Genomic DNA, 461,373 nt, shown 5'->3' with positions numbered 1-461,373 from the left:
GCGCAGGTGGCGGCCGTGTTCTTCGGATCCATCGTGGCCATGCGCTTTGGACGAGATTCCCGCGCCGCGATCTTCAACCACGTCGGCGACTTCTCCGCACGCGAGGTGGCGGACTTCGGCACCCCGAGCCTGATCACGCGCACGACCAATGACATCCAGCAGGTGCAGACGCTCGTGCAGATGAGCACGACCTTCCTGATCTCGGCCCCCATCATGGCGGTCGGCGGCGTGATTATGGCGCTCCGGCTCGACATGAAACTGTCGTGGATCATCGCGATAGCCGTCCCGATCCTGCTTGTCGGCGTGTCACTGATCATCTCGCGCATGGTGCCGCTTTTCCAGCGTCAGCAGCGCCTCGTGGACAGCGTCAACCGCATCCTGCGCGAGCAACTCACCGGCATGCGCGTGCTGCGCGCGTTCGTCCGGGAGCCCTACGAGGAGAAGCGGTTCGACGAGACGAACCACGAGCTCACGGACATATCCACGCGGGCGGGACGCCTGTTCGCACTCATGTTCCCGTTCGTGCTGCTCGCGCTCAACGTTTCCAGCGTGGCAGTGATCTGGTTCGGCGCCTTCCGGGTGCGCGACGGCCTCGAGGTGGGGACGCTCTTCGCGTTCCTGTCCTACATCGTCCAGATCCTCATGGCCGTGATGATGACGACGATGCTCACCGCGATCGTGCCGCGCGCCGCCGTATCGGCCGAGCGCGTGACCGAGGTGCTCGACACAACGACCTCGGTCCCCGACACCGTCGGTGCCGCTATCTCGTCGCGCGGCCCGGCGACGCTGGCGTTCGACCACGTGACCTACCGCTACCCCGGCGCCGAGGATCCGGTGCTGCGGGACGTATCCTTCACCATTCCGGCGGGCTCCACCACGGCAATCATCGGCTCGACCGGCGCCGGCAAGTCGACCATCGTGAACCTGATCGCGCGCCTCATGGACGCCACGGAGGGCAGCATCCGGGTCGATGGCCAGGACGTGCGCGCTTTGGAACCGGAATCGCTGTGGGCCCGCATCGGGCTCGTCCCGCAAAAGCCCCTACTGTTCTCGGGCACGGTCCGCTCGAATCTGCAGTACGGCAATGCCTCGGCCAGCGAGGACGAGATCTCCGCCGCCCTCGAGATCGCCCAGGCCGATGGCTTCGTCGCCCAGATGGACGGCGGGCTGGATGCCCCGATCAATCAGGGCGGCACAAACGTCTCAGGCGGCCAGCGTCAGCGCCTCGCAATCGCCCGGGCACTGGTCAAGCACCCGGACCTTTACGTGTTCGACGATTCGTTCTCGGCGCTCGACACCAGAACCGACGCCGCACTGCGCGCTGCCCTGATCGAGCGAGTCCCGGGCGTGACCAAGCTGATCGTCGCGCAGCGCGTAGCGACCATCACTGACGCAGACCAGATCATCGTCCTGGACGACGGCAAGGTGCTCGCGATCGGAACCCACGAGCATCTCCTGGCCACGTCGCAGACGTACGCCGAGATCGTCTCCTCGCAACTTCAAGCATCGGAGGCCAACTGATGGCGGATCAGAAATCCGGTGCGCCCCGCCACCCGCGCCCCGGCGGCGGCCCCGGGCACGGCGGCGCGGCACTCGCGATGCCCGTCGAGCGATCGGCGAACTTCTGGCCGATCGTCAAGCGGCTGATCGGACTGCTTCGCCCAGAACGGCTCGGCATGATCACGGTGCTCGGCTTCACCGTCCTCTCAGTGACGCTGTCCGTGATCGGCCCGCGCATTCTGGGAGCCGGCACGGACCTGATCTTCTCCGGCGTCATCTCCTCGCAGATTCCCGCCGGAGTGACCCAGGAACAGGTCGTCGACCAGCTCCGCGCGGCCGGGGAGACGACGAAGGCGGACATGATTCAGGGCATGGACCTGGTCCCCGGCGCCGGGATTGACTTCGGCCAGTTGCGCAATGTCCTGCTGGGCGTCCTGGCGATCTATGTCCTCGCATCGCTCTTCGGATACCTGCAGGGCTACCTGTTGAACGGCGTCGTGCAGCGCACCATGTACCGATTGCGGCGCGACGTCGAAGCGAAGCTCAACACGGTGCCGCTCAGCTACACCGACCGGATGCAGCGCGGGGAACTGCTTAGCCGGGTGACGAACGACATCGACAACGTCGCCCAGTCTCTTCAGCAAACGCTCGCGCAACTGCTGACGAGCGTGCTGACCGTCGTGGGAATCATCGTGATGATGGTGGTCACATCACCGCTACTGACGATCATCGCCGTCGTGAGCATCCCCGTCATGCTGGTCGTGACACGGGCGATCGCGAAACGCTCCCAGAAGTACTTCATCGCCCAGTGGAAGCACACCGGTGAACTGAACGCGCACGTCGAGGAGAACTACACGGGGCACTCGCTTGTGAAGGTGTTCGGTCATACGAAAGCCTCACGCAAGGATTTCGAGGGCCTCAACGGCTCGCTGTACGAGGCGAGTTTCAAGGCCCAGTTCATCTCCGGCATCATCATGCCCGCGATGATGTTCGTCGGGAACCTGGTCTACGTGGCGATCGCCGTGGTCGGTGGCATCCAGGTAGCGGGCGGCCACATGACCCTGGGACGAGTACAGGCCTTTATCCAGTACTCGCGTCAGTTCACGCAGCCGCTCAGCCAGATCGGCGCGATGATGAACCTGCTCCAATCGGGGGTCGCCTCGGCGGAACGCGTCTTCGAGGTCCTCGACGCCGAACCGCAGCGGCCCGACCCTGCCCATCCCGACACCGCCGAGGGTACTCACGGCCACTTAGTGTTCGATCACGTGAAGTTCAGCTACACCCCGGATGAGCCGCTCATCGAAGACTTGTCGTTCGAGGCCAAGCCGGGTCAGACCATCGCGATCGTGGGTCCCACCGGCGCCGGCAAGACCACGCTGGTGAACCTCATCATGCGGTTCTACGAACTGGGCGGCGGCCGGATCACGCTCGACGACGTGGACATATCCAAGATGACGCGCGCCGACCTGCGTTCGCGTACAGGCATGGTGCTGCAGGACACGTGGCTGTTCGCCGGAACCATCCGCGACAACATCGCCTACGGTCGTATCGACGCCACTGAGGACGAGATTGTCGACGCCGCGAGAGCGACCTACGTCGATCGCTTCGTGCGCGCCCTGCCCGACGGCTACGACACGGTGCTGAACGATGAGGCCACGAACATCTCGATCGGCCAGAAACAGCTCATCACGATCGCCCGCGCATACCTGGCGCGTCCGAGCATCCTGATTCTGGACGAGGCTACCTCAAGCGTGGACACTCGCACGGAAGTGCTCGTCCAAAAGGCGATGAACGCGCTGCGCGCGGACCGCACGAGTTTCGTGATCGCCCACCGTCTTTCGACGATTCGGGACGCCGACCTCATCCTCGTGATGAACCACGGGGCCATCGTCGAGCAGGGGTCGCATGCGGAACTGATCGCGGCGGGCGGGGTCTACGCCGACCTGTACGAGGCACAGTTCGCGGCGCCCGCCACGGACGAGGTAGTGGGCTAACGCGCTTCTACGCGTTTCACACTGCCGATTCGACCAGACACCTCCACAGAATCCCGCAAACACCGGTTAGGGCTCCCGAGCACCCGATATCGCGGGTGTCGAACGACCCCAACCGGTGTCCGCACGGTGTGACAGCGCGGTGTGAGAGCGCTAGTGGGCGAGCTTCAGTCCGATGACGCATCCGACGATGCCTGCGACGAGCAGGATGCGGACGACCGAGATCGCCTCGGCCCCCGAGATCATCGAGTAGGCGGCCGTCAGCGTCGCGCCGATGCCGACCCAAACGGCGTATGCCGTCGATGTCGGCAGGTCGCGCATGGCGATGGCCAGTCCGAACATGGACGCAACAACCGCGACGAAGAAGGTGATGGTGGGGCCAAGTTTGCTCAGGCCGTCGCTACGACCGAGGGCCAACGCCCACACGGATTCGAGCACACCCGAGATTATGAGAATGAGCCAGGACATGACAACTCCTTGAGGGTCGTCTTGTCGCTGGCCGGGTACGACACCGCTCGTCCGGGAGATCGTATCGATCTCGCCTTCAGGCTAGCACGCGCGAAATTTCGTGCCAGCCTACGATGGTCGCATGACCGACTACGTGACGCCCCAGTACCCAGCTCAGCCGCAGTACCCGGGGCAGCCCTCACCGCCGAAGACAGCGACCGGCCTTGGAAAGGTCCTCACCTTCCTCGGCATCGCGCTCACGGTGGTGTGCATCGGTCTCATCGCTGTCATCGTCGTGAACGTCGCGGCGATGCCAAAGGAGATCACCTCCGGAGCGGTGGCGGACGAGTCCAATGGGTTCACGGCCGAAGGCCTGAAGGCCGGGCGAACCTACGTGATCTTCCCGTCGGTGATGACGTCGACGACGTCCACTCGTGGCAATGACGGCTCCGACTGGAGTTCCTCGTCCTCCAGTTCCAGTTCGATCTACCGCATCAGCGCGTCCGACATCGTTCTAGAGGACAGCGCTGGGGCCGTAGTGGACCTGGCTCCCACCACTTTTGAAAGCCTGGGCACGTTCATCGAGGAGGTGCTGTCGCCGGTCGGGAGGTTCACGGCGACGAGCGACGGCCCGTACTTCGTGACCGTCGCGAGTTCGGCGCAGGTGCCGACCGGGTTCGAGCTCACGTTTGTGGAGCAGGGCACCGTCGACGGCATTGCCGCCAAGGCGCGAACGGCCTTCATCGCCCTCATCGCGACCATCGTGCTCGGTTTCTTCGCGAGCGTGTTCCTAATCTGGGGCATCATCCTGTGGGCGGTGCGGGCGTCTCGCAAGCGGAAACTGGCACAGCAGGCCGGGAACTGGGGCGGGCCGCAACCGCCACAGGCCGGGAACTGGGGCGGGCCGCAACCCCCACAGGCCGGGAACTGGGGCGCAGCGGCGCCCGTCGAACCTCAGCGCCCGTTCTACAGCGAATAGCCTGACTGGCAGCTACGAACGCGCTTGTCACACTTCAGGTCAAGGGCGTGCACGCGCCCGCTACCACCCGACGCGATCTGGCGATCTTGCGATTAGCATGTCGCCATGGCCGATCCGCCTCTGAGCCGTCACGTGCAGCATTCGCGCGCGATGGATCCGCCGATGGCAGGCAGTCCCGCCCCGAAACGCCCGGGGAAGCAGTTGACGATCATCGGCATTGGATGCCTGTCGATCCGTCGGGACATCAGGCAAACGTCAGCGAGGTCGTTTGGCCAATCCTCAGCGGCAACGCTGACTACGTCCTGAACGTGTTCGGCAAAGTCTCCCTCGAGGGCGCAGATGGCCTGACGCTGATTCCACCCGAGCCGTATCCCCCGGGGCTGCAATGGGCGCTGACGCCGGAATCCCGCGTCGATTCGATATTCACCATGGCGCGCGTCTCGGCTGTTGCAGGCTTTCTGATGGTCCTCGCTGGTGGTGGCGCAATCGGATTCCTCGTCGCAGGTCTTACCGCTCCCGCCGCACGGCGCGCTCGCGAGCGCATGCGAGCGCTCGCACCTAGTCCCGGGCCACCCCGAGTTCCCTGACGCGGCCGTCCCAGCCACCTGCGAGATGGTCGATGAGATCCGGCAACTCAGCCGGGAAATACTCGAGCCCCTGAGTGCGCAATTCCGCTCCGCTCCACCAGGAAAACTCATCGAGCACGTCTCGCTCGGCCTCGGTCCAGCCCGCCACGTCGAGGGGTGCAAGGGAGTCATCGTCGAGCCACACGGCGAAGAAGACCTCGCGCTGCCGGCACGTCTCGCGGAAGAAGTCGAAGATGCCCGTGCGAGTCACGATCGGCCCGACCAGGGCATCCGCATCGAGCACGATGCCCGTCTCCTCGCGGACCTCACGTACGGCGGCGGCGCGGGCATCCTCGCCGGCTTCGATCCCGCCGCCGACTGTGAACCACCACGAGCGGTCAGGTTGATCCGTGTCGTGGCCGCGAACAAGAAGAGCGCGCCCCCGACGGTTCATGAGCACGACGCGAGCAGCCTCGCGTTCGCGCACACCGTCGGGGGCGACGCTCCAAGAATCGAGCGGGTGGGTCACCAACCGCGCTCGGCAAGCCGGTGCGGAACGGGAATATCGTCCACGTTGATGCCGACCATCGCCTCGCCCAGCCCGCGCGAGACGTTAGCGATCACGTCCGGGTCGTCGTACGACGTAGTCGCCTTGACGATGGCGGAAGCCCGCTGCGCGGGGTTGCCCGACTTGAAGATGCCCGAGCCGACGAACACGCCCTCGGCTCCGAGCTGCATCATCATCGCAGCGTCGGCCGGCGTGGCGATACCGCCCGCGGTGAAGAGCACGACGGGCAGCTTGCCCGTGGTCGCGATCTCGCGCACCAGGTCGTACGGAGCCTGCAACTCCTTGGCGGCGACGTAGAGCTCGTCCTCGGGAAGCGATGTGAGGCGGCGAATCTCATCGCGGATCTGCCGCATGTGGGTCGTGGCGTTGGAGACGTCTCCGGTGCCGGCCTCACCCTTGGAGCGGATCATCGCCGCACCTTCGGTGATGCGTCGCAGCGCCTCGCCCAGGTTGGTGGCACCGCAGACGAACGGCACGGTGAACGCCCACTTGTCGATGTGGTTGGCGTAGTCGGCAGGCGTGAGCACCTCGGACTCATCCACGTAGTCAACGCCAAGCGACTGCAGAACCTGCGCCTCGACGAAGTGACCGATGCGCGCCTTGGCCATCACGGGGATGGAGACCGCCTCGATGATGCCCTGGATCATGTCCGGGTCGCTCATGCGCGAAACGCCGCCCTGCGCACGGATGTCGGCTGGTACCCGCTCGAGTGCCATGACCGCGACAGCGCCGGCGTCCTCGGCGATCTTCGCCTGATCCGCCGTGACGACGTCCATGATCACGCCGCCCTTGAGCATCTCGGCCATTCCGCGCTTTACGCGGAGTGTTCCGACCGTCGATGCCGAATTCTCGCCAGTCTCGCTTGCCACAGCTACCTCATTTCGAAGATTTGGGTTCTATCCGCGCTGAAGCGGAAGGAGCGCAGTCCATCCTACGCTGGACGACCGCCCTTTCGCGTCCACGCCCAGATGATGGCAACGCGCTGGACCACCCTCGGACCAGTCCCCATCGCTTGCTCGAATTTCATTCGTTTGCCCCTGCGCGGACTGCCGCAAGCGAACAAAGTTGGCGCACACGACGTATGGCGCGGCTTGTCCACGATGGCGGGGCGCGCCCGACCTGCGCTCGGGCGCGGGTGATTGAGGACGAGGCCTCCGTCACGTCGTGACAGCGCCGTCCGGAGCTTTGAGGTTGCGCGGCCAGGTGTCATCGAGGTCCACCGGCTGCGGCATCACCGCGTGCCCGGCGAGATGCAGGATCCGCACGCCGAGGTTCTTGCGCGCCAGTTGAACCTGGGAGACGGACTCGTTGTGGAATCGCCGCGCGAGCTGACTGCGATACCAGGCCGCGGCAAGATCCTCGAGAAGTTCGGCGGACTCGGTGTCGCTGTAAAGCAACGCGACCTCGTCCCCGTCATCGAGCGCCTCGCGCAAAGTCAGGCTGAGGCCGTTCTCGGCGTCGACGCGCTGCTGATCGATGCCCATCTGTTCGAGCCCGCGCACGACTGCCGCGTTCGACGGCCCCGACGCGTCCCGCGTCACGCGCACGCCAAGCGCATCCGCAAGATCGGGCACCGCATCGAGCAGCGCCCTGTCCGCGTTGGAGCGCGTCGCGGCGGCCTCGTCCGCGGCCGCGAGGACGAGCACCGATGTGACCGGATCGAAGCAAGCCGCCGTGGCGATCCGGCTGGCGATGTTCGCCCGCCGCAGCAATTGCGCCTCGAGCGCCATGCGCGAGGCCAGCACCTTGCGGTGCAGCCTGTCCAGACGCCGAGCGAATCGTGCGGCCCAGAGCCCCACCAGCAGGGCGACGCCGAGGACGATGAGGAAAGTCTCAGACCAGGCCATCTGCTCACTCCCCTCGCTTGATTTCGCCGCGCAACCGCTCTCGACGCGACCGGCGCGACTCCGCATGCGGGTCCTCGCCCACCGCGCCGAGCGCCGCAGCTCCGGCAAGCACCGTCTGGTACACGTTGAGCACCTGTCCGGTCACCTGCGCCCAGTCGAACGTCAGGGCGCGCTCCGCGCCTCGCTCGCTGAAGCCTCGGCGCAATTCATCGTCTGTGAGAATCTCGACGAGACGGGTCGCCAGCGAATCCGCATCCTCATTGCAGAACACCGCACCCGCGTTGCCGCCCTCCAGTACGCGCTCGAAGGCGGGCAGATCGCTCGCAACGACCGCGGTACCCGCCGCCATCGCCTCCACCAGCACGATCCCGAAGCTCTCGCCGCCCGTCTGCGGTGCAACGTATGCGTCGACAGACGCCAGCAGCGAGGCCTTGTCCTCGTCCGAGACACCGCCGAGGAACTCCACCTGGCCGATCGCGTCCCCGAGGGCGGCTCGCGCAGCGGCCTCCCCCTCGTCCCCGCGACCGGCGATCAGGAACCGGGCACCCGGGATCTGCTCGAGCACCTTGGGAATGGCTGCGGTCAGTACCGGCAGACCCTTGCGGGGTTCGTCCAGCCTGCCCAGGAACGCCACTGTGGGAGCACCCGGTCTGCCGGACCAGTCAGGTCGTGTCGGAGCGCCGGAGAACTCGTCCACGAATACCCCATTGGGAATCACCACGGCGTCGCCGCCGAGGTGGTCGATGAGCGTCCTGCGCGCATCCTCGGAAACGGCGATCCGCGCGTCGATCTTCTCCAGGGAGGGCCGCACCATCGGCGAGGCTATCTGCAACGCGCGCGAGCGTACCAGCGATGTGTGAAAGGTCGCGGCGATCGGCCCCTGCGCGATCCAAAGCGCAAGCATCGACAGCGACGGGGTCGCGGGCTCGTGCAGGTGGAGGATGTCGAAGTTGCCCTCGTTGAGCCATCGGCGGACGCGCGCGGCCGCCCTCGGGCCGAATGCCAGCCGCGCGACCGATCCGTTGTATCGGACCGCAAGCGCCCCGCCCGCGCCGACGACATGCGGCGGGAGCACCGTGTCCTCATCCGCGGGTGCCAGGACGGAAGCGTGGTGTCCGGCGTTGACCAGCGCCTTGGCGAGATCCCGGACGTGGAATTGGACGCCGCCGGGGGCGTCGAAGGAGTAGGGGCAGACGATGCCCACTCGTAACGGGCCGACCGGTTCGATCAAGACCTGGACCCCTCCCCCGTTATCCGACGGTATTTCTCGGGATCGAGATCGGCGACGAACACCTTCTGCAGCATGTGCCAATCCTCCGGGTGCTCGGCGACGCCGGCGAAGAGGGCGTCGACCCACCGCTGCGAGACCACACGGACCCGCTCGCGCGTCGGACCGGCCACGTCGTCGACCATAATCTGATCCGAGAATGACAGGACGATACCCCAGCGCGAACGCGCTCGCCGCCTGCGCTCGCCGGTGAGCCGCTCGTAGTAGATCCTGAGGGCGAAGAGTTCCGCCCCCGTGCTCACGGCAAGCGCGGCCGGACCGGCAGCAACCCGCGCAGCCTGACCGGCGATAGTGACCTCGACTCCGCTCTTGCCCAGGTCACGATCGGCCAGCAAGGGGATGATCTTCGCGTCCCCTCGCGCCGCCTGCTGCAGGTCGCGAAACAGTCCATCGTCACCGAAGGCGAAGATCTCCATGCCGAGGCGGCTGCGAAACGATACGAACTCCTCGAAGAGTTCCGGCGGCTCGAGCCGTTCAGCGACGGTCGTCACCTTCGCGAAGTGATGCACCGACCACAATCCGGCCAGGTCCCAGTTCCCGAGGTGCCCCAGGGCCAGGACGAGCGCCTTGCCCTGCGCCAGGAGCGCGCGCGGAACGTCCAGGTTCTCGGCGCGCACTCGCGCTGCTATTTCCTCGGCCGAGAATCCCGTCACCTGGAACGCCTCGCTGAAGTAGCGGAAGTAGGAGCGCATGCCGCGGCGCGAGAGCCGGCGCAGCGATCGACGATCCGTGCCGCCAGTGACGCGCGCGAGATTCTTCTCGAGTTGCCGGACGCCCTTCCCGCCTAGCAGCCAGGTGACGTCGGCGGCAATATCCGCAGTCCTGGCCACCAGCCCGCGCGGGAGCCGGGGAATGACCCGCCATGCGAGGTGAAAGGCGCGGGCGACCGGGGACCCGCTCACGGCGTATCCGCGTCCGCTGCCTTGGCCTGACTGCGGACGGCCGCCATCCGCTGCCCGACCGTGATCAGGCTGGCCACGGCGATGATGCCGAGCACGACCACGAGCACACTGACGGGTAGCCCGATCCCGACGAACCCCGTGACCACCAGCGAGATCACCAGCCGCTCGGAGCGTTCGGCGATACCCACGGCGGCCTGGAAGCCCAGCCCTTCGGCACGCGCCCTGGCGTAGGACACGGTGAACCCGAAGACGACGCACGCGGCCGCCAGGCTGGCGCCGACAATGGCGATGTTCCCCTCCTGCTGGACCAGGAAGTACACCCCGATGGCCGTGAAGATCGCGCCGTCAGCGAGCCGGTCGAGTGTCGAGTCGAGGAAGGCGCCCCACGGGCCGCTGCGACCAGAGAGGCGAGCCATCGTGCCGTCGAGCGCGTCAGACAGCGCGAACGCGCCGATGACCAGCGCCCCCACGAACAGGTGGCCGGTCGGCAGCAGCCACAGCGCGGCCGCGATCGTGCCGATGGTGCCGATGATCGTCACCGCGTCGGGACTCACCCCGATGCGCAGCAGTGCGCGTGCCAGGGGCGTCATCGCCTTGCCGATGACGCCGCGTAACGCAGTGATCATGATGTCTCGCTTGTCCTTGTGGTTTGCTCGGGCCACGCTGCCGCGAGCCGGTCCCGCGTCTGCGACAGCAGCTGCGGCATCGCCTTGGTCTGCGCCACGATGGGGAAGAAGTTGGCGTCGCCGAGCCAGCGCGGGACGATGTGCTGATGCAGGTGCGCGGCGATGCCAGCGCCTGCGACGTCCCCCTGGTTCATCCCGAGATTGAAGCCGTGCGGGTTCAGGACGGCTCGCACCACGAGCATGGCCTGCTGCGAGAGTTCGGCGACCTCGTCGCGCTCCGGCACTGTGAGGTCGGTGTAGTCCGCAACGTGCCGATTGGGGCACACCAGCACGTGGCCCGAGTTGTACGGGAACAGATTAAGGATCACGTAGGCGCGGCTGCCACGCGCGACGACGAGGTGGCTCTCGTCGTCGCCCGACACGGCAGCGCAGAACGGGCAGGCGTTCTCGGACGCATCGGCGGGCTTCGCATCGCCGTCGATGTAGGCCATCCGGTGGGGGGTCCACAGCCGTTGCAAACCGTCGGGGTCCCCCGCGAAGTCATCCGCGGGGTTCACCCGTGCCCCGCCCGCTCCGCTCACACCTGAGACCGATCTCGAATCGACGTGAGGATGAGCTCAGCGGCCTCGGCGAGGGGGATGCCGTTGCGCTGAGAGCCGTCGCGGAATCGGAATGATACGGCGCCCGCATCGGCGTCCTCGCCGCCCGCGATGACCACGAACGGGATCTTCTCCTTCGACGCGGTGCGGATCTTCTTGGGGAACCGGTCATGGCTCGTGTCGAGTTCGGCCCGCACGCCCTGGAGACGCAGCGTCGACACGAATTCGTTCAGGTAGTCCTCGAAGGCCTCGGCGACCGGGATCGCTCGGACCTGCACCGGGGCGAGCCAGGTGGGGAACGCGCCAGCATAGTGCTCGACGAGGATCGCGAAGAATCGCTCGATCGACCCGAAGAGCGCGCGGTGGATCATGACTGGCCGCTGGCGCGTGCCGTCCGCGGCCGCGTACTCGAGTTCGAACAACTCGGGCTCGAAGAAGTCGAGCTGGATCGTCGAGAGCTGCCAGGTGCGGCCGATAGCGTCCTTCGCCTGCACGGATATCTTCGGGCCGTAGAAGGCCGCGCCGCCCGGATCGTCCACCAGGTGCAGGCCCGATTCGGTCGCAACCTCGCGCAGCGTCTCCGTGGCCTCGTGCCACGTCTCGTCGTCGCCCACCGACTTCTCGGGATCGCGCGTGGAGAGCTCGAGGTAGAAGTCCTCCAGGCCGTAGTCGCGCAGCAGGTCCAGCACGAAGGACAGCAGGGACGACAGTTCGTCCTTCATCTGCTCGCGCGTGGTGTAGATGTGCGCGTCATCCTGGGTGAAGCCGCGAGCGCGCGTCAGCCCGTGCACCACGCCGGACTTCTCGTAGCGATAGACGGTGCCGAACTCGAACAGCCGCAGTGGCAGTTCGCGATACGAGCGTCCGCGCGAGGAGAAGATCAGGTTGTGCATGGGGCAGTTCATGGGCTTGAGGTAGTAGTCCTGCGCCGCCTTGCGGATGTTGCCCTCGGAGTCGCGTTCCTCGTCGAGCTTCATGGGCGGGTACATGCCGTCGGCGTACCAGTCCAGGTGCTTCGAGGTCTCGAACAGCTTCGCCTTGGTGATGTGGGGCGAGTTCACGAACGAGTAGTCAGCCTCGACGTGACGGCGGCGGGAGTACTCCTCCATCTCCATGCGGATGATTCCGCCCTTGGGGTGGAACACTGCGAGCCCGGAGCCGATCTCGTCAGGGAAGCTGAACAGATCCAACTCGGTGCCGAGGCGGCGGTGGTCCCGGCGCTCGGCCTCGGCGAGGCGGTCGAGGTAGGCGCGCAGTTCGTCCTTGGTGGGCCAAGCGGTGCCGTAGACGCGCTGGAGCTGCGGATTCTTCTCGCTGCCCCGCCAGTAGGCGGCGGCCGAACGCATGAGCTTGACGCCGTTGCCGATCAGGCGAGTGCTGGGCAGGTGCGGGCCGCGGCACAGGTCCTGCCACACCACGGTGCCGTCGCGCAGGACGTTCTCGTAGATCGACAGGCCGCCGTCGCCCACCTCGACTCCGGCTCCCTCGCCTGCGTCGGACGCGTTGGACTTCAGCCCGATGAGCTCGATCTTGTACGGCTCGTCGGCCAGTTCCGCGAGCGCATCCTCGTCCGATACCTCACGACGGCGGAACGTCTGGCCCTGCTTGATGATCTTCGCCATCGCCTTGTCGAGCGCGGCGAGATCCTCCGGGGTGAACGGCGTCTCGACGTCGAAGTCGTAGTAGAAGCCGTCGGTGATCGGCGGGCCGATGCCGAGCTTCGCCTTCGGGTTGATCTCCTGGACGGCCTGGGCCAGCACGTGCGCGGCGGAGTGGCGGAGCACGGCGAGTCCGTCGGGTGAATCGATGGTGACAGGCTCGACGTCGTCTCCGGCGTTCAGGACGGTCGCGAGATCGCGCAGTTCCCCGTTGATGCGCGCGACGACGATGGAGCGGTCGGACGCGAAGAGTTCGGCTGCCGTCGATCCGGCCAGGGCCGTGGTTCGCGCACCGGCGACGGTGATGTCGATCGCCGGTTCGGTGGGCGCGGGCTGGACGTTCGGGTCGAGCGGGCTGGACACGGGCGGTGCTCCTTGGTTGCGAACCGGGCAGGACGCGCGAGTTGCGCCCGGTCTCGTTGCGGTTGGGTTTCAGGTCCGTGGACGAGTTCGCCCGCGGTGGGTTCCTTGATCTAGTTCAGGCCCTTGGCCTTGTCGGCGATCTTGTCGATCGCGCCGTCGATCGAATCGGGTGCGACCTTCTTGAGGCCTTCCGCAGCCTGGTCTATGCGCTCGTCGGTCGCGTGCTCCTTCGCGGCGCCGACGAGGCCCTCGGCCTTGTTCTTCAAAGCGTCGAAGTCCACCATTGCAGTCTCCTTGTGCGTTCGGTCTGCTGTGTGCTCGGTCAGCACAACCACCAACTTTAGTCCCGCGATCAGCTAGAGACGATTCTGCCGACATTTTGGTCGGGATAGGGGGCGTGGCCGGGGAGACAAGAGGGCTGGTCGTAGTGCAATGTTGGTACATGCTGATCTGGCCGGGGCACCCCTATCCGCTTGGCGCGACCTTCGACGGCGCCGGCACCAATTTCGCTATCTTCTCCGAGGTCGCGACGCGCGTGGAACTCTGCCTGCTTGACGACGATGGCGAAGAGACCCGCGTGGATCTGCCGGAGGTGGATGCCTTCGTGTGGCACGGCTACCTGCCGGGCATTCAGCCCGGGCAGCGCTACGGCTTCCGGGTGCACGGCCCGTACGATCCCCCGCGAGGGCTGCGATGCAACCCGAACAAGCTGCTGCTCGACCCGTACGCCAAGGCGATCGACGGTCAGTTGACCACTGATCCGTCAGTCTTCTCGTACGACTTCGACGATCCGGAGAAGCGCAACGACGACGACTCGGCCCCGCACACGATGGTTTCGGTCGTCATCAACCCGTACTTCGACTGGGGCCAGGACCGCCCGCCGGGGCACGAGTATCACGAGACGATCGTTTACGAGGCCCACGTCAAGGGCCTGACGCAGTTGCATCCCGAGGTGCCCGAGGAACTTCGCGGCACGTACGCGGGGATGAGCCATCCCGCTGTGATCAACCACCTCAAGGAACTTGGCATCACCGCGATAGAGCTCATGCCCGTGCACCAGTTCGTCGACGACCCCAACCTGCAGGAGAAGGGCCTGCACAACTACTGGGGCTACAACACCATTGGCTTCTTCGCCCCGCATGGGGCGTACGCGGCATTCGGCTCGCGCGGAGCGCAGGTTCAGGAGTTCAAGAACCTCGTCAAAACTCTCCATGAGGCGGACATCGAGGTCATCCTTGATGTCGTCTATAACCACACCGCCGAGGGCAATCACCTCGGCCCCACACTGTCGTTCCGCGGCATCGACAACCAGGCGTACTACCGCCTGGTGGACTCGTCCCCGGAATACTATTTCGACACCACCGGCACCGGAAATTCCCTCCTGATGCGCAATCCCCAAGTGCTTCAGCTCATCATGGACTCGCTGCGCTACTGGGTGACCGAGATGCACGTCGACGGCTTCCGCTTTGATCTCGCTTCGACGCTAGCGCGCCAGTTCCACGAGGTCGACCGGCTCTCAGCGTTCTTCGACCTGGTGCACCAGGATCCGATCGTAGGCCGCGTGAAACTGATCGCGGAGCCCTGGGACCTCGGCGATGGCGGCTACCAGGTGGGCGGATTCCCACCCCTGTGGTCGGAGTGGAACGGACACTACCGCGACACGGTGCGCGACTTCTGGCGCGGCGAGCCCGCGCAGCTCGGCGAATTCGCGAGCCGGATCGCCGGCTCCTCCGACCTGTATTCGCACACCGGACGCACACCGGCGGCATCGGTCAACTTCGTCACGGCGCACGACGGCTTCACGCTACGCGACCTAGTGAGCTACAACGACAAGCACAACGAGGCCAACGGCGAGGAAAACAACGACGGAGAGTCTCACAACCGCTCGTGGAACTGCGGCGCCGAGGGAGCCACCGACGATGCGCAGATCGAGTCGCTGCGGTGGCGGCAGATGCGCAACTTCCTAACTACCCTGCTGCTTTCCCAGGGGGTGCCGATGATCGCGCACGGCGACGAACTGGGCCGTTCCCAGCAGGGAAACAACAACACCTACTGCCAGGACAATGAGCTGTCGTGGGTGAACTGGGATATCGGAGAGGCTGGACGAGTCCACCTGTCTTTCGTGCAGGAACTGGTCAGGTTGCGCCGCCGGCACCCGCTACTGCATCGGCGCAGATTCTTCGCAGGCGATCCGACGCCTGAGGACGACAGTCCGGGCGACATCGCGTGGCTCAACCCGGACGGCACGACCATGCACGATGCCGCCTGGCGCGACGGGTACGCCCGGGCGATGGCCGTGTTCCTGAACGGCAGCGCCATCACGGAGACCGATACGCGCGGTCAGCGCATCGAGGACGACAGTTTCCTCGTGATGTTCAATGCGCACACCGAACCGGTCGAGTTCACGCTTCCGGGGAGCCAGTACGGGCACGCCTGGACCGTCGCGATCTCCACGACCGCCCCGGCGATCTCGGCTCCCAGCCGCTCGCATGGCCCCGCCGAGGTCAGGACGGTCGATTCGGGGGACGTCCCCGCCGATCCGGCACCACGCACGGTATTGGAGGCGGGGCAGAAGCTCCTCGTCAGCGGTCACTCCGTCATGCTGCTGACGCGACCAGCGCCGAAGGAGGCGCCGGCCTCCCCGTAGCCAAGCCCCGGTCAGTCCTGGACGGCGGGCAGCACACCGGGACGCAGGTCGGCCGGCGGCGGGGACCACGCGGCCGGCTCAGCATCGACCTGTTCGCCGGAGCGGATGTCCTTGACCTGGTGGCGAGTCGAGTTGCCATCCGCATCGCTTCCCGCGGGGAACCACACGAAGGGGATGCCGCGACGGTCGGCGTAGCGGATCTGCTTTCCGAACTTCGCCGCATCGGGCGAGGTTTCGGCGCTGATCCCGCGCGCCCGCAGTTGTTCGGCCACCACATCCGAACTCTCGCGGTGCGCCTCGTCCAGCACGGCGACGAGTACTGCGGTAGGCACCGAGCGGGTGGCCGACGTCAGGTTGGCGCTCAGCAGCCGGGAGACGACGCGTGTGACGCCGATGGAGAGACCCACGCCCGGATAGCTCTGCTTTCCATCGGACGCGAGAGTGTCGTAGCGGCCGCCCGAGCAGATCGAGCCGAGTTCCTCGTGCCCCACGAGGACCGTCTCGTAGACCGATCCGGTGTAGTAGTCGAGCCCGCGCGCGATCTTCATATCGGCGACGATCGTGCCCGGGGCGCGGCGCGCAGCGGCGACGAGCAGGCTGCGGAGTTCGGCGATGCCCTCGTCCAGGAGCGGGTGCGAGACGCCGGTCCGCTGCGCGAGCGCGAGGACGTCATCGAGGACTGCCGCATCGGATCCCGAGATGGCAGCGAGGTCGAGGCACGCTCGGGCCTGCGCGTCCGTCGCCCCGGCGTCCTGCTGGATCGCCGTCGCCACCGCGCTCGGTCCGATCTTGTCCAGCTTGTCGACGGCCCGCAGCGTCTCCTCGACGGCATCGAGGCCGAGGCCGCGGTAGAAGCCCTCGGCGACCTTGCGGTTGTTGACGAGCACTTTCACCGGCGGCAGGCCGATCTCGCTCAGCCGCCCGAGCGCCTCGGCCATGATCAGTGGCAGTTCCACCTCGAAGTGGTACGGCAGGCTCCCCTGCCCGACGACGTCGATATCCGCCTGGACGAACTCACGGAAACGGCCGTCTTGCGGGCGCTCGCCGCGCCACACCTTCTGGATCTGGTAGCGCTTGAAAGGGAACGTCAGCTTTCCCGCGTTCTCGACGACGTAGCGCGCGAAGGGAACCGTCAGGTCGAAGTGCAGGCCGAGTTGCTTGTCGGAGCGCGCGTCCTCGGAGGCCTGGAGCCGCGAGAGGAGGTAGATCTCCTTGGACGTCTCACCCTTGGACAGCAACTGCTCGACGGGTTCGACAGCTCGTGTCTCGATGCCGGCGAAGCCGTGAAGTTCGAAGACCTCCCGAACGGTGTCGAGCACGTGGTTCTCGACGATACGTTCGGCCGGAAGCCACTCGGGGAAGCCAGATAGGGGTGCGGGGCGTGCCATGGTTCCCTATCTTGTCAGATGTTGGGCGACGCGCGGTCCAGGCGGCCACGCTAGGCGATGGAGGCTAGACGCCGCTGATGCCACGCAGGTAGGGGTTGACGCCGAGTTCGCGTGCCATCGTGGTGGCGGGGCCATGGCCGGGGATGATGAGGGCGTCTCCCGGAATCTCGGCAGCGAGGCGGGTCAGAGTCGCCTGCATGACGATGTGATCTCCGCCCGGCAGGTCGGTACGGCCAATGGACGAGCGGAAGAGGACGTCGCCGGTGCACACCAGCGGGCTCATGGCAGCACCGCTGAACTCGTACAGCGTGGCGCCGGGGGTATGGCCGGGGGCGGGTATGGCGCGGAAACCGCCCTCCCATAGTCCTGCGATGCGGACGAGCGCTTCGCGGCCCTCGTCCGAACCCAGCGTGTGCAGGGTCTCCGGCACCTGGAAGTCGCCGGGGTGCAGGCCGTGCTGGCCGAACGCCCGCACGAGCATGCCGTGGTCGTCCCGACGTTCGGGATGCGCCGGATCGAGTCCGAACGGATCGTCGAACTGGTACCGGTCGGCGTCGCTAACGAGCACGGGGATTCCCAATGCCACAGACAGGTGAGCCGCATCCCAGGTGTGGTCGACGTGGCCGTGGGTGATGAGGATCGCGATCGGCGTCCAGCCGGTTTTTTCGATTTGTTGCAGCACGGCTGCGGCAACGCCTGCCCCGGCATCGACGATGACGGCCGATCCTCCTGTCTCCACAATGATCGAATTCGTTGCGAATACGGGCGCTTGGAGACATAGGTGAGTGGGGTATCGGGCGTCGCTCATGGCATCTGACACTAGTCCCATGACGGTCGGGGTGGCCGGCTTTACGCGATTTGATACCGGGCCGTGACCATTTGTGTGTGACACTCGCGGAAAGATTCATACAATGGACCGGTACACCATGCATGTGTCCGTCTCGCTGCTGCGGTATGCGAGACCGTTTCGGCACCTTCCAGACCATCTGGAGGTGCTCATCTTGAGGAGTCAGAACCGTCATGAGCGAGAGCCCAGACACCGAAGTCCAGAACGTTCCCGCAGCCGAGGCAACCGACGAGGCCCCCGCGCAGGAAACGGTTGATCAGGGCACTCAGGCAGCCGAAGTGGATTCTGCTCCGGCCGCTGGCGAGGCAACCGCCGACGGCTCACAGACCGCGGCAAGCGATGCCGCTGCGCAGGCCGAGGTCGCGGACGCGGGTACTGGGGATGCCTCCGAACCCGCCGAGGCAGCTGAGCCCGCCGCTGTCGCCGAGGCAGCTGAGCCCGCTGCACCCGCCGAAGAGACGGGCAGCGCCGCGACTTCTGCTCCTACCGATGACGCATCCGCCGAAGAAGCGGCGCCCGCCGAGACAGCGGCGCCCGCCACACCCATTGCCGGGGAATCAAACGTCGCGTCCGTCGCGGCCGAGGCTCAGACCCCAGACACCGACAGCAAGCCTGCGACATCGACTCCAGCCCCTACTCCCAAGCCGCGACCGGTGCCGAAGCCGACCGCGCTTCGGGCCACTCGTCCCGGACCCGCTCCATCGGCGGTCGCCCCGGCCGCGTCCGCGCCCACCGCGCCGCCAGCCGATGACGCCGAGCTGATCGCGGAGGCCAAGAAGTTCGGCACGGTCGCGGAGGACGGCACCGTCTCGGTGCGCGACGGCGAGACCGTTCGGGTAGTAGGCCAGGTCCCCGGCGCTACCGCCGCCGACGAGGCTCTCGACCTGTACGTAAGGCGCTACCTCGACCTGCGGACCAAGGTGACGCTCTTCGAAACTCGCTTGAGTGCCGGTTCCGTCACTCCCAATGACGCGACGGCGACCCTGAAGTCCCTGACGGAGGAACTGCAAGAGCCACACGCCGTGGGAGATCTTCCGTCGTTGCGTAGCAAACTCGTCGAACTCGAGAAGACCGCGGCCCAGCAGGCCGAGGTGGCCGAGGCGGAGCGCAAGGCCGCCCGTGAACAGGCCGTTGTCGAGCGCACCGCGATCGTGGACGCCGCCGAGGCACTCGCCGCAGCGGACCCCTCGCGCGTCCAGTGGAAGACCGCCTCGGAGAAGATGCACGGTCTGCTCGACCGGTGGAAGCACGCTCAGAAGACCGGGCCACGCATCGATAGGCCGACGGAGGACGCGCTATGGAAGCGTTTCTCGCACGCCCGCACGGCGTTCGACCGTGAGCGCCGCCACTTCTTCGCATCGCTCGAGGAGCAGCACACCAAGGCCAAGGCTGCCAAGGAGAAGCTCATCGCAGAAGCCGAGAAACTCTCGACCTCGATCGCCTGGGGCGACACCGCCGCCGCTTACCGCGATCTGATGGCTCAATGGAAGCAGGCGGGCCACGCCGGGCGCCGCGACGACGATGCCCTGTGGAGCCGATTCCGCGCCGCCCAGGACAAGTTCTTCACGGCTCGCAACGCGGCCTCCTCGCAGCTTGATGCCGAGTTCGCCGAGAACCTGAAGGTCAAGGAGGCTCTACTCGTCGAGGCGGAGGCTCTTCTCCCGATCACGGACATCCAGTTCGCCAAGACGCGCCTGCGCGACGTCCAGGACCGCTGGGAAGCAGCCGGCAAGGTTCCGCGCGAATCGATGCACAGCGTCGAGGCCCGGCTGCGTGCCGTGGAAACCGCCGTTCGCGATTTCGAGGACGATCAGTGGAAGCGCTCGAATCCCGAGGTCAAGGCGCGCGCGACGGGAATGTCGGCGCAGCTCACCGAGGCGATTGAGCGGCTTGAGGCCGACCTGGCCGCCGCGACCAGCGCGGGCGATGCCAAGGCGATACGGGAGATCGAGGATGGCCTGGCCGCACGCCGATCGTGGCTGTCCCAGATCGAGAAGGCCGCCGGCGACTCGTAGAGACCGGGCGCTAAGTATCCTCCCCTGCGCGCCACGCGACCGACCGCACGGCGAGTAGGTCGCACGAACTGATCGCCGGGAGCATCTCGTGCGAGCGGATCCGAACGTGATCCCCGGAGCGACGACTTCGAGGGGACAGGCCCCAATCGAGTTATCCACAGCCCGCGAGCGTTCGCTCGCGGGCTGTGATGTCTTCGGACACGCTAGAGCAATGCCAGCTGCCTCAGCCAATCTCCGGAACACCACTTCCCCCGCGCCGCACTCCGGACCTCACTCCGCACCTCTCCTAGAGCCTCTCTCCGCGCCGCACTCCGGGCCTCTCCCCGTGCCTCTCGATCAGAGCTCTCCGCGGTCTCGGCACCTCCGGCGCGTTCACCACGAGCGCGACGTCGATCCGCGAGCGGCGCTCGTTCATCGCTCTCGGCTCCTGGACCGCCACGCCTGGGACGACCTGATCCGGCGTCGCCATCTCGTGCCCTTGACCAACGTGGTCGCTCGCGTTGCCGATTCCGCCGCGACGCCGGGACTGCGCGCGCACGCCCTCTCGGAGCATTGCCCGCCGGGAGCCGTCATCGGAGATACGAGTGCCGCGTGGATCAGGTATGCGGACATCGGATCGAAGCTCGCGGGGCTCATTCCCAAAGATGCAAGCATCAAGCACTGGCGCGAAATTCATCGAGGACCGGTCACCTGCCTGTACCCGGCGGCCAGAACGCGGCCAATCGTCCGCTCTACCATGGACTGTTCGCTGCGTCAGACGCGCTTTCGCGCGGGAGACCTGCAGCAGGTCAAATCGTCACTCGGCAAGCCTCTCCTCGTGACCTCGCCGGAGCGGACCGTGCTCGACCTGCTGTGCGTGGTTCGCGGTAGCGCCATCTTCGCCGCGCTGTCGGCATTCCAGAACGACGGGGTGGACCTCAATGCAGTCGCTCAGCGCCTGGAGTCCATGCAGCGATGGCGGGGGCGGCTCCAGGGGATCGCGACCCTGGAGGCATTCAGGTATTGGAACGGCTGATAAATGGTCCCGGTCAGGGCTGCGCCAGCATGTGCGGGGCGTGGTCGGCCGCCCGCGATCCGGTGATGCGATAGACGTCGAAGACGCCCTCGATCTTGCGTACCGCGGCGAGCACAGTCTTAAGGTGGCCCGGCTCGGCCATCTCGAACACGAACCGGGAGATCGCCACCCGATCGGACGTTGTGGTGACAGTGGCGGACAGGATGTCCACGTGGTGATCGGACAGCACCCTCGTGACGTCCGAGAGCAAGCGCGGCCGATCGAGAGCCTCAACCTGGATCTGCACGAGGAACACCGAACCGCCAGCGTCCGACCAGGACACCTCGACCATGCGCTCTGGCTGATTGCGCAGGCCAGCCACGTTGGCGCAGTCGCTTCGGTGAACGGACACCCCCTGCCCCCGCGTAATGAAGCCGACGATTTCGTCGCCGGGAACTGGCGTGCAACATCGCGCCAGTTTCACCCATACGTCGTCAACGCCCTTGACTATGACGCCGGGGTCACCCGTGCGCCCTCGGCGCGCCTTGTTTCCAGGGCGAGTGACCTCCGCGACGTCCTCCTCCGCGCTCGTCTCACCGCCGATGGATTGAACGAGCCGGTGCACGACGTTGGCGGCGGAGATCAGGCCATCGCCCACTGCCGCGTAGAGCGAGGAGACATCCCCGTAGCGCAGTTCGTCCGCGAGGGCGATGAGAGATTCCTGCGTCAGCAGGCGCTGCATCGGCAGGTTCTGCTTCCGCATGGCCTTGGCGATCGCGTCCTTGCCCTGTTCGATCGCCTCTTCTCGGCGTTCCTTAGAGAACCACTGGCGGATCTTGTTGCGCGCGCGCGGGCTGTTGACGAATGCCAGCCAGTCGCGGCTCGGCCCGGCATTCTGCGCCTTGGATGTCAGGATGTCGACGGTATCGCCGTTCTCCAGCGTCGAGTCGAGCGGCACGAGCTTGCCGTTGACCCGCGCACCCATCGTCCGATGCCCCACCTCCGTGTGCACCGCGTACGCGAAGTCGACCGGCGTAGCACCCTGCGGTAGCGCCATCACCTCGCCGCGAGGAGTGAACACGTACACCTCGGACCCCGAGATCTCGAACCGGAGCGACTCCAGGAACTCGGTTGGGTCGGCGGTTTCCTTCTGCCAATCGACGAGTTGTCGCAGCCACGTCATGTCGCCGCCACCGCCACCGGCGTTCTCGCCGCGGCCGCTCGCCTTGTACTTCCAGTGCGCCGCCACGCCGTACTCGGCTCGGCGGTGCATCTCGTGAGTGCGGATCTGGATCTCCACGGGTTTGCCGCCGGGCCCGATCACGGTCGTATGCAGCGACTGATACATGTTGAACTTGGGCATGGCGATGTAGTCCTTGAACCTGCCGGGGACCGGCTTCCACCGCTCGTGCAGGATGCCCAAGACTGCGAAGCAGTCACGCACGCTGTCGACTAGCACCCGGGTGCCCACCAGATCGTAGATCTCGCTGAACTCGTGACCGCGCACGATCATCTTCTGATAGACCGAGTAATAGTGCTTCGGCCGGCCAGTCACCGTGGCCCGGATCTTGGCGCCCTTCAATGCATCGAGGATCTGCTGACGAATCACCGTCAGATACTCCTCGCGCGCCGGCGCGCGCTCGGCGATCAGGTGCACGATCTCGGCATAGATCTTCGGATACAGGGTGGCGAACGAGAGATCCTCGAGTTCCCACTTCACGGTATTCATGCCGAGGCGGTGGGCAAGTGGTGCGTAGATCTGCAGGGTCTCCTGCGCCTTCGCCTCCGCGGAGGCGGCGGGCACGAACTTCCACGTGCGTGCGTTATGCAACCGGTCGGCGAGTTTGATGACCAGGACGCGAATGTCGCGCGCCATCGCGACGACCATCTTGCGGACCGTCTCCGCTTGCGCCGCCGCACCATAAGTGACCTTGTCGAGTTTTGTTACGCCATCGACCATCATGGCGATCTCTTCGCCATACTCCGCTCGCAGCTTCTTGAGCGTGTAGTCGGTGTCCTCGACCGTATCGTGCAGCAGGGCCGCCGCCAGTGTGGTGGCCGTCATCCCGAGTTCAGCGAGGATGGTGGCAACGGCCACGGGGTGGGTGATGTACGGATCGCCGCTGCGGCGGACCTGCCCGCGGTGGGCCTTTTCCGCTGTGACGTAGGCCCGCTCCACGAGCGTGGTGTCTTCCTTGGGGTGCTGCTCGTGCAGCGCCCGCAAGAGTGGTTCAATCTCCGGAGCAGATCCCGTACGCGCACCGAATCGCACGAGCCGCTGGCGAATTCCGCTCGTCTGGCTTCCAGACTCGGCGTCACTCACCTCATCCTCGCGAGGCAGCTTATCGTCCTGGCTCATGATCCCTCCCCACACACCATCGACGGCCGTACACCCGCTCAGGGGTGTGGAGGCAAGTTTACGCTGGGAGGGTGAGGACGCTGTGCACCGGAACCCCGCCAGCCTCCGGATCCGCCTCGAGCGACTCGCGCCCAGCCAGCCCGATCAACTCTACGAGGAAGCTGTATCCCAGCAGGTGAGCGCCGGACCTGCGCAGCAACGCGCCCGCTGCCCGGGCGCTACCGCCCGTTGCCAGCAGGTCGTCCACCACCAGCACCCGCTGACCGGCATTCACCGTCGTATCGCGTAGCTCGAAGGTGGCCCTGCCGTACTCCAGGTCGAACGAGATGGCGGTCGTAGGCGGCGGAAGCTTGCCCGCCTTGCGCACGGGTACGAAACCGATGCCCAGTCGCGCGGCGACGGTCGCGCCCACGATGAAGCCCCGCGCGTCCAGGCCGGCGATGAGTTCGATCCCCTCGGGAGCGGTCGCGATGATCGCATCCGCGGTGTCCCGCAAGCCTTGGGCGCTGGCGAATACTCCCGTGAGATCCCGGAACATGACCCCTGGCTCGGGAAAATTCGGGACATCCCGAACCAGGGCCCTGATCCGATCCACCGCGTCAGGTGTCATCAGGAATTACTTCTTACGGCGCTTACGCGGCTGGGAGCCGGTACCGAGGTGGCGCCCCGGCACGAGGTGCACGTCAGCGCCGCCGGCCAGCAGCAGGTCATCAACGGTGACCGCATCCGAGGTGGCAACACGCTCGCGCAATGCGAACACTGACCGTTCGTGCGCCTTGTACTTCGCGGACAGGCCACGCAGCGTGGCGTCGAGCGGAGGTGCTAGGAAGATCGAGGAGTACGCCCCGACCGCCATACCGACGAACAGAGCCAGCGCGAGGTCGCGCAGCGTGCCCGCACCGAGGATGAACGCACCGATGAACAGGATCGAACTCACGGGCAGCAGGCCGAGGATCGACGTGTTGATCGACCGCACGAGGGTCTGATTGACCGCAAGGTTCGACTGTTCGGCGTAGGTGGTTCGCGATTGCTCCAGGATCTCCGAGGTGTTCTCGCGGATCTTGTCGAACACCACGACCTTGTCGTAAACCGAGTAGGCGGCAATCGTCAGGAAGCCGATCACGGTGGCCGGGGTGATCTCCCAACCGACAGCCGCGTAGACGCCCGCCGTAATTGCGAGGTCGTGCAGCAAGGAGATCACCGCCGAGGTGGCGAGCTGCCAGCTCCGGAAGTAGATAACCATGACCAGCGACACCAGGATGATAAAGCCGATCATTCCCTGCAGTGCCTTGCCGGAGACGTCGCTTCCCCAGCTCGGGCCGATCGAGGACTTGGATACCTCCGAGAGGTTGACGCCGTAGGCATCGGCCAGCGCCTGCTGAACCTTGTCCTGGGTGTCCTCGTCGATGGAACTCGTCTGGATGCGCACCGCGGATGACCCGACGTTGGCGACGCGGGGAACTTCCTCGGGAATAATGCTCTGGACCGCATCAATCCCGATTTCCTGCGACGTGCTGGACGCGCCGGACACGGTAAATTCGACGCCACCCTTGAAGTCGATACCGAGGTTGAACCCGCCTCGCAGGATGACGACCAGCACGCACAGCAGCACGGCAGCGATCGATGCCACGTAGTAGCGGCGGCGCTTGCCAATGATGTCGTACGAACGGGCGCCCGTATACAGGTCGTTGGACCAGGTGGAAAAGTTCCGCAGCTTGCTCATAGTTGCGCTCCGTCCTCGGACTCGCTCTCGCCGTCGGCGTCGGAGTCGTCACTACTGTTCCCGCCAGCGGCGGACTTCTTCTTGGCGGCCAGGGCGCGCCGCTCGGCGATCGTCATGGTTGCGCCCGTGCCCGAAATGGTGCCGCGCGCGCCGGGGGTGGTGGACGACGAGGCTTCCGCCGCTTCGTCTTCCTCGGTGGCAGATCCAGTCCTGGCGAACTTACCTCGGCCCCGATACTGGATGGCGCCGGCACCGAACTTCCGCGGGTCGAGGCCCGACCAGGGGTGGCCTTCGGCGAAGAACTTCCACTTGGACATGATCACCATCAGGGGGTGCGTGAACCAGAAGATGAGGATCACGTCGATGACGGTGGTCAGACCGAGCATGAACGCGAAGCCCTTAACCCCGCCGACCGCGAGCTGGTAGAGCACGATGGCGGCGGCCAGGTTGACTGCGTCGGACGCCAGGATGGTGCGCTTCGCACGCGACCACCCGGTGTCGAGCGCAGCGCCCAGCGGACGGCCATCACGCAATTCGTCCTTGATGCGCTCGAAGTACACCACGAACGAGTCAGCAGTGATACCTATGGCGACGATGAGGCCGGCGATCGCCGGCAGTGATAGTCGCAGGCCGAGCACGGCTGGCCAGGACAGGAGCGTGACGAACAGGTAGGCGAGGATGCCAGCCACACCGAGGGAGGCTACGACCACCAGACCGAGCACGCGGTATTGGAACAACGCGTAGACGAGGACCAAGATCATACCGATCAGACCGGCGATGAGACCCTTCTCGAGCTGCTCCGAACCGAGCGTCGCGGAGATCTGCTCGTCCGACTGGATGTCGAACGTCAGCGGCAGCGCACCGAACTTGAGCTGATTCGCAAGAGTGGTCGCGGATTCGCGCGTGAACGGGTCCGTCGAGGAACCCGTAATCGTGGCCGCGCCGCCCGTGATGCCCGCACCGGAGAACTCCGGACCCACCGATGGAGCCGAGATCACGAGGCCGTCGAGCACCATCGCGAACTGATTGCGAGGAGCATCCAGTGCCGAGATCCGCTTGGTGACCGCAGCGAACTTCTCGCCGCCCGCCTTGGTGAACTCCATGTTCACCTGCCACGTGTTCAGCGTCTGGCCGCTCTGGGTCACCTCGAGGCTGGACGACGCGTTGGCGATGTCCGTTCCCTCGATCTCCACTGGGCCGAGAAGGTACTTGGCGGTGCCGTCGGGGTCACACGTCGCGAACACGGCCGTCGCGTCGTCCTCGTTGGTCCCCTGCCGCGACGACGCCTGCGTGCAGTCGAGTGCGGCGAAGGTCTGCCAGATGGGGTCGTCGTCAGCGGGCACCGTGCTCGCACCGTCATCGGTCGCGGCGTCGCCAGACGTGCCGTCGTCCGTCGTGGTGCCATCCGTGGGCACAACGCCATCGTCCGCGGCGGGGGCATCCTCCGCGGCGGGGGCATCGTCCGTCGCGGGGGCGTCGTCCGTGGCGGGGGCATCGGTGGTCACCACGCCATCGTCCGTAGCGGTCCCATCGGCCTCCCCCTGGGTCGCGGCATCGTCGCCAGCCGCGAGCGGGTAGGCGGCGGGCTGGAACGTTGCCGAGGAATCCTTCGAGAGTGCGCCGTCCGCGGTGCCCTCATCCGGGGCGGTGGCACCTTCGTCACTCGTCCCGGCACCATCGTCTTCAGTAGTTGCGCCATCGCCTTCGGTAGCGGCTCCTCCATCGGTCGCTGCTCCACCATCGGTCGCGGCATCACCGCCGACGGTTGCATCGCCAGTGGCGCCATCGGTCCCCGCCTCTTCCTGGGCGGTGCTCGGGTCAACGGGGCTCGGGTCGCCGATGAGTAGCACGGGACGGAATCGCATGAGCGCCGACTTGGTCACGAGTTCCTTCGTGTCCTCGCCCGGATCTCCGGGGAGTGCGACGACGATGTTCGTGCCACCCTGCTTGGTGATTTCGGCCTCGGCGACGCCCGACGCGTCGATACGCTGACGGATGATCGCGATCGCCTGATCGAGATCAGACTCCGTGACTGCCTGCCCCGTGGTGGACTTCGGCGTCAGGATGAACTGCCGTCCGCCCGCGAGGTCAATAGCCAGGCCGGGACTGAGGTTCTGGTCCTTGACGAGGTGCCCCGTGATCAGCGTGGCGCCGATTGCCACTGCCAGTACGAGTAGGGTCACCAGTTTCCGCACTGGGTAGTGCTTGGCGTGGTTGGTGGTTGCCAACGGAGTTTCTCTTCTCTATGAATTGTCTGTTAGCAGGACTCAGTACCACTGAACTCCAACGTCCTGCCGCATCCGAGCTAGTGCTCGATTACTTCTTTTCGCCGTTGTCGTCCGGCTCGGTGTCCGGTCGCGTGAGTTTGTCGATGTCCGACGAGTCCTCGCCGATCAGCTTGGCGACGTCGTCCGGGATCTCCACATCGCTGTCGAGTCCGGCCGCCTCCTCGCCGCCGACCGGGACGATGGGCTTGCGTATCGCAGCCTTCATCCAGAGGGTGTGGGCGCCGCTGCCCGGGACGGACTCGAGCGTCACGTACTGCTCGTCCGTCTCGACGACGTACCCGACGTAACCGGCCATGGTCATGACGCGAGTACCGGGCGTCAGCGTTTCAATAAAGCTCTGTGCCTCGCGTTGCGTCTTGCGCTGACGAGTGGTCATCCAGATCATGCCAATGAAGACGATGACCAGGACGACGAATATCGGATCCTTGAACATAGGTGTGAACGGCTCCCAGGTAGTTGCACAGAACAATTGAGCAGTCTAGACGCTATCGAGCGTCCAGCGAAACCGGCGTCTCGCTAACTGTCGACGTCGAAAAGCGTACCGCCCGCGGCGGGCGGCGTCAGCCCGAGGTGCGCCCACGTTTGCGACGTCGCCACGCGGCCTCGCGGTGAGCGAGCCATGAGTCCTTCCCGGACGAGGAAGGGCTCGGCCACTGTCTCCACGGTCTCGGGTTCCTCCCCCACGGAAACGGCGAGGGTGCTCAGGCCCACGGGACCTCCCCCGAAACGAGTGCAGAGCGCGGTGAGCACTGCCCGATCCAGTCGGTCGAGGCCCCGCTCGTCCACCTCGTAGACCCCCAGGGCGCTACGGGCCGCTGCGAGATCGAGGTGGCCCGTGCCCAGCACCTCGGCCCAGTCTCGCACGCGACGCAATAGCCGGTTGGCGATGCGCGGGGTCCCACGGGAGCGCGACGCGATCTCGCCCGCGGCGGCGCCCTCGAGTTCGATGCCCAACAGCTTCGCCGAACGCACCAGCACTTTCTCAAGGTCGGCGTCGTCGTAGAACTCCAGGTGACCGGTGAAACCGAAGCGGTCGCGCAGCGGCGCGGGCAGTAGCCCGGCCCGCGTGGTAGCGCCCACCGCGGTGAAGCGCGGCAGGCTGAGTGGTATGGCACTCGCCCCCGCGCCCTTGCCGACGATGATGTCGACGCGAAAGTCCTCCATGGCGACGTAGAGCAGTTCCTCCGCGGGTCGGGCCAGCCGGTGGATCTCGTCGATGAAGAGGACCTCCCCCTCCGTCAGGGAGGACAGGACTGCCGCGAGGTCGCCGGCGTGCTGGATGGCGGGCCCCGACGTGACGCGTAGCGACGTGCCCAGTTCTGCCGCGATGATCATCGCCAGCGTCGTCTTGCCGAGGCCGGGCGGGCCCGAGAGCAGCACGTGGTCGGGCGCGCTCCCCCTGCTCATCGCGGCACGCAGCACGAGCGAGAGTTGGTCCCGCACCACCGGCTGTCCGACGAACTCGTGGAGCCGGCGGGGCCGCAAGGCGGCCTCTGCGGCGCGTTCCAGTTCGTCGGCCGAGGACGATACGACGCGGTCGAAGCCGACCAGATCGTCCGCGGCCTGTTCCTCGCCCTCGCGGTCAGCCACGCGATCCGCCCAAGTATTGCAGTGCGTCGCGCAGGATGGTTGACACGTCGCGCTGGTCACCCTCACTGACAACGGCCGCAACTGCGGTGGTCGCCTGCTTTGCATTCCAGCCGAGCCCCACGAGCGCGTCCTCAACGGCGTCGGAGACGGCGGTGGGTAGCGCCGCCCCGGCCTGCCGCGCGGTGGTCGAACCCGCCGACCCCGTAGCCCCAAGTTTGCCGGCAAGTTCCAGCACGAGGCGCTGGGCGCCCTTCCGGCCGATCCCAGGCACCCGTTGCAGGGCCGCCAGGTTCTCCGTCTCGATCGCTTCGCGGATGCCATCGGGAGTGTGGACGGCGAGCATTGCGAGTGCCAGGCGCGGGCCGACCCCCGATACCGTCTGCACGCCCTCGAACACCTCGCGCTCGTCGTCGTCGGCGAAGCCGTAGATCGTGATCGAATCCTCGCGCACCACCACACTGGTGGCGGCGGTGGCGGTCTCCCCGACTCGCCAGGCCGAGATGGTCGCGGGGGTCGCATAGACGAGGTAGCCGACGCCGCCCACGTCGATGACCGCGCTGTCGAGGCGAAGCGCCGCCACCCGGCCCGTCAACGATGCAAACACTGGAACTTCCCCTCGACCCGTACGAACACTTGTGCGATTGGAGCCAGAATAGCAAAGGCCGATCGGCCTACCGTTTCCGCCGCGCCGCCTGCTCAGCCGCCGCCCACGCCCGCTGCGCCGCGGTGTGCGGCAGTCGATCGGCGCCCTCCAGTAGTCCGGCGGGACGCCAGAGGTGACACACCGCCAGCGCGGCGGCATCGGCCGCGTCGGCCGGCTTCGGCGCCTCCGCAAGCCCCAGGATGCGGGCGACCATGAACTGTACCTGCTCCTTGCCGGCTCGTCCGGAACCGGTCACCGCGGCCTTCACCTCCGATGGCGTGTGCTGCGCGACGGGCACCTTCCGGCGCCGGGCCGCGACCATGGCGAGCCCTGCCACCTGGGCGGTCGGGATGACTGTCGAGACGTTGTGCTGTGCGAACACCCGCTCGACGGCGAGCACGTCGGGTATGTGCGCGTCGAACCACTCGTCCAAGCCATCGGCGATAGCCGCCAGGCGCTCGTCGAGCGCCTGATCCGGATGGGTGCGCACCACGCCCGCCGCAATCAGTTCGGCTCGGCGGCCCGGCCTGTCCTCGACCACGGCGATCCCGCAGCGTGTGAGGCCGGGATCCACCCCTAGTACTCGCATAGTCCGCGCCGGAAGTAGGAGGGTGGGCCGCCATCGAGATACGAGTGGCGGCCGCAGTCCCCTATTCCGCGTCGAGCTCCGCGAGGACCTCATCGGAGGCGTCGAAGTTCGCGAAGACGTTCTGCACGTCATCGCTGTCCTCCAGTGCGTCGATGAGGCGAAGGATCTTGCGCGCACCCTCGACGTCGACCTCCACCTCCATGGATGGATGCCAGATCGAGTCCGCCGAGTCGTATTCGATACCGGCTTCCTGGATCGCCGTGCGCACGGCGATCAGGTCGCTCGCCTCGCAGAGGACCTCGATGACGTCACCCTCGTCCGTGACCTCCTCCGCGCCGGCGTCGAGCGCCGCGAGCATCACGTCGTCCTCCGTGACGCCGCCCGTCTTCGGGACCACGACGCTGCCCTTGCGCCCGAAAAGGTAGGAAACGGAGCCCGGATCGGCGAGGGAGCCGCCGTTGCGGGAGAACGCGGTTCGGACCTCCGCGGCGGCGCGGTTCTTGTTGTCGGTGAGGCACTCAACGAGGACGGCGATGCCGTTGTTGCCGTAGCCCTCGTACATGATCGTCTGGTAGTCCACGGCGTCGGCACCCTCGCCGGAGCCGCGCTTGACCGCACGATCGATGTTGTCGTTCGGGACCGAGCTCTTCTTGGCCTTCTGAATGGCATCGAACAGCGTCGGATTTCCCGCCGGGTCCCCGCCACCGGTGCGCGCCGCGACTTCAATGTTCTTGATCAGCTTGGCGAAGAGTTTGCCGCGCTTGGCGTCGATTGCCGCCTTCTTGTGCTTGGTCGTTGCCCATTTGGAGTGACCGGACATGCGCTTATTGCTCCTTGGTGGCGATACGGATGAAAAGTTCGTGGATGCGGTGGTCCCCAGTGACCTCCGGGTGAAAGGACGTCGCCAGGAGATTACCGCTACGCACCGCCACGATTCTATCGGGCGATTGTTCCGCGCTCGTCGTGGCGAGCACCTCCACGCCGGATCCCACCCGCTCAACGGCTGGAGCGCGGATGAACACCGCCCGCAGCGGTGGTCCGGCAACGCCCGCGATGGTCAGGTCCTCCTCGAACGAATCGACCTGGCGGCCGAACGCGTTGCGCCGCACGGTCATGTCGATCCCGCCGAAGGTCTGCTGGTCGGCCGTGCCGTCGGCAACCTCGTCCGCGAGCAGGATCATGCCGGCGCACGACCCGTAGACGGGCATGCCGCCCGCGATCGCGCTGACGATGGGATCACGAAGGTCGAATGCTCGGGCGAGTTTGTCGATCGTGGTCGATTCGCCGCCCGGCAGCACGAGCGCGTCACACTGTGACAGCTGGGCGGCGGATTTGACGGCCCTTGTCCTCACCCCGCACGCGTCGAGAGTCGCCAGGTGTTCGCGGAAGTCGCCCTGCAGTGCCAAGACGCCGATAGTGAGAGCCACCCGCACTATTCTACGGGGAGATTCGTACACTGAGCGGTGTGGAATGCGACTATCACCGCCGGGGCGAATGTGCCTCGTGCACCCTGATCGATGTCGCGTATCCCGACCAGATCGCGCGCAAGCGGCGCCGCGTTGCCGCTGCGCTCGGAGTGGACGAGGCCTCCGTCGCTGTCACGACAGGTCCAGATGCGCGGTTCCGCAACAAGGCGAAGATGGTGGCGGGCGGCACGATGGACTCGCCGACCTTGGGTATTCTGGACGAATCCTGGCATGGGACCGACCTCACGCGCTGCCCGCTCTACCCCGAGGCGATACACGTCGCCCTGCGTACACTGTCCAGATTCGTGTCGCTGGCGCGGCTGGCGCCGTACGATGTCGCCGAGCGGCGAGGCGAGTTGAAGCACATCCTGGTGACGGTCTCCCCCGACGATGAGCTCATGGTCCGGTTCGTGATGCGCTCGACCGAGGCACACACGCGGATCGTCAAGCACCTGCCAACGCTTCTCACGGAACTGCCCAACGTGCGCGTAGCCACGCTCAACGTGCTGCCGGATCACCGCGCGGCATTGGAGGGTGAGCGCGAAGTCGTGCTCACCTCGGAGTCGAAACTACCCATGCGACTGCGCGGCGCAACCCTCTATCTTCAGCCCAGGAGCTTCTTCCAGACCAATACCGGCGTGTGCGAGGACCTGTACGAGCGGGCGAGGGGCATCGTTGCCGAGATCGCACCTCGCTCTGTGTGGGACCTGTACTGCGGAGTGGGCGGCTTCGCCCTCCACCTGGCTGGCGAGGACCGGGACGTGACCGGAGTCGAACTCAGTCCAGAGGCGATCGAGTGCGCGAGGCTCTCGGCCGCCGAACTGGGAGACGTCGCGGGCACGGGATTGACCTTCCTGAGCGGTGATGCCACCGCGTTCGCGATCGAGAACGGCGGCGCCGGCCGCTGGCCGGATCTCGCCGTGGTGAATCCTCCGCGCCGCGGGCTCGGCGGCGACCTGAGCCGGACGCTCGAGGCCTCGTCCATACCGGCCGTGCTGTACTCCAGTTGCAATCCGACTTCGCTGGCACATGACCTGGCGGCCATGCCGGGCTTCCGCGTCGAATCCGCCGAGCTGTTCGATATGTTCCCGCACACCGAGCACGCCGAGGTACTGACGCTGCTACGACGCCGCTAGGTCGCCGGAGTCGTCAATGGGCAACGACGCCCGCGCCGGAAGATGCCGACTTGCCCCGGGGTCTTTCGCGGTCTACGCGGAAGATGCCGACTTCCCAGGAGGTCTACGCGCGGCCGCCAAAAGCGGAGCTGTGCCCCCGGCGGCGTGCGAGACGTAGCCTCGGCTAGTGAGTGGCGCCGCGGGAAACGAGCTTCGCCGCGCTCCATTCGGGGGCGATGGCGAGCGTCTTGGTGGCATGTAGCCCGGCCGTCGTGGCCGCCTCCACGATGTCGCCCTGCGCTACGTGCCCGGCGCGGCCCGTCTTGGGGGTCAGCAACCACACCAGCCCGCCGCTCTTCAGCACGGTCTGGACGTCGACCAGCAGGTCGGTGAGATCCTCGTCCTCATCGCGGAACCAGGCGATGACGGCATCGGTGACGGCTCCGTAATCCTCGTCGACGAGTTCGGATCCGATGAGCGCTTCGATGGCGAGGCGAAGGTCGTCATCGACGTCCTCGTCCCAGCCGAACTCCTGAACAATCTGACCGGGCTCAAGTCCCAGGGGTGCAATGTCTATCGAGTCGGTACTCGGTGCCACGACTGCGTCGTTCCTTCCGATGTGAATCGGGCTAAGCCCGGTTGTGACCAATGTCTCCTACAACGCTAATACGCACTGCGCCACTGGCATGTTATCGCTTTCGAACGGCTGTGTGACAAGTATCCGCTTGTTGGACCGCCGCGATGCGCGCGGCGCGCCGAGGCCAATGTCGCCCATTTCACGTCGCCACGGCGCCCCCGCATGTGACTTTTGGGGCAAGATCGCGTGACAATGGTCCATGAGCCGTCTCGCTCACCGTACGCCACCCGAGGGTGGCCATCGGCCTGTCGCCCGAGGATCAGTCGACGAAGACGCTGTTACGCGTCGTGCGCGAGACGCCGTTTTGAGTACCGCTGGCCCTGGCCGCACTACCGCACGTTGTCCGCGCCCGCGCGGACCGAGAGAAACATCGAGGTTGACACGTGGTTTCGTACGAGGAGACTGGACCGCTCATCAATGGACTGCTGAGCCAGGTACCTGATTTCGACCCTTCCGAGACCGGCGAGTGGCTCGAGTCGCTCGACGGGCTGATCGCTGACAAGGGCGGTCCTCGCGCCCGCTACATCCTGCTGAGCCTGCTCCGCCGGGCGCGTGAGCGCAACGTCGCCATTCCGACCTCGGTGAACACGCCGTACGTCAACACGATCGGCGTCCACGACGAGCCTTACTTCCCCGGCGACGAGGCGGTGGAGCGCCGCTACCGCGGCTGGATCCGCTGGAATGCCGCCGTCATGGTGACCCGCGCCCAGCGTCCAGGGGTGGGCGTGGGCGGTCACATCTCGTCCTACGCGTCGGTTGCGACGCTCTACGAGGTGGGACTCAACCACTTCTTCCGCGGCAAGGACCACGCGGGCGGCGGCGACCAGGTGTACTTCCAGGGCCATTCGGCGCCCGGCCAGTACGCCCGAGGTCTGCTCGAAGGCCGTCTCAGCGAGCATCAGCTCGACGGCTTCCGCCAGGAGCTGTCTCACCCCGGCGGCGGCCTGCCGAGCTACCCGCACCCGCGCCTGATGCCGGACTTCTGGGAGTTCCCCACCGTGTCGATGGGCCTCGGCCCGGCCTCGGCCATCTACCAGGCCTGGACGAACAAGTACCTGCACAACCGCGGCATCAAGGACACCTCGCAGAGCCGGGTCTGGGCCTTCCTCGGCGACGGCGAGATGGACGAACCCGAATCGCGCGGCGCGCTCCAGCACGCCGCGCAGCAGGGCCTCGATAACCTGACCTTCGTCGTGAACTGCAACCTGCAGCGCCTCGACGGCCCGGTCCGCGGCAACGGAAAGATCATCCAGGAACTCGAGGCTCAGTTCCGCGGCGCGGGCTGGAACGTCATCAAGGTCGTGTGGGGCCGGGAGTGGGATGTCCTGCTCAACGCCGACAAGGACCGCGCGCTCGTGAACCTCATGAACGTCACGCCGGACGGCGACTACCAGACCTACCGAGCCGAGAACGGCGCCTTCATCCGAGAGCACTTCTTCGGACGGGACCCGCGCACCAAGCAGCTCGTCGCGAATATGACCGATGACGAGATCTGGGCGCTGAAGCGCGGTGGCCACGACTATCGGAAGATCTACGCCGCCTACAAGGCCGCGAGCGAGCACACGGGACAGCCGACGGTCATCCTCGCGAAGACCATCAAGGGATATTCGCTCGGCCCCAGCTTCGCGGGCCGTAACGCGACCCACCAGATGAAGAAGCTGAAGACCGACGATCTGAAGCTACTGCGCGATTCGCTGCACATTCCGCTGACGGATGAGCAGATCGGCGATGATCCCTACAACGCCCCCTACTTCAACCCGGGCCCGGGGACGCCGGAGATCGAGTACATGCTCGATCGACGGCGCGAGCTCGGCGGGTTCGTGCCCGAGCGCCGGAGTCGCTACACCCAGATCAGCCTGCCGGACGAGAAGCGCTACGAGATCCTCGCGAAGGGATCGGGCCAGCAGGAAGTCGCGACAACCATGGGGCTGGTGCGGCTGTTCAAGGATCTGATCAAGGACAAGGAGATCGGCAACCGTATCGTGCCGATCATTCCGGACGAGGCGCGCACGTTCGGGCTCGATTCGATCTTCCCCAGCGCCAAGATCTTCAACACGCTGGGCCAGAACTACATGCCGGTCGACCGCGAGCTCATGCTGAGCTACAAGGAGTCCGAATCCGGGCAGATCATGCACACCGGCATCAACGAGGCCGGTTCCGCCGCCGTCTTCCAGGCCGTGGCGACCTCCTACGCCACGCATGGCGAACCGCTCATCCCGTTCTACATCTTCTACTCGATGTTCGGATTCCAGCGCACGGCGGACCAGTTCTGGGCCGCCGGCGATCAAATGGCGCGCGGCTTCCTGATCGGCGCTACCGCCGGCCGTACGACGCTGACGGGCGAGGGCCTGCAGCACGCCGACGGACACTCGCCGCTGATCGCAGGAACGAACAGCGCCGTCGTACAGTACGATCCGGCGTATTCGTACGAGATCCGACACATCGTCCGCGATGGTATTCAGCGCATGTACGGCGAGAACGATCCGCGCGACCCGAACGTCGTGTACTACCTCACCGTCTACAACGAGCCGATGATCCAGCCAGTCGAGCCGGAGAACGTCGATGTCGAGGGCATCCTCAAGGGGATCCATAAGGTCCACTCGGCGCAGGGCGAGGGACCGCGCGCCCAACTTCTCTCGTCCGGTGTCGGAGTGCCGTGGGCACTGGAGGCGGCCGAACTGCTACGCAACGACTGGGGCGTGCAGGCAGACGTATGGTCGGTGACGAGCTGGAACGAGCTACGCCGCGATGGCCTCGCGGCCGACGCGGCGGCATTCGAGAACCCGGATGGCCCGCAGCGCGAAGCGTACCTGACGGCGAAACTGCGTGATGCGCAGGGACCGTTCGTGGCTACCTCCGACTTCGATCACCTGGTCCCGGACCAGATTCGTAGCTGGATTCCCGGTGACTACTCCGTGCTCGGTGCCGATGGCTTCGGCTTCTCCGACACCCGTCCGGCGGCGCGCAGGCACTTCAAGATCGACGGCCCCTCCGTGGTCGTCAAGGTTCTCCAGGAACTCGCCCGCCGAGGCGAGATCAGCCCGGACGCGCAACGCCAGGCAATCGAGAGGTACGAACTGCACAACGTACTCGCCGGCAACTCAGGTAACTCCGGCGGCGACGCGTAGGCGGGGACGCAGGCGTAATCCACTCAGGATTGGCATGGGGGCGTGGCCGGACGGCCACGCCCCCATGCCACTGGTCCGCTTGCATCATCTGCACAAACAAGCGTTGGTGCGACCGGCTATCCTTCACCGGATACGCGGGGAAGCCGCTTACTACACGGCGGTCACCACACCGAAGATTTGTACAAAATCCACAAACGCACCGTATGCTCCACGTATGCGAAGCGAACGCGAGCAGGTGGCGACTGCCGCCGGCACTCCCGCGAACCTCCAGCGAGTGCGGGACGCCATCGGCGTTCTTACCAGCAGTACTCTGCGGAAACTGGAATCGGACGTTCCGTGGTACCGGACGCTGTCGACCGAGGATCGGTCCTTCGTGGGGGTCGTAGCCCAATCTGGCATCAGCGCATTCATCACCTGGTACGAGGACCCCACTCGACCTCCCAGCGGCGTCGGCGAAATGTTCGCCTCGGCGCCGCCGGAACTCACCCGGTCCATCTCACTGCAGCACACGGTGCACATCGTCCGCTCGATCGTCGAGGTCGTCGAGGCCCAGGCGGAACAGATCGCCGAGCCCGGAACCGAGCGGGATCTGCGCGAGGCCGTGCTCCGCTTCTCACGCGAGGTTGCCTTCTCCGCCGCAGAGGTCTACGCCCGCACCGCGGAGGCCCGCGGTGCCTGGGACGCGCGACTCGAGGCGCTTATCGTCGACGCGATCGTTCGCGGCGACACGAACGAGTCGGTTCAGTCGCGAGCCGCGGCGCTGGGTTGGAGCGGTCAAGGCGAGGTGATCGTAGTCGTCGCGTCCATCGACGACAGCCTCGACGAGCATCGCACGGCCGACCTGCGACGGATCGCCCGGCGCAGCGCACGCGACGCACTCGTCTCGATTCAGGGATCCCGTGCGGTCATCGTGCTGGGCGGAGAGGGCGACTTGGCGGGAGCCGTGCACGCCCTCCTCGCCAGGCTCGCTCCCGGTCCCGTCGTCATCGGCCCGACCGCGAGCGGCCTCGCGGACTCGTCCCGATCCGCAGTCGCCGCGATCCGGGGCATGGAGGCGGTGGCCGCGTGGTCGCACGCACCACGACCCGTCTTCGCGGACGACCTCCTTCCCGAACGCGTGCTCATCGGCGACGACACGGCCACATCCACCCTCATCGAGAACGTGTACCGACCCCTCCAATCGGCGGGCGGGACCGTGCTCGAAACGCTTCGCGCCTACCTGGGGACGGGCAGATCGCTGGAGGCTGCGGCGCGGGACCTGTACGTCCACCCGAACACCGTCCGGTACCGCCTCAAGAAGGTCTCGGAGGTGTCGGGCTGGGATCCGCTGGAGGCGCGCGAGTCATTTGTGCTGCAGATCGCACTCGCAGTGGGATCGCTGGCTGCCGCTCGCCAGGCGATTGTAGGAAAGCGACAAACTGGGCGATGACTGTTGTGCGCGTCGTAACCGGGGAAAACCCCCACCGATCATGCAAGGTAGATAAGTGCTAGCTCTCCTATGCCCTGGACAGGGCTCCCAGACCCCAGGCATGCTCTCGCCGTGGCTCGAGATTCCCGGAATCGAGCAACTCGTCGCGGAACTGAGCGACGCATCGAAAATCGATCTGCGGCTGCACGGCACCGAATCGGATGCCGACACGATTCGCGATACGGCGGTCGCCCAGCCGCTTATCGTCGCGTCGTCGCTGATCGCGCTGGCCGCACTCGATGTCGACACGAAATCCATAGGCGTGACCGGCGGCCATTCGGTCGGAGAATTCGCCGCGGCAGCAGTGGCGGGGGTCTTCTCGGGGCCATCCGCTGTTTCCCTCGTGGCCCTGCGATCCCAGGCGATGGCTCGCGCCGCCGCGGCCGAACCATCGGGCATGAGCGCCGTCGTGGGCGGCGATGAGGACGAGGTTCTTGCCGTGATCAACGACCTCGGCTTGACGCCCGCAAACATGAATGGCGGTGGCCAGATCGTGGCGGCCGGCGGGCTGCCGGAACTCGCTGCTCTGGCCGAGCGAGCACCCGCACGCAGCCGCGTGATTCCCCTTGCGGTCGCCGGGGCGTTCCACTCGCGCTTCATGGCAGGTGCCCGGGACGAATTCCGCGCCGCGAGCGCGACCTGGACCGCGCAGTCCCCGACCATTCCCCTCCTCTCGAACGCAGACGGGGCCGTGCTCGATGCGGCCACATCGGGCAGTGAAGTGCTTGCCCGTCTCGTCAATCAGGTCGCCTCCCCAGTACGCTGGGACCTGTGCCAGGAAACAATCCAGCAGCGCGGCGTCACGGCACTCGTGGAACTCTTACCCGGCGGAGTGCTGACGGGTCTTGCCCGGCGCTCGCTCAAGGGCGTTCCTGCCGTGGCGCTGAAGTCGCCGGAGGATCTGACCGCAGCCCGCGCGCTCATCAGCGATCACGCAACCAACGAATGACGGAGATCTGACTCAAGTGACCACCATCAAGCAGGCCGCGACGACCGCGCACTCGCGAGTACTCGGGATCGGCGGAGTCCGCGGCGAGAACGTGGTTCCGAACGCGGACATCATCGAACCGATCGATTCGTCGGACGAGTGGATTCAGCAGCGCACGGGCATCATCACCCGCCGCCGCGCGGACTCCTCCGTGAGCGTCATCGATCTCTCCGAGCAGGCCGCGCGCCTCGCCCTCGAACACGCAGGAATCGATGCGGGCCAACTCGACACCGTGATCGTGTCGACGGTCACGTACTTCCGGCAGACGCCCGCCGCCGCGACGCAGATCGCGGACCGAATCGGAGCAACGCCCGCAGCGGCTTACGACATCTCCGCGGCGTGCGCGGGCTACACCTATGGCATCGCCCAGGCGGATGCGCTCATCCGCTCTGGCGCCGCCAAGTACGTGCTGGTGATCGGCGCCGAAAAGATGTCCGACTTCATCGACCCGACGGATCGTTCGATCTCCTTCCTGCTCGGCGACGGCGCGGGCGCGGCCGTGGTGGGTCCGTCCGACTTCCCTGGTATCGGCCCCACCGTCTGGGGCGCCGACGGTGGACGAGCGGACCTCATCTACCAAACCGAGGACTGGCACCGCGCCATCGAGTCGGGAAGTTGGCCGACGCTCCGCCAGGAGGGCCCGGCCGTGTTCAAGTGGGCCAGTTTCCAGATGTCCAAGGTGGCCCAGGAGGCGATCGACGCCGCAGGGATCCAGTCGGCGGATCTGCAGGCGTTCATCCCCCACCAGGCGAACATGCGGATCATCGACCAGATGGCGAAGCAACTCAATCTTCCGGATGGCATCGCCATCGGACGGGATATCGCGGACACGGGTAACACCTCGGCCGCGTCGATCCCATTGGCCACCGAACGCCTCTACCGGGAGGGTCAGGTTCGCTCCGGCGACCTCGCCCTGCAGATCGGGTTCGGGGCCGGCCTCGCGTATGGCGCGCAAGTAATCGTTCTTCCGTAATTGCCATCGCATCATCCAACCCAACAACACCTGCCCTAAGGAGTCACCATGGCACTTTCCGAGTCTGAAGTTCTGGCCGGCCTGACCGAGATCATCGTTGAAGAGACCGGCATCGACGCTGCCGATGTCGCTTCGGAGAAGTCCTTCACGGACGACCTCGACATCGACTCACTGTCGATGATGACGATCGTTGCTCAGGCCGAGGACAAGTTCAGCGTCACCATCCCCGACGACGAGGTCAAGAACCTCACCACGGTTGGCGATGCCGTTTCGTTCATCACGAACGCGCAGGACTGACGCATCCTTCCGGGTGCGGGGCGAACGGGACCTCGTCCGCCCCGCACCCGATCACGATCGACACCGCGCGCGCCTAGCGCGACTCCCCTCGCCGTCGGCGGCAATGGGACCACCGGCACACAGCGCGAGCACCAGGTAGCCATCAGGAGACAGCAATGACCCGTCCGAACGTAGTAGTCACCGGTCTTGGTGCGACGACCCCTCTCGGAGGCGACGTTCCATCGACCTGGGAGGCGGCGCTCGCAGGAACTGCCGGTGCGCGGACCATGGACAACGACTGGGCCGAGAAGTACGGAATTCCCGTCGACTTCGCAGCCACCATCAAGGTCCAGCCCTCCGAGGTACTACCGGTGCCGGAGATCAAGCGCATGGACCCTTCTGCTCAGTACGCGATGATCGCGGCGCGCGAGGCGTGGGCCGACGCGGGCTCTCCCGAACTCGACCCCACGCGCATCGGCACCGTCGTTTCGAGCGGCATCGGTGGCATCTGGACCACGCTGAACGGCTGGGACACACTGCGTGAACGGGGGGCGCGCCGGGTCCTGCCCATGACCGTCCCGATGCTCATGCCCAACTCCGCCACGGCCTACGTGGAACTCGAGTTCAAGGCGCAAGCTGGCGCGCACGCGCTGGTTTCCGCCTGCGCGTCTGGCGCCGAGGCCATCGGCTACGGCATCGACATGATCCGCACCGGCCGGGCCGACATCGTCATCGCCGGCGGGACCGAGGCCACTATCCACCCGCTGCCCATTGCGGCGTTCGCGGCCTCGCGCACCCTGTCACTACGCAACGATGACCCCGCCGGCGCATCGCGCCCCTACGACATCGACCGCGACGGCTTCGTTATCGGCGAGGGGGCGGGAATCGTGATCCTCGAATCGGAGGAGCACGCTCGCGCTCGCGGCGCGCGCATCTACGCCCGCCTCTCCGGCGTCGGTCTGTCCTCCGACGGCTACCACATCACGTCGCCAGAGCCGAACGGGCGGGGCCAGATTACGGCCATGGAGTCGGCCCTCAAGGACGCCGGCGTTGCGGCATCCGACGTACATCACGTCAACGCCCACGCCACGTCGACGAAGGTCGGTGACCTGATCGAGGCCCGCTCTATTCGCACGCTGCTGGGCGACGTCGCGGATCAGGTGACGCTCTCTGCCACTAAGTCGATGACCGGACACCTGCTGGGCGGAGCCGGCGCCATCGAGACGATCTTCACGGTCCTCGCACTCGAAAACCGCCTGGCACCCCCGACAATCAACGTCGCGAATCCCGACCCCGAGCTGACGCTCGACCTGGTGCGCGACACTCCCCGCGAGTTGCCTGCGGGCGATCTCGCCGCGATCAACAACTCGTTCGGATTCGGCGGCCACAACGTCGCCCTCGTCGCCACGACGGTGTGATCGGGTAGGGAACCGCGCTTCGCTTCACCGATCCACGGGACAGCTTCACTAGTAGGCTCGTCCTATGACTGACGTGCTGCCGACCGATCCGTTTGTACTGGCGCGTGTCGCCGCAGAGCGGTTGGCCGTGGCCACGGGCGTCGACGGCCACGAGATCGCCGTGGTACTCGGCTCCGGCTGGGGCGGCGCCGCGGAGTTGCTGGGCGAAACCGTCGCGACCGTCGATGCGTCCGAGATTCCCGGGTTCGCTGCTTCGGGCGTTCCAGGACACAGCGGTACGCTCCGCTCGATCCGGCTTGCTGGATCGGCCGCGCACGCGCTCGTCCTGGGAGCGCGAACCCACCTGTACGAGGGACGCGGAACGGATGCCGTCGCCCACGGGGTGCGTACCGCAGCGGCGGCCGGGGCTCGCGCGCTCGTGCTGACGAATGGCTGCGGCGGGCTGAACCCGGACTGGGCGCCCGGCACGCCGGTGCTCATCAGCGACCATCTCAATCTCACCGGAGCGACGCCGCTGCGCGGACCCAACTTCGTGGACCTCACCGAGGTCTACAGCAAGCGCCTGCGGAATCTGGCCCGCGCGGTCGATCCGAGTCTCCCCGAAGGCGTCTACGCCCAGTTCCACGGCCCGCAGTACGAGACCCCGGCGGAGGTGCGAATGGCGGGAACACTTGGCGCCGACCTCGTCGGGATGTCAACCGCGCTGGAGGCGATCGCTGCTCGGCAGGCCGGAATCGAAGTGCTCGGCATCTCGCTCGTCACGAACCTGGCGGCAGGAATCAGCGCCACCCCCCTGTCTCACGATGAGGTGATGGCCGCCGGGCGCGAGGCCGGGCCACGAATCAGCGAACTGTTGACGCGCATCGTTCACCGGATCGCGAGTTGATCGATGGCGGGCACAACGGACGAGCTGCCCCTGTTCGCAGCAGTGGAAGATTGGATCGAGCAGGACGTCGACCCGCAGGACGTAGCAGAACTCGTCCAACTCCTCACCGACGCGCGAGGCGGCACGTTGGATGCCCAGGCGGCGATTGACGAACTCGCCGACAGATTCGCCGGGCCACTGGAGTTCGGCACCGCCGGGCTGCGTGGCGCGATGGCCGCCGGACCCGCGCGCATGAATCGGGCGGTCGTCATCCGGGCGGCTGCGGGACTCGCGGCATATCTCAACGATGCTCTGCAAGCCTCGGAAGAGCACCCGGCCGCGACGCGCCCCTTCGTCGTCGTGGGATTCGACGCCAGGCACCGGTCGTCGGCCTTTGCGCACGACACGGCGGCAGTCCTGACGGCCGCCGGGATTCGCGTCGCCCTGTACGACGGCCCGCGACCCACGCCCACGCTGGCGTTCGCCGTCCGCGCGCTGGATGCCGATGCTGGCGTGATGGTCACGGCAAGCCACAATCCGGCTGCCGACAATGGCTACAAGGTCTACCTCGGCGGGCGAATCGTGACCGACGCGGGACAAGGGGCGCAGATCGTCCCGCCCTACGACACGGCGATCGCCGCTCGGATCGCGCAGGCACCGCCGGCGAGGGCGGTGCCCCGCGCTCTGGATGGCTGGGACTACTTAGGCGACGAAGTCGTCGCACGCTACGAGCACGCCATCCCGCGCGGGACCGCAGCCGGAGCCCTGCGAATCGTCGCGACGCCGATGCACGGGGTCGGCGGGCCGCTACTCATCGACGCCCTGCGCATAGCGGGTTTCGACGACGTGACGTTGGTGCCGGAGCAGGCAGCGCCCGATCCCGATTTCCCGACCGTCGCGTTCCCCAATCCGGAAGAGCCCGGCGCCCTGGACCTCGCGTTCGAACTCGCCGCGCACACCCGGGCGGATCTCGTCATCGCGGTCGATCCCGATGCCGATCGGTGCGCCGTGGGAATCAGGGACCCGTATCGGGGAGGTAGCTGGCGGGCGCTGCACGGCGACGAACTCGGTGCGCTGCTCGGCGAGGACGCCGCCGAGCACGCCGCCCGACTGCGTATCGCGCCGGGCACGCAGTTCCTCGCGAATTCGATCGTGTCCTCGCGGCTACTCGGCCGGATCGCAGAGCATCACGGACTCGAATATCGGGCGACACTCACAGGATTCAAGTGGATCTCGCGCGTGGACGACCTGGTGTTCGGCTACGAGGAGGCCATCGGCTACTGCGTCGATCCCGGGCACGTCCGGGACAAGGACGGGATAAGCGCCGCCGTGCGGGCCGCAACCATCGTCTCGCGGCTGAGGCGCGAGGGACGAGGCGTCATGGACACCCTGGATGATCTAGCCAGGCGTCATGGGTTGCATCTGACCAGTCAGGTAAACCGGCGCTACGCCGATGTGGCGAGCCTCGTAGCGGCTACTAGTCGCGTGCTGGCGGCTCCGCCGGCTGAACTCGGCGGTTCGCCCGTCGTGCTCGTCGATGATCTCGGAGCGGGCGTGGACGGGCTGCCGCCCACCCCGGGTGTGCGCCTGCTCGCGGCGGACGGTACCCGCGTGGTGATTCGACCGAGCGGCACCGAACCGAAGGTGAAGGCGTATCTGGAAGTGATCGAGCCGTTGGACCGCGGCGCCACTTCCGAGGAGATCGCCGAGGCCCGGCGGCGAGCCGCCGAGCGCCTGCGCGACCTGGGCGCGGTTGTTCTGCCGGCCTGACATCGACTGACACCGCCTCGGCCGACTATCAATACCCGCCGTCGCCGCCCTCACCGCCCGGGGTTCCCCCTGCGAGGATCGCCCGGGTCGCGGAGACGCCCAGTCGGGTGGCGCCGGCATCGATCATCGCTACGGCGTCATGCCAGGTCCGGATTCCCCCGGATGCTTTGATGCCGAGTTGATCTCCTACCGTCTTCGCCATGAGTTCCACGGCGTGAAGGCTCGCCCCGCCCGCCGGGTGGAATCCCGTCGAAGTCTTCACGAAGTTCGCACCGGAATCCCGCGTCGCTTCGCAGGCTTTGACGATCTCATCGTCCGACAGCGCAGCGGATTCGATGATGACCTTCAGGATGACCACGGCCCCGCGCTGAGCGGCAGCCTCGTCGATGTCACGGCGAACTCGTCCGATCTCGCCCGCCACGAGTACCCAATCCCCCGATTTGGCGGCACCGAGGTTGATCACCATGTCCACCTCGTCCGCACCCTGGCGAACCGCAAGCGCAGCCTCCGCGCCCTTGATCTCGGCGCGCACAGCGCCGGACGGAAACCCGCAGACGGTAGCCACCTTGAGCCGCGGTGGAACCTCGATCGGAAGTTGCGACGGCGAAATACACACCGAGTACGTCCCCAATTCGACAGCTTCAGCGACGAGCGCGGCGACGTCCCGAGGGGTGGATTCGGGCTTGAGCAGCGTGTGATCGATATAGCGGGCGAGTTGGCTCGGGGTCAGCGTCATGAGGTGTGCCTCCGGTTGTCGGCGATGTGTGGGCGGAATGCGGCGAGGATGGTCTCGGTGAGTTGCCGTCGTGCGTCGTGCGGGATGAACGCGTTTCGCGCGGCCGTAAGGGTGGCGCCAAGCAGGTCGTCCGGGGTCCACCCCGCCTCGCGGACGAGCAGTTCCATCTCGCGCGTCATGGACGTGGCTGACATAAGCCGGTTGTCGGTGTTGATGGTCACGGCGAAGTCGTGATCCCGGAGCAACGAGATGGGGTGCGCCGAGATCGACGGCGCGGCTCCCGTCTGCACGTTGGATGACGGGCACACTTCGAGCGGGATTCGCCAATCGCGGATCCACGCGGCGGTCCTGCCGTAGGTGGACACACCGTCGCCGACTGAGATGTCGTCTCGGATTCGCACCCCGTGGCCGATCCGCAACGCATGACCGCGGTGTATCGCCGAGGCGACGGAGGTGACGCCGTCAGCCTCGCCGGCGTGGATGGTGACAGGGAGCGACTCGTCCGCGAGATACTGCCAGACCTCGGGGAAACGGTCGGCCGGATACCCAGCTTCGGCGCCTGCGATGTCGAACCCGGCGACGCCGGCGTCGCGGTTCGCGACGGCGAGTTCAGCAATCTCCTGCCACCTGTCGGCGTGGCGCATTGCGGTGATGATCTGGTTGACGAGGATGGTATGCCCGCGTCGTGCCGCAGCAGCGACGCCGTGCTCGATGCCCTCCTGAACTGCGGCAACCGTGGCGTCGAGGCTGAGGCCCCGCCGCTGGTGTTGCTCGGGTGCCCACCGGAGTTCGGCGTAGATGACACCGTCGGCGGATAAGTCCTCGACCGCCTCTCGGGCCACCCGAGACAGCGCCGCGGGAGCCTGCATGACGGCTATGGTGTGCTCGAACGTCTCGAGGTAGCGAACGAGGGAACCCGAGTTCGCGGCCTCCTCGAACCACGCGGCGAGGCCGGCGGGCTCGCCGGCTGGAAGCTCATGTCCGATCTCATGGGCCAGTTCGATGATGGTGGACGGTCGCAGCCCGCCGTCGAGGTGATCGTGGAGGAGCACCTTCGGAAGCGATCCGATGTCTAGCACGGGCATCTCTCCAGGGTAGTCGCGTTGCCGCGCGGCTACGCGCGCACGGTTTCGAGGACGATCTCGCGCGGCGCGATTCCTGCGTGAGTCGCCGGGGCACCCGAGAGACGGCGCGCGTCTTCGTCGGCGCCGATCACGATGGCTTCGCGCGCGACGTCGAGCGCACGCGCGAATCGTTCCGGGGTGTCGGTGTGCAGCGTGAGGAGCGGGTCTCCCTTCCGCACCGTGGTTCCGATCGGTGCGTGGATCTCGATTCCGGCGGCGGCCTGCACGTCGTCCTCCTTGCGGGCGCGGCCCGCTCCGAGGCGCCAGGCGGCGACGCCCACACCCAACGCGTCCAGTCTGGTGACCGTCCCCGCGCATTCGGCGCGGATCACCTCATGTTCGCGCGCCGTGGGAAGCGGCGCATCGGGGTCGCCCCCTTGCGCCCGGATCATGGCCTTCCACGCGTCCATTGCTCGTCCGTCGCTGAGCGCAGTGTGCAGTTCTTCGGTGCCGACGTCCAGCCCTGCCCCCGCGAGCATCTCCTGGGCCAACGCGACTGTCAGGTCCACGACATCCCGCGGCCCGCCACCGCGCAACACCTCGACTGACTCGCGCACCTCCAGCGCGTTGCCGACCGTCAGCCCCAGGGGCGTGGACATGTCCGTGAGCAGAGCCACGGTACGGACGCCCGCGTCCGTGCCGAGGTCCACCATCGTCCGGGCCAGTTCCCGGGCGTCGTGGAGGTTCTTCATGAATGCGCCCGATCCGACTTTGACATCGAGGACGAGCGCTCCGGTACCTTCGGCGATCTTCTTACTCATGATGGAACTCGCGATGAGCGGGATGGATTCGACCGTCGCGGTGACGTCGCGCAGGGCGTACAGCTTGCGATCTGCTGGCGCGAGACCGGATCCGGCCTGGCAGATGACGGCTCCCGCAGCGGCAAGTTGGGCCAGCATCTCGTCGTTCGTGAGGGTGGCGCGCCAACCAGGAATCGATTCGAGTTTGTCGAGCGTGCCGCCGGTGTGTCCCAGGCCTCGTCCCGACAACTGCGGGACCGCCACCCCGAACGAGGCCACGAGCGGGGCGAGGGGGAGGGTGATCTTGTCGCCGACGCCGCCCGTCGAATGCTTGTCGGTCGTGGGCCGGTCGAGCCGGGAGAAGTCCAAGCGCTCCCCCGTCGCGATCATGGCCGCCGTCCACCGTGCGATCTCACGGCGGTCCATGCCGCGCAGGAGGATGGCCATGGCGAGCGCGGACATCTGCTCCTCGGCCACGGCACCCCGCGTGTAAGCGTCGATCACCCAGTCGATCTGGCCGTCATCGAGTCGGCCTCCATCTCGTTTGACGCGAATGATGTCCACAGCGTCATGCGACTCCGCCATCATCTCTCCTTCAAATCATCGGGGCCGAACGCGTCGGGCAGGACATCGGTCATGGGGCGGACGCCGCTCACGGTTTCGAGGACGAGCCCGGCCCCGCCGTGCTCCCATAGCAGTTGCCGGCAGCGCCCGCAGGGCATGAGCACGCTACCGTTCCGGTCGACGCAGGTGAACGCGACCAGGCGGCCGCCCCCCGTCATGACGAGATCCGACACCAGCGAGCATTCGGCACAGAGCGTCACCCCGTACGAGGCGTTCTCGATATTGCAGCCCGATACCACTCGACCATCCTCGACCACGGCCGCCGCACCGACGGGGAACCGCGAGTACGGGACGTAGGCCCGGCGCATCGCCGCTCGCGCAATCTCGCGCAACTCGGCCCAGTGCGCGTCTGACCAGGATGCTGGGTCGGTATCGAAGGTCGGTACGTGAGCGCTAGGACTCATCGATCACCCTTTGACGTACGGTTTGCCGGATGCGGCCGGACCGCTTACGTGTCCGACGAATCCCGCGACGGCGAACACTGTGACGACGTAGGGCAGCATGAGCAGGAATTCGCTCGGGACTCCCGAACTGATCGCCCCGAGGACGAACTGGAGGCTCATGGCGAAGCCGAAAAGCAGCGATGCCAGTGTCGCTCGGATGGGATTCCACCGGCCGAAGATCACTGCCGCCAGCGCGATGAAGCCCAGCCCCGCAGTCATGTCCTTGCCGAAATGGGAAACGGAATCGAGGGTGAAGTAGGCGCCACCCGCACCGGCCACCACGCCCGCGAGCGCGACGTTCCAGAATCGAGTGCGATTGACGTTGATTCCTACGGTGTCCGCCGCCTGCGGGTGCTCCCCCACCGCGCGCAGCCGAAGCCCCCACCTCGTGTGGAACAGTCCGAACCACACTCCGAAGACGGCGAGGTACATGACGTAGACGATCACCGTCTGGTTGAACAGCACGGGCCCGATGACGGGGATATCGGCGAGCACGGGTATCTTCCAGCGGCCGAACCGGGTCGCCGTGTTGAGCGTCTCGGTGTTCTTGACGAGCACCGCCGTGTAGAGGAAGCTCGTGAGCCCGGAGACGAGCACGTTGATCACGACCCCGACGATGACCTGCTCCACCCAGTACTTGATTGAGAACGTAGCGAGAACGAATCCGACGAGCATGCCGCCGACTCCTGCGGCGAAGAGACCCGCCCACGGGCTGCCGGTGACCGATGAGACGACTGCCGCGAGGAACGCCCCAGCGAGCAGCTGCCCCTCGATGGCCACGTTGACGACGCCCGCCCGCTCGGACAGGATCCCGCCCAGCGACCCGAAGATCAGCGGCGTGCTCAGGGCGACGGAGGAAACGAGCAACTGGGTGATGTTCAGCGTGTTGCCCGCCCCCGCCCACGCGAGGAAGGACAGCGTGAATAGGAACGCAACCAGCGAAGTGACCCAGACGGGCGTCTTCCTTGCCTCCCGTGCCAGCAACGCCGCGTAGATCGTGGCACCCGCGAGCAGTATCGAGACGAGACTTCCCACAATGACGGGCGTGACCGTGATCAGGGGAATCTTGATGGCCGCATTCTCCGGGGAGAGTTGGAAGACGACACGCTCGTCCCGTGCGAAGCCAACGAAGAGCATGACGGACAGCGCCGTGAAGATGGCAAAGGCGATAGGCGTCTTGAGTGACCTGATCGGCGCCTTCTCGAGTGATTCGGAGAGCGTTACTGCTTCGATTGTCACGATGCGGCTCCTTGCGTCACGCTGAGCTTCTCTTTCCGCTTGGCGCGCTGGCGCCCGGGAAGGAAGAACATCGCTCGCACCAGTGGCGGGGCCGCGATGAAGAGAACGATGACGGACTGAACGATGGTGACGATCTCCGCCGGGATGCCCTCCGCAGCCTGCATACCGAAGCCGCCCGCCTTGAACGCGCCGAAGAGGATTCCTGCCGCGAAGATGCCCCAAGGCGAACTGCGGCCGAGTAGTGCGACGGTGATCGCGTCGAAACCGATCCCGGCATCCACGCCGGAGGTCAAACCTCCCGATTGAGTACTGAGAACCTGGTTGGCCCCGGCCAGGCCGACCAGTGCGCCGGCGATCAGCATCGTCACGACGTACATTCTGCGGACGTTGATTCCGGCCGTTCGCGCGGCGTCGGGGTTGAACCCGACTGCACGGAACTCGAATCCGAGCGCAGAACGGTTGATCAGCCACCAGATGAGGACCGTGGCTCCGATCACCAGCACGAATCCCCAGTGCAGCGAGAACTGGGAGCCGAGTAACGGCGGGAGTACCGCGGTCTCCTTCATCGGAGGCGACTTGGGGTTCACGCTACCCGGCGCCTGGAGCAGACCAGGCGTGCGCAACATCCACGACACGAGGTAGTAGGCGATGTAGTTGAGCATGATAGTCAGGATGACCTCGTGCGCGCCCGTGCGAGCCTTCAGGAAGCCAGCGACACCGCCCCACAACGCGCCACCGGCGATGCCTGCCGCGATGGCAATGATCAGGTGGATTCCGACGGGCAGATCGAAGGTGAAGCCAACCCACGCCGCGCAGGCGGCTCCGACGATCATCTGTCCGCGACCGCCGATGTTGAACAGGCCGGCGCGGAACGCCAGCCCGACGCCGAGGCCGGCCGCGATCAGCGGAGTTGCATAGGTGAGCGTGTCGGTGAACGGGCGGATCGCGGCGCTGAACGTGTCACGCTTGGAGTTGTAGAAGGCGGATTGGAACAACGCAAGGTAGCCGTTGACCACGGCGTCCCACACCGCCTTGAGGAAGTCCTGCGGGCGGGCGAACAGATAGCCGGCCGTTCGCTGGACTTCCGGGTTGATCGCGGCGATCAGAATCGCGCCGATCAGGAGCGCCGCGACAACAGCCAGCACGGAGACCAGTGCCGAGCCGCGGACGATGTCCTGCCAGGCGACCTTGAACCGTGATTCCGGCTTGTCAGCTTCCGGGGCGACCGGGATCGCCTCGTCCTTGCCCTTTTCCTCGCTCATGCCGCACCCCTATGCGCTGGATCGCCTGCCATCATCAGGCCGAGTACATCGCGAGGGGTATCGGCCGGAACGACGCCCACGATCTCGCCGCGATACATCACCGCGATACGGTCGGCGAGCGCCACCACCTCATCGAGTTCCGTCGAGACCACGATCACGGGTATTCCGGCATCCCTGGTCGCCACGATCCGTTTATGCACGAACTCGATCGAGCCCACGTCGATGCCTCGCGTCGGCTGGGCCGCCAGCAACATGCGGAGCTCTCGGCTAAGTTCCCGCGCGACGACGACCTTCTGCTGATTACCGCCCGAGAGGCTGCGCGCGGGTGCATCCACGGATTGGCTGCGGATGTCGAACTCCTCCCGCTTGTCCCTGGCGAACTTCGCCAGGAATCCCCGCTGGATGCTGCCACCTCGGATGAAGGGCGGTCCGACGGCCCGATCGAGCATCAGGTTCTCCGCAATACTGAAGTCGCCGACGAGTCCGTCCTTGCTACGGTCCTCCGGGATGTATCCCACGCCAAGTGCCAGGACTTCGCGGACGTTCCTGCCTATCAGTTCCTCACCGTCGAGCAACGCGGAACCGGTGACGTGCGCCTGCAAGCCGATGAGTGCCTCTGCGAGCTCAGTCTGGCCATTGCCCTGGACTCCGGCGATCGCGAGGATCTCCCCGCGCTGCACGGTTAGATCGACGTCGGAGACCACCTTGAGGCCGTTGTCCGAAACCACCGTCAGCCCCGTCACAACCAAGGCCGCGTCGCTCGGTTGCGCAGGCTGCTTGTCGACTCTCAGGGAGACGGAACGGCCGACCATGAGCGCGGCGAGTTCGGCGTTCGTGGCGCTCGGTTCCGCTTCACCCACTACCTTGCCTAGTCGGATCACCGAAATCGTATCGGCGATCTCCCGCACTTCTCGCAGCTTATGGGTAATGAAGATGATCGACGTGCCGGAATCCCGCAACTGGCTCATGATCGCCATGAGTTCATCCGTCTCCTGGGGCGTGAGGACCGCGGTGGGCTCGTCGAACACGAGAACCGAGGCGTCGTGCGCCAGCGCCTTGATGATTTCCACTCGCTGCTGGACGCCCACGGGCAACTCGCCGACGATCGCATCCGGATCGAGATCGAACCCGAACCTTGCGGAGATCTCCTTGACGCGGGCTCGGGCTGCCTCCAGGTCGAGTACGCCACCCACCTTCGTCGGCTCGTGCCCGAGCATGAGATTCTCGGCCACGGTAAAGACGGGGATGAGCATGAAGTGCTGATGCACCATTCCGATTCCCGCGCGCATCGCATCCCCGGGACCGGCGAAATGCTGAACCCGCCCGTCGAGCAGGATCTCGCCCTCGTCCGCCTGGTAGAGCCCATAGAGCACATTCATCAACGTTGACTTACCGGCGCCGTTTTCGCCGAGCAGGCAACGGATCTCGCCGGGTTCCACCACGAGGTCGATGTGATCGTTCGCTACGAGTGAGCCGAACCTCTTGGTGATACCACGTAGCTCCAGCTTCATCGTGACAATCCTCCAGATCAGGGGCACGTTCGCCTGGGGGCGGCGCCGTTGCCGCCCCCAGACGCTATGGAGTTGTTACTTCGGCGAGGAAGGCGAAACCACCTCGATCGATCCGTCGATGATACCCGCTTTGATCGCCTCCAACTCGGACTGAAGGCCGGGATCGACCTTGTCCTCGAAGTCGTGGAACGGCGCGATGCCGACCCCATCGTTCTCCAGCGTGCCGACGTAGGGAGTGGCGTCGAACTGACCCTGTCCCGCCTGTGTGACGACGTCGTTCACACCGGACTTCATCTGCTTGAGAATCGAGGTGAGGAACAACTCGGTTCCCGAATCAGCCGTCTCGAACAGGTCTGCATCGACGCCGATCATCGCGATGTCCTTACCGGAGTCCTTGATCGCCTCGATTGCCGAGATGAAGATCGGGCCGCCGACCGGCAGCAGCACGTCGGCGTTCTGCGTGATGAGGGTGTTGGCGAGCTGCTTTGCCGTGTCGTTGGCCTCAAAACCTCCGGTGAAGGATCCCGTCTGCTTGTCGACGTCCCAGCCGACGACCTTGACGTCCGCGCTCTTCTTCTCGTTGTAGTACGCGACGCCGTCGGCGAATCCATCCATGAAGATCGTGACCGTCGGGAACTGCATTCCGCCGAAGGTGCCGACCACCCCGGTCTGGGAGTACGAGGCCGCCGCGTAGCCGGCGAGGAATGCTGCCTGCGCCGTGTCGTAGATGATGGGCTTGACGTTCGGCAGCTCGATGCTCGAGTCATCGAGCATGACGAAGTCAACATCGGTGTTGGCTTCGGCAGCTGCCTTCGTGGCATCCGCCAGCGCGAAACCGACCGTGGTAACCAGCGAACAACCCTGATCGATCAGGCTGGAGATGTTACCTGCGTACTGATCTTCAGTATCGGACTGGGCCTGCTTGAAGTCGACGCCGAGCGTGGCCGCGGCTTCCTGCAGCCCTTCGAAACTGGACTGGTTGAAGGACTTGTCGTCGAACCCACCGGCGTCCGAGACGATGCAGGGGAGGAAGCCGTCGACGGTGGCGGTATCGGGGGCATCGGTGGTCTCGCTCGCGCCAGGCGATGCCGAAGTGGTGGAGGTCTCGGGTGCCTGACCGCAAGCTGCTAGCAGCAGCGTGGCCGCCGCAGCCGTGGCCAGCATGGAAAGTGATTTCTTCACGTCAACTCCTGTCGTTTGGTGCGCGCCATACCGCGTCCGCCGCACGACACGGGGATTCGCCGAGCACGCACGAATTACTCCCCACGGTAGACGCTCAAAGCGGCGCTCACATCCGAAGTCGGGCTCCGTTATCAAGATGACGCCGCGAGTTTCGACGGGGTTTACACAAGCGGAACACGGCCCGCGAGCCGAGGACCTGCGTCGACGCTGCCGGTGCGGTTGGCATCGCCGTGCAGGTGAGGGCCGCGTTGTGCAACATCTAGCCGACGCGGTGCAGCCATCGCACCGGCGCGCCAGCGCTCGCGTGGCGGAACGGCTCTAGTTCGTCGTCCCACGCCTGCCCGATCGCGAGATCGAGTTCGGCGCGCAGTCGGCGCGGATCGGCATTTGCGAGAGCGGCCCTGATCCGGTCCTCCGGGATCATGGCGTTCCCCGCCGCGTCGGTCGGCGTGTGAAAGATGCCGAGTTCGGGGGTGTGGCTCCAACGCCCGCCGTCGCATCCCAGCGAGGCTTCCTCGGTGATCTCGTAGCGCAGGTGCGCCCAGCCGCGCATTGCCGACGCGAGCTTCGCGCCGCTGCCCTGGGTGCCGTGCCACGAGAGTTCGGCGCGCATCGAGCCAGGTTCGGCCGGTTGATCGGTCCACTCGAGTTTCACGCCGTAGCCCAGCACATTGCTGGCGGCCCACTCCAGGTGTGGGCAGAGCGCGCGGGGTGCAGAGTGCACGAAAATAACACCGCGGGTCAAGACACCTGTCATGAGAGCCTCCCTTGTCGTTTGAGGTGCGTCTTCCCCAACGTCCTCAATCAAGGGCCGGAAACGAATCCGGTGCTCAGCACGAATCTACGCGGCTAGCCAGACCAGCATAACCCAGCACTCCGCTGTCCGGCTGAAATCGGCTTCGCCGGTCTGAGTGTCGCGCCAAGATCAGCCAAGCTGACGATGCATCAATCCTGGTAGAGCTGCTCGCGAATGGTGCGCATCGCCTTCTTGCGCGTCGCGCGTTCGAGGCGGTCCAGGTAGAGCATGCCATCCAAGTGGTCGCATTCGTGCTGCAGGCAGCGGGCCATGAGTTCGGTGCCCTCGATGACGACCTTATTGCCGTCTAGATCGACACCCTCGACCTTGGCGTACCAGGCGCGACGGGTCGGGAACCACAGACCAGGGACGGACAGGCATCCCTCGTCACCTTCTTGGTACTCGTCCTCGGATAGGTCGACGATGCGCGGATTGAGCACATAGCCGATCTCGTCCTCGATGTTCCACGAGAAGGCACGAAGTGACACGCCGATCTGGTTGGCCGCGAGTCCCGCGCGGCCATCGTCGTCGACCGTATCGAGCAGGTCCTGCACGAGCGACCGAACCGTATCGTCAATTTCGGTGATCTCGGCGCAGGGAGTGCGCAGCACGGGGTCAGGGATTACACGGATTTCACGGACTGCCATAGCGAGTATTCTCCCAGATGTTTGCCGATGCCAGTAGCATTCGGGCGCCGTCGCGCCCACCTAGCCACCACCCTCGCGGAATTCTGCCGCCGACTACGGTCAGGTCGCCGCGACCTGCGTCCGCCAGCGATATTTAGATTCCTTTTGGACATATAACTCGGCTTTTGCGTGTGGATTATGGTGGTATATGATTCACAAACTCAATGGTGAGTTGCCGGCCGCATCGGAGCATCCGGCCATCTCGCCTGAATCAGCACGAGCGTCTCACCGTCGATCGCCTCGAAAGGTAGCCGTGAAACTCTTCAGCAGAATGTCCAGCGCCGTCGCACTCACCGTCGCGATCGCGCTTTCCGGAGGGAGCCTCGCGGCGACGGCGGCTAACGCGCAGACGACCGCGCCCGCATCGCAGGACGCGGGCGACTGGGTGCTCACCTCGTCCAATCCGTTCACGGACAGCTACCACCCGACTTTCACCGGCAACGGCTACTTCGCCGCCCGCATTCCCGCGACGGGCCAAGGATTCAGCACGCACGCCGTGCCGACATCGTTCGAGATCAACGGGCTATTCACCGGCCGGGACGTCGCCGACATAGCGGATGACAACGCGGGCAACGTAAGCAAGCAGTGGCGCGTGTCTGGCCCCGGGTGGACAGGCCTGACCGTAGCGGACGATTCGGGTAGCTTCGATGAGGCATTCGACACCCCGTGCATCGTCGGGAACGCTTGCCAACTCGAGGATGCTGCGCTCTCGGGCGGGCTGGGGAAGGCGACGAACCACCGCGGCTACAAGGGCAGCGGATTCGTGGACAACTGGGGCAACGTCGGCGCCACGGCGCGACTTTCCGCCACCGGTATGACCGCCGGTACTCAATACGACGTCGTGGTCCGCTATGCGGCCGGATGGCCCGGGAGCGACGTCGTGGGAAACCGCGCACTGACGCTGAGCGTGGGCGGCGTTGAATCCACCATCGAACTCCCCAGCACGCCCGAATGGGATCAATGGGCAGAGGTACGCCAGACGGTCGCATTCGACGCGACGCGGGCACCCGTGGCTCTGAGCTGCAAGTCGGGACAAGACTGCCGTGTCAATGTCGATCAGCTGGCCATCGTGCCGGTCGGCGCGGCCACGCCGGAGAACTCGTCCACGCCCACGATGGCCGACCGCGGCCTCGCGGGCTATGCCCAAGCCCTGGATCTGAAGACGGGCGCGATCACCACGGCGGCGACCTGGACCTCCCCGAGCGGACGGGTCACCGACGTCAAGTACACGGTCCTGACGGATCGGTCCCACGACCAGCGCGGAGTCGTCCGGGTCGAGGTCACCCCGCAGTGGAGCGGCCAGCTCACCGTCACCGATGTGCTGGACGCCCGTCCGACCGAACAGGTGAAGGAGTTCACCCCGCACCGCGACGCAGCGACCAGCACCATCGGGCTGACCACTGAGCTGAACCACACGGACCTGTCCGCGACGTACGCCTCCACGCTTGCCGGACCCGGGGTGCTGAGCGCGACCGCGCAGGAAGCCATCTCTGACGACTCCATCGGCCAGACGCTCACCGCGCCGGTCACTGCAGGGGAAACGTACGAGTTCGTCAAGTTCGTCGGGCTCACCACCTCGGACGACGATGAGAACAGCTACTCCGCCGCTGCCGTGATCGCGGCGGGTGCCAAGAGCTCCGGCTACGCGTCTGTCCGAGCCGCCAACGACGCGGCATGGGATCAGATCTGGCAGGGCGATATCCAGGTCAAGGGCAACGACGAGTTGCAGAGCCAGATTCGCGCTTCGCGCTTCTACCTCATCGCAAGCGTCGGGGAACGCGCCTGGTCGCCCTCTCCCACGGGGCTCTCGTCCAACAACTACGGCGGGCACGCGTTCTGGGACACCGAGACGTGGATGTGGCCCTCACTCCTGGCACAGAATCCCGACATCGCGGCGGGAGTCTTGCAGTATCGCTCCGATCGCATCGACGATGCAGCATGGAACGCCGCCAACACACTCGAACGCAAAGCGTCCCAGCAGGGCAACGACAATGCGGCGATGAACAACTTCGAGCGCGTGGCGTATGACGGAATCCGGTTCCCCTGGGAGGGCGGGTACACCGGCCGCGAGAGCACCGAGTCCTACTTCTTCGGCGGCCACGAGATCCACATCACGGCGGACGTGGCACTGGCCTTCTGGCAGTACTATCTGGCAACCGGGGACGAGCAGTGGCTCGCCGACAAGGGCTGGCCGATCATCAGCGGCACAGCAGACTTCTGGGTATCCCGCTCCACGCTCGGCAGTGACGGCAAGTACCACGTGCTCAACGTGACGCCGCCCGACGAGTGGGCCTCCAATGGCAACCGCGGTCGGGACGACAACCCCTACACCAACGTCGCGGCGTCGAAGAACATCGAGATCGCGCTGCAGGCGGCGCAGATTCTCGGGCACGCGGCGAAGCCCGCGTGGTCTGCCCGGGCCGGGCACTACTACATCCCGATGGACGATTCCCGCGGCGTGGCACTCGAGTATGCCGATTACGACGGCCGGACGATCAAGCAGGCCGACGTCGTCATGCTTACCTACCCTTGGGAGCACGCCCAGAGCACTGAACTCACCGGACGCAACCTCGACTACTACTCGACCAAGGTCGATGAGCACGCCAGCCCGTCCATGACGGACGCCATGCACTCGATCGTCGCGGCCGAACTGGGCCGGGCAGAGGAGGCCTACTGGTACACCCAGCGCAGCGCTGGCGGCTTCCTGCGCGGGGAGTTCAACCAGTTCACCGAGGAGCGAAGCGGCGGGCACGCCTTCACCTTCATCACCGGGGCCGGCGGCTTCCTGCAGGAGTTCTACTACGGATACACGGGGTTGCGCTGGCGAGACGACGGGATTGCACTGAACCCCGTCCTGCCCAGCGCGCTCGATGAGATCAAACTCACCGGAATGAAGTATCAGGGAAGCACCTTCGATATCGAGATCGGCCCGGCGAGCACGACCGTAACGGTGACCGGCGGCGGACCGCTCACCATCGAGGGCGCCGGAACCGCATCCGTCGGGTCGCCGCTGTCGATCGACACCAGGAAGTCCGTCGACAGCGGGAACGACGACGGATACGGCACGCTCATCGGCACGCTCAGCGCTGAGCCGGGCAACGACAACGGCCCCGGAACGTATGTGTACCCGGGCAATGACGTCTTCACCGAAGGCTCGTTCGATATGACCGATTTCAAGGTCTACCGCGACGGCGACAAGGTGAATCTGGTGACGCGCGTGAACGGGGAGATCCTCAACCCGTGGGCGCTGGAGGCGATGAGCCTGCAACTCGTGCATGCCTACATTCGCACCGCCGACGCCACCACAACGGGTGTCACTCCGGCACTTACCGGCACTAACGTCAATACTGAATCGCCATGGCAGTACGTCGCCATCGCCAATCCGCGACAGCAGGGCGGCAGCATCGGCGGGACGGGGCTATACGATGCCGCCGGGAACCTCGTCGGGCAGGCCACGCTGACGGTGAAGCGGCACAGGGACATCGTCCTGCAGCTTCCCGCCACCGCCCTGACCGGGGTCGATCTGTCCAAGGCATCGTTCGCCGTCGCGATGATGGGCGCCGACGAGAACCCCGCCATCTCCAACGTCAGGCAGGCCTATGACTGCACCGACCCGGCGAACGCCAGCTGGGTTCCCGACTGGCGATTCTGCGGGGGCCTGGGGCACACGCTCGACGCGCTGCCGTTCGACTCGGACATCACCGATCCGAACGTGATCAAGACGTTCGTGCCCGCCGGCGTGAGCCAGTCGGATGTCTTGGCGCCCCGCGGCGGCGGTGCGATCCTGCCGTTCGTGGGCCTCACCGTGGACGAGCCCTCCGTTCCTTGCGAGGAGACGGGCACCTGCCCGGTGGTGCCGTGTGAGGAGACGGGCACCTGCCCGGTGGATCCAGGCACCCCCGTAGCGGTCACGGTCTCCGCGCCGACGCTGTCGAAGTTGACGCAGGCCTACAACTCAGTGGCGAACCGCCGTGCCACACTCACGGCGCGGGTGACGGGCGCGACCGGTGGCGTGGTGGCATTCAACTCCGGTTCGCGCAGTCTGGGTCAGGCTCCGGTGCGTAAGGCGGGCAACTCATACGTTGCCACGCTGGTGCTACCTGCGACGCTCCCCCGCGGAACGTATGCGAACCTGACTGCGCACTTCACCGCACCCGATGGACGGAAGGCCAGTTCGGCCGCGAGCAAGCAGACTCTGCGCGTGGTCAAGGCGAAGACATCGTCGGTGAAGATCGTCACGAAGAAGTTCAAGAAGGGAACTCGTCCGACGCTTCGGGTAAAGATCGCGACACTGACCAACGGACGCCAGGCAACCGGACGCGTGCGGATCAAGGTCGGCAAGAAGACCGTCCGCACGGTCAAGGTTGTCGCCAAGAACAAGGGCAGCGTTACCGTTCGGCTGCCCAAGCGCTACCGCGCGACCATCAAGGTCAAGGCGACCTATGTGCCGACGCCCAAGGCAAGCGTTGAGGGCAAGGCATCCAAGGTCGTGAAGGTGCGCGCGACGCGCTGACACGTCGATAGGTAGGACGCGGGCCGGTGCCGTCATTGGTGCCGGCCCGCATCCGCGTGCCGTGGGAACCTACCGAGGGAGCGCTTTGCTGCCTTGATCGGCGGGCGCGAAGAAGATGTCGCCAAGCCTCCGATATCGAACCGTGCGTGAGACGCGTGCCAGGAGGTAGGGCAGGCAGGGCGGCATTGATCCCAAGGCACAGTTGCTATCGGGAACCATGGGGAATCCAACCAGCCGGCATTGCGCACTGGCGTGCCGTTGGAGTGGCTGGAGACAGGAAAAACCCCCACTCCGGATGGTCCGGGTGGGGGTTCTGGGCTCCTGCGGCTGGACTTGAACCAGCGACCGTCCGATTAACAGTCGGATGCTCTGCCAACTGAGCTACGCAGGATCGCGTAGATAACTGTAGCAGGATTCTTGCCAGGTCCAAATCCGGTGGAAGTACCCATAAGATGCGCTTTCCACCAGACACTTCTACGGTGGAGAGGTCCGCAATAATCCGATGCGAACCGGAGGTGGTTCTGATGGGTCTCGGCGATAAGTTGAGCAATTCGGCTGAGGAATTCAAAGGCAAGGCGAAGGAGACTGCCGGCGACGCAAGCGGCGACGAGCAGCTGGAAGCGGAGGGAAAGATCGACCAGTTCAAGGCGAACACCAAGGACACGGTTGAGGACCTTAAGGACAAGGCGGCCGAGGCGTTCAATCGCGCCGCCGACAAGGGCGAGGAGCGCTGATCGATCATGGGTCTACTTGCATACGCGTTGGTCGGGATCATCTGTGGATCCCTGGCGAAGGCAATTCTGAAGGATCGCGCCGTCGGTGGATGGGTAGCGAGCCTGGTCATTGGAATGATCGGAGCTGTGGTGGGCGGCTGGTTGGGCGTCCTTCTCTTCGACATAGGACTCGGCGACCTGGGCGACATTCGAACCTGGCTGCTATCGCTGGCTGGCTCGATCGTGGTACTGCTCATCTACACGAGCCTTACCGGGAAGCGCGCCCGCGCGTAGTTCTCGCCCGGTAGCAATTTCTTGGGACGGGATTCGCGCAGAGCGCGGATCCCGTCCCTCTTTGCTTGAACCCCCACCGGGCGCACAGTTCGCCCCTCAAGTGCCGCCCCCTACAACTATGAACCGAGTCCCGACGGAACCCGGGCAGCACGTCCATCTGTCAGTGTCGGGTAGGATTTCCTGCGACCCTTCCTCGCCTTGTGCGGCAGGGTTGGGGGGCGATAGCTCAGTCGGTTAGAGCAGCGGACTCATAATCCGTCGGTCCTGGGTTCAAGTCCCAGTCGCCCTACTTATGAGGCCAGCGGGACCTCCTCAATGAGGAGATGGGCGAGTTCTCGGCAGCGAGCCACGTATTTCTCGAAGTGGGCCGCCGTGGCGATCCGCGCGGCTGGTTCATGGCAGCTCAAGCGCACGAGGCAGAAGAAGAACTCGGTCATGCACTGGAGTACTACACGCGGGCGGATGCGCTGCCGGAGGCGCAATTCAGGAAATTTCGCGTGCTGCAAGCGCTGGGCCGGTCGGGCGATGCGTTGCAGCAGTTACGACAGAGCGTGCACTCGAGCTGGGAATGCGCCACAACTTGGGACTCGACAATCCCGACGAGGTCTCCTGCGAAGACCGCATTGACCTACTGGAGGAGCACCTCAGGCGCGACAACCGGCACGTCCTGATAACACTCGCCTTCTGAAGGAGGAAGAGGGGGAGGTCGAGTCGGCGCGAGACCTGCTGGAACAGGCACGATCACACGGCGAGCCTCACGCGCTATTCAACCTTGGGGTCATCCTGATCCAGCATGCGCTCGACCCTGCACAGGGTGCGAGGTTGGTGCGCAACGCCGCGAAAAATGGCGACAAACTGGCGAGGAAATTCAAGAAGAAGCACCTGCCGAAATCGGCGGCCCACTAGCAAGCGGCGCTATACAACCTTCCCACGCGCGCGGCGCGCCCCGGCTAGGCGATGATGCCATGGGCGCGCAACCGGGAAACGGCACGAACGGCGATGCGCTCGATCCGGCCTGCAAGTTCTGCTCCCACTTTCCCGCCCTCGAAGTCATCGCTGCTTGCATAAATTCCCGCAGGGAAAACGTCCGCCTGGAAGAACCCGAACAGCGGCCGTAGTTGGTGTTCGATGACCAGCGAGTGCCGCCGCGAGCCCCCGGCTGCCGCCAGCAGGACGCGCGAATCGGTCAGAGCGTCCTGGTCGAGCAGGTCGATGAGGTGCTTGAACAGTCCGGTATAAGAACCCTTGTAGACCGGCGAACCGTGAGCGCGAGTGGGGGCCGGAAGTTTCTCCTTCCGACCCCCACTCGAGCCGCTTGCACCAGCGCGTCCCGCCGCAACTGACGATCGTAAATTGAGTTGCCCCTAGTTCGCCGCTTCACGCAGTTGCCTGCGGTGCATTTCCAACGCCATGAGATCGGCCATCGCCTGGTTGAATTCGTCGGAACTCTCCTGTCCCTGCAACCGGGCCAGCCGTGCGCGCTGATCGGCGATACGGCGCACGAGGACCACGTCGAGCACCTTGATGACCAGTCCGCGCACGTAGTTCTCGATGGCGTCGGCGCGATCCTGCGGAAGTGGGCTCGCGGCCATCTCACTCATCGTCGAGTGGAGCGCCTCGGGCGCAGACTCCAGCAGGTTCTCCAGCCATCTGGCCGGATGTTCAAGGTCGCATGCCCCTACCCCGCCGACCGCCCGGATCGCGTCATGGACGGCCCTGGCAGTCGGCACGGAGAACGTGTCCGGCCCCAGCGAGTCAAAACTGGCGGCGGGCACGTACTGCGGGAACTGGAGCACAGCGCTCAGCACGTCGTATTCGAGCTGCACCAACGGATCGCGCCCGGCGGCCCGGCTACCCGGCGAACCGGCCTGTCGTCCTCTGCCCTCGCCGATATCGGCGTTTCGCCGCCCCTTCGCCTCACGCGAGATGATCGATCGGACCTCCGCAAGCGGCAGCCCAGTCAGTCCGGCCAGCCGCCGCTCGTACTCGGGGCGCAACGCAGCATCGCGAATGCGCGCGATGACGGAGGCGGCGGAGCGGACGGCCCCTACTCGTCCCTCCGCGGTGTTCACGTCGAAGTTGCTGACCACAGTCTCGAGCACGAACTCGAACAGGGGTTTGCGTGAGTCGACGAGTTCCTGCACCGCCCGTGGTCCTCGCGCCATCCGCAGTTCGCACGGGTCCATACCCCCCGGGGAGATCGCCACGAACGTCTGCGCGAGGAATTTCTCGTCCTCCCCGAACGCGCGCAGCGCAGCCTTTTGCCCCGCGGCGTCGCCATCGAAGGTGAAGATGACTTCGCCGCCGAGCGATCTCCCGCTCGCCAACTGAACCCCGCCGCCCGAACTCGTGTCACCGAGCATGCGCCGCACGACGCGCGCGTGTTCACTGCCGAAGGCCGTGCCGCAGGTAGCGACCGCCGACCCCACGCCCGAAAGGTGCGCGGCCATCACGTCGGTATAGCCCTCCACGACGACGACTCGCTGATCCTTGGCGATGGCGCGGCGAGCCAGATCGATGCCGTAGAGCACCTGAGACTTCTTGTAGAGCGCCGTCTCAGGGGTGTTCAGGTACTTCGGCCCCTGGTCATCGTCGAAGATCTTGCGGGCGCCAAAGCCGATAACCTCCCCGGTCACGTCCCTGATCGGCCAGATCAGCCGACCGCGGAATCTGTCATAGACGCCACGCTGTCCCTGCGTGACGAGTCCGGACGCAAGGAGTTCTGCCTCGGTGAACCCGCGTCCCCGGAGATGACGCAGAAGCGAGTCCCAGCCCGTCGGGGCGAACCCCACCCCGTACGTCTGCGCCGCCTCGCGATCGAAACTGCGCTCGCGCAGGAATTCTCGTCCCGCGCTCGCCTGCGCGGAGCCGAGCTGCTCGGCATAGTACTGTCCTGCGACGCGATTGGCGTCCAGGAGCCGCGATCGGGTTCCGGTGTCGATGCCGGAACGGCCGGAACCGCCATCCTCGTATTCCACCTGGACGCCAAAGCGGGTGGCGAGGTACTCCACGGCGTCGGTGAATCCCATCCCATCAATCTTCTGGACGAAGGAGATGACGTCGCCGCCCTCGCCGCATCCGAAGCAGTGCCATCGACCCATCGTGGGGCGCACGTGGAACGACGGCGACTTCTCGTCGTGGAAGGGGCACAGGCCCTTGAGCGAGCCGATTCCGCCGGTACGCAGCGTGACATGCTCGGCGACGACCTCGTCGATGCGTGCGCGCTCGCGCACCTGATCGACGACTTCGCGCTTGATGAGTCCGGCCACAAGCAGATTCTAGTTCGGCCGTGGACGGGTTAGGCCGGGATGCACAGTCGCTCGTGCCACTTGACGGCCGAAATGTCGGTGAGCGAGGCCACCTGGTCGATCACGACCCGGAGCCGCTCATCCGCGGACGTCGCCGCGAACCAGTCGGCCTTGAACTGGATCTCGAGCGCGTCGGGGCCGCGGTCATAGATGGTGCGAACGAGCTGCGTGAGCAATCGGCGCTGGGCGGTGTAGGCCGGCTCGGCCTCACGCGGCGCCATGACGTAGGCTACGGCCGTGCCCTTTAGGACGAGGATCTCGGCGACAGTTTCCGGCGGCACGATTAGATCGGCGTCGTATCGGACGAGAGCTCCCGCGCCGTAGCGCTCTCGCGTTGCGACCTCGGCCGCGCGCACGAATCGCCCGATGAGCGCGGACGTCAAGTTCTTCAGTTCCGCCAGCGCGCGCCTCGTCCCGTCGAAGCCGCGCAGGAGGAGGCCATCGTCGTCGAGGCGCGAGATCGCGTCGCGAACCTGGGTCGGCGAGACAACGCCGCCATACCACGCCTCCACTGCGGCGAGCACGCGCGACCTGCCCTCGTCAGCGGCGAGTTCGGCCAGGTCCATGCGCCCCGACGCGACGGCATCCTCGACGTCGTGCACCGAGTAGGCAACGTCATCCGAGAGGTCCATCACCTGCGCCTCTAGGCACTTCACGCCAGGAGTGGCGCCGTCGCGCAACCATTCGAAGATCGGTAGGTCGTCCTCGTACACGCCGAACTTGTGCGTCCGCCTGCCGTCGAGGCTCACGGGCCGTTCGGAGAAGGTCCAGGGATATTTCACCGATGCGTCGAGGCTCGCGCGCGTCAGGTTGAGCCCAGCCGATCGCCCGGCGGAGTCTATGTACTTCGGTTCGAGCCTCGTCAGCAGACGGAGCGTCTGGGCATTCCCCTCGAACCCGCCAATGTCAGCGGAGGCCTCGGCCAGGGCGCGTTCACCGTTGTGACCGAACGGCGGATGTCCGAGGTCATGCGCGAGGCACGCCGTGTCGACCACGTCGGGGTCACATCCGAGCGCCTTGCCCAGTTCCCGGCCGACCTGGGCGACCTCCAGGGTGTGCGTGAGGCGATTGCGCACGAAGTCGTCCGCCGAGGGCCCGAGGATTTGCGTTTTCGCGCTCAGCCGCCGCAGCGCAGAGGAGTGGACGAGTCGCCCGCGATCCCTTTCGAATGCCGTCCGGGACGGGTTCTTGCGCGGTTCGGCGACCCAACGCGCAATATCGTGCGAGGTGTAACGGGCGGCCGCTGACGGCTCGGGCACGCGCTCCATCAGCCACCGGACACATCGAGCTCGGCCTCTTCGAGGCGGGCTCTGTGCTCGTCGCTCAACTCGCGGGAGTCGAGCCAGCCGTGGGGCAGGTGCGGCTGCTTGGGCGTGCCCTGCCGCCCGCGCTGCCCCTCCGCCGCAACGCCCGGATAGGGCGCATCCAGGTCGAGGCCATCGAGTTTTTCGCGCAGATCCTTAAGCGAAGAGATCATCGCGAGCCCGCGCCGCGCATCGCCGCCCACGGGATACCCCTTGAGGTACCAGGCCATGTGCTTTCGCAGATCGCGGCAGCCCTTGTCCTCGTCGGCATAGAAGTGCGTCATCAACTCGCCATGGCGAAAGATCGTGTCGGCGACCTCGCGCAGACCGGGGCGCACGCGCCGCTGCGATCCGGTCATGACCGCCTCGAGATCGGCGAAAAGCCAGGGCCTCCCCTGGCACCCCCGCCCCACCACGACGCCGTCGCAACCGGTGACTCGCATCATCTCCACCGCGTCCTCGGCCGACCAAATGTCGCCATTGCCCAGCACGGGTATCCGCGTGACCTCGGCCTTGAGCTTCGCAATGGCGGACCAGTCGGCGCGCCCCGAGTAGTACTCAGCGGCCGTGCGACCGTGCAGCGCCACCGCAGCGATCCCCGCCTCCTGCGCGATGATTCCCGCCTCAAGGTAGGTCTCGTGATCGGCGTCGATTCCCTTGCGCATCTTGATGGTGACGGGGATGTCGTAGGGCGACGCAGCCTCGATCGCCGCATCAAGGATCCGGGTGAAGAGTTCGCGCTTCCAGGGAAGGGCCGCGCCGCCACCGCGGCGTGTCACCTTGGGAACGGGGCAGCCGAAGTTGAGGTCGATGTGATCGGCGCGCCCTTCGGACGCGATGATCTTCACCGCGGCGCCCACCGTCGCCGGATCCACGCCATAGACCTGCGCTGATCGCGGGCGCTCGTCATCATCGAAGGTGACGATCTGGATCGCCTGCGGATTGCGCTCCACCAGCGCCCTCGACGTCACCATCTCCGCAACGTAGAGGCCGCCGCCGTTCTCCCGGCAGAGTCGGCGGAACGCCGCGTTCGTGATGCCCGCCATGGGCGCCAGGACCACCGGGACAGGTACCGTGATGTTGCCGATGGTGAGCGGCGCGATCTCCGGAGAATCGCTAGTCGTTCGCCCCTCGATCAGCTCCTGCGCGATGGTCACCTCGCACCCCCTACCCCAGACATGCGGACGATCAGGCGCCGATCAGCCTTGCGGCCAGGTACTCGCGTACCTTGTCGAGACTCACGCGCTCTTGCGCCATGGTGTCGCGCTCGCGGATCGTCACGGCCTGGTCTTCCAGCGTATCGAAGTCGACCGTGACGCAGAACGGCGTGCCGATCTCGTCCTGGCGGCGGTATCGCTTGCCGATAGCCTGAGTGACGTCGTAGTCCACGTTCCAGAAGCGGCGCAGTTCTGCAGCAAGGTTCTCCGCCGTGGGAAGAAGGGCATCCGTCTTGGACAGCGGCAGGACCGCAGCCTTGACGGGTGCGAGCCGCGGATCGAGCCGAAGCACCGTCCGCGTATCGACTCCGCCCTTGGCGTTGGGGGCCTCGTCCTCGTGATAAGCCTCGACGAGGAACGCCATCAGGGAGCGGGTCAGCCCGGCGGCCGGTTCGATCACGTAGGGGACGTAGCGCTCGCCGGTCTGCGGGTCGAAGTAGGACAGGTCCTTGCCGGAGTGCTCTTTGTGCGTGGTGAGGTCGAAGTCGGTGCGGTTGGCGATGCCCTCGAGCTCACCCCAGTCCGAACCCTGGAAGCCAAACTTGTACTCGATGTCGACCGTGCGCTTGGAGTAGTGCGAAAGTTTCTCCTGCGGGTGCTCGTAGTGGCGCAGGTTGTCGCGGCTGATGCCGAGATCGGTGTACCAGTCGGTGCGGGTATCGATCCAGTACTGGTGCCATTCCTCGTCAGTGCCAGGAGCGACGAAGAACTCCATTTCCATCTGCTCGAACTCGCGCGTGCGGAAGATGAAGTTACCGGGAGTGATCTCGTTGCGGAACGATTTTCCGATCTGCCCGATGCCGAAGGGTGGCTTCCGGCGCGCCGCACCCATGACATTGGCGAAGTTCACGAAGATCCCCTGGGCCGTCTCCGGACGCAGGTAGTGCAGTCCCGATTCGTCCTCGACCGGGCCGAGGTAGGTCTTCAGCATCATGTTGAAGTCGCGCGGCTCGGTCCACTCGCCGCGGGTACCGCAGTGGGGGCATGGCAGGTCGGTCAGCGCTACGGCGTCCGGATCGGGCAGACCCTTGCGGCTCGCGAACTCCTCCTGCATCTGGTCGACGCGGAACCGCTTGTGGCAGCTCAGGCACTCCGTCAGCGGGTCGGTGAAGACACCAACGTGACCAGAAGCGATCCACACCTTGCGGGGCAGGATGATGGACGAGTCGAGGCCGACCACGTCCTCGCGTCCGCGCACCATAGCCTGCCACCACTGGCGCTTGATGTTCTCCTTGAGTTCCACACCCAGTGGCCCGTAGTCCCACGCGGACCGAGTGCCGCCGTATATCTCACCCGCCGGGAATACGAATCCGCGCCGCTTGGCCAGGGAGATCACAGCGTCGAGTTTGGACGTCGTAGCTGCCACTGTTTAACTCACTCCATTTGGTGTGTCGGGTCGCTCCGAAGGGTGCGACGAGAAATCCAGGCTGCGACCGATCCCAGCAGGAAGGCCGCCATCCGCTATAGCCTACTCGGCCGGCCATGTCCGTGGGGATGCGCCTGCGCCCACCGCGCCTGTCGGGTGGCCGCGCTCGGACCGACGATGCCGTGGACTGAGCCACGGCTGACCAATTCGTGATTGCAAGTCCTTGCCAATCATCTCGCACGCAGCGTTCATAGCTTGACGACAAGGCCGTCATGCGTCAGACTTCGGGACATGAACCGCGCAAAGGCCAGCGCCAGTCCCACGTCACGCGACACGGGCTCGCAACGGGCGCTCCGCCTGCTCAACACTCGCAAGGTCGTCGACACCCTCACGCGCAATGGAGCGCAGACCCAGGCCAATCTCGCCCGGCTCACCGGACTGTCCGCCGGAACGATCTCGAACATCGTTCGCGATCTGGTCGACGAACGACGGGTCGAGACGACCTCCGTCGTCAGCTCGGGTCGGCGATCTGCCATGGTGTCGCTCGTTCCGGACCCGCGGATCGTCGTGGGGATAGACGTGGGTCGCACCCACATGAAGGTCATGGCCTCCGACACGAGCCATCGCGTGTTCGGCCGCCGCCACAAGAAGTTCGGCGTGGACCAGTCCCCCACCGACGCGTTCGGGCAGGCGAGGAAGATGATAGACGAGCTGCTGGACGAGTTCGAGATCCCGGCCAGCCAGCTCGTGCAGGTGGGAATAGCGGTGCCGGCCTCCGTCGATCCGCAAACCGGGCGAGTCGCCCAGGGCTCGGTGTTGCCGCACTGGGCGGGATACGACCTCACGACACTCGCCACCGAAGTCCTTGCAGTTCCAGCGATCGTCGAGAACGATGCCTCGCTCGGGGCATTGGCCCAACTGGCTTTCGGCTCGAAGCCGACCGGCGGAACCGTCGTGTTCATCAAGGTCGCCGCCGGCATCGGCATCGGCGTTGCCATCGATGGCAAGGTATACCGATCAACGTCCGGACTCAGCGGCGAGATAGGGCACATTCAGATTTTCGATGGCGGGGACATCTGCTACTGCGGTAACCGCGGGTGCCTCGAGACGCTGGCCTCGTCCCGCCGGATCGTTGCCGATCTCGCTCACGTGAGGCAAGACCCGAACGTCACGCTCGATGACGTCATCCGCGGTGCTCGCAGCGACGATCCCGCGGTGCGCCGCATCCTCACCGAGGCGGGCAGTGCACTCGGCAGGATCGTTGCCTCTATCGCGAATATCTTCGGTCCGGACATCATCGTCGTGGGTGGTCCGGTAGCCCCTGCCGGTGACGCGTTCCTCAATCCGGTGGTGCACGCGGCACGTCAGCACGCGCTTCCGGCTGCCGTCGCGCAGACCGAGTTCATGATCTCCGAATTCGGAGACGAAGACGAGGTACGAGGCGCCTGCGCGCTGGCCCTGCACCAGGTTTCGGGGCGTTGACCCAGGGCCAAACATCGGACGAATGCGACGGAAATCAGACAAGTCGCACGCGCCATGTATCAATCTAGTAACACTGTGGACATTTTCTGCCTACATAGTTTGACGGCACGACCCCAGACGGATTAGCGTCGCCAGTGGTGCCAAGGATGGTGCTTAATTCCAGATGACATGCGATGGAGCGTGAGACAGATCGATGACTGAGAACCAAGAGTCGGTTGCCAAGCATCCTGTGATCCTCGAGATGCGCACAATCACCAAGGAGTTCCCTGGTGTTAAGGCGCTCGACCAGGTCACTATCAAGGTGCGAGCTGGCGAGATCCACTCCATCTGCGGTGAGAACGGAGCCGGCAAGTCCACCCTCATGAAGGTGCTGTCGGGCGTGTACCCGCACGGCACTTACAAGGGAGACATCTTCTTCCAGGGTGAAGAGCAGCGCTTCAGCAACATCAAGGCGTCGGAGCACGCGGGCATCGTCATCATCCACCAAGAACTGGCGCTGATCCCCGAACTCTCCGTCACCGAGAACATCTTCCTCGGCAACGAGATCAAGAACCGGTTCGGCGCCATCGACTGGGCCGTGGCCCACGCAAAGGCCGCCGAATGGACGGCGCGAGTCGGTCTCGATGTCGACCCCTCGACGCCGGTCAAGCAACTCGGTGTCGGTCACCAGCAACTCGTCGAGATCGCCCGAGCGCTCGCCAAGGACGTGAAGCTGCTCGTGCTCGACGAGCCGACCTCGGCGCTCAACGAGGAAGACTCCGCCCACCTGCTCGACCTGATGCGCGGCCTGCGTTCACGCGGCATCACCTGCATCATGATCTCGCACAAGCTTAACGAGGTCGCGGCAATCTCCGATGGCATCACGATCATCCGTGACGGCCAGACCGTCGAGTCCTACGAGACGATCCCGGGACAGGTCGACGAGGACCGCATCATCCGCGGCATGGTTGGTCGCCCGCTCGACAACCGCTACCCCACTCACGAGCCCAACATCGGCGAGGTGCTCTTCGAGGTCCGCAATTGGAACGTCGAGAGCCCCGTCATTCCGGGCCGTGTCATCTGCAAGAACTCCTCATTCAACGTTCGGCGCGGTGAAATCGTCGGCTTCGCCGGACTCATGGGCGCGGGACGCACTGAACTCGCCCGGTCGATCTTCGGAAACTCCTACGGAATCTTCCACGGCGGCCAGGCTTTCCTGGGCGGAAAACGGCTCAAGCTGAACAACGTGCAGGACGCGATCGACGCCGGTCTCGCTTACGTTCCCGAGGATCGCAAGGTGCTCGGTCTGAACCTGCTGGACGACATCAAGAAGACCATCGTCTCGGCCGACCTTCGCAGGATTAGCAACCACAAGGTCATCGACTTCGACCAGGAGTACCTCGCTGCGGAGGAGTACCGGAAGTCGCTGAGAATCAAGACCCCTTCCGTCAACGAAGGCGTCGGCAAGCTCTCCGGCGGTAACCAGCAGAAGGTGGTTCTCGCCAAGTGGATGTTCACCCAACCCGAGGTCCTCATCCTCGATGAGCCCACGCGTGGAATCGACGTAGGTGCCAAGTACGAGATCTATACGCTGATTCAGCGTATGGCGGACGCCGGCAAGGCCGTCATCGTCATCTCGTCCGAACTCCCGGAACTGCTTGGCATCACCGATCGCATCTACACGATCTTCGAAGGTGCGGTCACCGGTGAGATCCTCACGAAGGACGCCGATCAGGAAATTCTCCTGCGACTGATGACCGGTACGGCCCCGGCCAAGGCCAGCTAACCCATCCCCACTCAAAACTGAAGGAAAACGCGACGATGAAGTCATTGAAGCAGGTGCTCGGGGGCGACGTACGCCAGTACGGCATGCTCCTTGCACTGGTAGTGCTGACGCTCTTCTTCCACTGGAAGACCGATGGCAAGGTGCTCACGCAGTCCAACGCTGCCAACATCCTGAACGGAAACGCCTACATCCTCGTGCTGGCGATCGGCATGGTCATGGTTATCGTGATCGGCCAGATCGACCTGTCCGTCGGTTCGGTTGCCGCCGTGGTCGGAATCGTGGTGGCGCTGTCCATCAAGAACTGGGGCATTCCCTGGTGGCTCGGCATCCTGCTCGGCCTCGGCGTGGGTATGGTCATCGGCGCATGGCAGGGATTCTGGCTAGCGTATGTCGGCGTGCCAGGATTCATCACGACCCTGGCAGGCATGATGCTCTTCCGCGGTCTCAACCAGTACATCGGAAAGTCCGTCTCGACGTCAGTGCCCGAGCAGATCAAGACGATCGGTGGCGGTTACCTGCCGAACCTCGGCGGACTCTCGTTCGTCAACGGTTCCACGCTCCTCCTCGGCGTCCTCGCGCTTCTCGCCGTCGTGTACGGCGAATTCCGCAAGCGTGCCAAGCTGACGCACCTCAATGTGCCCACCGGACCCATCTGGGCCTCGGGTGTGCGCATTCTCCTGACGGCCATCGTCATCGGCTACGCCGTCTACCTGTTCGGCCACGGACAGCCCGACCGCCTGTCGTTCCCTGTCACCGGTGTGATCCTGGCCGTGCTGGTCATCGTCTACCAGTTCGTCACGCAGCGCACCCCCTTCGGTCGCGCCATCTACGCCGTCGGTGGTAACCGCGCAGCTGCACAGCTCTCGGGTGTCAACACGCGCGCCACGTACTTCTTCACGATGGCGAACATGTCCTTCCTCGCAGCCGTGGCGGCCGTGCTCTACATCGGCCGTGCAGGAGCCTCGGGTGGGCAGGACGGCACCAACTGGGAGCTCGACGCGATCGCCTCGGTCTTCATCGGTGGTGCGGCGGTCTCCGGTGGTATCGGGACCGTGGTCGGCTCCATCATCGGTGGTTTGGTCATGGCTGTGCTCAACAACGGCCTGCAGCTCCTCGGTGTCGGTGCCGACTGGCAGAAGATGATCAAGGGTCTCGTTCTGCTGGGCGCCGTCGCATTCGACCTCTACAGCAAGACGCAGGGCAAGCCCTCGCTGATCGGCCTGATCCAGCGGACCTTCGGTGGCCGCAAGTCGGCTGAGAAGGCCACCGCGTAGTCCCCAGTCAGTTTTCCTCAATCCCCGGTGGATCCGAGACGGATCCTTCGGAACCCAACCGCATCACATTCCCGTGATGCACAACCGAAAGATGGTCCCATGAAGAAAATCACAGTTGCCCTTACGGCACTGGCGGCAGTTGGTGCTGTCGCACTCGCGGGCTGCAGCAGCGACTCGACGTCGTCCGCACCCACAAAGCCCACCGAAACCGGCTCCAAGACCCCCGGCGGCGACGCTGCTGGCTTCGAAGACGGCGCCACGATTGGTATCTCGCTGCCGCAGAAGACCTCGCAGAACTGGGTTGAGGCTGAGCAGCTCTTCAACCAGGGTCTGAAGGCCGCTGGCTACAACCCGGTCGTTCAGTTCGCGAACAACGGCGCTGCGGAGCAGCAGAGCCAGATCGAGGCAATGATCCAGCAGGGCGCCAAGGTCATCGTCATCGGCGCCGTCGACGGTTCGCAGCTCTCGACCCAGGTTGAGGCCGCTCGCGAAGCTGGCATCAAGATCGTCGCGTACGACCGCCTCATCAAGGAGACCGACGCTGTTGACCTGTACGTCGCGTACGATAACTTCAAGGTCGGCGAACTCCAGGGCCAGGCGCTGCTCGACGGTCTCGCTGCCCGCAAGGGTGCCGGCCCGTACAACATCGAGCTGATCGCGGGCTCGAACGACGACGCCAACTCGAAGCCGTTCTTCGAGGGTGCGATCAGCGTCCTGCAGCCGAAGATCGACGACGGCACGCTGAAGATCCTCTCGGGCCAGACCACCCAGGAGCAGGTTGCCACCGAGGGCTGGGACCCGGCCAACGTGCAGAAGCGTATGGACTCGATCATCTCTGGTTTCTACAAGGACGCCAAGCTCGATGGCATTCTCTCCCCGAACGACACCCTCGGCCGTGCAGCCATCGCCTCGGCAACTGCTGCTGGTCTGGATGTCCCGGTTGTGACCGGTCAGGACTCTGAGGACGACTCCGTTGCCTCGGTCGCCAAGGGCGAGCAGTACCAGACGATCTTCAAGGACACCCGTGGCCTCGTTGACGCTGTGCTGAAGCAGATCGACCTTGCCAAGGCTGGCCAGGAGTTCTCCTCGAACGGTGTTGCCAACAACGGCACCATCGACGTCCCGGCTGACTACCTGACCCCGGTCTCGGTCACCCAGGAGAACATCCTCGAGGCCTACGCGAACGACGAGGCTCGCCTCGACATCGCTAAGAAGAACCTCGCTTCCTGATCTGACTGAGGATTCCACTCCGGTGGAACCCATGTGAGATCTCGGGAGAGATATCCTCCGGTGGGGCCCGGGCCGCGAATGCGGTTCGGGCCCCACCCTTTTGCCCAAAAACGGCCGAGGTGCCGATTTAACCAGAGTTGAATCGGCACCTTTCGGCATCACGCTCAGATAATACGTTGGTCGCGACAGTTGGCTGGGTCCCGCTCCCGGCCCGCCTGCTGGCACGAGGATGGGGTATTGTGACGACGCACCTCGACGCCCAGCGATCGGTGACAGGGCATATGGGTTAGGCGAGACGATCAGCCGTTCCGAGATCAGGGAGTACGTCCCGGACGATCATCTGACAGCGTTACTCTCCCGGAGCGTCGTCTCCCGCGACGGCATCCTTCGCCCCTCCGTAGCGACGATCTCTGCTGGCATACTCCTCGATCGCCCGCCATAGATGCGTTCGGTCGACGGCCGGCCACGGCTCCGGCAGGAACACGAACTCAGCATAGGCCGACTGCCAGAGCATGAAGTTGGAGATTCGCTGCTCCCCGGAAGACCGCAAAAACAGGTCGACGTCCGGCAAGGAGGGCTCATCCAAATGCGCCTGGATCGTCTTCTCACTGATGCTTCGGGGGTTCAGCTCGCCGGCCGCCACCTTCTGGGCAATGGTCCTGACAGCGTCGGCGATCTCAGCGCGACCGCCATAATTGACGCACATGGTCAGCGTGAGGACGTCATTGTCCTTGGTGCGTTCCTCGGCACGTTCAAGTTCGTTGATGACGGATCGCCATAGGCGCGGTCTGCGGCCAGCCCAGCGAACGCGCACGCCCCATGAGTCCATGGCGTCAATGCGCCTGCGTATGACATCCCGGTTGAAGCCCATCAAGAACCGCACCTCGTCCGGCGACCGCTTCCAGTTCTCAGTGGAGAATGCGTACGCCGAGACGTGCTTGACGCCGATCTCGATCGCCCCGGCGACCACGTCGAGCAGCACCTGCTCCCCCGCTTTATGTCCCTCGATGCGCGGTAGGCCGCGCGAGTTCGCCCAGCGTCCGTTGCCGTCCATCACGATGGCGACATGCCTAGGCACGAACTCCGCTGGAATGGCCGGGGGAAGCTCCCCTCCGGGGTGCTGCGGAGGGCGCAGGTATGATCTAGGCACTTCCCGCCTCCAACGTCGGTTGCGATAGCGGCCAGTTCTGCTCCACGAACGGCAGGGAGCGCAAGGAGCGCTCGAGGTGGAATTGGCTGAATGCAGCGACGAGGCCGCTGGCGTCCTTGGACGAGCGCTCCGTAGCGGTGTCGATCACGTCCCACTCCCCCGCGAGTAACGCCCCGAGGAGACTCATCACCTCTGGTGCCGGTGCTGCGGAGCCGGGCGGACGGCAGTTCGAACAGACCGCGCCGCCCCACTGGGCCGAGAACGCGCGGTGCGGACCGGGCGCCCCGCACCGCGCGCACTCATCGAAACTCGGCGCATAGCCAGCGATTGCTATCGATCTCAACAGGTACGAATCCAGCACCGATCGTGCTGAGTGGTCGCCTCGCGCAAGCGTTTTGAGGCCGCCGAGAAGCAACCAGTACTGCTGGATGGCGGGCTCGTGCTCCGCAGCGACGATGCGTCCCGCCGCCTCGAGCATCGTTGTCCCCGCGGTGAACAGCGCATAGTCCTCGCAGATCCCCCGGGCGAGGGCGTCGAGCGTCTCCACCTGCGTGATCGTGTCGAGGCTCCTGCCCTGGAACGTCTGGACATCCACGTGCATGAACGGCTCTACGCGCGCCCCGTACTTCGAGCCGGTCTTGCGTACCCCCCGGGCAACCGCCCTCGTTTTACCTCGTTCACGGGTGAGCATGGTGACTATCCGGTCAGACTCCCCCAGTTTGTGGGTTCGCAGCACGATGGCTTCGTCACGGAATAGCGGCACTCCACCATTATCCCGCCCGCGCGCTATTTTCCGTTGCGGCCGCGCCTGTTGATCGCCGAGATGATCGCTTTGAGCGACGCGGTGGTAATGGACGGGTCGATTCCCACGCCCCACAGCACCTCCTCGTCGCCGAGGCGGCACTCGACATACGCGGCTGCGGTTGCATCGCCGCCGGACGAGAGTGCATGCTCGGCGTAGTCCAGGACGGTCACGTCCACGCCACGCGCCGCGAGGGCGGCCACGAAGGCCGCGACTGGCCCATTCCCGGTTCCCGAGATGGTGACGAGCTGTCCGTCGTCGAAGATGTCGGCTTCCAGGCTGTCCGGGCCGTCGTTGCCGCTGGAAGCGCGCGTACCTCTGAGCTCAAAGCGACCCCACGGCTCAAGTTCTGACCCCTCGCCGGCGGGCAGGTACTCGTCGGAGAAAATGCGCCAGATGTCGTCGCCCGTGACCTCTTGGCCATCCGCGTCAGTGACCTGCTGGACCACGCGTGAAAACTCGATCTGCAGTCGGCGCGGCAGGTCGAGGTCCCGTTCGGAGCGCAGCAGGTAGGAAATCCCACCCTTCCCCGACTGGGAGTTGACCCGGATGACGGCTTCGTAACTGCGGCCGACGTCCTTGGGGTCGATCGGCAGGTACGGCACCGCCCATGACAGGTCATCGATGGTGATCTGTCGCTCGTCCGCGGCCGACTGCAGTGCTTCCAGCCCCTTCTTGATCGCGTCCTGGTGCGAACCGGAGAACGCGGTGAATACCAGATCCCCGGCGTACGGGTGACGCTCGTGGACGTCGATCTGGTTGCACTCCTCAACGGTGCGGCGAACGTGATCGATGTTGGAGAAGTCGATCTGCGGATCGATTCCCTGGCTGAAGAGGTTCATGCCCAGGGTGACCAGGTCAACATTGCCCGTGCGCTCTCCGTTGCCGAACAGGCACCCCTCGATCCGATCCGCTCCAGCGAGGTAGCCGAGTTCCGCTGCGGCCACGGCGGTTCCGCGGTCGTTGTGCGGATGCAGGGAGACGATGAGTGATTCGCGGTTCTCGAGGTGCCGGCACATCCACTCGATCGAATCGGCGTACACGTTCGGGGTGGCCATCTCCACCGTCGCAGGAAGGTTCACGATCGCCTTGCGGTCGGGAGTGGGCTCGAAAACGGCCATGACCTCGTTACAGATGCGAACCGCGAACTCGAGTTCCGTGCCGGTGTAGGACTCGGGCGAGTACTCGTAGAAGATCTCCGTCTCGGGGATGGTCTCCTCGAACTTACGGCAACGCTTGGCCCCCTCCACCGCAATGTCGACGATGCCGTCCATGTCCTTGCGGAACACGACCTCGCGTTGCAGGATCGACGTCGAGTTGTACAGGTGAACGATGGCGCGCCGCGCGCCGCGTAGAGATTCGTACGTGCGAGCGATGAGATGCTCTCGTGCCTGCGTCAGTACCTGGATGGTGACGTCCTCTGGGATGAGGTCGCGTTCGATCAGCAGGCGGACGAAGTCGAAGTCCGTCTGCGAGGCCGAGGGGAATCCCACCTCGATCTCCTTGTAGCCCATCTCAACCAGCAGGGTGAACATCCGCAGTTTGCGCTCGGGGTTCATGGGTTCGATCAGTGCTTGGTTTCCGTCGCGCAGATCCACGGCGCACCAGCGAGGGGCCGCTCCAATGCGCTTATCGGGCCAGGTCCGATCAGGCAGGTCGACGGTGATTTGTTCGTGAAATGGCAGGTACTTGTTGACGGGCATACCCGAGGCCCGTTGCGTGAAATACATCGAATTTCCTTTGGCTGAGATTGCATCGAATCAGCCGGGCGCGCCTTCCACCGCGACGAGGATCCGGCAGGTTACGCCTCGTCGCGGCAAAGAAGGAGCAGATCCAATGTCAGCGGCCGCATGAACGCTAGTGTACCTCGTGACCGATGCGAACATGGAAATGGCGAGCGACCCGAAGGCCGCTCGCCATTTCCGACGATCGCATCAGTCAGCGGCTGCACCGCAATAGAGATCATCGTCGAAGTACTCACCCGACGCGTTGATCGATCCCTGAACAAAGCTCGTCAGGTCAGGCATGTCGTACATGGCGAGGCAGTAGTCCGTCGCCGACTTGTAGTCCATGACCGCCAGGTACGAGTCCTTGGGCGTGTCATAGCCGTATTCTCCCAGTGACGTCGTATCCGGCCAGTACGTGTCGGCGTTATCGACAAGGTAGGCATCGAGGGCGACCTTCGCCGCGGTCAGTTCGTCGGAGAGTGCGCCAGCCGCGCGATCCGATCCCGAGGAATCCGGTTCGTCACCGGGATCCGTGGTTCCGGTGTCGTCACCCGGGTCGGTCGGGTCCGGAGTGGTGGTACCCAGGTCGCCGAGGTCACCCAAGTCCCCGAGCGAGCCGGGCGAGCCTAGCCCTGCACCTGCGAACAGCGAACTGAGACCCGAGAAGTTCTGCTCGAACCATTCCGGAGTCAATGTGCCTGCCTCCGCAAGAGAGTAGATCTTGGCGGTGACCACGCCGGTGCCATTGGCGAGGGTCGCGGGCAGCGAGATGAACCAGCCCTTGTCCGATTCAACGGCCACGAGCGAGAGTTGGTTGATCCCCAGTGCAGCAAGCCCCTTGAACTCATCGTCACTCAAGCAGATCTTGTCGCGTTGCAGGTATTCGGAGAATAGTGCCGAGCTGAGGCATCCGTCGGCCCACGCGGCCTCGACACTCGCGCCGCTCACGGTCGCCTTGACCTTGAACGAGGACCAGTCCAGCGGGGCAACCCCGTCCTCGGTTCCGCGATTCTTGAATACCGAGTCAGAAATCTCGATGACGGGAACATCCGAAAGTTGGGCCTCTACCTTGCTCAGGTCCGCAACCGGGCCAAGGAAGGCCAGAAGACGACGCTCAGCAGGCGCAAGGGTGTTGACCAGGCCGTCCAGGGCATGGTCTGTTGTGACAGCGTTGAGAGCGGCAACGAATGCCTCCCCGGCGGCCTCCGGCGACTTCGCGCCTTCGACCTTGCCGGCCTCAGCAATCGAGCCACGGGCATCGGCATTGCCGCTGGCAGTGAGTGCCAAGTCGGCGATCGTGAGAAGCGGACTGACGAACCAGCCGCCACCTTCGTGCACCGTCACGACAGACACCGCGAAGTCCTCGGTGCCCTCTTTCTCGCCAGCGGCGGTCTCGGATGTGACGCCGGACTCCGTGAAGGTGAGCTTTACCGGGAAGTTCTTGTCGATCTCATCACGCAACTCCTGCTCGTCTGCGGAGCCGAATGCCTCGTCGAGTCCGGATGCCGACGACCCACCGAGGGACGAGAAGGACTGCGACAACTTCTTGATCGATTCCTGTTGCTTCTTGAACAGTTCAACGGTCTTGTCCGCATCGAGATCAAGTGTCACTGTTCCGCCGACCAGGCTCACGCGTGAGGTTTCGTCCTTGATCAGTTCCTTCTCGGAGTACTTCAGCCCGTCAGTTGTCAGGGTGACGATGTCCGCGTAAGAACTCGGGTCCAGGTCCGCAGTGAGGGACTTCAGCGAGTCGACCTCTTTGAGTGGTCTCGAGATCGCAGCGGAGATCTGGGAGGCATAGTCAGTCTCCACCGTGGAGATCGCGCCTACGACCCCGCGAACGTCACTCTTCGCTGCCGCGTCCAACAGTGTTTCGGTGGCCGCGGTGGGTGTCGCGGAACCGCCCGACTTGTCGAAGAAGAACTTGTAGCCGGCGTAAGCTCCGCCACCGAGGACCAGTGCGCCGGCCACGCTCAAGCCAACGATGAGCGGTGCCTTCGATTTCTTTTGCGGAGCGGGGAGCTCAGCAGTGCCCGCGCCAAGCCCATAACCCTCCGGGCCCACCTGATTGCCGTATCCGGGGTGGCCGTATCCGGGCTGACCAGGAATCGGCTGACCGTATCCGGGCTGTTGAGTCGCGCCGGCCTGACCGTATTCCGGTTGGCCAAATGCGGGCTGAACCGGGCCCTGCGGACCCGGAGCGGGCTGGGCAAATCCCTGCTGATCGTAACCAGCAGGCTGAACAGGTGGGCTGGGATATCCAGGCTGAGTGTCCACCGGCTGTACCGGAGTGGTCCCGCTTGGCGGCGCGCTTTGAGGCTGCGCCGAGGGTGCCTGCGCTGCCGCGGGCTGTTGCGGCGCTACCGGGGGTTGCGGTGTCGAGGGCTGGGGAGCCGAGGACTGCGCGCCGAAACTCGGGGCTGGAGCGCTCGAGGCATTGCGCTGAGCCAGCGCCGTCAAAATGGCGGGGTCACCGGTCGATTGAAGCCACGAAACGAGGTCCGCGGGCGCGGCCGGGTTGGAGGCGAGCGCAACGCGGAGATCAGGTCGCTGGTTGGCGATGGCCGCAAGCACCTCAAGTGGCGTGTTCGGATCCGCCGCATGCGCGGCGGTAAACGAACTCGGGTCAAATTGTTGGGACACTATCGATCCTCTCGTCGGCGGTGCGAACCCCCACGCACGCTTGTCATTTAAGGGTCTGTCGGGTTGATACGGACCGCAAGCGGGTGGCGCAATACTGTCCAAGATCGATACACGGAACAGATTGGCCACGGACGCGGGGGTGCGTTGGCGGCGCGGATATGTCCCATTTCAGCACTGAGGATTCTACTCTCAGCGAACGGTCACGGCACTCTGAGACTAATCATTGCGCTTCGCGATGGCGGCGTCTATAGCGGGATCGCCCAATAGTTTCAACCAATCCACCAACGCGGGGTACGCAGAGGGGTTACCGGCGACGTTGACTCGCAGTTCCGGGGCGTGCTGCACGATCTCCGCCAGCACCTGCTGATCGGTCGCCGGATCGCTTGCTTGGGCCGCCGTGTATGCGTGAGTAGGAACGGACGGCTCAGGCTCGGCCACCTCCTCGGTCGTGCCTGCACTCGGCGAAGCGGGCGCCGAAGCCGGTTCGTAGAGTGCCACTGGCGAAACCGGGCCAGGCTCGGACACCGCGGTCTGCCCCGCAACTGGCGAAGCGGGCGCCGACGCGCCATCGTCCGTCACCGGAGTCGAGCCGGTCAGAGGTGATGGAGTGCTCGTGGAGAGCGGTTCGACTGCCGGAGCCTGATAGGGAGCAATCGGAGGTTGAGGCGCTGCGGAGTGGTAAGGCTGGGACGCATCGGGCTGCGGAGTCTGGAACTGCGGTTGAGGAGCGCCCTGCTGCGGTGGTACCTGGTAGCCGGGTGCGACGGCGTAGCCCTGCTGATACCCCGGAGCGGCTGCTGCAGGACTGTGGGCCAGGCTCGAAAGGGTAGACCGGGCGGCTTTATTTCCAACGAGAGCCAGGATCGCGGCTATCGGTATACCGAACGCCAGTGCCAGGTGACCGAAGGTGATCACGCGGGTGTCGAAGTATTCCGGGGCGATCGACAACTGCACGATTCCCAGGATGAACGCCGTCACGATGCCGACGAATCCGATGAGCCGCGACTCAGCGGCGAGCGCCCAGAGCCGAATTCCAGCGTAGCCAGTCACGCCCGCGGTCAACAGTGCCAACACGAGTGCGGTCACGAGTTTTGCCGTCGACGTGAGGCCATCGTAGTTGCCGATCAGCAGGATCGAGATCGAATTGAGGATCACGAGGAGCGAGATTCCCGCACCGATCCAGAGCAGGACTCCTGCGGAACGGACCGATGATTCGCCGGGCTTTTGATCGTTCTCGGTGATCGTGAACGCAGGCGACGCGAGGATGGCCGCGATCGCCGGAATGAGGAAGAAGCCGAATCCCCAATTGAGCGTCAGTGGCGCGAGAAGGATTCCCAGTGGATTCGGATTGACGATCTCGAAGCGCGGCAGGGTTGATTCATCGTCCAAGCCGAAGAACGAGAACACCAGCAGGACGACGCCGAATGCCACGAATGCACGACGCCACGCCGGCGATCCTGTGATCAGTGCTGCCACGCCCGCGCCAAATGCAATCGCGGTGCTGACCAGCAGCGTGACAATGGCGAGTAGAGCCAGCAGCAAAGCTTTGTCGGCGAATTGATCCGCGTGATCGATGATGAGCCAGATCGATGATGCCAGGATCGCGACTCCCGCGACGCCGAGCCCGCTGAAGAGGATCAGCTTCCACGTCGCGGCGCTTGTCTTGGCACTGGCGGCGTCGAGTTCGAAGCGGCGCGGCGTGGCGAGGAGCGCGGCCGCTGCCAGGCCGAACATCACGGATGAGCCCCAAACGACCGTCTTCGGCTCGGTCACGCCGCCGATGATCACGTGGATCACGACGAGCAGGACGTACGGCACCGGGAGCAGTAGCCGGATCGATCGTGATTGAGCGGCGGCCCAGACCTTGCCGAAAACTCCGGCCCGCCCCAGGTACGGAACACCGACGGCGAGCGCAGACAGCAGGACGATGAGCAGCACCTCGATAAGGTCCCGCGACTGCGCTTCCGATGACCACGTGCCGCGCGCGTTCCACGGCAATGCCAGTGAGATCAGGAACAACACAGCGGCGAGCGAGTCGGTAACGATGTCGGACGTCGCGATTCCCTTGAACGGATTCGTCGTCGCTCGCTGCGGTGCTGGCGCGTACCCCGGGTTTGCCGGAACTCCATAGGCGCCCTGTTGCGCAGGCTGGTATTGAGCTGATTGAGGTTGCGCTGCACCCAGTGGAGCCTGCGGCTGACCGTATGGAACCGGTTGCGACGCAGGGCTCGTGCCTGGCGCACCGCCCGGACCCTGCGGCGGATAGGGCTGGCCCGCCGACTCGGGAACCGGCGTGTACGGGACGCCGCCCGAGGCGGCCTGCTGCGCATAGGGCTGGCCCGCCGATTCGGGCACCGGCGTGTACGGGACGCCGCCCGAGGCGGCCTGCGGCGGATAGGGCTGGCCCGCCGACTCGGGCACCGGCGTGTACGGGACACCGCCGGAGGCGGCCTGCGGTTCGATAGGTGGTTCACCTCGGGATGGTTCGAAGGGCGCACCATTCGCGGCGTCTGGCTCAGGATTCGGGTTTTGCCCGGTCGGGGAAGTCATGAGATTCCTTTCGTGCCTTACGTATGCGACCACCGTCGTGAGCGGGTTCGGCTCAGAGCACGAGACTGCCACGCTTCGGCCGAATTCGCATTCCAGCGTCCCGCCTGCCGGACGAACGCTAAGGAGCGGGACCTGCTAAAACCCGAGTTTTGCGAGTTGCTTCGGATCGCGCTGCCAGTCCTTGGCCACCTTGACGTGCAAGTCGAGGTAGACCCTATCGCCCAGTAGCCGCTCGATCTCGACGCGCGCCTTGGTGCCGACGCTACGCAGCCGCGAACCACTCTTTCCGATGATTATGGCCTTCTGCGATGGCCGCTCGACGTAGATGATCGCGTGGATGTCCACGAGGCGATGAGACTCGTCGCGGCCATCGCGGAGGCCCATCTCCTCGACGACCACTGCGAGCGAGTGGGGCAACTCGTCCCGGACTCCCTCAAGCGCGGCCTCGCGGACCAACTCGGCGACCATGACTGCCTCGGGCTCGTCCGTCAACTCTCCCTCGGGATAGAGCATCGGACCTTCGGGTAGTTCCTTGACGAGCACGTCGGCAAGGTGATCGACCTGGTATCCCCCCGTCGCGCTGACGGGAACGATCTGCTCCCAGCTGCCAAGCTCGGAAATCTCGATGAGATGCTCGGCCAGCCGCTCCGGCGCCACCAGGTCGGACTTGGTGGCAACGGCAACGACCCTCGGTCCGCGACGCCCGCCGGTGACGCCGGCCAGTTGCGCGGCAATGTACCTGTCACCCGGACCGATCCGCTGGTCCGCTGGCAGGCAGAAGACGATCACATCCACTTCCGCGAGCGTATCGCTCACGAGCGTGTTGAGGCGCTCACCCAGGAGCGTCCGAGGCCGGTGCAGCCCCGGAGTGTCGATCAGGATGAGTTGCGCATCCTCGCGCGTGATAATGCCGCGGACGGTGTGGCGCGTCGTTTGCGGACGACCGGAGGTGATCGCCACCTTCTGCCCCACGAGCGCATTGGTCAGCGTCGATTTGCCAGCATTGGGCCGCCCTACCAGGCACGCAAACCCCGATTTGAAATGAGCATTAGTCACGTCCGTTCTCCTGTCCGTCTGCATTGGTGGCCGCTGCGGCGGCAGGTTCATCCTGGCGAACTCTAGACGCGATAACCGTCGCGAGCCGCTTTCGGCGGCCCTCCGAGCGTTCGGCGGTGAGCTGAACCCCGTTGATCTCTGCCTGCGCGCCGGGCAACGGGACGCGCCCGATCAGTTTGGCGAGTAGTCCGCTGACCGTATCGACGTCGTCATCGTCGATCTCGATGCCGAACAGCGAGCCGAGCTCGTCCAACGGGCACCGCGCCGGGACGCGGAACGTGTCGCCTCCCAGGTCCTCGATTTCGGGGGCGGCGGTATCGTGCTCGTCCGTGAGTTCGCCCACGATCTCCTCGATCGCGTCCTCGATCGTGACGAGCCCGGCGATTCCGCCGTATTCGTCGACGACGAGCGCCACGTGAGAGGACGCGGCCTGGAATTCGCGCAGCAGAGAGTCGACCGGTTTGGACTCCGGGACGAACATGGCCGGTCGCATGACCTCTCCGACCTTGCGGCCCAGCGCGACGCTCTCGCGGCCCAGGCCGGCAGCCTCTATCACTCGCACGAGATCCTTGAAGTACAGCACGCCGAGCATGTCGTCAGTGGACTCGCCGATAACGGGCACGCGCGAATAGCCCGATCTCAGGAACAACCTGAGCCCCTTACGCAGCGTTTCCTGCTCGTTGATCGAGATCATGTCGGTGCGCGGGACCATCACCTCACGCGTGAGGGTATGCGACAGCTCTACGACGGACTGGAGCATCTTCCGCTCGTCAGCCTCTATCACGCCCGATTCCTCGGCCCGGTCGACCATATCGACGATCGCACCGCTTGGCCCCTCCTCGCGCGCGGTCGGCCTGGTCGCGACGGCCCACGGTGCCAGCCTGGCGATTCGCAGGGTCGCCGAGAGCAGCCCACTTGCCCACCCCAGCGTGCTACCAGGTCGGTTCCGTCCGATAGTCCTCGGACTGACCCGAACCAGCAGAAGCGCGATGACGATGGACACGCCCGAGGCGATGATCAGAACCAGCCACCATGCGTCAACGAGGGCGCCGATCGCAACCGTGAGGCAAACCGCTGCGATGGTCTCGGAGATGACTCGCACCAGTGCGGCCGCCGAGGCGGTGCGCTGCGGATCGGCCGAGATGCGGTTCAACCGTGCCTCAGCGTTCGGCTTGCGCGCGATCAGGTCGGCGACCTGGGATCTGGAGGCGCGCAACGTCGCTGCCTCCCCCGCACTCAGCAGGGCGGCAAGCACGTTGCCCGCGAGCGCGAGGAGGAAGAGCAGTTCAATCGGTGCGGTTCCCACCGGTCACCGGCCCGCGAGGAAGGTGAGCAGCAACTTTCGCTGCAGCGCGAACATCTCCCGCTCTTCCTCGGGCTCCGCGTGGTCGTATCCCAGGAGATGCAGGATGCCATGGGTGGTCAGTAGCAGGAGTTCCTCCGTCGTCGAGTGTCCCGAGGTCGCCGCCTGTCGCGCGGCAACCTCGGGGCAGAGCACGACATCGCCCAGCAACCCCTCCGGTGCGGGATCGTCGACGCGACCGGGCCGCAACTCGTCCATGGGGAAACTCAGCACGTCCGTCGGGCCGGGCTCGTCCATCCAGGCGACATGCAATTCGGTCATGGGTTCGACCTCGACGAAGAGGATTGACAGTTCGGTGCGCGGATGCAGGTGCATCTCGTCCATCACGAACTTCGCCAGCGCCGCGAACTCGGCCTCGTCCACCTCGTAGCCGGACTCGTTGTTAACCTCGATGCCCACGTGCTTATCTCCTCGTTCGCTGGGTTCGCTCGGAGTGCGGGCCGCGAACGACGTCCCACCTTCCGTACGCGTCGATGATGTCCGCTACCAGTCGGTGGCGCACCACATCGGCCGACCCGAGGTGGCAGAACGCCACGTCGTCCACGCCCACGAGGATGTCCTCGATGACCCGCAGGCCAGATGTCACGCCGCCGGGCAGGTCCACCTGCGTGATATCGCCGGTGATAACCATCTTCGAGCCGAATCCCAGGCGGGTCAGGAACATCTTGAGCTGCTCCATCGAGGTGTTCTGCGCTTCGTCGAGGATGATGAAAGCGTCGTTGAGGGTGCGTCCGCGCATGTAGGCGAGCGGCACCACGTCGACCGTGCCGGATTCGATGAGCCGCGGCAGCAGGTCCGGCTCCAGCATGTCCCTCATCGCGTCGTAGAGCGGCCGCAGGTACGGGTCGATCTTCTCGCTGAGCGAGCCGGGCAGGTAACCGAGTCGCTCCCCGGCCTCGACCGCGGGCCGCGTCAGCACGATCCTGGACACCTGCTTGGCCTGCCACGCCTGAACGGCTTTCGCCACGGCCAGGTAGGTCTTTCCGGTCCCTGCGGGGCCGATGCCGAACGTGATCGTATTCGCGTCGATGGAATCGACGTAGGCGCGCTGTCCGACGGTCTTGGGGCGAACGCTACGCCCGCGATTGCTGACGATGTCGACGCTCATGACGTCCGCCGGGCGGCTAGGCGTCGCGTCCGCCAGCATCTCGATCGACCGCCGCACGACATCGGCGTTCAGCTCAACTCCGAGTTGCAGCAGTTCGATCAACTCGTCCAAGAGCCGCGTGACCATGACCGACTGCGAGTGCGGACCGGATATGGTGATCTCGTTCCCGCGAACGTGAATGTCGGCGGCGGGGAAGCCCGCCTCGATAACCCGCAGCACCTCGTCTGCAGGGCCGACCAGCGCGGCCATGTCGATGGCCGTGGGCACGATGACGCGATGGGTGCGCAGGGATGCCGGTTCACTCACGCGGGAGACCAGCCCAATTGCGCACCGGCCAGCACGTGCGCATGCACATGGAACACGCTCTGTCCGGCGCGCGGTCCCGAGTTGAAGATGAGCCGGAACTGACCGTCGGCCAGCGTTCCGGCGACCTGGTCCGCGAGCGAGACGATGTCGGCGAGCAGTTCCGGATCGGCGGCTGCCACCTGCGCCACATCGCCGTAGTGCTTCTTGGGCACGACGAGCACGTGCACGGGCGCCTGCGGGTCTATGTCGTTGAACGCGACGGCGCTGTCCGTCTCAGCCACGATGGTCGACGGCAGATCGCCCGCGACGATGCGGCAGAAGATGCAGTCGGAATTCGAGGTTGCTGAAGTCATGCGTCGAGCCTATCGCGTCGTCCCCACAAGCCCCACACGACACTGAGGGCGCTGAGCGCCGCAGGACCAGCCGTCGATGTGCGCAGGACATGCGGCCCGAGGTGTGCAGATTGCGCGCCCGCGGCGGCGAACTCGGCCAGTTCGCTGGGGTCGATACCGCCCTCGGGACCGACGACGAGCCACACCTGCGCCCCTGGGGCGACCGGCTTGGGCACGTCGGCCAGAGACCGTGGCGCGTCAGCATCGAGGACGAGGACTACGCCGCCATCGGCCACGACTTGCTGGATCCGCTGCGCGAGCGCATTGCCGACCACCAACTCACCAAGCGCGGGATGCCAGCTACGGCGGGACTGCTTGCTCGCCGATATGAGGCCCTCGCGCCACTTGGCGTGCGCCTTGCCCGCGCGCTCGCCGCGCCACTTGACCACGCAGTTGCGGGCCTGCCATGGCACGACGCCAGACACGCCCAGTTCGGTGGCGGTCTGGATGGCCAGGTCGTCGCGGTCGCCCTTCGCGAGCGCCTGCACGAGGGTGAAGCGCACGGCGGGTTCAGGCTCGGTGACGACCTCGGATACCCGAACCGTCAGGGACTTGCCGCTCGTCTGATCGACGTGCCCCGTGATGCGCGTTCCCGCGCCGTCCACGAGCTCGATGGGTTCGCCTGGCGCGAGGCGCTGCACCTGGGCTGCGTGCCGTCCCTCCGGCCCGTCGACAGGCACGGTTCCACCGACCCTGGCCGCGCGGGCGACCTGGGGCGTGACGACGAATACGGATGCGCTCACGGGCGTCCTGCGAGCTTTTCGCGCAAGCGCGAGAACACGCCGCGCGAGGTCGAATGCATCCGCGCTGCCGGGCGCTCCTCGCCGCGAAGGCTGGCGAGTTGCTGCAGGAGTTCCGTCTGTTCGGGGGTGAGGTCCTCGGCGATCTCAACCTCCACGTGCACGTTGAGGTCCCCTCGGCCTGACGCCTGCAGCCTGCCCACGCCCAGACCATCGAGGGTGAGCACCTCGTCCGGCTGCGTGCCCGGCGGGATGTCGAGGCTCTGGAGGCCATCGAACGTCTCGATCTCGATCATGGTGCCCAGTGCCGCGGCCGTCATGGGCAGGCTGACCGTGCAGTGCAGGTCATCGCCGTTGCGCGTGAAAGTGTCGTCTGCGCGCACTCGGATCTCCAGGTAGAGGTCGCCGGACGGGCCGCCGCCGGGCCCCACCTCGCCCTGACCGCGCAGGCGAACGCGGTTGCCGGTCTCCACGCCCGCCGGGATCTCGACGGTGATGGCCCGCACCGACCGCACGCGTCCCTGGCCTCCGCATTCGACGCACGGCGATGGAATGACGGTGCCGTGGCCGTGGCATACGGCGCACGGGGCGCTCGTCATGACCTGGCCGAGGATCGACCGGGCCATGCGGTTGACGGTGCCGCGCCCCTGGCAGGTCGTGCACGTCTGGGGGGAGGTACCCGGAGCGCAGCACGAACCGTTGCAGGTGTCACAAAGGACTGCCGTCTGCACCTTGATCTCGCGGTTCGCGCCGAACACGGCGTCGCGTAGTTCCACCACGATCTCCTTGAGGGCGTCGTCCCCGCGGCGGACGCGTGGCACGGGCCCCTGGGGACGGCCACCGCCGAAGAAGCTCTCAAAGATGTCCTGGAAGCCGAATCCGGCAGCTCCCCCACCTGGCTGGCTGGGATCCACGCCCATGTCGTACTGCTCGCGCTTCTGCGCGTTCGACAAGACCTCGTAGGCGTGCGAGACCTCCTTGAACCTGTCCGCCGATTCTTCGCCTGCGACATCCGGGTGTAGTTCGCGGGCGAGCTTGCGGTAGGCCTTCTTGATCTCCTCGGGCGAAGCGTCGCGCGCGACGCCGAGTACAGCGTAGTAATCAGTCACGTGGGTTCTTTCCTGAAGTGGCGTGATGTGTGGGTGGTATCAGGGCGCGACGATGCGCGACAGGTACCGGGCGATCGCCCGTACCGCGCTGATCGTCGCGGGGTAGTTCATGCGCGTGGGGCCGATGGCGCTGATGGTGGCGACCAGGTCTGGGCCGTTGCCGTAGCCGGAGGTGACGACGGAGGCACCCGCCAGCGCGTCGACCTGCGTCTCGCTGCCGATCCTCACCGAGACCGGCGTGGTGTCGGCGGCCATCTCGTGGAACAACCGCAGGAGCACGACCTGCTCCTCTAGGGCCTCCAGCATCGGGCCGAGGCTGGTCTCGAAGCCCATGTGCGGCGTGACGAGGTTCGCCGTCCCGGCAGTGACTATTCGTTCCTCGCGTTCCTCGCCGAGCGTATCCAGGACGAGATCCGCGAGGCGCCGGGCGATCGCCGAGTATTCGGGAGCGGTTTGCGCCACGGCGGTATCGAAGGCCTCTCCGAGATCGCCCACTCGCCGCCCGTCGGCGGCCTTGTTGAGCCGCGCCCGCAGTTCGCCGAGGGAGGCCTCGTCCACGGTCAGGTCGAGCGTGACCCGACGCTGCTCCACCCTGCCCGTGTCCGTGATGATGACGACGAGCACGGCGCGTTCGTCGAGTTGGACGAGTTCGAGATGGCGCAGTCCGGAGTGCCGCAGCGAAGGGTACTGCACCACGGCTAGCTGACCGGTGAGCTGCGCGAGGAGTTGGCTTGCCCGCAGGATTACGTCGTCCAGGTCAACGCCACCGCCGATGAACGTCTCGACTGCCCGGCGCTCGGACGCCGACATGGGCTTCACGGTGGCCAGCCGGTCGACGAACAGCCGGTATCCCTTGTCGGTTGGGATGCGCCCGGCCGAGGTGTGTGGTTGCGCGATGTAGCCCTCGTCCTCGAGGATCGCCATGTCGTTGCGGATGGTCGCGGACGACACCCCCAAGTGGTAACTCTCGGCGACGGACTTGGAGCCGACCGGCTCGCGCGTGGCGACGTAGTGCTCGATGACCGCACGCAGGACGCTTGCCCGGCGATCCTGCGTCGAACTGCGCTGCTGTCCGTCAGACATGTCACCTCCCGCGACAACGCGATCCGCGTCGCCACGCGGATCAGCACTCCAACCCTACGAGTGCTAATTCTACGCGGTAACCGGGTCGATAGTGACGAAGTCGATGAGGTTTTCCACAGGCCCGAGTAGTTCGGGTTCGAGATCCTTGTACGAGTGCACGCGGCCAAGGAGCCCTTTCCACCCCAGCGCCACGTCCTCCTGCGTCGTGTTCGGGCGTCCCAGCGCGGCCAGTATCCCGCGCTTCCACTCCATGCTCCGCGGCACCGCCGGCCAGTTCCGGAGCCCTGCGACCTCAGGTTTGATCGCCTGCCACACGTCAACGAACGGGTGCCCCACGATCAGCAGCGCATCAGCGGGCCACTGCGACCGCACCCGGCTCACGGCGCGGTCCTCCTTGGATCCGGCGACGAGGTGATCCACGAGCACGCCGATCCGCGACTCGCGCGTGGGGCGTACGACGGAAAGGACCTCTTCGAGGTTGTCGACACCGTGCAGTAACTCGACGACGACGCCCTCGATGCGAAGATCGTCGCCCCAGATCTTCTCGATCAGCTCGGCGTCGTGCGCTCCCTCCACCCAGATGCGGCTGGGCTGCGCCACGCGATCCGGTGCGTCGTGCACCGCGACCGACCCGGAAGCCGTGACGACGGGCCGGACGTTCACCGGCGCCGCCAGTACCGGCACGAGTTCGACCGGCTTGCCGTCGATCCAGAAGCCCGGGCCCATCGGGAAGGTACGCCTGCGCCCGCGGGCGTCCTCGAGGACGACGACGCGCTGGCCCCCTGACTTCTCCACGCGGAGGATCGCGCCGACCCAGCCCGTCGTGACCTCCTCCACCACGAGGCCCCGGGCCGCTGGCACTTTCTTGGAAGTGACAGGCCTGCGGTGGTGGGCGCTGCCCCCCGAGAGAATGTCCTGGCCGTATCGGTCCATCACTTGCCTCCTGCGACGGGAAACACCCGCTGGGCCTCCTGAAGCGCCGCCACGATCGCCTTGGCGTACACGCCCGTACGGGCGGGCTTCGGGTGGATGCCATCCGCGCCGAATATCTTCGTGTTCTTCGCTGCCACCTTGTCCCAGTCCGCGACGACGACGTTCGGGTACTTCTTCGGTGCGGCACGCAGCACCTTGTTTGTCGGCTTGATCCAGCTGCGATCCGCATGCCCGGTCACGAGCACTACCGCATGGTCCGGACCGATCTCCGCCATGAGTTTCGACAGTTGACGGCTGTCCACTGTCGAGTTCGTACCCAAAGCGAGGACGAGGTAGGGGCGCAGTTTGTTTCTCTTGCGAAGCTTGGGAACGATCTCGATAGCGTCCGCCAGGCTTCTGCCGACCGCAGCGCTGACCGCGACCTTGGGAAGTTCCTTGGCGATCGACTTGGCCGATGCGATCGTCACCGAATCGCCGATGATCGTGACGTTCGCCCCGGATGGGTTCGGCGCGGTGAGTTTGGCTGCGTCCGCTCCGGGCCCCGCCGGCTCGGCGGGCTGATCAGGCACCACCGGCTGGGCGGGTACGGTCTCGGGTTCGGACGAGTCATCCATGTCGTCGTCCGAGAGCAGTTCGAGATCGGCCGATTCGTCCAGTTCCGCCAGCAGCTCCGCACCGGCCGAGAGCTGGCGGTCGAGGGCAGTGGTCTGAGCGGGGCGCACTACGGCATGAGCGGTTCCAGCGACGGCGATCAACGCGACCAGCGCGCCGGTCGCCACCGTTGCACGCATCCGTGCCGGAGCCGCCGGGCCCAGGGCCCGTAGCGCACCGCGCGCTGTCATGCGGAAGCCGAGCCTGCGCACGGGCTGCTCAAGGTACCGATATGACAGCCCCGCCAGTGTTACGGTCACGGCGATGACGATGGGCATCCGCAGCCACGATGACAGGTTCGGCGCGGCGTAGTAGAGCACCACGATGACAGGCCAGTGGAACAGGTAGAGACCGTAGGACCGAGTGCCCACCCAGGCCAGGCCACCCCTCTCTGCGCGCTGAGCCGCCCCAGGAATGCACAGGATTCCCAGCAGAATGACCGCGGTTGCCGCGCTCGCCGCCGTAATGCCGTAGTCGTAGGTGGCCGCGGCATTCCATTGCAGGGTGGCCGCGAGCGCGCACACGATGCAGACTCCCACGGCCAGCATGAGTACGCCCGCGAGCCGCGCCCCACGCGTGCCACGCACCCGGCCCAGGAACCGGGCGCCCGCCCCGCTCGATACTGCAGCGGCCAGGGCACCGCCGAGCATCAATCCGATCAGATGCGTATCCGTCCCGTAGTAGACCCGCGACGGGTCGCCATCCGGCTGCGCCATCACGGCCATTGAGATCGCCGAGGCCGCTCCCAATGCGAGGCAGAGCGCGAGGATGACTGCCATGGGGCGGGCAGGGATCAATCGTCCCCATCCCCGTCGCCGGGCCAGGCGCGGGGCGAACGCGAGCAACAGGGCCAGCGCCAGCGGCCAGATCAGGTAGAACTGCTCCTCGACGGCGAGCGACCACAGGTGCGTGAAGAGGTCGGGATGGAGTCCGCTCGCGTAGGACGAGCCGGCGGCGATGTAAAGCCAGTTCGACGTGAAGGTCACGGCGCCGAGCACCTGCGTGCGGATGCCGACGAGGATATCGTCGCCCACCGCACCAGCCACGGCCGTCGCGAGCCCCACCACTGCGAACAGTGCGGGTAGCAGGCGCCGGGCTCGCCGCCGCCAGAAGTCCACGACCTCGAACGAGCGCTCAGTTCGCCAGCGGCGGATGAGGAGTCCGGTGATCAGGAAGCCGGAGACGACGAAGAAGACGTCAACCCCGAGGAAGCCGCCGGGAAAAGTTTGCGGTGCCAGGTGATAGACGAAAACGAGGACGACTGCTAGGGCACGCAGTGCATCGAGACCGGCTATCCGGGTCGCGAAAACGTCGGGTGACACCCGCTGCTGCTTCGCCATTACGATCCGTCCACCACTTCCCACGACTGCACCATGATAGGGAGCATTACCGAACTGCACATGTCATCGCGGCGAACATGTCACGACGTGAGCTGATCGACGATCCCGTCGGCCAGCAGCCGGCCTTGCCGGGTGAGGACGAGACGCCCGCCGATCGCAGCGGGGCCGTCCATCAGGCCGCGGGCGATGAGGCCCGCGACCTCTCGCCGGTTCTCGTGTGCCACGGCGTCGATCGGCAGCCCTTCGCGTAGCCGGATGCCCAGCATGATCGTCTCCAGCTCGCGCGACTGAGAGCCGATCCATTCGCGGCCCGCCGCCGCGCCGCGCCCGCGTTCTAGGTGCGTCGCGTATGTTCGCGGGTGCTTGACGTTCCACCAGCGTAGCGACTGGGGCCGGGAATCGGCGCCCGCATAGACCGCGGTGAGGTGGGAGTGCGCTCCCGGGCCGATGCCCCACCAGTCGTAACCACGCCAGTAGGCGAGGTTGTGGCGGCACATGGCATCCTCCCCGCCCGACGCCTTGGCCCAGTTGGAAATCTCGTACCACTGGAAGCCGGCCGCGGACAGCGCGTCGTCGACGGCCTCGTACTTGTCGGCCTGATCGTCGGGGTCCGGCAAGGGAACATCGCCGCGACGGACCTGGACCGCGAGCTTCGTGCCCGGCTCGACTGTCAGCGCATAGGCGGATACGTGATCGGGATCGCACTCGATCGCCGCCGTCACGCTCGTGAGCCAGTCCGTCAGCGATTCGCCGGGGGTGCCGTAGATCAGGTCGAGCGAAACTTGTAGGCCAGCCTCCTTGGCCCACGTCACGACTTTCGGGATGCGTTCGGGGTCGTGCGTGCGCTCTAGCGTATGGAGCACGTGCGGAACGGCCGACTGCATGCCGAACGAGACTCGCGTGAATCCGGCATCGGCCAGGGTCGCGAGGTAGGCCTCGTCCACCGAATCGGGATTGGCCTCCGTGGTCACCTCGGCGCCGGGCGCCAAATCCCACGAGGCTCGCAGCGAATGCAGGATCGCGGCGAGGTCGGCCGCCGGCAGGATCGTCGGCGTGCCGCCCCCGAAGAACACGGTCTCGAGTGCGCGCGGCGCAAAGCCCGCTTCATCGAGTTGCCGACGAGCCAGATCGATCTCACGTGCGGCCGTCGCGGCGTAGTTCGCCTGGTCGCCGCCCCCGCCCAGTTCCGTGGCGGTGTACGTGTTGAAATCGCAGTATCCGCAGCGCACCCGGCAGAACGGCACGTGCACGTATGCGGAGAACGGCGACGATCCGGCAGGAGCGCGCGCTCCGGCGAGCGGGCCCTCGCTGGGAACCGCATCGCCCTGAGGCAGGTCAGGAGCCATGAGGAAGCAGGGTCACTTCTTCTTGGATTCCTTGGAATCCTTCGTTGACTGCTCGGAGGAGAGCGCCGCAATGAAGGCCTCCTGTGGCACGTCGACGCGACCGATCGTCTTCATGCGCTTCTTGCCCTCCTTCTGCTTCTCGAGCAGCTTGCGCTTGCGCGAGATGTCGCCGCCGTAGCACTTTGCCAGGACGTCCTTGCGAATGGCGCGGATCGTCTCGCGGGCGATCACGCGCGATCCGACCGCCGCCTGGATCGGGACCTCGAACTGCTGACGCGGGATGAGGTCCTTCAGCTTCGACGTCATCATGACGCCGTACGCATAGGCCTTGTCCTTGTGCACGATCGCACTGAACGCATCGACCTGCTCCCCCTGGAGCAGGATATCGACCTTCACGAGGTCGGCCACCTGCTCGCCCGACGGCTCGTAGTCGAGCGAGGCATAACCGCGGGTCTTGGACTTCAGGTGATCGAAGAAGTCGAACACGATCTCCGCTAGCGGCAGCGTGTAGCGCATCTCCACGCGGTCGGCGGAGAGGTAGTCCATGCCGAGCAGGTCGCCGCGGCGCGTCTGGCAGAGCTCCATGATCGCCCCGATGAACTCACTGGGCGCGAGGATGGTGGCCCGCACGATCGGCTCGCGGACCTCCTTGATCTTGCCGCCCGGGAACTCGCTCGGGTTCGTGACGTGCACCTCGCTGCCGTCCTCCTGCACCACGTCGTAGATGACGTTCGGCGCGGTGGAGATGAGGTCGAGGCCGAACTCGCGATCAAGGCGCTCGCGCACGATCTCAAGGTGCAGCAGGCCGAGGAAGCCGACGCGGAAACCGAAGCCCAGCGCGACCGACGTCTCCGGCTCGTAGTTGAGGGCCGCGTCGTTGAGTTTGAGTTTGTCGAGCGCGTCGCGCAGCACCGGATAGTCCGAGCCGTCGATCGGATACAGGCCGGAGAACACCATCGGCTTCGGATCGGAGTATCCCGAGAGCGCCTCGGTCGCGCCATTGTGCAGCGACGTGACGGTGTCACCGACCTTCGATTGGCGGACGTCCTTCACGCCGGTGATCAGGTAACCGACCTCGCCCACACCGAGCCCTGTGGTCGGGATCGGTTCCGGCGAGATGACGCCGATTTCCAGGAGTTCGTGGGTGGCGCGAGTCGACATCATCGAGATGCGCTCGCGCGGATTGAGGGCGCCATCGACCACCCGGACGTACGTCACCACCCCGCGGAACGTGTCGTAGACGGAGTCGAAGATCATGGCCCGGCTCGGGGCATCGGGGTCACCCACCGGGGCGGGCACTCGTTGGACGATCCGGTCCAGCAGTTCGCCGACGCCCTGGCCGGTTTTGCCGGAAACTTTGAGCACGTCGCTCGGGTCGACGCCGACCAGCCCGGCGATCTCCTCGGCGTACTTCTCGGGCTGCGCGGCGGGCAGGTCGATCTTGTTGAGTACCGGAATGATCTCGAGATCGTTGTCGAGTGCGAGGTACAGGTTGGCCAGCGTCTGCGCCTCGATGCCCTGCGCCGCGTCCACAAGCAGGACCGCTCCCTCACAGGCCGCGAGCGAGCGCGAGACCTCGTAGGTGAAGTCGACGTGGCCCGGAGTGTCGATCATGTTGAGCGCGAAGGGCTGCTCGACGCCGTCCTCGCCGATGTAAGCCCAGGGCATGCGAACGGCCTGCGACTTGATCGTGATGCCGCGCTCGCGCTCGATGTCCATCCGGTCGAGGTACTGGGCGCGCATCGCCCTTGCCTCGACGACGCCGGTCAACTGCAGCATGCGGTCGGCGAGAGTCGACTTGCCGTGGTCGATGTGGGCGATGATGCAGAAGTTGCGCAAAAGCTCTGGCGCTGTCGCCGCCGGTCGAATCCGCTGGCTAGCGGCCTGGCTCGGAATAGGTGACACAGTGATTGAGGCTCTCAGATGCATAAGGGAACGAGTTGTCAGGTGCGCGTCGGCATGCCCGCGATCCACCATTGTCCCATGGCCGACCCTCGGTGCGGATGAGGAGGCGATGCGGTGTCGTATCCCGCCGACGGGCTTGGCAACGAGCAGGCAGCGACCGACAATGGCCACATGCCACCTCGCGCCGCCGACTATCCGGAGATCCTGACGCGGTTGCAGGCGGAATTCGCCGGGCTACTCGAAACCACGGACCCGGAGACCCCGGTGACGACCTGCGCGCCCTGGCGCGTGGCCGACCTCGCCCTGCATCTCGGCGGCGTGCACATCTGGGCTGCCGCAATGATGCTCGGCGTCGACCTCGCTATGGACGATCCGGTGCGGCCGCGGTCCAGGCCGGTAATCGACCGGTTCTATCGCGGTGCCGCGGGCATGCTGACCGAGTCCATCGCCACGATCGACCCTGCCGCGCCCGCGCTCACCTTGGTCGGCCCTGGTCCCGCGGGGTTTTGGCATCGCCGGCAGGTGCACGAGACGCTCATCCACCTGTGGGATCTAGCCAACTGCTCGGGAGCGCCAATCCACGCGGTAACTGCGACCATGTGGGCCGACTGCGCGGACGAGGTGCTCACTGTGATGGCCCCGCGTCAGGTTCGACTCGGGCGCATGCCGGACGCATTCGGCGCACTCCGCCTGTCAGCGATAGACACGGGTGACAACTGGACCTGGTCCGCTCGTCCGGATCAGGTTCCCGAAGCCGAGATCAGCGGCACGGCGGAATCGCTTGCGCTTCTGCTGTGGCGGCGGCTACCCATTGATTCGTCCGGGATCTCGGTCGCCGGCGACGAGGAGGCCGCACGCCGGTTCGCCGCACTTCCCCTCACCCCCTAGGGGCAGCGGGCGCGGCCCCGTATAGACAGTGGGTGCGGCGAGGTGTGCGAGGTCCGGTGGCGCGAGTGATGAGGTTAGGCCGTCATCGACTGCGTGTGAGCCGTGATGGGGCGGTGCAGTTGGGTGTCGCCGGAGAGGTACTCGTCCACCGCCGCCGCCACCGACCTGCCCTCGGCGATCGCCCAGACGATGAGCGATTGCCCGCGGCCCGCGTCGCCCGCGACGAACACGCCCTCCTGGCAGGTTGTGAAGGCCTCGTCCCGTTCGATTCGCCCGCGTTCATCGACCGGGAGACCCCAGCGCGCGAACTCGTCCGCCGGGACGCCGACAAAGCCCATGGCGAGGATCACCAGGTCGGCGTCGAGCCGCAACGCGTCCGCACTCGTCGGCGCGAATCGGCCGTCCGCGAACGCGACCTCGTCCAGGACCACGCCGGACACGCGCTCGCCGTCTGTGGACTCAAACGCCGAAGTGGCCAACCGATACAGGCGTTCGCCGCCCTCCTGGTGAGAGCTGGTCACCTTGTAAACCTGCGGGTGAACAGGCCAGGGCTGATGCGCGGCACGACTTTTCGGCGGCTTCGGCATGATCTCCAGCTGGGTGATCGAAGCGGCGCCCTGCCGCACTGCCGTCCCGACGCAGTCCGAACCGGTATCGCCGCCGCCGATCACGACAACGCGCTGCCCTCGAGCATCCCAGAGTTCCTCGTTCGGCAGGCCGTGCACCCTCCTGGTCGCGGGCACCAGGTAGTCCATCGCCTGGATCACGCCGCGTAGGTCGCGCCCCGGTACCTGCATGTCGCGCGGCACCGTCGACCCGGCGGCGATGATGACAGCATCGAACCGGTCGCGTAGTTCGTCCGGAGTAACGTCGACGCCGACGTCAACCCCTAGGTGGAACGCCGTCCCCTCCTGGCGCATCTGCTCGACTCGGCGATCCACGACGGCTGCCGACATCTTGAATTCGGGAATCCCATAGCGCAGCAATCCGCCCGGCGCGTCCGCCTTCTCGAACACTGCCACGCTGTGTCCGCTCCGCGTGAGTTGCTGGGCCGCCGCCAAGCCAGCGGGTCCCGAGCCGACGACGGCGACTCGCTTCGCCGAATGGGCCTGCGCCGGCTGAGCCTGGATCACGCCGCGAGCGAAGGCCTCCTCCGCGATCGTGAGTTCGATGTTGCGGATCGTCACCGCCGGATCGGTTATGGACAGGACGCACGCGGACTCGCAGAGCGCCGGGCACAATCGCCCGGTGATCTCGGGGAAGTTGTTGGTGGCGTGGAGACGCTCGCTGGCGTCGCCCCAGTGCTCCTGGCGTGCGAGGTCATTCCAGTCCGGGACGAGGTTTCCGAGCGGGCAGGAGAAGTGGCAGAACGGCACGCCGCAATCCATGCACCGGCCGGCCTGACGGGCTGCGACCGAGCGATCCTCGACCGTGAGAGGCAGGCACGCCCGCACCTCGTCCCAGTCCCGTACTCGTTCGTCGACCGAACGATCTGCTGGAATCTCGCGGGCACGAGAAACCAAGAATCCCCGAGGATCCGCCATCGCGGCACCTTTGCGTCTGTAGAAAGTCGGCGGCATCGCCTAGTTCAATCTATGCGCCGAAGGCGGCGGGCGACCCGCACAAAAGTCCCAGGGCTGGTACTAGTTGCGCCTCGTCATGGCCACGCTGACGTCGAGCGCACTCGTCCCGCCACCGGTGTACACGCCCTTGAACGGCGGAACGTCCGCGTACTCCCGGCCCCGGCCGATGACGATGTAGCGATCACCCACGGGCGCGCGGTTGGTGGGATCGAACGCGCGCCAGGAACCGGCCCACCACTCCACCCACGCATGCGACTGGCCGATCACCGTGGCGCCGTCCAGATCGGCCCCGTCGCGCGGATCGTAGTATCCCGAGACGTACAGCGCGGGAATCCCCACCGATCGCAACGCCCCCACCGTGAGCTGTGCGATGTCCTGGCAGACCCCCTTGCGAACATGCCACGCCTCGGTCGCGAGTGTATGCGCGGTGGTCACGCCGGGCACGTACTCCATTTCGTCACGAAGTGCCAGGGAGATCGAAACCGCCGCGCTGTCGGGTTCCTCGACATCGGCGTAGGACCGCGCGACTTCGCACACCTCGCCCGGCACCTCCGTCGCGGCCGAGGTCATCAGGTAGCCCGACATGCGATCGCGCTGCGCCTCGTCCCGCAGATCGCCCCACGTCGCATCGGATCGCTGCGCGATGTCGATGACTGCGGTCTCCACTACGCTACGGCCCACGATGCTGAGCTGCGAGTGAGGGCGCAGCACCTCGAACGAGGTGACACGCGTCCCCCAGTAGTCGGTGTACTCGTAGCGAGATGTGGCGGGGTCGATGTCTAGCTCGAAGTCGATCAGCCGCTGGCCCCGTCCCTGCGAAGGCGTCATCCTCGCCTCGTTGTACGACGCCCTGACGGGTGCCTGGTAGCGGAACGCGTTCGTGTGGACCACCTCGTACCGGCTCATAGCCCCTCCTCGACCCATTCCACGGCTCCCTCGGCGGGAAAGTACCTCTTCTTGACGGCCTGTGACGCAGCCGAACATGCGCGCTGCACCTTGTCCATGGCCTCCGGGAGCGCCGCCATCAGGCTATCGGGCTTGCCGTATTCGAGGGCGACGCGGGCCAGCGCCAGCTCGCGAAGCGCCTCGTCCGTCACACCGCTGCGGCCCTCGTCCGAGTCCAGCGCACGTAGGCATTCCTCCGCCAGGCTGAGCGCATGGACGATCGAGCGCGGGAAGAGCCGATCGAGGACGAGGAATGCCGCCGCCTGCTCGTCCCCCGCGCGCCCGCGGTAGGCGCGCAGGAAGGCCTCGTAGGCGCCGCACGAGCGCAGTAGCGTCGTCCAGCCCGGGCCCGAAGACCCCAGGTGCGCCTGGGCCGTGATGAGTCGCGCCGTCATGTCGGCGCGCTCGATAGAGCGCCCGAGAATCATGAACAGCCACGTGTCGTCCCGGCTCGTGCCGGAGTCCTGGATGCCCGCGACCATGGCCGCGCGCCCGCGTACCCACGAGAAATAGTTGTGCGGCGAGAGGTGGCGATTCTTGTCGAGCACCACGTTGCGCGTCGTGTTCAGGCACTCCCATAACTCGGTCGAGATGGTCTCGCGAGCGCGCCGTGCATTCTCCCGCGCGGCGATCAGCGCACCGGCGATGGACGATGGATTGACCCGATCGTGCGCGAGGACGTCGAGCATGTCGACTCGCGCCACGAGCGTGCCGTCCTCCGCGGCGGGTCGGTCCATGATCTTCAGGAGCGATCTGCAGGCCTGGTCCTCCTCCGCCCACGGGTTTTCCGAGAGCAATTGGATGTGGACGTCGAGGATGCGGGCGGTGTCATCCGCTCGCTCCACGTAGCGGCCGATCCAGAACAAGGATTCAGCGATCCGACTTAGCATCAGCGCCTCCCGGCCTATTGTTCCTGCTGCTGTTGCTGCTGGCTCAGCTCGAACTTCGACGAGTCGAGGTCGTTCGGGTTCTGGGTGAGGGGAACCGTGCCGAGCGGCGTCGCCGCAGCTGCGGTCTCCGCCGCCGGTGAAGCGGTCGCGCGGCCCGCACCCAGCACCCACGTGTCCTTGGATCCGCCGCCCTGGGACGAGTTGACCACCAGTTGCCCCTTGGGCAGCGCCACCCGGGTCAATCCGCCCGGAAGCACCCACACCTTGTCGCCGTCGTTGACGGCGAACGGCCGAAGGTCGATGTGGCGCGGTGCCAACTGACCGTCGACCCAGGTCGGCGCCGTCGACAACTGGACCACCGGCTGGGCGATCCAACCGCGTGGATCCTGCACGAGCTTGGCTCGTAACTCGTCCAACTCCGCCCTGCTCGCCGCCGGCCCTACGACGATGCCCTTGCCGCCCGAGCCGTCGACCGGCTTGACCACGAGTTCATCGAGCCGGTCCACGACCTCGGCCAGCGCCTCGGGTTCCTGCAGTCGCCACGTGTCGACGTTGGGCAGGATCGGATCCTCCGACAGGTAGTAGCGGATCAGGTCGGGGACGTACGTGTAGACGAGTTTGTCGTCGGCGACTCCGTTGCCGACCGAGTTCGCGATCGTCACGTTTCCGCGCCGGGCGACGTTGAGGATGCCCGGAACTCCGAGGACCGAATCGGCCCGGAAGTGGACGGGGTCGAGGAAACTGTCGTCCACCCGGCGATAGATGACGTCAACGCGGCGCCGGCCCTCCGTGGTGCGCATCCACACGTGATTCGACGCGACGAACAGATCCGAGCCCTCGACGAGCTCGACGCCCATGAGCCGGGCGAGCAGAGAGTGCTCGAAATAGGCCGAGTTGTAGACGCCCGGCGTCAGGACCACGACCGTGGGATCGGCGCTCGCCGACGCCGGTGCCGCCTTCATCAGCGCCTGAAGGAGGTGGCTGGGGTACGTGTCGACGGGACGGATTCGCAACCGCGCAAAGAGCTCCGGGAAGGACTGCGCCATCGCCCGGCGGTTGGAGATGACGTAGGACACTCCCGAGGGAATGCGGACGTTGTCCTCCAGCACCCGGAAGTTGCCCTGCTCGTCGCGGATGAGGTCGATGCCCGAGACGTGGGCGCGCACGCCGTTCGCAGGACCGATGCCCATGGCCTCCCGCTGGAACTCGGCGCACGTCTGGATGACCGCCCGCGGGACAACGCCGTCGCGGATGACCTGTTGCTGCCCGTAGACATCGTCCAGGAAGGCCTCGAGCGCCTGGACGCGCTGGGCGACGCCCTGCTCGACCGTGCGCCACTCCGCGGTGTCGATCACCCTCGGAACCGCATCCAGCGGAAAGGGACGTTCCTCGCCTGCGAAGTCGAAGGTGACGCCCTGGTCGAGATAACTGCGGGCCAGGGCGTCGGCGCGGGCCTGTATCTCCTCCTTGGACAGTCCCGCCAACGTCCGGTAGACGGGCACGCTGGCGCGATGGGGTCGGCCGTCCTGGCTGAACATCTCATCCCAGGCGATGCCAAGGTCGTAGTCCTCAAACGTCTCGCGCATGGGGTCACCGTACTCACGCAATGTAACGGACTTGTGGCGGACAGATTTCACCGCATATGGCCCGAAATCGCCGACGGCGCTGTGCGGGCGTGACCACGCCCTTCCAGCGGTGCTGCGCGGAGCCGGACTCCCCCGTGCCATCGGCGCCGCGAGGGCACACGACCCCGCCCTCCCGTCGGCGCCGCGCGGGCACGAACTCACGGCCATAGCCGCCGATCACGGACGAGGAGCCCCAGGCAGGGACGTCCGCGCGCGGGCCGCGCGCTGCTCAGGCGAGGAGCAACCGGGGCATCCCGACTGACCCAACTGACCCACGGTATCGACTGCGGTCGGAGGCGTTGCCGTGCTCACCCGCGGTCGTGATAGGATTCTTCTTTGTGTGCCCGCTGGGTCAGTGGGCACATCGCCGTCTCCTCTCCACGGGTTCCCCACCCCAGTCCCGGAGCCGGAAGAGCCTTCACTGACCTAATCAGCTCGCTTCGGCGAACAAACCAAGAGAGTTCCAAAGTGGCGAACATCAAGTCCCAGATCAAGCGGATCAAGACCAACGAGAAGGCGCGCCTGCGCAACAAGGCCGTCAAGTCCGAGCTCAAGACCTACGTGCGCAAGGTGCACGCGGCGGTCGAGTCCGGCGACAAGGATGCTGCGGCAGCGGCCCTGACCGACGCCTCACGCAAGCTCGACAAGGCCGTCTCGAAGGGTGTCATCCACGCGAACCAGGCCGCGAACCGCAAGTCGGCGCTCGCGAAGTCTGTCAACAACGTGTGAGGCTGACTGCCAACATCAGGTTTGCCGGTGGGCGCCGCGTTCTCGTGAACGCGGCGCCCACCGCTTTTTCGTTAGTTCAGGTTCGTATCTGGCTGCGCCGATCCCGGTGCGGGCGATCCCCTCGCACGGCCAGTGCGGCGGTCTACGTGCGGGCGTTCACTGGCCGGACGGTCACCACGCGGGCGATCCCCAGCGGAATCGAAGGAATCGAATCCGGCGCGGTCCAATCCCGGTACGGCAGTTCGCCGTGCGCGCAGACGGATTCCCGTGCGGCAGCTCGCGCCAGAGCGCCCCGTGCCGCGTGAAAGCAATCATCCTCAGCCGCGCGTGGCGATCGTGAGAACGGCCCGCTCCACGGCAAAGTGAGGGTCGCGGGCGGCCCCCTTCACGTCGGCGTCGGCTGCGGCCGTGGCAATGATGGCCGATGCCAGTGCCTGCGGCGTCCATCCCCGCAGGTCTTTGCGGGCCCGCTCGACCTGCCATGGCGCCATGCCCAGTTCCTTGGCGGCAGCGGCTGGGCTACCGTTGTGTCCCGCGACCAGCGCGAGCGTCCGGAGTTTCATCGCCAGCGTGGCAATGAGGGGGACGGGATCCGCACCGGTCGCGAATGCGTGTCGCAACGCGACGATGGCCTCTTGGGACCGGCCCGCGACCGCAGCATCGGCCACGCGAAACGAACTGACCTCGACGCGACCGCCGTAGTATCGATCCACCTGCGTGACGTCGATCATTCCTTCGGAATCCGAGATGAGCTGAGTGCACGCCGCAGCGAGTTCGCGAAGATCGGAGCCGACCGCGTTCACCAGCGCCTCGGCGGCTTCCGTGGTGGCACGCCGCTTGGCCGTCTTGAACTCGTGCATCACGAAGGCAAGCTTGTCGGCGTCCTTCTTGAGCGGATCGCAAGCGAGCTTTGGGACACCCGCCTTCTTCATGGCGTCGAGCAGTTTCTTGCCTCGCACGCCGCCGCGATGGATCAGGACGAGGTAGACGTCCGGTTCCGGGGCGGCCAGGTAGCGCAGGGCGTCGCTGATGAGTTCGTCGGGTGCCGCCTGGAGTTCGTCGATGACGATGTAACGGGGCTCCGCGAAGAGAGACGGGCTGGCGAGCGCGGCGAGGGTGCCAGCCGTGTAGCCAGCCGCGTCTACGCTCGTGCGCTCCATGGACGGATGGCGGTCGAGCGCCGCTTCACGAATGGCGTGCTCGGCCCGCTCCACGAGCACGGATTCAGCGCCTTGGATAAGCGTGATCGGAGCGAGTTCCGACTCTGTCGCCACCGTGTACCGCCCCTTCCTCACTCATGTCGTGCGCCGCGTCACGCGCGTCACCGCGACGCGAAGCGTGATCAGTCAGCAAGCCCGAGTCTATCGTCACCGGCTCTTCGGGCGGCGGTGTGATCCCTCGATGTCGCCCTCCCCGTGCGCCTCCTGACCGGCGCGCAGACCGGCCGATCAGGGCCTTCGCCGCGCTCTTGCGCGCAGACCGGCAGTACTATCCACGCCTCGCGGCACGAGAGTGCGCGTGCGCGAGTATCCCGCCCGGACCCGGCTGCCGCCGCCTACCCGGCTCCGCCGCACGGCGCGCAAGTGGCGACGGGCGAGATACAACGGCCGCAGATACGCCGCTGCGTACCAGCGTGCATCCCCGGCGCGCACGACGATGATGACGAAAGCAGCGCTCGTGGCGGCCATGAGCGCCGCGCCGGTCACGCCTGGCAACCATGCCAGTTCGGCGCCCGGTGCGCCCGCTGCCGCATCGGCAACCAGCGCGATCCATCGGGCGCACCAGTCTGCCAGCCACGCGGCAACTCGCGCTATCCCGGGCGCACTAACCGCGGTCAGCACCACGACCGCACCGAACAATGTCAAGGCGGGGACGACCGGCGCGACGATCACGTTGGCGACGACCGCCCATCCGAGGAGGTTCGGTGAAAGCAGGACGATCAACGGCGCGCAGGCGACTTGGGCGCTGAGCGCCAGCGCGAGGTGCGACCGGATCACAGCGGGCAGCCAGAGCAAACGAGCCTCGACGAGGGGCGCGATCAGCACGAGGCCGCTAGTGGCCGCCACCGACAGGGCGAACCCGCTGCTCAGTGACAACTCGGGCGCAAGCATCAGCAGCGCAATCACGCCGACCGCTAGCGCAGGAATGGGCGACGAACGTCGACCTAGCATGATTCCGACGACGGCGATGAGCGCCATGGCCGCGGCCCGAACAACGGAGGGTTCGGGCCGCACCAGAACCACCAGCACACCGATCAAGGTGAGGATCAACACGCCGCGGATTCGGCCGGACAATCGGGCATAGCCGAGCAGGTTCCAGGCGAGCGCGCTCAAAATGGCGAAGTGTGCACCGGACACGGCGGTGAGGTGAGTAAGGCCGGCTACGCGCATCGATTCGGCGAGTTCCGCAGGGAGGTTGGCCGTATCACCCACCGCGACTCCCGGAACCAGTCCGGCCCCAGCAGGTGAGAGTGCTTGCGAGATTTCCCGTGTAGCCGCGCGCACGGGGTCGGCCCATCGCGCCCACCTCGGTGCGGACCTGACGACGTGAAGGCGACTGACCCGCAGAATGTCGCACGCTCGCCCCGTTGACCCCGTGGCCGTTCCGGTAACCAAAGCGTATTCAGCCCAGTGCGGAGCCTCTCCCCTCGCGAAGATGGTCGAGTTGACCGATGCGCGCGGCATGAACCAGTCGTCGATGTTCGACGTCTCCGGAACATCGCTCGCGGCCTCGCTCGGAGGACGTGCGATCCCGTGGATCCTCGCCTGAGCCCACCAACGCGGCTCGGTGCCGGGTTCGGCGGCTCCATACGGTTTAGGTTCACTCATAAGTTGAACGAGTGCGGCGATCGTGCCATTGCCCGCCGCACCCCCGCATGCGGTGTCCAGGCCCGGGTCGGCTCGCCACGCGGCCAGGGCGCTCACCGCGCCGACTACCAGCGCGACGGCTGCGAACTGGTACCGGCGAGCGGGCAGGCGACCATTCCGCCCGTCGTCCTGGCCCGTGGGCGAACGCGCAGTCGGTCTGAGCGGCGCACCGCTCGTGAACGATGGGGCGTCACTCGTTCGGGTCGACCTTCGCGGCAACGCGCCGCGCTTTCCTCCGGCGCCACGGATTCTTTCTTGGCCGTGGTTCCCTCGAACGCCACGCGATTCTCCGGCGCCACGCTTCCGTCCCGGGCCGAGTTCCCCTCCCGCCCCTCGCAGTCGGCGGCCTAACGCGCACATCACTGCGGCGAGCAACGCAATGAGCGCCGTCACCGCGGCGAAACGCGACAGCGACGGCAGACCATCGAATAGCGCACTGGCAACCCAAGCTGCCAGAGCAGCGGGCACCAGTCGGGCGTCGTGCCACCTGGCGGTCCGCCAATCCTCGCTCACAGCGTCACCAGGTCTCGCAGTGCGCCGAACCTAGCCGAACCGATACCCGAGACCTGAGTCAACTGCTCGATGGACGTAAACGGGCCCTGCGCGGTTCGCCACGCGACGATGCGCTCCGCCAATGCGGGGCCGATGCCGGGAAGACTCTCGAGTTCGGTGGCGCTCGCACTGTTGAGGTTGACCAGGGAGGCGCTTGCCGAACCGCCATCGGCCGGCTGCGTCCCGGCGCTGCTGTCGAGAGCCGTCGGACCGGCCGGATCAACCACTGGCCCGGAGGATCCGCCCTTCCCGCGTTTCGGTATCACCAATTGCTGGCCGTCGCTGACGAGCGCCGCAAGGTTCACCGCCGTCGCATCGGCATTCGCTTTGAGTCCTCCGACTGCCGCGACCGCATCCGCTCCACGCGCCCCACGCGTGAGCCGCACCACGCCGGGGTGCTTGACCTGACCCACAACGTGCACCACCACCGTCGCAGGATCGGCGGCGAGGTCGACGAGCTCCTCGTCCGGCGCTGACCCGGCGGGAACGGGCGCCGCGCCGTCACTGACCGCGGATGCGCCGTCGCCTGGCATGCCTGATCCCGTCGCAAGCACTTGCCCATCCGAAGGCGCTCCGCCATCTGTTACCCCTCCCGCATCCGCCTGCACCCCGAAGATGGCCACGGGATCCGCGGGGCGCGACGACCACCAGGCCACGGCCACGCTCACGGCCACGACGACGAGGAAGGCCAGCAGTGACACCCTGGTCAGGGACCATCTGGATCCAAGCGCGGCCGCATTCGTCTCACCGCGTCGCCAATGCTCGTCATCGTCGCGGCCCGCGCCGGCCGCCCGCGATTCGCGCGCTGTCCAGTCGCCTCCTTCGCGCGAATCCTCATCTCGGGTCGCCCACCGAGACGCCTCGTCGGCATCCGCGTCGCGCCATTCGTGCCGCGTGGCCCGCGCGCGGGCGGGCTCGTCCTCAATCACCATGCCCGCGAACCTACGCGCATGCAGCGCCATCCGGCGCCCCGGGGGCAGCCTGTGGAGAAGTTGACGCTAGAAGCGCTGCTCCACGAGCGCGATGCCAAGCATCCCCGGCCCCACGTGAGCACCGAGCACGCAGCCCGCGTCCACCAGCCGGGGCACGGTGCCGATCCGTTCACCGATCGCCGCCGCGAGTTCCTCCCCGCGGGACAGTTCCGCAAAATGCTGCACCAGCGCCTCGGGTTCGCTGCCCCGATCCATGAATCGTTCGGCCAACTCCGCCATGCGACGCAGCCCGGCGCGGCGCGTGCGAGCGATGTACTCGACGTCGATACGACCCTCCCGCAGGCCGAGCATGGGGCGCACCCCCAGGACCGAACCGACCGCGGCCGCCGGGCGCGAAAGCCGGCCGCCCCGTCGCAGGTGATCCAGCGAATCGACGATGAAGGTCGTCGAGGACGCCCCGGCGACGCCGAGCGCGATCTGCGCGACCTCGTACGGCGAGGCGCCATCCGCGGCCACGCGCGCCGCGGCGGCCACGGCCGCCCCGAGCGCCGCACCGGCGCACCGTGAATCGACGACCATGACGGGCAGCGGTGCGACCTCCGCGGCCATCGTCGCGGCGTGGAACGTCCCCGAGAGCTCCGCAGAGAGGTGAATCGACACCACCTGCGAATACCCTTGCTCGGCGGCGCGCGCGTAGGCGGACGCGAACGCACCCGGACCTGGTTGCGAAGTCGTCGCCACCGCTCCGTTCTCGAGCCTCGTGCGTAGGGCGGCGGAGTCGATTTCAAGGTCGTCCGCGAGGGACTGGTCCTCGATCGCAACGGAGAGAGGCACCACGATCGGCGCGGCCAGGTTCACCAGAGAGCCGGGATTCCCCGGGAACCGTGCCGTCGAGTCGGTCACGACGCCGACGCGCCCGCTCACCCGCTTAGGGCTGACCATGTCGGTTACCCGGGCACCACGTTCACGAGTTTCGGCGCGCGCACGATCACGGTGCGCACCGGCGCGCCGTCCAGCGTCCGGACCACGCCTGGATCTGCGAGCGCGAGCGCCGTCAGATCCTCGTCGGAGATCGAGGGCGGAACCTCGGCACGGCCGCGCACCTTGCCCTTGACCTGGAAGACGCAGGTCACTGTGTCCTCGACCAGGTACTGCTCGAGGTACGTCGGGTAGGGCTCGTGCGCGAGCGACCGCTCGTGTCCGAGGCGACTCCACAGTTCCTCGGCGATGTGCGGCGCGAACGGCGCGATCATCAGGACGAGCGGCTCCGCGACCTCCCGCGGCGTGACGTCCAGCCCGGTCACGTGGTTGTTCAGCGTGATGAGCTTGGCGATCGCGGTGTTGGGCCGCATGTTCTCCATCTCGACAGTGACTTCGGCGATGGTGCGGTGCAGGGCGCGGCGGGTGGCCTCGTCGGCGGGCTCATCACTCACGATCAGTTCGCCGGTCGATTCGTCCAGAATGTTGCGCCACAGCCGCTGCAGGAAGCGCTGCGACCCGACGACCGCGCGGGTCTCCCACGGGCGGGAAAGATCGAGCGGCCCCATCGACATCTCGTACAGCCGGAACGTGTCCGCACCGTAGTCGCGGTACATCTGATCCGGGGTGACGACGTTCTTGAGGGACTTGCCCATCTTGCCGTACTCGCGCTTGACGGGTTCGCCGTTCCAGGTGAATGATGACTTGCCGTTCGCGTCGATCGTCTCCTCGACCTCGTCGGCCGGCACGTAAGCGCCGCGCGCATCGGTGTAGGCGTAGGCCTGGATGTATCCCTGGTTGAACAGCTCATGGAACGGTTCGAGCGACGAGACGTGGCCCAGGTCGTACAGCACCTTGTGCCAGAAGCGCGCGTAGAGCAGGTGGAGCACCGCGTGCTCCACGCCGCCGACGTACAGGTCGACACCGCCGGCGACGCCCGCAGTGGCGTTGTGCTGCGGCCCCATCCAGTACTTCTCGAGTTCCGGGCTGACGGCCTGACTGGCGTTGTTCGGGTCGAGGTAGCGCAGGTAGTACCAGCAGGATCCGGCCCAGTTGGGCATGGTGTTGGTATCCCGGCGGTATTCGCGCGGCCCGTCGCCGAGGTCGAGGGTGACGTTGACCCAGTCGGCGTTGCGGCCCAGCGGCGGCTCGGGCTCGGAGTCGATGTCGTCCGGTTCGAAGGTGCGCGGCGAGTAGTCCGGCACCTCGGGCAGGTCGATCGGGAGCATCGAGTCGGGCAGCGCGATCGCGGCGCCGGTCTCGTCGTACACGATCGGGAACGGCTCCCCCCAATACCGCTGGCGGCTGAACAGCCAATCGCGCAGGCGGTACGTGACCGTCCGCTCGCCCAGGCCCTTCGCCTCGAGCCAGTCGATCATCGCGGCCTTGGCGTCCGCGACCGGCTTTCCGTTCAGGTTCAGTTCGCCATTGGACGAGTTCACCACCGCGCCGTCGCCGGTGTACGCCCCGCCGTCGAATCCCTCGGGCGGCTGAACGGTGTGGATCACCGGCAGTCCGAACTGCTGAGCGAAGTCGAAGTCGCGGGTGTCGCCGCCGGGAACTGCCATGATCGCGCCGGTGCCGTAGCCCATCAGCACGTAGTCGGCGATGAAAACGGGCAGCCGGTCACCGTTCACTGGGTTGATCGCGTACGCGCCGGTGAAGACGCCCGACTTGGTCCCCGCCTCCGCCTGACGCTCGAGCGGCGTCTTGGCCGCCGCTGCGCTGCGATAGGCCGCCACCGCGCGGTGGGCACTCGGCTCGCCACCGCGCCACGACTCAGGCACCTCGGCGCTCCACTCGATGTCGTCGCCCGCGAGCAGGGCATCGACGAGCGGGTGCTCGGGAGCCGCCACAACGTAGGTCGCGCCGAACAGCGTGTCGGGGCGGGTAGTGAAGACCGTCAATTTCTGCACCGAGTCAGTCGCCGCTGGCACCTCGAAGTCGACGTATGCCCCGTCGGAGCGGCCGATCCAGTGGCGCTGCATGCTGCGCACCTTGTCCGGCCAGTCGATCAGGTCCAGGTCCGCGGCGAGGCGGTCGGCGTAAGCGGTAATCCGCATGTTCCACTGCTGGAGTTCCTTGGTGAACACCGGGAAGTTGCCGCGCTCCGAGCGGCCGTCAGCGGTGACCTCCTCGTTCGCCAGCACCGTGCCCAGGCCGGGGCACCAGTTGACGGGCGACTTCGAGGTGTAGGCAAGCCGGAAACTATCGATCACGCGGCGGCGGGCGGACTCGTCCAATCCCGCCCACTCGCGGCTCGCGTCCACGCCGTCGATCCCCGCTGGCACCGCTCGCTTGCCGCTGTCGAATTCGGCGATGAGTTCCGCAATGGGACGCGCCTTGCCCCGGCCGCCGTCCTCGCGCTCGGCTTCGGCGTCGTACCACGCGTTGAAGATCTGCAGGAAGATCCACTGCGTCCAGCGGACGTAGTCGGAGTCGGTCGTCGCGAACGAGCGCCGCGAGTCGTGCCCGAGTCCCAGGCGCCGCAACTGGCGTCGCATGTTGGCGATGTTCGCCTCGGTAGTGACGCGCGGGTGCTGACCCGTCTGGACCGCGTACTGCTCCGCGGGCAGGCCGAACGCGTCGTAGCCGAGCGCGTGCAGCACGTTGTCGCCGCGCATGCGCCGGAAGCGGCCGACCACGTCGGTCGCGATGTAGCCGAGCGGGTGACCCACATGCAGACCGGCCCCTGAGGGGTACGGGAACATGTCCATCACGAAGAAGGACGAGCCCTCCGTCGCGCTGTTGCCATTCCCATCGGTCAGGGTGCCGGGTGCGGGGTCGGCTGCGAAGAAGGTGCCGTTACGCTCCCAGTATTCCTGCCATTTGAGTTCGATCTCTTCGGCGAGTGCCGGGGTATACCGCAGCGCCGGTTCGCCGGGTGCGGAGGCAGGATTGGGCGCGGAATGTTCTTGGGTGGTCACGCGCTCAATCTTATCGCCTGATCAGCCCTGCACCTCGGATAGAACCGTGTCCCACAGCGCGATGACGATCCACAGGATGACGGCGACGTACGAGGCGACGATCAGCAGCGGGCGATAGTCGACGAGCGTCGAGCGCAGCCTGGCCGGGCCGGGCAGGTGTCCCCTATCGGACCCGAAGGCGAGCACGTTCCACCACAGCGGAATAGTGATGGTCCACACGACCATGCAGTACGGGCACAGCCGCCCCAGCGAGTAGATCGACGTCCACATCAGGAACACGATCAGGACCATGGCGAGCGTCGTGCCGACTGCGAGCGCCCGCCAGTACCAGCGCGGCGGCTCCCATCCGGTCAGCATGATCACGCCGGTGGCCATGACGACGGGGAATGCACCCACGCCGAGGAACGGGTTGGGGAAGCCGAAGATCCTGCCCTGCCACGAACCCATGGCCGGACCGCAGTCGATGAAGAGCGAGAAGGAGCAACTCGGGATGTAGTTCGGGTCTGCGAGCGTGAGGTACCGCTCGATCGACAGATCGGCCGACGCCCACAGGCCGATGGCCGCGAGTATCAGTAGCCAGAAGCCGGTTCGGCGCAACGACAATCGGTGAACCTGGTCCACTGAAGGTTCATGCGCCTGATTCACTTCTCCCCCTCCACGGCCGCCGCTCCGCTCGTCCCGGGAGCGGCTGCCTCGAGGATACGCTGAGGAACGCGGAGGCGCTGCACGATCAGCATCAGCCCTAGGCCGAACACCGTCAGGATGACACCTAGCCAGGCGAGCGCCGGATAGCCCAGGCCCGAGGTCAGGACCAGGCCGCCCAGGAATGCGCCGTTGGCATTTCCGAGGTTCAGCGATGAATGGCACAGGGATGCCCCGAGCGAGGGCGCGCCCGGGCTGAGGTCCATGAGGGCGGCCTGCAGCGAGACGCCGAGGATCTGCGACGCCACGCCGACCAGGAACAGGCCGATGAGGACGCCGGGCATCGTGCCCATGATGAAGGCGAAAACGGCCAGGGAGATGGCGGTGGTGATGAATCCGAGGTTGGTAGTCCCGTTCACGCTGCGGTCCGACAGGCGACCGCCGAGCAGCACACCGACCGTCATGCCGAGTCCGAACGCCGCGAGCGCGAGCGACACCGCGATGCTTCCCGCACCCACTCCCTTGAGCACGATCGGCTTCACGTAGCTGTAGGCGGCGAACATGCCGCCGAAGCCGATGGCGCCCGCGGCCATGGCGAGCCACATCGGCCCGTTCTTCAACGCGGCGAACTCACTCTTCGGGGACGCACCGGGCAAGGGCGCGACGGGCGGGATGAACCACCACACCCCGAGAATGGTGGCGACGCCCAGCAGCGCGACCAGGCGGAACGTCCACTCCCAGCCGAGTTTGTCACCGACGATCGAGGACAGCGGGACGCCCACGATATTGGCGATCGTTAGGCCGACGAGCATCATCGACACCGCGAAGCCGCTCCGGGCCACTCCCACGACGGCCGTCCCCACGACGGCGCCGACGCCGAAGAACACGCCATGGGCCAGGCCCGTGATGAGGCGGCCAGCGATCAGGAGCTCGAGATTCGGGGCGAACGACGAGAGCAGATTCCCGAACGTGTACAGCGCCATGAGCGCGATCAGCAGGGTCTTGCGCGGCATGCGGGCGCTCGTGACGGTCAGCAGCGGGCCGCCGAGCACCACGCCGATGGCGTAGGCGGAAATGGTGTGGCCGGCGGTCGCGTCGTTGACACCGAACGCCTCCCCGACGTTCGTCAGGACGCCCATGGCCGCGAATTCCGTGGTGCCTATGGTGAAGCCGCCGATCGCCAGCGCCAGGAGTGCCAGTCCGGGATGGCGCGCGATAGACGTCGTGAATGGGTTAGACACGAGGAGTCCTTGAATCGTGGGAAGGTGAGGTTTCTCGACTCAAGGCTACTACCGCTCAGGGGACAAAGGACCCATGAATTAGCCGCCGGCCGGTTCGGTGTCCGTCGTGTCGCCCGCGGGCGCCGGGGATTGCTGATCTGCAGGTTCGTCCGGTTGCGACACGAGTTCCCGCACTAGCGATTCCGGCACCGGGTATCCCGCGAGCGCCGAAACCATCACGTTCGCGTCGGGGTACACCGAAACGACCCGGTAGTCGACGATCGCCCTGGTGACCGGATCGAAGCGCAGGACGGTGACCTCGGCGATGCCGTGCAGGGGTCCGAGGGTGGGCTGTCCCTCGATCGCCCCGGCCGATGAGGCGTTCACGTACTCGATGGCCGATCCGCTGGCCTGCGGTCCGATTCGCCGGTGGAGGTGGCCGCTGATCGTGTAGTCCACGCAGCCATTCTTGGCGATGTCGGCGGCAACGTACGGGTTGTGAATCAGCAGGATATCGGGCCGGTCATCGCACGCGACCTGCGATAGTCGGCTGACCACCTGATCGGCGGTCTCGTCTCGCGCCAGGGTCGTTCCCTGGCCGATGCGCGTCGCGTACGGATCCAGATCGCCCAGAACGGTGACCCCTTCGATGGATTCGTTCTTGCCGCGCAGGACCGTGGCACCCTCGCTGGCGAACTGGCTCGCCGTCGTCTCGCTGTCGTGGTTGCCGCCGGCATACACGATCGCGGTGCCGTCGGGCACCGCGGCCTCCAAGGAGGAGGGGCAGATCTCCTCAACCGCAGTTCCATCGATCGTCGCATCGCCCGCGTGCAGCAGGATTTCTGCGCCGGATTTTCGGACGAGGTCCCCGACGAGCGGGCTCATGGAGAAATTGCAGTGGATGTCAGCGACGACGACCATAGTGATCCAATCGGTGGCATCTCCGAGGGGCAGCGACTGCGCCAGGAGAGGAACCTCGGGGTTGTCCAGTGTTTCCGCCGGCAGTTCGGTCAGCGGCGTCGTGAGGTTCAGTTGTGCAGGATCGGCGGCCATGCGCTCGTCCCACGCGAGCGCAAAATTGGTGCGGACGCTGGCGTAGAAGTCCTCGTTCTCGCGGTAGACGTCGACGAGTTGCGCGCCGTATGTCTCCAGAACGCCGCCTAGCCTGCCCGTAACCCTGGTTCCGGCCAGCGGGGTACCCTCCAGGACGCGCGCGCCGGCGATGCGGTGCGCCTTGGCCGTGCCCGCCATGACCACGGCCGTCGTTCCGGAGACTGCGAGTAGGGCCGCCACGGCCACCCAGGGCGCGGCGCGCAGAGCGAGGACCGAGACCTGCCTGCCGCGGCGGCGGCCGAGAAGGAATCCGAGCAGGGCCGCCGCCAATGCGACCGCGCCGACGTTGACGATCAGTTGCCTGCCGATGGCATGGGTCAGAGCAGCCTTCACGAGCCTGATCGTGTCGTCCGGGGACGAGAAGAACGCGACGTACTGCTGCAGGTCCCCAAGGAGTTGATCGACGTCATTGGCCTGGGGAGCAGCCGCGAAATCATCGGGAATCTCGTGCACGATGGCCTTGACACCGACCGGCCCCGGCATGCCGGAATTCCGTTCTATGTTCCCGAGGGGCCCGAGGTCGATGACGAGCCGGCCGCTCATCGTGAGCTGGTACGTAGCGAAGTGCGGACCGAGAGGCGCCGTGGCTTGAGCGGTGAAGACCGCGTGCGCTGCGCAACCGAGCAGCGCGATCACCGCGAGAAGTAGCGCTCGCGGCCAGGCGCGGCGTCGTTTGATGGGCGGGATGTCGCTGCTGCTCATATGGCACCATTGTGGACCAATTCCACGCGGAACGCGGGGGAAGGACTACGATGTCCGCTATGTCCCGGACAGTTGTACCCCACTCCCCCGCGCCCTTCACGGGCACCGGCACCAGCGCGACGATGCCGTTGCTTTTCCCGCCCGCCCAGGAACTCGATGGCGCGCACTACGACGCCGTGCTGATCGGCGGCGGGATCATGAGCGCCACGCTCGGAGCGTTCCTGACTCTCCTGGAGCCGACGTGGAAGATCCTGGTCATCGAGCGCCTGGACGAACTAGCTCAGGAATCGTCGAACCCATGGAACAACGCGGGGACGGGCCATGCCGCGCTGTGCGAACTGAACTACACCCCGCAGCGCCCCGACGGATCGATCGACACGTCGAAGGCCAGGGTGATCAACGATCAATTCGAGGTATCGAGAAGGCTCTGGGGTTCGCTGGTTCGCGAAGGACTGATGCGTGATCCGTCGAGGTTCCTCTCGGTTACTCCGCATATGACGCTCGTGCGCGGACAGGCCAACGTGGACTACCTCCGCCAGCGCTATGAAGCCCTTCGGGGGGAAGCCGGATTCACCTCGATCGAGTTCTCGTCCGATCCCGCGGTCATCGGCGGCTGGGCGCCGTTGCTCACCGCAGGCAGGAATCCGGATGAGCCCATCGCCGCCACTCGAGTCGCCGAGGGCACCGATATCAACTTCGGTGCGCTGACCCAGGACCTCTTCGCCCTCATCGCCGCCCGTGGTGGGCGCATCGTCACCGGCCACGAGGTGACGGGATTGAAGAAGCGCGGGGACCACTGGAACCTGCGCGTGAAGAACCGGTCCTGGAATGCCGGAAAGCGCCGACTATCGGTCTCGTCCCGATTCGTGTTCGTCGGAGCCGGTGGATACGCGCTACCGCTCCTGCAGCGCTCCGGAATTGCCGAGATCCGTGGGTATGGCGGATTCCCGATTTCCGGTCGATTCCTGCGCACCCGCAATCCCGAGGTCGTCGGCCAGCACAACGCCAAGGTCTATGGCAAAGCCGCGGTGGGATCCCCACCCATGTCCGTTCCCCACCTCGACACCCGGGTCGTGGACGGCGAAACCTCGTTGCTCTTCGGCCCCTATGCGGGCTTCAGCCCCCGCTACCTCAAGACGGGATCCCTGCTCGACCTGATCCGCTCGTTGCGACCGGGGAACATCGTCTCGATGCTCGGCGCCGGCGCCCACAACATCGGCCTGACCAAGTACCTGATCGGCCAACTAGTAGCACGCGACGAGACCCAGTTCCGCGACCTCATGGACTTCTACCCCCGCGCCAGGCCGGGAGATTGGGAGTGGATCACGGCGGGCCAGCGCGTCCAGGTCATCAAGCGCGACAAGAAGGACGGCGGGCGCCTCGAATTCGGCACGGAACTCGTCGTCAGCGCCGACCGGTCCATCGCGGGCCTGCTCGGCGCCTCGCCCGGGGCTTCCACCGCCGCATCGACGATGATCAAGCTGCTGCAGCAGTGCTTCCCCGACCACGTCAACGGCTGGCGTGATCGACTCGAAGAACTCGTCCCCGGCGCCCTGCCCCGTGACTGACGACAACGCGCCCACCATCCACATCTGGACCGACGGCGCGTGCAAGGGCAACCCAGGACCAGGTGGCTGGGGAGCATATCTGCAATCGGGTCGGCACGCCAAGGACCTGTGGGGCGGGGAGAATCCGACCACGAACAACCGGATGGAACTGCGCGCCGTGATCGAGGCGTTGCGCGCCCTCAAGCGTCCGAGCGTCGTCGTACTCCACGTGGACTCCCAGTACGTGATGCGCGGGATCACCGAATGGATCGCAGGCTGGAAACGCAACGGCTGGCGGACCAAGGACAAGAAACCGGTCAAGAACGACGACCTGTGGCGGGACCTCGACACCGAGCTTGGTCGACACGTCGTCACCTGGCAGTGGGTCAAAGGCCACAGCGGCGACGAGGGCAACGAGCGCGCCGACGCGCTGGCCAACCGCGGTGTGGACGAGGTCCGCTGACGCCCACACCCGGACACGACCTCCCGGCGGGGTGCCGGATAGGCGACGCTAACCCGCATTTTTCACGAGACCGACCTATGCTGGAGGAACACCTTTAGGGAGGTCAAAATGCCAAGCACGTCTCCACAAGTCGCAAGCATCTTGCAGTCCACGCTGGTCGATCTGATCGATCTTTCGCTCATCGGCAAGCAAGCCCACTGGAACGTCCACGGGCCGCAGTTCCGCTCGGTCCACCTGGAACTCGACGAGGTCGTCTCCGACGTTCGGCTGTGGTCTGACACCGTGGCCGAGCGCCTCGCGCAGCTCGGCGTCTCGCCCGATGGCCGCGCAGACACAGTTGCCTCGACCTCACAGGTCGACGACATCGGCGCGGGCCCCATCGGCGCCGACAAGGTCGTGCAACTGCTCTCCGAGCGACTGGATGCCGCCTCGCAGAATATCAAGGACGCGCTGCCGGAACTCGAGGAGGACCTGCTCAGCCAGGATCATCTGATCGCCATCGGACAGGGACTCGACAAGCACGCTTGGTTCTTGCGCTCGCAGATCAAGTAGGGCTCTGCCAGACAAAGACGGGGGGCGTGACCGGCTGTAGCCGGTCACGCCCCCCGTCTTAACTCTGCCCGCCTTCCCTGGGCGCGATGTCCGCGGTACCTGGCGGGAGTGCCTAGAACTCCTCGTACTCAGCGGGATCCTGGCCGGCAAGGCGGCCGTCCGGGCGACCGAGCGACGTGATAGCCGCCATGTCACCCTCCGAGAGTGTGAAATCGAAGAGTTCAAGGTTCTCGCGCTGGCGCGAAGCGTTGGCGGACTTGGGCAACGGAATCGTGCCCAGTTGCGTGTGCCATCGCAGAATGACCTGGACGGGTGACTTCCCGTGCTTGGCCGCGATCTCCTGCACGATCGGCTCGGCGGCGACCGAGTTTCCGCGGCCCACGGGGCTCCAGGACTCGGTTTGCACACCGCGGGCGCGGTTTGCCTCGATCACTTCCAACTGCGGGAAGTACGGGTGCAGTTCTATCTGATTGACCACTGGCGCCACCCCAGTTGCCTCGATGACGGCGTCGAGGTGTTCGGGCAGGAAGTTCGAGACTCCCACGGCCTTGATCAGTCCGGCATCCCTCATCTCGATCAGCGCACGGTAGGCCTCTACGAACTTACCCACCTTGGGGTTCGGCCAATGGATCAGGTAAAGGTCGATGTAGTCGAGTCCCGTGCGGTACACGGACTCCTGCACGGTGAGAATCGCGGAGTCGTGGTCATGGTGACGCCCGGGAAGCTTGGAGGTCACGATGAGCTGCTCGCGCGGGACGTCGCTCTCGCGAACGCCGCGTCCGACCGCGCCCTCGTTCTCGTAGTTGAAGGCCGAATCGAGGAGCCGATAGCCCTGGTCGATGGCCGAGCCGATCGCCGTCGCTCCGGCGGTGCCGTTCAGCTTGTAGGTACCCAATCCGACCGCGGGAACGAACGATCCATCGTTCAGTGCGAGAGCCGGAACTTCACTGCGTGATGCATGTGTGCTCATTCTTCGAGCCTACGCCGGACGACGCGGGATTCGCAGGGGATTCCTTGACCGCGAACGTTTGTATTAATACGATCGGGCGATGGAGATCACCATCGATCCCGCATCTCCCGTCGTGCCGTTCGAGCAGATTCGCGGGCAGATCGCTCGCCAGATCGCCGCCGGGACCCTGTCGGCCGGCGCGCGCCTGGGCACGGTCCGCCAGGTCGCGGAGCAACTCGGTGTCGCGGTCAACACCGTGGCTCGGGCGTACCGCGAACTCGAGCAGGCGCACCTCATCGAGACCCGGGGGCGCAATGGCACGTTCGTGACGTCCGCGAGCACCGTCGTCGACGATACGGCGAGGCGCGCCGCCGCTGACTATGTGCGACTCATGCGCGATCTCGGCATCAGCCCGGCAGACGCGGAAGCGCTCGTCCGAGAGGAATACCGGCGCTAGTCGCCCCGCCCCCACCGGCCCGTCCTAGCGGGCGAAGACTCCCGCGATGGCACCGATGGCCGTCACGAATGTCACCACGCCCGTCGCGATGAAGAGCACCCGATGAACCCGCAAGAACTTCGTCGGCCGTCCATGCGCATCGCGGGCGCGCGGGTCCGCCTGCACGCGGCGATAGAACTGCGGCCAGACCGCGGCGTTGAACAGGACGTTGAGGAAGGCAAGGGCGACGAGGAACCAGTACATGGCTCCACAGTAGTGGCCCCAGGCCGCCACCCAGACCGCGGATTTACGATGGGGGTATGACTTCCAACGTAGGCGCCAATATCGAAGTCGGACTCACCGACCTGCTGGGCCCGGATGCGACCATCGCCGATCTGGAGGCGTTGCGCGATGCGTTCACGCGCTTCATGCTGCAGTACAAGTTCGCTATCGACGAGGTGCTCACGAAGGTGAACATCCTGCGCGATGAGTTCGAGCACCTGCATCACGAAAACCCCATCGAGCACGTCTCCTCGCGCCTGAAGTCGGCCGCCTCCGTGCTGGACAAGATCGAACGCAAGGGCTGTGACCCGAACTTCGACGCCATTCGCGGCTCGATCTTCGACATCGCGGGGGTGCGGATCGTCTGCAGTTTCATCCCGGACATCTACAAGGTGCTCGAGGCACTGCAACGCCAGGACGATCTCACGGTGCTTGAGGTCAAGGACTACATCCAGAACCCGAAACCGAACGGATACCGCAGCCTCCATCTCATCTGCTCGGTGCCGGTGTTCCTCTCGTCCGGCACCGTGCAGGTGACAGTGGAAGTGCAGATCAGGACGATCGCGATGGACTTCTGGGCGTCGCTTGAGCACAAGATCTACTACAAGTACGAGCGGCAGGTGCCGGCCGAGATCCTGGACGGGCTGCGCAGTTCCGCGCAGGTCGCCGCGACTTTGGACACGACGATGACGGACCTGCGCGCGCGGGTGCGGGAACTGGAACTCGAGGCGGACAAGGACGGTGCGGCGGCTGCGCGCACGATCGATCACCTGGATCGAGCGGTTGCGGATCAGCACGGGCTCGTCCCGCAACTTCACCTCATCGAACGCCTAGCGGATCTTCGCCGGAAGCGGATTTAACGCCCGTCGCTCACCCGGGGCGATTTGTCAGCCACTCCACCGGTCGCCAGCCTCATGAGGTCGGTGTCGAAGTCGATGTCGGCGAGCGAATCCTGCGAACCGTGGGAGTCGAAGGTGCGCTGGTAGGTCGATCCCTGCCTGCCGAGAACCTCCTGGCGCACCCGCGCCGCCGTGAGCGCCGCAAGTTCGGTCGCCGCTCGCTTGATCCGGCGGCCGAGGCCCGCCGGATCGGCCCAGTCCTCAGTGGCGGCGAAGACCGATGTCGGGACGGCCATGGCACGCAGGTATGCGAACAGCGGACGCATATCTGAGTCCGGCACGAGGGCGTGGCGCGGGGTGCCTGCCGTCGCCGCGAGAACGACCGGCATCGACAACAGCACATCGTCGTCCAGCACGTCGAAGAAGGACTTGAACAGTCCCGTGTAGGAGGCCTTGAACACGGGCGTCACCGCGATGAGTGCGTCTGCGCGGGCCACCGTGGCGATCGCCTCGTTGAGCCGCTCGGACTTGAGGGCGCCGGTCGAGGCGATCGCAATGTCGCTCGCGAGTTCGCGCAATTCGACGACCCGAACGCGTACCTCGGCGCCCGGCAGCAGCGCGGCGAGTTGCTCGCGCGTGGCGACGCCGATGCGGTCTGCGAGCATTCGGGTGGTCGATGGCGATGAGACGCCGGCGCTGACGGCGACGACCTCGAAGGGGCTATCGGGGGTGGTTGTCATGAGTTCGCCTCGCGAATCTTGGATGTCAATTCTGTTAGTTGTTGCATTTCCGCCGCGGTGAGCCCTGCCCACATGCGCTCGGCGACGAGTCGCCCGTGGCATTTGCCGACCTTGCGCTGAAGCGCACGGCCCTCATCGCTCAGGCAGAGCAGGATGCTCCGCCGATCTTCGTCGGCGACGCGGCGCAGGACGAGTCCTCTCACGACCAGTCGGTCGACGAGTCTCGAGATCGCGGGCTGGCTGAGGAGTACGCCTTCGAGCAGTTCCGACTGTCGTATCTCCCGCCCCGCCTTCGCCAGCGTGTACAGCACGTCGTACTCCCGGGCAGTCAGGTCCTCCCACACCTCGTCGGCGAGGAACTTCCGCATCATCGAGGCGTAGGACTGGAGCAGCGACTCCCAGGCCGCGTTAGCGGCACTGAGTTGCGGCTTGGTCAGCGTGGTCGCTGGCTGGCCGTGTCGATCGCAGGGCGTCTGGCTCACTTCGGGTTACCCGCCTTCTACAGCGAGGGCATCGTCGCCGGCTTGGCCGGGTCGGAGGGCGATGTGCCCGTCACGTTGTCCCCGCGATTGTCGTTGGGGCGCGGCTGCCGCGGCTCGGCATCGCCGTACTTGGCCTTGACCAGGAGGTCGTGCGTTGGCGCGGGGGCCGCGCCTGCCGGCCTGAGTGCCGCCATCTCCTTGCGCACGACGGGGAGGATCTCCTCGCCGAGCAGGTCCAGTTGCTCCAGCACCGTCTTGGTGGGCATGCCGCCGTGGTCGATCAGGAACATCTGGCGCTGGTAGTAGCCGAAGTAGTTCGGCAGTTCCATGATGCGGTCGATGACCTGCTGCGGACTGCCGACGAACAGCGGGGTGGCCTCGCTCATCGTCTCCAGGTCCGGGCCGCCGCGGTAGACGGCCGAGTTGTCGTAGTACGGGCGGAATTCGCTGATGGCGTCCTGCGACTTGGGTCGGGCGAAGAGTTGGGCGCCGACACCCACGATCGCCTGCTCCTGCGTGCCGTGGCCGTAGTGCTCGAACCTGCGCCGGTACAGCGCGATCAGCCGCTGGAAGTGGCTCATGGGCCAGAAGATGCCGTTGGCGAAGAAGCCGTCGCCGTAGTAGGCCGCCTGCTCTGCGATCTCGGGCGTGCGGATGGAGCCGTGCCAGACGAACGGCGGAACGTCATCGAGCGGGCGCGGCGTGGACGTGAACCCCTGCAGCGGCGTCCGAAAGCGCCCTTCGAAGTCGACCACGTCGTTGTGCCACAGCTCATGGAGCAGGTTGTAGTGCTCCAGCGCGAGTGGCAGCGACTCGCGGATGTCCTGCCCGAACCAGGGATAGACCGGCGCGGTATTCCCCCGGCCGAGCATGATGTCCGAACGCCCGTGAGCCAGGTGCTGCAGCATCGCGTACTCCTCGGCGATGCGAACCGGGTCGTTGGTGGTGATGAGCGTCGTGGAGGTCGACAGGATGATGCGCTTCGTCTGCGCGGCGATATAAGCCAGGAACGTGGTGGGCGAAGACGTGTAGAAGGGTGGGTTGTGGTGCTCCCCCGTGGCGTACACGTCGAGCCCGACCTCCTCGGCCTTCTTGGCGATCTGCACGGCCGCGTTAATGCGTTCCGCCTCGCTCGGCGTCCGGCCGGTGTTGGGATCACGGGTCACGTCGCCGACCGTGAAGATTCCGAACTGCATTTCAACCCACTCCTCGCTGGCGACCGAGCGCCGCCCGTCATCAATTAGATGCAATTGCATGTATCTACGTCAACTCGAAACGCCTCGCGTTCATTCCGGATGGCAATGTGGCCTCCCTCACAGCCTGCGCTACCGTGGAGATGAACGCATCAAGGAACACGACTTAAGGGCGACGCGCGTGACCGTGACCATGGATCTCAACGCCGATCTTGGCGAATCGTTCGGCCCGTGGCGCATGGGCGACGACGAGTCACTCCTCGGTATAGTCACCTCGGCCAATCTCGCGTGCGGCTTTCACGCCGGCGATCCGCAGACGATGATCCGAACCGCAGCGATGGCGCGCGACGCGGGCGTGAGCATCGGCGCCCACATCTCGTACGCCGACCTGCGCGGATTCGGCCGCCGCCCGATGCCCGTCACGCACGACGAGCTCCACGCCGATGTCGTCTACCAGCTCGGGGCCGCGCTGGGGGTGACTGCGAGCGTCGCCGTGGAACTGACCCACGCGAAGCCACACGGTGCGCTCTACAACGTCATCGCGACGGACCGCAACCAGGCACGCACCGTTGCCCGCGCCATCGCGAGCGTTCGACCGGGTCTACCCGTCTACGGCCTCGCTGGGTCCGTCTTCCTGGACGAGGCCCGCGCGGCAGGGCTCGTCCCCGTGCCGGAGGCCTTCGCCGATCGCGCCTACGAAACCGACGGCACGCTGCGCCCACGCTCGCTCGTTGGCGCCGTGCTCACGGATCCGGACGAGATAGCCGCCCGCGTCGTCCGCCTCGCCCGCCGTGGCGAGATCCTGGCGCACGAGGGCTCGCCGATTGCGCTGGCGGCAAGGACCGTCTGCGTGCACGGCGAAACCGCGCATGCGACGGCCATTGCGAGGGCGATTCGCTCGGCGCTCGAGGCGGCGGGCGTGGACCTACGTGCCATCGAGCACTAGCGCGGTCCGCATCGCATGGCAAGCGGCGAGCACAATGACACGGTGGCCGGCGCGGTGGTGAGAATCCTGCCGCTGGGAGACCGTGCCATGCTGGTCGAGCTTGCGTCGCTGGCCCGCGTGCTCGCATTCGATGCGATGCTGCGCGCGAATCCCATCGAGGGGGTAACGCAGGTCGTGCCGGCAGCCCGCACCGTGGCGCTCCACGTCGATCCGTCCCGCGTCGATGCGGCGGCACTCTCCCCGCAACTGCGCGAGCTCGCGCGCACCACCGCGAGCCCTGTCGAGCAGGGGACGGTAGACGCCCCAGTGGAGATTCCGGTCAACTACGACGGTTTCGATCTCGACCTCGTTGCCGACGATCTCGGCGCGACACCCGCCGAGGTCGCGGAACTGCATTCCGGAATCGAATACACCGTCGCATTCAACGGGTTCTCCCCGGGCTTCCCGTACCTCGCCGGCCTGCCGGCTGCCCTGCACCTTCCCCGACTGGCCAGCCCTCGAGCGCGCGTGCCCCGCGGATCGGTCGCGATTGCCGGGGAATTCTGCGGCATCTATCCGACGCCCAGCCCGGGTGGCTGGCGGCTGATCGGTCACACCTCGGTACCGCTGTGGGACTCCGGTGCGGCCGTACCACCGCTCCTGCCACGGGGCACGCGGGTCAGGTTCGTGCCGCGGATGTCCGCGGCGCAGCCCGCAGGTGAGCCATCGTCATTGACGCAGGCACTTCTGCCCCCCGCGATCAGCGCGGAGGTCCGCGGCTCGGGTGCTGGAGCGGGGAACGACTCGGGAGTGCCGCCGGTTCTCACCGTGGTCGATCCGGGTCCGCTGACGGTGATCGAGGATGGCGGACGCCCGGGACGGCTCGGCTGGGCGGTGTCCCCGGGAGGAGCGGCGGATCCCGGGTCACTACATGCGGCCAACCGGCTCGTTGGCAATGCGCCCGCATCGGCTGCGCTGGAGACCGTCGGCGGGATCTCCCTATCTGCCCGCCGGCGCACGGTCGTCGCCGTCTCGGGGGCGCGCGGCAGAGTGACCGTGAACGGAGCAGAGGCGGATCCGGCGCGTCCCCTTCTGCTAGTTCCCGGGGACTCGCTCCATCTGGCGATGCCGGCAATGGGGGCGCGGATCTACGTCGCGGTGCGCGGCGGCGTCGCCGTCCCGCGCGTCCTGGACTCGCGTTCGTTCGACGCGCTGAGCGACCTCGGTCCACGGCCGTTGCGCCCGGGCGACGACGTAGCGAGCGCGGGCAGAGCGCCATTCTCCGTCGCAGAGGAGGCTGTCCCGACCGGCCCGTACCCGGCGCCAGGTGATCTGGTGACTCTCCGGATCTCCCCCGGGCCCAGGGCGAATTGGTTCACGCGTCACGCCTGGGAGCTACTCACCGGCCGGGAATGGGAGGTGACGCCAGAATCGAATCGCGTCGGCGTCAGGCTACGCGGCGAGGAACCGCTGCCGCGGGCGGATCGCTACGCTGATGCCGAGCTCGCCAGCGAAGGGCTGGTGGCCGGGGCGATTCAGGTTCCGCCGAGCGGCGCGCCGCTGGTCTTCGGAACCAACCACCCGACGACGGGCGGATATCCGGTTATCGCATGCGTGGCGACCACGGATCTCCCGCGGATCGGTCAGCTGCCCGCCGGAGCGCGCGTCCGATTCGAGCCCTCCGCTATCTCTTTCGTGCAGCCCGGAGCCTAAGTTCGGCGGTGCGCAACAGGTCGTCCGCCGTCCTGACGTTGGCGTCCGTGAAGCCCGCTCCCGAGTCGAAGCCCGGCCAGATCGACGTGGGAATGCCCGGCTCTGTCGGCGCCAATGCCCGCAAGTGCGTCTCGCGGATAGCGTCAACCGATGCAACCACGGTGACCTCTTCCAGCGGCGGAAGCGTTGTGACGATCGCGAACACACGCCCGGAAACGCGGAAGCAGTCCATTCCGGGTGCGCGCGTGGCCTCCAGCCGGCGTCCCACTGCCTGCAGAATCGTGTCGCCGCCGTTCTGGCCGTATTGCGCGTTGATCTTGCCGATCCCCCGTACGCGGATGAGCACGAGGGCGATCCGCGCCCGTCCCCCCTGCGCCCGCTCGCACCTGCGGGCCAGCCCATAGAGCAGCGCGGTTCTGGTCGGAAGCGCAGTGAGGGCGTCCTTGACCGAACGCGACGCGAGCGCGGAGACGAGCGCCTTGGTGACGTCCCCCGTCTCCGCGACCCGCCATTCGGTATCCGAAACCAGGATCGGATCGTATCGACGCTTGCGCGAACGATCCATCGCGCGGGTCGCGGCGTCGGCGATGCTCGTGCCGGGCGGTAGCACCAGCGCCTTATAGTCGGCGAGCTCGCCCGCCGCGCGGCGCAGGTGGACAGCGCGCCCATAGCCGAGCCTGCCGGTGAGCGCCGCCCCGTACATGGCGCGCGTGATGAGCCCGATCCGGCCCTCAGCGGAATCGTTGACTACGACGGCATGGATCGACTCGTCCCGGAACATGACCTCCAGTTCGCTCACGAGCACCGTGGACTCGATCGTCAGGATCGGACGGGCGACGTCCGCCAGAGCACGAATCTTGGCGGCGGTCTCCACCGCCGCGAGCCGATCCGCCGCTAGCGCCAAATCTTTAATCACGCCGCAATTCTGGCACGGTAATTTGTTGGAATTACAGCGATTTGGAAAGCCTTCGACAGGCTTTCACGTGCCGGCCACCTCGCGTCAATCTAATCGCCGAGGCCGGTTCCGACCTTGCGCGCGGCCTGCACCCAGGCGTGGTCCGGCGGGACGAGCTTCGTCTTGCCGGCAACCCTGTCGAGCGGGACGGGAACCGCTTCTTCGCCGTGCGACGCGACCATCACGCCGAACTCCCCGTCCGCGACCAGATCGGCCGCCGCCGCGCCTAGGCGAGTCGCCAGCATCCTGTCCGCGGCCGAGGGAGAGCCTCCGCGCTGTACGTAGCCGAGGATTGTGACGCGCGCCTCGAGTCCTGTGGCGGCCTCCAGCTCGCGCGCGAGCTTGAAGGTGTGCTCGCGCTGCAGGTCCTCGACGTTCCGCAGGTGGACTTTGGCCGCGCGCTGCTGCTCTGGCGTCTTGGCCGCCTTGACCAGGAGGCGGGCGGCCTCGTAGTCGGCCGTGTCGTGGATGTCGCGGGCGCCCTCGGCCACGGCCACGACGGAGAAACTCGATCCGCGCTTGGTGCGCTCCCTGATTGTGGCGGCCACGGATTCGACGGTGTAGGGAATCTCGGGGATCAGGATGATATCGGCCCCGCCAGCGATGCCCGCGCCGAGCGTGAGCCACCCGGCCCGGTGCCCCATGATCTCGGTGAGGATGATGCGGTGGTGGCTGTGCGCGGTCGAGTGCACACGGTCGATGGCGTCGGTGGCGATCTCCATCGCCGTGGCGAAGCCGAAGGTCGTGTCGGTCTCGGCGATGTCGTTGTCGATGGTCTTGGGCAGGTGGATCACGTTGAGTCCCGCATCGACAAGTCGTTTCGCGTTCTTGGCGGTGCCGCCTCCACCGAGCATGATCAGCGCGTCGAGTCCCTCGCGCTGATAGTTCTCGACGACGGTGGGAACCATGTCGACCACACCGTCGGGCGTCGCAAAGCGGTGCACCTTGTCGCGCGACGTGCCGAGAATCGTGCCACCCACCGTCAGGATGCCCGATAGGGTGCTTCCGGTGAGCGGCTCGTGCCGATCCTGGACGAGCCCGGTGATACCGTCGCGGTAGCCGATGAGGTCCATGTGGTAGTGCCCGACGGCGGTTTTCCCGAAGCCCCGTATCGCGGCGTTCAATCCGGGACTGTCGCCGCCCGCCGTGAGGATTCCGACCTTCTTCGCGCTCATTTCGCCACCCTCTTTCGCGTGTCCCATGGCCGTCCAGGCGGTCATGGCCGGCGCCGCCCTGGCTCCCGCATAACCTAACTTAGCGGCTCGCCGCCCCGCCCAGGTTCACCAGGGTCGGACGCCGAGCCGCTAAGCGGTGAATGGGACGTACGCTACGCCAGTGTCGCGTCGAGCGTGATCTCGATACCAGAAAGGGCGACGGATACGGGACAGCCCTCCTTGGCCTCGTCGACGAAGCGCTCGAAGGAGGCCTCGTCCAAGCCCGGAATCTGCGCCCGGAGCGTGAGGTGGCTTCCGGTGATCCCCACTCCGGGGGTGAAACCGACGCTGGCCGTGACGTCGAGTTGCGTGGGCGGGGTGCCATTGCCCTCGAGTGCGTGGCTGAGCGCCATGGCGAAGCACGCGGCGTGCGCGGCGCCCAGCAGTTCCTCCGGCGTGGTCACGCTGTCCGACCCCTGCGACCGCGCCCGCCAGTTCACGGGCAGAGTTGCCGCACCCGAACTGTCGAGCCGCACCTCGCCGTGCCCATCGGACAGCGCGCCGTTCCATGTCACGCTTGCTTTGCTGTTAACCATGTGTGCCTCCATGTTTGCGCCGGCCCGGACGAAATGGATCCGGACGATACGGACACTTCGACTATGGCACATCTGCGGCAGCGCGCCACGTCGGCGGGCTCGGCTCGCGCCGAGCCTACGATCCAGCCGCAGCCGCTCGCCGCCGCGCGTGAAGGTCCGCGAGCGCCAGCAGCAGCGCGACGAAGAGAAAGGCACTCACGGCGGTCATCGCGACCCCGAAGCCGTCTCGGTAAACCGCGAAGTCGAGCTCTGCCGAACCGTGCGCGCGGTTGATGGTGGCATAGAACAAGGACAGCGCGACGGCGGTGCCGATTGCCGTGCCGATGCGCTGGCCGAGTTGGCCGACCGACCCGGCGAGACCGCCATCGCGCACCGGCACATGGCCCAGCGTGAGCGCCTGGTTGGGTGCCACCACGAATCCGCCGCCCGCTCCGGCTAGCACCATCGCGGCCGCCATGAACCATTCCACGTGCTGGACGGTGGCATATCGCGCAACCGCATGAAGGAGAATCGTGGCCGTCAGGATGATCGTCAGCCCCACGACGACCACGGCCCGGCCTCGCTTGGCAACTAGTCGCCCGCCCCACCAGGCGGTGAACGCGCTCGTCAGCGCGAAGCCGATGCTCACCATGCCCGCGTAAACCGGCTCGATTCCGGCTCCGATCTGGAGGAACAGGGTCGTAAGGAGAAACATCGCCGGGATGGCGGAAAAGTAGGCGGCGATGACGAGCGTCCCGTTGCGGAAGGAAGGGATGCGGAACAGCTTGAGCGGAATGAGCGGAGCCCTGCCGCTGAGCGCATACCGCGATTCCCACCAGACGAAGGCTGCGGCGAAGATCGCGCAGGCGATCAGGAGCCACCAGCGAAGCGGATTGTCGCCGCCCCCGCCGGTGGTGAGCAGGAACGGGACCATCAGCGCCATGACGGCGCAACCGAACAGCAGGATCCCCACGGGGTCGAGCGACAGCGACTGCCGTGCCCCAGTCTGCGTGGTGGGCAGGAAGACGAGCACACAGATCATGATCGCGATGCACAGTGGCACGTTGAGCCAGAACACCCATCGCCAGCCGTTCTGAGCGCCACCGAGGGCGATCATCAGACCACCAAGCGTCGGCCCGAACGCAGTGGAGACGCCGATGACGGAACCGAAGAGCCCGAACGCCCGCCCGCGCGCCTCGCCCTGGAATATCCGCTGAATCGTGCCGACCACCTGCGGCATCTGAATCCCTGCCGCGACACCCTGGACCAGGCGCGCGACCAGCAGGAACTCCTCGCTCGGCGCAAGGGCGCAGGCCGCACTCGTCAGGGCGAACAGCGACAGGCCGATCAGGAAGAGCCGCTTGCGCGACGTCTGATCGCCGAGCCGTCCCATCGGGACGAGAGTGAGGCCGAAGGTCAGCACGTAGCCCGACACGATGAGTTGGAGGGAACTCGACGACGCACCGAAGGATTGCTCGATCGAGGGCAGCGTAACATTGACCTTGCTCAGGTCGAGGATTGTCATGGCTGCCACACTCGCGGCCACCCAGAATGCGCGCCATTGCTGAGACGATGTCAGCGCAGCGGTTTGGGGCACCGCATCAGTCTATGTCGGCGGCCCGGCCATATCCTTCCGAGGGATCAGCCCTCGGCCGACGCCCGGCGGCGCTTGACGACGCGCTTGACGACGAACCAGAGCACGGCCCCCAGGACTATGGCGATCACGATGTTCGACAGCGCGGAATGCCAGCGGTCGAGCACGGGCTGAACTGCCGGCCCCAGGGCGAACCCCAGGCCGATCCAGATGGCGTTCCAGATGGCCGTTCCCAGGGACGTGTATAGGGTGAACTGCCACAGCCGCATACGCTCGATGCCCGCGGGGATGGAGATCAGGGAGCGCACGATGGGCACGCAACGTCCCACCAGGATCGCAGTAGTGCCCCACCTGGCGAAGAAGGCCTCGGCCTTGTCGAAGTCCTCGAATTCGAGTAGCGGCACCTTGCCGAAGATCCTGCGCGTGCGATCGCGCCCCAGCGCCGCGCCGATCGCGTACCAGCCCCACGAGCCTATAAGCCCGCCGAGAGTGGCCAGTAGCCACGCGAGCCACAGGGACATCCGGCCGTCGTGCGCGAGGTAACCAGCGGTCGGAAGTACGATCTCGGAGGGAATCGGCGGGAAGAACGTCTCAGCCAGCACCGCCACTCCCACGCCGACCTCGCCGAGGGAGGACATCGTGTCGAGGAACCAGCCGATGAAGCCGCCGTACTCGGCCGTCGAGGTCCTGCTGGCGGCGGCGAGCCATTCGGCCTGAGACATGCGGTTCTCCTCTAGTAGCGCTATCGCCCCACTACGTTACCGTGGGAGCCTGCTAGTACCCGAGTGACGTCGCGATGCCCGACCAGACGTACCAAGGATCGTCGCTCGAGAATCCCACGATCCCGTCGGTCATCAGCAATGCGCGCACCTGGTCGGGCTCGCTGACCGAATACGGGATCACGAGGCTCTGGTCAAAGCCGTTCTGCTGCACGTAGGGAATCAGGACGTTGCTGGTCTGGGCGAGCGAGGCTCCCAGGTACTCGTTGTAGTAGTTGCCGAACAATCCCGCGAGGTTGGCGTTCAGCTGCGCGGGGTCCCCGGAGAAGAACGTCGCGGTCAGCAGCCGCCGGATGCGTATGCTGACTCCCCTGTCCACGGCCCGCGCCGTCATCGCGTCAACGACGGGCTGACTGTTGGATTGCAGGATGACCGAGTCGGCAAGCCCTCTATCCGCCACGTCGTCGACGACGCGGCGCGCCAGCGCCGCGGTCTTGACCTCCGCCGCGATCGTCGCGCGGCCGCCGAACTCGTCCAGCAATTGCTCCCATGTGAGGGTCGTGCCGACGATGCCGGTGACGTATGCGGGGCGAATCCGGAGGTTCGCCCATTCGGCAGGCGTGATCGAGTTGATCGCCCGTTCGACGGGCTTGCCGTTCACGTCGATGATGGTGCGGGCGGTGCTCGCGTCGTGGAGCAGCGCCGGAGTTCCGTCCGCGAGGGGGCGAAGGTCGGCCTCGATCACGAATCCTGTCGCAGCGGCCGCCTCGTAGGCCTCGCGCGACTGTTCTGGGTATCGGTCCGAGCCACCGCGATGCGCGATGACGATAGGCCTGCCCTGCGCCTCCAGGTCGGTGAAATTCTTGATCCCGCGCAGCGGCCCCGGCCCCAGGTCGGTGGTGACGGAGATCGCGGACGAGTTCACCGCCAGGTACGCGCCGGCGACAGCCGGTGCCCGTAGTCGCCACTTGGTCACGCCCTGCGCACGATCGGGAAGGGCGAAGGAGATGTTGGCGACCATCGCGGTCTTGTTCGTCGTGATGGTGTCGATGGTGAGCCACGAACTCGTGTTCGGGTTGTATTCCTGCAGCGACACGTTGCGGCCGAATGCCGGGTAGATCGAGGCCGCAAGCCTGCCGGGGTTTGCCGCAGTGACGACGAGTGCCTTCGGGATGCCCACGACCGTGCTGGCTCCGGGATCGACCGTGGTGACGGTGAAGGGCGCCTTGCCGAGTTTCGCCTTGGCCGTCTTGACCACGGCGATCCGCCATTTCGAGGTGCCGACCTTGGTCGCTGGAAGGTTGAACGTGACCGTTTTGAGGGCACTGCCGGAGACGGTCTTCTTCACTTCGGTCAGCCAGGTTCCGCCCGATTTTCGCTGGAGTTTGACCGTCCGCTTGAATGCGGGTGAGACGGTGACCGACACCGGATGCTTACCCCCGCGCACGCGCAGTGATGCCGTGGCGGTGGTCACCGTGGTCTTCGCGAGAGGCGCCTTGACGACCTTCTTGAGCGGCTTTCCCATGGCGGTAACCTTGACCGTTACCTTCGGCGGCTTCTTGGCCGTCGCGGCCACACTGCCGCGGTATGCGCCCTTGGACCAGCGGAGGGTGACCTTCCGCGTCTTCCCGCGCCAGGATTTCGTGGGCGCGGATGCCTTCGCGACGGAGATTCTCACCTTCTTGGTCGCGCCGGCTTTCGGCGTCGTCAGGACGATCTTCACGGTGGCTTTGACATAGGACTTCGCGGGAACCGTGGTGCTCGCCTTGGCGGTCAGGCCACTGGCTGCGTGGGCCTGGGAGGACGCCATTATGACTACCCACGCGCACATCGCCAGGAATGCGGTAGCCGTCAACAGCGCGATTCTGGCAGGTGAGAGTGATCCGCGCGCAATGACGCGGCCGGTTCCATAGTGCACTCGGCCAATGCTAGCGAAGACTGGCTGTTTTCCTGGGGAACTGGCCGCATTTGGGATATTGAGGAATCGTGCTATTCATGCGTGAGCGGGCGGTCGGCCAGGCGAACAGGTCACCCACCAGGGGTGATCCGGCCTCGAGGATGCCCATGTGCCCGTACCCGGGGTATAGCGCCAGTCCATCGACGCTGGCTGGGGCATGTCATCCGCCGCGTGATCCCGGTCAGGCGTGCGGCTCCGTCGCCACAGGAGCCGCAAGGAGGTCTTCGACCCGGGGCGCCGGCAGCGAAACGGTGACCTGGGTCCCCCACGGGTCGGCGGTGACGATACTGGAACCGTGGTCGGCGAACGGCACGCCGCCCGTGCGCAGGCGAACCGCGAGTGCATCGAGATCGGCGCGTTCGGGAACCGCGATCGCCACGTCGCCGAGCCCGAGGCCTGCTGCGCGAGGGCCGGCGCCGCGGGAGTTCCACGTGTTCATCGCGATGTGGTGGTGGTAACCGCCCACGGACGCGAAGATCGCACCGGGGAAATCTCCTACGGTCACGTCGAACCCGAGCGAGTCGACGTAGAAGTCTCGTGCCCTGCGCAGATCGCCGACCTGCAGGTGAACGTGCCCGACTTTGGCCTCAAGCGCCGGACCGGCTTCGAGGGAAGACTCAGTGAGGTGGAGTTGCAGGAAGACCCGCGGGTCCAGCCGGTTGGAGGCCATCTGGATCTGGCCGTTCACGATCGTCCAGTGCGCACGCGGACGATCGGTGTAGAGCTCGACGCCGTTGCCCTCCGGGTCCGTGAAATAGAAGGCCTCGGAAACCAGGTGGTCCGCGGCTCCCGCGTATCGACCCCGCTGATCGCTCACGGCTCGGTAGACCGCGGCGGCGAGACTCGATTGGTCTTCGAAGAGGAAGGCCGTGTGGAAGAGTCCCGCCTGCCGCCGATCGACCATGGGGATCCCGGGCGCGTGGACGAGTCGGACCATCGGGGTGGTTCCCCGGCCCAGCACTCGACGCGTCGAGGTTCGCGTGGGTAGCTCCTCAAGGGGCTCGAGTGCGAATGCCTCGGTGTAGTAGTCCGTCATCACTTCGAGGTCACGGACGAGCAGCGTCACCGCGCTCATTCCCGAGGCGGGGTTCAGCGCCAACTCGTTGCTCATCGTCTGTTTCTCCTCGGAGATGTGAAGGAAGTAGTGGGTGGTCAGCTGACGAGCGCGAAGCCGGCGGTCCAGCTGATCTTCTCGCCCACCGCAAATGTGAGTTGCAGGAAGCCCACGGCTTCGAGCTCACGGGCGCGCGCGAGCTTTCCTGCGTCGATGGCGGCCACGCCGCCTGCCTTCACTGCTGAGATAAGCGCTGCCTTGGCGCCCTCATCGTCACCAGCGACCAGCACGGTTGCCGGGTTCTGACCGACGCTGCGGCTGGCTAGAGTGGCCGCGAAGTTGGTGTTGAAGGCCTTGATGACACGGGAGTCGGGCAGTTTGGCTTGGAGTTCGGCGGCAGCGGATGAGTCAGCAGGGACCACGAGCGAGTCGAAGGTCTCGAAGTTCAGCGGGTTCGAGATGTCAACAACGACCTTGCCTGCCAGTTCATCGCGCTTATCCTCGACGATCTCGGAGATCGACGGGTATGGGACAGCGAGGACCACGACGTCGGCATCGAGCGGGGTGGCCGCGAGTTCCGAGTGGGTAATGGTAGTGACCTGGCTGCCGCCGGCCGCGAGTAGAGCGCTGATCGCGTTCCCCATGTTTCCTGCACCGATGACGTTGAAGGTTGTCATTGTCCTTGCCTCTCTGTTGCCGGGTGACGCTGGGGCCACCCGATTGGTTGTATCAACAATTAAACCATAATAGTTGTAGATACAACCATCGTGAGAGCGGAGTCACACTTCCGGCCCTACGGCATCGATCATCGAGCGGACGGCGAACCGGACTCCTCATCCCCCTCCAGGAAGTGGCGAAGCGCGTCCCGCACGAAACCAGCACCCTCCTGGCCGCCGTAGTTGGCCGCGAAGCGCTCGTCCCCCACGTACATCTCGGCGAGTCGGAGGACGTAGGCGCGCATATCGCCGCCATTCGACGCGGGTGTGCCCGGCACGGACGAGAGCCACCGCACGTGACGCTCGGCGAGATCCTGGGCGACGCGCGAAGACGCGGCCACGCCGCTGCGTTGCGCCGCGATCCAATCGTCGGCCAGGCCGGTGACCTCGGCCTGGAAGCCGCGCCGCTCCTCGTCCGTGAGCGACGACCACCACGCGTCGGAGCGATCGTAGGCCGCCCGCCCCCACCTGCTGACCACCTCATCGCGATACTCGGTGTGATCGAATCCATCGAACATGGACTCCGCCATGATTTCTTCTCCTGTCTTCAGTGACGTCAAGGTCGCGTCCACGGCGGCAATCTGCCGCCTTAGCCTCTCCAGGCGAGCGCGCAGCTGATCGAGATGGGCCGCGAGCGCGGCTCGCTCATCCTCCCCATTCGACATGACCCGGCGGATCTCGGGAATGCCCAGCCCCAATTCGCGTAGCACGAGCACGCGCTGCAACGAGACGAGGGCGTCGGTGTTGTAGTACCGATACCCGTTCGTCGCGATGCGACTCGGCCGGACGATTCCCTCGGCGTGGTAGTGCCTCAGGGTGCGGCTAGAGACGCCAGTGAGGTGCGCGACTTGCTGGATGGATCGTTCCATGACAATCACTCTAAAAGTTGACGTTACGTCAAGGTCAAGTCGTATTTTCGGCGATCTCGTCAATACTGAATGAGTGCGTGAACTGTTCGAAGCCCATGCGCTTGAGGTCGCTCCCAGGCTCCTTGGCGCGCATCTGACCGTACTGTCCCCCGACGGCGCCGTGACGCTGCGGATCACCGAGGTGGAGGCCTACCACGGCGTGGGCACCCCTGGGCCCTACGACGCGGGTTCGCACGCGCGCGCCCGGAGGACCGACCGCAACGCGGCGATGTTCGGCCCGCCGGGCCGCAGCTACGTTTACTTCACCTACGGGATGCATCACGCGCTCAACGCTGTCTGCTCGCCGGAGGGCATCGCCTCCGGTGTCCTCATCCGCGCGGGCGAGATCGTGGCCGGGAACGAGATCGCCCTTGCGCGGCGGCTAGCCAAGCGCCCGCGGGGAGGCTCGCTCGTGACACCTCTCCCCCACCAGCAACTCGCTCGCGGGCCGGGAAACGTGGCCGCTGCACTGGGGCTGACACTCGAATTCGGCGGGCTCTCGCTTTTTGCCGAGCCCTTCGCACTCACTCCCGGCGAGGCCCCGGCGCGCTCGATTCTCACCGGACCGCGGGTCGGCGTCGCCGGTGCGGCGGGCGGCCCGCAGTTCCCCTGGCGCTTCTGGCTCGAGGACGAGCCCTCCGTCTCCGCATTCCGCCCCGGACGCGGGGCGCCGCGACCGTAGCCCACCTGAAGGGCAGGGAAGCCATGTCCACGATGCGATCCCTCTTTGGCTACTGAGGCACGCGGGAATATCGTGAATACGTGGATCCCCTCGTCGCTCTGGCCGCTGTCGCGGCTCTGGTTCTCGTGACCGCCGTGCTCGGCGGCATCGCGCACAAGCGCGGCGCGAGAGTGAAGCGGCTCGAGGGTGCGAAGTCGAAATCCATCGATCTCGACTCGCTCGGCGTGAGTAGCCCGGACGGTTCGTGGAGCATCGTCCAGTTCACGACCGAATGGTGCGCCCAGTGCCCGGGTGTGGCCCGCTCGATCCGCCATTCACTCGGAGATCGCGGCGATACCGTCTTCGCCGAGGTCGATCTGACCTCACGCGCCGAACTGGCCGCACAGCACGGTATCTTGCAAACTCCTACCGTCTTCGTCGTCGACCCCGACGGCAACCTCGCAGCGCGACTCTCCGGCCCCGTAAAGGGCTCCCAGGTGGTGGCGGTCATCGACTCCGCCGTTCTCACGTAAGGACCCTTGTCATGTCGACTGAAACAACTACGAAGTCCCGCCCGAAGGCGATCGACTCGCGGGCCCCCCGGTTCGCGGCGGCCATCACCGCAACCCTGCTCGTCGTCGCTGTGTTCCTCGCAGCGATCGGCAACTCGCCCACGGCAGGAGAGGCCGGAACGGGCGCCCTCGCCACCGATCCCGGCTTCATCCTGCTCGCAGTGATCGCCGTTCTGTTCGCTTGGAGTTACACCTCGCCCGCGACCGCTCCCTGGGGCGTATTGTTCCGCAAGGCCGTCCAGCCTCGTATCTCGGCTCCGACGCAGTTCGAGGACCCGCGCCCGCCGCGCTTCTCGCAGCTCGTCGGCCTCATCGTGGTCGCAGCAGGACTCGTCCTGCACCTCGTCGCGGTGCCGTGGGCCCTCGTCATCTTCGGCGCAGCGGCGTTCGTCGCCGCCTTCCTGAACGCCGCATTCGGCTTCTGCCTGGGCTGCAAGCTGTATCTCATCCTCGTGCGCGTCCGCGTCATCCGGCCCGCTACGCCGCTCGTCTGACGCGCTCGTCCACTGGCGCGCCAACCTCGCCCGGTTACCGAAGGACGATTACACCGAGTAGACACGACCCGCTAAAGTTCGACGATGAGAGAAAGTACATCACCCGAATCAGAGAAGTCGTCCGGACGGATCGCCCGCTGGCTGAATTGCCTGTCGACACCCGGAATCGTCGCGGCCGTGCTGACCGGACTGTGGTCATTCACGCCCTCCCTCCTCGCCCGCACCTGGTGGGTGCAGGGGGCGGTGACGGCCGTCACGGTGATCTCCGCGTACGCCGTCGGTTGCCTCTTGGAATGGGTGGTGCGCTCGTTCGATGAGAACGACCGGCTCGGCTCGCCGAGATTGCGCGCCGTCTCGCGCCGCATCATCACCGGCATTGCCGTAGTCGGGTTGCCCATCATGATCGGGCTCGGCATCTGGTGGCAATCCCGTCAGCGCGACCTGCTCGGCATGCCCCCTCTCGGGGCGTGGGAGGCGATCGGCTTCGTCCTCAGCGTCGTGATCGTCCCGGTGCTTTTCATTCCCGTACTCGGCTTCGCCCGCCTGCTGCGCCGAGCGTCGCAGAGCGTCGGTGCATTCCTGCGCCGGATGCTTCCTCGTCGCCTCGCGAATGTCCTAGCGGCGCTACTCGTCGCGCTCCTGGCGTTCAACCTGGTCAACGGGGTCCTTATCACGCGCATCGTCCGGGGTTTGGACGAGTCGTTCCAGGTCGCGGCCGGGTTCTTCGACCCGGGCAGCGAACCTCCGGAGTCGAGCCTGCGCTCGGGCTCGCCCGGGTCGCTCGTCCCCTGGGACGACCTGGGGCGCGAGGGCCGTCGCTTCGTTACGCGCGGCCCGAGCAAGGACGAGATCGCCCGGTTCGAGCAGACTCGTAGCGGTGCTGGCGCCAGCACCGAAGCCGAGGATCCGATCCGTGTCTATGCGGGGCTCACGGAATCGCTCGAATCCTCCGCGAACCTCATCGTGGGCGAACTCGATCGAACTGGAGCGTGGGACCGCGAGGCCATCCTGATCGTCGCCACCACGGGCTCGGGCTGGGTGGACGAGCCGCTCGTGTCGAGTTTCGAGTTCCTGCACGGCGGGGATTCGGCCGTTGCCGCCATGCAGTATTCCTACCTGCCGAGCTGGATGGCGTTCCTCGGTGATCGTGGAACGCCTCCGGTGGCGAGCCAGCAGCTCTTCACGGCCGTTGCCGCGCGCCTGACCGAGATACCCGTAGCCGAGCGGCCGAAACTCTACGTGGCCGGGCTCTCCCTCGGCTCCTACGGCATGCAATCCGCGTTCGCCAACCTCAGCGATCTACGTACCCGCACCGATGGAGCGGTATTCGCGGGGACGCCGTACTTCGTACCCATGTGGAACGACCTCACGAACTCCCGCGACGACGGCTCGACTCAGGTCGAACCGGTCGTCGACGGCGGGCAGAAGGTGCGCTTCTACACGGGCGAACCCGGCCAACTCGAGGGCGACTGGGCGTTCCCGCGGGTTGCGTACCTGCAGCACGGCACGGACGGCACCACCTGGTGGGATCCGTCGCTGTTCTACTCCGAGCCTGCCTGGATGGACGAGGATCCTGCCCCGGGAGTCATGGATGAGGTCGCCTGGTTCCCCGTCACCAGCTTCTGGCAAGTGGCGTTCGACCTGTTCTTCGCTGCGGGCTCCGACGTTCCGATGGGGACCGGTCACCACTTCCAGCAGGAATACGTCAACGCGTTCGCGGCCGTATGCGACGTGCCCGGCTGGACCGCCGCCGACACGGAATTGCTGCGTGCCGAGATCGCGCGGCGTGCAGTGCGCCAGCAGAACTGATGCTGCCCGGGCAGGCGACAGCCGCGCGACCTCGGTGCGATTCCGCCTACGTCAGCTTGAGGGTTGTCAGGCAGGTGAGGTCGTCATCGTCGGCCGTGGACAGTTCGGCCGTCGCCGAGCCGGCTGCGGCCGTGATGACGAGGTCGTACTTACCACCGCGCGGGAGCCAGATGCCTACGAATCCGTTGTCGTAGGTGGTGCGCTGCTCGTCGAGCACGGTTGCTCCCGTGGCCTGATCGGTGACCACTACCCGCACGGCCTCATTCGCCAGTTCGCCCTTGCACGTCGCGAGGTTGTGGAAGTAGCAGTCGTGGTTCTGGTTCACGTAGGGCGCGAGCGAGACGTAGAACTCGTCCGCGGGCATCGGCACCGTGGCTTCCCCCGCGCTGTCCGAGACGACGATCTGCGAGGGCCGGATCGACACGCTGAGGTCGGCGGGCCGCTCGCTTACGGGGAGCGGATCGAGCCACTCGATGATGTCCGCGGCGTCGAGTGCGGCGATCGCCTCCCTGGTGATCGGACGTTCGCTCTGGGCGGCGTCCTGCTGATTCGCTGGCGGAGCCTGCTGAGCGCCGGCCGCTGGCTCGCTGGCGGCCGGAGCGGTGGCGGCCGGAGCGGTGGTCGCGGCCGATTCCGCGGGGTCGCTGGTGCAGCCAGCCAGCAGCGACAGGCCTACGAGCGCGGCGGCGATGGCGGCGATCGTTTTGACGGCGACTGTTCGGGTGGACGCGGTTCGGAGCGCGGCGGTTGCGCGGCGTGTTTCGAGTCGTCGAGTGGAGTTGAACATGGGGAATCCTTACTTCTTGGCAAGTTCGAGTGTGAGTGTCGGTCGAGCCGAGGAGCGCGCGGCGACGTCGCGACGATGCCAGCGACGGCAGCAGGTGCCGCCACAGTGGCACCAACGGGGTCATGATCGCGTGGCGCGCGCATGGGTGAAACGCCAGACCGAAGGGGTCGGGGCTACGTTCAGCGGCGGTACTGGTGGCCGCGGCACTGGCAGCGGCGGTACTGGTGGCCGCAGCACTGGTGACCGCGGTACGCGCCGGTTTTCCTCAGGTCCGGCTGATGCACAGCGCATCGAGCGATGGCGCGCGCGGTACCGCGATTGGGATGGACGAGGCCTCGTCCGCATCCGCTTCGACCAGGCGCAGGCGCCACCGCCGCGGCGGTAGCAGGAACGGCACGAACAGCCATAGGGCCTGCGTGCACGCGCTCGCGAGGGACGGTGTGGACGCGGCGCAGTTTCCGCATGCCCGCACCGGGCCGTCGTGCCCGGAGGCTCGACCATGCGCCGCTGAATCGCCTGAAGCGTGACCCTCGGATTGCGTCATTGCGATGGCCGCGTGGCCCACCAAGGCGCTCGGCGCGGCGACACCGACATCGCGATGGATGGTGTGCATCCCCAAAAGCCCTAAGATCGCCAGGGCGCCGATGACGAGCGCGACCAACGCCGCGGGCGGGCGGGCGCCGTTCGGCCGTCGCAAACAAGCACCGGCCAGTCGGGCACCGGCCAGGCGGGCACCGGCCAGGCGGGCACCGATCAGGCGGGCGCCGATCATGCGGTCACGGAGTGTTCGATCACGGCGCAGTCCGACCGCCGACGGCGCATGCTGCCGCCCTCCCACTCCTCGCGCACCCACCGACGGCATTCGAAGGCCCATTTCGCGGCTCAGGAGGTCCGGGCGAGGAGGAAATCGTTAGCGGAGCGGGTGAGATCGTTATCGACGATCTGCTGCTCGCCATCGACAGCGCGGATGGGTGCCAGTAGCCGCACGGATGAGGCGAGCCACGCCCCGTCCGCCCGCGCCAGGTCCGCCGGGCGCAAGAGCGCCTGTGCGGTGACGAGCCCCTGATCGGCGAAGAAGTCGAAAAGCGAGCCCTGCGTCGTCCCGGGCAGGACGCCCTGCGCCGTGGCCGGCGTCAGGACGCGGTTGCCGATCCGCAGCAGCAGCGTGGAGGTCGGACCCTCAAGAAGGTAACCGTCGCTGCTCACGAAAAGCACGTCGTCGGCGCCGCGCCGGGCGGCTTCTCGCAGCGCCGCCTTGTTCACGGCGTATGAGAGAGTCTTGGCGCCGGCCAGCAGCCAGGGGGCGCGGGCAGCGATGTCGTGCGGATACCCGCGATCGAGGGTGACCACCGCGATCCCCTCGAGTCGCTCGCGCTCGAATCCGAGGGAATCGATGACGGTGACCCAGCAACTGGCACTCGGGGCGGCGTCGCCCTCGATGCCTCGGGTCACCACGATCTTCACGCCGAGTTCCGGGGCCGGTTCGTTGACGTCGATAACCTTTCGGACCGCAGCTTCGATGGTGGCCAGGTCGAGCGGCGGGAGGTCGAGCATGGCCGCGGACCAGGACAGGCGGCGCAGGTGAGCGGCGAGCGCCTGCGGGACGCCGTTCGCGACGCCGATCACCTCGAATATGCCGTCTCCCCTGGTCAGCCCGAGGTCGCGGACCGAGACGTGAGTGGCCGATTCCTCGGCGACGATCAGGCGATCCGTCCCGTCCATGGGCGCGTCCAGTTCGACCGGGCTGACTGTGACGGCGAGTTTCACGGTTCATCTCCAGGGGCGATCGACATCGAGGACTGTTTCGACTCTTCCAGTATTGCGCGCTCACACTATGACACGCATGTACGATAGTCCTAGGTTGCCATCTAACCGGGGATTTCGCCGGATAGGCGGCGCACGGGAGGAGAGCTAGTTGGGTGCCAGTGAGATTCTGGACGAGTTGGCTGCGCTGGCGGATCCGAAGATCCGCGCCGTCAATCAGCGCCACGGCGACGACCACGACGTGAACCTGACCAAGCTGCGGGCGGTCGCCAAGAAGGCGGGGCATGATCCCGAAGTCGCCCGTGAATTGTGGGCAACGGGCGACACCGCCGCGCGCCTGGTCGCGATCCTGATCACGCGCCCCAGGGACTACTCCGCAACCGAACTCGATGTCATGCTGCGCGAGGCGCGCAGGCCAAAGGTGCATGACTGGCTGGTCAACTACCTCGCGAAGAAGTCCAAGCATGCCGAGGAACTGCGCGTGCTCTGGTTCGCCGACGAGGATCCAGTTGTCGCAAGCGCGGGGTGGGCGCTGACGTCCGAGCGCGTCGCCAAGAATCCCGCTGGTCTGGACCAGGATGCCCTGCTCAAGCAGATCCAAGCGGAGATGCGCGACGCGCCCGAACGTCTGCAATGGGCCATGAATCAGTGCCTCGCCACGATCGGCATCGAGTCGGAGTCCCGGCGCGAACGCGCGATAGCGATCGGCGAACGGCTCGAGGTCCTCAAGGACTACCCGACCCCGCCCGGTTGCACGTCACCGTTCGCCCCCATCTGGATCAACGAGATCGTATCGCGCCGCGAGCACGCGTGAGAGGAAGCCAGCCATGACCCCCGCACTTTCCGGAGCTGACGTCGCCCACCGCACCGTCGATTCGCCGATCGGCCCGCTGCTACTCGCCGCGTCCGAGGCTGGCGTGGTCAAGATTGCCTTCCAGCGGGAGGGATTCGACAACGTGCTCGCCTTCCTCGCCGAGGCGCAGGGGGCGCGGGTGAGCGGGGCCGTGCGGCCGCTCGATCGGGTGGCGATGCAGTTGGACGAGTACTTCGCCGGGAGCCGCCGCGAGTTCGACGTGCCGCTGGATCACTCTCTGTCGAAAGGATTCCGGCTGCGCGTCCAGCAGTTGATGCCGGAGATCGAATACGGCACCACGTGGTCGTACCGAAAGCTTGCCGAGCGCGCTGGGAATGCGAATACGACGCGCGCGGTGGGCACCGCATGCGGAACGAACCCGCTGCCGATCGTGATCCCCTGCCACCGCGTGCTGCGCACCGACGGCAGTCTGGGCGGCTACGCGGGCGGGCTCGACATCAAGGTCGCCCTGCTCGACCTGGAGCGCGACGGAACGCTTGCCTCGCTGGGCTCCTGACGCAGCGACCTTGGCGACGCCGGCGCAGCGGTTAGCCGAGTAGTTCGCCTATTAAAGTCGCCACGCGGGCCTGGATCTCGTCCCGGATGGGGCGCACGGCGTCGATGCCCTGACCCGCGGGATCCGCCAGTTTCCAGTCCTCGTAGCGCTTGCCGGGGAAGAAGGGGCAGGCGTCCCCGCAACCCATCGTGATCACCACGTCGGAGGCCCGGGCCGCATCCGCGGTCAAGACCTTGGGGGCCTCGTCCGAAATGTCAATGCCGAGTTCGAGCATGGCCTCGACCGCGACGGGATTGATGCTGTCGGCCGGCATCGAGCCTGCCGAGCGGACCTCGATCGAGCCGCCTCCCAGGTGCCGCAGGAATCCCGCGGCCATCTGCGAGCGGCCGGCGTTGTGCACGCATACGAAGAGCACGGACGGTTTGGACTGGGTCATGTTCTTCTCCTAGAAAACTTAGGATGACAGTAGCGCACCAATGTGACGTGCCAACGCGAACTCCAGCAACGGCGGTGATCAACGGACTCCGTCGGCTGCCGGAACCTGGCACCGACTCCTCGGCGCGGACCATCGACAGCCGGGGAAGGGATCGCCATGAACGGCAGGGAACTGCACGAACTCGCGGAGGCACGCGCCCAGGAACTGCCTGGGGCCACGCTGAGCAACCCGTTCGGGCCAGGATCGGACGTCTACAAAGTGCGCGGAAAGATGTTCGCGCTCCTCACAGCCACGGGCGGGGTGCCGATTGTGAACCTCAAGATCACCCCCGAGGACGGAGCGGCGCTCCGCGAGCAGCACAGCGATATCAGGCCCGCGTGGCACATGAACAAGAAACACTGGATCAGCGTGCATCCCGGAGGATCCGTGGACGCGGAACTCCTCGCGGACCTGGTCACCGAGTCATACCTGCTCGTCGTCGAGAAGCTGCCGCGAGCGCACCGTCCGGTCGATCCGGCGGCGTTCGGCCGGGTGGAAAGATAGGCGTGCCTCGCCGGCAATTCCCACGAGATCCGGGAGCGTCACAGATGCGAACAGGTCGATCCCGACATCGCCGGATAGCGTGTGATCGTCAGGCGGAATCCGCGTCTCCCGCGAGTCCCCCGTTCGCACTCCCGGCCGCCTCGATCTTGTCGGCGCGACAATTCTCAGCGGAGCGCTCGTCTCCCTGCTACTCGCCATCAGCAAGGGTCACGAATGGGGCTGGGGTGCGCCCAGCACGCTCTGGCTGCTACTCGGTGGCGCCGCGGCACTGGTCGCGTTCGTTCTGTTCGAACTCCGCGTGAAGGAGCCGCTGATCGACGTTCGACTGTTCAAGCTGCGCGGCGTGTGGACCGCCAATCTGGTGGCCCTGGCCGTCGGGTTCGCGATGTTCGGCACGTTCCTGATGATCCCGATGCTCCTGGAATTGCCCGCCGAACTCGGCTTCGGATTCGGCAAGACGGTGACGCAGGCCGGACTGTTCCTGCTGCCGACCGTCTTCGCGATGGTGCTGCTGGCTCCGATCGCTGGCGGCATGGTCAAGAAGTACGGCCCCAAGCGGCCGATGGTTCTGGGCGCGGTGAGCATCGTCGCGGCGTTCGCGCTGCCCGCCATCGCGCACGATCAGCTGTGGCACATCGTCGCCTCCGGACTCCTCACGGGAGCGGGCATGGGCCTGTCCCTGGCCGCATGCACGAACGCCGTGGTCCAGGCAGTGCCGGAGACCCAGACCGGCGAGGCCAGCAGCGTCAACGCCATTGCGCGTACGATCGGCGGATCCATCGGCACGGCCGTCATCAGCGGCGTGATCGCCGCGCACGTCTCGGCGCAGGGCATCCCGCAGGACGCCGGATTCACCAATGGCTTCTGGATCGCGGCCGTCGTGGCTTTGATCGCGATCGTCGGTGCCATCGCAGCGCCTGCCGGATGCAAACGGCGTCAAAAGGCTGACCCGGCGGTCATCCTGGAGGCATAACCTTCTCGCGTGACGCGTTGAGGGCGGCGGGACCGATGGTTCCGCCGCCTTCCGATTTTCCCCAACCGCGAGGATCGGGGCGGTTGCTGTCGGAGCCTCCGCCTATGGTTGGCACTATGACCCAGCCCGTCGAGTCTCCCCTACGCAGTGAAGCCGAGGCAGCGCTGCGGCGCCTGGTGGGCGATGATGAAGCGCGGTTGCGCGACGATCAGTGGCGCGCGATCGAGTCGCTCGTGGTGGACCGTCGCCGCGTGCTCGTTGTCCAACGCACAGGCTGGGGAAAATCTGCGGTCTACTTCGTGGCGACGGCGCTGCTGCGCGAGCGGGGCGCTGGGCCGACGGTGATCGTCTCCCCTCTGCTCGCGCTCATGCGTGACCAAGTTGCCGCGGCAGAGCGCGCGGGAATCCGCGCGGTGACCATCAACTCAGCCAATGTCACCGAGTGGGACGATATCCACGAGCAGATCGCTGGAGGCTCCGTCGACGTCCTGCTGTGCTCCCCGGAACGACTCAACAACCCGGACTTCCGCGATCGCGTCCTGCCTCGGCTCGCCGCGTCGGCGGGCCTCATGGTCGTGGACGAGGCGCACTGTGTCTCGGATTGGGGCCATGATTTCCGGCCGGACTATCGCCGCATCCGCACCTTCCTCACCCAGCTTCCCCGCGGAGTTCCCGTACTTGCTACGACGGCGACCGCGAATGCCCGGGTGACCAGGGACGTCGCCGAGCAGGTTGCGGCGAAGCACGCCGAGGAGCCCGCTGCGGACGGCATCGCGGCGAACCGGACGGATACCGACGTACTGGTTCTGCGCGGCGGATTGGACCGCAGTTCGTTGCATCTGGCGGTGGTGTCGTTGCCGGATCAAGCCGCTAGGGTGGCCTGGCTCAGCCATGCTCTGCCGCTCTTGCCCGGTTCGGGGATCGTCTACACCCTGACGGTGGCGATGGCCGAGCAGGTGGCCGCACATCTTCGCAGTAGCGGCATCGACGCGCGCACTTACACCGGTCAGACCGACCCCGCCGAGCGTGAACTCCTCGAGGAGGATCTGCGGCATAACCGGGTCAAGGCACTCGTGGCGACCTCCGCCCTGGGCATGGGCTTCGACAAGCCTGATCTCGCCTTCGTGGTCCACCTTGGCGCGCCGAGTTCGCCGATCGCCTACTACCAGCAGGTGGGACGAGCTGGGCGCGGGGTGGACAGCGCCGTCGTCGTCCTTCTTCCGGGTCAGGAGGACCGGCGGATCTGGGACTACTTCGGGTCTCTCGGTTTCCCTCCTCTTAATCAGGTCGAGGCCACGTTGTCCGCACTCTCGGATGGGCGGGTGCAATCGGTCGCGCAGCTCGAAACGGCCGTGGATCTGCGCCGCTCGCGCCTGGAGATGATGCTGAAGGTGCTAGACGTCGACGGGGCGGTGCGTCGAGTGAAAGGCGGCTGGCTCGGCACGGGCCAGCCCTGGGAGTATGACGCCGAAAGATACCGCCGCGTCGCCGAGGCCAGGCGGCACGAGCAACAGACCATGCTGGACTACGAGGCGACCGACGAGTGCCGCATGCTGTTTCTGCGGCGCACCCTCGACGATCCGGAACTGGCACCCGGCTGGCGGTGCGGACGGTGCGACAACTGCGGCGGCGCGGCCCTCCCGGCAGGGCCGACATCGGACGAGGTCACCGAGGCGCGCCAAGATCTAGTCGCGGTTGGGGTGGAAATTCTGCCCCGACGCCAGTGGCCCAGCGGGATGGATCGTCTTGGCATCGACGTCAAAGGACGGATCAGTCCCGAGGAGCAGGCGGCACCAGGACGAGCGGTTGCGCGCCTCGATGGCCTGGGGCTTTCGGAAGCGCTCCGGGATCTCTTCGCGCCGCGGACAGTGGACAGCGAGACGCCGGTGCCGCTGCGGCATGCGGCCGCAACCGTGCTGCGGGAGTGGCTGACCGAAGGAGACGTGAACGGCGTGGTCGCCATCCGCTCCACGACCCGCCCTGTGCTCACACATCATCTGGCCGGCGGACTGGCACGGTTCTTGAACGTACCGGTCCTTGCGACCATAGGCCCTCGACCGGGGCAGGAAGCGCCGGGACGGCACGACGTGAACTCGGCGATGCGCCTCGCCGGGGTCGTCAAGCGCCTGGATCTCAAACCGGTCACGGGGGCGCCATCGCTTGCCGACGCGCGAGTGCTGCTGGTCGACGACTACACCGACTCGGGGTGGACGCTGACGGTTGCGGCCAGGCTGCTGCGAATAGCCGGAGCGAGCGAGGTTCTTCCGTTCGTGCTGGCGCAGCGGTGAGCACCACGTACTTGGATCCCGAACTGCTGCCGCTTCGATACTGTCTAATCTGCTAGAGTCTGGATGCTTGAAGTTTCATTCCCATGTCTAGATCAGTATTGTGATGGGTCATTTGGGTTCTCGTCTGGGTGTTGTGGGGTTGGCTCTCGCGGTGGTGGGGTGGTCGTTGACGGTGACTTCTGCCGAGGCAAATGCGGATGATTCGACACCGAGTTCGCCGCTTACTACTGCACCTGATCTGGTGTCGGTGAGGGTTGATACGTTTTCGGCGATTGCTCAGGCGCGGTTGCAGGGTTCGCGTGTGGAGGGTCTTTCTCAGCGCACGGAGTCATCTCAGACTTTTGTGAATCCCGATGGCACGTGGACGTTGGAGGATGCAGGTGCGGTGGTGTGCGTCCAGGGATGAAGATGGTTCGTGGCGTGGGGTGAACCTCGACCTCACCGAAGAGCCGAACGGTTCCTGGGTGCCGAAGGACTATTTCGAGAATCAGGCTGGATTTAAGGCAGGCCATTATGACCATTGCTGATCTGAATCGCGAGCAAGAGCGGTGACCTTCATGAGAAGAGTATTCACCGTGACCATCGCCCTCCTCACCCTCATCTGCTCCGGCTGCATCCTTGGTGATCCCGAGGGGACTGATGGGTATGTTATTGCTTATGGCGTGAACGAAAGAGGAGAACACACCCTCCTCATACAAAACAACTGCTCAGACTATCCAATCTACTCGATTGAAATCGGCTCCGGCATCGACTTCAACGACAAGGAATCCGTTGCATTTACGATTACAGAGGCTCCTATAGGTTTGTTGGAAATTGACTTGAATGTCCTTCCCGAATATGCGGAAATCACGAAGGGCAACGCAGAGAGACTACCCATCCTCCCTCCATTCTACGCGCGAGCTTCTGTCATTGACGTCGAGAGTAAAAGAGTTTATCCGGAGAGCACAAACTACTTCGCCTACGAACCCTCCGTCGATCGCGCCATTATTTTCGATAATGATTCGAGGGCTCACCGAGACGTTCCGTTTGGCAAAGTTAATCTCTCAGGAGTGGGTTGCAGTTGAGGATATTGGACACAACCCACAGGGGACGTGCTGGGTTCAAGAAGGGTCGGGTCAGCTGCACGGATACGCGACGGTGTATGTAGTCACGCCGCGAGTGCGACGTTATTTGTCACGTGATCTCGGATTCTATCGGCGTCAAGCGGCCCAGTCGGGCCCGGCGTCGGCGGCGGAAAGCGCGTTCGATTCAGGTGACCATCGCGAAGCGTAGCTACTCTCAGTTTGTCCAGGATCGGCGGTCGAGGGCGTTCTCATACAGCAGAGCGAAGATCGATTCCGTGGGTGCGTTGTCTCCGCACGACCCCACTCTTCCCATGCTTCCGACCATGCTCCTCGGTGACGGCGCAGAGGTCGTCACGGACCGGCGGCCCGAGTCACCTTGTCGGTGATCCGGCTGATCGTGTCCTTCACGGACGCACCATAGACGTCGTCGAAGTGCGCCGCGACCTCACCGGTCGTCAACCCACGCGCGGTGAGCGAGAGCACGATCTCGTCGACCCCGGTGAGCCGTCGCTGCCGTTTCTTGACGATCTTCGGCTCGAACGACCCCGCCAGATCCCGCGGCACGTCGATCTCGACGGGACCGACCTCGGTGAGGACGGTCTTCGAGCGGCTGGCGTTGCGGATGTTGCCGCTCTGAGCCTGTTGGTGCTTCTCGTGACCAAGGTGCTCGGTCATCTCCGCCTCGAGCGCTGTCTCCAAGACTCGCTTGGTGAGTCCGTTCAACAACCCGTCGGGACCGACGAGGTCGACGCCCTGTTCCTTCGCTTGCTTCAGCAGCTGCTCCGCGAGCTGCTGCTCATCGATGATCTCTCCCGTCACAGGATCGATCATCTCGGTCGTGTCCATCACGGCCTATTCCTTTCGGTCAGGCCGACCCAGAAACACCGAAAAACAGACAGTTCCATGCCTCGCGCACGAGATCTGCCTGCACCGCAACGCCGCCGCACGCACCCACCTCGCGTCGACTTGACAAAATATTGGAGATTCAACGACCGTCTCGCACACCTCCGCGGCTCCGCCGTGGGCTTCCGCAACCTCACCCACGACATCGCTTGCTTACTACTCAAGATCGGCGGGGTCAGGAAACACCTACACCCTCAACTGCGAAGAGCCGCTTTAGAACGCGTGCCGGTGTCACGGCGAGAGTTCTCTCCGTGACACCGGCACGCTGCGTTTCGCTACTTGCATCGAGGGCCTGACTACGCGCGAGGGGATGCGAAGTATTTTCGACTGCGCGTACTGGCTGGATAGTCGGGGATTTTCTGCGTACCTTGGTGCGGTGCTTGCGCCCGTACCAAAGTTCCTACGTGACTACTAACACTTCAGTGCCTTAGCACGGGCCTGTTCAAAACTGACCAGACTTCCTTCAAATAGTGCGTAGGTAAGAGTCCGTTGGATTACGTGATGTCCGAGGTCTGCGTTGCCCGTGAACGCCACAACGCTATACCCAACCCGATGGCGTGACCGCCAAACCATCCGGAAAACAACATCGCCGCAAACTCAGTATCAGGATTCCAGAGCAAACCTGCGGTCAGCACGAGTCCCAGGACGCCTTGGGACACGAGTATCAGACGGGCCCGTGAGTTCCGCCAGATCAGATCGCCAGGAGAGTAGATGTTGTGGAGGGTGATGGACGCGAGGCACAAACCCAGTGCCAATGCAATGCCATATGTCGTCACTTGCAGTAACCCTTTGCCTCTTTGCCGCTGTACTGCTGTGGGATCGGGACTGGCATCCCCGGGTACAAGAAAAGTTTACCACATTTACCATTCGCTATATAGATCCCGAATGCACCTGCATAGCCGGCCAGGGCCCCAGAAATGATCTTGCCCGGGAGGCCAAAGTAGCCCGAAATCCAACTTGCCGCGGCTGTTCCTGCAGCAACTTGCCCCGTCTCTTTCTTGTTGAAATAGAGCGTCTGGTTCCACCAGGTGTGGGTATCCCATGTGATGCCGCTCGGCGTCCGCTCGCTCAACGATGAGTTCGGCCGCAGTGTGGCGATGGGTGGCCCAGTGCAGCTTGTTCTGCACGAGCGCGAAGAACTCACGTGTGGTCGAGGCAGACGGGTCGTAGTCGAACGCTGTCGCGTAGATATCCGTGATCTGTTGGTAGAACTTACGCTCCGAGGCACGGATGTCGCGGATCACCTCGAGTTGGCGCTTGAAGTAGCCGTCGGTGAACCGGTGACCGTTCTTGAGGCGCTCGACGTCCATCGTCCAGCCTTGGATCGTGTAGTCCTTTACGATCTGCGATGCCCATTTGCGGAACTGCACCGCGCAGGAGTTGTTCACCTTGAACCCGACAGCGATGATCACGTGCAGGCTGTAATGCTTCGTGTTGTACCGCTTGCCGTCTGCGGCAAGTATTAAGTAACTCTTAATAACTGCCTCGGGATTGATCTCACCGTCATCGATGAGGCGCTTAAGATGCTGGTTGATCGCGGACACAGACACGTCGTACAAGCATCTCCAGCGGTCAGGACCGCTTTTCTAGTGTTGTGACTTCCCTGCCGACGGTACCAGTGGCCACGGACATGGCTCGGTGACATGTCGGAGAAGCGCTCTGCAGGTATTGTGCCACCTCACCGCCAGGCCATTGGCTACCCGGAAAACAAAAGGACCCCGCCGTAAGCGGGGTCCTTCTTATGCGAGTCACTGTCTCATGGTTTCTCGAGTGGAGCTAAGGGGACTCGAACCCCTGACCCCCTGCATGCCATGCAGGTGCGCTACCAGCTGCGCCATAGCCCCGCGGCCGCTCGCGCGGCCTCGACCCGCATCAGCGGGCCGCATGACAGTCTACTCAAAAACTCGCGCCGAATGCCAATCGCGCCGGATGCGCGCCGGAGCGCTCGTCCTCAAAGCCCACCCTGCCCGCGCACCCGGGTCAGATCCACCACCCGGCCGGTCCACGTGCGTCGCAGCCAGCGGTCGTGCGAGGCGATGACCAGGGAACCCGGCCAGTCCTCGAACGCAGCCAGCAGATCCGCGACGAGCGGGATCGACAGGTGGTTGGTGGGCTCGTCCAGCAGCAGCGCATCGAGGCGCTGGGCGAGCAGCATCGCCAGCAGTACGCGGCGCTGCTGCCCGACGGACAACTCACGCGCGGGACGGTCCAGATCGCGCGGCTCGATCAGTCCGTGGCTGTCGGGATCGCCGTCCGGGCTGGCCAGTGCGATGAGTTCGCGCGCGCTCTTGGCCTGCTCCCCCAGCCCGGTCTCCTGCTCCAGCAGCCCGATTCGCGCCCCCGGGCGCCGTCCGGCATCGCCGTGTCCGCCCAGGGTTTCGGGGACGAGGTCCCCCGCGAGCACCCCGAGCAGTGATGACTTGCCGCAGCCGTTCGGGCCGGTGATCAGTAGGCGGTCGCCCGGTGCAATCGCAACCTCACGCACGCCCGATGCGGCCATATCCAGGCGCGGCCCAGCCGCCCCGGGCAGGTAAACGTCGCGCGCCCGGGCGAGCGTCCCCTGGCCGGTCCCGCGCGATCGGGTCCCGACAGGCAGGGCGGCGGGCAGCGCGAAGCGCAGTTCCCCCGGCGGACGCGGCACCTGATCCCGCTCCAGGGTCTCGATCCGGTTCTCGGTATCGCGCACACGCTTGGAGACCTCTCCCTCGGCGCGGGCGCCCCGGTACTTGGTCACGAACTTGTCGTTGTCCCGCGCCTCACGGCCGTGCGCCACGTTCCGCGCGGTCGTGCTGCCTGCCTTGCGCAGCCGGGACAACTCGTCCTGCTCCGCCTCGAAGCGCGCCTGCCACGCCTCCCGGGCCGCCTGCTTGGCCGCCAGGTATTCGGGCAGGCGGCCGCCGAACCAGGTCGCTCCGCCGCCCGCCGCTCGTCCGGCCAGCAACTCGTCGGGGATGCGTCGCCCGCCGCGCCCGATGGGGGCGCCGTCCAGGTCGACGACCGCCGTGGCAACCTCGTCGATGAACTCCCGGTCGTGGCTCGCCAGCAGGACCGGCCCGCTCCACGTTCCCAGTTCGGCGGCCAGGAACTGGCAGGCCGCGTCGTCGAGGTGGTTGGTGGGCTCGTCCAGCAGAAGCCCGGCGGGGCGCTGGACCAGCAGGGCGGCCAGGGCGAGGCGCCGCAACTGCCCGCCCGAGAGCGTGCTGAGCGCGCGGTCGTCGTCCAGCGACTCGAGCCGCAACCCGCCGAGCGCCCGCGCGAGGGCCTGCGGCGCATCCCACGCGCCGATCGCCTCCGCTCGCGCCAGGGCCTGGTCGTAGGATCGGTCGACGCCAGGACCGGGCCCATCCGCCAGCGCCAGTGCGGCCGATTCCATCGCCTTGATCGCCGCCCGCGCCGGTGCGAGCGCGGCGTCGTGCACGTCGGCGACGGTTCCCCAGGGCAGCGATGCGACCTCCTGGGGCAGGTATCCGGTCTCGGGGCGGGCGACATCCCCGGCATCGGGAACGAGTTCTCCGGCCGCAATCCGCAGCAGCGTCGATTTGCCGCGACCGTTCTCCCCCAGCAACGCGACGCGCGCACCGGCGCCGACGCGGAACGACACATCGGTCAGCACCGGCCTCACGGAGCCATGCGCAAGCACCGACCAGGAGATGCCGTCGAGCCTGAGTTCAGGGGTCGGCGGCTGGGTCGGCGGCGAGATGAGGGAGCGCGAATCCACCGATTCTTCGCGGTGCGCCCGCCCCTCCGAAGGCGAGGGTGGCTGCGGCTGGTGGGAAGATGACATGGCATGACCTGACTGCGGGGAGGATGCCGCGCGCCGACATCGCGCCTGCTAGTCGCCCACAGGGCGCGGGAGCAGGGCGGCGGCAATAGGCGCGGCCTGTGCGGGAGCCCGGCACGCGCTGCGGCGCACTAACCCGCCGACAAGGCAGGATTGCGGGGCTCTACGGAGCAGATCAGATGAGCACGTCTTCAACCCTAGCGGTGACTCCCGGTCACCGCCAGCGAATTATCGCGCTACCAGCCGATGTTGAAGCCGGTCAGGCGCCACGGCGGAGTGGCATCGGGCCGCGAGCGTTCGAGCCGGGCCCAGTGCACATTGTTCAGGCCGGTCAGGCCGCGCCAGTTCCCAGCATCCAGTCCGAGCATGTTGGTGATGCCGCCGGAGATCGCGGCGCCGTGGGAGACAACGACGAGCACGCCACCCGCCTTCGTCGCGGCCGCGTGTTCGCGCAGCGCTTCGGCGATGCGCGCCGCGGAAGCATCGCGCGGTTCGGCGCCGATGATCGGCGAGTCGAGGCCGGCGCGCCAGCGCTCGAATTCCTCGGGAAACTCCTCGTGCAACTCCTGCCCGGATTTGCCTTCCCAGATGCCGAAACCGCGCTCACGTAGGCGTTCGTCCACGATCAACTCGCTGCCCGTCACCTCTGCGTACGCAGCGGCGGTGTCGTGAGCCCGGATTAGATCGGAGGTGACCAACCGGTCGGGCTGATAATGCTCGGCGAGCGCGGCGGCACCCAACCTTGCCTGCTCGATGCCAGTCTCGTCGAGTTCGATATCGATCTGGCCCTGCAGGCGGCCCTCAGCATTGAAACGAGTGCGCCCGTGCCGGACCAGGATGATGGTACCCGCACCGGGCCGGCGGATGCCCGGCCCGTGCAGCGGGGAACTCACTCGGACTCCTGGTTGTCCTCGTCCCTGCTGGAGCGGTAGGTACCGGCGGCGAAGCCGAACTGGTCGAACTCGTCGTATTCGGAGGTATCTCCATCTCCGCCGCGGGCGTCCTCGGGCAGTTCGATCAGCGGACAGTCCTTCCAGAGGCGTTCAAGCGCATAGAACTCTCGATCCTGCTCCTGCTGCACGTGCACCACGATGTCACCAAAGTCCAGCAGCACCCAGTGCGCCTCCGTCAGTCCCTCGCGGCGCAGCGCCTTGACGCCCTCCTTGTGCATCGCCTCTTCGACGCCGTCGACGATCGCCTTGACCTGGCGGTCGTTGCGCCCCGACGTGATCACGAACACGTCGGTCAGCACCAGTTGCTCCGAGACGTCCAGTGCGATGACCTGGCCAGCCTTCTTGTCGGATGCGGCGCGGGCAGCGGCAATGGTCAGTTCGATGGCGCGTTCTGTCGCAGTCAAGTTCGTTCCTTGCGTTGGGGAGGTTTGGGCGCGGACGGCCCCTGCCATGTGCACCGGCACCCGGCACACTTCTGCCTCTACCCTACGCCGTGTGGTGGCGGCGACCTAAGTCATTCCGCTGGGGGCGGATTCTGCAGCGCGGTGACCGACGTCGCGGGAGCCTCTAGCGCGGGCGCGCCGTTCGAATCGAAATCGCCCTTCCACAGCACGAGCCCGAGGATGAGTGCGCAGGCCACGACGATCGCCCAGTGCAGCAGGTTGAGGCCCTTGTGCTCGTCGGCGTCGTCGTCGTCATCGGTTTCCTGGTCCTCACCCTGCAGGAAGCGATCCAGCACGGGCGTCGGCTGGGACACTATGGGCGCGCGCACGACGGGGATGGAACCGGTTGCCAGGGTGTTGGGTGCGGACGAGTCCTCCTCCGCGAACAGCGGGCTCGCGACGGGGGTCTGGCCCGTAGCCGGCGCGGCGAAGCGCGTAGCGAGCTCGTCCGGCATTTTGGCATCGAATGCGTGGGTTTCATCGGCGATCGGGGTCGGGCGCGATTCCGGAGCGACGATGCGCACCGGCTGGGATGCTGGCCGGGGCTCCGCGACGGGAAGTTGCTGGGACTGGGGCCGCGCCTGACTCGACGGCGGTTCTGCCGTTGCCGCCGGCGGCGTTTCGATCGTTGCGGCCCGCGGCGGTGCGGCCGCTGCTGTCTGCGGCGGTGCGGCCGCTACTGTCTGCGGCGGGGCGGCCGGGAACCGCGGAGCACCCGGGAACTCTGCGGGTTCCGCACCGCCATCACGCGGTTCGTGGGCGGACGGCGTACTCGGCGCCGGTTCGTCCAGCGCAATGGGTTCGGCATCCGTTTCGGAGTCCAGCGACGGCGACCATATCGGAGCCGGAACGTCAGCAGCAGCGGTACTTTGCTGCGGCCACGCGGCGCGCGATGCCTCATCCGGGGAGTGGCTGCCTGCTGTTGCGGGGCGCGCGGTCGCTCGGGGTTGGGGCGTACTGGCAGTATCGCCCGGGCGAACGATCTCGGTCAGGCCCGAATCGGCGGCGAGCATTGCCCACTGGGCCGCCAGATCTTCAGTGCTGCGCGGCGGCGAGACCGGTCTCGCCGGTTTCGCCGGTGACTCCGATAGGTCGGGCTGACGCGGCAGCCTACCGGTCGTGATGTTCGCGTTGTCGGGTCGCTGGAGGTGACCCGCGACGGGCAGTTCGGTCAGAGGTCCGGTCTGTTCGAGGGGCCGAATCGGCTGTAGTTGCCCCGTCTCGTCCACCGCGCGGATTGCCCCGGTGCCGGGCGGAGGCTCCACGATCGGCTCCTTGACGCGCGGGATCGCACCCGTCTCAGCGAGCTTACGTGCGCGCAGTTCGCGGCGCGTGAGCGGATGCTCCGGGATCGAGGGCTCAGCACTAACGGATTGCGCGGCAGAAGACGGCGCGGCGATGCCGTCAACCGTGCGTCCCTCGCCAGTGGCGTCATCCGGACTTGACCCCTGGCCGGCTTGAATTCGCCGTCCGGACCGCACACTTTGTCCGCTCGGCGCTCCTGCGTCATTCGGCGCTCCCGGACCGCTCGATCCGGAGGCTTCGGGGACCACCTGGATGGCACTGGTCTCCACGCCGAGCGCCCGCGCGCGTTCGCGCAACTCGCGGCGAGTCAGCGGCCGGTCGGACTCGACCTCAACAGTCGCGCCCGCATTGCTAGCCGACACCGCCGTGCGAGCGCCCGCTCCCACCACACCGGATGTCCTGCCCGGCATCACGTCCTCGTCACTGGCCGACCTGGTCGCTGGCTCCTGGGGGGCAGTGTGGCCGCCGGCGCCCTCGTCCTGAAGAGGCTCCGGAGACGGCGCCGCGAGGCGCTGCTGCTGCGCGGGCGCAGGACCCGGCTGAGGTGTGTCGCGTTCGATGGCGGCTGCGGCCGCCGCCATGGCGCGAGCGCGAACCCTCGCCTCGGCGCGAGTGAGCGGCCCTCCGGCGGCGGCCAAGGACGGTGCGGGATTAGACGCCGCGGGAGGAACGGGCGCCGTGGCATCGAGCCCTATTGGGCTGCCGCCAGCAACTGGCGTGCTGCTGGCCGAGGCGATGCCCGAAGCGGGGGTCGCGGAGTGCTCTACTGCGCGCCGCTGACGACGGGTCGGCCCGGCGGGAGTCGGTATCGACGCTGGTTGCGCAACCGTGGGAGTGCCGTGTCGCTGGCGATGCTGCGCGGAGGGAGGCGTAGGTTCGGCGCTCGGCGCGCCTTGGCCCTCGGCGGCGAGCTGGGCGGCGCGCTCACGCATCTGCCGCCTGGTGAACGGTACCGCCTGCTCCGCCGGAGCCTGGGCGGCACGGCGGGCGCGGCGCGTGGGGGCCTCGATGACCTCCGGCAGCGAACCAGGGGTCGACTTGGCGTTGTCGTCAGTCACCATTCCCCCGATACAACCCGTGCTTCCCGATGTACTGCACGACCCCGTCGGGCACCAAGTACCAGACGGGCAGCAGGTCCTTTGACCGCTGGCGGACCTGCGTGGACGAGATCGCCATCGCGGGCACCGCGATCAGCGAAACCTTGCCTTCTGGCAGCCCGTCCAGCGAAAGCTCGTGCCCCGGCCGCGTCACTCCGACGAAGTGCGCGAGCCGCCACAGTTCATCGACGTTGCGCCACGTCGTTATCTGCCGCAGTGCGTCTGCGCCGGTGATGAAGAACAGGTCAGCGTCGCTGAACTGGGCTGCAAGATCGCGCAAGGTGTCAATTGTGTACGTCAAACCTGGGCGTTCGATGTCAACGCGGCTGACGGTGAAGCGAGGGTTCGAGGCGGTGGCGATGACCGTCATCAGATAGCGGTGTTCGGCAGGCGTGACGTACCGGTCCTGCTTGAATCCGGGACGCCCGGTGGGTACGAAGATGACCTCGTCCAAGTCAAAACTGGCGGCGACCTCGCTAGCCGCCACCAGGTGCCCGTGATGAATGGGATCGAATGTGCCACCCATCACGCCGATCCGTCGGCGCTCGCCCAAGTCGATCAGCCTCTTCCGCTACCGCGGACGGTCAGTGACGCTGACCGACGTTCTTGAATGCGAACGAGACGATAAGCAGACCCAGCAGGACCGCAAAGGCAGTGATGCCGAATCCGATCGGCGAGATCGGCAGGTGGTTGGCGGTTTCAGCGCCCTCGGCGGCGATCGACAGGGCAACGTTCACAATTTCCTCCTATGGCAGGCAAACCGTGCCCGCTGCGCGTATGCGGGCATGATCCACTATCTTCAACTTCATCGGCACGATCGGCCGATGTCGTGAATCGCACAGGCGTCCGGCCGGGTGGCCGTCGCCGGTCCGACCCTATTGTCGTATCTGGCCCTCGCCAAAGACAACCCACTTGGTCGTGGTGAGTTCCGCCAGCCCCATCGGACCGCGGGCATGTAGCTTCTGCGTCGAGATGCCGATCTCGGCTCCCAGCCCGAACTCGCCACCGTCGGTGAACCGCGTCGAGGCGTTCACGATCACGCAGGCCGAGTCGAGCTCGTCCACGAAGCGGTCGGCGCTGCGCACGTTGTCCGTCACGATCGCCTCGGTGTGGCCAGACGTCCAGGTGCGGATGTGGTCGATGGCCTCGTCCAAGGAGTCCACAACGCGGACGGCCAGTTCGAGACCGTGGTACTCCGTGGCCCAGTCCTCGTCCGTCGCGGCCTCGAAGCGCAGGCCCGCGGGGATGCTCGCCTGGGCACGTTCGTCACCGTGGATGGTGACCTGCTCCGCCTGGAGGGTGGCGAGCACGCGAGGTAGGAACTGCGCGGCCACATCGCGGTGGACGAGCAGCGTCTCCGCGGAGTTGCACACCGAGGGGCGCTGGACCTTGGCATTGAGGACGATGTCGTGCGCCCAGTCGAGGTTCGCCTCGGAATCCACGTAGACGTGGCAGTTGCCCACGCCCGTCTCGATGACCGGAACCTTGGCCTCGCGCACGACCGTCTGGATCAGGCCCGCGCCACCGCGCGGCACCAGCAGATCGACGAGCCCGCGCGCCCCCATGAGGGCAACTGCGCCGGGGCGGCCGAACTCGTCCACGCTCTGGACCAAGTCAGCGGGAAGGCCGGCATTATCGAGGGCGGCCCGCAGGACGCGAACGATCACCCGGTTCGATTCGGCTGCCGCGGAGCCGCCGCGCAGGATGACGGCGTTGCCCGACTTCAGCGAGAGCCCCGCCGCGTCAACGGTCACGTTCGGGCGCGCCTCGTAGACCATGCCGACCACGCCCATCGGAACGCGCACCTGGCGCAGTTTCAGGCCATTGGGCAGGCGCGAGCCGCGCAGGACCTCGCCGACCGGGTCCGGCAGCGCCGCGACCTCGCGCAGCGCGTCCGCGATCGCGCAGATGCGCGCCTCGTTCAGCGCCAGACGGTCGAGCGTGGAGTCGCTCATGCCCCCGGCGCGCTCGCGATCGATGTCGATGGCATTGGCCGCGATGATGTCCGTGGCATTGGCCTCCAGCGCGTCCGCGAGGGCCTTGAGTGCCGCATCCTTCGTCGAGCGCGTAGCCGTCGCCAGGACGCGCGCGGCAACCTTGGAGCGGCGCGCGATGGCGTGAACCGCCTCCGTTACGTCTGTGGCCGACTCCCCTGCCGCGGGCTGCGCTGGGGCGGGCGTCTCGGCCGCCAGGTCGTTGGCCTCGGCGGGCACGGGAAACTCGCACTCGGTGTTGGTGGTCATGGGTCTAGCCTATCGAGTTTCCGGCCGCGCAGGGGAACCCGTCAGCGCGTAGGAGCGCGAGGACGGCCGCTGATCTCCGGCGGGGTCTCACGATCGGGCTTGCGCGGTCGGTACGGATTTCGAGGGCCGCTTGGGCCGGCGCAGGAGGACGAGTTCGTCGCGGTGCACCAGCGGCTTGTCGAAGCCGTCGCCGAGCGTGCTACGCAGGTCGGAGGTGCTGTGTCCCAGGAGTGGCGGGATCTCGTGCGCGTCAAACGCCGACAGCCCGCGGGCGATGACCTTGCCGGCGGCCGTGACGAGCTCGATCGGCTCCCCTGCGTCGAAGTTTCCCTCCACGCCCAGCACCCCGGCGGGCAGAAGTGATGCCAGCCCTCCCTGCACGGCTGACACCGCGCCCTCGTCCAGGACCAGGCGTCCCTGAGGGGCGGCGGCGAACGCCAGCCACAGCCGCTTGCGTGATGTACGTTTTCCGGTTGGCGTGAAGTACGTGCCAACGTTCTCGCCCGACAGGGCACGAGCCGCATTGCTCGCGGTGGTCAGGACAACCGGGATCCCGCTGGCCGTCGCGATACGGACCGACTCCAGTTTGGTCACCATGCCGCCGGTTCCCACCGCCGTTCCGCGGGCCGTGATCTCGATGCCCTCGATGTCTTCCGGGCCTCGCACGAGCGATATGTGCCGCGCACCCGGCCGGTCCGGGGGTGCGGTGTACAAGCCGTCGACGTCCGTCAGCAGGACGAGCGCGTCCGCGCGAGCCACGTGGCTGACCAGCGCGGCGAGCCGATCGTTGTCGCCGAAGCGGATCTCGTCGGTGGCGACCGCGTCGTTCTCATTGATGATGGGGATGACATCGAGTTCGAGCAGCCGCTCAATGGACCGTTGTGCATTGCGATAGTGGTCGCGGCGCAGCGTGTCCGACGCGGTCAGCAGCAACTGCCCCACGCGCATTCCGTGCTCGGCGAACGCCTCCGTGTACCGCGCCACGAGCAGACCCTGACCCACCGAGGCGGCGGCCTGCGCGGTCGCGAGGTCGCGCGGACGCCCCGCTAGCCCCAGCGGCGCGATGGCCGCGGCGATAGCACCCGAGGTCACCAGGATGACCTGCTGGCCGGCGGTTCGCCGATCCGCGAGAACGCTGACGAGCGCCTTCAACGCGGCGACGTTCAGCCGCCCATCCTGTCCCGTCAATGACGAGGAGCCGATCTTGACGACGACGCGTGGCGCATCGGCCACGGGCAGGCGGAGTTCAGTCACTCGTCCATTATCCCCCGTGAGTGCCCCCGGGCCGCTCGACGCGGCGACAGTGCGCGACAGGCGTGACACCGGCGGGCCCGGCGACGACCGAAATCAGTCGGCGCCCATCCCGCGCTCGCGCAGCCAGCCGCGCATGGCGGTTCTGGCTCCGATCGCTCCGCGAGAGAATAGGCGGGCGAAGTTGCGCTGGATCCAGCTCGGCGCCATGCCCTGCCCGGTGTAGAACTCGTTCGCCGCCGCCTCGTACTCAGCGACCTGCGCGCGCTGACCCTCCAGGTCGTACCGTTCGCGGTGCCAAACCGCCGCGATGGGCAACCGGGTCTTGATGCGAGTGGGACGCGCCGGATTGGGATGCCCGACAGTGAGGCCCACGGCGACGAACGAATGCTCCGGCAGCCCGAGCAGGCAGGCGAGCCCCGGCACGTCGTTGCGGGTCGAGCCGAGGTAACAGATGCCCAGGCCCATCGCCTCGGCGGCGATCGCCGCGTTCTGGGCGGCGATCAGCGCGTCGCCGAACGCGACCAGCGTCGTCTCGAGGTTGCGTGCCCCCGCCTCGCTGGACTCCGCGAGCAGGTCACCCGGCACGGCCGGATACCCGGCGGGATCCGCCGCGACGTCGCGGTACAGCTGCGTTGCGCGAGCGAGATCCGCCACCCAGAACAGCACGACCGGCGCGGCGGCCAGGTGGGCGCCGTCGGTTCCGGCGAGTTCCGCGATCTCGGCCTTGGTGTTGGCGTCCCTGACCTCGACCACCGACCACAGCTGGAGGTTCGATGAGGACGAGGCGCTCTGCGCCGCCGCAATCATCGTCGCCACCTGCGTCTCAGTCACCGGCTCATCGACGAAACGCCTGATCGAGCGGTGCGCGAGTAGGGTGTCGATCGTGTCATTTCCCGCGACGACGTCCGGAAAGGGAGCACGCAGATACCTGTCCTTGATCGAGGCGGAAACTTCCGGAAGATAATCGGGCTCTGGCATACCTCTATTGTGCGCGCTCGCAGTGCGGGGCCAATAGGACCAGCCGCCTTGGCGCGACGAACATGTCCGCATCGGTTGGGGTCATGGTAGTTCCCTTCAACGGCATGTATTCCTACCCCGCAGGCACTAGCGTGCCTTCAACAGCGAGTGGCGACCAGGCCGGACGCCAACGCCGGACGCCTCAGGCCTGGTCGTCTTCCGCGGCGGGGTCCGTCCAGTGTCCGTGCTGCCGCTCGGTCCACAGTTCCTCGCGCGCGGCGGTCTTGGCGTCCATGCGCTCCGTGTACTCCCGGCGCTTGTCCTTGCGGGTCGGGCGCGAAGTGTCCTCGAGGCGCAGGTCGGTTCCGCGCGGGCCGCCGAGCAGTTCCGCGCCCGTGCTCATCGTCGGCTCCCAGTCGAACACGACGCTGTTGTTGGGATCGCCGATGCGAACCTCATCGCCCGGCACGGCACCGGCCTTGAACAGCCCGTCCTCGACGCCCAGCTTCTCCAGGCGATCGGCCAGGTAACCGACGGCCTCGTCGTTCGTGAAGTCCGTCTGCCGCACCCAGCGTTCGGGCTTGCGTCCGCGAACCTCGAAGTAAACCTCGCCCTGAGTCTCCTGCTTCGTGATCGTGAAGCCCGTGTCATCCACGGCCTTGGGGCGCAGCACGATGCGCTGCGGGGCGGCAGCGGGCTGCTGCGCGCGGGCTCGTTCGACGAGTTGCCCGAGGGCGTATTGGAGTCGCTTAAGGCCCTCGTGGGTCACGGCGGACACCTCGAAGACCGGGTATCCGCGTGCTTCGAGTTCCGGGCGCACGATCTCGGCGAGATCCTTGCCATCTGGCACGTCCACCTTGGCGAGCACGACTACGCGGGGCCGCTCCAGCAGCGGCGGGCGCCCGCCGTCGAGCGTGAGGTCGGCGCTGTAGGCGGCGAGTTCCTGCTCGATGACCTCCAGATCCGTGATCGGGTCGCGGTCCGTTTCCAGGGCGGCGCAGTCGAGGACGTGGACGAGCACCTCGCAGCGCTCGATGTGCCGCAGGAATTCGAGGCCCAGGCCCTTGCCCTCGCTCGCGCCGGGGATGAGTCCCGGCACGTCGGCGATCGTGTAGCGGTATTCGCCCGCCTGCACGACGCCGAGGTTCGGGACCAGCGTCGTGAACGGGTAGTCCGCGATCTTGGGGCGCGCAGCGGACGCCGCGGCGATCAGCGAGGACTTCCCGGCGCTCGGGTAGCCGACCAGGGCCACGTCCGCGATCGACTTCAGTTCGAGCGTGACGGTGACCTCGTCCCCGGGCTCGCCCAGAAGCGCGAAGCCGGGCGCCTTGCGCTTGGCCGAGGCGAGCGCGGCGTTGCCGAGACCGCCCGCGCCACCCTCGGCGATGATCAATTCCGTTCCCGCCCCGACCAGGTCAGCGAGCACATTGCCGTCGCCGTCCTTGACCACGGTGCCCTCGGGCACGCCGAGGACGAGATCTTCGCCGGTCGCACCCTGGCGCATGTCGCCGCCCCCGGGAGTGCCATTGGTGGCAGTGCGGTGTGGCAGGTGGTGGAAGTCGAGCAGGGTCGTCACCTGCGGGTCGACGCGCAGAATAACGGAGCCGCCGTTGCCGCCGTTGGCTCCGTCGGGTCCGCCGAGCGGCTTGAACTTCTCGCGGCGGACCGACACGCAGCCGTGCCCGCCATTTCCGCCGCGTGCGTGTACAACCGCGCGATCTACGAACGTCGCCATGTCAGACCTTCCAGACGTAACCATGAAAAGCCGAAGGGGCGCTCCACATCTCGGTGGTGCGCCCCTTCGGCGAAGTAACTAAGCGGGTTTCGCTCAGGCAGAGGCCTCGACGATGTCGATGACCTTGCGCTCGCGACGGGTACCGAACTGAACGGTGCCCGCCTTGAGTGCGAAGAGCGTGTCGTCGCTACCGCGGCCGACGTTGTTGCCCGGGTGGAAGTGGGTGCCACGCTGGCGAACGATGATCTCGCCGGCCTTGACTTCCTGACCGCCAAAGCGCTTCACACCGAGGCGCTGTGCGTTTGAATCGCGACCGTTGCGCGAGGAACTCGCGCCTTTCTTGTGTGCCATGTCTCAGTGACCTTTGTTTTCGGTGACTAGTCTGAAGCCGACCTGCATCGCGTGGGCGATGAGCAGGATCAGGCGATGGAGGTGATCTTCAGTCGGGTCAACTTCGCACGGTGACCCTGACGACGGCGGTAGCCGGTCTTGTTCTTGTAACGCAGGATGTCGATCTTCGGGCCCTTCTCAGCCCGAACGACCTCCGCCGTGACCTTGACCTTGCCGAGCTTTGCCGCGTCGGTGGTCACGGCCTCGCCATCAACGAGCAAGAGTGCGGGAAGTTCCACACTGTCGCCCGGCTGCGAGGCCAGACGGTCGACGACGACGATGTCGCCAACCGACACCTTCTCCTGGCGGCCGCCAGCCTTAACGATCGCGTAAACCACTTTGCTGCCCATTCTCTCTTGGATGACTGCGAGGATGCCTGACGCATACCTGGCACCACCGGGCAGCCGACTGGCCACTGTGCGGGGGTGCGGATCGCTACTGCATCCACAAATATGTGCGCCTGTGAGCGCACCGACGTTCTACTTTACGACGGATCGCCATGTGGGTCAAATGCGCGACGGGACTCACGACAGGCGACGTGTCGTATGGGTTGCTCCATACGCAGTGATAACTGCTCGCAGCACATCGGCATCACGGTCACCGATCAGGTTGCGGACTCTCGCCTGATCAACGACAGTGCGCAATCGATCGGCTTCGACTCCCCTCAAACAGTCACAAATCGATCGTGACACGGTCGTGACCGGTAAAGCGTATCGATCCGTAGTGTCGCCTGCGTCTAGGTCACGTCGATGCAGAAGATACAGTTCACCGCCTGCTGTTCGCGGATAGTTGGCCCGCGGAACCGTAAGGTGAATGCTCAAAGGGTTCATGTCCGCGAGGCCATGCAGAAAGAGCGCCGATTCGTGCGAGATGACACCACGTCCCAACGTCCAAGCGACGGCTTGGGCGAACTTGTCGTACCGTCCGCGAGGCAGCAATGGGACCCGGTAGACCCCCCGAGACACACGCTCTAGCCGATCGCGAGCGGCCATGAGCCGCAATTGCGCCGGGTCGATGCCCAGTTCGTGGGCGTCGCGAGTGGTGATATATCCGTGGTGAGTCGCCGCAAACTCGATCACCGCGTCCCTTACTTTCATGTGCTGTAGCGTATCAAATTGATACGCTACAGCACATGAATTGAGTCTCGAACAAAGCGCTCCCGATCGTCGCCAGCCGCCGGCGGCAGAGCACCGCTGCAGCGCGAGGGCTGCCCTAGCCTGCGAGCGCCCACTGTGACGTGCGTCCTAGTAGAGGGCGACATGCATCGCGCATGATCAATGAGTGGCGGGGGTTCTCTTTGGCTTTGGCGTGATCGGGATAGTCATCTTCGTTGGCTACGGGGTCGCTCGTCGGCGAATCCTCGGCCCGGACGGTCAGCGGGTCCTCGCCCGGCTCGCCTTCACCATCGCCATGCCCACGCTGCTCTTCACCCAGATCGCCACCTCGGACCTGGGCCAGGTCTTCTCTCCCGCGCTCCTGGTCACCGCTGGCTCCGTGGTCGCTGTGGTCACGATCTTCGTGCTCGTTGCTCGCTTCGCCTGGCATCAACCGCTCGATCAGATCGTCATCGGGTCGCTGGCCAGCGGCTACGTGAACGGCGGCAACCTCGGCATCCCGATCGCGGTCTATGTCCTCGGCAGCGCCTCGTATGCGATCCCCGTCATGCTGTGGCAGTTGTGCGTGCTCGCGCCGCTGTCGATGGCCGTCATCGAGCGGCAGCATGCGCGCGAAACCGGGCGCGGCGGACCCGGGGCGGCGATACGCCCGGTCTTCCTGAATCCGCTGGTCATCGCCGCACTCGCTGGCATCGCGGCTTCCCTGCTCCCGTGGCCGGTTCCAGAGGTCATCCTCCAGCCGCTCGGCCTCCTCGCCGGGCTGGCAGTGCCCGCGGCCCTGCTCGCGTTCGGCATGTCCCTGCACGCAGGAAAACTGCCCGGCGGCGCCCAGGTGCGGCCCACCATCTTCCTGGTCATCGTGCTGAAGAACGTGGTGCAACCCGCCGCAGCGTTCCTGCTGGCTCGCTACGCCGTCGGCCTCGAGGGCATCGAACTCTTCGCCGCGACCCTGTTCGCCGCGCTTCCCACCGCCCAGAACGTGTTCGTCTACGCGATGCGCGCAAATACCGGCATCACTCTTGCCCGCGACTCGATCCTCCTGACGAGCGCTATCTCCATCCCGATCGTGCTCGCGCTCGCCGCCATGATGGCGTAGCACTGTCCGGCACCTTTGCGCGCCGGGCTGCTGCGTCTCGGTCGCTTCCAGTCGCGCTGTAGGCGGACAACAGCGAACGCGCCCGGCCAGGGTGATCCTGACCGGGCGCGCTCGCGCTAAGTTCCCGAGAAGCGGGGGTTATGGACGAGTTTTCCGCCGCCGCACGGGGCGCTTCGCCTTCGCGGGCTTGCTTTCGACGGCCTCGCCTTCCACCGTTCCGGCGTCGCCGGGCTCCGCTTGGACGGAAGGAGTCTCGACCGGCTCGACCGGCGGCGCGGCAGGCTCGGACTCAACGCGCTCGACTGGCGACGCGGACTCAGTGTCGACCAGCTCAACCAGCAACGCAGGCTCAGACTCGGTCTCGACGGGTTCGATCAACTCGACCGGCGACGCGGTGGACTCAGTGTCGACAGGCTCGATCAACTCGACCGGCGACGCGGTGGACTCAGTGTCGACGGGTTCGATCTTGCCCGGCTCAACCAACGACGCGGACTCGACCTGCGACGCCTCGCCGTCGTGCTCGTGCGCGTGGGCGGCCGCGGCGGCGATCTGCGCCAGCGTGGCCTTCACCACTTCACGTTCCTTGGATGAGGCCTCCGGGAGAACCGGCACAGGCGCCGCCGCTGGCTGCGCGTCGGCGTTAGAGTTCTTACGGCGACGCGAGGACTTCTTCGGGCCGCCCCCGTTCTCCTCGTCAGCCTGCTGGGCGTGACCGCGCTCGATCGGCTCGGCGTGCACGATGAACCCGCGCCCCAGGCAGTGCGAGCATGTCTCGGAGAACGCCTCCACGAGGCCTTGCCCGACGCGCTTGCGCGTCATCTGAACGAGCCCGAGCGAGGTGACCTCGGCGACCTGGTGGCGCGTGCGGTCGCGCCCGAGGCACTCCACCAGGCGACGCAGAACCAGATCGCGGTTCGATTCGAGCACCATGTCGATGAAGTCGACGACGACGATCCCGCCGATGTCGCGCAGGCGCAACTGCCGGACGATCTCCTCGGCGGCCTCGAGGTTGTTGCGCGTCACCGTCTCCTCGAGCGTGCCACCGGTTCCGGTGAACTTGCCCGTGTTGACGTCGATGACGGTCATCGCCTCGGTACGGTCGATCACGAGCGATCCGCCGGACGGCAGCCACACCTTACGATCCATGCCCTTGGCGAGTTGCTCGTCGATGCGGTGCGACGCGAAGACGTCGGTCTGCGACGTCCACTTCGTCATCTTCGACTCGAGGTCGGGTGCGAGCTCGTGCAGGTAGGAGTGCAGTTCCTGGTACACGCCGTTGCCGGACACGACCAGTTCCTTGAAGTCGTCGTTGAAGATGTCGCGCACAACGCGGATAGCCATGTCAGGCTCGCCCTGAAGCAGGCTCGGCGCGCTGGCATTCTTCGACTTCTTCTCGATGTTCTCCCACTGCGTTTGCAGGCGGGCGATGTCGGCCGTGAGTTCTTCCTCCGAGGCGCCCTCGGCGGCCGTGCGCACGATCACGCCGGCACCATCGGGAACCACCGCGCGCAGGATCTTCTTCAATCGCACGCGCTCGGGCTCGGGCAGTTTGCGCGAGATTCCGGTCATCCCGCCGCCTGGCACGAACACCAGGTAGCGGCCGGCAAGCGTGATCTGCGACGTGAGCCGCGCACCCTTGTGGCCGATCGGGTCCTTGGTGACCTGGACGACGACCGTGTCGCCGGACTTGAGCGCCTGTTCGATGCGGCGCGGCTGCCCATCGGCGATTCCTGCGGCGTCCCAGTTCACCTCACCGGCGTACAGCACCGCGTTACGGCCCTTGCCGATGTCGACGAACGCCGCCTCCATGGAGGGCAGGACGTTCTGCACGCGCCCCAGGTAGACGTTGCCCGCCATGGATGCCTGCGACTGCTGCGAGACGTAGTGCTCGACGAGCACGCCGTCCTCGAGGACGGCGATCTGCGTACGACCGGCCCGCTCGCGCACGATCATCGAACGGTCCACCGATTCGCGGCGGGCGAGGAACTCGGCCTCGGTGATGATCTGCCGGCGACGGCCCGCGTCGCGGCCCTCCCGGCGACGCTGGCGCTTCGCCTCGAGTCGGGTGGAGCCCTTCAGCGCCACGACCTGGTCGTTCGCGGCACGCGACGAGCCGGACGAACTGTCGTCTCCATCACCGGACTTGCCGCCGCGACGGCGACGACGACGACGACGCGAGGAGCCCTCGGACTCCTCGCCCGTCTCGGATTCCTCGGCGGGTTCCTCCGGCGCGGACTCAGCGGAATCGTCCGAATCGCTGTCGCCTGCGTTGTCGTTGCCACCCTTGCGGCGACCTCGACCACCGCGGCGGCGGCGACGGCGGCGCTGCGGGCCGTCCTCGTCGTCCGAGTCATCATCCGATTCGGCGTCATCGTCGACCTCGTCTCGCGAACGTGCGAGGGCCGCAAGGTCCTGGGCGATCTCGTCTACGGGCTCGTCCTCGACCGCAGCCTCGGGATCCGCTGCATCCTCGTCGATTTCCTCCGCAACGACCTCCACCTCGACCGGCACTGCCTTGCGGCGCCGGGCGCGCGGGGCTACGTCGGGAGCCTGGAACAGGAGTGTCGTGGCGGCCAGTCGGATCTCGGACGTTTCGTCCTCGTCCTCTTCCACCTCATCGGCTGCGCTGAAGAGCGGCGCCTTAGCGGCGCGCTGAGATCGGCCGCGCTTGGACCGGGTGGAACGCTCCGTCTTCGACTGCGATTCCTCGGCCTGGGGCGTCTCGTCGGCGCCCTCGGATTCCGTCTCGGTTTCGATTCGCTTCGAGCGCCTCTTACCTGCCGGTTCCTCCTCGGCGCTCTCCGACTTGGCGGCCGACTTCGCCTTGGCGGCCGATCGTGTCTTGGGCGCGCGCTTCGCGGTGCCTTCCTGCTGAGCCCCGGCCTCCGGGCCCGCCTGGGAGTCATCCGGCTGGCCGTCGTGCCGGCGGCTGACTTCCTCAAGGGCGCCGTTGAGCGCGGCGGTGACCTCATCGAGCGGTGTGGGCTCGGCTGTCTTGCGCTTGCGCCCGCGGCTCGCGGTCTTCAGAGGAGCATCCGCGGACGAGTTCTCCTGCGCCCCCTGCTCGACTCCCTGTTCCGTGGGCGCGTCGGCCTTCTTACGGGATGTCGTCTTGGCGCGCGAGGATGCCGGACGCTCGGACTGGCCCTGTTCGGACTTTGCACGACTCGAGTCGCCGCGGCCAGATCGGCTGCGTGTCGAAGCGGCGCGAGGCGCGTCGGTTGCCGCGCCGAACTCGGCGAACACGTCGAGTTCGGGCTTGGCGGTCTCGGTCGCCCGAGCCTTGCTCGTCGGGGTAGCCGCCTGCTCGGCGATCTCCACAGAATCGGCCGAGCCGGGGCGGGATTGTCCCGCATCAGCCGCGGAACGAGCGGCACGGCTCGTGGACCGTTTACGGGCCGGTGGCTTCGAGGCGGGCGCGCTTCGAGACTCGTCCTCGGCGCCACGGACCGGCTGCGGCGCCCCATCCCGGGGAGCGGCGGCGGACTGCGCTTGAGGTGCCTCCCCGCCAATGGGCGGCTCAACTGCTCCCGCGGACTGGTCGGCGGTTCGCGACGATCCTGCGGGGCGCGTCACGCGGCGACGCTGGCGGCCGCCAGCGGGACTGCGTCCCGCCGAACCCGCACCTGCGCCGGTTGCGTTCGTTGAATCTGACTGTGTGTTCTCATCCTGAGTCACGGAATTAGCTCCATGACGCCGCCGATGCCCACACTCTCGGCCCGTCGTGTCGGGTATCGCACTGGGCTGTCCCCCAGTGGGAAGTCTTCGGTGAACTGCGGACTCACACTGCAACCTAAAGCAATGTAGACGGACGAACGACCACCGGCGTCACGCCTGCACCGGGATTTCCGGGCGGCGACGCTCGTGAGTGAAGCCTGTCACGGTCACGCTAATTCTTGGGTGCTCTTGCGGGGTGTGGGCCTGCAAGAACCGTTTCTTATTATGACACACGGGAAGCCGGTCGACCCGGCTACGGCACCGGTCCCAGGCGAGTGGGACCTTGGTCCCGACGTGCTGGCGAATATCCGACTAGTTTCGATTGTGGAGAACGGACCACATATGTCCGGTTTTCGCCTCATTGACCCCCGACGGCCGGAATCGATCCGGCCAGCATCACCAGGAGGCACTTGGTGGACGTCCTCGACCTGGCCAGGTGGCAATTCGCCATCACCACCGTCTATCACTTCATCTTCGTCCCGCTGACCATCGGACTCGCCCCGCTCGTAGCGGTCATGCAAACCGCGTGGGTCCGCACCGGCGACGAGAAGTGGCTCAAGCTCACCAAGTTCTTCGGCAAACTCCTGCTGATCAACTTCGCGCTCGGCGTGGCGACCGGAATCGTGCAGGAATTCCAGTTCGGTATGGCGTGGTCGGAATACTCCCGGTTCGTCGGCGACGTGTTCGGCGCCCCGCTCGCGATGGAGGCCCTCGCGGCGTTCTTCATCGAATCGACATTCCTCGGCCTGTGGATCTTCGGCTGGGACAAACTGCCGAAGAAACTGCACCTCGCGATGATCTGGGCGGTGGCGATCGCCGTGAACCTATCAGCCCTGTTCATCCTCGCGGCGAACTCCTGGATGCAGCACCCGGTGGGTGCGACGGTGAATCCGGAGACCGGCAGAGCCGAGATGAACTCCATCGGGGACGTGCTGACGAACAACACCCTGTGGGCAGCCTTCCCCCACACCGTGACGGCGGCCTTCCTGACCGCCGGAACATTCGTCGCCGGAATCTGCGCCTGGTGGATGGTCAAGAAGGTACGTTCCGGCAAAGCCGAGGACAAGGCGTTCGCCAAGTCCGTCTATCGCACCGGACTGCGCTTCGGCTGCTGGGTCATGATCGTTGCGGGCGTCGGCATCATCCTCACCGGCGACATGCAGGCGAAGCTCATGTTCGAGCAGCAGCCCATGAAGATGGCCGCGGCCGAGGCACTGTGCCACACCGAAGAGGGCGCCGCGTTCTCGATCCTGACCATCGGTGATCTCAACAACGACTGCGAGGGCGTGCGCCGCCTCATCTCCATTCCGGGTGCGACCTCGTTCCTCGCCAACGGCGACTTCAACTCGACGCTGAAGGGCGTCAACGAACTCCAGTCGGACTACGAGGCGAAATTCGGCTACACCGATGAGGCCGGCAACCCGATCAGTTACTCACCCAATCTCGCCGTCACCTACTGGAGCTTCCGGTTGATGATCGGATTCGCCGCCGGTTCGGTCGCGCTCGCGCTCGCGGGCCTGTGGCTGACCAGGAAGGGCCGCATCTCCGACAATCCGTGGCTGTCCCGTATCGGGCTGATCGCTATTCCCACACCCTTCCTCGCGTCGAGCTTCGGGTGGATCTTCACCGAGATCGGGCGCCAGCCCTGGGTGGTGGCCCCGAACCCCACGGGCGTGGACGGGGTGTGGCTGCTCACGCAGCGCGGCGTTTCGCCCATCGCCCCGTGGCTCGTCCTGACCTCGATGATCGTGTTCACCCTCCTCTACGGAGTTCTCGCCGTGGTCTGGTACCGGCTCATGCACCGCTACACAGTGGAGGGCGCACCCGAGATAGTCGAGGATGTCTCGCCCCAGCGGATCGGCGGTCGCCCCGCCGGCAGCGACGAGGACGACGGCCCGCTGTCGTTCGCGTACTAACCGACCCGGACCTTCAATTAAGGAATTGACGGAACAATGGATCTGCCACTGATTTGGTTCTTGCTGCTGACCATCCTCTGGGTCGGCTACCTGGTCCTCGAAGGCTTCGACTTCGGCGTGGGAATGCTGCTGCCGATCCTTGGCCGAGGCGAGACGGAACGCCGCGTTCTGATCAACACGATCGGCCCCGTGTGGGACGGCAACGAGGTCTGGCTGCTGACCGCTGGCGGGGCCACCTTCGCGGCCTTCCCGGACTGGTACGCCACGATGTTCTCGGGCTTCTACCTCCCCCTCCTGCTCATCCTCGTTGCCCTCATCGTGCGCGTGTGCGGCTTCGAGTACCGCGGCAAGATCAACGACCCCAAGTGGCGCGCCTGGTGGGACCGCGCGCTGATCTTCGGCTCCTGGATTCCGGCTGTGCTGTGGGGCGTCGCATTCGCCAACCTCGTGCGCGGCGTGGAACTGGACGCGGCGCACCACTACGTCGGCGGATTCTTCGCGCTGCTGAACCCGTTCGCGCTGCTCGGCGGCGTGGTGACTGCCCTGCTGTTCCTCATGCACGGTTCGGTCTTCATCGCGCTCAAGACAGACGGTGACATCCGTGACAAGGCGAACAAGCTCGCGGGGCGATACGCGATCGCCGCCACCGTCGCGGCGGGAACCTGGGCGGTCTGGGCGCAGGTCGCTTACGCCAAGAACAGCTGGACGTGGGCGATAGTCGCGCTGGCCGCGGCGAGCCTGATCGCCGTCATCGTAGCCAATGCGAAGCGCCGGGAAGGCTGGGCATTCGCCGCGTCCGCCCTCGCCATCCTCGCCGCGGTGGTCCTCATTTTCGGCGCCATGTTCCCCGACGTCATGCCCGCGCACGATCCAGCCAACTCGCTCACGATCCGCAATGCATCCTCCGAGGACTACACGCTCACCATCATGACGTGGGTCGCCGTCGCCTTGGTCCCAGTCGTGCTGATCTACCAGGGCTGGACCTACTGGGTGTTCCGCAAGCGGCTCATGACCAAGCACATCCCGGCACCCGTCGGATTGTCGCCGCGCCTCGAGGAAGCAACGACCGCCCAACACTGACCGCGCCTTGGGATTCATGGGCGTTCGCGATCACCCGTGAAACACTGAGGAGCCATGAAGCCACTCGACCCGCGACTACTCAAGGTCGCACGACCGGCGCGCAGTTACGTCGCGCTGACGGCCGCCCTCGGAGCCGTCACGGCCGCGCTCGTCGTCGCGCAGTGCCTGCTGATCGCGCACATCCTCGCTCCCGTGGTCGGCCGGACCGCGAACCTGAGCGACCAACTGGGCCTCATCGGCTGGCTCGCTGCGGCCCTCGCCGCGCGCGTCGTCGTGGCCTACCTGTCGGAGCGCTACGGGCAGCACGCCGGTCCCGCCGTCGTCGCGGACCTGCGCTCGCAGGTTGTTGCGAGGGCAGCTAGCCTCGGCCCGCGCTGGAGCGGGCAAGGTAACAACTCCGAGATCGTGACGCTCGCGACCCGCGGGCTTGACGACCTGCAGCCCTATCTCACGCGCTACCTGCCGCAACTCTTCCTGGCGGCGACCGTGACACCCGCCGCCCTGCTCGTCGTGCTGGACCTGGACTGGGTCGCTGCCGCGATCATTCTCGGGACGCTGCCGCTGGTCCCGCTGTTCATGTGGCTGGTCGGCGTGCTGACCCAGACTGCCACCACCAGGCGGCAGGAGGCGATGGCCCGGCTCGGCGCGCAGGTGCTCGACCTGATCGCGGGCATCCCGACGCTTCGCGCGCTGCACCGCGAGCAGGGACCCGCCAAACGCGTACGGCAGCTATCGGACTCATATCGCCGCACCACGATGGGGACGTTACGCATCGCCTTCCTGTCGGGATTCGTCCTCGAACTGCTGACCACCCTGTCTGTGGCACTGGTCGCCGTGGCAGTGGGTCTGCGGCTCGTGCATGGCGGGCTCGATCTCACGACGGGCCTCGCCGTCATCATGCTCGCCCCCGAGGTCTATCTGCCGGTGCGACAGATCGGCACGCACTTCCATGCGTCGGCGGATGGCATCGCGGCGGTCGAGAAGGTGTTCGCGCTCCTCGACACGCCCGCACCGGATGCGGCCGCCCAGGCCCGCATCACGGCCGAAGCCGGCCAGGAGGCCTCGTCCTCCCCCGCGCCCCAGGCCGAACCCACCGGCGCTCGCCAGACCTCGACCAACGATCAGAGCATCACCATCGCCCTGGAATCGCTGAGCGTCCAGGTGCCCGGAAGCCTGGATTTCGCCCCGGCTGACCTGAGCTGTGAGCTGCGGCCGGGCACTATCACGGCGCTGGCCGGCGCGAACGGCTCAGGGAAATCCACCGCCGTGCTCGCATTGCTCGGCATGATCTCCCCAACTCGGGGAACGATTCGCGTCAATGGCATCGATCTCGCCGACCTCGACCTCGACCGGTGGCACGAGCGCGTCACCTGGCTGCCGCAGCGTGCCTGGCTGTGGCCCGGAACCATCGCCGACAACGTCGCCGCCGGCACAGCAGCGAGCGCCGCAGACCTCGACCGTGCAGCGCGCCTGACCGGACTCGACGACGTCCTGCGCCAGCGCGGCGGCTACGGGACGCTCGTAGGCGCGGGCGGCGTTGGGCTCAGCGTCGGGCAGCGGCAGCGCGTCGGGCTGGCGCGGGCGCTGCAAACCGCGGCCCCGGTGGTCGTGATGGACGAGCCCACCGCCCACCTCGATGACGACCTCTCCCAGGCGATCGCCTCGACGCTCCAGCAGCTACGCGACGACGGGCGGACCATCCTCATCGTCACGCACCGCGCGGACCTCCTGGCCGCCGCCGACCACGTGATCGAGGTGCGCCGTGGCTGAGCTCAGGACGCTGATGAGGGCGCTCGCGGTCATCGACCTGCGCTGGTCCAAGGTGGCGCGGGCGATCCTGCTCGGAACGGGGGCGCTCGGCAGCGCGGTCGCGCTCGGTGCCGCCTCAGCGTGGCTCATAGCGCGGGCGTCGCAGATGCCACCCGTGCTCACTCTTTCCGTGGTGGTCGTCTCGGTGCGGGCGTTCGGCATTTCGCGTGGCGTCTTCCGCTACCTGGAACGCCTCGCGTCCCACCAGGTCGCCCTGGGCACTATGGGCGACCTCCGTACCGCCTTGTATCAACGGCTCTCGGGCGGTCCCGTCGGGGCCGTGACCGCGCTGCGGCGCGGCGATCTGCTCGCGCGCGTCGGCGCGGACGTGGATCACGTGGGAGACGTCGTGGTACGCGGAATAATCCCGGCTGGGATCTCGGCAGCGGTTTCGCTGCTGACGGTCATAGGCATCGGGCTGCTGCTGCCCGAGGCGGCGCTGTTCCTGGCGATCGGCCTCGCGATCGCAGGGATTCTGGCGCCTAGTCTGACGGCGCGCGGGGCGCGGGACGCCGAGCGCGACGGAGCTCGGGCCCGCGCCGACGTGACGGCCCGCGCGCTCGACCTCATCGAGCATTCGCCGCAGATCATCGTCGCTGGCCGGTTCGGCGATCAGCTGGCGGCCCTGACCGCAGCCGATCGATCGTGGCAGGCGTCCACGCGCCGCGGTGCTCAGTCGCTCGGGGCCGGCGCCGCCGCGGGGATGGCGGGCCTCGCGATCGCCGTGATCGGTGCCCTCCTGACAGGCATTCCGGCGGTTCAGAGCGGCAGGTTGTCCGAGGTGGCGCTCGCGGTCGTGGTCCTCACACCGCTCGCTGCCTTCGAGTCGACCACGGTCTTGCCCGCCGCGGCCATCCAGTTCTACCGGTCCACGGTCGCCGCCGGGCGGCTGATGGAGCTGTGGGATCAGGTCGGCGGTGACGGCGAGCGCGCGCTCGCGCGCGCCGAGGTCACCGACCCCGCCCTTGCGCTCGAACTCGATGACGTGGTCATCGGCTGGCCGTCCTCGGGGATGAGGGCGCGCGTGGGTTCGCTGCAGGTTCAGCGCGGCGGCTCGACCGTGATCCACGGTCCGTCTGGCGCCGGCAAGACGACGCTGCTGATGACAATGGCGGGACTCGTGCCCGCCATCTCCGGCACCGTGCGCGGCTCGGCAGGAGCCGCCTTCACGGCCGAGGACGCCCACGTCTTCCACACGACCGTACTGGAGAACCTGCGCGTGGCACGCGGCGATGTGACCGAGGACGAGGCGCTCCGCGCGCTCGATCTGACGGGCCTGCGCCCGTGGCTGGCGGCGCAACCGGACGGGCTGGCGACGATGATCGGTCCCGATGCGAGCACGATCTCCGGAGGCGAGCGGCGACGCCTGCTGATCGCCCGTGCGCTCCTGAATCGATCGCCGATCCTGCTGATCGACGAGCCCGCGGAACATCTCGATTCCGCCGGAGTTGCCGCGCTTCTCGCCGATCTGCTGACCCTCCCGCGGCGCACTGCGGACGAGGAATTCCCGGTGTCCGCGGTGGTGATCGCGAGCCATCACGAACCGGCACCGGGCCTAGCCGATCAGGTGATCGAGCTGGGTGAGGTCTATCATCAAGCCACCGATTGATCCCGACCCGTGGAGGACTCCGTGACCGCCGAAAGCGACGCCCCGATCCAGGCAGCAGAGGAGGCGGCGACCGACTACGAGGCCGCCACTCGCGAGAAGTGGATCACCGCCGGGGCCGAGATCACGACGATGCTCCTGTCGGGTGCCGAGGAAGAGGACGTGCTCGAACACATCGTGCAGGTCGCCATGCGGATCGGCTCGGCAGACGCGGCCGCGCTCATTTTGCCGGGGCTGGCTGGTGAGCTTACCGCCGAGATCGTCCACGGAGACCGCATCGGTGAGTTGCTGGGCATGATCATGCCGCGAGACGGGATGTCCTGGACTGCGCTCACGTCCGGTGAAGGGCGGTTGGTCGAATCGCTTGCCGACAAGCCCGACCTGCAGACTGAGCCGCTGCGCATCTTCGGCCCGGCCCTGTATGCGCCGTTGGGAACCGCGGAGCAACCCGTGGGCGTGCTGCTGCTGCTGCGCAAGGTCGGTAGCCACACCTTCGACGACGCGGACCTACGTCGCGCTCAGTCGTTCGCGAAGCAGGCGGCGATCGCCCTCGTCCTCACCGACGCCCGCCAGGCCCAGGCGCAGGCGCGGCTGATCGAGGAGAGGGAGCGCATAGCCCGCGACCTGCACGATCTCGCCATTCAGCAGTTGTTCGCCACCGGTATGCAGCTCGAGGTCGTGCGCCGTCGCGCCGGGCGCGGACTCGACAAGGCGGGGCTGATCGCCATTGTCGATGAGGCGCTCACCTCGGTGGATTCCTCCGTGCGGGAGATCCGCTCGGTGGTGCGATCGCTGCGCGATCCGGACGCGGCAGCCGGCGTGGTCGAACGGCTGCGCCGCGAATCGTCGCTCGCCCGTACGGGGCTGGGATTCGCGCCGTCGCTCATCATCACTCTCGACGGACGGTCCGTCGGGGATCTTGCCGTGGACGAGGAGTACTTCGACACGGTGGTCGTGGGGAACCTGGCCGATGACGTCGTCGCGGTGGTGCGGGAGGGCCTCGCCAATGCCGCGCGGCACGCCCATGCCGCCTCCGTCTCCGCCCGGATCTCACTGAGTACCAGCGGCGCGGGCGTCACGGTCGAGGTCGAGGATGACGGCGTGGGCCTCGGTAACGCGTCGGGGCGCAAGTCGGGCACCTGGAACCTCGCGGCGCGCGCCCGACAGCACTCGGGCGAGTCGACGATCAAGGATGCTCCCTCCGGCCAGGGAACGTTGCTCCACTGGCACGCACCCCTGCCGCAGGACCTGCCGCGCCGCTAAACTTGGTGCTCCGCCGCGTCGTCGGCGCGATAGCCTGAATCCGGCTTCGGGGAAGCCGACCTTTCACGGGGAGGTTTTCCACGTAGAATGGTCGTCATATGACAACGTTGTCGCTCGGCGCCGTCGCCGGGTAGGAACTCTTGAGGTGAATATGTCCCACCCCCGCAGCAGTCCCCGCACCCGCTTGCGCCGGATGCTTACGGCGAGCGCCGCGGGCGCCCTCGTCCTGCAACTCGGCATCGCGGTTTCGGTTCCTACTTCTTCCATCGCCGCAGCGGGCGACCGCGTGGCCAGCCAGAAGACGGTCAACGGCCGTACGGTTTCGCTGGTCGTCAACGACGCCTCCGGCGAGATCAGATCCGTCGTCACGGGCGCGCAAAACGGCGACAAGGCCTGGCTCGACCGGTCTGTCAACGGTTTCACGAACTGGACACTCATCAACTACACGGACTCGGTTTCCGGCGGGACGCTGACCACGGGTGCCGCATCGGACAAGGTGGGTAGCCAGTACGCACTGCTGCGCGCTTGCGCCGAAGCGGGAGGTCAGACCGACTGTACGCCGGTCGGCGAGGCCTCCCGGACGCAGCTCGGTGACGTGCTCGCGGCCACGAACGGCCTCGAGGCGTACTGGGGCAACTCGTCCAAGCTCTACGACACGGACCCGACGGGAACCCAGCCCACGAACGCGTGGATCAAATGGTGGCATTCGGCCGTCGCCACCTCAGCCCTGGCGGCCACCGTGCGCGCGACCAGGGACGAGTCCTACCTGACGAAGCTCGACACGATCTTCGAGTCGAACAAGAACAAGGACGAGAGCGGAATCGGCAAGGACACGTTCCGCAACAAGTACATCGACGACACGGGCTGGTGGGCGATGGCGTGGATCGACACCTACCGGCTAACTGGCAACGAAAAGTATCTGACGGCCGCCACGACGGCTGCGCAGTTCATGAGCACGTACCCCGGCACGTGCGGCGGAGTCCTGTGGCACACGGATGCCACCTACCACGCGGCTATATCCAACGGACTCTACCTGCAGGTCGCCTCGGCGCTCTACAGCGAGACCGGCGATCAGCTCTGGAAGAATCGCGCTCAAACGCAGTGGCAGTGGTACGCGAACTCCGGCTTAATCACCGCCGACGGACGCGTGGTAGACGGTGTGAGCGCGTCCAACTGCACTGCCGGCGGCGGGGTCTACACGTACAACCAAGGAGTCCTCCTGTCTGCCCTGGTCGAGTACTACCACGCTACCGACGACGCGAGCGTGCTCGGTGTGGCTCGCACCGTCGCCGATCGGTTCACCACGAACACTGGCCTGAACACCGCGGCCAGTCTCGGGGTCATGCGGGACTCGTGCGAGAGCGGCACGGGCGGCGGCAACGGTCAATACGGCTACCCCTGCTCCAACGACGGCCCCACGTTCAAGGGACCGGCCGTACGGGGCCTGGCCGAACTCAACGCCGAGCTCTCGGACAAGCCCTACACCGCCTACCTGGACAAGCAGCGGACCAGCGCGCTCAAGTACGCGCGCAACGCGACCAAGTCTCCCGGCACGGATCAGTACGGCCTGCGCTGGTGGGACAGTGGGGCGGACAAGCAGCACATCGGCAACCAGGTCGCCGCGGTGATGCTACTGGCAAACACGTACACCGTGCCCGATGTCGCGCCAGCACCGCTCGAGGCGCCGTCGATCACGCTCTCGCCCGCCTCACCGGGCACGAACGGCTGGTTCACGACGCCAGTGGCGGCGACGATCAGCGCCACAGACCTCCCCAGCGGTGCCGTCGTCGAGTACGCGCTGGCCACCGGCGAGTGGCACGTCTACGACGGGCCGATCACGTTGACCGAGGGTTCGGGCTCCCACCTCTACGCGCGCGTGCGCAGCGACAGTCACAGCCCATCGACTTCCGGCATCACGGCGGTGTCCTTCGCCATCGATGCCACCGCACCGGCATCTGACGCCGCCTTCGACCCGGCTGAGCGGCTGGTGACCATCACCACCACGGATACTCGTTCCGGGGTGGCCAGCGTGGAGTATCGGATCGGGACCGGCGAGTGGATCGCATACTCGGCGCCGTTCTCGCCGGGCGACGCCTCCACCACCGTCTACTACCGCGCTAGCGACCAGGCGGGGAACGTGACGAGCGTCAAGTCCCTGGGCATCACCAAGAAGCGGGCCGACGGCGAACTCATCCGTAGTGAGGTCCGCATCTCTTCGACGACCCAGAAGGTCGCCTACGGCACCCAAGTACGAGTGACAGTGACAGTGCTGACAGACGAGCCTTCGGTCTCGTCGAGCGGCCGCGTCGAAGTCCGAGACGACGCGGGCGTGATCGGGTCGGCCGCGATCGTCGCGGGCCGGGCCACCATCGCGTTGCCTCGAAGTCTGCGACCCGGCTATCACTCGTTCACGGCCACCTACCTCGGTGATACTGCCACGTACTCCTCCTCGGCCGGATTCGGCCTCCAGGTGGTCAAGACGGGCGCGAGGATCAGCGTGACGGCTCCCAAGAAGATCAAGCGGGCCAAGCGCGCCACCGTCAAGGTCGCCGTGAAATCGAGCACGGGCGTCAGCGCCGCCGGCAAGGTCAAGGTGGTCGTGACGAAGGGCAAGAGGAAGGTCATCGCCAAGACGATTAAGGTGGGCGCGTCGGGCGTCAAGTCGCTCAAGCTCAAGCGGCTGAAGGCCGGCAAGTACAAGATCAAGGTCACCTATCAGGGCAGCTCCACGGTGGGCAAGAAGGCTGCGGCGGCAAAGAAACTGACGGTGCGCAAGTAACCCACTACCGGCGAGAGCACAGCGCGCGGTCAGCGGCCTATTGCGTTTCGGTGAGCCGCGCCGCGACCGGGCCGCGTGATGTCGGCGTTGCGCTAGACCTGGCCGATTGGCCGGGTCTAGCGCGTACGGATCATGCCGAGGCAGTACCACTGCGGTGACGGCGACCGCCCCGTAAGAGGGACTTACGCCGAGAGTTGGACCCGTAGTACGATCAGGGCGGAGTGATCAATGGCGACCGCTAACCCAAAGGACTTGCGCACATATGGCCAAGACTGAGCACCCGCGAAGGGACGATGGCGTTCTTCCCGAGCAGCCGACCGAGCCGGTACAGCGTGGAACCACGCTCGCCTTCCTGATCGCCGTCACGCTCATTGTGGTCGCGTCCGTTGCGGCCATCCTCGTGGCATTGATGAGTTACCGCTCGGCGTCCGGCCTCGGCGGGTCAGAGCCACTTGGGCTGGAACGAACGGCCATCGTGGTGGATCTGCTGGGTTGACCGCAGTCGGGTTGGCCCCGTATCGGCCGTGTCGGCGGCCGTCCTCGGCCGATTGGCCCCGTATCGGTGCGCGCTACTGTGCGTTGTCAGCGCTCCAGGCTCGGTTTCGGCGAGCGGCCGCCCAGGCCGCCACCTGCGTTCTGCGCTGCAATCCCATCTTGGCAAGCAGCGAGGTGATGTGGTTCTTGACCGTCTTCTCGGCTATCGAGAGCCGCTCCGCGATTTCGCGGTTGGACAGTCCTTCGCCGATCAGGTTTACGACTTTGAGCTCAGACGGGGTGAGATCCTCGGTCGGGTCGTCGTGGTCCTTGCGGCGTCGCGTGACCGTCTTCTCGTCCAGCAGCACCCGGCCAGCGCCCACCGCGCGCACGACGTCAGCGATCTCGGCCCCGCGAACCGACTTCAGGACGTACGCCACCGCGCCGGCATCGAGCGCCGCAGCGAGGGCGACGTCGTCATCGAACGAGGTAAGGACGATCGCGCGAACGGACTCGTCCCGCGCGTGAACCGCCTTGATCAGGTCGATTCCGGTGCCATCGGGAAGTTGCAGGTCCACGAGCATGACGGCGGGATGGACGAGTTCGGCGCGGCGTAGACCCTCGGCGACGCTTCCAGCCTCGGCGACGATGCTCATTCCCTCGGAGCGATCGATCACCTCTGCGATTCCGCGGCGCACGACCTCGTGGTCGTCGATGATCATGACGGTCAGGTCGGTGCCGGCGTTCGCCTGGTTTGTGTTCACACACTCATCCTAATTCCCCGAGGGCCTCGCGAGCCATCACCGTCTCGGTGCGCCGTCAAGGCGCGGAGGTCGGAGCCGGTATCTGCCGATCCCCGCCCACCTGCGACTAGCGCCGACCGTATTTCTTGTGCACGGCCTGCTTGCTGATTTCGAGCGCGCCAGCGATCGCCTGCCAGGAGTACCCCTGGGCACGAGCCCGACGAACCTGCTCCGCCGCCGAGCGGCTAAGTGCGCGCTGCGGCTTCCCACCGCATGCCGGATATCGGCGGCGCTTGGTATAAAGAAGCATGAGTTCCATTCGCCGCCTCCGCCCAGCCGGGCTCGTATCTAGCCCGGCATTCAGTCACGTAGCGGTGGTTCCTCCGGGTGCCACGACCATCTACGTCGGCGGACAAAACGCGGTCGATGCCGATGGCACGCTGGTCGGTGCAGGCGACGTCGCAACTCAGGCGACCCGCGCTCTCGCGAATGCGGTCACGGCCCTGGGAGCGGTTGGCGCGACCACCGATGATGTCATTCAGTGGACCGTCCTCTTCGTTGATGGCGTAGATCTCGGGGTGGCCTACGGGGCGATCGCGGGGAGCCTCGCATCAGCTGAGCCCGCCCTGGTGACTAGCGCGCGGGTATCGGGGCTGGGCGTTGCCGGCGCGCTCATCGAGATTGGCGCGGTGGCCGCAATCACCGGAGACGTGCCGGACTAGCCACCATCGTCGCGGAACTCACTTTCGCCGCTGGCAGCGGGGGCAAAAGTGTGAGGAGCGGTTCGCAAACGCCTCTCGGCGAATGGGCTCGCCGCATCTCGGGCACGGATCCCCCGCTCGTCCGTAGACGTTGAGCGAGCGCGAGAAGTAGCCCGACTCGCCATTGACGTTGACGTACAGCGCGTCGAAACTGGTGCCCCCCTGCGCCAGCGCCTCGGTCATCACCTCACGACCGGCCTCGAGCAGGGCGATCAGCCTGGGTAGGGCGATGCGGTCGGCGCGGGTGCCGCCGTTGATGCGGGCGCGCCAGAGCGCCTCGTCCGCATAGATGTTCCCCACCCCCGCCGCCATCCCCTGATCCAGCAGCACGGCCTTGACCGGAGACCGCCGAGACTTCATGCGCTCGGCCGTGGCCGCCAAGTCGAGGAGCGGGTCTGTCAGGTCGCGCGCGATATGCGCCGCGCGGGCGGGCAGCGCGGGCAGTTGCGTACCGACGCCGCCGGGGCCGCCGTCGGTGGTGAGGACGAGTTCATCGACGGTCATGTACCCGAACGTCCGCTGATCCACGAAGTCGAGGATCATCGGCGAGGCTCCGCCAAGCGTGAGCCGAACGCGGGTGTGGCTGCCTGGTCCGCTCTCGGTATCGGAATGGACGCGCAGTTGTCCGCTCATCCCGAGATGAACGACGAGCGCGAGGGCGCGTCCGGTGCCTTCGGGTGCGTCAAGGATGAACCAGAGGAACTTCCCGCGGCGTGCGACCTCCGCGAAGGTCGCACCCATGAGCTCGTCCTGAAACTCCTCCGCCCCGCCGGGCGTATGGCGGATGGAGTACGGCCGATAGACGCAGACACCTTCGATCGTCCGGCCGAGGACGTGGCCGGCGAGGCCGATCCGGACGGATTCGACTTCGGGAAGTTCGGGCAAGCGCGCCTACTTGCCGGTCGTCGCGGTGCCGGTCGTCGCGGTGCCGGTCGTCGCGGTGCCGGACTTCGAGCCGGCAGACTTCGCGGTGAGCGGCTCGTCAGGAACGAAGGGTTCGCCCGCGATACGTCGCTTGAGTTCCTTGTAGGCAGCCTGCGCGGCGGCTTGTTCCGCGTGCTTCTTGGCGGTTCCGACGCCGGTCCCATAGATCTCGTCGCCGAGCAGCACGAGCGCCGTGAACTCGCGCGCATGGTCTGGGCCGATGCCCTCGACCCGGTAGACGGGCTGAACTCCCAACTGCTCGGCGGAGAGTTCCTGCAGGGAGGTCTTCCAGTCGAGGCCCGCACCCAGTTCGGCAGCGGCCTCGATCAACGGGTCCACCAGCGAGTGAACGAGCGTGCGCGAGACTTCCAGCCCGTGACACAGGTAGGCCGCACCGAGCAGGGCCTCGACGGTGTCCGACAGGATCGAATCCTTGTCGGCGCCACCGGAGGCAGCCTCGCCACGCCCGAGCAGGATGTAGGAGCCGAGGCCGATCTCCCGCGCCACGATCGCTAGAGCGCGCTGCGACACGGTCGCCGCGCGCATGCGCGCCAGGTCGCCCTCGGGCAGGTCGGGGAAGCGGCGATAAAGCGCCTCGGTCACCACGAGCCCCAGCACAGTGTCGCCCAGGAACTCCAGGCGCTCGTTCGTGGGGATGCCGCCGGCCTCATGAGCGAATGACCGATGGGTCAGCGCCAACACCACAAGCTCGGGGTCGATATCGACCCCGAGCTTGGAGTAAAGCCCGCTCATTGCCTCGGCGGACGGAGCTACCGGCCCCGTTCGTTTAGTTCGCCCAGACACGTAAAGAGGCTCAGGCGTGCTCGCTGCGGAGCGCCTCGGTGTACTGGCGGCCCTTGTAGGTGCCGCAGGTCGGGCACGCCACGTGGGACTGCTTCGGGGACTTGCACTGCGGGCAAGTCGCGAGGCTCACGGCGGTCGCCTTCCACTGCGAACGGCGCGCACGGGTGTTACTGCGCGACATCTTGCGCTTGGGAACAGCCACAGCTAGCTCTCTTTCGTATCGTCGGAGGCCTGGTTGGCTCCGAAAGCTTCTTGAAGCCCGGCCCATCGAATATCGACGGAATCGTGCTTGTGATCCGGATGGTCGGCGAGCCGGATGCCACATTCAGGGCACAAGCCCGGGCAGTCCCGATCACACAACGGTTGAAATGGTAGTGCAGTGACCAGCGAATCCCGAATCACGGGTTCGAGGTCGATGTCGTCGTGATCGATGACGAAGACCTCGTCCTCATCATCGTCTCCCGACTCCTCGGCAGCCTTGGCCCGTTCCGGATAGGCGAACAGGGCGGTGATGTTGGCGTCCAACTCGTAGACGACCTCATCGAGGCAGCGCACGCATTCGCCGCGCGCCTCGCTCTGTGCTTGTCCGGTGACGAGCACGCCCTCAAGGACGGATTCGAGTCGAAGTTCAACATCGAGTTCCTCTTGGGGGCGAATCCCGATTACCGCGGTTCCCCAGAATTCCGGGACCGTCAATTCCAGGTTCTCGCGCATCATTTCGCCGGGCCGGCGCGCCAGATCGTGCACATTCAGCACAAACGGCGAGCGCTCCAGGGAAGTAATGGCTTGACCTCTCATTCACGGACGGTATCCGGGCATGGCTCACGCGAAACTACGCGCGGGCCGACTAACCATCCTACGACATTCCTGACGGTCGGCGCTACCTCGCCTACTGCTCCTCGTCCAGCAGACCCGCGAGTTTCGCGCGGCCGGCCTGGACCTGGCTGAGCAGCCTGCCCATGTCGATCTCGAAGTCGGCGAGGCGGCGGTCGCAATAGTCGTTCGCCTCACGCTTGAGTGTGCGCGCTACCTCGTGCGCGTTCGCCTCGATGTCGGCCGCCCGTTCCGTGGCCTGCCGCGTGATCTCGTGCTTGGACACGAGCATCTCCGCCTCGTCGCGCGCCTCCGCAAGCAGGCGCTGCGCCTGCGCGTGCGCGGCATCCAGCGCCTCGTCGGCGTCGGACAGCACGCGGTCGGCGTGCGTGAGCTGCCCGGGCAGTGCCGCGTAGATGTCATCGATGAGTTTCAGCGCATCGTGCTTGTTGACGAGCACCGAGGCCGACATCGGCATCGCACGCGAACGCTCGATCAGGTCGGTCAGGGCGTCAAGCAGAATCGGCAGGCCCGGCTGGCCGGTGTCGAATTCCTCCGCGCCGGGGTCGCTTACGTGGTCGCTCAGGTCGCTGAATGCCGATGTCATCTCGTCCCTCTCCTCGCTCATGTCGTCCGCCCCCTCATTGCCTACGGCCGTGTGCCCAGTGCCGCGTAGACCGCTGTCGCGACCTCGGGCGTGACCAAATCCGAGATGTCGCCGCCGTAGCGTGCGACGTCGCGCACGAGCGTCGACGCGACGTGCAGTAGTGCGCCGGACGCGGGGACGAAGACGGTCTCGACTCCGCCGAGATGCCGGTTCATGGCTGCCATCGGCACCTCGTCGTCCAGGTCCGAGCCGGATCGCAGGCCCTTGACGATCGTGCTCGCCTCCCGCTCCCGGCAGAAGTCGACTAGCAGGCCGGGGATGGCCTCGACCGTCACGTTCGGCAGATCGGCGACCGCGAGTCGCGCTAGCCGCAGCCGGTCATCGAGTTCGAGCAGCGCCTTCTTCGCGGCGTTCCGCGCGACCCCGATGATCACGGAATCGAACAGGGTGGCGCCCCGGCGCACGATGTCGAGGTGCCCGAGGGTGATCGGATCGAACGATCCGGGGAATACTGCGACGCTCACGCCTCCTAACGTAGACCAGGCCTTCGAAGGATTCCTGAACCCAGGCACCGTGTTGCGGAAAACCACCGACAATGGATGGCATGAACCACGCTCCGGACATCACGCGCATCCAGACGGCTCAGGACATCCGGTCGGCCTACGACGGCGTGCTCACACCCAGTTTTCCCGAGCGCGAACTGAGCGAATTCGCGCCGGTGGCCTCGTCCATCGAAAGCGGTGAACTCGTCGCATTCGGCACCCACGGACCAGGCGGCGAGGTCGCTTCGATGATCGGGGTAGAGGTGCGCGGACGAGTGGCGATGATCGTTTACCTCGCGATCGCTCCTAGCCTGCGCGGCGGCGGGATCGGTGGCGCGCTGCTCGATCGCGCGGTCCGCTACGCGCGCGATGAAGCGGGCGCGGACTATGTATTGCTCGAGGTCGAACGGCCCGACGTCCACGCGTCCTCCCCCGAATTCGGCGATCCCGTCCGCAGGCTGCGGTTCTACGAGCGGCGCGGTCTCGAAGTCCTCGACGTGCCATTCTTCGTCCCCTCGCTGCGCCCGGGATTCGAGCGCACTCCCGCACTGCTACTCGGGACGTTATGGGCTAGCGATGCCGTGCGCGCCGGCGAGGGAGTGCTCGCCGCCCCGATCCTGGATTTCATCAGGGAATACTTCACCGCCACCGAGGGCTCGTTCGGCGAGGACGAGGCCTCCGCCGCGATCGCCGATGCCCTCGCGGGGCGGACCGTCCGGCTGCGACCGGCTGCCGACTATGCGAACTCGCCTGCGGGATTGTTACCGGGATCACTCATCGAGCGCCCTGACCCGCCGCGTTGAACGCAGTACGCTCGAATCCGGGCCGGACCGCGAACGCTCACCGTCCCCTCTGCCGCAATCACTAGTCACGAGGACTCGCATGACAAAGCTCATGATCGTTGTAGGTTCCGTACGGCCCGGGCGCATCGGTCTGCCGATCGCGCAGTGGGTGCGCGATCAGGCGGAATCGGACGGCCGGTTCGAGGTTGACTTCGCCGACCTCGGCGAGATCGGCCTGCCGTTCATGGACGAGCCCAAGCATCCGCGCCTGCGCCAGTACACGCATCAGCACACGATCGACTGGTCCCGGCGCGTCGAGGCGGCCGACGCGTTCGTCTTCGTCACCCCGGAGTACAACCACTCGTACTCGCCGGCATTGAAGAACGCCCTCGATTTCCTGTTCGTCGAATGGTCCCGCAAACCGGTGGCGTTCGTCGCCTACGGCGGCGTCTCGGGTGGCACGCGCGGCCTGATGGCCATGGCTCCCGTCATCGAGGCTCTCGGGCTGGTCCGCGCGCAGACGAACGTGGAGATCCACGGCGCGGGATCGCTCGTGAAGGACGGCGCCTTCGCTGCCGACGAACGACTCGCGGGGACGCTGGGCAAGGCCCTAACCGAGCTCAATGGGCTCGCCGCGACCCTCGGGGAATACCGGGCCCGTAGCTGACGCGGCCCTCCGGCCCTCCGGGAGAGCGTTGACGCGGCCCTCCGGCAGTCCGGCCGAGCGACGCGGCCCAAAACCCGGTTCGCGGGCACATACTTCAGTTCACCCCGGTGTATTTCACACCGCGAACTGAAATATGTGGGGGCGAACCGGCGGGCGGCGCGCGGCGAGGGGCACGCAGGACCCGCCGAGCGGCACGCGGCAGTTACGCGCCGGTCCCCGTCGGGTTCTCGGCGTAGTGCAGCACGGTTGAACCGTACACCTTCGATTCGATGAGCACGATCGGTGCTGGCCATGCAGGCTCCGCCGAGTGTTTATCCCGCTCGACCACGACGATCCCGCCCGGGCGAATGTGCGGAGTTACAGTCGTGAGCAATTCGTTGATGCTGACATCGGTGACATCGTAGGGCGGATCGATGAGAACCAAATCCCACCCCACTCCGACGTAGTTCGCCGCGAACCGCTCGGCCTTGACCGCGACAACTTGCGTCCGCTCGGCGAGTCCCAGGGCAGAGACGTTCGCACGGATCGTCGTAATCGCCCCGCGTGCCGAATCGACCAGATCGGCATGTTGCGCGCCACGGCTCAGCGCCTCGAATGCGAGCGCCCCCGAGCCGGCGAAAAGGTCAGCTACCCGAGCATTGCGCACGACGTCCCAGTGCTCGAGTCGCGCGAAGAGGGATTCGCGCACGCGATCCGACGTGGGTCGGGTACCCCGGACGGGAACCTGGATTATGCGCCCGCCCAGCGTGCCCGCAATGATTCTGCTCACCCCGACACGCTACCCAGAACCGGGCCAGTCACCCAATCGAATCCCGCTGCCCATCGGATCCATCGCCGGTCGGAAACACCGCCGGTCGGAAACATCGCCGGTCGGAAACATCGCCGGTCGATCCCGTTACCCGCTGCATCCATCGAGATCTGTCGAAGTCCCTCGGTTCACCGGCACATATTTCAGTCGGGGGTATGAAATTCATAGGGGTGAACTGCAATATGTGCCCGCGAACCGAGGAAAAAGCGGCGGCAAGCGCCCGACACAGGAGCGACGGCAAGCGCCCGACACTGGAGCGGCGGAGATGCTCGACTGGGAGGCATCGTGCGACCTAGGTCCGTTCGATGAACTCCTCGCGGCCCGCGAGCATCTCGGCTATGGCTCCCGCCAGCATTCGATGACCGGCGAGCGACGGGTCCACAGCCACGATCCGGTCGGCGTCATCGCGCGCCCGGGCGATGAGATCGGCGTCGTCGATCACCCGCAGGAGTTTGAGCGAGGACGAGTATCCCGATTGACCCGCCCCGAGCACATCTCCCTCCCGCCGCAGGCGCAGGTCGATATTCGCCAGTTCGAACCCGTCGTCGCTCTCCGCGAGAGCTGACAGCCGCTGCCCCGCGACGGATAGCGGATCCGCAGGCGATACGAGCAGGCAAATCCCGGCGTCCGCGCCGCGACCGACGCGACCGCGCAACTGGTGCAACTGCGAGATGCCGAACCGATCCGCGTCGAGGACGACCATGATCGTCGCCTCCGGCACGTTGACTCCCACCTCGATGACGGTCGTGCTCACGAGCACGTCGATCTCGCCGGATGCGAAGGCCGCCATCGCCGCGTCCTTCGCCTCCGGCGCCATCCGTCCGTGCAGGACACCGATGCGCGCGCCCGCCAGCGCCGGCTGTTCGCTCAGCATGGCCGCCGTCTCGAGCGTCGTGTGCAGGTGGCGTGGCGGTCCCTCGGCGCCGCCGGATTCGTCCGGTTCGACGTCGGCGGTGGCCTCGTCCTCCTGCGCTTCATCGCTGATGCGGGAGCACACGACGAAGCCGCGGTGGCCGCGGCGTACCTCGTCCCCCAGTCGCTCCCAGACTCGCGCGAACCAGCGTTCGTTGGCCTCCGGCACAACATGCGTGCTGCGCGCGTGCAGGCGAGCGGGAGTATCGGTCAGGGTGGACACCTCCAGGTCACCGAATACGGTCATCGCCACCGTGCGCGGGATGGGAGTAGCGGTCATCACGAGGGTGTGCGGCATGACCTTGGCGCGACCGCGCAGCACATCGCGTTGCTCAACGCCGAATCGGTGCTGTTCGTCCACGACCACGAGTCCCAGGTCTGCGAACTGGACGATATCGGACAGCAACGCATGGGTGCCGACGACGATGCCGGCCATGCCGCTCGCAGCATCCAGGAGCGCCTGTTTCCGTGCGGCAGCCCCGAGCGACCCAGTCAGGAGCGTGACCTTGGTGGCGTTCGGCGCCGCGCTCAGCGTGCCGCCCTCCCCCAGGTCGCCGAGCATTTCCGTGATCGATCGGGCGTGCTGCGCCGCCAGCACCTCGGTGGGCGCGAGGAGCGCGGCCTGACCTCCGGCATCGACGACCTGGAGCATGGCCCGCAACGCAACGACCGTCTTGCCCGCCCCGACATCGCCCTGCAGCAGGCGCAGCATAGGGGTGTCGGATGCGATTTCCTCGGCGAGAGTTTCCCCGACCGCGACCTGCGATCCAGTCAGCGCGAAGGGCAGTCGCGAATCGAACTCGGCCAGGATCCCGTCGCCGCGACCTGGCCTGGCCCTACCCGCATGCGACCTGGCTGCGGCGCGGCGCCGGGCGAGCTCGGTCTGCAGGACGAGTGCCTCCTCGTACCTGAACCTGCCGCGAGCACTGGCATAGTCCGCGGCCGAAGCGGGCCGGTGAATCGCCCGCAGAGCGTCGGTGAGGCCGAGCAGTTTGCGCTCGGCCCTGATGGCCGGGTCTATGGGATCGAATTCGTCCACATCCGGAAGTTCGGTCAGAACCTCACGCAGAACCGTCCGGATGCCCCGGCTGGAGGCCTTTCCCCGCCCCCGGTAGACGGCGAGGAGGTCCCCCGCGCGGGCGATCGACTCCTGCCCGTAGTCGGTGCCGACGTCGAGCAGTTCGTAGTCCGGGTTGCTCAGTTGCTCACGACCGCGGTATTCGCGGATCTTTCCCGAGAAGATCGCCTGCGTGCCCGGGCGGAGCATGCGTTCGAGGTAACGTGCTCCGGCCTGTGATTTAGCGAAGAAGGTCGCCGAGAGGCGTCCACCCTGTGCGTCACCGATCTCGACGTTCGTGAGGATCTTGTCGCCGTTGTACGTGCGGCGCTGCGTGAGCGTCAGCACTCGCGCGATCAGCGTGACATCCTCGTCCGATTGAGTGAGTTCTAAGAAGGATGTAAGCGTGGCCGAATCCAGGTAGTTGCGCGGAAAGTAGTAGACGAGATCGCGAACCGTATCGATGCCCATGGCCGGCAGCGCCTTGATGGTCTGTGCGATCAGTCCAGCACGTTGCTTCTCCGCGTCCGAGGTCGGATCGGGCGGTCGTACCACCTTGGCAACCGGCAGGTCCAGGTAGGGCACCAGTGACGAATTCACCGCGCTACAGCCTTTCGATGGCCGCCGCGTAGCCGTTGCCCGTACGACCGCTGGCGACGAGGACGAGTTCGCAATCGGCCGCCCGGACGGCGTCCGACAGTGCCGCTCGCGCCTCCCGCGGCCACGAGTCATCCGCGACCACGACCAAGAGGTCATCGGGTTGTAGCGCCTTGGTCAGCGTGGCGGTCAGATCGTGGCCGTCCCCGCCGGCCCGACCCGCGGTCGCGGCGGACGCGCCGCTCGCCGGAATCGGAAGCAGCGCGCGCCACGCCGCGTCCAGTCCGGACTCGGCTCGCGTAAACGACTCCGTGACGAGCATCGGAAGGTGGCCGAGGGCGGCGGCGAGCTGAGCCTCGTTCGCGACTGCGTCACCAGCCACGATGCGTGCGGTCTTGCCGGTCGCCTTGGCGGCCCGCGCCAGGTTCGTCGCGAACTCACCGGGCGACGCTTCGGATTCCTGAGGACGTGGCGCATGCTCGCCGATTCCACTGAGGACGAGCACCGAATCGCAGCCGGCGTCGGTGAGTGCCCGTGCGAACTCGTTCACCTCGACCGTTCCGTCCTGACTGAACAGCGCGATACCGCCGGCACGGGCGATCTCCGCCAGCAGTCCGGGTGCGCGCGTAACGCCGATCCACGACCATTGGCCGTCGCCGTTGACCTTCGGCCCGGCTCCGTGCCGGTGCCCGAAGCCGCGGCTGAGCTCATGAACCACGACTTGCCGAAGTCGCCAGCCATCGGCGGCGGCGATCACCGCCGCGGGGTCGGGGGTATGAATGTGCACGCGCGCCGGTGCATGACCGGATTCGAGCGCATCGCCGATCACTACGAGCGACACACCAGTGTCCGCGAGGCGGCTGCGAAGTTCAGCCACGGGATCGAGGCTGCCGTCACCCGCGTCGGCCTCGGGATACGCCAGGCACATGAACTCGAAGGGGTGCTCCGGGTCGAGCGCCGCAGTTTCATCGCGCCACGGGTGAGCCTCGAACGGCGTGACGGCGGTCGCGAGCCATTCGTCCGCCGCGGCTACCTGATCGTCCACGCCTTTCGCCGCCTCGTCCGCCGCGGGCCAACCGACCGCAGGGCCGGCGCCCGGCGCGTGCGCAAGATTGCGAGCGGCATCGTCAGGCGACGGGCTCCCATGAGCGGCGGAGGAATCGTCCTCCCCCGAAAGCCCTGGGGAGAGCGCACCCGCGAGCGCGGAAAGCACGAGAACGAGCCCCACGGCACCCGAATCCACGACCCCGGCCCGGCGGAGCACGTCGAGTTCCTCGGGTCCGTGCGAGACCGCGGCGCGCGCCGCGGCCAGCGCCGCCAGCGTGACCGAGCGCGTATCGAGGTCAGGAGCGGCGGCGACGGCCGTCACAGCGGCATCGGCGGCGCTGCGCGCTGCGGTCAGGATCGTGCCGGGAGCGGGCTCTGCCACGGCCCGGAACGCAGCGCTGGCCCCGCGGTCGAAAGCGGCAGCAAGCTGGACGCCATCGAGGACGCTACCGGCTTCGGCACCCGCGAACTCTGCGGCGGCATTCGCCAGGCCTTGAAGGTACTCCGCGAGGATCGTGCCGGAATTGCCTCGTGCGCCCACGAGGGCGCCCCCGGCGAACTCGCTCAGCGCAAGGCTCACGTCATCATGACGGCCGATGCTCGCAGCACCCTGCGTGAGCGTGAGGAGCAGGTTCGTCCCCGTGTCGCTATCGGGAACGGGAAATACGTTGGCGCGGTTGAGCGGCTCTCGGTAGCGCGCCACAGCGGCGACGGATTCACTCGCCCAGCGGCGGACGTGCGCGGCCGTGACGCCAGTGAGCACAACCGCACCTCCATTTCCTTGCCTGCCGTTCCCGCGCCCGCACCCGGGAACCCAATAACGATGGCGTGAGCCCACCGAACTATTGAGCGGACCCTCCGGGCGGCTTCGAACCGTGCCCACCACTCTAGTGGGATCCACCCGGTGCCGCGGCGGACCACGCGGTACGGTGGATATGTCCGGCGCCGTGACGTGCATCGCCGGACTTTGAGTTTCGCGGCGATGTGCCGTATCCTGTTGTGGTTGCCCGGATGCAAGTCCCGGCGATCGCTGATCGCGGTGAGCGCGGCCAGTATCAATCAGACCCTATTCCGCAGGTGTTCCAAGCGCCTGCGCACAGATGATCAGGAGTAAACGTGGCTGCCAACTGCGACGTCTGCGGCAAGAGCCCCAGCTTCGGGTACAGCGTCTCGCACTCCCACGTGCGCACGAAGCGCCGGTGGAACCCGAACATTCAGCGTGTGCGTGCCGTCGTGGGCGGAACGCCCAAGCGAGTGAACGCATGCACCTCCTGCCTCAAGGCAGGCAAGGTCACGCGTCCCGCGTGAGAACTGTAGCGATCTCGGCGTAGTTTCTCGCCGAAAGCGCGTAGCCGGGGATCCCGACCGCTCGTCGGGATCCCCGGCTTTTTCGCGCCCAGCGCCGTCTCCTCGCTCGGATCGCTCCCCTCGCTCGCAACCCCGACCAGGTGTCGGTGAACACGCTCGGTGTGGCGATATGACCATTGACGGTCGGCCGCATCCGGCACCAACGACCACAAACACGCGCTAACTCGGGTGAACCGCCGCAACACCGAAGGCGGGCCGTGGCGTGCGGGGCAGCGCGGCGATCGGAATGACAAACGCGGCACGTGTTGGCTGACCGGCGAACTCGTGGCACGCTAAACCCTATGGAGGGCAGATTCGAAGAGGTCGACATTCGGCGCGCGAAGCCGGCGGATGCCGGTGACATCGCCCGCGTGCAAGTGGACGCGTGGCGCGAAACCTACGCCGGAGTGCTCCCAGCCCCAATTCTTGCCGACCTGGACGTCGTCAGCCGCGCCGAGAAATGGGCGCAGGACATCGAGAGCACCGAAATCCACACCTGGGTCGCGACTGCCCGCGACCTCGGGATCGTGGGCTTCGCCTCGCTCGGCCCGTCCCAGGACGCGGACGTGACCCGCACGACCCAGGAACTCTACGCGATCTACCTCGTCCCCGACGCGTGGGGTAAAGGGATCGCCCGGGGTCTGATGAAGACGGTCTTCGAGGAGGTTCCCGATGGCGCGGACCTCACGTTGTGGGTGATCGCCGACAACGCGCGCGCCCTGCAGTTCTATCGTCGGCACGGTTTCCTCGACGATGGCGTGGAGCGGCACTCCAACGCCGACGGCGCAGGGGCCGTCGAGGTTCGCTACCGCCGTCGCGGATAGCGGCCGCCCCGGCACGGCAGGGCTCGTCCCTACGCGCCGACGTGCAGGCAACCTCGCCAAGCTTTCGCGGCACTCGTCAGTGCGCGAAGTGCTGCCAGCCAGAGTCGCGCTCCCAGCGGCGTCCCTGAACCAGGACATCCCCCGCCGAACCGGCTAGCGACTCCACGACGACGCCCACCGGCCGGAATCCTTCGGCCACCTCGTCGGGCGCGAAAGCGGCGACCATGGCGTGGTCCTCGCCCCCACTGAGGATCCACTCGCTCACAAGGCCGGGCTGATCGCCTTCCGGCACGCCCCACCAGGCCGCGACCTCCCGCAGGATCGCGGCATCGTAGGCGCTGGCCGCAAGCGGATCCGCCAGGTCCACGCTCACGCCACTGGCCTCGGCCATCCGCTGGGCATCGAGCACCAGGCCATCCGAAACATCCAGCATGGCGTGCGCCGTGCTGGCGGACACGCCCTCGGCAATCGCCGGTTCCGGCCGCAGGTACGCATCGACGACCGCCCTGACCTGCGCCGGAACGGGGCCGTTCTCATTGGCGACCTGGAGCACTCGTCCACAAACCGCCAACCCCGCCGCCGACCAGCCGAGCCTGCCCGCGACGGCGATCACATCGCCCGCGCGTGCACCCGAACGGGTCACCGCCGGGCGTCCGTCGTTGTCGCCGAGCACGGTCACGGCGACGACGATCGAGTCACCGGATGAGATATCGCCGCCGATCACGCTCGCGCCGTGCCGTTCGCAGGCACCGGCGACCCCGCGGGCGAAGTCGGCGAGCCAGGCCAGCGTCGTGGTGGCGGGCAGGACGAGCGCCACGACCAATGCCGTGGGACGAGCGCCCATGGCGGCCGCGTCGGCTAAATTCTGCATTGCCGCGCGCCATCCCACGTCGTATCCGGTCGACCATTCGTTCCGGAAGTGGCGGCCCTCCACCAGCACATCCGTGGAGACGGTGAAGGTGCCGTGGGGCGCCCGTACTACCGCCGAATCGTCCCCCGGGCCAAGCTCGACATCCGGCGAGTCGCTCCGGCGCAGGATCGGCAGTATCAGGTCGAGGATCTGGGACTCGGTCAGGTCTCCCACGGTTTCACGCACCGCTCCAGCGTATCGGCGTCCGGTCCTCAGGCTCGGGACACTAGGCTGGCAGGGTGAAGAAGTTCGCCATGTGGGCGGCCGTGATCGGCTGCCTCACCGCCGTTGCCGGTTGCGCCCCCACGATCGCAGTGGAGCCCGCGGCGCACGCGGACGATGCGGCCTGCGGGCTCGTCCTCGCCCGCACCCCGCAGACCATGGACGGGCACCCGCAGCGCCAGACCACGGCCCAGGCGACGACGGCCTGGGGCGATGCCGGGGCGGCGATCGCCCTGCGATGCGGCGTCGAGCAGCCGGGGCCCAGCGCGGACTGCGTCTCAATCACGTACGGGGACGTCACCGTGGACTGGATCGCGCAGGAGACCACGACCGGCTGGCGCTTCACCACGTATGGCCGTACCCCAGCCGTAGAGGTCGCCGTACCCTCATCGCTCGGCCTGACACAGCCCGGGCTGACCGACCTCACGGACGCCCTGGCCAGCACCATCGTCACCGCACACTGCACCTGAGCGATGGGGGCATCTCGTCTTCCGGGCCGTGTTGTGGGATTCGCCAATGACGAATCGCGTGCCATTGCCGATCCGCACATGCCCGCGGGGAGGGCAACGGTCTAGGCTCTACTTGTGACCGACTCAGCAGCCACGAACGCGCCCAATCCCGCCACGCCCGAGGTGACGACCGCCTCCCGGCTCGAAGAACTGCACCGGCGAACCGCCGACGCGATCACGAATCCGGAACAGAACGCCCAGGCCAAGCAGCACGGCCGCGGCAAGAAGAGCGCGCGCGAACGCATCGATCAGCTGCTCGACGAGGACTCATTCGTGGAGCTCGACGCATTCGCGAGCCACCGCGCCACACGATTCGGTATGGCCGCCAAGAAGGTCGCCGGCGATGGCGTCGTGGTTGGCTACGGCACGATCGACGGGCGCCAGGTGTGCGTGTACTCGCAGGACTTCACCGTCTTCGGCGGCTCGCTCGGCGAGGTGCACGGGCAGAAGATCACGAAGGTCATGGACCTGGCCCTGCGCACCGGCGTCCCGCTGATCGGCATCTCCGACGGCGGCGGTGCACGCATTCAGGAGGGCGTTGCCGCGCTCACGCAGTTCGCGGAGATCTTCCGCCGCAACGTCGCCGCCTCCGGCGTCATCCCGCAGATCTCGCTGATCCTCGGCCCGTCCGCGGGCGGAGCTGTATATTCACCTGCGCTCACCGACGTGATCGTCATGGCCGATGGCACCTCGAACATGTTCATCACCGGCCCCGACGTGATCCGTGCCGTGACCGGCGAGGACGTCGGCTTCGAGGAACTGGGCGGCGCGCAGACCCACAACGAGCGCTCCGGCGTGGCGCACTACCTCGCCTCCGACGAGGATGACGCGTTCGAGTACGTCCGCCACCTGCTGGGCTTCCTGCCGCAGAACAACCTCGCCGACCCGCCGGTCTTCCCCATCGAGGCGGACCTGACCCTCAGCGAGGAGGACGAGGCGCTCAACTCGCTCGTCCCGGATTCCGTTTCGCGCCCCTACGACATGCACAAGCTGATCTCCACGGTCGTCGACGACGGTGAGTTCCTGGAGATCCAGCCGCTCTTCGCGCCGAACGTCGTCATCGGCTATGGGCGCGTCGAGGGGCACGCGATCGGCATCGTCGCCAACCAGCCGATGCAGATGGCCGGCACGCTGGACATCAACGCCGCCGAGAAGGCCGCCAGGTTCGTCCGCACCTGTGATGCGTTCAATATCCCGATCATCACGCTCGTGGACGTGCCCGGCTTCCTGCCCGGCACCGATCAGGAGTGGAACGGCATCATCCGGCGCGGAGCGAAGCTGATCTACGCGTATGCCGAGGCAACCGTGCCGCTCGTCACCGTCATCACCCGCAAGGCGTACGGCGGCGCCTACATCGTCATGGGCTCCAAGCAGCTCGGCGCTGACATCAACCTCGCCTGGCCGACCGCGCAGATCGCCGTGATGGGCGCCGCGGGCGCGGTCAACATCCTGCAGCGCCGGTCTCTGCAGGAGGTCGCTGCGAACGGCGGCGACGTGGAGGCCGAGCGCGCGCGGCTGGTCCAGGAGTACGAGGACGAGATCGTCGGGCCGTGGGATGCGGCGGCCCGCGGCTACGTGGACGGCGTGATCGAGCCAGCCGCGACCCGCGGCGAGATCACCCGGGCGCTGCGCGCACTGCGCACCAAGCGCGGCACGCTACCGCCGAAGAAACATGGGAACATTCCCCTATGACCGATTTCGATCCGAACTCCTCGGCAGCAGGGAACTCGCCCGATGATTCGCCCGCGGATTCACCACAGGTCGTGGACGCGACCGAGTTGCATCGGCGCGTGGACGAACTGAGCGCCGAATTGCACCGCTACGTGGAAACCGCGGTCGGGGTCCGCTCGGAATTTGACGCGGCGACGGCCGACGACGACCCTCGCGTCGAGGCTGCCGAGAGCGCCGTGGAGCGCGCCAACACGGCGTTCGACACGGCGTTCGAGGAGACGCTCGGGATGGTGTGCTCGCACACCGGCTTCGCGGACGAGGACGACGAGGACACCGAGGGCGACGAGGACTCGCACGATTCGATCACCCTCGAGCTGACGTTCGATCCGGCCCCGGATACCTCCGGCGTACGCGCCGCCATCGCCCAGGCGATGGATGACTTGGACGAGTTCGCCCACGCGCTGTCCGCGCGGCTCGAGGCCCGCGGCGTCACCGTGAGCCACTGGGCGTGCATCCACGAGAGTTACGCGGACGAGGACGACGACGATGAGTGAACCGGCATTCAATGGCTTGCGCATCGTCCGCGGCGAACCCACGGACGTGGAAATCGTGGCGCTGATCGCCGGGCTCGCCGCTGCGGTTCCCGCTGAGGAGGACGATCCGCTCACGCGCGCTCGAGAGCGCTGGCGCGACCCTGGGCGCGGACTGCGCATGAGCCCGCTCGGCCGCCAGGGCGGGCGCGGGCACGACGAGTGGCGCTGGTCGCTGCGCGCCATGCAGAACTGGTAGACGCATCGGCCACGCGCCAACACCGGTTGTGGCCATGCGCCAACACCGGTTATGGCTGCCGGACACCTGTCATATCGGGTGTCGCACAACCACAACCGGTGTCGCGTGCGGGACTTGCGCGGGCAGTACGGGACGGGCGCGGGCAGTACGGGACTTGCGCGGGCGAAACGTACGGGATGTGCAGCATCACCCGAGCGTGAAGATCTTGTCCCCGTACTGGATCAGGATGATCGACGCGATGGTCGCGCACAGCACGAAGGTGACCAGCAGGTCGATGTTCATCCGCAGCGCCGACTTCGCCCTCTCGTGCCAGCGGGCCGGCAGGTAGAAGTTGTTGTCCCGCAGATTCACGTGCAGCAGCGTCATGAACACGGCGGTCGTGCCGAACGTGATGATCAGGCACCACGGGCACAGCGCGTGGATGACGAACGACGACTGGAAGAACAGCCAGTACGCGAAGATCAGCCCAAGCAGGTAGATGAACTGCGCGGCGGCCATGAACCAGCGCGGAAACCGCGTGCCCGCCAGGGAGGCAACCGCGATCGTGATCACCACGGGCTCACACGCCAGCCCTAGGAATGAGTTGGGGAAACCGAACAGTTCCGCCTGCCACGACAGCGCCACCTGCCCGCAACTGAGGACCGAGTTGATGTTGCACGAGAGCTCCGCCGCCGGGTTGGCGGCCAGGACCACTGCATCGTAGGACAGCACGAACGCCGCCACGAGCGACAGCAGCGCCGATACGAGCATCGTGCCGAACAGGTAGCCATTGGTGTGCCTGATGCCGCGCAGGCGCGGCGGAACGACGGCGGCCTCGTCCACGAAATCGGGATCGATGAGTTCGCTGTCGTCGTTACTGACCGCCGCGGCGGTGGTGATGGCCATCGTGTCGCCTTTCGCCTTCACAGTCCGCTCGTCCGCGGTCTTCCACCATCGTGCCCGACGCCGATATCGGACACTTGGGACATTTGTCCCCGATCGACCCCTGATAGAACGACGGGCGCTACCGGCACGTGGAGGGGGTTACGTGCCGGAGCGCCCGAAGCTGGTATCGCGGATTGACGACATCGGTCACGTCGTCGCGCCGCAATACCTCCATTAAGCCCCCTCGGGGAGCCGGCAGCTTGGGCCGTAGGTCCCGACAATCTGGACTAGGCTCGTCGCGTGACACGACTCGTCCTCGCCTCCGCGTCCCCGGCCCGCCTCGCAACCCTGCGTTCAGCGGGAGTCGATCCCATAGTCCAGGTGGCCGGGGTGGACGAGGATGCGATCGTGGCCTCTCTGACGGGACGAGCCGAGCCCGCGCGCATCGTCCTCGAACTCGCCAAGGCCAAGGCACACGCAGTGGTGCCGGTTTCCCAGTCCCCGCTGCTCATCGCCTGCGATTCCATGCTCCTCATCGACGGGCAGGTCGTCGGCAAGCCGCATTCTGCCGAGGTCGCTCGCCAGCGCTGGCGGTCGATGCGCGGACGTTCGGGCGTGCTGCTCACCGGCCACTGGCTCGTAGCGGGCGAGACCGAGGTCGGGCGAACCGCGCAAACACGCGTCGAGTTCGCCGACCTCACGGACGCGGAGGTAGACGCGTACGTCGCCACGGGTGAGCCGCTGCACGTCGCCGGCGGCTTCACGGTGGACGGGCTCGGCGGCCCCTACGTCACGCGGATCGAGGGGGATTTCCACAACGTGGTGGGAATCAGCCTGCCGCTCGTGCGCGAATTGCTCGCCGAGGTGGGCATCGCGTGGCATGAACTGCGAACCTCCTGATGATTAGTAGGAAACCTACAACCGACCGCCGGACCGATTGGGCCTGTAGGCAAAAATAGGACCCGTCTCGTGTGCCTGACTGCGGCGGGTCCGATATGCGCGTTAAGTTAAGCCGTGACCTTGTTGCAGCAGACTCCGAGTGCTCCGCCTCGCCCCATCACGAAGGTCCTCATCGCCAACCGCGGCGAGATCGCCGTTCGCGTGATCCGGGCTTGCAAGGACGCCGCAATCTCGTCCGTCGCCGTCTACGCCGACTCCGACAGGGACGCCCTCCACGTGAACCTCGCGGACGAGGCGTACGCCCTCGGCGGGGAGCGGGCGCAGGACACCTACCTCAGCATCGACAAGCTGATCGAGATCGCGCGCCGAAGCGGCGCCGATGCCGTACATCCCGGCTACGGGTTCCTGGCCGAGAATGCCGATTTCGCCCGAGCCGTCATCGCCGCGGGAATCACCTGGGTGGGCCCCACGCCCGACGCGATCGAATCGCTCGGCGACAAGGTGTCGGCCCGGCACATCGCCCAGCGGGCCGGCGCGCCACTGGCTCCAGGCACCGCGGACCCCATCGGCGACGTGTCCGAACTCCATGACTTCGTGGCGCAGTTCGGCCTGCCCGTTGCGGTCAAGGCGGCGTTCGGCGGTGGCGGGCGCGGCATCAAGGTGGTGCGCGCCACCGATGAGATCGATGAGTTGTACGAGTCCGCCGTCCGCGAGGCGACCGCCGCGTTCGGGCGCGGCGAGTGCTTCGTCGAGCGCTACCTCGACAAGCCACGCCACGTCGAGACCCAGTGCCTCGCCGATGCCTACGGCACGGTCGTCGTGGTGTCCACCCGCGACTGCTCGCTGCAGCGCCGCCACCAGAAGCTCGTCGAGGAGGCCCCGGCGCCGTTCGTGACCGAGGCGCAGCGGGCCGAACTGGTGCGCGCCTCGATCGCGATCCTGCGGGAGGCCAAGTACGTCGGCGCGGGCACCTGCGAGTTCCTCATCGGGGCGGACGGCACCGTGTCGTTCCTCGAGGTCAACACCCGGCTGCAGGTCGAGCACCCCGTCACCGAGGAGATCTCCGGCATCGACCTGGTTCGCGAGCAACTGCGCATCGCCGCCGGGGAACCGCTCGGTTACGACTCCGTCGAAACCAGGGGTCACTCGATCGAATTCCGCATCAACGGTGAGGATCCCGCGCTCGGCTTCATCCCGACGCCCGGCACGATCACGGACCTGCGGTTCCCGTCCGGCCCCGGCGTGCGCATCGACTCCGGCGTGCGCTCAGGCGACACGATCTCCGGTTCCTTCGACTCCATGCTCGCCAAGGTCATCGTGACCGGCGCCGATCGGCGCCAGGCGATCGCTCGGGCACGCCGCGCACTCGCCGAACTCGAGGTCGGCGGCATCCCGACGGTGACGCCATTCCACCGCGCCGTACTCGACTCACCAGCCTTCGCCCCCGACGGCGATGATCCGTTCTCGATCTACACCTCGTGGATCGAGAGCGAGTTCATGGACACCCTTTCGGGACTCACGCCGACCCCGGTCGAGCCCAAGGACGAGGACACCGCGGATGCGGGGGCGACCGAGCGCGTCGTCGTCGAGGTGGGCGGCAAGCGCCTCGAAGTGGTCATCCCGGCCGGGCTCGGGCTCGGCGGCGGCTCGTCGAAGCGGCAGTCCGGCCCCCGCAAGCCAGCCTCGTCGCGTCGATCGCCCGTCAAGACTACGGCCAGTTCCAACTCGCTCTCGTCCCCCATGCAAGGCACGATCGTGAAGATAGAGGCCGCTGAGGGCACTCGAGTCGAGGAGGGCGACCTTGTGGTCGTCCTGGAGGCGATGAAGATGGAGCAGCCGCTCACCGCGCACCGATCGGGCACCATCTCCGGTCTCATCGCCAGCGTCGGCGATCAGGTGACCTCCGGCTCAGTGATCTGCGAGATCGTCGACTGACGACGAGGCTGCCGCCAGCCTGGCGTGCAATTGGCACCCGAGTAAGGAGACACGCGCTAGATGCCCGATTCGCGCCCCGCCCGCAGGCCAGGCGATGGTTGGGTCGCGTGCTCGTGCGGACGCGAGCACTGGGGGCTACTGGGGGCCGCCGGACTGCTCGTTTTCCGCGACGATGACGCGGGACCGCGCGTCCTGCTGCAGCACCGCGCTCTCTGGTCTCATCATGGCGGCACCTGGGGCATTCCCGGCGGTGCGATAGACGTCGGCGAGTCCCCGCTCACCGGCGCGCTTCGCGAGGCCGGGGAGGAGGCCGGGATCTGTCCCTCGGACATCGAACCCATCGCCAGCCTCAAACTCGACCACGGGACGTGGAGTTACACGACGATCGTGGCACGGCTGGTCGGCGATGGGCTGGATAGTCCCATCGCACGCGACAGCGAGAGCATCGAGCTGAGGTGGGCTGGCCTGGACGAGGTCCCCGGGCTGCCCCTGCTGCCCGCCTTCGGTGAGCAGTGGCCGCTCTACCTGGCGGCCTACCGGCGCGCGCTCAGTTCGGAGCGCCGCCGAGTACGGCACGGGTAGACGACGTTCCGAGCCGAGTGGCGCCCGCATCGATGAGGGCCATCGCGAAGGCATAGTCCTTGATGCCGCCCGAGGCCTTGATGCCGATATCCCCGCCAACCGCGCCGGCCATGATCTGGACGGCTTCCACGCTCGCGCCGCCTGCGGGATGAGTCCCGGTCGATGTCTCGACTAAGTCGGCTCCCGCCTCGACGGCGGCCCAGCACGAGCGCACGATCTCGTCCTTGCTCAGCAACGCCGATTCGACGATCACCTTGAGCAGAGGGGTATCCTGGCCGTCCTCCGCCGCCGCCTCCGCGAGAGCGAGGCGGACGATCTCGATTCCGTCGCTCACGCGCCCCCACTCCCCCGCCTTGGCTGCGCCGAGGTTCATCACGAGGTCGATCTCGTGGGCACCATCACGGTATGACCGCACGGCCTCGAACGCCTTCACCTGGGCCAGGTGCGCGCCGGTGGGATAGCCGCACACGGTGATGTAGCGAAGCGTCGCCCCGGGTTCGATGGCTCGCTCGAGCCGCGACGGCGCGACGCATACGCCCCATGTCCCGAGCTCACGGGCCAGCGTGACGGCATCGGCCGCATCGGCCACCGTCGCCTCGGGGCGCAGGTCCGTGTGATCGATGAATCTGGCTAGTTCGGTTGCGCGCATCGCTTCAAGTGCCTCCTTGATCGCAATAACGGTATCCGATGAGCCGTTCGCAGGCGCGGAATGACGTGCTGGCGCCACATCCGCACCGCAAACCGCGCGCACTGTGGGCGCGCGTATCGCGGCTAGCCGGGCGGCCTCGGCGCGACGATCCAGGTGAGATGCGGCCAACCGCCGTATGCGGCGCTCACGGCACCAGGTCGTATGAGGCTGGTCTTCGAAACCTCGTGCACGCGCCCTTGCCCAGGCTCGAAGATCCGCAGTTCCTGCGTTTGCGCACCCTCGGAGCGATACAGGAGCACGGCGTGCCTCGGCATTGCGTTCCGGTATCCCGCGGTGGAGTCGCCGCCCGTGTAGAGAATCACGGGAAATCCCCGCCGGATCGATGATAGAGCGCCCGCCAGTGCGAGGGCAGCCCTGTCCGTATCAAGGTCGTTGACGAGCCGGTGCCCGTATCGAGTTCGGCCGAAATGCGCCACTCGGGCGGCACCCCACGGCGGGGTGCCGAACGGTCTGGGCCAGGTACGCAACCGGCCGCGATGCACTGCGCTGTGCTTGAGGCTCTGTTCGAGCGCGCGCAGGCGCACCGCCGGGACCGCGGCGTCGGCCCCTGCCAAGGGGGCGGCGAGGTCGTAGCGGTCGATCACTGCCGCCTCGTCGGCACCGGTGGACAGCCACAGTGCCGTGGCCACGTCACCCGCCGCCGCGATGAGCGCCAGGCACGTGGCCACGCAACTGGTCTCGTCCGATTGCCGTACCACCGAAGCGGCGATGCGCAGGATTCCATCGTCAGCGGGCGTGAGAGGATGCATGACTTCCGCACGCTCCTGCGCGCCCAGCGCATCGATCGCCGTCGCAATGCGGGCCGCAGTGCGTTCGTCGTGGCCAGCCGACCTCGCCCTGGCAAAGGCGGTGGGCGCGGCACGGCGCGGATTTATCGCTGCCGGCCACACCGAGAGCCGGTGGCGACCCGCTCCGAGAGCCGCAAGCAACGCCGTGAGCTGCGAGCCCGGACGTGACCCACTCAATCGCGCCGCTTCCAGGCGTCGTTCGACAGCAGACCGGTGACCTCATCGGGCAGCCGGCCACGGATGACGTCGGCGATGGTGACGCGCTCCAGCACGTTACGCATCGACGCTCGCACCGCTACCCAGACGGATGTGAGGGGTTCGACGACGCCCTGGTACTTGGCGTCCTCGGGCGGCATTCCGCGTACCGCAGCGAGCGGGCCGTCGACGGCCCGTACGATGTCGGCGATGGTGATCTGCTCGGCCGACCGGGCGAGGGAGTAGCCGCCGAAGCGTCCGCGGTGCGCGACCACCATTCCGGCGCGCTTGAGATCCCGCATGATCGATTCGAGAAACTTCACGGGAATGTCCTGAGCTTCAGCGATCTGCGGACCGGTCCACGTCAGGTCGTGCTGCGCAGCGAGCTCCGCGAGCGCGCGGACGCTGTAGTCGACTCGTGCGGTGATCTGCATTGCTTCTCCCCTCGGGCTCCGCCCGGGTCAGGCGGGCGCTCGGTGCTCGTCATGAACGCGTCCCACGGAACGGCGGTGACCGATTCTGCGGCGCGTGCTACGACTGAGCGATGGCGGGACGGTAAGGCCCCAACTGGACTTTACTAGACAGGATCTCCCAGACCTGCGCGACGGCGTCGTCAACGCTGATTTCGGAGGTGTCGATGACGATATCGGCATCCGTCGGCGGCTCGTAAGGGGACGAGATTCCGGTGAAGTCCGGGATCTCGCCAGCCCTTGCCTTGGCATACAGTCCCTTGCGATCTCGTCGTTCGCATTCGGCCAGCGGGGTGGAGATATGGACGAGCACGAAGGCGCCCGCACGCAGTGCGCGGGCTCGTACTGCAGCGCGAGAGGACTCGAAGGGGGCGATGGGGGCCATGATCGCCACTGCGCCCAGCGATGCGGCCGTCGCAGCGACGTAGCCGATCCGCTCGACGTTGAGGTTCCGCGATTCGCGATCGAATCCGAGTCCCGCCGACAGCATTTGCCGGGCTTCATCACCGTCGATGACAACAGTTTTGCGGCCGGCTTCGTCGAGTGCGGCGCCGAGAGCCTTGGCGACTGTCGATTTCCCCGAACCGGATAGGCCCGTGAACAGCACGACCGCCCCGGATTGGGCGGCCGATGATCGAGTACGGGAGAACTCGTCCAGGATCGCCGACGGCGCCAATTCCCCCACCGCGGCGGTGAACGCGTCTCCGACGAGAACGACGCGATCGGCACCGAGCCTGTGCAGCAGGGTGGGCAACGCCGGGGATCCGTCCGTGACAGTGAGTGGCCCGGCCGCGTCGAAGGCGGGAATGGCGACGAGTCGGCCAGCGATCTCGCCGTTCGCGAGCAGGGTGTGGACGGCGCGGGCGACGTTCGCCGAGTGGTCGTGCCTATGTGGTGAGCGCGGGACGGTCACGCACCAGAGCGCGTCCTTGTCGGAGTGTTCGTCCAGCTGCTTGCTCGTGGGAAATCCTTCGAGCGCAATCACGGGGCCGCCCGCGGCGATGAGTGCCCGCAGGTCCTCGGCGCAGGGCCGGGCGGACAGCGCGCCGGCGGGGCCGTGCATCGTCGCTAGCTCACGTCGCGGCTCAACGCCAGCGACGCCGCCCGATGCGAGGTACAGGCACGCAATCGGGGTGTTCTCCTCATCGCGGACCTCGACGGCACCGGCGGCGGGGGCACCGTGGAGTGTGAGGTCACGAGGCGCGACGAACCCCGCGAGCACGCCCTCGATGAGGTCGACGCCCGCGGCGTCCACCACCAGTTGCGACTGCGTCATCGATGTCCCGCTTTCCTAGGTCAGAATCTGGCAAGTAACCTACCTCATCGCGCGTGCCGGTCACTGGCGAAGCACAGCGCAGCCACTCCCCTAATCTCCTTTTTCCCTAGCGGCAAATGGCGGAATAATGCGCTTCCCTGGGGGATGACGTCCGGGGCGGATCAGTGCGCAACAAATCCACCTTCGACTAGGATGATTTGCGATGAGTGCTCCAGAAACTACCGATCCGGCGTCGGCTATCCCCGTTGGCGGAACCCTGCTCCACGTCGGGATGCCGAAGAGCGGGACGACCGCCATCCAGTTCGCCGCAGCGAAGCTGCGCAAGGAGCTCACCGAGTTTTCCGTGATCTATCCCGGAAAGTCGCACAACCATTCCCTCGCCTCGTTCGCCATCGCGAAACGCAGGCGAGGGTGGGGCACCGGAGCGGGGAAAGCCGCGATTCCGCCCATGTCACACTGGCACGACCTGGTCGCGGAAGCGCGGGCGGCCAAGGAGAGCGACCGCGTGCTGATCTCGCACGAGTTCTTCGCCGAACGCACCGAAGCCATCTGCCGCACCATCGCCAATGACCTGGGCCCGAACCTCTCGGTCGTATTCACGCTTCGCAACCAGCCGTCGATCCTCCCCTCCGCCTGGCAGGAATACCTGAAGACCGGCATCGAGGAGTCCTTCGAAGAATGGCTGGACGTGGTCCTGCGACCCGGCCCCGACAGCAAGGCATTCCCTAGTTTCGCCCGCCGCATCGCGCTCTACGAGAACATCGCGAAATGGTCCGAGATAGTCGGACCTGACAACACGCACGTGATCGTCCTCGACCGGACGAACCGATCGCTGCTGCACCGGTCATTCGAACAACTGCTGGGGCTTCCTGCCGACACGCTCGACGTGGAGCTCACCGGACGCGAAGAGAACCGGTCACTGACCCGCCCGGAGGCCGACGCGGTGCGCGCCGTCAACGAACGTCTCAAGCAGGTGTCAGACATCCGGTGGGATGAGTTCCGCGATCTGCACAAATTCGGCGGCATCGCTGAACTGCTCGTGGAGCGCAAGGTGCCCAGCGGAGAGCCGCCGATCGTGGCGCCGCGCTGGGCCGCGCAGCACATGTCCGTCCGTGCCGAGCAGCAGGCCGCGCAGATCCAGGCACTCGGCGTCCACGTCATCGGTGACCTGGCGAATCTGTCCAGCATGCCACCGGCTCTGCCCGAGGCGACATCTCCGTGCGCGGAGGTGAACGTCGCCATCGCGGCGCACCTCGAAACAGGGTCGTTCAAGGCCGGGCAGCGGTACATGAAGGCCGCGCGCGCGGCAAAGAGCAGCGGCGGCGAGGAGCTGGTACGGCACGCACTCACCGCCGGCCATAAGAGCACCACCGACGCCGAACGTATCAAGGCCGCCGCCGCGCTAACGGCGACGGTGCCCACCCGCGTGCTGATCAAGATCGCGACCAAGCGCGTCGCGCGCATCCTGAAGGCGAAGCTCCGTCGCCGCTGATCCCCGCCCCGACCCTCGACACCGAAACGGTGAGCCCTTGCACGTGAACGACGACCATACGATTGCCGCGCGCCTCGCCGAGGTCGCGGGGAACGTTCTGCTCGACCTGCGCCGCCAGGTGGACGAGCAGATCCCGCCTGGCGAGAGCCACGACGCGCGCGCACTGCGCAGCCGCGCCGATTCGGCTGCCCAGCGGGCACTGGCCTCCGAGCTGTCTCGCCTAGCCCCCGGAGATGAGGTCCTCTCGGAGGAGGCTGCCGACAGTCCGCTGCGCCTCACCTCAGAGCGGGTGTGGATCATCGATCCCCTGGACGGCACTCGAGAATACGCCGAGCGGGACGGATCGGGCATATGGCGCGATGACTGGGCCGTGCACGTCGCCCTCTGGACGCGCACGGGCGGCCTCACGGCGGGCGCAGTGTCGCTGCCGGCGCGCGGCCAAATGTTCCACACCGGGCAAGCGGCACCGGGACTCGGCCGTCCGGGCGAGCCACTGCGCCTAGCCGTCAGCCGCTCGCATCCATCGCCACTCGTCGCCGCCGTGATCCGCGAATTGGGCGCCATCCCCGTACCCATGGGCTCCGCGGGCGTCAAGGCAATGGCTGTGGCGACCGGCCTCGCCGACGCCTACGTCCACGCCGGAGGCCAGTATCAATGGGACTCAGCCGCGCCAGTGGCGTACGCGCGCCACGCCGGCTTGTTCACATCGCGGATCGATGGAACTGAGTTGACCTACAACAACGTAGATTTGTCCGTGCCCGATCTGATCATCTGTCATCCCGAGGCAACCACGCGCATTCAGACAGCGGTGGTCGCTGCCCTCGTTGAGGAAGGACTCAATTCGTGACCGCACGAGTGCTCGAACAGTGGCGCACTTTGGAAGCCGAGAGCATCCACATCATCCGCGAGGTGGCGGCCGAGATGCAGCGTCCGTGCCTGCTGTTTTCCGGCGGCAAGGACTCGATCGTCATGCTGTGGCTCGCCGCCAAGGCGTTCGCGCCAGCCCGGGTGCCCTTCCCGATCATGCACATCGACACTGGCCTGAACTTCCCTGAGGTGCTCGAGTTCCGCGACAGGCTCGCCCAGGAGCTCGAGGTCGAACTGATCGTCGCCTCCGTGCCCGAGGCCATCGAGCGAGGTCTCGTGCGCGAGGAGGCGGGGGGATCGCGCAACCGCATCCAGACTCCAGTGCTGCTCGAGGCGATCGAGAATCACGGCTTCGACGCTCTGTTCGGCGGCGCCCGGCGCGACGAGGAAAAGGCGCGCGCCAAGGAGCGTGTGTTCTCCTTCCGCGACGATTTCGGCCAGTGGGATCCGAAGAACCAGCGACCCGAACTGTGGAGCCTGTACAACGGGCGGGTCGCGCCGGGCGAGCACCTGCGCGTGTTCCCGCTGTCCAACTGGACGGAACTCGACATCTGGCACTACATCGCCGCCGAGGACATTCCGATTCCGGACCTCTACCTCGCCCACGAGCGCGAGGTCGTCGATCGGCAAGGCATGCTCTACGCCGTGAACGAGTTCATCTCGCTGCGCGAGGGAGAACGATCCTCGATCGAGACGGTCCGCTACCGCACGATGGGCGACGCCAACCTCACGGCCGCCGTCCTGTCCGATGCGGACACAGTTGAGAAGGTTGTCACCGAGATCGAATCGATCCGGCTGACCGAGCGGGGTGCCACGCGCGGCGACGACAAGATTTCGGAAACTTCTATGGAAGACCGCAAGCGAGAAGGGTACTTCTAGGCCATGGCCGATCTCCTCCGTTTTGCTACAGCAGGCTCCGTCGATGACGGTAAGAGCACGCTGATCGGCAGACTCCTGTTCGATTCCAAGGGCCTGTTCACCGACCAGCTCGACGACGTGGAGCGCATCTCCAAGCGCCGCGGCAACGACTACGTCGATCTCTCGCTCCTGACAGATGGCCTGCGCGCCGAGCGCGAGCAGGGCATCACGATCGACGTCGCCTACCGCTACTTCGCGACCCCGCGGCGCAAGTTCATCATCGCCGACACCCCCGGCCACGTGCAGTACACGCGGAACATGGTCACGGGCGCATCGACGGCGAACGTCGCGCTGATCCTGGTGGACGCGCGCAACGGCGTCACCGAGCAATCGCGGCGACACGCGTTCCTGGCGACCCTGCTCGGCGTCTCCCACCTGGTGCTGTGCGTCAACAAGATGGACCTGGTCGACTGGTCCGAGGAGCGCTTCCTCGAAATCCAGGACGATTTCCGGCAGTTCGCCGCGAAGCTCACCGTCAAGGACCTGTCGTTCATTCCGATGTCGGCGCTGCTGGGCGACAACGTGGTGGATCGCTCCGTGAACACGCCCTGGTACACCGGGTCGACGCTGCTGTCGTTCCTGGAGAATGTACACGTCGCCTCGGACCGCAATCTCGTCGATTCACGCTTCCCGGTGCAGTACGTCATCCGGCCGCAGACGGCCGCCCACCCCGACTATCGCGGGTACGCGGGCAGCGTCGCATCCGGGATCATCCGGGTGGGAGACCCGGTGCGCGTGCTACCGAGCGGCCTGGAGTCCACGGTGGTCGCCATCGACGGCCCGAGCGGTCCGCTGGATGAGGCGTATCCCCCCATGTCCGTGGTCGTTCGGCTGGCCGAGGACATCGACATCTCGCGCGGCGACATGCTCGTGAGGCCGCGCAACGTGCCGGAATCTTCGCAGGACCTCGATGCCCTGGTGTGCTGGATGGACGAATCGTCCCCGTTGATCCCCGGGAAGAAGTACGCGATCAAGCACACGACCCGCTGGGTCCGATCCGTCATCAAGGACATCGAGTACCAGGTGGACGTCAACACGCTCCACCGGGACACCTCGGCGACCTCATTGTCGCTCAACGAAATCGGCCGGGTCAGGCTGCGCGTGACCGCGCCGCTGTTCACCGACTCCTACACGGACAATCGCGAGACCGGCTCGTTCATCATCGTGGACGAACAGACCAACCGCACCGTGGGTGCCGGAATGATCCTGCGCCGCTGAGCGCGTCGGGCACCACGGGCTCAGAACCGGTCGGGCACCCCGCAGAATCAGGCGGGAGTACCTGGCCCGTGGCTGCCGTCGGCTCCGTGCGGCGCCGCCAGCGGGTTGCTCACCGTCGTCTTGGCGAGCACTGTCGGCGTCCAGGGCGCCTCGGGTTTCAGCGATATCTCGGGCGTGGTGAGCGTGACCGTTCGCGCAAGAACCCGCGTGCCCACGGCTATCGCCCGCTCGTCCACGACGAGGTCTCCGCGGTGGATGTCGTATCGGGGGCCGCCGGGGGTGTGGACTCCCAGGCGGATCATGGCTCCGCCGACGCGGTTGAGGATCCAGGCGAAGTCCTCGCCGCCCAGCGACTGCTCGGTGAGCCGGACGGAATCGTCGCCGAACATCTCCCGCGCGGCCTGATCGAGGCGCTGGGTTGCGGCTTCGTCGTTCACGACCGGGGGCACGCCGCGGATGTGCAGCACCTCGGTCCGTACGCCATACGGCGCGGCGATCTGCTTGACCGCGTCATCCAGCAGGTCACCCGCCTGCTCCCAGGCGCGCACGTCCAGGCAGCGCAGCGTGCCCTTGATCGTGCCTGTTGCGGGAATCGCGTTCGCGGTCTGTCCCGCCTCCACCATCCCCCACGTCAGGTTGACGCCATAGCGCGGATCGAGCCGTCGCCCCATGATGGCCGGGGCCTGCGTGATGATCTCGCCGATGGCGAAGACCACGTCGCCCGTCAGGTGCGGTCTCGAGGTGTGTCCGCCGGACGAGGACACCGTGACGATGATCTGATCCGACGCGGAGGTGATCGCGCCGATCCGGCTGCCGATCTGTCCCACGTCGAAGCGGGGATCGCAGTGCAGGGCGTACGCCCTGCCAACGCCCTCGAGCACGCCCTGTTCGATCACGTCGAGGGCGCCACCGGGCATCACTTCCTCGGCGGGCTGGAAGATCAGTCGGACGGGCCGGGTGAGCAGCCCTTCATCGTCCAGGGTTTTGAGGACGAGTCCTGCGCCTAGTACCGCTGTGGCGTGTACATCGTGGCCGCACGCGTGGCTGATGCCCGGAACCGTCGAGGCGAACGGCAACCCCGTCGTCTCGACGATCGGCAGCGCGTCCAGGTCGGCGCGCAATGCCACGCGCCTGGCACCCGATGCGGCTTCACCGATGTCACACGTCAGCCCGGTGCCGCGAAGCAGCCTCGGTTGTAGTCCCGCGTCGCGCAGCGCCTGAGCAATGCGCTCGGTCGTCCTCGACTCGGTTCTCGCGAGTTCGGGGTGCGCGTGCAGATCCCGCCGAAACCCGATCAGGAACTCTTCGTATCGCTTGGCGGCGGCGTGGATCTTCTCGATGATCTGTTGTCCGGAACTCACTACCAGAGCCTACCGCGATCGACAGGGCATCACACGGGCGGATCAGGGATGATCTCCGTCACCGACTGCACGATTTGCCGCACCTGCTGGGCGCGTGCTCGGGTCGTCACGAGGACCGCGTCCTCGGTGTCGATCACCACGACGTCGTCGAGCCCCAGTACCGCGATGGTCCGCCCTGTGGAGGCCGAGATGATGGATCCGGCGACCTTCTCCGTCACGATCGACTCGCGCATGCCCAGCAGTTTGTTGCCCAACTCATCGGCGGACGGTAGCAGGGCGGCGAGCGAGTTGAAGTCCCCGACGTCATCCCAGCCGAAGGATCCCGAGATCACCGCCGCACCCCCCGCATCCGCCACCGGTTCGGCGAGTGCCACGTCGATCGACACCTTCTCGAGCGTCGGCCACAACTCGCGCATGGCCTCCGCCTGCCGGTCAGTGCCCCACACCCCGGCGATGGTTCGCAGTGCAGCATGCAGTTCGGGCCGCAGGCGTTCAAGATGTCCGAGGAGCACATCGGTCGACACGACGAACATGCCCGCGTTCCACCGATAGTTGCCTGTCGCGAGGTACTCCATCGCCGTGTGGGAATCGGGCTTCTCCTTGAACGCAACGACGCGGCGTGCCCGCGGCGCGTCCGCTATATCCAGCCGGTCCCCCGTTCTGATGTAGCCGAACGCCGTGGACGGGCGCGTCGCTGGCATTCCGATCGTCACCAGATAGCCCTCTCGGGCCACTGCGACCGCCTGGTTGATTGCCTGGAAGAACTCGTCCGAGCCCGAAATCACGTGGTCGGCGGCGAACGATCCGACGATGGTCGGACCGAAGCGCCGCTCGATTACGGCGGCGGCGAGACCGATCGCAGCCATGGAATCGCGCGGCGATGCCTCGATCAAGATGTTGTCGGCGGCCGCGAGTTCCGGGCACTGCTCACTCACGGCTGCCTCGTGCGCGCTACCGGTGACGATGAAAATGCGCTCGGGATCGCAGAGCGGGCGCATGCGGTCGACGGTGCTCTGGAGCATCGACCGGCCGCTGCCAAACAGGTCGAGCAGGAATTTCGGACGGTGCTGGCGAGACAACGGCCAGAGCCTCGTCCCCGATCCACCCGCCGGAATAATCGCCGTGAACCCCTCGATAACCTCACCTTGATCGCCCATCAGGCCAGCATAGCGAGCGCGCGATAAAGCGCGCGCGTACGAAACGCAGCGAAATCAGGGGAGCCTAACTTAAGGATGGATAGGTGACGGTGTAAGTTGTTCATACCCCGTAATCAGGGGCCGGTTCGCCGTGGACTGGCGCTTCTACGCCCCATCCCCTCAGCCAGCGTCGCGAACCCCCCGCGAGACACGCCACAGGAGGCGAGAGTGCCCAGCGCACCAGTCGGCACGTTGTACCGCGGCCGCGAAGGCATGTGGTCGTGGGTTGCGCATCGCGTAACCGGTCTATTGCTCTTTCTGTTCCTCGTCGTCCATGTACTCGACACCGCGCTCGTACGGATATCGCCGGAGGCCTACAACGCCGTGATCGGCACGTACAAGACGCCGATCCTAGGGCTCGGCGAGGCCGGCCTCGTCGCAGCGGTCGTGTTCCACGCGTTCAACGGGATCCGGATCATCCTGGTCGACTTCCTCGCCAAGGGACCGCGCTACCAGCGTGTGATGCTCTGGATCGTCGTCGGGCTGTTCCTCGTCACGATGGCCGGATTCCTGCCCCGGCACCTGATGAACGTGTTCGGAGGCCACTGATCATGACTGACACGATCATTCCCGCACCGCGCGAACGATACGCGCGCAAGAAGACCACTCGCGGCAACTTCGAGCTCTACACCTGGCTCTTCATGCGAATCTCGGGCGTCGTGCTCGTGGTGCTCATCTTCGGCCACCTATTCGTCAACCTGATGGTCGGTGACGGCGTCCACGCGATCGACTTCGCGTTCGTGGGCGGCAAGTGGGCCAGCCCGCTGTGGCAGACCTGGGACCTGCTGATGCTCTGGCTCGCCATGATCCACGGCGGCAATGGCGTCCGCACCATCATCAACGACTACGTATCTCGCGACTCGTTGCGTTTCGGGTTGAAGGTGTTCCTATACGGCATCACCGCGATCGTGATCGTGCTCGGCACGCTCGTCATCTTCACCTTCGATCCCTGCCCCACCGATGCTCCCGCAGATCTCCTCGCGAGCTTCTGCACGGCGCGCTAGCCCCACCACCCAAGGAGATTGCCGAAGCGATGCAGACTCACAGTTTTGACGTCGTGATCGTCGGTGCCGGCGGTGCTGGCATGCGCGCTGCGCTGGAGGCCTCGAACGAGGCTTCGACCGCGGTCATTTCGAAGCTCTACCCCACGCGGTCCCACACGGGTGCCGCGCAAGGCGGTATGTGCGCGGCCCTCGCCAACGTCGAGGACGACAACTGGGAGTGGCACACCTTCGACACGGTCAAGGGCGGCGATTACCTCGTCGACCAGGACGCGGCCGAGGTCATGGCCAAGGAGGCCATTGACGCGGTGATGGACCTGGAGCACATGGGCCTGCCGTTCAACCGGACCCCCGATGGGAAGATCGACCAGCGGCGCTTCGGCGGTCACACGCGCAACCACGGTGAGGCTGCCGTGCGCCGCGCGTGCTACGCCGCCGACCGCACCGGTCACATGATCCTGCAGACGCTCTACCAGAACTGCGTGAAGCAGCAGGTGGAGTTCTTCAACGAGTTCTACGTGCTCGACCTGCTGGTCGACCATGACCTCTCTCGCGACACGATCCCCGAGGGCGAGGCCGTCAACGCGGTCGGCGTCGTCGCCTACGACCTCGCGTCGGGCGAGATCCACATCTTCCAGGCCAAGTCCGTGGTCTTCGCGACCGGTGGGGCGGGCAAGATCTTCAAGACGACCTCCAACGCCCACACCCTGACCGGTGACGGCATGGCCCTCGCCCTGCGGCGCGGCATCCCGCTCGAGGACATGGAGTTCTTCCAGTTCCACCCGACAGGCCTGGCCGGCCTCGGCATCCTGCTGTCCGAGGCTGCTCGTGGCGAGGGCGCGATCCTGCGCAACGGGAACGGCGAGCGCTTCATGGAACGCTACGCCCCCACCATCAAGGACCTCGCGCCGCGCGATATCGTCGCCCGGTCCATGGCGAACGAGGTCCGCGAGGGCCGGGGAGCCGGGCCCAACAAGGACTACGTCCTGCTCGATCTGACGCACCTCGAACCCGCGCACATCGACGCGAAGCTGCCGGACATCACCGAGTTCGCGCGCACCTACCTCGGCGTCGAGCCCTACACCGAGCCGGTGCCGGTCTACCCGACGGCGCACTACGCCATGGGTGGCATCCCGACGAACATCAACACCGAGGTGCTGCGCGACAACGAACACGTGGTCCGCGGCCTGTTCGCCGCCGGCGAGGTCGCCTGCGTGTCCGTGCACGGTTCCAACCGGCTCGGCACCAATTCGCTGCTCGACATCAACGTGTTCGGAAAGCGCGCCGGACGCGCCGCCGCCGAATACGCCAAGACTGCGCAGTTCATCGATGTGCCGGGCGACGCGGTTGATGCCACTGTGGCCAAGCTCGAGGACATGCGCACCCGTCCCGATGGCGAGCGCGTGGCGGACGTCCGCAGGTCGCTGCAAGAGATCATGGACCGCAACGCCCAGGTCTTCCGCACCCACGAGTCGCTCACCGAGGCACTCGACACGATCCGGCAACTGCAGGAGCGCTACACGCGCGTCTCGGTCCAGGACAAGGGAAAACTGTTCAACACCGACCTGCTCGAAGCGCTGGAACTCGGCTTCCTGCTCGACCTCGCGGAGGTCGTTGTAGTCGGCGCCCTTAACCGCCGCGAATCGCGCGGAGGCCACTTCCGCGAGGATTTCCCGGACCGCGACGATGCCCACTACATGCAGCACACGATGGTCTACCGCCGTCCGCTAGCCGCCGGTGACGCCACGACGGACCTGGTCGCCACCGACGATCTGACCGACGCGAACGCTTTCGATTTCGTCGAGGCCTTCGACGGCTACAAGCTCGAGCTGGGCGCCAAACCCGTCACCGTCACCCGCTACGAACCGATGGAGCGTAAGTACTGATGACCGCCATCGTCGAAACCGAAACCGGCCCCGTCGAGGCCGGAGCCATCCCGAGTTTCACCGTGACGCTGCGCATCATGCGCTTCGATCCCGAAAACCACGGACCGGACCCGTACTGGGATGAGTTCGACGTCGACGTGCACGGCACTGACCGCGTGCTCGACGCCCTGCACAAGATCAAGTGGGAGCAGGACGGATCGCTGACCTTCCGCCGCTCGTGCGCCCACGGTATTTGTGGATCCGATGCGATGCGCATCAACGGCCGCAACCGCCTGGCCTGCAAGACCCTGCTGAAGGACATCAATCCGAACAAGCCGATCACCGTCGAGCCCATCAAGGGACTGCCGGTCATCAAGGACCTCGTCGTCGACATGGAGCCGTTCTTCGCCTCGTATCGCGAGATCATGCCGTTCCTCATCGTGAACGACGGCAAGCACCCCAGCGCGGAACGCCACCAGTCCCCCGAGCAGCGCGAGCGCTACGACGACACCACCAAGTGCATCCTCTGCGCGGCCTGCACGTCGTCCTGCCCCGTGTTCTGGACCGACGGGCAGTACTTCGGTCCCGCGGCGATCGTGAACGCCCACCGATTCATCTTCGACTCGCGCGATCAGGGTGCCACGCAGCGCCTGGAGGTTCTGAATGACAAGGAAGGCGTGTGGCGCTGCCGGACGACCTTCAACTGCACCGAGGCATGCCCCCGCGGCATCGAGGTCACCCGCGCCATCCAAGAGGTCAAGCGCGCCATGATCACCCGGGCGTTCTAGCCCCTAGGGGTAACACCAGCGGTCGCCGAAACACGACGTGGACCGGTGGACCATGCCATATGGGACGTTGATCGTGGAGAGCGTCTAGGACCCTTATGAGACGCCAGCCCAGGCCACCAATCGCCGTTTATGATCGTGGCGATCTGGAAGTCAAGGTGGCTGTCCCGACTCCGAAATCCTCGACATAGCCACTAATCTGCCGCTGTGAAGCAGGTTGGATTACGCTTCGTCCCCCACGGAGTCGCCTTTGCCCTCGGCCGCCACGAGCATCGGGGATTCGGCCAGCCAAGCGGCCGCGTAGAGCGTCACCATGGTGATCAGGTTGACGACCAGCAGTAGCGTGATGATCGTGGCGAAGGACGCCAGAAGCGCGTTCTTCTCGGCGGATCCGGTGATGACCTGCGTTCCAGCGATCCGCAGCCCTTCAACGACCAAGGCCACGGCCAGACCCGCCGCGAGCGTCTCCCATCGACGTCCCTTGTAGCGTCCCATCACCCGAATGACATAGACGAATATCCCCACGTCGATCACGACTGCGACAAGCACCCCGGCGATCGAAACGAGTACCGAGGCAAACCCCGATCCCAAAATGCCCTGCAGCCACGAAGACGCACTCGTCGCGACGATGCTGAGCGCCGCCGACGCCACGAGGGCAACCAGCAGGACCACGAATCCGCCCAGATCCCTCACCTTGACGAGGACCGGGTTGATCGGGTCTGACGTCGTGTCCAGCACCGTGCTCACCGCGGATCGCAGCCCGCCCATGAATCCGATCGCGCTCCAGAGGAGCACGACGCCAGCGATGAGCGTCGCCCATCCCGTGCCGCCGCTCAACACGAGTTGGTCCGGGCTGAGTACCCCGCCATCGCCATTGTCTACGAGGCCGGGAATGTACTGGTCGATCTGATCGATGACCCTGTCCCGCAGTTCCTCCTGCCCGCTGAGAACTCGAGCCAGGATGGTGTAGCCGATAACGAGGGCCGCGAACATCGAGAAGGCCGCCGAATAGGCCACGCCTCCCGAGAGTAGACCGCCCGGCGCCCGTCCATAGCGGCCGATCGCTCGCCCCAGGCGAGTAGCATTCCACCAGTCCAACAGTCGCTTAACGTTCTTGATCGTGTCATCAACCATGCGCATCGCGGGGTACCTCTTCTGTCGGCCGGCGTTCCAGCGTACGCGGAACCAGGTGCTAGATTCATTTCATGACTTCGCCCGGCCCGCAATTCGACGACAACGACGGCGGCGACGCCCATCGCGCTGAGACGAATGGCCCTGCCCTCGATGAAGAGAACGCTCCCCCGGCCCCGCTCCTGCCCGCCGATGACGGCGACGAGCCAGCGGAACTGGAGGACGACAAGCCGTGGGGCGAGGCATCTCCGGTGTGGGTCCAGCGAACGGTCCTCGGCGTCGCGATCGGCGCGATCGTGCTGGCGCTCGTACTCATCATCCTGGGTTCGCGCTAGGAGCTGAGCCGCCAAGGCTCTCCACGGCCTCGGACCGAGGGTCTCGGCGAGTGCTACTGGCTAGGCGTCCGGCGGCGGCACCAGCACGGTGGGAAAATCGTCGTCCGTCACCTCTGAGATGAGCGGGTAGGAGCGCACGACGCGCCACTTGTTGTCATCTCCATGCTCGTAGAGCTGGATCTCGTTGGCCGCGAAACTCGCCTCGTACGATGCCATGTCCTCGAACGCCACGTTCAGTTGCGTGGCCGGCACGTCGTGCGCGACCGTGACGTGCGGGTGGTAGTGGAAACGCAATTCCTGCGCCAGCGGACCGCGTCGAATCGCCGTTTCCAGCATTTCGCACTCCGCGATTCCCTGCGCCACCTGGACGAAGACGACCTGCGAGATCGGCCGGAATGTGCCTGAACTACGCAGGTGCACCAGGAACGTCGGCACCGTGGCGGCAACGCCTGCCAGATGCTCGTGGACCTCGTCCATGTCCGCCTCGTTGACGACCGTGGGCCCCAACAGGGTGATATGCGGGGGAATCGTCAGCGCGAGCGGGTCCTTGAACCCCTGGCGGGCCACCTGCAACTCGGTCGCGAAGGGTTCCGGTACCGTGATCGCGACGCCGATGCGCAACTGGCCCTCGCCTCGCTCCGGGAGCCTCATTATCCCCGCCCCCTGGCGGCACCGGCCGGAGCCAGCAGCCCCACCCGGTCGTAGACGCGGCCAAGCGTCTGCGCGGCGGTCTCGCGCGCGCGAGCAGCCCCGCGGGCCAGCACGGCATCCAGTTCGGCGGGGTCGGACAGGTACTCGTCCACCTTGGCTTGGAATGGGACGAGGAAATCGACGACGATCTCGGCAAGATCCACCTTGAGATGACCGTACTGCTTGCCCTCGTAGGCCGTGACGATGTCCTGGATGTCTCGGCCCGTGAGCGCCGAGTAGATCGACAGCAGATTCGAAACGCCCGGCTTGGCGGCGGGGTCGTAGGCGATCGTGTCTCCCGCGTCCGTCACCGCCGACTTGATCGCCTTGGCGGCGCGCTTCGGGTCTTCCAGCAGCCAGATGGTGCCCTTGGCCCCGCCGATGGACTTGCTCATCTTCGCCTCGGGGTTCTGCAGGTCGAAGATCTTCGCAATCGACTTCACGATGTGCGGCTCGGGTACCACGGCAGTGTCCTCGCCATAGCGCGCGTTGATCCGCTCTGCCAGGTTGCGCGTGAGTTCCAGGTGCTGGCGCTGGTCCTCGCCTACGGGTACGAGCGCCGCGTCGTACAGGATGATGTCCGCAGCCATCAGCACCGGATAGGTGAACAGCCCGACTGTCGTCCCCTCCGACCCGCGCTTGGCACTCTTATCCTTGAACTGCGTCATGCGCCCGGCCTCGCCGTAGCCCGTGATACAGGACAGCACCCAGGCGAGTTCCGCGTGCTCGGGAATGTGCGACTGCGCGAACAGCGTCGCCCGCTGAGGATCAAGGCCGCCGGCCAGGTATTGCGCGGCGGTACGGCGCGTGCGCTCGCGCAGCGCCGCCGGGTCTGGGTTCACGGTGAGCGCGTGCAGGTCGGCCAGCATGTAGAACGCGTCGTAGTCGTCCTGCAGCGCGACCCACTGGGTCATCGCGCCGATGTAGTTGCCGAGGTGCAACGAGTCCTGAGTGGGTTGCATGCCCGAGAGAATGCGCGGGCGCTGCGAAGTAGACATGAACACCATCTTGTCAGGTTGACGAAGCGGAATCGAACTGGGAGCCGTCGCGCTGATCGCGACCGCCCGCGCGTATCGCGGACACACCTGGTCAGGTCGCTTCGGCGTCCCAGGGCGGTAGTTCGCCCGAAGCGAGCCGCACGGTGGCGGGGGTCGGGTTCGCCCGACCGGTACCGGGCGAGGAAGCGGCGGAGGGCTCGTCCTCGAACAGGGCATCGCGCACGATCCGCCGCGGGTCGTACCTGCGCGGATCGAAGTCCTGCCAGTTGACCTCGGATGCGCCGGCCTCGTCGCTGAGATCGCTGCGCAGGTCGTCGAGCTTGCGCTTGACGCCCTTGATCAGCCGGGCGAGTTGCTCAGCATACTGCGGCAGGCGGGACGGGCCGACGACGATGGCGAGGACAACGAGGAGGACGAGGAACTCGCCGCCGTTGATCCCGAACATCTGTACTCGCACGCTCCTCGCGCTTGCCCGTAAAATGAAGCATCACCATGGTACGCCGCGCACATGTTCTTTAGGAGATCGTCATCGCTACCGACAAGGCACTGAGCTGGAGTTACGCCGAGGAATTCGTCGTGGACTCGCCCGAACTCCAACAGGCGCGCAGCCGCGCAGCCGAGTTCGGCATCCCCGCGATCAGCCCCGCCACCGGCGCGACGCTGCGCACCCTGGCGGCAACACTCCAGGCCAAGACGGTCGTTGAGGTCGGAACCGGGGCCGGAGTTGCGGCCCTCTATCTGCTCGCGGGCATGGCGCCCCAAGGTGTGCTGACGACGATCGATGTGGAGGCCGAGCATCAGCGCCAGGCCAAGGCATCGTTCAAGGCGAGCGGTATCGCTCCGGGCCGGACCCGCACGATTCTCGGGCGTCCCGGCGAGGTGCTCCCGCGCCTGGCGGACTCCGCATACGACCTGGTGCTCGTCGCCGAATGGCCCGAACAACTCGCCGAGCACGTCGAGCAGGGGCTGCGGCTGCTGCGACCCGGCGGCGTCCTGGCTATCACCAACGCGCTGTGGCACGACCAGGTTCCCGACCCGGCGCGCCGTGACGAACCGGTAACCGCGCTGCGCCGGATTTTCGCGAGGATCCGGGAGGACGAGTCGCTGGCCCCCGTGCTGCTGCCCGTCGGCTCCGGGCTGCTCGTCGCAAGCAAGCTCCGCTAGGTCTGCGCGGCGGACGCCACCTAACGGTCTGCTGCCGCCACCAGGAGCCTAGCCAGCGTCTGCACGCCGAAGCCTGTGGCTCCCTGCCGCGGGGATGAGCCCCGGGCCGTCCCGGCGATGTCCAGGTGAAGCCAGTCAGCCTCCCCCGCGAAGCGCTCGAGGAACAGCGCCGCCATGATGCTGCCCGCGTGCTGTCCCTCGATGGCGGTCTGGCGCAGGTCGGCGATGCGGGAATCGATGGCGCTTCGGTACGCGGCGGGCAACGGAAGGCGCCATACGTTCTCTCCGCCGCTGGCGGCGGAGTCGGAGCAGAGTTCGGCCAGCGCGTCGCTCGTGCTGTAGAACGCCGCCGTCCGGGTGCCGAGGGCGAGTCGGGCGGCCCCCGTCAGCGTGGCCACATCGATGATCGCGTCCGGGGACAGCGTTGTGCGGGCCCATGCAATCGCGTCCGCGAGGGCGAGGCGCCCCTCCGCATCGGTGTTCGTGATCTCCACGGTCGTGCCATCGGCCATCGTGACGATGTCACCGGCCCGGTACGCCGCTCCCGAGAACGAGTTCTCCGCGATGGGTAGTACCACCGTGACTCGTAGACTGACATTCAGCCGCGCGATCGCAGCGATCGCGCCGATCGCAGCCGCCGCGCCAGCCATGTCTGTCTTCATCAGCGCCATCGGCTCACGAGGCTTGATCGCCAAGCCGCCCGTGTCGAAGGTGATGCCCTTGCCGACGATCACATAGTGCGGAAGTTCGGCACCGAAGGAAAGCCCTCCGGCGGTTGCGTCCGGTTCGTAGGTGAGGGTCACAAAGCAAGGTGGAGTCTCGGCGCCGCGACCGACAGCAAGGAGACCGCCGAAGCCCTGCGAGCGCAACCACGCCTCGTCGTACACGCTCGCGGACATGCCCTCACGCTCCGCGAGCTCCACGCAGCGGGCAGCGAGCCAACTCGGGGACTTGATGTTGCTGGGTACGTCTGTGAGTTCGCGCGCCATCTGCGCCGCCCGCCCGAGTTGGGCGGCAAACCGTGCCGTTGCGCTGAGTTCGCCGGCGCTCTGCGAGGCACCGAGGAATTGAATGACCGCCTCGAGGACGAGGCCGTCGTCGTCCGGTTTCTTCCCGTACCGGGGCCGCACGTAACTCGCGGACATCACTCCGGTCACGAACGCGTCCACGGCCTGGGATGTGAGGCTCGCACCGAGATCGACTCCGGTCACCTCGTGCGATCGAATGACGGGCCACAGGGCCTCGCCCGCGCTGCGCAGGCAGTCACCGGTAAGGTCTCCCACGCCCAGGAACACTACGGTTGCGGGTAGCCCGTCCCAGGGGAGGCTCCGCCTGCTCCGCTCGTGCAGGCGGGGCAACTCGATGACCGTGACCTCTCCCGCCCTGCCCGTCACGCGATAGCGTTCCGCAAGATCGGACAGGTCGATCCCGTAGCGCAAGGCGGCATCGATCGCGCCCGGACCGGGGCGGACGACCTCGTCCCCGCCAGGCGGCCGCACGGCAATCGCAAGCGCACCGGCGGAGGGGTCCCGCGGCGGCGACCATGCGGCCACCGTCTCGCCCGGCACCTCGAACCGGAGCTCCGGTCCTCGCGGATTCTCAGCGCCGGACGGGCCGGTTTCAGTCACGTCAGCCAACGACGCCTTGCAGCGCCACCTTCAGGTTTGCTGCCTCTTCCGCGTTGAGTTCGACGACGAGTCGCCCACCGCCCTCGAGGGGCATCTTCATGACGAGGCTGCGACCCTCCTTGACGACCTCCAACGGTCCATCACCGGTGCGTGGCTTCATAGCCGCCATTGAAATGACCCCATTTCTTAACTCCGAGAAGCGGAAATTACCTGTTCTATTCTAAGCCACTAACCGCACGACACGTGGCTGCGACGAATTCCACTGCCTCGTCCGGGTCGTCCATGAGCCGGAACAGCTCCAGGTCCCTGGGGTTGATCATTCCTCGCGTGGCCACGGAATCACCCAGCCACCTGAAAAGACCGCTCCAATATTCGCTGTCGACGAGCACGATCGGGAATGCGTTGACCTTCTTGGTCTGAACCAGCGTCAACGCCTCGAAGAGCTCGTCCAGGGTGCCGAATCCGCCCGGGAGAACGATGAAACCGCTCGCGTACTTCACGAACATGGTCTTGCGGGCAAAGAAGTATCGGAAGTGCACGCCAAGGTTGACGTAACTGTTCATGCCCTGCTCGAACGGCAGTTCGATGCCCAGACCCACGGATGTGCCGCCCGCCTCATGGGCGCCCTTGTTGGCGGCTTCCATGACTCCTGGGCCACCGCCGGTGATGACCGCGAATCCCTCCTCGGCCAGTCGACTACCGATTCGTTCGCCGGCGACGTAGTCGCGGTGGTCGGGCTTGGTGCGGGCCGATCCGAAGACGGACACGGCCGGGCCGAGTTCCGCGAGTGCCCCGAACCCCTCCACGAACTCCGACTGGATGCGCAGTACGCGCCAGGGATCGCCGTGGAGCCAGTCGGCGCCATCCGCGCCGCGCAGCAGTCTCTCGTCACTGGTCGAATCGGGAATCTGCTCCCCGCGCAGGAGCACCGGACCCTTGCGGTAGCCGTCCTCGCTGGCGGTGCGTGCATCTGTACTCATGCTTGCCACACTATCCGAGCGAGGTGTTTGCGCCCGTCAGCCACGAGTGAAGGGCGTCGTAACAGAGGGTGACCTGTTCGCTTGCCACCTGCTCGTCGTCGTGGTGCGCGAGAAGCGGATCGCCGGGTCCGAAGTTGACCGCCGGCGTCCCGAGTTCGGCGAAGCGCGCCACATCCGTCCACCCGACCTTGGCCGCCGCACCACCGCCCGTGATGGCGCTGACGGCGCGCACGAAGTCCTGCGCGATCGGCTGATCCAGGCCGGGACGAGCGCCCCCAGCCGCATCGTCGACCGTGATCTCGAAGGGAGCGAAGAATCCGCGCAGGAACGTGATTGCCTCGTCGGCCGACTTCGCGGGGGCGAAGCGGTAGTTCACCGTCACCACGCAGTGATCCGGGATGACGTTGCCGGCGATTCCGCCGCTGATCGCGACAGCGCTGAGCGATTCGCGATAGTCCAGCCCGTCTACGGGCACAGTCTGCGCGGTGAACTCCGCGAGCTTGGCCAGGATCGGTGCGGCTGCGTGGATCGCGTTCTCCCCCATCCAGGCGCGCGCGGAGTGCGCCGCCTTGCCTCGCGTATGGACGTGAACCCGCACCGTTCCGTTGCAGCCACCCTCGATGCCGCCGTTCGACGGCTCACCGAGAACCGCGAAATCGGCGGCGAGAAGTCCGGGATGGTCCCGCACCAGGTGGCCCAGGCCGTTGAGGTGGGCGGCCACCTCTTCGTTCTCGTACGCGACGAGGGTGAGGTTGCGTGTCAAGGGTTCACCCGACGCAACCAGGTCGACGAACACCTGCGCGAGCACGGCAAGACCGGCCTTCATGTCGACGGTACCTCGGCCCCAGATGCGCTCGTTCGCGGTGCCCTCGTCAATGAGGCGCGTGGGCAGGTTGCTCGCGACCGGAACGGTGTCCAAATGACCGGCCAGCACGACGCGCTGGGCAACCGGCTCATTCGTCGTTGCCACGACGTTGTTACCGATGCGGTGGATGGCGACCCGCCCGCCCACGGCGGCATGCAGGGCCGCGACGAACTCATCAGCGAGATGCGCTTCGTTGCCGCTGACGGATTCGGTATCGCACAGGGCCTGGACGAGTTCGCGCAGTCCTTCGCGCGACGCGGTGAGATCGATGCTTGCCATGGTGGTCAATCCTACTTCCGTGCATCTAGGGCCGGTCCAGCCGGTGGCGCTATCAGCGTTCGCAGCGCTGCGGGCGTTAGGCTTGGGCGCATGTCAGAGAACCTCACCGACCCGCAAGACTCGCCTCGTTCCGCATGGGGCTTCGGCCTCGCTTCGATCGACATCACGGGCAACACCCTCGACGTCTGGTACCCGACTCCGCGCCTGGGCAACCCCATCGAGGGCGCGACCGAAGCGGATGCTCCGCAAGCGCTGCATTCGCTGGTGTCGACCGACGAGGCACGTCGCGTCGCCACTCGCGTCGTCCTGACCCACATTGACCTCGACGCGGCTCCAGCCGACGCCGCCGACGCCTACCTTCGCCTTCACCTGCTCTCCCACCGGCTGGTGCAGCCGCACGGACAGAACCTGGAGGGCCTGTTCGGCGTGCTGCAGAACGTGGTCTGGACCTCGGCCGGGCCGGCGGCCGTGCGCGATTTCGACGAGACCCGCCTGCGCATGCGCGCGCACGGCCCGGTCGCCGTCTACGGCGTGGACAAGTTCCCCCGGATGGTCGACTACATTCTCCCCGACGGCGTGCGCATCGCCGATGCCGACCGCGTCCGGCTCGGCGCGCACCTTGCACCGGGCACGACGGTTATGCACGAGGGCTTCGTCAACTTCAACGCCGGGACGCTCGGCACCTCAATGGTCGAGGGTCGCATCTCGGCCGGGGTGGTCGTGGGCGACGGATCGGACATCGGAGGCGGTGCCTCGATCATGGGGACGCTTTCCGGTGGCGGGCGCCAGACGATCTCGATCGGGCAGCGCTCGCTTCTGGGCGCCAACTCGGGCCTGGGCATCAGCCTCGGCGACGACTGCATCGTGGAGGCCGGCCTGTACTTGACGGCTGGTTCCAAGGTGACGGTCGCGGGCGGCGAGAACGCTGGAACCACGGTCAAGGCGCTGACGCTCTCGGGTCAGGACAACCTACTCTTTCGCCGCAACTCGCTCAGTGGAGCGATCGAGGTCGTATCGCGGGAAGGAACCGGCGTCGAGCTGAACGCGGCGCTGCACGCCAACTAGTGCGACGTTTCGCCACGACGATCCTGGTCACCCTCGCCGTCCTTGCGCTGGGGGCGACGCTGATCGTCGTCATCCTGGACCGGGTTTCGCCCAAAGCGGTGTATTCGCAGCAGCGTTGCACCGCCTCGGCGGACTCCGTCTCATGGTCGCTCACGCCAGAGCAGTCGGAGAACGCGGCACTGATCGGCACCCGTCCACTCTCGCGGGGGATGCCCGCCCGTGCGGCGACAATCGCGCTGGCGACCGCGTACCAGGAGTCGAAGATCAGGAACATCGACTACGGGGATCGCGACTCGCTCGGGCTGTTCCAGCAGCGGCCCTCACAGGGATGGGGGTCAGCCGAACAGGTGAGCGATCCGGTATACGCGACAGATGCCTTTTACGACGTGCTCGCCCGCATCGACGGCTACGAGACGCTTCCCGTCACCGTGGCTGCGCAGAAGGTTCAGCGCTCGGCGTTTCCGGATGCGTACGCGAATCACGAGCCCATGGGCCGGGCTTGGGCCTCAGCGCTCAACGGCTATAGCGGGACGAACCTCGAATGCCAACTCGATCCCATTCCCGATAGCTCGATCGCGGGCGACAATCTCACGCTCGTCACCGCCCGGGTCGAGCGCGACCTTCCCGGCGTCACGGCCACCGCGATCGGTGATCGCAACATCGAGTTAGACGCCCTGCAGGCCGCGAAAGAGTTCAACCTGACCGGAAAGGACGCGCCGCGGCTCGCCCTGGCGATGGCGAACTGGGCGGTCGCGGTCGCGTCCCCCCTCGGCATCGAGTCGGTGCAGGTCGGCCAGGCATCCTGGAGTCGCGCCGATGGCACCTGGGTGGAGTTGGACGAGCCGCCCGCTGACTCGACCTCCGTCACGATCATCGTGGGCGGCGCGGAGGCTTAACCTCGGGTAGTTGCTCTGACCGCCGTATCGTGTGCGCGGTTTCCGTTCGCTTGCGGACGATTGACAGGAGCGAGCGAACCAGGAACCCGCATGCGATGACCAAGCTAAACGGGGTGGGTCAGTGTCAGCGCTCGTCGAGCGGCACGTAGTCGCGCACCGGCGAGCCGGTGTAGATCTGCCGGGGGCGGCCGATCTTGGTCTTCGGGTCGAGCATCATCTCGCGCCATTGCGCGATCCAGCCCGGCATGCGTCCGAGGGCGAACAGCGGCGTGAACATCGCGGGCTCGAATCCCATGGCCCGGTAGATGATGCCGGTGTAGAAATCCACGTTCGGGTAGAGGCGACGCTGCACGAAGTAGTCGTCGCTGAGTGCGATCTCCTCGAGTTCCATCGCGATCGCCAGTAGCGGATCGTCGATTCCCAGGATGGAAAGCACGGCGTGCGCCTGATCCTTGACGATCGCGGCGCGCGGATCGTAGTTCTTGTAGACGCGGTGCCCGAATCCCATGAGGCGGACGCCCGCCTCCTTGTTCTTGACGCGGGAGATGAACTTCTTCACGTCGCCGTCGTTCTGCTGAATGCTCGTGAGCATGCGCAGGACGGACTCGTTCGCACCGCCGTGCAACGGACCCGACAGCGCACTGATGCCCGCAGAGACCGATGCATAGAGGTTCGCGTGCGAGGAACCGGTGATCCGCACCACAGACGCAGAGCAGTTCTGCTCGTGGTCAGCGTGCAGGATCAGGAGCTGGTCGAGCGCGTGCACCAGGATGGGGTTCGCTTCGTACTGCTCATACGGCACGGCGAAGGTCATGCGCAGGAAATCGTCCACGTAACCGCGCGAGTAGTCCGGGTAAAGCAGCGGCTCGCCAACACGACGCCGGTGCAGGTACGAGGTGATCGTGCGAGCCTTCGCCAGGAGCAGGACGGTCGCCAGCTCCACCGTCTCCTCGCTGTAAGGATCGAGTGACTCGGGATAAAACGTGGCAAGCGCGCTCACGGCGGACGACATGACGGCCATGGGATGGCTGGTGCGCGGAAACGTGCCCATGAACGTGCGGAAGTCCTCGTGCACGAGCGTGTGGCGGTTCACTCGCTCCACGAACCCATCGTGCTCATCTACGGTAGGCAGGTGGCCGTGAATGAGCAGGTAGGCGACTTCGAGGAACGTGGACTTCCCGGCGAGCTGCTCAATCGGATAGCCGCGGTAGAGCAGCACTCCCTCGTCGCCGTCGATGAACGTGATCTTCGATTCGCACTGTGCGGTATTGGTGAATCCGGGGTCGTACGTCACGTACCCGGTTTCATTCATCAGGTCCGCCACGACGATCCCGTCGTTACCCTTCACCGCGGAAATGACGGGGAGGGTCACTGACGATGTCTCGCTCGCAAGGCTTACAGATTCAGTGGGGGCACTCACCTAATAATTCCCTTCAGCAACACTGGTCTGGGGCTTCACGCCGATCGGAGCGATGGGCGCCACCGTGGGGCAACCCAATTGGGCCGGACGGCGATCTCAGAAAACCGACTGTACCGCCTAGCACGCAACGGAACCGAATCCATGGGACTTTTTCCACACTTCGGGTCACCAAGACTTTACAAAGGCTATACCAGAATGCAGACCTTGCCTAGAGCAATGGATTACCGTTCGATGATACGGGCGGCGGCGGTCGAGATGTCCTCGTCCGACGCCGTGACCGACAACCGCACCCACCGGCGCGCACTTTCGCCGTAGAACTCACCCGGGCCGGCAACGATGCCCCGGTCGGCGAGCCACCCGATGGTCGCCCAGCAGTCCTCGTCCTCCGGCCGCCTAGCCCACAGGTAAAGCCCTGCCTCGGATCCGTGCAACTCGAACCCCGCCTCACGGACGGCGGCAAGGAGCTTCTGCCGGCGGCCGCGATACAGCTCGCGTTGAGCCGTGACGTGCGCGTCGTCCTCGAGCGCGGCGGTCATGGCCGCCTGAATCGGCTCCGGCACGATCATCCCCAGGTGCTTGCGGATGCGCAGGAGCCGGTCGACAATCGCTCGGTCCCCCGCCACGAAGGCCGCGCGATATCCCGCGACGTTGGACTGCTTGGACAGCGAGTAGGCGGCCAGCACGCCCTCGTGGCTGTCGCCGCACACTTCCGCCGACAGCACGCTGGTGGTGGTCGAGCCTCCCGCGCGCCAGTCGAGTTCGGCGTAGCACTCGTCCCCCACCACCACGGCGCCGAGCTGCCGCGCGGCCGCAATGGCACGCGCGATCTCCGCGTCCGGCATGACGCGGCCGGTCGGATTCGAGGGCGAGTTCAGCCACACGAGCTTGACCGCGGAATTTGCCGACCACTCGTCCACGTCGTCGCTGGCCAGCGCTTGAGCTCCCGCCAGCAGCGCGCCGACTCGGTAGGTGGGATAGGCGACCGCGGGGTGGACGACGACGTCCCCCGCGCCCAGGCCCAGCAGCGACGGCAGCAACCCGACGAGTTCCTTGGAGCCGATTGTCGGCAGCGTGGCTTCCGGCGCTATCTCGACTCCGCGCCGCCGCAGGAACCAGCGTGCGATCGCGGCGCGCAGCGCCGGGGTTCCGGCGGTGAGCGGATATCCAGGCGCGCCCGACGCGGCGGCGAGCGCCTCCTGGACCGCGCTCGGTGTGGGGTCGATTGGCGTGCCGATAGACAGATCGACAGTTCCGCCCGGATGCTGACTCGCGCGCCGGCGATACGGTATGAGCGCGTCCCACGGATAGTCCTCGTCGAACTCGGCGAATCCCACTATCGGGCCCTCCCGGACCGAACCGGGTAACGGCGGCCGCGCATGGCGTCGCGTGTCACGCCTGGGGCGGGAGTTCGGCGATCATCGGGTCGTCGTGGTCGATCTGACCCATCTTTGCCGCGCCGCCAGGGGAACCCACCTCGTTGAAGAAGTCCACGTTTGCGCGCGTGTAGTCGTCCCACTCCTCCGGGACGTCGTCTTCGTAGTAGATGGCCTCCACCGGGCAGACAGGCTCGCATGCCCCACAGTCGACGCACTCGTCAGGGTGGATGTACAGCGAGCGCTTGCCCTCGTAGATGCAGTCGACCGGGCACTCCTCGATGCATGCCTTGTCCTTGACATCGACGCAAGGCTGCGCAATCACGTAGGTCATCTTGTCGACTCCTGACTCGGGGACACTTCTTCGACTAGCGTAGTACCACGTGACGCCCGATACCGGTCTATTCCACTCCTCGGACGGCGATTCGGAACGTGGCAAATCCCACGTCTCGGCCGCAGTCGAGCCGGTGACCGCACCGATCCCATGGGCTTCGTGGCACCCCGGCCAGCGGGTGATGGTGCGTGTCGTCATCGATGATCCCCGCCACAAGTACACCGACGTGTTGGGGCACATCGAGTCGCTTACGGAGTCAGAGCTCGTCATTCGTCGCAGGGACGAGAGCCTCGCGACGATTCCGGTGACCGCGATTCTGACCGGCAAGCCGGTCCCGCCCGCTCCCCCGCGACGGCGACCGAAGGCCGAGTAGCGCACCGCCACAGACCAGGGCGGAAGTTCACGCTGGTTCGCCCTACAGCAGGGTGAGCCCCTCGTCGTCGAACGCCACGACGGCGCCGCCACGACGGCCAGCCTCGGTGGCGAGGCCCTGCCAGTCCTGCTCCCAGGCGATCCGATCGCTTACGGCACCCGCGTCCGCATCGCTGGGGGCACCGGTGGCGGTAGCACCAAGGTCCTCCGCCTCCGCGTTCTGGCGGGCGAAGAACCATGAGATGTCGGCATCGCGCGCCGCGCGTTCGAGGTCGTCCGCGAGGCGACGCAGGTCCGCTACGGCATCCGCGAGCCCGGCGCGGACCGCGGGGGCATTGGCGAGAACCATCGCCTCGGAACGTGCAGAGTCCCCCCGCGCCACGCGCGTGCCGTCGCGGAAACTACCAGCCGCGAGCGCGCGGGCGGCACCAGCCAGTGGCGATCCTTCCGCCTGCGCTAGCAACTGAGCCGCGAAAACGTGAGGTAGGTGAGAAATGAGCGCGACCGCGCGGTCGTGGTCGTCGTCCGTCAGGAGCAGCGCCCGCGAACGTGCGACCTCAAGTACGAGCCAGAGAACGCGTTCCGCGTGTCCGCGAGGCGTGGCATCGTCCACCGTGACCGCCCAGGTGACGCGCTCCAGCAGGTCCGCGCTCGACGCGGCGAACCCCGTGCGCTCCGTCCCAGCCATGGGGTGGGCGCCGACGTAACTGCGGCCGAGGCCTGCCTCTCGGGCCCATTCGCGGACCGGACCTTTGACGCTGCCCACGTCGACGACGGTGGTCTCGGGGCTCACCAGCGGCGCGAGTGCCGAGAACACGTCCCGCATGGAGCGCAGCGGCGCCGCCACGATGACGAGTTCGGGGGCGAATTCGGCGAGATCCTCGAGATCGTCCCGCGCAGGGATTTCCCCGGCGCGCGCGAGGCTGCGCGTGGTCGGGTCGGGATCCCACGCGACGAACGTCACGCCGCGGGCTCGCAGGAGCCTGGCGATGGATCCGCCGATCAGACCGAGGCCGACTACCCCGATGCGCGGCGCCGTCACCATAGCAGCGCCCTCGCTTTCGACGCGGGCGATTGCTCGTCGCTGGCCGAGCCGGCAGGGATTCTGTTCGGATCGACCATCGCGTCGAGATCGTCTGCGTGCGGGAACACGCCGAGTGTCTTGAGTGAGTCGCCGGCCGCCAGCAGTTCCTCGAACAAGGCCCGCAGGTGGTCCTGCCAGGGCGCGCCGTCGCAGGTGATGACGAACACGTACCGCCCGGAGACGGCCTTCAGGGGCCGGGTGACGAGGCTGGACATGTTCACGCCGCGCCTGCCGAATGCCGCGGCGATCCGGGCGAGCACTCCGGGCCCGGCCACCGTCGGTGTGAGTGCGACCATGGTGCTCCACTCGTCCACAGTGTCGCCGTGGCCAGCCTCGCCACGGCGATCCGGTGCGTCCCCGCCGCGCAGTATCTTCGACGCCAGATCGCGACGCGCCAGTCGCAGGAAGCGGGTGCGCGCGCCCGCGAAGTCCTGCACTTCGCGCGCGAGAGTCGTCAGCCCGTACAGGTCGCCACAGACCCGGGGGCCGAGCGCGATGCCGTGCGGACCGAGGTCGCGGCAAGCGGCGGCATTGGATGAGGCGGCGATGACGGGCAGAGAGCGGCTCGCGACGAAGTCGCGGCATTGCGCAAGGCCGTGGGGGTGCGCCGAGATCGATCGGAGATCGCTTGCGCCGGGCAGCGTGAAGGCATCGAAGGTGATGGGAAGCTCGATCTGGTCGACGGCGACGACATCGTCGGCGGCGATGAGTGCATCGAGCGACTGGGCGACGTAGCCCTCGACCGAGTTCTCGATCGCGATGACTCCGCCCGAGATATCGCCGGCTCCGACGGTCGCCGTGATCGATGAGACGGAGTCGAAGGCTCGCAGGCGTTCGCGATCACTCCACGCGAGCGCCGCCGCGTAGGTGAAGGAGCCCTCGGGCCCCAGGTAGCCGATCATGGTGCCTGCCAGCGCGGCTCTAGTGCCGATGGGTCGGCGGTGGCAACGACGCTGGGGAATACCGCGAGTATCCGGTGAGCTACACTGCGGCTGCTGAACATGCCTAGTAGGGCATCGACCTCGGCGGACGCGGCTGCATCGAACGCGCAGAAGAACACGTGCGGTCCGTCGTGCGTCGGGTGCGATCGCAGGTGGACGAGGTCGAAGCCGACATCGGCGATCGAACCCAGCACGGCATGCAGGGAACCCCGATGGTCGATCGTCGGCCCGAATGCGAGCCAAATCCGGGAGGGTTCGGTGATCTGTGATTGAGTGACCCGCCGGACGAGCCCGTACCACAGCGGCCTGGCCCCGAGTTGCTCGGATCCGGGCAGTTCGACGAAGCCGTCGGGGACGGCGTCGCGCTCGATGACGAGCATTCCGTCGACGCCCGCGAGCGAGATGCGATCCTCGATCGGCATAGTGGTGGGCACGAGGTGCGGGTTGACGCCCATCGCCCGCAGCCGGTGCCGGCAGTCCCGCATGCCGGCCTCGTCGACTACCGTGTGACCGCTCGCCCCACGGGACGGCCCGACCCACAGCCAATCCGACTCCACGACACTGGCCGCGACGAGTTGCACGCCCGGCGGGCTCGACAGTAGCGCATGCTCAAGTTCGGGATCGGGGCGAGACGGGTGCCCGATCTGCACGACCGCACCGAGGTCAGCTATGGAACCGACCGTCGAGAGCACTGAGGTCGTCGAACCCAGATCGAGTAGACCGGTCTCATCGGTGAGCCAGCCGGCGTCCGAGGCGGCGCGCCAGGCTGTGAGTGCGGATTCCCGCGTGATACGTCCGAGCATCATCCCTACTCGCTCTTTTTGTCGTTGGCCGATGGCTTCTTTCCGCAGATGATCGCGTTCGTCGGCCGGTAGGTCCACGTCTTCGTCTCGTCGATGATCGTCTTGCCGGATTCGATCTCGGTGACTGTCCGGCTCACGCTGACGGTGAACCCGGAGTTGCCGGCACCGCTCGGCTCGCAGTTCTGGGCGGTGGAGTAGACCGTCTTGGGTGCGACGACGTTTGATCGCCCGGACGTCGTCGTGTCGACCTTGTAGTACTTCGTGCTCCACGCTTCGACGTGGAAACGCCCGCCCTCGACCCAGCCGCGCAGGAGCAGCCCGTACGGCGAGTCGTTGCGGAACTTCACATCGATACTGCCCGTGTAGATCGTTGACTCCCGGCCCTCGGGGTAGCGCGATAGCCATTCCGTGTGCGGGCGGTGCTCGATGTCGACCATGCCCGCGAAGAAGCCGGCGTTGTACGTGGTGGTCGCCACCTGCGACAGGCCACCTCCCATGCCCGTGGTGTGGAAGCCGTTGACGATGACGCCCGCCTCCCTGTAGCCGTGTTCGGCATCCACCGGCCCGATCGTCTTTTCCAGCGAGAACGTCTCACCTGGTGCCACGAGCGTTCCCGTGAGCAGCCTTCCGGCGTTGGCGATGTTACTGGTGCGGATTGGCTCGGAAGTCAGCGGGGTCGAGAACTCCGAGACGACCTCTTTGACGCCGAGTGCCTCGAGGCTCGCCTTCGTGACCTTCGGCTCGCTTTCCACGAGCGCCACGCTTGCGGTGCGGTCGGTGGTCTGGGCCGCCGCTAGAACCGCATCCGCGGCCGTCTGACCGTCGAGCGCCGTGCCGGCTTGGCCGCCCTTGATCTTCGGCTTGTTCTTCTTGGTGAATGCGAAGTAGGCGTCCTCGGCCTTCGTCTCCAGGTTCGTAGTGCGATCCAGGACCGCACCGCGGATCGTCTTGGCATCCAGGGCGGGGACGAGTTCGGCGCCGCTCGGGGAGTACGTGAGCGCACTCGCGACCACGTTCTCCGGCAGCTCGGCGCGCTGGTCCCCGATCACGACCCACACTGGCGCGGACACGATCGTGCTCGCCTGGGCCATGGCCGCATCGACCGCCGACTGCCCGATCACCGGTTCCGTGGCGCTTATGGGGGCGACGTATGGCCCCGCTTCGGCCGGCCACTTGTCGGCGATCAGATCAGCGGTCGCGTTGGAGTCGAGCGCGGTGCCGTCCGACGCCGGGGATGCTACGGGGGAACCGTCAACGATCGTCACGGAACCGTTGACCGGCTCGCTTGCAAGGGCGGGAGCCAGGCCCGCGACGGCGGCCTCGAGCTTGGCATTGTCGATGACGACGACGGGATCGATCGCCTTTCCGCCGGCGAGATGCGAGATGAGGCGTGCGGGGGACAACGAGAAGCCCGTCAGGCCGTCGGTTGTGGCGGGGTAGTCGACCGACAGCCCGGCGGCCGATGGATCGAGTTCGACGGAGTGGTCGCCGGCGGTGAGTCCGATCGGCTCGGCGACGCGCGCAGCCAGTTGGGTTTCGAGCAATGCGCTCGCCTCGTCCGCCGTTTTGCCGCCGATAGCGACTCCGAGCACGGTGGTGCCATTCGGGATCTTGCTCGCCAGCGCTGCCTGAGCGGCGACGTACACGGCGACGAGGACGAGTAGCACCGTCAGGGCGATGATCCACCCTCGCAGGCGGCGTGAGATTCCGCGCCCGGCTGTCTGCTCGAATTCGTCCAGTGGCCCCTGGGGGTCGGCCCCCGCTGCGTTGGTCACGTGTTTCTGCTCCTGCACGTCTATCAGTCAGCCACTGGCGGTTGGAGTGGCAATCTCTTAAGAATAGTGGGGATTCTCCCGATCCTGACGCGGCGCGCCGCTTGGAATCCTGCGGTTGCGCCGCTTCCTGCCGAAGGGGACGAGGACGAGCAGCGGCAAGAGCGCACAGACCATTCCGAGGTTGAGCCACACGACTCCCGCGCCTCCCGGGGCCGCGCCGAGCGACTCGCTGGGCAGGAGGATGTCCCCGCCCGGCCCTTGTCCGGCCAGCATGAGCGCGGTGATCGACCAGGCACTGAGATAGCCGACGCCGGCGAGTGCGCGGCGCCACAGCACCAGCCATAGGCCGCCGATCAGTGTGACCAGCAGGGCCGCGATGAGCAGCCAGGGATACCACTGCCGGTGAACCAACGTGCCGAGGAGCGCCACGGCTGACCCCGCTGCCGCTCCGCCGATCAGGGCGCCGATGTGGTAGCCCACTCCGACGGCCGTGTTCGGCTCGTCCCCGGCCGTGGGCGCTTGAGAATCGAAGTTCACGTGCGTCACGCTACCTCTCCTGCCTGTGTGACCGGTGCGTATTCCTCGGTGCCGAGCAGCACCCGCAATCGCCCATCGCTCAGCGCGTAACTCGCGCTCACGTCCCACGTACTATTCGGCTCGCGCACCGCTTGGACCTGCGAACGGTGTGCGCGCAGGGCGGCGCGCACCAGCGACGCAACAGGGCGGACATCGATGGCGTAACGGATACCCGCCGCGTCCGGGGTGGCGATGACGTTCGCGGGGCCGGCAATAGCGCGTCGATGCCCCGTACGAGCGGCGTATTCGTCGCGGCTGGCTTGCCACAAACCTTCGCTTGCCACCCGCATGTCATTCGCCTCGCGCTGGCTGATCGTCCGCCACACGCAGGGAATGCCCATGCTCGTCGCGACGGAGGTCGCCAGTTTGCTAGTGAGCACATGGTCAGGGTGCCCGTATCCACCGTCTGGCCCATACGTCGCCACCAGCGCTGGACGCTCAACGGTCAGGATGGATCGCAAAGCCCGGTCGAGCGCCGTTCGATCGGCATTAACGAGCGCCGCCCGCGCCGTCACGTCTGCCGGGACGGCGATGACCTCGTCCACACTGGCCCAGGCCATACCCGAATCCCGCCAGGAAGCACGCGGATCGGCGGCCTCGTCCAGGAACCAATGCCCGCCCACTCCGAGAGCCGCGAGCGCCGTACGAAGCTCAGCGCAGCGCAGGACCCGCATCCCCTCGGCGTCGCCCTCGGTTCCGGCGATGTCGTCGCCGATCGTCTCACCGAGTTCGCCGCGGGTGGCGGTCACCACGGCGGTCCTGCCCCCCGCAGCGCGCCACGCGGCGAGGAGGCCGCCGGTCCACAACGACTCGTCGTCGGGATGCGCGTGCACCGCCAGCAGGGTGCCGCGGCCGAAGTGCGGCCAGGGGACGACCGTCCCCTGCGCCACTTCCTCGCCCGCGACCCGGCCGGCGGTCATCGAATCAGCTGCGACGCAGGCGGGCGGTGGCCCGGGCGCGCTCGGTGGCGTCCAGGATGACCTTGCGGATGCGCACGATCTCCGGGGTGACCTCGACGCACTCGTCCTCGCGCGCGAACTCGAGCGATTCCTCGAGCGTCAGGTGACGCGGCGGCACGAGCGATTCGAAGTTATCGGCCGTGGAGGAGCGCATGTTGGTGAGCTTCTTCTCCTTGGTGATGTTGACGTCCATGTCCTCGCCCCGCGAGTTCTCCCCGACGATCATGCCCTCGTAGACCTCCTGCGTCGGATCGACGAAGAACGAGCCACGCTCCTGCAGGTTGATCATGGCGAACGGAGTCACTGAGCCAGCGCGGTCCGCGACGAGCGATCCCGTGGTACGGGTCTCGATCGTGCCGGCCCACGGCTCGTACCCCTCCGCGATGGACGAGGCGATCCCCGTGCCGCGGGTGTCAGTGAGGAAGCGAGAGCGGAAGCCGATCAGGCCGCGAGCGGGAACGACGAACTCCATCCGCACCCAGCCGGTGCCGTGGTTGGACATGGTCTCCATGCGTCCCTTGCGCTGCGCGAGCAGCTGCGTGACCGCGCCCAGGTACTCCTCGGGAACGTCGATGGTCATGCGCTCCATGGGCTCGTTGACCTTGCCGTCGATGGTCTTGGTGACCACCTGGGGCTTGCCGACCGTGAGCTCGAAGCCCTCGCGGCGCATGGTCTCGACGAGGATGGCGAGTGCGAGTTCGCCTCGGCCCTGCACCTCCCAGGCGTCGGGACGCTCGGTGGGCAGCACGCGCAGCGAGACGTTGCCGATCAGTTCGCTGTCGAGGCGGTCCTTGACCTGGCGGGCAGTGACCTTGTGCCCCTTGCCGCCCTTACCCGCGATCGGCGAGGTGTTGATGCCGATGGTCATCGAGATGGCCGGATCGTCCACGGAGATCAGCGGCAGCGGGCGCGGGTCGTTGGGGTCGGTCAGCGTCTCGCCGATCGTGATGTCGGCGATGCCGGCCACGGCGACGATGTCACCGGGTCCGGCCTCCTCCATGGGCACACGCTCGAGCGCCTTGGTCTCGAGCAGTTCGGTGATCTTGACGTTGACGATGGTGCCATCGTGGCGCGCCCATGCGACCGTCTGCCCCTTGCGCAGGTTGCCGTTGAAGACGCGCAGCAGCGCGAGGCGGCCGAGGAAGGGAGATGCGTCGAGGTTGGTGACGTGCGCCTGCAGCGGCGCGTCCTCGTCGTAGACGGGGGCGGGAATCTTCTCCAGGATCGTCGCGAACAGCGGCTCGAGGTTGTCGTTGTCCGGGATCGTGCCATCCGCGGGCTGGTCCGTTGAAGCGCGTCCCACCTTGGCGGCGGCGTACACGACGGGGACGTCGAGCACCGAGTCGAGGTCGAGGTCGGGAACCTCATCGGACAGGTCGGATGCGAGGCCGAGCAGCAGATCGGTCGTCTCGGCTACGACCTCCTCGATGCGCGAGTCGGGGCGATCGACCTTGTTGACCACGAGGATCACCGGAAGCTTGGCGGCGAGCGCCTTGCGAAGCACGAACCGGGTCTGGGGTAGCGGCCCCTCAGAGGCATCGACCAGCAGCACGACGCCATCGACCATCGATAGGCCGCGCTCGACCTCGCCACCGAAGTCGGCGTGGCCCGGGGTGTCGATCACGTTGATGGTGATGCCCTCGGATTCACCGGCGGCGACGGCGGACGGCCCCGTGTAGTGGACCGCGGTGTTCTTCGCGAGGATCGTGATGCCCTTTTCGCGTTCCAGGTCACCGGAGTCCATCACCCGATCGTCGACGTGCTGGTGGGCGCCGAAGGCGCCGGACTGCTTGAGCATGGCGTCGACGAGCGTGGTCTTCCCATGGTCGACGTGGGCGACGATCGCGACGTTGCGCACATTTGAGCGCACGGACATAAGCGGTACTCGATTCGGTTTCGGTGGAGATGAGGCGACGGTTGTGCGAGAGGGGACGAGTGGCGGGTCACCGTGCTCGCTCAGGGGCCGCGTGCGGCCGCCGGACGAGGCGCGGCGCGACCCACGTCAGCCGCAAACTATCCGATTTTACTGCATTCGAGGGCCTGTTGCGCTCAACTCTTTCGAGAGCATCCTGGTATGCCACGCTACGGCCGTGGAGCTGCGGTCGCCGCTCGCTTCGCACCCTCCCCGCAGAACGCACGTTAGGGTTGCCGAGCACACCCCATATCCGGTGTCCGCCAACCGCAACCGGTGTCCGGTCGGCGGTGACACGCCCGCCACAGTCCGATTGCAGGACCGTTGCGTTAACCCACGACCTCGAAATCGCGCAGCCGCTTGCGGTCCGCCTTCGACCCGGAATTCTGTAGCGTCAGCAGTTCGGCGTAGATCCCGCCCGATACGGCCAACTCGGCCGGAGTGCCAATCTCGTCGATCCGGCCGTCGCGCAGGGTGACGATGCGGTCCACCTCGGCAATCGTGGAGAGCCGGTGGGCGATGATGAAGCTGGTGCGCCCCGTCATGAGGTCATCCAGGCCGGCCTGAACGAGCCGCTCGGACTTCGTGTCCAGCGCGGAGGTGGCCTCGTCCAGCACGAGGATGGGCGCGTCCTTGAGCATGGCCCGGGCGACCGCGATGCGCTGCTTCTGTCCGCCCGACAGTTTCATGCCGCGCTCCCCGATGAGGGTGTCGTACCCGTGGGGGAACTTAGCCACGAACGAATCCACGGCGGCGCGACGAGCAACAGCCAATATCTCATCGTGCGTGGCATCGGGCCTGCCGTAGGCGATGTTCTCGGCCACCGTCCCGGAGAACAGCGCTGGCTCCTGGAAAACAACCCCGATAGCCTGGCGCAGGGTCGCCAGGTCCCCGTCGATTCCGGCCACTTCGATTTCGCCCGACCGTACGGCGTACAGCCCCATCAGCAGGTTGATGAGCGTGGTCTTGCCGCCTCCCGACTCGCCCACGAACGCGATCCGCTCCCCTCGGGCCACCTCGAACGTGATCCCGTCGAGCACGTCCTCGTCCTCGCCGTAGCCGAAGCGTACGTCCTTGAAGGCGACCATCGCCCCTTCTTCGTCATCTAGCGGCGCGGGGGCGTGAGGGCGGTGTCCATCCCCCTCAATCGACACCGGATCGAGAGACATCACCTCGAAATACGATCGCGACCCCGCCATTGCCCGTTGCGCGGTGTCCACGACGAAGCTCAGGCTGGTCACGGGCTCGCGTGCCAGCGTCATGAGCTGGATCAGCATCACCATGTCGCCCGGGCTGAAGTGCCCTTGCACCGTCCGCACGAAGATCAGCAAGTAGATGCCGAAGAAGATCACGTTCAGCACGCCGCGACGCAGTGCGTCCATCCTGTGCCAATAGCGGGACTGCTCGCGGGTCAGCTCGATGGTTCGGCCGAACCGGTCCTCGAAGTGCTCGAGTTCGCCGCGCTCGCGCGCGAAGGACTTGACGACCTTGATCTGCCCCACGACCTCGGCGAATCGCCCCGAGGCGATATCTACGAGGTCGTTCTTCTCCCCCTCGATGCGCTGCCACCGCCGGGAGGTGAGCGCAGTCAGCCAGAAGTACGTGGGATAGGCGACCGCGAGAAGAAGCGCCAGCGGCCAGTAGTACCAGGCGCTGATGGCCATCACCGCGATCGTGGTCAGGATGAGCGTGACGAACATGTTCGAGAAGCTCTTCATGAAGTTGGTGATCTCGGTGATGGATCGGCCTAGGCGGGACACGATGGTGCCGGTGAGCTCGTTGTCGTAGTAGCGCTGAGGCAGGTTCAGCAGCTTCTCGAAGTAGCGGGTCGAAAGAATGGCCCGCATCTTCGCGCTCATCACGTCGCCCCAGTACCCGCCGATATTGCTCACCACGGTGTCCACGAGGCTGACACCGAGGAGCACGATGGCCAAGATAAGCACCGAGCGGATCGCCGTCGCGGGAACGTCCCCACCACGAGCGACGGCCGAGACTGCGCCGACCACGATATCGGTCGCCCGGCCCGTCAGGAAAGGCACGGCGAGGCCAGCCACGGTCACGAGCGTGGCCGCGACCATGATGCCGACGTAGTACGGCGTCAGGACTCGGGTGAACCGAAGAATGCGCACGAGCGCGGTCACAGGCGAACCTCCAGGGCAGGGATAGGGTCAATTATCCACTGCCCTCGCCAGGATCTGCGGGGAGTCGCTAGTCCGTCAGCCCCGAGAGCAGCCGGTCGCGGGTCTCGCGGCGCACGCGCTGCTCATCCGGATCGGGTACCGGCACCGCGGCGAGCAGTTGCCGCGTGTAGTCGTCGCGGGGATTCTCGACGACCTGCTTGGCAGTCCCGACCTCGACGATCTTGCCGTGGTGCATCACGGCGATGCGATCAGAGAGCATCTCGACGACGGCCAGGTCGTGCGAGATGAACAGGCAGGCGAAGCCGTGTTCGCGTTGCAGCGCCTGGAAGAGTTCCAAGACCTTGGCCTGGACGGAGACGTCGAGGGCCGAGGTGGGTTCATCCGCCACGAGTAGCGTCGGCTCCAGCGACAGGGCACGGGCGATCCCGACGCGCTGGCGCTGGCCCCCCGACAGCTCGTGCGGGTAGCGGTTGCGCATGTGGCGTGGCAGTTCGACCTGGTCCAGGAGTGCCTCAACGCGGGTGTTCAGCGCCGATCCACGCAGTCTGCGGTGCAGGAACAGCGGCTCGCCGATCGATTCGCCGATCGGTAGCCGCGGGTTGAGCGACGAACCCGGATCCTGGAACACGATGCCCACCCGGCTCCGCAGTGGCTGCAGGTCCTTGCGGCTGGCCCCGACCATGTTGACGCCGTCGATCTCGAGCGTTCCGGACGCCACCGGCAGCAGGCCGACTACCGCACGGCCGATGGTCGTCTTCCCGGAGCCGGACTCGCCGACCAGGCCCACGACCTCGCCCTTGGCGATGTCGAGGTCCGCGTTTTCGACGGCCTTGAAGCCCTCGTTCTTGCGCTTGCCGGGGTAGACGATGTCGATGCCGCGCGCCGTCAGTACCAGTGGTTCGCCCGGGGTGGCGGGGGCCTGCAGTTCGCCGCTGTAGACCTTGGCCGGGGTCTGGCCCTCGGCCGTGGGCGCGGCGGGCGGGGTGGACGATTCCTCCTGGCCGGCGTGCGAGCCGAGGTGCGGCACCGCTTCTAGTAGCCGCTTCGTGTATGCGTGCTGGGGTCGTTTGAAGATGTCGTCCGCCGTGCCACGCTCCACCACACGACCGTCCTTCATCACCATGATGTAGTCCGCCATGTCCGCGACGACGCCCATGTCGTGCGTGATGAGAATGATGCCTGAATCGATACGCGTGCGCAGATCGCGCATCAGTTTGAGGATCTCCGCCTGGACGGTCACGTCGAGAGCGGTGGTCGGCTCGTCCGCTATGAGGAGTCGCGGGTCGCAGGCGAGTGCCTGCGCGATCATGGCGCGCTGGCGCTGGCCGCCCGACAGTTCGTGCGGATACGAATCGATGCGGCGTTCGGGCTCGGGGATCTCGACGAGCCGCAGCAGTTCCAGCGCCCGCTCGCGAGCCTTGTGCGGGCCGATGTTGAAGTGCGCCCGTAGCGTCTCCTCGATCTGGAAGCCGATCTTGTAAACGGGGTTGAGCGCCGTCATCGGCTCCTGGAAGATCACGGCCACTTCCTTGCCGCGGATGCGCCGCATGGTGCCCGCGGACATGCCGATCAGTTCGCGGCCGTCGAGCTTGGCGCTACCCGTCACGCGCCCGTTCGGCGGCAGCAGGCCGACCAGCGACATCGATGACTGCGTCTTGCCCGATCCGGATTCGCCGACGATGGCGAGCACCTCGCCCGGCCGGACATCGTAGGTGACGTCGACGGCCGCCGGATACCACTGTCCGTCGACGTAGAAATCGACCGACAGATCGCGGACCTGGAGGACCGGCTCGCGCTGTCCCGTACTCGGCTCGGGTGACGTCGTCGCTTCAGTCATCGTGCTTCCTCATCTCCGGTCGCGGTCGAGATCTGTGAGACTTGACGCGTGGAAACTGCCCAGATATTCCGGACGCCATTCTCCCGCGTGATTGCTTGGGCGGCGCTCGCCGTCGCGGTGGCTACGCCAGTGGTCGTCCTGTTCGCCGGTGGAACCGTGCTCTCGGGTCTCACCGCCGCATTGCCGTGCGCGGTCGTGTGGCTGCTGTTCTTCGACCCCTGCGTCGCCGTGACGGAGCGCGGCGTGGAGGTCCGTAACGTGCTGCGAACCGTCTCGGTGCCGTGGGACGACGTCTCGGGAGCGCGCGTGCGGTACTCGTTCGAGTTGCTGACGCGTAGCGGCCGGGCTATCGAGGCCTGGGCATTGGCGCGCGGATCCCGCGGCCGTCCGTCGCTTGCGGACGAGGCCGCCGCCGCCGTCACAGCGGCGCTCGAGCGGGGATCCTCACGTCGTGCGGCCGCGGACGAAGGGGCCCCTGGCGAGGTCGTGACCTGGAATTCTCGCGGTCTGGCGGTCCTCGCGGTATGCGCTGCATTGTCCGCGATCGGCCTGCTGGGGTGAGAGGTTCGCATCGGCACTAGCTGCTTGCCTTCGGGCCGGCGGCGGCCACGATCGGGTCGGCGTCCGCGCTCGCGGACGCGCGGCGCGCCGCTCGCGCCATCTTGCGCGCGGAGGGGATGCGCCGCTGGCGCGGATCGAATGCATCTCGCAACCCGTCGCCGATGAAGTTGACGCAGAGCGCGATCACGATGATGAACAGGCCGGGCCACCAGAAGAGCCATGGCCTGGTCGCGAACGCCTCCTGATACTGATTGATGAGCTGACCGAGCGAGATGTTCGGGTACTTGATGCCGAGCCCGATGAAGCTCAGGGACGTCTCGAGCAGGATCGCCGAACTCATGAGAAGCGTCTGGTTCACGATGATGACGCCGACCGAGTTCGGGAGCATGTGCTTGAACATGATCCGGGCATCACTGGCACCGGCAACGCGCGCCGCATCGACGAACTCGCGCTCACGCAGCGAAAGGAAGTCGCCGCGGACAAGGCGCGCCAGCGTGGTCCAGGACGCGAGCCCGAGGAACACCGCGAGGAGGATGGCGCTGTTCTTGCCTGCCGCCAGCGATCCGAGCACCGCGCCGAGGACGATCACCGGAATCGTGATGACGAGGTCGGTTACGCGCATGAGGATGGCGTCCAGCCGGCCGCGGTAGAAGCCCGCGAGTGCCCCTACGATCACCCCGAGGACAGACGACACGAGACCGACGACGAACATCACGATGAGCGAGGTCTGCGTGCCGCGCATCACGCGGGCGAAGACGTCGCGGCCCGACTCGTCCCGGCCGAACGGGTGATCTCCCCAGACGAAGCCGTCTCCGCCCAGCCAGGTCGGAAGGCTGAGCGTCGGCTTCCCCCCGCTCGCTCCGACGCTACCGGTCTCCAGTGGCGTGTGCTTCCACCAGCCGGACCAGGAACCGATGCCGACGGATGTGAAAGCGAGCAGGATGACTGCGATGAACATGACGAGGGCGACGACAGCGGCCTTGTGGCGGAAGAAGCGTCGCAGAACGATCTGGCCTTGCGATAGGCCTTCGACCTCTTTGAGCGCGATGTCGGCCTTCTGTGATTCAGCCGGATCAACAGCGCTGGCGTTGATGGGCTCCTGCGGCGTTAGCGTCATGAGTTCACCCGGATTCGTGGGTCGAGAGCTGCATAGATGAGGTCCGCGATGATGTTGGCGATAACTGCCAGCGCCGCCGTCACGACCAGGTAGGCCATCACCGGTTCGATCTCGGCGTTACCAAGTGATTTCACGAAGAGCTGCCCCATTCCCGGTCGAGAGAACACCTGCTCGGTGATGATCGCACCGCCGAAAACGGCAACCAGGTCGAGCGGAACTATCGTCGCCAGCGGGATCAGCGAGTTGCGGAACGCGTGTCGCATGACGACCGTGCGCTCCGTGAGCCCTTTCGCGCGCGCCGTGCGGATGTAGTCCTGGTTCATCACTTCGAGCATGCTCGATCGCGCGTACCTCGTGTACGAGGCGAAGCTGATGAGCATCAGCGCTATGGTCGGGAGCAACAGGTGGGTGTACGTGTCGATCGACGAAATCCAGAAACCCTGGTCCAGGTTCGGCGTCCGGTCCCCCACGGTGGCGATGGGGCGATTGCGAATCACTCCTAGCGCGAGATAGTCGCCCCAATACAGCATGAACTGATCGATCAGTGTGAGCGCGCCAACCGACACCGCCGTGAGCGATGCTGCCCGCGCCGATTGCCGCCAGTCCGGTCCGCCCCACAGTCGGCCGATGAGAATGCCGCTCGCCGCGGCGATCAGCCCGAGTGCGATGACCCAGCCCCAGCCGAACCCGTCGATGTAGAGCACTCGCTGGAGCGGGAAGTACAGGACGACCCCCAGAGCAACGGCAGTGAATGCCGAGCCGAGCGCGCGACGATCGCGCAGTCCGGTGGACAGCAGCGTGAAGCCGATAGCGATGCCCGATCCGAGCAGGGTGAGGAGGACAGGATTAATGTTCGGCCTGAGCCACCAATCGGACACTTGCAGGTAGATGAACAGGCCCGCTGTGATGGCGGCTGCGCCGGCAAAGTTGATGGCCCTGCGCCGCAGGTCGCCGCCGATCGCGAGCATCCAGAGCAAACCGAGGACTATCGCAACCCCGGCGATCGTCATCGAGCCCAGGAACGGATCCCGTAGGAAGTCGTTGAAGCGGATCGCGCCCCACTGCTTGAGCAGTACGGCAACCCAGAACGCGGGCAACGAGTACAGCAGGAACGATGCGAAAGTGATGATGTAGTCGAACGACGTGTACTGACGCAACGCCGAGACGATGCCGACGCCGACGCCGAGGACGATGGCCAGCACCGAGGCTGCCAGTACCAGCTGGACGGTTGACACCATCGCGCTGCCGAGCTGGTCGTTGACGCTCTGACCGCTACGCCAGGCCATTCCCAGGTCACCCTGCATGAAGTTGCCGAGCCACTTGAAGAAACGCACTACGGTGGGCGTCTCAAGGTCGAGCTGCGCCGTCCGCTGCGCGATGAGCTGCGCCTTGTTCGGGGCCGTGGATTCGACCAGGTCGGCAAGCGGCCTGATCGACACGCTCACGAGCAGGTACATCAGGAACGACGACACGAAAAGTGTCGCGATTCCCGCTGCGAGGCGTCGGGCTATGAATTTAAGCATCGGCACGTTTCCCCAGTGGAGTAGTGACACGAGATAAGCCTGCTCATCATACGTGTACTCACCCCATCACCCTTGTAGGACCTAATGGTTGGCAAAGCCTGCCGAACATGAGCGTGTCCCCGGTCCGCGTTCGCATTCCGGGGACACGCTCAACATTCGACGTGACTGATCCTTCGGATCAGCGTGTCATCACGCCGCGGCCTTCCACTCCCAGTACTGGTTGAAGATGGTCGGCGAGATCGCGCTGGGCTTGACGCCATCGAGCGTCGGCGTCCACGCGTGGATCGCGGGGAACTGGAAGATGACAGTTCCGAACGCGTCCTTCCAGAGTTCCTGCTCCACCTTGATCTGCAGTTCGAGCTGCTTGGCCGGGTCCGTTTCGACCTGCAACTCGTCGAGCAGTCCGTCTACGACCTTGGAGGAATAGAGGCCGAAGTTGTTGATACCGCCTGTGCGGTAGTTGGGATCGGCCTCGGTAACCGCCGTGCTCTGCGTCTGCCAACCGAAGAGCGAAGCGTCGTATTCGCTCTGCTTCTGGGCGAGCAGGGTGCCCCAGTCAGCTGCCGGCGCGGAGGCATCGACAACGTCGAAGCCTGCCTGCTTGGCGGCATCCTGGATGAGCGCGAACTGGCTCACGCGGCGAGCGTTGTCCGCGTTGAACGCGAAGCGAACCTTCACCGGAGTGTCAACGCCGGCCTCCTTCAGCAGTTCAGTCGCCTTGGCGATGTCACCTGCATCGGGGTAGGCGCTCGATCCGTTCTGCGCCACCATCTCGTCGTAGCCCTCGGAACCGGGCACGAGGATGAAGGAATTCCGCACGGCGGCGTCGGGGTTGGAGGACTTGATCAGGTTGTCCACAATGGCCTGCCGCGGAATCGTCTGCAGGAATGCCTGGCGCACCTTGAGCGCCTTCTCCTCGTCGCCGCCGTAGGTGGCCGCCGAGAAGGGGCTGCCCTTCTGGAACACCAGATCAACATGCTCGTACGTGCCCTCCACGCCGAAGCTCGTGACCACCTGGTCACCCAGGTTCTCCAGAGCCGTACGGACGTCCGCCGAAGCCTGCGGGCCGATCAGATCCACCTCACCGTTCTGAAGTGCGGTGACCTGGGCCATCGGGTCCTCAATGAAGCGGACGGTGACGTTGGGAATCGACGCCGGGCGCGCCCCCTTGTAGTCGGGGTTCGCGGCGAGGGTCAGGTACTGGTCCTTTACGTAGTCCTTCAACACGTAGGCGCCGTTGGAGAGATACAGTTCCGGCTCCGATGGCAGGGTCGTGAAGTTGAAGTCGTCGTTCCAGACCTTGGAGACCTTGGCGAGCGCGGCGTTGTCCTTGTCCTTGAACGCCTTGATCAGCGCCTCGGTGGCAGCCGTGGGGTCATCGATGCCCAAGGCACGCTTGGCAACGATGTGCGCCGGCAGGGAACGCCCGTCGAACGAGTACTGCCAGTCAGCGTACTTCTTGGAGTACGTGAACGTGATCGACTTACCGTCCGCGCTCACCTCGGGGAAGTCCTCGATCAGCTGCGACGAGGTGATGGCCGAGTTGAAGGCGACCTGGTCGTCGGCCACGTCGATATTGCCCTCCTCGTCCACCTCGTCTTCGATGTCGACCGTGTTGAAGTGGGTCGATGTCGCGGCCCACTCGAGCAGCAGGTCGGCCGCTCCGACCGGTACGCCATCGGACCAGTTGGTGTCCGCGGCGTAGGTGTACTTGACCTGCAAGGGATCATCGGAGATCTTCTCGATGGTCCCGAACGACTCGTCGTCCTGGGTCGCCAGATCCTCGTCATACCAGTAGAACGCGCCATCGAGCAGCGATGCGATGACCGTGTTCTGCGTCGCGTTTCCGTTGTTGGAGGTCAGATTGAGCGAGTTGAGCGGGGCCTCCCAGGCGATCGAGATCGAGTCGCGCGCGGGGGTCGTGGCACTTCCGGTATCGCTCGGCGAAGTCGAGCCGCCCTTCGTACCGCCGCTGCAGCCAGCAAGCGTCAGCGCGCCAGCGGCCGTCAGGGCCACGGCGCTAATTACCTTCTTGTGATTCACTCGTATTCCTTTCCTCAGGATTCTGGAGTCACGCGGCAGCCAGGCGCTAGGGCGAATTCACTTCGCGAATGCCAATAAGCCGCCAGTGATTACCAATGAACGTACTCACATGTGCTGCACGTTGCAACGCACAGCGCACCTTCATTGATTTTTGTTACCTAGTCGAAACGCTTGAAGCTGCCCCCTTTTGCCTGGATTGCGACTAATTTAACGATGCACCATCGCGCCGTACTCCGCACTATTTGTGACGATATTCGGTACGCGCGCGGCCGGTAGCTCTCAGGCAATAATGTGAGGCTTGCCACGTTTTTACCATTCGCGCGTCTCGATGCTCATCGGAGTCGTTGGGTAACGCTTTGAGCAAATTTGAATCACAGCCGTCACAAGGGCTCGAGGGGTGATTTATTGCGCGGTCAACTAGGGTTGCTGTGAGCGGTGGCGATGCGTCCACCAGCATCGTCGTTCCCCTAAGGAGGCCTCGGTTGCGAGCCCTCGCCAGAGCGCTCAGTCGTACGCCGGAAGGTGGCGGACGCCTAGTTGCGCTAGTTGTAGCCATTGCGATCGGCATGCAGGGCGCGCCGGCCAGTGCCGGCCCACCTCACGCTTCCGGGGCACAGGACTTGCCCGTGGGCACCACTTCCCTCCGGTTGCCAGCCGCGCTCGATGCCCCCGTTGCGCCTGACTACCCAGCTGCGCTCGAATACCCGAGCGTCGGTGGTTCATCCCACGAGATCTCGCGGACGCTGACGCCGATCGACGAAAGGGCGCAGGATTCGCCGGCAGCGATGAACTGGTCGAATCTGCCGAGGGCGGAACTTCCCACACGCAACCCCGCAGGGCTAGGCGAGCAGCATACGACCGGCGATGGCGACGTCGAAGCGGTCCTGGCAGCCTCGACATACCAGCGGGCAGAGAGGATCTTTGGCAAGCTCAAGCCCGCGAAGGCCAAGAAGAAGTTGAAAGCGCTCGTCGTGCGCGTCCGATGGAAGGGCAACGGTAAGGACCGCTCGACCGCCAAGCAATTCCGCAACCTGGCCAAGCGCGCCGACAAAGCAACGCGATCGGCGAGCCGGGGAAAGTACGGCGTGGCAATGACTGTCACGCCATGGACCACCATCCCGAAGACCTCATGCGCCAGCTACTCGACGCTCGCGAATCGAGCAATGGCAGCGGCAGGGAAGCTAGGCTCCAAGTACTCCCCCCGGAAGTACGATCGCGTGGTCGTCTACTTCAAGCAGACCGAGGATTGCTTCTGGGCGGGCCTGGCTCAGACCCCCGGCACCATCATGTGGCTCAACGGATCGCGATACACATCGGTATTCGTACATGAGCTAGCGCACACCTTCGGTGCCGGCCACGCGAATTACGTGTCCTGCTCCAAGTCCCGCACCCTGACGGCCAGGTACAAGGGCTGTCAATCACTTGAATACGGGGATGTGGGCGACCTCATGGGTGCCGGGCCGACTGCTGGGGCGACGCAGGGTGCCATCAGTCGACGAATCGGTTGGCTCGCGGGTTCTCGAGCCAAGGTAGCCGGGCGTGCGAAGCAGGCCTTCGCCATCACCCCGCGCGCATCGTCCAGAAGCGGTATCAAGACCGTCAAGGTGGCGGGCAAGAAGTCGATCTACTGGATCGAGTACAGAACCCGTACCGGCATGGACAAGGTACTGACCAAGGACCTGACCGGCGTCACCGTCAATGTCGCCTCGGGGGTCGCGAAGAAGAGCCCCTTCGTGCTGGACATGCAGCCCCAAAATGGCTACGAGGCGGTCGCGCTGCCTGTCGGCGCCTCCTGGACATCACCGGACGGAGTGCGGATCACCGTCCGGAAGCTCACGGCCAAGAAGGCCACGGTCATGGTCCAGCGAAACGTCAAGGCAGCGAAGAAACCGAGCGCGCCAGCGGCGCCCGCGATCGTTGCCGGTGACCTATCTGCCCGAATCACCGCGGCCAAGGGCCGCGACAATGGCGCGCCCGTTCAGCGCTGGCAAGCTCGCGCCGTTCCCCTTGACGGCGGAGCCACGGTCTCGGGGAAGTTGAGCACGGGGATAGCTAAGTCGTTCTCCGGTGTCCTGGGGGGCCTGCGAAACGGCGTGGCCTACAACATTTCCGTGCGCACCTTCAACGAACGAGGCTGGTCGCCGTTTTCCCGGGCCACCGTCGTGACGCCGCTGCCCAACGCGCCGGTCGTGGAGGTGAGATCCCCGGCGGCTGGCCAGCCGGTCGCCGGATCCATTCCCATCGACATCACGGCTCGCTCACGCGGCATCGGCGCAGCTAATGTCGTTTCGCTTTACGCTTACCTCGACTATCCCTGGTCGACGAGTTCGGCCTACCTGTCGCAGCACGGCAATGCCGGCGCGCTGTCGATCAGCCGGACGATGCCGCTCAACAATCTTCCCGATGGCAGTTACACCATGAGGTTCGTGGCCACCGACGCGCGCGGCCGCACAACTGTGGCCGTCCGCACCATCACCGTCACGAACCAGTCGCCCACGGTGACGATTTCTAGCGCGGCAATCTCCGGCAACACCCTCACCGTGAAGTTCGTTCCGCAGCAGCAGGTGAACGAACTCGGCGTCGCCGTCATTTATCTGCAGCGCAAGGCCGGTGGCCCACTGATTCGCTCGGCGGCGCTCGCGACAACGCCCGGCGCGCCGACAACGTGGAGTTACGACATGTCGGGACTTCCCGCGGGCGACTACTTGGTCGATGTCCTCGTTACCGACGCGCACTACTGGATACCTGCGGACGGCGCGTACCCGTATCCGCACACCTGGGGCGTCGCTCGCGCGCAGGCGAGCGTGACGCGCTAGCGCGTTCTCACATTGTGGACGGTAAACCAGGAGCTGCTACGGAAGATTTTTGGCCGATTTAGGGGAATTTGTCCGGCACGCATCTCGATTTGTGAGATCTTCCCCCGATGAGGTCGAAGGACGAGGCGCCCACGACCTATGGTGATCGTGCAACAGCGGCACATTTCACTTCCAGGAGGGGACCCCAATGACCGCACCTATCGACAACGACCCCCGCATCCAGGAGTACGCACATCCCGAGCGCCTGGTCACCACGCAGTGGCTCGCCGAGCACCTCGGTACTCCCGGCATCGTGGTCGTCGAATCAGACGAGGACGTCCTGCTCTACGAGACCGGTCATATCCCGGGTGCCGTCAAGATCGACTGGCACACCGACCTGAACGACCCCGACATCCGCGAGTACATCCCCGGTGACAAGTTCGCCGACCTGCTGAGTTCCAAGGGCATCTCCAAGGACACGACGGTCATCATCTACGGCGACAAGAACAACTGGTGGGCCGCCTACGCGGCGTGGGTCTTCACCATCTACGGTCACGAGGACGTCCGCCTACTTGATGGCGGCCGCGGTAAGTGGGTTGCGGAGGGTCGCGAGCTGACGACCGACGTACCCGCACCAGTGCCGGGAAACTACCCGACCGCCTCGCGCGACGACGTCACCTTCCGGATCTTCAAGGAGGGCGTGCTCAACCACATCGGACAGGGCCCGCTCGTCGACATCCGCTCGTTGCCGGAGTACACGGGCGAGCGCCTGCACATCCCGGACTACCCGGAGGAGGGCGTCCTGCGCGGCGGTCACATCCCGACTGCGCGCAACGTGCCATGGGCCACCGCGGTTGCCGAGGACGGGACCTACAAGACTCGTGCCGAGCTCGAGGCTATCTACCAGGCCGGCGGCCTGGGCCTTACGAGCGACGACGCCATCGTCACGTACTGCCGCATCGGGGAGCGCTCCAGCCACACCTGGTTCGCCCTGCACTTCCTGCTGGGACTTCAGAACGTCAAGAACTACGACGGCTCCTGGACCGAGTGGGGCAATGCTGTTCGCGTGCCGATCGTCAAGGGCGAGGCAGCCGGGGCTCTCGTCTAGGGACACGTTGAGGGGGTCGGAGGTCCGCTCCGACCCCCTCAACCCAGCGGCGATTCGCGGTCAAGCACCACACATTCGCCCCACCTTCTCAGCACTCGGACTCGGCTCTATGCCAGATGTCCGTTATGCGAGGCTGTGTCAATAAAGAATTAACCCTATCGACTATCGGAGGTTTAAATGCCGTCGTGGGATGTCATCGCGCTCGTGGTCACAGCCGGTATCGGTTGCGGCCTCTTCGTGCTTACCCGGCGGAAGGTGAACTTCTCAGTCGTCACGCTGCTAGCGCTCTTCCTGGGCGTTGGCCTCGGGATCGTGTTCCGCGGACACGTGGACTACGTTCAGCCGATCGGCCGGATCTACGTCAACCTGCTACTTGCGATCGTGGCGCCGCTCGTCATTGTCTCGATCCTGTCATCGATCACATCGCTCGGCTCCACCTCGGAGCTCAAGGCGATTGGCGGGCGCTCGGTGTTCTGGCTCCTCGCACTCAACTTCGTGTCCATCCTGCTCACTCTCGGCATCTCGCTTCAAGTAGGGCTCGGCAAGGGCGCGGGGCTGGACACGGCCGGGGTCGACACGCGTTCGCTCGAGGAACTGAAGCAACCGTTCACCGAGGTGTTCGTCAACTTCTTCCCCACGAACATCGTCAAGGACATCTCCGAGAACAACATCATCCCGATCATCCTGTTCTCGATCCTGATCGCCATCGCGTACTCGCTCATCGCGGACCGCAATCCCACTTCCGTCGCTCCGTTCAAGCGGCTCATCGACGCGTCGCGAGAGATCATCTACAAGGCAGTCGGGTTCATCATCGCCCTCACGCCATACGCAGTGCTGGCGCTGACCACCTCGTTCACATCGACTGTCACGGGGAACAGCGCCCAGATTCTCTCGCTGCTCAAACTCCTCGTAATCGCATTCGTCGTCTGCTTCATTTCGGCATATCTCATCAACGCGATCTTCCTGCGCGTGAGCGCGAATGTCAGCCCGATCGCCTTCTTCAAGAAGATCCTGCCGGCCCAGCTCACCGCCTTCACCACGCAGTCCAGCGCAGGAACCCTGCCCTTGACCACGTCGCTGCTTCGTGAGCGGGTCGGCGTGCCGCCTCAGATCGCAGGCTTCACCGCACCGCTCGGCACCACCATCGGAATGCCCGGTTGCGCTGGAATCTGGCCGATCCTGCTTGCAGTCTTCGCGATCAACGGATTGAACATCTCCTACGGGCTGAGCGACTATGCCGTGCTGGTGCTCCTTGGGCTGCTCGTGTCCATCGGGACCGCGGGGGTGCCGGGTACCGCCACGATCACCGCTACGACCGTTCTGACAGCGGCCGGACTGCCGCTGGAGGTCGTGATCCTCACGCTTCCGATCAGCGCCGTCGCCGACATGGCGCGCACCATGAACAACGTGACGGCTGCCGCCGTCGCCGCCACCATCGTCGCCCGCAAGCAGGGCGAACTCGATGACGAGATCTTCGCCGGCATCAAGCAGGCCGCACCCCTCGTCGCGGACACGAAGCGCGACGAGGAACTCGTCCTCGAAGAACTCGAATTCGACACCCCCGACTACGGCGGTGTGCCTATCGGCGCCTGCGCGATGCCCGAGCGCACGCCGACCACCGTCCGCTGATATCGCCCGTCTTCACCGAATCAAGCCCAAGAAGGAATTGCAGCAGTGACTATTCACGCAACGCCTCGCCGCCCCCTGGCTCGCCTCATCGTGGCCGGGATCGCCGGCCTCCTCACAGCCGGTCTGCAACTCACCGGCGCCGCAGGGGCACAGGCTGCGTCGGCAGAGTGGGTCGATGGCGGAGACGACATCAACTGCCTCAACGATGACAGCGGCTCGGCACTCACAAACCTCGCCGACGACAAGTGGTGCCAGCCGATTCCGGGTTGCTACCTAGATACTGACGGCCTGTGGGTCCTGCCCTCGCGCTCGACCGGCATCTGGCAGGGCGATCCCAGCATCGTCAAGTACGCCGACGAGCTGAAGAACGACGAGACGCCCGCACCGACCAAGCCGTCGGCACCCAAGCCGACCACGGGGTCGAAGGGCACCTCGAAGCCGACCACGACCAAGAAGCCGACCACGACGAAGAAGCCGACGACCACCAAGAAGCCGACCACGACGAAGAAGCCGACGACCACCTCATCCTCGAAGAACACCAGCTCCAAGGCGGCCGCACAAGCCGAGGAAGTCACCGGATCGGCCGACGAGGTTGCCGTCTCCGGCGCACCCACCGCTCCGGCGGCGCCCGTGCTCACGGTGGACGGGAACGACCTGACGGTCACGTGGCAAGCAGCTACCGACGCCGAACTCGAGAGCGTCTCGGGCTACGTCCTGCGCGTGAGCGGCCAGGACCCGGTGGAGACGGATGCGACCACCACGACGTACACCTTCTCAGACCTGTCCGATGGCGAGTATCGCGCCGCGGTGCGGGCCGTCAACGCGGCCGGCGAATCGCTGTCATCAGCGCCGTCGGATGTTGTGCAGATCGGTGAGATCGCGATCCTCGCGGGAGACCTGAGCTGGGACGGGGACATCACCCCGGGTGCCGTAGTCGCGCTCGAGGGCACCGGGTACGAGCCGAACATCGACATCGACATCGAGCTCCACTCAACCCCGACCTGGCTGGCCACTGTCACGACAAACGCCGATGGAAACTTCCAGACGCTGGTGCAGATTCCGGACGACATTCCGGCGGGCGATCACACCTTCGTCGCGGCGTTCGACGGGGAAGCGCTGACGGAAACGCCCGTCACGGTAGCCGCCGCCGAGGATGAGGCGGTGACGGCCGTTGCAGCCGAGGCCGACGAGGCGGCCCTTGCCACGCCGATCGAAACCATTCCCCCGACAACCGGACTGATCATCCTGGCGGCCCTCGCGATCGCCGGCGTCTTGTCGCTGCTCCTGCATGCGGCTCGCCAGCCGGGTCGCAAGCGGCGTGCGGCAAAGCGTGCCAGCACTACGGATGGTCCGACGGAGCCGCCCGTACCCGCCTCAGCGTTCAACGACGAGGCCCCCATCCGAGCCGCGCACGCAGCTCAGCCCGCAAGCCCGGCCTGGTCACCCGAACAGGTCTCATTCAATCGGCCGGTGATCCCGGCGTTCGTCGCCAGCGATGCGCGCCAGCCTGCCGTCACCAAATAGAAAGGGCTGGATCAATCGAATTTCGCCCGACCTGATCCAGCCCACCAACCCCGAGTAGTACCCGAAATCAGCCTGTCAATCATGACAGCAGAAAGTGAGAAACCACAATGTCACCGACGACCAGCCCCCGCCGCGGGTTCGCCGCCGGGGTGATCGCAGCCCTCGCAGCCACCACGCTGCTCGGCGCCGTCGCACCTGCTGCACATGCGGATCTTCCCGCACCCGCCCACGGTGTCGACTACGACTACATCGCGGACGTATTCCCCGGCCTCGAAGCCGGCCAGCATGTCTTCGAATCCGTCACCATTGAGCGCCTCAAGTACATCCTTCGCTTCAAGTCCGGGAACTACCCCGTCGTGATCGCGGACCCCACCGACCCATCCTCACGAGCATCACTGCCCGTCATCAACACAGCTGCGAAGACAGCCGGAATCAAGCAGATCCTGCTGTTCAACCCGCGTATCGACGGCGGCAAACTCAACATCTTCAACCACACCGAACTTGCATCCGTCCTGGGCGGGGCCGGGCTGGACTACTGGAAGAACGAAGGGCCGACAAACAACTCCACCGGCGGCCCTCTGCGGACGATCCTGAACGAGGACACCACACCTCAGTTCAATCTGGACCCGATCACCGGTATCACGTCCGCTCCCTACCTGTTCATCACGAACAAGGACCGCAAAATCGGTGAAGCCAACGACCGCGTTGTGGCATCGCTCACCACCAAGAAAACCGCGGCCGACCTGGACACCGAGGCAAAGAAATCCGCCTATGCAAGCGAGCTGTCCACGTTCTTCGGAACCGTCACCGACTACGCGGAGAACTCCGACTTCGACTTCTACGAGGATGAGGTCAACCGTCGGCATCTGGCTACCTACCCGAACGAGCAACAGTATGGTGGGAACATCCTCGACGACGCTGACAACGCCGCCGGATGGCGCGTAGCGTCCGTCACCTACCCTGAGGCCATCAAGTTGCTGCAACAGTCAGGTGACGTGCCGTTCCTCTTTGGTGGAACGTGGTGCCACAACACTCGCGCGTTCATCAAAGACGTGAACCGGATCGCGCAGGAGGACGGTATCAAGACCGTCTACAACCTGGACTTCTCGCTGTTCTCGACCAGCAACGGTGGCACCAACTACGATCACATCCGGTCCAACAAGAGCGCAGGTCTGCAAACCGTCGGTGAGGGCGCAGACAAGCGGATCACGGCACCGGCACACCTGTACGGCGAACTCATCAACAACTACCTGACCAATGCCGTGGCCGAGTACGCGCTCACCGGCGAGCAGGGAGCTTCCCCGAATGCCTACTACCCCGGCGGCGATGTCACCAAAGAATCTCTGGAATCCCGCCGCCTCCAGGTCGGCCACGTCCTGACGTACAACAAGGACCACAAGGACGGTTTGGGAAACCCCGCACCCGTCGTAGACCAGGGCATTCGTTACAACGACAACGGCGGCTACACCGAGCACATGACGGAATGGTGGTTCGTCAAGGGTCGCGATCTTCCGGTCGAAGACAAGACATACGGCGGGTCTTACTACGTCGCCGGTGGCAACGGACTCGCCAGCAACCGGGCATTCGCCAAGGAAGCTATCGCTGAAATCGAGACCATCCTCGGTGGGCTAGCCGGTACGACGTACCCGACCTCGGTCGCCGGCACAATCCAGGGTGGTGCTGCATCCATCACGCCCGGCGAGGTCACGAACGTCGACGTCACCGTCACCGCATCCGGCTACGCGCCCTTCATCTCGTACAACACCGTGAGCCAGAACGCGGCCCCAAACAACGGGACGGGCTCTCCCCGCGGCTACGTCGTGGCGATCAACAGCGCCGGTACCGAGGTCTCCCCTCGCGTTCGCCTCAAGCGCGATGGCTCGGCCGTGACCGTGACCGTCCCCGCCCAGGCGGCAGGTGCGGATCCGATCTCGATCAAGTACCTCGGCCGCGGCACGGTTCTGCCCGCCGCGACTCAGGCCATCCAGGTCGCCAAGTTCAGCTCGACCGCAACCACGGGCACCGTCCTATCTCTGACCTACGGAACCGCTGGCTCGATCGCGGTCGCCGTTGCCAAGGGAACCGACGCGGACGAGGAAGCCGAAGCACCCACAGGCGCGGTCGTACTGACGGGCATCGGCGGCCTCTCGCTTAGCGGAACGATCTCGGGCGGAGTCGCAAACATCGCGATTCCAGCGAATGCTCCCGCGGGCACGTTCACCGCCACCGCAACCTACGAGGGCGACGGTCAGTACTCAGCGTCCTCCGCCACCCCGGTAACGATCACCATCGACAAGGCACCGGCAGTGATTCAGGCGGAGCAGGTCTCGTCCTGGTCCTACGGTAGCGCCGGTGCGGTCAAGGTCACGGTCAGCCCGGACGCGACGGGAGCCGTCGCCATCACCGGCCTTTCCTCCGGCCCACTCACGGGTCAGTTGAACGAGGGCGTCGCCACGATCACCGTGCCGGCAACGATCGCGGCGGGGACCCACAACGTCGTCGCCACTTATGCTGGCGACAGCAACGTGACTCCCGGCACGCCCGCGCAGGCCACGATCACGATCGCGAAGAGCGCGCCGACCGCCACACTGAGCGTCACGAAGGGCACCTACGGCAAGTCGGCATCCGCCGCGATCGAGGTCAAGGCGGCGAACGGGCAGGGTGCGACCGGCCAGGTCACGCTCACGGGTACCGGGTCGACGGTCACTGCCACGCTCGTCGCGGGCAAGGCCGCCGTCCAGCTGCCGAAGGCGCTCGCCGCTGGGTCGTACACGGTCAAGCTCGCCTACAACGGCGACGCCAACCTGACCGGCGGTGCCGCCTCCGCGCAACTGACCGTCGACAAGGCCGCTGCGGCCCAGCCGAAGGTCAAGGTCAGCAAGGCGCCGACCAAGAAGAAAGCCGGCAAGGCGACCGTCACGATCGCTTCGGCCAGCGGCCTGGCGAAAGCGACCGGAAAGGTCACGCTGACCCTGAAGAAGGCGAAGTCGACCAAGAAGATCACGGTCAGCGTCAAGAAGGGCAAGGCCACTGTCAAGCTGCCGAAGGCGGCCGCTGGCAAGTGGACCATCACGGCCTCCTACAAGGGCGACAAGCTCTACAAGGCGGCCAATTCCAAGAAGATCACCGTCCGAGTCCGGTGAGTAAGCGTGAGGGCCGGGTGGAGTCACTCCATCCGGCCCTCACGTATATCCGGTGGCGACTCGCGTAGTGATACATGTGCGCTCCGCCGGAACTAAGTGAAAAGATAGAGATATGACCACCGCTCCTGCCGACAAGGCGCTGCCTGAGGTTCTTGCCAGTATCCGCGAGGACTTCCTCGCGTTGCCGGAACGCGAACGCCTGCAACTGCTGCTCGAGTTCTCGCGCGAGCTGCCGTCGCTGCCGGCCAAGTACCAGAGCGCACCGGGTCTGCTGGAACGAGTCGAGGAGTGTCAGTCCCCCGTCCGGGCCTTCGCAGAACTGGACGATGAGGCCAAGGTCCATCTCTACGCGACCGCTCCGGAGGAGGCCCCGACGACACGAGGCTTCGCCTCCATCCTCGTCCAGGGAATCAGCGGCCTCACCGCCGACGAGGTGCTCAACATTCCCGACGACTATCCGGCGTGGATCGGCCTCGACAACGCGGTCTCCCCGCTACGTCTGCGGGGGATGGCCGGGATTCTGAGCCGAACCAAGCGCCAAGTGCGCGAACAACTAGCCGCTCGTTCGAGCTGACAGTCGCCTACCCCGAGGAGGCACACCGTGGGCATCCGTACCGAACAATTCGCCTCCGAGCTCATCGCCGCCACCGACGCGATCGAAGCAGAGTTGCGCGCGGGCAACGACTTGGAACGCGTGCATGGCCTCGGTGCCGTAACGAGGGCCGCGATAGCGGCCGGCGATCCGGTGGCCACGCACTACGGAATCGACCTGTGGCGCCTGTCGTCACATCGTGAATCCGTGGCGCACCAGCATCACGACGCCCCGGACCCCATGGGCATCCTCGATGGGAATGTCGTCGCCCGCGCCGAGCGCATACTGCAGGAAATACGCCGGCCCAGCAGAGCAATCCGCTTCGCCTCGAGTGCAATCGCCCGCGCGGCCAGTGGTGACGCCCTCGGGCCGTGGCTGGCGGTGATGCGTGAACGCGAGATCTCCCAGATCCCCGTATACGACAATGGCACGTTCGCGGGGCTGCTGACCACCAATGGCATCGCGAGATGGCTCGCGCTGCACGTCGACGACAACGGCGACGCGCTGATCGAGGAGGCCCGCGTGCGCGACGTCCTCTCGCACGTGGAGTCGTACGAAGTGGCGGTGTTCCTGCCAGTCACGGTGTCGGTCGCGGAGGCCATAGCCACGCTCAGCCCCGCCGCCGGCCCGAAGGTCGTCATCCTCACGGCGTCGGGTCGCGATACCGACCCGCCCCAGGGCCTGCTGGTGCGCTCCGACCTTGGCGAGTTGCAGGAAGCGCTCGCGCTGTAGTTCGTCGCGGCGCGCTGATTCGTGGCGGGCGACGATGGACGAGGCCCGCGGACCGGGTGCGTGACGTGCGAGGGAGTGCGCGCGCTGCCGCGTCCAGCGGACTACGCCCAGGCGGGCGCGTACGCCCCCGTCATGGAACCGGTTTGAGCCGCGCGGACTATCGTCCAAAACTTGAGACGGTCGGCAAATTGCTGTCCGAAGTATGAGAACTCACCAGCTGAAACTAGTCCAAACCGCTGCCCTACGGGCACAATGGAGTCACGGTCACGAGTACCAGTGGAAAGCCCCGGCTCACTGGTCGGCAACCCTCCTGCAAGCGGTGGGGTGCTCCGGGTGACGACCAGGCCACGCGCGAAGTGCGTGCGGCAAGCGCTACGCGCCCCGCAGGGGCGAGGAGGATCGACATGACTGCGACAACTTCCACCCCCGAATGTACCGAGCGAGGCGACGGCCTCCACACCGCTCGCCTCGCTGATCGGGCGCCGCTGGCGCCGCTCATCGGCGCAGCCACGCAAGTGCCGCTCGCGGACGGCAGCCACACCAGATATGTGAACCTCGACATCGCCGCGAGCGCTCCGGCGCTGGAGTCCGTTGCGGGCCGCGTGGCCGAAGTGCTCCCGTGGTACTCATCGGTACACCGCGGCGCCGGCTACCTGTCCAGGGTCTCTACGTCGCTCTACGAGGATTCGCGGCAGCGCATCGGAGCCTTCTTCGGCGCCACTCGAGCCGATGAGACGATCATCGTCCGCAACACGACGGACGCGACAAACCTGCTGGCCGCCTCTGTTCCGGGCAATGTGCTCGTCCTGGACGTCGAGCATCATGCGAACCTTCTCCCCTGGCGGCGCACGAACCATACCGTGCGCACGATCCCCGCTCCGACGACGATCGCGGAAACGCTCGAAACGCTGCGCACAGAGCTGGCGCGCTCGCCCTACGCACTACTTGCGATTACGGGCGCGTCCAACGTCACTGGCGAGGCCCTTCCGCTGGCGCAGGTAGCGGACATCGCTCACGAGGGCGGTGCGCGCCTGTTCGTGGATGCCGCCCAGTTGGCGCCCCATCGACGTTTCTCGATCTCCGAACTCGGGATCGACTACATCGCGATCTCCGGTCACAAGCTGTACGCCCCCTACGGGGCTGGGGCCCTGATAGGCAAGTCGGATTGGCTGGACGCCGCTCCAGCCTTCCTCGCCGGTGGGGGCGCCGTCGGGCACGTCGGAATCGATGACGTCGTCTGGCAGACCGGCCCGGCGCGTCACGAGGGGGGATCCCCCAACGTGATCGGGGCGGTCGCACTGGCCGCCGCATGCGACGCACTCGACGGCATCGGCGCAGCCGCCCTCGACCAGCACGATCGCGAGCTTCGCGGGCGCCTGCTGCGCGGACTCGCGCAGATTCCTGGGGTGCGCACGGCGCGTATCTGGGCAGATTCGGACGAGGCAATAGGCGTGGCCACGTTCACGGTGGACGGCGTAGAGCCTGGTCTGCTCGCCATGCAACTGTCGGCGGAGTTCGGGATCGGTGTCCGCGACGGCAAGTTCTGCGCGCACCCGCTGCTGCGGCGGCTCGGATTCTCCGGTGGCGCCGTACGCGCGAGCATCGGCGTCGGCTCGTCATCCGCAGACGTCGACACCCTGCTCACTGCGCTCCGGCAGCTCGTGGCGAATGGCCCGGGCTTCGAATACGAGACGCTCGACGGCGGCTGGGTCCTGGCGAACGATCCGCGTCCGCTCCCGCTTGGACTGGGAGCGCTAGTGCCGACCGCCGCCTCCCAGTGCGGGATCCTGGCCCCGTAACAGCCCCGCCAAGACGTCCCATCGGCGGGAGAATGACGTCCCTTCGGCAGTAGAACACCGGTTGTGGCTGCCCAGCACCCGATGTAGGGGGTGCTGAGCAACCACAACCGGTGTCGTCGCCCGGCCTAGCTGCAGGATTCCTGGATCAGATTCCCGCGGCGTGCCTGAGGGGGCCGATCAGGAAGTAGGCGACGAACATGAGCGTCGCGACCCACATGAGCGGGTGGATCTTCCTGATCTTGCCGGTGACGATCTGGATGATCGCCCACGAGATGATGCCCGCGCCGATACCCGCCGTGATCGAGTAGGTGAACGGCATGAGCACCAGCGTCAGAAACGCGGGAACCGCAACCTCGTAGCTCTTCCAGTTGATGTCCGTCACCTGGGTCATCATCAGGAAGCCGACAACCACCAGCGCGGGGGCGGCGGCCTCGGACGGCACGATGTTGACGAGCGGGGCGAGGAAGGTCGCGAGCAGGAAGGCGATTCCGGTCACGACCGATGCGAGGCCCGTGCGCGCCCCGTCACCGACGCCGGCACTCGACTCGATGTACGACGTGTTGGAGGACACCGACGCCGCACCGCCAGCGGCGGCCGCGATCGAGTCGACGATCAGGATCTGCTTGGTCTTGGGCGGGTTGCCCTCCTCGTCCAGCAGATTGGCCTCGGCGCCAACGGCCACCATTGTGCCCATCGTGTCGAAGAAGTCGGCGAGCATGATCGAGAACACGAGCAGGATGACCGCGACGATTCCGATCTTGCCGATCGAGCCGAACAAGGAGAACTGGCCCACGAGCGAGAAGTCGGGGGTCGCGACGACAGCGTCAGGTGCCTCGGGAACGTTCAGCTTCCATCCAGCGGCGTTGTCGGGCGTGATTCCACCGACCTTGGTGATCGCCTGCACGATGATCGCCAGGACGGTTGACACGACGATCGAGATCAGGATGGCGCCCTTGACCTTGCGGATCATGAGAACGAACGTGAGGAGCAACCCGATCACGAATACGAGTAGCGGCCACGAACCGAGCGAGCCGCCGATCCCGAGTTCGAGCGGCGTGGCCAGGCTGCCGGGAATCCGCACGAAGCCAGCGTCGAAGAGACCGATCAGCGCGATGAACAAGCCTATGCCGACGCTGATGGCCGTCTTGATGGTCCGGGGAACCGCGCGGAACACCGCCGTCCGGAACCCAGTGAGCACCAGCGCGAGGATGATGATTCCCTCAAGTACCACGATGCCCATGGCATCGGCCCAAGTCATGCCATCGATATTGGCAATGCCAAACGCAACGACCGCGTTTAGCCCGAGTCCGGCCGCGAGCGCGAGCGGGAAGTTCGCCACAACACCCATCAGGATCGAGAGCACGCCGGCGACCAGGGCGGTTGTAGCTGCGACCTTCGCAAGGTTGGGCTCTGCACCGCCGCCCAAGAAGGCACCGGTGCCGTCCTTGGCGGTACCGAGGATGATCGGGTTCAGCACGATGATGTAGCTCATCGCGAAGAAGGTCACCAGACCACCGCGAATCTCGGTGCCGATCGTCGAGCCGCGCTCGGTGATCTTGAAAAAGCGGTCGAGGAAGTTCTTGGATGTCGCCGAGGCGCTCTTGTTTGACGGTTTTCCCTTGGGTGGCCCGGCTTTGGCCGGGCTCGAAGACTTCGAAGCCATTGCCCCAGTATCACACCCTGAACAAGTCCTGGGAAAAGACCAATGGGCCGTCGTTGTTACATCTGTGTGAAAATTGCCGGGTGACAAAACGCATGAACGTCGAGTCGTTCAACCTGGATCACCGTTTCGTGACGCCGCCCTATATCAGGGTCGCGGACCGCAAGGAACTGCCCCACGGCGACGCGCTGACGAAGTTCGACGTGCGCTTCACGCAGCCGAACTCGGCGCACCTGGAGATGCCCGCCGTGCACTCACTTGAGCACCTGTTCGCCGAGCACTCGCGCAACCACAGCGATCGCGTGGTCGACTTCTCGCCGATGGGTTGCCAGACGGGCTTCTACCTGCTGCTTTCCGGACATTGGGAGGCGGCCGCGGCCGCAGACCTCGTGGCCGCAACCTTGCAGGACATCCTGCACGCCTCTGAGGTGCCCGCCGCGAACGAGATCCAGTGCGGATGGGGAGCCAATCATTCGCTGGCCGGCGCGCAGGCCGCCGCGGCCGAATTCCTCGCCGGCCGCGAGGGATGGCTGGACTTCACGACGGAGCCTGCGATTGAGGACGATTCCTCCGTCGCGAGGCGGAAGGCAGATCTGCGGGGCGACCGTACTGCGGATGCCATCGTCGTCGTCGCGATGGAAGAGGAAGAGGCACCGTTCATCGCAGCGGGCGAGATCGTCGGCGAACCGGTTCGCGTCGGCAACGCATCACTCACCTGGCTCGCGATCGAAGACAAGTCCGTCGTCGTCGTGCGATCCGGCATCAGCTTCGTCAACGCGGCCTCCGGACTGGTCGCTGCGATCGATGCTCTGACCGCAGCGGGGGCCAAACTCCCCTACGTGATCAGCGCGGGAACCGCCGGCGGCCTCGGTGCTGATGTGCGCGTCGGCGACGTGATCGTCGGCACCGCCTACATTCACTCGCAGGTCGATGCTCGTGCCTTCGGCTATGCCCTGGGGCAGGTGCCGCGTATGCCCGCTTCCTACGAGGGAGACCCGGGACTCGTCTCGACCGCACGCCAGGTCGCGCACGACGCGCCGCTGCGAACCGGGCTCATCCTGGCAGGTGACAGTTTCGCCTCGCCCGAATTGGCCGCGTCGCTACTGACGGAATGGCCCGAGGCGCTGTGCATCGACATGGAATCGTCCGCCCTCGCGCAGGTGGCGCACAACTACGGACTGGCATTCGCCTCCATTCGCGGCATCTCCGACCTGTGCGGCCCCGATGAGTTCCATACCCACGTGGACGATGCGGCGAATCGCTCGGCGGCCGTGGTGCTCGACCTCATCGCCCGTTCCTGAGCGATCCCCGGTTGCGTTACCCGTCACCATGTCCTGATCGGGGTTGCCGGTCATCGCCGATGGCACCGACTGCCTGTGACGGCGGCTTGGCCGGTCGTTCGCGCACGTCAACGACGGTGGCTCCCGTCAGCCGGAACGACAGCCCGCGACGATCGGTAGTGACCATCGCGCTCGCTAAGCAGACGAGCGCCCAGATAGCGGCGGCGGCGGAGAACTCGTCCGCATAGCGCCCGCGCGGAACCAACGAGACCGCGCTGAGTAGCGCATAGACGCCCATCGCGCTCAGAGCGCGGGCCAGTGCCCGCGGCCGGCTGTAGCGTCCCTCCACAGGAGCGTGACATCGACCACCATCGCCCCGAGGCGCCGACGGCGGGTGATCGGCCGCGCCTTGCCACGCTCGGCGGCCAGCACCGACGCGCGCGGCATCCAGAAGAGGACCAGCGGATCGAATGCAGCGGGACCAGTTCAGCGGCAGGCGAGACGTTGACGGCGCACCAGTCGCCCCGCGGTAGCGGCAGAAGCGTGTAAGCGACGAGCGCCGTGCCGTAGATCGCCACGGCGGGCGCGCCGACGACCCGCGCCAGGCTCAGTTTCCCGTACCGGCGGATCTGCCACACCAGCAGCGGGATGAGCAGCGCCGCGAACGTCATCGACCCGGCCAGTAAGCCGACATACGCGGGCCACGTCCACGCTTCAACCATGCGCCTACCCTGCCACGGATGACCCGCCTGCCCCACCCGTGAATCACTGCGAGGATAATGGACAACGAGAGGAGCAGCGATGCCGACCATTGAGATCAAACGCGTTTACGAAGCGCCGACCGATACGGACGGATATCGCGTCCTGGTCGATCGCCTGTGGCCCCGGGGCCTGTCAAAGGAACGCGCGCACCTCGATCTATGGGCAAAAGACGCGGCGCCTAGCAGCCAACTGCGCAGGTGGTGGAATCATGACCCAGCGCGCATGGAAGAATTCGCCGCGCGATACAGGGCCGAATTGGACCACGGCGATCTGTCCGCGTTGCGCGACGCCATCGCGTCGCACGAAACGGCGACGCTGCTGTACGCCGCGCACGATCCGCACGTGAATCATGCCCTGATCCTGCGCGACTACCTGGTGCAGTCCTAACGCTCCGCGGCCCCGCCCTCCGGGCGCTGCCCGTCACCGAGGATGGTGAGGTCGAGTTGGCGCAGTAATTCCTTGGCTTCCGCAACGTCCCACTGCGTGCCCTGCAACTCGAATTCCAGCAGCATGGGGCGTCCGGATGCCTTCGCTATCTGCCGCGCGGCGGCTTGATAGTGCCCGCCAAAATTGCGATTTCCCGATCCCATAACACCGACCAGCAACCGCCGCGTCTGCGGGTCGGCGAGGAAGCGCTTGACTGGCGCGGGCACCGTATCGTTGTCCGCGTTTCCAGTCTTGTACGAGGGCGTGATGAGCACCCACGGTCCGCCGGGGACGCTCTCGCGCACCGCCCGGATCGCCAGGTCGAACGCGGGGCGGCCCAGCCGCTCGGCGAAGGACCGCACCATGCCCGACGTGGACGAGTAGAAGTACACGGGCACTTGACTCGCCCCGGTCGTATCGGTCATCCTTCCCAGCGTAGCGGGGCGCGAACTCGGGCGATTGGGACCAGGAGTAAACTCAGGCACGATCGACAGCGGATGAGGAAGGGCGGGCGATGCGCGCGGACGATCCTGGACGCGACTGGGCGAATCCCGCGGTGAACCTCCGCGCCATCGGGCTCGTGTTCGCCGGCGGGGCAGTGGGCACCTGCGCCCGCTACGGAATCACGCTACTCGTGCCCGGCATGACCTTCCCGGCCGCGATCCTCGCCGTCAACCTGGTCGGCGCGTTCACCCTCGGATGGCTCGGGGAGGCCCTCGTTCTGCGCGTCCGCACGGTCAGCGCGCGGTCGAGCCTGCGCCTGCTACTGGGCACGGGGGTGCTCGGCGGGTTCACCACCTACAGCGCGTTCGCGGGTGACACGGCGCGGTTTCTGCGCGACGGGAACCTCCGCCTCGGCTTCGCCTATGCGCTCATCAGCATCGTGGTGGGTGCTATCGCCGGGATGGCCGGGATTCGCGCTGGCGGACGCCTGCGTCGGCCCGATTCCACCCTGGAGCAGGGCTCATGAATCCCGCGCTCCAGTGCGTGGCGATCGCCGTAGCCGGCGGAACCGGCGCAGTTGCGCGGTATCTCCTCGATTCGGCATTCCCCGCGCGGATACGACAGCGCTACCCATGGGGTATCACCACCGTGAACCTGCTGGGGTCGTTCCTGATCGGCGTTCTCTTTGGTTCGCAGTCGATGCTCGGCCAGTGGCACGACGTAGCCACGATCGGCTTCCTGGGGGGCTTCACCACATTCAGCACCGCGATGATCGACACAGTGCGCCTCACCGAGGCCGGGCGCCACGGCGCGGCTTTCGGCAACGCATTCGGTCAGTGCATCGCCTGCGTGGCGGCTGCGCTGCTCGGGATGTGGGTCACTTCGTGTTGACGCCGCAGGGCGAGAGCGGCGGAGCACTCGTCCATCGCGGGACTACGACGGCTTGGCCGCGAGCGAGCGGCCGCCCCGCGTGAAAATGCGCACGAGGGCGACCATCGCAATCAATTCCACCAGGGTCTGGGTGACGACCGCCAGGGGCGCGAGGCCGAGCGCGGGCGGCAGGGCGAGCGCAAGCGGGAGGACGACGAGCGAATTCCGCGTTGTACCCGACATCGCAAGCGCGATCGCGGGCGCCCTCTCCTGGCGCGCGACACGCGCCGCCGCGAATCCGAGAACCGGCATGAGCGCCGCGAACGCCGCATAGATCGGAATGAGCGGGACGAGGTCGCCGATACGATCTGCGACGCTGCCGAACTGGGACGCGACTACGGTGAAGAGGGTGACCACCATGAGGGGAATCATCAGCGCCTCCATGCCGCCCATGATGCGCCGCGCCCAGGCTTTCGATGTGGCGAGCCATTGCGTTGCGATCGAGAGGCCGAGCGGAAGGACTATCAGCAGGACGAACGCCTCGGCGAACGGCTGCCAGTCAATCCCGGTCACGGCGCGCGAGCCCGCAAACGCGAGAAGGTATACCGGCAAGAGGAGCAGTTGCACGAGCATCAGGGACGGGGCGGCGGCCAGCAATCGCGCCCAGTCACCGCCCGCGAGCCGCGTGAAGACGATCACGTAGTCCACGCATGGCGCGAGCAGCACTAGCAATAGGCCGATGAGCAGGGCCTCGTCATGGGCGACGAACCTGCTCAGGGCGAACACCACCGCTGGCGCAATCGCGAAGTTGAGGACCAGCAGAGTGAGCAGGAAACGCCGGTCGGCGAAGGCCGCACGCAGCCGGTTGAACGGGACGCCCAGGAAGGTCGCGTAGAGCAACGCGATCAGGGATGGGTTGATCGCCAGTTCGAGCCCGTCTGCGGCCCGGGGGACGAGGAATCCGACGAGGCCGCCCACCGCGATGGCGGCAAGGTAGAGGGCGATCTGATGGCGCTCGAGGAAGGTCGTCATTCGCGCGAGGTCCTCCTGGGGCATTGCCACGAGGCGCCGATCCGGTTGGCGCAGCGGGTGGCGCTTACCGATCGCCGATGCTCACAGCATAGTGGCCAACGGTGCCAATGATGCGCTTGCGAGCGCTCGGGCGGGTGCGAAGTGGCTGTCACGCGGGTGGAGCGGGTTCCCCGGAATCCTTGGGCGATCGCAGGTGCTCGAATGGGAATACCTGCGCCGTCCAAACCGTGTATCGATTCTTGTAGACGTCGATCATTCCCACGTCTGCGAACTCGAGTTCCTCCTGCCGCGGATCGATCACCAGGTCACCCGTATCGAGTTCAATGCGCACCCCATGACCCGGAATCTCGGTAGCGACCTGGATCTGCCCGCACGAGAGCCTGCGAAGCGCATCCGCATAGCCCTCGTCGGTTTCTCGCCATTCGCGCTCACCAATTCGCACAACCGGCCATACGTAGAGGGTCAGGTGTGCATCCTCGAAACGTATTTCAAGGTGATCGTTCAAAACGAACATCACCGAGACCAACTCGCTACCCACAAGCCCAGGGATCTGTTGCTCGGTGATTGGTGCCCGTCCAAGGGAGGGTTTCGCGCATAATGGCGCATCGTCCTCATAGGTTCGCTGTCGTTCGAGCCCATTGTCGAAGAATCGATCGAGGTAGTCGTCCAGTTCCAGATCGCTTTCCCGGATGAGCGAATAGACTTCCGCGCCAGCTTGCAGTTCGTCGAACATGCGATATGCCTGAAGGAATCCCGTGGCGGTGGTGTTCTCGAGGACCTCGGCGTACTCGTTACTCTCGCGTTCGGCTTGCGCAATGGCGTCCTCGAAGTCCGTTGCCCTGAACACGACCACTCTCTCTTCGTAGAAACCGCCGTAGTCGATGATGCTCCGCACGCCGTACCAATCCATGGCGCTCATCGTATGGCGGTGGCCCATCCACCGACCAGCGATTTTCCTCGCACAGTGACGTCCGCCCTAAGGCGGCTTCGAGAAAAAGCGAAGGACCCTGTTGACATTGCGAAGGACCCTGCGCATACTGGGGTTGTTATCAACTAGCGAAGGACCCTTCGCGACCACGAAAGGAGTGTCGTATGACTGACGACACCACAGCGAACGAGGCCGCAACAGACCTCGACGACACCGAGAGCCAGGCGGGTCCCACCAACCTCGCGGGACGCCTGCTCTATCTCACCGTCCTGATGCGGATGACCGACGCCCGGCTACGCCGCGGCCACGGCCGGCGCGCGGGCATTCTGGAAGGCCAGGGCCGCGTGCTGCGACTCCTAAACCTTCACTCACCGATCACGCAGAAGGAACTCGGGTACCTACTCGGCATCCGGTCGCAGTCGCTCGGTGAGCTCCTCACCAAACTCGAGGACGCCGACCAGGTCAAGCGCTCCCCCAACCCGCAGGACAAGCGCACCACGATCGTCGAGATCACCGATTCCGGGCGCGACGCAGTCAGCAATCAGGCCGAAATCTTCGACGAAGACACAACGTTCGGGCTCGAATCCGCCGAACTCGATACCCTCATCGGACTGCTAGACAAGCTCATCGGCAATATCGAGGGTTCCGTCCCCGGTGGCGTCGATCGGCGCCTGCAGAAGATGCGCGCTATGTGGTTCGGCGATGGGGCGGATCCAGAAGACTTCCGCTGGTTCGGCGGTCCCGGCGGTCCCGGCGGACGCCCCGGCCGCGGCGGACGAGGCGGCCATGGTCGTCCCGGATTCGACCGCGGCGAATTCCGCGGCGACGCCCGCGGGCACCGTCCGGGCAAGCGCCGGCACCGCTTAACGGAGGGATTCTGATGGCGCGCGAACTCGCGGTCGAGGCGACCGGACTGGTGAAGGTCTTCGGGGACAACCGAGCCGTTGACGGCGTCGACCTCCAGGTCGAAGCAGGAGCAGTGTATGGCGTGCTCGGCCCGAATGGAGCGGGCAAGACGACCACTATCTCCATGCTGGCGAGCCTGCTACGACCCGACGGCGGTAGTGCCCGAATCTTCGGTCACGACGTCGAGCGAGAGCCGCACGTCGTGCGCCAGCTGATCGGCGTCACCGGCCAGTACGCCTCGGTGGACGAGACGCTCTCGGCCACCGAGAACCTCATGATCTTCTCGCGCCTGCTGGGACTGAGCCGCGCCGAAGCGAAACGGAAGAGCGCGGAGCTGTTGGAAAGGTTCGGGCTGACGGATGCCGCCAAGCGCCCCCTCAAGCAGTTCTCCGGCGGCATGCGCCGCCGCCTCGACCTCGCCGCGTCCCTCATCGCTCAGCCGCCCTTGATCTTCCTGGACGAGCCCACCACCGGCCTGGACCCGCGCACGCGCGGACAGATGTGGGACACCATCCGCGACCTGGTCAAGACCGGCTCGACGGTGTTGCTCACCACGCAGTACCTCGATGAGGCCGACCAGCTTGCGGATCGCATCGCCGTCATCGACCACGGCAAGGTAGTAGCCGAGGGAACCTCGGACGAACTCAAGACGAGCATCGGCACGGCATCACTCGTCCTGTCCATCACCGATCGCGCGCGCATCGGTGAGGCGGCGAGCGTTGTCGATCAGGCGCTCGGGGTGCATTCCGCACTCACGCCAGAGGCGGGCCGTATCACCGCGCCAATGACCGACCCGAACCTCGTCACCGACCTGCTGATGAAACTGCGCGATGCCGGCCTCTCGCTGACCGAGCTCAGCGTGCAGAAGCCCACGCTGGATGAGGTATTCCTCGCCCTGACCGGCAACGATTCCGCAACCGCAGACGCAGATGAGGCAGCGAATGATCAAGCACGCCTGCAAGGAGCATCACGTTGACCACGACCACCATCACCCCGCCCGCTGAGCGTCACCTGCGCCAGCACCCCTCGCTCGGCCAGACCGTGCGCAACTCGCTCACGATGGCGGGACGCGGACTCATCAAGGTCCGCCGCACGCCGGAACAGCTCTTCGATGTGGTGTTCCAGCCCATCATCTTCACGGTGATGTTCGCCTACATCTTCGGGGGGGCAATCGCCGGCGACGTCTCGAGTTACCTGCCCTATCTCATACCGGGAATCCTCGTCCAGACCGTGATCACCACCTCCGTGGTGACCGGCACGCAACTTCGCGAGGACATGGACAAGGGCGTGTTCGACAGGTTTCGGTCGCTTCCCATCGCGCGCATCTCGCCGCTCGCGGGCGCACTTCTCGCGGACACCCTGCGCTACGCCATTGCGACGACCCTCACCTTCCTGATCGGCTTCATCATCGGCTACCGGCCCGCAGGCGGGTTCGGAATGGTGGTACTCGCTACGCTTCTGGTGATCTTCGCCTCGTGGGCGGTGAGCTGGATCTTCGCCTTCTTCGGCGTCATCGCGCGGACCGCGTCCAGCGTGCAGGGCATCTCCATGCTCATCCTGTTCCCGCTCACGTTCCTGTCCAATGCGTATGTGGCGGTCGAGACGCTGCCCTCCGCACTGAGATGGTTCGCAACCGTAAACCCGGTTTCGCACCTCGTCACGGCGGTGCGGGAGATGGCGAACAACGGTGTGATCGGCGGCGATGTCATCGCCACGATCATCGGGGCGATCGTCATCGTGGCGATCTTCGCGCCACTCACGGTGCGGGCGTACATGCGCAAGGCGTAAGCGCCTCAAGGACGATTCCGCAGCCGGGTGGTCGGGCCTTCTGGGCCCGGCCACCCATTCGCGCATCGGACCCGGTCCTCCACGTGCGACTCGGCGCGCACTCCATGTATGTTGCCGCGCCCCTAGACAAGCCCGCGCCTGCGGCTCGGCCGCTGGCTGAGCGGCGGCTGATGGGACGAGGAGTGGAGGCGGATCGCGGGTCAGGCGTTGAGGTTCTCGGCCGCCCACCGGCCCAGTTGGCTCAGAACGGGAATCAGTTTCTCCCCCGCGGTCGTGAGCGAGTATTCGACGGACAGTGGCGGTCCGGGATCGACCTGGCGGTGAACGAGTCCGGCGTCGGTCAACTCGGCGAGTCGATCCGACAGCACCGCATCGCTGATGCCCGGCACGGAACGGCGGGCGGCGGAGAAACTGAGGGAGCCCCCGCTCAGGGCGTCCAAGAGCATCCCGTTCCACCTTTTTCCGAGCACCGAGAAGGCAAGCGCGACCGCTTCGTCACATTTCGGTCTCACGGATTCGGGATGGTCCACCCTCAGATTCTACCCCGTGCTAACCTTTTCGTTGTTGCTAATAATTTCTTAGCGACTATGAATAGCAAAGGAGAGCACATCGTGACCCTATTCCGCCTCGACGCGAGCATCACCCCCGCCACGTCAGCGACGCGCGCACTTGGAGACCTCGTCCAAGCCGAGTGGACCACAGCGCACCCCGGCTCCGAAGTCCTGCGGCGCGACCTCGCCGCCGATCCCGTCACCACAGAAACGTGGCAGAACGCGGTGACCGCCGGATTCGTTCCCGCCGAGAACCGCACGCAGGCCCAGCGGGATGCGCAAGAATTCGCCACCTCCCTCGCGGAGGAACTCATCGGCGCGGACGCATTGCTGCTGAGCGTCCCGCTGTACAACTTCGGCGTGTCGCAGCACTTCAAGACGTGGTTCGATGTCGCCTACACCGACCCTCGCATCGGGCCCGGGGCCGTGTCGGCGATCCAGGGAAAGCCCGCCGTGCTCGTCACGGCACTGGGCGGCAACTACAGCCCTGGCACGCCCCGAGAAGGCTGGGACCACTCGACGCCGTGGCTTCGGCGCGTGCTCGAGGACGTCTGGGGTCTCGACCTGCACATCGTCCAGCGTCCCTTCACTCTCGTCGGCGTGAACCCTGCGCTCGACCAGTTCAAGGAGCAGGGGGCGCAATTGCGCGCTCGCGCCGAGGACGAGGCTCGCAGCGCCGGACGGAGAATCGCTGCCGCGAGGCAGACCGCGGTCGCCTGAGCCTTCGGAGGGATGGCGGCCCTGGGCATAGCGCGCACCCCCATCCCGCCACATCGGCGTTCCAACACATCGCCATCCCGCCATGCCGGTATGCTGTCGCGCTGGCAATCGCTGAGGCGGGCCCGTGCCGCCAGCACGGGCCCGCCTCAGACCTCGGCCATCACAGCGGCCGCTTGAGCCCCACGTGTTTCGTCTCGTAGCCGAGCCGCGTGTAGAACTCACGCGCTCGCTCGCGTGCCTCGTCCGTCGTGACCTGAGCGAGCATCGCCCCGCGCGCCCGGCCGTATTCGTGCGCCCATTCGAGCATCGCCGTCCCCAGCCCGCGGGAGCGCTCGTCCGCTGCCACCCGAAGCCCTTCGATCTGCAACCGGGTGGCGCCGCCCCGCGAGAGGCCGGGGATGACGGTCAACTGCATGGTGCCCACGATGCGATTGTCGTCATCACGTGCGACCGCGAGATGCTGCGATCGATCAAGGGTCAGCACGTCGAACGCGGCCTCGTACCGCGCGATCTCCGCGGCCTCGCGGGCGCCGCCGATCTCATCGTCCGACAGCAGCGCGACGATCTCCGGGATATCGGCCCTGGCCGCACGATGCAGTTGGTACGCGCGATCCGGCGTGCGCAGGACGCTGCGGACCGAAAGCCGCGCGGCCTCCTTCAATCGCGCGACGAGCAGGTCCAGCCAGGCGCCGACGTGCCTGCGAGCCTCGGCGGTATCGGGATACCGGCAGCGTAGGTGCAGCCCCGAATCGTCCAGAATGAACCACAGCATCACGCCGTCGGTGCGGATAGAGGCGCTGACGTACTGCGCCTCGAGCCCAGCCGAATCGACGCGGACGGGGAGCCGGCGCAGGTCAAGCCAGGAGATCGCGAACATCCCCGGCGCCTCGGGCATGCCACCCCATTGGCTCAGCACGTCGTTCAGCGGCCAGGAGCCCATGCGGATGGCTTCCTTGACGGCCGCCGCGCCGGCCCGCGGATCAGTATCGGACGATTCCAAGACGGAGTTGGTGATGAACCATCCGACTGAATCGTGCCAGGTGGCGTCGTATCGGCTGTGCACCGGGAACACGGCGCGGAGCGCGGAGCCGGCGAGTTCCTGCGTCACGGCCGTCATGGCCGAGACCGCGAGCGCCAGCGTGGAGACGCCATCCTGGCGCGCTTGCGCCGAGAATGCGACGCTGTCGTCCACGTCGAACACGTCGCGCACCTCTACCCGTTCCGGCTGCGGCGCGGCGGGTCCCAGTGGCAGCGGGAACCGGGGCATGACTCCCCCGCTGGCGGTGAGAACCTCGTCCCAGCGGCGGCGGATCTCATCTGGCGCAGCCGGTCGGTCGAGTAGCGCCTGAGTATGAGCGGCGAACGCCGGTGCGGGCGGTAGCGACGGCGACGATCCATTGCGGCTCGCGCCTAGCGCCGCGAGGAAATCCCGCATGATCACCAGCAGCGACCACATGTCGAGGTGCGAGTGGTCGGCCGCGACGATGAGGGTCGGCCCTGCCGCGGTCTCCAGGACGCACAGCCGGTGCGAGGGGCGGGAGTAGGGCGAGCACGCGCGATCCAGTACCTCGCGCAGGGCGTCGTTGACCGCCTGACCGGGCGCGACCGCGTGCTCGACCCACTCCCCTTCCGACACGTCGATTTCCCGCAGTTGCGGCACACCATCCGCCCCGGGTAGAAACTCCGACCGGAGGGTGCCGTGGCGACTCACGACGGCCAGCCACGCCGCAGCCAGCGCCTCGCGCGAAATGGGATCGGGTAGGCGGAACGACAGCGCCATCCACGATCCTTCCCGGTCCCCCGCTCCCACGTGACGCCGTTGATCGAACGATACGGGGAGCGAGCGGCCCGGTTCGGAGACGACCACGTCGTATCCGAAGAGTCGCCCGAAGGGAAGTCGCAGGTGCGCGACATTTGTGAGACGCATGGCGATACCCTATTCGCCATACCCGTGTATTCACGACAAAAGGAGCGAACATGTCGGTGTTCCGCGTGCCAGGGGCCGAACTCGCCGTCGAATTCAGCGACGAGGGCGGCCATCCCGTCGTCCAGTTGCACGGTTTGACGTCGAGCCGGGCGCGGGATCGGCAGTTGTCGCTCGACCTTGGACGAGGCCTCAGCGGGACGCGCCTGCTGCGCTACGACGCTCGCGGACATGGGCACTCCACCGGCCGGCAGGTTCCCGAGGACTACCGGTGGCCTGCGCTCGCCGATGACCTGCTTCGGCTCCTCGATCACTGGTTTCCCGGCGAGAAGGTCCACGGCGTAGGGCCGTCGATGGGCGCGGGCACGCTGCTGCACGCTGCGGTGCGCGAGCCTGGGCGGTTCAACGGGTTGACGTTGCTGGTACCGGCGACGGCCTGGGAAACCCGGCCGGCGATCGCTGAGAAGTACCGGCGCTCCGCGGAGTTGATTGAGGACGAGGGCTTCGCCGCGTTTGCCGAGGCCGACCAGGAGGCGCACGTGCCACCCGCAACCGCGGGACGCCCCCACACGTTGCCGGACGTGGCTGAGGAGATTCTCCCGTCACTGTTTCGCGGTGCGGCGCTCAGCGACCTTCCCTCGCCCTCGGACATCGCGCGCCTCGAGGTGCCCACAACGATCCTGGCGTGGACCGGCGATCCGGCTCACCCGCTGTCGACCGCCGAGCGGCTCGCGGAGTTGATGCGCAATTCGACGCTAGCGATCGCCAGAACGCCCGCGGACGTCGAGCTCTGGCCGGGAGTGCTGCGCGACGACGTCGCGAGGCACGGGTCAGCGGAGGCATCCGGAGTGCTGTAATTCCACGCTGCGGTTCTGCGGATGATCCCGCACACCCCCATTTCGCTTCACGACGGTCACAAACCGCGGAATACCGAGGAAATGCCCACTCAAGCCGGAGGACAGGGCGTCCGATATACCACTTATCTGGTCTGATGCAAGCGGTAGGAAGACAACGTCGTCTGAGGAGCGCTCATGGGAATCTTTTCTCGTACGAAGCAATTCAGCCTCGAATCCGAGGTCGTGAATGGGATCAACGCCGTCGTGCCACGACCGGAACACGCGCACGCGCTGGGAGAACGGCACCACTTCCCGCTCGGGCGTTCGGCAGGCGGGGAGGTCATCTGGGACGCTCAGGCACGGCCCAACCTCTTCGCCGTCGGCGCAGCGCGGCTCGGACGCAGCACGCTGGCGCGCACGCTGGCGGCTCACGGGTACGAACACGCCGACGCATGGGAGATCCGCGTCGTCCACAGTGCCCTCGCTGCCGACAGCGCCGATCGCACCACGGACTATGAGGCGGAGTACCAGGCTCGCGTTCAGACGTACAAGGACAACCAGGGGTTCATTCGCGTACTGGATGGTCTGCGGGCGATCATTTCGGAACGTCACGCCCAACTCGCGACGCCGGGTGCTCCGCCGCTGTTTCCGATTCTGGTGATCTGCGATGACCTGGAACTGTTCATCCACCCGGACTTCAGCGTCCAGGGGCAGGAGAGCCAGATGATCGCGGAACTGCTGTACCAGTTAGTACCGCGGGCGAACGCGGCCCACATCCACTTCGCCGTTCTCAACAAGGGCGGGTCCCTTGACAGGATCATTGGAACGCAGTTGGCCGCCACGTTCATGCCCATCACGCTGGCTCAGACGGGCGAGAAGGACTCGCAAACACTGTTCGGCAGTTACATCGCGTCCCGCATTCCCACGCGCAACTACTTCCGCGACCGCGACAAGACACTGCCGCCGCTGATCGGGCGAGGGGTAACACTTGATGGTTCCGGGGAGCCGGTCGAGACGCAGTTCTACAACACCGTCGTGGCGGACACGTGGGCTTAATCGAGGGCGCTTGCACGGCGAAGCGCTCGTCCTAGGCCACTCACGGCAGAGCGTACGATGGAAAAGGAGCTGACTACGGTTCCCCAATGATGGGAGACCGGATGTCCGGCACCGCTCAATCTTCCCCCGATGTGCTCGCCACGGCCTCTGACAAAGTGGCGGTGAGCGGCGACCTGCTCAGCCTCGGCCTGCTGGCCACCTCCTCGATGGAGAACGAGCGACGACTCCCGATTCACCCCCACCATCTGGACCGAATAGATCCGGACGTGCTCGCCCGGATGATCGTCGAGCGTGGATACGGCGCCGACTTCCAATTGGAGCCGGGTTACGTCGAGTCGCGAGTTGGCAGGGTCACCGAACGCGCAGACGTGATCGAATCCGCCGACGTACTGCTGCTGCCGAAGCCGCAAGCAGCCGATGTCGCTGCGATGCCCGCTGGCCGCGTGCTTTGGGGCTGGCACCACTGCGTGCAGGATGCCGGGATGACGCAGACGGCGATTGACCGCAGGCTCACTCTGATCGCCTTCGAGGCCATGAATCACTGGACCCGCCGCGGTGATTTCAGCCTTCACGTGTTCCACAAGAACAACGCGGTGTCGCGGCCGTAGGCTCGCCGATCCACGCAGCCCACATCACACAGCTCAACACGGACGAGGGCGCGACTCACCTCAGCGAGGTTTCCACTCCTGATGGCGACGTTCTGCTCCCGGCCTTCCTGGCATCGCACGACATCATCGTCAATTGCACGCTTCAGGATGTCTCGTCCCCCCTGACCTACCTGCGCACAGAGGATCTCGCCGACTTCGCGCCAGGCAGTCTGATCATGGACGTGTCGTGCGACGTGGCCATGGGATTCGAGTGGGCGAGGCCGACCACCTTCGACCGGCCGATGTTCGCGGTCGGCCACGGCATTGACTACTACGCCGTCGATCACAGCCCGTCCTACCTGTGGAACTCGGCCACCTGGGAGATCAGCGAGGCGATCCTACCGTTCCTGCGAACAGTCGCACGGGGCCCGGCTGCATGGGCTACCGACCTGACCGTCTCCCGCGCGATCGAAATCCGCGATGGCGTGATCCAGAACCCGAGCATTCTCGGATTTCAGGGTCGCGACCCCGCCTACCCACACGCCCGGATTGCCTGACGTCTACATCCACTTGCTGCGCTTGAAGATCACGTACAGCAGCACACCCAGACCGACCATCAACCCGATCGCCATCGGATAGCCGAACGTCCAGTGCAGTTCCGGCATGTCATCGAAGTTCATCCCGTAGATCGCACCGATCAGAGTCGGCGCGAAGAGGATGGCCGCCCAGCCGGAGATCTTCTTCATATCCTCGTTCTGCCGCTGGGCCACGAGCGTCGCGTTGACGTTCAGGATCTGCGCCAGGGCGACACGCAGATCGGATATCTGCGTGGCCGCGCGCCTGAGGTGATCAGCCAGGTCATCGAGGTAGGAGCGCAACTCGTCCGGGATGTCGTATTTGACGAATCCTCCTCGCAGTCCATCGAGCACCTCTGTCAGAGATGAGATGGCCTGCTGCATGTCGATGACTTCCTGACTCAGCCGGTAGATGCGTTCTGCGACCGCCGCGTCGCCACTGAAGACCTGCCTCTCGATCTGTTCCTTGTCGATGGAGACCCCTCGCAGGACCGGGGCGTACCCGTCGACGATCGCATCGAGGAGCCGGTAGACGACCGCTTCGGGTCCCAGTCGCAGAAGGGTCTCATTAGTGAGCAGCGCGCCTTCCTGACCCTTGAGAGTCGCGGAATCCTGCTCATGAAATCTGGCTCCATTCGTGCCGTCGATCCAGCGTTCGTCCTGACACAGCACGGCCACGGCGTTCGGCCGCACGAGGACGTGGAACTCCGCGAAGTCCACTTCCTCGGTTTCATCGATGTATCTGGCCGAGCGTGCCACGAGGAACAGGGCATCGCCATAGCGTTCGAGCTTCGGCCGCTGGCGTGCATTCACCAGGTCTTCGAGGAGCAGCGGGTGCAACTTCCAAGCGGTCGCCAGTTCCGCGATCTCGTCGGGGGTAGGCGCCAGGTACAGGAACAGTGCCATTCCGTCCGGCTGCTCCTGCGCGAAGGCCGTCGCGTCGGCGATCGAGATATCCTCCGGCACCCGGGAAGGCTGTCCGTCGATGACGAATCGTGCGATCACTCCTGGTGTCGCAGGAGATACCGCGCTGGAGCCCTGACTCGGGAGGCGGCTGGTTCGGCCGGCGCGTCCCTCGTTCGGCCGTAGTTTGCGCATCATGGATCCCCTCGTCCTATCGGTCTTCAACTCCGCCGATACCGGCATGGAGCTCCGGTCGCAGGCGTTGACAGTCTCCGGACCGACGATACCTTCCGCGCACTGCCCCTAATGCGGCGCTGAAGCGAGTGCCGCCACTCGTCACTGCGAATGCTCTGACCGGCACACGAGATTCTTCCTCGCGACCGCAAGCGAACGGCATCTCGACCGCGATCCCAGTGCTTCCGAACTCGTCGGACCCCCACCCAGAACTATGGGACGATGCCATTCGCACGGCAGTGGGGACCCCTGACAAGGATTCGATCATCATCGCGCACAGCCTCGGCTGCCTGGCGGTTCTGCGCTATTTGCGTTCATTGACCGATCCCTGGCGGTTGGGCACCCTGGTGCTGGTTTCCGGCTTCATGGAACCTCTGCCCGCGCTTCCAGAACTGGACGCCTACATCGGCAAAGGCTGCGATGTGACCTGCCTCGAAGGTCGCGTCGGTCGCACCACTGCCATCTTGTCCGACAATGAGCCGTATGTGCCGCCGACTCACACCGAGCGTCTGGCCGATCTCGTCGGCGCCTCGCTGCAGGTGATCCACGGGGCAGGTCACTTCCTGGCCGACGACGGCGTGACTGCACTGCCCGAGGTTAGTGAATCGATCTTGGCGTAACCCCGTAGATGTCCCAGTACCCGCTCACGGAGCAGATCCGCCATTGAGATTTCGAAGGATGCAGGGCTGATCTCGTAAGTTGCTGGCCAATCACTCCAACCGATCAGCGCCTCTCTTTACCACGCTCGACTTCAGCTGCATTCGCCCGAAGCCGGGCACGGTCGCATCGATGTCGTGGTCACCGACGCCGTCGGTGATGAGCCGAATGCCTTTCACCTTCGTGCCGACCTTCACAGTGCCACCACCCGCGCCCTTTACTTTGAGGTCCTTGACGATCGTTACGGTATCGCCGTCCGCGAGTATGTTTCCGACGGCGTCCCTGACCGCGAGTGCGTCGGCCTCCTCGTCGGCGGAGTCGGCTTCCCACTCATGACCGCACATCGGGCACACCAGCAAGCCACCTTGTTCGTATGCATAGTCCTCGCCGCAGGCCGGGCATGGAGGCAATTGATCTGACATAGATCGGAATTTAGCACGCACCGCAGCACCGTCACGGTCTGTGTCGTTCCAGACTGAAAAGCGAATTTGACGCCATGGATCTTGAGTAGACTGCCAACCACGTCGCGGGTACGGTGGATTACCGATAGGAGCGAACTGCGAAGGGATGGTCGTCATCGACGCACACTGGACCCATCGCCTCAAGATGAAACTCCTTGGCAAAGACCTTCCGATACACGAGTATTCGCACCTTTGGCACATGGGTGACTACGCAGAACTTTCGGAAGAGTTCGTGCGGCACGCGGTGGCAACGGCGATGGCGGCCCCATGCCGTCTTTGCAACTACACGGTCTACGTATCATCCCCGCGACCAGTCTCCTATTGGGCGGCCTTCTGCCAGAGCGTTCCATAGCTCGGCTCATGCGAGGTCGGGACGCAACAGGCACGTTGACTCTGCTGTCGGACGAGCAAAGAGAGCACGTCGCTTCGCGCATACTCGAGTTTGACGCCGTAGATCTATATGAAGAGACCATCGACGGCCGCCCAATGGTATCGATCTACGATCATGACAGTTTCGAACTTCTGCTGAGTGAGGCCCAAGCGAATGAGTTGAGGGCAAAGTTCCCAGTCGACTTCGCCAAGCTCTCAACGTCAACGCGGGGCCTGCGGCGTTATCGGGTTTTCTAGCCAAAACGACATGAAACGCAAGCGAACGCTATCATCCCCTGCGCCTACGTCAGACATTCTGCCTACGCGAGGGGTATACATGACGGCTCGCAGTTACGCAGTGATAAGGTCCCCCGCCGCTTCATACCTGGGATTCAAGGGTGACGCCAAGCCCTCATGCGGCAGTGCGATACCTCACGCCAAATCCTCGAAAATATCCTCACCCGGTCGCCAAACCATCCATTCGTGATCAGGAAACCCGGTCAGGTCGGCGATCTCCACGTCGACCTCTTCAGTTTTGGGATGAAGGATGATCACACCGGTGTCAAGGGTGATGCGGATGCCTGAACCCGCCTGTTCAGACGTGGAGACGACAGTGCCAGGCGTCATCTTGCGTAAGGCATCTGCGTACCCGAGATCGACTTCTTGCCAGATGGTCCCGTCGTAGATGACCTTCGGCCATACGTAGCAGTTAAGCGTTACCGGACCATCACCGGTCGGCGGGCCATCGAACCGAAACTGTACGTAGTCAGTGACCACGAACTCCACCGAGTACATCCGATCTCCGACGAGCCGCGATAGCAGTTCGTTCGGCACGTACGCGTCAGCTGTGCTCATGCGATCACCTCAAGCGAGGTCGCATCATTGTGGTCGGTTTCAATAATCTCTCGAGGATCATGCAATGCCTCTGAGGTGAGCCGGATCTCAGACCGGGGGCTGGGTCGGTCGACAGCGCGAGCCGTCGACGTTCGTGCGAAACGCGGGAGCCCTCCTGCCAGTCCGATCTCTCTGATCACGGTGTCCTCCTCGACTCCGATCAGTGTCCAATAACTTCCAGTAACTGCCCCATCCAGTAGGTTCTTACTGGACGCAAATCGTTGAAATACCAACGCACTAGGCGTTAATCCGGAACTCCACCGAGTTCGGCTACAGACCAACCTCTGAGAGCCAGGCCGGTATCGGGGTCCGACGGGCGATCCGCCTCAATAGTGGTATCGGGCCTGCAGGATGACGAGGTCGTCGTCCACAACGAGGTAGACCAGCCGATGCTCGTCGGTGATGCGCCGCGACCATGCACCCTGCGCTCCGTACTTCAGCTGCTCAGGTTTGCCGATACCCGCGAACGGCTCGCGGAGACAGGCGTCGATGAGGGTGTTGATGCGCTTCAGGACCTTCCGATCGGCGGTCTGCCAATGCGTGTAGTCCTCCCACGCTGACGCGTCCCAGACCAGTCGCACTCAGGCTCCTTCGCCTGCCCGATCGAGGTCATGCACTTCGGTCTTGCCGACGCGTGCACGATCGTAGGCATCGAGGAGTCGGCGGGCATTCGCCGGCGACCGGAACAGGTATGCGGTCTCCTGCCACGCGGCGTACTCCTCGGCCGATATTAGGACGGCGTTCCCCTTGCGGGACACGATCTCGACGGCATCTCGGTCCGCGTTCACTCGTTCGATGAGAGGGAACAGGGTCCTGCGTGCCTCGCTAGCGCTGACGGACATGATGAGCCCTTTCGTTCGGACCGATGGTACCTGTTCATGGTACCAGTCAATGCTGCGCATCCGAGCACCGAGTGGCACCACGGGCCAGGCGGCAGGGCCGACGAAGACAGTCAGGCGGCGTTGCTCTCCACCCAGTCGCAAAGATGCTTCAACGGCACCGCAGCTCCGGCGCTCAGCTCGGTGAGCTCGTACGCGACACGCACGGAAACTCATGGCGAGGAGCTGATCGCGGGACTTCGCGTCCCTTATCAGAGCCTCCCAGAGAGGGCTGATCAGAAGGAGGTTCTAGACGTTGAACCGGAACTCCACCACGTCGCCACGGTTAGAAACAATTTCGCGATCGTTGGATACCGCAACCAAGGGTCCGCGCTACCAGCCGACACCGTGCACGGTTCTGGACAGGCCCTCGCCTCGGCCGCTTGACGTGGACACGAGACGGTGCCGCTAGCGATATATGGCAATCGGATCAAGAATCAGTGCTGGCCCCTTGACGACAGATTCCTCAGGGTCAACTGCGACACCCAACGCCTTAGCCGGTTCCACATAGTTGGCAACTACGTCCTTGAGCGTGTTTATTTCCAACGGCGTAGGGACAACATCCTTGGTCAGCCGCAGGATCGGATACTCTTCCCCTGAGGCAATGACACGCGTCACCTGCGCAACCATCCCAAAGTCGCCACCCAGTTGCCCCAATCTGCCAATCAGCCACTTGGGCGAGATAGTCAAGATCACCTGCGGACCGACGTCACCCCGCGGAACGGCCAACAGCGGAACTTCTTCGTCGTCATCAACGTCGATGCCCATGGTTGCCTTTACCATTCGGGCAGATTGCTTGGTTTCCTTTAGTTGATCCCCTCTTTGCGCAAACGGACTGTCCTGCTTTGCCGCCTGATCTGCAAACCAAAGGAACAAGCGAAGCACCGTCTGAAGTGACCCCAACGACAGCTCAGCCCGGAGCTCAACCGTGTCCCCAGACTCAACGCCGTCCAGTGCATCGTATCCCCATCCAGAGAACACTCCAAGACTCTTCTCTCGCTGGAGATAATCGAACCATGCCTCATATACAGAGAATCGTGTTCGAGTGCGAACCATCTCCTCTTCAATCTCAGAAGAGGACTTCTTTCCCGCCGCCGCAGAGAGCCCCACAACGGGGAGCGGAACCTTTATGTCTCCACTGAATCCGCCCTCGCGAGCGGTGGTCGTTCTCGAAACGATTTCGTCAACTTTTCCCGACTCGAGCGCGGAAAGCGAGTTAATCACCGCTTCATCATTAAGGTAGAAGAAGCCCTTGTGCGCACGCTTCGAGGGTTTTTTATAGACTGCCATATTCGAATTCCTAACAACTAGTCACAGTCGTGAATCGCCCAGTATGGCCACCGCTCGGCACTCAATGCAAACACAAAACCCCTATACATTAAACCTAAATTCGACCGCATTCCGGCACATACCAACCTGTGGTTGCGTGTCTGGCTGGCATCGCCTCGGCCCCCACCTCGCCCCTTCCGGAGACGCAGAAGGTGGGGCAGCGGGGGCACGCGACCCGATCTCGCGTCCGCCTCTGTCGGCAGCCCCTGATAGGACATAATGACAGGTGACTGCGACCCACAGGGAGGTGACTTGGTGCTGCCTGCACTTGACGAGCAGACGGGCCTGCTTCCGCTGGGCCGATTCGGCGCGTCGTTGGAAGAGATCAAATCCCACTACGTTGACGATCCCCGGTTCGCGAAGTCGGCGACCCGCGCCGAGATCTGGCAGCACTTCGAGTCCGCTACCGACGGCATCCGCTCTGTCGTCCCCGTGGTGTGCGTATGGGTGGGTGGCAGCTTCCTTACCGACAAGATCGATCCTGACGACATCGACCTCGTCTACTGGGGCGAAGACGTGCTCGTTGACCAGGTGACCGACCCCAAGGATCGGTACATCCTGCAGATGTTCGGGATGAACCAGGTCCGACCAGCGACGGGCCTGCGCGTTGATACTCGATACTGCCTATGGCACGTGTTCCCCGAGGCGGACCGCGCCCACTCAGTCGAGCACCAGTCATATGCGTTGAATCGTGGCTACTGGGATGACTTCTGGATGCGCAAGCGCAACGGCGCGAAGGAAGATCCTCCGCAACGGCCGGATGCCCTACCGCAGCGCGGCTACTTCGAAGTGACTCTGGACGGTTTCCATGGCGTTTGACTGGGAGCAGTTCAAGGCCAACGTCCAAGGCGAAGCTGAGTGGCAGGACGCAGATGATCTTGCGCGCATGAGCATCGAGACTCTGCGCGCTGAGCACGGCTTGCTGCGGCGCGACGCTTCTTCAGGGTCTCTGCGCCTGACTGGGCCAGGAATCACGATCCACTCGGGAGCGATCGACGGGATTGCTGACACGCTTCGCAATTTTCAGCGCCTGGTGCTTGCGACAGGCCTCGCGGTGAAGGGGCACAAGTCGTTGCGTGGGCAACCGCCCGCCGACGTCGTCTCGAAGACCCGACTGAACCTCAATGGTTCACCACTGCCGGGAAGCCTCATCCTGCAGATCGTGCCGACGACTTCGCCAGCGGACGAGATCTCACCCGATGGCCAAGTCGGGCTGTTCGGAGACGACAATGCAGAGCCCCAGTTGATCGACACCGCCATGAAGCGAGCACTGGGACTGCTCGAGGACGGACGTCGTCTCGGCCCAGATGCCGACACCAGTGACTTCTTGGCGCGCATCCGCGAGTACGGACCGCGCGTCGCCACGACGTTGCGCGACTTCTCGACAGGTCTGGTGAAATCAGGGTTCGAGCCTGATCTCACTTGGTCCCAGCCTCGCCAGGCGCGCCTGCGCACGCGCCTCTCCACGGCTGAACTCGCTCACATTGGAGAGCTCATCGCTTCTCGGGAACTCGAGCTCGAGCCGACCACCATCCGCGGCATCTTGCGGACTGTCAGCGAGATCAGCGCTTGGCAGCTGGAGATCGAGGACGGCGAGATCGTCAAGATCGACGCGAAGAAGATCCCTGCGGCGAACACTGCAACGCTGCGCACCGGCATGTCAGTTTCAGTCGATGTGTCAGTCACGGAAGAAACCGGCCCTGCCGGCGAAGTTAAGCCCAAGTACACGGCGACGTCGTTCACAGTGCTGAGCAACCCGTAAGGCCGAGTCGTTACACCACATCTAGTCCAACGGCTGGATCCGGAGGTTGGTCCGCGGCGGCAAATCCCAGCCGTGACGCGCATGAATTTCCCTAACCAACTCTTCCGCGTTGACCTGGAGCTTGGCAAGTGCAGCCGCGTCGTGGCCGACTGATCGTAAATGGCGCAGGTTGCTGCTCAGCGCGTGCGCCCAACTCATCAGCGGGTCGAGGTTCGCCACCCGCCGCTCAACGGTGTCGCCGGGCTTGGCGGCCTCAATCACCTGGCGGCCGATGGTCGCGCCCAGCGTGCGCTCGGCCTCCAGCCACGAGTCGATACCATCCCAGCCGTCGAGCTGGTCGACGAGCGCGATCGACGTGATGCGCAGGTTGGCGAGCCGCTCCCCCACCGGCTCGGCCGTCGGATCGAACCCGATTAGGCGCTGCACGGCTTCCTGCACCGCGAACCAGCGTGCGTCCTCGGCCGCCTTGCGCGACTCGGCGAGTGCCTCGTTCGCGCGCTTGTTCGCTTGGTAAGTGCCGACGCCGGCGATCAGCAGCGACAGGGCCGAGATCACCAGCGCGAGGACATCCATGGCTCGATCCTGCCACTACAAGAAGCAGTTCCTGAAGCACTTCCGGCTATTGCTTGCCCGAGGCGCGTCAGCAGACTAACCCGCGCTCACTACGATGCTCCGCGCGGCGACCAATCCCTACAGCGCGAATCTCCACTCCACCGATTTCCGGTACATACCACCCTCTTGAGGTGTGCAGTGAAGCGCTCGGCCCCGCGTCCGGGACCGACAGCTTGCGTTCGACGTCAACGATAGGTCTCGTGCAACGCCTCCTCGATCTGAGACGGAGTCGGTGCACCGGCGTACCCGCGCTCAGTCGCGTAGACCCGGCACGCGAGCGAGCGAACCGGTTGCGTCGGAAACAGGTCGACGCCGTCGACGAGGATCGTGGGCGAGCCTCCGAATCGGGTGTTCGCCGCTTCGGTCTCGGTGTGGATCGTTACCAGCTCGATGGGCACTTCCGCGAGCTCGGCGGCATCCAGCGCGGCGCGCGCGTTTGCTTCGGCGATGGCCGTGTTCGGGCAGTCGACGATGTGCAGCAGTTCGACCTTCATACGATCTGCTCCTTCCGGGTCCGGGCCGCGCGCAAGCCATTGAGGATCACGATGACCTCCGCGATCTCGTGCACGAGCACCACGGCAGCGAGTCCCAGGACGCCGAAGAGGGCGAGCGGGAGCAGGGCGATGATGATCAGCAGCGACAGGATGATGTTCTGGTTGATGATGTGCCGTCCGCGCCGGGCATGGTCGAACGCGCGCGGCAGCAGCCGCAGGTCGTGCCCGGTGAACGCGACATCGGCCGACTCGATCGCGGCATCCGACCCGGTCGCGCCCATCGCGATCCCGATGTCCGCGGCGGCGAGGGCGGGGGCGTCGTTGATGCCGTCGCCGATCATCGCCACCGAACCATGCTGGCCGAGCTCAGCGATCGCAGCGGCCTTGTCCTCGGGGCGCAGCTCGGCGCGCACGTCCTCGATCCCGGCCTGCGCCGCGAGAGCGCGGGCGGTGCGGGCGTTGTCGCCGGTGAGCATCGTGACCCCGATGCACTGCGCGGCGAGCGTGCGGACGACCTCCGGGACCTCCAGGCGCAACTCGTCGCGGACGCCGATCGCAGCGACCGGCTCGCCGTCGCGGTGCACGATGACGACCGTCATGCCCTGCTCCTCCAGCCCTGCGACCCGGTCGCCGAGCGTCCCGGCGTCCAGCCAGCGGGGGCTGCCGACCGTGATCCGCGCGCCGTCGAGCTTGCCCTCGATGCCGTGCCCGGCCTGCTCGGTCACGTCCTCGGCTACTGAGGCCCCCGGCGCGGCGGCGGTGATCGCGGCCGCGAGCGGGTGGGTGCTGTGTTGCTCCAGCGCGGCCGCCCACGCCAGCGCCTGCGCCTCGGTGGTCCCTTCGGCGGTGAGAACGGCGTTGACGACGGGCTCGTTTCGGGTGAGGGTGCCGGTCTTGTCGACGGCGACGTGGCGGATCACGCCGAAGCGCTCGAACGCGGCACCGGACTTGATGATCACGCCGAACTTGCTCGCCGAGCCGATCGCGGCGACCACGGTCAGCGGCACGGAGATCGCCAGCGCGCACGGCGACGCCGCCACGAGGACGACCAGGGCGCGAGTGACCCACAGCTCGGGGTCGCCGAACAGCGAACCGATCAGCGCCACCAGGACGGCGAGGACGAGCACACCAGGGACGAGGGGTCGGGCGATGCGGTCGGCGAGGCGGGCGCGGTCTCCCTTCTCGGCCTGCGCCTGCTCAACGAGCTCCACGATCGTGGTCAGCGAGTTGTCGGTGCCCGCCGCGGTCGTCTCGACTTCCAGCGCGCCGGCGGAGTTGATTGCACCGGCCGAGACTGCATCTCCCAGCTCGACCTCGACCGGGATCGACTCTCCAGTGATCGCAGACGTATCCAAACTCGAACGACCCGTGACCACGACGCCGTCGGTCGCGATCCGTTCGCCCGGCCGCACCAGCATCAGCTGGCCCACCTGGAGGTCTTTCGCGGCGACCTCGACCGACGCGCCGTCGCGGCGGATGGTCGCTGTCTCAGGGACGAGCTTGAGCAGCGCCCGGAGCCCGCCGCGGGCGCGGTCCATCGCCTTGTCCTCCAGCGCCTCAGCGATCGAGTACAGGAACGCCAGGGCCGCGGCCTCCTCGACGTAGCCGAGGATCACCGCGCCAATGGCGCTGATCGTCATCAGCAGGCTGATGCCGAGCTTGCGCTTGAACAGTTTGCGGATCGCGCCCGGGGTGAACGTCGACGCTCCCAGCAGCAGACCGAGCCAGAACAGCACCAGCGCCAGAATCTCGAGCCCGGACCACTCCAGGACGAGACCGGTCAGGAAAGCGACGCCGGAGAGGACCGGGACCATGATCCCGCGGTCCCGCCACCAGGGTCGCTCCTGCACCTCCTCAACTGCTTCGCCGGCCGTGGTCTCGGGCTCGTCGCAGCCGCACGCCGCGCTCATGCGCCTGCCCCCGTCCCGCAGCAGCCCGGCACCGGGCACTGGTCATCAACGCATGGCGCGTGCTCGTCGACGGCCAGCGTCACATCCACGAGCGCCGTGAGCGCCGCAGCAAGGTGCGGGTCGGCGATCTCGTAGCGCGTCTGCCGTCCCTCGGGCTCGGCGGCCACGATGCCACAGTCGCGCAGACAGGTCAGGTGGTTCGACACGTTCGACCGGGTCAGCTCCAGCTCGCGCGACAGCACCGCCGGATAGCTCGGGCCGTCGAGCAGGGTCATCAGGATCCGGGATCGCGTCGGGTCCGCCATGGCTCGGCCGAGCCGGTGCATGACGTAGAGGCGTGAAGTAATGGTCAGCATGCACTGAACTATACAGTGACTGCTGACCTATTTTGGTCATCGCATCGGCAGGTCAGACCACTCAATCGACGCCAGAGGTTATACGGCGAAACGAAATTCCACCACGTCACCGTCCTGCATGACGTAGTCCTTGCCCTCGATCCTGGCCTTCCCGGCGGCTCGTGCGGCGGCAACCGACCCGGCCTCGACCAGGTCGGCAAACGACACGACCTCGGCTTTGATGAATCCGCGTTCGAAGTCGGTGTGAATGACGCCAGCAGCCTGCGGCGCGGTCCACCCTTGACGGATGGTCCATGCACGGGCCTCCTTCGGCCCCGCGGTCAGGTACGTCTGCAGCCCCAGAGTGTGGAAGCCCACCCGAGCCAGTTGGTCCAGGCCGGATTCCGCCTGCCCGGCGTCGGCGAGCATCTCGGCGGCCTCGTCCTCCTCCAGCTCGGCCAGTTCGGACTCGAACTGCGCGTCGAGGAAGATCGCGTCGGCCGGCGCCACGAGCGCCCGCAACTCGTCCTGCCGTCCAGAATCGAGCAGCCCGGCGTCATCGGTGTTGAAGACGTAGATGAAGGGCTTGGCGGTCATGAGCTGCAGCGACGCCACATCGGCGAGATCGAGTCGAGCGTCCGCGGCTCCGGCGAACAGCGTCGTTCCCTTCTCGAGGATCGCGACGGCGGTGTTCATCGCCTCGAGGAGTTTGGGGTCGCCCTTCTTGATCTTGACTTCCTTCTCCACGCGCGGAATCGCCTTCTCGAGCGTCTGCAGGTCGGCGAGGATCAGTTCGGTGTTGATGGTCTCGATATCGGAGGCGGGGTCGATCTTGCCGTCCACGTGCACCACATCCGGGTCGGCGAACGCGCGCGTGACCTGGCAGATAGCATCGGCCTCGCGGATGTTGGCGAGGAACTTGTTGCCCAGCCCCTCACCCTCCGAGGCCCCCTTAACGATTCCGGCGATGTCGACGAACGACACCGTCGCAGGCACCAGCCGCTCCGATCCGAAGACCTCGGCCAACTTGGCGAGCCTCTCGTCCGGCAGCGGCACCACACCGACGTTCGGCTCGATCGTCGCGAACGGGTAGTTCGCCGCGAGAACCTGGTTGCGGGTGAGTGCATTGAAGAGGGTGGACTTGCCGACGTTGGGCAGTCCGACGATTCCGATTGTTAAAGCCACGCCCCAAGTCTAGGCGGTTAGGCTCTGGTCCATGGCCTCCCTTGAAATCCTGCGCACCGACCGCCTTGTCCTCACGCGCTGGACAGCCGAATACGAGGACTTCCTGTTCGACATGTACTCGCGCTGGGAGGTCCAGCAGTACATGGGTCGGGTACCTGCCGTCATGACCGATCCGAGCGCCATCCCCGACCTCCTCAAGCGCTGGGAATCCCTCCGCGATGGCGTGCAGGGGGTATGGGCAATTTTCAAGGACGAGCCCTCCGCCACTCCCGTCGGCTCCATCCTTCTCAAATCCATTCCCGCTTCGGGAACCGGAGAGCCATCTGGCGACATAGAGATCGGCTGGCACCTTCACCCCGACCAGTGGGGACACGGATATGCCACCGAGGCCGCGAGCGCCGTCCTTGCCGCCGGGTTCTCTTCCGGACTTGACCGCGTCGTCGCGGTCACGCGCACGGCGAACACGGCCTCGCAGGCAGTCTGCGCGCGGTTGGGAATGACGCACCTCGGGCTTTCGGACGAGTACTACGACGTCACCTGCGAACTGTTCGAGATATTGCGCCCGTAGCCGTTTGACCTAGAGGGGAGTGGAAGATGGCCTCGTCCACGAAGACCGCGCTGTAACGCCACGGCACCGAACTTCCCATATCTGTCATGAGCAATACAGCGCCGGCGAGCTCGGTCAATCTGGGGCCAGGATGCAGCGTAGCTCGCCTGTCCTCTCGGACGAGGGCGCCGTCATCATGTACCCCGATGCTCGGGGAGATTCAGCAAGCTCCCGGGTCGCTAGAGAACGAATCGCACGAGGACCTCGGTGGACGAGGCATACAGGCGAATGTCCATATCTACTTCGGGTAGAGACAGAAGGCCATCGACGTGTTCGGTGATGATGGCGTCCATGTCGCTGTCGGCACTGGCCGCGCATGGGATATCTCATCGGATCAGCAGGATTGCGGTGTCGCTCCAGCGCCGACTCCCGACCTTTGTCAGAGGCCCATAGTTGAATATCAGACATGGAGACTCTCATCGGAATTGTGATAGGCGCGGCATTCGGCGGCATCATCGGATGGCTAGTGGGGCGAGCGAGTTCGGCTGCCACACGCGCCGAACTTGCGACGCTGCGAAACCTATCCGCCAGCAACCTTGAGCAGGAACGTCAGGCGAGCCGAGATCAGATAGAGCAATTGCGAGCATTTCACGCCGCCCAACTCGAAGATGAGAGGCGGGCGGCCGAACAGACTTCGGCACAGCGCCTCGATGCGGCTCGCGAATCTGCCCAGCAACTACTTGAGTCGCAGCGTGCAGGTCACGAGGAACAACTGCGAGAACAACGAGAGCACTCGGAGGCGCAACTACGCGACCAACGAGAGCACTTGGAAGCGCAACTACGCGACCAACGAGAACACTGGGAAGCCCAGTTGGCGGAAAGGGAGAAAGCCGCAGCCGAGAAGTTGCTTCTGACGGAAACCACCTTGCAGAAGCAACTGGCTCAGCAGAAGGAATCGGCCGCGGCACAACTCAAGGAACTTCAGGACGACCGCAAACGACTCGCCGATGAGTTCGAGAGGCTGGCCGCGGAAGTCTTGGACAAGAACAGCAAGCGATTCCTCGATGTCGCACATGAACGACTCAAACGCACGCAACAGGAATCCACCGCGGAGCTCGAGAAGCGCGAGCAGATGTTCCGCAGTCTCGTGGAGCCGATGAAGGAAACCCTGAGCAAGGTCGAAGCCCAGACCGCAGATGCTGAGAAGCTGCGTGTCCAGACGCAGGAAGCCCTGACCCAGCAGATCCGTCAGATGATGGCGAAGTCGGATGAAATCGGCAAGACGACCGAATCGCTGCGCTCTGCCCTGAGGCGCCCCGAGGTTCGGGGGCGCTGGGGCGAGTTACACCTGCGCCGTGTCGTGGAGGTCGCCGGGCTCGTCAACGGTGTCGACTTCGTCGAGCAAACCTCCGAGACGACCGCGGACGGGAACCGCCTGCGGCCCGACATGATCGTGACACTAGCTGGCGGACGCAAGATCATCGTCGATGCGAAGGCACCGATGGACGCCATCCTCGACATTGATAGCGATCCGGACAACGCCGAGCACCACGCCCGCCGCCACGTGAAGAACGTCCGCCAGCGCGTAAAGGAACTCAGCTCGAAGACGTACCGCGATCAATTCGGTTCAACCGTGGACTTCTCCGTGCTGTTCCTGCCCGCCGAATCGTTCCTGCAGGTGGCGACCGAGGCGGATCCTGGCCTGCTGACCGAGGCGTACGAATCCGGGGTAATCATCGCAACTCCCACCGTCCTCGTAGCCATGCTCCGGACCGTGGCGCACACCTGGAAAGCCGAGGCACTCGCGCAGAATGCTCAGGAGGTTCTCGACACCGGCAAGGAACTCTACAAACGCCTCTCCACGATGGGCGGCCATCTCTCGCGCATTGGCAAAGCGCTCGATTCCGCCAGCGACGCATACAACAAGACCGTGGGATCGATGGAGCGCAATGTGCTCCCCCAAGCCCGCCGCTTCGCCTCGCTCCAGCATCTTGAGAGCGACATTGAGCCGCCCATCGCAGAGAAGACAGTCCGGGAAGTCACCGCGCCCGAACTCGCGACTCCCGAACTCCCGTAAGTCGTCGAAACCTGCGGTTTACCAGGCTGCGGCCAGCAGAGCGAGCGCACTGGCCTGGCAACCCTCGCCAGGCCCCTGGGTCCACGACGTCCACTTCAGGGAATACTGATCGAGCTTGTTGCGAGCCCCCGATGTGTACGCCTTGTTGGCGTTCGCCTGCAGGTAGGGCCGGTACGGCCGCGCGGATATCTGCCTGTCGACCTCATCGAGACCGCGCACAGCCGCCGCCTTGAAATACGCTCCGGACTGCGTGCAGTTGTCCCAGCCCTCGGCCGGATCCTTCATGAATCCATTCGAATCCGTGAAGTCGCCGCCTACCTGCGTGATGGCGTTCGCTTTGACCTTGGCGTCGTTAAGGAAACTGTCCGCGACAGTGATATTCCCCTGGTTGCGGTAGTAGCGCGAAAGTTCCACGAGTCCGGAGACGACGGTGCCGTTGTGGTACGTGAAGGGCGGCGTCGAGGTGGACGCCTGGCAGGTGTTCACATTGAGCGTGTCCCAGTACCGGTTGTCGCTGCGCGCCAAAGCAGTCTGCCTCAGCCAGTTCCACGTGTTCTCCGCCTCGGCGCGGTATGCGTTCGCGGCCGAACCGCCCACGCGGTTCGCAAGAGCGGCGTTCACCTGGATGTAGAGCGTATTGGAGATCGTCACCTTGCCGGGAGAATTCTTCTGCCACGTGATCCCCCCGCCGCAGGTGCTGGTCGCGAAAGTCTTCATGTGCGCGGCCCCGCTCTTTGCCGCATCCAAATACCGCGAGTCCCCCGTCAGGTCGTAGGCGTCGATCCACACCATCGCCCACCAGCCGGTGTCGTCGGAATACTGATTGTTGAAGCCGCTGTATCCCGACCCGTACGTCTTGTTCTTGTACTCGTCGAACGTCCGCGAAATGACGTAACGGTAACTCGGCAGGTTGGTCGCCTTGGCGGCACGAATGAGAGCCGAGGTCGAGATCGCCCCGCCCCAGGTGGGCCCGAAACTGGAGTCGTACGAGGTCTGGAAGAGCTTGATCGACTGGTTGTAGTACATCATCATCGCGGTCGCAGCGGCGTCCACGCGATTTCCCGCATTCCACGTCGCACGCGTCCACTGCGTACAGGCCACACCACCCCCGGGCCGTTGGCCGCAGGCGCGCATGGCGCCCACTTTCGTGTTGCCCCAGTCGTCCACGTTGTACATCTGGGTGCGCCAGCCTCCCAACCCGGGGTTCGTCGTCGTGCCGAGTTTCTCCCACGATCGGCCCCCGTCGAACGAACGATCGACCCATACTGTGTCGCCCTGCTGCGATGATTCGACGGTGCCGAAGCCCATGGCATTGGTCTCATCGAAGACGATCTGGATGGTTGGTCCCGCGGTCGTCTTCACGTCCGCGACGCGAGTGGTCCCCGCCTGAGCCGGGTCTGTGGCGTCGCACTTCTTGTTACACACCGCAGCGAATGCTGTACTGGCGCCAGCCGTGATTCCCAGTCCGGTCGCCATGAGCGCCGCTACGAGGACTGCCCCCGCGCGGGTATACCTGTTGTTGGACATTCTGTGATCCTCAATATCGATCGACAGAGCCGAAGTCGGCCTGGAGGGTCGACCACGTTGTCGCCCCCAAGCCACATCATTAAACCGGTTTACGTCGGCCGCAACTTATATTCATAAGTTGCACGCATGCCGCTGAACGGCTATCGGATGGCCACGGTCTTCGCATAGAGATCGGGTCCGCCGCGGTCGATCAGCCGACCGCCGAGCCGCACTCCGAGCAGCAGCACGAGTCCCCCGACCACCCCCGCAAGCAGGAGCGACAGCCATCCCAACCATTCGACATCGCGCAGAATCGCGATGATCGCAGTTCCAAGGAAAGGTGCGCTGATCGCGGTCAGCGCCGCCCACCCGACGAGTTGCGTGACCAGGTTCACAGCCGAGGTTCCGGACGGTGCGGAGAAGGGGTTCTCCCCCGCCGCAGGCACGGGATACACGAACACCGCGGAAAGCACGCTCGCTAGTCCGCCGGCAGCGGCGGCGGTCCCAAGGGTGAGTGCGAACGCCGCCGGGGTGAGGTCCCACCTGCCGGTCGACCACAGCGAGCCGATTGTCGCGAGGACCCCGAGTGGAACTGCGAGCAGGGCAGCCGCGAGGACTCGTCCCCCACGATCGATCGCACCAGAAACCCCTGTGGCCAGATGCAACCAGAACGCGCTGCCGTCGTATCCGACGTCCGCCGAGATGGACCACATGATCAGGAACACGATGGACGGGCCGAGCGCCAGCATGGCCAGGCCGCCGCCTCCGGTCGCCACATAGAACAGCAGCGGGATGATCGGTACCATCGCCAGGCCAGCGGCGTAGCGAGCGTCCCGTAGCCAGTACGTCAGGCAACGCGCCGTGATGGCACCGAGCGCCCCGCGGGTCCGCCAGAGCCCGCTGAGCGCGGACGAGCGCACCTCCGTTCGCGTCTCCGAGGGATCCTCCATCACTGCGCGCAATCCCAGCCACCACAGCCACAACAGGACGGCAAGCGAGGCGATGGTGATACCCGAAAGCGCCGCCGCCTGCGCCCAGTCTTTGCGAGCGATCGCGACCGTCACCCCCCAGGGCGCTCCGAACGGAGTCCAGGCGAGCACGTCGCCGATCGCGGGCGCGATCGTTGCATCGAATTGGAGTGGACCGTTGCTCCGGCGCGTCGAGATGAGCGAGGCGACCGCAATCACGGGTATCCCCACCATGGCAGCGATGATCCAGCGGGCCGCGCGAGAACTGAGGTACCGCCCGACCCAGATCGTCGACACGCGCGATCCCACCACGCACATCGCCACCCCGAGGATGGCGCACACGAAGGCGACTGGGACCATCCCCTGGTATTGCCGCCAGATCCGCGAGTTCGCCAGCGCCAAGACGACTGTCACGATCCCCGGGACTCCAACGACGGTGGCGATCGCCAGTCCGGGCATGAGCCGAGCGGGCGACACGCCGAATACCGCGAATCGCCGCGGGTCGAGCGTCATGTCCGCACCCATCGAAACGATGGGAACGGCCATCCACCCGATCACTGCCAGCGCACCGGCGATCACCCAGGTGCTTTCGATGAATTCGGGATCCTGCCGGGCCAGCAGCGGGATCGTCGCGAGTTGCGCCCCCACGAGCGCCATGCCGTAGACGAGCGCGAGGACGATGCCCACGACCTGCCACGCGGAACGGCGAAAGGCATTGGCCAGCAGCGCGAGTTTGAGGCGGACTAGGACATCAACCACGTCAGGCCCGATCTCTCGGGCAGGCCTCCGACGAGCTCCACGAACCTGTCCTCCAGAGATCTGCCGCCGCGCACGTCGGCCAGCGTTCCCGCCGCCTTGACGCGACCCTCGGCGATGATGGCGACGTGGTCGCACATGCGCTGCACGAGGTCCATCACGTGACTCGAGACGACGACTGTCCCGCCACCGCGGGTGAAGTCAACGAGGATCGAGCGAATCACGCTCGCCGAGACCGGATCCACCGCCTCGAACGGCTCATCGAGCAGCAGGATGCGCGGGGCGTGAACCAGGGCGCATGCGAGCGAGATCTTCTTCACCATGCCCGCGGAATAGTCCACGACTAACTGCGTGGCGGCGTCCGAGAGCCCGAGCACGTCGAGCAGTTCGTCGCGGCGCCTGTCGATCTCGGCTCGCTCGATACCCTGCAGCAGGCCCGCATACGTGACGAGCTGCGCGCCGGACAGGCGATCGAAAAGGCGAGCGCCATCGGGCAGGATGCCGAGTTTCCTCTTGCCCGCGGCGAGGTTGGACCAGAGGTCCTCACCCAGCACGGACACGCTTCCAGCGGTGGGGCGCAAGAGTCCCGAGGACATCGACAGAGTCGTCGTCTTGCCCGCCCCGTTGGGCCCGACCAGTCCGTAGAACGACCCAACCGGCACGTCGAGGTCGACCTCGAACACCGCGGGCTTGCGGCCATAGAACTTCGTGAGGCCGCGCAGAGCGAGGGCCGACATCAGCGCGGCTCGACGCTGAGGGCTCGCCGCCCTTCACGCCGCGGTCGCTGAGAGTGGGTCGCGCGAAGTTCACGAGGCAGCGAGAACAGCAGGTCCTCCGTGGCCGTCCGGACCTCCTCGACCTCGCCGAAGCCTCGGCTCGCCAGGTCGGCGAGCAGTTCGCTCACCAGGATCTCGGGAACCGAAGCGCCGGAGGTGACTCCCACGGTCGCTACCCCGTCGAACCAATCGTCCTGGAGTTCCGAGCTACCATCCACGCGGTGGGCATCGCGGGCACCGGATTCGAGCGCCACCTCCATGAGTCGCACGGAGTTGGACGAGTTCGCCGATCCGACCACGATCACGAGGTCGCAGCTGGGCGCGAGTTTCTTGACCGCGACCTGGCGGTTCTGGGTCGCGTAGCAGATGTCATCGCTCGGCGGGTCCTGCAGCGAGGGGAAACGCTCGCGCAATCGGCGGACCGTCTCCATCGTCTCGTCCACCGACAACGTGGTCTGGGAGATCCAGATGACCTTGCCCGGATCCCTCACCACCACCTTGTGCACATCGTCAGGGCTGCCCACGACCTGGATGTGTTCGGGTGCCTCGCCGTAGGTGCCCTCGACCTCTTCGTGGCCCTCATGGCCGATCAGCAGGATGTCGAAGTCGTCCTTGGCGAACCGGATCGCTTCCTTATGCACCTTGGTGACGAGCGGGCACGTGGCGTCGATGGTGTCGAGCTTTCGGTCAGCGGCCGCCTGATGCACAGCCGGGGACACGCCGTGCGCCGAGAACACGACCCGCGCCCCCTCGGGCACCTGGTCGGTCTCGTCGACAAATATCGCCCCGCGCTCGGCAAGGGTAGACACGACGTGCTTGTTGTGGACGATTTCCTTGCGCACGTACACCGGGGCGCCGTACTGTTCGAGCGCCTTCTCGACCGCGACGACGGCCCGGTCGACGCCCGCGCAGTATCCGCGGGGCGCCGCGAGGAGCACCTTCTTGCCATTGGTCACCTGACCACTCTATCGGGCATTGCCTGAGGAAAGGCCGCGATACTTGAGTCATGGATCTACCTGAGCTCGCACGGGACACGACCGCCGACCACCCCTGGCCGGTGCGTCTACTGTCGGCCAAGATCGAGGACTACATCGCACGCATGTCGATGGTGTGGGTCGAGGGCCAGGTCGTGCAGCTCAGCCGCCGGCCCGGATCCGGGATGGCCTTCCTCACGCTGCGCGATACCGAGATCAACGAGTCACTGTCGGTGAGCGTCTACACGCGTGTCCTCGAGGCCGGGCCGCCCATCAAAGAGGGCGATCAGGTCGTCGTGCGAGCCAAGGCGACGTTCTGGCGCACCCGCGGCTCCCTGCAGTTGCAGGCCGATCAGATCCGCCCCGTCGGGGTCGGCGACCTCCTCGCCCGCATCGAGAACCTCAAGCGGACACTGGCCGGGGAGGGCCTGTTTGATGCCGATCGGAAGCGGCCGTTGCCGTTCCTTCCGCGCGTGGTGGGCCTGGTTTGCGGACGAGAATCCAAGGCCGAGCACGACGTGCGCGTCAACGCGGCGGCACGCTGGCCCGCAGTCGTGTTCGAGACGCGCCAGGTGGCGGTGCAAGGCGCGCAGGCGGTGGGACAGGTCAGCGCGGCCATTGAGGAACTGGACGCCCTTGAACTGGTCGATGTCATCGTCGTCGCGCGCGGCGGCGGCTCCGTCGAGGACCTGCTGCCGTTCTCCAACGAGGCACTCGTCCGCGTCGCCGCTCACTGCCGCACCCCGCTCGTGTCGGCCATCGGCCACGAAACCGACACCCCACTGCTCGACCTCGTTGCCGACTTCCGCGCATCGACTCCCACCGATGCCGCCAAGCGCATCGTGCCCGACCTGCGCGAGGAGATGGGCGGGGTCGCGCGCGCCCGCGCGCGTTTGGGAGAACTCGTCCACCGGCGTCTCGACAGGGAGGAGAACGGCCTGGCCGCGCTGCGCACCCGGCCGGCCCTCGCGCGGCCCGAAACCGTCATCGAAGCCCACGAGGAGCGCCTCGCCGCGGCAACTGGCCGGCTCCGGGCGCACCTGGAGAACAGACTCATACGGGCGGAGAGAGACCTCACCGCGCTCAAGACCGGGGTCCGCGCGCTCTCGCCAGCGCACACGCTGGAACGCGGGTACGCGATCGTGCAGGGGCCCAGCGGCGAAATCGTGCGGGATTCCGCTCAGATCACGCGCGGGGACGAGGTCCTCGCCCGACTCGCCGCGGGAACGCTCACGGCGACGGTGACAGCGACGAATCAATACCCGCCGTCCACGAGTGGTTAACTTAGGGACGTGACCACTTCGGCAAAGCCCCAAGTCCCGGCGGACATCGAAGCCCTCAGCTACGAGGACGCCCGCGACCAACTGATCGAGATCGTGTCCTCGCTCGAATCGGGCGCAGGCACGCTCGAGGAGTCGCTGTCACTATGGGAACGAGGCGAGGCACTCGCTCAGCACTGCCAGCGCTGGCTCGATGACGCGCGCAACCGGCTGGATGCCGCGCGACAGGTAGCGGATGAGCCCGAAGCGACCCCCGGATCCAACGTGTGAGGAGCACCGATGACATCGCAACCCCTTATCGGAGAGCCCCCGGTTCCCTATCGGAAACTGGTCATCGGCGAGGCACTCATCGACGTCGTTCAGCAGACGGATGGCACGGTTCGCGAACACTGCGGCGGATCACCCGCGAACGTGGCGATCGCGCTGGGCAGGCTGGGCCACGCAGTTGATCTCATCACCTGGCTGGGCAAGGATGCCTACGCAGACATCCTGCGCGACTGGCTCACCGACTCCGGTGTCACCATTACCGCCGGCACGAGTGCCGCACCGTACACGCCGCTAGCTACTGCCGTGCTCGACCACGACGGGTCGGCAACCTACACCTTCGATCTCACGTGGGATCTCGATACCAGTGCTCAGATCCCGGCGGATACGGCGGTCATTCACGTCGGCTCCCTCGCAGCAACCCTCGAACCCGGAAGCGACAAGGTCTACGAGCTCATGCGCACGGCTCGCGGCGCCACGACCGTATTCGATCCGAACATCAGGCCCTCGCTCGTGTCGGATCCGGAGGAGACCCGCCGCCGCGTCGAGCGGTTCTTCGACGCTTCCGACGTGGTCAGGGCCAGTGACGTCGACCTGCTCTGGCTCTACCCCTACACCGATCCCATCGAGGTGGCACGCCGGCTCGTGCGCGATCGCCGTCCTTCGCTCGTCGTCGTGACGCAGGGCCCGCAGGGCGCAACCGCAGTCACCGAGCATCTGGAACTGCACACTCCGACTGCGGCCACGACCGTCGTCGACCGCGTCGGTGCCGGCGATGCGGCCACGGGCGCGGTGATCGACGGCCTGAGCCAGGCCGGATTGCTCGGCAGTGAAAACCGGGAGCGACTCGCGAACATTGATCGCGAAACCTTGCAGGCGATCCTGGACTGGGCCGCCCAGCTCTGCGCTTACTGCCTCTCTAAACAGGGAGCGAATATGCCGCGACGCACCGATCTGACCACAACCCTCGCCCTACCGACAGGAGTTCCCAAGTGATCGAACAGCCCATGACCCCCGCCGAGGCATGGTTGTCGCTCAAAGAGGGCAACGCCCGCTTCATGTCTGGCAATGCCGACCACCCGTCGCAGGATGTCGCCCGCCGTCACGAGCTCGCTGCCGCGCAGGCACCATTCGCGGTCATTTTCGGCTGCTCGGACTCGCGCGTGGCCGCTGAGATCATCTTCGATCGCGGCTTGGGTGACGTTTTCGTCGTTCGCACCGCCGGTCACGTCCTGGACACAACAGTTATCGGCTCCATCGAGTACGGGGTCGATCTTCTGGGTGCCAGCCTAATCGTGGTCCTTGCGCACGATCACTGCGGCGCCATCGCCGCCGCCCATCACACACTGACGACCGGTGAGAACGCCAAGGGATTCGTGCGCGCTGTGGTCGATCGCGTGCTGCCATCCATCGTCACCACCGGCGGAGACGGCCACGACCCGAAATTCGCGATCGACCCCGTTGAACTCGGACGCGAGCACGTCAAGCACACCGTCGACATGCTGTACGGGTATTCCGCAACGATCGCCAAGGCCGTGGACGAGGGCCGTTGCGCCATCGTCGGCGTCGAGTACGAACTGCACGATGGCCGGGCCAGCCTGCTCGAATCGCTCGGCCAGCTCTGACAACGGGCGGGCGTGTTGCCTGCCCCACCGGCCAGGAATTTGGTGCACCATGGTGCCCATGGAATATCGCATCGAACATGACACCATGGGTGAGGTCCGCGTGCCGGCGCACGCGCTGTACCGGGCACAGACGCAACGCGCGGTCGAGAACTTCCCGATCTCCGGAACCCCACTCGAGCGCTCGCACATCGAGGCCCTCGCCCGCATCAAGAAGGCGGCCGCGCTGGCCAACGCCGAGCTCGGGGTCATCGAGCGCGATGTCGCCGACGCGATCGCCGCAGCCGCCGATCGCGTGGCGTCCGGAGAGCTGGACGAGCACTTCCCGGTGGACGTTTACCAGACCGGCTCGGGGACCTCGTCCAATATGAACACCAACGAGGTGCTGGCCACCCTGGCCACCGCTTCGCTCGGCCGAGACGTGCACCCCAACGATCACGTGAACGCCTCGCAGTCCTCGAACGACGTGTTCCCCACCTCGGTCCACGTGGCCGCGACCGCCGGCGTCCTGCGAGAACTGATCCCGGCGCTCGACCACCTCGCCGGATCGCTCGCCGCGAAGGCCGGCGAGTACGCGGCGGTCGTGAAATCGGGCAGAACGCACCTCATGGATGCCACTCCCGTGACCCTGGGGCAGGAATTCGGTGGGTATGCCGCCGCGATCCGCTACGGCATCGAGCGGCTGAAATCTGCGCTTCCTCGCGCGGCAGAGGTACCCCTGGGCGGCACCGCGGTGGGAACAGGAATCAACACGCCCGCCGGCTTCCCGCAGCGCGTCATCGAGCTACTCCGGGAGGACACCGGCCTGCCCCTGACGGAGGCCCGGGACCACTTCGAGGCGCAGTCCAGCCGCGACGGGCTCGTGGAACTATCCGGCGCGCTGCGCACGATAGCCGTGTCGCTCACCAAGATCTGCAACGACCTGCGCTGGATGGGATCGGGACCGAATACGGGGCTGGGCGAGATCGCTCTGCCCGACCTGCAGCCCGGCTCCTCGATCATGCCGGGCAAGGTCAACCCCGTCATCCCCGAGGCCGTGCTCATGGTGGCCGCCCGCGTCGTGGGTAACGATGCCACCGTGGCGTGGGCCGGCGCGTCGGGCTCGTTCGAGCTCAACGTGCAGATCCCCGTCATCGCCCAGGGTGTGCTCGAATCGATCCGGTTGCTGAGCAACGCCTCTCGAGTGCTCGCGGACAAGACGATCGCAGGGATTACGGCGAACGAGGAGCGGTGCCGAGAACTCGCCGAGTCGTCGCCCTCCATCGTGACGCCCCTGAACCGGACCATCGGATACGAATCCGCGGCCAAGGTGGCCAAGCACGCCGTCCTGCAGGGCACTACCGTGCGACAGGCCGTCATCGAGCTGGGTTTCGTGGACCGGGGCGAGCTCACCGAGGCGCAGCTCGACTCCGCGCTCGACGTGCTGAGCATGACCCGGCCACCAGCCGCTGACGAGGGCTGACGAGGGCTGACGGGGTGACATTGGCAGGCCGTCGCGCAGCGCGAGCCTGACCGGCCACGCTACGCACGGTCGGTCACTGCACGTCCCACAGGTGGTGGACGACATCATGGAGGTGGTACAGCGCAATCGATCCAATCGTGAAGTGCGCACCGCCCGACCGTAGCCCTGCTCGGCTCCAATCGGTGACCCGGTCGTATTCGCGAGCCGCGTCGCGGGCGGATCGGCCGATTTCGTCGCCGACGATGAGCGGATCCTGCAGGTCGTACCGATCCTCCAGCGCGGTGGCATCCTGATCCCAACTCGGGAACGTCGGCGAATCCTCGATCTGCATGAGCGCGACGCGCTCTTTCATGACTCGGTGGACATCGCGCACGTGACACGCATACTCGAGGTCGGACCATTTGCCTGGATCGCGTCGCGCGGCCGCATCCGGGCGCCGGACCACGTCAAGCCATTCGTCGGCGTTTGCGAGGAGATGGCCGGAGACCTGATCCGATCGGATCTGCGTGGGATCGAATCCGCATTCGGGACAACGCCTCTCGGTGACCCACGTCCAGTCCTTCGTATCCGGCTCAATTGCCATTCCGGGCCTCCACTCATCCGCTCACTCGCTGCGAGCCCCGTACGCGACTGCGTACGGTCCCTCGCACAAGGCAATCAGACCATCGGCCATTCCGCCACGCCAGCACGCGTCACTGCCCAACACAACACCGGTTGTGGTTGCCAGACACCCGCTATGCGCGGTGCCGGGCAACCACAACCGGTGTTCTCGTCAGGAGGAGGCGCAACGGGGACCGCAGATGGGAAGAGGCAGGGCAGCGGTCACACCTCGATGGATTCCAGCATCTCGGTCACTAGAGCGGCGACCGCGGATCGCTCGGGACGTACCAGGGTGACGTGGGCGAAGAGTGGGTGGCCCTTGAGTTGCTCGATCACCGCGGCGACGCCGTCGTGCCGCCCGACCCGCAGGTTGTCGCGCTGAGCCACATCGTGAGTGAGCACCACGCGCGAATTCTGCCCGATGCGCGAGAGCACCGTCAGCAGGACGTTCCGCTCCAGCGACTGCGCCTCGTCCACGATGACGAACGAATCATGGAACGAGCGCCCCCGGATGTGCGTGAGAGGTAGTACCTCCAGCATCCCCCGATCGACAACCTCTTCGATGACGTGCGGGCTGACGACGGATCCGAGGGTGTCGAACACGGCCTGACCCCACGGGTTCATCTTCTCGTTCTCAGTGCCGGGAAGGTAGCCCAGTTCCTGACCGCCCACGGCGAAGAGCGGGCGGAAGACGACGACCTTTCGGTGACGGCGGCGCTCCATGACCGCTTCCAGGCCGGCGGCCAGGGCGAGCGCGGACTTGCCCGTCCCGGCGCGTCCACCAAGTGACACGATGCCGATCGAATCGTCGAGAAGGGCGGAGATCGCTAGCCGCTGCTCCGCGGACCTGCCGTGCACGCCGAAGACCTGCTGCTCGCCGCGAACCAGTTCAATGTGCTTGTCCGCAGTGAGGCGACCAAGAGCGGATCCCCGTTCGGAGTGGAGAATGAGGCCCGTGTGGCACGGTGCGGCGCTCATGGCTTCGCGCGCTGAAACGTCGAGATCGGCGACGGCGATGGACTCGTCCTCCCACAACCGATCGATCTCGGCGGCGGAAAGATCCAACTCGGCCACGCCCGTCCAGCCGGATTCCGGCGTCATCTCCGCGCGGTATTCCTGCGCCGCCAGGCCCATGGCCGAGGCCTTGACGCGCATGGGGAGGTCTTTGGAGACGACGGTGACGTCGTGCCCCTCGAAGCCGAGGTTCGCCGCCACGGCGAGGATGCGGGTGTCGTTGTCGCCGAGTCGGAACCCGACGGGAAGGACCTGCGGATCGATGTGGTTGAGTTCGACGCGCAACGTGCCGCCACTTTCGCCGACGGGGATCGGCTTGTCGAGACTTCCGTGCTGGATGCGCAGTTCATCCAGGAGGCGCAGCGCCGCCCGGGCGTAGTAGCCGAGATCTGCATGGTGGCGCTTGCCCTCGAGTTCGGTGATGACCGTCACGGGGAGCACAACATCGTGCTCGGCGAATCGCATCAGTGCCTTGGGATCGGACAGCAGGACCGAGGTGTCCAGGATGAACGTCTTGCGTCCGCCGATCACCGGCAAGTCCCGGCTGGTGTGGTTCGCGTTCTTGGCTGCCATGTCATCTCCTCACGGCGCTAAGCGCGCCGTCATCTCGGTGCGCTTAGTGTGCGGGAGCGGACTTTCCACCCATGGGTTCAAATTACATCCGTGTTATTCGTCCCGCCAGCCCTTGCGAGCACAATTCACGCATAGTTCACAAAGCAGGATTTGCACTCAGTGCAAAATTGCACTTAGTGTAAGGCGCGTGCCCTCACAGGATCCGCTCGCGCCATCTCCGCGCAATCGCACCCGGAAGTCAGTGCTGGCCGCCGCGCGTGTCCTCGTCGCCGAGCGCGGCGCGTTCGATCTGACCTTCGACGAGATCGCGGAGCGAGCGGAGGTCTCGCGCCGAACGATCTTCAACCACTTCCCCACCCGCGAGGACCTGGTCATCGCGCTGTGCGAGGACGTCGTGGTCGATGTCATCGAGGCCATGACCCTCGAACTCCAGGCGGCACCCACAGGCGCATACACGGTTCCCGACTACTTCGCGGCGCTGACCTCGTCCCTCACCGCGATCGACCTGCCCGCGGTCATCGAGCGCATCGCGAAACTGATCGATCCCGACGATCGACCCGCGCGGCGCACAGCGCTCCTGACCACCGCCTTCAGCACAGTCGGCACGCTCATCCACGACGAGACGAGACGTCGACTGCCCACGCTCGGCGAACTGCAGGTGGATCTGCTCGCAAGCGCCTTCATCAACGGGATCTGCGTCATCGCCGAGACCTGGCACTCAGACCCCGGCGCCGACCCGGATCGCTCGAAATGGTCCGCCATGCTTTCGACCCTCATGTCCTCGCTTGAACGAGGCTACGCCCACACCGCCTAACACCTGGAAAGGCAACTAATGGCCGCATTCCTGTACCGTCTTGGCCGATTCTCCGCGCGCCGAGCCTGGCTCGTCGTCAGCGCGTGGATCGTCCTACTCGGCCTGCTCGGTGGGGCGTACGCCGCCTTCTCGGGCACGATGAGTTCGGCGATCACCATCCCGGGCACGCCGACCAGCGAGGTCACCGACATGCTGGAACGGAAGTTCCCCAGCGCCAGCGGCGGCACGGGCTCCATCGTCATCGAATCCAAGACCGGGGATGCTTTTACGGCCGAGCAGAAGACCGCCATCAACGACACGCTGACGGCAATCGGACAACTGAACGGCGTCCAGGGCGTCGTGAACCCATTCGACGTCGAGGCAATGCGCCAAGAATCGGCGAACCAACTGGCCGCAGCGAAAGAGCAGGCCGCGGCAGCGACGGATGCCTCCGCGGACGCGGCGCCCGCCGAGCCAGCGGCGCCCGCGGAGCCGGCTGCGGCACCCGAGCCAGCGGCGTCATCGGAGGATATCGCGGCGGCATCAGCGCTGCTCACGGCCAGCGCCACTGTCTTCGACGCCGCGCAGGAGTACCGCACAGTCTCGGAGAGTGGCGCCGCGGCCATCGCAACCATCCAGTTCGGTGGCGATTCCATGGCGCTGCCGCCCGACCTCAAGGACGGCATCCTGTCAGCCCTTGAGAAGGCGACCACCGAGGATCTCGGCTTCTATCCATCAACCGAGATCTCCCAGGAAGTCCCCGAGATCATCGGGGCAGCAGAGATCATCGGCATCGTCATGGCTGGAGCCGTGCTCCTGATCATGCTGGGCACCGTGTCGGCGGCGATCCTACCGATCATCAGCGCCCTCGTAGGCGTCGGCATCGCAGCAACGGGTGCCCTGGCGCTCTCGGGTGTCATCGATTTTCTGAGCGTCACACCGGTCCTGGCCATCATGCTCGGCCTCGCGGTCGGTATCGACTATTCGCTATTCATCCTGCACCGCCACCGTAAGCAGCTGCGGGCGGGCATGGACCTGGACGAGTCGATCGGGCTCGCCAACGGCACCTCGGGGAACGCGGTAGCCTTCGCGGGCTCGACCGTGATCGTGGCCCTATTGGGTCTCAACCTCACGGGCATCCCGTTCCTGGGGCTCATGGGCAACGTGGCGGCCGCCGCCGTGCTGGTGGCTATTGCGGTCGCCACGACCTTCACCCCGGCGCTGCTCAAACTGACGGGAATGCGCGTGCTCAAGCGCAGCGAGCGCGCCAGCATCGGTCACGAGAAGCATCGTCAGGAGCCCAGCACGCCGATGCGGACGGGCTGGGCGATCGCCCGCGTGGTCCTCGCGACCGCAATGCTGGCCATCATCGCGATTCCCGCCGCCTCCATGCGCCTAGGCCTGCCCGGCGGGGAGTCGGAGCCGATCGGCTCCCCCGCGCACAGCGCATTCACCGTCACGGCGGCGCAGTTCGGCGAGGGCTATGAGGGTCGACTCCTCGTCATCGAGACGCTTCCCGCTCCCGTCACGGAGGACACTGCGGTGCTCGCGCAGGCCCCCTTCGTGGAGCAGCTGATGGCGCGCGACGATGTCCGCGCCGTGGTGCCCGTCGGCCTCTCCGAGGATGGCACGCTCATCGCCTATCAGGTGATCCCGTTCGAGGGCGCTAACGCGGAATCGACGGCCGACCTCGTGAACGCGCTGCGCCAATCCAGCCCGCTCACCGTCGCTGGCCAGCAGGTCGAGATCGGCGTCGCGGGCAGTGCCAGCGCCGCGATCGACGTCTCGCAACGCCTCGCCGACGTCCTGCCGCTGTACCTCTCCGTCGTGGTCGGCCTGTCGCTGATCATCCTCATCATCGCCTTCCGATCGATCTTCGTGCCCCTCATCGCGTCGATCGGCTTCGTGCTGTCGCTCTTCGCCACGTTCGGCGGCCTCACCGCGATCTACCAGTGGGGCTGGCTGGCGAGCGTGTTCGGCGTGACCGCTCCCGGCCCTATTCTGAGCTTCCTGCCGGTCATCACCATCGGCATCCTGTTCGGCCTCGCGATGGACTATCAGTTGTTCATCGCTGCGGGAATGCGGGAGGCGTACGCGCACGGGGCAAGCGCGCGAATCTCGGTGGTCCGCGGATTTCGCGCCGGCCGGGCCGTCGTCACCGCGGCGGCCATCATCATGATCTCGGTGTTCGGCGGCTTCATCTTCGCCGATGCGAACATGATCCGCGCGATCGGGTTCGGCCTGGCGTTCGGCGTGTTGGTGGACGCGTTCATCGTCCGCATGACCATCATTCCGGCGGCGATGCACCTGCTGGGCGACAAGGCGTGGTGGATCCCGCGGTGGCTGGATCGGATCCTGCCCAACGCGGACATCGAGGGCACCCGGCTTGAGCGCGAGCACCCGGTTCCGGTCACGCAGGACTAGCCGTTCTGCGTAGGCGTAGCCGCCGTCTGTGGCCCCTGGCTGAGGCGGGCGGCGGCTACGGTTGGCGATCCGCCGACGAGGCCGCCGCGCGTATCGTCTCTGCGCGGGCCAAGGCGCTCAGTTGAACGGCCGGACCTGCACGCTGCCGCGGCACACTCGGGATGCCTCCACCGCAACCCCGAGCGCGTCATCGCGATTCGGGACGTCGATGATCCACAGCCCATTGATGTACTCCTTCGACTCCACGAACGGGCCGTCCGTGAGCAGCGGCTCTGCGCACTGCCGCCCGGCCGGATGAAACGCCGACAGTCCGTGCCGCGTCGATCGTCCCGATCCCGAGTTCGGCGGTTTTGGCCGGGCGAATCCAGGACGAGTTCTCCGTCGCTAGTTCCCGCTGTTGCGCCTCAGCGAGCGCAAGGCCCGGATAGCGTCGGAACGCCGGTCATTGACCGGCCGCCCGATGGCTGTCGCGGAGGCACGCGATTGGGAGCGATGGAAGCCGATGATCGTGCCTGCACCGTCGAGCAATTTCTCGAGCCGCGGTTGGAGATCGGGGTACGGCGTCGTCTTGTCCACGCGGTACTTCAGCACGAGGAACTGGCCGGTGTCATAGATCCGGTGGTCCTCGCGCGACTGACTGAACTCGGCATTCAGGTCGACGACCGAGTCGATGACGGACACACGCACGACGGTGCGGGGAATGCTAGTGGTCAGCGGCACGCGGATCGCCGAGGTGACGAGCAATCGTCTCAGGGCTGCCACGAGCGATTCCTCGGCGAGCGTCGCCTTGTCGATCACCTGGATGTCGTAACTGTGGCACAGCGAGAGGAACTCGTCATCGACCACGAGCGAGGGGCGCAGCAGGATCACCTGATCAGCTCCGTCGCCGAGGTGCTCCCGCGTGGCGTATGCCGCGCGAATCTGGTCGCCGATGGGCAGCGCCTGATGCTCCTCGGAAAGCTTGCAGTCGATCACGTGCAGGCGCCCGGAAGCGTTGACCACGACGTCGACCTCCTGGACCGCACGCTGCCCGTCGTAGAGCACTGCGCTGATCCCGATATCATCGGCTGCCACTCCGATGCCGCGCACGAGGCAGACGACGAACGCCTCGAACAGCGGTCCGTAGCCGACCTTGTTGGTTGCGCGAGCACGGACGGCTCCCGCCGCCCGGGAGAACTCGTCCTCCCAATCCGCCCCGGCGATCGTGGCCCCGGCCGCGCGCTCGATCTCAACGGGGAATTCACGCGGCTCCACGCGTGCGGATCTCTCCTCGTCACTCCAGGTAACGGCAAGCAGATCCGCGACGGTGAACCGGTCGATGGCGGAAGGATCTAGGCCAGTGACCTTGCCGATTCGGCCGCCGGGAAGGAGACGCTGCCACGGCCCATTGGCGTCGCGATAGATGACGGGCAGGTGCGGGTGGCGATCGAGGATGCGAGGGATGGAGTATGAACCCAGCCGGGTGAGTCCCGACGCGTCAAGAACCCACGAGGTGTCGGCGGCGCAGGCCTCGTCCACGATGCTCGCCACCGCATCGGCGTCATCCGGACCGATCGGGGCGAGCTTCGCCACCCGGGCAGCGGGCAGCGAATGGCCCACGAAACTGGCGAGGCGATCGGCCGCTCCGGCCGGTCCCGCAAGTTCGTCGAACGGCACCACGATCACGTCGGTGAGCGTGTCCGCCCACTGCGCCAGGGCATCGATCTGCGGCCATAACCGCTGACCCGCGAACAGGATCAAGCCCCTGGGCGCCACGATCTGCGACTCGTCTGGTGCGGTCATGATTCTTCTCAACCCCCTCGGCCTGGACCTGCTCCGATGCGCGTCCGGCGTGCCCAACCTATCGCAGGGCTCGGACACGATCGAACTCCTGACGCTACGCGTCCTGCGGCGCGTACGAATCCCACGCAACTTCGCACACCCTCGGCGACGGTGACATCGACCCGTTCACTCCCATGAGGTCGGATCAGTGGCTCCGGCTCTTCATTCCGGTCCCAACGGGTCGCTGGACCCGCCTACGGCTGGGTCGTCGGAGAGCAAGGACTCGTCACAGCAGTCTGCCGTCATTGGGCCGGTACCGGACTGCCCAAGGAAAACATCATGTTCTGCGGATACTGGCGGGCGAGGCGCTGAAGTTTTCCCATATCAGCCCTTGTCCGGCTACTGATCCACCGTGAACCGATCAAGGGCAGAAGCGTAAGCGTCGGCGACAGTCCCACATAGTTCCTGTACCAACGGCAGTTTTTCCGGCGTGAACCATCCCTCTGGCGTATACCCATCGCTCAACGAGAACCGATCTTTCACCGTTCTCACGAAATCGTCCCCTGTGAGATCCTCGACTGCGATCCCCGAGTTTTTGCCCTGGTAGGCACCGAGGGGAACGAACACTCTCCCATCGGGATAGACGGTCACAACCGAGCGCATACCGTTGGCCGACGGACCGGGCGCGTGGAGACCGATCAGGTGCTTCCCGCCTCGCAGCAGGGGATTGACCTTGAATCCCGCACCCTTCCACCAACTGACCAGTGCTGCGGCTGCATGGCGTAAATGCTCATCCGCGTACACATCCAGCACCACTTCGACAGATGCCGAGCGGGAACGCCCTGCGATATTGCCCGCCATTTCTTGCAGGAAGGCGCTCGGCTCCGCTACAACGGTGAAAACCGGTGCCCATGGTCCGCCGTCAACGCGGACGGCCCTCGCCTCCACAAGCCATACTTTGATGCCTGTGCCCGAGCGGGCCGCGATGTCGTTGAGATAGTGAACGACATCTCGGAATTCATCGCGATGATCCTCGGCGACGACGATCAGTCCACCCGCTTCTGCCGATACCGCATAGGCGAGGCCTCGCGTGAGGTGATCGTGGTCCCCACGCCCGTACTGATTCTCGATGACGTACCGCGTGCCATCTGAGCCGCTCGCCAGAATATCTATCCGGCGTCCACCGGTGGCAGGGACCTCTATTGTCGCGTCGGCTAAGCCCAGGCCGAGATCCTCGTCCAAAGTTTCAAGGTGGTTCGCGAGTTCCGGGGTGAAGTCCGTCGCCTCACCCTTCCACGCGTGAGTGAGCCTGCCCCACTCCGCCTTTCCCATAGCCATGACGAGAGCCTAGCGGAAGTGCCGGACTCGCAGCACGGGACCCCAAGGCGGCGCTAACGGCACACGAGCGTCGAAACCAGATGCTCGCACGGACTGAATGAATAACGGTGTGTGGGTCCGGCCTGATCCGAGAGGAGATGGCCGTGGCTGACACGACCGAATTGTTGGACGAGGCGATGATTGATCCCGTGACCGGGGAGATCATCGATCAGAAGGAACTCGCGCAGCGCCTGCTCGCGCAAGCGAAAGAGGAGGGCGTGAGCCTGACCGGGCCGGGAGGCCTGCTCAGCCAGCTCACGAAGAACGTGCTCGAGACCGCGGTGGACGCGGAGCTGACTGAGCATCTCGGGCATGAGCACGGCGGAACCCCGATCGCGGAGAACATGCGCAACGGGACTCGCGTGAAGACGGTGCTCACGGAGATCGGGCCCGTCGAGATCGAGGTGCCCCGAGACCGTGATGGGTCGTTCGAGCCGATGATCGTCCCCAAGCGCAAGCGCCGACTGGACGGGGTCGATCAGATCGTGCTGTCGCTGACCGCGCGCGGGCTGACGACTGGTGAGATCGCGGCGCATTTCGATGAGGTCTACGGGGCGAAGGTCTCCAAAGACACCATCAGCCGCATCACGGAGAAAGTCGCTGGCGAGCTCGCCGAATGGACTTCTCGTCCGCTAGACCCGCTGTATCCGGTGATCTTCGTCGACGCGATTCGATAGTGAAGGTTCGGGACGGGCAGGTCCGTAACACCCAGTCTCTCAGTCGTGATGGGCGTCACCACGAGCGGGGAACGCGAGATCCTCGGGATATGGGCCGGGGACGGTGGTGAGGGCGCGAGGTTCTGGTTGCAAGTATTCACCGAGCTGAAGAACCGGGGCGTGGAGGACGTGCTCATCGCCGTCTGCGATGGTCTGAAGGGTCTGCCGGAAGCGATCAACACGACTTGGGAGCAGACGGTCGTGCAGCAGTGCATCGTGCACCTCATTCGGAACTCGTTCCGCTATGCGGGCCGGCAGCACCGCGACGCGATCGTGAAGTCACTCAAGCCCGTCTATATCGCTCCCAGTGAGTCGGCAGCGAAGGACCGGTTCGAGGAGTTCGCCGCCGAGTGGGGCGGACGGTATCCGGCGATCATCCAGCTCTGGCGGAGCAGTTGGGCGGAGAACGCGTGCGTTCCTGGAATACGACGTCGAGATCCGCCGAGTGATCTGCACGACCAACGCGATCGAGTCAATCAATGCGAGATACCGGCGGGCTGTCCGAGCGCGCGGCCACTTCCCGAACGAGCAAGCAGCGCTGAAGTGCTTGTACCTGGTGACGAGGTCGCTTGACCCGACCGGCGGCGGGAGAGCGCGCTGGGTGATGAGGTGGAAGCCCGCGCTCAACGCGCATCCGATCACCTTCGCCAGACGGTTCGAGAGAACCACCCACTAATGAAAACCGCCGGACCCCACACACCGTTTATCGGACAGACCCTCATGACAAGGTCGTTGCGTGCATATGATCGCTCCGTTTGGCATCGTCGGGGAGAGCACCTCTGCTTCGGGCCCGTAGGCGGCCACGGATAATGATTGCGGCCCCGGCGATGATGCTGGCGCCGGCCCAGAGCTGGGGTTGGGTGAGGCCGAGCAGGGCTGGTTCGTTGATCCTTAGATACTCCACTGCGAAGCGTGCCATGCCGGACAGGATGAGGTAGGCCCCGAAGATCTCCAGCGCTGGGCGGGTGCGTCGCTGCAACGCCCACAGCAGGGCAGCGATGATGAGGGCGGCGAGCGTCTCGTACAGGGGTGTGGGATGCACGGGCACGTCGGTGGCGACGATCCCATTGGGGAGGGCAACGCCCCAGGGTAGGCCGGTGGGTGTGCCGTAGGTGCCGTCGCCGGACAGCCAGCAGCCGATCCTCCCCACGCCGTAGGCAAGTGTCAGAGGGATCGTCGCGGCGTCGATGACGGTGGCGGCGGGCAGGTGGCGGCGGTGGATCATGACCAGGAAGGTGGTGATGCCGCCGATGAGGCCGCCGTACCAGGTGAACCCGGAACCGCCGAGGTGGTGCCAGGTGAACTCGTCGGCGTGCTCGATCAGGAAGTAGATCTTGGCGCCGACGAACCCCCAGAAGGTCGCCCAGATGACCAGGCTGTGGGCGTCCTCCTTCTTCAGTCCGTGGCCGGCGAACGCCCGGCCGAGCAGGTAGGCCGCCAGCAGCGCGGCGGCGGCCTTGCTGACGCCGTAGGACTGGATGTCGAAGCCGAGGATGGAGAACAGGACCGGTTGCATGGGGTGCTTCCTTGGTTGGCCACGAGGCCCGTGGCAGGTCGGGCGGCCGAGTCGGGCGGGTCAGGGAGTGGTGACGGTGTCCGGTGTGGCGTCGTCGGTGATCTGGCGCGTGCTGGGTGCCTCGTGCTGGGAGTTGCAGGAGCCACAGCACTGGTGCTCCTCAGTTCGCTGCTGGGAGTCGTGGCGTCCGGACATGGCGTGCGGGTTTTCCTGTTCGAAGAGTGGGTGTGCTCGGGCGATGGTGGGGGTCAGAGGTTGTCTCGGACGATGTCGAGAAGTTCGGTTGGTGCAATCCACATGGAGGGGTAGTCGCCTTGCCAGACCTGTTTGCCGTCGGCGTCGATGAGGACGAAGCCATGCCCGGGCAGGCCTTCGTGCATGCCGGTTCCGAGGGTCCCGTACTGCTCCGAGACGGTGCCGTCGTCGAGCAGGAACGGGGTCGAGGCGCCGAGGCGCTGGCGGTCGGCGTTGATCTGCTCGGCAGTGTTCATGACGATCGGTAGGACGGTGATGCCGGCGGCGGCGAAGCCGGGCTCGGCCTCGATCTGGGCTTGCTGGACGATGCACGCGTCACAGCCGGCGCCCTCGTTGAAGTACAGGAGCACCGGTGACCCGCGCAGGTCGGACAAGGTGACTGTGCCGCCCTCGGAGTCGGCCAGCGTGAAGTCCGGCGCTGTCCGTACATCGGCGGATTCCTGTGGGCGGGCCGATAGCAGTGCGCTGGTGACCAGTGCGATGACGATCACGGCCGCGGTGATCCAGATGGCCCAGATGATCAGGTGGCGTCGGCGTTGACCGCGGTTCTGCTCGGCGCGGACTTGTTCGAGGGCGTCGTGGCGTTCTTTGGTGCGTTTGGTGGCTGAGCCGGAGGTCATCGGCGGGTCCTTGGTGGTGAGGGCTGGTGGCAGGACGGCTGGGTGTCGTCGTTGTGCTGGGAGGGGTGGCCCTCCACTGGGGTGAGATCGGGCGCAGGAGGAGGCTCTGCGGGGGCAGCGTCGTCGGGGGCAGCGTCGTCGGGGGCAGCGTCGACCGGGCGACGTCGCCCGGTCAGGGTGACCGCGACCAGCCCGGCAACGACGAGGAACAGCAACAGCGCCTGGATGACCTCGGGAACCGGGGCAGCCCACTCCTGGACACGGAGGAACACGTCGGTGAGCCGTTCGGCGAACCACGACTGGGCGGCGGTACCGCCGGTCATGTCCGAGCTGTTCGCCAGCGCGATGATCCCCACACCCATAGCCAGGAACCCGACGGCGACCACGAGGTTGACGGTGTTGGTCACCAGCACCCGGCCGGCCAGGCGGATCCGGACCGGCTTGGCGCGCAAGAATCGACGCTCGTTGAGCTTGGCCTTGTCCCACAGCAAGGCCATCGCGAACAGCGGGAACACCATGCCGAAGACGTAGGCGACCCCGAGCACGAGCCCGCCGGCAGGGGTCGCCGACAGGGCAGACAGCGTCATGACGCCCACCAGGACCGGCGCGCAGCAGGCGGACGCGATGCCGGAGAACACCCCGAGGGCGAAGAAGCTGGCCGTGTCGGCCCGGGTGGTGTCCGGAGCGCGCATGAACGAGGGAAGCGACCACATGCGCCCGGACAGGGACAGAGCGGCCAGGGCGATCATCAGGACACCACCGGCGTAGTACAGCGGCGCGTGGTAGCGGGCGATCGCCCCGGCCAACACGCTCGCCCCCAGTGTTAGTGGCAGCAGCACCAGGGCGAGCCCGGCGGCGAAGACGAACGTCAGCGGCAGCAGGCGCCAGCGGCGATTCTTCACCGCGGCGGCCAGGTAGCTGGGTGCGAGGAAAACGATGCAGCACGGCGCGAACAACGCGACCCCACCGGCCAGGAACGCTGCGATGACGCTGCCGGTGTTCAGCAGCTCACTGCCCATGGCTGCCCGCCGCAGGGAAACGCGCGGCGCCGCGGGTGGTCAGTAGTTTGGTGAGCTTCTTGCGCGGGAGCCGCCCGGCGCTGAAGTAGGCGCCGTCGATGAGCACCAACGGGTTGAGCGCGGGCCGGTGCTCGGCGACCAGCCGGGCGCCTCTGGGGCTCTCCATGGGGATGAACTCGAGGTCGAAGACGAACTCGCGCGCCAACTCCGCCAGCGCCTGTTCGGCGTCCTGGCAGAAGTGACAGGCGGGCGAGGGCACGACGGTCACATGGACCGTGTCTGTCGGATTTGGGCTCACCAGGGCCCTCCCTTTCTGTTCCGAGCGTCGAGAACGCGGACGTGCGAGATCGACGCCAAGATCGATTGTTGGCCCGCACGTCTGCGGTGCCGGTGTCGGTACCATCAAGTTTCGATGAAGCCCTCGCCCCCTGCTCCGGGGTGCTGTGCAACGGCTCTCAGGTGCTTTGCTGCTCACCTATGCCTCCCGTGTCGAGAGAAGCATCCGAAGGGTGAGGGATGCAGCGGGGTTCGAATGGCTTCCTCGACCTACGGGCCGATGAGGTGAATGAGAAAGGGGTCGCAGATCAGGCGTCCTCGTTGCTCGTGTGGTCTCGGCTCGCATTGCGCGAATGACGTTGCGACCTTGATCGGATCTTCATCGCTCAACGATCGGGTCTTGATGCCGGCACGAGATCCTGATAGAGCCAAGTCTTGGGGCCGGTATGACCAGCCTGGGCACGACGATGGCGCAGGCAGACCACCGTGTGTGGCATAGCGGATGAGGAGCGGGATTCTTGGGCATGAAGAGAAGGTTGACGGTGGCCGTTGGCGCCACTGCGCTGGCCGTTGTGCTGGCAGCGTGCGGGACAGCGCCTGGATCCTCCGAGTCGGAGGAGACATCGGCGACGCCGACGGCGGCTGAGTCGGTCGAGACCGGGGACGTTGCCGGGCACAACGCGGCGGATACCGAGTTCGTGCAGATGATGATCGTGCACCACGAGGGTGCGATCGAGATGGCTGATCTCATCGTGGAACGGGCCCAGACCGAGCAGGTGCGTGAGCTGGGTGAGCGGATCCGCGATGCCCAGGGACCCGAGATCGAGCAGATGACGGGGTGGCTGGAGTCGTGGGGCGAGGAGCTGCCCGCCGAGGCCGAGCATGGCGCGATGGACCACGGCGGGATGGACATGGGCGGCATGGACCAGCAGGAGGCGATGGAAGCCATCCGGAACGCTGAGGGTGCCGAGGCGGACCGGGTGTTCCTGGAGCTGATGATCGAGCACCACCGAGGAGCGATCGAGATGGCTCAGGCGCAGGTCGAGAACGGTCAGCACCCCGATGCCATCGCGCTCGCCGAGGACATCATCACGGCCCAGGAGGCCGAGATCACCGAGATGGAGCAGATGCTGCAGGACTCCTGGCTGTAGGACTCACCGCAAGGCGTATGGCTGCATCTCATGACGCGGCGCAGCGCCGGGGAACCGATCGGCTAGGACTCGACGGTTCCCCGAGCGCTGCGCCGCGAGGTCCTCGTTGGTCTTGCAGGATTGGCGTATGGCTCGTATTAGCACCCGATGAGGCGGCCCGGCACCAACCGATAGACATCGCCGGAAGGTCAACACTCACAATGGATACCATGAAGAGCTCCACTCCTGATGGTCGCCGGGCCCTTGTTGTCGACGATGAGCAGGCGCTGGCGCGTGTGCTGGCCGGCTATCTGGAGCGGGAGGGCTTCGAGGTCGACCTGGCCTTCGACGGGCCCTCCGCAGTGGAACTGGCCCGGCAGAGTGATCCACTGGTGATCATCCTCGACCTGGGCCTGCCGGGCCTGGACGGGGTGGAGGTCTGCCGGCAGATCCGGACCTTCTCGGACTGCTACATCCTCATGCTGACCGCTCGCGCCGAGGAGATCGACACGTTGATCGGGTTGTCGGTCGGGGCCGATGACTACATGACCAAACCGTTCAGCACCCGTGAGCTCATTGCTCGGGTCGGGGTGATGATGCGACGACCCCGCGCCGCGCAGTCGGGGGTGGCGCTCACCGAGCAATTGGTCTTTGGTGGGTTGAGTATCGATCCGTCGGCGCGTGAGGTGCATCTGGATGGTGAGCCGGTGGCGCTGACGCGCACCGAGTTCGACGTGTTGGCGGCCCTGGCGGCCCATCCGCGGCAGGTGTTCACCCGGCAGGCGTTGATCAATGCAGTGTGGGGTGGGGACTGGGTGGGCGATGAGCATCTGGTGGACGTGCACCTCCTGCATGTGCGTCAGAAACTGGGCGACAGCGCCAAGGAGCAGAAGTACGTGCGCACGGTGCGCGGCGTCGGGTACCGGATGGGCACGGGCCAGTGACCACCCGGGAGATTCCAGGGCGCGCGCGCGGGATCGCTGTGCGCCTGATCATCGCGATGGCGCTGGTGGTCCTCGCTGGAGGTCTGACGGCGTTGCTGGTCGCTGCTCTAGCGGGGCCGGTATTCTTCCACCATCACCTGATCGAGGTGGAGAACTCTCCCGGGACGACCTTCGAGCATGCCGAGGCCGCCTTCATCTCGGCCAGCACGCTGACCCTGGCCGTCGCCCTGGGGGCCTCGGCGCTGACGTCTCTGGCCGCCAGTCTGATCCTGGCCCGCCGCATCGGCGCCACGCTGGGCACCATGTCCACCGCCGCGGCACAAGTGGCCGCGGGCCGGTTCGAGGCCCGCGTGGCACGACCACAGGTGGGTGCAGAGTTCGATGAGCTGGCCGACGCCTTCAACGACATGGCCACCCGCCTGGATCACGACGAACTGCTCCGGCGGCGGCTGATGGCCGACGTCGCTCATGAGCTGCGCACCCCGGTCGCCACGATCTCCGCCACTGTAGATGCCCTGGAGGATGGAGTGCAGGAGTTGAGCCCGCAGACCATCGAGGTGCTGCGCACCCAGGCCTCTCGCCTGACTCGCTTAGCCGCCGACCTCGCCGCCGTCACCCGGGCCGAGACCGGCGCGTTACGCCTGGACCGGCAGCCCATGGTGCCTCAGGAACTGCTGGAGGTGGCGGCGGAGTCCGCCCGCGAGCGGTACGCCGCCGCCAGGGTCGGCCTGGTCGTCGAGACCAGCGCGCAGCTGCCCGAGGTCTGGGTCGATACCGACCGATTCGGACAGGTGCTGGCCAACCTGCTGGACAACGCGCTGCGCCACACCCCCGCCGGTGGCCAAGTCACCCTGGGCGCGAGCAGACACAGAAATGATGTTCGGCTGGTCGTTGCCGATACCGGTGAGGGCATCGACCCGGTCCATCTGCCCCATGTGTTCGAACGGTTCTACCGGGTCGATACCGCACGCGACCGTGACCACGGCGGCTCCGGTATCGGGTTGAGCATCACCCGGGCGCTCGTGCACGCCCACGGCGGGACGATCACCGCCCACAGCGCCGGTACGGGCACCGGTACCCAGTTCGTCATCGACCTTCCCACAACGACAGCGCCCACCGACGTGGGCGATCGGTACGCCGCCGATCTTCAGTGAGACTTCATCAGGCGACCGTCTCTTCTTGATCCACCTCGCCCAGGCTGGAAGAAAGCCGGTGATACGCACCGGACCTGGGCAAGGAGACCGTGATGGGCCTGTGGTGCAACCAGATGGGCGCGGGCGGCTGGGCCGCGATGATCGCGCTGTGGGTCGCGGTGTTGGCCGGGGTCATCTGGGCGGTGTGCCGAATGTTCCCCACCCCTCAACGACGGGCCGAGCGCGACCTTGACCCGCAGGCGCTCCTGGATGCCCGCCTCGCCGCAGGCGAAATGGACCCCGAGACCTACCGGTCGCTGCGCTCCCACCTGGCCGACTCCTCCCACCTGGCCGGCTCTGAGCCGGTCACAACGAAAGGACCACGATGAAGCACCACCTCAAGCACATGGCCATCGGCGCGGTCGTCATCCTCGCCGTCCTGCTGGCTTTCGGCGTCGATCTCGGCCAGGCGCTGCAGTACGCGATCCTACTGGCCTGCCCCTTGGGGATGGTCGCGATGATGTTCTTCATGAACCGACAAGGCGGTCACAACCACGGCGGCGCCACCGGCCAGGACGCGGGCCACGAGCACGTCACGCCGACCCGCGAGAACCACGAACGCATCCCCTGAGACCGACCCTCGGCCCAGGCGTCGGCACTTCCGTTCTGGCCGGCCCGGGCGTGCCACCGCTGATCCCACTGCAGCGCACACGCCCGCGCCGGCCTCGTCATTCCTGCACACCGTAGATGGCATGGGTCACGCACAGCGGGCGTCTTCATCGAACTTTCATCGATCCATCAGGGCGGTACAGGTTCCGCCCGCCTACCGTAGGAGATACCCCCACTGGGTATCGGCGGGGTTCGAGCCATCCGGTCCAACAGGAAGGAGCGAGGTCATGGTAATCCTCGCCACGCTGGCCGCGGCCTTGGTGCTGACGGCCCTGATCGGTTGGTACTTCTTCGGTCCGAAGAAGTCCCGGCGCGCCGAGGTCGATGGCGGTGTGCAGGTCGTGACCGTGGCGGTCAAGGGCGGCTACAGCCCCGACGTCATCGAGGTCGTCCAGGGCCTCCCGGTGCGGATGGTCTTCGACCGTCAGGAGTCCGGGGACTGCTCCTCCCGGGTGGTCTTCCCCGACTTCAAGGTCAACCAGTCCCTGCCCGCCTACGCCACCACGGCGGTGGACTTCACCCCCCAGGAGGTCGGTGAGTACGGCTTCGCCTGCGGGATGAATATGCTGCACGGCAAGGTCCGCGTGGTCTCCGGCACCGCTGCCGCTGGTGGTGCCGACTCGGGTGCTGCGGCAGCCTCGAACCCACCCACCGGTGGTGGCGTGATCGCACCCCCACGCCCGACCGAGGAGATCGCGCCGGTGACGGGCGCTCCGCACGAGCACCAGAGCGGGGGCGAGACTGCCACCACCGCGGTGGGTGGTCCGGTGGCGCTGCATGTGGCCGACGACGAGTCGGTCGATGCGGAAGCCGCCGAGCGCGCGACCGAGATCGCCGATCTGCGTCGGCGAGTGATCATCGGCGCGGTGCTGACCTTCCCGGTGCTGGTGGCGGTGATGGCCCATGAGCTGTTCGGGGCGATGTGGCCCGGGGTGCTGCTGGAGCCGTGGCTGCAGCTGCTGCTGATCGCCCCGGTCATGGTCTACACCGGCTGGCCGATCCACCGCACCGGGTGGCTGGCACTCTCGCACCGCACGGCCGAGATGAACTCCCTGATCACCCTCGGCACGATCGCCGCCTTCGGGTTCAGCCTGGTGGCCACCTTCGTCCCGGACGTGCTGCCCGCCGATGCCCAAGAGGTCTACTACGAGGCCGTCGGGGTCATCTTGACGCTGATCCTGCTGGGCCGGCTGCTGGAGACGAAGGCCAAGGCCGGAACCGGTGAGGCCATCCGGGCCCTGATCGGCCTGCAGCCACGCACCGCGCGGGTCATCCGCGCCGGTGAGGAGCTGGAGATCGGCGTCGGTGACGTCCAGGTCGGTGACGTGATCGCGATCCGCCCCGGAGAGAAGCTGCCCGTGGACGGCGAGGTCAGCGAGGGCACCTCGGCGATCGATGAGTCGATGGTCACCGGCGAGCCGATCCCGGTCCTCAAGGCCGCCGGGGACACCGTCATCGGTGCCACGATCAACCAGACGGGGGCGTTCCGCTACGTGGCCACCAAGGTCGGTGCGGACACCATGCTCGCCCAGATCATCCGCCTGGTCCGCGAGGCCCAGGGATCCAAGGCCCCGATCCAGCGCCTGGTCGACAACGTCGCCAGCTACTTCGTGCCCGCCGTGATCGTGATCGCAGTCTGGACGTTCGCGATCTGGTCCCTGGTCGGCCCGCCGCCGGCCGGGATCTTCGCCCTGGTCGCCGCGGTCGCGGTGCTGATCATCGCCTGCCCCTGCGCCCTGGGCCTGGCCACCCCGCTGTCGATCACCGTCGGTACCGGCAAGGGCGCCACCCACGGCATCCTGATCCGCTCCGCCGAGGCCCTGGAGACCGCCCACAAGCTCACCACCGTGGTCCTGGACAAGACCGGCACCATCACCAAGGGCGCCCCGTCGCTGACCGATGTGCTACCGGCTGACGGGTTCGACGACACCGAGCTGCTGGCCCTGGTCGCCGCCGCCGAACGCGACTCCGAGCACCCGCTCGCGGCCGCGATCGTGGCCGGAGCCACCAACGCCGGCCACGCCCTGGGCACACCACAGGAGTTCACCTCGATCACCGGTCAGGGCGTGCGCGCCCTCGTCGAGGGCCGCCAGGTGCTGGTCGGCAACAAGCGTCTGCTCACCGGCGCCGGCATCGACCCCACACCCCTGACCGGCGACCTCGAACGTCTCGCCCGGGACGGCAAGACACCCATGCTCGCCGCTGTGGACGGTCGCCCGGCCGGAGTGATCGGCGTGGCCGACACCCTCAAGGACGGCTCCATCGAGGCGATCGCCGCCCTGCAGGCGCGCGGGCTGGACGTGGTGATGATGACCGGCGACAACCGCGACACCGCCGCAGCCATCGCCCGCCAGGTCGGCATCACCCGGGTCCTGGCCGAGGTCATGCCCGAGCACAAGGCCGCAGAGGTCAAGCGCCTGCAAGCAGGCGGCGGGATCGTGGGGATGGTGGGCGATGGCATCAACGACGCCCCCGCCCTGGCCCAGGCCGACGTCGGCTCGGCCATCGGCACCGGCACCGACGTCGCCATCGAGTCCTCCGACATCACCCTGATCTCGGGGAACCTGTCCGGACTGGTCACCGCCGTGGACTTGTCCCGGGCCACCATGCGCAACATCCGCCAGAACCTCGGCTTCGCCTTCGGCTACAACGCCCTGGGCATCCCCATCGCCGCAGGAGTCCTCTACCCCGCCTTCGGGCTGCTGCTCAGCCCGATCATCGCTGCCCTGGCCATGGCGCTGTCCTCACTGTCGGTCGTCGCCAACGCCAACCGGTTGCGCCGCTTCAACCCCGCCCCCGTGGCCGCGGCCATCACGACACCGGCCAGAGCCACCGAACCCGTGGTCGAGCTCGGAGCGGACCACCACCACGACGAGAACACCAACGACGACAAGGAAGAGAACGCCATGACCCACCACCACGACAACGCCTCGCACCAGAACGCCACCGTGACCGACCCGGTGTGCGGGATGAGCATCGACCCGGCCACCGCCGCAGCCACCCGTGAGCACGACGGCGTCACGTTCGCCTTCTGCTCCGCCCACTGCGCGGCCACCTTCGACGCCGACCCCCACCGCTACAGCCACCCCGCCCACTAAGCACCACCACCAACCACGTGAGCGCACACACACAAGGCGACCGGCCCGCACCAGGAAGGATGTCCCGCGTCAAGTAGTTGGCAGGGTTTCTTCGATTTCGAAGTTGGGGATGGTGGGGTCGGCGAGGCCGGCGTAGACCTCTGCGGGTCGGTTCCAGGCGATCGCTTCGTGCGGGCGGACGTGGTTATAGTCCTGCCGGTAGGCGTTCACGTGTTCGACGAGCTGGAGGCCGTCGTCGATCTCTTCGCGGAACAGCCATTCGTATTTCATCGTCCCGAAGCCGCGTTCGCGTGACCCGTTCTGCCCCGGCGTTCTCACTCGTGTGCGGACGTGACGGAGCTCGGGGTGCGTCGCGATGAACGCTTCGAACGTGAACGACCGGAACGGGCCGCCATTGTCGGTCACGATCGTCAAGGTGGGCAGGATCTCCCCGGTGTGCTCGTCGACCTCGCAGTCGTCGATGAGCGGGTGGCCGAGGAGCGCCTCGAATTCGGCGAGGGCGAGCTCGACCGCGGTGACCGCGTCGTGCATGTTCGCAGTCGGCGACACGTGCGCGTCGAACTCATACTTCGCCCAATAGTCCCGACACGACGCAATCCGCCAGACCCCGCCGGCCGTGGTCTCATACTCGGAGAAGTCGAGCTGCCAAACCTGGTTCGGGCCCGTCGGTTCTTTCGCGAACGCGGCCTTGCGGCGCTCAGCGAGCTTGCGGCGCTCCCGTTGGTCATTCGCACCCAGGATCAGGCCCTCGTCGCGCAGCAGCCGCAGCACGGTCGCCTGCGATACCGGGTGCCCGTCGTGACGGGTCATGGCCCAAATCTTCCGGTGGCCCCACGCCGGATGCGCCTTCGCATGCTGCACGACGACATCACGGACAGCAACGCGAGACGGCTGCGGCCACGGACCCTTCAACGGCCGATCCGCGCGGGCCTTGGCCTGCCAGCGCCGCCAGATTCGTTCGGGCATGTCGATGAGTTCGCAGAACCTCGCGGTCGACATGCCCGCCTCGGTGCGGATCACCTCGAGGTCCTCGAAGGGCCCAACCTGCCCTCCGCTGATTTCTTCCAGACGCGGATCTCGACCGCGGCCTCGCCGAGGGCTTGGGTGAGTTCGGCGACCTCATCCTCGAGCTGTTGCTCTCGGGTCGAGGGCTTGGACTTGCCGGCCTCGATTCCGGCCTTGCCTCCCTCGAGGAACTGACGCTTCCACTTCCCGATCGCCTGCTCGGAGACCTTCTCGCGGCGGGCCGCTTCCGCGATCGAGATCTCGCCCTGCAACACGCTCAACACGATGCGCAGCTTCTTCTCCGCCGGGATCTTCGGTGGACGACTCATGATTCTCAAACCTTGCGATAGGGCCGTTGCCTCAGCAACTAACTACCCCTGCCACATAGTCTGACGCGCGACAAATTACCAGCACCATTCACAATCAAGGATGCCAGGGCATACCAACACCCCACCAGCCGCTAAATCACAAGCGAAACCCCCAATCCCATCCACACGTTCTGACCTATAAGCCATATTGGCTGGTGCCGACGGGGCCGAGTGAGCGTTCATGACATTGCGCGGTGGCTCTTCTTACGTAAAACGGCACCCCTAAGCCACGAACACGCACGCCACCTGCGACGTTCCGGTCAGAGGCGCCGAGACTCGATGACGAGTCGCTTCCCTCAGTCGATCGGACCGACGCGGTCGACTCGCTCAACCCGGTCAACCGTCCGGCGACGAGCGGTAGTCATCGTGATCAGGCCGATGATGAACACGACGACTCCGGCACCCATGAGGATGTAGCCGATCAGGTCCAGGCTGATCGCGTCGAATTCGACGTTGACCGCGAACGTCAAGATCGCTCCGATGACAAAGAGAACAATTCCGGTACTGATGGTCATGATGCGCATCTCCGTCCGAGTGGTGTTCGTGCGTCCATATATCAGGGTAGGTCATCTCGCGGCGAGCCGCGATTTGTCGCGGACGGCCCTTGCGCGCGACCTAGACGGACGTTCGGCACGGGTCGTGACGCACCTCCCAGCCGATCCTCCGGCACAGACTGCTGGTCGCCGGCCGATTCTCACTGCGAATCAGCTATCGGTCGCGCGGATGAGACGGACATGTATCCGGACGAGGCCATGCCCAGTAGGGTGAACTGCGCAACCTCGCACTTCGAACGACAGGGAACAACCATGGCGATCTCGACGGACTTCATATTGATCAGCGATCAGAATCGTGCGTTTCAGACGCTGCACGACGGACTCGCCGCCCAGGGGTTCGCTATCACTCGCACACCCAGTGGCGGTCTGCTTGCCCGACGTGGCAGCACCACTGCCACTGTGCTGCTCGGGTCACATCAGGGCGTCTACGCACGCTAGAGGCACCACAACTGCGACATATCCACCGTTGGGTCCCAGCAGCTGTCTTACCGTTCTTGACCAGGACTTCATCGCATACTCCACAACGCGTGGAATTACCTGCACCATTCACAATCAAGGATGCCAGGGCATACCAACACCCCACCAGCCGCTAAATCACAAGCGAAACCCCCAATCCCATCCACACGTTCTGACCTATAAGCCCCGAATACCGACACTAAACCGCATTCCGTAAATCTAGACAGGAAATAGCAAAGACCCCCTGACCGCGTTTCCGCTGGTCAGGGGGTCTTTAGTTGGTAGCGGGGACAGGATTTGAACCTGCGACCTCTGGGTTATGAGCCCAGCGAGCTACCGAGCTGCTCCACCCCGCGTCGGCTTATCCAGCCTAGCCGATCTGCTGCCGAGAACCAAATCGGCCTCGACCCGCAGATGGCGGTGGGGCGTCCGGTTACCCGGGCGCCCCACGCCAGTCATCTCGAAACAACCCTGGTCAGGAGGTTGCGGCGTTCAGTTCCGCCTCGGCGGCAACTGCCTTGTCGAGCGCGTCCTGCAGTGCCTGCTGCGCCGTGCCGTAGGCGGCGAAGTCGCCCTTTTCGAGTGCCGCCTGTCCCTGGTCCCAAGCGGTCTGCATGTCCGCGAGAGCCGTCTTGAGGCGCGCATTCGCATCTCCCCCCGCGTCCGGCTGCGTCGGCGCGGTGGGCTCGGTCGGCGTGGTGGGCTCGGTGGGAGTAGTCGGCTCGGTCGGCGCGGTCGGCGCGGTCGGCGCGGTCGGCTCCGTGGGAGTCTCACCAGTGGAATCGTCCGGCACAATCGGCGCGGTCGTCCCATCGTTGTCCGAGGTCTGCGCCCCGGACTCACCGCCGAATACCTGGTCGAGCGCGTCGGACAGCGTCGTGCCGAAGCCAATCTCGTCACCGAACGCAACCATCACGTACCGCAGTAGTGGATACGTCGAGCCCTGAGACGAGTAGGCATACACGGGCTGCACGTAGAGTAGTCCGCCGCCGACGGGAAGCGTCAGCAGGTTTCCGAGCTCGATCGTGGAGTTACCCTGCTTGAGGAACGTGAATGCCTGAGCCACCGTCGAGTCGGTGTTGAACTTGGTCTGCACCTGGCCCGGTCCGGGGACGGTCGCATTCCGCGGCAGCACAAGCAGGCGAAGCTTGCCGTACTCCGGGGATTTCACGCCGGTCGTCTTCCCGGCATCCGCATCGGCCGCGAGGAAGCCGGTAAGGATCTGGCGATCGGAGTTTCCGCCCGGGATGAACGTCGAGGTGAGTGAGAAGGACGAGTTCTCCTGCCCCGGCATCTGCAACGTCACGTAGTAGGGCGGTTGCAACTGCGCGGTCTTGGCGTCGCCGCTGACGGACGTGGTCGGATCGACGGGGACCTTCCAGAAGTCCTGGGCGGTAAAGAACGACGCCGCGTCTGTGACGTGATAGCGAGCGAGCACGGTCCGCTGAACCTTGAACAGGTCCTCGGGGTAGCGGAAGTGGCTCATCAGGTCGCCGCTCACCTCGGCGATCGGCTTGATCGTCGACGGGAAGATCTTCTGCCACGTCTTGAGGACGGGGTCATCCTCGTCCCAGGCGTAGAGCGTCACCTCGCCGCTGTAGGCGTTGACCGTAGCCTTGACCGAGTTGCGGATGTAGTTCACGCGCTTCGGTTCGAGTGCGCTCACGGAGGAGGACGAGGCCGTCAACGAGTCAGCAGTCGCGTCGTCCAAGGCCTGCGAGGTCGCATACGGGTAGGTCGCGGACGTGGTGTATCCGTCGACGATCCACAGGACCTGCCCGTCCACCACAGCCGGGTACACGCGACCGTCGAGTGTCAGGTAGGGAGCGACCTTCTTGACGCGCTCGGCGGGAGCCCGGTCGTAGATGACCTGGGATTCGGAGTTGACTCGATCGGAGAAGAGCAACTGTTCCGACTGCAGGTCGATTGCGTACAGCAGGCGCGAGAAGAACGAGTCGAGCTTCGGTCCCACGGACACTTCCTGCGTCGGGAACGTGGTCTTGACCTGGCCCGCGGCGGAGTCATCCGGGTAGTCGAGTTCCCACGGCTCCGCGCCAGCAGGGGCGCCCACAATGGAGTAGTCGGGCGCAGCCGGGCTGAAGTAGATCCGCTCCTCGTACGCGTGCTGCTCGCCGCCGCTCAACTTGCCAGCCGAGGGGATGTCGGACTCGAAGAATGCCGGCGATCCGTCGGATCGGACCTGGTTGCCGTACGCGGCCACGACACCGAAGCCGTGCGTGAACACGGTGTGCTGGTTGACCCAGTTGCGCTGGTCGTCTCCGAGCCCGGCGAGGTTCAATTCACGCACGCCGATCACGGTGTCGTGCGATGCGTCATCGAACGAGTACTTGTCGACCGCGAGCGTCTCGGCGAAGTTGTAGTACTGCTTGTTCTGCTGCAACTGGCGGAACGCAGGAGAGACGATGTTGGGGTCGAGTAGGCGGATCGAGGCTGTGGTCTCGGCGTCCTGCCGCAGCGCGCCCTTCTCCGCGGTCGTCTTGGCCGCGTATTCCTGCACATCGATGTCTTTCAGGCCGAACCCGGCACGCGTCGCATCGATATTGCGCTGAATGTAGGGCGCCTCAAGTTCTTGAGCGTTAGGCTGCACCTGGAAGCGGGAGACGATGGCCGGGTAGGCAAAGCCGATCAGGATTCCGGTCACGAGCATGAGCCCGATCCCGATCACCGGCAGGCGCCAGTTGCCGCGTATCGCGCACACCACGAAGAGGGCGGCGACGACGATGGCCACCACGGAGAGGATGGTCCGGGCGGGGATTCCGGCGTGGACATCCGTGTAGTCCGCGCCCTGCGCGATGGTGGTGGACGAGAGCAGCGTCTCGTACTGCGAGAACCAGATCCGTGCTGCGATGACGAGCATGAGGATCGCGGCGGTGATGTTCAGTTGGAGTCGCGCGTCCTTGGTGGCGCGGAACGCCGCCTTATTGTTGGGCAACTGCTCGATGCGCACCCCGCCATAGAGATAGGTCATGACTCCGGCGGTGATGAGCGCGAAGACCGCCGTCACGGTCAGGAAGGAGAGCAGGAAGCGAATGGCCGGTACGGCGAATACGTAAAAGCTGAGGTCGAAGCCGAACTGCGGATCCGTCTCACCGAACGGCGTCGAGTTCAACCACGTCTGGAACGTCTGCCATTGGCTGCCCGCGGCTATGCCTGCGAATACGCCGAGGCCCGCAGGCGCGATGATCATTGCCAGCTTGCGGATCGGCTCGAATGCCTCGCGGTATTGATCCATCGGCGTGGGGCGGATAGCTGTGACCGCATACACGGGACGACGCTTGTGAGCGATGAAGGCGCTTGCCCAGATCGCCGCTCCCATGACCACGAAGCCGATGACAAAGAGGACGATCGTGGTGATCCACTGCGTCGTGAGAACCTTCGCGAACCCGGCCTGGTCGAACCACCAGTACTCCGTCAGGTATCGCGATGCGACAAGGACAGCCACAACGATGACGGCCAGGACCCCAATGGTGATCGCGAGAGGTCCGAATCTCCGGTTTCGTTCTTCGTCGGCTTCCCGTCGCCGTCTAGGCCTGGACGGGTTGCTGGCTGTGGACGTCATCGTTGGAGCCTTTCAGGTCTTCAGCGTGGGGATGCGGCGCTTCACAGTGTGCATATGCCGAATATCAAGAATCCCACAGGTTCCAGGGAAGTTCCTCAATGTCGGGCAGGTAACAGGCTTTTGCGCGCTGGGCGAAATCTTCGCCGTCGCTGGCCCGCGCTCGGCCCGCCTCACCGCGAGTATCCCGGCGTGACGGCGACCGCGATGCCCACGTGAACGTGAAACCCCTAGGACACTCCCGCGCACCGCGGCAGCGATGCCAGGTCGCCTGCTCGAATGGACTCGAGTGCCTGCTTCGCTTGCGTCACGGTGGCGACCGACACGATTTCGATCCCCCGTGGCGGTGTGCGTGAGATGTCGGCGCAGTTCGACTCAGGCACCAGGAACCAGGTCGCGCCAGCCCGGGCCGCTCCCTCGATCTTGTGGTCGATGCCGCCGATGGCGCCGACGTTCCCCTCGATGTCGATAGTGCCGGTCCCGGCAATGGTCTTCCCCGCAGTGAGGTCCTCGGGTGCGAGAAGGTCGATGATGCCGAGCGTGAACATCATGCCCGCGCTCGGCCCCCCGACATCCTGGGCGTTGATGGTGACATCGACGGGAAGATCGTATTCGGGTGTGAGCAGCACCCCGAGGCGCGCGCCCGAATCCGCGGCCCCGCCACCGCTCCCGGGTTCGGCGCTCGCCGCAGGATAGGGGGCAAAGGTCAACGTTTCCTCGTCCCCGGCACGCAGCACGGTGACGTCCACGTCTTCGTTGGGGGGCAACGCGCGCACAACCGCCAGTAGTTGCTGATGCGTGACGATCTTCGTGCCCCCGATCGCCAGGATCACGTCGCCCTCCTGGACTACGTCCTCGGCACGCGTGTATGAATCCTCGCCTGCGACGCCCATGTCGCGGCGAGTCACTGGCATCGCCACCGTCAGTGTGGCCGGCACCTCGCGTCCCAGTTCAGTGAGCGCCACGACCGCCGCAGTGTCCTGCGATGAGGTCATATCGGCCTGGTTCTGCTCGCGAACCTGTTCGGTCGTGGTGTTCGGCGGGTAGTAGAGCTCGATCGGCTCGACCTGCTTCTTCGGGTCGAACCAATCGAGCGCGATAGCCGCCGCCGACATGGGCGATTCGGGAGATCCGCTCACCCCGACCGTCGTGAAGAGCACCTTCCCCGTGGTCGGATAGGTCGGCGCACCCTTGATGGTGATGACCTCGGAGGCCGTCCCGTCGGAGGAACTCATCTCCCCGAGGACGTCCTGCGTCTGCCCGGCCGACAGCGACGCATAGGGCATAGGAACGAGCAGAAAGCCGATCAGCGCGAGGGCGGTGATGGTGCCCAGGACGTCCCTCAGTCGTGCCCGCGTCATCCCACTCCTCGTGTTCGTCGTGTGGCCGCCACGGTTCCCGCGAGTGCCACCATGGCGCCAGCAGCTCCGATGGCCGCGAGCGATCGCCCGCGGAGTAGGCCACCGGCCATCCCTGCCCGCCACGAGTAGTCGGCCATCATGAGCCGTACGCACTCTGCGGTCGAGTAACGGGGCCGCCAACCCGCACGCAGAAGCGTATCGCTCCGAACCACCCACGGGTAAACCGCGTAGGCGAGGTCGCTCGCTGGCGCAGCGAGTATTCCCGCCTGATGGAGTTTGTTGGCAATCGACATCGCCCGATCCTGAGTGAGGGCAACGGTGCGCCGGCCCGCGATCGAGGCGACGGTTTGCGTGGTCTCCGCGTCCGGATCGCCAGCGAACGGGCCAAGCGGCCGCACCGCCCCGGCGGTGACGATGCCAACGAGTCCCTCGTCGGCGACGACCTGGACGGCTCCGACGAGATCATCGATGTGCAGAAACTGCCAACGCTTATCCGATCCACGCAATTGAAGCAGCCGCGGCACCTCGAAGTGACGTGTGATGAGCGTGTCGACGCCCTGCCCCACGATAGGTGCCGCACGCACGATGGTGACGCGGGCACCGGCCAGCCCGCCCGCGTCGAGGGCCTGCTCAAGCATGGCCTCGCTGTGCGCGACATCGCCGGACCAGCCAAGGTCGCCCTGCGTGGTGATCGGATCGTCTTCGGAGATTTCGGGACGAGCCCACCACGCTCCGCATACGGCCGCGGAACTCACGGCGATGAGGTGCTTGACGCCGAGCGCCCCACCACGCGACACCGCCTCGGTTACGCCCTGAGCGATGCGCTCCCGCCTGAGCGCCGGAGGCGTGGTCAGGACATCGCGGAAGTCTCCGGGATCGAGGACGACGACGAGCACTCGCTCCGCACCCGGCCTTCCGGCCTCGCGTTCCAGGCTTAGCGCGTTTCGCAGGTGCACGGCGATGGGACCGGCGCCCATGACAACGAACTCCCGAGGGACCTTCGCGCCACCTCGTCTCTGCCCGCTTGTCACGCTTGCTTCCCGGGTCCTTTCTCAGTCGAGGACGCTACCGTTATTCCATGGGCAAGCGTATCTTGCGGACCCGTAACAATGCCTGGGAGGGATCATGAATGCAGTGCCGCCATCGGATGGCGCAGTTCCCGACTGGGAGCGCATGTTCACCGATATGTTCGGGGCGAACGCGGACGCTGTGATCGAGCAGTTGCGCGCGGCGGGTATCGACCCGGCGAGCCTTCCGGGCGATGCGGGTCCGATGAATCCGCAGATGCTGCAGGCCGCCCTCCGCCAGGTACAGCAGTTCCTGGCGACCGATTCCCCGCAAGGACTCAACACGAACGCGGCCCGCGATATCGCGCGCCAGGTGGCTGCGAGCGCTGGCCCCGACCCGGTGGTGAGCGACGCGGAGCGACGCGGCGTAGTCGGGGCGTTCCAGGCGGCCGAGTTGTGGCTCGATGCCGCAACATCGCTACCGCCCGCGTCCGTGACCCACGCCGCCTGGAGCCGCGCGGAATGGGTGGAGGCGACCATTGCGACGTGGAACGCCCTGACGGCCCCGGTCGCGGAGGCCGTCACGGAGGCACTCGTCCGCGTCCTCAGCGAGGAGATGGACGGAGTGGACGGCCTGACGCCCTTCGGAGATCTGAACGTTCCAGGGCTGGCAGACGGGGTGATCTCCCCCGACGTCTTCCTTCGGCGCCTCGGCGCCATGGTGTTCGGCATGCAGGTGGGTCAGGCCACGGGCGAACTCGCCACAGAGGTATTCGGTACCACGGATGTCGGAGTCCCGCTGGTTGAGGGGACGCGTGTTGCGCTCGTGGTCACGAACGTCGAGGCGTTCGCGCGGGACCTGGATATCGATGCGCGCGAGGTCCGCCAGTTCCTCGCGCTGCGCGAGGCGGCCGCGGCCAGGTTGTTTAACGGCGCCCCATGGCTGCGCGCCCACATCATTGCGCTGATCGATGAGTATGCCCGAGGTGTGCAGATCGATTCCGAGACCCTCGAATCCACGGTCCGGGAGATCAATCCGACGGATCCGGAGGAACTTCGCAGGGTCATGTCCTCCGGCATCTTCGCGGTGGCGAAGAGCCCTGAGCAGCAGGCTACCCTCCTACGACTCGAAACCGCCCTCGCGCTCGTGGAGGGATGGGTCGACGCGGTCAGCGCACAGGCCGCGCTACCGCATTTGCCCTCGATCATCGCGCTACGGGAGATGATTCGCCGCCGCCGTGCCGCGGGCGGCCCGGCCGAGCAGACCTTTGCAACGCTCGTCGGACTGGAGTTGCGGCCTCGACGTGCCCGCGAAGCTACCGCTTTATGGGAATTGCTGAGTGCTAAACGCGGCGTTGAAGGCCGCGACGAAGTGTGGTCGCATCCAGACTTCATGCCGGTGGCCGCGGATCTCGATGCCCCGCAGGACTTCATCGTTCGCCGCGACGACTCCGTCAGCGGCGCCTTGGCAAACTTCGATGCGGAACTTGAGGCTCTGCTCAGCGGTGATCTTGGGCTCGGCCCCGACGGTGAGAGCACCGACCCCAGCGATCAGTAACTGTCGCCGGGTTCCTCGCAACCGTCTTCGGCCTCGCCGCCGACCTCATGCGCGCCCGCGTAGTCGATGCCCTGGAGGAATCCGCGTGCCCGTTCCGTGTGCGGGTACGCGCTGAGTAGCGTCCAGAACTCGTTGCCGTGCTCCGCGAAGATCGTGTGCGTCGCCTCGTGCAGCAGCACGTAGTCCACCACCCACGGGGGCATGCCACGCAGCCTGCTGGAGACGCGAATGTCGCCCGTCTCAATGCTGCACGATCCCCAGCGCTTCACCTGGTTGTCGGACCACCGCACCGAGCGGATTCGGACCCCCTTGGGCAGGTACTTGGCCGCCAGGGAGCGAGTCCTCGCCTCGAGTTCTTCATCCGATGGACGAGACCTACGCAATCGCGATTCCATGCGCTCGCGCATCTGCCGAACCCACTTCTCCTCCTCGCGGCGCCCGAGGCTGGCAGGCACGAACACAACAAGCGTGTCGCCATCGAGACGCGCGCTGATCGTCCGTTTGCGGCGATCGCTGCGGCGCACCTCGACGCGCGCCACCTGAGGGGACTCCATGCCTAGACGCTAGCGGTATCCTCGCCCCGCGTCACCTGCGGAGCGAGGATACGAGCTGATTGCTCACGATGCGAGCGCGGGAAGCGGGTTCTTACGCGGCCGGCCTCGTCCGCGCTTCTGGGCGACGACGCGCCCGTCTACGAACGACTGGCCACCCCAGACGCCCCAGGGCTCCTCACGTGCGAGCGCCCCTTCGAGGCACTGTCGGACCAGCGGGCACTCCCGGCAGAGCGACTTCGCGAGTTCGATGTCGCTCGTGCGCTCCGCGAACCAGAGGTCGGCGTCATTGCTGCGACACGGCGTCGATATGGTGGCGGCGACGAACGCTGATGCGTCCCATGCCGTGGATGCGGCGAACTCGCCGGTGATCGGCTCGCGCAGAGTCGATACAACTGCGGGGTTCATGGTCTATTTCTCCTGAACAACTCGAAAATGTGTTGTCAGGGCGACGGCGTCCGCTGCCGGCTCATGCTCGGAAGCGGGAAAAGGAAAAGGCCGTCGCCCCGGATGTCGGTGGCGCGGCCATAAGCGAGTAACGCGAGCCTAACTGGCTCCGTCGATCGAGGGACCGCACAAATTTCTGGCTGACACTGGGCTGGAGGCGGGCAGCTTTTCTGCACCCGCTCGTGCCGAGGGTGCGCCCCACGGCCGGGCTGCGCAGCGCGCTGCGACGTTGCCGAATGAAGTGATCATTGGGGGTGCACCTCCTTCGCTCCAGTCAGGGCGGCCCGACGAGGGGCCACGAAATCTACGCGGACATCAACGAGCATAGAACCCCGAGGCGAGGGTTTCCACTTAATTAAATTTTTCCTTCTGCGGGTTGCCCTGCCTTAGCCGACAGGTGCGCCCGGACTACGCCGAGGACCTGCTCGCCGTACGCCTCGAGTTTCGCTGGACCAACGCCGCGAACAACCGAGAGTTCGTCCAGGGTTGAGGGACGGATCTCGGCGATGGCAACGAGCGAGATGTTGCCGAAAACGACGTACGCGGGCTTGCCAATCTCCTTCGCGACGCGCCCTCGCCATGCGCGCAGTTCTTCGAAGAGTTCGCCGTCCACATCGCCGCTCAACGCGATGGTCGTTTCCCCCCTCGTGGATCGGCGCATGCGGTCCGGACGCGCTGGCGCTGGCCAGATGCCCGAGAGGAATCTGCTGACCTTGCGGTTCCCGCGCGAGCCCGCACGGCGAGCCCGCGCGTAGGAGAGTTCGAGGTGGGTCCGGGCACGGGTGATGCCGACGTAAAGCAGGCGCCGTTCCTCTGCGATGGCTCGGTCGGTTTCGGCCAGTGAGATGGGCATCAGACCCTCGCTGACTCCCACCAGGAACACGGCATCCCATTCGAGGCCTTTTGCCGCGTGGAGCGATGCGAGGGTTACGCCATCGACGGTCGGCGCGTGCTGCGAGTCTGCGCGCTCGGTCAATTCGGTCACGAAGTCACCCATGGTGGCGCCGCGCTTGTCGTCGAGTTCGTCGGCGAGCAGGACGAGAGCCTGCATTGCCTCCCAGCGTTCACGCTGCGCGCCGACGGCGGTGGGCGCCCGCTCGGCCCAGCCCGCATCCGACAGGACGTCGCGAACGACCTCGGGCATGCGCCGATCCGGCGCGTGATTGATCGCCGCCCGCAGCAATAGCATCGCGTCGCGCACGTCCTTGCGGGCAAAGAATCGCTGCCCGCCCCGAACGACGTATCCGATACCGGCCTCCGACAGCGCGGATTCAAAGGCCTCGGACTGAGCATTCGTGCGGTACAGCACCGCGATCTCGTGCGCGTTCACACCCTCGGCGATCAGCGCCTTCACGCGGGCGGCCACGCCCGCCGCCTCGGCGTCATCATCGCCGTACTCGGTGTACTTCACGACCGGTCCGTCGGCACCCTGCGCGATGAGCTCGAGTGGCTTGACACCCGCCGGATCGCTGGCGATCGCGCTACGCAACAGGTCGTTCGCCACGCGGACAATCTGCGGCGAAGATCGGTAGTCCCGGACCAGCTCAACGAGAGTAGCGCGGGGAAACGCCTGCCGGAAATTCATCAGAAAGTGCGGGGTCGCCCCGGCGAATGAATAGATGGTCTGGCTGGGATCACCAACCACGCACAGTTCATCGCGCCCGCCGAGCCACTGATCGAGCAGCCGCTGCTGGATGGGCGACACGTCCTGAAACTCATCGACGACGAAGTGTCGGTACTGCGACCTCACCTGCTTGGCCATATCCGCGTTGTCGTGCAACATCTGGGCCGTCAGACCGAGCACGTCCTCGAAGTCCATGACGGCCTGTTCCGTCTTGATCTCCTCGTAGCGGGCATACAACCGCGAGATTGCCTGCTCCGAGAAGCCCGCGGGAAGTTCGCGGCCGCGACGCTCGACCTCCGCGGCGTAGTCGTCGGGGCGCACCAGCATGACCTTCGCCCACTCGATCTCGCTTGCCAGGTCCCGCACCGCCACCCGATCGACGGACATGCGAAGCGAGCGTGCCGCGGTCGCCACGAGTTGCGCCTTGTACTCAACGACCTGCCAGGGCCGGCCGCCGATGATCTGGGGCCAAAAGTGCGCCAGCTGCCGCATTGCCGCCGAATGAAACGTTCGAGCCTGCACCCCCGGCACGCCGAGGTCGCGCAAGCGAGAGCGCATCTCGCCAGCTGCTCGCGAGGTGAACGTCACCGCGAGCACGTTGCGCGAGTCATAGGCTCCCGTGCGCACGCCGTAGGCGATGCGATGCGTGATCGCTCGTGTCTTGCCGGTCCCGGCCCCTGCGAGGACGCGCACGGGCCCGCGAACTGCGAGCGCCACCTGCTGCTGTTCGGGATCCAGGGCATCGATGAGCTGATCCGCTCCAGGTATTGCCCTGACCGGCGGCTCCGACGTCATCCGATTCCCCTCACGCACATACCCATAGTTTCAGTTTGCTCTGACAGAATGGTCACTATCCACAAGGACAATTGACAACGGAGGCGTCATGCCGCAGGCCCCACAAAGTCCGGCTCCCGGATCCATCGTGATGCTCTCGACGGGCTGGTGTGGTTACTGCAAGCGCCTCAAGACGCAGCTCTCGAGCGCAGGCATTCCTGTCACGGAGATCGACATCGAGACCGATCCCAGCTTCATCGAGTTCATCGAATCGGTCAACGACGGCAATCGCACTGTCCCAACGGTCGTGTACCCCGACGGCACCGCGGCAACGAACCCCACTCTGAACCAGGTCAAGTCGGCCCTCGGCATTTGACCACGTCTCGGCATGACCCGCGCGTGCCGTAGTCGACGCGACCCGGGCATCAGCCATCGAGCCACCGCCGTACGAGCGCGTGGGCGATCGACGAACCCATCGGTAGGTGCACTTCGCCGCTTCGGATCGCGGCGTTGAGGTCCTCTCGGCTGAACCAGCGCGCGTCGGCGACCTCCACGCCGTCCACCTGGATATCCGTGCTGATGGCGCGCGCCCGATACGCCAGCATGAGCGACGCGGGGAACGGCCAGGGTTGGCTTGCCACGTATTCGACCTCGCCCACCGATACTCGTGTCTCCTCGAACACCTCCCGGCGCACCGCGGCCTCCGCGCCCTCACCCGCTTCGATGAATCCCGCAAGCAACGAATATCGGCGCTCCGGCCAGTGCGAGGCATGGGCGAGAAGCAGCCGATCGCTGTCGTCGAGCACGGTCACGATCATCGCCGGGTCCGTGCGCGGGTAGTGGTCGCGGCCGCAGCCGGTGCAGGTGCGTAACCAGCCAGCCTCGCCCGGGGCCGTCGGGGCACCGCACGAGGAGCAGAAGGGCGCAGAATCATGCCACTGCGCCAGCGCAACCGCCGGTAGCGCCAGCCCAATGTCGAAGGCTCCGAGGAACTCGCCCGCAGTTCGTAGCGGCACGAAGTCCCCCTCCGGCTGTCCGGCCAATCCTGCCGTCGCCTCGCGCAGGGCGTCTCGCGTTCGCCCCGCCGTGACCGCGTCGTCAAGGCGGCCCGGTCGGCGGGGCTGCCATGTCGTGTGGTCGGTCGCGTCCTCGCGCCGCGGCCCGGTCGGAGCCGATGATGCGCCGCCGCCGCTTCCCATGGCCGAGCCCAGCGCGGCCGCCAGCACCCGTTGGTCGGGAGCGATCCACGCGAAGTAGGCAGCGACATCTGGCAGGGTGGTGCCGCTCACGGAGGCGACGGAGAACTCGTCCACATCCGCGCCGAGGAAGACGACGCGATCGCCTGGCGGACCGCCGAGAGCGCGCTCAATGCTGGCGAGCGGCACGCGAACCGCGCGGGTCTCGTTGCCTGCTCCGGTGGTCAGGATATCGGCGCCGCGCACCACGATCGCCCAGGATCGCCCGGCGCTCAGGAAGTGATGCCACAGGTCGGATCGCGACCGCCAAGCCGCCGCCCGCGTGACGTCTGAACCCGCGAGAACGAAGTCTTGCGTAGGGCTTTTCCGCCGTCCCATCACTCCCACCTTCCCGCCGTGCACACCCGCGACGCGTGGCGCTCCCGGCACCATGGGCCGTTTCCGCGTAGCGTTTACTTCGTGCACCGAACACCCTACGCCCTCGCCGCGATCGCGACCCAAGCCATACCCGCCCTCGATGCACGGCAGGTGGCTCCGCTTGAGGAGACGGTCGACGGTTTCGAGAGCGCGCTGGTCATCGATGCCGAGGCGCGCCACTGGATCGTCCGAGCGCCGCTGACGGCATCGGCCGGGGCCGCGCTGGAGGCCGAGATAGCACTGCTCGAGGCGCTCGCCGCGTACATCGATCGCGGCGATCTTCCGTTCCTCGTGCCTCGCGTGGCGGGCACGGCCCCGCTCACCGACGGCGGTCGGGCGCTCGTCCACGCGGAACTGCCCGGTTTCCCCATCGCCATGGAGCGGCTCACCCCTGGACCCGGGCTCGCCGCGAGCCTGGGGCGCGCGCTGGCTGCCATACACGAGCTTCCGGTCCATGTCGTGGAAGCGACGGGGCACCCCTCGTACACGGCGCAGAGTTATCGCGAGCGCCGGCTGACCGAGGTGGACGAGGCCGCCGCCACCGGACTAGTGCCGCCCTCGCTGCTGAAGCGATGGGAGGATCGGCTCGAGGACGTCAGCCTGTGGCGCTTCATCCCCACGGTGACCCACGGAGCCCTGGCCGCCGATTCGCTGCTGGTGCAGGCGGGCAACGTCGCGGCGGTTCGTGACTGGTCCGAGGTGAAGGTAGCCGACCCGGCTGACGACCTGGCCTGGGTGCTGGCCGCCGCACCAGCCGACTGCGTGGACTCGATCATGGAGGCCTACCAGCTGCGCCGCACCGAACTGCCCGACCCGCACCTGCTAGAACGCTCGCTGCTCGCGAGCGAGCTGGCGCTGCTGAGGTGGCTGCTGCACGGAACCCGGCACGGCCTGGCGGACGTCGTCGCCGATGCGGTCGAAATGCTGGCCGACCTCGACGTCGCAACGGCCGCGGCAGCGGGCGAGATCGTGCGATTCCCGGCCTACGGGGGCACCGGCCCGATCCCCGCGGACGATGTCGCGACCACCGCGCTCGCGATCAGCGGTGATGTCGCAGTGGTCAGTAGCGATTTCGCCGCCGCCAGCGGTGATGTCGCCGCGGCCAGCGTCACGCGGCCGCCCACGGCGGCGACCGATGTGATCTCCGCAGATGAGGTCTTGGCGACCGTCCCGGACGATATCGGCGCCGGCGATGGCGCTGGCGAGGGTGAGGGTGATCCGCCCGTTGCGCTCGCAGGCGCGGCCTGGCACGAGGAGGTTCCGGCGGGCCAGGCCGATGGGACCGGCCCTAGGGACGATGACGGCGCCGCCAATGGTGCGGGCGAGGACGACCACGCCCATGACGCCATTGCCTCCGGCGACTCGCAAGCGGATACTGCGGCGCGGGACGCACGGGGAGTTAGTTAGTCCCCGACGAGTTCGGTGAGCCTGCGGGCGAGTTCCTCGGCTCCCGGCAGCCGTTCAACTCGAACCGTCTCCCCTGTCGCAAGGTAGAAGAACGCCGCGGCGACGTCGTCGATCGGCGTTCCGGAGATCCGCGACCACGCGACCCGGTAGATGGCGAGTTGAATCTCCCGCGCGGCGCGTTGTCGAGCCTGCTTCGGTGGGGAGCCCGTCTTCCAGTCCACCACGATCTGCCCGCCCGGGTTGTCGGGATCAGCGAAGATCGCGTCGATGCGCGTACGGATGGTCCGGCTTCCCAGCGTGAACTCGACGGGAATCTCTAGCTCGACCGGCTCGCGCCCAGCCCACGGCGATGCCTCGAAGACCGAGCGGAGTTGCGCGGTGTCGTCCACGTAGTCGTCCTGCTCATACAGTTCCGCGTCGTCGATGTCGAGCAGCGCGGCTTTCGAGTAGTGGCGCTCGATCCACGAGTGGACGAGCGTCCCCCGGGTGGCCATTGGCGATGGCTTGCGCGGAATAGGTCGCCGCCAATCGCGGGACATGGCCGTGGGATCCTGAACGAGGCGGACTATCGCCGAGGCGCTCAGATGGTTGGGCGCGGCAATCGCGGCGCGTTCGCCGCGCTCGTGACGATCCCGCTCCGCGAGGAGGATCCGGGCTAGTTCCGTAACGTCGCCAACCCCCAGTTCGCCTTCGCGGTTGCTCGCCGCGATGGGCAGGACCGGGTCGGCTCCCTTCGAATCCTCGAACCGATCCCGCGGCTGGCCCGGCCGATCACCTTCCCGCCTGACCCGTGAGCCGTCCGGGACATCGAGCGGCGACGTGCTCGCGGCGACCTCGTCATCGCCGTGTTCGGGGCGGTTCCCAATCGCTCCCGCGACCGCGGCAGCGAGCGCGAGTTGCGGTGTCTGCTCTGCATGCTCGGCCTCGGCATGGCGCGGCCACCAGCCCGGCGGCGCCTCGACGCCGAGCGGATTGGCGGCGGGGCCGGAGCCCAGGTCGCGCGACTCGGGGTGGCGCGCGGCCAGTCCGGTGTCGACGAGTTCAGTCAGGAATGGCGATGGCTGCGCTGCGTTCTTCACGCCGTCGCGCCACCTGGCTCCCGTGACGATGAGCTCGGATCTGGCGCGCGTGAAGGCAACGTACGCGAGCCGGCGCTCCTCCAGAAGCGCATCGTGTCCCACGACCGCGCGGAAGGCATCAAGTCGCTGCCCCAGTTCGGCGCCGTCGGGCGCATCGAGGTCGATCCTCGCTAGGTCGCGGACGTCGCCGCGCAACGGGTAAGGCAGCGATCCCTCCCCGACCAGCCACCCTGAGCTCTGGGGCTCGCCGTTCTTGAAACCAACCGCAGGGAAATTGCCGATCGTCAGACCGGCGACCGCGACCAGGTCCCACTCCAGGCCCTTGGCTCCGTGAACGGTGATGAGTTGGACGGCACGCGGGTCGGGCTCCGAAACCGGGCGGTCAAGCCCGCGCTCCTCCCTCTCGGCTGCGGCTAGCCATGAGAGGAAGGCACCGACCGTCGAAGCCGACGCGGATGCGCTGAATCCGGCGGCCACCTGACGTAGCGCGTCGAGGTGGATGCGACCGCTGGCCGCTCCGGATGCGAGGGGCACCTCGATATCGAGGCCAAGTAGCATCTCGGCGTGCGCGAGCACCTCGGCGAGGGCGAGTCCGAGGTAACCCCGAAGGCTGCGCAGCATTCGCCCCAGTTCGCGAAGGCGAGTCAGCGCTGCCTCACTGAACTCAATGGCGCTCGGAAGCTTCCTCGCTGCGACGAGCCAGTCCAATGCGTCCGCGAGGCTCACGCGATCCACTCCCTGGCCACGCTCCCCGTCTATGCCGGCATCCAGGCGTCGCGCCAAAGTGGTGAGCGCCTTCACATCGGCCGGTGCGATGTTGAAGAGCGGACCAGTAAGGAGACGCAGTAGCGCGTCACCTCGGGAGGGATCGTGGGCGACCGTCATCAGCGCGGTCACGTCCGAGACCTCGGGTACCATCAGCAGTCCACCCAGACCTACGATCTCAACCGGAATGCCCTGCGCGGTGAGTGCCGCAGCGATCGCCGGGAAGTACTTGCGCGTGCGGCAGAGCACGGCCGCGCTCGGGCGGCGCACGCCCTGCCATCTTTCGGCGATGTACTGCGCGATGTGCGCGGCCTCATCCTCGATCGTGTCCGCCCACAACCATGCCACGGCGCCGGCCTGCGCGCCTGGCCGGGCCGTCAGCTGAGGGACCTGGATCCCCGCGAGTTCGTCGCGAAGCGGCTGGGCGACCTGGTTCGCCGCGGCCAGCACCGCCTCGTCGTTGCGCCACGACGTGGTGAGGTTCAGCAGAGTCGCACGTCCGCCGTCCGCCGCGGGAAACTCGTCCCGGAACCGTCCAAGCGCGGAGGCGCTCGCACCGCGCCAGGCGTAAATCGACTGGTGCGGGTCGCCCACGGCCATCACGGGGTGCCCGCCGCCGAAGAGCGCGGCGAGCATGGTCGTCTGCGCGTGGGAGGTGTCCTGGTATTCGTCCAGAAGCACCGCGGCGTATCGTCTGCGCTCACCCTCGCCGACCTGCGGCGCGCTACGCGCCAGGAGTGCGGCCCGGGAGATCTGGTCTCCGAACGACAGCGCGCCCGCGCGCGCCTTGGCTTCTCGCAACGCGGCCACGATGTCAAGCAGTTCTGAGCGAAGCCGTAGCGATTCGATGAACCTTGCGGCCTGCGCATTCATCGAGCGCTTCTTCGGCCCGTAGGGCAGTCGCTGCAGATGATGGAGCGTGCTCGCGAACCACTCTCGCGCCTCACTGACTTCGCAGAGGTGCTCGGCGAGCGCGGAATCGAGGCTCATGGCGGCCGAGATGATGGTTCCCACCGCCTTGTCCGTGTGCAGATCCACGGGCCAAGTGCCCACTATCTCGGAGGCAAGCTGCCAGTTTCCGGCGTCCGTGATGAGCGCTGAATCCGGCTCGATGCCGACGCGCAGACCATGCTCGGACACGAGCGCACCAGCGTATGCGTTATAGGTCGCGACCGCCGGGCGATCCGCGAGGGACAGCGTCGCGGACTCCTGTCCGAGATGGCGACGCAAGCCGCCGAGTCGGGTGTCTATGCGGTGCGCGAGTTCGGCGGCCGCCTTGCGCGTAAAGGTCAGCCCGAGGATCTCATCGGCCTGGACGATGCCATTTGCGATGAGATAGACCACGCGTGCGGCCATAGTCTCAGTCTTGCCGGATCCAGCGCCCGCAACCACGATCGCGGGCGTGAGCGGCGATTCGATCACCGCCCGCTGCTGCTCCGTCGGGCGAGGCAGCCCCAGCGCGTCGGCGATGTCGAACGCGCTCATGACGACCACGCCCTGCCGTTCGTCAGGCATCATCGCCACCGACCTTCGCCTGCAGCCGGCGGTCCTCAACGGTCGAGTAATCGCTTCGGGGCGCGTCAGTGTCGGTACCGGAGCAACCGCGCGGGGGCACTAGCGTCTCCCCTTGAGGTTGCAGCGGGCACGAGGACGCTATGGGGCAGGTCCGGCACGCGTCGCCGATCCGGGCCCATAGCCTTCCTGCGGCCATGATGTCCGCTGCCTGGTCGACCATCCGGTGCGCCCACTGGGGATCGGGGAATTCGGCGAGCGCCCGCTGCGAGCGCTCGCTGGCCGATTTGGTGGCGGTACCGAGGTAGACGAGCCTTGCGCCTGCAGGTGGCAGGACTGGAATCGCGTCGGGATCGGACTGCCCAGGCCTTTCGGTGTCGGCATTCGCATGCTCGGCTACGGCGCCGGTCGCAAGCGCAACCTGGTAGGTCGCGAGCTGAGGATCCACCTCCGCCTCCGCGGCCGTCATGGCGGCCTTGCCGGTCTTGTAATCCGTCACGAGCAGTCCGGCGCCCGCTAGGTCGAGCCGGTCGATCGAGCCGCGCACCGTGACCTCCCCCGCGTCCACCGAGAATTCGAGCTCGCGCGCAAGCGGTGGGCCGTGGAGCCGCTGGAACTCACCCAGCTTGCGCGCCATCTCGGATGCCTCCGAAGCGATCTGCATCGTCGGCCATCCAGGACGCAGATTCAGTTCTCCGAAACGTTCTTCGAGCGCGGCGACGACGGCGCTCTCGTCTCCTTCCGGCAGGTCGCGCGCGATGCCGTGAACGAGGCTTCCGACGTGGTTGGAGACATTAGATCCAGGCGTGGCGTCGAGGGTCTCAGCCGCCCATCGGAGGGAGCATTGGTGCGCGAGCGCCACTCGGGATGGCGAAACCGCGACACTACTGCGGTCGGCGAGAGCACGAGGATTGGTGGGCGCCGCGACCCCGTACCACGTCGCCGGGTCGGCTGCGGCGACGCCTCGCTTCGCGAGATCAGCGAGCAACGTGGCCCACGCCTCTCGCTCGGGCGGGCCTGTGATCGCTCCGAAGTGCCGCGCACGCAGCACGATGCCACGCAGGTCGAGCGGCGGTGGGGCGCTCATGGTCTCGTCAGGCTCAGGACACACCAGATCGCACAGCGGCGAGGGCTGAATTTCATCGTCGGCGACCGCAGTGATCGTTAGCGAGAACCGTGCTCGCGAACAGGCGACCTCGAACAGCCGCAGTTCGTCGTCGAGGACGCTTCGCCGCGCGGCACGCGGATCGCGGCCATCGCCGCGTCCATCGACGATGTCCGCGAGCTGCACGGCTCCGAGCAGGGAGTCGCGCAGGCGCAGGTCCGGCCAGGTTCCGACCTGTACCCCGGCGACGATCACATGCGACCATTGGCGTCCCGCGGCCTGCGCCGGCGTCAGCACGTCCACCGCCTCGCCGTGAGACGTCGCGGCCAGTGAATCCGCCGGCAGATCGAATTGACGGATGAACCGGATGAACTGAGCGGCTGTCGCCGCAGCGTTGCGTTCCGAATAGATCTCCGCTTGCTTGAATAGCGTCATCATCGCATCGAGGGACTGGTCGGCAGCTACGGCGCGTGGCCCCGATTGCACGGCCAGATCGCGTATCCGTTCGGCCACGCCAGCTGCGTCCCACACGCGCCACAGCGTGTCGCTCACGCCGGCGGATTCGAACCCCGCTGACGCGCCGGGCACGCGCGCGGCGGAGATGGCCGCCGTGATCATGGCGGCTACTCGGTAGGCGGCGGCCGCGACAGGCGTCCCCGCGAGATAGGAATCCGCGAGCGCATCCAGCCCGCCGCGCGAAGTGAACTGCTGGACAAGCAAGCGACGCCCCAGTTCTCCGGCGTCGGCAAGGAGCACCCGCCGAAGCGATCGGATGGCGACCGGATCGAGGTCCCCAAAGGGGGAGCCGAGCAGGTCGGTGAGGTATGCGTCGTCCCACTGGCCGGATTCGCCGCGCAGGACGGTCTCGAGCAGGAGGCGGACCATCGGATCGTCCTTGAGTGCGCCCTCCGCGCCCTCCGCGCGGGCGGGCACGCCCGAACGCTGTAGGTCCGCGACGATCTCGCGCACCGCCGTGCCTGATCGCACTATCACGGCGAAGTCGGACCACGGCTCGCCTCCAACGAAGTGGCGGGCGCGCAGGCGCCACGCGATCCACGCAACCTCATCGCCGCGCGAGCGAAAGTGCAGGCGCGCCGCTGCGCCCGCCGGCGAGGTCCCGGCCGCGGCGGAATCTGCGCCCGCCGACGGGGAGATGGCCGCGACAGCATCTGAGAGCGGCGAGAACCCGGCCGCGCGGGGAGTTGCGACCGGAGGCGAGGCACCCTGCGGAGGCGGCTGCGCGCACGTCGTCGAGTTCGGCGGCCCCGGCTCCGCCGGCGTCGACTCCACCGTGCCAGGAGGTCGCAAGCGGTGGCGAACGCCTGCCGCGGCGCCGATCTGCGCGCTCACCTCAGCCACCACAGCTGCGATGTCAGCGCCGAATCGGTACTGCCGGGTCAGCACGATGGGCTGCGCGCCGAACGCTCCGATGCTCCCTGCGCCCCCGCTAGTCGGGCCGGTGCCACGAGGCAGTTCCGCGGCAGCGACGAGATCCGGCCGCGAACCGCGGAAACCCTGAACGGTCTGGTCGGGATCGGCGAACAAAATGAGTTGCGCCCCGTCGCTCTGCAGGGCCGACAGCAGTCGGGCCGTGGCCGCGGTGGCGTCTTGGTACTCGTCCACGACCACGAGATCCCAGCGCTCGCGCGCGGGAATCTCGTCCTGCGCCCACGACCGCGCGACGCGCGACGCGCGGTCCACGATAGTCGCGGAATCGAAGCGCGCTCCGCGATCGGGCGATTGGCTGGCCAGGTCCGTAACGTTCAGATACTCGTCGTACATGGCTGCCACGCCCGCCCACGCTGGACGATCATGCTCGCGCGCCAGCGCAGCAAGGTCCGACGGCGTTAAGCCGCGCTCGGCGCAGCGCATGATGACATCGCGCAACTCTGCGCGGAAGCCAGCGAGCGCCAGCGTGTCCGCGCTGATCTCGGCGGGCCAATGGATGGGAACGCCGAGGCCCCGCAGGTGGCCGGAAATCAACTGGGCGAGTTCGACATCCTGCTCCGGGCCGGTGATGAGCACGGGATCGGGCTCGCCCAACAGGCGTGCCTGGGCGGCGAGCACGGCGAACGCAAGCGACGCCACCGAGCGCACGGCCACGCCCTTGACGGTCCGGTCCGTGCGCGCCATCACGGCTTCGCGCATGCGACCTGCGGAACGACGCGAACTCGTGAGGACCATCACGCGCCTGTCACCGTAGGCATCGCCCAGGGCCTGCACCGCGATTTCGGCCGCGAGGGTGCTCTTGCCCGAACCCGGCGGGCCGGTCACGACGATGGTCTGTCCGGTCCCAGCCGCGGCAAGGACCTGCCGCTGTGCCACGTCCCACTCCCACGGGCGAGCGCCGTCCCCGTGCGGGCGCGTCGTGGTGCGTGAGGAGATCATGCAACAAGTGTGCCAGCGGCGTCGGACATCGCCCGATCCCGACCGGGGACGCTCGCTTCGCGCGCAACCGAGACATGAGCGCTAGGTTAGGAGGGAACGGTCGTTAACTTTTGCTGAGTTGGAGGATGAAGCATGGCTATCTTGCGCGGGCTCGCCCGAATACTCATCGTGGCCCCCGTGATCAGCCAGAGCGTGGACGCGTTGCGTCATCCAGGGGAACATGTCGCGGCGGCCCGGAGCCTCGCCGCCCGCACCCCGCTCCGCGAGCGCGCATCGGTGATCGACGATGCCAAGTGGCGGCTCGCCGTGCGGGCGCATTCGGCAGCCACGATAGCGACGGCCGTGGGTGTGGCGCTCGGCCGAAGTCCCCGCGCGGGAGGGACGTTGCTCGCTGCGCTCACCCTGCCCCGCGTCGCAGCCACCGCACCGATGACACCGGGCCGGCGGACGCCCGATGCCGCATTCGTGTCGGCCCTCGGCGCGCTGGGCGGGGCCCTCGCAATCGCCGCGGATTCTCGCGGTAAGCCTTCGCGTGCGTGGCGCAAGGCCCAGGCCGCAGCGACGCGCGACGACGAATGACCCACCGGGGGGCCGGTAGCCTATGGGGGTGACATCCTCTCCTGACCGCCCCGCACCGATGCCCGGGAACTGGGCCGCGCCCCGCGCTCCCGAGAGCGGTTTCGCGGCCACGATCTCCGTCCCCGGCTCGAAGTCTCTGACCAACCGCTACCTGGTCCTCGCCGCCCTCGCCGACGCTCCGACGACCGTTCGCGGAGCCCTTGATTCGCGCGATTCGCAGCTCATGATCGCGGGCCTGCGCGCGTTAGGAGCGACGTTTTCTCCCGGCACTTCGCCGGACGAGTGGCACGTCACGCCGATCACCACGCCCGCAGCGCCGGTGACCATAGACACCGGGCTCGCCGGAACGGTCATGCGATTCCTGCCTCCCGTGGCGGCGCTCAGCGGGATCCCAGTCCACTTCGACGGGGACGAGGGCGCCCGCGTCCGGCCCATGGGACCGATCATCGCGGCGTTGCGCTTCCTGGGAGCCGGCGTCGATGATTCCGGTCGAGGGTTGCTGCCATTCACGGTGACCGGCGGCCCACGCGTGATCGGAGGCACCGTGGACGTGGACGCATCCACGTCCAGTCAGTTCGTATCCGGCCTACTGCTCGCCGCAGCCAGGTTCAGGGGCGGGTTGACGGTCCGCCACGTTGGCGCAGCGCTGCCCAGCATGCCCCACATCGCGATGACCGTGGCGGTGTTGCGCGAGGCCGGCGTGGACGTGGACGACTCGAAGCCAGCCAGCTGGCGGGTCTCTCCCGGTCCGATCCACCTGGGCAGCGTCCGAATCGAGCCGGACCTTTCGAACGCCGGCGCGTTCCTGGCGGGCGCCGCCGCAGCCCCCGCGGGCACAAGGGTCACGATCACCGGCTGGCCCTCCGCGACTACGCAGCCGGGCGACCTCATGCCCGAAATTCTGCGTTCCATGGGTGCGCAGGTCGAGCTGGCTGGCGACCGGCTGACCCTCACATCGACCGGTGGACTGCACGGGATAGACCTCGACCTTGCGGCCGGTGGCGAACTCGCGCCGCAGATCGCCGCACTCGCGGCACTCGCGACCGGCCCCACTCGCCTGCGCGGCATCGCGCACCTGAGGGGGCACGAGACTGACAGGCTCGCGGCGCTGGCCGCCGAGATCAACCGCATCGGCGGCAACGCGGAGGAGACGTCCGACGGTCTTGTCATCGCACCGCGGCCGCTGCACGGGGGGCTCTGGCACACCTATCACGACCACCGCATGGCGCACGCGGGCGCCATCATCGGCGTCCGCGTCCCCGGTATCGAGGTGGAGAACATCGCCACGACGTCGAAGACGCTGCCCGGCTTCGACCGCCTGTGGGAGGCCATGCTCGAAGGGAGCGAGGGCTAGCCGCAAGGCGCCGAGTCACATGGCAGATTCACGCAACTGGGACGAGTCCTCCTTCACGGATCGCCCATCGCGACGGGGAACTCGTCCGCGAACGAAAACCAGGCCGGCACACGAGGATGCTCACCGGGCCATGGTCGTGGGCGTGGACCGCGGCCGCTACTCGCTCGTGGCCGACCTCGACACCACCGACGAGCGCGCCGTGACGGCCATGCGAGCCCGCGAACTCGGCCGCACGCGCATCGTGTGCGGCGACTGGGTCGACGTCGTGGGCGACGTGTCGGGCGGCGACGGCACCCTGGGGCGGATCGTCCGCATCGCCGAACGATCCACGGTCCTGCGCCGTACCGCCGACGACACCGACCCGTTCGAACGCATCGTTGTCGCCAACGCTGACCAACTCGTGATCGTCACCGCGAGCGCCGATCCCGAACCGCGCCCGCGCATGATCGACCGCTGCGTGGTCGCGGCCTACGACGCGGGCATGAGCGTCCTGCTCTGCATGACCAAGACCGACATCGCCGACCCCGAGCCCATCCTGCGCCTCTACCGCGGCCTCGACATAGAGATCTCGCAGACCAGGCAGGGGCCGAACGGGGAGATCGAGCATCTCGCTGACCTTCGCGAGCGCCTCGCCGGGAGGTCGTCCGTGTTCGTGGGCCACTCCGGTGTCGGCAAGTCGACGCTCGTCAACGCGCTCGTCCCCCACGCCCGGCGCGCGATCGGCCACGTGAACGCCGTGACGGGCCGTGGCCGGCAGACATCCACCTCGGCGGTCGCCCTGCGCCTGCCGCCACTGCCAGGCGAGTCCGGGGACCCGGGCTGGGTCATCGACACACCGGGCGTGCGGTCCTTCGGGCTCGCGCACGTGAGCGTGGAACGGGTGATCGGCGCGTTCGAGGATCTAGCGGAAATCGCCGAGGAGTGCCCGCGCGGCTGCACCCATCTAGAGCGCGAGCCGGACTGCGCGCTCGATGCCTGGGTGGCGGCCTCCCCGGACGATGGCACCCGCGAACTGCGCGCCGGACGGGTGGATTCGTTCCGCCGGCTGATAGCCGCCCGGATGGACGAGTCCGGCGATTCGCACGGCTCGGGACGTGACTGACACGGTGCACCACAGGCCCCATGCGGCCGCTGGAGTTTCCGGCACACTTAGGCGCACGGGTACTGATCCACTAGCGTAGAGCCATGTCTGCTACTGCCCCGGTCCGCTACGATGACGACCTCCGCCTTGCCCTCGTCCTCGCCGACCAGGTCGACGGGATCACGATGAAGCGATTCGGCGCCATGGACCTGCAGATAGAAACGAAACCCGACCTGACCCCCGTCTCCGATGCCGATCGAATGGCCGAGGAGGTCATCCGGGCGCAGCTCTCACGCTCGCGCAGCCGGGACGCGATCGTGGGCGAGGAGTTCGGCACGACGGGGCACTCCTCACGCCGCTGGGTGATCGATCCGATCGACGGCACCAAGAATTTCATCCGCGGCGTACCCGTGTGGGCGACTCTCATCGGCCTGATCGAAGGGGACGAGGTCGTCGCAGGCGTGGTGTCAGCGCCCGCTCTCGGCCGCCGCTGGTGGGCCGCGAAGGGCAGCGGGGCTTGGACCGGCCGGTCGTTGTCGCGCGCCAAGCGGCTGCGGGTCTCCGGGGTCGGGGCGCTGGCGGACGCGTCGATGTCCTACTCATCTCTGACCGGCTGGCGCGACCTGGGCAGGATGGACGAGTTCCTGACTCTCACCGAGTCGGTGTGGCGCACCCGCGCATACGGCGATTTCTGGTCCTACATGATGGTCGCCGAAGGTGCGGTGGACTTCGCCTGCGAGCCGGAATTGGCCCTGTACGACATGACCGCCCTCGTACCCATCGTGACCGAGGCGGGAGGACGCTTCACCTCGCTCGATGGGCGCTATGGGCCCTTCGGGCCGAATGCCCTGGCGAGCAACGGGCTACTACACGCCGAAGTGCTGGCGCGCCTCGGCGAATAGCCACTGAGCGGTTGCACGACGAGGGTTTCAGGCAGTAGATTGAGCCTGAATGACAACGCTGTCAGCAGAACCGGTCATCAGCAGTGCAATGCGGTACTCGACCGGGATCGGCTCCGCTGGAAATGGAGAAACCCAGAATGCAACCCACTTCGGTTGAACTTCCGCCTGGACGCAGGCGCCACGGGCGCATCAGGCGCTTGACCGCGGCTACCGCCGCCCTCGCGCTAGCGACAGTCGGCCTCGCTACTGCCCCCAGTGCCTCCGCCGCGCCCGTCACGGGGGCGCAGGCCGTCGACCTCGTGAATCCATTCATCGGGTCCCAGGAGGACGGCAACACCTTCCCCGGCGCCACGACACCGTTCGGGATGGTGCAGGTATCTCCAGATACGGGGCACACGGTCGGCTACGACTACACGAACAACGAGGTTCGCGGATTCTCCCAGACTCACCTGTCCGGCGTGGGCTGCAGCCTCGCCGGATTCGTCCCGATCATGCCGCATTTCGAGCATGTAGCCAACAACAACACCCGCTACGACCAGGCTGCCAACCGGCGCGGCATCGTCAAGGTGGGCGGACAGAAGGTCGAAAGCGCCAGCGCCGGCCACTACAGCGTTGAACTCGATTCCAACAACGACCGCGTGGCGGTCGATCTGACAGCCACCCCACGCACCGGCATCCAGCGCTACAACTTCACGCCCGCCCCTATCGCGCAACCGCACAAATCGTTTGTTCGCGTGTACGCCGGTAACGCACTGAACAACGGCGGAGTCATCAATTCCGAAACGCACATTGACGTAGCCAACCAGACCGTGCGGACGCGCACCACGCTCAATGGCTTCTGCCAGAACACCGACGTGTTCACCGTGTGGTCCACTACCAAGTTCAACCAACCATTCGTGTCCTACGGAACCTGGACGGGTGCCACGGTGAACCTCGGCTCGACGGACGCAGTCCCTGCCGCGGGCCTCACCGGTGACGCTGTCCGAACTGGTGCGACGCTGGAGTTCCCACAGAGCACGGTCGTAGAACTCCAGACGGCAATCAGTTATGTCAGCCAAGCCGGTGCGGACGCCAACCTTGCCAATGACCGAGTCGAGTACGCGAACAATTACACTGCTGGGCTCGCCAAGGCCCGCCAGCTGTGGGCCGATCAACTCGGCAAGGTCAAGGTCACCCAGGGAACCTCCAACTACCCCACGGGTCAGCAGGAAACCCAGTTGCGAGTGTTCTACTCGGCGCTCTACCGCTCATTCGTGGCACCCAACATTGGGTCCGATGTCGACGGGAAGTACCGCGGCTGGGATGGTGCGGTCCACGATGTGAGCAATGAGCCCGACATGGACGAGTACTACCAGAACTACTCGCTGTGGGACACCTACCGGACACAGCAGCAATGGCTGTACATCACCGAACCCGAACGTTCCAAGGACATGGCGAAATCCCTCGTCCTCCAATCCGAGCAATCCGGTTGGCTGCCCCGCTGGGGATACGGACCAGTGGAAACCAACACGATGACTGGCGACCCGGGAACACCGTTCCTCGTGTCTGCCTGGGATCAGGGGCTCCTCAATGACACCGGCTGGGCCGCCCGCGCTTACAACGTGCTGAAGCACAATGCGGACAACGTTCCGCCCAAGGACGCGTTCCAAAATGGGCGCGCGGGCAACGTGAACTACATCAACACCGGTTTCGTGCCGCAGTCGAAGGCCGCCAAGGATCGCAACACCGACTATGACCTCGACCACGGAGGTTCGGCGACACTCGAATACGCGCTCGCAGACGGTACGCTCGCCTACATGGCGGCCGGACTGGGCCACGCCGACGATGCGGCACGCTACGCGCAGCGAAGCCAGAACTTCCGATCGCAGTGGAACCCGGACAACAAGACCTTCCAGGCACGCGACCCGCAGGGAAATTTCGTCGACCCGACCACCGACGAGGGCAAGTCGGCGTTCCATGAGGGAACCTCCCCTCAGTATGAGTGGCTGGTCCAACAGGACATCCCGTCACTGATCGACCTGATGGGCGGCGTTCAGGCCACCAACGATCGGCTGGACACGTTCTTCGCCTACAACGACATCCAACTGAACTCCAACCCAGGACGGGTGGCCCGCAACGCGGGAAGCAACCATGACTGGTGGGTCACCGGTACGTACGACTACTACGGAACCAAGACGTACAACCCGAACAACGAACCCGACCTCCACGCACCGTACGTCTACCTGTGGACGGGGCAGCCGTGGAAGACCACCGACGTGGTGCGCGAGGCCCTCGAACTGTTCACGGATGCCCCCAACGGCGTGACCGGGAACGACGACCTCGGGACGATGGCCGCCTGGCAGGTCATGTCGACGATCGGGTTCTACCCGATCCTTCCGGGCAAGAATATCTGGGGCCTCAGCACCCCGGTTTTCGACAAGGTTGAGATCGACCTCGAACAGCCGTTCTTCAACGCTGACAAACTTACCGTCACGGCAAACGGCGCGTCGATGACCAACCGGTACACGCAGTCCGTCACGTCAGACGGCACGCCGCTACCCGTCGCACACCTGAGCGGCGACGCCCTCACCAGCGCAGGAACCCTTGCGTTCACTGTCGGGACGGCTCCCTCGACAACGTGGGCAACCGGTGCCGCCGCTTCCCCCGGAGCATTGAACGGGGCCGCCGATGTGCCGACACGATTCGTGACATCCGTCCCGGGATCGCGCATCGTGGTCAAGCCGGGCGCGCCCGCGGTCACCGCGAGCGTGGGCGTCCATGTGACGGGAACATCCGATGTCACCGGCACCCTCGCGGTGCAACCGTGGAGTGGAATCACGGCGTCCATCACGAAGGTCAACGGCACTTCGGGGGCAACAGTCGTCAGCGCGTCCCCACGCGGAGGCACCGTGCTCGGCACCGCTGAACTCTCGCTGAGCGCCGCGGCGGGGACCAAGCCGGGCACCTATCCGCTGACGCTTCGCATCGGCTCGGGTGCAACGGCGCTGACGTCAACAGTCAACGTGGTCGTACCGGACGTCTCGCCGCTTGCCGCGACCGGCGCATTCAACAACAAGGCCGTCGGCGACCGGACTGGTACCTGGACGGCGCGATTCAACCACACGGAGCCGGGTTCCACCGCCAGTGAGGGATTCATTCGGGACTCGCTTACGGCGGCGGGCATTCCGCTCGGTGCCAGTCTCCCTCATCCCTCAGATCCGTCGCTGACTTACGTTCTCCACGACGCGGGGGTCGGATCGGGCGCATCCGCGTACGACAACATCACTGCGCAGTCGCAGACGACACCCCTGACGGGCGTCTTCCCCGGCGCGACCAAGATCGCCTTCATCGTCAGTGCCAACAACGGATCCGCAGTGAACCAGGCGGTAGTACTGCGGTTCACGGACAACACCACGAAGACCGTCCAGGTCACGGCGACGGACTGGTGCAGCGATCAGCGACAGGGTGACAACATCCGCGTCGGACGAGCCTCGGAGCGTTACGCAGGTTCGCCCCAGGCCGCCAAGTGCGGACTTTGGGCAACGACACCTGTGACGCTAGATGGCAAGGCGCTCAAGGAAATTACCTGGCCGAACGCACCGAAGTTGCACGTCTTCGCGATCGCGAGCGACGCTGGTGTCAAGGCCACCGGTGAGTCTCAGATCGGTGCACCAACAGACGTTGTCCCAGGCACCGAGCTGACGGCCACCGCGCCGTCCTTCACGACGGCCGGCACTGCCACCCCAACGGTCAGTTACCAGTGGCTCCGCGATGGTGTACCGATTCCAGGTGCCACCGGTTCTTCCTACACCATCCAGGACGAGGACGCCGGCGCGCACATCTCCGTGGCGATCACCGGTCAGGTGCCCGGCTTCGCACCGCAGACCGTAGTGTCTGACCCGATCGCGGTGGGCCTGATCACGATCACCACGCAGGCTCCCGCCACGATCAGCGGTACGCCGCGCGTCAGTTCCACACTGACGGTGTCCCCGGGCGCGTACAGCATAGACGCCGCGGAGACCTACCAATGGCTCGCGGGCGGTGCTCCTATCCCCGGGGCCACAGGTTCCACGCTCACGCTCTCAACCGGTGAGGTCGGCAAGACCATAGCAGTGCGCGTGACCGCGAGCCACGCGACGGCCTCGCCGCTGACGTATGACACCGCGGCTGTGGGGCCGGTCGGCGATGTGACACCGCCCGCAGTGGCCGTTGCAGCCCGCCCCAAGGTGACAGGTCGCGTCCAGGTGGGCACGACTCTGCGGGCGACGCAGGGCTCGTACACCCCGGCTGTAACGGAGAAGTACCAGTGGCACGTGGCAGGCGCCCCGATCAACGGTGCAACGGGAGCGACCTTCGTTCCCCGTCCGGGCGATCTCGGCAAGCAACTTTCATTGGTCGTGACCGCAAGCGCGCCAAGCCACACGGCGGCAGTGGTCACACTTGACCTCGGCAAAGTCGCACGTGGCACTATCCGCATGGCGAAGAAGCCTGTCATCCAGCGAGGCAAGAAAACCGTCAAGACGAAGACCAAGGTGCGCGTAGGCCAGAAGTTGAAAGCCACCAAGGGTAAGGCGACAGCAACCGGGGCGAAGGTCAAGGTCAGCTATCGCTGGTACGTGGGCAAGAAGGCCGTCAAGGGTAAATCCGGGAAGCGTGCGACGTTCAAGGTGGTCAAGTCCGCCGCCAAGAAGAAGGTCCGCGTGAAGGTGACCTTCGAGGCACCCGGGTACACCACCCAGAACGTCTGGACAAAGTACACGGGCAAGATCCGCCCCTGACGCCAGCAACACAGGTAAGAACGCAGGGCCCCACCACTTAGCATGGTGGGGCCCTGCGCATCTGGAGGTTGCCACATAGCGGACGCTTGACGCATCAGGGAATGTCGTGAGCGAAGACGTTGCCAACGCTGTCAAATGCTCCATGAGCCGAACACCAGGAAATCCCCCGCAAGGCATGCCGAACCAAAGGGTTCGAGAGGCGCCGTGGTTGTGCTGTTTGACCGAGCGCGCAGGGTGCTGTATCGGCGCCCATCACTGTCGTGGTTCCCGAACCGTCACCACTCGCCGGTGTTGCCGGGGCATTCAACAACAAGGCCATCGGCGATCGCAACGCAGGCAACTCCGCGAAGTTCAACGCTACCGAGACCAGCAGCGCGAGCGAGTTCTTCATCCGGGATACCCTCGTCGGCGCCGGCATGTTACCGGGTAAGCGTTACCCGCTCCCCGGTGACGACGCGCTCTCGTACGTGCTGCACGATGCGGGTTCCGGCAGCCCAGCCACGGCGTACGACAACATCACGGCGCAAGGGCAGACGACCGAATTTGGTGACGTGTTCGCCGGCGCGGGCAAGATAGCATTCGTCGTCTCCGCCAACAACGGCAGCGCCGTGGATCAGAACGTGGTGCTGAACTTCGCGGACGGTTCTTCGTCGACCGTCGTCGTGACGGCCACCGACTGGTGCGACTCAACGCCACAGCCGGGAAATCTGCGGGCGGGGCGGACGTCCGAGCGTTGGGCGGGCGGGGCGCAGGGTCTCGGCTGCGGCCTCTTCGCTACGCAGACGATCGATCTTGAGGGAGAGACGCTGGAGTCGATCACGTGGCCGGTCAAGCCGAACTTCCACGTCTTCGCTATTGCCACCGACGAGGCGGTCACAGTCTCCGGTACCGCAACGATCTCGGGTAGTGCACAGTACTCCCCCGACGGATCTGTCCTCACCGGCACCCCGCCGACCTTCACAGCGACCGGTGGTGCCGTGACGCCGATCTACCAGTGGACGCGCAATGGCGCCCCGATCCCGGGAGCTTCCGCACTGACGTACACGATCGTCCCCGGTCAGCAAGAAGTTGACGGCGACGACTGGAACCTACACGACGGCCGACGTCTCGGAGGAATACCAATGGCTAGCCGACGGTACCGAGATCGCGGGGGCCACCACCGCGGAACTCGTGCTCTCCAACGCCGAGCGCGGCAAATGGATCGCCCTGCGGGTGACGGCCACTAAGCCGGGGTACTCAACCGTGACTCATACGACGTCACAGGTGGGTCCGGTCGAGGCGGCACCCGTGAGCAACATCACCCTGATAGCACGGCCGAAGGTTGCGGGCACGTCCCGAGTCGGTGCGCTGGTGCAAGTAGTGCCCGGTCAGTATTCGCCTGCTGCGGTGGAGTCGTATCAGTGGCTGGTGGGGGGGTAAGAAGGTGGCCGGTGCTACTGGTCGCACCTCCACTCCCCTGCCCGCCCACGCCGGTAAGGCACTGACCGTGACCGTGACTGCGTCCGCGACCGGACGCACCTCGGTGACCACCACCTTGACCGCAGGCACCATCGCCAAGGCCGCCATCAAGATCACCGGCAAGCCCGTCATCAAGAAGGGCAAGAAGAAGGTCACCAAGAAGACTGTGATCGAGGTCGGCACCAAACTGACCGTGACCAAGGCCAAGGCAACCGCCACCGGCGCCAAGGTCAAGGTCACCTACCAGTGGTACATCGGTTCGAAGAAGGTCGCCGGCAAGAACGGCAAGAAAGCCACCTACAAGGTGACTCGCAAAGCCACGGCCAAGAAACTTGCCGTCAAGGTCACCTACACCGCCACCGGCCACACCACCACAACCACCACCACAGCAAAGACCCCCAAAGTCCGCCGCTGACACAGAACCGACACCAGCCAACCACCGACCACGAGGGTGCGGGGCGCGAGCAACACGCTCACACCCCGCACCCTCGTCCGAATCGCTTCGCTCAAGATCCGTGCCCAAGGTGCGCTTGTTTGACCTTGATGTACTGTCGCACTAGCCTAGGAACAACCGACAACGCTGTCAGGCGGACTCCCGGGCCCGCCATATAAGAAACCGAATCCCGTAGAGGGGATTCCCATACGATCTGGAGTAGAACCCGGATGAATACGTCAACAAAGACTCGCGCGAGTTCAAGGACTCGAAAGTTCATTGCCCTCGCCGGAATCGGTGCTGTTGCCCTCGCGGGAATCGTCGCGGCCCCGTCCGCGATGGCCGATGACGAACCGGCAGCATCGACCAACTGGCTCGAAGGTTACTTCAATAACACCGGCATCGCCGATGCGGGCTCTCAAAACGGTGACATCGACGGCCAGAACGGCTTCTTCGTTCGCGGCGCCGGCGGCCTAGGTGCCAATGTCTCCCACTCCATCGCCGGCAATGGAAGCACATCGCTGAACTACACGCTCGCCGGCGGCACCGATGGGGCGGCGGATAACCTGTCGCTGAACTGGGAGGATCCGAACGTAACGATCGACACGTCGCTGGGTCTTGGGTCGCAAACCACGACGCCAGCAACCCAACTGCGCTTCATCGGCACCTCGACGTATGGCTCCATTAGGGTCAATGTCACGCTGAACTATGAGAACGATGGCAATCCGGCAACGCCCGATGCGTCAGACGAGTTCCTCCTGGAGTTCTCCGATTGGTGCGAGAACACCTCGCAGGGCGGTTCCGTGGCCGTCACGCCCAAATGGACGGATCGCTCATGGAGCGGCAACGTCCAGTCACTCGCCTGCGGCTTGTGGGCCAGCCCCGTCAAGGACATCCCGGCCGGACGCACCGTCGAATCAATCACGATCAAGCCGAATGTGCAGCCGGTCGACAACGAGACAGTTCGCCGCTTCCACCTGTTCGCGATCGCCTCTGACGCGGTCGTCGACGCGAACGAGATCGCGATCCAGGGCGCGGGAACGGTCACGCTCCCCGGTAGCGCAACTTACAGCGTGGGGATGCCGGTGACGACAGCCACCGCATCAGTGACGTGGCAGAACGGGGCGGCCGCTACTATCACCCCGGACAGCGTTCGCTACGTCTGGCAGGTCGGTGGCAAGACCGTCAAGATCACCTCGACGCCCGAGTACCAGATCCTGGCGCAGGATGCGGGCAAGTCGCTGCGCGTGGTCGCCGTCGCCAAGAAAGCAGGCATGCTGACCGGCACGGTCGCTAGCGCGACTCTTCCCATCCAGTTCGGATCGTTCTCCGCCACCACGCCCCCAGCGCTGACCGCCCCGGCCACCGTTCGCGTCGGCGATACTATCTCCGCTTCGGCAGGCGCCTACGATCTGCCCGATGCGCTCGTGACCTACCAGTGGTCGAATGGTGCCACGACCCCGAGCATCCAGGTCGCTCCCTCCGACCTGGGGCAGACGCTCTCAGTGACGGTCTCGGCGAGCCGACCGGGTTACTCGTCGGTAGTGAATACTCTGCAGACTTCCGGCCAAGTGCAGCGCGGCCAGTTGACTACCAATGCGCAGGCCACGATCGCGGGAACCTTCGCGACCGATCAGGTGCTGACCGCCACCGCCGGACAGTACGTGCCAACGGCCACCGAAACCTACGAATGGCTGGCCGACGGAGCATCGATCCCTGAGGCGACCGGTTCGAACTACCAGATCAAGGCAGAAGACGTCGGAAAGGTCATCAGCCTTCGGGTAACCGCCACCCGCAACGGATACGAGGATTCCCAGTACACGGTCACTGGCTCGCCCGCCGTCGCGTCCGACATCGCGGTCGTGGTCGCACCTGTCGTGTCACAGAGCCCCACGGTGAACGCGGTTACGGCCGTCACGCCCGGAACTTACGCCCCGTCCGATGCGACATCGACCTTCCAGTGGTCCGTCAACAATGTCGCGGTGGCCGGAGCAACGGGCGTGACATTCACCCCACGCGCGGCGGATCTCGGCAAGTCCGTACAGGTGAAGATCACCGTTTCGGCTCCGGGCTACAACGACCTCGTCACCACGCTCAGTGCAGGCGCCGTCAAGGCTGCGACGCTCACCGTGACGACGCAGCCGAAGCTCACGGGATCGGCGAAGGTGGGTACGAACGTCAAGATCACGGCCGGGACCTACAACACCGCGGGCGTCCTCCTCACCTACCAGTGGCTGCGTAACGGCGCCCCCATCGCGGGAGCGACCAAGTCCGCCTACACCCCGATCGCCACAGATCGACTGGGCGGCCTGTCGGTTCGGGTGACCGCCTCGGCTGCCGGGTTCACGAGCGTGACCACTACGACGAACACGCTGACAGTGGGCACGGGTACCTTCAAGGTGAAGACCAAGCCCGCCTTCAAGGTCGGCAAGAAGAAGATCACCAAGAAGACGAAGATCAAGGTCGGCAAGAAGCTCACGGTCTCCAAGGGCAAGTACACGACGTCGGGCGTGAAGGTCACGTACCGCTGGTACGTGGGCGCTAAGAAGGTCGCTGGCAAGAAGGGAGCCAAGTCTTCCTACAAGGTGGCCAAGAAGAACGCTGGCAAGAAGATCTTCGTGAAGCTCACGGTCAAGAAAGCCGGCTACTCGACGATCACCGTGAAGACAGCGACCACCAAGAAGGTGAGCCGGTAGGCGCGTTTCCACACGACAAGACGGGGGCCGTTCGGCGGAGTCACGCCGGACGGCCCCCGTCTTGTCGTAACTGCGCGCGGTGCGCTGCTCTCCCCGCGGAATCACGCGGCGGGCCTGTCACCACCCGCGGGCCTGTCACCACCGGCGGGCCTGTCACCACCGGCGGGCCTGTCACCACCGGCGGGCCTGTCACCACCGGCGGGCCTGTCACCACCGGCGGGCCTGTCACCACCGGCGGGCCTGTCACCACCCGCGGGCCTGTCACCACCCGCGGGCCTGTCACCACCCGCGGGCCTGTCACCACCCGCGGGCCTGTCACCAACCGCGGGCCTGTCGCGCACGAAGACGCCCGGCCGGGTTCGGCATGCGCTGCGCGCCCCCAGCCCGGCGGATTCTCCACGGCCTGCAGTTCAGAGGCCGGGAATGTCCCCGAGCTCGCTCACGTCGTACCACAGCAGGTCGTGGTCGTCGAGAGCGGCCTCGTTCGCTTCGAGTTCACGAAACGCGCCGGCTATCGCGACCGATTGCGAAGCGTCGTCTGCATGCGCGCACGCGATTCTCGCCCCTTCGAGTGGACTTGTCAGCGTGATCTGCCCCGCTCCATCCGGAGCGGGGAGACTACCGTCGGGCACGTCGCAGGACAGGACGAGGCGGAGTTTCGCTCCAGGCGAAGCCGCGGCCAGCCGAGCCGATGCGTCCGCTGCGAGGTACAGCGCCACGAATTCCGCCTCCTCGACCTCATCCGAGGTCATTTCCGGCGTCGCGAGCGGCGCGAGAACCTCCCCGCCGGGTGCGAGATCGATGCGGCCGGAACGAACCTTCTCATCCGTGAGCGTCGCAAAAGTGACCGGGACATAGATACGCATACCTTCAATTCTTGCATGCTCGTTCTCGAGTTTTCCACAGATTCGAGCCAAAGGGTCGTCGATAGATATATATTGCATTCATTGTCTACTTTGACGCCGGAGACGGAGCCACCATGACCCTTCAGTGCCACAACAGTCGAGAGTCACAGGCGCATCACCGCCCTGCTGCCGGATACCAGCGCGTAGGTCAGCAGTGCCGCGCGAGGCCGTCGTCCACAGAATCCCCCTCGAGCGCATTGGCAAGCCGCCTCGCCGTCCATGCCTTCGAGGTTCTGCACAGCCACGGCAATTTCGAACTGCTTCGTCCCTGGCTCACGCCTCAGGTGCTGCGCGCCCTGAACGAGCGCCGACGACTCTGCCGGAACCGCCTGAGCGATACGCGCCCGCGGATACGGCTCGTGAGCACGCGATCATGCTCCCCCGCTCCGGACGTGATGGAGGTAGCGGTGGTCGTCGCCGTGGGCGACCGCAATCACGCTGCGGCAGCTCGGATGGAGTTCCATCGCGGCAAGTGGCGGATGTCCGCTCTCGAGCTCGTCTAGTACCTCGTCAGGCGCGAGTTCGCGCGAGCACGGACAGTGGGCAGGACGGCCGCTTCCCCACTCACGCATGATGGCCGCATCACCGCGACGCAGGGCGGCCGCTTCCCCACTCACGCAAAGCGACCAACCCCGCACTCACGCAAAGCTGACTGAGGGGCGCGTATCGGCCTTCGCCGATGCACGCCCCCCAGTGCCGATCCACGCTTGGCGGACCTTCACCCGCTAGCGTCAGCCGCCAGCGGGTGACGCCTCACGCTTCGTTCTTGCCGTGGCACACCTTGTACTTCTTGCCTGAACCGCACGGGCACGGCTCGTTTCGCCCAGTACCAGGGAAGGTCTGCTTCGCATCGGCGCTCGAGTCGACGCTCGAGGTCGTGGACGATTCCCCGTCCTCACCCGCCGCCGTGTACTGCAGCGGCTGCGACTTGCGCGCCGGTCCATCGATGCCCTTGGCGACCAACTTGGTGGTGGTCTTCCCCTTGCCACCCGCACCGAAGGCGGCTCCGGCACTGACGGTGACTCCCGAGGCGTCCTTCTCCTCATCGTCTTCGCCGTCGAAGCCGTACTCCTCGAGCCCTTCGGACTCGACCTCGACCTGTTCCTCAGCCTGCTGCACTTCGACCTTGAGGAAGAAGAGGAAGCCGACAGACTCCTCCTTGATGGCTTCGGTCATCGCCTTGAACAGCTGGTAACCCTCGTTCTGGTACTCGACCAGGGGATCGCGCTGCGCCATTGCACGCAGTCCGATGCCCTCTTTGAGGTAGTCCATCTCGTAGAGGTGCTCGCGCCACTTGCGGTCCAGGACCGATAGGACCACGCGTCGCTCCAGATCCCGCATGGCCTCCGCGCCGAGTTCCTCCTCGCGGCGCGCATACTCGTGCTTCGCGTCGGACAGGATCTCGTCGAGGAGCAATTGGCTCGACAGCGTCTTGACGCCGCCGGCCTGCTCGATGACCTCATCGATCTCGATCGTCACCGGATAGACGGACTTCAGAGCGGTCCACAGCGTTTCCAGATCCCAATCCTCCGGGCTGTCGGACGCAGTGGCTGCCTCGACGTAGGAGGTGATCACCTCGACCAGGAATTTCTGGACCTCAGCCTGCATGTCAGCACCCGAGAGGACCTCGCGGCGCTCCCGGTAAATGACCTCGCGCTGACGGGACATGACGTCGTCGTACTTCAGCACGTTCTTGCGGATCTCGAAGTTTTGCGCCTCCACCTGCGCCTGCGCGCTCTGGATCGCCTTGGTCACGATCTTGTATTCGAGGGGCATGTCGTCCGGGAAGCCGGTGCTGTCCATGATGCGCTCGGCCATGGGCGACTTGAAGCGAAGCATGAGGTGATCTTCCATCGACAGATAGAAGCGCGACTCTCCCGGGTCGCCCTGACGTCCAGAACGTCCGCGCAACTGATTGTCGATGCGGCGCGACTCGTGGCGCTCGGTACCCAGAACGTACAGCCCGCCCAGTTCGACGACCTCGTTGTGCTCGGCCTTTACGGCCTCCTTGACCTCGGCGAGCACCTCCGGCCACTTGGCCTCGAACTCGTCAGGGGTGTCCACCGGGTCCAGCCCGAGATCCTTCATCTTCTGGTTCGCGATGAATTCGACATTGCCACCGAGCATGATGTCGGTGCCTCGACCGGCCATGTTGGTCGACACTGTCACGGCACCCTTGCGTCCCGCCATCGACACGACCGCTGCCTCACGCTCGTGTTGCTTTGCGTTGAGTACCTCGTGCTTCACGCCGCGCTTCTTGAGCAGGCTGGAAAGCAGTTCGGACTTCTCGACGCTCGTGGTGCCCACGAGGACCGGCTGGCCTTTCTCGTGACGCTCGATGATGTCCTCAACGACGGCGTTGAACTTTGCCGCCTCGGTCTTGTAGACGATGTCTGCCTGGTCCACGCGCTGGAGGCCGAGGTTCGTCGGGATCGGCACGACGCCAAGCTTGTAGGTGCCCTGGAACTCGGCGGCCTCGGTCTCGGCGGTACCGGTCATTCCCGAGAGCTTGTCATAGAGGCGGAAGTAGTTCTGCAGCGTGATCGTGGCGAGAGTCTGGTTCTCAGCCTTGATCGCCACGCCTTCCTTGGCCTCGATCGCTTGGTGCATGCCCTCGTTGTATCGGCGACCCGGCAGGACGCGGCCGGTGTGCTCGTCCACGATGAGGACCTCGCCCTTGGTGACGATGTAGTCCTTGTCGCGCCGGAAGAGTTCCTTGGCCTTGATCGCGTTGTTGACGAAGCCGATGAGCGGCGTGTTGAGCGACTCGTAGAGGTTGTCGATGCCGAGGTGGTCCTCGATCTTCGCGATGCCCGGTTCGAGGATGCCGACGGTGTGCTTCTTCTCGTCCACCTCGTAGTCGGTGTCGCGGTCCAGGCGGCGAACGAATGCCGCAAACTCGGTGTACCAGCGGTCGGCGTCGCCGTCCGACGGCCCCGAGATGATGAGCGGGGTCCGCGCCTCGTCGATGAGGATCGAGTCCACCTCGTCCACGATGGCGAAGTTGTGCCCTCGCTGGACCAGGTCGTCCTCGCGCCAGGCCATGTTGTCCCGCAGGTAGTCGAAGCCGAACTCGTTGTTCGTGCCGTACGTGATGTCGGCGGCGTACTGCTGGCGGCGAACTGCGGGTGACTGCCGCGACAGGATGCAGCCGGTCGTCAGGCCGAGGAACCGGAATACGCGGCCCATGAGCTCGCTCTGATACTCGGCGAGGTAGTCGTTGACGGTGATTACGTGGACGCCCTTGCCGCTGAGCGCATTGAGGTACGCGGGGAGCGTCGCGACGAGCGTCTTTCCCTCACCGGTCTTCATTTCGGCGATGTTGCCGTTGTGGAGCGCCGCGCCACCCATGATCTGGACGTCGAAGTGCCGCTGGCCGAGCGTGCGCTTCGCGGCCTCGCGAACCACGGCGAACGCTTCGGCCTGGATGTCATCGAGCGTCTCACCCTCGGCGAGTCGCTCCTTGAAGCGGTCAGTCTCTTCGCGCAGTTCCTCGTCGGTGAGGGCTTCGACGCCTTCTTCGAGCGCCGCTACTTGGTTCGCGAATGCGGCGAGCTTCTTGAGGACGCGTCCCTCACCCAGCCGCAGGACTTTTTCGAGGATTGCAGGCACGCAAATCTCCTGAACGTCGTAATCTTTGCGGCCGGGCCGCCGAGTGGGGGCATCGATTGATGCCATACATACCGGCCTATCTTAGACGAGATATGTGAGAACCGGGCACGCGGTCAGAACTTGTTCGCTGATGGAAAAACCGTGCCATACGAGGGGCAAACGACACCGAGGGCATCCCGCCAACGCGGGATGCCCTCGGCACGGACTAGGACGTCCGGAAACTGCGGCTCAGTTGCACGTGGTGTCGAGCGCGATCACGCCGTAGTCCCAGCCACGACGGCGGTAGGCGACGGACGGGCGCGAGGTCACCTTGTCGATGAAGAGGAAGAAGTCGTGGCCAACCAGTTCCATCTCGTCGATAGCCTCCTCGGCATTCATCGGCGCGCCCTGGTGAAGCTTGTTTCGGATCACGACGGGTGATCCGGAGATGTGGAACTCGACCGCCTCGCCAAGGGCGTGCGGGATGAGATCTGAGTCGTCGTCCTGCTCGACCGCGGGCTGCTGGGGCGCCGTGTCCTCGACGGCGACCGGGACCGCAGCGTTCAGTGCGTCTCCGCGTCGCTTTGTGCGGGTGCGACGGTCGTGCGCGCGGCGCAGCCGCTCGTTCAGTTTGTCCAGGGCGAGGTCGAGCGCTCCGTACCTGTCGTCCGCAGCGGCCTCGGCACGCACAACTGGGCCCTTGGCCCGGACCGTCAGCTCGACCTTCTCTGCCACGTCTGCCAAGCGGGGGTTCTTCTCGTGCGTTACCTCCACGTCGATTCGCTGCACCCCGGGTGCCAGTTGGCTTACCTTGGCGAGTTTGTCCTCAACGTGCCGGCGGAACCTCTCCGCGACTTCCGTGTGGCGACCAACGACGACGATTTCCATTTTGACCTCCGAATGAACCTGACGCGCCCTGCGCGACTTTCCGGAACCTGCTCGAAATTCGACACCCTCAGGTGTTCTGCTGCCTTGACGGTCAGACTGACGAACCACCTCCGTTCGGTCGGCCATCCCCGACCGATTTCGGCCTGGGATCCGCGCTTCGCTGCGCTTGGTCTCCAACACTAGCCCGATTCCCTGGACATCGCAGTAACCAATGTCCCAGGTGGTCGAGTCGAGGCAAGCGTGAGCGCGGCGACCACCTCGAATCCTGCTCGCGAGAGCACGCGAGCGCAGGCGCGAAGCGTCGCTCCCGACGTCACGATGTCGTCCACGAGCACGACCCTGGCCGGTCCTCGGGGTGGGCGTAGCCGGGAGATCCGCACCGAGCGCGCCGCATTGAGCGACCGGCCTGCCTGTCCGAGACCGACCTGGTCCCGCTTGACCGACCGCGCCACGAGGCAGTCGAGATACCTCGCCCCGAGGGCGGTCGCGACGCCATGGGCGATCGTCGCCGTGAGGTTCGCGCCCCTGGCGCGAACCGCGGTGGCCGACGACGGGACCGGCACCACAGCGATTCGTCCGCCTCGCCCCGGAGCTAGAATCTGCTTGGTGTGAGCGAGGGCGAGAGCCGAGGCAGATCGGGCGAATCGGGCGTGGAGATCCCGCCTCCCGCCGTCCTTTGCGGCGACAATGGCGCGGCGATGAGGGCCCTCGTATGGCACGATCGCCCACACCGGAAGTACCGTTTTTCCGTCGAGCTGGTCCAGCCTCCCCGCCAGATGCTCGCACCGGAACCCGCGCGCCTGCCAGTCGCTGCGGCACTCTGCGCACCAGGGGTCGTCGTACCTGCCGCATCCGGCGCACCGTATGGGCACCACCAGCCGCGCCAGCTCAGCCAGGGCGCGGCGGATCACAGGGGGTTGCGAGTGTTCCCGAGCGCGGTGTGCCACATGACCATATGACGCGCGTGATGGCGGGTAGCGCCACTCGGGATCACCCTTGTGAAAAACTTCCCCGGGCCCCTTCCGAGACGAAGGCAACCGTGCGCCCGCTCGCCGCACGAATCCGCAACGCTCGCCCCACCGACGCGAGCACGGACCTCAGCCCGGGTAGGCGACGGCCGCCACACCCGTCAGCACGCTGGTCCAACTGGCGCCGGTGGCGCTTCGTGCCACGAGCGAGCCGTCCTCTTTGAGCACGAACAGCGAGCGCACGTCCCAGGAGCCCGCGAGGGCGATGGGATTGTCGATTGCGGGCTGGGGCTGGCTCCAATCGCCCAGTGGCACGGTGTATACGCCGCGATCTGGCGCCGTGGAGCTCTTCGCGAGCACCGCGAGCGTGCTCTCGCCGATCCATACGATCCCGCTGACGTCGGCGAGGGAACCGCCGACCACTATCCCCTGAGTCAGTTGCGTGGGCGCGCCGCGATCGTCACGGACCACGGATGCGACCTCCAGCACCGGCTCTCGATCGTCCCCCGTGCCGGTCGAGACGATGGCCACGCGCGAGCCGTCGTGAGTTGCGCGAACCTGCGTGACACGCCTGGCGGCGAGCCACTCGGCGATCGGTTCCTCGCGCCCGTCCGTGCTGGCCACCGCGATCCGCCCGTCGACGGACGACCACACCCAGCCGTACCGATCGACGCTCGGCTCGCTCACGTCGTTCCCGCTGAGCAGCGGAACAGAGTTCGCGGCCGGTTTGCCCGCGGCCGGTGCCTGAACAATGTCGGAGTGTCCCCTGCGCACGACAGTAAGCAGGGGTAGCGCATCGTCATCGGCCGGTTCCACGGCGACCGCCGTAACCTGTCCACCGCCGAGAGGTTCGAAGTGCTCGTCCGCGGTGAAATCGCCGCCAGTAACCAGCCCAAGCCGGCCGTTGACCACTGCGGTGACCTCGGAGGCCGTCGAGGGTCCGCGAGCCAGCATCGCGGGTGTCTGCGTGATGTCGGCTCCGGCCGCGAGGAGGCGCACCGAGCGCACCTGCGGAACCTGCATCAGCACGGCGCTGAGTTGCGCCATCAGCACCGAGCGCTGCTCGGTGTTCACGTTGAGGACCTGCGAGGAGAGATCCACCACCGCCACGCCGTCCGAGGACACGTGCACAGTGCCCGCGACCGTGAGCGTCGTGCGATCGGGAACAGCGGTGTGCACGGCGTCGCGAAGCCAGGTGCTGGGCCCCGCGAGCAGTCCCTCGGTGGCGTGGGCCGCCAGGTTCTGCACGGGGTACCACCTCACGTCGGGCACGAGGTAGCGCTCGTCGGCGGACAGGAATTCCAGGGCGATCCGGCGGTATGTCGTGGTGAAGTTCGGCTGCGACACGAGGGTCCCGTCAGGCACCTGCGATATCCGCCATTCCCCGTCCTGCCGCATGAGCCGGAACATCACGACCTGCTCGGCTCCCGCGGACGCCTCGGTCAGCGCACCGTTCTCATCGACCCGGGCGGCCAGGCTCACGGGGCCGCCGACGTCCACGAAGTCGGCAGAATAGTCGTCGTCCTGCTCGACCGCGGCGCTGTCTGCGCCGGTCGCCACGAGGGCCGGTTCGCCGAGGTACACAGTCGTGCCCACGTGAGGGTTCCATTCGGCGGCCCGAGCGTCGGTGAGGAACTCGCGTGCGACCCGGAAGTCGTCGTTGACGCCCGCCGCCTGAGCGCGGATGAAACCCTGCGTGATCTCGATCGCCGAGGCCCCCACGGTCGGCCCTTCGGCCTCGACGAAGATCGTCTCGGGATCCGTGTCGGGCAGCGCCTGCGCGCGCACGGGGCCGGATGTGGGTATCGAGGCGCAGCCGCCGAGGAGCAACAACCCGATGAGCAGCGCGGCTGCCGCTCGACGCGCGGTGCGCGCCGTGTCGATGATGGACGAGGCCGCCGCCGCGCGTGGCCGGGTCGGGTGGGAGATCGGCAGTGTCATTCGTTGCCGCCTTGGGGTTGGACGTCGTCGTGCGGGATCACGACGTCCTCGAGGGAGATGATCGTGTCGTAGCGCAGTGGCTCGGGGGCCGGATCGCGGACTAGTAGCGGCGCATCGAGGATGGGGGTGGCCGAGTTCTTGGGCAGCGTCAGCAGGAACGTCGCCCCTTCACCCGGTGCACCGGCGACCTCGAGTCGGCCGTTGTGGAGCAATGCGTCTTCGAGGGAGATGGACAGCCCCAGCCCCGTCCCGCCCGTGGTGCGGGCTCGGGCCGGATCGCCGCGCCAGAATCTGTCGAAAACGTGAGTCAGGTCCGATTCGCTCAGCCCGACGCCGTGATCTCGAACCCGCACCGCTATCGCGGAGGTGGTCTGCGCGATCTCAACCTCGACGGGCTTGCCCTCGGCGTGCTCGATCGCATTGGCGAGCAGGTTGCGGATGATGCGCTCAAACCGGACGGTGTCGAGTTCGCATACGACCCTGTCGAGCGGCGTCTTCAACTCGATGACGACCCCCTCGTTGTCCGCGAGCGGCATCATTCCCTCGATGATCCCACGAACCATCGAGGCAACGTCTCGCGCATCCACGTCGAGGTGGGCGGCGCCGGCATCGAATCGGCTGATCTCCAGCAGGTCGGTGAGTAGCGATTCGAACCTGTCTATCTGATCCTTGAGGAGCTCAACCGAACGGCGCGTCGCCCGCGGGAATTCGTCGCGTTCGTCGTGCAGGAGGTCGACGGCCATGCGCACGGTCGTCAGCGGCGTTCGCAGTTCGTGCGAGACGTCCGAGACGAATCGCCGCTGCAGTGCCGAGAGGTGCGCGAGCCGCTCGATCTGATCCTGCAGGCTCGCGGCCATCGCGTTGAACGAGGATTCGAGTGCGGCCACCTCGTCGGATCCCCGTACCGGCAGGCGCTCGTCCAGGTGGCCGTCCGCGATGCGCTCCGCCGCGGAGGACACCGCGACGATGGGGCGAACCACCTGCCGAGTTACCAGCCAGGTGATCAGGACGAGCACCCCCGTGAGCGCGGCGATCGAGACGATAAGGACGCGCTGGATGAAGGTGAGCGTGCGCTGCTCCGCATCGAGCGAATACATGAGGTACAGCTCGAAAGTGCCGGCGACCGGAACCTCGATCGCGGCGCCGACCACCATGCCCGGCAGCATCGAATCGCCGTCGGCGATGGCGATCGACTGCCAGTGCGCCGATTCGGCATCACGAGCCACCGCGGCCCGCAGTTCGGGAGTGATAAGCCCGCCCAGGTCGGGATCACTGGAGACGTCGTTGACGGTGATCTGCGGCGTCGGTTGCTCCCGCATGCGCCATAGGAAAACGTCGCGCTGCCCGCCCGCGCCGGATTGCAGGGTTCCGATCGTGTCCTGGAGCAACTGCTGGATCTGCGTGCTGTTCGAGGCGGCGGACGAGTTCAGCAGCGCCCGCACGCCGGTGATAGAGCGCGCGCTCTCCGTCAGGACCGACTGGCGCCGCTGGTTGACGATTCCGTCCCGGATGGTGCTGGACATCAGCGCCGTCACAACCGCCAGGGAGATCAGGGTCATCGCCAGCACGGACGCGAGCACTTTGGCCTGGAGCGAGGAACGCCACGAGGCTAGGAAACGGCGCAGCACCGGGATGCGCGCACGGTCGCGCACGTCCCGTTCATCCCCACCGGCGCCGCGCTGCCGCATCGGATCAGGCGTTCGCGCCAGCGCGGTACCCGACGCCTCGGACGGTGAGCACCACCTGGGGATTCTCGGGGTCGTGCTCGACCTTGGAGCGAAGCCGCTGGACGTGAACGTTGACCAGCCGCGTGTCGGCGGAATGCCGGTAACCCCACACCTGCTCGAGCAGTTGCTCCCGGGTGAATACCTGCCACGGCTTGCGCGCGAGCGCGACGAGGAGGTCGAATTCGAGCGGGGTCAGTTGGATCTCCTGGTCGCCGCGCGCGACCTTGTGCCCCGTGACATCGATCGTGAGATCGGCGACGTTGATGGCCTGTGCCGCGAGCTCGTCCCGACGGCGTAGGCGCGTGCGGATGCGGGCGATCAGTTCCTTCGGCTTGAACGGCTTGGAAACGTAGTCGTCGGCCCCGGCCTCGAGTCCGGCGACGACGTCGACCGTGTCCGACTTCGCCGTGAGCATGATGATCGGCACATCCGATTCGAGGCGGATTTCGCGGCAGACGCTCACGCCGTCCAGCCCCGGCAGCATGACATCCAGCAGGACGAGATCGGGCGACTCGCTCCTGGCGAGCGCCACCGCCTGCTCCCCGTCGCCGGTGAGGACAGGCTCGAATCCCTCGGAGCGCAGGACGATACCGATCATTTCAGCGAGGGCTGCGTCATCATCGACAACGAGAATGCGAGACGTCATGGATCCCAGTTTGCCATTTCTCCGTTGTGCTTGGACGTGCCCGCCGCCTGAGAGCAGCGTCTGGAATCGCGTGGCACCATTAGGCTGGACGCAGGTAGCCGCCTAGGACCAGGGAGAATTACCGAGATGACGACCCCCGGATTCACGCCCGAGGACGAATCCGCCCAGCAGGGAACGAACCCCGCAGGGCCTACGGCTGATTTCGTCGCGCCGGGCGCAGGCGGAGTGCCCGAGACGGGATCCGGACAGCCGCAATACGGCGCCCCCGGCTACGGCCAACCACAGTACGGACAGCCGCAGTACGGCACCCCCGGCTATGGCCAGCCGCAGTACGGCACCCCCAGCTACGGCCAGCCCCAGTACGGCACCCCCAGCTACGGCCAGCCCCAGTACGGCACCCCCAGCTACGGCCAGCCCCAGTACGGCGCCCCCAGCTACGGCCAGCCCCAGTACGGCGCCATCGATCCGAACGCCGGACCGGGTTACGTACCTCCGTCAATGCTCGGACTCAAGCCCGGCATTATTCCACTGCGGCCGCTATCCCTGGGCGAGATCTTCGACGGTGCCATCAACGGCGTGCGCCGGAACTTCAAGGTCACCCTCGGGCTCACGCTGGCGATCGTCACGATCTGCATGACTATCTCGACCGCCATCGGCGTCGTCCTCATGCCCTGGATAAGTGCCCGATTCGGCCGCTTCGCGGACACACTCGACGATGCCGAGACCACGATCGGCTCGATGAACTACTTCGAGCAGCAGGGCATCATCTCCTTCGGCACGATCGGCCTCGCGCTAGCCACGATCATCGTGAGCGGCACCCTCGTGTTCGCGTTCGGTCAACTCGTCCTCGGCATCAAGCCCACCGCCGCCGAAATCTGGCGTCAAGTCCGGCCTCGAATCTGGGCCCTGTTCGGCCTCGCAATCGTCACCTCGCTCATCTCCGCCGGTATCATCGCGGTTCCCGTCGGCGCGACGGTCCTTGCCGCGCAGGCAAATGTCGGTCTCGCGGTGGTACTGGGCATCCTGCTCGGAATCGCAGCGGTGCTCGCTCTCATCGCCGCTACCGTGCTCCTGAGTTTCTCCCCCGCGGTCCTGATCCTCGAATCCGAGGGCGTGTTCAGTTCACTGCGTCGTTCCTGGCAACTCACGAAGCCACTGTTCTGGCGCGTGCTGGGCATTGAGATCCTCGCCTACCTGGTCAGCGGAATCGTCCAGAACGTGGTGGCGATACCACTTGCAGTCGTCGGTACCTTAGTCGGGTTGGCGACCGGTAGCGCCCCGTTCCTCATCCTGCTCCTGACGCTCGCGAACATCCTTGGCGCGGGCATCTCGGTTGCCTTCTCCGCAGGCGTGATCGCCCTGCTCTACATCGACGCGCGGATGCGGCGCGAAGGACTGGACGTGACCCTTGCCGCGAAGGCCGCGTCCCGGTGAACCTGGTAGCCGCGGTTCAGCCCGATGCGCCCACCGGCCGCACGTGGGCCCGCGACGAGCTCAGTCAGCCGATCTACCATCCGCACCGAGACCCGATCGCGTGGCTGATGGACAAGATCACCGGGTTCTTCGATCGGCTGTCGGATTCCGCGGCCGGGGGCCAGACCGGCCTCTGGATCATCATCGCCGTCGTCATCGCCGTGGCTGTCGTATTGATCGTGGTCATGGGGCCGATGCGCCGCGCCCGTCACATCGATGATGCCTCACTCTCGCTCACGGACCAGACGGCGAGCGCCCGCGAACTCCGGGCTCACGCAGATACGGCGTACCGCGCGGCCGATTACCAGCGCGCGCTGATTCTCTCCTTTCGAGCAATGACGCAGGACGGGATCGAGCGCCTGCTCATCTCGCCCCTGCCCGGCCTGACCGCGCACGAGGCGGCCGGCAGCCTCACCCGGGCCTTCCCGCACCTAACGGACCAACTCATCCTCAGCGCGCAGACCTTCGATGCGGTCGCCTACAACGACCAGGACGTGTCCGCCGGCGAGGCGCGCGCGGCGCTCGAGTTCTGCTCGCACCTGGCCCGCACGCGCGCCGAGCACATCGATGACGACCTCGTCCTGGCCACCGCCGAGCCCGGAATCGGCGAGCCACCCGACGGAGGGGCCGTCCGATGACCGCACCCGCCCCAGCGCTTGCACAACCCCCCGAGAGCGCCGTGAGTGACGAACTGCGCCCTCGCGGCAAGGAGCGCCGGGCACGCGCGCGTCGGAACCGAATTCCGGCCCGGCCCCGGCGCCGCGCCGCCATCGCGTGGGTGACCGTCGCGATCGTGGTCGGCGTGTGCGCGGTCCTCATCGCCATCGTGCAGCCGCGCACCTCAGCCACCCCGTTCGCACCAGACAACCCCGACCCGGCAGGTGCGCGAGCCCTCGCGCAGATTCTGGGGAGGCAGGGTGTCTCCGTGACGTTCGCGACAACCGGAGATGAGGCCATCGCCGAACTCGGAGCGAGTACGCGGGAGTCGACCCTGCTCATCGCCGCCGACTACGGGATCTCCTCGGAACAGTCCCGCTCGCTACGGGGAAAGGCCACCTCAACAGTTCTTATCGAGCCGCAGGAGGATCTGCTGAAGGCATTCGCGCCACACCTTGACGCGGATGCGCTGCCGGGTGGCGCAGGTCCAGTCTCGGCACGATGCGATGATCCGGATGCCATGGCCGCCGAGGAGATCGGGCCCGTCGGGTTCGGATACCGCACCGACGGCGAAGCCGCTGCCCAGATCTGCTTCGGCGTCGGTGGAATCGGCGCCATGGCGCGATCCGGGGACACGACCGTCCTCGCCGCTTCGGAGCCGTTCACGAACGAGCACCTCGCCGACTACGGCAATGCCGCTCTCGGACTTCGCGTCCTCGGCGCTCACCCCCGCCTCGTGTGGCTCATTCCCGACTGGACATCGATGGTCGATGGTCCAGATTCGGGCGGTTCTGCAACAGCCCCTCAATGGATCGGTCCGGCGGGGCTGGCACTGCTGCTCGCCGTGGCATTCGCCATGTGGAGTCGCGGCCCTCGATTCGGCCGGGTGATTCCGGAGCGACTGCCGGTCGTCGTGAGCCCGAGCGAGCTAGTCCACGGTCGAACGCGGCTCTACCGCAGAGCGCGAGACTATCCCCACGCGGCGGCGCTGATTCGCGCGGGAGCAGTCACCGACATCGCCCGCCGGCTCGGCATTCCACCCACGGCGCAGCGCGACACCGTGGTGCCGGCCATCGCAGTCGCGACCCGGCGCGACGCCCACGAGATCGATCACCTGCTATACGGGCCAGATCCGCGCTCGTCCGCCGAACTAACCGCACTTTCAATCCAACTCAACAGCTTGCGCAGAGAGGTCAATCCAGCATGAGCATCCAAGAATCCCAGGTCCGCGAGCGCCTGGCCGCCGTTCGTCACGAGGTGGCAAAGGCGGTAGTGGGGCAGGACAGCGCCGTGACGACGCTGCTCATCGGGCTGCTGTGCCGCGGGCACGTGCTGCTCGAAGGGGTCCCCGGGGTCGCCAAGACGCTGCTGGTGCGCTCGCTCGCCCAGAGCTTGTCTCTGGAGACCAAGAGAATCCAGTTCACGCCGGACCTGATGCCCGGTGACGTCACCGGTTCGCTGATCTACGACGCTCGAACCGCCGAGTTCTCGTTCCGGCCGGGGCCCGTGTTCACAAACCTACTTCTCGCCGACGAGATCAACCGCACCCCACCCAAGACGCAGTCCGCCCTGCTCGAGGCCATGGAGGAGCGCCAGGTCACCGTCGATGGGCAGGCGCGGCCGCTCCCCGACCCGTTCGTGGTGATCGCGACGCAGAACCCCATCGAGTACGAGGGCACCTATGCGCTCCCCGAGGCGCAACTCGACCGCTTCCTGCTCAAGGTGACGCTACCGCTGCCCGAGCGGGCGATCGAGACTGAGATCCTTGCCCGCCACGCCGCCGGTTTCAACCCGCGCGATCTGCAGGGGGCGGGCTTGTCCGCGGTCGCAGGCGCGGCCGATCTCGCCGCGGCTCGCGATCAGGTCGCCCACGTCGCGGTTCACCCCGACGTCCTGGGCTACATCGTCGACATCTGCCGCGCTACGCGGAACTCGCCATCGCTCTCCCTCGGAGTGTCTCCGCGCGGCGCGACGGCGCTTCTCGCTACGGCACGCGCGTGGGCCTGGCTGTCCGGTCGCGAATTCGTGACGCCGGACGACGTCAAAGCGCTCGTCCACCCCACGCTCGCTCATCGCGTTGCCCTCCGTCCGGAATCGGCCATGGAGGGCGTGACCGTCGCATCGGTGCTGAATACCGTGCTCGGTGCCATCCCCGTCCCCCGATGACCCCCGGCTCGCTCGGAAGGAAGTGGCCATGATCGTCACCGGACGGCTCGTTCTGCTCCAGGTCGCGGGCGTGGTGCCTGCCTTGATCTGGCAGTCTGCATCCGTCGTGTGGCTGTGGACTCTCGGCGTCGCTCTGGTCGCCGCGATCGATGCCACCGTGGCGGTCTCCCCCAAGCGGCTACGCATTCAGGGGGCCCCTCCTGCAACGGCGCGCCTGGGTCAACCATCGAGCAGCATGCTCACCGTGCGCAACCTCGCCAAGCGGACAGCGCGGGCGAAGGTGCGCGATCTGTGGGTACCGTCCGCGGGAGCAGTCGAGAACATCCATCGGATCAGGCTCCGCGCGGGCGACGGTACCCGCGTGTCGACTCCTCTGCTACCGTCACGTCGCGGCGACCTGCCGGCCGGTCCCATCGCGGTTCGCACTTACGGACCCCTCGGGCTCGCTGGGCGTGCGCGAACTTTCCCGCGCGAGCAGGCGCTGCGAGTACTACCCGCCTTCACGTCGCGGCGTCATCTGCCGAGCCGTCTCGCACGCTTGCGCGAGATGGACGGCCGTTCCGCCGTGCAGGTGCGCGGCGAGGGCACCGAGTTCGACTCGTTGCGCGAATACGTCATCGGCGACGATGTCCGCTCCATCGACTGGCGCGCGACGGCACGGCGATCGGAGGTCGTGGTGCGCACGTGGCGCCCCGAACGCGACCGCCGGGTGCTGTTGATCGTCGATGCCGGACGAACCAGCGCGGTCCGCGTCGAGGGCGGCACGCGCCTCGACGCGGGGATCGAGGCGACACTGCTGCTCACGGCGCTGGCCTCACACGCCGGCGACCGCGTGGACGTCGTCGCGTTCGACCGCGACCTGCTGGGGGTGACCGCCACCTCGAAAGCCGACAGCGCTCTCGCTTCGGTTGCTGACGGACTCGCCGGCGTCGAGCCGATGCTCGTCGAAACCGGTTGGGAGACGATCGCGCGCTGGGTGCAGACGCATCACCGCCAGCCCTCGCTCATCGTCCTGGTGACCGGGTTGGAGACCGCCGCGATCGAGGCGGGCCTGCTTCCGGTTCTGCCCGCCCTCACTCAGCGGCATCGCGTCGTCCTCGCGTCGGCGGCCACCAGCGACGGCGGCCCGTGGCACAGCGCGGCGGCGACTGACGCGGTGCCCCGCGGCGATGCGGCGCCCTCGGGCGCGGACGAGCCCCCGGCCGACGCGTTCGAACTGGCGGCCTTCCTGCGCTCCGAACTCGACCGAGCGGCGATCAGCGCCGAACTGGGCCGCCTGGGAGTCAGCGTTATCGATGCGCCAGGCGAACAGCTCGCGCCCCGCCTCGCAGACCGCTACCTCGAACTGAAGTCCTCAGGCCAGCTCTGATTTGCTCCCTGGGCGGGCGTCAGGCGTACTGCAACTCGTATCCCGCATCGTCCTGCGTTAGGTCTCCGGAGTGGCCGCGCCTCACTGCCCGCCGGCCGAAGACTCCCGCGTAGGCGATCACGAGAGCGAGCGCCGCGGCGCCAATCGTCATCTTGGCCCACGTCGGCAGGCCGGACCCGGTGACGAACCCCTCCACGACGCCTGACAAGAGCAGCGTGAGAACGAGACCGATAGCCACGGTGAACAGGGCCCGCCCCTCCTGCGCGAGCGCGACGGCGCGCGGTCGTCGGCCGGGATCGATCCACGTCCAGAAAAGTTTGAGTCCGGCGCCGCCAGCGATGAAGATCGACGTGAGTTCGAGCATGCCGTGCGGCAGAATCAGCGCGAAGAAGGTATCGAGTTCGCCGTATGCGCCCATGAGCCCGGCGACTGCGCCGACGTTGATAGCATTCTGCAGCAGCGCGTACGCGGGCCACAGACCCGTGATGCCGAGGGCGACACACTGCGCCGCTATCCATGCGTTATTGCTCCACACGCGTGAGGCGAAGCCGAGTCCCGGGTCGTAGTATTCCGCGAAGGCGTGGTAGACGTACTGTTCGCGGACCTCTGGCGAACCCATGCTCGCGAGACCCTCGGGCGTCGTGGCCACCCAGATCGCCGTCACCGTGGCGACAGCGATCACACCGATGGCGACCGCGGCCGTCCACCAGCGAACGCGATACAGCGCCGCTGGCAGGGACGCCACGAAGAAGCGGATCACAGACTCCCACGTGTTCTCTCGGGCCCCGGCGATGTGCGCCCGAGCCCGTAGCAGCAACTCCGACAAGCGCGAGATGAGTACGGGATCCGCGGCCGTGGAGCGAACCACCGACAGGTCAGTGGCAGCCTGTTGATACAACTGGACCAGCTCGTCCGCCTCGCGCCCGCTCAGCCGACGGCGCTTGATGAGCGCATCGAGTCGCTCCCAGCGCGGGCGGCTCACCACGATGAATGCGTCCAGGTCCACGGCTCTACCTTGACACACTCCTACCGGCCTTCGCTGGATTCCTGTGGGAAGATGCGGGCATGGCTATCCAGCAGTCCCGGGTGGAGGACGTAGAACTCGCCCTCCTCGAGGGAACGGTGCTGTCCGAGGGCGTCGTCGCCGACACCAGGCCGGTCGCCTTCGCCGTCAGGCTGCTCTCCGGAATCATCGACGCACTCGCCGTTCTCTTGGCCCTGTGGGCGTTGATGACGGGCCTGGCCGCACTCGACAGGCTGCTGCCCGGCGGGTTGGACGAGGACACCGTCGCGGTCGCGCAGATCCTGACCTTCGTGGGCGCGTTCGTCGCGCTTCCCACCATCGTCGAGACGTTCACGCGCGGCCGGTCGCTGGGCCGGCTCGCCATGGGCATCCGCATCGTCCGCGACGACGGCGGCCCGATTAGGTTCCGGCACGCGCTCATCCGCGCACTGGTCGCCGTCTTTGAGATATGGATGACGTCGGGCGCGATCGCCATAGCGGTGTCCTTCTTCAACAACAAGGGCAAGCGCCTAGGCGATCTACTCGCTGGCACCTACGCCATTCGCGTGCGAGGAGGGACGATCAAGACGTCACCCCTCGTCATGCCCGCGGACCTGGCGCCATGGGCGCGGCATGCGGACCTGCGGCAACTGGACCCGAGACGGGCGCTCGTCGCGCGCCAGTTCCTTGAGCGGGCCCACAAGCTCGCTCCTGGCCCAAGGGCGGCACTCGGGAATCAGATCGCCGGGATGCTCGAACCCTCGGTCGCGCCCGGGCCACCGCCGGGGACCCATCCGGAGGCGTTTATCGCCGCGGTGCTCGCCGAACGCCGCGATCGGGATCTGGCGGCAGCCATTCGCTCGCAGAACGTCGCCGCCGCGCGACACGCCATGCTGACGCGCCTGCCCTTCGGTGTGCGCGACTCGCTGGGCTAGCCGGCTTAGGCTAACGCTGGCGCGCACCGCTCGCCCGTGACGGCGCGCGATTGGTTGCGGGGGGGATGCCCCGTACCGTAGTCGACAAGCGTGGCACCTGTGACTAATGTGACTCATGTGACTAAACCGCCGCGCCCAGCGAACCGGGCGCTCACGCGCGCCTATGTCGAATCCCGACACAGGTTCTCGGCCTTCGCCGCCATCCTCGCGCTGATCGGAGCGCTCGGCGTATCCGCAGCGCCCGCCTCCCACGCTGTCCAGCCCGCGAAGGTGACCCTCCAGGCCACGGCACCCAAGACAACTATCACCCGTGGGGCCAAAGCCACCATAAAGGTCGTGTTCAAGAAGAAGGGCAAGCCCGTCACGAAGGCGTCCGTTCGGCTGCAGAAGTACGACGGCGGCAAGTGGAAGAACACCTCGGTTAAGGCAACGATCGCCAAGGGCAAGGCGAGCATCAAGGTTAAGCCGGCCAAGACTTCGAAGTACCGGATCAAGCAGGGCAGTTCCTACTCGAAGTCGATCACGATCAAGGTCAAGGCCTCGGTGGCGGCCCCGAGCAAACTCACCGCGGCGCGCGCGTTCACGATCAACGGATCCGGATTCGGCCACGGCGTCGGCATGTCCCAGTTCGGCGCGTACGAGCGGGCGCGCGAGGGCGATAGCGCCGCCACGATCCTGCGGGCGTACTATACGGGCGCAAAGGTGCAGACCATCGCCGTGCCCGCCCGCATCGGCGTGCAGGTGTTCGGGCCGGAGCCATACTCGTTCAGCGGCTACGCTGACAGCGCCAACACCACGACCTTCTCCGTGGACCGAGGCCGCTGGCGGGTGGTGGATCCCGAGGGGAACGTCATCTTCCCCTCATCCGGGATCGCCACCAAGGGAATGAAGCTCAAGCTCTCGATCTCCGGTAGCCGGGTCAAGGCCGACGTCACGGGATCGAGCCTGACGCCGTTGTCCTGGACCGCGGACGGGATGATCCTCCAGTGGTCGGGTACCGACGAGTTCCCTGGTGCCGGAACTGCGGCCGTTGCGAAGATCACCGGCGCGAACGGCACCTACCGGCACGGGGTTCTCAAAGTGTCCGCGATCGACAAGCGCCTCAACATCGTCAACGACCTGCCCCTGAACGAGTACCTCTACGGCATCGCGGAAATGCCATCGAGTTGGGGCTCCGCCAAGAACCAGGGCGCAGCGGCACTGTCCGCTCAGGCGATCACGGCCCGGAGTTACGCCCTCGTCCGCATGAGGGTCACGGCCGCTAAGCCTCAGGGAAAGCTCAAGGCCAAGTGCAACTGCCACCTCGTCGATGACGTCCGCGACCAGAACTACACGGGCTGGAACAAGGAGAACGAGACGGTCGGCACCACCAACTACGGGGCAATCTGGAAGGCCGCCGTGGACGCGACGATCTCCGGCGCGCAAGCACAGGTCCTCACGCACAAGAACGCCCCCATCGCCACCTACTACTACTCGTCCTCCGGTGGCGCGACCGCCAACAGCGAGGACGTGTGGGCAACGCCCGTGGACTACCTGAAGTCCGTGGATGACGCCCAGAGTCTGCGCGCGCCGGGGAATGCCATGGCCTCCTGGACCAGGACGATCGCCGCGAGCCGGGTCGCCTCGGTGTTCGGATTGCCGAACGTCGCAAAACTCGAGGTGACCGAGCGCTACGCGTCCGGCCAGGCTAAGACCCTCCGGGCAACGTCCACTTCAGGCAAGACGGCCACCTACACAGCCAAGGCAGACGTCGTGCGCTCGCGCCTCGGCTCCATGCCGTCCTCCTGGTTCACCAGCATCACGCCCACCAACTGACGGCTTGCACCCGCCCGGCGACCAGCGCGGGGCGGGCTACACGCCAAACGTGCCATCCGCAGGCGTTCGCGCGGTGGTTGGCCCCATTCACTGTCAGGACAGTTGCGCGTTCGCGCGCTCCAGATCCTCGGCGAAATCGACCTCGACCGCATAGAGGTCGGAGATGTCCACGGGCAGGAACTTCGCGCCGTCCTGCTCGATGGCGAGTTCGATGCCGCGCTCGAAGTAGTCCTGGTCGTCCACCTCGTCGAGCCGCTGGATGAGCGCCGCCTTGTCCGCCTCGGACACGTAGTTGATCCCCACGGCCTCGCCGAGGGCGTTCTGCACCTGCTTGGACAGTTTGTCGATGAATCCGTCACCGTCGACGGTGTACTTCACCTCTTCCTCCGCAACCGCCGACGTATTCACGGCGACGACGGACTGGCCGGCATCGATAAATGGCGCCAGCCGACCGAGCACGGCGGGGTGGAATACCACGTCACCGTTGAGCCACAGCACACCGCCCGGGCCCGAGGACCGGAGCAGGCGAAGCAGGGACTTGGAGGTGTTGGTACGATCGAATTCCTCGTTGTAGACGAACAGTGCTCGTGGATGCGCCTCGAGAATCATCTCGAGCTTGAAGCCGACCACGACGTAGATCTGCGGGTCGGTGAACTCCTGCTGCAGGTTCTCGAATTGCTGGGCCATGATCGAACGGCCGTCGCTCAACGGGGTCAGTGACTTGGGGAAGGGCTTACCGAGTCGGGTTCCCATCCCGGCGGCCAGAATCGCTACCTGCATTCAATCTGCTCCAATTCCACGAGTTCGCAACCACGCACGGCGCGGGGTGCAACCATTCGACTTTACCGGATGAGCCGCGAAGCACGCCGGGAAACTCGATCGGGCAGGCGGGGCTAGGTGCCCGGCTGCTCCGCCTCGAGCCGTGCCTCTTCTGCCAGTCGGCGGGCGCGTCGCTCGCGGCGACGGCGGCGCCGTTCGGCCCTGATGGTCGTCATGTGGGCCCGGTATTCCTTGGCTACCGCGTCGGCGGGTCCATCCATCCGGATCTCGCCCTGATCCAACCAGATGGCACGAGTGCACATCGACTGAATGGTGCGCGCCGAATGGCTGACCACGAAGATGGTGCCCGCCGCTTCCTGAATCTCGGCGATGCGTCGACGACTCTTCTGCTTGAACGCTGCGTCGCCCGTAGCGAGTGCTTCATCGATGACGAGCACATCCGGGGTCATCGCCGTTGAGATAGCAAATCTGAGGCGCGCCGCCATGCCGTGCGAATACGTCGACATCGGCAGATAGACGGCGTCCCCGATCTCCGAAAAGCGGACGATCTCCTTGAACTTGGCCCTAACCTCCCTGGGCGACATGCCCATGGCAAGGCAGCCCATCATAATGTTGCGCTCGCCGGTGAGATTCTTCATCAGCGCAGCGCCGACACCCATCAGCGACGCCTTGCCCTTCATGTAGACCCTGCCCTGCGACACGGGTTGAAGACCGCAAATCGCCCGCAAAAGCGTTGATTTGCCCGAGCCGTTGGTGCCGAGGATTCCGATGACTTCACCGTCGTACGCAGTGAAGGAGACGCCCTTCACCGCGTGGATCTCGGTCTTTCCCGCACCAGAGAGTTTGGCGCCCTTGCGCAGCAGCCGCTTCCATCGCGAATCGTTCTTGCGGGCTCTGACCGCCCCGCCCTTGGAGCCGATCACCAGATAGGTCACATGGACATCGTCCACGATCACCGAAGGAACGCGCTGCTGGCGCTCATTCTCTGCCATATCGCGCCTCTGCTCGCCAGAAAAACACCAGACCAACGGCGAGCGCCACGATCGCCCAACCCAGCGCCCACAGCCACATCGTCCAATTGAACGGTATGGACGGCTCGCTCAGCGTCACCTGACGGATAATCGTCAGCATGACGGCAACGGGCTGATAGGTCAGAATCGCCTGGATCGTGCCGTCCGTAAAGTAGTGCGACACCGGGAAGATGGCGCCCGAGCCGTACATCACGAGCCGCAGCACGAACGGCAGCAGTTTGGCGATATCCGGCACGAATGCGACAAGTCGCGCGACGAACAGCCCGCAGCCCAGCGAGAAGGCATAGAGCAGCATCAGACCGGGAATGACCAGGATGATGTGCCACGACCAGGTGACGGTCGCCATCCGCGGAATGAATCCCGAAAGCCAGATGATGACGAGCATCACGACCACTTCGGGACCGAGGACCGCCGCCTCCGAAACGGTTGACGAAAGCGGCATCGAGGCACGCGGGAACGGCAGGGACTTGATCAGGCTCTTACTCCTGCGGATCGACTTGCCCGCCCCCGTCACGACGTCGGAAAAGGATCGGTACATGAACACGCCCACGACGATGAAGCCGACGACGTTCGTCACACCGCGGCTCGTGTCGAGCAACAGTCCGAATACCAGGATGTACACGGCCGAGTTCAGGATCGGGTTGAGGAAGTTCCAGATCTGCCCGAGGTAGGAGGCGCGGTTGCGCGATGAGGCCTGCGCCAGACCGAGGGCGACAGTGAAGGGTGCCCAGCGGATGAGATCGCGGACGTACTCCACCAGCCCGGCGCGCACTCCGACCGGCTTCAGCCCATAGCGCGCCGCGAGGTCGCCCGATGTCAACTTCTCGTCGGGGATTGCCCCTTCCCCGCCGTCGGGGTCCTGCCCCGGGGGAGCCGCGGACGAGCGCCCGCGCCGAGATTCAACGCGATTCAAGCTTCGTTCCGTCCTGTCTGGGTGAGAACGAGCTCGGTTGCTCGCTCGGAATCGTGCCATCCTGCTGCCATCCGCAGAATCGTCAATAGCCTACAAGACCGCCGGGCCGCCGAGATACCCGGCGCGCGACGTCACCGGCCGCCTCCGATGACGATCTTGTAGGATCGATCAGACCGATACCTGGCAGCGGCGCCATCGCCATGTCGCCCGGATGGGCTCGGACAAGGGAGAATACACTGCAAACCGGCCTGAGTTTCGTGATGCCCGTCCTGAACGAATCTCGTTACCTCACCGAGGCCGTCACGTCCATCCTGCAGCAGGAGGTTGACGGCGAAAGCGAGTTGATCCTCGCCCTCGGCCCCTCCACGGATGATACGGACGAGGTGGCGCAGCGTCTGAGCGACGCGGCAGACGGGCGAATACGACTCGTGCGGAATCCCCGCGCCAACATCCCTGCGGGACTCAACGCGGCGATCGGCGCCGCCAAGTACCCCGTGATCGTGCGCGTTGACGCACACTGCGAAATCCCCACCGACTACGCGGCGAGGGCGCTCGCCACGCTCGAGCGGACCGGCGCCGCGAACGTCGGCGGCATCATGGTGGCAACCGGCACCGCAGTGGTCCAGCGCGCCGTCGCGCGCGCGTACAACAGCAAACTCGGCCTCGGCGGCCCGTCCTTCCACTCGGGTGGCGAGGAGGGGCCCAGCGAATCGGCCTATCTGGGTGTCTTTCTCCGCGACGTGCTCGACGAGGTCGGGATGTACGACGAATCCGTTCTGCGCGGGGAAGACTGGGAACTCAATCTGCGCATCCGCTCCGCAGGGTATTTGGTCTGGTTCGATCCCGAACTCAAGGTGATCTACCGACCCCGCGCCTCACTCGGGGCTGTCGCTCGGCAATTCTTCGCCACCGGCGCCTGGCGCGGCGAGCTCGCGCGACGCGATCCGCGCGCGACCTCGCTACGCTATTTCGCTCCGCCCGCCCTGGTCGCCGCAGTATTGGCGGGAATAGTAGTCAGCAGTATCGCGGCGCTGTCCCCAGGACTGGCCGGCAAGCCGTGGTGGCTTGCGGCGGCGTGGTCCCCCGCCCTCGTCTACCTGATGACCATCCTCGTCGCCACGGCACGCGACAGCGAGGCGCATTCCCTGGCTGATCGAATCGCCACGCTGGCCGTGCTGCCCACGATGCACGTCGCGTGGGGAACGGGCTTCTGGAAGGGTCTCCTACGCGGCGCTCGACGCACAAACGATCGTTCTCGCGTCCTTCGGCCCTGACGGGCAGGCCCGATCACGCGCCTGCTCCGGGAGGCGCGCAGTTCGCCCTCGCCCGCATTGCGGGACGAGTGACGCTAGGCGCGCGTAAACCCGATCCCGAAGATCGTGATGGGATTCGTGCCCACGGTCCGCACCTTGAGTTTCGCCGAGACCGTCTTGGTGAATGGCACACGAATCAATGACGCCTGGCTAGCGGGCAGAATGGACAGGTTGAGCGTCGCGACGGCGATACCCGAATCCTCAATGACGAGTGTTCCCTGATCCGGCCCCGTCGCCGCGAGGATCTGCGCGGAGGTCGCCGAACCCACCTTCGGCAGGGTGATGACGGCGTTGTTGCTCGCGGCCGTCAGCGCCTTGATCGCCGGGGGCGACACCTGCGAACCGAGGAGCAGCGACCAACCACGATTCAGCGTCACCGCGGAGAAATCAATCGATCGGCTGAATATGGGAACGGCGGCGGCGGTGCTCCAAGTCGTGCCCTTCTTGGCGAGTACCGCGACCTCGACGTATTCGCCCTCCGCGACGGGGACAGTAAGCGATCGTTTCTTGGTGGCCGTCTTGGTCCACGGACCGAGTCCCGCGTCGTCGGCCAGTGCCTTACGAGTAAGTACGTAGAAGCTTGAGGCTCCTGCGGGCGCCGTCCAGGTGACGGTCTGCGTCGCGGCCAGCACGTCGCTCGCGTCCGTCGAAACCGTGACCGGAGGAGCGGCCGGTCCAGCCTTGCGTGCCGGCACCGTCTTGCGCGCGGCACGACCCAGCCCGATGCCGGAGATGAACACCGCCTTGCCGGAGCGGGTCGCCACGGTGACGGTACCCGAGGCGACCTTGGGGAGCGTCACCTTGACCACGGCAGAGGGGTTGACCTTCTTGGATTTGAACGAGACGGTCTTGGTGACGTTGCCGACCTTGACCTTGACTGCGCCGGCACCCGGTCCCGTCCGCGCCCGAAACACGACGTACTTGACCGACTTCGCGGACTTCAGCGAGATCTTTGCGCCCTTCTTCGACGTCCGCAGGGCGCCGCCCGACCAGTAGCCGGAACTCTTCTTCGTTTTCCAGGCGGACTTCTTGAACGTCCATTGCGTGCGCGGCACGGGACCGCTGGCCGTGGCGAGGATCCTGATCGGACCGCGCCGGCCGGCGGAATCCACGGCTCTCACCCCGATGACGCGTGTCGCGCCCGCCGGGATCTTGACGCTGACCTTGGTGGACTTAGTCGACTTGTACAGATTCCACGCCCGGTTCGAGGGGGAACCTGATTTCCACGACGAACTCGATTGCGTCAGGACCTGGTAGGAGACCGCGCCGGTGACCTTCTTCCACTGGTACGTGCTCGCCGCCGTCCACTGCACTGGGGCCTGCGTGTTGGCCGGCACGATCCGGGTCGGGTGCTTGATGCTATCGATCAGCGAACCGTACGCGATCGATGCGCCGTTCATTCGGTCGGAGACGGAGGTGCGGATGGCCGGTAGCTGCGCGTAGAGATACTGACCAGGGCATGCCGTGAAGTTCGTGTCGCGGTGCCCCTGAATGACATTCACCGAAACGGTCGTCCCCGCTCTGGCGCGAGTGGTGCTCTTCGAACTCGTGCCGGTCGTTAGCTTGGTCCTGCCCAGTGGGTCGAGCCCGTACTCGTAGGCCTTCCAGGCAACGACGCTCTCGAGAGCCTCGAGCAGAGGTTCCGTCGGCTTCACCGTCTGGTAGTTACCCAGGGCGCTTACGCCGATCGTATTGGTGTTGTAGCCCCCTGTTTGCGCGCCGATCGGAGTGTCAACGGTGGCGTTGCGACGACCCTGGTAGATGTTCCCGTACTTGTCGACGAGGAACTGGTAGCCAATATCTGCCCAACGCATTCCGGTCGTGTGATACGAGTAGATCCCGCGCACGAGAGCGGGTGCCTGGGCGGCCGTGTAACTGTTGGCACCGGCCGTGTGATGGATGTAGATCGACTTGATGCCGTTCGACGTTTCATTCCAGGCGCCCCCCAGCGACTCCTTGGCGCCCCATTGGCTCCTGGTGATGACCTTGGGCTTGAGCACGTCGCGGTTGTCGGCGGCCTGGGCAACCGAACCGCCCGGGCTGGTCAACTGCGCATCCATGGCCGTGACGTGGGGATCGATGAGCTCGATCTCGGTTCCGGCCGGAACGGTGCCATCTGCGGTGGAGATCCTGACTTGGATACCGTCGGCGCCAACGCTCGTCAGAGGCTCCGTCCCGCCCCGGGGAGTCACGTCGCCCTCGAGGTTGACGTCGGGATTGTCGCTCACCGGCAACTGAGTCCAGGCGGACCACGTACCGTTCTCGCGGATTCGGGCGGCGACGTCCGTAACGTCTGCATCCTCGGTGAGGTCCCACGTCACGCCGGTCACCATGAACGACTGCGTATCGAGGCGGCCCGTGATGGCGGCCAGTTTTCCCTTGCCGGGAGTGCCATCGAGAACCACCGAGACGGGGTCGAGTGCGCCCGGCTCGGCTAGCGCACTGGCGTCGATTCCGCTGACCGCAATAGTGCTCTGGTCGGGGCTCACTTCCTGCGTCAGCGAAGGAAGCACCGCAACCGGAACCGCGAGGATTCCAGCAGCGAGCACCGTGGACAGCGTTAGAGATAGTGGCCCGCGCATATATCGAATCGTAACAATAGTCACATCAGTCACAAGATTTGGCGCGGCGTGGCGCTGGGTTTTCGCGCTGTCCCCACCCGGGAAACGTCAGGAACGAGGCCGGGGATCCCCGAATACGGCTTCGCGCGTCAAGGCTCGGCCCTCCGCATCGACCCAGCGGTTGGTTTCGCAGGCGTGGCAGGACACGAACAGGAACTCGCGCTCGACAGGAACAGTGAGCGGCATGACCGTGATGTCGCGGCTACCACACACACTGCATGTGAGTGGCGGTGAGTCAGACACTCTCACCCCGGAGCATTCGCAGGTGGCCCCGGCGCGACACCTCGCTCACCTGAACCGCGGGTTCGGGAGCCTTGTGCCGCGGCCGCGGCGGGTCGAGGACCGCATCCACGACGCTGGTCAGATCGTCCGGGGTGGCGCGGGGCACCGGCTGGATGAGGGACTCCTCGTCAACAACGGGTCGGGCCTCTGGGGCAACGAGGTGGACGATCTCCCAGCCGCGGGGAGCTGTCAAGCGCTTCGCGTGCAACTCGCACAGGTCGTAACTGTGCGGCTCCGCCTGCGTGGCGAGAGGGCCCAGGACCGCAGTTGAATCCGCATACACGTACGTGAGGGTGGCGACGGCGGGTCGACTACATGCGGACCTCGAGCAAGGCCGGGTAACAATCACAACTCAGACGCTACTTCCCGCGAACTATTTCCTCCGCGCTCACACGCCGAAATGCGCTCAGTTTCCGGGCACTACGATGGATGTATGACATCAATCCATGGAATGTCTCGCCGGGATCGCCGGGGACGAGGCCTCCGTGGCGACCTAATCCCGGTCTCTGTTCCCGCTTACCGCACCAGGGCTGAGCAGTTCGATGACCTCGTGGTTGCGACCGTGGCTCAGATCGAGCGTCGCTGGGAGAAACAATTGCACGGCGCCGAATTCGCGGTCGAAGAGGTGCCCGCATCCGACCCCGCGCCGTGGGAAGCTCGCGGCGTCCCGCTCGCGCGCCTGTTCCCCGAGCAGGCTGGTCATCCCGCCCGGATAGTGCTGTATCGGCGGCCAATCGAAATGCGCGCACCGGGGCGGAACGACCTGGATCGGGTCGTTCACGCGATCGTCGTCGAGCAGGTGGCGCAACTGCTGGGTGAGTCACCGTCGGACATCGACCCGGACTACGACGAGCGCTCCGGCGGCTGAGGAATCCCCCGCGGCTGAGCACACTCCCGCGGCTGAGGAATCCCCCGCGGCTGAGCACACTCCGGCGGCCGATGACACTCCCGCGGCCGTGAGCACTTCGGCAGTCCGAATCCTGCGCTGGAAGTGATCGCTGGCAGCCGTAGGCATGCCATGGCTTCGCGGCTCGCTCATCGCGCTCGGCCTGCCACGCATGCATAGCCCCGGCGTCGCGCGCAGTGGCAGGGCGACCACTCGCGCGACGCCTTGATCTCGCACGATGCCTCGATCGGCTGGCTTCACCTCAACCCAGCGGCCCGCGTACCACTGGAATTGTCACTGGTTCGACCGCGCTGGACACCGGTTGCAGCACGGCAATCGATCCCTCGACCTGTGGCGCGCCCGCGACCAGGGCGACGTCGAACCGCTCACCCGCGGCGGCAGGCACGTCGATCGTGATGGCAGCCACGCTCCCTGCCGGGCCCAGGGAGGCGAGATCTATCGCGGCAGGGCTAAGGAGATCGAGCTCCAGCTGCCGGGTGGTGAGTTCGGTTCCGGCGGCGTCGTAGGCCGTGATCCGAGCCGACGTCGTGGCGGGGGCGGATTCCGGTGCGGTATCGCCCACGATGGGAACCCGCGCGATGGCCGCCAGCAGTGCTTCTCCGTCCGCCGGGCTGCGCACGATCGTCAGCGTGCCGGATACTTGGCTCGGCACGGGGATCACGATGCGCCCGTCATCTTGGTCGCCGCGCCGAGACTGGACCCATGCGAAGTCACCACTGGTCCCCACATCGACGCTCAGGCTTCCCTCCGTGGAACTGATCGTGCCCCCACGTCGCACCGACTTCGCCCCGGCCACGACTGGCCCGTCCGCGGCCACCACGATCGCGTATTCGCCCGCCGGAACATCGCCGAGCGACACATCGGTGACCTGCCCCCGCGTCAGGGGCACCTCCTGGGCGCCGCGCAACGGCTGCACTCCTGACGCCGTGACGAGCCGCACCGAGGCATTCGCGTCGCCGTCTGTCGCGAGCAACCGCAACAGCGCACCGCGCTCGTCCCCGATCGCGCTGCCGTCGACGGCGACACCGGGCAGTACTTGCACGTTCCCAGGACCATCGCCCGCGGGCGCGAGGTCGATACCGATCGGCACGAGTCCGTCGAGGGAGTTCTGCGCAACCGATGCGGTCACGTAGCCGCCGTCGGTCTCCACATGCACGACGATTCGCGATTCGGCGGGGACGAGCGCTCCGAGGGGCACGACCTGAGTGGCTCCCGGCGCTATCGCGATCACGTCGGTGTTCTCGCCCTCGGTGGCCAGGATCGAGCCGTATACCGACACCGTGGCCGTCACCGCCGTGAGGCCTGGATTGTTGATGACGACCTCCGACGCGTTGCCGGGCTCGGTGCTGCCCGCCACGATCCACTGATCGGGGGACGGCGGAACGCACGTGCCCGCGGTCAGTCCGCGAAGGTCACCGCTGGGAGTCCATTGCGCGATGGCGCCGGCGGGTCGGGCTCCGGGCGCCCCGGGGGAGGCATCCGGCACCGCCCCGATGATCGTCGTCGCGGACGGCCAGGCGGGCGCGGCCACCTGCGCGACCACGGCTATCGGGTCAGAACCTCGAAGCGATGCCCGAGGCGCCGCCGCATTCGCCTCCTGGCCGCGTGCATCGATCGCCGATGCCTCCGTCAGCGCATCCGCACGGGATTCGGTGAGCGTAAAGGACTGCTGAGCCGAACTCGGGTCGTCCGAGGAAGGCTCGGCGGACTCGTCCTGAATGGCCTCCGTCAACGGCGCCGGACAGGACAGGACAACCTGCGCGGGCGTCACGCGCACGTCGCTCGCGCCGACGTTCCCGGAATCGCCCGGCAGCGCAGCAGGCCCGGCCACTGACGGAATGAGTAGTGCGCCGCCCGCGAGAGCCAGCACGGCAACGGAACTAGCGATCTGCCCGATCCTGCTCATCGGTCGCCTCCCGTTCTGCGCCTGATTGGCAGCGCCAGTAGCGCGAAGATCAGGAAAACGCTGCCCTGGACGGCCAGCCAGGCGGTCTTGCTCGTCCGTTCGTAGGACAGCGTGAGGGTTCCCGCTTCCGAGCCGACCGCGAACCCTAGCAGCCCATCCTCGCGCGGGACCTGCGGGAGTTCCCTGCCGTTCAGTCGGGCAACCCATCCGGGTGCCGTTCGCTCAGCCACCGCCAAGATGCGATCGGCCGGGCCGGCTGGAATGACAGCCGCGACGGAAAGCCCTTCGGCGGGCAGGTCCAGCACTGTCTCTTCGGAATTCGCGGTCGCGAGCCTCGCCCACGACACATCGGCACCGTCCGTGGAGTTCACCACGCGCCATACGATGTTGCGCCTACCCTGCGTCATGCGCTGCATACCCACCGCGCTGTCGATGCGATCGGCGATGGTCGCGCTCTTGCCGTTCGCGCTCTCGAGCAGTACCGCACCGATACCGAATCTCGTGAGCTGCGCGACCGCATCGGCACCGTATGAGCCGCCCAGCGCACCGACCACCGGGGCGAGCGGATCGTCGCCTCCCCGCAGGCTTGCGACGCCCACGACGGCGGACGATTCGGTAATCAACGTGGAATCGCCCCGCAGGAGCCGATACTCGAGCCGTTTTGGCGTGCCGCTAATCGCCAACACGCGAACCGCGCGATCGGATCGCTGCATGGCCTGCGCGACGGCGGGCACCTGCGCCCGCGACACGGCCTCAATACTCGAGCCGTCCCGCACGCCGCGAACCTGGCTTACGAGCGCCGCGCCCATGGGCACGACGATCGCGATGGCGAGCGCTCCAACCCCCACCTGGCGCCAGCCGAAGGAATGACGGGACGCCGCTGTGCCCAGCCCGCTGAGTGCGGACACGGCCGCGGCCGTCAGTCCCAGCACCGCAAGTGACGCGCCCGCGCCCCACCACCCCGTGGCGAGCGTGCCACCTGCGACGGAGACTGCGGTATTGCTTGACACGGCCGCGATCGTCAGCCCGAGGGCGCCAATCAGCCAACCAGCCCGCGCGATGCGGGCTGGGATCCCGGTTCGCAGCAGGCCCGCCACGGCCAGCCCCACCATCAGGATCGCGATTGTCACGGCGGCGGGCAGCGGCCACTGCATGAAGCTCGTCAGGGTGCGCTGCCCCGGCTCGACCCCGAACGCAGCGCGCCACCAGGGCCCTCCGAGCGAGACGGATGGCCCCCCCGGGTCCGCAACGAGCATGCGCCAGCCGCCTGCGCCCCAGGTCGCGACCACGCGCACGAGCAGGGGGGCGAGGAGGGCAAATGCGGGAAGCGGGATGAGCCACCAGCCTCCTCGGCCGGCGGTTCCCCGCCTGCTGGCGGCGACGCCCGCGATCAGCACCAGCCCGCTGAGCGGCAGCAGGAGCACGGGTGCGGCCGCGCTCAGCAGCGCGAGGAACAGTCCCGCTGCGCCCACTGCGACCAGCGATCCCCGCCCCGATTGCCCGAGGGTTCGTCCGGCGAGGGCCTCATCCCGCAGTGGATCAGTGCGGACGACGCCGACTGCGAGCGCGAGCGACAGCGCGAACCATGGCAGGGTCGCGTGGACGAGCAGTGCACCCAGGTGCCCGCCGCTCAACCCGGCGAAAAAGGCTGGCTGCGCCACCCACGCCAGAACAGCCCATGCCCTGGCTACCAGCGAGCGCGTGATCAGGCCGGCCGCGTACCAAGCACCTACTCCGCCGATGACGATGGTGAGGCAGATCAGCAGAGCGATAGCGGCCGTCAGGCTTCCGCCGGTGAGCACCAGTACCGGGGCGAGTCCTGCCACCAGCGGGTCGACAGGAGCGGATGATCCCAGTGACTGCGTGTTCCAGCCCGAGGAGATGGCGTTCCACCATGTCCCCCAGGTACCGACGCCGGGTAGCAGCGCACCGCCCACGAGCAGTTCGTGCTGCCGCAGCGCACGCAACGGCTCACGCAGGGTGACTGCCGATAGGGCGATGAGCATGATCACGAGGGCGGTGAGCGCGGCGCGCTGACGGCGGAGCTCCGAGAGTCGCGCGGCCCACTGAAGCTCGTCGCCGCGCCGCTGCGACCTGCGCTGCGCCGCGCGTGCGAGTCGCTGATCGCGATCGGCCCCAAGGATGTTCCGGCGAGTCGCGAGAAGCGGTTTCAGCGTGCGGCGCGGAACGCGCGTGACGCGCCCCAGAGAGTATCGGGCCAGGACGATCCGCATGACGCGCGAGGCGAGCCAGAATGGGGCGAACAACTCGTCCACCGCCTGGCCCGGCTGTTTGACGGCGACGCGCCACAGCGCGCGGGGAATGACGGCCAGGAAATACCAGAACGGGAGAAGCAGCCACGCGACGCCGGGGGCGTGCACGGCGCGCAGATAGAGCCATGAGCGTAGCCGGGCGCCGTACGAGCGATCGGCCGAGCCCTCCGAGATCGCACTCGGATCGTGTGCGCCGTGGAGCGCGAGCTGGGCGTGTTCGACGATCGCCGTCGGCACAACGATGACGCGCCCGCCCGCGCGCCGAACGCGCACACAGAAGTCGAGCGAGTCACGGAACGGGCCCAGGGCCGCGTCCGGGCCGCGAAGCGAATCCCAAACGCCTCTGCGGACCAACGCCCCGGCGAGTCCGACGGCAAGCACGTCCTCGCGACCATCGTGCTGGCCCTGGTCTATCTCGCCTCGATCCATGTCCGTCAGGCGCCGGCCGCCGGGCGACACGGTGTACCCCACCTCAATGAGGCGATCCGGCTCGTTCCACATGACCTGTTTCGCTCCCGCGACCGCTACGGTCTCGGCACCCGCGGTGGCGAGCCGCAGCTCCTGCAGGGCGTCCGGAAGAGGGGCAGAGTCGGCGTGTAGCAACCACAACCACTCGGTCTGCGGAATGCGGGCGTCGAGCAGGGCTCGGCGCACGGCCGCACCGAAGTTCTTGGCCCCGGGCGCATCGATCGGCAGCAACGCCACTGCGCCGGGAACGTCGATGTCGGCGACGATAGCGGCGGCGTCGGCACCAGCCGAAGCATCCACCACTACGAGGGTGGCGGGAAGGCGTGCTTGACTCAGTGCCGCGCGGATGGTGCGGCGCGCCACGGGCGACGCGCCACGGGCGACGATCAGGGCGACGACATCGTCGTCGACGATCGCCGACTCCGGCTCAGGCGCGTCGCTTGAGCTTGCGTCGCTCACGCTCGGACAAGCCTCCCCAGATGCCGAATCGCTCGTCGTTCGCGAGCGCATACTCAAGACATTCGGCCTTGACCTCGCAGCGCACGCAGACTCGCTTGGCTTCGCGCGTCGATCCGCCCTTCTCAGGGAAGAACGCCTCGGGGTCCGTCTGTGCGCACAGCGCGCGATCCTGCCAGGACTGGGCCGTCTCGTAGGCGTCGTCGCCGTGCAGCAGCGAGAGAATGTTCAGTTGCGCGGGCGTCGCAGCACGCTCGACATCGGATGGCAACGGCCCGTCGGGGTCAAGGATGTTCCACACGCGCACACCTCCTGTATTGCGTTCGCCGCTCATTCTTGGGTTGCGAGCTACGTCGCGGTTTCCCGCGTCCCAGGCCCCGGCAAGGTCCCGCGCCCGCAACGAACCTCACCATCGTATCGGTGAAATTACATCCATGTCATCTTCGTCCCACTTTGCCTCCACCGCAAGTGCACTGAGCAAATTGTCCGGGTTTCGGAAATATCTGCGCGGTCACGGCGGGACACGACTGACTATGATGGCGAATCATGTCTATATCGCCCATAGCCCAGGCGCTGAGCTCGCTTCAAGCGCTCGGCCAGCGGCCAGCTCTCACCTGGTATTCCGGTTCCGGGGAGCGACTGGAACTTTCCGGAGACGTAACCCTCAACTGGCTGAACAAGACCGCGAACTTCCTCGTCGATTCCGCGGCGGAACCCGGGACACGCGTCCTGCTGGATCTGCCACCGCACTGGCGCACGATCGTCTGGGGCGTTGCGACCCTTCGTACAGGAGCGACCGCGGTGCCCGCGAAAACCGCCGACGCCGCTGAGCGCACATTCGAAGTCGTCATCACCGACCGGGCGGCAGGTCCGCATCCCGATGCGGACCTGATCGCCGTCGTCACGCTGGCAGCGCTCGCGCGGCGCTACCCCGGCGAACTTCCCGCCGGACTCGTCGACGCCGGGCCAGCGGTGATGGGCAGCGCCGATTCGATCATCTACCTGCCGGGCGCGAACCCCGCAGCCACCGCCCTCGACCTCGGCACCAGCCAGGTGGCGTACGGGGATCTGCTCGATTGGCTCGCCGCGGGGCCAGCCGTACCAGCCGGTGCGCGCGTGGCGGTCCGGGTGCCCGGCGCTGGCGCGGCAGAGCCGACAAGCACACTATTGGCCGGCGTGCTCCGCCTCGCCTTATCGGCATGGCTGGCGGGCGGCTCGATCGTCCTGGTGTCCGAGGTGCAGGACGATTCGAAGTTCGCGTCGATCGCCGCGTCCGAGCGAGCCGACGTAACGGGAATCGGCATATGAGTAGGGCGCGCAGCCTCATCCGTCGACTGCGAATACTGATCGCCAGGCGCCCACCCGAAGTCCTCGCGATCCTCCCGGTTTACAACGTGGCGGAGTACCTGCAGGAGTGCCTGGACAGCCTCTTCGCACAGGATTTCTCCGACTTCGTGGTCGTCGCCGTCAATGACGGCTCGAGCGATGGGTCGGGATCGATCCTCGAGCGGGCGGCCAAGAAAGACCGCCGACTGATCGTCATCAACCAGGCCAATCGTGGCCTCGGTGCCGCTCGCAACCGCGCACTCGCCCTCTGGCGCAGCCGCCCCGCAGCACGTCCTCGCTACGTGACGTTCCTTGATTCCGACGACGTGCTTCCGCCCGGCGCAATCGGGGCCCTGCGCGGCTCGCTGAAGCGGACGGGCAGCGACCTCGCGGTCGGATCCATCGAGCGCTTCACCGACGACGCCTCGAAGACGTGGCGACCGTCGTGGTCCGTCATCGCCCACGATGAGGAACGCCAAGCGACCTCCATCACCGAGTTTCCGCTCGCGCTCATGGACATCGTGGCCTGCAACCGAATGGTGACCAGGACATTCTGGGACAGCACCATCGGCGCGTTCCCCGAGGGCGTCGTGTACGAGGACCACGTGCCCATGCTGACCCTCTACACGAGGGCAACGAGGTTCGACATGCTGACGCAGGTCACCTACCTCTGGCGCAAGCGCGAGGACGGCTCATCGCTGGCGCAGCAGAAGCGCGAACTTCAGAACCTGTTGGACCGGACAGCCGCGAAGCGCCTCGGGCTGCGCGAGATCGGGCGGCTCGGCAGCCGCGCCGTCACCAGCGCGTATGCGAGGCGCGTCCTGGCCATCGATCTCTACGGCTTCATCATTGAGGGCGACCTGCGCAACGACGCCTACTGGGAGGCGCTGCGAGCTTTCGCCCTGCCGTTCGCGGCCATCGCCGATGAGGACATGCCGATCTGGCTCGCCATCAACTCTCGTCACGCCGTCGCCGCATGGCTGTTGGCTCACGGCCGGCGAGAGTCACTCATCGCGCTCAGCACCGCCGAAGACAAGCGCGTTCAACTCGCCGAGACCCCCGCCGGCGAGACAGTCTTGGCGACCACCGTGGAGGCTGCGGACGCCGATATGCCGCTGGCTGTGCGGCAGTTCAATGATCGGCAGGCGCAACCGCTGGTCAGGGTCGTCGGGGTCCGAGAGGGCGCAGGGGAACTCGTACTCACCCTGCGAGTGCGCATACGCGAAGCAGACCCCACCACCATCACCGCGGTGGCACTCAAGCGCACGACCGGGGACGGCGTGCTCGCTACCGGCAAGCGCACCTCGGACGAGCGATGGGATCTCACGATCACGGCGGTTGATCTCGCAGCGGCCACGCAGCGGGACCCGGGCAACAGCATCGAGTTACGCGTAACCGTCCTCGATGATTGGCACCGATCGGCACCCATCAGGGTGACGCGCAAGCCCCTCGCTAAGATGAAGGATGCGAGCGCGCTGACCGGCATCTTGGTGGATGCCGAACACGGGGCGCTGCACTCGATTCATCCCGCCTAGATCAACGACCTGGCGGGCTTCGCCCGGAGTCGAGGACCACCGAACCAACCAAGGATGTGACGTGCTGCGGATCCGGAAGATCAACGCCGAGCCCGACCACACGCCAAGCCCGGCGAGGGCATCGCTTCCGCGCTACGCGGTCGCTGTCGCCTATCTCGCGGGCGCCACGGCCGCTTGCCTGGCGTTGCTGCAACACTCCTCGGGCACGGCCGAACCGTGGCTCGTGGTAGCGGCAGCGATCGCCTTCGCCACGGCCGTGGCACTCAACATCTACGCGACTGCGCGCGAGACCCGCTCGCTCACGGCATTCATCCGGTTCAGCGCCACGGCCCTGCTCGGCGCCGTGGCCGTGGAACCCCTGGGCGGTTCCCAGCGCGCCTGGTCGGGGATCGCGCTCGTGCTCCTGCTGCTGGTCCAATTGATCGAGCCCGTCATCTTCGCGGCACGGCGCCGGAATCCCATCTGGTCTCGCAACCTGCCTGGCGCACGAGAATCACGCTCGCCGGACAGTTGGGCCGACATCCTGGTCGTCGTGGGGCTCGCCCCGTGGGCCGGAGCCGCACTATCCGCCTTCTCGGACAACAGCCCTGCAGCGTGGCTCACTGGCGCCGGCCTGAATCTCGCCGTGGGCGCCGGGATGTTCCTGGTCGTCGCGTGGATCAACATCACGCTACCGCGCAGACAGGCGGCGTTCGCCGCCGTGCTGCGCGACTACGACCCGGAGTTCGTCATCTATACGGCACGGCCCGACGACGCGAGCTACCAGGTCAGCATGTGGCTGCCCTACCTGCAGCGCACTGGGCGGCGCTTCATCATCGTGACCCGCTCAGACCGGGCCGCGACCGCACTCGCCGAGCTGACGGATGCGCCAGTGGTCAAGCTCGCCTCGCAGCGCAGCCTCGAATGGCTGCTGACCCCCGCGATGGGAGCGGCGTTCTACGTCAATGCCTCGTCGGGAAACAACGCGCTGGTGCGGCACAGTGGGATCGCGCATGTCTACCTCGGGCACGGCGACTCGGACAAACCGCCGTCGTACAACCCGACCCACGCGATGTACGATCGCGTGTTCGCCGCCGGCCAGGGGGCCATCGATCGGTACGCAGCCCACGGCGTCCGCATCCCCCGCGATAAGTTCCGGATCGTGGGCCGACCGCAGGTATCCGACATCACGGCCCGGAACGAGCGCGGCGGGCTCACGGCCGATCAGGCCACCGTGCTGTACGCGCCAACGTGGCGCGGACACGTCGGCGCGACCGCATTCCAATCGCTCCATCTCGGCGAGCAACTGGTCCGGGGCCTGCTCGATCGGGGCGCGACGGTCATCTTCCGCCCGCACCCATTCAGCTACGAGTTCCCCGAGGACGCTGCGGCGATCGCACGGGTTCAGGCACTCCTGTCCGCAGACGCCGCCCAGACCGGCCGCGCTCACCGCTACGGCGCGGCGGCGGAGAAGGACCTCAGCGTCATCGAATGCATGAACCTGGCGGACGCGATGATCTCCGACGTCTCCTCCGTCGTATCGGACTTCCTCTACTCCGGGAAGCCGTTCGCAATGGTCGCCGTGAGCGAACCCGCGAGTAGCTTCGTGACCACGTATCCGGTCGCGAAGGGCGCATACGTGATCGAGGCCGACCTCGGCAACTACGGTGAGGTACTGCGCGACATTTTCGGCGCCGACCCGCTAGCCGATGCCCGCCAGCTCACGCGTGCCTACTATCTGGGCGACTTCGACGGCGAGGACTATGATTCACACTTCGTGTCAGCGGTTGGCGACGCCATCGCCGACGGACTGGCGAAGCGCGAGTCCCGCACGGGATATCGCGGCGGCCAGGACGACAGCGATGACCATTCCGAGAACGCGAGCGGCGATGTCGATTCAGAAGCCGCACTCGACTCCGACGCGGGCCCCGGCGCCATGGGCGACATGCGGCCGTTCTATGAAACGCTCCGACTGGCGCGGACCGCTCGGCGGACTCCAACGGTCCGGTCCATTCTGCGCGCCATCGGTCCGATAACCGCCGCCGCGCTGGCCATCGCCTTTCCGCACTGGATCTTCCCGCTTGCAGCACTTGTAGGCATCGGTATCGGCATGGTCGGCTTGAGCCAGCGCCGACGGGCGCGTGGCGTCACGCTGCGTTCCCTGTACGGGATCGAGAAGCCCTCCTGGGCGGTCCTGACCATCGCATTGGCCAGCGTGCTAGGTGAGAAGGCGGCGCCGCCCGGCTTCCCGACCGTGCTCATCGCGCTGATCCCACTCCTGGGGGCGGTGTTCTGCATCGCCGGATACTTCCTGCAACTGCGCGGCGTCATGGCCTCCCACCTGCCCGGGGTACGCATCGACGCGACGGAGGTGCCGCGATATGTGGTACCTGCCGCCGGTTTCGGCCTGCTCGCGCTGATCGCCGCCCTAGCCGCGGCCATCGCACCGGCCTTCGCCGCCGAGGTTGCGCCCGTGGTCGTCTGGCTCGCGTGGATCGCAGTGGCGGCGAACGCCGTCACGCTGATCGGTGGCGCGATTCGCGCGTGGCGCTCGGCGATCGACGACAGCCAGCTGCACGACATCGTCGCGGCCTACGCGCCGCAGTTCGAGGTGTACTTCGGCGGCAACGCCGCCGGGGACTACCAGTTCGGCATGTGGGCGCAGTACTTCGACCGCATCGACCGCAAGTACATCGTGGTGGCGCGCGATCCTGCTGTCCAGTTGCGCCTGGCCGAACTAACGAGCGCTCCGGTGGTGCTCCGTCCCACGCTGCGCGAACTCGACGACATCGACGTTCCCAGCCTGTCGACGGTGTTCTACGTGAACAACGCCACGCGCAACACGCACATGGTCGAACGAACCCAGTTGATGAACGTCTGGCTGAACCACGGCGACTCCGAGAAGCCCGCCTGCTACAACCCTGTCCACGCCATCTACAACTACATCTTCAGCGCCGGACAGGCCGGCGTGGAACGCTACGCGCGGCATGGCGTGGATATTCCTCCCGAGAAGTTCAAGATCGTCGGCCGCCCGCAGGTCGAGGACATCCAGCCGCTGACGACTCCGATACGCGATGTCGCACAGCCGACCGTGCTGTACGCGCCGACCTGGATCGGCCCGTACAGCGACACCGACGTGTACTCGCTGCCCATCGCTAAGCCCATGCTGGAATCCCTGCTGCGGCGAAATGTTCGGATCATCTTCCGCGCACACCCACTCAACTACACCAAGGACGAGGCAATCGCCTACATAGACGAGTTGCACGAACTGCTGGCGCAGGACGCGCAGCGCACCGGAAGGCAGCACCTGTGGGGTGCCGCCGCCGAAGTCGACATGACCATCACCGACTGCTTCAACGCCTCCGATGCGATGATCTGCGATATCTCCGCGGTGATCTCGGACTACCTGCAGTCGACGAAGCCATTCGCGGTGATGGCGATGCGAAAGACCCAGGACGAGTTGCTCGCGGAGGTCCCCGCCGTGAAGTCGGGATATACGATCCTCGGTGACCTGTCGAACTTGGAACAGCAACTCGACGCGATGCTTGGTGCCGACCCGCTGGGCGAGGACCGCCGCGACATGCGAACCTACTACCTCGGCGGATTTCCGTCCGCGCAGTATGCTGACCACTTCCTGCAGGCGGCTCGCGAGATCATCGATGCCGGGAGACGACCATGACTGCATCCGCGCAAGACCGTGGCACCGTCAGGATCACGCCGCGATTCGTGGTCGGTTCGATCCTGCGTCGCCGCCGCTCGTTGCGGCGGCTCGCCCACACCTGGTCGCTGCCGGTACTCGCCTTCGCCGGCGCCGTGCTCATCGCCCTTGGAAGTTCCGCGGGCTGGCGCATAGCCGGCGTAGCGCTCGGCCTGTACTCCGCGGGCGCCTTCGCCGTCGGTTTCGCCGCGACGAAGCGACGCGGCGAGAACAAGAACTACTACGGCGGTTACGTCTCACTGCGACTCGGGTTGATCGCGGCCGTCTCTGCCGGCTTCATGTGGCAGCGTCCCGGCGAGGCAGGCGCCGTCGCGGCCATCACGATCGCGGCCGTCGCAGCAGTGACGATCGAGCCGCCGCTCAAGACCTGGGTGTGGAAGACCCGCCAGGTGCACACCAACATCCCCGGCCTGCCTACCGTTCCCGCAGTCCCCGCCAGTGCGCGCAGGCTGCCGCTGGCCTCGTGGCTGCTGATCGCGGCCTCCGGAGTCACGGCGGCCGCCGATGTGACCCCCTGGGTACCATTCGCGCTCTGGGCCCTCCTCATCGTGGCGCAGGGTGCGCTATGCGGATGGTCGATCGTCGCCGATCGGATCAGCGGCATGCTGGGGCGCGGCGCGCGAGACGCGGTGCGTGAACTGAAGCCCGAATTCGTCGTCTACTACGCCGCTTCCTCGGGCGTGCGCTACCAACTCGGCGTCTGGCTCCCGTATCTGGAGCGCATCGGCAGGCCGTTCATCGTCATCACCCGCTCGCCCGGCACCGTCCAGGACATCGCCGACCTCACCAGCGCCCCGGTGCTGTGTCCGCTTGACCTCGGCGCGGGCGACCTGGACAACCTCGTCGTCCCCTCGATCAGGGTCGCCTACTACGTTCAGGGCAGCCCAGCCAACCAGACCTTCCAGCGATACCGGAACATCACGCACGTGTGGCTCAATCACGGCGACTCTGACAAGCAGGCGAACTTCCACCCGCGTCACGCCACCTACGACAAGCTCTTCGTCGCCGGCGAACTCGCCATCGAGCGCTACTGGCAGAACGGCATCGACATCCCGCGCGAGAAGTTCACGTTCATCGGGCGCCCGCAGGCCGAGAAGATCGTCGATGCCGCGACGCAGGCCGGCGCCCCGGTGCGCACCATCTTGTATGCACCGACCTGGCAGGGCGGGCGGCCATCGTCGAGCTATTCGTCGCTGATGGTGGGCCCCGAGATCGTCAAGCGGCTGCTCGAACGAGGTCTGACCATCGTGTTCCGCCCGCACCCTCTTAGCCGGAAGGTGCCGCGAGATCTGAAGCAGATCCAGGAGATCACCGCACTGTTGGCGGCCGACGCCGCGAAATCAGGGCGCCAGCACGTCTACGGCGCGCAAGCCGAGACGGCATGGGACGTGCCCGACTGCTTCAACAACGCTGACGCGCTCGTGACGGATGTCTCGTCCTTGGCCACCGACTATCTCGCCAGCGGAAAGCCGCTGGCGATGGTCGCGGTGCTCAGCGGCGGCGAGGAATTCCTCAGCCAGACGCCTCTCGCCCACGTCGCCTATGTCATCGAGAAGGATCTGTCCACGCTGGATCAGGTGATCGACGACCTCACGGGCGACGATCCCAAACGACCGCAAAGACTACGGTTCCGAGCTGTTTGCATGGGAGAATCGCTGGGGATTCACGCAACGGAACCATTCATAGCCGAGTCCCTCCACCTTATCGATGACCCAAGGATCGCCAACTCATGAGCCAGACCCGCATCGCACTTCGCGGATTCCGCGACCCCTTCAAGCCGGTCCAAGCCGCTCAGACTTACAAACGCAATCTCATCGGTCAGAACGTCGGGAACCTCGTCTTCCTGCAGGCCGCTCACCGACTGCTGATGCGCGACGACTACGACATCAGGCTCACGTTGAAGATGCGTGACGCGTCGGATGCGGCGTGGCTGGACAGGAACGCCGATCACCTCGTGGTCCCACTGGCCAATGCGTTCCGCCCGGCGTTCGCCAATCGCCTCGAGGAGATGGCGCAGTGCATCCGGAAGCTGAAGATTCCGGTGACGGTCCTCGGCGTGGGCGCGCAGGCAACCGTCTCCGGCAAGACCAGCAAGATCGACCCCATGTCTCGAGAGGTGAAGTCGTTCGTCTCGGCGGTGCTGGATCACGGACCGACCATCGGCGTGCGCGGCGAGTTCACCCGAGACTACCTCATCTCCCTGGGCTTCTCGGACTCGGATGTCGAGGTGATCGGCTGCCCATCGATCTTCCACTACGGGCCCGATCTGCCGGAACTGCGCATTCCGAGCGCGCCCTTCACGTCAGAGACGCCGCTCGCGGTGAATATCTCTCCCTACGTCCACTCGATGGGTCCGATTCTCCGCTCGAATCAGGAACATTACCGCGACCTGACCTACTTCGGCCAGGACCTGCACACCCTTGGCCTACTGCTCGGCGGCGAGTACCGCGGCACGGGCAAGCACCCCGACCTCCCGCTGACCCACGACCATCCGATGCTCGCGGGCGATCAGACGGTGTTCTGCCTGGACCCGCGCGTCTGGTACGAGGAACTGGCCAAGCGGGAGTTCTCATTCGGAACGCGCATTCACGGAAACATCGCGGCATTGCTGGCCGGGACGCCCGCGGTCGTGCTCGCGCATGACTCGCGCACTCTCGAACTGGCGCGCTACTTCGACATCCCGTTCGCCAAGATCCAGAAACTGGATCCGGGCACGCTCGCGCAGGAACTCTTCGCGAACGCTGACTACACCCAGTACTCGGCCGGCCATGCGGAACGATGGAACAGGTTCACCACCTATATGAACGCCCACGGTCTCAAGCACGCCTACCAGCCTGGGGGTACCGCTGAGGAGTTCGACGCGAAGATCGCGGCGGCCGACTTTGCGCCCCCTGTCCGCCTCACCGAGCAGGCGCTACGGAAGCCGATCAGCACGCAGACCTCGATGGAACGGCGCGCCGAGCGAAAGGCCCGCCTGGCCGAGCTCGCAAGTCGGGGCGCGAACGGCGAGCCCGCCGACACACCGGCCGCCTCGAATAGGAAGCCGAGCATCGTTGCGCGGATTCGCAGGAAACTGGCGAAGTAGCGGCATCCCGCGTACGAAGGCGGGTGTATCCTGACCGCTCTATCCGGTCACGATACACCCGCCTTTTCGCCAGCCGCTGGTGCCTATTCCTGCTCGCGGCGGACGTCCACCACGACCCCCGTGCTCTCTGTGGTGAGCACGGCGAGTGCCGACACCGCGACATCGTCCGCAGACAACAGCGTCCCGGGTGGTTCCTCACCGAAGGCATTCGACCGCATCGGCGTCGCCGTGCGCTCCGGATTGATCACGTTGACCTTGATGCCCGCGCTCGCCCACTCCTCACTGAGCGCCTGCGTCAGGTTGACGACGGCCGCCTTGGTGGACGAATAGATCGAGTAGTTTTCCCGGCCTCTCGTGTAGGAGGACGAGGTGAAGTAGAGCAGATGCCCGCGGCTCTCGCGTAGATGGGGGTACGCGGCCTGCGCGACGTGAATCGGCGCGAGGTAGTTGACGGCAACGGCCTGCGCGACCTCCTCTGGCGTGGTCTCGTTGAGGCGTCCCATACGCAGTACGCCCGCGGTCAGTACGACCGCGTCGATGCGGCCATGCTTGTGGACCGCATCGGCGAACGCGGCGCCGATGGATTCGGCCGACTCGACGTGCAGGCCGGTCGTGGATCGCCCGTGCGATTCGACGAGCGCCCCGGCCTCGCGCGCGATGCGCACCATTTCGGCGCCGATCCCGTACGAGCCGCCGAGCACGACGATGACCTTGTCGCGAAGATCGTGCAAGTCGAGTTCCGGCGCGGGCTGGCTGGCCAGTTGGAAAAGCTTGTCCGCGAGGTAGAGGTCGATCGGGTGGGTCACCTTCATGTTGTGCTCCGCGCCCTCGATCGTCTTGATGGGGACGTCGGGCAGGTAGGTGAGCACTACGCCGCAGTCATCGGTCGCGGCGAACTCGGGATCGCCCTCGGCGAGGTCGTACGCCCGGCGCAGCACGGAGTAGAGGAAGGATTGCGGCGTCTGACCACGGCGCAGGCTCGCGCGCGGTGGGATGTTGGTGATGACCTCGTCCGCGTCAACCTCGACGATCGTGTCGGACGAGGGAATCACCGCATCCACCGCGCCGTACGAGTCCAGGGCCGCTACGGAATCGGCGATGATGCGGTCGTCGATCAGGGGGCGAACGGCATCATGCAGCACGAGTTTCAGCTCGCCGTATTCGGCGGCGTCCGGGCCGACCGCGTCGAGCAGCCTGCGCGTCGTCTCATTGCGCGTCGCCCCGCCCTCGAGAATGCGCGTGAGCTTGCCGAACCGCTCCCCCAGAAGCGTGGCCACCTGCTCCGACCAGCCGGGGGTGATCATCACGATGAGTTCGTCGATCTCCGGGGAGGAGTTCATGGTCGTGACTGTGTGCTCGAGGATCGTCTTCCCGGCGATCTTGACCATCTGCTTGGGGATGCTCAGCCCGACTCGCGAGCCGATACCGCCTGCTAGTACTACTCCAATGGTGCGCACGTACTCCGCCTTGTTGGTCGAGGAATTCTCTTTGCGGGCCGGTCGTCTGGGGTGAGCGGCCACCCGCACCATCGTAGAGGACGAGTTCTGCGCCGCGCCGTGGTTCTGGAATACTTCGGTGCATGCGAGGAATCATTCTGGCCGGTGGGTCCGGGACCCGGCTGCACCCGATCACGCAGGGGGTCAGCAAGCAGTTGCTGCCGGTGTACGACAAGCCGATGATCTACTACCCGCTCTCGACGCTGCTGCTCGCGGGTATCGACGACGTGCTGATCATCACCACGCCGCATGACGCGGAGCAGTTCCGTCGGCTCCTGGGCGACGGGGCGCAGTTCGGGATCAGCATCACCTACGCAACGCAGCCCGAACCCAATGGTTTGGCGCAGGCCTTCGTTATCGGTGCCGACTTCCTAGGCAACGACTCCGCCGCCCTTGTCCTCGGCGACAACCTGTTCTACGGCCCCGGCCTCGGAAGCCAGCTGTCCCGCTTCGGCGACCTCGATGGGGGCGCCGTGTTCGCCTACCGCGTCGCGAACCCCTCCGAGTACGGCGTGGTCGAGTTCGACGCGAGCGGTCGCGCACTTTCCCTGGAGGAGAAGCCCGCAAATCCGAAGAGCAACTACGCGGTGCCGGGCCTGTATTTCTATGACAATGACGTGATCGAGATCGCCCGCGACCTGCGGCCATCTGCGCGCGGCGAGTACGAGATCACGGACGTCAACCGGGCGTACCTGGAGCAGGGCCGCCTGCAGGTCGAGGTGCTGCCGCGCGGGACGGCGTGGCTCGATACGGGAACGTTCGACTCGCTGCTGGAGGCCGGAAACTTCGTTCGTTCGATCGAGGCGAGGCAGGGCCTCAAAATCAGTTCGCCAGAGGAGATCGCGTGGCGCCAGGGCTTCTTGAGCGATGACGCCTTGCGCGAGCGCGGTGAGGCGCTCGCGAAGTCGGGCTACGGCAAGTACCTGCTGGGATTGCTGGCCGGCTAGCGCCGCGGTTGGCGCCGATTGGGAGAGGGTGGGCTCCCCCATCCCAGGGAGACGGCCTAGCCCGCCAGTGCGTCCAGCACCGCGGGTGCCGCCGTTTGCCACCGCTCACGCCAGTCACCGATCGGTTCGACTCCCGCAGCGGTCAAGCGGTGGTGGCCGAGCACCGAATAGGCAGGGCGCGGTGCCGGCCGGACGAATGACGCGGAATCCGTCGGTCTCACGGCGCCGGGATCGATACCCGCGGCCGACGCGATGGCCCGCGCGAAGTCGAACCACGAGCCATGGCCGCTTGCCGTGCCGTGGTAGATGCCGCCCGGCGCTTCCTCGCGGATGACGTCCACGATCAGGCGCGCCAGGTCGAGCGTCCAAGTCGGCTGGCCCACCTGGTCGTTGACCACGGAAATCTCTCCCCGCTCCTTGAGAATGCGGGCGATCGTCTTGGGGAAGCAGTTGCCGTGCTCCCCGTAGAGCCAGGCGGTGCGCAGCACCACGTTGCGAGGATCCGCCGCCATCACGGCCCATTCGCCGGCGGCCTTCGTGCGGCCGTAGGCGCTGCGCGGCGCGACCGCGGCATCCTCGCCGTAGGGCTGCGTCGCGTCGCCGGCGAACACGTAGTCGGTTGAGATATGGACGAGTCTCGCCCCGTTCGCGCGAGCCGCTCTCGCCAGGTTGGCCGCTCCGACCGCGTTCACGTCGAACGCGGCTGCCTCGTCCTCCTCAGCCGCGTCGACCGCCGTGAACGCCGCGCAATTCACCACGACGTCGGCGCCGGTGAGTGCCTCGGCAACACGCGGATACGAAGTGATGTCGGCATCGGAGCGCCGCAATCCGCGAGCCGATAGTCCGTTGTCCGCCAGCACCTGCATGAGGTCCCGTGCGAGCATGCCGTCCGCACCAACCACGTACCACTGTGACATTCGGTCGTTCCCTTCGCGCCGGGTCCGCGTCGCGCGCGGCTTCAGGACTACTCTAGGCTGAGCGATGGACAACACTAGGCACCTGTCACGGCCATCAAGGAGAACGATGCAGATCCGCGAGCTCACGATTCCCGGAGCCTGGGAAATCACCCCCCGCCAGTTCCCCGACGAGCGCGGGGTATTCCTTGAATGGTTCAAGCTGCCGGCGTTCGCCGAGGCGACGGGGCAGGCGCTGGATCTCGCCCAGGCGAACCTCTCGGTGTCGGCCTCGGGCGTCGTGCGCGGCGTCCACTTCGCTGACGTGCCCCCCTCGCAGGCGAAGTACGTCACCTGCCCGGCCGGATCGGTGCTGGATGTCGTCGTGGACATCCGGGTCGGCTCGCCCACCTACGGTCAGTGGGACGGTGTCCTGCTCGACGACGTTGATCGTCGCGCCATCTACCTCTCCGAGGGGCTGGGCCACGCGTTCATGGCCCTGAGCGAGAATGCCACTGTCGTGTACCTGTGCTCCGAGGGATACGCCCCGGGACGCGAGCACGGAATCAATCCGCTGGACCCCGATCTGGCCATTGACTGGCCCACCGCCGACCGTGCGGGCCGGCCGATAGCGCCGCTGCTGTCCGACAAGGACCGCCTGGCTCCAGGACTGGCCGATGCCCGAGACGCGGGGCTGCTTCCGGCATGGGATGACGTCCGGGCGCAGGTCGAATCGTTGCGGAAACGCTGGGAACGCGGCTGATCCGAGGGCGGCTAGCGGCCGCGTCGATCGAACTCGCGCACGGCGTCCACGAGGGTCCGGGCACGCGCGGCAAACGAATGCTCGGCAGCAACCTGGAGCGCCCGATCACGCCGTTGCTCGTCGGAGCCGAAGATGGCGTCCCACCCGGCAGGATCGCCGAGTCTCCGGAGGTCCTCGACGGTCGAGTAGGTTTGCACGGCCGTGCCGAAGACCTCGTCCAACCCGTCGACGGGATCCGATATCACGCGCGCCCCGGCGGCGAGCGCATCGAAGATCCGGTTCGCAATGAAGCCGTGCGCCGCCATGTCCGCATGATGGTCATTGAGGATGACGCCAGAGGCTCGATACAACGGGGCGAGTTGATCGTTCGGCAGGAACTCGCCGCGCCAATGCTCGGCAGGGATGTGGGTCCCCCAGCGCGGACCCCACACCTGGACGTCGAGACCGGCCGCGAGTGCGTCCATGACGATCTTGCGGGGACCCGTGGGTCGAGCCTGCCCGACGAATACGACGTCCCGGCCGAGCGCGATTCCCGATGGCATTGCGTCCGCGAACGATGCGTCGGCCGGACTCGCGTGAGCGGGGCTCGGGTCCGCCGGCGCGAACAACTCCGGGTCCGTCGCCTGATAGAGGACCCGGACGTCGCGCCCCGTTCGCTCGCTCATGCGGGCGGCCCACCCGCGCGAGGCGGCGAAGACCAGGTCGAACTCGGCGATCTCGTTCTCCGTGACCAGTTCCGGGTGGGAGATAACCCATAGGACGTTGATCTGACCCGGGTGGGCATAGCCACGATCCAGGCCGCGAATCACCAGATTGACGTCGTCGATGGTGGTGGTCGGCACAGCGTGCGCGCCGTGCCGCAGACTTACCGCGTCCTGGCCCTGCGCCACGAGGGCGTCTCGCAGTGCCGCGATGTAGTGCGTGTCACCCCACTTGTCGCCCCGCGGGCCGGGGTTGGCCGGGTTCTTGATCGACCAACGATACTCGCCGATGCGGTCGCTGCCGCTGGCGCGCAGGAGAAGGGGACGAGGTGCCGGATGCGGCAGGACGTCCACGCCGAGTTTCGCGATTTCCAGGCCCGCGGCGGCGAAGTGGCCGGTATCGGGTCCGGGCATACGGCCGCGCCAGCGATCGTAGAAGATGCCACGGTTGAACGCGATGTTCCGGCCGCGGCCCGGGGTCTTCGATTCCAGGTGCGTAACAACCGCGTCGGTGGCCACCTCGAAGTGTCCGCCCCACCGCTCCTGCATGCGCAGGCAGAGATCGATGTCCTCCATGCCGTTGATGAAGATGGGATCGAATCCCCGCATCTCCACGACTTCCTCGGCGCGCAGCGCCACGGCGGCAGCCGTCACCGCCGCGAACTTCTGGTCCGAGATCTTGGCGGCGTCATCGCGCGAGAATCCGGCCAGCAGGTGCATGCCCAGCACGCCCTGGGCCGGGAAGACCGTGCCAGCCGCCTGAATGGTGTCGTCGCCGTACAGCAGGAGGGGTTGCACGCCACGCACCTGCGGGTCCTGGAGCCTGTCCAGCAAGGGCTGCAGCCAGCCGTCCCGCACCTCCGTGTCATTGTTCAGGAATACGACGGTATCGCCCGTGGACCGAGCGAAGGCCAGGTTGGAGCCACCGGCGAATTGCAGATTGGTCGGGGCGTAGGCGATGCGGACATTGGGGAGTCCGTAGAGCGCCTCCGTCAGGCCAATCGAGGCCCACCCATAGGAGCCATTGTCGGTCACGACGATCTCGACGTCATGCCCGGCGCTGCACTGGAGGACGGTCTCGACGGCCCTCGCGGTCATCTCGTACTCGTGATAGGCGGGAATCAGAACTGAAACCCTGCCAGCCACCCTTTCGGCCATCGAGGATTCGACCAGGTCCCAGCGGCACCAGTTGTTCGACAACACGACGTACTGCCAACTGCCCGCCTCCCGGTTGGTGATCCGATCGTGGTCGGCGTCCTGACGGTAGTCGACGGCCACGACTGGAACGAGGCGGGGCTCGGCCACGCGCGCGAGTCGAATGGCAAAGTCGTGATCCACCCAGCGGCGTAGGGATTCGTCGAAGCCGCCGACCTGTTGCGCGATCTCCGCGCGCACGACCAGCGCGTTCATGTCGATGTGGTTGCGCACCAGTAGGTCATCGAGCCCGCCCTCGAACGTGAGGAATTCATCGCCGGCGTCCGAGACGAGGTGAACTATGCCATACGCGGCGTCGAGGCCGTCCAGGTGCATGGCGCCCACGATGGTGGCGAGGAAGTCGCTGCGCCATTCGTTGTCGGAGTCGAGGAAGGCTATGAACCGCCCCGTCGCGTGGCCCAGCCCGATGTTGCGCGCCGCGCTCACCCCGCGATGCTCGCCCTCAAGCGGCTTCACGCGCTCATCGGCTTGCGCGAGTTCCCGCAGGACATCGGCTGTGCCGTCAGTGGAACCGTCATCGACAATGACGAGTTCAACATCCGTGAGCGTCTGGTTCAGCACCGAGCGGACAGCGGGGAGCATGATCTCCGCGCGGTTCCATACCGGCATCACGACCGATACCAGCGGCCGGCCTTCGTCGCTGGGGAGGGATGCGTGTGCGATCCGCTCCTTGAGGGCGGATATGTCAGCCACAGGGGACTTGCTCGTCGTACGCGACATCCGCCGGCGACGGCGAACCACCATCAACTCCGCGGCAATCCTGGCCACGTCGTCGGACACGGCATTGAGCGTCAGGGTGCGACCCATCGACCAGGCCAGCGGGAGCGCTCTGTCTCGATCCCACGTCGCGAACGTCGTCAGCACGTCCTGGTCGATGTCCGACTCCGCCAGCGCCCGCGGATCGAACAGGGGCGACCAGGCGAACTTGCGCGCACTCGGCTTGCGGAGCTCGCGGATGACATCGGCGACCTCGGCGTGCTTCCAACTCTGCCGGATGCGCAACGGAAGCGCTCCCGGCATCAGCAGCGGGTGGCACGGCGCGTGGTGGCGCATCCCCCTCATTACGTAGTGGCGGGCGGCACGCTTCTCGGTCTTGAATTGCCTACCAGCGATCGAGGAATAGAAAGCCATGTCGAAGAGGCCGGCTTCGATAAGCATCTCGGCCGCGGCGGTGCAATGGTCCTGCTGGGTTCTGCTCTTGGCTGGCACTGCGGGCGCGGGTGTCGGTGACGCACCCCATGCTCGCTGGATTCGCCTTCTCAGATTCCGCAACCCCACCAGCGCTCTCTCCCCTTGTCCGACGACCCTAGTCATGCTCTACCGAATCCGAAGGCGTCCGAGTCCCGGCGACCTCGGCGGGGACGCCCTGCCACGTCTCGAGCGCGTTCGCCGCCAACTGGTCGAGTTCCACCTGCCACGTATGACCCTGCGAGTGCCGGACGTACACGTATCCGATGCCTTCCGTCGCATATACGATGCCACCTTCGCCTCTGACTCGCTCGATTAGGCCGCGGTCAACGGACCTGGGCACGGGACGCCAGCCCCCCACCGCAGTCAGGTCGGCAGCGCCGATCAGGATGGTGCCGCCCGCCACCACTCTGGTGTAGCGCTCAGCGGGCGTCTTGCGATGAACGGTGACGTCCCTTTCCGCGAGATACGCGTACTGCGCCCGCTTGCCGACGATGTGGGCGCCCGAATACAGGCGGGCCAGAACGAGATCCCAAACGTGGTCCGGCCCGTAGATGTCATCGTCATCCACCTTCGTCAGCAGGTCACCCTGCGCCATCGCCGAAACTCTGCCCAGGACGTGACCGAAGACCTCGTCCGCGGGCGCCTCGTAAACGGCCGAGACCCCCGGAGAGGAAAGCAACTCGGCGCGGCGGCGCTCAGATATCGCCACGCCGTGCAGGCCGATCACGATTTCCAGGTGAGGGTACGTCTGCGCCGCGAGCTGCGCGAGCACGCGGGTGAGTTCGCCTGGTCGGCGCGAAACCAAAAGCGCAGTCACCGCGGGCAGTTCGGGCCAGATCTGGTCGGCGCGTCCTGCGGAGGCGAGGCGCAGCGGTCCGGCAAAGCGCTGCAATGCAAGCCTGCGCTGCCGCAGGGAACGCGCCGTGCGCTCGATGCCAGTCGTGGTCGAAGGCGACGCAGTCACCAGCCCTGCGAGTTCCCGCGGCCAGCCTTGGAACACACGAGCGTGGGGCGGTGCCGAGTGCAGTTCGACGCCCACGGCGGCCACCTCAGCGAGCCGGCTTGCCAAGGACGAGGTTTCCGCTGGCGTCAGCGGATCGCCCTCGCCGGGCATCTCGAGTGTCGCCAGATTCAGCCGGGTCACCCGGGCGAGCCGTGCCACCTCGCCCGGCGTCAGGGGCGCACTACCCAGCCGGGCGAGCGTCTCCCCCGAGCGGTGGCGGATCTGCCAACCGCCGTCCTCACGGGCCAGCGCGGCTTGAATGCCCTTGGCCTGGGCCCTAAGCCGACCGATCGGGCGGTGAACGCGCGGATCTATGACCGGCAGGTGGGGATCGCCGACCTGCACCGAGCCGGCCGCGATCAGGGCGCCCCCGGACGTGACGACACCGAACGAATTGGCGCGCTCGTCGGGCTCGCTTCCCGGCCCGGTCACGAGCAGATCCGCGCCGCGCAGCAGTAGCGGGTCCGGTTCGGGTTCGAATGGCCGCGCATCGAGGGGCAGGCTGGCCAGCCCGGACTCGGGGGTGTCCCCGTCGATCGCTATGAGGCAACTCGCCCAGGCGGAGAGCCCTGCGGCGGGCACCAGGAGCGGAATCATTGCCGAGATGGCGGACGATGCCGCGGTCGGCTCCGCATACGTCAACTCGATCCGCACCGCCGGCTCATCGCCGAATTCGATGACCTGCCGCAGCAATCCGGGAAGAGCCCGCGGCTGCCCCCGCCAGTCCTCGAAGGGTGCGTTCCATCGCGAAACTTCGATGATCAGTGACCGGATGCGCTCGCCTTGATGACGGAGTACCAGCTGGCGGAGTTCGGCTACGTCGGCAGCCACGATCCTGAGCGGCCGCGCGGCGGCGTCCTCACCCGGCACGTGACCCGGCGCTGCCGCCGGTGCCTGGGTGGGTCGCGCGCCATCGCTGGCCCCGCCGCCGATCTCCGCACCACTATTCTCCGCGGCGCCGATCTCCGACGAGGTCGGCCGGCCGCGGCTGAACAGCCTCACGACACCATTCCCGTGGCGCCGGGCGAGCAGTGCCACGCGCGAGCGCGGCCCGTGAGCGCGTGCCGACAGGCAGATGCAGACATGTTCGCCTGAAGGTTCACGTGGTCACGCCTGCCCCGAGGCCGCGTACTTCTGCTCCGTGGCGGCCTTCGCCGGGCGCCACCACTCCTCGTTGTCCCGGTACCACTCGACCGTTGCCTCGAGTCCCGACAGGAAGTCGGTGTACCGCGGCGCCCAGCCGAGTTCGCTGCGCAGGCGACTCGCGTCGATCGCGTAGCGGCGGTCGTGGCCCGGGCGATCGCGAACGTGGTCGAAGTCATCCGTTGGACGGCCGAAGATCTGCAGCAGCCCGCGCACCACGTCGAGATTCGACGCCTCACCGTCGGCCCCGATCAAGTACGTAGAGCCCGCTTGACCCTCGTCGATGATCCGCCACACCGCGGCATTGTGATCGTGGACGTGGATCCAGTCCCGCACGTTCAGGCCATCCCCGTACAGCTTCGGCCGGACGCCATCGAGCAGGTTGGTGATCTGCCGCGGAATGAACTTCTCGACGTGCTGATAGGGACCGTAGTTGTTAGAGCAGTTGGACAGCGTCGCGTGCACCCCGAAGGAACGCGCCCAAGCGTGCACGAGCATGTCCGAGCCGGCCTTGGTGGACGAGTACGGCGACGAGGGGTCGTAGCGCGACTCCTCGTCAAACCGACGATCCTCGTCGAGTTCCAGATCGCCGTAGACCTCGTCCGTGGAAATGTGATGGAACCGCTTGCGGTGGCGCCGGACGGACTCAAGCAGCGTGTAGGTGCCGATGAGGTTGGTCTGCACGAAAGGCCACGGATCGACCAGGGAGTTGTCGTTGTGGGATTCGGCGGCGAAGTGGACGACCAGGTCGTGCGCCCCCACGAGCTCGTCCACGAGTCCCGCATCGGAGATGTCGCCCTCGACGAACCGGATCTGATCCGCGACTGGGGAAAGGGAGCGGGCGTCCCCCGCGTACGTGAGTGCGTCCAGCACCGTAACCTGAGTTCCCGGACGCGCTCGCACCGTCTGGTGGACGAAGTTGGAACCGATGAACCCGGCCCCACCCGTGATCAGGACCTTTTCCGGCATTCGTTACCTCCATGAACAGTGGCGGATCGGATTCCATCCTAGGGCCATTTATGCCTCACCCGCGGATTCTCGCTGCCGGTTCCGCCACGCACACGCCGAACATCCGGGCAGTGCGCCCGGGCCACCATCGGGTCCACTACGATCTCCCCATGCCCTCCGCGATTTCCCTTGCCGAGCAGTCGGTTGTCCCGGAAAAGCGGACCAGCACGATGCGAACCGACGTCCAGGCGCTGCGAACCGTGGCGGTGCTCGCGGTGCTCCTGTATCACCTGTGGCCCACCCGGCTCACCGGCGGCTACGTAGGCGTCGACATCTTCTTCGTCATCAGCGGCTACCTCATCGTGTCGCACATCCTCGCAGAGGTCGCCCGGAGCGGCACCTTCCACCTCGGAAGGTTCTGGGCCAGGCGCGCCCGCCGCCTCCTGCCCGCCTCGCTCCTGACCCTGCTGGCAACGATCCTGGCCACGCTCGCGTTCGTGCCCACGGTCCACTGGGCGCAATACCTGCGCGAGATCACCGCCTCGGCGTTCTACTTCCAGAACTGGCGCCTCGCCGCCGATGCCGTCGACTACTCGGCGGCGGGTAACGCGGCCTCTCCGGTGCAGCACTACTGGACGTTGTCGGCCGAGGAGCAGTTCTACGTCGTCATCCCGCTCATCCTGGCGATCGGGATCGCGCTTCGCCGCGGCGGGGCGCTGCGACGGCGCATGTTCTGCCTCCTCGCGGGCATCGCCGCCGCATCGTTCGCCTACAGCGTCTGGCTGACGCAGGCATCGCCGCAGGTGGCGTACTTCTCCACCGCGTCGCGGGCGTGGGAGTTCGCGCTCGGGGCGCTCCTCGCGTTCGGTGCCGCGCGATCCGGCCGCAGGCTGGCGGAGACACTGACGTGGGCCGGACTCACCGCCATTGCGGTGAGCGTTGTCGCTTTCACGCGCTCAACGACGTTCCCCGGCCCCTGGGCGGCACTCCCTGTGGCGGGGACCCTACTCGCCATCGGATGGGGGCAATCCACGTCCCTCGCGCGCGTGGGCTCCTGGCCGCCGGTGGCGATGATCGCCCGCTGCTCGTTCGCGATCTATCTCTGGCACTTCCCCCTGATAATCATCGCGCCATACGCGCTCGGACGGCCGCTAGCCCTTGAGGACAAGGTGATCATCGCGCTGGCCACCGTCGCCATCGCCTACGCCTCGACCACCTTCTACGAGGACCCGATGCGCTTCTCCACCAGGCTCCTCGCGGGACGCAAGGCGACGACGGTCGGCCTGCTGGCGCTCGCTGGCATGCTTGTCGTGGCAGGGGTCGCGCAAGGCGCCAACCGGGTCGGTGAGGCGCGCCTCGAGCGCGCCGAGGCGCAGACGGCCGCACTGCTCGCCTCCGCGCCCGACTGCCTCGGCGCCGCCGCCTACGCGAATCCGGGTCGCCCCTGTCACAACCCCGACCTCGATGGCATCCTCGTCCCGAACCCGGCCGAACTGCTGAGATCCGATGCCAACCGGCCCGAATGCTGGAGCACCGAAATCGGTGACTTCCATTTGTGCTCGCTGGGCCCGGAGTCGGGCTACGACAAGCACCTTCTCGCCGTCGGGGATTCGCACAACAACGCGATGATCGGCGCCTACGAGGCCATCGCTCGCGAGCACAACTGGCGTATCGACGTGGCGGGCCACAGCGGCTGCTATTGGACGGACGCCGAAATCGCCAGGCCGACGCAGGATACGAGGATCGCTTGCGAACAGTGGCGGCGAGACGTCGACGACTACATCGCGTCCTCCCCGCAGTTGGACGCGATCGTGGTGCTGAGCTCTCGGTCACGTTCCAGACCCGCGGCGCAGCCCGGCAGGACCCCGGTCGACGTGGAGCGGGACGGCATGGTGTCCGCGTGGGCCAAGCGGCCGAACCTCAGCACCCGCATCATCGCCATCCAGGACAACCCTCGCATGCGTGAGGACACCCTGGATTGCGTGCAGCAAGAGGGGCTCGCCGCCGCGTCCGCTTGCGCCTTGCCTCGATCCGAGGCAATGAGGCCGCGAACAGGCGTGCAGCTGGCCGTTGCCCTGGATTCCAACGCGCGCTTCATCGACACGAGTCGCTTCTTCTGCCGCAAGAAGGAGTGCTCGCCAGTCATCGGCAACGTGATCGTCTATCGGGACCCGGATCACGTGACGGATGTGTTCGCGAGCAGTCTCGCGCCGTACCTTGGTGAGGCACTGAGCGACGCGCTCCGCTGATTCCGCCCGGTGGGTCCCCCGCGGCCTCAACGTAGAATGCTTCCCATGCGAATTTCCGTCATAGGTTGCGGCTATCTCGGCGCGGTCCATGCCGCTTGCATGGCCGAACTCGGACACGAGGTCGTCGGCATCGACGTCGATTCGGGGAAGGTGGAGCAACTCAACTCTGGCACGGCACCCTTTCACGAGCCCGGCTTCGACGCAGTGCTCGCGCGCAATGTCAGAAACGGCCGGCTTCGCTTCTCGACGTCGTTCGAGGATGCCCGTGGGGCGTCGGTACACTTCATCGGCGTTGGCACTCCGCAAGTCGCCGGCGGGTACGCGGCGGACCTCACCTACGTGGACGCGGCCGTCGACTCGCTCGTCAGTATCCTTCCGCCACCGGGCGAGGCGACCGTGCTGGTAGTCGGCAAGTCGACGGTGCCGGTCGGCACCGCGAGCGCCCTTGCCGAGCGGCTGGCGAGCACGGCCGGCATCCTCGTGTGGAACCCCGAGTTCCTGCGGGAGGGATTCGCCGTCAAGGACACGCTCTCGCCCGATCGCATCGTTTACGGTCTGCCCCAGGACGAGGCCTCCGCCACTACGGCGACCGCCGCGCTCGACTCGGTGTACTCGTCCTTGCTGGACCTCGGCATTACCAGGCTGACGACCGACTACGCGACCGCCGAACTCGTGAAGGTGGCGGCCAATTCGTTCCTCGCCACCAAGATCTCTTTCATCAATGCCATGGCCGAACTGTGCGAGGCCACCGGCGCGGACGTGACGCAGCTCGCCCACGCCATCGGTATGGACGACCGCATCGGCCCGAAGTTCCTGCGCGCTGGCATCGGATTCGGCGGCGGCTGCCTGCCGAAGGACATCCGCGCCTTCATTGCGCGCGCCGAGGAGTTGGGCGTCGGGGACGCGCTCGCATTCCTGCGCGAGGTGGACGCGATCAACGACCGTCGGCGCGACCGCGTGGTGGCGCTCGCACGCGAGGTCGTGGGCGGAAGTCTGAGCGGCAGGCACGTGGCAATCCTCGGTGCCGCCTTCAAGCCGGACAGCGACGATATGCGCAACTCGCCCGCGCTCGACGCCGCGGACCGCATCGCGAGCGAGGGGGCGCGCGTGGTGGTGACGGACCCCGCCGCCGGACCAGTGCTCGCCAGGCAACGGCAAGATCTGGAGATAGCGGAGGATGCCTTCGCGGCATCCGCTGGCGCCGACGTGGTGCTGCTCCTCACCGAGTGGCGGCAGTTCCGGGAGCTCGATCCGGTCGCTCTGGGCGAGACGGTTCGGGCGCGGGTCATCGTGGATGGTCGCAACGTCCTCGATCCCGCTGCGTGGCGGGCTGCGGGCTGGACCTACCGCGGCATGGGACGTCCCTGACGCGGGGATGCTAACCGGCGCTAGCCGCTTGCGGATGCCGTCATGTCACCCGCATCGCACGCGACAATGCGGTAGAGCTTGGCGTGGCCGCGGCGAGCCAGGAGTTCCACCGTGTCGCTCTTGGACAGTGACGCTATTCCCTCGTAGCCGAAACTACGTCGGTCCCAGATGCCCTCGCCCCAATCGAGGACATAGTGCAGATCGAGCCGGTTCACGGCTGCGCATACCCCTGGCAGGGTCTCCGCCTGGTCAAGCCTGCCGACCACGAGGGCCAGATCCGGGCTCAGTTCCATGTTGAGCGCCGGGGTGAGCGTTCGCACGCCCCCGAGCGCCCACACGAGCGAACTGCCGTCCCGCGGATCCGAGACGATCGCCTCGTCCTGCGGGACGATCTCGGCCACCTCGTCGATAAACGATCGTTCCCCGCGGTCGAAGAGGCCGCCGAGCAGCGTTGTCGGGTTGTCGCCGCACCAGCCGCGGCCCTGTTCGAGCGCATCCTTGCCCGTCGGGTAGGCGTCCGGACGCTCGCCGCTCTGTGAGTACACGATCGCGATGTCGCCCGCCAGCTGGTGCGACGCACTGCTGTGGGCAGCGAGCCAGGCTCCTCCGGCAGCGAGCACGATGACCGACGCGGCAACGGGATAAGTCAGCGACCCCGAAACGCGGCGCGCTCCAGCGGCCCTGGCGAGCAGCCGCACGACCGCCACGAGGCCGAGCGCGGCAAGCGGCAGGGCGACGATAGGGATCAACGCCGTGATCCTCGCGGGGTCGTGATACCAGGGAGCCGTCAGCAAATCCCGGAATTCCGAGTCCGGGCCTCGCATCACCACATAGAGCACCGCGACCGCGCCGAGCGAGGCAACGAGCCAGCGCGCCCGCACCACCCAGATCGCGCAGAGGGCCCCCAGGGCGACCAGCAAGACCATCGGCCAGTTCGCGGCGGGGAAGGTGTGCGGCGCACCGAGCGACGCCACGCAGCCGAGAGCTCGCTGCCACGGCGAATCCGATATGTAGCCGGGATTCGTGCGCATGGCGGCGATCGCTGGAGATGCCAGCAGGGCGGCTATTCCGAGGGCGATGGCGGCATTGCTGACCGTCGCGCGGCTCACGGCGAGGCCGGGCCTGCCGCGCCGCAGCCGCCGCCGGGCGGCTGCCAGAATGCGCCACTCGAACCAGGCGAGGAGCAGGACGGAAGCACCGAACAAGCCGTTTGGCTGGGCGAGTACCACACCCACCGCCGCGAGCGCGGCGACGGCGCACGCCGCGATCAGCCGCCCGGAACGCCTTCGCGCGGTTCTGAGGACGAGTGCCATCGCTGCGGGCACGAGGGCATACGACAACAGGTTCGGGTACAGGATCCCCCACGTGAGCAGGTGTCCCGGGAACTGCGTGAAGGAGAGCGAGAGGATGCCGGTGGCCGCGACGATCTCGGGGCGAGGGCCGAATACGCCGCGGGTCAGCGCCATCATCGCTGCGGGCCACACCGCCACGGCGACGGTGACGGCGAGGACGTTGGTCGCCACGTCGATCCCGCAGCCGGTGAGTTGCACGATCAGGGCGACCAAACCGTGCCAGGCGGCGGGATAGAAATTGTGCGCCCGCTCGGGCGTGGCAAGCGTCATGTCCAGCGACGACGCGCTGCCCGACGTCAGAATCAGCTTGACCGCGTTGAGGTGGTAGGGAATGTCGTTGCCTTGGGCGACGGCATCGGCGGCTCCCATGAGCCGAACGAGCCGAAGTGCCGATACTCCGAGCACGACGGCCACGGCCGCGAAGCAGGCGCACCACAACCCTGCGGCGCGCGGGACGCGGGTGACTCGCAGCGACCTTCGCCCTGCCCCGCGCCTCAGGCGCGCGACCGCGCCGCGCCACGTGCCGGTGGCGACCATTCCGACGGTGGCCGCGACGACCGCGACCACGATGACGGGCACGAGTGACCAGTCAATCCCAACGAGTCCCGCGAGAACAGCGGTGCCCGATGTGACGCCCACGGTCAGCGCAGGCGCCGCACCCCAGGCCGTGATGCCGCGCAGTCGCCACGCGTAGGCCATGGCGATTCCTGGCAGCCATAGCACCAGCAGGGTGATCGCGAAGATCCACCAGGCTCCCGTGAAAGACACGTTCAGTCCAGCCAGCTCGCCGCCGCTCAGGCGGCGTCGTCACCGATCCCGATGACGGTGCGCGGGATGCCGGCCCAGTTCACGGGCGCGGTGATGTTGCGGCCGTCTACCAGCAGGCGGACTCCGGGCAGATCGGTCGGGGTGAGCGAGCGGTAGTCGGCGTGGTCGGTCTGCACGATGGCGACATCGACCTGATCCCCGAGAACGTACGGCTCCCAGCCGAAGCGTGCGAGTTCCGCGTCCGAGTAGAGCGGGTCGTGGACCAACACCTCGGCTCCGCGCTGCCGCAGCGCCTCAATGGTCGCGAAGACCCCCGAGAAAGCTGTCTCCTTGACCCCACCGCGGTAGGCCGCCCCGAGCACCGCAACCCGTAGGCCCGAGAGCGTCCCGAGCAGCGATTCGGCCCGGGCGACAACGCGCTCGGGCATCGCCGCGTTCACCGCTCGGGCGGTGCGCACCACGTCGGCAGCGGGATCCACCGACAGATACAGTCGCGGGTACACCGGGATGCAGTGCCCACCTACCGCGATGCCCGGCCGGTGGATGTGCGAGTACGGCTGCGAGTTGCACGCCTCAATCACGGAGTAGATGTCGATGCCGGACTTCTCGGCGAAGATCGCGAACTCGTTCGCGAGTCCGATGTTGACGTCGCGGTAGGTGGTCTCGGCGAGCTTGGCCATCTCGGCGGCCTCGGCCGAGCCGAGGTCCCACACGCCGTTGGCGCGCGCGAGGTCCGGCCGGTCATCGAAGGTCAGCACGCTTTCGTAGAACGCGACCGCCTTGCGCGCCCCGGCCGGGGAGAGCCCACCCACGAGCTTGGGATACTTGCGAAGGTCCGCGAAAACGCGGCCGGTCAGCACCCGCTCGGGCGAGAACACCAGGTCGAAATCGCTGCCCTCGGTGAGTCCCGAGAGCTCCTCCAGCATCGGCTTCCAGCGCCCGCGCGTGGTGCCCACCGGAAGCGTCGTCTCATAGCTCACGAGCGTTCCAGGAGTCAGGTGCTCGCCGATGGATCGCGTTGCCGCGTCCATCCAGCCGAAGTCGGGAGCGGCGGTCGCCTCGTCCACGAAGAGGGGAACCACCACGACGACTGCGTCCGCACCGGGGACGGCATCGGCATAGTCCGTGGTGGCGCGCAGGCGCCCGGCGGGGACGAGTTCGGCAAGCCGCTCGGCGAGTCCCGCCTCCCCCGGGAACGGCTCCGCGCCCCGATTCACCGAATCGACGGTGGCGTCGTTGACGTCCACGCCGATGACGTCGTGCCCCGCCGAGGCGAACTGGGCGGCGAGGGGAAGGCCGATCTTACCGAGGGCAACTACAGCAATACGCACGGGTGCCAGTCTAGTGCCCAGGCCGGGCCTGCGGCAGGACCGGTCAGGCCGGTGCGTCCGTGTTCGACGTGGGTGGCGCGAACGCGGACGAGATGGCCCCGATGACTCGGCCGGCCGCGTGGCCATCGCCGTACGGCGCGGCGTCGGTGGGGACCGGCGCGGGGCGGGTGATCGCCGCGCTGATCTCCTCCGGTGTCCGCACCAGCCGGTTCCAGCCGAGCTCTACCGTCTCTACCCATTCGGTCTCATCGCGAACCGTGGTGCACGGCACTCGGAGCAGGAAGGCCTCCTTCTGCAGGCCACCGGAGTCGGTAACCACGCCCGCCGAGGCGAGCACGGCCGAGATCAGGTCCGGGTACGCGAGCGGGTCGCGCGCCCGCAGGGCCCCCCGGGTCAATTCGATCCCCGCGGCCTCGGCCTTGGCGCGCACGCGCGGGTGCGCGAGCAGGATTACGGGCTTGTCGGCGCCGGCCAGGCCGGTGACCACCTCGCGCAGGCGCGCCGGATCATCGGTGTTCTCCGCCCGGTGGATAGTGGCCACGTAGAAGCCGCCGGGTTCGATACCCGGCTCGGTGAGGAGGACGGACGAGGCGCCCTGGACCCGATCGCGGACCTGATACAGGACGTCGGTCATCACGTCGCCCACCATCACGGTGCGCTCCGCGAGGCCCTCTGCCGCAAGGTGACGCGCGGCGACGTCGGTTGGAGCGAGCAGCAGGTCGGCCGCGTGATCGGTCAGGACGCGATTGTGCTCCTCGGGCATTCGGCGATTGAACGAACGCAGCCCCGCCTCCAGGTGGGTGACGTGCAGGTGCAGTTTGACGGCACTGAGGGCCGCGGCGAGCGTGGAATTGGTGTCGCCGTACACCAGCACCGTGTCCGGCTCCAGGTCGGCGAAGACCTCGTCCAACCGACCGAGGATTGCCCCGGTCTGCGCACCGTGGCCGCCCGAACCGACACCGAGATGAACGTCGGGGGCGGGAATGCCAAGGTCGCGGAAGAATACATCCGACAGCATCGGGTCGTAGTGCTGGCCGGTGTGCACGATGCGGTGCTCGACCCCCGCGGCGGCCGCGGCGTGCGCGATGGGGGCGAGCTTGACGAACTGCGGACGGGCACCCACGACGCTGACGATTCTCACGTCTCCCGATCCTACTAGGCACGCACCCAGTAGACTCCCACTGTGAATCTTCCCGTCGGCGAGGGCCACGCCGTGCGCCTCAACGCCATCACCGGCCTGCGCTGGTGGGCCGCGCTCGGCGTCTTCGCCTATCACGTGACCAACGTCGCGACACTGCCCGGATCGATTGCCGCCGCAGTGCGTCCCGGCTACCTGGGCGTCACCTTCTTCTTCGTACTCTCCGGTTTCGTATTGACCTGGTCGATGCGCGCAGGCACGCCCAAGCGCACCTTCTACTGGCGGCGATTCGCGCGCATCTACCCGCTGCACCTGCTGACGCTGCTGGCCGCCATCCCCGTCTTCTACTCATTCCACCCGGATACCGCCGACTGGTGGGTCAAGCCCTTCTCGATTCCCGTCCTGATGCTCTCGGTATTCGTCATCCAGGGTTGGTGGCGCGATCCGACCATCCTCTTCTCCGGGAACCCCGCCGCCTGGACCCTGACGGCCGAGGCGTTCTTCTACGCCACCCATCCCTTCCTGGCGTCGGGGCTGCGCCGCACCCGATTGCGCGGAGCGCTCATCGCCGCCGCGGGCACCATCGCCTTCGCTGCCATCTGTCGCATCGTGATCATCGGCAACCCCGGAAGTTGGTTCGCGGGACTTCCCTGGCCGATCCTGCGGCTGAACGAGTTCGTCCTCGGGATGACCCTGGCCTGGGCGATGCGCCAGGGCTGGCGGTTCCGGGTGCACCCGCTCGCGATCATCGCCGTCGCTGCCTTCTACTTCATCGGCATCGTCAAGATTCCAGCGATGGCTTCGATAGCGGCCTGGACGCCCGAGGTTGCGACCGTGCTCAGCGCGGCCCTCATCGTAGGGGTGGCGAGCCGCGAGATCGCCGGAAAGTCGAAATGGCTCGGGGCGCGGCCGCTCGTCGCGCTGGGCGAATGGTCCTTTGCCTTCTATCTCATCCATGCGACGTTCATCTACCTCGCCCGCTCGCTCTTCGGGGTGCAGCCCGCCGGGCTGCACTCCGCCGCGATGGTCGCGGGTCTGCTGGCCGCGTCGATCGTGGTGTCGTGGCTGCTCCACTCATTCTTCGAGCGGCCCGTCGAGTCGCGGCTCCGCGCGTGGCAGGCGGCGCGGATGGCACGCTCGATACGCTGATACCTTGGTCGGGTGCGCATTCTGATCGTCACCCCGTGGTTCCCGACATCGCGCCTGCCGCACTCCGGAGTATTCGTGGTCCGCGATGCACTGGCGCTCGGCGCGGCCCATGAGGTTCGCGTGATCCACCTGATCTCACCCGCGAACCTCGGGGACGACCCGTTGTCCGGCGAGGTTCGCGGCGTTCCAGTCACCCGCGTGATCATGTCGCGCACCAACCCCCTGCATTGGTTGCGCGCCGCGCGCACGGTGAGGCGCGCATCCCGCGGTGCTGACCTGATTCACTCCCAGGCGATCTCGGGACTGCTTCCGTTCACGCTTGTTCGCCCCGCCGGGCGCAAACCCTGGATTCACACCGAGCACTGGTCCGCACTGACCACACCCGACACACTTCCGCGATGGGCCCGGCCGGGAATCGGCGTCGTGGCCCGGCTGCTGGCGCGACCGGACGTGGTGACGGCCGTGTGCGAGAGGCTCGCCGCCCCCATCCGGAAGATCCGCGGCACCGCCCCTGTGGAGGTCGTCGGCTGCGTGATCTCCCCCGCACGCGAGCTAACCCGGCCGCCGCGAGATCCAGAGCTGATCCGCCTCGTATCCGTCGGGGCGCTGGTCCCCCGCAAGGATCCGCTGACCGCGCTGCGCACGGTGGCCGCGCTTGCCGAGCGCGGTATCAGATCCCAACTCACCTGGGTCGGCGATGGCCCCTTGCGTGAAGAGGTGATCGCGCTCGCCACTCAGTTGGGTCTGGCCGACCGCCTGACCCTCACCGGATCGCTGGACGACGAAGGCGTGCGCCGCGAGCTCGACGCCGCCGACCTGATGCTGATGCCGACCCTCGGTGACAACTTCTGCACCGTAGTCGCGGAGGCCCTCAGCCACGGCAGGCCGGTCGTCTCCGGAAGCGCGACGGGCGCCGACGAGTACACCGCATCAAGCGTCGGCGAGTTCGTTGAGGTGCAGGACCCCGAGGTCTACGCGGCAGCCGTCATCGACGTGCTGCGCCGCACGGAGGCCATGTCTGCGGACGAGGTCGCCGCGACGCTTGGGGACCAATTCTTCCCGGGCGTGGTGGCGGCCCGTTACACGGATATCTACCAGCGAACTGCGCGCGAGGCGGATGCGAGGTGACGCCCGAGCGCCCCCCTGCCCCCGACGTCGATCTGGTGATCGCCGTGCACTCCTCCGCACGCGACATCGCCCGAGCCGCGGCGTCAGCGCTGACCGGAACGCGCGCCGACGTGCGCGTCACAGTCGTGTGCCACAACGTGGCCGCTGACGAGATAGCCGCGAGCCTGGGCGACATCTCCGCAGATCCCCGAATTCGCCTCACGACCCTCGCGGACGGCATCGCCAGTCCGGCCGGCCCGTTCAACCTGGGTCTCGACCTGGCGGACGGGCGGTTCACCTCCGTGCTCGGCTCCGATGACTTCCTGGAGCCGGGCGCCATAGACTCGTGGCTCGCGAGGGCCGAGGCCGACCGTGCCGATGCCGTGATCGCTCGCCTGAAACACGACTCGGGAGGCGTGGTGCCGACGCCACCGACCAGGCCGGGGCGGCGTAGCGGTCTCGACTTCGTGCGCGATCGCCTCGCCTATCGATCGGCGCCGCTCGGATTGATCCGCCGCTCGACGCTGGGCGAGCTCCGGTTCGCACCCGGCCTGACCACGGGCGAGGATCTCGCCTACGTCTGCCGAGCCTGGACGAGTGGTGCGGTGAGCTTCGATCGCGGCGGACCCGCCTACGTCATCGGATCGGCGGCGACAGATCGGACGACCCGTATCCCGCGGGCAATCCGGGACGAGTTCGCCTACGTCGCCCCGATCCTCGACTCGGACTGGTTCGCACGGCTCTCCGATGGCCAGCAGGCGGCACTCGTGGTCAAGTTCATCCGAGTGCACGTGTTCGGGGCGATCGCCAACCGCCCCGATCCCGGCTGGTGGACGCGCCCGCAGCGCAACGACCTGCTGGTCACCACGCGAGAGTTGCTCGACCGCGGCCATGGCATCGAGCGCGTGCTGTCGCTAAGAGACAGGCGCGTCCTTGCCTTGATCGCCTCGGTGGACGAGCCCGCGGAGATCCTGCTGGCAGCGGTGCGTGCGCGCCGTCAGTACAGTTCTCCGGGAGCCCTCGTCCCCGCCACCGCATCGCGACTGCTGCACAGGGAAGCCCCGATCCGATTCTCGCTGGCGTCGTTCCTGGCTAGCCGAGGCCGGTGAGCCAGGGCATCAGCGCGCTACTCGACGCGTCGGAACTGTGGGCGCGTTCGACGTATCGCGGACCCGCGGCGGCGACGTCGCGGTAGGAATCGCGGTTCGTCTTGATATCGCGTAGCACATCGGGCAGGGACGCCACGGTCGCCTCGACGATCGGCAGGGTCATCCCGAACTCGCGCTCGACATAGCGGCGCACATCCGCGCTGACGTGGCCGACGACGACACGGCCAGCCGCCATGGCCTCGCACGCGGCAACGCCGTAGTCGCCGATCAGGAACTGATCAAGGACAACGTCCGCTTCGCCGTAGTACTCAGGCATGCGCGCATGAGCCACCCCACTCACCTGCGAGAAGTGGATCTCACCGTTGCCGTGCATGCTAGCCATGGCATCCGCAATGCGATGGGTTCCCTTGACGCGACCGGCGGAGGGCACGTGGACGACGCGCGGCACCGCCGCGTCAAGGACCGGACGCACGGCGGCTGTGCGCCATACTTCCGCGTCCACGCGCAGTGGTAAGAGCGTCGCGTCCGGCACGTCGGCCAGGAGACCGGGCGTCGACACGAAGGTCGGCAGGCTCAGTTCCCGCAGTATGGCGAGGTTGTGCAGTACTCCCTGCTCCACCAGGCCGACATCGGGCCAGTCTTTGGCATAGGGCGAATCCGGCTCGTCGCGGACGTGACGGGACGGGAGCCGCACGTCGGTACCGTGCGCCACCATCGCCACCTTGAGGCCGCGTTCCATGAGCGCCCGCACCTGGGCCACGACGCTACCGCGGTACGCCCCGCCCAGCGGCCGCAGTTCCGCCTCCACGAGAACGTGGGTGAAAGTGGCGGAAGCCTCGTCCAGGAAACGGCGCTGCCAGGCACGGGAGTGCGCCGAGATACGGTTGGGCACAACGTAGTCGGCCGGGAATCCGAAGAGGTTAGCGGTGCCTGTGACCATGTTGATCGCAGCGACACGCGGATCGCGGCGCACGGCTCCGGCCCACTGTGCGGCCTGTCCTGCGAAGTTCGCCGGCGCGATCAGTAGCCGGATCTCCCGCCGCTCAACCGCGGGAAATTCAGGCACGACATCCCCGACCCGGCGCGCCTGCAGCATGCCCGCCACGTCGCGCGCCCAGCGCGGCGACGCCTGCCACATCCTGGATGCGATGCCCGTCATCGTCCGATCCAGCCTTCCACGAGAAGCCTCGCACTGAGTTGGCCATCATGAACCCGCGACACGAACTCGACCCCTCGGCGGCCAATCGCCTGCATCTCGACCCGATCGGCGATCAGCGAGCGGATTGCGTCAGCAACCGTATCCGGGGTCGCCTCCACAATGGGCAGGTCGAGCCCGGTCGCCGCGCGCACGTGCGCGCGGACCGGTTCGGCGACGTGGCCCACCACGACTCGGCCCGCCGCCATCGCCTCGCACGCGGCGACGCCGTATGAGCCAAGGCGGAACTGGTCGAGCACGATGTCGGCGTTCCGATACAGTTCGGGCATCCGCGCCGCACGCACGTCGCGCGCAGTGACGAACTCCACTTCGCCGCGCTCGGCGAGCCGATCGATCACCGGCTCGACGAGATGAGAACCCTTGACGGCCGCACGACTTGGAATATGCACGACGATCGGACGCTCCCGCCCGCCTGCGGTCGCGTCCGTCACCCAGCGCTCCGGCGAGACCACGACGGGACACCAGGTGGCGTACGGCACGTCGAGCAGCAGATCGGGGGTGGACACGAACACGGGACGGGCAAGAGAATCGAGCAACTCCCGGTTCCGCGCGGCGTCGCGTTCCAGTTTGTCCAGGTATAGGCCGGGGTCGCGGAACGGTGACCAGGGGGTTAGGTCCTGATGCCGGGATGGCAATCTGATGTCAGTCCCGTGACACATCATCGCGATCGACAGGCCGTCGAGTGCCGCGATCTCCTTGGCGACATCCCGTCCGAAGAGCCGCCCGAACATGGGGCGTTCGGCCTCGTACAGGACGTGCGTGAAAGTGCGCGCGGCGGCGAACTGCGCCGCCTGCCACTCGCGCGAGCGGTGGTAGACCGCCACCGGCACCTCCCGGTCCGCGGGGAAGCTGAATCCCGCAGGCTCCTCGACCGCCAGGTTCCGGGCAGAGATCGCCGCGGCAAGAGACTCACGCGAAAACGCCTCGACGGCCCGCGCCCACAAGAAGCCCTGGCCCGCATAGTTCGTCGGGCCGATGAGCACCTCCGCGCCGCCCTCAGACTGATCGCCGGGCGCGCTCAGTGCCGCGGGTATATCCGAAGCCTGGTAGTTCCCGTACGAACGCACGGCCAGCCGCCCAAGAGGACTCATCGGATTCTCGGCAACCCAGTCGATGCTCGCGTTGACGAACCTGGGGAATCGAGATCGACGGGCCATGAGCCGGCGGAACCATCGGCCCGAGGCGAGTACGAGGCGGCGCACAATCATCTATCTCCTGTGGGGTGCTGGCCTAGGCGGGCAAACGCAGCCGAAGTATCCGGCGCAGGCGCGAATCCACGCCGAGGCTTCGCCACCAGGCTCCCGCGAGCAGCCACTGCGACCTGCCCGCCGCTAAGTAATTCTCGATTGAGCCCAGGATTTCCGAGCGCTTACCGCTCAGTGCGCCTCGCACGATCTGGATTTCGACCCGCGCCAGGCACGGCACCGCATCCGGCGCGAACTCCGCCAGCCATTGCGCGAACGCCTGCAGCGCCGCGACGTCGGGCTGTGGCCAGTCGGACTCCGTCCGTCGAACCGCCACTCGTGCGACGACACTCAGGCGCCATAGCTTCACCGCGATGGCCGTCTTGCGGCGCGGCGGGAGCGCCGCCAGCCACTCTACCTCACGTAGTCGCGCCAGCGGCGCGATCTCCTCACCGTATCCTCGTTGCGCGTGGGTGACACGCTCGGGGGCGTCCTTGCCCACCACGTATGAGGGGGCGCCCAGCGCCGAATCCACGCGGCCGAGATTGATGACGGCCAGGCCCGCTTCGATGTCCTCGCCGCTCGCGAAGCCAGGCGTCAACTGCAGGTGCCGGTCGCGATAGAACCGGGTGCTGATCAGGCCGAGCGGGGCCGTCCGGTAGTTGAGTCGGTCGCGAACCGGGTCCAACCCTCGTCGGCGGCCGGGGCGTAGCAGGGGCTCACGCCAGACAGCGCCGTCCTGGTCACGAAGCGATGCCATGAGGTAGTCGGGCCGGTGCGCGCGCGCGAGCGACGCCCACGCCTCGAGCGCGCCGGGTTCGAGGAAGTCATCGGAGCCCATGATCCCGAAGTATTCGCCGGATGCCAGCGAGATCCCGTGGTTGAAGGGACCGGCCGGGCTGCGGGATTCATCGTGGAATTCGACTATCCGGAGGCGCGAATCGTCCGCATACTGGCCAATCTGGCCTGCGAACGCCGATCGCGGCTGGTTGTGCAGGACAAGCGTCAGGCGCACGTTCGCTGTGGAGTCGGCCGCGAGGACCGAGGCCACCGCCCTATCGACGCGCCTGCGCGGATCATGCGCCGCGATGACGAAGTCGATGAAGGGATCGCTCATAGTTCCTCGCCCAGACCGGCAAGTGCGACCTGCTCGCCGAATTGCGGTACCTTCCGCGCGAGCAGCCGGAACGTGTCGTGTCCCAGGATCTTTCCTCCCGAAACGTACGCGATTCGGTCGTAGTCCTTGATCGTCGAGAGACGATGGGCCACGGAGATGATCGTCATCTCGCCTTGCAGGCTCTTGATCGCGCGGGTGACGGAGTCCTCGGTCTTCGTGTCGAGGGAACTCGTCGCCTCATCGAGAACCAGGACGAGGGGATCTGCATACAGCGCTCGGGCGATGCCGAGCCGCTGCTGTTCTCCGCCCGACAGCGCCATGCCGCGCTCGCCGATCATCGCGTCGATTCCCTGCGGGCGCTCAGCGATCATCGTCATCAACTGCGCCATCTCCAGCGCCCGAGCCACTCGATCGCGATCGTAGTCGTGCGTCCACGTGAGAGCCACGTTCTGCGCAATCGTCCCGTTGAACAAAGAGACGCGCTGCGGCACGTACCCGACCCTCGACCGCCACGCGCGCAGGACCTCGATGAGGGGATGGCCGTCGATCAGTATCTCGCCGCGAGACGGCACCGAGAGGCCGAGCAGCAGATCGACGAGCGTCGACTTGCCAGCACCCGAAGGGCCGACGATGCCGAGCGAGGATCCGAACGGGATGTCGAGCTCGACTCCCCGCAGCACGTCGTCCGTGGCACCGGGGTATCTGAACGTGACATCGCGCAGGGCGAGCGTCCCCGGATCCGTGGGAAGTTGCGAGACGTCGGCCTCAGGCTCGTTTTGGGCGATATCCCGCTCGGAATCGTGGATGTCGGAGATCACGTCCTGGGCTGACGGTAGCGTCGCCGTGGCCTGGACGATGCTGGCCTGCACACCATTGATCGCGGGGATGAGCCGGAAGCCCGTGGCCGCGAAGAGCGCGACTGCCACTATCGCCTGCTGCATGCCGCCGAGAAGGTACGCGCTCACTCCGATCAGGACGAAGCCCCCGATGAGCGCCGAGTCGAAGACGAACTTGGGCACCACGGAGAGGAAGGATGCGTTGGCACGAGCGCGAACGGCCCGCTTGCGCTCGTCGGTGACGACCTGGGCGACCTCGTCGAGTCGTCCGCGCAAGGTGATCTCCTTGAGCGCCTCAACCATCTGGGTCATGAAATTCGCCACGCGATAACTCGAATCGCGGTTCACTCGCCCGGCCTCCATCGAGCGCCGCGTGACGATGCGGTTAACGAAGAGGGAGACGGATCCCAGGTACACCAGCGCAATGAGAGCGGTGACCGGTTGGGCGACGAGGAGGACGGCGAGGATCATCAGGAACGTGAGAACGTAGCTCGGTATCAGCGAGATGGGGAGAACGAACCCCATGATCGCGTTGCCGATGGCGCCGTCCGCGATGCGAGTGATCTCCGCGACGCTGCGCTTGGAGCGCTGCTCCCACGAGGAATGGATGTACGCAGAGAAGAGACGCCTCCCGATCTCTAGCTCATATCGAGCGAATCGGCGCGTGGCCAACCAGTGCAGCAATACCGACAGGGCGCTCTTGAGAATGATCAACCCGCAGGCCGCCAGGACGAGCCAGGGAGCGGAACTCGCCGGCAGCGAGCCGGCGAGCGGGATGGAGATCACGTCACTGCCGGCCACGATTGGAGAGATGATCAACGCCAGTAGTGCCATCGCCCCGACGTCCATGACCGTGAGCGCGCTGGTGGCGGCGACGTAGCCCACGAAGAACCGGCGGGCGCCAGGCGGGAAAAGCGGCAGCAACTGTCGCAGCGTCGTCCAAAGGAGTGTCATCGTCCGCTACCCTACCGTCACTAGCTCGCCGGCGGCTGGGACGCCGCCAGCCGCTCGATAGCCGCTCGCCATATCTGGACCTGCGATTCGGCGCATAGGCGCTCAGCGTTTGCATCCGCTGCCGCCTTCCAGGCGCTGACCCGGTCTGGAGTCAATTGATCGATGGCGACCGTAAGGTCCCCCGACGCGAATCCGTCGGCCACTTTGCCGATCCCGTACTCGTTCACGTAGTGCGCCATCTCGGGCGACGGTCCGATGAGCACACCGAGTCGCGCCTGGACGTAGTCAAACAGCTTGTTGGGCAACGCCCAACGGTTGTTGAAGTTGACGGGCGGCAGGAGGTGGACGCCCACGTCGTACCCGTTCAACGTCCGGGCCAAGTCGGCATACGGAACCGGATCGTGCACAGTCACGCGAGGGTTGCCGGCCACGTTGGAACGCAACTCGTCCACGTAGGCAGGCTCGTTGGGCACCAGGTATAGGTCCAGCGACACGTCGACGTGCGCCGCCGTGACCGCCTCCACCAGCGTCTCGAGGAAGCGGTCCCTCATGCCGACCCCGGAATGGACCAGGCGGATGCGCTCGCTCGTCGAAGAGGGCGAGAGCTCTTCAAATGGCGCGGCATTGGTGACGAGTTCCGGCCGGAACCCGAATTCGCGCTCGTATTGTTCGGCGAGCCCGCGGCTGACGGTCGACCAGGAAGCCGCACGCGACACGTGGCGGCGGCACAGCCAATTGAGGTAGGGCGTCTGCAGCGCGCGCCAGGCGGGAATGTCCTCGTGCAGTAGGGGCGAGTACTCGTGCAGGTCCGCATGAACCCCACGATGGGGCCTGAGCGACAGCGCGAGGGGCACCGCCTCGACATCGTTGGCGAGCACGATGTCGAACGCGCGCTTGCCGATCGCCGACTTCGCGGCTCGCACCGACGGCATGAGCCAGTAAGCCGCGCTATACGCGTGCAAGCGCAGGTAGCCCCCGAACGGACGGTTGGGCGTACTCGAGGGGATCTGCAGATGTTCCGCCACTCCCGCGGGGGCATCCCCGTATCCGCACGTCGTGACGTCGAAATCGGAACTGAGCCCGCGGACCTGCTTCAGCACGCGCGCGTCGGAGGCAATCGGCGAGAACGACAGTATGAGCAGTTTCTTCTTCATGCCCTCCGCATGGCCCTTCTATCCAGCGCGAGCAGCAGCACGCGCACGAGGTTCGACTCCCGGTCGGCGACGAACCACGGCAGCCGTGGCACCTGCCGGGCCCAGAGGCCGGCGCCAGATCGCCGCCGCGCGGCTGCGAGAACGCGATCGGAAGTCGCGCCGCCCTCCCGTAGCGCATCCAGGAGCCAGCGGTCCGCGACGGAGAACGGCTGTTTCCAGCGCGGGCTGAGTGCCGTCACCGAATCAAGGGCGTCTCGAAGAGCGGCGAGGTCCTCGTCCGTCAGGAACGAAGCCGGGGACTCGGCCGCCAGCGCCCGGGCGTAGACGAAACCGAGAATGTGGATGCGCACCAGTTTCACTGCCAGGGAGCGCCGAACCGACTTCCCCGCCGTCCTCGTCCAGGGGGCCATGGAGGTCGAGAGCACGGCCCCCATGACCTTCCGGAGCGGAACGGGATCGGTCGAGACACGCGAACCGGCATCGGCGCCGATCACGTATCGCGGCGCATGCCTCGCGTACGAAATCCGGTGACCCGACGCCCACAGGCGCGCGCTCGGCTCCATGTCGATGCCCGCATGGAGGCTCGCGTCGAACTCATAAGAGCCCTGCCACACCTCCCTGCGAAGGAGACCAAGAGGCGAGGTCCGGTAGAAGAGTCGGTCACGGACCGCGTCGAGCCGCCGCTCCCGGCCGTGCCGCGGCAGTGGATTCGGGATCTCCGTGCCGTCCTGGTGCTTGATCGGGACGAGTACCGCCGCCGGTTGAACCTCATCTGAGGGGCCCGCATGCGCGAGCAAGGCCGAATAGCAGCCGGGTTCGACCATGTCGTCGGAGCCCATGACCGCAACAAACTCGGCAGTGGCGTGCGCGATGCCCGCGTTGAACGGCCCTGCGGCGGATCGGATCCCATCGTCGTGCCCGATCACGCAGATGCGCGCCTGGTCCAGCCCGTCGAGCAGTGCGGCAACATCGTCCACCGGCAGCCCGTGCGCCACCACGATCACGCCGATCGGGCCGCCGTCGGCTAGGACGCTTTCGACTGCCCGTCTGATCGGACGCTCGGTGGTGTGAATCGGGATGACCACCTGAACCCTCAGCGTCGGCGCCACGGCGTCATTCACCGCGCACCTCCCTCTTCTCCCGGCGCGGCCACCGGGTGGCGGTCGGCCAATCGGCTGACCACCGCGGCAGCACGCGCGGCAGAGGCCGACATCGCGACGTTAGCCGTCGCCCAGTGGCGTATCAATCGCGCCCGATCAGGACGCGGCGGAATCGACATCGCCGCGCGCAGGGCATCGGCGACCGCAACCTCGTCGTGATCCACGACCCAACCGAGGTCGCTACCCGATATGACCTCGGCCGCTGGCCCGGGCCCGGCGTAGATCACCGGCGTTCCCGTGGCGAGCGCGGCGTTGACCTTGGTCGGATAGGCGAAGTCGTAGCCGACTCCCGGTCGCATGCTCACAAGTGCGACCCAGGAACGCTGAAGCCAGGCAGCCGCGTCCTCGGGAGGAACCGTCGGCACGAAGCGAACTGCCTCGGCGAGGCCGAGTTGACGGGCCAGGGCGCGCAGCGCCTCCCACGCGCTCCCCTGACCGACGAATACCAGCCCGGCCTCGGGGACGGATTCGACGACCCGCGCAAACGCCCTGATGAAGACATCGGCACCCTGCCACTCCGACGTCGTTCCCACGTAAACGGCCAAGGGGGAAGGGGACAACGCGGCGGGATCGAGATCGAAAATGGCTGTGTCAATCCCGTTGGGGACAAACGCGATCCGCTCGTGTCCGGCCAGGTCGCGCACGCGATCGGCTACCCCCTGGGTGACCGCGATGACCGCGGTCGCGCCGCGCAACGCCCACGCCTCGACCCGGCGGACAATGCCGACGATGACGCCCGGCGCGCCGGTGGAGGCCGCCGCGTCGGACCAGACGTCCGCCGCGTAGTAGACGTAGGGAACCCTACGCAGCGCGCACGCCAGACGAACGACTGCACCCGTCGTGGGCGGCGGCTCTACGACGACCAAGTCAGGGCGCCGCGACATCAGAACCCGGAAGAACGCGGGAACGTCGAAACTGAGGTATTGCAGGTAGCCGCGCACGTACCCCGTCTTGTCGCGCAGCACCGGCCATCGCCGTACGCGACCAGTGCTCGCTCCGTCGCCGCGCAGGTGCGGGGGTGGGGTCGTAGTCAGCACGGTGACCTTCGCGCCAGCCACGCCGAGTGAGCGCACGAGCGCGTCGAGTCGAAAGGATGCTGCGGCCGGCTCGGGCAGGAAAATGCGCGAAACGACCGTGATTCTCATGCGCTCAAGCGTACCGTGCGAGGAATCAGCGATCCGCAATCCGCCCGCTCTTCCGCTCCGTGGATGCGCGCCCAGGGGGTTCCGGCCAACCGGTCAATCGGTCAACGCAGAGCAGCGTAACCACCGCCACGATAGATCCCGCAAGAAACGCGATGCCACCGAAGAATAGCGCCGACGCAAGGCCCCATCCTTCCGCGGCCGCCACGGGTGCGCCCATAACGAGCCCCGGCACCAGCCCTCCGACGAGCGACACCGACAGGTACTTGGGCGACACTCCAGGCACGAGGACATCGATCGGCCAGATGGCCAGCCAGACGGTCGGAAGGACCAGGGCGGCGCTGGCAATAGCGTTCTGAGTCAAGGCACTTGCGGAGTAGGGACGCAGGAACACCCAGAGGGCAACGAAACCCAGGCAGAACCCGATCCCGCTACCCCAGAGCAGCCTCACGATCTGGCCCTTGGACCGCCAGCGAGGAGACGGCCGGACGGTCGTCTCCTCGCTCACGGTCGCGTCGGGGCTGTTCACGCGTCAAACGATACCGATTGTCCCGTCTCTGCGGACTCCAGCAGTCCCTCGACCACGGCGAGGGTTCGCAGGCCCTGCTCCATCGTCACGACATCGGACTCCTTGCCGAGAACTGCGTCGCGGAACGCCTCGTGTTCAACCTTCAGTGGCTCGCGCTTGGCGTAGGCGAAGCGCGTGACATCGCCCTCGCTGACGCCGCGGAATGCCTGGACGGACTCCCACTCGAGCGGGATGGTGCCGTTGGCGTAGAACGTCAGGTCGCCGCTGCCGGTATCGGCCACGAACGCGCCCTTCTCGCCGGTGACGATCGTGGTGCGCTCCTTCATGGGGCTGAGCCAGTTGACGATGTGGCCCGCGATCACGCCCGACGCGAGACGACCGGTGGCCAGCACCATGTCCTCATGGGGCCGGCCGGATCGCCGGGTGACCTGAGCGAACACTCGTTCGTAGGGACTCTGCGCGACCCAGGCGGTCAGGTCCACGTCATGCGACGCGAGGTCCTTGCCGACCCCGACGTCGGCGATACGGGCGGGGAACGGTCCCTGGCGGCGCGTGGCGATCTGGTAGACCTCGCCGAGGTCGCCCGCCTCGATCCTGCGGCGCAACTGCTGCAGCGCGGGATTGAAGCGCTCGATGTGGCCCACGGCGCCGACGAGGCCGCGGCTCTCGAAGGCCTCGACCATCCGCCGACCCTGCTCCACGGTCGTCGCGATCGGCTTCTCCACCAGCGTGTGGATTCCCGCCTCCGCGAGCGCGAGCGCCGCCTCCTCGTGGAATTGCGTCGGTAGCGCCACTGTCGCGATGTCGATACCCGCAGCGATCAGCGATTCGATATCCGGCAGCACCGGCAGGTCGCCCGCAACGCCGAAACGATCCCCGCCGGCGTCCGCGATGGCCACGAGTTCAACGCCGTCGAGCTCGCGCAGCACCCGCGCATGGTGCCGGCCCATCGCGCCGATGCCGACGAGGCCCGCGCGCAGGCTCGCCATCAGGCACCGGCCTTGACGACGGCCGCCACCGCGGTGGCGATGCGCTCCAGGTCGGCCTCGCTCAGCGACGGGTGCACGGGCAGCGAGATGACCTCCGCCGCAGCCTTTTCCGTCTCGGGCAGTTCCAGTCCGGGTGCGAACTTCGCGAGCGATTCCAACCGGTGGTTCGGAATCGGGTAGTAGACACCGGAGCCGACCGCCCACTCCTCGCGCAGCGCAGTCACGATGCGATCGCGGTCCTCCGCGACCCGGATCGTGTACTGGTGGTAGACGTGCACGCCGCCGGGAGCGACCGGGGGCGTCGTGACGCCATCCAGCCCCGCCAGGTGCTCGTTCAGGTAGGCCGCATTCGCCTGCCGCTGCTCGGTCCAACCGCCCACCTTACCGAGCTGGACCCGGCCGATCGCGGCGTGAATGTCGGTCATCCGGGCATTGAATCCCACGAGCTCGTTCGCGTACTGGCGCTCCATGCCCTGGTTGCGCAGCAACCGCACGCGGTGCGCGATCTCGGGCGTGGCGCTCACCATGCCGCCCTCCCCGGACGTCATGTTCTTGGTCGGGTACAGCGAGAACATGGCGAAGTCGCCGAACGTTCCCACCTGCTGGCCGTTCAGCGATGCGCCGTGCGCCTGGGCCGCGTCCTCGAACAGGCGCACGCCGCGCTCGTCCGCGAGCTTGCGCAGGGCGGGGGCGTCGAAGGGGTGACCGTACAGGTGAACGGGCAGGATGGCGGCCGTCCGGTCGGTGATCGCCGCCGCGACGGCCTTCGGGTCGAGGCAGAAGTAGTCGGGTTCGATGTCGACGAAGACCGGTGTCGCCCCCGTCAGCGCGACCGAGTTGCCGGTCGCGGCGAACGTGAATGACGGGACGATGACCTCATCGCCCGGACCGATGCCCGCGGCCAGCAGGCCAAGGTGGAGGCCGGCGGTGCCCGAGTTGACGGCTACGCACTCGCGACCGGCCACGAGCGCGGCGGAGAACTCGTCCTCAAACGCCTTGACCTGCGGGCCCTGGGCGACCATGCCGCTGCGGAGCACCGCGTCTACCGCGGCCCGCTCCTCATCGCCGATGATCGGCTTGGCGGGGGGAATGAAGTCGTTCACTGAACTGCCTTTCTGAGGCCGTCACCGTCGGCCTCGTACTTGTCCTGAGTCTCTGGGCATTCCCAGTACCCGTCCTTCTCGATGAGCCGGACCCCGGCCTCACCGACCCAGCCGATGCGCTTCGCGGGGACGCCGGCGACCAGTGCATAGGCGGGCACGTCCCGCGTCACCACCGCCCCGGCCGCGACCGTAGCCCAGGCGCCGATCCGCACGGGAGCCACGCACACGGCTCGTGCGCCGATTGCTGCGCCCTGCTCGATCGTCACCCCGACGGGCTCCCAGTCGTGCGCCGACTTGGGGCTGAGATCCGGGTTGACCGCGCGCGGGAAGTGATCGTTCGTGAGGACCACGGCGGGGCCGATGAAAACGCCGTCGGCGAGGCTCGCCGGCTCATACACGAGCGCGTAGTTCTGGACCTTGCAACCGTTTCCCAGGCGCACGCCGGAACCGATATAGGCCCCTCGCCCGACGATGCAATTCGTGCCGAGGACTGCGCCCTCACGCACCTGGGCGAGGTGCCAGATGCTGGAGCCCTCGCCGATTTCGACATCGCTCGCGACGTCGGCGCTATCAACAATCCGAACGCTCATCGCGTCGTCACCATTCTTGTCACGCCCTCCAAGGTATCGCACAGCAGGGGCGGCCACCTGAGACAATGTTCCCATGACCGTTTCGTCCCTGGCCGATGTCTGGCTCGTGATGCCCCTGTACAACGAGGCGGCGGTGGTCGGGGATGTGGTCCGCGAGGCGCTCGAGACGTTCGAGCATCTGGTGGCGGTCGATGACGGATCGTCCGACGACTCCGCGAACGTGGCGGCGACCGCTGGTGCCGCCATCGTCACCCATCCGATCAACCTGGGCCAGGGCGCGGCACTCCAGACCGGCATCGAATACGCGCTGGCGCGCGGGGCGCAGTGGATCGTCACCTTCGACGCCGACGGCCAGCATCAGGTTGCCGATGCGGCGGACATGGTCGCGTTCGGGGTTCGCGAGGACACCCCCATCGTCCTGGGCTCCCGCTTTTTGGACGAGCGCACCGACGCCGGCCTGCTCAAGCGGATCGTGCTGCGCGCCGCCGTCTGGTTCACCAACACAACGTCGAAGATGCGCTTGACCGACGCCCACAACGGCCTGCGGGCGCTACGGCGCGACGCCGCCGAACAGATCAACCTCACCCAATCCAGGATGGCGCACGCGAGCGAGATCATCTCGCAACTGTCCGCGACGGGGCTCCCCTACCGCGAGTTCCCGGTCCACGTCCTGTATACGGACTACTCTCGCAGCAAGGGACAGTCCGTTCTTAACGCGGTCAACATCCTCGTCGAGCTCGTCTTCAAGTAGGGAACCCGGAACGCAATGTGGATCAAGATTCTGCTGCTCGTCGCCATCGTCGCCATAGCGGCCATCCTGACGCGCGCCACCGCGGGTGCGCGCCGCCAGGCCCTACGCCGGCTCCTGCTCGCGGGATTCATCACGGTCGCGGCGCTGTCGGTGATCTTCCCGAACGCCCTCACCCGCGTGGCCAACTGGATGGGCGTCGGGCGCGGCGCGGACCTGCTGCTCTACGCGCTTGTGATCGCCTTCGTGAGCTACGTGGGAACGTCGTATCGCCGCACGAGCCATCTGAATCGTCAACTTACCGTCCTAGCGCGCGAGGTCGCGCTGCTGCACGCCGAGATCGATCCGCGCAACCAGACCGGGGATCTACACAACTCCTCCACGTCCCAGGCTCAGGGTCTGCGCCGATCCGCGGACCAGAAGCAATACGATTCTGAATCGTGACCGACGAACAACTCCCCACCCGCCGATCCCGCCGCCTCCAGCGCGAGGCCGAGCAGCGCGAAGAGAAGCTCAGCCAGATAGCAGGCGGCAACGCTGCGCAGCCGGGGAACTCCGCCGGGCTACCGCGCACCGAGGCCGCGCAGCCGAGCGAAGCGGGCACCGCGCCGCAGGCAGGCGGCGAGTGGGCCCCCGAACCGCACACCGGACCGTCATCGCCGGCGGCAGCCGCTGAGGCGCTGCCCAGCGAGACGCCGGCGGCAGACATTGAGGCGCCGGGCGCGGGCACCGAGGCGCCGGGCGCGGGCACCGAGGCGCCGGGCGCGGGCACCGAGGCGCCGGGCGCGGGGCCGTTCTCCGGCGGCGTTCGCCGCACCAGCGCTTTCGTGACGGGGGCAACGCCCGTCCAACCGCCATCGCCCGCGGCGTTCTCGCAGTCCAGTTCTCCCGTTCCGGCTGTGCCCGGGGGCGAACCCCCGCTGGCGCTTGAACCTGACGACGAGCCGGAATCGTTCGCCCACGTCAGCGCGTGGGGCGAGGCGGATGGCGCATCCTCGCAGCTGGCTCCAGGCGGCGCATTCGACACGCCCCCCGCCTTCGCTGGCGGGGACTTCGACGCGACCCCGGCCCACTCCGAGCCTTCGGCTATCGACGAGAATGCTGCCGCGGACACCGCCGCGGCGCTTCCCACAGACGGGCAGATCCCCGCCAGTTTCGCGCCCGCTCAAGGCGAGTTCTCCGCCGCGCCTGCCGCCGCAATCGCCACGCTGAATCTCGCCGAGGAGGACGAGGACCGCTCCATCGACGCGGGGCACGCCCGCGTGCGACGCTCGCACCGCGCCCTCAAGGCCGTGGCGCTGGCGGTAGCGGCGCTGTTCGTCTTCTCGGGCGCAGCATTCGGCGCGATCTACCAGCGGCTGGCCGGGAACATGGCCATCGAGAAGGTAGGGGGACTCGTTGACGACACCAACCCGGCGTCGACCTTCCAGCCGCCGAGCGACCCGTCCGACGGCAAGGCGCTCAACTACCTGATCATCGGCGTGGACGACCGTAGCGGAGACAACGGGGAATTCACGAACGACAACCCGGGCGGTTCGCGCTCCGACACGACGATGGTGCTGCACATCTCGGAGAACAGGAAGCGCATCGAGGTCGTCTCGATTCCTCGCGACTCGATGGTACAGATTCCAGCCTGCAAACTGACCGGCGGCGGCTCGACGAGCGCGACGTTCGGCATGTTCAACTCGGCCTACGCGAGTGGGTACGACCAGGGCGGTGACACCGCCTCTGCGATCGCCTGCGTCTGGCGGACCGTCCAAGAGAACACGGGCGTGAAGGTCGACGGCGCGATCATGGTCGACTTCGCGGGATTCGCCAACGTCGTGGACGCCATCAACGGGGTGTACATGTGCATCCCAGAGGAGACGATCTCCAAGGACGCCGGCAAACTCCATCTCGAGGCGGGCTGGCAGACCCTGAACGGTAAGGACGCGCTGAACTACGCCCGCGCCCGCAAGGGGACCGGCCAGAACTTCGACGGATCCGATCTCAATCGCGCGGGACGCCAGCAGCAGATGGTCGCAGCGATATTCAACCAGGTCACCGAGGACGGCATCCTGTCGAACCCCACCCGACTCTTCTCGTTCGCCGATGCGGTGACCAAGACGCTGACGGTGACCGAGACCCTGAGCAGCACCAAAGACCTGGCCGGGCTCGCCTATTCGCTTCGAGGCGTGAAGTCGAAGAACGTGACGCTCATGACGATCCCGTTCGAGGCGTACCCCGCGGATCGCAACCGGATTCAGTGGTCGTCGGCGGCCACCGACGTGTGGCAGAACATGTCCGAGGACAAGCCGCTGGTCGAGGCGGAGACGTCGGGCTCAGCGGCGCCTACGACCGGAACCACTACGAAGAAGCCGACCACGACGGCACCAGACGTCACCAAGACTCCGGGACGCGAGGCATTCACCGCCGAGGACACCACGGCCGTCTGCGACGCTCCGGCCTCGAAAAACTAAGGGGGGCGCGTGGCTTCGGACCGCAACGACAACCTACCGCCGCCGAGTTTCGCGCCGCGTTCTGGCCGGCGCCGGCCAGACGCTGCCGACGCTGAGATCATCGGTTCCCAACCGGCCCCGGTCGAGCAGACGCGGGTGATGCCCGTCTCCCCGGTCCCGGGGGCACCAAAACGGACGGGCGGCCCTCGTCATCCCGACCAACGGACTGGCTCGCCCGCCGCGTCGCGCCCCGCCACCCGTCCTGCCCAGGGCGGTCGCCCGCCGCAGGGTCCGCGCGGTGCGGGTCCCGGCGGTCCCGGCTCCGATGAACCGCCCGTGGGCGGCAAGCCCAAGCGGCGCAAAGGCCGGATCATCGCGATCACGGCGATCGTCGTGGTGGTGCTACTGCTCGCCTGGCCCATCGGGCTGGGAATCTGGGCCAACGGCCAGATCCAGCACGTCGACGCGCTCAGTTCCACGGCTGACGAGGGCGACGGCGCGACCACCTACCTGCTGGCCGGGTCTGATTCGCGCGAGGAGACCGACCCGGATTCCCCGATCCTGGGTGCCCGCACGGACACGATCCTGCTGCTGACGGTGCCCAAGAGCGGCACAACGTCACTCATCTCGATCCCCCGCGACACGTACGTCGATATTCCCGACCACGGTCCGGGGAAGATCAATGCCGCCTTCTCCTACGGGGGCCCGCCATTGCTGGTGCAGACCGTCGAAGCCCTCACTGGCTCCAAGGTCGATGCCTACGTCGAGATCGGCTTCGGCGGCGTCAAGGAGGTCGTCGACGCGGTCGGCGGCGTCCGCCTGTGCCTCGACTACGACGTGGACGATAAGAAGTCGAAGCTGAAGTGGAAGAAGGGCTGCCACACTGTGGGCGGTAAGAAAGCGCTCGCTTTCTCCCGGATGCGCTACGCCGATCCGAAGGGCGACATCGGCCGCGCCGAGCGTCAGCGCCAGGTAATCGCGGCGATCACCAAAGAGGTGCGCGACACGAGCCTGCTGTTCAATCCCGGGCAGCAGGTCAGCCTGATCAAGGCGGGAACGGGCGCCATCGTGACCGACGAGAGCGCGAACATCTTCACGCTCGGCAGGCTCGCGCTCGCGTTCCGGGACGCGAATGGCGACGACGGCGTGACGGGCACTCCCCCGATCAAGTCGCTCGACTACCGCCCCGGGGGCGTCGGCTCGACCGTCCTACTCGACCCCGACGAGACGCCCGGGTTCTTCGAGAATGTCCGGCTCGGCAAGCTCCCGCCCGGCGAGGTCGGCGGGCTCGAGTAAGGCTCCCGAAGAGTGGCCGGCTGGGACGCGGAACGCGACCGGCGCTGCCTCCCGCGGCTCCCTACCTGCCGCGGCGCTGGCGCAGCGACTCACCCTTGGCGTATGCCTGATCGCGCAATCCACTCTGGAAGTCGCGCATGGCGGCGCGCAACCGCTCGGCCTGATCATCGTTTCCCGAGGCCAGAATCCTGGCGGCCAGCAGCCCGGCGTTGCGGGCCCCGCCGATCGAGACCGTCGCAACCGGCACACCCGCGGGCATTTGCACGATCGAGAGCAGCGAATCCATGCCGTCGAGGTACTTCAGCGGCACCGGCACTCCGATGACCGGCAGTTCGGTCACGGCTGCGAGCATGCCCGGCAGGTGGGCCGCGCCACCGGCGCCGGCGATGATGACGCGGAGTCCGCGACCCGCGGCTGCGCGCCCGTAGTCGATCATCTCGGTGGGCATGCGGTGCGCCGAGACGACATCGGCCTCGTACGCGACGCCGAACTCGTCGAGCGCGTCCGCGGCGAGTTGCATCACCGGCCAGTCGGAGTCGGACCCCATGACGATTCCGACGATGGGCTTGTCAGGTGCCATTGCTCTTACGCCTCTCTTACGTTCTTTGCGGACGAGTTCCCCGCGGCTCCCGCGCCGGCGGACACCGGGGCGGCTGCCTGCAACAGATCGGCGGCCAATCGAGCCTCGGCGCGAACCGCGTCCAGGTCGTCGCCATACACGTTGACGTGGCCGAGCTTTCGCCCGGGCCGTATCTCCTTGCCATACAGTTCGACGCGGGCGCCTGGGCACGCCGCGAGCACGTCCGGCAGCGCGTCGCTCAGCGAATCGTGGGTCGACCCCAGCACGTTGGCCATGACAGTCACCGCCGCGCGGGGCGTCGTGGGGCCGAGAGGCAGATCGAGCACGGCCCGAAGGTGCTGCTCGAACTGGCTGGTTTCGGCGCCGTCGATGGTCCAGTGCCCCGAGTTGTGGGGGCGCATTGCGAGTTCGTTGACGAAGAACGAGGTCGCGCCGTCCTCGTGGCTCACCTCGAACAACTCGACAGCGAGCACGCCGGTCACGTCCAGCCCTTCGGCGATGGACACCGCGAGCGCCGTCAGCCGGGCGGCATCGTCCTTCGACAGGCCGGGGGCGGGTGCGATCACCTCGGCGCAGACACCACCGCGCTGGATCGATTCGACAACCGGGTACACAGCCGTCCGGCCGCTCGGCGTGCGGGCAATCAGGACGGCGAGCTCGCGGCTGAAGGGGACTTTCTCCTCGACGAGCAGCGGGGTATCCCCCGCGAGCCAGTCGGCGACCTCGGAGCTGGAGGAGACGACCCGCACGCCCTTGCCGTCGTATCCACCGCGGGCCGTCTTGACGACTGCCTCACCAGCGACGGCACCGTGACTAGGAGCACCGCCCCGCGCGACGTCCGCGATGAACTCGTCCAGCGCGGCGGCCCCGGCGGAGGCGCCTGCGGGTAGCGCTAACCAGCGCGGGCACGGCACCCCGAGCGCCGTGAGGCGGGAGCGCATCTCGATCTTGTCGCGCGCGTACAGCAGCGCCTCGGGGGACGGCTGCACCGACAGTCCGCCTGCACGCAGCTCGCGCAATTGGTCCCCGTCGACGTGCTCGTGCTCGAAGGTAAGGACGCTGGCCCCGTCCGCAATGGCGCGCAGCGCCCGCGCGTCCTTCGCCGCGCCGACGGGTGCGTCCACGACGACCTGCCCCGCCGAGCCGTCGCTGGCCTCCACGAGCACGCGCAGGTGCAGGCCGAGTCGCGTCGCCGCTGGGGTCATCATGCGGGCCAGTTGCCCGCCGCCGATCACGGCAACGATAGGTGCAGTCACAACGCCTAAGCCTAGCGAACGCCCGCCTTCGTCGAGGAATCTAGGCGCCAGGGCGTAATGTTGGTGCCATGCATCGCCGCACTTCCCTGCTGAATCACCCCTGGGCGACGCGCATCCTGGAGATTCTGCGGTTCTCGGTTGTGGGCGGTGCCGCCTACATCGTGGACGTTGGCCTGTTCAATCTGCTGCGCTTCGGCCCCGGCGATCTGCTCGCCGACAAGCCGCTCACGGCCAAGATCATCTCGGCCTCCGTGGCCACCGTCGTGGCGTGGATCGGGAACCGCTACTGGACGTTCGCCAGGAGCCGGACCGACTCCAGCGTTCGCGAACTGGTCTCCTACGCGATCGTGAACGTCGCCGGCATGGGCATCGCCGTAGGCTGCCTCTGGCTGAGCCACTACGTGCTCGGGTTCACGAGCGCCGTGGCGGACAACATCGCGGCGAACGTGGTCGGCCTCCTACTCGGCACGCTGTTCCGCTACTTCGCGTACCGCACCTGGGTATTCACCGGCGCGGGGCGGGTGCTTACGGACGAGTCCTCCGTCAATCCTGCTCAGGTTTCTTCCGCCCGCGAGGCTTCCGAACCCGCGATGACCCGCCCGTAGGCAGCACCTCGTCCGGGTCCAGGACCCGGGGAACGCCGGCGAGGAATATCGAGAAGATCGCGGGCGCCCGCTGCGACAGTTCGAGCCGCCCGCCGTCGGCCGCCACGAGGTCGCGCGCGAGCCCCAGGCCCAGGCCGCTCCCCTTACCCGAGCTCACCTCACGCTCGAACACGCGCGGGACGATCTCCTCGGGAACGCCCATGCCCTCGTCCGCGACGGAGATCACGACGGCCCCCGAGCCACGGCCCGCGGTGGCGCTCACCGTCGTGAGGCCGCTGCCGTGTTTGAGGGAGTTCTCGATGAGCGTAGCCAGCACCTGTGCCAGCGCCCCGGGCGTCGCCAGCACCTGCACGTCGGAGTCGACCTCGATGCGGATGTCGCGCTCCTGCGCCTCGAAGCTGGCGAGCCACTCGTCGCGCTGCTGATCTACGACCTCGCGCAGCGCGACCGGCTCGGTCGTGCCGCCCGTGGTCTGCCGCGCCCGTTGCCGCAGGTCCTCGACCACTCCCGCGAGCCTCTCCACCTGTTCGAGGGACTTGCGGGCCTCATCGCGCACGTAGTCGTCGTCGCTGGCGAGCATGATCTCCTCGAGCCGCATGGCGAGGGCGGTGAGCGGGGTGCGCAGCTGGTGCGAGACGTCGGAGGAGAACTGTCGTTCGACCGCGAGCCTGCTAGCCAACCGGTCGGCGCTGCGCGAAAGTTCCTGGGCGACGAGGTCGATCTCCTCGACCCCGGAGGGCTCGATCCGTGGCCGCACCTGGCCGGATCCCAGCAGTTCGGCGGACGCCGCGAGGTAGACCAGTGGCGCGGAGAGCCTGTTCGCCTGCCAGACCGCCCATCCGAGGCCGATGAGGAGGGCCGCGAGGCTCAGCGCGGCGACGACGAGCACGACCTGGAAACTGCGCCAGAACACGTCCCAGTACGAGGTGGCGATCACGACGATGGTGTTCGAGTCGGTGCGAAGAGCAGTCTCGATGGTGCGGCCCGAGATGGCGGTCCCGCCCGAGATCTGATCTCCGGTGGCGGTGACGACGACGACCGAGATGGCGAGCTGGCCGGAGGAACCGGCGGCGAATCCGTCCAGCAGGTCGGAATCAACCGTCTCGCCGAGGCCGATGCGGCCATCGACGACCCGGCCGATCTCCTCCGCCCTGACCTCGAGGCGGCGTTGCTCGACGTCGCTGACCATGCGCCCGCCGAAGAGCGCCAATGGCACTCCGAGCAGGATGACTGTGACGACGACCGAGGCAATGGTCGCTAGCAGGACCCGTTGCCGCATGGGTCAGACTCCTTGCGGCGGGCGGGCCTGGACGCGAGGAATCACGTCGCCGGGACCTCGAATCGGAAGCCCATGCCCCTCACAGTAGAGATGTAACTGGGTGAGTTCGCGTCATCGCCGAGTTTGCGACGCAGCCAAGAGACGTGCATGTCGAGAGTCTTGGTGGACCCGATCGGCTCCGATCCCCAGACCTCGCGCATCAGCGTGTCGCGCAGCACTACGGTGCCGGCGTTCTGGACGAGCACGCGCAGCAGTTCGAACTCCTTGGACGTCAGGTGGAGCTCGCGCTCCCCCTGGAAGGCGCGGTGTGCGGCGACATCCACCCGGACGTCCTGGGCGCGCAGTTCCTCGACGTCTATGGCCTCTCCGTGCGAGCGACGTAGGAGCGCCCGGACGCGGGCGAGTAGCTCGGCGAGGCGGAAGGGCTTGGTCACGTAGTCGTCGGCCCCGGCGTCGAGGCCAACGACGAGGTCGACCTCGTCTGCCCGGGCCGTGAGCACGAGGATCGGCGTCGTGTGGCCCTGGCCGCGAATCGCGCGTGCGGCGTCGAGGCCGTCCATATCGGGCAGGCCCAGGTCGAGGATGATGAGGTCCACGCCACCGGCTCCGCCGACCGCGCCGCCACCCGTGCCCTGCACGTTGACCTCGTAACCCTCGCGGGCCAGCGCACGGGCCAGAGGTTCCGCGATAGCGGGGTCGTCTTCTGCCAAGAGCACACGAGTCATGTACCAATGTTAGGTCATGAATCGTTCTTCGCCAGGTGACCTTTACCGAAAGAGCGCACAAATTTCCGCCCCATTGCCGGACTCGTCGCCTACGGTTGACCGTGTGAAGCACTCCGGATCCCGCATAGCTCGTATCGTGAGTTGGCCGGATCGCCACCGCGCACTGGCCGATAGCGTCGGCGCGGTACTGCTGGCCCTCTTCAGCCTGATCACGCTCACGGTGGTCGGCGTGGCGGGCACGTATACCGCACTCGCTGACGCGAATGTCGCGGTCTTCGACCGGTTCTTCCCCGTTCTGATCACGCTCGGAATCGTGGCCTCGCTGGCGATCCGCCGGACGCGGCCGGTGCTCTCTGCCGCAATCATCTACTCCCTCGCGCTCGCCCACATGCTCATCGGGTTTCCGCTCATCCTGCCGGCCGACCTGCTAGTCCCCATCGCCCTGTACAGCGTGACCGCCTACGGCACGCGACTGGGGTACAGCATCGCCGTCGTCGGCGCGGGCGCCGGATCGATCATGGTGGCCATCGCGACGATGACCGTCGATGGCGCGTCAAGCGCGCAGACAGCCGCGTTCGCCGTCACCGTCGCGCTCATCTTCCTGGCCGCATGGGCGTTCGGCCTGGTCAAACGCGCCCGCATCGAGCAGCTCAACGAACTGAACTCACGGGCGGTCCAGCTGGAGCGCGAACGCGACGAGCAAGCGGTTCTGGCCGCGACGCAGGAACGCACGCGCATCGCCCGCGAGATGCACGACATCGTCGCGCACTCCCTGACGGTGCTGGTGGCCCAGGCCGATGGCGGACGATACTCGGCGGCGCAGGATCCCGCTGCCGCTGTCCGCTCCCTGGAGACGATCGCCGAGGTCGGGCGCGCGGCGCTCGCCGACATGCGGCGCCTGCTGGGGGTGTTGCGGGCGGATGCGCCCGCAACGGGATCGAGGACGAGTTCTCCCGCGTACGCCCGTGAGGCACGGCCAGCCGCGACAAGCCCGCAACCTGGCATCGGGGCAGTAGAAGGCCTGGTCGAGCAGGTGCGGGCGGCGGGCATCCGGGTTTCCTACGGGGTGACGGGAAGGCCTCGTGAACTTCCACCGGGCATCGGCCTGGTCGCCTACCGGATCGTGCAGGAGTCGCTGACGAACGTCATGAAACACGCCGGGCCCGATCCGAGCGCCTCCGTGATGCTGCAGTGGAGCGCCTCGACGATGGTGGTCCAGGTGATCGATGACGGCCGCGGTGCCTCCGCCACGTCGGACGGCGCTGGCCAGGGCGTGATCGGCATGCAGGAGCGGATCGCGATGGTGGGCGGCACGCTCCGCGCCGGGCCGCGACCCGGGGGCGGCTATCAGGTTCGCTTCACCATTCCCATCCCGTCCGACCCCGCGAAGGAGCCCTCCGATGACGAGCAGAGCTGAGCCGGAACAGCGTGACCATGCGGCGATCCGCGTCGCGGTGGTCGACGATCAGGCGCTGGTGCGCGCCGGATTCGCGATGGTCATCAACTCGCAGCCGGACATGACCGTCACCACGCAGGCGAGCGACGGTGACGAGGCGATCCGCCTGCTCGGCGCAGGCGACACAGACGTCGTGCTGATGGACGTGCGCATGCCCGTCACCGACGGCATCGAGGCCACCGAGCGCCTCACCGAACTGTGGCGCGAAGTGGCCAGCCCGGCGCGGGTGATCATGCTGACGACGTTCGACATCGATGAATACGCCATCGAGGCGATACACGCAGGCGCCTCGGGGTTCCTGCTCAAGGACGCCCCGCCCGAGGAAATGCTGAACGCCATCCGCACGATCCACCGCGGTGACGCCGTACTGGCGCCTTCGACGACCCGCCGCCTGATCGAGCGGCTCGCGAGCACGCAGGACGCCTCGTCCTCCCCCGCCCCCACCCAGGACACCGCTCGCCTTGCAGAGCTCACGGAGCGCGAGCGCGAGGTACTCGTCCTCGTCGCCGGCGGGCTGACGAACCAGGAGATCGCAAGCGAACTCGTCGTCGCCGAGGCGACCGTCAAGACGCACCTGGGGCGCATCCTCGCCAAGCTGGGGCTGCGCGACCGCGTGCAGGCCGTGATCCTGGCCTACGAATGCGGACTCGTCTCCCCGGGCGGCGCGGAATAGGCCGCCGCCGAGCGGCGTACGACCGTGGTCGTACGCGACGCCCCCGCGAACCGCGGAAGACCAGACCACGGGCTGACGACGCACTCACAGGGATTTCCTAGGGTTTGAGGTGACATAGTCATCGAACGCTAGGAGAAGTCATGAGCACCCCGCTCACAACCGCCCCCGCCCAGACCGCCGTCGCGGCGCGCGGGCTCACCAAGACCTACGGCGAGGGCGCAGCTATCGTGCGTGCGCTCGACGCGGTAGACGTGGACTTCGCCGCCGGGCAGTTCACCGCCATCATGGGACCTTCGGGCTCCGGCAAGTCCACGCTGATGCACCTGCTCGCGGGACTCGACTCCGCCACGGCGGGGCACGCGTTCCTCGGCCAGACCGACGTCACGCAGCTCTCGGACAACGGCCTGACCGAGTTGCGCCGCCACCGCATCGGTTTTGTCTTCCAGTCGTTCAACCTGCTGCCCATGTTCACCGCGGAGCAGAACATCACGCTCCCTCTCGGCCTCGCAGGCGAGAAGGTGGACCGGGAGTGGCTGGACACGCTGGTCCAGACCCTCGGCATCGCCGATCGCCTGAGCCACCGCCCGTCCGAGCTCTCCGGCGGTCAGCAGCAGCGGGTGGCCATCGCCCGCGCTCTCATCACGAAGCCCGAGGTCGTGTTCGCCGACGAACCGACCGGAAACCTCGACACCCGCTCCGGCATCGAGGTTCTCAGCTTCCTGCGACGCTCGGTACGCGAACTGGGACGCACGATCATCATGGTCACGCACGACCCCTCGGCGGCGTCCTACGCGGATCGCGTGGTGCTACTCGCGGACGGCCGCGTGGCGGGCAACATCGATCAGCCCACTCCCGACGCCGTGCTCGCCGGACTCGACGCACTGCGCAATGTGGATGATATCGCTGGCGGGGTGAACGCCTGATGTTCCGCCTCACCCTTTTCCAGATGCGGCAGTCGCTCGCGCGGCTGATCGCAGCGGGCATCGCGATCGCGCTCGGCACGGGGTTCGTCGCGGCCACGCTGCTCGCCTCGAACGCGATGACCCGCTTCACCTACGACGCCGTGACCGCCGGCTACGGCGACGCCGACGTGGTCGCCACACTGCAGAAACCCGAGTCGCAGTCACTGACGTGGCAGGATCTCGACGGCATCGCGGCTACGCAGGGGGTAGCCGCCGCCACCGCCGCCGGGCCCTACTACTTCTCGCTCAGTTCCGGAAGCAACGAGCGGTCTCAGGGGGTCGTCCCCGCGACGGCGGATCGTCTCGCGATCTACAAGATCGCGTCGGGCACCGAGCCCAGCACGGCCACGGAGATCGCGATTCCCGCGAACGCTGCCGAGTCCCTTGGCGTGGGCATCGGCGACACCGTGACATGGCAGGGCTTCGGCGAGTACAACGAGGGCACTGACGAATCCGGCAGCGCCGGCACGCCCCTGACCATTACCGCCATCGTGGCACCCAGCGGTGCCGCATTCCTGAACGACGGAGACGTGGGCGTGATGACGCGCGATGGGCTCGCTCAGCTGACGTCCGCGCCTACGCCGCCCGTCGCCATCGCGCTCGACCCGGGCACGACGCTGGACGAGGCCTCCGCCGCCCTTTCGGCCAGTTCCTCCCTGCCCGCACTCGCTCTGCAGACGAGGGATCAGGCCGCCAAGGACACGATGGCGGAGTTCTCGGACGGCCAGGACGTCTTCACTGCGTTCATCCTCGCATTCGCCGGATTGGCGCTGATCGTCGCGGGCCTCGTCATCTCGAACACATTCCAAGTACTGGTCGCGCAACGAACCCGCACGCTCGCGCTGCTCCGCTGCACCGGTGCCTCCAAGTCGCAGTTGCGCCGCTCGGTCCTGATCGAGGGCGGCATCCTGGGACTGGCGTCCTCGCTCGTCGGAGTCGTCACCGCTGGCGGGCTCGTACAACTGGCGCTCATCATCCTGCGCCGGATCTGGCCGACGGTCCCGATCCCCGCCGCGATCTCGCCCACGATCTGGGTCGTCATCGTGCCGGTGGCCGTGGGCATCGCCGTGACCGTCATCTCCTGCCTCGTGCCGGCACGGCAGGCGACGCATGTCGCCCCGCTCGCCGCGTTGCGGCCGATCGAGTCGCCGACGGTCAAGCGTCGCGGCGGACTCGTACGCCTGATCTTCGCGATCCTGCTCACCGTCACGGGCGCACTATTGCTGATCGCCGGCATCGCCGTGAGCCGATCCGACGTCGGGGTAGGCCTGCTCGCAGGCGTAGCCGGAGGTGCGCTGTCCTTCGTCGGCATCGTGCTCGGCGCCGTGTTCTGGTTGCCACCCGCCGCCCGCCTGCTCGCCATGATCGTCGGGAAGATGGGGCCGGCGGCACGCCTGGCGGCGGCGAACTCGATACGCAACCCGCGCCGCATCGCGGCGACCTCCACGGCACTGCTCATCGGCGTTACGCTCGTGACCACCATGTCCGTCGGTGCCGCGAGCGCCCGCGCCACCATGAAGAACACGCTCGACCAGGCATTCCCCTTCGACATCGCTGCAGCCTTCTATCAGGAGACGTGGTCCTCGGGATCGTCGGACGGCGAGTTCCAGTCGGACGCGGCCGACTTCACGACCCGCGTCAGCGAGAACCTGGAGCGGATCCGCAAGGTCGAGGGCGTGCGGAGCGCCGCGCCGGCGCTGTCGACCGAGCAGGTCGTGAGAATAGACGACTCCCGCGAACTCAACCTGCCCGCCATCGCCGTGAACCCGGGTTCCGCGGCAAGCGAGATCATTCGGGGTATCGACGACGCGCCCACACCGCGAGCCGGGGTCGCGATCATCTCGAGCGAGGTCGCCGGGTCAGCTAGTTCCGGCAACCTGCGAAGCGGCGACAGGCTGCGCACCGGGTCCGCACCCGCCGCACCCGTCCTCACGGTCCAGGTCGTCCCCGGACACTTCCAGTTCATCCTCACGGACTACGCAGATCTCGAGGAGGCGCGGTCCCTCGACGACGGGTCCGACACCGTGAACACGCTCGTCGTCGCATCGCTGACGGACATCGATGACGCCGGCAACGTCCTACAAGACGTCCAGGATGTCGTCACCGGGAGCACCTGGGTTCAATCACCAGCAGCCGAGCGAGCGATGTTCGACAAGGTGATCAACACAGTGCTGGCGATCATCATCGGGCTGCTTGCCGTCGCCGTGATCATCGCGCTGATCGGTGTCGCCAACACCCTCTCGCTGTCGGTTCTCGAACGCCGCCGGGAGAACGCGACGCTGCGAGCCATCGGGCTGTCCAAGAAGCAACTGCGCGGGTCGCTCGCGGTCGAGGGCACGTTCCTCGCCGCGGTAGGCGCGATCCTCGGCACCCTGCTGGGACTCGCCTACGGGTGGATCGGCTCGTACATAGTGCTCGGCTCGTACAGCAACCCCGATCTCGTCGTGCCCTGGCGTGACTTCGGACTCGTCGCGCTGGTCACGCTAGGTGCCGGCCTGCTCGCGTCCGTGGTGCCCGCTCGCAGCGCACTGAAGGCATCGCCGGTCGCCGCGCTCGCGGTCGACTAGGCAAAGCAATGCGGGCGCGAGGCCTACTCGTCGGACGGGTAGGCCCCGCGCCCGCGTGCGGGATTGGTCGTGGCCGTCAGCACCGCGGGCACGAACATGAGGACTCCCGCGGCAAGCGCCGTCGCGAGGATGGCAATCGCGATAAGCGGATCGAGGTCGTTCCACGAGCTGATCACGGCGGCGATTGAAATGAGTTCAAGCGTGATCGCGGGACCTCGGAACCAGGTCTTGCCACGGCGGATGGCTCGTCCGAAAGCCCACAGAAGCGCAGCGATACCCAGCGCTACGACGGCCAGGCCGACCGCGAGCGAATCCAGCCGACCGCCGTCCGCAACCGCGAGCCACAATCCGGTCAGCGTGCCCGCTACAGCAAGAACCGCCTGCAGCCAGAAGACGACGACGAGCATATCGAGCAGGACGACGCGCTCGCCAGGTACCTGTGCCGGTTTTTGATCCACCGCTCCAAGGTACAGCGCCGGCGCTACATGCGGCTGGGCGCAGGGAATGTGACGAACATCTCAAGGCAATCCCCCGGCCCCAAGCGTTTATCTCTTGTGTTCTGCCCGTTCACATGTGAATCTAGATGACAGCAGATTTCCGTCCCCCATCACGACGCACCAACCGCGCACGCCCCCAGGGTTGCGCTCGAAGGCGCTTGTGCTCGGACAGGCGATCGTGACGCTGGCCGCGAGAGCGGCTGCCCCACCTTCTTGCCTGCGGTAGCCATGCCCTCCGGCGCTTGCGCGGCACGGGCTGACTGTCACCAAGGAGTGCTCCCATGGACTGGCGCAACCGCGCTGCGTGTCTGACCGAAGACCCCGAGTTGTTCTTCCCCATCGGGAACACCGGACCGGCTCTCATTCAGATCGAAGAGGCCAAGAAGGTCTGCAACCGCTGCGACGTCATGGACGTCTGCCTGAAGTGGGCCATCGAGTCCGGCCAGGATGCGGGTGTCTGGGGCGGCATGTCCGAGGACGAGCGCCGGGCGTTCAAGCGGCGCACCGCGCGCGCTCGCCGCGCCGGCTGAGGTCGCGCCCGCGGAATCTCGCACTGCAAGCCTCACGGATGGGGCCACGGTCATACCGTGGCCCCATCCGTTTTTGTTCCTGCCGCGCCTTACGAACCGGACGCGCAGCCCCGCGAACGCCATCTGCAGTGGCCCGCGAACGCCACCCGCAACTCACTCGAGAACACCGGTTAGGGTTGCCGAACACCGGGAAGTCCCGGTGTTCGGCAACCCTAACGCGCCCTCTCGCATAAGGGATGGCGGCGGGCGCGGGACGATGGGGGCGGGCGCGGCGGGTTATCGCTAGTCGTTAGTCGTCGAGCGGCACGTCGATGTGGACCTCGGTCCCACCGCCGGCGCGGCCGGTCCAGGAGATCGTGCCGCGCAACTCGTTGGCCACAAGCGTCGAAACGATCTGCGTGCCGAGCCCGCCACCGGGACCGTCTTCGCTGGTTCCTCGGCCATCGTCACTGACGACGATGTGCATGCCCGCCGTCGTCCGCTCCACGACGACCTCCACGACGCCGCCGCCGACAGGCGCCAGACCGTGCTCGACGGCGTTGGTCACGAGTTCCGTCAGCACGAGCGCGAGAGCCGTGGCCGCCTCGGCCGGGACGTGGCCGAACTTGCCGGTGCAAATCGTCCGCACGGGAGTATCTGCGGCGGCCACGTCGGCCGCCAAACGGAGCACTCGTCCCACCATCGCATCGAATTCGACGCGCTCGTCCAGGGTCTGGGAAAGCGAATCGTGCACGAGGGCGATCGTGGCGACGCGGCGCATGGCCTCGTCGAGGGCCGCGCGCGCCTCGGGCACGGTCATCCGACGAGACTGCAGGCGCAGGAGTGCCGCCACGGTCTGGAGATTGTTCTTGACGCGATGGTGGATTTCGCGGATGGTCGCGTCCTTGGTAATGAGTTCGCGCTCGCGACGACGAAGTTCCGAGACGTCGCGGCACAGCAGCACGGCACCGATTCGCGAGCCGACCGCGTCCAGCAGTGGAACCGCGCGCAAGGAGAGGCAGACGCCACGAGATTCGACCTCCGTGCGCCAAGCCGCTTTGCCGAGCAGGACGAGCGGCATCGATTCATCGACCGTGGACTTGTGCTCCACGAGGTCCGTAACGACCTCGATCAGCGTGTCGCCGACCAGCGCGCCCATGACGCCGAGGCGATGGAAACAGCTCAGGGCATTGGGGCTCGCGTAGACGACCTCGCCCTCACTGTTGAGACGGATGAGGCCGTCACCCACGCGCGGGGCTCCGCGACGCGGACCGGTGGTGCCGTCGGGCGAGGGAAAGTCGCCTGCCGCGACCATGCCGAGCAGGTCGTCGGCCGCCTCGACGTAGTTCAGTTCCAGGCGGCTCGGCGTGCGTCCCGAGCCGAGGTTGGTCTGACGGACCAGGACGGCGATGGTGCGGCCGTCGTGCACCACGGGCACGGTGTCCTCGCGCACCGCGTAGCTACCGAACCAGCGCGGTTCTCGGATGCGGAATATGGAACCCGACGAATACGTCCGTTCCAGGTCGGCGCGGGAGCCCTCGGGCGCCATGGAACCGACGATGTCGTCGTAGTGGACCGTGGCTCCCGTGCTCGGCCGACACTGAGCGACAGCGACGAAGGAGCCGTCGCCGGTGGGAACCCAGAGCACGAGGTCGGCGAACGCCAGATCCGAGATAAGCTGCCAGTCTCCCACCAGCAGGTGCAGCCAGTCGGCATCGGTCACCTCGAGATCGGTGTGGGCGGCGAGGAGTTCGCTGATGGTCGACACGCTTCCCACGATACGCATGTGCATGCCAGTTTCCTAAGTGAGGCATAGGCTGTTACCAATCACTTCAACGCCACCTACTTCCTAGTTAAGGGGACGCATGCAGGTCGCTGTCACTCTCCCGTTTGAACAGAGCCCGTCAGTGGTGCTCGGTGCGCTCGGTGACGAGGAGTTCATCAGGTACGCGACGGAGCGCGCGGATGCGACGATCACCCAGTTCGACCGCAATCCGTCGCCAGAGGGAGACCTCATGGTCGTGGTCCGCCGCACCGTGCCCACCGAGCTCATTCCGCCTCAGGCGCGGACGTTCGTCGGTTCCGAACTGGAGATCCGGCAGGTGGAGGCATGGTCGCGTCCGCTCGAAGGTCCCGACGGGGCGCGCTACGGAACGGTGGCCCTCGAGGTCCTCGGAGCCAAGGTCACGGCGTCGGGCACGGCCGTCCTGACACCCGCCGACACCGGGTCGTCGCTCGCCTATGATCTCATCGTCAGGTCGTCCCTTCCGCTCGTCGGTTCCGTTGTCGAGCAGAAGGTCGGACGAGGACTCCAACAGGCGATCGAAATCCTCGGCGAAGCGCTTCGCGACTGGCTGGCGCAAAAGTAACGAATCGGTAACAACCGAAATCGTGCTCTCATCTCGGCTTGACGCACGCTCCCGTCGGTTGCAGGATGATCGTGTTGGGAGCGTTCTCACAGATGTGACACCCTGGATCAAACCGCCCACTTGATCCCTCATGGTTGATATCTCGCACCGTCGCGAGAAAACGCTGCCACCTGCTCGAATCACATGCCTACAAAGGAGTACATGATGAAGCACATCCGCAACGCCAAGCGGGCGGCAGGCGCCGCGCTCGGCCTAGTTATGGCGGTCTCGCTCACAGCCTGCGGCTCAGGATCGTCGGACGGCACAAAAGGCACCGAGGGTGGTGACGGGGGTGGATCTGGCGAGCAGATCACTTTGCGAGTCGCCACATTCAACGAATTCGGCTACAAAAAGGCCGGCCTATACGACGAGTACATGGCCGCCAACCCGAACGTCAAGATCGAAGAAGTTCTCGCCGCAAAGGCAGAGGAAGCAAGCGCCAATCTGAAGACCGGGCTCGCCGCAGGCTCGGGGTTGGCGGACATCGAGGCAATCGAGGGTGACTGGCTGACCGAGTTCATCCAGAGCGCGGACAAGTTCACGGATCTGAGCGACTCGTCCCTCGACGGCCGCTGGGCGGAGTACATCACCGCGCCCGCGACATCCGACGGCCAGCTGATCGGCTACGCCACGGACACGGGACCGGAGGCCGTCTGCTACCGGCAGGACCTGTTCGCCGAGGCCGGCCTGCCGACCGACCGCGATGAGGTCGCCAAGCTCCTCGCGGGTGACTGGGACCGCTACTTCGAGGTGGGGAAGGACTTCGTCGCCAACTCCGACAAGGCGTGGTTCGACTCAGCCGGGGCCAACTACCAGGCAATGGTGAACCAGCTCGCCAACCCCTATGAGGAGGACGACAACACTCCCAAGGACCTGGCGACCAACTCCGACATCAAGGCCCTATATGAGCAGGTCGCGGGCGCGTCCACGACCGACGGGCTCTCGGCCCACCTCGGACAGTGGAGCGCCGACTGGACCTCCGCGTTCCAGAACGGCGCCTTCGCCACTATGCTCTGCCCCGCCTGGATGCTACCCATCATCGAAGGCAACGCCGCAGGCGTCGAGGGCTGGAACGTCGCGGACGTGTTCCCCGGTGGCGGCGGCAACTGGGGAGGTTCGTACCTGACCGTTCCCGCCCAGGGCAAGCACGCCGAGGAAGCGAAGAAGCTCGCCGCGTGGCTGACCGCACCAGAGCAGACCGCCAAGGTCTTCGCCGAGGTCGGCAACTTCCCCTCGCAGATCGAGGCGCAGAAGTCGGACGAGGTCACCAGCAAGGTGAACCCGTTCTTCAACGACGCTCCCGTGGGTCAGATCTTCGCCGAGCGCGCGGCCGCCATCACGACCACGACCCACAAGGGCCCGAACTACGCGGCGATCCACAAGACAGTGCAGGACGCGCTGAACCGCGTGGACATCGAGCAGAGCCAGAGCATCGAGGACGGTTGGACCCAGTCCATCTCCGATTTCAACAACCTCGGCCTGTAGCAACCGCGACCGCAGGTGTCCCGTGCGGGCGAGCCGTCCGCCCGCCCGCACGGGACACCCACCTCGATCGAATCGACGACGACACTCGGCAATGAGGGACGACCATGACATCGGCGACCACCGAGGGACCGCCTCCCCTGACGACGGCGAGCAGTGACGCGACTGCCGAGCCACTGACCGCAACCGAATCCGCGCCGGGCGCCGGCCCGCGGGGCCCGGGCCGGTTCAACTCCCCCGCCGCCCGCGCCTGGCGTGGCCGGTTCGACGTGAAGGCGTCGCCATATCTCTACATCGCGCCGTTCTTCATCCTGTTCACCGTCGTGGGGCTCTTCCCGCTCCTGTACACGGGATACGTCGCGATGCACTACTGGGATCTGCTTCCCGTCTCGCCCAAGCAGGGGGAGTTCGTCGGGCTCGCCAACTTCGCTCAGGAGTTGACGCAGGCCAAGTTCTGGATCGCGGTCAGAAACACCTTCTCGATCTTCCTGCTCTCATCCGTCCCGCAGATCATCGTCGCCACGTTCATCGCCGCCGTGCTGAACGCCAACATCCGGGCGCGCACGTTCTGGCGCATGTCGGTGCTGATCCCTTACGTCGTAGCGCCCGTGGCGGTCTCGCTGATCTTCGGTCAGATGTTCGCCGACCGGTACGGCATGTTCAACGCCATTCTGGAGAAAATCGGCCTGGATCCCATCGCGTGGCACGTTGACCCGCTCGCCTCGCATTTCGCGATCGCCACGATGGTCAACTTCCGCTGGACCGGCTACAACACACTCATCCTGCTCGCCGCCATGCAGGCCATCAACCGCGATCTGTACGAGGCGGCGCTCATCGACGGGGCGGGCCGCCTGCGCCAGTTCCGGTCGGTCACCCTGCCCATGATCCGGCCCACCATGATCTTCGTGATCATCACCTCGACCATCGGCGGTCTGCAGATCTTCGACGAGGCAGTGATGTTCGATTCGAACAACTCCCAAACCTCCTCGGGGGGAAGTTCCAATCAGTTCCTGACGATGACCATGTATCTGAAGGATCTCGGGTGGTCCGGGACCGTTCGCAATGGTTTCGGACGAGGCAGCGCCGTGGCGTGGCTCCTCTTCCTGCTCATCCTGATCGTCGGCGCGGTCAATTTCCTCCTCACGCGGCGGATCGCGAGCAGCGCCCTGCCGAAGCGCCGACGACGCGATCGCAGGTTAGCCACGGCAACGCAGGCGGACGATTCGCCCCTGGTCATTCAGCCATCCGGAAGCGCACGTGCGCAGGAGGAAACGCGATGAGCTCGTCCATCCCCGTGATCGCCCAGACGGTGGGACCGCGCGCCGCACGCCGCGAAGAACGCAGGCGCGGATCTGCGCGGCGACCAGGCTGGCTCACCTACGCGATCCTGACCGTATTCCTGCTCGGCTCGCTCTACCCGCTGTACTACACGTTCCTGCTCGCATCGGCGGATCAGCAGTACATCGCACAGCACGCGATCCCCTCCCTGATACCGCGCGGCAACTTCCTGTCGAACGTTGGCAAGGTGCTGAGCAACGAGAACGTGGATCTCTGGCTTGCCCTGCGGAACTCGCTGACCATCGCGGTCATCACATCCGTCTCGGTGGTCTTCTTCGCGACCCTGGCGGGCTACGCCTTCGCGAAACTGCGCTTCCGAGGACGGCGCGGCCTGCTGTTCTGCATCATCGCGACCATGGCCGTGCCCACGCAGCTAGGCGTCGTCCCGATGTTCATGATCGCCACGAAGTTCGAATGGCAGGGCAGCGTGATCGCCGTGATCGTGCCGGGTCTGGTGACCGCATTCGGCGTGTTCTGGATGACTCAGTACCTCGATTCGGCGCTGCCGACGGAACTCATAGAAGCGGCGCGCGTGGACGGCTGCTCGATGATCCGCACGTTCTGGTCCATCGCGCTGCCGGCCGCCCGGCCCGCCGCGACAATGCTGGGACTCTTCACGTTCATCGCCTCTTGGACCAACTACCTGTGGCCCTCGATCGTGCTCGGATCCAAGAATCCGACGCTCCCCATAGCGGTGCAGCTCTTGCAGACGTCGCTGTCCAAGGACTACTCGCAGATCATGACGGGCGTGCTCCTCACGACCGTGCCGCTCGCCATTTTGTTCGTCGTCGCGGGGCGTCAGCTCGTCTCCGGCATCATGCAAGGAGCAGTCAAGGGATGACCGTCTACCGCTTTCCCGAAAATTTCCTCTGGGGTGCCGCGACGGCGTCGTATCAGGTCGAGGGCGCCGCGCACATCGACGGGCGCAAGCCTTCCATCTGGGACACCTTCTCGGCAATCCCCGGAGCGGTGATGAACGGTGACAACGGCGATATCGCGTGCGATCAGTATCACCGCTATCCCGAGGACGTAGCACTCATGCGCGATCTGGCTATTGGCGCGTACCGATTCTCGGTTTCCTGGGCGCGCGTGCGGCCCGATGGCGCGTCGGGGCCGGGCGGGGTCAACCGGTCGGGCCTGGACTATTACTCGCGCCTTGTGGACGAGTTACTCAGCAACGACATCGAGCCCTGGCTGACCCTGTACCACTGGGATCTACCGCAGGCGCTCGAGGATCGGGGCGGCTGGACGAACCGCGACATCGTGCAGCGCTTCGTCGAGTTCTCCCTCACCGTCCACGATGCGCTGGGCGACCGGGTCCGCTCGTGGACAACGCTGAACGAGCCGTGGTGCTCCGCCTTCCTCGGCTACACGGGCGGGGTTCACGCCCCTGGAAGAATGGACGGAACGGCGGGGCTGGTCGCCGCGCACCATCTGCTGCTCGGACACGGTGAAGTCACCAGGGAACTGCGACGGGCGGCCCCGGACGCAAACCTGGGAATCACGCTCAACTTCACCGTGGCGGATCCCGCAGACCCGAGCGACCCGGCGGACCTCAACGCGACGAGGCTCTTCGACGCCCAGTTCAACCGGCTGTTCCTCGACCCCCTCTTCCGCGGCGAATACCCTGCCGACCTGCTGGCAGATCTCCGGACCGCCGGCCGCCACACCGAGTTCGAGGCCGCGATCAAGGACGGGGACTTGGAAACGATCTCCACTCCCATCGACTCGCTCGGCGTGAATTACTATCACGGGGAATTGGTGAGCGCTCGTCCCGACCCGAATGGAATATCCAACGAGGCGCCAGTTGAACGGCCAGTGAAATCCCCCTTCGTGCTTAATGAGGATCTGCACGTCCATATGCGCGATCTGCCACGCACTGATCAGAACTGGGAAATCCAGCCCGAGGGCCTGACGAGACTGCTGACCAGGCTGCACCGCGAGTACCTCGCGGGATCGTCCGTACTGATGTACATCACGGAGAACGGTGCCGCGTTCGACGATGTCATGGCCGCGGATGGACGCGTCAACGACACCAAGCGACTGGAATTCATACGCTCCCACTTGATCGCCACGCACGCTGCAATTGAGCAGGGCGCGCCCGTTGTCGGCTACTTCGCATGGTCGCTCCTGGATAATTTCGAATGGGCCTGGGGATATGCAAAGCGATTCGGTATCGTTTATGTCGACTTCGACACCCAGGTGCGGACAGTCAAGGCATCCGGCAGATGGTATGCGGAAACGAGCGCGGCTAACGCTGTGACTTCCACGTAACCGACCGGCGCGACCAGGAGGTATGACCATGGAACACCGGGCCCCCACGCTCGAGGAAGTCGCGATCGCTGCTGGAGTTTCGCGATCGACCGCCTCCCGAGTGATCAACGGCGCAGCCCGGGTTGCGCCGGAGACGCAGCAGGCGGTGGAGTACGCGATCGAGCGCCTTGGCTACGTGCCGAATCAGGCGGCCCGCTCCCTCGTGACGAGGCGCACCGAGTCCATCGCATTGGTCATACCCGAGGACGACGACCGGTTGCTGTCCGACCCGTTCCTGGGTCAGGTCGTCAGCGGCGTGAACGCCGCCGCCGGGCGCGCCGGGAACCAACTGGTACTCCTCATCAACCAGCGGAACCTGGAGAAGTCGGACCGCATCGCCCGATACCTGCGTGGCGGGCACGTTGACGGCACGATCGTGGTCTCGCACCACCGCGACGACGAACTCGAGAAGGTGCTGTCGCAGTCGGGCATCCCCGCGCACTTCATCGGCCGCCCGTTCAACCACGTGCCGGGTGTCCGGTTCGTTGACGTCGACAACGTTCGCGGCGGCGAGATCGCGACGCAGCACTTGATCGACCGCGGCGCCAAGCGCATCGCCACGATCACCGGCCCGGAGGACATGACGTCGGGGACCGACCGTAGGAAGGGATGGGAGGACGCGCTTCGCAGGGCCGGCATGCTGGCCGATCTGCACGTGGCGGGCGACTTCACGATTCCTGGCGGCATGCGCGCGGCGACCGAGTTGCTCGACCGAGGCGAGCGGTTCGACGGGCTATTCGTCGCCTCCGATCAGATGGCCGTCGGCGCGATGCAGGTGTTCTCCCAACGCGGCCTCGTGGTGCCGGACGACATCATGGTCGTGGGCTTCGACAACCTCGGCTTCGCCGAGAGCGCCGTCCCGACGCTCGCCACGGTGCAAAATCCCGTTCGCGAGATGGCCGATCTGGCCACGACCGCACTCCTGCGCCGCATCTCCCACGGGATCGAGCCGGGCCTGCCGGACGAGATCGCCATCATCGAGCCCGTGTTCGTCCCCGGCCAGTCGGCGTGACTTTCTGGCGATAACCCGCCGTGCTCGCCGCCGCGGCCGCCTCGGCGACGCGACGGGCCCGTCGTTCGTTCGCGCCCGTCGCGTCGCCGCACACGAGAGTAGCGACCGCAGACGATGAAGCGCGGTGGACGCGGGCGGGTAGCGCCGGGACGCGGGCGGGTAGCGCGCGCCTAGTGGCGGATGAGTTTGCGCGCGAGCCCGTTGCCCACCCCCTGAACGATCTGCACGATGATGATGATCGCACCGACCGCCACCCAGGTGACCAGATCGTTGTACTTCTGGTAACCCCACTGGATCGCGAAGGCACCCAGCCCGCCGCCACCGATCATGCCGGCCATGGCTGACATGTCGACCACCCCGACGAACAGGAACGCGTAGCCCAGCACCAGGGGGCCGAGCGACTCGGGAACCACGATGCGCAGGAGTACGTGCAGGCGCGAGGCGCCCATCGCGCGACCAGCCTCCACGACGCCGGGTGGTGTCGCCACGAGGTTCTGCTCGACGATGCGCGCGGTGGCGACGGTGCACATGATCGCCATCGGGAAGATCATCGCCCGCGTCCCCAGCCCGGTTCCCATCACGGTCTGCGTGAGCGGGCGGATGGCGGCGAGGAAGATGATGAACGGAATGGGTCGGATGAAGTTGATCAGGAAGTTGATGATCGCGTAGATCACCCGGTTCTGGAACAGGCCGCCGCGCCGCGTGGCGTACACGGCCAACCCGAGGATGAGGCCGAGCGCCCCGCCGATGAGGAGGCTGATGGACACCATCTGCAGGGTCTGCTGGATCGCCTCCACGAACTGGGGCGTGTGGCGGTCCCAGTCCCACTGATTCACGGCTAGCGAGGTCATTGGTCGCCCTCCTCGGAGATCGACCAGGCCGGATCGAGCTGCGGCTTCGATGCCGTGCCCAGGTCGGTGACGGTCGCACGCTGGCGCAACTGCTCCACGGCGCGCGCGGCGGAGACCTCGTCCCCACCGAGCGCGAGCGTGAGCGAACCGAAGGGCCGATCCGTGACCTCACCGACCCCGCCGTACACCACTGTGGCGGGCGCGGCCAGGCCGCTCAGGTCCAGACCGCTCTCGCCGCCTCCCGCCAGGCTGACGACGACGAGCCGCCCCGCATGGCGCTGCCGGATGGAGGCCACGACCTGCTCCGAGGGTCGATCGTGAAGGGCCGACTGGACGAACCGGCGGGTCGCGGGATGCCGGGGGTTCGACAGCAGCGAATGCGCGTCCCCGGACTCGACGACGCGGCCCTTCTCCATGACCGCGACGCGCGTGCACAGGTGCTGCACGACGGTCATCGAGTGGGTGATGAGCACGACCGTGATCCCGAGGTCCTCGTTGACCTTGCGCAGGAGCTCGAGCACTTCTCGGGTCGTCTCGGGATCGAGCGCGCTCGTGGCCTCGTCGGCGAGGAGAACCTGGGGCGAAGTAGCCAGGGCGCGGGCGATGCCGACGCGCTGCTTCTGCCCGCCGGAGAGCTGAGCGGGATACGCCTTGGCCTTGTCGGAGATCCCGACGAATGCGAGCAGTTCCGCCACGCGCGCCGCTCGCTCCTTGGCGGGCCAGTTCGCGAGTTTGAGCGGGTAGGCGACGTTGGCCGCGACAGTCCTCGCGTTGAACAGGTTGAAATGCTGAAAGATCATGCCGATGTCGCGGCGGATCTCGCGCAGCTCGGATTCCTTCGCCCGCGACACGACGCGGCCCGCGACGCTGACTGTGCCCGAATCGGGTACTTCGAGGGCGTTGATGAGGCGTACCAGTGTCGACTTACCCGCACCGGAGTAGCCGATGAAGCCGAAGATGTCACCACGATCGATCGTCACGCTCACGTCGTCGACCGCTCGTATGCTGCCCTTGGCGAACGACTTGGTGACGCCTCTGATGTCGATGAACGCCGCGTCCGGCGGTGCCGGTTGACTGATAGCGGGCATGTGTCACCTCTCGCTCGAGATGGCGGTGTGCCCCGGCCGCCAGGCCGAGGCGCACCGCCATCGAGGGGTCAGGACTTCAGTTGGCTCCGCGCGTCCGCCAGGTAAGCCGCGAGTTCTTCCGGAGTCGAGTGGACGAGCACTGCCGTACCGCCCGAGTTCTCCTGCAAGTCTGCCTCAACCTCTGCGGTCTGCGCGAGCTCGACGAGCTTGAGGTAGACCGGGTTGGTCGCGTCCTGCGCGCGGGAGGCCCAGATGTTGATGAAGGGCTTCGACGCGTCGGCCGCCGGGTCGTCCTTCGCGATGGCAGCTGTGGGCTCCAGGCCGGTGTCGGCCACGTAGTCGTTGTTGATGATGGCGCCAGCGATCTGCTTGTCCGCGAGCGAACGAGCCGTCTGGTCCGCCGCCACCGGCACGACCTCGACGCGTGAGGTGGCGGTGTCGATGTCCTCCGGCGTGGCAACCAGCGCGCCAACGCCGGAGTTGAGGGTGATCAGACCTGCGGACTGCAGTACGCCGAGCGCGCGGGCCTGGTTGGTGCCGTCGTTCGGCACCGCGATCTTCGAGCCATCCGGGATCGCGTCGACCGAGTCGTAGTCCTGCGAGTAGAGGCCGAGCGGGTAGATCGCTGTCGAACCAATCGCCGCGAGGTCCGATCCCGACTCGTTGTTGTACTGCGCGAGGAACAGGATGTGCTGGAACTGGTTCAGGTCGAGATCGCCGGCGTCGAGCTGCGGGTTCGGCTGCTGGTAGTCGGTGAAGTCCACGAGATCGAGGTAGATTCCGTTCTCGTTCGCAAGGCTCTCAAGGGTCGCCCACTGCGGACCGCTAGCTCCGACCACGCCGATCTTGACGGGGTTGTTCTTGCCGCCCTTGTCGTCGTCACCGGGAGCTGCGAAGCCTCCGTCCGCGGGCTTCTGCGTCGCCGAGTCGCTGGGGGCGGGAGTGGCTGGCGTAGATGTCGATGCGCTGCTGCACGCGCCGAGGGTCAGCGATGCGGCGATGGCAATCGCGGCTATTCCGATTGATTTACGGAGGTTTTTCACAATGATCTCCTGGGGTGTTGGAATGGTAAGGGTATGGACGCCGGTGCCGGTGGGCCAATGGGGTCCGAGTTAGAGCATTGTCTTGGCGCGGCGCGTGAGGGCCGTGCCCGGCGTGGGTGCCGCGACGAAGATCCGCCGCCACACCGTCAGCGCCTGGATCAGGGCATCGTGCCCGCGCAGCGACACATTCGGCGGTCGCTGACGGCCGAGGATGCAATGGCGTTAGCTGCCGTGTCGTTGCTTGTGCTCACATGTCCATGGTTGCGGCATCCATGGCGCAGCGGAAATGCGTCTCATGATCCGAAACATCCCACTATTTCGCGATGGCCTGCTCCAGATCGGCGACCAGGTCTGCGACGGTCTCGATGCCCACGGAGACTCGCACTAGGTCATGCGGCACCTCGAGTTGCGATCCCACGACGGATGCGTGCGTCATCGCGTACGGGTATTCGATGAGCGATTCCACGCCGCCAAGTGATTCCGCCAGCGTGAAGACCTTGGTCGATTCCACGATGCGGCGGGCCCGCTCGGGCGAGCCGGCGAGGAACGACACCATGCCGCCGAAGCTCGACATCTGACGCGCGGCGATCTCGTGGCCGGGGTGGCCCGCGAGACCGGGATACAGGACCCGATCCGCCCCCAGCCACTCGACGAGGGCATCGGCGACCACCGCGGCGTTCTCGCTGTGCCGCGCCATGCGAACGTCGAGCGTCTTGATGCCGCGGTGGGTCAGGTAGAGGTCGAGCGGGCCCTGCCCCGCGCCCGCAGCGAACTGCTGGAACTTCACGGCGTCCGCGACGGACGGGGTGCCCGTCCCGCCGTTACGTCCGTCGGTCAGCTCGACGCCGCGGCCGATGACCACGGCGCCGCCGATCACGTCCGAGTGCCCACCGATGTACTTCGTCGTCGAATGCACCACGGCGTCCGCCCCGAACTCCAGCGGGCGCTGCAGCGCGGGCGTGGCGAAGGTGTTGTCGACGACGAGCAGCGCCCCTGCGTCCTTCGATATCGCCGCGATCGCGGCGATATCGGCGATCCCCAGGAGCGGGTTGGAGGGGGTCTCGACCCACACGAGCTTGGTCTGACCCGGCCGGATGGCGCTCGCCACCTCGTCGGGGTTGGACGAGTTCGCCGCCGTGAGCTCGATGCCCCACTCGCCGTAGATCCTGGAAAGCAACCGGTAAGTCCCGCCATAGGCGTCACTGGGGATGACGATGTGATCGCCCGGTCGCAGCACGGCGCGCAGCAATGCGTCTTCGGCCGCAAGTCCGGATGCGAAGCTGTACGTCGCCTCGCCGCCTTCGAGGGCGGTCAGCACGGATTCGAAGGCCGTGCGAGTCGGGTGACCCGCGCGCGCATAGTCGTAGCCCGCCCTCATCTCGCCCACGCGCTCCTGGGCGTAGGTGGATGAAAGATACAGCGGCGGAATGACCGCCCCCGTTGACGGATCGGGCTCCTGGCCCTCGTGAATCGCCCTGGTCGCAAATCCAGACATCTTGTCCCGCTCCCTCATTACCCTCAACTACGTTTACGCCCCGAGGTACCCCAGCAGATCGTGGCGTGTGAGCACGCCGATGGGCATGCCCTCTTCGATGACCAGGACGGCATCCTGGTCCTGCAGCACCGATTGCAGGTTGGCGACCGACTCGCTCGAGCCGATCTGCCGCAGGGACGGCCCCATGAATCGGCCAACGCGCTCGCTCAGTGCCGCGCCATCCGCGAACACCGCGTCGAGCAGGTCGCGTTCGGTGACGGAGCCAACAACCTCGCCGACGACCACGGGCGGCTCGGCGCTGACGACCGGGATCTGCGAGACGCCGTACTCGCGCAGAATCTCGATCGCGTCTCGGACCGTCTCGCCCGGGTGCGTGTGCACCAGGTCCGGCAGGTCACCTGTCTTCGCTCTGAGCACGCCGCCCACCGTGGATTCGCCCTGCGCGAGCAGGAAGCCGTAGCTGCGCATCCACGAGTCATTGAAGATCTTCGACAGGTAGCCTCGGCCAGAATCCGGCAGCAGGACCACGATCACGGCGCGGGCCGCGGCCTGCGGGTCCTCGTCCTCCAACCGCTCAGCGAGTTTGAGCGCGCCCGCCACGGCCATGCCGGACGATCCGCCGACGAGCAGCGCCTCCTCGATCGCGAGGCGGCGCGTAACGTCGAACGACTCGGAATCACTGACCGCGATGATCTCGTGCGGCACAGCCGGATCGTACGCCTTCGGCCAGAAGTCCTCGCCCACGCCCTCGACCAGGTACGGCCGACCCGTGCCCCCCGAATAGACCGACCCCAGTGGATCGATGCCGACGACCTGCACCTCGCCGCCGAGTTCCGCATCGCGGTCCCTCGATACCTCGCGC

397 protein-coding genes, 4 tRNA genes, 6 pseudogenes and 2 riboswitches (2 of these 409 cut by a window edge) are annotated in these 461,373 nt (G+C 66.4%); of the genes and pseudogenes, 168 read left to right on the top strand and 239 right to left on the bottom strand.

The features are described 5' to 3' along the window. Together FB461_RS03605 and FB461_RS03600 are read left to right on the top strand one after the other, a co-directional pair. A protein-coding gene (locus tag FB461_RS03605; RefSeq protein WP_142119046.1) for an ABC transporter ATP-binding protein crosses the window boundary here: on the top strand, positions 1-1,521 show its 3' portion. Its footprint begins 213 nt before the window's first position; only the last 1,521 of its 1,734 coding nucleotides appear in the window; its start codon lies off the left edge, out of view; the stop codon is at positions 1,519-1,521. Next, entirely contained in the window at positions 1,521-3,494 is a 1,974-nt protein-coding gene (locus FB461_RS03600) for an ABC transporter ATP-binding protein (protein WP_142119044.1), read from the top strand. The genes FB461_RS03605 and FB461_RS03600 overlap by 1 nt, the downstream gene beginning before the upstream one ends. A gap of 150 nt (positions 3,495-3,644) precedes the next feature. Here FB461_RS03600 and FB461_RS03595 read toward each other — a convergent pair whose 3' ends face one another. Beyond that, entirely contained in the window at positions 3,645-3,959 is a 315-nt protein-coding gene (locus tag FB461_RS03595; RefSeq protein WP_142119042.1) for a DMT family transporter, read from the bottom strand. Positions 3,960-3,969: 10 nt separating this feature from the next. Beyond that, positions 3,970-4,034, bottom strand: a riboswitch (guanidine-III (ykkC-III) riboswitch). A 46-nt stretch (positions 4,035-4,080) separates the two neighbouring features. On the opposite strand from FB461_RS03595, the gene FB461_RS03590 reads away from it, so the two are divergent. Next, positions 4,081-4,917, top strand: coding sequence for a hypothetical protein (locus tag FB461_RS03590; protein ID WP_142119040.1), 837 nt, complete (start codon positions 4,081-4,083; stop codon positions 4,915-4,917). Between the two features lie 221 nt (positions 4,918-5,138). Beyond that, a complete protein-coding gene (locus FB461_RS03585) occupies positions 5,139-5,504 on the top strand; it encodes a hypothetical protein (protein ID WP_142119038.1) in 366 nt (121 codons plus the stop codon). Here the strand turns inward: FB461_RS03585 and FB461_RS03580 are convergent. From FB461_RS03580 to FB461_RS11955, 9 genes are all read right to left on the bottom strand, one after another. Then, positions 5,476-6,012, bottom strand: coding sequence for an NUDIX hydrolase (locus FB461_RS03580; protein ID WP_246045994.1), 537 nt, complete (start codon positions 6,010-6,012; stop codon positions 5,476-5,478). The two genes, FB461_RS03585 and FB461_RS03580, sit on opposite strands and share 29 nt — an antisense overlap. Then, a complete protein-coding gene (pdxS, locus tag FB461_RS03575) occupies positions 6,009-6,920 on the bottom strand; it encodes a pyridoxal 5'-phosphate synthase lyase subunit PdxS (RefSeq protein ID WP_142119036.1) in 912 nt (303 codons plus the stop codon). Before pdxS ends, FB461_RS03580 begins: the two co-directional genes overlap by 4 nt. A gap of 288 nt (positions 6,921-7,208) precedes the next feature. Then, positions 7,209-7,898 (bottom strand): hypothetical protein, encoded by a 690-nt coding sequence (locus FB461_RS03570; RefSeq protein WP_142119034.1) that lies wholly within the window; start codon positions 7,896-7,898, stop codon positions 7,209-7,211. A 4-nt stretch (positions 7,899-7,902) separates the two neighbouring features. Continuing rightward, positions 7,903-9,129 carry a glycosyltransferase family 4 protein gene (locus tag FB461_RS03565; protein WP_281282058.1) on the bottom strand — a complete coding sequence of 409 codons (1,227 nt, stop codon included), beginning with the start codon at positions 9,127-9,129 and terminating at the stop codon, positions 7,903-7,905. Then, positions 9,126-10,088, bottom strand: coding sequence for a phosphatidylinositol mannoside acyltransferase (locus FB461_RS03560; protein WP_142119032.1), 963 nt, complete (start codon positions 10,086-10,088; stop codon positions 9,126-9,128). Before FB461_RS03560 ends, FB461_RS03565 begins: the two co-directional genes overlap by 4 nt. Then, on the bottom strand, positions 10,085-10,714 hold the full coding sequence (gene pgsA, locus FB461_RS03555) for a phosphatidylinositol phosphate synthase (RefSeq protein WP_142119030.1): 630 nt from the start codon (positions 10,712-10,714) through the stop codon (positions 10,085-10,087). Before pgsA ends, FB461_RS03560 begins: the two co-directional genes overlap by 4 nt. Further along, a complete protein-coding gene (locus FB461_RS03550) occupies positions 10,711-11,271 on the bottom strand; it encodes an HIT family protein (protein ID WP_342776105.1) in 561 nt (186 codons plus the stop codon). Before FB461_RS03550 ends, pgsA begins: the two co-directional genes overlap by 4 nt. 20 nt (positions 11,272-11,291) lie before the next feature. Then, the gene (gene thrS, locus FB461_RS03545; protein ID WP_425466878.1) at positions 11,292-13,334 is read right to left on the bottom strand and encodes a threonine--tRNA ligase; all 2,043 of its coding nucleotides are present in this window, start codon (positions 13,332-13,334) and stop codon (positions 11,292-11,294) included. A 110-nt stretch (positions 13,335-13,444) separates the two neighbouring features. Further along, the gene (locus tag FB461_RS11955; protein WP_170222596.1) at positions 13,445-13,618 is read right to left on the bottom strand and encodes a hypothetical protein; all 174 of its coding nucleotides are present in this window, start codon (positions 13,616-13,618) and stop codon (positions 13,445-13,447) included. Positions 13,619-13,776: 158 nt separating this feature from the next. On the opposite strand from FB461_RS11955, the gene glgX reads away from it, so the two are divergent. Beyond that, positions 13,777-15,981, top strand: coding sequence for a glycogen debranching protein GlgX (gene glgX / locus FB461_RS03540; protein WP_142119028.1), 2,205 nt, complete (start codon positions 13,777-13,779; stop codon positions 15,979-15,981). A gap of 11 nt (positions 15,982-15,992) precedes the next feature. On the opposite strand, the gene hisS is transcribed toward glgX, so the two are convergent. Both hisS and FB461_RS03530 read right to left on the bottom strand, forming a co-directional pair. Beyond that, positions 15,993-17,369 carry a histidine--tRNA ligase gene (hisS, locus tag FB461_RS03535; RefSeq protein WP_142119026.1) on the bottom strand — a complete coding sequence of 459 codons (1,377 nt, stop codon included), beginning with the start codon at positions 17,367-17,369 and terminating at the stop codon, positions 15,993-15,995. A 64-nt stretch (positions 17,370-17,433) separates the two neighbouring features. After that, positions 17,434-18,177: an MBL fold metallo-hydrolase gene (locus tag FB461_RS03530; RefSeq protein ID WP_170222595.1), complete on the bottom strand. Its 744-nt coding sequence runs from the start codon at positions 18,175-18,177 to the stop codon at positions 17,434-17,436. A 212-nt stretch (positions 18,178-18,389) separates the two neighbouring features. On the opposite strand from FB461_RS03530, the gene FB461_RS03525 reads away from it, so the two are divergent. Next, a complete protein-coding gene (locus FB461_RS03525) occupies positions 18,390-20,231 on the top strand; it encodes a DUF349 domain-containing protein (protein ID WP_142119022.1) in 1,842 nt (613 codons plus the stop codon). A gap of 325 nt (positions 20,232-20,556) precedes the next feature. Next, positions 20,557-21,246, top strand: a complete 690-nt coding sequence (locus tag FB461_RS03520) for a hypothetical protein (RefSeq protein ID WP_142119020.1) — start codon at positions 20,557-20,559, stop codon at positions 21,244-21,246. 13 nt (positions 21,247-21,259) lie between these two features. Here FB461_RS03520 and FB461_RS03515 read toward each other — a convergent pair whose 3' ends face one another. The 10 genes from FB461_RS03515 to pdxT form a co-directional block, all read right to left on the bottom strand. Beyond that, on the bottom strand, positions 21,260-23,584 hold the full coding sequence (locus tag FB461_RS03515) for a RelA/SpoT family protein (RefSeq protein WP_142119017.1): 2,325 nt from the start codon (positions 23,582-23,584) through the stop codon (positions 21,260-21,262). A 58-nt stretch (positions 23,585-23,642) separates the two neighbouring features. Further along, positions 23,643-24,194, bottom strand: a complete 552-nt coding sequence (locus FB461_RS03510; RefSeq protein ID WP_142119015.1) for an adenine phosphoribosyltransferase — start codon at positions 24,192-24,194, stop codon at positions 23,643-23,645. Between the two features lie 6 nt (positions 24,195-24,200). Next, a complete protein-coding gene (gene secF, locus FB461_RS03505) occupies positions 24,201-25,307 on the bottom strand; it encodes a protein translocase subunit SecF (RefSeq protein WP_142119012.1) in 1,107 nt (368 codons plus the stop codon). Then, positions 25,304-27,535 (bottom strand): protein translocase subunit SecD, encoded by a 2,232-nt coding sequence (secD, locus tag FB461_RS03500; protein ID WP_142119010.1) that lies wholly within the window; start codon positions 27,533-27,535, stop codon positions 25,304-25,306. The genes secF and secD overlap by 4 nt, the downstream gene beginning before the upstream one ends. Before the next feature lie 88 nt (positions 27,536-27,623). After that, a complete protein-coding gene (locus FB461_RS03495; protein ID WP_142119008.1) occupies positions 27,624-28,064 on the bottom strand; it encodes a preprotein translocase subunit YajC in 441 nt (146 codons plus the stop codon). Between the two features lie 47 nt (positions 28,065-28,111). Continuing rightward, positions 28,112-29,185 carry a Holliday junction branch migration DNA helicase RuvB gene (ruvB, locus tag FB461_RS03490; protein ID WP_246045992.1) on the bottom strand — a complete coding sequence of 358 codons (1,074 nt, stop codon included), beginning with the start codon at positions 29,183-29,185 and terminating at the stop codon, positions 28,112-28,114. Continuing rightward, the gene (gene ruvA, locus FB461_RS03485) at positions 29,178-29,789 is read right to left on the bottom strand and encodes a Holliday junction branch migration protein RuvA (RefSeq protein ID WP_142119004.1); all 612 of its coding nucleotides are present in this window, start codon (positions 29,787-29,789) and stop codon (positions 29,178-29,180) included. The genes ruvB and ruvA overlap by 8 nt, the downstream gene beginning before the upstream one ends. Before the next feature lie 67 nt (positions 29,790-29,856). Continuing rightward, a complete protein-coding gene (ruvC, locus tag FB461_RS03480) occupies positions 29,857-30,417 on the bottom strand; it encodes a crossover junction endodeoxyribonuclease RuvC (RefSeq protein WP_142119002.1) in 561 nt (186 codons plus the stop codon). 61 nt (positions 30,418-30,478) lie between these two features. Beyond that, positions 30,479-31,237, bottom strand: a complete 759-nt coding sequence (locus tag FB461_RS03475; protein ID WP_142119000.1) for a YebC/PmpR family DNA-binding transcriptional regulator — start codon at positions 31,235-31,237, stop codon at positions 30,479-30,481. Positions 31,238-31,241: 4 nt separating this feature from the next. Beyond that, complete coding sequence (pdxT, locus tag FB461_RS03470; protein ID WP_142118998.1) at positions 31,242-31,844, bottom strand: pyridoxal 5'-phosphate synthase glutaminase subunit PdxT; 603 nt, start codon at positions 31,842-31,844, stop codon at positions 31,242-31,244. Between the two features lie 38 nt (positions 31,845-31,882). Here pdxT and FB461_RS03465 point away from each other — a divergent pair, with 38 nt between their 5' ends. Then, positions 31,883-33,019, top strand: coding sequence for a methyltransferase domain-containing protein (locus FB461_RS03465; protein WP_142118996.1), 1,137 nt, complete (start codon positions 31,883-31,885; stop codon positions 33,017-33,019). Positions 33,020-33,182: 163 nt separating this feature from the next. Here the strand turns inward: FB461_RS03465 and FB461_RS03460 are convergent, their stop codons facing one another. After that, the gene (locus FB461_RS03460; RefSeq protein WP_142118994.1) at positions 33,183-33,596 is read right to left on the bottom strand and encodes a DUF3052 domain-containing protein; all 414 of its coding nucleotides are present in this window, start codon (positions 33,594-33,596) and stop codon (positions 33,183-33,185) included. A gap of 422 nt (positions 33,597-34,018) precedes the next feature. Between FB461_RS03460 and aceE the strand changes: the two genes are divergently transcribed. From aceE to FB461_RS03420, 8 genes are all read left to right on the top strand, one after another. Then, entirely contained in the window at positions 34,019-36,763 is a 2,745-nt protein-coding gene (gene aceE / locus FB461_RS03455; protein WP_142118992.1) for a pyruvate dehydrogenase (acetyl-transferring), homodimeric type, read from the top strand. Between the two features lie 214 nt (positions 36,764-36,977). Continuing rightward, positions 36,978-38,192 (top strand): PucR family transcriptional regulator, encoded by a 1,215-nt coding sequence (locus FB461_RS03450; RefSeq protein ID WP_142118990.1) that lies wholly within the window; start codon positions 36,978-36,980, stop codon positions 38,190-38,192. 55 nt (positions 38,193-38,247) lie between these two features. Then, entirely contained in the window at positions 38,248-39,180 is a 933-nt protein-coding gene (locus FB461_RS03445; protein ID WP_142118988.1) for an ACP S-malonyltransferase, read from the top strand. A gap of 16 nt (positions 39,181-39,196) precedes the next feature. Continuing rightward, on the top strand, positions 39,197-40,192 hold the full coding sequence (locus FB461_RS03440; RefSeq protein WP_425466877.1) for a beta-ketoacyl-ACP synthase III: 996 nt from the start codon (positions 39,197-39,199) through the stop codon (positions 40,190-40,192). 48 nt (positions 40,193-40,240) lie between these two features. Continuing rightward, positions 40,241-40,489, top strand: a complete 249-nt coding sequence (locus FB461_RS03435) for an acyl carrier protein (RefSeq protein WP_142118984.1) — start codon at positions 40,241-40,243, stop codon at positions 40,487-40,489. A gap of 155 nt (positions 40,490-40,644) precedes the next feature. Continuing rightward, positions 40,645-41,886 carry a beta-ketoacyl-[acyl-carrier-protein] synthase family protein gene (locus FB461_RS03430; protein WP_142118982.1) on the top strand — a complete coding sequence of 414 codons (1,242 nt, stop codon included), beginning with the start codon at positions 40,645-40,647 and terminating at the stop codon, positions 41,884-41,886. A 64-nt stretch (positions 41,887-41,950) separates the two neighbouring features. Further along, positions 41,951-42,772: a purine-nucleoside phosphorylase gene (locus FB461_RS03425; protein ID WP_142118980.1), complete on the top strand. Its 822-nt coding sequence runs from the start codon at positions 41,951-41,953 to the stop codon at positions 42,770-42,772. A 3-nt stretch (positions 42,773-42,775) separates the two neighbouring features. Next, on the top strand, positions 42,776-44,521 hold the full coding sequence (locus tag FB461_RS03420) for a phospho-sugar mutase (RefSeq protein ID WP_142118978.1): 1,746 nt from the start codon (positions 42,776-42,778) through the stop codon (positions 44,519-44,521). A 28-nt stretch (positions 44,522-44,549) separates the two neighbouring features. Here FB461_RS03420 and deoC (FB461_RS03415) read toward each other — a convergent pair whose 3' ends face one another. The 10 genes from deoC (FB461_RS03415) to def all read right to left on the bottom strand — a co-directional run bounded on the left by deoC (FB461_RS03415) (position 44,550) and on the right by def (position 54,825). Then, the gene (gene deoC, locus FB461_RS03415; protein ID WP_142118976.1) at positions 44,550-45,257 is read right to left on the bottom strand and encodes a deoxyribose-phosphate aldolase; all 708 of its coding nucleotides are present in this window, start codon (positions 45,255-45,257) and stop codon (positions 44,550-44,552) included. Then, the gene (locus FB461_RS03410) at positions 45,254-46,342 is read right to left on the bottom strand and encodes an adenosine deaminase (protein ID WP_142118974.1); all 1,089 of its coding nucleotides are present in this window, start codon (positions 46,340-46,342) and stop codon (positions 45,254-45,256) included. The genes deoC (FB461_RS03415) and FB461_RS03410 overlap by 4 nt, the downstream gene beginning before the upstream one ends. A 29-nt stretch (positions 46,343-46,371) precedes the next feature. After that, positions 46,372-47,706, bottom strand: coding sequence for a thymidine phosphorylase (locus FB461_RS03405; RefSeq protein WP_142120715.1), 1,335 nt, complete (start codon positions 47,704-47,706; stop codon positions 46,372-46,374). Then, a complete protein-coding gene (locus tag FB461_RS03400; RefSeq protein WP_142118972.1) occupies positions 47,706-48,149 on the bottom strand; it encodes a cytidine deaminase in 444 nt (147 codons plus the stop codon). Before FB461_RS03400 ends, FB461_RS03405 begins: the two co-directional genes overlap by 1 nt. 3 nt (positions 48,150-48,152) lie before the next feature. After that, on the bottom strand, positions 48,153-49,427 hold the full coding sequence (locus tag FB461_RS03395; RefSeq protein WP_246045991.1) for an ABC transporter permease: 1,275 nt from the start codon (positions 49,425-49,427) through the stop codon (positions 48,153-48,155). Beyond that, a complete protein-coding gene (locus FB461_RS03390) occupies positions 49,424-50,689 on the bottom strand; it encodes an ABC transporter permease (protein ID WP_142118970.1) in 1,266 nt (421 codons plus the stop codon). Before FB461_RS03390 ends, FB461_RS03395 begins: the two co-directional genes overlap by 4 nt. Next, a complete protein-coding gene (locus FB461_RS03385) occupies positions 50,686-52,200 on the bottom strand; it encodes an ABC transporter ATP-binding protein (protein ID WP_142118968.1) in 1,515 nt (504 codons plus the stop codon). Before FB461_RS03385 ends, FB461_RS03390 begins: the two co-directional genes overlap by 4 nt. A gap of 75 nt (positions 52,201-52,275) precedes the next feature. Then, a complete protein-coding gene (locus FB461_RS03380) occupies positions 52,276-53,364 on the bottom strand; it encodes a BMP family lipoprotein (RefSeq protein ID WP_142120711.1) in 1,089 nt (362 codons plus the stop codon). 277 nt (positions 53,365-53,641) lie between these two features. Then, the gene (locus tag FB461_RS03375; protein WP_142118966.1) at positions 53,642-54,139 is read right to left on the bottom strand and encodes a DUF3145 domain-containing protein; all 498 of its coding nucleotides are present in this window, start codon (positions 54,137-54,139) and stop codon (positions 53,642-53,644) included. Between the two features lie 188 nt (positions 54,140-54,327). Next, positions 54,328-54,825 (bottom strand): peptide deformylase, encoded by a 498-nt coding sequence (gene def, locus FB461_RS03370; RefSeq protein ID WP_142118964.1) that lies wholly within the window; start codon positions 54,823-54,825, stop codon positions 54,328-54,330. Positions 54,826-55,135: 310 nt separating this feature from the next. On the opposite strand from def, the gene FB461_RS03365 reads away from it, so the two are divergent. After that, positions 55,136-59,377, top strand: a complete 4,242-nt coding sequence (locus FB461_RS03365; protein WP_170222594.1) for a glucodextranase DOMON-like domain-containing protein — start codon at positions 55,136-55,138, stop codon at positions 59,375-59,377. 318 nt (positions 59,378-59,695) lie between these two features. On the opposite strand, the gene FB461_RS03360 is transcribed toward FB461_RS03365, so the two are convergent. After that, positions 59,696-59,768: transfer RNA gene (locus FB461_RS03360), tRNA-Asn, on the bottom strand. A 133-nt stretch (positions 59,769-59,901) separates the two neighbouring features. Here FB461_RS03360 and FB461_RS03355 point away from each other — a divergent pair. The 4 genes from FB461_RS03355 (at position 59,902) to FB461_RS03340 (ending at position 61,055) form a co-directional block, all read left to right on the top strand. Next, positions 59,902-60,111: a CsbD family protein gene (locus FB461_RS03355; protein ID WP_142118960.1), complete on the top strand. Its 210-nt coding sequence runs from the start codon at positions 59,902-59,904 to the stop codon at positions 60,109-60,111. A gap of 6 nt (positions 60,112-60,117) precedes the next feature. Then, positions 60,118-60,384: a GlsB/YeaQ/YmgE family stress response membrane protein gene (locus tag FB461_RS03350; protein WP_142118958.1), complete on the top strand. Its 267-nt coding sequence runs from the start codon at positions 60,118-60,120 to the stop codon at positions 60,382-60,384. A gap of 215 nt (positions 60,385-60,599) precedes the next feature. Continuing rightward, positions 60,600-60,673, top strand: a tRNA-Ile gene (locus tag FB461_RS03345). Between the two features lie 34 nt (positions 60,674-60,707). Then, the gene (locus FB461_RS03340) at positions 60,708-61,055 is read left to right on the top strand and encodes a hypothetical protein (protein WP_142118956.1); all 348 of its coding nucleotides are present in this window, start codon (positions 60,708-60,710) and stop codon (positions 61,053-61,055) included. A 279-nt stretch (positions 61,056-61,334) separates the two neighbouring features. Here FB461_RS03340 and FB461_RS03335 read toward each other — a convergent pair. From FB461_RS03335 to FB461_RS03315, 5 genes and pseudogenes are all read right to left on the bottom strand, one after another. After that, positions 61,335-61,634: pseudogene (locus tag FB461_RS03335) on the bottom strand (NAD(P)H-dependent oxidoreductase); the annotation flags it as partial. A 114-nt stretch (positions 61,635-61,748) separates the two neighbouring features. After that, a complete protein-coding gene (gene dnaG, locus FB461_RS03330) occupies positions 61,749-63,653 on the bottom strand; it encodes a DNA primase (RefSeq protein WP_142118954.1) in 1,905 nt (634 codons plus the stop codon). A gap of 29 nt (positions 63,654-63,682) precedes the next feature. Next, the gene (locus FB461_RS03325; RefSeq protein ID WP_142118952.1) at positions 63,683-64,960 is read right to left on the bottom strand and encodes a deoxyguanosinetriphosphate triphosphohydrolase; all 1,278 of its coding nucleotides are present in this window, start codon (positions 64,958-64,960) and stop codon (positions 63,683-63,685) included. After that, positions 64,960-66,153: a tRNA dihydrouridine synthase DusB gene (gene dusB / locus FB461_RS03320; protein WP_142118950.1), complete on the bottom strand. Its 1,194-nt coding sequence runs from the start codon at positions 66,151-66,153 to the stop codon at positions 64,960-64,962. Before dusB ends, FB461_RS03325 begins: the two co-directional genes overlap by 1 nt. Positions 66,154-66,184: 31 nt before the next feature. Continuing rightward, on the bottom strand, positions 66,185-67,579 hold the full coding sequence (locus FB461_RS03315) for a glycine--tRNA ligase (protein WP_142118948.1): 1,395 nt from the start codon (positions 67,577-67,579) through the stop codon (positions 66,185-66,187). Between the two features lie 291 nt (positions 67,580-67,870). Between FB461_RS03315 and FB461_RS03310 the strand changes: the two genes are divergently transcribed. From FB461_RS03310 to FB461_RS03295, 4 genes are all read left to right on the top strand, one after another. Further along, positions 67,871-69,061 (top strand): ROK family transcriptional regulator, encoded by a 1,191-nt coding sequence (locus tag FB461_RS03310; protein WP_142118946.1) that lies wholly within the window; start codon positions 67,871-67,873, stop codon positions 69,059-69,061. 193 nt (positions 69,062-69,254) lie between these two features. Further along, on the top strand, positions 69,255-70,826 hold the full coding sequence (mmsA, locus tag FB461_RS03305) for a multiple monosaccharide ABC transporter ATP-binding protein (protein WP_142118944.1): 1,572 nt from the start codon (positions 69,255-69,257) through the stop codon (positions 70,824-70,826). Between the two features lie 35 nt (positions 70,827-70,861). Then, positions 70,862-72,100, top strand: coding sequence for an ABC transporter permease subunit (locus FB461_RS03300; protein ID WP_142118942.1), 1,239 nt, complete (start codon positions 70,862-70,864; stop codon positions 72,098-72,100). Between the two features lie 99 nt (positions 72,101-72,199). Next, positions 72,200-73,330 carry a substrate-binding domain-containing protein gene (locus FB461_RS03295; protein WP_142118940.1) on the top strand — a complete coding sequence of 377 codons (1,131 nt, stop codon included), beginning with the start codon at positions 72,200-72,202 and terminating at the stop codon, positions 73,328-73,330. A 349-nt stretch (positions 73,331-73,679) separates the two neighbouring features. On the opposite strand, the gene FB461_RS03290 is transcribed toward FB461_RS03295, so the two are convergent. The 17 genes from FB461_RS03290 to lepA form a co-directional block, all read right to left on the bottom strand. Beyond that, a complete protein-coding gene (locus tag FB461_RS03290) occupies positions 73,680-74,480 on the bottom strand; it encodes an isoprenyl transferase (protein WP_142118938.1) in 801 nt (266 codons plus the stop codon). Continuing rightward, complete coding sequence (gene recO / locus FB461_RS03285) at positions 74,473-75,243, bottom strand: DNA repair protein RecO (protein WP_142118937.1); 771 nt, start codon at positions 75,241-75,243, stop codon at positions 74,473-74,475. Before recO ends, FB461_RS03290 begins: the two co-directional genes overlap by 8 nt. Positions 75,244-75,266: 23 nt before the next feature. Then, positions 75,267-77,012 carry a 2-isopropylmalate synthase gene (gene leuA / locus FB461_RS03280; protein ID WP_142118936.1) on the bottom strand — a complete coding sequence of 582 codons (1,746 nt, stop codon included), beginning with the start codon at positions 77,010-77,012 and terminating at the stop codon, positions 75,267-75,269. Between the two features lie 204 nt (positions 77,013-77,216). Beyond that, complete coding sequence (locus FB461_RS03275) at positions 77,217-79,652, bottom strand: variant leucine-rich repeat-containing protein (protein ID WP_142118934.1); 2,436 nt, start codon at positions 79,650-79,652, stop codon at positions 77,217-77,219. A gap of 216 nt (positions 79,653-79,868) precedes the next feature. Next, positions 79,869-82,202 (bottom strand): DUF7937 domain-containing protein, encoded by a 2,334-nt coding sequence (locus FB461_RS03270; protein ID WP_142118932.1) that lies wholly within the window; start codon positions 82,200-82,202, stop codon positions 79,869-79,871. A 135-nt stretch (positions 82,203-82,337) separates the two neighbouring features. Beyond that, positions 82,338-83,282 carry a GTPase Era gene (gene era, locus FB461_RS03265; RefSeq protein ID WP_142120707.1) on the bottom strand — a complete coding sequence of 315 codons (945 nt, stop codon included), beginning with the start codon at positions 83,280-83,282 and terminating at the stop codon, positions 82,338-82,340. Next, positions 83,251-84,564, bottom strand: a complete 1,314-nt coding sequence (locus FB461_RS03260) for a hemolysin family protein (protein ID WP_142118930.1) — start codon at positions 84,562-84,564, stop codon at positions 83,251-83,253. The genes era and FB461_RS03260 overlap by 32 nt, the downstream gene beginning before the upstream one ends. Positions 84,565-84,567: 3 nt before the next feature. Beyond that, positions 84,568-85,020, bottom strand: a complete 453-nt coding sequence (gene ybeY / locus FB461_RS03255) for an rRNA maturation RNase YbeY (RefSeq protein ID WP_142118928.1) — start codon at positions 85,018-85,020, stop codon at positions 84,568-84,570. 4 nt (positions 85,021-85,024) lie between these two features. After that, on the bottom strand, positions 85,025-85,978 hold the full coding sequence (locus FB461_RS03250) for a PhoH family protein (protein WP_142120705.1): 954 nt from the start codon (positions 85,976-85,978) through the stop codon (positions 85,025-85,027). Between the two features lie 53 nt (positions 85,979-86,031). Further along, the gene (locus tag FB461_RS03245) at positions 86,032-86,388 is read right to left on the bottom strand and encodes a histidine triad nucleotide-binding protein (protein ID WP_142118926.1); all 357 of its coding nucleotides are present in this window, start codon (positions 86,386-86,388) and stop codon (positions 86,032-86,034) included. Then, positions 86,385-87,170, bottom strand: coding sequence for a 16S rRNA (uracil(1498)-N(3))-methyltransferase (locus FB461_RS03240; protein WP_142118924.1), 786 nt, complete (start codon positions 87,168-87,170; stop codon positions 86,385-86,387). The genes FB461_RS03245 and FB461_RS03240 overlap by 4 nt, the downstream gene beginning before the upstream one ends. Further along, the gene (gene dnaJ, locus FB461_RS03235; protein WP_142118922.1) at positions 87,167-88,276 is read right to left on the bottom strand and encodes a molecular chaperone DnaJ; all 1,110 of its coding nucleotides are present in this window, start codon (positions 88,274-88,276) and stop codon (positions 87,167-87,169) included. The genes FB461_RS03240 and dnaJ overlap by 4 nt, the downstream gene beginning before the upstream one ends. A 39-nt stretch (positions 88,277-88,315) precedes the next feature. Next, the gene (gene hrcA / locus FB461_RS03230) at positions 88,316-89,359 is read right to left on the bottom strand and encodes a heat-inducible transcriptional repressor HrcA (RefSeq protein WP_142118920.1); all 1,044 of its coding nucleotides are present in this window, start codon (positions 89,357-89,359) and stop codon (positions 88,316-88,318) included. Between the two features lie 69 nt (positions 89,360-89,428). Further along, positions 89,429-90,292 (bottom strand): DUF3097 family protein, encoded by an 864-nt coding sequence (locus tag FB461_RS03225; protein ID WP_142118918.1) that lies wholly within the window; start codon positions 90,290-90,292, stop codon positions 89,429-89,431. Beyond that, positions 90,292-92,283, bottom strand: a complete 1,992-nt coding sequence (locus FB461_RS03220) for an acyltransferase family protein (protein WP_142118916.1) — start codon at positions 92,281-92,283, stop codon at positions 90,292-90,294. The genes FB461_RS03225 and FB461_RS03220 overlap by 1 nt, the downstream gene beginning before the upstream one ends. A gap of 80 nt (positions 92,284-92,363) precedes the next feature. Then, positions 92,364-93,629 (bottom strand): radical SAM family heme chaperone HemW, encoded by a 1,266-nt coding sequence (gene hemW, locus FB461_RS03215; protein WP_142118914.1) that lies wholly within the window; start codon positions 93,627-93,629, stop codon positions 92,364-92,366. Positions 93,630-93,641: 12 nt separating this feature from the next. Next, a complete protein-coding gene (lepA, locus tag FB461_RS03210; RefSeq protein WP_246045989.1) occupies positions 93,642-95,534 on the bottom strand; it encodes a translation elongation factor 4 in 1,893 nt (630 codons plus the stop codon). Between the two features lie 114 nt (positions 95,535-95,648). Here lepA and FB461_RS03205 point away from each other — a divergent pair, with 114 nt between their 5' ends. Then, positions 95,649-96,422, top strand: a complete 774-nt coding sequence (locus FB461_RS03205) for a maleylpyruvate isomerase family mycothiol-dependent enzyme (RefSeq protein WP_142118910.1) — start codon at positions 95,649-95,651, stop codon at positions 96,420-96,422. 74 nt (positions 96,423-96,496) lie between these two features. Here FB461_RS03205 and FB461_RS03200 read toward each other — a convergent pair whose 3' ends face one another. The 4 genes from FB461_RS03200 to FB461_RS03185 form a co-directional block, all read right to left on the bottom strand. After that, entirely contained in the window at positions 96,497-97,966 is a 1,470-nt protein-coding gene (locus FB461_RS03200) for a glutamate synthase subunit beta (protein WP_142118908.1), read from the bottom strand. Positions 97,967-98,065: 99 nt separating this feature from the next. Continuing rightward, positions 98,066-98,911 carry a transglutaminase family protein gene (locus tag FB461_RS03195; RefSeq protein ID WP_142118906.1) on the bottom strand — a complete coding sequence of 282 codons (846 nt, stop codon included), beginning with the start codon at positions 98,909-98,911 and terminating at the stop codon, positions 98,066-98,068. After that, positions 98,908-99,840, bottom strand: a complete 933-nt coding sequence (locus tag FB461_RS03190; protein WP_142120703.1) for an alpha-E domain-containing protein — start codon at positions 99,838-99,840, stop codon at positions 98,908-98,910. The genes FB461_RS03195 and FB461_RS03190 overlap by 4 nt, the downstream gene beginning before the upstream one ends. A gap of 14 nt (positions 99,841-99,854) precedes the next feature. Further along, complete coding sequence (locus FB461_RS03185) at positions 99,855-101,426, bottom strand: circularly permuted type 2 ATP-grasp protein (protein ID WP_170222593.1); 1,572 nt, start codon at positions 101,424-101,426, stop codon at positions 99,855-99,857. Between the two features lie 507 nt (positions 101,427-101,933). Here FB461_RS03185 and rpsT point away from each other — a divergent pair. Beyond that, positions 101,934-102,194 carry a 30S ribosomal protein S20 gene (gene rpsT / locus FB461_RS03180; protein ID WP_142118904.1) on the top strand — a complete coding sequence of 87 codons (261 nt, stop codon included), beginning with the start codon at positions 101,934-101,936 and terminating at the stop codon, positions 102,192-102,194. 317 nt (positions 102,195-102,511) lie between these two features. Here rpsT and holA read toward each other — a convergent pair whose 3' ends face one another. Together holA and FB461_RS11950 are read right to left on the bottom strand one after the other, a co-directional pair. After that, entirely contained in the window at positions 102,512-103,468 is a 957-nt protein-coding gene (gene holA, locus FB461_RS03175; RefSeq protein ID WP_246045988.1) for a DNA polymerase III subunit delta, read from the bottom strand. Positions 103,469-103,642: 174 nt separating this feature from the next. Continuing rightward, on the bottom strand, positions 103,643-104,626 hold the full coding sequence (locus FB461_RS11950) for a ComEC/Rec2 family competence protein (RefSeq protein WP_170222592.1): 984 nt from the start codon (positions 104,624-104,626) through the stop codon (positions 103,643-103,645). A 136-nt stretch (positions 104,627-104,762) separates the two neighbouring features. On the opposite strand from FB461_RS11950, the gene FB461_RS11945 reads away from it, so the two are divergent. Next, positions 104,763-104,963, top strand: coding sequence for a hypothetical protein (locus FB461_RS11945; protein ID WP_170222591.1), 201 nt, complete (start codon positions 104,763-104,765; stop codon positions 104,961-104,963). A gap of 607 nt (positions 104,964-105,570) precedes the next feature. Here the strand turns inward: FB461_RS11945 and FB461_RS03165 are convergent. From FB461_RS03165 to FB461_RS03140, 6 genes are all read right to left on the bottom strand, one after another. Continuing rightward, positions 105,571-106,545, bottom strand: coding sequence for a ComEA family DNA-binding protein (locus tag FB461_RS03165; RefSeq protein ID WP_170222590.1), 975 nt, complete (start codon positions 106,543-106,545; stop codon positions 105,571-105,573). Positions 106,546-106,611: 66 nt separating this feature from the next. Then, complete coding sequence (locus FB461_RS03160) at positions 106,612-107,487, bottom strand: DegV family protein (protein ID WP_142118898.1); 876 nt, start codon at positions 107,485-107,487, stop codon at positions 106,612-106,614. Positions 107,488-107,492: 5 nt separating this feature from the next. Beyond that, positions 107,493-110,450: a leucine--tRNA ligase gene (gene leuS, locus FB461_RS03155; RefSeq protein WP_142118896.1), complete on the bottom strand. Its 2,958-nt coding sequence runs from the start codon at positions 110,448-110,450 to the stop codon at positions 107,493-107,495. 21 nt (positions 110,451-110,471) lie between these two features. After that, positions 110,472-111,071: a vitamin K epoxide reductase family protein gene (locus tag FB461_RS03150; protein ID WP_211349828.1), complete on the bottom strand. Its 600-nt coding sequence runs from the start codon at positions 111,069-111,071 to the stop codon at positions 110,472-110,474. A gap of 20 nt (positions 111,072-111,091) precedes the next feature. Next, positions 111,092-112,333 carry an MFS transporter gene (locus tag FB461_RS03145; RefSeq protein WP_246045987.1) on the bottom strand — a complete coding sequence of 414 codons (1,242 nt, stop codon included), beginning with the start codon at positions 112,331-112,333 and terminating at the stop codon, positions 111,092-111,094. 78 nt (positions 112,334-112,411) lie between these two features. Then, entirely contained in the window at positions 112,412-114,127 is a 1,716-nt protein-coding gene (locus tag FB461_RS03140) for a metallophosphoesterase family protein (RefSeq protein ID WP_142118892.1), read from the bottom strand. 59 nt (positions 114,128-114,186) lie between these two features. Between FB461_RS03140 and mqo the strand changes: the two genes are divergently transcribed. The 3 genes from mqo to FB461_RS03125 all read left to right on the top strand — a co-directional run bounded on the left by mqo (position 114,187) and on the right by FB461_RS03125 (position 116,689). Then, on the top strand, positions 114,187-115,695 hold the full coding sequence (gene mqo / locus FB461_RS03135) for a malate dehydrogenase (quinone) (RefSeq protein WP_342776103.1): 1,509 nt from the start codon (positions 114,187-114,189) through the stop codon (positions 115,693-115,695). Further along, entirely contained in the window at positions 115,688-116,137 is a 450-nt protein-coding gene (gene rnhA / locus FB461_RS03130) for a ribonuclease HI (protein WP_246045986.1), read from the top strand. The genes mqo and rnhA overlap by 8 nt, the downstream gene beginning before the upstream one ends. A 108-nt stretch (positions 116,138-116,245) precedes the next feature. Further along, positions 116,246-116,689: a Dps family protein gene (locus tag FB461_RS03125; RefSeq protein ID WP_142118890.1), complete on the top strand. Its 444-nt coding sequence runs from the start codon at positions 116,246-116,248 to the stop codon at positions 116,687-116,689. Between the two features lie 112 nt (positions 116,690-116,801). On the opposite strand, the gene FB461_RS03120 is transcribed toward FB461_RS03125, so the two are convergent. After that, entirely contained in the window at positions 116,802-117,659 is an 858-nt protein-coding gene (locus FB461_RS03120) for an aldo/keto reductase (protein WP_142118888.1), read from the bottom strand. 79 nt (positions 117,660-117,738) lie between these two features. On the opposite strand from FB461_RS03120, the gene FB461_RS03115 reads away from it, so the two are divergent. Continuing rightward, complete coding sequence (locus FB461_RS03115) at positions 117,739-118,095, top strand: GntR family transcriptional regulator (protein ID WP_142118885.1); 357 nt, start codon at positions 117,739-117,741, stop codon at positions 118,093-118,095. A gap of 24 nt (positions 118,096-118,119) precedes the next feature. Here the strand turns inward: FB461_RS03115 and FB461_RS03110 are convergent, their stop codons facing one another. After that, positions 118,120-118,338 (bottom strand): SCO4848 family membrane protein, encoded by a 219-nt coding sequence (locus FB461_RS03110; protein ID WP_142118883.1) that lies wholly within the window; start codon positions 118,336-118,338, stop codon positions 118,120-118,122. Positions 118,339-118,394: 56 nt separating this feature from the next. On the opposite strand from FB461_RS03110, the gene FB461_RS03105 reads away from it, so the two are divergent. After that, the gene (locus FB461_RS03105; RefSeq protein WP_142118881.1) at positions 118,395-119,216 is read left to right on the top strand and encodes a GTP pyrophosphokinase; all 822 of its coding nucleotides are present in this window, start codon (positions 118,395-118,397) and stop codon (positions 119,214-119,216) included. On the opposite strand, the gene FB461_RS03100 is transcribed toward FB461_RS03105, so the two are convergent. The 3 genes from FB461_RS03100 to FB461_RS03090 are packed head-to-tail and all read right to left on the bottom strand — an operon-like array spanning position 119,213 to position 121,613. Next, entirely contained in the window at positions 119,213-119,935 is a 723-nt protein-coding gene (locus FB461_RS03100; protein ID WP_142118879.1) for a CE1759 family FMN reductase, read from the bottom strand. The genes FB461_RS03105 and FB461_RS03100 overlap by 4 nt on opposite strands. Continuing rightward, positions 119,932-120,417 (bottom strand): MarR family winged helix-turn-helix transcriptional regulator, encoded by a 486-nt coding sequence (locus FB461_RS03095; protein WP_211349827.1) that lies wholly within the window; start codon positions 120,415-120,417, stop codon positions 119,932-119,934. The genes FB461_RS03100 and FB461_RS03095 overlap by 4 nt, the downstream gene beginning before the upstream one ends. A 17-nt stretch (positions 120,418-120,434) precedes the next feature. After that, positions 120,435-121,613 carry a CE1758 family FMN-dependent luciferase-like monooxygenase gene (locus tag FB461_RS03090; protein WP_142118877.1) on the bottom strand — a complete coding sequence of 393 codons (1,179 nt, stop codon included), beginning with the start codon at positions 121,611-121,613 and terminating at the stop codon, positions 120,435-120,437. A 190-nt stretch (positions 121,614-121,803) separates the two neighbouring features. Here FB461_RS03090 and FB461_RS03085 point away from each other — a divergent pair, with 190 nt between their 5' ends. Further along, positions 121,804-122,556, top strand: coding sequence for a LamB/YcsF family protein (locus tag FB461_RS03085; protein ID WP_211349859.1), 753 nt, complete (start codon positions 121,804-121,806; stop codon positions 122,554-122,556). Positions 122,557-122,598: 42 nt separating this feature from the next. After that, entirely contained in the window at positions 122,599-124,248 is a 1,650-nt protein-coding gene (locus tag FB461_RS03080; RefSeq protein ID WP_170222588.1) for a 5-oxoprolinase subunit B/C family protein, read from the top strand. Here FB461_RS03080 and FB461_RS03075 read toward each other — a convergent pair. The 9 genes from FB461_RS03075 to FB461_RS03035 form a co-directional block, all read right to left on the bottom strand. Then, positions 124,220-125,164 carry a diguanylate cyclase domain-containing protein gene (locus FB461_RS03075; RefSeq protein ID WP_142118871.1) on the bottom strand — a complete coding sequence of 315 codons (945 nt, stop codon included), beginning with the start codon at positions 125,162-125,164 and terminating at the stop codon, positions 124,220-124,222. The two genes, FB461_RS03080 and FB461_RS03075, sit on opposite strands and share 29 nt — an antisense overlap. An 89-nt stretch (positions 125,165-125,253) precedes the next feature. Continuing rightward, a complete protein-coding gene (locus tag FB461_RS03070) occupies positions 125,254-126,378 on the bottom strand; it encodes a 6-phosphofructokinase (RefSeq protein ID WP_142118869.1) in 1,125 nt (374 codons plus the stop codon). Between the two features lie 152 nt (positions 126,379-126,530). Then, a complete protein-coding gene (locus FB461_RS03065; protein WP_142118868.1) occupies positions 126,531-126,953 on the bottom strand; it encodes an OsmC family peroxiredoxin in 423 nt (140 codons plus the stop codon). Between the two features lie 115 nt (positions 126,954-127,068). Beyond that, positions 127,069-128,457 carry an MFS transporter gene (locus tag FB461_RS03060; RefSeq protein ID WP_142120691.1) on the bottom strand — a complete coding sequence of 463 codons (1,389 nt, stop codon included), beginning with the start codon at positions 128,455-128,457 and terminating at the stop codon, positions 127,069-127,071. 116 nt (positions 128,458-128,573) lie between these two features. Continuing rightward, on the bottom strand, positions 128,574-129,248 hold the full coding sequence (locus FB461_RS03055) for a DedA family protein (RefSeq protein WP_142118865.1): 675 nt from the start codon (positions 129,246-129,248) through the stop codon (positions 128,574-128,576). Positions 129,249-129,300: 52 nt separating this feature from the next. Beyond that, positions 129,301-131,100 (bottom strand): glycerophosphodiester phosphodiesterase, encoded by a 1,800-nt coding sequence (locus FB461_RS03050; RefSeq protein WP_142118863.1) that lies wholly within the window; start codon positions 131,098-131,100, stop codon positions 129,301-129,303. Between the two features lie 283 nt (positions 131,101-131,383). Next, entirely contained in the window at positions 131,384-132,313 is a 930-nt protein-coding gene (locus FB461_RS03045; RefSeq protein ID WP_142118861.1) for a VOC family protein, read from the bottom strand. Between the two features lie 41 nt (positions 132,314-132,354). Next, positions 132,355-132,933: an NADPH-dependent F420 reductase gene (locus FB461_RS03040; RefSeq protein ID WP_142118858.1), complete on the bottom strand. Its 579-nt coding sequence runs from the start codon at positions 132,931-132,933 to the stop codon at positions 132,355-132,357. Between the two features lie 128 nt (positions 132,934-133,061). Then, complete coding sequence (locus FB461_RS03035) at positions 133,062-133,841, bottom strand: MerR family transcriptional regulator (RefSeq protein WP_142118856.1); 780 nt, start codon at positions 133,839-133,841, stop codon at positions 133,062-133,064. A 73-nt stretch (positions 133,842-133,914) separates the two neighbouring features. Here FB461_RS03035 and FB461_RS03030 point away from each other — a divergent pair, with 73 nt between their 5' ends. The 4 genes from FB461_RS03030 (at position 133,915) to FB461_RS03015 (ending at position 137,416) form a co-directional block, all read left to right on the top strand. Continuing rightward, positions 133,915-134,562, top strand: coding sequence for a DNA-3-methyladenine glycosylase (locus tag FB461_RS03030; RefSeq protein WP_142118854.1), 648 nt, complete (start codon positions 133,915-133,917; stop codon positions 134,560-134,562). Between the two features lie 80 nt (positions 134,563-134,642). After that, complete coding sequence (locus FB461_RS03025; protein WP_142118851.1) at positions 134,643-135,074, top strand: thioredoxin family protein; 432 nt, start codon at positions 134,643-134,645, stop codon at positions 135,072-135,074. Positions 135,075-135,085: 11 nt separating this feature from the next. After that, positions 135,086-135,607, top strand: a complete 522-nt coding sequence (locus FB461_RS03020) for a DUF4395 domain-containing protein (protein WP_142118849.1) — start codon at positions 135,086-135,088, stop codon at positions 135,605-135,607. Positions 135,608-135,691: 84 nt separating this feature from the next. Continuing rightward, positions 135,692-137,416, top strand: coding sequence for an alpha/beta hydrolase (locus FB461_RS03015; protein WP_142118847.1), 1,725 nt, complete (start codon positions 135,692-135,694; stop codon positions 137,414-137,416). A gap of 46 nt (positions 137,417-137,462) precedes the next feature. On the opposite strand, the gene FB461_RS03010 is transcribed toward FB461_RS03015, so the two are convergent. The 3 genes from FB461_RS03010 to FB461_RS03000 form a co-directional block, all read right to left on the bottom strand. Then, on the bottom strand, positions 137,463-138,203 hold the full coding sequence (locus FB461_RS03010; RefSeq protein WP_142118845.1) for a CueP family metal-binding protein: 741 nt from the start codon (positions 138,201-138,203) through the stop codon (positions 137,463-137,465). A 265-nt stretch (positions 138,204-138,468) separates the two neighbouring features. After that, positions 138,469-138,975, bottom strand: a complete 507-nt coding sequence (locus FB461_RS03005; RefSeq protein ID WP_170222587.1) for a pentapeptide repeat-containing protein — start codon at positions 138,973-138,975, stop codon at positions 138,469-138,471. Between the two features lie 110 nt (positions 138,976-139,085). Next, entirely contained in the window at positions 139,086-139,970 is an 885-nt protein-coding gene (locus FB461_RS03000; RefSeq protein WP_142118841.1) for an aminotransferase class IV, read from the bottom strand. A gap of 148 nt (positions 139,971-140,118) precedes the next feature. Here FB461_RS03000 and FB461_RS02995 point away from each other — a divergent pair, with 148 nt between their 5' ends. After that, positions 140,119-140,781 (top strand): DNA alkylation repair protein, encoded by a 663-nt coding sequence (locus tag FB461_RS02995; RefSeq protein WP_142118839.1) that lies wholly within the window; start codon positions 140,119-140,121, stop codon positions 140,779-140,781. Between the two features lie 13 nt (positions 140,782-140,794). Continuing rightward, entirely contained in the window at positions 140,795-141,337 is a 543-nt protein-coding gene (locus FB461_RS02990) for a methylated-DNA--[protein]-cysteine S-methyltransferase (RefSeq protein WP_142118837.1), read from the top strand. A 31-nt stretch (positions 141,338-141,368) separates the two neighbouring features. Here FB461_RS02990 and FB461_RS02985 read toward each other — a convergent pair whose 3' ends face one another. Next, positions 141,369-141,773, bottom strand: coding sequence for an arsenate reductase ArsC (locus FB461_RS02985; RefSeq protein WP_142118835.1), 405 nt, complete (start codon positions 141,771-141,773; stop codon positions 141,369-141,371). Between the two features lie 156 nt (positions 141,774-141,929). Between FB461_RS02985 and FB461_RS02980 the strand changes: the two genes are divergently transcribed. From FB461_RS02980 to FB461_RS02965, 4 genes are all read left to right on the top strand, one after another. Then, positions 141,930-142,316 (top strand): MmcQ/YjbR family DNA-binding protein, encoded by a 387-nt coding sequence (locus FB461_RS02980; RefSeq protein WP_142118832.1) that lies wholly within the window; start codon positions 141,930-141,932, stop codon positions 142,314-142,316. Positions 142,317-142,614: 298 nt separating this feature from the next. Then, positions 142,615-143,289 carry an MFS transporter gene (locus FB461_RS02975; protein WP_246045984.1) on the top strand — a complete coding sequence of 225 codons (675 nt, stop codon included), beginning with the start codon at positions 142,615-142,617 and terminating at the stop codon, positions 143,287-143,289. 116 nt (positions 143,290-143,405) lie between these two features. Next, positions 143,406-145,577 (top strand): DEAD/DEAH box helicase, encoded by a 2,172-nt coding sequence (locus FB461_RS02970; RefSeq protein ID WP_246045983.1) that lies wholly within the window; start codon positions 143,406-143,408, stop codon positions 145,575-145,577. A gap of 575 nt (positions 145,578-146,152) precedes the next feature. Then, a complete protein-coding gene (locus tag FB461_RS02965; RefSeq protein ID WP_142118826.1) occupies positions 146,153-146,641 on the top strand; it encodes a hypothetical protein in 489 nt (162 codons plus the stop codon). Between the two features lie 109 nt (positions 146,642-146,750). Here FB461_RS02965 and FB461_RS12250 read toward each other — a convergent pair. The 17 genes and pseudogenes from FB461_RS12250 to FB461_RS12480 all read right to left on the bottom strand — a co-directional run. Beyond that, a pseudogene (locus FB461_RS12250) lies at positions 146,751-146,963 on the bottom strand (IS3 family transposase); the annotation flags it as partial. 50 nt (positions 146,964-147,013) lie between these two features. After that, a pseudogene (locus FB461_RS02960) lies at positions 147,014-147,472 on the bottom strand (transposase); the annotation flags it as partial. A gap of 932 nt (positions 147,473-148,404) precedes the next feature. Beyond that, complete coding sequence (gene rhuM / locus FB461_RS02950; protein ID WP_211349826.1) at positions 148,405-149,088, bottom strand: RhuM family protein; 684 nt, start codon at positions 149,086-149,088, stop codon at positions 148,405-148,407. Positions 149,089-149,315: 227 nt separating this feature from the next. After that, positions 149,316-149,388: transfer RNA gene (locus FB461_RS02945), tRNA-Ala, on the bottom strand. Positions 149,389-149,495: 107 nt separating this feature from the next. Beyond that, on the bottom strand, positions 149,496-151,328 hold the full coding sequence (locus FB461_RS12415; protein ID WP_142118820.1) for an ATP-binding cassette domain-containing protein: 1,833 nt from the start codon (positions 151,326-151,328) through the stop codon (positions 149,496-149,498). Positions 151,329-151,561: 233 nt separating this feature from the next. After that, on the bottom strand, positions 151,562-152,218 hold the full coding sequence (locus tag FB461_RS02935; RefSeq protein WP_170222586.1) for a histidine phosphatase family protein: 657 nt from the start codon (positions 152,216-152,218) through the stop codon (positions 151,562-151,564). Then, positions 152,215-152,682 carry a ribosome silencing factor gene (gene rsfS / locus FB461_RS02930; RefSeq protein WP_142118816.1) on the bottom strand — a complete coding sequence of 156 codons (468 nt, stop codon included), beginning with the start codon at positions 152,680-152,682 and terminating at the stop codon, positions 152,215-152,217. The genes FB461_RS02935 and rsfS overlap by 4 nt, the downstream gene beginning before the upstream one ends. Before the next feature lie 110 nt (positions 152,683-152,792). Then, positions 152,793-155,087: a hypothetical protein gene (locus FB461_RS02925; RefSeq protein WP_142118814.1), complete on the bottom strand. Its 2,295-nt coding sequence runs from the start codon at positions 155,085-155,087 to the stop codon at positions 152,793-152,795. Further along, the gene (gene nadD, locus FB461_RS02920; protein ID WP_142118812.1) at positions 155,077-155,676 is read right to left on the bottom strand and encodes a nicotinate-nucleotide adenylyltransferase; all 600 of its coding nucleotides are present in this window, start codon (positions 155,674-155,676) and stop codon (positions 155,077-155,079) included. Before nadD ends, FB461_RS02925 begins: the two co-directional genes overlap by 11 nt. Before the next feature lie 31 nt (positions 155,677-155,707). Beyond that, the gene (locus FB461_RS11940; protein ID WP_170222585.1) at positions 155,708-155,860 is read right to left on the bottom strand and encodes a hypothetical protein; all 153 of its coding nucleotides are present in this window, start codon (positions 155,858-155,860) and stop codon (positions 155,708-155,710) included. Between the two features lie 138 nt (positions 155,861-155,998). Continuing rightward, the gene (locus FB461_RS02915) at positions 155,999-157,366 is read right to left on the bottom strand and encodes a glutamate-5-semialdehyde dehydrogenase (RefSeq protein WP_142118810.1); all 1,368 of its coding nucleotides are present in this window, start codon (positions 157,364-157,366) and stop codon (positions 155,999-156,001) included. An 87-nt stretch (positions 157,367-157,453) separates the two neighbouring features. Then, positions 157,454-158,620 carry a glutamate 5-kinase gene (proB, locus tag FB461_RS02910; RefSeq protein ID WP_142118808.1) on the bottom strand — a complete coding sequence of 389 codons (1,167 nt, stop codon included), beginning with the start codon at positions 158,618-158,620 and terminating at the stop codon, positions 157,454-157,456. Between the two features lie 93 nt (positions 158,621-158,713). Continuing rightward, a complete protein-coding gene (locus tag FB461_RS02905) occupies positions 158,714-159,598 on the bottom strand; it encodes a nitroreductase family protein (RefSeq protein ID WP_170222584.1) in 885 nt (294 codons plus the stop codon). 181 nt (positions 159,599-159,779) lie between these two features. Further along, entirely contained in the window at positions 159,780-161,312 is a 1,533-nt protein-coding gene (gene obgE / locus FB461_RS02900) for a GTPase ObgE (protein WP_142118804.1), read from the bottom strand. A 93-nt stretch (positions 161,313-161,405) separates the two neighbouring features. Continuing rightward, entirely contained in the window at positions 161,406-161,663 is a 258-nt protein-coding gene (gene rpmA / locus FB461_RS02895) for a 50S ribosomal protein L27 (protein ID WP_142118802.1), read from the bottom strand. Positions 161,664-161,731: 68 nt separating this feature from the next. Further along, positions 161,732-162,052, bottom strand: a complete 321-nt coding sequence (gene rplU / locus FB461_RS02890) for a 50S ribosomal protein L21 (protein ID WP_142118800.1) — start codon at positions 162,050-162,052, stop codon at positions 161,732-161,734. Positions 162,053-162,226: 174 nt separating this feature from the next. Beyond that, on the bottom strand, positions 162,227-162,799 hold the full coding sequence (locus tag FB461_RS12480) for a type IV toxin-antitoxin system AbiEi family antitoxin domain-containing protein (protein WP_142118798.1): 573 nt from the start codon (positions 162,797-162,799) through the stop codon (positions 162,227-162,229). Between the two features lie 184 nt (positions 162,800-162,983). On the opposite strand from FB461_RS12480, the gene FB461_RS02880 reads away from it, so the two are divergent. Further along, complete coding sequence (locus FB461_RS02880; RefSeq protein WP_142118796.1) at positions 162,984-163,913, top strand: AEC family transporter; 930 nt, start codon at positions 162,984-162,986, stop codon at positions 163,911-163,913. Between the two features lie 138 nt (positions 163,914-164,051). Here FB461_RS02880 and FB461_RS02875 read toward each other — a convergent pair whose 3' ends face one another. Then, positions 164,052-167,591: an Rne/Rng family ribonuclease gene (locus FB461_RS02875; RefSeq protein ID WP_246045981.1), complete on the bottom strand. Its 3,540-nt coding sequence runs from the start codon at positions 167,589-167,591 to the stop codon at positions 164,052-164,054. Between the two features lie 452 nt (positions 167,592-168,043). Here FB461_RS02875 and FB461_RS02870 point away from each other — a divergent pair, with 452 nt between their 5' ends. From FB461_RS02870 to FB461_RS02840, 7 genes are all read left to right on the top strand, one after another. Beyond that, positions 168,044-169,546: a cytochrome ubiquinol oxidase subunit I gene (locus FB461_RS02870; RefSeq protein WP_142118792.1), complete on the top strand. Its 1,503-nt coding sequence runs from the start codon at positions 168,044-168,046 to the stop codon at positions 169,544-169,546. Positions 169,547-169,582: 36 nt separating this feature from the next. Further along, positions 169,583-170,626 carry a cytochrome d ubiquinol oxidase subunit II gene (gene cydB, locus FB461_RS02865; RefSeq protein ID WP_142118790.1) on the top strand — a complete coding sequence of 348 codons (1,044 nt, stop codon included), beginning with the start codon at positions 169,583-169,585 and terminating at the stop codon, positions 170,624-170,626. 54 nt (positions 170,627-170,680) lie between these two features. Beyond that, positions 170,681-172,396 (top strand): thiol reductant ABC exporter subunit CydD, encoded by a 1,716-nt coding sequence (cydD, locus tag FB461_RS02860; RefSeq protein ID WP_142118789.1) that lies wholly within the window; start codon positions 170,681-170,683, stop codon positions 172,394-172,396. Beyond that, entirely contained in the window at positions 172,389-174,044 is a 1,656-nt protein-coding gene (gene cydC, locus FB461_RS02855) for a thiol reductant ABC exporter subunit CydC (protein WP_142118787.1), read from the top strand. The genes cydD and cydC overlap by 8 nt, the downstream gene beginning before the upstream one ends. A 21-nt stretch (positions 174,045-174,065) precedes the next feature. Beyond that, the gene (locus tag FB461_RS02850; protein WP_246045980.1) at positions 174,066-175,304 is read left to right on the top strand and encodes a sensor histidine kinase; all 1,239 of its coding nucleotides are present in this window, start codon (positions 174,066-174,068) and stop codon (positions 175,302-175,304) included. Positions 175,305-175,455: 151 nt separating this feature from the next. Then, entirely contained in the window at positions 175,456-178,083 is a 2,628-nt protein-coding gene (locus tag FB461_RS02845; protein WP_170222582.1) for a glycoside hydrolase family 76 protein, read from the top strand. 262 nt (positions 178,084-178,345) lie between these two features. Beyond that, positions 178,346-178,579 carry a hypothetical protein gene (locus FB461_RS02840; protein ID WP_142118782.1) on the top strand — a complete coding sequence of 78 codons (234 nt, stop codon included), beginning with the start codon at positions 178,346-178,348 and terminating at the stop codon, positions 178,577-178,579. Between the two features lie 73 nt (positions 178,580-178,652). Here FB461_RS02840 and FB461_RS02835 read toward each other — a convergent pair whose 3' ends face one another. Together FB461_RS02835 and FB461_RS12120 are read right to left on the bottom strand one after the other, a co-directional pair. Next, a complete protein-coding gene (locus FB461_RS02835) occupies positions 178,653-179,279 on the bottom strand; it encodes a response regulator (protein ID WP_142120687.1) in 627 nt (208 codons plus the stop codon). 148 nt (positions 179,280-179,427) lie between these two features. Next, positions 179,428-179,610 carry a hypothetical protein gene (locus FB461_RS12120; RefSeq protein WP_211349825.1) on the bottom strand — a complete coding sequence of 61 codons (183 nt, stop codon included), beginning with the start codon at positions 179,608-179,610 and terminating at the stop codon, positions 179,428-179,430. Between FB461_RS12120 and FB461_RS02825 the strand changes: the two genes are divergently transcribed. After that, on the top strand, positions 179,609-180,022 hold the full coding sequence (locus FB461_RS02825; RefSeq protein ID WP_142118780.1) for a RidA family protein: 414 nt from the start codon (positions 179,609-179,611) through the stop codon (positions 180,020-180,022). The genes FB461_RS12120 and FB461_RS02825 overlap by 2 nt on opposite strands. An 18-nt stretch (positions 180,023-180,040) precedes the next feature. Here the strand turns inward: FB461_RS02825 and mutM are convergent, their stop codons facing one another. From mutM to coaD, 6 genes are all read right to left on the bottom strand, one after another. Then, entirely contained in the window at positions 180,041-180,946 is a 906-nt protein-coding gene (mutM, locus tag FB461_RS02820; protein WP_142118778.1) for a bifunctional DNA-formamidopyrimidine glycosylase/DNA-(apurinic or apyrimidinic site) lyase, read from the bottom strand. Between the two features lie 6 nt (positions 180,947-180,952). Beyond that, a complete protein-coding gene (rnc, locus tag FB461_RS02815; protein WP_142118775.1) occupies positions 180,953-181,738 on the bottom strand; it encodes a ribonuclease III in 786 nt (261 codons plus the stop codon). A gap of 61 nt (positions 181,739-181,799) precedes the next feature. Further along, positions 181,800-181,991, bottom strand: a complete 192-nt coding sequence (rpmF, locus tag FB461_RS02810) for a 50S ribosomal protein L32 (protein WP_142118773.1) — start codon at positions 181,989-181,991, stop codon at positions 181,800-181,802. 2 nt (positions 181,992-181,993) lie between these two features. Continuing rightward, positions 181,994-182,587 (bottom strand): YceD family protein, encoded by a 594-nt coding sequence (locus tag FB461_RS02805; protein ID WP_142118771.1) that lies wholly within the window; start codon positions 182,585-182,587, stop codon positions 181,994-181,996. Between the two features lie 91 nt (positions 182,588-182,678). Then, the gene (locus FB461_RS02800) at positions 182,679-183,230 is read right to left on the bottom strand and encodes a hypothetical protein (RefSeq protein ID WP_246045979.1); all 552 of its coding nucleotides are present in this window, start codon (positions 183,228-183,230) and stop codon (positions 182,679-182,681) included. 20 nt (positions 183,231-183,250) lie between these two features. Then, entirely contained in the window at positions 183,251-183,733 is a 483-nt protein-coding gene (coaD, locus tag FB461_RS02795; RefSeq protein WP_142118768.1) for a pantetheine-phosphate adenylyltransferase, read from the bottom strand. An 80-nt stretch (positions 183,734-183,813) separates the two neighbouring features. Between coaD and FB461_RS02790 the strand changes: the two genes are divergently transcribed. Then, positions 183,814-184,554: a GNAT family N-acetyltransferase gene (locus FB461_RS02790; protein WP_170222580.1), complete on the top strand. Its 741-nt coding sequence runs from the start codon at positions 183,814-183,816 to the stop codon at positions 184,552-184,554. A gap of 79 nt (positions 184,555-184,633) precedes the next feature. Continuing rightward, positions 184,634-185,200, top strand: a complete 567-nt coding sequence (locus FB461_RS02785; protein ID WP_142118764.1) for an NADPH-dependent FMN reductase — start codon at positions 184,634-184,636, stop codon at positions 185,198-185,200. Positions 185,201-185,402: 202 nt separating this feature from the next. On the opposite strand, the gene rsmD is transcribed toward FB461_RS02785, so the two are convergent. The 3 genes from rsmD to FB461_RS12235 form a co-directional block, all read right to left on the bottom strand. Next, positions 185,403-185,969 carry a 16S rRNA (guanine(966)-N(2))-methyltransferase RsmD gene (gene rsmD / locus FB461_RS02780; protein ID WP_142118761.1) on the bottom strand — a complete coding sequence of 189 codons (567 nt, stop codon included), beginning with the start codon at positions 185,967-185,969 and terminating at the stop codon, positions 185,403-185,405. Between the two features lie 331 nt (positions 185,970-186,300). Further along, positions 186,301-188,577, bottom strand: coding sequence for an ATP-dependent DNA helicase RecG (locus tag FB461_RS02775; protein WP_246045978.1), 2,277 nt, complete (start codon positions 188,575-188,577; stop codon positions 186,301-186,303). A gap of 4 nt (positions 188,578-188,581) precedes the next feature. Continuing rightward, positions 188,582-190,384 (bottom strand): DAK2 domain-containing protein, encoded by a 1,803-nt coding sequence (locus FB461_RS12235; protein ID WP_246045977.1) that lies wholly within the window; start codon positions 190,382-190,384, stop codon positions 188,582-188,584. A gap of 353 nt (positions 190,385-190,737) precedes the next feature. Between FB461_RS12235 and rpmB the strand changes: the two genes are divergently transcribed. Together rpmB and FB461_RS02760 are read left to right on the top strand one after the other, a co-directional pair. Further along, positions 190,738-190,929: a 50S ribosomal protein L28 gene (gene rpmB / locus FB461_RS02765; RefSeq protein ID WP_142118757.1), complete on the top strand. Its 192-nt coding sequence runs from the start codon at positions 190,738-190,740 to the stop codon at positions 190,927-190,929. A 341-nt stretch (positions 190,930-191,270) separates the two neighbouring features. After that, a complete protein-coding gene (locus tag FB461_RS02760) occupies positions 191,271-191,792 on the top strand; it encodes a GNAT family N-acetyltransferase (RefSeq protein WP_142118755.1) in 522 nt (173 codons plus the stop codon). Positions 191,793-191,868: 76 nt separating this feature from the next. On the opposite strand, the gene FB461_RS02755 is transcribed toward FB461_RS02760, so the two are convergent. Then, positions 191,869-192,888, bottom strand: coding sequence for a thiamine-phosphate kinase (locus tag FB461_RS02755; protein ID WP_142118753.1), 1,020 nt, complete (start codon positions 192,886-192,888; stop codon positions 191,869-191,871). Positions 192,889-192,941: 53 nt separating this feature from the next. Between FB461_RS02755 and FB461_RS02750 the strand changes: the two genes are divergently transcribed. The 4 genes from FB461_RS02750 to FB461_RS02735 all read left to right on the top strand — a co-directional run bounded on the left by FB461_RS02750 (position 192,942) and on the right by FB461_RS02735 (position 195,893). Next, positions 192,942-193,394 carry a DUF3515 family protein gene (locus FB461_RS02750; RefSeq protein ID WP_142118751.1) on the top strand — a complete coding sequence of 151 codons (453 nt, stop codon included), beginning with the start codon at positions 192,942-192,944 and terminating at the stop codon, positions 193,392-193,394. Between the two features lie 114 nt (positions 193,395-193,508). After that, positions 193,509-195,125 carry an acyl-CoA carboxylase subunit beta gene (locus FB461_RS02745; RefSeq protein WP_142118749.1) on the top strand — a complete coding sequence of 539 codons (1,617 nt, stop codon included), beginning with the start codon at positions 193,509-193,511 and terminating at the stop codon, positions 195,123-195,125. Continuing rightward, positions 195,122-195,658: a hypothetical protein gene (locus FB461_RS02740; RefSeq protein ID WP_142118747.1), complete on the top strand. Its 537-nt coding sequence runs from the start codon at positions 195,122-195,124 to the stop codon at positions 195,656-195,658. Before FB461_RS02745 ends, FB461_RS02740 begins: the two co-directional genes overlap by 4 nt. Next, positions 195,651-195,893, top strand: coding sequence for an acyl-CoA carboxylase subunit epsilon (locus tag FB461_RS02735; RefSeq protein ID WP_142118745.1), 243 nt, complete (start codon positions 195,651-195,653; stop codon positions 195,891-195,893). The genes FB461_RS02740 and FB461_RS02735 overlap by 8 nt, the downstream gene beginning before the upstream one ends. A 186-nt stretch (positions 195,894-196,079) precedes the next feature. Here FB461_RS02735 and FB461_RS02730 read toward each other — a convergent pair whose 3' ends face one another. Beyond that, positions 196,080-196,778, bottom strand: coding sequence for a vitamin K epoxide reductase family protein (locus tag FB461_RS02730; RefSeq protein ID WP_142118743.1), 699 nt, complete (start codon positions 196,776-196,778; stop codon positions 196,080-196,082). A gap of 279 nt (positions 196,779-197,057) precedes the next feature. Between FB461_RS02730 and FB461_RS02725 the strand changes: the two genes are divergently transcribed. From FB461_RS02725 to FB461_RS02715, 3 genes are all read left to right on the top strand, one after another. Further along, a complete protein-coding gene (locus tag FB461_RS02725) occupies positions 197,058-197,657 on the top strand; it encodes a Maf family protein (protein WP_142118741.1) in 600 nt (199 codons plus the stop codon). Positions 197,658-197,771: 114 nt separating this feature from the next. Next, positions 197,772-199,592, top strand: coding sequence for an acetyl/propionyl/methylcrotonyl-CoA carboxylase subunit alpha (locus tag FB461_RS02720; RefSeq protein ID WP_246045976.1), 1,821 nt, complete (start codon positions 197,772-197,774; stop codon positions 199,590-199,592). Positions 199,593-199,652: 60 nt separating this feature from the next. Beyond that, entirely contained in the window at positions 199,653-200,174 is a 522-nt protein-coding gene (locus FB461_RS02715) for an NUDIX hydrolase (RefSeq protein ID WP_142118739.1), read from the top strand. Here FB461_RS02715 and deoC (FB461_RS02710) read toward each other — a convergent pair. The 4 genes from deoC (FB461_RS02710) to cysC all read right to left on the bottom strand — a co-directional run bounded on the left by deoC (FB461_RS02710) (position 200,140) and on the right by cysC (position 203,612). Then, a complete protein-coding gene (gene deoC, locus FB461_RS02710) occupies positions 200,140-200,823 on the bottom strand; it encodes a deoxyribose-phosphate aldolase (protein WP_142118736.1) in 684 nt (227 codons plus the stop codon). The genes FB461_RS02715 and deoC (FB461_RS02710) overlap by 35 nt on opposite strands. Before the next feature lie 122 nt (positions 200,824-200,945). Continuing rightward, a complete protein-coding gene (locus FB461_RS02705; RefSeq protein ID WP_142118734.1) occupies positions 200,946-201,848 on the bottom strand; it encodes a hypothetical protein in 903 nt (300 codons plus the stop codon). Beyond that, on the bottom strand, positions 201,845-202,300 hold the full coding sequence (locus FB461_RS02700) for an RrF2 family transcriptional regulator (RefSeq protein WP_142118732.1): 456 nt from the start codon (positions 202,298-202,300) through the stop codon (positions 201,845-201,847). Before FB461_RS02700 ends, FB461_RS02705 begins: the two co-directional genes overlap by 4 nt. Positions 202,301-202,397: 97 nt before the next feature. Then, the gene (gene cysC, locus FB461_RS02695) at positions 202,398-203,612 is read right to left on the bottom strand and encodes an adenylyl-sulfate kinase (protein ID WP_142118730.1); all 1,215 of its coding nucleotides are present in this window, start codon (positions 203,610-203,612) and stop codon (positions 202,398-202,400) included. Between the two features lie 202 nt (positions 203,613-203,814). Between cysC and FB461_RS02690 the strand changes: the two genes are divergently transcribed. From FB461_RS02690 to FB461_RS02675, 4 genes are read left to right on the top strand one after another with little or no spacing between them, the layout of a single operon-like run. Further along, positions 203,815-205,104: a hypothetical protein gene (locus tag FB461_RS02690; RefSeq protein ID WP_142118728.1), complete on the top strand. Its 1,290-nt coding sequence runs from the start codon at positions 203,815-203,817 to the stop codon at positions 205,102-205,104. 43 nt (positions 205,105-205,147) lie between these two features. Then, complete coding sequence (locus tag FB461_RS02685) at positions 205,148-205,951, top strand: 3'(2'),5'-bisphosphate nucleotidase CysQ (protein WP_246045975.1); 804 nt, start codon at positions 205,148-205,150, stop codon at positions 205,949-205,951. Next, positions 205,948-206,850 carry a sulfate adenylyltransferase subunit CysD gene (cysD, locus tag FB461_RS02680; RefSeq protein WP_142118724.1) on the top strand — a complete coding sequence of 301 codons (903 nt, stop codon included), beginning with the start codon at positions 205,948-205,950 and terminating at the stop codon, positions 206,848-206,850. Before FB461_RS02685 ends, cysD begins: the two co-directional genes overlap by 4 nt. Positions 206,851-206,853: 3 nt before the next feature. Beyond that, positions 206,854-208,107, top strand: coding sequence for a sulfate adenylyltransferase subunit 1 (locus tag FB461_RS02675; protein ID WP_142118721.1), 1,254 nt, complete (start codon positions 206,854-206,856; stop codon positions 208,105-208,107). Positions 208,108-208,154: 47 nt separating this feature from the next. On the opposite strand, the gene FB461_RS02670 is transcribed toward FB461_RS02675, so the two are convergent. Further along, positions 208,155-209,474 carry an amidohydrolase gene (locus FB461_RS02670; protein ID WP_142118719.1) on the bottom strand — a complete coding sequence of 440 codons (1,320 nt, stop codon included), beginning with the start codon at positions 209,472-209,474 and terminating at the stop codon, positions 208,155-208,157. A gap of 23 nt (positions 209,475-209,497) precedes the next feature. After that, positions 209,498-210,625, bottom strand: a complete 1,128-nt coding sequence (locus FB461_RS02665; protein ID WP_142118717.1) for a mannose-1-phosphate guanylyltransferase — start codon at positions 210,623-210,625, stop codon at positions 209,498-209,500. A 207-nt stretch (positions 210,626-210,832) separates the two neighbouring features. Between FB461_RS02665 and sdhC the strand changes: the two genes are divergently transcribed. The 4 genes from sdhC to FB461_RS02645 are packed head-to-tail and all read left to right on the top strand — an operon-like array spanning position 210,833 to position 214,318. Further along, entirely contained in the window at positions 210,833-211,213 is a 381-nt protein-coding gene (gene sdhC / locus FB461_RS02660) for a succinate dehydrogenase, cytochrome b556 subunit (RefSeq protein WP_142118715.1), read from the top strand. A gap of 2 nt (positions 211,214-211,215) precedes the next feature. Next, complete coding sequence (locus FB461_RS02655; protein ID WP_142118713.1) at positions 211,216-211,668, top strand: succinate dehydrogenase hydrophobic membrane anchor subunit; 453 nt, start codon at positions 211,216-211,218, stop codon at positions 211,666-211,668. Between the two features lie 29 nt (positions 211,669-211,697). Next, on the top strand, positions 211,698-213,551 hold the full coding sequence (gene sdhA, locus FB461_RS02650; RefSeq protein WP_142118710.1) for a succinate dehydrogenase flavoprotein subunit: 1,854 nt from the start codon (positions 211,698-211,700) through the stop codon (positions 213,549-213,551). Beyond that, positions 213,551-214,318: a succinate dehydrogenase iron-sulfur subunit gene (locus tag FB461_RS02645; RefSeq protein WP_142118708.1), complete on the top strand. Its 768-nt coding sequence runs from the start codon at positions 213,551-213,553 to the stop codon at positions 214,316-214,318. Before sdhA ends, FB461_RS02645 begins: the two co-directional genes overlap by 1 nt. A 219-nt stretch (positions 214,319-214,537) precedes the next feature. Here the strand turns inward: FB461_RS02645 and FB461_RS02640 are convergent, their stop codons facing one another. Beyond that, the gene (locus tag FB461_RS02640) at positions 214,538-215,455 is read right to left on the bottom strand and encodes a YihY/virulence factor BrkB family protein (protein WP_142118706.1); all 918 of its coding nucleotides are present in this window, start codon (positions 215,453-215,455) and stop codon (positions 214,538-214,540) included. Between the two features lie 65 nt (positions 215,456-215,520). Here FB461_RS02640 and FB461_RS02635 point away from each other — a divergent pair, with 65 nt between their 5' ends. Continuing rightward, positions 215,521-215,781, top strand: coding sequence for a hypothetical protein (locus FB461_RS02635; protein WP_142118704.1), 261 nt, complete (start codon positions 215,521-215,523; stop codon positions 215,779-215,781). A gap of 60 nt (positions 215,782-215,841) precedes the next feature. Here FB461_RS02635 and FB461_RS02630 read toward each other — a convergent pair whose 3' ends face one another. The 3 genes from FB461_RS02630 to FB461_RS02620 all read right to left on the bottom strand — a co-directional run bounded on the left by FB461_RS02630 (position 215,842) and on the right by FB461_RS02620 (position 217,926). Continuing rightward, positions 215,842-216,432, bottom strand: a complete 591-nt coding sequence (locus tag FB461_RS02630; protein WP_142118701.1) for a 2'-5' RNA ligase family protein — start codon at positions 216,430-216,432, stop codon at positions 215,842-215,844. Then, complete coding sequence (gene trpS, locus FB461_RS02625) at positions 216,432-217,478, bottom strand: tryptophan--tRNA ligase (RefSeq protein ID WP_425466874.1); 1,047 nt, start codon at positions 217,476-217,478, stop codon at positions 216,432-216,434. Before trpS ends, FB461_RS02630 begins: the two co-directional genes overlap by 1 nt. An 82-nt stretch (positions 217,479-217,560) precedes the next feature. Then, a complete protein-coding gene (locus FB461_RS02620; protein WP_246045974.1) occupies positions 217,561-217,926 on the bottom strand; it encodes a twin-arginine translocase TatA/TatE family subunit in 366 nt (121 codons plus the stop codon). 119 nt (positions 217,927-218,045) lie between these two features. Here FB461_RS02620 and FB461_RS02615 point away from each other — a divergent pair, with 119 nt between their 5' ends. Further along, a complete protein-coding gene (locus tag FB461_RS02615) occupies positions 218,046-218,633 on the top strand; it encodes an O-methyltransferase (protein ID WP_246045973.1) in 588 nt (195 codons plus the stop codon). 20 nt (positions 218,634-218,653) lie between these two features. Here the strand turns inward: FB461_RS02615 and FB461_RS02610 are convergent, their stop codons facing one another. The 4 genes from FB461_RS02610 to dapE are packed head-to-tail and all read right to left on the bottom strand — an operon-like array spanning position 218,654 to position 222,385. Further along, positions 218,654-220,261 (bottom strand): leucyl aminopeptidase family protein, encoded by a 1,608-nt coding sequence (locus FB461_RS02610; protein WP_142118695.1) that lies wholly within the window; start codon positions 220,259-220,261, stop codon positions 218,654-218,656. Between the two features lies 1 nt (position 220,262). Further along, complete coding sequence (locus tag FB461_RS02605) at positions 220,263-220,430, bottom strand: DUF3117 domain-containing protein (RefSeq protein WP_142118693.1); 168 nt, start codon at positions 220,428-220,430, stop codon at positions 220,263-220,265. Positions 220,431-220,476: 46 nt separating this feature from the next. After that, a complete protein-coding gene (locus FB461_RS02600; RefSeq protein WP_142118691.1) occupies positions 220,477-221,241 on the bottom strand; it encodes an LOG family protein in 765 nt (254 codons plus the stop codon). Positions 221,242-221,251: 10 nt separating this feature from the next. Further along, the gene (gene dapE / locus FB461_RS02595; RefSeq protein ID WP_142118689.1) at positions 221,252-222,385 is read right to left on the bottom strand and encodes a succinyl-diaminopimelate desuccinylase; all 1,134 of its coding nucleotides are present in this window, start codon (positions 222,383-222,385) and stop codon (positions 221,252-221,254) included. A gap of 90 nt (positions 222,386-222,475) precedes the next feature. Here dapE and dapD point away from each other — a divergent pair, with 90 nt between their 5' ends. Further along, positions 222,476-223,450 carry a 2,3,4,5-tetrahydropyridine-2,6-dicarboxylate N-succinyltransferase gene (gene dapD, locus FB461_RS02590; protein ID WP_142118687.1) on the top strand — a complete coding sequence of 325 codons (975 nt, stop codon included), beginning with the start codon at positions 222,476-222,478 and terminating at the stop codon, positions 223,448-223,450. Beyond that, entirely contained in the window at positions 223,450-224,346 is an 897-nt protein-coding gene (locus FB461_RS12115) for a hypothetical protein (RefSeq protein WP_211349824.1), read from the top strand. The genes dapD and FB461_RS12115 overlap by 1 nt, the downstream gene beginning before the upstream one ends. A gap of 124 nt (positions 224,347-224,470) precedes the next feature. Here FB461_RS12115 and FB461_RS02580 read toward each other — a convergent pair whose 3' ends face one another. From FB461_RS02580 to fdxA, 3 genes are all read right to left on the bottom strand, one after another. Beyond that, entirely contained in the window at positions 224,471-225,766 is a 1,296-nt protein-coding gene (locus FB461_RS02580) for a citrate synthase (protein WP_142118685.1), read from the bottom strand. Positions 225,767-225,987: 221 nt separating this feature from the next. Next, complete coding sequence (gene dapC / locus FB461_RS02575) at positions 225,988-227,100, bottom strand: succinyldiaminopimelate transaminase (protein WP_142118683.1); 1,113 nt, start codon at positions 227,098-227,100, stop codon at positions 225,988-225,990. Positions 227,101-227,155: 55 nt separating this feature from the next. Next, a complete protein-coding gene (fdxA, locus tag FB461_RS02570; RefSeq protein ID WP_142118681.1) occupies positions 227,156-227,473 on the bottom strand; it encodes a ferredoxin in 318 nt (105 codons plus the stop codon). A gap of 49 nt (positions 227,474-227,522) precedes the next feature. Here fdxA and FB461_RS02565 point away from each other — a divergent pair, with 49 nt between their 5' ends. After that, positions 227,523-227,846 carry a hypothetical protein gene (locus FB461_RS02565; RefSeq protein WP_142118679.1) on the top strand — a complete coding sequence of 108 codons (324 nt, stop codon included), beginning with the start codon at positions 227,523-227,525 and terminating at the stop codon, positions 227,844-227,846. 42 nt (positions 227,847-227,888) lie between these two features. On the opposite strand, the gene FB461_RS02560 is transcribed toward FB461_RS02565, so the two are convergent. The 9 genes from FB461_RS02560 to FB461_RS02520 all read right to left on the bottom strand — a co-directional run bounded on the left by FB461_RS02560 (position 227,889) and on the right by FB461_RS02520 (position 239,873). Then, positions 227,889-228,890 (bottom strand): prephenate dehydrogenase, encoded by a 1,002-nt coding sequence (locus FB461_RS02560; protein WP_142118677.1) that lies wholly within the window; start codon positions 228,888-228,890, stop codon positions 227,889-227,891. Next, a complete protein-coding gene (locus FB461_RS02555) occupies positions 228,884-229,831 on the bottom strand; it encodes a prephenate dehydratase (protein WP_246045971.1) in 948 nt (315 codons plus the stop codon). The genes FB461_RS02560 and FB461_RS02555 overlap by 7 nt, the downstream gene beginning before the upstream one ends. Further along, the gene (locus FB461_RS02550; RefSeq protein ID WP_246045970.1) at positions 229,828-230,676 is read right to left on the bottom strand and encodes an ACT domain-containing protein; all 849 of its coding nucleotides are present in this window, start codon (positions 230,674-230,676) and stop codon (positions 229,828-229,830) included. Before FB461_RS02550 ends, FB461_RS02555 begins: the two co-directional genes overlap by 4 nt. A 2-nt stretch (positions 230,677-230,678) precedes the next feature. Next, entirely contained in the window at positions 230,679-232,448 is a 1,770-nt protein-coding gene (locus FB461_RS02545; protein ID WP_142118675.1) for a VanW family protein, read from the bottom strand. A 57-nt stretch (positions 232,449-232,505) separates the two neighbouring features. After that, positions 232,506-232,994, bottom strand: coding sequence for a hypothetical protein (locus FB461_RS02540; protein WP_142118673.1), 489 nt, complete (start codon positions 232,992-232,994; stop codon positions 232,506-232,508). Beyond that, complete coding sequence (locus FB461_RS02535; protein ID WP_142118671.1) at positions 232,991-233,944, bottom strand: PIG-L family deacetylase; 954 nt, start codon at positions 233,942-233,944, stop codon at positions 232,991-232,993. Before FB461_RS02535 ends, FB461_RS02540 begins: the two co-directional genes overlap by 4 nt. Before the next feature lie 4 nt (positions 233,945-233,948). Continuing rightward, positions 233,949-235,859, bottom strand: coding sequence for a translational GTPase TypA (gene typA, locus FB461_RS02530; RefSeq protein ID WP_142118669.1), 1,911 nt, complete (start codon positions 235,857-235,859; stop codon positions 233,949-233,951). A gap of 365 nt (positions 235,860-236,224) precedes the next feature. Further along, entirely contained in the window at positions 236,225-238,036 is a 1,812-nt protein-coding gene (locus FB461_RS02525) for an ABC transporter ATP-binding protein (protein ID WP_142118667.1), read from the bottom strand. Between the two features lie 67 nt (positions 238,037-238,103). Continuing rightward, entirely contained in the window at positions 238,104-239,873 is a 1,770-nt protein-coding gene (locus FB461_RS02520) for an ABC transporter ATP-binding protein (protein ID WP_142118665.1), read from the bottom strand. Positions 239,874-239,921: 48 nt separating this feature from the next. Here FB461_RS02520 and FB461_RS02515 point away from each other — a divergent pair, with 48 nt between their 5' ends. Further along, entirely contained in the window at positions 239,922-240,434 is a 513-nt protein-coding gene (locus FB461_RS02515) for a PH domain-containing protein (protein WP_142118663.1), read from the top strand. A gap of 16 nt (positions 240,435-240,450) precedes the next feature. Here the strand turns inward: FB461_RS02515 and FB461_RS02510 are convergent, their stop codons facing one another. The 3 genes from FB461_RS02510 to FB461_RS02500 all read right to left on the bottom strand — a co-directional run bounded on the left by FB461_RS02510 (position 240,451) and on the right by FB461_RS02500 (position 245,117). Beyond that, positions 240,451-241,551, bottom strand: coding sequence for an ABC transporter permease (locus FB461_RS02510; protein ID WP_142118661.1), 1,101 nt, complete (start codon positions 241,549-241,551; stop codon positions 240,451-240,453). Continuing rightward, entirely contained in the window at positions 241,548-243,074 is a 1,527-nt protein-coding gene (locus tag FB461_RS02505; protein WP_142118659.1) for an ABC transporter permease, read from the bottom strand. Before FB461_RS02505 ends, FB461_RS02510 begins: the two co-directional genes overlap by 4 nt. A 189-nt stretch (positions 243,075-243,263) precedes the next feature. After that, positions 243,264-245,117 (bottom strand): ABC transporter family substrate-binding protein, encoded by a 1,854-nt coding sequence (locus tag FB461_RS02500; protein ID WP_170222578.1) that lies wholly within the window; start codon positions 245,115-245,117, stop codon positions 243,264-243,266. A gap of 626 nt (positions 245,118-245,743) precedes the next feature. Here FB461_RS02500 and FB461_RS02495 point away from each other — a divergent pair. The 8 genes from FB461_RS02495 (at position 245,744) to FB461_RS02460 (ending at position 258,439) form a co-directional block, all read left to right on the top strand. Then, on the top strand, positions 245,744-247,933 hold the full coding sequence (locus FB461_RS02495; RefSeq protein ID WP_170222576.1) for a hypothetical protein: 2,190 nt from the start codon (positions 245,744-245,746) through the stop codon (positions 247,931-247,933). 187 nt (positions 247,934-248,120) lie between these two features. Next, positions 248,121-249,020, top strand: a complete 900-nt coding sequence (locus FB461_RS02490) for a sulfurtransferase (RefSeq protein ID WP_142118652.1) — start codon at positions 248,121-248,123, stop codon at positions 249,018-249,020. Between the two features lie 177 nt (positions 249,021-249,197). After that, complete coding sequence (locus tag FB461_RS02485) at positions 249,198-250,649, top strand: dicarboxylate/amino acid:cation symporter (protein WP_142118650.1); 1,452 nt, start codon at positions 249,198-249,200, stop codon at positions 250,647-250,649. 45 nt (positions 250,650-250,694) lie between these two features. After that, positions 250,695-252,173: a fibronectin type III domain-containing protein gene (locus tag FB461_RS02480; protein WP_142118648.1), complete on the top strand. Its 1,479-nt coding sequence runs from the start codon at positions 250,695-250,697 to the stop codon at positions 252,171-252,173. A 107-nt stretch (positions 252,174-252,280) separates the two neighbouring features. After that, on the top strand, positions 252,281-255,316 hold the full coding sequence (locus FB461_RS02475; RefSeq protein WP_142118644.1) for an Ig-like domain repeat protein: 3,036 nt from the start codon (positions 252,281-252,283) through the stop codon (positions 255,314-255,316). A gap of 112 nt (positions 255,317-255,428) precedes the next feature. Continuing rightward, entirely contained in the window at positions 255,429-255,890 is a 462-nt protein-coding gene (locus FB461_RS02470) for a SufE family protein (protein ID WP_142118642.1), read from the top strand. Positions 255,891-255,917: 27 nt separating this feature from the next. Next, the gene (locus FB461_RS02465) at positions 255,918-256,640 is read left to right on the top strand and encodes a CBS domain-containing protein (protein ID WP_142118640.1); all 723 of its coding nucleotides are present in this window, start codon (positions 255,918-255,920) and stop codon (positions 256,638-256,640) included. A gap of 262 nt (positions 256,641-256,902) precedes the next feature. After that, positions 256,903-257,018, top strand: a riboswitch (SAM riboswitch). Positions 257,019-257,044: 26 nt separating this feature from the next. Next, positions 257,045-258,439 (top strand): aminotransferase class V-fold PLP-dependent enzyme, encoded by a 1,395-nt coding sequence (locus FB461_RS02460; protein ID WP_142118638.1) that lies wholly within the window; start codon positions 257,045-257,047, stop codon positions 258,437-258,439. 145 nt (positions 258,440-258,584) lie between these two features. On the opposite strand, the gene FB461_RS02455 is transcribed toward FB461_RS02460, so the two are convergent. Next, complete coding sequence (locus FB461_RS02455) at positions 258,585-260,102, bottom strand: NCS2 family permease (protein WP_142118636.1); 1,518 nt, start codon at positions 260,100-260,102, stop codon at positions 258,585-258,587. 80 nt (positions 260,103-260,182) lie between these two features. On the opposite strand from FB461_RS02455, the gene FB461_RS12230 reads away from it, so the two are divergent. Continuing rightward, positions 260,183-261,400 (top strand): S-ribosylhomocysteine lyase, encoded by a 1,218-nt coding sequence (locus FB461_RS12230; RefSeq protein WP_246045969.1) that lies wholly within the window; start codon positions 260,183-260,185, stop codon positions 261,398-261,400. Positions 261,401-261,416: 16 nt separating this feature from the next. Here FB461_RS12230 and FB461_RS02440 read toward each other — a convergent pair whose 3' ends face one another. After that, positions 261,417-261,728, bottom strand: a complete 312-nt coding sequence (locus tag FB461_RS02440; protein ID WP_142118634.1) for a hypothetical protein — start codon at positions 261,726-261,728, stop codon at positions 261,417-261,419. Between the two features lie 452 nt (positions 261,729-262,180). Here FB461_RS02440 and FB461_RS02435 point away from each other — a divergent pair, with 452 nt between their 5' ends. Beyond that, the gene (locus FB461_RS02435; protein ID WP_142118632.1) at positions 262,181-262,528 is read left to right on the top strand and encodes a DUF488 domain-containing protein; all 348 of its coding nucleotides are present in this window, start codon (positions 262,181-262,183) and stop codon (positions 262,526-262,528) included. Here the strand turns inward: FB461_RS02435 and nrdI are convergent. Beyond that, positions 262,525-262,992 (bottom strand): class Ib ribonucleoside-diphosphate reductase assembly flavoprotein NrdI, encoded by a 468-nt coding sequence (nrdI, locus tag FB461_RS02430; RefSeq protein WP_142118630.1) that lies wholly within the window; start codon positions 262,990-262,992, stop codon positions 262,525-262,527. The two genes, FB461_RS02435 and nrdI, sit on opposite strands and share 4 nt — an antisense overlap. Before the next feature lie 89 nt (positions 262,993-263,081). Between nrdI and FB461_RS02425 the strand changes: the two genes are divergently transcribed. Both FB461_RS02425 and FB461_RS02420 read left to right on the top strand, forming a co-directional pair. Then, a complete protein-coding gene (locus tag FB461_RS02425; protein WP_246045968.1) occupies positions 263,082-263,537 on the top strand; it encodes a fluoride efflux transporter FluC in 456 nt (151 codons plus the stop codon). Next, on the top strand, positions 263,534-263,902 hold the full coding sequence (locus FB461_RS02420) for a fluoride efflux transporter FluC (RefSeq protein WP_142118628.1): 369 nt from the start codon (positions 263,534-263,536) through the stop codon (positions 263,900-263,902). Before FB461_RS02425 ends, FB461_RS02420 begins: the two co-directional genes overlap by 4 nt. Positions 263,903-263,944: 42 nt before the next feature. Here FB461_RS02420 and FB461_RS02415 read toward each other — a convergent pair whose 3' ends face one another. Together FB461_RS02415 and FB461_RS02410 are read right to left on the bottom strand one after the other, a co-directional pair. Further along, the gene (locus FB461_RS02415) at positions 263,945-264,913 is read right to left on the bottom strand and encodes an arsenic resistance protein (RefSeq protein WP_246045967.1); all 969 of its coding nucleotides are present in this window, start codon (positions 264,911-264,913) and stop codon (positions 263,945-263,947) included. 148 nt (positions 264,914-265,061) lie between these two features. Beyond that, positions 265,062-265,832 (bottom strand): hypothetical protein, encoded by a 771-nt coding sequence (locus tag FB461_RS02410; protein ID WP_142118626.1) that lies wholly within the window; start codon positions 265,830-265,832, stop codon positions 265,062-265,064. Positions 265,833-266,005: 173 nt separating this feature from the next. Here FB461_RS02410 and FB461_RS02405 point away from each other — a divergent pair, with 173 nt between their 5' ends. The 3 genes from FB461_RS02405 to FB461_RS02395 are packed head-to-tail and all read left to right on the top strand — an operon-like array spanning position 266,006 to position 268,535. Next, positions 266,006-266,722: a MarR family winged helix-turn-helix transcriptional regulator gene (locus FB461_RS02405; protein ID WP_142118624.1), complete on the top strand. Its 717-nt coding sequence runs from the start codon at positions 266,006-266,008 to the stop codon at positions 266,720-266,722. Continuing rightward, complete coding sequence (locus FB461_RS02400; protein ID WP_142118622.1) at positions 266,722-267,723, top strand: ATP-binding cassette domain-containing protein; 1,002 nt, start codon at positions 266,722-266,724, stop codon at positions 267,721-267,723. Before FB461_RS02405 ends, FB461_RS02400 begins: the two co-directional genes overlap by 1 nt. Next, a complete protein-coding gene (locus tag FB461_RS02395) occupies positions 267,720-268,535 on the top strand; it encodes an ABC transporter permease (RefSeq protein WP_142118620.1) in 816 nt (271 codons plus the stop codon). The genes FB461_RS02400 and FB461_RS02395 overlap by 4 nt, the downstream gene beginning before the upstream one ends. A 200-nt stretch (positions 268,536-268,735) precedes the next feature. Here the strand turns inward: FB461_RS02395 and FB461_RS02390 are convergent, their stop codons facing one another. Further along, entirely contained in the window at positions 268,736-269,005 is a 270-nt protein-coding gene (locus FB461_RS02390) for a winged helix-turn-helix transcriptional regulator (protein WP_281282071.1), read from the bottom strand. A gap of 141 nt (positions 269,006-269,146) precedes the next feature. Here FB461_RS02390 and FB461_RS02385 point away from each other — a divergent pair, with 141 nt between their 5' ends. After that, positions 269,147-269,806 (top strand): FMN-dependent NADH-azoreductase, encoded by a 660-nt coding sequence (locus tag FB461_RS02385; protein WP_142118616.1) that lies wholly within the window; start codon positions 269,147-269,149, stop codon positions 269,804-269,806. Between the two features lie 160 nt (positions 269,807-269,966). Here the strand turns inward: FB461_RS02385 and FB461_RS02380 are convergent, their stop codons facing one another. After that, on the bottom strand, positions 269,967-271,733 hold the full coding sequence (locus FB461_RS02380; protein ID WP_142118614.1) for a GNAT family N-acetyltransferase: 1,767 nt from the start codon (positions 271,731-271,733) through the stop codon (positions 269,967-269,969). Between the two features lie 50 nt (positions 271,734-271,783). Here FB461_RS02380 and FB461_RS02375 point away from each other — a divergent pair, with 50 nt between their 5' ends. From FB461_RS02375 to FB461_RS02365, 3 genes and pseudogenes are all read left to right on the top strand, one after another. Beyond that, positions 271,784-272,587: an alpha/beta fold hydrolase gene (locus FB461_RS02375; protein ID WP_142118612.1), complete on the top strand. Its 804-nt coding sequence runs from the start codon at positions 271,784-271,786 to the stop codon at positions 272,585-272,587. Between the two features lie 174 nt (positions 272,588-272,761). Further along, positions 272,762-273,622, top strand: coding sequence for a hypothetical protein (locus FB461_RS02370; RefSeq protein WP_142118610.1), 861 nt, complete (start codon positions 272,762-272,764; stop codon positions 273,620-273,622). A gap of 101 nt (positions 273,623-273,723) precedes the next feature. Next, positions 273,724-274,766: pseudogene (locus tag FB461_RS02365) on the top strand (Rossmann-fold NAD(P)-binding domain-containing protein). Between the two features lie 3 nt (positions 274,767-274,769). Here the strand turns inward: FB461_RS02365 and FB461_RS02360 are convergent. Then, positions 274,770-275,789, bottom strand: a complete 1,020-nt coding sequence (locus FB461_RS02360) for a magnesium and cobalt transport protein CorA (RefSeq protein WP_342776102.1) — start codon at positions 275,787-275,789, stop codon at positions 274,770-274,772. A gap of 221 nt (positions 275,790-276,010) precedes the next feature. Here FB461_RS02360 and FB461_RS02355 point away from each other — a divergent pair, with 221 nt between their 5' ends. Next, positions 276,011-276,541 (top strand): alpha/beta hydrolase, encoded by a 531-nt coding sequence (locus FB461_RS02355; protein ID WP_170222571.1) that lies wholly within the window; start codon positions 276,011-276,013, stop codon positions 276,539-276,541. Positions 276,542-276,631: 90 nt separating this feature from the next. Here the strand turns inward: FB461_RS02355 and FB461_RS02350 are convergent, their stop codons facing one another. The 5 genes from FB461_RS02350 to FB461_RS02330 form a co-directional block, all read right to left on the bottom strand. Continuing rightward, positions 276,632-277,000 carry a zinc ribbon domain-containing protein YjdM gene (locus FB461_RS02350; RefSeq protein ID WP_142118606.1) on the bottom strand — a complete coding sequence of 123 codons (369 nt, stop codon included), beginning with the start codon at positions 276,998-277,000 and terminating at the stop codon, positions 276,632-276,634. An 840-nt stretch (positions 277,001-277,840) separates the two neighbouring features. Then, positions 277,841-278,263, bottom strand: coding sequence for a hypothetical protein (locus FB461_RS02345; RefSeq protein ID WP_142118603.1), 423 nt, complete (start codon positions 278,261-278,263; stop codon positions 277,841-277,843). Positions 278,264-278,628: 365 nt separating this feature from the next. Further along, the gene (locus FB461_RS02340; protein ID WP_142118601.1) at positions 278,629-278,883 is read right to left on the bottom strand and encodes a Txe/YoeB family addiction module toxin; all 255 of its coding nucleotides are present in this window, start codon (positions 278,881-278,883) and stop codon (positions 278,629-278,631) included. Further along, a complete protein-coding gene (locus FB461_RS02335; protein ID WP_142118599.1) occupies positions 278,884-279,144 on the bottom strand; it encodes a type II toxin-antitoxin system Phd/YefM family antitoxin in 261 nt (86 codons plus the stop codon). Positions 279,145-279,588: 444 nt separating this feature from the next. Beyond that, on the bottom strand, positions 279,589-280,470 hold the full coding sequence (locus FB461_RS02330) for a DUF6414 family protein (RefSeq protein WP_142118596.1): 882 nt from the start codon (positions 280,468-280,470) through the stop codon (positions 279,589-279,591). A gap of 294 nt (positions 280,471-280,764) precedes the next feature. Here FB461_RS02330 and FB461_RS02325 point away from each other — a divergent pair, with 294 nt between their 5' ends. Further along, positions 280,765-281,328, top strand: coding sequence for a DUF6932 family protein (locus FB461_RS02325; protein WP_022925102.1), 564 nt, complete (start codon positions 280,765-280,767; stop codon positions 281,326-281,328). Continuing rightward, positions 281,318-282,271: a hypothetical protein gene (locus FB461_RS02320; RefSeq protein WP_094450847.1), complete on the top strand. Its 954-nt coding sequence runs from the start codon at positions 281,318-281,320 to the stop codon at positions 282,269-282,271. The genes FB461_RS02325 and FB461_RS02320 overlap by 11 nt, the downstream gene beginning before the upstream one ends. A 21-nt stretch (positions 282,272-282,292) precedes the next feature. Here FB461_RS02320 and FB461_RS02315 read toward each other — a convergent pair whose 3' ends face one another. From FB461_RS02315 to ychF, 5 genes are all read right to left on the bottom strand, one after another. Further along, the gene (locus FB461_RS02315) at positions 282,293-282,844 is read right to left on the bottom strand and encodes a hypothetical protein (protein WP_095796329.1); all 552 of its coding nucleotides are present in this window, start codon (positions 282,842-282,844) and stop codon (positions 282,293-282,295) included. 224 nt (positions 282,845-283,068) lie between these two features. Then, positions 283,069-283,377 (bottom strand): hypothetical protein, encoded by a 309-nt coding sequence (locus FB461_RS02310; RefSeq protein WP_012397801.1) that lies wholly within the window; start codon positions 283,375-283,377, stop codon positions 283,069-283,071. Next, entirely contained in the window at positions 283,374-285,287 is a 1,914-nt protein-coding gene (locus FB461_RS02305; protein WP_211349823.1) for a heavy metal translocating P-type ATPase, read from the bottom strand. Before FB461_RS02305 ends, FB461_RS02310 begins: the two co-directional genes overlap by 4 nt. Then, on the bottom strand, positions 285,284-285,643 hold the full coding sequence (cmtR, locus tag FB461_RS02300) for a Cd(II)/Pb(II)-sensing metalloregulatory transcriptional regulator CmtR (protein ID WP_142118592.1): 360 nt from the start codon (positions 285,641-285,643) through the stop codon (positions 285,284-285,286). Before cmtR ends, FB461_RS02305 begins: the two co-directional genes overlap by 4 nt. A 78-nt stretch (positions 285,644-285,721) precedes the next feature. Continuing rightward, a complete protein-coding gene (gene ychF / locus FB461_RS02295; RefSeq protein WP_142118590.1) occupies positions 285,722-286,807 on the bottom strand; it encodes a redox-regulated ATPase YchF in 1,086 nt (361 codons plus the stop codon). 31 nt (positions 286,808-286,838) lie between these two features. On the opposite strand from ychF, the gene FB461_RS02290 reads away from it, so the two are divergent. Then, positions 286,839-287,375, top strand: coding sequence for a GNAT family N-acetyltransferase (locus tag FB461_RS02290; protein ID WP_142118588.1), 537 nt, complete (start codon positions 286,839-286,841; stop codon positions 287,373-287,375). A gap of 445 nt (positions 287,376-287,820) precedes the next feature. Then, positions 287,821-289,431 carry a DNA recombination protein RmuC gene (locus tag FB461_RS02285; protein WP_142118586.1) on the top strand — a complete coding sequence of 537 codons (1,611 nt, stop codon included), beginning with the start codon at positions 287,821-287,823 and terminating at the stop codon, positions 289,429-289,431. Positions 289,432-289,449: 18 nt separating this feature from the next. Here the strand turns inward: FB461_RS02285 and FB461_RS02280 are convergent, their stop codons facing one another. The 4 genes from FB461_RS02280 to FB461_RS02265 all read right to left on the bottom strand — a co-directional run bounded on the left by FB461_RS02280 (position 289,450) and on the right by FB461_RS02265 (position 294,393). After that, on the bottom strand, positions 289,450-290,958 hold the full coding sequence (locus FB461_RS02280; protein WP_142118584.1) for a glycoside hydrolase family protein: 1,509 nt from the start codon (positions 290,956-290,958) through the stop codon (positions 289,450-289,452). 140 nt (positions 290,959-291,098) lie between these two features. Beyond that, on the bottom strand, positions 291,099-292,664 hold the full coding sequence (locus FB461_RS02275) for a hypothetical protein (RefSeq protein WP_142118582.1): 1,566 nt from the start codon (positions 292,662-292,664) through the stop codon (positions 291,099-291,101). Further along, complete coding sequence (locus tag FB461_RS02270; protein WP_142118580.1) at positions 292,649-293,398, bottom strand: ABC transporter ATP-binding protein; 750 nt, start codon at positions 293,396-293,398, stop codon at positions 292,649-292,651. Before FB461_RS02270 ends, FB461_RS02275 begins: the two co-directional genes overlap by 16 nt. Continuing rightward, complete coding sequence (locus FB461_RS02265) at positions 293,398-294,393, bottom strand: 4-hydroxy-3-methylbut-2-enyl diphosphate reductase (protein WP_142118578.1); 996 nt, start codon at positions 294,391-294,393, stop codon at positions 293,398-293,400. The genes FB461_RS02270 and FB461_RS02265 overlap by 1 nt, the downstream gene beginning before the upstream one ends. Before the next feature lie 50 nt (positions 294,394-294,443). Between FB461_RS02265 and xseA the strand changes: the two genes are divergently transcribed. From xseA to FB461_RS02240, 5 genes are read left to right on the top strand one after another with little or no spacing between them, the layout of a single operon-like run. Next, positions 294,444-295,694 carry an exodeoxyribonuclease VII large subunit gene (gene xseA / locus FB461_RS02260; protein ID WP_142118576.1) on the top strand — a complete coding sequence of 417 codons (1,251 nt, stop codon included), beginning with the start codon at positions 294,444-294,446 and terminating at the stop codon, positions 295,692-295,694. 9 nt (positions 295,695-295,703) lie between these two features. Further along, on the top strand, positions 295,704-295,961 hold the full coding sequence (locus tag FB461_RS02255; protein ID WP_142118574.1) for an exodeoxyribonuclease VII small subunit: 258 nt from the start codon (positions 295,704-295,706) through the stop codon (positions 295,959-295,961). 9 nt (positions 295,962-295,970) lie between these two features. Next, positions 295,971-296,951 (top strand): carbohydrate kinase family protein, encoded by a 981-nt coding sequence (locus tag FB461_RS02250; protein ID WP_142118571.1) that lies wholly within the window; start codon positions 295,971-295,973, stop codon positions 296,949-296,951. An 11-nt stretch (positions 296,952-296,962) separates the two neighbouring features. Continuing rightward, positions 296,963-297,580, top strand: coding sequence for a carbonic anhydrase (locus FB461_RS02245; RefSeq protein ID WP_142120665.1), 618 nt, complete (start codon positions 296,963-296,965; stop codon positions 297,578-297,580). Positions 297,581-297,638: 58 nt separating this feature from the next. After that, on the top strand, positions 297,639-299,039 hold the full coding sequence (locus FB461_RS02240; protein ID WP_246045965.1) for a class II fumarate hydratase: 1,401 nt from the start codon (positions 297,639-297,641) through the stop codon (positions 299,037-299,039). 73 nt (positions 299,040-299,112) lie between these two features. Here the strand turns inward: FB461_RS02240 and FB461_RS02235 are convergent, their stop codons facing one another. Beyond that, on the bottom strand, positions 299,113-299,622 hold the full coding sequence (locus FB461_RS02235; protein WP_142118567.1) for a DinB family protein: 510 nt from the start codon (positions 299,620-299,622) through the stop codon (positions 299,113-299,115). A gap of 239 nt (positions 299,623-299,861) precedes the next feature. Continuing rightward, a complete protein-coding gene (gene phoH2, locus FB461_RS02230) occupies positions 299,862-301,226 on the bottom strand; it encodes an RNA 5'-3' helicase PhoH2 (RefSeq protein WP_142118565.1) in 1,365 nt (454 codons plus the stop codon). Between the two features lie 187 nt (positions 301,227-301,413). On the opposite strand from phoH2, the gene FB461_RS11935 reads away from it, so the two are divergent. Next, positions 301,414-302,040: a TetR/AcrR family transcriptional regulator gene (locus FB461_RS11935; RefSeq protein ID WP_170222570.1), complete on the top strand. Its 627-nt coding sequence runs from the start codon at positions 301,414-301,416 to the stop codon at positions 302,038-302,040. Positions 302,041-302,058: 18 nt separating this feature from the next. After that, complete coding sequence (locus FB461_RS02220; RefSeq protein WP_142118560.1) at positions 302,059-304,443, top strand: MMPL family transporter; 2,385 nt, start codon at positions 302,059-302,061, stop codon at positions 304,441-304,443. A gap of 117 nt (positions 304,444-304,560) precedes the next feature. Here the strand turns inward: FB461_RS02220 and FB461_RS02215 are convergent, their stop codons facing one another. Continuing rightward, positions 304,561-304,710: a YciI family protein gene (locus FB461_RS02215; protein WP_281282069.1), complete on the bottom strand. Its 150-nt coding sequence runs from the start codon at positions 304,708-304,710 to the stop codon at positions 304,561-304,563. Between the two features lie 117 nt (positions 304,711-304,827). Next, on the bottom strand, positions 304,828-306,225 hold the full coding sequence (locus FB461_RS02210) for a hypothetical protein (protein ID WP_142118556.1): 1,398 nt from the start codon (positions 306,223-306,225) through the stop codon (positions 304,828-304,830). A 183-nt stretch (positions 306,226-306,408) separates the two neighbouring features. Here FB461_RS02210 and FB461_RS02205 point away from each other — a divergent pair, with 183 nt between their 5' ends. Continuing rightward, positions 306,409-306,576 (top strand): SIP domain-containing protein, encoded by a 168-nt coding sequence (locus FB461_RS02205; protein ID WP_142120663.1) that lies wholly within the window; start codon positions 306,409-306,411, stop codon positions 306,574-306,576. A 27-nt stretch (positions 306,577-306,603) separates the two neighbouring features. Here FB461_RS02205 and FB461_RS02200 read toward each other — a convergent pair whose 3' ends face one another. Then, on the bottom strand, positions 306,604-307,542 hold the full coding sequence (locus tag FB461_RS02200) for a PDDEXK family nuclease (protein WP_142118554.1): 939 nt from the start codon (positions 307,540-307,542) through the stop codon (positions 306,604-306,606). A 176-nt stretch (positions 307,543-307,718) separates the two neighbouring features. Between FB461_RS02200 and FB461_RS02195 the strand changes: the two are divergent. Further along, positions 307,719-308,973 (top strand): annotated as a pseudogene (locus tag FB461_RS02195) (IS256 family transposase). 42 nt (positions 308,974-309,015) lie between these two features. On the opposite strand, the gene FB461_RS02190 reads toward FB461_RS02195, so the two are convergent. The 5 genes from FB461_RS02190 to FB461_RS02175 are packed head-to-tail and all read right to left on the bottom strand — an operon-like array spanning position 309,016 to position 312,005. Next, positions 309,016-309,813, bottom strand: a complete 798-nt coding sequence (locus tag FB461_RS02190; protein ID WP_142118552.1) for a prolipoprotein diacylglyceryl transferase — start codon at positions 309,811-309,813, stop codon at positions 309,016-309,018. 60 nt (positions 309,814-309,873) lie between these two features. Then, complete coding sequence (locus tag FB461_RS12410) at positions 309,874-310,008, bottom strand: hypothetical protein (RefSeq protein WP_281282056.1); 135 nt, start codon at positions 310,006-310,008, stop codon at positions 309,874-309,876. A 53-nt stretch (positions 310,009-310,061) separates the two neighbouring features. Then, positions 310,062-310,688, bottom strand: coding sequence for a peroxiredoxin family protein (locus FB461_RS02185; RefSeq protein ID WP_142118550.1), 627 nt, complete (start codon positions 310,686-310,688; stop codon positions 310,062-310,064). After that, positions 310,685-311,707, bottom strand: a complete 1,023-nt coding sequence (locus FB461_RS02180; RefSeq protein WP_142118548.1) for a cytochrome c biogenesis CcdA family protein — start codon at positions 311,705-311,707, stop codon at positions 310,685-310,687. Before FB461_RS02180 ends, FB461_RS02185 begins: the two co-directional genes overlap by 4 nt. Then, positions 311,697-312,005: a thioredoxin family protein gene (locus FB461_RS02175; protein WP_142118546.1), complete on the bottom strand. Its 309-nt coding sequence runs from the start codon at positions 312,003-312,005 to the stop codon at positions 311,697-311,699. The genes FB461_RS02180 and FB461_RS02175 overlap by 11 nt, the downstream gene beginning before the upstream one ends. A 502-nt stretch (positions 312,006-312,507) precedes the next feature. Here FB461_RS02175 and FB461_RS02170 point away from each other — a divergent pair. From FB461_RS02170 to FB461_RS02145, 6 genes are all read left to right on the top strand, one after another. Then, positions 312,508-313,134 carry a DUF305 domain-containing protein gene (locus FB461_RS02170; RefSeq protein ID WP_142118544.1) on the top strand — a complete coding sequence of 209 codons (627 nt, stop codon included), beginning with the start codon at positions 312,508-312,510 and terminating at the stop codon, positions 313,132-313,134. A 200-nt stretch (positions 313,135-313,334) separates the two neighbouring features. After that, positions 313,335-314,057 (top strand): response regulator transcription factor, encoded by a 723-nt coding sequence (locus FB461_RS02165; protein ID WP_142118542.1) that lies wholly within the window; start codon positions 313,335-313,337, stop codon positions 314,055-314,057. Further along, a complete protein-coding gene (locus FB461_RS02160; RefSeq protein ID WP_246045964.1) occupies positions 314,054-315,211 on the top strand; it encodes a sensor histidine kinase in 1,158 nt (385 codons plus the stop codon). Before FB461_RS02165 ends, FB461_RS02160 begins: the two co-directional genes overlap by 4 nt. Positions 315,212-315,303: 92 nt before the next feature. After that, entirely contained in the window at positions 315,304-315,579 is a 276-nt protein-coding gene (locus tag FB461_RS02155) for a hypothetical protein (protein ID WP_211349820.1), read from the top strand. Next, positions 315,576-315,821: a DUF2933 domain-containing protein gene (locus FB461_RS02150; protein WP_142118540.1), complete on the top strand. Its 246-nt coding sequence runs from the start codon at positions 315,576-315,578 to the stop codon at positions 315,819-315,821. The genes FB461_RS02155 and FB461_RS02150 overlap by 4 nt, the downstream gene beginning before the upstream one ends. A gap of 265 nt (positions 315,822-316,086) precedes the next feature. Continuing rightward, the gene (locus FB461_RS02145; protein ID WP_142118538.1) at positions 316,087-318,957 is read left to right on the top strand and encodes a heavy metal translocating P-type ATPase; all 2,871 of its coding nucleotides are present in this window, start codon (positions 316,087-316,089) and stop codon (positions 318,955-318,957) included. Positions 318,958-319,026: 69 nt separating this feature from the next. Here FB461_RS02145 and FB461_RS02140 read toward each other — a convergent pair whose 3' ends face one another. From FB461_RS02140 to FB461_RS02110, 8 genes are all read right to left on the bottom strand, one after another. After that, positions 319,027-319,977, bottom strand: coding sequence for an integrase core domain-containing protein (locus FB461_RS02140; RefSeq protein ID WP_142118536.1), 951 nt, complete (start codon positions 319,975-319,977; stop codon positions 319,027-319,029). After that, entirely contained in the window at positions 319,974-320,291 is a 318-nt protein-coding gene (locus tag FB461_RS02135; RefSeq protein ID WP_142118534.1) for a transposase, read from the bottom strand. The genes FB461_RS02140 and FB461_RS02135 overlap by 4 nt, the downstream gene beginning before the upstream one ends. A 335-nt stretch (positions 320,292-320,626) precedes the next feature. Beyond that, positions 320,627-320,845 (bottom strand): DUF6458 family protein, encoded by a 219-nt coding sequence (locus FB461_RS02130; protein WP_142118532.1) that lies wholly within the window; start codon positions 320,843-320,845, stop codon positions 320,627-320,629. 382 nt (positions 320,846-321,227) lie between these two features. Continuing rightward, a complete protein-coding gene (locus FB461_RS12225; RefSeq protein WP_425466873.1) occupies positions 321,228-321,434 on the bottom strand; it encodes a transposase-like zinc-binding domain-containing protein in 207 nt (68 codons plus the stop codon). Positions 321,435-321,619: 185 nt separating this feature from the next. Continuing rightward, positions 321,620-321,696, bottom strand: a tRNA-Met gene (locus FB461_RS02125). A 119-nt stretch (positions 321,697-321,815) separates the two neighbouring features. Continuing rightward, the gene (locus FB461_RS02120; RefSeq protein ID WP_142118530.1) at positions 321,816-324,920 is read right to left on the bottom strand and encodes a UPF0182 family membrane protein; all 3,105 of its coding nucleotides are present in this window, start codon (positions 324,918-324,920) and stop codon (positions 321,816-321,818) included. Between the two features lie 227 nt (positions 324,921-325,147). Beyond that, entirely contained in the window at positions 325,148-326,278 is a 1,131-nt protein-coding gene (locus FB461_RS02115) for a YlbL family protein (protein ID WP_142118528.1), read from the bottom strand. Continuing rightward, a complete protein-coding gene (locus FB461_RS02110) occupies positions 326,275-327,255 on the bottom strand; it encodes a Rossmann-fold NAD(P)-binding domain-containing protein (RefSeq protein WP_142118527.1) in 981 nt (326 codons plus the stop codon). Before FB461_RS02110 ends, FB461_RS02115 begins: the two co-directional genes overlap by 4 nt. Before the next feature lie 148 nt (positions 327,256-327,403). Here FB461_RS02110 and FB461_RS02105 point away from each other — a divergent pair, with 148 nt between their 5' ends. Then, positions 327,404-328,843 (top strand): zinc-dependent metalloprotease, encoded by a 1,440-nt coding sequence (locus FB461_RS02105; RefSeq protein ID WP_142118524.1) that lies wholly within the window; start codon positions 327,404-327,406, stop codon positions 328,841-328,843. On the opposite strand, the gene FB461_RS02100 is transcribed toward FB461_RS02105, so the two are convergent. The 3 genes from FB461_RS02100 to FB461_RS02090 all read right to left on the bottom strand — a co-directional run bounded on the left by FB461_RS02100 (position 328,837) and on the right by FB461_RS02090 (position 332,260). Then, positions 328,837-329,397 (bottom strand): M48 metallopeptidase family protein, encoded by a 561-nt coding sequence (locus FB461_RS02100; protein ID WP_142118522.1) that lies wholly within the window; start codon positions 329,395-329,397, stop codon positions 328,837-328,839. The genes FB461_RS02105 and FB461_RS02100 overlap by 7 nt on opposite strands. A 63-nt stretch (positions 329,398-329,460) precedes the next feature. After that, positions 329,461-329,802, bottom strand: coding sequence for a WhiB family transcriptional regulator (locus FB461_RS12405; protein WP_142118520.1), 342 nt, complete (start codon positions 329,800-329,802; stop codon positions 329,461-329,463). A 394-nt stretch (positions 329,803-330,196) separates the two neighbouring features. Next, on the bottom strand, positions 330,197-332,260 hold the full coding sequence (locus FB461_RS02090; protein WP_142118518.1) for an ATP-dependent helicase: 2,064 nt from the start codon (positions 332,258-332,260) through the stop codon (positions 330,197-330,199). 88 nt (positions 332,261-332,348) lie between these two features. On the opposite strand from FB461_RS02090, the gene FB461_RS02085 reads away from it, so the two are divergent. Beyond that, complete coding sequence (locus FB461_RS02085) at positions 332,349-332,615, top strand: glutaredoxin domain-containing protein (RefSeq protein ID WP_142118516.1); 267 nt, start codon at positions 332,349-332,351, stop codon at positions 332,613-332,615. A 49-nt stretch (positions 332,616-332,664) separates the two neighbouring features. Here FB461_RS02085 and nudC read toward each other — a convergent pair whose 3' ends face one another. Further along, the gene (gene nudC / locus FB461_RS02080; protein WP_246045963.1) at positions 332,665-333,813 is read right to left on the bottom strand and encodes an NAD(+) diphosphatase; all 1,149 of its coding nucleotides are present in this window, start codon (positions 333,811-333,813) and stop codon (positions 332,665-332,667) included. A gap of 81 nt (positions 333,814-333,894) precedes the next feature. Between nudC and FB461_RS02075 the strand changes: the two genes are divergently transcribed. Then, positions 333,895-335,259 carry a phosphotransferase gene (locus FB461_RS02075; RefSeq protein WP_142118514.1) on the top strand — a complete coding sequence of 455 codons (1,365 nt, stop codon included), beginning with the start codon at positions 333,895-333,897 and terminating at the stop codon, positions 335,257-335,259. On the opposite strand, the gene FB461_RS02070 is transcribed toward FB461_RS02075, so the two are convergent. Further along, positions 335,256-338,621: an ATP-dependent helicase gene (locus FB461_RS02070; RefSeq protein WP_142118512.1), complete on the bottom strand. Its 3,366-nt coding sequence runs from the start codon at positions 338,619-338,621 to the stop codon at positions 335,256-335,258. The genes FB461_RS02075 and FB461_RS02070 overlap by 4 nt on opposite strands. Beyond that, entirely contained in the window at positions 338,611-342,108 is a 3,498-nt protein-coding gene (locus tag FB461_RS02065) for an ATP-dependent DNA helicase (RefSeq protein WP_142118510.1), read from the bottom strand. Before FB461_RS02065 ends, FB461_RS02070 begins: the two co-directional genes overlap by 11 nt. Before the next feature lie 132 nt (positions 342,109-342,240). Between FB461_RS02065 and FB461_RS02060 the strand changes: the two genes are divergently transcribed. The 9 genes from FB461_RS02060 (at position 342,241) to FB461_RS02020 (ending at position 355,368) form a co-directional block, all read left to right on the top strand. Then, entirely contained in the window at positions 342,241-342,687 is a 447-nt protein-coding gene (locus FB461_RS02060; protein WP_142118508.1) for a DoxX family protein, read from the top strand. Between the two features lie 22 nt (positions 342,688-342,709). Beyond that, positions 342,710-344,041: a 3-phosphoshikimate 1-carboxyvinyltransferase gene (gene aroA / locus FB461_RS02055; protein ID WP_142118506.1), complete on the top strand. Its 1,332-nt coding sequence runs from the start codon at positions 342,710-342,712 to the stop codon at positions 344,039-344,041. A gap of 19 nt (positions 344,042-344,060) precedes the next feature. Further along, positions 344,061-345,143 (top strand): ribosome small subunit-dependent GTPase A, encoded by a 1,083-nt coding sequence (gene rsgA / locus FB461_RS02050; RefSeq protein WP_142118504.1) that lies wholly within the window; start codon positions 344,061-344,063, stop codon positions 345,141-345,143. A gap of 83 nt (positions 345,144-345,226) precedes the next feature. Further along, entirely contained in the window at positions 345,227-346,024 is a 798-nt protein-coding gene (gene hisN / locus FB461_RS02045; protein WP_142118502.1) for a histidinol-phosphatase, read from the top strand. A 197-nt stretch (positions 346,025-346,221) separates the two neighbouring features. Next, on the top strand, positions 346,222-350,781 hold the full coding sequence (locus tag FB461_RS02040) for a GH92 family glycosyl hydrolase (protein WP_211349819.1): 4,560 nt from the start codon (positions 346,222-346,224) through the stop codon (positions 350,779-350,781). A gap of 260 nt (positions 350,782-351,041) precedes the next feature. Then, the gene (locus FB461_RS02035; RefSeq protein WP_142118498.1) at positions 351,042-352,007 is read left to right on the top strand and encodes a hypothetical protein; all 966 of its coding nucleotides are present in this window, start codon (positions 351,042-351,044) and stop codon (positions 352,005-352,007) included. Then, on the top strand, positions 351,994-352,200 hold the full coding sequence (locus FB461_RS02030; protein ID WP_142118496.1) for a hypothetical protein: 207 nt from the start codon (positions 351,994-351,996) through the stop codon (positions 352,198-352,200). The genes FB461_RS02035 and FB461_RS02030 overlap by 14 nt, the downstream gene beginning before the upstream one ends. Positions 352,201-352,204: 4 nt before the next feature. Beyond that, positions 352,205-352,654 (top strand): hypothetical protein, encoded by a 450-nt coding sequence (locus FB461_RS02025; protein WP_142118494.1) that lies wholly within the window; start codon positions 352,205-352,207, stop codon positions 352,652-352,654. Between the two features lie 248 nt (positions 352,655-352,902). Then, positions 352,903-355,368, top strand: a complete 2,466-nt coding sequence (locus FB461_RS02020) for a hypothetical protein (RefSeq protein WP_142118492.1) — start codon at positions 352,903-352,905, stop codon at positions 355,366-355,368. A gap of 410 nt (positions 355,369-355,778) precedes the next feature. On the opposite strand, the gene FB461_RS02010 is transcribed toward FB461_RS02020, so the two are convergent. Continuing rightward, positions 355,779-356,234 carry a DUF6912 family protein gene (locus FB461_RS02010; RefSeq protein WP_142118490.1) on the bottom strand — a complete coding sequence of 152 codons (456 nt, stop codon included), beginning with the start codon at positions 356,232-356,234 and terminating at the stop codon, positions 355,779-355,781. Between the two features lie 113 nt (positions 356,235-356,347). On the opposite strand from FB461_RS02010, the gene FB461_RS12215 reads away from it, so the two are divergent. Further along, positions 356,348-356,776 carry an Rv3235 family protein gene (locus FB461_RS12215; protein WP_246045962.1) on the top strand — a complete coding sequence of 143 codons (429 nt, stop codon included), beginning with the start codon at positions 356,348-356,350 and terminating at the stop codon, positions 356,774-356,776. Positions 356,777-357,026: 250 nt separating this feature from the next. Here the strand turns inward: FB461_RS12215 and FB461_RS12475 are convergent, their stop codons facing one another. The 7 genes and pseudogenes from FB461_RS12475 to mtrA form a co-directional block, all read right to left on the bottom strand. After that, positions 357,027-357,392, bottom strand: coding sequence for an SEC-C metal-binding domain-containing protein (locus FB461_RS12475; RefSeq protein ID WP_425466901.1), 366 nt, complete (start codon positions 357,390-357,392; stop codon positions 357,027-357,029). Further along, positions 357,387-359,885 (bottom strand): annotated as a pseudogene (gene secA, locus FB461_RS02005) (preprotein translocase subunit SecA); the annotation flags it as partial. The gene FB461_RS12475 and the pseudogene secA, both read right to left, overlap by 6 nt. Before the next feature lie 228 nt (positions 359,886-360,113). After that, the gene (hpf, locus tag FB461_RS02000; RefSeq protein ID WP_142118485.1) at positions 360,114-360,752 is read right to left on the bottom strand and encodes a ribosome hibernation-promoting factor, HPF/YfiA family; all 639 of its coding nucleotides are present in this window, start codon (positions 360,750-360,752) and stop codon (positions 360,114-360,116) included. Positions 360,753-360,931: 179 nt separating this feature from the next. Next, a complete protein-coding gene (locus FB461_RS11925; RefSeq protein ID WP_170222566.1) occupies positions 360,932-361,315 on the bottom strand; it encodes a ComF family protein in 384 nt (127 codons plus the stop codon). Between the two features lie 534 nt (positions 361,316-361,849). Beyond that, positions 361,850-363,661: an LpqB family beta-propeller domain-containing protein gene (locus FB461_RS01990; protein WP_142118481.1), complete on the bottom strand. Its 1,812-nt coding sequence runs from the start codon at positions 363,659-363,661 to the stop codon at positions 361,850-361,852. Then, a complete protein-coding gene (gene mtrB, locus FB461_RS01985) occupies positions 363,658-365,349 on the bottom strand; it encodes an MtrAB system histidine kinase MtrB (protein WP_142118479.1) in 1,692 nt (563 codons plus the stop codon). Before mtrB ends, FB461_RS01990 begins: the two co-directional genes overlap by 4 nt. A gap of 4 nt (positions 365,350-365,353) precedes the next feature. Beyond that, on the bottom strand, positions 365,354-366,034 hold the full coding sequence (mtrA, locus tag FB461_RS01980; protein WP_142118477.1) for an MtrAB system response regulator MtrA: 681 nt from the start codon (positions 366,032-366,034) through the stop codon (positions 365,354-365,356). 126 nt (positions 366,035-366,160) lie between these two features. Here mtrA and FB461_RS11920 point away from each other — a divergent pair, with 126 nt between their 5' ends. The 5 genes from FB461_RS11920 to FB461_RS01950 are packed head-to-tail and all read left to right on the top strand — an operon-like array spanning position 366,161 to position 371,699. Further along, positions 366,161-367,468 carry a DUF7847 domain-containing protein gene (locus tag FB461_RS11920; RefSeq protein WP_170222565.1) on the top strand — a complete coding sequence of 436 codons (1,308 nt, stop codon included), beginning with the start codon at positions 366,161-366,163 and terminating at the stop codon, positions 367,466-367,468. After that, complete coding sequence (locus tag FB461_RS01965) at positions 367,465-368,145, top strand: DUF4129 domain-containing protein (RefSeq protein ID WP_142118472.1); 681 nt, start codon at positions 367,465-367,467, stop codon at positions 368,143-368,145. Before FB461_RS11920 ends, FB461_RS01965 begins: the two co-directional genes overlap by 4 nt. Continuing rightward, on the top strand, positions 368,142-369,371 hold the full coding sequence (locus FB461_RS01960; protein WP_142118470.1) for a DUF4350 domain-containing protein: 1,230 nt from the start codon (positions 368,142-368,144) through the stop codon (positions 369,369-369,371). The genes FB461_RS01965 and FB461_RS01960 overlap by 4 nt, the downstream gene beginning before the upstream one ends. Then, complete coding sequence (locus tag FB461_RS01955) at positions 369,368-370,330, top strand: AAA family ATPase (protein ID WP_142118468.1); 963 nt, start codon at positions 369,368-369,370, stop codon at positions 370,328-370,330. Before FB461_RS01960 ends, FB461_RS01955 begins: the two co-directional genes overlap by 4 nt. Positions 370,331-370,358: 28 nt before the next feature. Continuing rightward, on the top strand, positions 370,359-371,699 hold the full coding sequence (locus FB461_RS01950) for a DUF58 domain-containing protein (protein ID WP_142118466.1): 1,341 nt from the start codon (positions 370,359-370,361) through the stop codon (positions 371,697-371,699). Between the two features lie 19 nt (positions 371,700-371,718). Here the strand turns inward: FB461_RS01950 and FB461_RS01945 are convergent, their stop codons facing one another. Continuing rightward, positions 371,719-372,705: a stage II sporulation protein M gene (locus tag FB461_RS01945; RefSeq protein WP_142118464.1), complete on the bottom strand. Its 987-nt coding sequence runs from the start codon at positions 372,703-372,705 to the stop codon at positions 371,719-371,721. A gap of 59 nt (positions 372,706-372,764) precedes the next feature. Between FB461_RS01945 and FB461_RS01940 the strand changes: the two genes are divergently transcribed. Beyond that, a complete protein-coding gene (locus FB461_RS01940) occupies positions 372,765-373,637 on the top strand; it encodes an RDD family protein (RefSeq protein ID WP_142118463.1) in 873 nt (290 codons plus the stop codon). A 117-nt stretch (positions 373,638-373,754) separates the two neighbouring features. After that, positions 373,755-375,452 (top strand): SpoIID/LytB domain-containing protein, encoded by a 1,698-nt coding sequence (locus FB461_RS01935; RefSeq protein ID WP_142118461.1) that lies wholly within the window; start codon positions 373,755-373,757, stop codon positions 375,450-375,452. A gap of 93 nt (positions 375,453-375,545) precedes the next feature. Here FB461_RS01935 and FB461_RS01930 read toward each other — a convergent pair whose 3' ends face one another. The 3 genes from FB461_RS01930 to FB461_RS01920 all read right to left on the bottom strand — a co-directional run bounded on the left by FB461_RS01930 (position 375,546) and on the right by FB461_RS01920 (position 378,176). Continuing rightward, on the bottom strand, positions 375,546-376,232 hold the full coding sequence (locus FB461_RS01930) for a phosphocholine cytidylyltransferase family protein (RefSeq protein WP_142118459.1): 687 nt from the start codon (positions 376,230-376,232) through the stop codon (positions 375,546-375,548). 113 nt (positions 376,233-376,345) lie between these two features. Next, the gene (locus tag FB461_RS01925) at positions 376,346-377,188 is read right to left on the bottom strand and encodes an ABC transporter ATP-binding protein (protein WP_246045961.1); all 843 of its coding nucleotides are present in this window, start codon (positions 377,186-377,188) and stop codon (positions 376,346-376,348) included. A 22-nt stretch (positions 377,189-377,210) separates the two neighbouring features. After that, the gene (locus FB461_RS01920) at positions 377,211-378,176 is read right to left on the bottom strand and encodes an ABC transporter permease (protein WP_170222564.1); all 966 of its coding nucleotides are present in this window, start codon (positions 378,174-378,176) and stop codon (positions 377,211-377,213) included. 260 nt (positions 378,177-378,436) lie between these two features. Between FB461_RS01920 and FB461_RS01915 the strand changes: the two genes are divergently transcribed. Then, positions 378,437-379,450, top strand: coding sequence for a glycosyltransferase family 2 protein (locus FB461_RS01915; protein WP_246045960.1), 1,014 nt, complete (start codon positions 378,437-378,439; stop codon positions 379,448-379,450). A 74-nt stretch (positions 379,451-379,524) separates the two neighbouring features. Here FB461_RS01915 and FB461_RS01910 read toward each other — a convergent pair whose 3' ends face one another. Continuing rightward, positions 379,525-382,071, bottom strand: a complete 2,547-nt coding sequence (locus FB461_RS01910) for an N-acetylmuramoyl-L-alanine amidase (protein ID WP_142118453.1) — start codon at positions 382,069-382,071, stop codon at positions 379,525-379,527. A gap of 274 nt (positions 382,072-382,345) precedes the next feature. Then, a complete protein-coding gene (locus FB461_RS01905; protein ID WP_142118451.1) occupies positions 382,346-382,741 on the bottom strand; it encodes a DUF3499 domain-containing protein in 396 nt (131 codons plus the stop codon). A gap of 84 nt (positions 382,742-382,825) precedes the next feature. Between FB461_RS01905 and FB461_RS01900 the strand changes: the two genes are divergently transcribed. After that, positions 382,826-383,260, top strand: coding sequence for a metallopeptidase family protein (locus FB461_RS01900; RefSeq protein ID WP_142118449.1), 435 nt, complete (start codon positions 382,826-382,828; stop codon positions 383,258-383,260). A gap of 280 nt (positions 383,261-383,540) precedes the next feature. Here the strand turns inward: FB461_RS01900 and FB461_RS01890 are convergent, their stop codons facing one another. Genes FB461_RS01890 through FB461_RS01880 form a run of 3 tightly spaced genes read right to left on the bottom strand, consistent with a single transcriptional unit; the run spans position 383,541 to position 388,703 of the window. After that, positions 383,541-385,205 (bottom strand): DUF5719 family protein, encoded by a 1,665-nt coding sequence (locus FB461_RS01890; RefSeq protein WP_142118445.1) that lies wholly within the window; start codon positions 385,203-385,205, stop codon positions 383,541-383,543. After that, on the bottom strand, positions 385,202-388,405 hold the full coding sequence (locus tag FB461_RS01885; protein WP_170222563.1) for a glycosyltransferase: 3,204 nt from the start codon (positions 388,403-388,405) through the stop codon (positions 385,202-385,204). Before FB461_RS01885 ends, FB461_RS01890 begins: the two co-directional genes overlap by 4 nt. Next, positions 388,374-388,703 carry a WhiB family transcriptional regulator gene (locus tag FB461_RS01880; protein ID WP_281282055.1) on the bottom strand — a complete coding sequence of 110 codons (330 nt, stop codon included), beginning with the start codon at positions 388,701-388,703 and terminating at the stop codon, positions 388,374-388,376. The genes FB461_RS01885 and FB461_RS01880 overlap by 32 nt, the downstream gene beginning before the upstream one ends. 245 nt (positions 388,704-388,948) lie before the next feature. Between FB461_RS01880 and FB461_RS01875 the strand changes: the two genes are divergently transcribed. The 5 genes from FB461_RS01875 to FB461_RS01855 all read left to right on the top strand — a co-directional run bounded on the left by FB461_RS01875 (position 388,949) and on the right by FB461_RS01855 (position 398,045). Further along, on the top strand, positions 388,949-389,710 hold the full coding sequence (locus FB461_RS01875) for a TIGR03089 family protein (protein WP_142118440.1): 762 nt from the start codon (positions 388,949-388,951) through the stop codon (positions 389,708-389,710). Continuing rightward, positions 389,707-391,263 carry a glycosyltransferase gene (locus FB461_RS01870; protein ID WP_170222561.1) on the top strand — a complete coding sequence of 519 codons (1,557 nt, stop codon included), beginning with the start codon at positions 389,707-389,709 and terminating at the stop codon, positions 391,261-391,263. Before FB461_RS01875 ends, FB461_RS01870 begins: the two co-directional genes overlap by 4 nt. A gap of 61 nt (positions 391,264-391,324) precedes the next feature. Next, the gene (locus FB461_RS01865) at positions 391,325-394,921 is read left to right on the top strand and encodes a CDP-glycerol glycerophosphotransferase family protein (RefSeq protein WP_170222559.1); all 3,597 of its coding nucleotides are present in this window, start codon (positions 391,325-391,327) and stop codon (positions 394,919-394,921) included. Further along, complete coding sequence (locus FB461_RS01860; protein ID WP_142118433.1) at positions 394,918-396,693, top strand: CDP-glycerol glycerophosphotransferase family protein; 1,776 nt, start codon at positions 394,918-394,920, stop codon at positions 396,691-396,693. Before FB461_RS01865 ends, FB461_RS01860 begins: the two co-directional genes overlap by 4 nt. Beyond that, complete coding sequence (locus FB461_RS01855) at positions 396,690-398,045, top strand: polysaccharide pyruvyl transferase family protein (protein ID WP_142118431.1); 1,356 nt, start codon at positions 396,690-396,692, stop codon at positions 398,043-398,045. Before FB461_RS01860 ends, FB461_RS01855 begins: the two co-directional genes overlap by 4 nt. An 83-nt stretch (positions 398,046-398,128) precedes the next feature. Here the strand turns inward: FB461_RS01855 and FB461_RS01850 are convergent, their stop codons facing one another. Further along, a complete protein-coding gene (locus tag FB461_RS01850) occupies positions 398,129-399,565 on the bottom strand; it encodes a bifunctional cytidylyltransferase/SDR family oxidoreductase (RefSeq protein WP_246045959.1) in 1,437 nt (478 codons plus the stop codon). Positions 399,566-399,624: 59 nt separating this feature from the next. Between FB461_RS01850 and rfbA the strand changes: the two genes are divergently transcribed. Further along, the gene (gene rfbA / locus FB461_RS01845; RefSeq protein WP_142118427.1) at positions 399,625-400,488 is read left to right on the top strand and encodes a glucose-1-phosphate thymidylyltransferase RfbA; all 864 of its coding nucleotides are present in this window, start codon (positions 399,625-399,627) and stop codon (positions 400,486-400,488) included. A gap of 56 nt (positions 400,489-400,544) precedes the next feature. Here rfbA and rfbD read toward each other — a convergent pair whose 3' ends face one another. After that, a complete protein-coding gene (gene rfbD, locus FB461_RS01840; protein WP_142118424.1) occupies positions 400,545-401,405 on the bottom strand; it encodes a dTDP-4-dehydrorhamnose reductase in 861 nt (286 codons plus the stop codon). Between the two features lie 106 nt (positions 401,406-401,511). Between rfbD and FB461_RS01835 the strand changes: the two genes are divergently transcribed. Beyond that, a complete protein-coding gene (locus FB461_RS01835; RefSeq protein WP_142118422.1) occupies positions 401,512-402,144 on the top strand; it encodes a dTDP-4-dehydrorhamnose 3,5-epimerase family protein in 633 nt (210 codons plus the stop codon). 11 nt (positions 402,145-402,155) lie between these two features. On the opposite strand, the gene FB461_RS01830 is transcribed toward FB461_RS01835, so the two are convergent. From FB461_RS01830 to rfbB, 3 genes are all read right to left on the bottom strand, one after another. Further along, positions 402,156-405,218 carry a glycosyltransferase gene (locus tag FB461_RS01830; RefSeq protein WP_170222557.1) on the bottom strand — a complete coding sequence of 1,021 codons (3,063 nt, stop codon included), beginning with the start codon at positions 405,216-405,218 and terminating at the stop codon, positions 402,156-402,158. Positions 405,219-405,366: 148 nt separating this feature from the next. Next, complete coding sequence (locus FB461_RS01825; RefSeq protein WP_142118417.1) at positions 405,367-407,256, bottom strand: hypothetical protein; 1,890 nt, start codon at positions 407,254-407,256, stop codon at positions 405,367-405,369. A gap of 105 nt (positions 407,257-407,361) precedes the next feature. Beyond that, the gene (gene rfbB, locus FB461_RS01820; protein ID WP_142118415.1) at positions 407,362-408,366 is read right to left on the bottom strand and encodes a dTDP-glucose 4,6-dehydratase; all 1,005 of its coding nucleotides are present in this window, start codon (positions 408,364-408,366) and stop codon (positions 407,362-407,364) included. A 149-nt stretch (positions 408,367-408,515) separates the two neighbouring features. On the opposite strand from rfbB, the gene FB461_RS01815 reads away from it, so the two are divergent. Beyond that, positions 408,516-410,594 (top strand): acyltransferase family protein, encoded by a 2,079-nt coding sequence (locus FB461_RS01815; RefSeq protein WP_170222556.1) that lies wholly within the window; start codon positions 408,516-408,518, stop codon positions 410,592-410,594. Between the two features lie 45 nt (positions 410,595-410,639). Next, positions 410,640-411,962: a UDP-glucose dehydrogenase family protein gene (locus FB461_RS01810; RefSeq protein ID WP_142118411.1), complete on the top strand. Its 1,323-nt coding sequence runs from the start codon at positions 410,640-410,642 to the stop codon at positions 411,960-411,962. A gap of 20 nt (positions 411,963-411,982) precedes the next feature. Here FB461_RS01810 and FB461_RS01805 read toward each other — a convergent pair whose 3' ends face one another. From FB461_RS01805 to wecB, 3 genes are all read right to left on the bottom strand, one after another. Then, positions 411,983-414,037, bottom strand: a complete 2,055-nt coding sequence (locus tag FB461_RS01805) for a DUF6541 family protein (RefSeq protein ID WP_425466900.1) — start codon at positions 414,035-414,037, stop codon at positions 411,983-411,985. Positions 414,038-414,108: 71 nt separating this feature from the next. Further along, a complete protein-coding gene (locus FB461_RS01800; protein WP_142118407.1) occupies positions 414,109-415,413 on the bottom strand; it encodes a nucleotide sugar dehydrogenase in 1,305 nt (434 codons plus the stop codon). A gap of 43 nt (positions 415,414-415,456) precedes the next feature. Beyond that, the gene (gene wecB / locus FB461_RS01795) at positions 415,457-416,554 is read right to left on the bottom strand and encodes a non-hydrolyzing UDP-N-acetylglucosamine 2-epimerase (RefSeq protein ID WP_142118405.1); all 1,098 of its coding nucleotides are present in this window, start codon (positions 416,552-416,554) and stop codon (positions 415,457-415,459) included. A gap of 42 nt (positions 416,555-416,596) precedes the next feature. Here wecB and FB461_RS01790 point away from each other — a divergent pair, with 42 nt between their 5' ends. Genes FB461_RS01790 through FB461_RS01780 form a run of 3 tightly spaced genes read left to right on the top strand, consistent with a single transcriptional unit; the run spans position 416,597 to position 419,916 of the window. Next, positions 416,597-417,700, top strand: a complete 1,104-nt coding sequence (locus tag FB461_RS01790) for an acyltransferase family protein (RefSeq protein ID WP_142118403.1) — start codon at positions 416,597-416,599, stop codon at positions 417,698-417,700. 12 nt (positions 417,701-417,712) lie between these two features. Beyond that, positions 417,713-418,828 (top strand): glycosyltransferase, encoded by a 1,116-nt coding sequence (locus FB461_RS01785; RefSeq protein ID WP_142118401.1) that lies wholly within the window; start codon positions 417,713-417,715, stop codon positions 418,826-418,828. Next, the gene (locus FB461_RS01780; protein WP_170222554.1) at positions 418,825-419,916 is read left to right on the top strand and encodes a glycosyltransferase family A protein; all 1,092 of its coding nucleotides are present in this window, start codon (positions 418,825-418,827) and stop codon (positions 419,914-419,916) included. The genes FB461_RS01785 and FB461_RS01780 overlap by 4 nt, the downstream gene beginning before the upstream one ends. On the opposite strand, the gene FB461_RS01775 is transcribed toward FB461_RS01780, so the two are convergent. The 11 genes from FB461_RS01775 to FB461_RS01725 are packed head-to-tail and all read right to left on the bottom strand — an operon-like array spanning position 419,900 to position 431,890. After that, the gene (locus FB461_RS01775) at positions 419,900-421,075 is read right to left on the bottom strand and encodes a glycosyltransferase family protein (RefSeq protein ID WP_142118397.1); all 1,176 of its coding nucleotides are present in this window, start codon (positions 421,073-421,075) and stop codon (positions 419,900-419,902) included. The two genes, FB461_RS01780 and FB461_RS01775, sit on opposite strands and share 17 nt — an antisense overlap. Then, entirely contained in the window at positions 421,072-422,340 is a 1,269-nt protein-coding gene (locus FB461_RS01770; protein ID WP_142118394.1) for a glycosyltransferase, read from the bottom strand. The genes FB461_RS01775 and FB461_RS01770 overlap by 4 nt, the downstream gene beginning before the upstream one ends. A gap of 22 nt (positions 422,341-422,362) precedes the next feature. Then, positions 422,363-423,433 carry a glycosyltransferase family 2 protein gene (locus FB461_RS01765; protein ID WP_142118392.1) on the bottom strand — a complete coding sequence of 357 codons (1,071 nt, stop codon included), beginning with the start codon at positions 423,431-423,433 and terminating at the stop codon, positions 422,363-422,365. Further along, positions 423,430-425,223 (bottom strand): ABC transporter ATP-binding protein, encoded by a 1,794-nt coding sequence (locus tag FB461_RS01760; protein WP_142118390.1) that lies wholly within the window; start codon positions 425,221-425,223, stop codon positions 423,430-423,432. Before FB461_RS01760 ends, FB461_RS01765 begins: the two co-directional genes overlap by 4 nt. 20 nt (positions 425,224-425,243) lie before the next feature. Beyond that, positions 425,244-426,377, bottom strand: coding sequence for a glycosyltransferase family protein (locus FB461_RS01755; RefSeq protein WP_142118388.1), 1,134 nt, complete (start codon positions 426,375-426,377; stop codon positions 425,244-425,246). Next, entirely contained in the window at positions 426,374-427,498 is a 1,125-nt protein-coding gene (locus FB461_RS01750) for a glycosyltransferase family 2 protein (RefSeq protein WP_170222552.1), read from the bottom strand. The genes FB461_RS01755 and FB461_RS01750 overlap by 4 nt, the downstream gene beginning before the upstream one ends. Next, positions 427,495-428,682 (bottom strand): glycosyltransferase family 4 protein, encoded by a 1,188-nt coding sequence (locus tag FB461_RS01745; RefSeq protein WP_142118384.1) that lies wholly within the window; start codon positions 428,680-428,682, stop codon positions 427,495-427,497. The genes FB461_RS01750 and FB461_RS01745 overlap by 4 nt, the downstream gene beginning before the upstream one ends. A 25-nt stretch (positions 428,683-428,707) precedes the next feature. After that, positions 428,708-429,208: a hypothetical protein gene (locus FB461_RS01740; RefSeq protein ID WP_142118382.1), complete on the bottom strand. Its 501-nt coding sequence runs from the start codon at positions 429,206-429,208 to the stop codon at positions 428,708-428,710. After that, positions 429,205-430,197, bottom strand: coding sequence for a Gfo/Idh/MocA family protein (locus FB461_RS01735; RefSeq protein WP_142118380.1), 993 nt, complete (start codon positions 430,195-430,197; stop codon positions 429,205-429,207). The genes FB461_RS01740 and FB461_RS01735 overlap by 4 nt, the downstream gene beginning before the upstream one ends. Next, positions 430,197-431,300, bottom strand: coding sequence for a DegT/DnrJ/EryC1/StrS family aminotransferase (locus FB461_RS01730; RefSeq protein ID WP_142118378.1), 1,104 nt, complete (start codon positions 431,298-431,300; stop codon positions 430,197-430,199). The genes FB461_RS01735 and FB461_RS01730 overlap by 1 nt, the downstream gene beginning before the upstream one ends. Then, positions 431,297-431,890, bottom strand: coding sequence for an acyltransferase (locus FB461_RS01725; RefSeq protein ID WP_142118376.1), 594 nt, complete (start codon positions 431,888-431,890; stop codon positions 431,297-431,299). Before FB461_RS01725 ends, FB461_RS01730 begins: the two co-directional genes overlap by 4 nt. Before the next feature lie 73 nt (positions 431,891-431,963). Between FB461_RS01725 and FB461_RS01720 the strand changes: the two genes are divergently transcribed. From FB461_RS01720 to FB461_RS01705, 4 genes are read left to right on the top strand one after another with little or no spacing between them, the layout of a single operon-like run. Next, positions 431,964-432,641: a glycosyltransferase family 2 protein gene (locus FB461_RS01720; protein ID WP_142118374.1), complete on the top strand. Its 678-nt coding sequence runs from the start codon at positions 431,964-431,966 to the stop codon at positions 432,639-432,641. 15 nt (positions 432,642-432,656) lie between these two features. Next, on the top strand, positions 432,657-433,082 hold the full coding sequence (locus tag FB461_RS01715) for a DUF2304 domain-containing protein (protein ID WP_142118372.1): 426 nt from the start codon (positions 432,657-432,659) through the stop codon (positions 433,080-433,082). After that, positions 433,079-435,097 (top strand): LCP family protein, encoded by a 2,019-nt coding sequence (locus tag FB461_RS01710; RefSeq protein WP_142118370.1) that lies wholly within the window; start codon positions 433,079-433,081, stop codon positions 435,095-435,097. Before FB461_RS01715 ends, FB461_RS01710 begins: the two co-directional genes overlap by 4 nt. Positions 435,098-435,106: 9 nt before the next feature. Then, positions 435,107-436,372: an LCP family protein gene (locus FB461_RS01705; RefSeq protein WP_246045958.1), complete on the top strand. Its 1,266-nt coding sequence runs from the start codon at positions 435,107-435,109 to the stop codon at positions 436,370-436,372. A gap of 61 nt (positions 436,373-436,433) precedes the next feature. Here FB461_RS01705 and purE read toward each other — a convergent pair whose 3' ends face one another. Both purE and FB461_RS01695 read right to left on the bottom strand, forming a co-directional pair. Continuing rightward, complete coding sequence (gene purE / locus FB461_RS01700) at positions 436,434-436,952, bottom strand: 5-(carboxyamino)imidazole ribonucleotide mutase (protein ID WP_142118368.1); 519 nt, start codon at positions 436,950-436,952, stop codon at positions 436,434-436,436. A 5-nt stretch (positions 436,953-436,957) separates the two neighbouring features. Continuing rightward, complete coding sequence (locus FB461_RS01695; RefSeq protein ID WP_142118366.1) at positions 436,958-438,208, bottom strand: 5-(carboxyamino)imidazole ribonucleotide synthase; 1,251 nt, start codon at positions 438,206-438,208, stop codon at positions 436,958-436,960. 68 nt (positions 438,209-438,276) lie between these two features. Here FB461_RS01695 and FB461_RS01690 point away from each other — a divergent pair, with 68 nt between their 5' ends. Then, positions 438,277-438,813, top strand: coding sequence for a GtrA family protein (locus FB461_RS01690; RefSeq protein WP_142118364.1), 537 nt, complete (start codon positions 438,277-438,279; stop codon positions 438,811-438,813). Here FB461_RS01690 and FB461_RS01685 read toward each other — a convergent pair. Both FB461_RS01685 and FB461_RS01680 read right to left on the bottom strand, forming a co-directional pair. After that, positions 438,752-440,092 (bottom strand): sensor histidine kinase, encoded by a 1,341-nt coding sequence (locus tag FB461_RS01685; protein ID WP_142118362.1) that lies wholly within the window; start codon positions 440,090-440,092, stop codon positions 438,752-438,754. The two genes, FB461_RS01690 and FB461_RS01685, sit on opposite strands and share 62 nt — an antisense overlap. Positions 440,093-440,133: 41 nt before the next feature. Beyond that, positions 440,134-440,817, bottom strand: a complete 684-nt coding sequence (locus FB461_RS01680; RefSeq protein ID WP_142118360.1) for a response regulator transcription factor — start codon at positions 440,815-440,817, stop codon at positions 440,134-440,136. Positions 440,818-440,920: 103 nt separating this feature from the next. Between FB461_RS01680 and FB461_RS01675 the strand changes: the two genes are divergently transcribed. The 4 genes from FB461_RS01675 to FB461_RS01660 all read left to right on the top strand — a co-directional run bounded on the left by FB461_RS01675 (position 440,921) and on the right by FB461_RS01660 (position 446,475). Then, the gene (locus FB461_RS01675) at positions 440,921-442,234 is read left to right on the top strand and encodes a sensor histidine kinase (RefSeq protein ID WP_246045957.1); all 1,314 of its coding nucleotides are present in this window, start codon (positions 440,921-440,923) and stop codon (positions 442,232-442,234) included. Further along, positions 442,218-442,946 carry a response regulator gene (locus FB461_RS01670; RefSeq protein ID WP_142118355.1) on the top strand — a complete coding sequence of 243 codons (729 nt, stop codon included), beginning with the start codon at positions 442,218-442,220 and terminating at the stop codon, positions 442,944-442,946. Before FB461_RS01675 ends, FB461_RS01670 begins: the two co-directional genes overlap by 17 nt. Before the next feature lie 140 nt (positions 442,947-443,086). Then, positions 443,087-443,869, top strand: coding sequence for an ABC transporter ATP-binding protein (locus FB461_RS01665; RefSeq protein ID WP_142118353.1), 783 nt, complete (start codon positions 443,087-443,089; stop codon positions 443,867-443,869). Then, positions 443,869-446,475 (top strand): ABC transporter permease, encoded by a 2,607-nt coding sequence (locus tag FB461_RS01660; RefSeq protein ID WP_142118351.1) that lies wholly within the window; start codon positions 443,869-443,871, stop codon positions 446,473-446,475. Before FB461_RS01665 ends, FB461_RS01660 begins: the two co-directional genes overlap by 1 nt. A 23-nt stretch (positions 446,476-446,498) precedes the next feature. Here the strand turns inward: FB461_RS01660 and FB461_RS01655 are convergent, their stop codons facing one another. Further along, positions 446,499-446,933 carry a hypothetical protein gene (locus FB461_RS01655; protein WP_142118349.1) on the bottom strand — a complete coding sequence of 145 codons (435 nt, stop codon included), beginning with the start codon at positions 446,931-446,933 and terminating at the stop codon, positions 446,499-446,501. Positions 446,934-447,253: 320 nt separating this feature from the next. On the opposite strand from FB461_RS01655, the gene FB461_RS01650 reads away from it, so the two are divergent. After that, positions 447,254-447,502: a WhiB family transcriptional regulator gene (locus FB461_RS01650; RefSeq protein WP_142118347.1), complete on the top strand. Its 249-nt coding sequence runs from the start codon at positions 447,254-447,256 to the stop codon at positions 447,500-447,502. Positions 447,503-447,791: 289 nt separating this feature from the next. Here the strand turns inward: FB461_RS01650 and FB461_RS01645 are convergent, their stop codons facing one another. Continuing rightward, positions 447,792-449,273, bottom strand: a complete 1,482-nt coding sequence (locus FB461_RS01645; RefSeq protein WP_246045956.1) for a sensor histidine kinase — start codon at positions 449,271-449,273, stop codon at positions 447,792-447,794. Positions 449,274-449,346: 73 nt separating this feature from the next. On the opposite strand from FB461_RS01645, the gene FB461_RS01640 reads away from it, so the two are divergent. From FB461_RS01640 to FB461_RS01615, 6 genes are all read left to right on the top strand, one after another. Continuing rightward, positions 449,347-449,850, top strand: coding sequence for a DUF2505 domain-containing protein (locus tag FB461_RS01640; protein ID WP_142118345.1), 504 nt, complete (start codon positions 449,347-449,349; stop codon positions 449,848-449,850). A gap of 201 nt (positions 449,851-450,051) precedes the next feature. Continuing rightward, positions 450,052-451,374: an ABC transporter substrate-binding protein gene (locus tag FB461_RS01635; RefSeq protein ID WP_246045955.1), complete on the top strand. Its 1,323-nt coding sequence runs from the start codon at positions 450,052-450,054 to the stop codon at positions 451,372-451,374. Between the two features lie 104 nt (positions 451,375-451,478). Next, positions 451,479-452,651: a carbohydrate ABC transporter permease gene (locus FB461_RS01630; protein ID WP_142118343.1), complete on the top strand. Its 1,173-nt coding sequence runs from the start codon at positions 451,479-451,481 to the stop codon at positions 452,649-452,651. Further along, positions 452,648-453,550 carry a carbohydrate ABC transporter permease gene (locus FB461_RS01625; RefSeq protein ID WP_142118338.1) on the top strand — a complete coding sequence of 301 codons (903 nt, stop codon included), beginning with the start codon at positions 452,648-452,650 and terminating at the stop codon, positions 453,548-453,550. The genes FB461_RS01630 and FB461_RS01625 overlap by 4 nt, the downstream gene beginning before the upstream one ends. Further along, positions 453,547-454,983 (top strand): GH1 family beta-glucosidase, encoded by a 1,437-nt coding sequence (locus FB461_RS01620; protein ID WP_142118336.1) that lies wholly within the window; start codon positions 453,547-453,549, stop codon positions 454,981-454,983. The genes FB461_RS01625 and FB461_RS01620 overlap by 4 nt, the downstream gene beginning before the upstream one ends. A gap of 22 nt (positions 454,984-455,005) precedes the next feature. Further along, complete coding sequence (locus FB461_RS01615) at positions 455,006-456,034, top strand: LacI family DNA-binding transcriptional regulator (RefSeq protein ID WP_142118334.1); 1,029 nt, start codon at positions 455,006-455,008, stop codon at positions 456,032-456,034. Between the two features lie 170 nt (positions 456,035-456,204). Here FB461_RS01615 and FB461_RS01610 read toward each other — a convergent pair whose 3' ends face one another. The 5 genes from FB461_RS01610 to FB461_RS01590 form a co-directional block, all read right to left on the bottom strand. After that, a complete protein-coding gene (locus FB461_RS01610; protein ID WP_142118332.1) occupies positions 456,205-456,885 on the bottom strand; it encodes a methionine ABC transporter permease in 681 nt (226 codons plus the stop codon). After that, positions 456,882-457,973 carry a methionine ABC transporter ATP-binding protein gene (locus FB461_RS01605; protein ID WP_142118330.1) on the bottom strand — a complete coding sequence of 364 codons (1,092 nt, stop codon included), beginning with the start codon at positions 457,971-457,973 and terminating at the stop codon, positions 456,882-456,884. Before FB461_RS01605 ends, FB461_RS01610 begins: the two co-directional genes overlap by 4 nt. A gap of 68 nt (positions 457,974-458,041) precedes the next feature. Further along, complete coding sequence (locus FB461_RS01600; protein ID WP_170222551.1) at positions 458,042-459,016, bottom strand: MetQ/NlpA family ABC transporter substrate-binding protein; 975 nt, start codon at positions 459,014-459,016, stop codon at positions 458,042-458,044. 313 nt (positions 459,017-459,329) lie between these two features. Further along, positions 459,330-460,529, bottom strand: coding sequence for a cystathionine gamma-synthase (locus tag FB461_RS01595; protein ID WP_142118326.1), 1,200 nt, complete (start codon positions 460,527-460,529; stop codon positions 459,330-459,332). Positions 460,530-460,544: 15 nt separating this feature from the next. After that, a protein-coding gene (locus FB461_RS01590; protein ID WP_142118324.1) for a cystathionine beta-synthase crosses the window boundary here: on the bottom strand, positions 460,545-461,373 show its 3' portion. Its footprint extends 578 nt past the window's final position; 829 of the gene's 1,407 nt are visible here — the last part of the coding sequence; its start codon lies beyond the right edge, outside the window — the gene reads right to left on this strand; the stop codon is at positions 460,545-460,547.

Source organism: Rarobacter faecitabidus, from assembly GCF_006716265.1.
GTDB classification, from domain to species: domain Bacteria; phylum Actinomycetota; class Actinomycetes; order Actinomycetales; family Cellulomonadaceae; genus Rarobacter; species Rarobacter faecitabidus.
Note: the sequence above shows the minus strand (reverse complement) of the source record. Positions and strands in the feature narration are given on the sequence as shown.

Bases quoted from the DNA above. Each gene is read 5' to 3' on its own strand.
- FB461_RS03600 (WP_142119044.1), top strand. From the start codon at position 1,521: ATGGCGGATCAGAAATCCGGTGCGCCCCGCCACCCGCGCCCCGGCGGC.
- FB461_RS03595 (WP_142119042.1), bottom strand. From the start codon at position 3,959: ATGTCCTGGCTCATTCTCATAATCTCGGGTGTGCTCGAATCCGTGTGG.
- FB461_RS03590 (WP_142119040.1), top strand. From the start codon at position 4,081: ATGACCGACTACGTGACGCCCCAGTACCCAGCTCAGCCGCAGTACCCG.
- FB461_RS03585 (WP_142119038.1), top strand. From the start codon at position 5,139: ATGCCTGTCGATCCGTCGGGACATCAGGCAAACGTCAGCGAGGTCGTT.
- FB461_RS03570 (WP_142119034.1), bottom strand. From the start codon at position 7,898: ATGGCCTGGTCTGAGACTTTCCTCATCGTCCTCGGCGTCGCCCTGCTG.
- pgsA (WP_142119030.1), bottom strand. From the start codon at position 10,714: ATGATCACTGCGTTACGCGGCGTCATCGGCAAGGCGATGACGCCCCTG.
- FB461_RS11955 (WP_170222596.1), bottom strand. From the start codon at position 13,618: ATGGTGGACTTCGACGCTTTGAAGAACAAGGCCGAGGGCCTCGTCGGC.
- glgX (WP_142119028.1), top strand. From the start codon at position 13,777: ATGCTGATCTGGCCGGGGCACCCCTATCCGCTTGGCGCGACCTTCGAC.
- hisS (WP_142119026.1), bottom strand. From the start codon at position 17,369: ATGGCACGCCCCGCACCCCTATCTGGCTTCCCCGAGTGGCTTCCGGCC.
- FB461_RS03530 (WP_170222595.1), bottom strand. From the start codon at position 18,177: ATGAGCGACGCCCGATACCCCACTCACCTATGTCTCCAAGCGCCCGTA.
- FB461_RS03525 (WP_142119022.1), top strand. From the start codon at position 18,390: ATGAGCGAGAGCCCAGACACCGAAGTCCAGAACGTTCCCGCAGCCGAG.
- FB461_RS03515 (WP_142119017.1), bottom strand. From the start codon at position 23,584: ATGAGCCAGGACGATAAGCTGCCTCGCGAGGATGAGGTGAGTGACGCC.
- FB461_RS03510 (WP_142119015.1), bottom strand. From the start codon at position 24,194: ATGACACCTGACGCGGTGGATCGGATCAGGGCCCTGGTTCGGGATGTC.
- secF (WP_142119012.1), bottom strand. From the start codon at position 25,307: ATGAGCAAGCTGCGGAACTTTTCCACCTGGTCCAACGACCTGTATACG.
- ruvC (WP_142119002.1), bottom strand. From the start codon at position 30,417: ATGCGAGTACTAGGGGTGGATCCCGGCCTCACACGCTGCGGGATCGCC.
- FB461_RS03475 (WP_142119000.1), bottom strand. From the start codon at position 31,237: ATGTCCGGTCACTCCAAATGGGCAACGACCAAGCACAAGAAGGCGGCA.
- FB461_RS03450 (WP_142118990.1), top strand. From the start codon at position 36,978: ATGCGAAGCGAACGCGAGCAGGTGGCGACTGCCGCCGGCACTCCCGCG.
- FB461_RS03435 (WP_142118984.1), top strand. From the start codon at position 40,241: ATGGCACTTTCCGAGTCTGAAGTTCTGGCCGGCCTGACCGAGATCATC.
- FB461_RS03430 (WP_142118982.1), top strand. From the start codon at position 40,645: ATGACCCGTCCGAACGTAGTAGTCACCGGTCTTGGTGCGACGACCCCT.
- FB461_RS03425 (WP_142118980.1), top strand. From the start codon at position 41,951: ATGACTGACGTGCTGCCGACCGATCCGTTTGTACTGGCGCGTGTCGCC.
- FB461_RS03420 (WP_142118978.1), top strand. From the start codon at position 42,776: ATGGCGGGCACAACGGACGAGCTGCCCCTGTTCGCAGCAGTGGAAGAT.
- deoC (WP_142118976.1), bottom strand. From the start codon at position 45,257: ATGACGCTGACCCCGAGCCAACTCGCCCGCTATATCGATCACACGCTG.
- FB461_RS03410 (WP_142118974.1), bottom strand. From the start codon at position 46,342: ATGCCCGTGCTAGACATCGGATCGCTTCCGAAGGTGCTCCTCCACGAT.
- FB461_RS03405 (WP_142120715.1), bottom strand. From the start codon at position 47,706: ATGGCGGAGTCGCATGACGCTGTGGACATCATTCGCGTCAAACGAGAT.
- FB461_RS03400 (WP_142118972.1), bottom strand. From the start codon at position 48,149: ATGAGTCCTAGCGCTCACGTACCGACCTTCGATACCGACCCAGCATCC.
- FB461_RS03390 (WP_142118970.1), bottom strand. From the start codon at position 50,689: ATGAGCGAGGAAAAGGGCAAGGACGAGGCGATCCCGGTCGCCCCGGAA.
- FB461_RS03385 (WP_142118968.1), bottom strand. From the start codon at position 52,200: ATGAAGCTGGAGCTACGTGGTATCACCAAGAGGTTCGGCTCACTCGTA.
- FB461_RS03380 (WP_142120711.1), bottom strand. From the start codon at position 53,364: ATGCTGGCCACGGCTGCGGCGGCCACGCTGCTGCTAGCAGCTTGCGGT.
- FB461_RS03375 (WP_142118966.1), bottom strand. From the start codon at position 54,139: ATGACAGGTGTCTTGACCCGCGGTGTTATTTTCGTGCACTCTGCACCC.
- def (WP_142118964.1), bottom strand. From the start codon at position 54,825: ATGGCAGTCCGTGAAATCCGTGTAATCCCTGACCCCGTGCTGCGCACT.
- FB461_RS03365 (WP_170222594.1), top strand. From the start codon at position 55,136: ATGTCCAGCGCCGTCGCACTCACCGTCGCGATCGCGCTTTCCGGAGGG.
- FB461_RS03355 (WP_142118960.1), top strand. From the start codon at position 59,902: ATGGGTCTCGGCGATAAGTTGAGCAATTCGGCTGAGGAATTCAAAGGC.
- FB461_RS03350 (WP_142118958.1), top strand. From the start codon at position 60,118: ATGGGTCTACTTGCATACGCGTTGGTCGGGATCATCTGTGGATCCCTG.
- FB461_RS03340 (WP_142118956.1), top strand. From the start codon at position 60,708: ATGGGCGAGTTCTCGGCAGCGAGCCACGTATTTCTCGAAGTGGGCCGC.
- FB461_RS03325 (WP_142118952.1), bottom strand. From the start codon at position 64,960: ATGGAGCGCGTGCCCGAGCCGTCAGCGGCCGCCCGTTACACCTCGCAC.
- FB461_RS03310 (WP_142118946.1), top strand. From the start codon at position 67,871: ATGAACCGCGCAAAGGCCAGCGCCAGTCCCACGTCACGCGACACGGGC.
- mmsA (WP_142118944.1), top strand. From the start codon at position 69,255: ATGACTGAGAACCAAGAGTCGGTTGCCAAGCATCCTGTGATCCTCGAG.
- FB461_RS03300 (WP_142118942.1), top strand. From the start codon at position 70,862: ATGAAGTCATTGAAGCAGGTGCTCGGGGGCGACGTACGCCAGTACGGC.
- FB461_RS03295 (WP_142118940.1), top strand. From the start codon at position 72,200: ATGAAGAAAATCACAGTTGCCCTTACGGCACTGGCGGCAGTTGGTGCT.
- leuA (WP_142118936.1), bottom strand. From the start codon at position 77,012: ATGTATTTCACGCAACGGGCCTCGGGTATGCCCGTCAACAAGTACCTG.
- FB461_RS03270 (WP_142118932.1), bottom strand. From the start codon at position 82,202: ATGACTTCCCCGACCGGGCAAAACCCGAATCCTGAGCCAGACGCCGCG.
- era (WP_142120707.1), bottom strand. From the start codon at position 83,282: ATGCAGACGGACAGGAGAACGGACGTGACTAATGCTCATTTCAAATCG.
- FB461_RS03250 (WP_142120705.1), bottom strand. From the start codon at position 85,978: ATGGCCGCGCTGGTCGGCCCTGCAGACGAGGTGCTGCGGGTTATCGAG.
- FB461_RS03245 (WP_142118926.1), bottom strand. From the start codon at position 86,388: ATGACTTCAGCAACCTCGAATTCCGACTGCATCTTCTGCCGCATCGTC.
- hrcA (WP_142118920.1), bottom strand. From the start codon at position 89,359: ATGTCTGACGGACAGCAGCGCAGTTCGACGCAGGATCGCCGGGCAAGC.
- FB461_RS03225 (WP_142118918.1), bottom strand. From the start codon at position 90,292: ATGGACCGATACGGCCAGGACATTCTCTCGGGGGGCAGCGCCCACCAC.
- FB461_RS03220 (WP_142118916.1), bottom strand. From the start codon at position 92,283: ATGGCGAAGCAGCAGCGGGTGTCACCCGACGTTTTCGCGACCCGGATA.
- hemW (WP_142118914.1), bottom strand. From the start codon at position 93,629: ATGGCTCCTGACCTGCCTCAGGGCGATGCGGTTCCCAGCGAGGGCCCG.
- FB461_RS03200 (WP_142118908.1), bottom strand. From the start codon at position 97,966: ATGGCGGATCCTCGGGGATTCTTGGTTTCTCGTGCCCGCGAGATTCCA.
- FB461_RS03195 (WP_142118906.1), bottom strand. From the start codon at position 98,911: ATGAGCCGGTACGAGGTGGTCCACACGAACGCGTTCCGCTACCAGGCA.
- FB461_RS03190 (WP_142120703.1), bottom strand. From the start codon at position 99,840: ATGCTAAGTCGGATCGCTGAATCCTTGTTCTGGATCGGCCGCTACGTG.
- FB461_RS03185 (WP_170222593.1), bottom strand. From the start codon at position 101,426: ATGCGCGAGACGTTTGAGGACTACGACCTTGGCATCGCCTGGGATGAG.
- FB461_RS11945 (WP_170222591.1), top strand. From the start codon at position 104,763: ATGTCGCACGCTCGCCCCGTTGACCCCGTGGCCGTTCCGGTAACCAAA.
- FB461_RS03165 (WP_170222590.1), bottom strand. From the start codon at position 106,545: ATGGTGATTGAGGACGAGCCCGCCCGCGCGCGGGCCACGCGGCACGAA.
- FB461_RS03160 (WP_142118898.1), bottom strand. From the start codon at position 107,487: ATGGTCAGCCCTAAGCGGGTGAGCGGGCGCGTCGGCGTCGTGACCGAC.
- FB461_RS03140 (WP_142118892.1), bottom strand. From the start codon at position 114,127: ATGAGCAGCAGCGACATCCCGCCCATCAAACGACGCCGCGCCTGGCCG.
- mqo (WP_342776103.1), top strand. From the start codon at position 114,187: ATGTCCCGGACAGTTGTACCCCACTCCCCCGCGCCCTTCACGGGCACC.
- FB461_RS03125 (WP_142118890.1), top strand. From the start codon at position 116,246: ATGCCAAGCACGTCTCCACAAGTCGCAAGCATCTTGCAGTCCACGCTG.
- FB461_RS03120 (WP_142118888.1), bottom strand. From the start codon at position 117,659: ATGAGCACACATGCATCACGCAGTGAAGTTCCGGCTCTCGCACTGAAC.
- FB461_RS03115 (WP_142118885.1), top strand. From the start codon at position 117,739: ATGGAGATCACCATCGATCCCGCATCTCCCGTCGTGCCGTTCGAGCAG.
- FB461_RS03110 (WP_142118883.1), bottom strand. From the start codon at position 118,338: ATGTACTGGTTCCTCGTCGCCCTTGCCTTCCTCAACGTCCTGTTCAAC.
- FB461_RS03105 (WP_142118881.1), top strand. From the start codon at position 118,395: ATGACTTCCAACGTAGGCGCCAATATCGAAGTCGGACTCACCGACCTG.
- FB461_RS03100 (WP_142118879.1), bottom strand. From the start codon at position 119,935: ATGACAACCACCCCCGATAGCCCCTTCGAGGTCGTCGCCGTCAGCGCC.
- FB461_RS03090 (WP_142118877.1), bottom strand. From the start codon at position 121,613: ATGCAGTTCGGAATCTTCACGGTCGGCGACGTGACCCGTGATCCCAAC.
- FB461_RS03085 (WP_211349859.1), top strand. From the start codon at position 121,804: ATGGATCTCAACGCCGATCTTGGCGAATCGTTCGGCCCGTGGCGCATG.
- FB461_RS03070 (WP_142118869.1), bottom strand. From the start codon at position 126,378: ATGAGCGCGAAGAAGGTCGGAATCCTCACGGCGGGCGGCGACAGTCCC.
- FB461_RS03065 (WP_142118868.1), bottom strand. From the start codon at position 126,953: ATGGTTAACAGCAAAGCAAGCGTGACATGGAACGGCGCGCTGTCCGAT.
- FB461_RS03060 (WP_142120691.1), bottom strand. From the start codon at position 128,457: ATGACAATCCTCGACCTGAGCAAGGTCAATGTTACGCTGCCCTCGATC.
- FB461_RS03055 (WP_142118865.1), bottom strand. From the start codon at position 129,248: ATGTCTCAGGCCGAATGGCTCGCCGCCGCCAGCAGGACCTCGACGGCC.
- FB461_RS03045 (WP_142118861.1), bottom strand. From the start codon at position 132,313: ATGAGCAACGAGTTGGCGCTGAACCCCGCCTCGGGAATGAGCGCGGTG.
- FB461_RS03040 (WP_142118858.1), bottom strand. From the start codon at position 132,933: ATGACAACCTTCAACGTCATCGGTGCAGGAAACATGGGGAACGCGATC.
- FB461_RS03035 (WP_142118856.1), bottom strand. From the start codon at position 133,841: ATGGAACGATCCATCCAGCAAGTCGCGCACCTCACTGGCGTCTCTAGC.
- FB461_RS03020 (WP_142118849.1), top strand. From the start codon at position 135,086: ATGTCGACTGAAACAACTACGAAGTCCCGCCCGAAGGCGATCGACTCG.
- FB461_RS03015 (WP_142118847.1), top strand. From the start codon at position 135,692: ATGAGAGAAAGTACATCACCCGAATCAGAGAAGTCGTCCGGACGGATC.
- FB461_RS03010 (WP_142118845.1), bottom strand. From the start codon at position 138,203: ATGTTCAACTCCACTCGACGACTCGAAACACGCCGCGCAACCGCCGCG.
- FB461_RS03005 (WP_170222587.1), bottom strand. From the start codon at position 138,975: ATGATCGGCGCCCGCCTGATCGGTGCCCGCCTGGCCGGTGCCCGCCTG.
- FB461_RS02990 (WP_142118837.1), top strand. From the start codon at position 140,795: ATGACCCCCGCACTTTCCGGAGCTGACGTCGCCCACCGCACCGTCGAT.
- FB461_RS02985 (WP_142118835.1), bottom strand. From the start codon at position 141,773: ATGACCCAGTCCAAACCGTCCGTGCTCTTCGTATGCGTGCACAACGCC.
- FB461_RS02980 (WP_142118832.1), top strand. From the start codon at position 141,930: ATGAACGGCAGGGAACTGCACGAACTCGCGGAGGCACGCGCCCAGGAA.
- FB461_RS02970 (WP_246045983.1), top strand. From the start codon at position 143,406: ATGACCCAGCCCGTCGAGTCTCCCCTACGCAGTGAAGCCGAGGCAGCG.
- FB461_RS12415 (WP_142118820.1), bottom strand. From the start codon at position 151,328: ATGTCATCTTCCCACCAGCCGCAGCCACCCTCGCCTTCGGAGGGGCGG.
- FB461_RS02925 (WP_142118814.1), bottom strand. From the start codon at position 155,087: ATGGTGACTGACGACAACGCCAAGTCGACCCCTGGTTCGCTGCCGGAG.
- FB461_RS02915 (WP_142118810.1), bottom strand. From the start codon at position 157,366: ATGACCACCAACACCGAGTGCGAGTTTCCCGTGCCCGCCGAGGCCAAC.
- FB461_RS02905 (WP_170222584.1), bottom strand. From the start codon at position 159,598: ATGCCAGAGCCCGATTATCTTCCGGAAGTTTCCGCCTCGATCAAGGAC.
- obgE (WP_142118804.1), bottom strand. From the start codon at position 161,312: ATGGCGACGTTCGTAGATCGCGCGGTTGTACACGCACGCGGCGGAAAT.
- rpmA (WP_142118802.1), bottom strand. From the start codon at position 161,663: ATGGCACACAAGAAAGGCGCGAGTTCCTCGCGCAACGGTCGCGATTCA.
- rplU (WP_142118800.1), bottom strand. From the start codon at position 162,052: ATGGGCAGCAAAGTGGTTTACGCGATCGTTAAGGCTGGCGGCCGCCAG.
- FB461_RS12480 (WP_142118798.1), bottom strand. From the start codon at position 162,799: ATGAAAGTAAGGGACGCGGTGATCGAGTTTGCGGCGACTCACCACGGA.
- cydB (WP_142118790.1), top strand. From the start codon at position 169,583: ATGGATCTGCCACTGATTTGGTTCTTGCTGCTGACCATCCTCTGGGTC.
- cydD (WP_142118789.1), top strand. From the start codon at position 170,681: ATGAAGCCACTCGACCCGCGACTACTCAAGGTCGCACGACCGGCGCGC.
- FB461_RS02845 (WP_170222582.1), top strand. From the start codon at position 175,456: ATGTCCCACCCCCGCAGCAGTCCCCGCACCCGCTTGCGCCGGATGCTT.
- FB461_RS02840 (WP_142118782.1), top strand. From the start codon at position 178,346: ATGGCCAAGACTGAGCACCCGCGAAGGGACGATGGCGTTCTTCCCGAG.
- FB461_RS02835 (WP_142120687.1), bottom strand. From the start codon at position 179,279: ATGATCATCGACGACCACGAGGTCGTGCGCCGCGGAATCGCAGAGGTG.
- FB461_RS02825 (WP_142118780.1), top strand. From the start codon at position 179,609: ATGAGTTCCATTCGCCGCCTCCGCCCAGCCGGGCTCGTATCTAGCCCG.
- FB461_RS12120 (WP_211349825.1), bottom strand. From the start codon at position 179,610: ATGCTTCTTTATACCAAGCGCCGCCGATATCCGGCATGCGGTGGGAAG.
- rnc (WP_142118775.1), bottom strand. From the start codon at position 181,738: ATGAGCGGGCTTTACTCCAAGCTCGGGGTCGATATCGACCCCGAGCTT.
- FB461_RS02805 (WP_142118771.1), bottom strand. From the start codon at position 182,587: ATGAGAGGTCAAGCCATTACTTCCCTGGAGCGCTCGCCGTTTGTGCTG.
- FB461_RS02800 (WP_246045979.1), bottom strand. From the start codon at position 183,230: ATGAGCGAGGAGAGGGACGAGATGACATCGGCATTCAGCGACCTGAGC.
- FB461_RS02790 (WP_170222580.1), top strand. From the start codon at position 183,814: ATGAACCACGCTCCGGACATCACGCGCATCCAGACGGCTCAGGACATC.
- FB461_RS02785 (WP_142118764.1), top strand. From the start codon at position 184,634: ATGACAAAGCTCATGATCGTTGTAGGTTCCGTACGGCCCGGGCGCATC.
- FB461_RS02760 (WP_142118755.1), top strand. From the start codon at position 191,271: ATGGAGGGCAGATTCGAAGAGGTCGACATTCGGCGCGCGAAGCCGGCG.
- FB461_RS02740 (WP_142118747.1), top strand. From the start codon at position 195,122: ATGACCGATTTCGATCCGAACTCCTCGGCAGCAGGGAACTCGCCCGAT.
- FB461_RS02735 (WP_142118745.1), top strand. From the start codon at position 195,651: ATGAGTGAACCGGCATTCAATGGCTTGCGCATCGTCCGCGGCGAACCC.
- FB461_RS02730 (WP_142118743.1), bottom strand. From the start codon at position 196,778: ATGGCCATCACCACCGCCGCGGCGGTCAGTAACGACGACAGCGAACTC.
- FB461_RS02715 (WP_142118739.1), top strand. From the start codon at position 199,653: ATGCCCGATTCGCGCCCCGCCCGCAGGCCAGGCGATGGTTGGGTCGCG.
- deoC (WP_142118736.1), bottom strand. From the start codon at position 200,823: ATGCGCGCAACCGAACTAGCCAGATTCATCGATCACACGGACCTGCGC.
- FB461_RS02700 (WP_142118732.1), bottom strand. From the start codon at position 202,300: ATGCAGATCACCGCACGAGTCGACTACAGCGTCCGCGCGCTCGCGGAG.
- cysC (WP_142118730.1), bottom strand. From the start codon at position 203,612: ATGACGCAGTCGCAACTGGTGGTGGACGCCGCGGGCGTCGACCTCATC.
- FB461_RS02690 (WP_142118728.1), top strand. From the start codon at position 203,815: ATGAGTGCTCCAGAAACTACCGATCCGGCGTCGGCTATCCCCGTTGGC.
- FB461_RS02675 (WP_142118721.1), top strand. From the start codon at position 206,854: ATGGCCGATCTCCTCCGTTTTGCTACAGCAGGCTCCGTCGATGACGGT.
- FB461_RS02665 (WP_142118717.1), bottom strand. From the start codon at position 210,625: ATGGGCGATCAAGGTGAGGTTATCGAGGGGTTCACGGCGATTATTCCG.
- FB461_RS02655 (WP_142118713.1), top strand. From the start codon at position 211,216: ATGACTGACACGATCATTCCCGCACCGCGCGAACGATACGCGCGCAAG.
- sdhA (WP_142118710.1), top strand. From the start codon at position 211,698: ATGCAGACTCACAGTTTTGACGTCGTGATCGTCGGTGCCGGCGGTGCT.
- FB461_RS02645 (WP_142118708.1), top strand. From the start codon at position 213,551: ATGACCGCCATCGTCGAAACCGAAACCGGCCCCGTCGAGGCCGGAGCC.
- FB461_RS02640 (WP_142118706.1), bottom strand. From the start codon at position 215,455: ATGCGCATGGTTGATGACACGATCAAGAACGTTAAGCGACTGTTGGAC.
- FB461_RS02635 (WP_142118704.1), top strand. From the start codon at position 215,521: ATGACTTCGCCCGGCCCGCAATTCGACGACAACGACGGCGGCGACGCC.
- FB461_RS02630 (WP_142118701.1), bottom strand. From the start codon at position 216,432: ATGAGGCTCCCGGAGCGAGGCGAGGGCCAGTTGCGCATCGGCGTCGCG.
- trpS (WP_425466874.1), bottom strand. From the start codon at position 217,478: ATGGTGTTCATGTCTACTTCGCAGCGCCCGCGCATTCTCTCGGGCATG.
- FB461_RS02605 (WP_142118693.1), bottom strand. From the start codon at position 220,430: ATGGCGGCTATGAAGCCACGCACCGGTGATGGACCGTTGGAGGTCGTC.
- FB461_RS02600 (WP_142118691.1), bottom strand. From the start codon at position 221,241: ATGAGTACAGATGCACGCACCGCCAGCGAGGACGGCTACCGCAAGGGT.
- dapE (WP_142118689.1), bottom strand. From the start codon at position 222,385: ATGGCAAGCATCGATCTCACCGCGTCGCGCGAAGGACTGCGCGAACTC.
- dapD (WP_142118687.1), top strand. From the start codon at position 222,476: ATGTCAGAGAACCTCACCGACCCGCAAGACTCGCCTCGTTCCGCATGG.
- fdxA (WP_142118681.1), bottom strand. From the start codon at position 227,473: ATGACCTACGTGATTGCGCAGCCTTGCGTCGATGTCAAGGACAAGGCA.
- FB461_RS02560 (WP_142118677.1), bottom strand. From the start codon at position 228,890: ATGGTGACGGCGCCGCGCATCGGGGTAGTCGGCCTCGGTCTGATCGGC.
- FB461_RS02555 (WP_246045971.1), bottom strand. From the start codon at position 229,831: ATGATCGGCTACCTGGGGCCCGAGGGCTCCTTCACCTACGCGGCGGCG.
- FB461_RS02550 (WP_246045970.1), bottom strand. From the start codon at position 230,676: ATGATGCTCGGACGTATCACGCGGGAATCCGCACTCACAGCCTGGCGC.
- FB461_RS02535 (WP_142118671.1), bottom strand. From the start codon at position 233,944: ATGACCGCCGGCCGGGTCGCGGGCGAGGAAGTGGCGCAGGGGACGGTC.
- typA (WP_142118669.1), bottom strand. From the start codon at position 235,859: ATGTCCGTGCGCTCAAATGTGCGCAACGTCGCGATCGTCGCCCACGTC.
- FB461_RS02520 (WP_142118665.1), bottom strand. From the start codon at position 239,873: ATGACTGAAGCGACGACGTCACCCGAGCCGAGTACGGGACAGCGCGAG.
- FB461_RS02510 (WP_142118661.1), bottom strand. From the start codon at position 241,551: ATGACGCTAACGCCGCAGGAGCCCATCAACGCCAGCGCTGTTGATCCG.
- FB461_RS02505 (WP_142118659.1), bottom strand. From the start codon at position 243,074: ATGCTTAAATTCATAGCCCGACGCCTCGCAGCGGGAATCGCGACACTT.
- FB461_RS02490 (WP_142118652.1), top strand. From the start codon at position 248,121: ATGACCGCACCTATCGACAACGACCCCCGCATCCAGGAGTACGCACAT.
- FB461_RS02485 (WP_142118650.1), top strand. From the start codon at position 249,198: ATGCCGTCGTGGGATGTCATCGCGCTCGTGGTCACAGCCGGTATCGGT.
- FB461_RS02475 (WP_142118644.1), top strand. From the start codon at position 252,281: ATGTCACCGACGACCAGCCCCCGCCGCGGGTTCGCCGCCGGGGTGATC.
- FB461_RS02470 (WP_142118642.1), top strand. From the start codon at position 255,429: ATGACCACCGCTCCTGCCGACAAGGCGCTGCCTGAGGTTCTTGCCAGT.
- FB461_RS02460 (WP_142118638.1), top strand. From the start codon at position 257,045: ATGACTGCGACAACTTCCACCCCCGAATGTACCGAGCGAGGCGACGGC.
- FB461_RS02455 (WP_142118636.1), bottom strand. From the start codon at position 260,102: ATGGCTTCGAAGTCTTCGAGCCCGGCCAAAGCCGGGCCACCCAAGGGA.
- FB461_RS02435 (WP_142118632.1), top strand. From the start codon at position 262,181: ATGCCGACCATTGAGATCAAACGCGTTTACGAAGCGCCGACCGATACG.
- nrdI (WP_142118630.1), bottom strand. From the start codon at position 262,992: ATGACCGATACGACCGGGGCGAGTCAAGTGCCCGTGTACTTCTACTCG.
- FB461_RS02425 (WP_246045968.1), top strand. From the start codon at position 263,082: ATGCGCGCGGACGATCCTGGACGCGACTGGGCGAATCCCGCGGTGAAC.
- FB461_RS02420 (WP_142118628.1), top strand. From the start codon at position 263,534: ATGAATCCCGCGCTCCAGTGCGTGGCGATCGCCGTAGCCGGCGGAACC.
- FB461_RS02415 (WP_246045967.1), bottom strand. From the start codon at position 264,913: ATGACGACCTTCCTCGAGCGCCATCAGATCGCCCTCTACCTTGCCGCC.
- FB461_RS02410 (WP_142118626.1), bottom strand. From the start codon at position 265,832: ATGAGCGCCATGGATTGGTACGGCGTGCGGAGCATCATCGACTACGGC.
- FB461_RS02405 (WP_142118624.1), top strand. From the start codon at position 266,006: ATGACTGACGACACCACAGCGAACGAGGCCGCAACAGACCTCGACGAC.
- FB461_RS02400 (WP_142118622.1), top strand. From the start codon at position 266,722: ATGGCGCGCGAACTCGCGGTCGAGGCGACCGGACTGGTGAAGGTCTTC.
- FB461_RS02380 (WP_142118614.1), bottom strand. From the start codon at position 271,733: ATGCGTCTCACAAATGTCGCGCACCTGCGACTTCCCTTCGGGCGACTC.
- FB461_RS02375 (WP_142118612.1), top strand. From the start codon at position 271,784: ATGTCGGTGTTCCGCGTGCCAGGGGCCGAACTCGCCGTCGAATTCAGC.
- FB461_RS02370 (WP_142118610.1), top strand. From the start codon at position 272,762: ATGGGAATCTTTTCTCGTACGAAGCAATTCAGCCTCGAATCCGAGGTC.
- FB461_RS02350 (WP_142118606.1), bottom strand. From the start codon at position 277,000: ATGTCAGATCAATTGCCTCCATGCCCGGCCTGCGGCGAGGACTATGCA.
- FB461_RS02345 (WP_142118603.1), bottom strand. From the start codon at position 278,263: ATGAGCACAGCTGACGCGTACGTGCCGAACGAACTGCTATCGCGGCTC.
- FB461_RS02335 (WP_142118599.1), bottom strand. From the start codon at position 279,144: ATGTCCGTCAGCGCTAGCGAGGCACGCAGGACCCTGTTCCCTCTCATC.
- FB461_RS02330 (WP_142118596.1), bottom strand. From the start codon at position 280,470: ATGGCAGTCTATAAAAAACCCTCGAAGCGTGCGCACAAGGGCTTCTTC.
- FB461_RS02320 (WP_094450847.1), top strand. From the start codon at position 281,318: ATGGCGTTTGACTGGGAGCAGTTCAAGGCCAACGTCCAAGGCGAAGCT.
- FB461_RS02315 (WP_095796329.1), bottom strand. From the start codon at position 282,844: ATGGATGTCCTCGCGCTGGTGATCTCGGCCCTGTCGCTGCTGATCGCC.
- FB461_RS02310 (WP_012397801.1), bottom strand. From the start codon at position 283,377: ATGAAGGTCGAACTGCTGCACATCGTCGACTGCCCGAACACGGCCATC.
- FB461_RS02305 (WP_211349823.1), bottom strand. From the start codon at position 285,287: ATGAGCGCGGCGTGCGGCTGCGACGAGCCCGAGACCACGGCCGGCGAA.
- cmtR (WP_142118592.1), bottom strand. From the start codon at position 285,643: ATGCTGACCATTACTTCACGCCTCTACGTCATGCACCGGCTCGGCCGA.
- FB461_RS02290 (WP_142118588.1), top strand. From the start codon at position 286,839: ATGGCCTCCCTTGAAATCCTGCGCACCGACCGCCTTGTCCTCACGCGC.
- FB461_RS02285 (WP_142118586.1), top strand. From the start codon at position 287,821: ATGGAGACTCTCATCGGAATTGTGATAGGCGCGGCATTCGGCGGCATC.
- FB461_RS02280 (WP_142118584.1), bottom strand. From the start codon at position 290,958: ATGTCCAACAACAGGTATACCCGCGCGGGGGCAGTCCTCGTAGCGGCG.
- FB461_RS02270 (WP_142118580.1), bottom strand. From the start codon at position 293,398: ATGTCGGCCCTCGCTCTGCGCGGCCTCACGAAGTTCTATGGCCGCAAG.
- xseA (WP_142118576.1), top strand. From the start codon at position 294,444: ATGGATCTACCTGAGCTCGCACGGGACACGACCGCCGACCACCCCTGG.
- FB461_RS02250 (WP_142118571.1), top strand. From the start codon at position 295,971: ATGACATCGCAACCCCTTATCGGAGAGCCCCCGGTTCCCTATCGGAAA.
- FB461_RS02245 (WP_142120665.1), top strand. From the start codon at position 296,963: ATGACCCCCGCCGAGGCATGGTTGTCGCTCAAAGAGGGCAACGCCCGC.
- FB461_RS02240 (WP_246045965.1), top strand. From the start codon at position 297,639: ATGGAATATCGCATCGAACATGACACCATGGGTGAGGTCCGCGTGCCG.
- FB461_RS02235 (WP_142118567.1), bottom strand. From the start codon at position 299,622: ATGGCAATTGAGCCGGATACGAAGGACTGGACGTGGGTCACCGAGAGG.
- phoH2 (WP_142118565.1), bottom strand. From the start codon at position 301,226: ATGGCAGCCAAGAACGCGAACCACACCAGCCGGGACTTGCCGGTGATC.
- FB461_RS02220 (WP_142118560.1), top strand. From the start codon at position 302,059: ATGGCCGCATTCCTGTACCGTCTTGGCCGATTCTCCGCGCGCCGAGCC.
- FB461_RS02210 (WP_142118556.1), bottom strand. From the start codon at position 306,225: ATGACCGCACCAGACGAGTCGCAGATCGTGGCGCCCAGGGGCTTGATC.
- FB461_RS02200 (WP_142118554.1), bottom strand. From the start codon at position 307,542: ATGGCTATGGGAAAGGCGGAGTGGGGCAGGCTCACTCACGCGTGGAAG.
- FB461_RS02190 (WP_142118552.1), bottom strand. From the start codon at position 309,813: ATGCAACCGGTCCTGTTCTCCATCCTCGGCTTCGACATCCAGTCCTAC.
- FB461_RS12410 (WP_281282056.1), bottom strand. From the start codon at position 310,008: ATGTCCGGACGCCACGACTCCCAGCAGCGAACTGAGGAGCACCAGTGC.
- FB461_RS02185 (WP_142118550.1), bottom strand. From the start codon at position 310,688: ATGACCTCCGGCTCAGCCACCAAACGCACCAAAGAACGCCACGACGCC.
- FB461_RS02180 (WP_142118548.1), bottom strand. From the start codon at position 311,707: ATGGGCAGTGAGCTGCTGAACACCGGCAGCGTCATCGCAGCGTTCCTG.
- FB461_RS02170 (WP_142118544.1), top strand. From the start codon at position 312,508: ATGAAGAGAAGGTTGACGGTGGCCGTTGGCGCCACTGCGCTGGCCGTT.
- FB461_RS02165 (WP_142118542.1), top strand. From the start codon at position 313,335: ATGGATACCATGAAGAGCTCCACTCCTGATGGTCGCCGGGCCCTTGTT.
- FB461_RS02155 (WP_211349820.1), top strand. From the start codon at position 315,304: ATGGGCCTGTGGTGCAACCAGATGGGCGCGGGCGGCTGGGCCGCGATG.
- FB461_RS02150 (WP_142118540.1), top strand. From the start codon at position 315,576: ATGAAGCACCACCTCAAGCACATGGCCATCGGCGCGGTCGTCATCCTC.
- FB461_RS02145 (WP_142118538.1), top strand. From the start codon at position 316,087: ATGGTAATCCTCGCCACGCTGGCCGCGGCCTTGGTGCTGACGGCCCTG.
- FB461_RS02135 (WP_142118534.1), bottom strand. From the start codon at position 320,291: ATGAGTCGTCCACCGAAGATCCCGGCGGAGAAGAAGCTGCGCATCGTG.
- FB461_RS02130 (WP_142118532.1), bottom strand. From the start codon at position 320,845: ATGACCATCAGTACCGGAATTGTTCTCTTTGTCATCGGAGCGATCTTG.
- FB461_RS02120 (WP_142118530.1), bottom strand. From the start codon at position 324,920: ATGACGTCCACAGCCAGCAACCCGTCCAGGCCTAGACGGCGACGGGAA.
- FB461_RS02115 (WP_142118528.1), bottom strand. From the start codon at position 326,278: ATGACGCGGGCACGACTGAGGGACGTCCTGGGCACCATCACCGCCCTC.
- FB461_RS02110 (WP_142118527.1), bottom strand. From the start codon at position 327,255: ATGGGCGCCGGTCCCATCGCCGTGCACCTGCGAAACGCGCTAAGCCTG.
- FB461_RS02105 (WP_142118524.1), top strand. From the start codon at position 327,404: ATGAATGCAGTGCCGCCATCGGATGGCGCAGTTCCCGACTGGGAGCGC.
- FB461_RS02100 (WP_142118522.1), bottom strand. From the start codon at position 329,397: ATGGAGTCCCCTCAGGTGGCGCGCGTCGAGGTGCGCCGCAGCGATCGC.
- FB461_RS12405 (WP_142118520.1), bottom strand. From the start codon at position 329,802: ATGAACCCCGCAGTTGTATCGACTCTGCGCGAGCCGATCACCGGCGAG.
- FB461_RS02090 (WP_142118518.1), bottom strand. From the start codon at position 332,260: ATGACGTCGGAGCCGCCGGTCAGGGCAATACCTGGAGCGGATCAGCTC.
- FB461_RS02085 (WP_142118516.1), top strand. From the start codon at position 332,349: ATGCCGCAGGCCCCACAAAGTCCGGCTCCCGGATCCATCGTGATGCTC.
- nudC (WP_246045963.1), bottom strand. From the start codon at position 333,813: ATGGGACGGCGGAAAAGCCCTACGCAAGACTTCGTTCTCGCGGGTTCA.
- FB461_RS02070 (WP_142118512.1), bottom strand. From the start codon at position 338,621: ATGATGCCTGACGAACGGCAGGGCGTGGTCGTCATGAGCGCGTTCGAC.
- FB461_RS02065 (WP_142118510.1), bottom strand. From the start codon at position 342,108: ATGATCTCCTCACGCACCACGACGCGCCCGCACGGGGACGGCGCTCGC.
- FB461_RS02060 (WP_142118508.1), top strand. From the start codon at position 342,241: ATGGCTATCTTGCGCGGGCTCGCCCGAATACTCATCGTGGCCCCCGTG.
- aroA (WP_142118506.1), top strand. From the start codon at position 342,710: ATGGGGGTGACATCCTCTCCTGACCGCCCCGCACCGATGCCCGGGAAC.
- rsgA (WP_142118504.1), top strand. From the start codon at position 344,061: ATGGCAGATTCACGCAACTGGGACGAGTCCTCCTTCACGGATCGCCCA.
- hisN (WP_142118502.1), top strand. From the start codon at position 345,227: ATGTCTGCTACTGCCCCGGTCCGCTACGATGACGACCTCCGCCTTGCC.
- FB461_RS02020 (WP_142118492.1), top strand. From the start codon at position 352,903: ATGAATACGTCAACAAAGACTCGCGCGAGTTCAAGGACTCGAAAGTTC.
- FB461_RS02010 (WP_142118490.1), bottom strand. From the start codon at position 356,234: ATGCGTATCTATGTCCCGGTCACTTTTGCGACGCTCACGGATGAGAAG.
- FB461_RS12215 (WP_246045962.1), top strand. From the start codon at position 356,348: ATGACCCTTCAGTGCCACAACAGTCGAGAGTCACAGGCGCATCACCGC.
- hpf (WP_142118485.1), bottom strand. From the start codon at position 360,752: ATGGAAATCGTCGTCGTTGGTCGCCACACGGAAGTCGCGGAGAGGTTC.
- FB461_RS01990 (WP_142118481.1), bottom strand. From the start codon at position 363,661: ATGACACTGCCGATCTCCCACCCGACCCGGCCACGCGCGGCGGCGGCC.
- mtrB (WP_142118479.1), bottom strand. From the start codon at position 365,349: ATGCGGCAGCGCGGCGCCGGTGGGGATGAACGGGACGTGCGCGACCGT.
- mtrA (WP_142118477.1), bottom strand. From the start codon at position 366,034: ATGACGTCTCGCATTCTCGTTGTCGATGATGACGCAGCCCTCGCTGAA.
- FB461_RS11920 (WP_170222565.1), top strand. From the start codon at position 366,161: ATGACGACCCCCGGATTCACGCCCGAGGACGAATCCGCCCAGCAGGGA.
- FB461_RS01960 (WP_142118470.1), top strand. From the start codon at position 368,142: ATGACCGCACCCGCCCCAGCGCTTGCACAACCCCCCGAGAGCGCCGTG.
- FB461_RS01955 (WP_142118468.1), top strand. From the start codon at position 369,368: ATGAGCATCCAAGAATCCCAGGTCCGCGAGCGCCTGGCCGCCGTTCGT.
- FB461_RS01950 (WP_142118466.1), top strand. From the start codon at position 370,359: ATGATCGTCACCGGACGGCTCGTTCTGCTCCAGGTCGCGGGCGTGGTG.
- FB461_RS01940 (WP_142118463.1), top strand. From the start codon at position 372,765: ATGGCTATCCAGCAGTCCCGGGTGGAGGACGTAGAACTCGCCCTCCTC.
- FB461_RS01930 (WP_142118459.1), bottom strand. From the start codon at position 376,232: ATGCAGGTAGCGATTCTGGCCGCCGGGATGGGAACCCGACTCGGTAAG.
- FB461_RS01915 (WP_246045960.1), top strand. From the start codon at position 378,437: ATGCCCGTCCTGAACGAATCTCGTTACCTCACCGAGGCCGTCACGTCC.
- FB461_RS01910 (WP_142118453.1), bottom strand. From the start codon at position 382,071: ATGCGCGGGCCACTATCTCTAACGCTGTCCACGGTGCTCGCTGCTGGA.
- FB461_RS01900 (WP_142118449.1), top strand. From the start codon at position 382,826: ATGACATCAATCCATGGAATGTCTCGCCGGGATCGCCGGGGACGAGGC.
- FB461_RS01890 (WP_142118445.1), bottom strand. From the start codon at position 385,205: ATGAGCAGGATCGGGCAGATCGCTAGTTCCGTTGCCGTGCTGGCTCTC.
- FB461_RS01875 (WP_142118440.1), top strand. From the start codon at position 388,949: ATGTCTATATCGCCCATAGCCCAGGCGCTGAGCTCGCTTCAAGCGCTC.
- FB461_RS01870 (WP_170222561.1), top strand. From the start codon at position 389,707: ATGAGTAGGGCGCGCAGCCTCATCCGTCGACTGCGAATACTGATCGCC.
- FB461_RS01860 (WP_142118433.1), top strand. From the start codon at position 394,918: ATGACTGCATCCGCGCAAGACCGTGGCACCGTCAGGATCACGCCGCGA.
- FB461_RS01855 (WP_142118431.1), top strand. From the start codon at position 396,690: ATGAGCCAGACCCGCATCGCACTTCGCGGATTCCGCGACCCCTTCAAG.
- rfbA (WP_142118427.1), top strand. From the start codon at position 399,625: ATGCGAGGAATCATTCTGGCCGGTGGGTCCGGGACCCGGCTGCACCCG.
- rfbD (WP_142118424.1), bottom strand. From the start codon at position 401,405: ATGTCACAGTGGTACGTGGTTGGTGCGGACGGCATGCTCGCACGGGAC.
- FB461_RS01835 (WP_142118422.1), top strand. From the start codon at position 401,512: ATGCAGATCCGCGAGCTCACGATTCCCGGAGCCTGGGAAATCACCCCC.
- FB461_RS01830 (WP_170222557.1), bottom strand. From the start codon at position 405,218: ATGCTTATCGAAGCCGGCCTCTTCGACATGGCTTTCTATTCCTCGATC.
- rfbB (WP_142118415.1), bottom strand. From the start codon at position 408,366: ATGCCGGAAAAGGTCCTGATCACGGGTGGGGCCGGGTTCATCGGTTCC.
- FB461_RS01815 (WP_170222556.1), top strand. From the start codon at position 408,516: ATGCCCTCCGCGATTTCCCTTGCCGAGCAGTCGGTTGTCCCGGAAAAG.
- FB461_RS01810 (WP_142118411.1), top strand. From the start codon at position 410,640: ATGCGAATTTCCGTCATAGGTTGCGGCTATCTCGGCGCGGTCCATGCC.
- FB461_RS01775 (WP_142118397.1), bottom strand. From the start codon at position 421,075: ATGACGGGCATCGCATCCAGGATGTGGCAGGCGTCGCCGCGCTGGGCG.
- FB461_RS01770 (WP_142118394.1), bottom strand. From the start codon at position 422,340: ATGATTGTGCGCCGCCTCGTACTCGCCTCGGGCCGATGGTTCCGCCGG.
- FB461_RS01765 (WP_142118392.1), bottom strand. From the start codon at position 423,433: ATGAGCGATCCCTTCATCGACTTCGTCATCGCGGCGCATGATCCGCGC.
- FB461_RS01760 (WP_142118390.1), bottom strand. From the start codon at position 425,223: ATGACACTCCTTTGGACGACGCTGCGACAGTTGCTGCCGCTTTTCCCG.
- FB461_RS01755 (WP_142118388.1), bottom strand. From the start codon at position 426,377: ATGAAGAAGAAACTGCTCATACTGTCGTTCTCGCCGATTGCCTCCGAC.
- FB461_RS01745 (WP_142118384.1), bottom strand. From the start codon at position 428,682: ATGAGAATCACGGTCGTTTCGCGCATTTTCCTGCCCGAGCCGGCCGCA.
- FB461_RS01735 (WP_142118380.1), bottom strand. From the start codon at position 430,197: ATGGCGAGCCTGCGCGCGGGCCTCGTCGGCATCGGCGCGATGGGCCGG.
- FB461_RS01725 (WP_142118376.1), bottom strand. From the start codon at position 431,890: ATGAGCGTTCGGATTGTTGATAGCGCCGACGTCGCGAGCGATGTCGAA.
- FB461_RS01720 (WP_142118374.1), top strand. From the start codon at position 431,964: ATGACCGTTTCGTCCCTGGCCGATGTCTGGCTCGTGATGCCCCTGTAC.
- FB461_RS01715 (WP_142118372.1), top strand. From the start codon at position 432,657: ATGTGGATCAAGATTCTGCTGCTCGTCGCCATCGTCGCCATAGCGGCC.
- purE (WP_142118368.1), bottom strand. From the start codon at position 436,952: ATGGCACCTGACAAGCCCATCGTCGGAATCGTCATGGGGTCCGACTCC.
- FB461_RS01690 (WP_142118364.1), top strand. From the start codon at position 438,277: ATGCATCGCCGCACTTCCCTGCTGAATCACCCCTGGGCGACGCGCATC.
- FB461_RS01685 (WP_142118362.1), bottom strand. From the start codon at position 440,092: ATGCGGCAACGGGTCCTGCTAGCGACCATTGCCTCGGTCGTCGTCACA.
- FB461_RS01680 (WP_142118360.1), bottom strand. From the start codon at position 440,817: ATGACTCGTGTGCTCTTGGCAGAAGACGACCCCGCTATCGCGGAACCT.
- FB461_RS01670 (WP_142118355.1), top strand. From the start codon at position 442,218: ATGACGAGCAGAGCTGAGCCGGAACAGCGTGACCATGCGGCGATCCGC.
- FB461_RS01665 (WP_142118353.1), top strand. From the start codon at position 443,087: ATGAGCACCCCGCTCACAACCGCCCCCGCCCAGACCGCCGTCGCGGCG.
- FB461_RS01660 (WP_142118351.1), top strand. From the start codon at position 443,869: ATGTTCCGCCTCACCCTTTTCCAGATGCGGCAGTCGCTCGCGCGGCTG.
- FB461_RS01650 (WP_142118347.1), top strand. From the start codon at position 447,254: ATGGACTGGCGCAACCGCGCTGCGTGTCTGACCGAAGACCCCGAGTTG.
- FB461_RS01645 (WP_246045956.1), bottom strand. From the start codon at position 449,273: ATGCACATGCGTATCGTGGGAAGCGTGTCGACCATCAGCGAACTCCTC.
- FB461_RS01640 (WP_142118345.1), top strand. From the start codon at position 449,347: ATGCAGGTCGCTGTCACTCTCCCGTTTGAACAGAGCCCGTCAGTGGTG.
- FB461_RS01635 (WP_246045955.1), top strand. From the start codon at position 450,052: ATGATGAAGCACATCCGCAACGCCAAGCGGGCGGCAGGCGCCGCGCTC.
- FB461_RS01630 (WP_142118343.1), top strand. From the start codon at position 451,479: ATGACATCGGCGACCACCGAGGGACCGCCTCCCCTGACGACGGCGAGC.
- FB461_RS01625 (WP_142118338.1), top strand. From the start codon at position 452,648: ATGAGCTCGTCCATCCCCGTGATCGCCCAGACGGTGGGACCGCGCGCC.
- FB461_RS01620 (WP_142118336.1), top strand. From the start codon at position 453,547: ATGACCGTCTACCGCTTTCCCGAAAATTTCCTCTGGGGTGCCGCGACG.
- FB461_RS01615 (WP_142118334.1), top strand. From the start codon at position 455,006: ATGACCATGGAACACCGGGCCCCCACGCTCGAGGAAGTCGCGATCGCT.
- FB461_RS01610 (WP_142118332.1), bottom strand. From the start codon at position 456,885: ATGACCTCGCTAGCCGTGAATCAGTGGGACTGGGACCGCCACACGCCC.
- FB461_RS01605 (WP_142118330.1), bottom strand. From the start codon at position 457,973: ATGCCCGCTATCAGTCAACCGGCACCGCCGGACGCGGCGTTCATCGAC.
- FB461_RS01595 (WP_142118326.1), bottom strand. From the start codon at position 460,529: ATGAGGGAGCGGGACAAGATGTCTGGATTTGCGACCAGGGCGATTCAC.